The following is a 461,373-nucleotide window of genomic DNA, read 5'->3' as shown; positions in this document are numbered from 1 at the left end:
TGCGTCCAAGTCGACCGAGCTAGATTGGGAACATTTGGATTGTGGTGCGGATGATCCGGTTTTAGAAATTGAGCAGGTAGGTTATCTGGATACGGGTATACCGTTTGAATACTCATTCTCACGGCATCGGTATGATAAATTTGTGTTTACCACAGTAAATCGGATACGTTGAGCGAATGAGTACGAAACAGGTGGTAAAGCAAACATGGCAGAAGAAGCCTATCTAATATAGGATTCTCCTGCCTGTTCTTTTTTAATGAAGCAAGTTAATGACCAAGCAACCTGACTTCATGCACCGTTGGGGTGTACCAGTTGTTTGGATTATTAAATAACACTGCATTTACAAGATTAATGCGCACGTAACGGGCTTGGAAATTAACTTTGTCACTGGTAAAGCCATATGCGGTATTGCTCGTGCGGTCAATGGTGGAATAATGAACACCATCCGTACTATATTCGATTTTATACTTGTAATATGCCTCAGATCCTTTGTACATAAACCATGAAATATTCACTTCGCTAATCGTCTTGGTACTGCCCAAATCGACCTGCCACCATGCAGGCCAGGATGCAGATGTAGCCTTCCATGAAGTTTGAGGGTTGCCATCGTTCGCCAGTGAAGCCGGAGAAGCGGAGGCGACTGAGCTGGCAGTTGCTGTTTTGCCTTGCGCGTGATTCACAAGAGAAGGCAGGATGACTGTGCCTGTGGCAGCATCCAAATCCCAACTACTGTACCAGTTCAGAGTAGCCGTTTTATTGGAGTCATTCAAGGTCAGTGGCAACCAGATGAATTTGTGATCGCTCAGATTGAGCGGGTTCCAGCGGTCGCCCATATAGATGTAGCTGGTTCCAGCGCTGCCTGTAATTGTGGCGATGGAGTGGATTTGTGAGCCATAAGCCGCCGGATCTCCGAAAGGCGACAAAGCAGACCAGCTTCCAGTCATGGAGCTGGCGGTTGCATAAGCACCCTGATTCGGATACCAGCCGGATGCCTGTGAGGTAAACAGGTAGTAGGTGTTATTCTTTTTCACAACAGCGGGGGCTTCACGATAGCCATTCTCAAAAATCCAGCCAACGAACGACTGCACGCCTGTATAATCGGCCGTCAGCTTGAAGATTGCCATCGTGTCGTTGGCGCCGCCATTTTTACGGGAAGCTGTAATGAGGTAGCCGCTACCGTCAGTATCCGTAAATACCGTCATATCACGAGACTCATAATTCAGCGGGCGGAAGCTGCCTTGGTAGGTGAAATTCCCGTCGGGTGTATCGCTGGTGGCAACAGCTACGCGACCGAGTGAGTAGTCTGTGCCATTTTCATAATGTGCCCATAGTACATATTTTCCGGTGGATTTGTTGTAAATGACTTTGGGACGCTCAATTTTGCTCGAATTCAACTCAGGGGCGGAATCTTTGGTGAGAATACTACTGCGGAAGGACCAATTTTTTAAATCGGTTGAGGTGTACACGTTCACTTTTTCAAATTTCCAGTTCTCAGCATGCTCGCCGTACCAATAATAAGTGGACCCTACTTTTAGGATATTACCGCTGTTTGCCTGAATCGGGTTACCTGCGGTGTCTTTCCAATCTGTTCCGTTCGTAATGGCTGTGCTTGCAGTTGCACTTAAGGACAGTCCTGCATTAGCGGCGTCTATACCATTCAGCGATGGGTTTATCTCGCTCCCATAGGTTGCTTGCGTAACGCCTGCTGTATTGGCATGTACCGCATCAGGTTGAAGACCTGCACTGACCACTGCGAGTATAATACAAATCCATGCGGCTAACGATTTGCTGTTGTTGATCCACTTCACGATATCATCTGCCTCCTTTAACACGGATAGGATGGGCCAGAAGGGCTTGTCCGGCACCTCATCTTTGATTTTATCTTAACTGGAAGCGTTTACAAGTGGAATAAATTGAAGTCTTTAGAATGGTAAACTGCTGTTAGAAGAAAGAACAAATTTGATCATTACATACGAAATAGGTGTATAGGGAAGCTCGTCAGTTAAATCAGAATTGTTTGTGATTGTGCGCTTTGTCATTGACACATTCATGAATTATTTCAAATTTAAAGTGACTGGAATCACATAAACGATTGCTTTATGTGGGTATACTTGCTTTAAATTAGGATTAACAAAAGGAAAGTATGTTAATAACAACTATTGTTCATCTTATTTTGGAGAGAAGAGGGATACTACGATGTTAAGTGAGCAAACCATTGCAACGATCAAATCGACTGTACCTGTTTTGGAGGTACACGGAACTACAATCACCAAGCGTTTTTATCAGATGATGTTCGAGGCCCATCCCGAGCTTCTCAATATATTTAATCACGCGAATCAAAAGCAAGGACGGCAACAAGGTGCGCTGGCCAATGCTGTATATGCGGCCGCACAGCACATTGACCGTCTGGAGGAAATTCTTCCGGTGGTACGTCAGATTGCACATAAGCATCGTAGTTTGGGGATTAAGCCAGAGCATTATCCTATCGTCGGGAAATATCTGCTCGCTGCGATCAAGGACGTGCTAGGGGATGCAGCAACAGATGAGATCATCAACGCATGGGCCGAAGCCTATGGTGTGATTGCGAATGTATTTATAGATGTGGAAGCTGAAATGTACAAGAACGCTGAACAGCAGCAGGGAGGCTGGTCAGACTTTAAGAACTTTGTTGTGCAGAAAAAGGTTAAGGAAAGCGACCAGATTACGTCCTTTTATCTGGTGCCGCAGGATGGACAGGTGCTGCCTGCATTCGAGCCTGGGCAATATATCAGTCTGCAGATGCAGATCCCGGGTGAACATAACACCCACATCCGTCAGTATAGCCTTTCCGATGCACCGGGGCAACCTTACTACCGGATATCCGTAAAACGCGAGGACGCCGTCGGGTCTCGCCCAGCGGGTAAAGTATCTGTGTATCTGCATGAGCAGGTGCAGGAGGGCGATGTGCTGCGGGTGTCTGCACCTGCGGGTGATTTTACGCTGGATCAGACAGATCGCAGACCTGTTGTATTGATTAGCGGTGGAGTCGGGCTAACCCCGATGGTCAGTATGTTGGCTTCCTTGGTGAAGTCTACTCCAGGTCGGCCCGTCACCTTTGTCCACGCAGCGGTCAACGGAGATAACCATGCTCTGCGTAATGAGGTGGAAAAGTTGGTCGCCACACATGCACAGGCGGACGTTCGGTGGTGCTACAGCAGACCAACCGAGCAGGATCGTCTAGCCCAGGCTTTTCACAAGGAAGGACGTTTGGATCTGGCTTGGCTGCAATCCGTAATACCGGAACGTAATGCCCAATATTACTTTTGCGGCCCTGTGGGATTCATGCAATCGGTATACGGCCTGTTGAAGGAGTGGAATATCCCTGCATCGGATATCCACTATGAATTTTTTGGTCCTGCCAGTGCATGGGAAGCAGAAGCGCAGTGAGACATTAAAAAAGACGAAGGATCGTTGTCCTTCGTCTTTTTTGTGTTTATTACTGTGAGGAAATCCTACTCATTTGTCTCTACGCTTCTTCAGAGTGTGCCCATATTTTCATGACGTGGGCACACGCAAAAAATCCATATGCTGCGGCATATACTGGCGTAAAGCTTCTGGAATGCGGATCGAACCGTCCTCTTGTTGGTGATGCTCTAGCAGCGGGATCAAGATCCGAGGCGAAGCGACCGCTGTATTGTTGAGTGTGTAACAATATTGAAGCTTGCCGTCCGCGTTACGGTACCGGATGTTGGAACGACGCGCCTGAAAATCAAGCAGCTGGGACGACGAGTGTGTTTCGCCGTAAGCCTGTCGACTAGGCATCCATGTCTCAATGTCCACCTGCTTGTAGGTTTTTTGCGACATATCGCCTGTACAGACAGCCATCTTGCGGTAAGGCAGCTCCAACAGTTGAAGCAGATCTTCCGCATTACGCGTAATTTCCTGAAACATCTGCTCTGAAGCGTCCAAGCTCGCCTCACAGATGATGACCTGCTCCACCTTGGCAAACTGGTGCACACGATACAGTCCCTGAACGTCCCTTCCGGCCGAGCCGACCTCGTTGCGGAAGCATACGGATACCGCCGCCAGCCGAATCGGGTCTGTAACGTCCACAATTTCTCCGCTGTAATACGAGACCAGCGGAACTTCCGAGGTGCCTACAAGCCATTGATCCTCCCCTGCGATACGGTACGTCTGATCCAATCCAAGCGGGAAAAAGCCAGTGCTGCGCATTGCCTCGGAGCGTACCATTAATGGAACGTCCAGCAGCTGAAATCCTCGTTCGCTTAGCAGATCAACAGCAAGCTGCTGCACAGCCCGGTGCAACGCCACCCCAGCCCCCGTCAGATAGTAGTTACGGGTACCGGCTGTTTTGACACCGCGAGGCACGTCGATCAGGTTGTGAAGCTGGCCGAGCGTCATGTGATCCTTGGGTTCAAATCCAAAGTCAGGTATCGTCCCGACCCGCTCCAATTCTACATTATCTTCATCCGTTCTTCCCCATGGCGTATTTGGCGATACGATATTAGGCATCAGAAGCAAAAGCTGTTGAAACTGTTCCTCTACTTCCTGTTGCGGAACTTCCAGAAGATCTAGTCGTCCGTTAATTTCTTTAACCTGCCGCTTAGCCCGTTCCGCCTGTTCATTCTTTCCGGCATGAATCAGTGCCCCAATATCCTGACTGCACTGATTGCGTGTCTGACGAAGCTGTTCTACTTCCTGAAGCAACTGCTTTCTCCGATCATCCAGGGTTAACAGCTCTGTGACCGATACCTGTATTCCTTTGTCGTCCGCTGCTCTCTGAACTTGCTCTTGATGCTCTCTGATCCATTTGATATCCAACATGACACCGCACTCCTTCTTCGGATAAAAATACAAAAAGCGCCCTCATCCACATGGGACGAGGAGCGCTTTGATCTCGCGGTGCCACCCAAATTGACCGGACAGCATGACTGATGTCATGACTCTCCAATCCACTTTGCTCCGCTTTAACGGGCGGGTCCGGTTTACTTAGGAACATATCGCCATATCGTACACTAACGTATAATCCTTGGCGTAAACGCCTCCGAGTTGGATGCTCTTCATAGGCATAATGTCGTTTGCTTTTTTGTTAGTATACGGATTTTTGGCAAGTTAATCAAGGGCGTGAGTCTGTACATTGGATTACTTCCCTTTTTCAACATGATCTTTCCAAAAAAAATACATACACAGTGTAAATAATTCGGATTTCATGTTTGCGAAGAGGAAAGGTAGGCTTTATTTCTTATGTATATCCATTCTACTTCATCTGCGATGATGAAACTGGAAGAATATTTAAGTAATAGCCTCGATTCAGCGTCCAAAATGGGCTATAGTCTCTATAATGCTATTTTAATTTCATGTAAAATGTATTGATTACCAAAACGAACAGCGATGGAGGAGAACATGGAGGATTTTAAAGATCGTTTACATACGATCCGCCAAGAACAGAATAAGCTGCTCAAGGAGTATCAAACATTAATTGCAGATTACGAAGCTTCAGATATCATTCTGGAGAATGGGGTGCTGCGAAAAAAGTTCGAGGATTATCAGGCTCGCTGCATTCATTTGGAAGAGCGGGTACGACATATTGAGCAGGAAAATGGTAAGCTGCGTACTGCGCTGACAGAGCAAATGCTGAGCGAAAAGGCGAATATGATTCGCATTTCGCGGGAAAAGCTGGAGACCTATTTTGCTTCCAGAAACGCAGAAGGGGAAAATCGGCTGACATCCATTGAGTATGGGGCTAAAAACCGGGTGGACCAGCTTATTCAGCAAACCACTCATGAGCTTAAAGAGGATCAGGATGAGATCGTCGCTAGACTGAGACTATTCTCAGAGGAGATTCGTGACCGGATCATGGAGCAACGCAGGCGGTTTCAGGAGGCAGAGCGCAAATTGCTTCATCAGACGGCACACGAGCTCCATCAACTCGGGGAAGAAGAGATCAGCGAAGAAACGATGCAGAAGCGTATGAAGCAGAATCAGTTTGAAATGATGCTGGGATTGAACTGGATTAACAAGCTAGGAATTTTGCTTATTATCTTGGGTGTGGGAGCCGCTTTTAAATACTCATACTCAAACTGGTTTACAGGAAATATGAAGGGCGTTGCCTTCTTTTTGCTAGGAGCGCTAATGCTGGGCGGCGGCGAGTGGTTGTATCGCAAGCAGAAGCAGACCTTTGCGCTCGGTATTTTGGGCGGCGGTATTTCTGTACTGTACGGGTCCATATTTTATAGCTACTTTTTGCTAGAAATCATAGGAATGTATACAGGCATAGGCTTGTCCGTTCTAGTTACAGTGACCGCTGTGCTGTTGTCATTAAGATATGAGTCTCGAACGATATGTTCCTTCGGTTTAGTAGGAGGATATCTCCCGTTGTTTTCCTATATGGCTGCAAACGGGTTGGAAGGAAACGCCGTGTATATTGCGATGGGTTATCTATTCCTGCTGAACCTGTTGATCCTGCTCGTATCCTTCCGCAAACGGTGGGTCATCGTGCAATATATCAGCTTTCTACTCAATACCCCATTAATGGTTGTACTCACGTGGTTATCAGACAGCACCATAGCCAGCATGCTGTATGCAATCATTACATTTGCAATGTATCTCGGGATGACACTGTGGGTGCCGTTCCGATTCAAAACAAAACTATCATGGCTGGATTTCTCCCTGTTGGCTCTGAATACAGTCGTGAGCTGTTCCGTTCTGTATTCTCTGTTCGGTGATGCAGGCCTGGATGATTACAAAGGATTGCTGGCACTCGTCTTTTGCTTGGTGTATGGGGGCTTGGGCCAATGGGTTCGTCGATATATTCCAGAGGAGAAACAAACCAAAATACTATTTTATGCGACATCATTGACCTTTGCCATTCTCATGATTCCGTTCCAGTTTGGAGTCAGATGGTTGTCCATGGGCTGGTTAATCGAGGCAGTGCTCCTCACATTATATGGACATCGCTATCGCTTGAAGGAATTAGAGCGTGCAGGTTGGGGCATTCTAGGACTGTGTCTGGGCGCATTCTTTTTCATCGATTTCCCTATATATCTGTTATCAGGCTTTGAGACGGATTATTTTGGGCTCAAATATACGCTCATTACATTGGGAATGTTGATCGTTACTGTCTTCTATGCGATTGAATTTAGCCGTCCGAATGCTTTCAAAAACAATCGTTTGTACGAAATGCATATCATGCAAGGATTTAAATATGTAGCTTTGGTGAACGTGTACCTCTATCTTTTGTATGAAGCTGGTCATTGGTATAACATCGTCGTATCCGATGAGTTTGCACATTACACCTTGTACAAGGTATTGTTGTTCACCTGCGTATCCCTGGTGTTAGCTTATTTCCTGCCTAAAGTGAGGCTGTTGTACGATCGGGTGATTAAATACTATAGCTTGACATTGTACGTCATAGGCTACGCTCTGGCATTGGTGGTTACCGTAGCGATTCCAACCTTGCATGAGGATTACGCGCAGAATACGGCTGCTGATTACGTGGCGTTAATTGTACTGGCAGCCTTTAATGTACTGGTATTCTTCAGCAGCAGGGACTTCCTAAACGCGCTGATGACTCGACAGTATAGAAGTAATGAGCTGTATCCGGTCATTATGGGAGTATATTTGTTGGGTATCATTACCGCCTTTCTCGGAGTTCAGTTCCGTCTGGGAGACGCAGGTCTTGTGTTCAGTCTGGTGTATCTGCTGCTGGCTATTTTGTATATTGTATACGGCTTCCTCAAACGAGTGGTCTACATCCGCCGATTTGGATTGGGTTTGACCCTGCTATCGACAGGTAAGCTGCTTTTGTACGATCTACATCTGTTAACGTCAGGAAGCACTATTGTAGCCTATTTCTCTTTTGGAGTTGTATTACTGGCCATTTCGTATATTTACCAAAAAGTATCCAATCGTATGGGAGAGACCATTATTAAGAAGGATACTGAAGAAAAAATGTAGTTTTTTGTTGTATTGTGTAGATACTGAACATTATGAAAATAAATCCGGTAATAGTGAAAAATTATGCATGACCTTACATCCTACTTACGCTATAATGAGAAAAAATTATTTATGTACGCATGCTCAAGTTTATGCGTAAGTAGAGAGAATGAGGGGGATACCATGAATTTGGGCAAGGGGCAGAATAACCTGTCTGATAAGAATGAACGCTTCTCGTCGGCTGGATTCATTTTGGCAGCGATCGGGAGTGCGGCAGGACTAGGTAACATCTGGAAATTTCCGTATATTACCGGACAATATGGCGGAGCTGCATTTTTCTTGTTGTTTATTGTCTGCTTGTTGCTTGTTGGTTTGCCTGTGCTTTTAGCAGAGCTTGCGCTTGGCCGTGCAGGTCGAGGAAGTGCTGCTTCTGCAATGGTGAAAGTAGGCGGACATCCAATTTGGGGCAAGATGAGCATTATGTTTGTTATCGTGCCGTTTGTTATTTTGTCGTTCTATGCCATTGTAGGAGGATGGACACTGCATTATGCTGTAGAGGCATTTAGCGGAAGTCTGTTTTCGAATAATGATTTTGCGGGTCAGTTTGCTTCATTTTCCTCCGGTTATGCACCGTTGGTGTGGTTGTTAATTGTTTTTGCATTTACAGCAGTTGTGGTTACCCTTGGGGTATCGAACGGAATTGAAAAGTTTAATAAAATTTTGATTCCTGCTAAGGTCATCCTGTTGCTCGTGCTGATGATTAACGCTCTCATGTTGCCAGGTTCTGGTGCGGGTGTATCCTTCTTTTTGAATCCTGATTTTTCTAAGTTAAGTATAGAGTCTGCATTGGTTGCTTTGGGACATGCCTTCTTCTCCCTCTCACTGGGGATGGGGATCATGGTCACTTATGGTGCTTATGTGGATCGTCGACAATCGCTGGGTGGAGCCATGCTGGCAGTTGGTGGTGGGGATTTAATTTATGCGTTTATCGCAGGTATGATCATTTTCCCTACAACCTTTTCCTTTGGCATTAACCCTGCCCAAGGACCTTCTTTGGTCTTTATTGCTTTACCGGCTGCATTCTCCGCCATGCCTTTCGGAGCTTTCTTCGGCGGTTTGTTCTTCGTATTGCTGGCGGTTGCAGCATTAGGCTCTATGGTATCCCTGCTGGAGGTACCCGTAGCTTATGTTATGGAGCGGTTCCGTTGGGGCCGGGTTCGCTCGGTTGTCATCGTATCGATCCTGTGTCTGTTGCTGGGTGTCCCTTCTGCATTGTCTATGGGGTTGGTTCCAGAGTTAAAGGTGGGCGACAAATCCTTCTTTGACTTTGTTGACTTCACAGCGTCCAACATCTTCTTGCCACTTGGTGGCTTACTGATTGTTATATTCACAGGGTACTACTGGAAAACTGCTGGCGAGCATGCCAATCTCAAGCCTATCTGGTTCCGTGTATGGTTGTTCGGCCTTCGCTATGTTGCACCGATCCTGATGTTGTTGGTATTCCTTCATACTTCAGGGATCATCAAATTTTAATAGATACGAATTTAAAAAAAGGTATTTTCTTCCTAAGGGAAGAGATGCCTTTTTTTGTATATCTATCAGCAGTTACCTAACTGTGGAAAGGAATGATATAATAAAAACATTGTCATTAATTTTAACTTCAATGAAATCATTACGATTATGAAGTTTTATATAATGAATGAAAAGGCTACAGGGCACCGCACAGACGATGTGCAGGAGAGGGAAAGGGCAGAAGAGCATTGAAACAGACAGAGAGTTCGAATTTGCAAGAAGGACGGCGGCTGAAATGAAGTCTAATCGGTTGTCGTCACAACGTCGTTATATGCCAGGTTTGGATGGATTAAGAGCACTGGCGGTCATCGCAGTCATTGTGTATCATCTGAATCCGGATTGGTTGCCGGGTGGTTTGTTGGGTGTAGGCGTCTTTTTTACTTTGTCGGGGTATCTGATTACAGATATTCTAGTCAGTCAGTGGGATACATATCATAGTTTTAAAATGAAAGATTTCTGGGTGCGTCGTGCCAGAAGGTTGCTGCCTGCCATGCTGACGGTTGTGGCTGCCATTGTCCTGTGCTCGTTGCTTTTCGATCCGTCACGGCTTACGGCCTTGCGCGGAGATGTACCTGCCGCATTGGTGTATATGAGCAATTGGTGGTTTATTTTTCATCAGGTTTCGTATTTTGAAAGTTTCGGCCCTCCTTCTCCGCTTGGGCATCTGTGGTCGCTTGCGGTGGAGGAGCAGTTTTATATCCTGTGGCCTTTACTGCTGGCGCTTGGACTAAAGTACATGCCCAAGCGTATTGTACTGGCCGGATGGGTGATTTGTCTGGCGTTAATATCCGCGCTCCTCATGGCCGTGATTTACGTACCGGGAAGCGATCCGAGCCGGGTATATTATGGCACGGATACACGCGGCTTCGCTCTACTGATTGGTGCGGCGCTGGCCTTGGTATGGCCAAGCGGCAAGCTGAAAGAGCATGCTTCTGCGAAGGCGCGCTTGCTTCTCGATGGCGTCGGTGCAATCAGCTTGCTGTTGCTATGCCACTGGGCGTGGGCCTCGAATGAATATGATCCATCTCTGTACCGCGGCGGCTTGCTGGGGATTGCTGTGGTCACTGCTATTGTGGTCGCAGCGTTGGCACACCCAGTGAGCCATCTCGGTCGCCTGCTTGGACGCAAGCCGCTACGCTGGATAGGCGCCCGTTCCTACGGACTGTATCTATGGCATTTTCCAGTTATCACGCTAACTACACCTCAGGTGGACACCGATGGTGTGCATGTGATGCGTATCGTTATACAATTGCTAGCTACCATACTGCTGGCGTCTCTCTCGTTTAAATATGTCGAGGAACCGATTCGGCACGATGGATTCCGGCACTGGATTGCAGGAATTCGTTCAACGGTTCGCCGACAGGTACGGTGGAGATGGGTCTCTACAACCGCAACAGCAATGCTTTGTATAGGTATTGGTGTGGGTACAGTTCACCTGTACGTGGTATCTCCTGACGCAACGTTGCAGGCAGCATCTAGTGATGAGAAGCCAATTGCAAAGGCAAAGGCGATGCCGCCGCTTCACGGAACGGTGTCCGTAGCTTCCAAGGAGCCTACAGCCATCAAGTCACAAGGAGTCCAGGACAGTAAAGCTCCGTCCCAAGCCCAGACGCCTAAAAACACGACAGTCAAGGCTGGTACTGCGGATGGCGTTACGACGACGGAACCTTCGACTACATCCAAACAGGCTAAGTCTATGACAGGCGATGGTTCGAGCGTGACCGCCATTGGAGACTCTGTCATGCTCGATGTACAGTCGTACATTCAGGAATACTTCCCGGGGGCCGTTGTGGATGGACGGATCGGCCGTCAAATGACGGAAGCCCCTGCTGTACTGGAGCAACTGAGACAGAACGGACAGCTGGGTAAGACGGTGATTATTGAACTGGGTACGAACGGCGCTTTTACCAAGGACCAGTTATCTGATCTGCTCGCCAGCCTGAAGGATACGAAGCGTATTATACTTGTGAATACCCGTGTACCACGGCCCTGGGAGAGCATTGTGAACAAGCATCTTGCCGAAGCTGCATCCCAAGATCCGCGAATTACAATGATTGACTGGTATGCAGCAAGTTCTGGTAAAGACTCATATTTTGAGCATGATGGAGTACATTTAAAACCTAAAGGCGCTAAAGCCTATGCATCTTTGCTGGCTGAGGCCCTAACGAAGCAATCTTAATGAGCAGAACCGCAATGATATTCATAAATTATGCAAATGCAAGATAAGAAACCACCGGGAAGTAGGTTGTCCGTCCCCTGGTTGAAGTGCACCCTTAAACTTTCATTGGCTAAACCTCAGAGTTTTGCAATGTTCGTTGTAAGGTGCCCTTTCACCCTGCTCCGGTGGTTTTTCTTATTTTAGTGTGGAGGTACATAATCTAATGGAAAAGGGTTATTCACATAGTAGAACAAGTGAGCACCGCTTGAAGAGGAACAGAAGAAGGCTGATACTGATTGCTATTATATTATTTGTGGCAGGCTGTATTACTTTTATTGCGATAAAGGTTTCGGATAGCAAGCCACACGCGCCGACCCAGGAGCTTGCTAAAAAAACGGATTCCGGCTCATCAAATGTTAAAGCCAGCGCAGGGGCAAAGGGTAAAGCGGCCTCTCCAAAAAATGATCCCGATGTAGAAGACGGTGCCTTTGTCGAAAAATATTTAAATCAGCAAATGCTAGGGCAAATGCCCGATGGAGCTGATGGTAAAAAAGTGGCCTACTTATCCTTTGATGATGGTCCGTCCGTGACGGTCACACCTCAGATATTAGATATTCTGAAAAAGCAGAAGGTCAAGGCAACCTTTTTTATTGTAGGTAAAGAAGCCAATGAAAATGAGCATACCAGGAACCTTATCAAAAGAATTGTCAAAGAGGGTCACGCGATAGGAAACCATACGTACTCACATAATTATAAATATTTATATCCGAACAGACGAGTAAATACGGATCATGTTATGCAGGAGATCGAGAAGAACAATCAGGTTCTAAAAAGTATTCTGGGGCCAGAATTCTCCACCAGAATGATCCGCTTCCCTGGGGGCCACATGACATGGAACAGAAGAAATCCACAGGGAATGGCTGCTCTGGATAAGGTTTTGCGTCAAAAGGATTACCATCAGGTGGACTGGAATGTATTAACGAAGGATGCAGAGGGAAGATCCAAGAAAGCACCGGCACTAATCAACCAGTTTATAAGGTCAGTCAAAGGTCGAGAAAAAGCAATCATACTCATGCATGACACCTATGGTAAAGAAGAAACGGCCAAAGCATTGCCGCAAATTATAGAATATCTGAAGAAACAGGGATATGAATTTAAGGTTATGAAGTAAGATATATATGAGAAAAGGACGGGGCTGATCGCCACCGTCCTTTGTGCTATCTAAGAGTATATAGTCCGCATCGTTTAGATGCGCTCCGCTTCTCCCATCGCCTGAATGAAAGCGCCAATACCTTTGGGATCGTTAGTTATAATCGGCTCACTGATATAGTAAGCGAAGGTACCATCCCGGCGATCTTTACCACCCAGACCGCTTACTTGTACTGTTTTGTTCAGATTCACAAGTCCTTCTTCAGTAATCGTGATAAACTCATCAATAATACCTTTACGGATGATTTCCGCCTCTTGACGATAATGCTCTGGCAGATAGCCTTTGCGAACACCTTTGGCAATAGCATATAGAATCATGCAGGAAGCAGATGCTTCCAGATAGTTGCCTTTCACATGGCCCAGGTTGAGCACCTGATAAAAGACGCCGCTTTCCTTATCACGCACTTTCAGCAAGGCCTCCAGTGTTTCGTTCAGCATATCGATCAAGACGGGACGATCTGCATGATCTTCTGGGATGTAGTCCAGCACGTCGACGAGTGCCATGACAAACCAGCCCATTGAGCGGCCCCAGAAATTTTTGGAACAGCCTGTTTCCGGGTTGCACCAAGGCTGCTCCAGCTTCTCATCCCAAGCGTGATAGAGCAGACCTGTTTCAGGATCACGCGTATGCTTGTAGCATAGCTTGAATTGCAGGGTCACATCATCAAACTCTGATGGATCTCCGAATTCGCGAATAAACTCAGCATAGAACGGGGCACCCATGTACAAGCCGTCAAGCCAAATTTGATACGGATAAATTTGTTTATGCCAGAATGCGCCTTCGCTTGTGCGTGGATGTTTTTCCAACTGACTGCGTAATTGGAAGGCTGCCTTTTTATAGCGTTCATCTCCTGTGGCACGATACAGAGTGAAGAGCAGCTTACCGTTATTTACGTGGTCAATATTGTATTCATCTACTTTATAGCGCTGAATCACGCCATTTTCGTCAACAAAGTGATCCATATGTTTTTTTATATATTCCATATACTTGGGATCACCTGTCAGTTCGCCAACCCATTCCAGACCTCTGTAAATCACGCCATGGTCATATTCCCATTTCTCATAACGTTCTGGACTCCGTTTAAGCACGGATTCGCTCATACGTACAGCCCAGGATTCTGTTTTTGTAGGATTGGTTGTTGGTTGCGAAGTTGAATTTGCCATGATACAGTCACCTCTTCAGTAAAGTTTAATCTGTAATTGTTATTGCTGATTACATAGACGGAGTGTGTGTCTTAGGGTCAACGGGTCTGCTCTTGAAGCCCACATTGTTGTTGCCCCAGCACCGCTCGTAGCTGAAGCCTGTCAGCTGTTCGAACACTTTGCGAGCCTCTGGCTTGGCTGATTTCATCGAGCCGCCGTTTTTGAGGCGGTCAATCTCGGCGATTAGCTTCTTGTGGCTGTCAATATCCAGCTTCATTACAACAGAAGCAATCATCCCGATGATCGCGAGAACAATCGTACCCACCACGAGTACATAAAAGATAGCGTGCTGAGCAGAGACTGGCTGACTTTCAGCTCCGGATACAAAGCCAAAGTGCTGTAACACCCAGCCGAGAATGAAAACGACAACGGCCCGCACCATTTTTCCGGCAAAAGTCATCATACCCGCATAAATACCTTCCCGGCGACGACCAGTCAACGCTTCATCCACATCGGCAAGGAATGTGTATTGATTCCAAGGAATGTAGTAGACGCCACCCGTACCAAGTCCCATGAACAGTGTGATGACATATAGCCACATCATTGTATTAGAGGCTCCCGTCATATAGAGCAGGCCATAACCTGCTACGCTAAAGCAAACGACGACGAGTGCGGCGATGAAAGGCATACGGAACCCTTTACGCACACAGAATTGGATGAAGAAATAGGTAGAAATTAATTGAATGACAGAGTTAAAGCTGTTCAGATTGGATACCATCTCCGAGCTTTGGAACAAGGAGAAGACAATAAAGTACGTAAAAGCTGAAGTAAACAGCCACTCGGCTGAAAATCCGCCCAGGTACATGCCGAGATGATGACGGAACGTCTTGACCCGAAAAGTGGAGGAAATGTCGATAAACAACTTTTTCATGGAATCTATAAAGGAAAGCGGAGCTTCACCTTCCAGTTCCTTTTGCAGTTCTTCACTTGGACGTTCCCAGGAGTTTTTGTACAAGAAAGCCATGGCAATCAGCAGAATTGCTGCAAAAACGAGACCGGTATACAAGAAAGGTAATGGAGAGTCTTTGCCGTAAGCAGCAATAAAGCGACCAGGGATAAAAGCGGCAGCAAAATTGGCGATTTTACCAAACATGGCCTTCCATCCAGTCAATCTGGAGCGTGCGCCGAAGTCTCGGGTCATCTCAGACGCTAGTGCTTCATACGGCACCATGACAGAGGTGTACACCAGTTCAAACAGCACGTACGTACTCAGGTAATACCAGAAGCCCAGCCCATCTATCCAAAGCATCGGATACACGAGCATCAGCGGGATACCCATCATGATGAAAAAACGGCGTCTGCCGAATTTACGGCCTAAGCGGGTTCGGTGAAAGTTATCGCTGATAAAGCCCATGATCGGATTGCTGACCGCATCTATGATGCTGGCAACAGAGAAAATGGCTGCGGCCTGAACAGGAGACAGTCCGCAAAAGGTTGTATAAAAGTACATTAACCATGCACCGCTAATAGCAAGTGCGCCACTTCCCAGCATGTTACCGCTTCCATAGGCAAGTGTATGTTTCAGTGTGATTTTTCGTTCCATGATCTGTTCACCTCATATTTTGTCTGGTTATGAGGACAATCACCGGTCGCTATATTATGCAGAATTGTCTAGGTTGGTAGATGGGCCAGGCGTCCTGATTAGGTAGGGCTTTTACCGTGCTCCTATATTTCCGCTCGGAGTACCCGAGCCAATCAGATCGCTTCCTTTGGCCAGCTTAAGGAAATCACCCAGCTGGATGGAACCGTCTGCGCCTCGAGTGATGGAAGGCACGAGACTGACAAAGTCGTCTGCACTAGCTGCGAGACCTTTGGCATTCGTCGTTTTTTTGTTTTTCCACCAAACGTTTGAGTTATCTTGATCTGTGCCACTTGTTTTATCACTTGCTTTCCCTTCAAAAGAAAGATTGTTAATGAAAGCGTGTTCACCCTTGTCAAAGGCGAAATTGCTTTGTCCATTGTCCCATGAAGTATTGTTGGTCAAAGTAATGGTGCCAGGGTTGCTATTGTAGGTGAAACCATGTTTTTTGTTTTGGAAAGCAATACTGTTTTTTACAATATGGTTGACTTTGATTTTGTCTCCACCCAGCTTAAAGCCGTTGCCGTCACTGTTCGCAGTAGACGTTCCATCAGAGGTTTGCCCGTTGTGATGGGCCACACTGTTCAAAATGGTTACGGCACCGATAGGGCCTGTTTCCGTTTTGCTGTATAGATCCCAGCCATCGTCTACGTTGTATGCTGCCAAGCAGTTATCGAACACGTTGCCTGATCCTACAGTCAGTTTGGCTGCGAAGCCATCGGCATCCTCGCCATTATCGGGATCGGCATTATCGTGAGAGTAGGAATTCAAAATCAAATTGTTCGCAGGCCACTCACTGGTGGAAGCGTTAGGGGAATAACGCCCGAGCTGGAGTCCGGTGTCCCGATTGTGGTGGGTTTCCACATTTTCAATTCGGTTATTACTGCCGCCGATATAGATACCGTTATCTCCGGCACCTTTGACTTCAAGACCTTTGACCAGCCAGAAGTCTCCGTTAAGCTGAAGTCCCCGATTGGCTGAACCAAAGGCCTGAGCAGAAAAATCAAGTACAGGCTTTTCGCTACCGTAAGCGACTAACCCCTTGAGTGAGCCGTTACTGCCGTTATTTCCACGCTGAATTGTAATCGTTGAAGAGTAGGCGTAGTTACCACCGCGCAGGTAGATGGTTTTACCAGGAGCAATTTGTGTCAGTGCTGCTTCGAGGGTGGTAGGACTAGATATCGTGCCTGGATTGGACACGTTACCATTAGGAGCTACATACAAATCACCTGCCGCTAACGTGGTGGAAACAGCTGCTGAATCGGTTGCGCTGACGGCCTCCTCTGTGAGTGTGGTAGAGGGGAGGTTGTTGGATGGAACATCTGCGTAAGCGGTTCCAATAAGGCAAGAAGAAGCAAAAACAAAAGAAACACCGAGTCTTAGAGCGTTAAAGCCGTTTTTTGAACGATCATTCCGTTTAAACATGTAAATTCCTCCTTATCTGAGCTCATATTTTAAAAGAAGATAGCACATATAAAAGCGACTCATGCTGTCTTTCCATTAAAAAACAGGACACCTCCTGGGGGACAGATTGATCCATCATAAGTCCAAAACGCTCTAAGAAGTATATGCACAGTGTAATATATGTTAACGTTTGCATCAACAGTTTTTTATTGTTTTTTTGATATTGTGAAAAAAAGTTCACACTTTTGTTTCAACTAAAAATATGGTTTTGCCAGGCTGGGAAAATTTGATTATACTTAAACATTATACATATAATAGAAATGAAAACTGTGAGAAAAGGTGGGTTTAGCATATGGAGAGCGGGAAGCATTTGACGAGTTCAACTTCCGAACCATTGCAGGAGAAGCGACCGCGAATGAACAAGGAGATGATTGATTGGCTTAAGGCAATTATTGTTGCCATTGTGCTCGTGTTCATTATACGTTGGCTGTTATTTGCGCCATTTATTGTTGAGGGAGCATCCATGGAACCGAATTTCAAAACAGATGAACGAGTGGTCGTGAATAAGGTAATTTACGATTTTCGTGACCCCAAGGCAAGCGAGGTTGTTGTATTCCATGTAAAAAAGGAACAAAAGGACTTTATTAAGCGTGTTATTGGAGTGGCTGGAGATACAATCCAGTATCAAGGTGATCATCTTTATGTGAACGGTAAGAAAGTAGAGGAGCCTTACATTCAAGGAGCTATCCAAGATGCTCACGCTAAGGGAGAATTATATAATAATGTGGACTTTCCAAACGGAACCATAACCGATTCCAAGGTTCCTGAGGGGTATATTTTTGTGATGGGTGACCACCGCAATAATAGTAGAGATAGCCGTGCTATTGGTTTTGTTTCCATCAAGGACATTGTTGGACGTGCGGATGTGATCTTTTGGCCGATGGATAGCGCGCAATGGGTTAAGCATAAATAATGCCAAAGCGCCTAAGGGTGGTTGCTCACTTTAGGCGCTTTTTCAAACTCATTATATGTTTTTCGTAAACGGGTCAGGCAGTCTGCGCCAGTCCTGTTCCATCTCTTCAGGAGTTAGCAGTGTCTCATCCAAGCTTCGTTCGACTTCTTCCCGGTTCATATCGATACCAATAAATACGAGTTTGGTAACTCGGTCCCCGTATTTTTCATCCCAATCGGGTGTTTTTTCAAAATCATCCCCGAGATAGTATTGTCGTTCTTCTTCAGTCAAAGCAGACACCCATAGTCCTGCGCGTGCGAATTGTTTGGAGCTCCCCGCCTGACTGAATGTAAAAGCAGTGCGGTTTTGCGTGGCGAGCCACACCAATCCCTTGGACCGTACAACCTCAGTAGGCCATCGAGCCAGCCATTTTAATAAACGTCCGGGATGAAACGGGATTTTACGCTTGTACACGAACGAAGCAATGCCATATTCCTCTGTCTCCGGTATGTGCTCTTCCTTGTTCATTTCCTGTATCCAACCCGCTGCCTGACTAGCTGTTTCAAAATCAAAGCGATGCGTGTTTAAAATCTCTTTTGGGTCCACTCTACCGTATTCGGAACGGATGATTTTGGCGTGCGGTTGAATGCCGCGCAGCGCCTTTTCCAATCGTTCGAGTTCCTCTGGGGATACCAGATCGCATTTATTAATGATTAGCACGTCACAAAATTCCACCTGCTCTATGAGCAGATCAACAATACCGCGTGCATCCTCTGCCGCCATTTCCTGTCCGCGATCCTTAAGGGAGTCTCTAGAGTAGAAGTCTTTCCAAAATTCAGGTGCGTTCACGACGGTGACCATTGTGTCCAATCGGGTCAGCTTGGTCAAATCAATTCCATTTTGCTCATCTACATAACTGAAGGTTTGGGCCACCGGAATGGGTTCACCTATACCTGTAGACTCAATAAGGATATAGTCGAATTTTCCTTCGAGCGCCAGTCGCTCTACCTCTTTTAATAAATCTTCGCGCAAGGTGCAGCAGATGCAGCCGTTAGACATTTCTACCAGCTTCTCATCCACACGAGATAATCCTCCACCGTCGCGAACGAGATCGGCATCCACATTAACCTCACTCATATCATTAACGATGACAGCTACCCGTAAGCCTTCCCGGTTGTTCAGTACGTAGTTCAGCAGTGTGGTTTTGCCGGAACCGAGGTACCCACTTAGCACCGTGACCGGTATTTTCTCTTCTCTTTCCATAGCGTTTGCCAACGTAATCACTCATCCCTTCGAAAGTTTTATAAAATGTCGAATGTACAGTCGTGGCTGTAATGCATGATAGGAAAGCAGTAGCTCTTTTCGTTTTGTTTTTAAATAGTAATGATTACGAATAATAAAATTAGTAAATCATTTAAGTGAGTAAATGTCAAGGAAGGTGGCGCCTACCTATAAGGATAGTAGTATTAAGAATGGAAGAGATACTGAAAGCGCTAGGCAAGTTTAAGGCTTAATATCCTACTGTACATAAGTACGGGCATGGACATCACGAAGACAAGAGGACTTGCGTAAACTTTACGCAAGTCCTCTTTGGGCCATCTGTAAGGGTGTAGTTGTCTCAGCCTTTGACGGCCCCGGCCACTACGCCCTTAACAATGTATTTTTGCAGAAAGATAAATACGATAATGGAGGGCAGCACAGCCATTACCATTGCGGTCATGGCATATTGCCAGTCTGATGTATATTGCCCAACGAAAGTATAGGCAGCCAGCGTAAGTGTTTTGGTGCTGGGTGAGCCGTTAACCATGAGAAGTGGAAGCAGAAAATCGTTCCATATCCACATCACGTCGATAATAACAATAGTGGCGGTGACCGATTTCAGCAACGGGAAGATGACGGAAAAGAAAAGTCGAAAGCCTGAGGCTCCATCGATCTTGGCGCTTTCGTCAATTTCGACCGGAATGCCTTTCACAAAGCCGTGATAGATAAACACTGCCAGCGGGGCTCCGAAACCCCAGTACAGCAGGCCAAGTCCCCAAGTGCTGTCTGCCAAATTCAAGTCTTTCGCCAGTCGCAAGACAGTGAGCATGATGGACTGAAATGGAATCAACATCGGCATAATGCACAGCATGTAAATGGCGGAGCTCCACTTGCTTTTCGTCCGTGCCAGCTTATAAGCAGCGATGGAGGATATCAGCACAATGCCTGCCAGCCCGAGCACAGTGATAATCGTGTTATTCAGAAATAAACGAGGATAGTCAATGAACTTCCATACGTATACGTAGTTATCCAGCGAAAGCTGCTTGGGCAGCGCAATGACGTCGGTCATGACCTCGGCGAAGCTTTTGAACGAATTATTAATGGCGAGAAACAGCGGGTACAAAAATAACAGCGATAATACAATCATGCCCGCTTCCAGCAAAATACGTCCTGTACGGCTGCGTTGCATCAGGCTTCAACCTCCCTGCGTTTGAAAATAGACAATTGAATAATCGTAATGACCAGCACTGCAACGAATAAAATCAAGGCTTTGGCTGTTCCGTAGCCATACAGATTGTTCTGGAACGTATCTCGGTAAATATCATACGCAATGCTGTATGTCGTACCTCCTGGCCCACCGCCAGTCAGAGATAAAATGACGTCAAACACCTTGATCGAGTTGGTCAGTGCCATGAAGACCGAGATCGTAATCGAGGGTGCGAGCATCGGCAAAATAATACTGAAAAATCTCCGGATCGGCCCTGCTCCGTCCACGATGGCAGCCTCTTTTAGATCCTCAGGTACAGATTGCAAACCTGCAATATAAATGACCATGTAAAAGCCAATGGATTGCCAGATGGATACCGCCAAAATGGAAATAAACGCGAGCCCTTCCTCGCCTAGCCAACTGAACTGGAAGATGCCCCAGCCTGTACTGTGGCCCAGAGACTCAAAGCCTTGCATAAAGATGAATTTCCATATAAAGCCGACAATAACGAGGCTGAGGATATAAGGAATAAAGAAAGCCGCGCGCAGCCAGGCCGAGCTTTTGAGCTTCATGTCGAGGACGAGCGCCAGCAAAATAGCCAGCACGTTTACCAGCACAATGTACAAAATGGCGTATTTGATTGTAAACCAGGCTGCATGTGCAAAGTTAGCGTCTCCGAGCAGGATTTGCTTGAAGTTATCTAGACCCACGAATTTCGGATGTTTGGATATGCCGTTCCACTTGGTCAGGGAATAGCGTATCGTCATCAAAAACGGAATATAAAATGCAATTGTAATGCACAAGATTACGGGCAGTGTGAATAAACCAAATTCCAGCTTGCTGCCCTTGTCGCCCCATGTTCCCCTTTTTTTCAGCATAACGCACCTCTTTTTCTCAGCATTTTCCGGTCTTTCGCTCCAAGCTGTTTAAGATATAATGAAAGTATAGGATAGCCCCTAGGGCCGGACCAATGGATTTAAGAAAACAGTTGAGGGTAAAAATGTGTACGCTTTCAAAAGGAGCGGTTATCATGATGTCAGGGCGTGTAGGAACAATTCTTCGATCCATGTGGAAGCGGATTACGCAAAAATTAGTGAACAAGCTCATTCTGCTTTTTACCTCGGTGATTATTCTGGTGGTGGGCTCACTCACGATTATTTCCTATCAGATGATTGAAAAGGAGTCGGTCAACCATAGCATCGCCAGCACGACGAATAATCTGCTGCTGGTCAATCAGAATTTGGAGGATTACTTGGAGGGGATGCAGCAGCTGGCTCTGCCACAGCTTCGCTATAACGATATCATGAACGCGATTGCTAATGAGAATCGGGACTATGCTGCACGAATGGTCATTGAAAATTACTTGCGCAACATGTTTTATTCCCGCAATGATCTGGAAGCGATCTATCTATATGTGGCGGACCGCCATCAATACTACGTAGTGACTAGGGAGACATATAACATAACGGTACGCAAAGGAATAAACACGGATCTTCCCAAGCTTCCCTGGTATAAAGAGGCGATGGCCAGCACTGCAAACGAATCTTTTCAATCCTTTGTGGAATCCCGCTCTGATATGGGCTATGTGGCGCCGCAAGCCAGCTTTATGGCTTACCATCGAGTGCTGAGATCGATTGCATCCCGTCACCCGCAGGCAGTGTTGTCCTTTTATTACAACACGAGCGCTGTAGATGAAATCATGCGGAATATTCCACTGGCTAAAGGGGACCAACTGATGCTGATCAGCCCCGAACGGGTTCCCTTTTATGTGAACAGTCTTCCGCTGTATGAACGAATGCGTGATTCTGGAGTATTGGCTCAGATTGGAGAGGGAGGAAGCGGACAAGTAACGTGGCCAGACAGCAACAGCAACCAGGAGTATTTGGTCGTTTATGATGCAGGCGAAAAGGACGGGTGGCAGCTCATCAAGCCGATTCCATACCGCCAAATTTATGAGGCAGCTACGACCACACGGAATTGGAGTTATGTCATCGGGGCTTTATTTTTAGGTGTGTCTATTATTTTGGTGACATTGACCTCGAACGCGATTACCCGACCTTTACATAAGCTATCTACCCAGATGAAACGGTTCAGCACCGGAGATTTTGAGGCAAGGGCTCCTGTGAAGGGGCACGACGAGATTGCCTATTTGTCGCTGCATTTTAACGAAATGGTCCAAAGAACCGAAGAACTTATTAATGAGCGCTATCGTATGAAGTTGGTCGAAAAGAATGCCATACTCAAGGCGCTGGAGGCTGAGATTAATCCCCATTTTCTGTACAATGCCTTACAAGCCATATCCACACAGGCATTAAAGCGGGAGATGTTCGACATGGCGGATATGGTCGATGCATTGGCCCAAACTCTGCGCTATTCCATCAACGGCAAGGATATTGTAGCTGCCCGCGAGGAGCTCAGGCATATTGAACGGTATATAGGTCTGCAAAAGGCAAGATTCGGGGCGAGGCTTCGAGTCGAAGTGGTATGGGAGGACACGCTGATGGAGCTGCCGATTCCGAGATTATCCGTGCAGACGTTGGTAGAAAACTCTATCAAGCATGCGCTGGAAAAAGTATCAAGCGACATTCTGATCGTCATTTCGGCCGAATCAGGTGCTACAGACGCTACAATTGCAGTCAGGGACAACGGACCTGGAATTTCAGAGGACAAGCTGAAAGTAGTGCTGGATTCGTTCGATGAAAAATGGGAAGACCGGGAGAGCGAGCATATTGGCCTGAAAAATCTGAACACACGGTTGAAACTTTTGTATGGAGATCAGGCAGGGTTATTCATACTTACGGATGAAACAGGAACAGAAATGAGAATGCAAATTCCCCGGGGAGGAGTCAGCCATGTATAACGTATTGATTATTGACGATGAAGAACCGTTACGCGAAGCCATTCGTATTGTTGGAGACTGGGATCGTCTGGGTATCGAACATATTTATGAGGCGACGAATGGAAAGTTGGGAATGGAGCTGCTGGGTCAGCATCCTATCGATGTGGTGATGGTCGATATGAAAATGCCGGAGATGAATGGCATCGAATTTCTTCGTGTTATCGAGAAGGCATATCCCCATCTGCTGACGATTGTCATTAGTGGCTACAACGACTTTGAATTTACACGACAAGCGATTCAATCGCGGGTGGTAGATTATCTGCTCAAACCTATCAACCGCCAGGATCTGAATCAGGCACTGCGCAAGGCGGTGGACATTCTGGAAAGCCGTAAGCAAAGCCAAGACGAGTTCATTAATCAGAGCATTACGCTAAATATGTCACTACCGAAGCTGAAAGAAAAGCTCTATATGTCCATTTTGGACGGTAGCTTTAAAAAGCAGGCCAATACCGCGTTGCTGCCATTGATTGGAGCAGATCAGCAGGGGAACCGCTTTGGCGTGATCGTGCTGCGGCTGCTGAACAGGGATGAGATTCGCAGGACACGTTTTCATGGCGATGCCGATCTGATGGATTTTGCTGTAACGAATGTATTAGCGCAGACATCAGATGAACGGTTGCGTTGTTTTAGCTTCTCCCATCCGCGAAGAGAGCGTGAGGTCGTTTCTATCTGTACCCTGGCCTCAGGACAACAAGAACATATGTCCCTCCTACTGGCACAGGTGGCACAGAAGGCGGTTGCGAACCTGCATGGGCTGTTCAATATGGTGGTAGCAGCCGGCGTGGGCAAGCTCTGTACAGACGTAGTGGAGCTGGCTTCTGCTTATAGGGATGCCAAGACGCTCATTCATAGCACGGATGTGTTGAAGTTGGAAGGAGAATCTATTCTCCATACGGTGCCCCGGCAAGTGGGTGCGTCAGAGGAAGTGCCATGGACGGATCGACTGTTGTCGATCCAAAAGGATGCTCAGACCGGTCAAGCAAACCGGGCAAAGGTACTACTGAGCGATCTGTTGAAACAATTGGCAGCAGGTTCTGTTTTCCGTTTGCAGGATGCGGATCGATTGCTGCGGGAGTTCCATTTTTTACTGAGAGAAGCAGCGATTGAGCTGGGTACGCCTATGTCTACGCCTAATCAGGAGGAAACCTTAGGAGAACTGGGGCGCGTGGTTGAAGGCAATCTGTCTGCTGATTTTACGAGCTTTGCCGACTACAGTCAGAGATTACACCGCATGCTGGAGCTTTACATTGCCGGGGTCCAACATGCACAAGCGGGAAACCAGCCCTTTGATATTACAGAGATCAAAAGGTATATCGACCGTTACTATTTTGAAAATATCAAAATCTCGTTTTTTGCCGAAACCTATTTTTTGAGCCGGGAATATCTGATGAAATTGTTCAAACAGCAGTTTGGTTACGGCATTCACGAATATGTACAGAAGGTCAGAATGGACAAGGCAAAGGAACTGCTGGGTGATTCCAGTCTGAAAATTCAGGAAATTTCCGATATGCTCGGTTACAAGGATAAAAACTATTTTAGTAAGGCTTTTCGCAATTATTATCAGGTGTCACCGTCGGAGTATCGCGTGAGCCTGCAATAAACCACTTTTTTACCCTTAACGCTTCACTAATCTGCCTTTTTAAATTGGACTATATTTTTTAGAATGAGCGCATGGACGTTGATCACAAACAAATGGGGGAGTATCCATGTTAAAGAAGATGATGGCGTTATCCGGCAGTTTGCTTTTGACGGTCGGTTTGTTGAGCGGATGTGGAGGCAGCGGCGGCACAGATGCGGCTAAAGAAGGTGCTGGCGGCAAAGAAGATTTGAAAACGGTTACAATAAATATGTTTACAGCCTCACCGGAGTATACCGATGCTTTTAACGCGTATATCGAGGAGTATAAGAAGGTCAAACCTAACGTGAAGATCAATCTGGAGATCATGCAGGCAGACTACAACACAATTCTCAAGTCAAAAATAGCTTCAGGTAGTACACCGGATGTGTTCCAGACCACAGCCGGAGGCGACATCGACACCTATGCTGATTATAGTGCCGATCTGACCAATGAACCGCTGGCAGCAGCCATGACGGATGCTGTCCGGGCGAATATGAGTTCCAGTGACGGCAAAGTGTTGGGATTCCCAGTCAAGGGTAACCTGTTTGCGTTGATTTACAACAAAGATTTGCTTACCAAGGCTGGTATAACCTCCCCACCGAAGACAATTGCGGAGATGCAGGATGCTGTTACTAAGCTAGAGGCGAAAGGTATTACTCCATTTGCTAATGCGTATAAAGAGTGGTGGGTATGGAAGCATATCTTCCAACATTATGTAGATGCTGCCGCGCAGGATGCTGGCGTAGAGCCGAAGCAACTTGTTAATGATTTTATTGCAGGTAAAGCGAAAATCAAGGACTACCCCGTGCTGTACAACAACTTCTTTAGCTTCATCGATCTGACGGTGAAGCATGGTACAGATAAGCCGCTGGAACGGGACAGCAATGCAGAAGTGAGCGATTTTGCCTCTGGTAAAGCTGCGTTTATGACGGGCAAAGGTGCATGGGACGAGGAAGCAATCAAGAAAATTAATCCTGATCTAAAGATTGGCATCATGGGATATCCGGTGAGTGACAAAGCGGATCAATCAGTCATCATTACTGGTGCGGATCAGGCGCTGCGTATCAATAAGGATTCCGAAGTATCCAAGGAAACGATTGAATTCTTCAACTGGCTGTACACTTCGGAATACGGTAAGAACTGGTTCTCCCAAGTAGCGAAGGTAATCCCTCCAATCAAGGATGCGCCGCTTCCTGATCTGGAAATGCCTAAGGAAATGGAGAGCATTTTGAAAACATCCAAGTCCGGTGATCTGTCTGTCAACTACTCGCTGGATACATTCCACCAAAAGTTTGGCGAGCTGATGCAAGCTTATATTAGCGGCAACATGAACAAGGATCAGGCGGTTGCAGAGATTGAGAAGGCATGGGTTCAATTAGGCTCAGCGCAATAAGACTAGTTTTCGCAGAGGTGCCCGTAAGGGCGCCTTTTTGTGTTATGGCTAAGAGTCGGGAAAAAGGCAGACAAAAAAATATTTAATAATATTTAAATATTTACTTGCAAAAAGTTATTAAGTTGTGGATAATAGATTGTGTGCAATATATCTACAACATACGATATACATAATGACTGCACGGTGCAAATATGAGGGATACTCCAGTTGGGGAATCTCTTTGTTTCGTTTGGACTGTGCCGATTATGCTTATAATAGACCGTGTAATTTGGAACGTATTTTCGTTTATGTGGCAGAGATAAAAAGGAGATGAACGCTTTGACGAATTCGTTGTTTACACCGTACACCCTGAAGGATTTGGAATTGAAAAACCGGGTGGTTATGGCGCCGATGTGTCAATACTCGGTGACAGACAAGGACGGAATTCCAAATGATTGGCATCATGTCCACTACCTGAGCCGGGCTATTGGAGGCACGGGCCTGATTATTATAGAAATGACGGACGTGGAACCGGATGGACGGATTACGGATTACGATCTGGGGCTTTGGTCAGATGAACATATTCCGGCGTATAAAAAGCTGGTTGACGGTATTCATGCGCACGGGGCCAAGGTTGGCATACAGCTTGCTCATGCAGGCCGTAAAGCTGAGGATGCAGCAGAGCCGGTGGCTCCTTCGGCCATTGCATATCCGGATGTGAATTATAAACAACCGCGCGCATTGACCACGGAGGAAGTGCGTGGCATGGTGCAAAAATTCGCAGACGCCGCCCGTCGGGCAGTTCAAGCAGGCGTGGATACGATTGAGCTTCACGGTGCACACGGTTACCTGATTCACCAATTCCATTCGCCAGTTACGAACAAGCGAGATGACGAGTATGGAAAGGATCTATCCCGTTTCGGCGTAGAAGTCATTCAGGCTGTGCGCAAGGAAATGCCTGCGGGTATGCCGTTAATCTTACGCATCAGTGCGGTGGAATACGTAGATGGTGGATACGATGTGGATCATGCCATTGAGCTGAGCCGCGCATATCAGGCAGCGGGCGTGGACGTGATCCATGTCAGCTCGGGTGGAGAAGGCCCGGCTGGAGCCAGAAAGCCAGGCAACTATCCGGGCTATCAAGTGCCGTTTGCTCGCCAAATCCGCGAGGCGCTGAACATCCCAGTAATCGCCGTTGGCGTACTGGATGACCCAGCCTTGGCGCAGTCTGTAATCGGCAATGAGGATGCCGATCTGGTCGCTGTAGGACGCGGATTGCTGCGCGATCCATATTGGGCGATTCATGCAGCGGTGGCGCTGCGTGGCGAAAAGCCTTCCGTACCTGTACAATATCAACGTGGCTACTGAGGCCTAAGTAATCCCACGTTGTTTATATATAAACAGGCACCTGCAACGAAGTGTACGCTTCGTCGGGTGCCTGTTTTGTTTTTATCGGGATAATGATTGGTAAATGAATAATTGTGATGTTTTTTACATTTTGTGGATGATTCAATCTGTATAATAATTATATTTGGTGTGTATAGGAGGATGAAAGAAATGCAGTATGTTATTGAAACGAAAGGCCTCCGCAAACAGTTCGGGATGTCGGTAGCTGTAGACGACATATCCTTACACGTGGAGCGTGGCAGTATCTATGGTTTCCTCGGTGAGAATGGAGCTGGCAAAACTACTACCATCCGCATGCTGATGAGGCTGATTGAGCCTACAAGTGGGGAGGTTTTTTTGTTTGGTGAGCGTTTGGAGAAAAACTACCCTTCTATTTTCTCGAAAATAGGTACGATTATTGAAACACCAGGTTTATACGAAAATCTGAGTGCGCGAGATAATCTTAGAATCTGCTGTATGTACATGGGGGTGCAGGATGATGGGAGAATTGAACGGACCCTAGCTACGGTGGGATTAGAGCATACCGGCAAAAAAAAGTTCAAGAATTTTTCACTAGGAATGAAGCAAAGATTAGGGATTGCAAGGGCGCTTGTTCATGACCCTGAGTTGCTTATATTAGATGAGCCGACGAACGGACTGGACCCATCTGGAATTAAGGAAATTCGTCAGCTATTGAAGCGGTTGTGCGAGGAAGAAGGAAAAACGATTCTTATTTCCAGTCATATCTTGAGCGAAATTCAGCAGTTAGCTACACACATCGGGATTATACATAATGGAAAGCTGTTAGCGGAAGATCGTTTGAGTCGGTTGGAAGAAGGTTTTGAGCAATACACAGATGTAAAGGTAGACGATGCAGAAGCAGTACAAACATTTCTGCAAGAGCACATGAAGCAGCTTCAATCTGATGTGATATCCCCACAACAACTAAGAATTCATAGTCCGATTGAAAATACAGCCACCTTAAATAGACAGTTAATAGATCATCAGTTCTCAGTCTATGAGATACACACCTCAAAACAGACGCTAGAGGAGTACTTTCTGACTCTCATTTCAGAAGAGGGTGGGCGGCATGATTAGAGCAGAACTCATTAAGCTTAAAGGCTCTAAGGCCTTCTTGTTGAGCTATATTATATTGCTGGCTGTTGTGCTGTTGGAATTTGCGACGAGCGCTATTTTTTACAGATATTCAATTGATAAACGGGGTTGGACCTACTATTTCGAGGGCATAGTTCTCTTCGTCAATGTTGCAGCCGGATTTATCAGTTACTACATATTAACCGGTCATATTTTTGCAAGAGAGTATCAGGAAAACACGCATCTGTTTATGTTTACCACGCCTGTCACCAGGGTTAAATTTTATTTTAGTAAATTAATCATTATTTATGGATTTATTATTGTGTCCTTATTTTTCGTTCTGTTTTTGTCTGCCTTATTAGGCATGTCCATTACAGATCGACCTTTAACGCTAGCTATCTGGGTATATCAGATCCAAGTATTTGCCAAAATGTGTGTGATGCATGCGATGTTGATCCCGATTGCCTCTTTTTTTGCTATACGCTGGAAGAGCATCATGGTAGTTGTGCTCGTAGTTTGTACTGCAATATTTTTGAATTTTATATACAAAAGTGAATGGTACCCTTGGATTGTGCCCTATCTCTTGTCTCCTAATGAAAGGAATGCGACTATACCTACCAATGTTCCAATAGCATGGTTCAGCTTATCCGTGACCTTTCTTCTTGGATTGTTTTTATCCCTATGGACATATCAAAGAAAAGACTAAATGGAGAGTTTTTGAGAGGAGGGTTACTATGCTTGACCTGTTTAAAGCAGAGTGCTTGAAGCTGAAAGGAACTAAAATTCTTTTTCTAAGTGTGTTTATTTTAATAGCAACCGTATTTTTGACTTTTAGTACTTACGCCATAAATCCTAAACTTTCCTTGGATCGTGATGGATGGAATGAATACTTTATGGATTTGGTATCCTCCATTAATTTAATAACTGGATATATGAGCTATTACATTTTGACCTGCTATATCTATGCGAGAGAATACCAGGAGAACACTCATATTGCACTGTTTACAAACCCAGTTCGCCGAACTCGGATTTACTTCAGCAAGCTGCTCGTTATTTATATGTACATCGCTGTTAGCCTGCTGTTAGCATTTGTGCTATCTGCGATATTGGGTATGTTTATTACGGCCAGACCGCTAACCTTTGAAATCGTTATGTATCAGCTTGGGGTATTTGCTAAAATGATTCTTATGCACGCTATGCTCATCCCGATCATTACGTTCTTCGCTATTCGTTGGAAGAAATTTGTGCCTGCTATTATGGGAATGTGTACGGTCATGTGTTTAAATTTTGTTTTAATTAATATACCGGGGAATACCTTTTATCCATGGACAGTGCCGTTATTGTTTTCTCCCCATGGCGACATGGGCAGAACATTTACGTATGTTCCTGGTGGGGTCATCAGTATATGCTTCATTTTTGCGCTTGGGCTTTTTTTAGCGTTGAGAAGCTATACCCGTATAGAAAAATAAGTAGAGTATAACAAAAAGAAATAGACCGCCCTGCTCAAGGGGAAAACGGTCTATTTCTTAGATCGCCTTTGAACAGCCGACCGCTCTTCAAAGCGGCTGTTGCCAAGAGTAGGGATGTTACAGCATCCTTACTCTTTTTAGTATATCCTTCTATCATTTATTTTAGCACATCTGAATAACCAATGTAACTGAATAACGCTGTTTACTTAGTGAAGATTTTAACTTCCTTCGGAGCAAGAGTCACAGTGATCGAACCGTTGTTAATCTGAACGGAGTCGTTGCTCAGCTGGTTAGTCAGGCGGGTTCCGTTGGACAGATTATCGAAGTTGCCAATCGTGCGGGTTTGACTATTCCAGGAGTTGTTGATAAATACGATGGCCTCGTCGCCATTTTTAGAGCGCTGAAAACTGTAAAAGGAGTCGTCCACCCATTTTTCCTTTTGGCTGCCGTTTTGCAGAGCAGGGTGGTTATTGCGCACATTGTTTAGCTTAGCGATGTACTGATACAGGTCATGGTTGGCGTTGAAATTCATATTTTCCCGATTGGCGGGATCATCTCCACCACTATAGCCTTGCTCTGTGCCTTGATAGATAATTGGAATCCCACGCGACGTCAGAGTAAAGCCCAATGCAGCTTTGAGCTGTGGCCATTTGTCATAGTTAGCACCCGGCTTGCCAGAGGCGTCATTCAGGAAACGTTTTACATCATGATTGTCGATAAATACACCGTTAGTCTGAGCATCACGATAGTAACGATCATCGGAGTAGCGGTCCTTGATTTTTCTCATGGATTGATCGTGTCCGAACACGTCCTTGATTGTATAATACATCGGAAAATCTAGTGCTGCATCGAGATATCGGGTGTAATCCCCCACATAAGCAGGGTCGCCATGGAAAATTTCACCCATGGTGAAGGTATTGGCGGCTTGGTCAAAATCCTTTAGAAAACCCTTCGGTACATGCTTGGCGGTATCCAACCGCAGTCCGTCAATGCCTGTCTCATTAAGCAGCCATTTGATCCAGTTTTTAAGCTCATTTGCGGTAGCGGGGTTTTCATGATTTAGGTCATCCAGTCCAGCCACATCACCGTTTTCAATTTTCCATTGGTTGTTGGAGTTGTAGTCCCCCCCTGTAATGTCACCATTGTGATGGTACCAATCTGCTTTGTCAAAAGGAGCCTTGGCGAACCCGTTCCCCGGCTGAAAATCACCTGTGTGATTCACTACTACGTCTAGCATCACAGCAATATTTTTGTCATGTGCCTTGTGAACCAGCTCTTGGAACTTGTCCATTGTTCCGAGATGCCCGTCAACCGCATAAAAATCATACGTATGATAGCCGTGGTAAGCGTATTCACTCTTTTGCATCGTTACCGGGGTAATCCAGATTGCGGTAAACCCCATATTTTTAATGTAATCGAGTTTATCAATAATACCTTGAAAATCGCCACCGTGCCACTTGCGTTGATCGCTGTTGTTGGAATTGAAGCCACCGTAGTTATCGTTGGATGTATCTCCGTTGCTGAAACGGTCTGTCATGATAAAATAAATGCTCTGTTTGCTCCAGTCTGTGCCAAGGGGAGTGGGCTTGGAGAGGGTACCCGGATCTATAGAGGTGAAGGCGCTCGAAAGCGCCTCCGTTTGAGCAGTTACTTCAACTCCGTTAACATTGGGTGTGTAGGTAGAAGTGCTTACGTTTAAGGATACACCCGAAAGTTTTTCGGTTTGGATAGGTCCTGCCACTTCGTTGAGGTCGGTTGCGTAGGTGGAAGTCACTACGCTGACGGCACTTCCTGAAGGTGCCCCCGTTCGAATAGATCCTGCAGCTCCGTTCAAGCCGGGTGTGTAGGTAGAAGTTCCAGTGCTGAAAAGGTAGTTTTTAGTATTGTTGCTGTCCCAGTTGTTATTGCCGTCATTAAAAGCAGCTTCCAATTGGGAGGCAGAACCGATATCGACGGTAATTTTAGCATAGCCGCTAATTTCGGCATCCTGCATTTTCACACCAGGTGCAGCAGTCCAGCTACCACCAGCCGGACGGTAGTGAATGTAAGGTGAGTTGAAGCCTTTTTTGTAGTATACCGTTACTTTGTTAGTTGTACCGCCGCCATCCCCGGGATTCGCACCCGATGGAGCGCCTGAAGTGATCGTTCCTGCATTGCCACTATTACCGGGCGTGTACGTAGAAGTGCCCGTGCTGAAGGAGTAGTTTTTGGTGTTGTTGCTGTCCCAGTTGTTATTGCCGTCGTTAAAAGCGGCTTCCAATTGGGAGGCAGAACCGATATCGACGGTAATTTTAGCATAGCCGCTAATTTCGGCATCCTGCATTTTCACACCAGGTGCAGCAGTCCAGCTACCACCAGCCGGACGGTAGTGAATGTAAGGCGAGTTGAAGCCTTTTTTATAGTATATCGTTACTTTGTTGCCTGTACCGCCATTATTGTCAGGCTTGGCTTTGCTGATGATATATTGTTTGAATCCGCTCAACTCACCGGTTGGTGAGCCATCATTGTTGACGAGATTGTTGATGCGCAATAACGTAAACCCGTGATAACCGAACTTCGTGATTTTCTCCTCGATTTTTTGGAAGCCGCTGCCGCCTGTTGGGAGTGCATTTTCACCATTCAGGCGAACACCCTTGGCATTCGCGATGGAGGAGACGGTATCCACCAGGGTGGACGGCAGCGAATAATTCGGTGCTGTGCCACTGTCACTCATCTCCAGGCAAGTAAATGTCAAGTCTAGATCGGCATCCTTGAATTTCTGAATGAGACGGTTGTAATCATAATATCCACCCGCTTGTTCTGTGCTGTGCGGCATGGCAGGATTGTTCATTTGCCAGTGCAGACCGGAAATTTTGGCCCCGATCCGGACACCGAACACAGAATCGAAGTTTTTGTGGGCAGCTGCTCCGATGACACCTAGATGCTTCTCAAGCACACTTTGGTACCACGAAAGAAAATCCTTTCCATACACGGAGTTATACCCGCCGTTCGTGTAAAATCCATCCCCATCAGTCGGTGGATTGATTTGGCTAAGGCTGGTAAGCTTGGTGCCCCAAGCAGCATTAATCTTGTCCAATGATCCGTACTTGTCATTCATAGCTGTGCGGAATGCATTTTTGGCTGTTTCAGTATAAGCTTGGAACTTACCTCGTCCCGGGTAGCTCCATCCTGCTGCTGGATAGTAGGACGGATAGCGCAATTCCCCGGAAGGACCGCCGCTTAAATAAATTTTGGGAATGATACTTTTATACCCGGCAAAGTTTTCAGCGAATGAGGCATACAGCTCATCATATTGTTTACCGGTTCCGCTCCACAATGGGGAAAGGGCTTCACTATTGGCATAGCCGCTTTCGTCCTTGAACTGCATCTCATCTGCACTGCCCTTGCTCGACAGCCAGCTTGGTAGTGGGATGTTGCAGTCATCTCCTACATTTCCTCCACACTTATGCGTTGAGATGATAGGAACCCACTTCAGTCCCGCTTCTTTCACGGCATTTGCATAGGTTTTGTAGTAACTCCAATCGAACTGGTTATCTCCTGCGCTCTCCACATAGCCCCACCAGACGTCGGTAGTGATGGCATATACGCCATTGTTTTTCAACGTTTGTAGCTGCTTTTTAAAGGAACCCCAGTCATTGATTTTCGCCAGCGGTCCCATAACGGAAGCTTGAAAATCATCTGCAACCGCAGCGCTCGCCGTATTAGAGGGTGAGCCAATGAAGGCGGTCAGAGACAGCACAAGGCTTAATAGAAGCATACACCCTTTTTTCCATAGACTCCGATACAAGGTCAAACCGATCATCCTCCCCAAAGCATAGTCTAATTCGACAACATTTTGTAAACGTCTACAAAAATAGTATAAAGCAAGCGGTTGCATAAAAAGAAGAATTTATTGCACACTCAGGGTGGACAAATATGACATTTTGCGTTAGCAACCGTATGCATAAATTAGACCATGCAAAAAAAGACACAGGTCTGAGTAAGACATGTGTCTTTTATCGCTATTCCCGTGAAAGGGGAGGCAAAACCCAGTGTGTATGCAAGCAACGCATGAGGCTATCTGCTTAATAGATAGGGCGATTTTTTTCGTCGGGAATACCACTTTTGCGATAAAAATACGTATTGATCCGATCCCGCCATTCCTTGGCGTGCTCTGTCTGATGCTCCAGCCGCGTCAGCACCTGTTCATAGATCAATTCATTTAGATGCTCCCGCAGACTAATCCATGTTGCTTGGAGATGGGCCGCACGTTCGGCACCTTCAAAATGAGTATCATAAATATGCTGTATGACCGTTTGGCCGGAGTGGAGCACGTGCGTATAAGGAACATGGTGAAAGAATAAGAGCAGCTCATCCGGACAGGTGTCTGTAGATTCGTAGATTTCGGCAACAGGAGGAAAATATTGTCCTGCATAGCCCGTTCCAGTTGCAGTCGTCCGATCTACCCCGATCCCCCAGCAATCGGCAAAATGGTAGGTGCCCCACATCGAATATTCATATCCATCAACATCCGGCCCATAGTGGTGATTGGGACTGACCATCCAGCCGACCCCCAGAGGGGCGGTGTAGGACTCATAGATATTCCATGAATCGAGCAGCATCTGTTTAATGGTAGGAATCAACTCAGGATCACCGTCATCTTTGCCTTGATTGCTAAATGTCAGCCGAACCCATTCATCTGCGATTTCATCTGCGGATAGATCCGGGTTCCATGCCAACCGGCCGTAGCCGTAAAGATTGGACTGGGCGAGCAAATGTCCGGTCCAATTGGTGTCTGCACCAATATTGGAAACAGCGGCTATTCCAAAGTTGGTGGGCTTGGGAACATGATTCGTTGGCTCCTCCTGGAAACTGCCGCTGCCTGCATGGACAGTAGCCTTCCTGCGACGAGAATCAGATTCGCTGTTGCTATGCATAGCGCCACTCACGATGCGCTTGATGGTGGAGCCTTTTCCCTGTGCGTAGGTGTCAAAATCAAGCACTTCCTTCCATTGCGGGACCAGGTAACATAGATGCTTTTGTTGTCCGGTATACTCCTGTGCAATTTGGAACTCCAGCAGTACCTGAGTGGCTTCCAGCGCGCCGAACAGAGGGGAGACAGGCTCTCGCACCTGAAAATCCATAGGGCCATTTTTAATCTGTAAAATGACATTATCCCGGAACAGTCCATCCAGCGGTTTAAAATGGTCAAAGGCCGCGCGAGCCCGATCCGTCTTGCGGTCACGCCAGTCCTGTTTGCAGTCGTAGACAAAGCAACGCCAAATCACACGCCCGCCATAGGGCCGTAAAGCATCCGCCAGCATATTGGCTCCATCGGCGTGGTGGCGTCCATAGCTGAAGGGTCCGGGCCGATTCTCAGAATCAGCCTTGACCACAAAACCACCCAGATCGGGAACGGCTGCGTAAATCTCCTGGGCTTTGGTCTTCCACCATTCAGCTACACCAGGGTCTAGAGGATCGGCTGTAGTTAATCCACCGAGCTGAATCGGGCTGGCATAGTTAATGCTCAAGTAGATTTGGATACCATAGGCGCGAAAGATGGCAGCTACTTTGGCTACATCCGGGAAAAATTGATCTGTTATCAGCTCGGTTTCTACCTGATGGACATTCACATTGTTAATGGATAACGCCTGAATGCCTACAGAAGCAAGTAGACGGGCATAGTCTCGAAGGCGCTCCATATTTGTAGTTAAGGCATTGTTGTTGTAGAAAATAGATGCGCCGGCATATCCACGTTCAACACTACCATCCATGTTATCCCAGTGATTGATCATGCGTATCGGATTAGCTGGATTGGACAATAGGTCTAAACTGGGAGCATGCAATGATTCTTTGGCAGTGGGTTTCAGCTTGCCGTCTAGTCCTCCTTGCAGGTAGCGCAGCAAATGAAAGACTCCATACAATACCCCTTTGGAGGTCTGACCCGCGACTGTAACGCACTGTCCTTTGATATCATCGTGATCTTGACCAGTTGAATCAGCCAGTTGCTTAGCCTCTACCCCGCGGATTCGATAGCCTTCTGCGCTCACTTCTGCCTGTTCCTCTGCACTAAACCGTTCTGCGATACATGGATGGTCTTGGAACGTACCCAGCGCAACGAATGGTACATGGACAGGAATGGTACTCATCTTTGGCTGCTGTCCAAACATAGAGGCCAATCCTTGCTGAAGCTCACTCGCAGCTGTCTGAAGCACTTCATCATCTGTGTCATGAACCACGATGACCCTGCACCAAGCAGGCATTTTTTCTATAAGACGAGCGCGGTGGTAGTGTAGCCAAGCGTCATAGCCGCTCCCTTTGGGCATATCCATACGCTTGCTCATATTATTTGAACCTCCTTTGGGCGAGTGAGGGTTCGTTCGTCTTAGACATGCTGCTTCTCATCTTGACTCATATGCTGAGGGAGGGGAAGCCGATTCCCTTTGCCTTCATACAGCCACAAAATAGCGGTAACCCCACGTGGGTAATATTTGCTGCCGTGGGCAATGCCGGAGAGCATTTGGTCGCTCCAGCACCAATAGGATTCTTCAGGATGGAGGAGCCATGAAACATGGGCTGCGTCAGCCGCCTGCCCAGTTTCCTGCCAAGGCAGTTCCAGCAGCTCACGGGCAATAAACTGAGACAGATAGATTTTGCTCAACCAGGAGTTGTTACTGGTCGAGGATAGCTTCCAGCCTCCGTCTTCAAATAGACAAACTCCTGGTACCAGTACGGTTTGCAAATGGTGTCGAAGTGCCTGGATATATCCACCGAACCGCCCATCAGGCTCAAGTGCATCCTCGCATCCTGTAAAATAGGGGAAGATCAGCCCTTCAATGGCAGGAATAATCTGTGAGTCGTTGCCTTCCTTAATGACTGCAGGGATATAGCCCTTGTCTGTCATGTGAGCGGTGATCGATGCTGCGCATTTGTCTGCCTGTGAGCCAGCTTCCTGTGAAAGGGAGTTAAGCCCCTTTGAGGCAAATATCTTTTCCAGCGCAACATATACCGCCCAGCATTTGCTGCCTAAATAAATGTTATTGCGGGACTGACCCAAGGATACATCTAGACTATCGTAAGTCGTAATTTCGGCGCCTCCTTGGGTTCTTGAGCTATCCAGGCCCATTAAGCCGTTTCGCTGTGCCGGATCTGGATGATCCCGCCGCAGCATGCTTTCGAAGCAGTCGCACAAGACAGGCAGCATACGTGTCGTAAATGACTGATCCTGTGTCTGCTCGATATATACCGTGGCGCAGCAAAGCCAGTTCACCAGTTCCTCGTGGCTCATGTAAGAGAAGCAGTCGTCAATCCCTGCCAGTTCATAACAGGAGTACCCCTGCCGGGAGAACACATTGGCCACGCCCATATCATGCGTAAACGTGATCCCCCCCGGATAGGATTGTTCCTCTCCCGGGAAGCGCACCTCATCCCGATAGCTGTACCTTTGGACAAACCATTCTAGTTCGTTGCGTACCGTCCATGGATTCAAAATCAATTCATAATAAAGCTGATCTGCCGTCAGATCGAGTGTATTCATCATCCGGTACTCGCCTTCGTTCACAATCCAGATCGGTTCGCCATCCTCTTGCTGACTGAGCAATTGGGTGCTGCCATAATAGCTGTGAATTGCCTGAGCGAGCATAAATTCCTGATCCGGACTCAAGTTCGCCGATTCGATCCAGTCATTCCCCTGAATACAAGCTGCAGTCAGGTCGGTAAAATGCTTCAACGCATAGCTTCCCACGTCTTCAATATCCTTGAACAGCCGGGTATAGTAATACGATGCTTCGATGCCTGTTGTCACAATGCCGCCGCGATAAAAGCATATGGCGAAGGAATACGTGCGCTTCTCTCCTGCGGGAACGTCCATCAGGAGCGCACCCGTTGTGCCCAGGCCAAAGGATAAGTTATCGGCCATGGTCTCCCCGAGCAGCTTCTCCATTGCAAATCCGCTGGCAGGTATGGCTTCACTGCTGTTGGTCACAATAGCTGTGCTTCGTCCTTGACCGATGCCTGTGAGTCTTCCCTCCAATTGAGGAGAATCCATAATGTCCCTGCGTGGATCTTCCCCTATAATACGTATGCCGCTATACGGATCACTGCCCTGATAGCCGAAAAAGGCTCTCCGTGCAGCAGCACCCTCTGTATTATCGATCGTCAGCTCGGCAAATACAGCCGGAACTAACGCTGCCCGCAGCTCATCTATGCCGGCAATTCCCGGCTCGGGCACCGGGCGAACGGGAGAGTACAGCCGGAACGTCAAATCGCCTGCCTGCCATGTATCTGTTCCTGCTTTTAACTCACGGGTGATGTCCTGATCGGCAAAGGCAACGAGCAGAGGCTCCGTTTTTTTATCCTTTTTCTCCACATCGTAGCGGGTACTTTCGTCCTGTGTGGATGCGAAAAAGGGAAGCGCCTCATAGGATCCGCCATCCCTGGATTGCAGTCCGATGTATACATTTTCATCGGCAGGCTTGCCCAGCTCCAGGCCGAGTCCGCCGCGGTTACCCTTAAACCCAAGTGTAAAGCTGGAAAATGAACCGATAGGTGCATGCTGCGTGTTATAAAATATATTTTTCGACATATATTGAAACCCCTTTCATGATAAAATGTAACGTTGACTAACTTCAATTAGAGCCTAGCATGACATGTGCCGAGGAACCATTGTCAAATCGCTCCACTATTTATCCAAATCGCGCTGAAAACGATATACTGGAGGATATCGATGTAAATGAGCCAGGAGGGAGAATATGTCGTCACCACGTTTACCGAAGAGTCCCCATGATCCAGACCTTACGGTCGCCGGAGAGGAATTCTTTTTTCCCGATGTGCGAACTACGGTCAATCTATTTGCCATTCATACACGAAGTGTCGGAAGAGACTGGAGTTATCCACCACATGAACATCCGCAATATGAAATTAACATCGTGCTTGCGGGAGAGCAGATCATGGTTGTGGATGGTCGCAGCTATATTCAGCGACAGGGTGATCTGATGCTTTTGCGCCCGGGAATTGTGCACTCCAGCTGTAGTAACGGGGAGGGATTTACGTATTTTTGCATGCATTTCGACATTGATGATAAATTGTTTCTTTCGCTACTGAGCCGTTTGGAGCAAGTGCTTTTTCCTGCTGATGGTACGGTGGCAAGGCAGATGGAGCCAGCGCTGGGCAAGCTGCTTGATCTTTCTGCGCTGGATGACATGGGGATAAATGGTGACTCGGTGGCAAAACGTATGCGGATTCAATCTGCTGTATTTGAACTGTTTGCAACGTTGTGGGAGGCTGTATCCAGTGAAGCTGCTCATCTGCCGGGACGTGGATATGTGCAGGCAGAGCTTGCTCATCAGATTGCTAGTCGTCTTCAGGGCAGAGTCAATCTGTCTTATAGACAGGCCGGCTCGTTGGAAAAACAGGATGGGATCGAGGGGATTTCATCCGAGCTGGGTATTAGCGTGTCCCATTGTAATCGCGTATTCCGTAGTGTTTTTGGCGTATCTCCGCGTGTGTATCTATCCGAGCTTGTCTTGCATGAGGCCAAGCTGCTGCTGGCTGATCCGCAATGGTCGGTGCAGCAAATAGCCGATCTGCTAGGCTATGGGGATATTGCACATTTTAGTAGGCAATTCAAACGCTGGTCTGGCCAGTCGCCGACATCCTACCGTAAGAGCGTAGCCCCTGAAAGCTCATCCGAATAAAAATATATATGATTATAAAATAGTTGTGATATGGCGAGTGGGGTATAATGAGGAAATCGCAATACTGTGTTGTACCTGATGACTAACAAGTTCACCACCGGAAGCGTGCTGTTCCCAGATGGCGGTTATACGCTGATCTAATTGCTGGAAGCTGACGTGTGCATATCCACCAGTCCAATACACACTTACAATGTGTTGGACTGGTTTTCTTTTTACAGGAGATGTAGCGGGATGCAAAAAAATCATCGTATTTATCGGAATAATACTCCAGCAAAGTGTCGCATTTCGTTTTACAATTTGTGTTGAAAAAACTTTAGGAGGAAACAGCATGTTGGGAATCGATATAAAAAAGGAGAGTAATAATTTAGTTATTACTTGGCAGTTATCTAGGATAGAAGTATCTCTTGAGGATATTGAAGATGTTTCGTTCGATAATACTTATGCTGGACAAGAGAAAGATGCAATAAGAATAGGTACTCCTTATGCAACAACGGACAGAATTGTAATTAAAACCAATTCAAAGACATATATTTTGTTTACTACAAATGGTCAAAATATTCTTAAAAAAATACAGTCCTATCTTTAATTAGATCCATAAAGATACAGCATGATGTACACGGAGAATGATATTGCATTACTTCATGGACATATATGATCTGTATTGTACCCCATTGCTCAAAATAAGGAATGAGGTATGTACCGTGTTTGTACAGCTTATTTATTTTTAGCGAGTTTCAATTTTCTAATCAAACGATCGATAACATACCCTATGAGATACCAGAAACCTATTGTAGTGAAGTAAACAAGGGATATGGGGATATGTGCTTTGCGCACAAATTGAAAAGATTCATACATCCAAACCAACGGGCTAATAATAGCCAAAAGTATATTATAGTCGTCATACCCCGTAATATTTACAGCAATAACTATACATGAGACTAGGACCAACCAAAAGCGAAAGGACTTCATTGCCTATACCTCCATTCCATTTTCAAAAGAGAAGCCGCGAGACGATTAATAGCATTCTGATCGCAGCGGCTTCTTGGGATTCTTCTGCTCTACACTTTTCTCACAGGGCGCAACACCGCGTAGCCGTATCCCTCAGGGAAATGCCGTTGATAATCCTGCTTCGTTTCCTCATCCCATTCATACCCCAGGCTGCTAGGATCAAAGTTCCAAGCTTTCTCCTCCACCGTTCTCATAACGTCTCCGTTGTTTTTTAAATAATTGAAGGGTGGGTGGAAAAAAACCAGGTAATCTGATTCGGGGATGTCCCGGCACTTCATTCCTGCGGGAATCTCTCCGGCGTAGTCAGCGGCAACCGGTATTCCATAGAGATAGCCCTTCTGACCATTCTGATAGAACCAGCCTGCCGTTTGGCCCAATTGTCCGGGAAGCTTGAGGTGAGACATGCTTTCCAGGGTTCCGCAAATTTCATCACAATTATGACCATTTCTCCAGAAATCTCCGTAATTTCGAGAAGAAATATCCCAGAGACCAATAAATTTGTGTGCTGGTATACGCTCAATTTTGATTTCGACTTCTTGCAATTGATCATCAATCATCCTGTCCCGCTCCTTCAAATGGTAATGATAAGGAGAGAACACCTCAACGCGAATGGCTAATGGAATAGGTCTCGGCTCCTTCTGGTATACAGCTGGAGTTACCTCAAATGCTTTTACAAATGCTCGTGTAAAAGCTTCCTGTGAAGAAAACCCATACTTTATGGCAACATCGAGGATGCGGACATTGCTATCCCGGAGTTCAAGAGCTGCCCGGCTAATCCTGCGCATCCACACATAATCCCTTAATGTCATTCCTGTCAGAGAATGAAATTGCTTTGTACAGTAATAAGGGGAATAGCCTAACTGGTCGGACATTCTCAACAACGATGGCGCTGAGGTCAGATTATTATCAATCCAATCAATCATAAGCTGGACCATTTCGTTCCATTCGTACACGAGGGTTCCCTCCTTTCGACTCCATCTTAACAGCCGGAATGCAGGAATATTTGACTTGAGTTGCATCCTATTAGTCTGTTACATGGTGCTCAATTCAAGGGCTGCGTTATTTGTTTTGTTCGCAATAAGTAAGATGACATGAGAAAAGAATCTGACTATTCCATTCTTTCATTTGTAATAAAATATGTATGATGGTTATTCACCCTGTATATGTATATTGTATGATGTATGTTCGGATGATGAAAGTAGCCTTTTGATGAAATTAACTTTCACACAAAAAGCCTACCTACCGGAACACCGGCAGATAGGCTTTTATAACATAAACATTCACTTACTTCGTATTCTATGCAGTCGGTGCCTTTACATTGCAAATGCATCGACAATGCATCCTGATCTATCGTTAGTTATTTTTACGCTGACGGGCGCGGGCCTCGCCGCCTTTGCGGCCTGCTTCTTCTCTGCTCATTTTCCCGTCGCTATCACTTTGGTCTGAATTGCCACGGGCTTCACCGCCCTTGCGACCGATTTCCTGATAGAACTCCTTGCCATGGTTTTTGGAAGTGGCTTCGCCGCCTTTTTCACCAATCTCCTGATAGAAGTCCTTGCCATGACTTTTGGAAGTGGCCTCGCCACCTTTTTCGCCGATCTCTTGGTAAAATTCTTTGTCGTGATTTTTAGCAGTAGCTTCTCCACCTAAACGTCCTGCCTCTTCGCGACTCATTTTGCCATTTTGGTTGTTGTTAGCCATGTTCAATCACTCCTCATCGAATTTTAGTAAAGCGTCTACGTGTATCTATTAACCCTCGTGTCAGGAATTAAACATGTCTATTTAATTTTGATAAATGGAAAATGGTTGGTAAATAACTGGGTATACCCGTCTCTATCAGACTTCCCAGGACTCTGTACGCAGTTGTTGCTGGGGGGTAAATAATGTCGGGTAAATGAACAGGCTGAGCAGCACGCTGGTCAAAATGGCAGAAGTCATGGTAGTGAATACGATGAGCAATTGCAAACGCACGGCGACAATTGGATTGGCGCCTGCAATGATTTGTCCGGTCATCATGCCGGGAAGCTGGACAAGCCCAAGTGTTTTCTGCCCCTCAATGGTTGGAATCATACTGGAACGTATACAATTCTTCAGTATAGGGAAGATGGCTTGTCTCGGTGTTCCTCCCAACGCGAGAATAAGCATGATTTCAGGCTTGCGCAGCAGGACTTCCGACTTGAGCCGCGATACCAGCAGACTGGACAAAATCATGGAGCTGCCAATGATCATGCCGCTAATCGGAATCATGTACCGGGCTGTCGCCGGAATGATATGCAGGCCAATTAGAAATGCCTGTGTAACGATTTCCACACACAGCAACGTCAGGAATGACTTCCACATAAGCTGGGGAATAAAACGTCCTTTGCGCGCAACATTTTGAGAAGCTACAGTGATCATGAGCAGAATGAATAACACAATAAATCCGTAGCTTTGCATCCCAAAAATCAAATGCAGTACATATCCAATCACCAGTAGCTGAACGGATGCTCTGATCGTGGCAATAATAATATCTCGGTCCAGACCGAGTTTGAAGGACTTGGACATGACGATGGCGATAAATACAAAACCAAGAGAGAGAATCAAGGCAACAATCGTCATACCCATTCTCCTGCTACAAACCTGCGAGTTTCACTATGTTGTGGAGTATTAAAAAATGTCTCCGTATCCGCTTGTTCTACCAGTCTTCCGTCGATCATCAGCCATGTTTCGTGGCCTACCCTGCGGGCTTGTTCCATATGATGCGTAATCCAGATCATTGTTGTTCCCTCTTCTTTGTTCATTTGAAGCAGCAGTTCCTCGACCTCTTTGACTGAGGCGGGGTCCAGTGCAGAAGTAATCTCATCCAGTAGTAAAATATCCGGACGGTTCGCGAGCGTCCGCGCCAGGGCCAAGCGCTGTCTTTGTCCGCCGGACAGCTCCTGCGCCTTTTGCCCCAGCAGGTCACGGGTAAGTCCTACGCGCTCTAACAGGCCAACCGGATCTTCCAGTACCGTGCCATGCAGCCGCTCTACAGTCTGGAGATTGTAGAGGACCGTTCCCTGAAGCATGGGGGCATCTTGAAAAACCAATGCTACTTTCCGTCTCAGTTCAGGGATTTCCCACTCGGTTATAGGCTTGCCGAGAACGTTGATTTCTCCTTCATCCGATGCTAGCAAAAGATTGCATAGTGAAAGCAGTGTGCTTTTGCCAGACCCTGACGGACCGACCAGTGTCGTGATTTTTCCGCGCGGGACCTTTGCCGTAACTCCGTTCAGGACAGCACGTTGTTGTCCCGACCCGGTGAAATATTTAGTGACACGATTAAACTCAATAGCTGGAAGTGGCTTGGGCTCCATAGATATAGCTAGCTCCTTTGCAGGGAATCGGAAAAGATATCAAATCTGCTCTATAATCTCTTTGTATTATAGCAGTAATATCCTACCGGCTCTTCTTCTAAAAAAGAGTTAGTGTATGGAGTTGTTGCAAACGGTACTTTCTTTGTATAAACTAACAGGATTAGTTAAGATGAAATAAGAATTTAGTCTGTATATGTATATGAAATTAACCTTACATAGGAATTTAACGAAAGGGGACCGGATGATGTCACCTAGAAATGGAGTAAAGCTACAAGATATCCTGGAGGCTGCCGAGGATGTTGCCAATGAACGAGGGATGGGAGAGGTCACGCTCACTACATTGGCGCAAAAGCTGCATATTCGTCCTCCATCTTTGTACAACCATGTGGACGGATTGAACGGATTGCGTCAAGCGCTGGCATTACATAGCCTCGAAAAGCTAGAGGAAGCATTGATGAGCGCAGCCGTAGGCAGAGCAGGCGAAGAGGCGCTGATTGCTATGGGGAGAGCGTATATGCAGTATGCGCGCGAGCGGCCTGGTTTGTATGAAGCGATGCTGTATGCAACCGACCGAAATGATACCGAGCTGAGACACGCAGCGGATCGAGTAGCGGAACTTATCCTTACCGTGCTATCCAGTGGCTACGGCTTCAACGAAGCAGATTGCATTCATGCAGCGAGGGGATTCCGCAGTCTTCTTCATGGTTTTGCCTCACTTGAACAAAAGGGTGGCTTTGGTTTACCTGTGGATGTGGATCAGAGTATTGAAGTGATGATGGACACCTTTTGCGCAGGTCTTCGCGTGTTACAGCAAAAGCGAGAGGGAGAGCATTCAGATAAAAACTGAGTTCAATCTGATATAGCCCATATGATTGCGTCCTGGACTCAAAGGGTAAAATATATTCAGTATACTGTAAGCGAGAGACCGTGAATACAGGAGGGGATATGAGTGAACGTACTGGTGATTGGTGCCAATGGAAAAGTAGGCAGACATCTCGTTCGCCTACTAGGGCAACATGAGTCGCATCGCGTAAAGGCACTGATCCGCAAACCGGATCAGGCCGAAGCGCTTGAACGTTTGGGAGCAGAAACGGTAGTAGCTGACCTTGAAGGGACGGTAGGTGAAATTGCCGCAGCTATACAAGGCAGCGATGCTGTCGTGTTCACGGCAGGCTCCGGTAGCAACACAGGAGCGGATAAAACGCTGCTCATCGACCTTGATGGAGCAGTCAAGGCGATGGAAGCCGCTGAACAAGCGGGTATCCGGCGCTTCATTATGGTCAGCGCTCTATATGCGGAGAACCGGGAGCAATGGCCTGAATCGATTAAGCCATATTACGTGGCAAAGCATTATGCAGATCGCTTGCTGGAAGCGAGCAATCTGGATTACACGATTCTTCGTCCGGGCGGGTTGACAGATGATGCGGGTACTGGCAAGGTTGCTACCGGTGAAGATCTCACCAGCCATACTATCTCACGTGAAGATGTAGCGGCAACGGTGGTAGCAGCACTAGAGGAAAAGCAGACGTATCATCGAGCGATTGATTTGGTGTCCGGCAGTACGCCTATTGCTGAGGCCATCCGGTAGAGCTGAATGAATTGAAAGACATGTGCATAATATGGATAAAAGCAGACCCAAAGATAGGATTCCGGGTCTGCTTTTTGCTTTTTGTATAACGTTCCGACAGGTATTTACGAAAAAATTTGCCTAAAACTAATTACATTATTTATAATACTAACATAATTAGTTTATGATCAAGACAAGGAGATGAGATAAAATGCGTATCGTTCAGGTGCAGCATGTGTATCAATTAACGTTTATGCCCCGGCTGTTCCCAGTGAACTGTTATTTGGTGGAGGAGAAAGAGGGGCTTACCCTGATCGATGCCGGATTGCCATACAGTGCTCAGCGTATTGAACAGGCTGCGGCGCGGATTGGGCAGCCGATTATACGAATTGTACTTACCCATGCGCATGGAGATCATGTGGGTGCGTTGGATAAGCTGAAGGCAAAGTATCCTGAGGCGCAAGTATTCATTTCAAGGCGGGATGCTCGGCTACTGAAGGGTGATGTATCGTTGGAGGCAGGCGAACCAGACACTCCTATTCGGGGCAGCGTGCCGAAGAATATCCTTACCCAGCCTGACGTTTTACTGGAGGATGGGGATAACGTGGGTTCGCTGCTGGCGATCAGCGCACCGGGACATACGCCGGGCTCGATGGGATTTTTGGATACCCGTGCCCGTGCATTGATTGCAGGCGATGCCTTCCAGACTCGTGGTGGTGTTGCGGTGGCGGGAAGGCTCAAGCCACTGTTTCCTTTTCCAGCACTAGCTACCTGGAACAAGGAAATTTCGCTGCAAAGCGCCAAAAAACTGGCATCTTACAATCCGTCTCTATTAGCAGCCGGTCATGGAAACATGCTGAAGCATCCACAATTTCAGCTGGAAAGAGCGATTATGGAGTTGGAACAACAATGTTCAGTGTGATGATTACGTATTCAGCCAACATTCAGCCAGAACTCACAAAGTCCTAAGCTAAGGCAGATACAATATGAGGAAAATAGAAACAGAGAGAGGTGCATCGGACTTGAACGTTTGGAAAGCGAACGGTCTGAAATATATACTTCTATTTAGTCTCATATTGTGTGTTGCCGTTAGTATCGTTTCGTTATGGAGTTATTCAGGTAGTTCCGCGTCTCATTCTGCGGCTATTAGGCAGGGGCCATCCGGCGGGTTCGGAGGGGGAGCAGGCGGAGGCATGGGAGGGCCGGGGCAACGTCCCTCTGACGGTCAGACCGCAGGGAACCTGGGAACAGGAAGTGTAGGACAAGATCAGCAGAATTCTCCCCCAACATCTACGGATGCGGCGAGCAGCTCTGACAGCAAGAATCAGGGGACGACGGGCCAGACGACCAACTCCTCTAGTGAGAATTCGTCGACATCGGGTGACAAAGGTACAACGGCCGGGAATGATACGTCTGCCTCGGACGGCAGTGGTGTTGCTAGAGACGGACAGCACAGAGGCCCCGGTGGCATGTCTGGTAACGGATCTGGAATGGGCATGGGCGGTCCTGGCGGTGGTATGGGTGGGGGGAGAAATGGAAATTCTTCATCTGCTTATGCTACTCCGATGGCGATTTTCGCTGCTTTGTTCTTCGGTGTGTTCGTGTTTATTGCGTATCGTTTTCGGGCTCAAGAATGGAAGCTCGGGGAACGTAACCGGGGACTGATGCTGTGGACTGTGCTGGGTGTGGGATTCTTTTTAAGAATGGCGATCGCCCCATGGATCTCGGGCCACATGGATTTAATGCTATTTCGAAACTGGGCTACGACAGCAGCGGATAGCTTGTCAGGCTTTTACACGAATGGTTCCAGTGATTATCCACCGTTCTATATTTATATTTTATATGTAATCGGTAAAATCGGCTCTACGGATGCTTTCAGTCCTTATATGTCCGTATTGCTGCGGCTTCCGAATATTTTAGCTGATATCGTGACAGCGTACATGCTGTACCGGTTGGCAAGCAAACGGGTCGGCTATGGAGTGAGCCTCGGATTGGCTATATTCTATGTGTTTAACCCAGCTGTATTTATCAATTCGACCTTCTGGGGGCAGGTAGATTCATTTTTTACCATGCTGATTGTGGGCATGATTGTGCTGCTGGTGGAAAACCGGATCGGCTGGTCCGCTGTACTGTTTACGATAGCGGTATTGATGAAGCCACAGGGGATTATTTATGCGCCGGTTCTGTTCTTCGAGCTGCTGAGACAGCGCAAAATACAGCCTTGGCTGTTGTCCATTGGTGGTGCCGTTGTGACAACCATTCTGGTCATATTGCCATTTTCATGGGGGCAGGAGCCATTATGGCTGCTTGATTTATACAAGGGGACAGTTGGCGAATATCCATATGCTTCGGTGAACGCGTATAACTTCTTCGCACTAATTGGTGGCAATTATACGCAGGATACTACAACGCTGTTCCTGTTCAGTTACCATACATGGGGGATGATCTGCATTGTGCTGGTGACTCTGTTTACATGGTGGATGTATATCCGTAGTCGGAAACCACAATTTGCAGCAGCAGCTGCACTGGTACTCATTGCAGGTGTATTTACCTTCGCTTCCAGCATGCATGAACGGTACCTATTCCCTGCGGCGGCGTTAGCTGTACTGGCGTACCTGTATTTGAAAGATCGCAGATTTTTGTGGCTTGCGGGTGGATTCAGTCTTACGATTTTCCTGAACACCTTTGATATTTTCTATAGCTCCAATTCTCAGGATCATTACGGTATTATTTTGTGTGTGACATCATTGCTAAATGTGTTGTTGTTTGGGTATTTGGTCAAAGTAGTGTGGGATTGCTCCAGGTCGGCTACAATTCAGGCTGCGCTTCCCAAGGCCACCAATATAGCTCCTTTATCCGCAGAATGAGTGATGGACGGTCACCACACAGGTGATCGCCCATCTTCCAGCGATGAAGGCACGTTCTCAATACGGCGTGCCAATATCTTTTCATTTCACTGCGGCAAGAAAATGTTTCTCTCCACCATAAGAGGGATCAATTTGCGGAATGCTATCGTGCTTGCAGCCTGTTCATCTCTTTGATAGACTTCATATTCTTTCCTGAAGGTGTCCTGCATTTCCTCTGGTAAATGGCGGATGTATCGGTGCGCACATTCGGTTACCTGTGCCGGCGATCCGAAATCAACCACCAGATCCAGAACGTCCAGCACATAGAATTCCATGGGAGTCGACTGTGGCAAAAACCATCCGGTCAAGATGGCTTGTTCAAGCACCTCGTCGAGATTAGCACCATACTTGTCCATCAAAGGAACGACCTTGTCTAGAATCAATGTGATAATCTCTGCCAATCCCTTCTCCCGAGAAGTTTCCTTGGCCAGATTCCATACCTTGCCCTTGTTCCGGAAGCTGCTCAAGCTGATATCCCAATATATCTTTCCGCTTTGCGTATTCATGATTTGGCAACTAGCATTAAACTCCAAATAGCTGCCGGCCACATTGGAAGCATTGCTCGAAAAATGCGCCTCGGCCGTAAAGGGGTCCATGTGCTTGACCATGCTTTTCCTGGATTTATAGTATTTGAATCCGCAAGGCTCACAGGCCGCAGCAATCCTAGAGCAACATTCTCGGAAAATATCCTTGCCGGTTTGGTGATCCGCCATATCTATTCCTCTCCATTTTGCTTATTTTATAAAGAGTATGAAGACACAGAAATCTTGGCTTGATTTCAGGCTTATAAACTTTGTATTACTACGCAAAAACAGGCCTACGGTTTCTATTGTTATTTTACAGAATAGCTAATAGCCAAATGCACAGAATAAAAGAAACCGCCCTTTAACAACATGGAAGTGGTTGATAAATCAACTACAATCCATAAGTTAAAGAAGCGGTTTTCTTGTCCTCATGCCAGAGCAACCTGGTATCCATGTGTCTCAATCCATATATTCGTTCAGTTTCTGTACATCGCGGATGGTAATCTCACGTGTACCCTTGATATGAATAATCCCCAGCTGTTCAAACTTTCCAAATTTTCGGCTGATCGTTTCACGTGTGACACCCACATAATTAGCCATTTCTTCGCGTGAAAGGGGGAGATTTATTTTAATATAGGAGCCGTCCGGCTTGCCGTATTTGTGTCCGAGTTCGAGAATCATGTAGGCGATACGAATTTCCGGGTCTTTGGTAGCCAGGCTTTGAGCCAGGTTTTCGGTATGTGCCAAGCGTTTGGTAATCGTTTTGAGCAGCCTCAAAGAGATATCGGGATTGTTGCGGATCAACTCCTCCATATCATCTTTGGTGAGCATACAAATATCAGTATCCTTTAAGGCGTACGCACTAAAATTGCTCAACTCGTCGTTATTAAATATATTCAACTCACCAAAAAAATCGCCAGTTGTCAGAATGTGCAGAATTTGTTCTTTGCCCTGAGGTGTCATCTTCAGCAGCTTAACATGCCCGCTTTTAATAATGTACAGCGTATCGGAAGCCTGTTCCTCGACAATCAAGGCCTCGCCTTTCTGATATTTTCGGTGCCGGATCATAGAGCTAACCTTACACAAATCTTCGCAGGACAAAGAGGAAAAGATAGGCACTTTGCGGGCACAGGGCTCCTGTTCACACTGGCAGGGGCAGGACATCTCATTCACATTCATTCACTCCATTCATCAACCGGAAACTAGAAAGTATAGCGTGTTCTTGTTATTCTGTATCATCTATAGGGGCAAAATGGCTTTGATCCTCACCGCAGACTGGACAAACCCAGTCTTCCGGAAGGTCTTCGAACGCTGTACCTGGCATAACGTCTTCATCAGGGTCACCCATAGCAGGATCATAAACGTATCCACAGGGCTGACATACATATTTTTTCATCTTTAGTTCTCCTTGTCATCCAAAATTTTTGTAAGCTCTGGTGCATCCGGACTGAGTCCTTGGATAATGGCTGCTTTATATGGAAGTGAAGCGAGAGCATCTCCAAAGCCGATCACACCGCAGATAGAGCCGTTTTGTATGAACATACGTGTATAAGAAACTTGATTTTCACGGGTCAGGCTGGTGTCACAGACTTGTTCGTCTACCAGACCGATGGAAAACAAGGGGCTTTCATAGCTGTTGGACAGGGTGACAGGAAGAGGACGCTGGTAAGCTGTGGAGGTACCCGCCATATTAGTGCCTGCTATTTTCCCTTGCTCCATAGCACTTTCCCATAATCCATCTACTCTATTGTGGAACTCGGCTACATCACCTGCCGCATATATATTGGCGGAGCTGGTCTCCATCTGCGCATTTACCAGAATGCCTTGTCCAATATCAAGGCCGATTTGGCGAGCAAGCTCCGTATTAGGTACAATTCCGATAGAGTACACGACATGTTCGCAGGGAATAACAGTGCCGTCCTGCAGTTCTACGCCCTCTACATGATCTGTGCCTGTAATACGCTTTACGCCTTGTCCAAGGCATACCTGGGTACCCTGTTCGATAACTCGGCGGGTCAAAATAGCGGATGCCTTTTCATCTAGCTGGCGGGGCATGAGCCGTTGCGAAGCTTCCAGAATGGTAACGGCATATCCGGCTTGCTGAAAGGACCAGGCGGTTTCTACACCCTGAATACCACCGCCGATGATACATATCCGGTCTCCTTGTCGCAATTCCGTTTTAAGTCTGTCTGCATCTTGTCGAAAACGAATATTGTGAACGTTCCTTAGTGAAGCCCCGTCCAGCACAAGCTTACGGTTGTGGGCTCCTGTACACAGCAGCAGCTTGTCGTAAACAACGGTTTGCCCCTTGGCTGTTTCGATGGTGCAGTCCTCTGCGTGTATTGCCGTGATCTTTACGCCGGAATACACATGAATTCGTTGACTAGCAAACCACTTTTCCTTTTTGATCAGGATTTTGTCGCTGTGCAAGTCAGTGAATAGTGCCTTCGAAAGCTTGACTCTGTTATATGGAAGGGAGGACTCTTCCCCGTAAATAGAAATTTCAGCTAGCTCATCATGATCTCTAATCGCTTTTGCCGCGTTGACAGCGGCCACGCCCCCTCCGATGATAACGTAATGTTGGTTATCCATTCGGCATCTCTCCTATTCCCTCTAAGCTTCCTGTGCTCAAATAACACTAAGCAGCAGATCTGAGACGAATTCAGCGGCATTTTTAATTTTTTTCACTTTTTCATCTTCTGTAGGAGAGAAGCGAATGCGTACCGGGAATTCCACATGCGTCATACCTGTTGACTTGATTACATCTGAAGTGCTCTGGACTTTCATATTAGTACCGTTCAAGTAATCCTGTACGACTTCAATGGCTTCACCGCTCCAGCCGTAGGAACCAAAGGCGGCAGCAAGCTTACCTTCCAAATTCATCTTTTGCATTTTTTGCAGCAGATCTTCCAATTTGCCTGTCATGTCGGCATATTTGGTAGAGCTGCCGACGAAAACAGCATCAGCTGAGGTAATACTATTTAATATCTCGGTTTCATCCGCTTTATCTACATCCCATAGCTCCACCTTGATTTGGTTCTCCAAAAAGCAATCTCTCAGGATGTTTGCCATTTTTTTAGTATTATTTTTTAAGGTGGCATAAACAATCGCTACTTTTTTATCATCCTTGGTTTCGGTACTCATCGATGCGTACAAATCAATAAATTTGGCAATATCATGTCGGATCGCGAAGCCGTGGGAAGGAGCAATCATCTCAATATCCAAGTCAGATACAGCTTCGATTAATGTACGCACATATCTGCGATGAGGATGAATAATAGCCTGATAATATCCGATAAAATCCTCGGTGATATCAAAGCCGGCCTCATCGGCAAATAGACGCTCTACAGCCACGTGTGTGCTGAAAATATCGCAAGGGAACAAGACTTTGTCTTCGATGCAATACGTAATCATAGTTTCTTCTGTATGGAGATAAGGTGTTTCCTTGAACAGCAGTGTCTTGCCTCCAATATCCAGTTGATCCCCGTCCTTGATGACGAGGAAATTCCGATGCTGGAGCTTGTACATCTGCTGAATTTCCGGAACGGCAATCTCCGTGCAGACAATTGTGGCGTTTGCTGCCTTGGAAGCAAGTGCCGCTAACCCGCCGGAGTGATCCGGTTCCGTGTGATTGACGATTATATATTGAATATCCAACGGGTCAATTAATTCCGCTACAGCTTCTGCAAATTCTCTGCCGAACGCCATATCTACGGTATCTACAATGGTTGGTTTTCCTGTTTTCAGCAGATATGCATTATATGTTGTACCCTTTGATAGTAGAAGACGATGAAAGGGGACCTCACGATTATCAATTTTTCCTACCCAATAAATATCCTTTGCCAGCTTAAATCCTGGTTTCATAGGAATAACCTCCTGCTTTTTTGGTTTGTCTGACACAATTCGATTTTAGTTGGATGTGATGATGAAAAAGATGATTGAAATCAAATTTTTGAATATTTCAAAGTATTTATGACTTAAATTTATGTTTGTGATCGCAATCACAAGACGAGCGTAATAATCAAATACAATAAGACTATATAGGCCCAATCCAATTACAAACAGGAGAGTGAATCTACATGAAAAAATCAAACCTCATTCAATTTCAGGAATATAAAGAAGCTGCATTTACAAAACGAATTGTGCATAAGGAAGCCGACAATGTCATTTTTATTCTCAACTTCACCCCTAATGCTGAGCTACCAACACATAATCATCCAGGAGCGAATGTATATTTGCTTGTTCTGGAAGGAAGCGGTACTGTAACTGTAAATGGTGAAGAAACGGAAGTTGTCCAAGGGGATATGATCCATATTACCGGAGATGAGCACTTTTCCTATCGCGGTAGTGCGGAAGCGAATTCCAGCCTGCATGTGGTGTTGACCAAAACGCCAAGTGAAAGCTATGCACAAAATATATAAAGTATAGAAATTGCAAGAAGAGGAACTGCAGTCCAAACATACAAAAGCCGCTTGGTCATTTAGACCAGGCGGCTTTTGTATTGGAGAGTCACACCCCGGAATACGCTATAAACCGGCTGTCTAGCGGGATTACTGTACCTGTGACAGCGCTGAATGTCTAAGCCACAGTAGGTCACGGTTGTGTTCAGTGAGGAAGAAGCTGGGGGCAATAGTTTTCACGCTTTGGAGCGACCTTATGATGAAATCCCGTCTGTACAAATGGCTTCCGAAGTGCCACAATACGTTTTAAAGGCCATTTTTCTCCAGCTGGAATATCGTGCAAGGCTCGTGAAGTAGTTAACCCCAATAAAATGACGTTTCATCGAAAGGAGGAAGCAGGTTATGAAGCTGCATCGAGCCATTGTAGTGGATGATGAAATATTCACCCGCAAAGGGCTGATTCAACTTGTCGATTGGGAAATCTGTGGCTTTGAAATCGTGGGTGAAGCTGATAACGGTGAGGATGCGCTGGAGCTAATCAGTCGTCTTCACCCAGACCTGATCATTACCGATATTCGTATGCCTGTGCTGGATGGATTAGAGCTGATTCGATCCGTACTCGAACGGAGTACCCAACATCCTGCTTTTATTATCATGAGCGGCTACAGTGATTTTGCTTATGCGCAGCAGGCACTCCGCTATGGAGTTCATGATTTTATACTTAAGCCGGTTGATGATGAGGACTTTTCGGCTACACTGCGCAAGCTGAGTGAAAGATTTCACCGTGAACAACAGAACGCGCAGCGATATCAGAACCACCTTACAGGCGGGCTGCTAGAGACGATGATGATGAACCCAGTGGATGATGCAGTGGTGACACATTGGGAGCAACAGTTGCGGCTTGGAGAAGCCACGTATATGTACTATGTACTCGTCGAGCTGAACGATCAGCATCCTTGGCACTCCGGTGACGATGGCGTCATGCTATCACTTTTCCAGTTCAGGGAACTTATAGAGCAAGCGCTTCATCGTTTAATGGGCAGCAAGTACCCTCTCTATGTCCATGAGCATCGTAACCGGATTGGTCTTATCGTACCGGACTTCTTTTTAGAGTGTTTTGAAGCTAAGGTGGAAGTTTTTATGAAAGCGCTACAACAGGAGATAGAGGGGATGGAGTCACTAAAAGACCGGTTGGGAAGTCGGGTGTTCGTTTATGCGGGAAGTCCTGTGAATCAGTTGCGGGATATCCAGCAGTCCTATGCCAGTGCAAAGGAGGCAGTTCTCCATAAATACATTCATGACCATAGTGGTATTGTTGTCTATCTGCAGGGAGAAATGCCACCCCTCCACTATAGGACCATTCGTCAGGACGTACTCGATAGCTTGACAGAGCAGATCGAGGAACTCCAATTGGAAGAGCTGCGTGCGACCGTAGATTATTTATTTAGCAGCTTTCGGGAAGAGCATTATGCCCCTGAGGCTATGAAAATGAGTCTGCATCAATGCGTTCTTAGTATCGTGCGGGTCATTCAAAACATGCAGGGAAATGAGCGCTCAATTCAGTCGCTGGAACCGATGATCAACTGGCAGGATATGAATCTGTCGCTGGGTGAACTCCAGCGATTGTTTACAGCCTTTGCCGAGGAAAGTGGAAAATATATTGGGACGCTGCGCAAGGAATGTCAGCAGGGAGGAATCCAGCATATCCGTGCTTACATTGAGCAGCATGCTGACGAGAATATAAGTCTGAAAAGTATTGCGGCCCGCTTTTACATGAATCCGGTATACCTCGGTCAATTGTTCAGAAAAACATACGGGGTGTACTTTAACGAATTCCTGCTGAAATTACGCATTCAGGAGGCGAAACGCCTGCTACGGCAGACGGATCTGCGTATATATGAAATTGCGGAGCGCGTGGGCTTCGGCAGTTCAGACTATTTTGTGACTCAGTTTGAAAAGCTGGCGCACGTCACGCCAAGTGAATACCGCAATAGCCTGAGTGTTGGGTACGAGCCAGAGAGGTCCGGCGAATGAAGAGGCTGAGAACTACCCTGGATCATATACGGCTGCGAGATAAAATGCTGCTGCTTTATTTCCTCTGTGTTTTTACACCTATAGTGCTGACCAATCTGATCTTTTACCATGTTACCTCGCAAAATGTGAAGGAACAGCGTATTCAGGATATTACGCGCGCACTGGAACAAATTAAAATTGAATTTCACCGGGAATTTGAAGATGCGATGGAAATCTCGTCTATCTTTTATACCGATTATCGACTCAATGAGGTGTTGGAAGAAACATATCCCCACCCTGCTGACTATATTGCTGTTTATGACTCTTATTTACGTCGTATCTTAAACAATACGTACAGCCCTGTGTACCAATCCGTAGGTGGAATTACGATCTACACTGATAATTCAACGCTGCTGAATTCCGGGGGAATCAGCTTTATAGATGAGAGGGTCAAAAGCTTCCCCTGGTATACCCAAATCCCGCCTGGACGCCAGTCCAAGCCTATATTTGTCCGTACCGACGACAGTACCGACGAGCAGACACACCCCTTCAGCCTGATTCGACGGATGAACTACTTTTATTCCCCAAGTGGTCGTGAAAAAATACTAAAAATAGAGCTGCGAATGTCGTCCATTCGGGAGATTTTCAATAACCTGAATTTACAGGGGAGTCTCTTCCTGCTTAACGAACGGGGAGAAATTGAATACACAAATGATCCCAAGGTGGATATAAACCATAAAAGCGTTGCCTATAGTACCCTCAAGCTGCCCGAGAACACCATGGAGTTCAAGACCAGTTATGTGCTTACGAATAATCTGAACGGCTGGAGCATTGTGGCCGCAGTATCAAGGGATGAAGTGCTGTATGAAATGCAGGAACCTCGCAATTTTGCGCTCTTGTTAACCTGTGTGAATATGCTGCTGCCCACCTTGATCATTATTTGGATTACACGTTCGCTGAACGTGCGGCTTCATCGCATTTTGAAACATGTGAAAAAGGTGAAAAATCAGCATTTTGAACTCATTCCAGGTATGGAGTCGAGTGATGAAATCGGACAGCTAACAGGTGAATTTAATCGGATGACGCTGAGAATCAAACGACTGATTAACGATGTTTATATGGCCGATATTCAGCGAAAAAATCTGGAGATTCAGCGTAGACATGCCCAGCTGAATGCACTTCACAGCCAGATCAACCCCCATTTTCTGTTCAATGCGCTGGAGACGATTCGCATGCGAAGCCTGATGAAGCATGAGGATGAGACAGCCCGCATTATTCATAACATGGCACGGATTTTCCGCAATTCGCTGGTGTGGAACAAGGATCGAGTTACTTTGCGGGACGAGTTGGAGTTGATCCGTTGTTTTCTGGAAATCCAACAATATCGCTTTGGTGAGCGAATACAGTACGATGTACAGGCGCGCTCTGAAGACTTGGATAATCTGATTCCCAAAATGGTCGTACTGACGCTGGTTGAAAATGCAAGTATCCACGGCATTGAGCCGCTAAAGCATGGGGGACGAATTGAGATTCTTTTTGAGCATGAGGAAGGACGACTGATTCTAACGGTTCGGGATGATGGGGTTGGCATGTCTGCGGAACAGGTGCAGCGCTTATATGGTTACATGCAAAGGCAGGAAGAAATGGGTGAGCGTATAGGTCTGCAAAATGTCATCTATCGTCTAAAACTTTACTACGGGAAATGCTTTGAGCTCGCCATTCGCAGTGCACCCGGCGAAGGTACGGAGATTCGTATAATGATTCCTGCGGATCGGGACCTATAGTTTCCTAAGTAACACCTTTAGATTGACAGGTGAACAAACTGAACGGCATTTTATAAAATGAAAGTGCTTACAATTTAGGGTGCGCGGGATTCTCGTTGTTCAAGGGGCGTGCGCATGATATTCACACATAATTGACAAAAGAGGCCGAAAGGGGAAGGTCTGGCATGACAAGCAAAAGGTTCGGAATCATCAGTCTGGTAATGGTTATGATGGCATCTATGATCGCTGCTTGCTCAGGGAGCTCGGATAAGGAGCCTGCGTCGGGAGATAGCAAGGAGAAGGTCACATTCACGTATTTTAATGCCACGGCGGGAAGAGACATTAATACCAATGAAACGCGGATCGGAAAAGTTTTGGAAGATCAGACCGGCGTGAACTGGAAGCTGGAGCATTTGGTAGGGGATTCGAATACGAAGATTGGCACGTTTATTGCAAGCAACGATTACCCGGACGTAATTGTACCGGATGGGACGATTGATAAACTGCTGGATGCCGGGGCTTTTATTCCCCTGAATGATTTGATCGACAAATATGGGCCAAATATCAAGCGTGTATACGGACCCTACTACAACCTGATGAAAGCGGAGGATGGGAATATCTATTTCCTGCCGTTTAGCGCGGTGGTCGGCGATTATTTGTCTGCTCCTAACATAGAGCAGGGAGCTTTTTGGATACAGCGCAGAGTGTTGAAGGAGGCGGGATATCCAAAAATAAAAACGTTAGATGAGTACTTGGCTCTGATTCGGAATTATACGAAAAAGCATGCAGACGAGGGATTAACCGGGTACTTGGCGCTAACCACGCAGGATAGGTTTTATGCGCTTACGAATGCGCCGATGCATCTGGCAGGCTATCCCAACGATGGCGGCACAATTATTGATATGAAAACACACCAGGCGACGGATTATGGAGATAAGGACATCACTAAACGGTACCTGAAAGAGCTAAATCAGCTTAACGCAGAGGGCCTGTTCGATAAATCGTCCTTTGTGGACAATTACGATCAATATTTGGCGAAGCTGACCTCGGGCAAGGTGCTGGGCTTTTTCGATTACCGCTGGCAGGCAGGGCAGGCTCTAAATAACCTGCAGGAGGCTTCCAAGCGATCGGGTAATGATGATCTGGAATATGTAGGGCTGCCTGTTGTATACGACCGGAATATAAAGGATCAGTATCTTGATCCGTCGTCATTTGTTAATAACCGAGGCATTGGAATTACGGTCAGTGCCAAGGACCCGGTACGTATCATCAAATTTTTCAACAATCTGCTGACCGACGAAAACCAAGTGTTATCCAACTGGGGGATCAAAGGTGAAACCTATGATGTAGATAAAAATGGGCGCTTTTATCGGACCAAGGAGCAAATTAAAAAGACGGGTGAGGATGCGTTCCGTGACTCATTTGGGTTCAAATATTTTGAATACAGCTGGCCGCGATACGGTAACGGTTCTTCCTTGCCTGACGGCAACTCGGCTAGCCCCGGACGGCAGCCTGAGGTTGCACGTATGTCGTATACCGAAGGTGATAAAAAGCTGCTAAAAGCAAACGGTGTAGAGTCCTTCTCGCAGATGTTTTCCGCACCTGACGAACGTCCATGGTTCCCAGCCTGGAGCATTCAGGTTGCCCAAGGCTCACCAGCGCAGATCTTTCAGCAAAAGAAAGGTGACCTGCAGCGCAAATATTTCCCGCGCTTGGTGCTGTCTGCACCGGCACAGTTTGATGCCATTTGGAATGAATACACCACCGAGTTTAACAAGCTGGATGTGAAGGCTTTTGAGGAACTGATCACGAAGGAGGTTGCCAAAAAAGTCAAGACGGTCGGGAAAAAATAAAGGAGGAAGCAGCTATGAGCTACACGTCACCGCCACCTGTTACGACCTCCTCGGGTCGTTTGCCGTCCTCACGGCGAACCGGCTTTAGGGGATTTATACACAAGCTGAACCAGCAGCGTGCACTCGTATGGATGTCCGTCCCTTTTTTAATCTGGCTGTTTATTTTTAAATATTTACCTCTGTGGGGCTGGACGATTGCTTTCCAGGATTTTAAGCCTGCCCGCAAGCTGCTTGACCAGCATTGGGTCGGGTTGAAGCATTTCCGTTTTCTGTTTCAGGATGAACACTTTCTGCGGGTGATGCGCAATACGCTGGCGATGAGCTTTATTAACCTGGTGCTGGGCTTTGTCACCGCTATAGCATTGGCGATTTTGCTGAATGAGCTTCGCCAGCTCGTATTTAAACGGGTGGTTCAGACGATCAGCTATTTGCCACACTTTATTTCTTGGGTGGTCGCGGCCAGCATCATTAGTACTGCACTGTCTGCGGACGGCGGTATCATCAATGAGGTGCTGATGTGGCTTGGGCTGATTAAGGAACCTATTCTGTGGTTAGGTGAGGGAAGCTACTTTTGGGGTATTCTCGGTGCGTCGGAGGTATGGAAAAATGTCGGCTGGAATACCATTATTTATTTGGCCGCGATGACCATGATTGATCCCTCGCAGTATGAAGCGGCCGAGATAGACGGAGCAGGACGGTTTCAGCGGATTTGGCATGTGACATTACCAGGATTAAAGCCTGTATTTATCATCCTGCTCATTATGAACATTGGCAACCTGCTCGAATCAGGCTTTGAACCTCAATATTTACTGGGCAACGGCATGAACGTGGATTACTCGGAAAATTTGGATATTTTCGTACTGAAATATGGTATCCAGATGGGGAACTTTTCGCTTTCCATTGCTGCCGGAATGTTCAAAACGGTGGTTAGCTTCATTCTGTTGTTTAGCGCCAATTATATTGCGAAGCGGTTAGGGGAGGAGAGGTTGTTCTAAAAAAAAGAGTGAGTTTCTGGGGAGGGCTCGTTGTCGCTTCGCGTGCGGATTGTTCTTCCGATCGCTGTTATCCCCGGATTCCTTTTTTGGTAAAGATTAGAGGTTGGAATCCGGGGATAAAGGCGAACGCTCCGCTTCTTCAGAACAATTCCACCCGCTCCGCTACTACCCGCCGTAAAGTCACTTTTTTTAAAAACTGAGGGTAGTGGCAGGGAAGAGCTTAAGAAAGGCGCGTGACTCGCGCCTCCTTGTAATAACTGCGTCATGATGGTTGGCTCAGCTTCGCTATCGCCATTAGAGGATGTCTTTGGGAATGGGCTATTCGAGGCGATAGCAGGAGTGCGTGCTCATGCATTCTACAGGGAAGGTCGGTGGATTTTTAACAGGCCGCTTCGCGGACCTCATCAAGACCTTAAGTGCTGGGCTAGGCGATGTTTTAGAAAGGAGAGGAAGTCATGGGCAAAGGGAAGGCCGTACATGGGCGATTTCGGGCGCCCTCGGATCGGATTTTTGATGCGTGCAATGTTGTGTTTATGCTGTGCCTAATGGTGTTCACGCTGTATCCATTTTTAAATACGTTGGCGGTTTCATTAAATGAAGCGAATGACTCCATTCGGGGTGGAATTTATTTGTGGCCGCGTGAATTCACGTGGAGTAATTATGAATTTGTATTCAAGGAAGCGACGATTTTCCATGCTACGTTGATTTCTGTATTACGTACGGTCGCGGGTACAGTGACCTCGGTGTTTTGCTGCGCGATGGTGGCGTATACGATCAGCCGGCCGGAATATGTGCTGCGCAAATTTGTTTCGATTACCTTTATTTTGACGATGTATTTTAGCGGTGGCTTGATCCCTAATTTTCTCTTAATTCGTGAGCTTGGGATGCTGGGAACCTTTTGGGTGTACATCGTACCGGGGTTAATCGGGGTGTTTAATGTCATAGTCATTCGCTCCTTTATTGAGGGCTTGCCAGAGGGGATTCTGGAGTCGGCGCGTATTGACGGTGCTGGGGAGTTTGCTACTTTTATGCGTATCGTTTTGCCACTGTGTGTGCCGGTGCTGGCAACGGTGTCGTTGTTCACGGCGGTCTCGCAATGGAATTCATGGTTCGATGTATTTTTGTACAATTCGTCGTATGAGCAGTGGAGCACACTCCAATATGAGCTGATGAAAATTTTGCAAAATTCCAATACGTCCGTTAACGCTCAGGATTATGCCAGCCAGTTTTCAGGGTCAGAAAATCTGGCGAAGGCGGTTACGCCTACCTCTATTCGTGCCACGATGACGATTGTCGCCTCAGTCCCTATTATTTTAGTCTATCCGTTTTTACAAAAATACTTTGTGAAGGGTATGACCTTGGGAGGCGTGAAAGGATAGTAGATATTTTACATTCATTCTAGGAGCCACTTTTAATCCGCAAGTAACTGAAATCCAAGGGTGCCAAATACGAATTCAAAAATTTGAGTGCAGGAGGGATTGCTTTGCGGTCAGGTTGGTATACGCCTTTTTGTCTGGTGCTGGCTGGAGTGCTGTTGTTATCGCCTATCGGATGGTGGGGAATATCTGTAGCGAAAGCAGCTCCATCTGTGGAACATTCTCCGTCGGTTTCGAACACGGTGCTATCGGCAGGGAAGATCATTGGAGCGTATGGATTTGAGCAAGGAAACAGTGACGGCTGGAAGCCACGGGGAGCTTATACCCAAATTGCATCCGTCACGGAAGCGGCATATGGCGGCACGCACAGTCTGAAGGCAACCGCTCGTACGGCGGCTTGGAATGGAGCAGAGTTAGATGTGAAGCCACTGTTGCTGCCGGATGTGGAGTATGAAATTAGCGGATATGTGAAACTGGACGGCAATGCTGCAATTCCAAGCGTGCTTAAGTTTACGATGGAGCAGCAGCCGACAGGCGGGACTACAGCATGGAAGACCCTAGCTCAGACGGAGACAACAGATACATCGTGGATCAAACTCCAGGGGAGATATACTTTTACCGGGGAGATGAATGCATTGAAGCTGTATGTGGAGAACTCGAATTCTGCTCAGGCTTACTACGTGGATGAGGTGGAAATCAGGCAGGTTTCAGTAACACCAACAAATCCTACAAGTGGGATCGTATCCGGATTCGAAGACGGTACAGCCCAAGGATGGGTATCCCGCTTGGGAGACGAGACCGTGCAGGTCTCGAATGCCGATGCACGGACCGGCTCATACAGTCTGCTGACAACGGGCAGACAAAAGGCATATGCCGGACCCAAGCTGGACGTGACTGCCACAATGCAAAAAGGCAACCGATATACGGTCAGTGCCTGGGTGAAGCTGGCTCCGGGTGAGCAGCCCGCTAAGGTGAGGCTCAGTGCACAGCGTGATTACCAAGGCCAAAGTGCATATGAAACGGTTGTAGGCGATACGGCTGTCACGACAGGGGGATGGGTGCATTTGTCTGGTACGTATACGCTTGCACATGATGCAGATACCGTTTCTATGTACCTGGAATCGCCAGAAGGGACGTCTTCCTTTTATATGGATGATTTCGAATTGTCGCTGGTGCCGCCGCTGGCGATTGAAAAGGACATACCTGCTTTGCATGGATTATATCAGGGACAGTTCAGCATCGGCACAGCGATTGAGGCTTTCCAGACCGAAGGGGCTTACGGAGAACTGGTACAAAAGCATTTTAACAGCGTCGTTGCAGGGAATGCGATGAAGCCTGTCTCCTTGCAACCATCTGAGGGGCAGTTTCATTGGGAGGAAGCAGATCAAATTGTGCAATTTGCCAGACAGCACGGATTGGAAATTCGTTTCCATACCTTAGTGTGGCATAACCAGACCGGAGATTGGATGTTTAAGGACAAAAATGGACAGCCGATGACGCCGACTGCTGAGAATAAAAAGCTTTTGCTGGACCGCCTGGAGACGCATATTCGCGCCGTTGCGGCCCGGTATAAAAATGTCATTACCGATTGGGATGTGGTAAATGAGGTCATTGATCCTGATCAGCCGGACGGCATGCGCCGCAGCAAGTGGTATCAGATTACAGGAACCGATTATATTGAAAAAGCGTTCCGTGTCACGAGGGAAGTGGCAGGGCCGAACGCGCGATTGTTCATTAACGATTACAATACCCATGAACCGAAGAAACGCGATTTTCTGTACAATCTGGTGCGTGATTTGCTTGCCAAAGGCGTACCTATTGACGGCGTAGGTCACCAATCGCATATCCGCTTGGAGTTTCCTACCATAGCCGAAATTAAGCAATCCATCGAAAAGTTTGCTTCACTTGGGCTGGATAATCAGATCACGGAGCTGGATATGGGCCTTTACTCTAATGATACGGATCGCTACGAAACGATCCCTGAAGCCATGTTGATTCGGCAGGCTCATCGTTATCAGGCGCTGTTCGATATGTTTACACGACAGCAGGACCATATCAGCAATGTGACCATTTGGGGGACAGATGATGGCAATACGTGGCTCAGTACGTTCCCGATTGCCCGGTTGGATAAGCCGCTGCTGTTCGATGAACGGTTAAAGGCCAAATATGCATATTGGGCGCTGGTGGATCCATCCAAAGTGCCGCCGCTACCAGCAGGGAGTAACGAATAAATGATTTGAGACAGAGGAGTAGAGCTGTTCAAAAGGAGAGCTGAAGCTATGGCTACCTTGCGCTATACGAATCCGGTTGTCCCCGGATTTTATCCTGATCCGAGCGTGATACGTGTCGGAGAGGATTATTACATGGCGACAAGCTCATTTGAATACATGCCGGGGTTGCCGATTTTTCATAGCCGAAACCTGACCGATTGGCGGCAGATCGGGCATGCATTAAATCGGCGCAGTCAGATTGATTTGTCCACACGGAAGAGCTCAGAAGGTATATATGCGCCCACATTGCGCTATCATCAGGGTATTCTACCTGATTACGACAGATGTGATGGGGATAGGAAATTTTTATATTACGTCTGTGAACCCTGTGGGACCTTGGTCTGATCCGGTCCGTATTCCTTACGGAAATATAGATCCGTCCCTGCTATTTGATGACGACGGGAAAGTGTATGTTACCGTACAATCCGGGGCAGATGCCGAGTCGCATATTATTCAGTACGAACTGGATATTGCTACAGGCCAGGCATTGACCGAGCCTGTGGCTATTGCTCATGGAGATGGCGGTGTATGGACCGAAGGGCCGCATCTGTATCACATCGGCAGTCGTTATTACCTGCTGTGCGCCTGTGGCGGCACGGGGCGTGATCATCGTACGCTCGTGTATCGGGCCAATAGCCCGTATGCTCCGTTTGAACGGATGAAAGAGCCCATGCTCACGCATAACGCTCTCCCTGCGCATCCGATTCAGAACACAGGCCATGCCGAACTGGTTGAGGACACTCGGGGGGACTGGTGGGCTTTTTTCCTGGGCGTCCGTCCGGTGGTGGATGCCCGGCCTGTGGATGATCGCATAAAGGTCATGCTTCAGAATGAATATCCAAACTTGTGCAGACAAGAGAATCACCTCATTTAATACAAAAAAAAGCAGGCTGCTTACATGCTCGACATGTAAGCAGCCTGCCTTGTTATCGCAAAGGAAAAAGCAGTTTTTATTCCAAGTTGGCGTGTTGACCATACATGGATTCGGAGGTCAGCTTGCGCAGCTTCATCGTTCTGAGCACCAACGCATCGCCATACAGCAGCAGAGTTTGCTCAAACAGTGAGCCCATGGGCTGAATGGTCTGGTAATCCTTGTTGGACGGGTCCTTGGGTGCGCCGGGCAGCTTGACGATGATATCGGCCAGTTTGCCGATGGTGGACTCGGGGGCAGTGGTAAGCAGCGCCAGTGAGGCCCCGAGTTTCTTCGCTTTGTCTGCCATGGAGACTAAGCTTTTGGTTTCACCAGAGCCTGAACCGATAATCAGCAGATCTCCCTCGCTCAAGCCAGGGGTTACGGTTTCCCCAACTACGTAAGCTTGAACCCCCATATGCATCAACCGCATGGCCAGCGAGCGAATCATGAACCCTGAGCGCCCCGCTCCTGCTACGAATACCTTATTCGCAGCAGCGATGGAGTGGATCAACTGTTCTGATTCGGTATCGCTGATTAGCTGTGGAACGAATTGCAGCTCCTTGATGACCTCAGATAAATATTGAGAGGTTTCCATTGGATTAACCTTGTTTGATGAGCTGCTGCATTTGCGAAGCTACAGCCTTTTTGTCGTCTTCGCCAGTGATACCGCCGCCTACGATAACCAGATCCGGTTGAGCTTTTACCACTTCAGCCAATGTACTCAGCTTGATGCCGCCAGCTACGGCTGTTTTGGAGTTTTTTACGACTTTTTTGACGGTTTGCAGTGCTTCGAACGGACTTTGACCTTCCGCTTGCAGATCGTAGCCTGTATGCACACAGATGTAGTCAACGCCTAAAGCGTCGATTTCTTTTGCACGTTGCTCCAGGTTTTTAACACCGATCATGTCCACCAGGATTTTTTTGCCGCCTTGTTTCTTAGCTTCTTCTACAGCACCTTTGATCGTTGCATCTTCAGCTACAGCCAAAATCGTCACGATATCTGCACCAGCCTCGGAAGCTTTTAGCACTTCATAGCCCCCTGCGTCCATAACTTTCAGGTCAGCCAGTACTTTTAGATTGGGAAATGCTTCTTTCATTGCTTTTACAGCATGAAGTCCTTCATTGATGACAATCGGCGTACCGATTTCTACGATATCAATATACGATTCTACTTCTTTTACCAATGCGATACCTTGCGGGATATCTACCAAGTCTAAAGCCAATTGAAGTTCCATGTTATTAACTTCACTCCTTAAGTGAATTTGTATTTTAGTGAACAGGTACATGCTTTGTTGAGTCGTACTTATACTTTGTTTTCATGCACAGGTTTGATTGTAAGGCCCCGGTATTCGGTTGAAAAGTACGCACTAATTCGTAACGTAGTTACCCTGACGATACTATAGACCATGAAAACCACCCATATGAGAGCCAATATTTTGTCTTCTTTAGCATTATTTCGATAATGAAAATCATCTATTCATAACCAGTAAAATATACACATCCATGTCAGGTTGCAAAAGTATGAATGTACCGATGATTGAATTGACTTCAAGTTAGGTTTTGACTATATTTGTAATATACTGGTATGCAAAAAAAGGGAGTCTAACAGCATAACTACCCTGAAGAATAGCCACTAGGCTAGGGGTGACTTTAATTTTCAGGATAGGGAGGCGGGGTTTAGTGGAAGAGGTCCTGAACCAAAGGGAAGCTATTTATTTGTTGTCGGACAGCCACGCGCTCGATAAAGCTTGCGAGTTGTTTAGAATCAGCTATACGTGTAATGATTGGGATGAAGCGAACAAGGTTGCGGATTATCTGCATTCGTTGGCTGAAAGCCTGTATCACACCCAACTAAGAAATGCTGCGGACGGCAAGTACGAGACATTGAACACCAAACACCCGCTGGTGTTTTATTATGCTTACAGCTATCTGGCAAAATCAATTTATTATCAGAATATGGGCCAGTATGAGGAAGCCAGAGATTATATTATGAAGTATAGCGAAATGGGTTGGTTTATGGGGCTGGATCAAAGCGGTCACGAAGAAGTAGAGAGATTCCGTTTTCTCGCCAAGGCCAATTTATATACGATTGATTTACTTTCGGGGAAGAAGGAACTTTTACCAGAATATGTTCAGTTTCTTCACGACAATGACGAGGAGCTACTCCCGGGATTGGTTGGTATTGCCGAAGCAGCTAACTTGAACAATTGGGACATTGACGACCTGCTGAACGAGTTTGCCGATGATATTGAGATATTTGAAGGTTATGAAGATAGAGCCAACCGCGTATATTATTTAAAACTGGTCAACCAATTAGCTATTTACCAGTTGAAAAAGAAACAGTACATCGTTGCCTTGAATTATATCCTTGTTTCCCTGCAATTCTCTATTGGTGTAGAAGCCAATACTGATTTTAGGACACTGGTTGCACTGTTCGAGACTTATCGAGATTTGGCAACACTGTCACAGCAAGAGCAATACCAAACCATTTTATTAAGGGGGCTTCATAATGAAAAAGGCATTAATCTCGATAACTATGGTCTTAGCGTTTCTTAGTGTTGCTCTTCCGGTAGGAAATACATTGGGGAAGTTAGACCCCGTGTATCCTTCGAATCATGGTGTTTTTTCTTATACTGCTTGAGTTTAGATTTGGATTGTTAGACCCAGTAGGGATTTTGTAAATAAGGGGAACGCACTTTTTACGCCATTTGCGGATCAGTGCGCTCCCCTTTCTCATGCCAATAAACAATATTAGTTATTTTACAATATAGGAAGTCAGGTTCTCGGCCAGATGTTGCATCGTTTCGCTCGCCTTTTGCATACGCTCCATGACTTCGGTGAAAGAGCCTACCAGAGTCGCCTGCTCTTGAGAAGAGGCAACAATTTGCTCTATTTCCTGCTCCATCTGACGAATGGAGTTCTGTACATCCTTAAGGGCTCCCTCAATATCGACTGTCGCTTTTTTGGACTCTACAGATAGCTTGCGTACTTCTTGAGCAACGACACCAAAGCCTGCCCCTGCTTCTCCGACACGTGCGGCTTCAATCGCGGCATTTAATCCAAGCAGGTTGGTTTGATCGGAAATTTCCTTGATGAATACAGCGACCTGATTAATTTTACCTGAGTTTTGTACGGCAATTTGGGTGTTCTTCAAAATATGTTCACTGGTAGCTTGTAGCTCCTCCGAATGCGCTGTTACATGTTGCACCATCTCAATGAGCTGCTCTGTAATGGAGCGGTTTTCAGATACGATTTGATCCAGTTGATTTCTGTTGGTCAAATTATAGGAGGCGGCAAACGCTGCAATGACGTTCCCGTTATCGTCAAACACAGGAATGCTGATCATATCGAGAGGATATCCCAGCACTTCAGCCGGAATGTGGGTCAAGCTGGCCTCATGTCCATTTTTAAGCATGGCGAAATTTTTGTAGTCCTCAAGCAGCTCCGAGCCGGTTTCAAAGCCGAGATTCATGCCCTCTGATTGGGTATAAGCCAGAACGTGAGTACGGTCGAAGAGAGCGAGGGTTACTTTCTCACGCATAATCTGTTGTATGTAGGGAATGGCTGCAATTAATGCATCTATTGTATTCAAGTGGAGTGCCTACCTTTCTTTACTAAATATATTTTTTATAGTCCTATATAATTGTCGGTCTAAAGACGGATAAAAGTTATAAAAGTATTGAGAATTTAAAGAAAATTCAGAAAAAAAGGCATATCGTTTCGTAATAGAAACGATATGCCTTCAGATTTAATTTGAACGTGTCAGTGCTGTGTATAAGCGGCTTACTTGCCACGCTGCTCGAACAATTGTGCAATCCCCACAATAACCTTGGTTGCAAGCACCATGTTATCCACCGATACATACTCGTACTTACCGTGGTAGTTCTCCCCGCCTGTGAAAATATTCGGTGTAGGCAGTCCCATGTAAGACAGCTGTGAACCGTCTGTGCCTCCACGAATCGGCTTGATAATGGGTTCAATATTCAGCTTCGTCATTGCTTCATGAGCGATATCGACGATATGCTTGACAGGCTCAATTTTCTCTTTCATGTTGTAATACTGATCTCTCATCTCCAACGTGATACGGTTGTCTCCATAGGCAGCCTGGAGCTCTTTTACGATATTTGTCAAATAAGCTTTCCGGTTCTCAAAGCTCTCACGATCAAAATCGCGGATAATATAGTACAGTTTGGCTTGTTCTGCTGTGCCAGTAGACTCCAATAGATGATAGAAGCCATCGTACCCGTCTGTATATTCCGGGGCTTCATTCGCAGGTAGTCTACTGTGCAGCTCCATAGCGATTTTGGCAGCGTGGATCATTTTGTTTTTAGCCGTACCAGGATGTACATTTACACCATGAATGGTAATATGAGCAGCCGCGGCGTTGAAGCTCTCATACTCCAGCTCTCCGAGCGGTCCGCCGTCTACCGTATAAGCATATTCAGCGCCAAAGGCGGCTACATCAAAGCGCTCAGGTCCTCTTCCAATCTCTTCATCCGGTGTAAAAGCAACACGAATTTTGCCATGTTGAATTTCGGGATGATCCATCAGATAGTGGATTGCTGTCATGATTTCTGCGATGCCAGCTTTATTGTCTGCACCAAGTAGGGTGGTACCATCTGTTGTGATCAGGGTGTGGCCTTTATATTGAGTCAATTCGGGAAACTCACGTGGAGAAAGGACTACACCAAGTGAGGCATTCAGCGTGATATCGCCCCCATCATAGTTCTCCGTCAACTGTGGCTTTACTCCTGCCCCAGTTAGCTCAGTAGCCGTATCGAGGTGTGCCAGAAAACCAATGACGGGCACTTCTTTATCCGTATTGGAGGGGAGGGTTGCCATCACATAACCATGATCATCAATGGTTACGTCTGTCATACCGATGGCTTTCAGTTCGTCTACCAGGAGGTTGCCCAATGTGAGCTGTCCGGGTGTGGTGGGGCATGTGTGGCTGCTTTCGTCGGATTGGGTATCTACCTGAACATATGTAGTCAGGCGGTCAATCAGTTCCTGTTTCATGTGGTTATCCTCCTTGGGTCTTTTTCATTATGGTACGTATTTTATCATGATTAGGCTTACGATATGAAAAAAATGGTTTAACCTTTCAGAATGACAGGTTGTTTTTAGCACATATAGAGAAATGTTAATCTATGAGTCTTTTAAATTGTGTCTTATTACTGAGTCACTTAACGTTACGTTCATAGATTGGAAGCATAGAATACACTATCAAATGCAAGGGAGGTGAGTTCTATGGCGATCCTTTTACCTTCGCAAATTTACAATCTTGCTGCTGGTGTAGGTAAGTCCTTTTTTGAAAACCTGAGAGGCGGTAGTGATGCTACAATTACCGTTAATAATTTCGGTGCCAATCCGGTGAATCTTGTGGTTACCCGTGTCAATGCTCCTGTGATCACTTATGTAATTCCGGCGGCTAACAGTCTGACGCTAGAAGTTGCTTTGTTGCTGGTAGCTGCTCTTCAAGCTACTCCAGCTGGAGCAGTAACAGGTAGCATCCAAATTGCTACTGCTGATTTTTAATCTGTAACGACTTGACCCTCTAACTCTAGCTTTGCCGAAAGGCAAGGTTAGAGTTTTTTTATTGTTTGAAATTTTCTGAAACTTTTCTCAGGTTGTACCGATATATACATATGGCATCGTAAATAACACATCGAAAAGGAGTACCCTGTATGAGCTTTAGCAACCCGGTTTTACGTGATGACATCTTTTTGCGTGAAGATGAAAGAGAAGCTAGCGAACAACGTATGACTATCGGAGGAACGGTGAACAAAACGTTGCTTCTGCTAGTCCTGCTCATCGTCTCTGCCAGTATTACCTGGTATATGACCTATCAAGGAACCATAGAGGTGCTATCGTTGATGACGGCAGGCTTTATTGGGATGGCAGGCATAGCACTTTCGATATCCTTTTTTCCCAAAACGGCTCCATTGCTCTCTCCTGTATATGCGATTCTGAGTGGCTTTGCTTTGGGTGGCGTTTCCGCTTTTATGGAATATGAGTACCCTGGAATTGTAGTTAATGCCATTTTGCTGACAGTGGGTATCTTGTTCTTGATGCTCTTTATGTATACACAACGAATCATCAAGGTGACACGTGGCTTTATCTCATTTGTTGTCCTATGTACGATGGCGATTTTTCTAGTGACGCTGGTTGATTTTATTTTGAATTTTTTCGGTATGAATGTTCCGTACATCCATGAAACGGGCTGGGTGGGTATTGGTATTAGTTTATTTATCGTCATCATTGCCGCTTTGAATCTGCTTGTAGATTTTAATTTCGTTGAGGAACAAGCTGATCAAGGTGCACCCAAATATATGGAATGGTATGGCGCTTTTGCATTGCTGGTAACTTTAGTGTGGCTATATGTACGAATATTGGATTTGTTAGCCAAGTTGAGCAATAGGGACTAAGGTCTGCAATTACTTCATATGGTTAAGTAGAACGAGAAGAGAAGGACGGCTGAATGTCGTCCTTTTTGTATGCAAGAAGCGGTTTAAAAAATGCATTTTACGTTAAATACATAGAAGTTGGGTAAAACATAGAGGATAGACAGGGGAGGAGTGAAATATATGTATCAAGTGGTGTTGGTGAGGCATGGAGAAAGCGTGTATAACCGACAAAACTTGTTCACAGGCTGGACGGATGTCGATCTGACTGAACAGGGAACTCGTGAGGCTATTGAGGCAGGACGTATCCTCAAGGAGGCTGGGTATACGTTTGATTTAGCATTTGCTTCTGTGTTAAAACGTTCTATCCGCACGTTGTATCATATCTTGGATGAGCTGGATCATCTGTGGATACCCGTGCAGAAGTCATGGAAGCTGAATGAACGCCACTACGGTGCGCTTCAGGGGCTTAGCAAACTGGATTCCGCCGTGCAATACGGTGAGGAACAGGTTCATATTTGGCGGCGTAGCTTGACGGTGCGACCTCCTATGTTGGATGCGCAGGATGAACGGAGTCCACATCGGGAAGAGCGTTATCGCCATATTAAGCCGGAGGAGCTACCGCTCGGGGAGAGTCTGGAAGACACGGTGCATCGGGTTGGTGGGTTTTGGAAGCAACGGATCGTACCGTTGATTCTTAAAAAGGACCGGGTTATTATTTCCGCACACGGTAATACCTTAAGGGCCCTGATCAAGTATATGGAAAATTTGGATGAAGCTACTCTGCTGGATTTAAACATTCCGACAGGCATTCCACTGGTGTATGAGCTGGATGAGCATATCGATCCTATTCGGCGCTTCTATCTTGGTGATCCGAGTCATGTAGAGGCAAAGAAACAGGCTGTGGCCAACCAAAGCAAGGTGACGGAATGACTTTCCATACAACAAAGAGGACAGGGCGCCTTCTTGCATCCTGTCCTCTTTGTGTTGATATACATTAAGCGTTCGCAGTATCCTCTGCATCCAGGCTGTCTTCCTCAGTAGGAAGTGCCCATACCGATACACTGCCAGCACGAACGGGAAATATGCCATAGCCATCCTGTTCGATCTTTACGGTATGATCGTGATGCCCGGTCAAATCGGTCCATTTTTCTCCTGCACGTTGTTTACCCACGAACATGCGCTTTTCCCCGTCATTTGCGTTAGTGATCACCACAGCACATCCAGAGCCGTGTAGCTCAGGAATGCCCTGACGAACCCATCCAATCGTATGGGGATCATCAAAATAATCTTTTTGCTCACCATAAGCTTTGTGATACCGGGCATATAGGAGCGGGTCTAGCTCAGCCTGCTTGCCTTTCACGGGCGTTTGTCCCTGGATACCGTAGTAATCACCGTAGAATACGCAGGGATAACCATCTTTGCGCAGTAGGATGAGTGCATAGGCACTGGGCTTAAACCAGTCCTCTACCCAAGATTCGAGCGCTTCGTGCGGCTGGGAATCATGATTATCGACAAAAGTAACCGAGTTCAGGGGATGGGTATGAACCAGCGTATCCTCGAAAATGGTGCTTAAATCGAAATCCTTACCACCCAAGGAAGCGCTATGTAGTTTGTAGTGGAGGGATACGTCAAACAGGTCGATTTTATAATCGATGGTATCCAGAAACTTTTGGCAAGATTCTAGATCCGGTTTCCAAAATTCGCCTACCATATAAAAATCCTGCCCACGCTTTTTAATCATTTCTGTAGCAAACTCTCGTACAAATTCATGATTAATATGCTTGATCGCATCCAGACGGAATCCGTTGCATTGTAGAGTATCCACCAGCCATTTGCCCCAGCGGATCATTTCCTTGCGCACATCCTGATGATTATAGTCAATATTGGCGAACATTAAATAATCATAATTGCCGAATTCATCATCTACATTATCGCTCCAGTTTTTGTTTTTACCTAAAATACGATAGATTCCTGTCCGGTCCTGACTTGCATCGTAATCCGTTCCATTAAAATGTTCGAAGTTCCATTGAAATGTGGAATACTTACCTTGTCGGCCGGGGAATGTAAATTTAGTCCAGCCTTCGATATCAAAGGGCTCGGAAATGACCTCATTACGATTATCCGGGTTGACCTCGACGACTTTGAATACTTCGGTTTCATCCGCACCAGCCTTATGGTTCATGACCAGATCGACATAGACGGCTACGCCGTGGCGAACGCAGGATGCGACAGCTTCCAGCAGGTCTTCCCTGGTTCCGTATTTGGTGCGCACTGCACCTTTTTGGTCAAATTCGCCCAGATCGTAAAGGTCATAGACGCCGTAACCCGTATCCTCAGGAGATTGACCTTTGGTGACAGGTGGAATCCATATCGCGTCAATTCCTTTGGCCTTCAGTTCCGGTGCCAGGCGGGCAAGCTTTTTCCAGTGAGAACCGTCAGCTTTGACATTCCACTCGAAAAATTGCATCATCGTATGGTTCCTTTTCATGTGCGTCCCTCCTTCATATATAACAAGTTACCCACCAAGTGAGGGGGGCTAAACGTCTGATGGCCAATATGATGTTGATGAAGAACATGGATCGCTGTATAACGTATGCTAAATCATTAAAATTTGTTATACATTGAGTGATCACAACGACTCGATGGCTAGAAAAGGAAACGTGAAAACGGTAAAATGAATCTAACTTAGCAATAGTTCGGATTTCGGGCAAACCATAAGCTCGACCAAGAGAGGGGAGGAGGGATGAACGTGACAGACCCGCAGCAGGATAAGGATGAAGCGAGAGAACCGCTGATGAAAAAATGTACGTATTGTCAGGAGACAAAACCATTAACGGACTTTCAGCGCAGAACTGGTCGCCGGGCTGGGCCTTATTCCCGGCGTGGTCCTTGCCGTTCCTGCCGGGGGTTAGCCCCGCAAGAACGGGTGGTTACGTCCGCTCCTTCCCATGAGGAAACGAAGCCCTTGGCTGCTCCTGTAGAGCGGCATGGCTCCGAAGCAGATACGGCTGCGTATCGTCTGGAAGCGTCCGCGCAGCCTTCTAATGATTCTCAACGCCCCCGTAGGAAGCCCGTCACGGACAAAGCGCGTGAGCGCCATCGGCAACGGGTTCGCCATTTGCTTAGCAGGCTGAAGCCTGCGGATACCCGTGCGTTGCGGCTTAATCGCAATGGCATGATTCGGCTAAGAGGCAAAACTGACCAAGGGAGACGCTGGCATCAGGAGATTGAGCTTGATTTGGCGATGACTCTGGTCAGAGAACGCATGGCAGTGATTGTAAATCCGTACACGGTCCGCAGACTTTATAGCAACAAGGAATTCCGCCAATATGTGCTTAAACGTGACCGCTATACCTGCTTTTTTTGCGGTGGCTATGGTGACACGATTGATCATTTACTTCCTCGGGCTAAAGGTGGACACACCACGCCAGTAAATTGTGTATGCGCCTGCAACGAGTGCAATCAAGTTAAAGCTGCCCGTGATGTAGAGGAATTCATCGAGTCTGGTGTGCCATTGCCGATTCCGAATGATTTTAAACCTCCCGATACTTCTGAGGACACCTTACGTACCTAGGACGATCTGGGGAATCGGCAACATTCCCTTAGTACAGTTCTACTTCAAAGCCGGATTCCTTCCAGGCTGTTGTACCGCCTTCGATAAAGGCTACATTGGTAAAGCCCATCTGTTGGAGTATATAAGCTGCCAGTGCGGCTTGTCCGCCTGCCCCGCAGGTGGTGATAATCGGGCGGTTGCGGTCACGTAAGCGTTCATCACGCAAATCTTGTGGCACGTCCAGGTCAGCGCGGATGGGCAGCATGCCTAGTGAAATATTGGCACTTCCGCGAATTAGGCCGCAAGCACCTGCATCATGAGAATCCTGTACGTCGATAACGAATGTATCTGGATTTGATTCAATTCGCTGACGTGCCTCCTGTGAAGTAATGCCCTGAACGTGCTGCCTCGCTTCTTGAACCATATCTGCAAATGTTTTAGCCATCGTTCAACCCTCCGTAGGAATATGTTTTGTATTGGTTTTCATATTAATGAACAGAAACTCACTCTCTGTATTACCCATCTCTAGTATAAAATGCCCCTCTTTTAAGGTAAAATTAGACAAAAATCGTGCTTATTCTAATTTTTATCTAAAATAACAATAAAAAATTTGCAGAAATTTGTGCAAATTTAAAATTTCTTCGACGATTGGGTTGTGAAAGGTGTAATATAGAGGTATAGGGTTCCGTTTCGTCCTGTTGTAGTCACGAGGGAGCGCTTCGTGAGATATTCCGCAGCAGTAACAACAACAGAATAACGTCCAAGCAATATACAATTGGCATCTGCGATCATCAGTCTTGCCCTTTAGGGTATAGGCCGGTTTAAGCTGTGCTTCTTGCATGTTTAAGGGCGAATTCATTGAACGTTTTATTGCTAGAGTTTATGATACAGGTTACGAGAAAGGAATGGACTTCTATTTTCACAGTAAAGGAGGACGTTCACGCATGTCTGAAAACCAACAAGAGGTGGCCGTAACACAAGAAGCTACCAAAGAGTCTCGGGATGTATTGGACCAATTGATGAAACCGGAGGTTCAGCAATCGCTGACCGTACTGGTAGAGAATCTGCCAAAGTTGACTGAGATGGTTACTTTTATGACCGATGCTTATGATGTAGCACGCAGTCTGGCAACTGACCCTGTCTTTATCGGAGATATGAAAAACTCCATGGGAGAGTTTGTGAAGCCTGTTACAGATTCGGCTAAAGGATTGGCTTCTGCTGCAATTGAAGCAAATGACCGTGTACAAACTACGGACGGCAGTGTAGGTCTGTTTGGCCTGCTCAAAATGCTTAAAGATCCTAATGTACAAAAAACGCTGCGTTTCAGCCAGGCTTTCCTGGATATTCTGAATGAGCGCCAACGCGAAAGCAAATAATTACCTGATCGAGAACGGAGGATGGACATGTCGAAGCAAATTTTGATCTTGGGCGGCGGATACGGCGGATTGCTGGCCGCTCTCACAGCACGCCAGCATATGGACGCTAGCCAAGCAACCATTACAGTGGTAAACCGCTTTGCGTCGCACCAAATTATTACGGAACTGCACCGTTTGGCGGCAGGTACTATTGCCGAAAAAGCTGTGGCGCTTCCTTTGGAAAAACTGCTGCGCAACAAAGATATTATCCTGAAAGTGGATACAGTTTCCGAAATCAAGCCGGACGATAAGAAAGTAACCTTGGCCAGTGGTGCTACGTTGAGCTATGACGCTCTCGTTATTTCCCTGGGCAGTGAAACGGCATACTTCGGTATTCCAGGGCTGCAAGAACATAGCTTCACGCTGAAATCAGTAGCAGAAGCTAATCGCATCCGCGCACATGTGGAAGCTCGTCTGGATGCTTACAAGCAATCCGGTAACAAAGCGGACGCTACAATCGTTATCGGTGGTGGCGGTCTGACTGGTGTTGAGCTGGTGGGCGAATATGCTGACAAACTGCCTGCAGTTTGCCGTGAAAAAGGCATCAACTACGAAGATATCAACTTGTATTGCGTAGAAGCTGGACCATCTATTTTGGCAGGCTTCCCTCAACCATTGGTTGATCGTGCAGTAACAAGCCTTGAAAAACGTGGCGTTCAAATCGTAGCGGGTGTTCCGATTACAGAAATGAAAGCTGACGAAGTTCTCCTGAAAGACGGACGTTCGATCAAAACGAACACACTGATCTGGACAGGCGGCGTACAAGGTAATGCACTGGTTGGCGCATCCGGTATCGAAGTAAACCGTGGTCGCGCAACTGTGAATGGTGCATTGCAATCGACTTCCCACGAAGACATCTTCCTCGCTGGCGACAGCGCAGTAGTGTTCCCAAGTGAAGGCGAGCGTCCATACCCTCCAACTGCACAGTTGGCTTGGCAAATGGGTGAATTAGTTGGTTACAACATCTTCGCTTACTTTAACGGAGCGAAAATGGAACGCTTTACGCCAGTGTTCTCCGGTACACTGGGCAGCTTGGGAAGAACAGACGCAATCGGTACTGTAGGCGCGAATGGCACCCAACTGAAAGGCGCTGTAGCTACTTTGATGAAAGAAGGCAGTAACATCCGTTACTTGTCCCATATCAAAGGACTTTTTGCATTGGCCTACTAATATTTATATGGCTTATTAAAAGAGAGCGCTGTTCAGCGCTCTCTTTTTTCATTCTTTGACACTAGTGATGCTCACCATTCACAGATAGTTTTAATTCACTTCATCTGGGCTAACTCTTCCACCTGTGCAGGAGGGAGCGCGCCTTCAAAAATACTCAGCTCATCCATAGAACCTTTGAATGCAGGGTCCCACCAGTTGACCCCTAAGCTGAATGTTCCAGATTTAGAGGTAAAGACATCCGGAAACCCTGACCCGGTAAACTGAATTTTCCCATTCACATACACCTCTAGCACTCCATGATCTACAGTAAAGGCAAGGTGTGTCCATTCATTGGCTTTGATCTTCAGGCCAGTACTGCCGGTATACCAAGTTGAGCTGCCGGACCAGACCATGGTGTTATCCTTCTCAGGTCCTCTGGGCAGAAGGCTAACCCAGTGGTTACTATCCATAGCTCCAAAAAAAGTTGGTGTATGCACAGTCAATTCGCTAGGTTTCACCCACAGTGACACAGAATAGGCTGAACTGGATATGAGTCCTTCAGGCAGAGCAATACCTGACTTACCATCAAGGACTACAGCTTGTCCTCTTACGCCTTCAGCGTAGGATACATTTCCTCCCTGACGATCGATTCGGTCACCAATAACCTTACCATTGGCAAAAGCATCATTCTGATCCTTTAGATTATTTTCAAATGGGTATGAAGCAGTCAATGTTGCCTTCTCATAAGGAGCTACCGTAATGTTAAAGGCTTTGTCCCGACTGCTGTTCCCTTTGGTAATGGTAGCTGTCAAAGTGGCGGATACAGCCTTTTCTCCGATCCCGGGGCGCTTGATTTCACCTGTATCGGAAATGACGCCTGGGTGTGAAGTTTTCCAGGTAATGGATGATTGCCGACTGCCTTCCTTTGGAAGCGTCAGATATGCCGTCACCCGGCTCGTATCGCCAAGATCTAATTCACGATACACGCTGTCAACGACTGTCGTATCCGTCATATCAGGGAGCTTACTGCCCCAGGCCATTTCACCTTTATTCGATAGAACTGTAAACGCAAGGATGTATTGATTTGTAACCTGATCCCATTGTCTTAAGAACACTCCATCATATACAGCACCATCCAGTGTTAGTTGGACATTCGCATCCCCCGACTTGCGCCATGTTCCTTGCACATCGCCTTTAATCGTATGATCTGCTCTCAGCTGAATGAACTGTGTATTTTTGATCGTCGCCGAAGAATCACTGCCATGGTTAATATATTGATAATCACCAATGAATTGTTTCTCATCCAGCTTTGTAAGCGTCTCGCCGCCGTAACGGTAAGGAGCTACAACAGGCCAGTCATCCTGATTCATGAACATTTGATGTACACGCAGCTCGTGAGTCTCCCCCTGCTGAGGGAATCGGGTATGAAAGACAACAAACATTTGTCCGGTAGCAGGATCGGTGTACACCGAGTTATGCCCAGGAGATACATAGCCGTAGCCCACACCTGTACCTGGATCGCCTATTTGGCTATCGAACAAGAAGTTACCCATTAATTTGTTGCCATAGGCTACATTTTTGGTGTTTGCTGGCAGCACAGCATTCTGCCCTTTGGCATCCTTATAAGGTCCTGTCGGACTCTTGGAACGGAATAATCTCATGTTATATCCACCGTCAGCTGCAAGTCCGCCATAGGTTACATACAGATAGTAGTAACCTGTCTTTGAGTTGTATTCAATATATGGACCTTCCCCGGACTCACCGTATCCACCTGCGATCTTGGTGCCAAAGTAACGATCAATCAGACGGCCATCCTCTGTAGTTCCATCTTGGCCTGGATAGATCGGTTTGCCAGTTGCTTTATCCAGCTCCAGTAGAAATATTCCTCCGGACCATGACCCGTACGTCATCCATAAGCGCCCGTCTGTATCATAAAAGACTGCTGCATCGATTGCATTCGGGAACACCCGATTCGCATAAGAACCATCGGCGTTAAACCATCCTGCTCTAGGCCCCTTCAGTTTGCCTTCATTAATGAGTTGAGAAATCGGCGTATTTGTCCACTTTTTATCCACTTTGCTATCTTTGTCGAATGCAGTCTCCTTTGTAAAACCAGTGTTCACAATAGTATCCACATATTGATAGGGGCCTTCAATGTTGGGTGCAACGGCAATACCGATCGCGGAACGTATATAGGTGGAGGAGGCACTATAATAAATCATATAGGCCCCTTTTGTGCCATCCTTATTGACATAATGCTCATTCCAAAATACATCGGGTGCCCATACCGAGAATCCTCCTTTGCTATCCGCATCATTCTCGCCCGCCCAAGCGAAAGATCCGGCCAGATTCTTCGATAAATCCCCGTAAAGGGCATTCCCAGGCGTAGTGTAACCGTTTGCAAAAGAAGTCCAGTTTGTGAGATCTTTTGACTTTGCTGCGGCGATATGCGACCCAAACACATAATAAGTGTCACCGTCTTTGACAATCGAAGGATCGTGAACCGATACATTAGAGAAGGTTGGCACATCCTGCTTCTTGTTCTGGTTCGTCTCCGCTGCTGCGGCGTCCAGTGTACCTAATGGTACAGCTACAATTGCCAATAATAAAGTCATTGTTAATGCAATGCTCGACCTGGCTCTACGTTTAACAAAACTTCTCATCGTATACATTTACCCCTTTCTAAATTGGAATACAGTGATACATTCTGCTTTCATCGCTAAAATACCTTTATATTTATAAATATAATTAATGTATTTATGAATTACATAGCTGTAGAGGAGGTTTCGACATCCAAGAACCGTTGTATACCTGTAAGATGATAATAGAAAAAAACTTAAAGGCTTTGAAACTTCTATGACCGTGCTATTCCACACTCTCTTTTTTTATATGTAGTGGCCCCTTTTATACACTATGATATGTAAAACACCTTGCTCTCTTTTTAGGTAAAAATTATAAATTATGGTTGACGTTATATATTTGTGGGAGTATGCTAGTTTCGAAAAATAACTAGGAGGTTTGTGTATGTTTAGGAAAAATAAGTTTTTTGGCATGGGGTTAGCAACTATCCTCATGTGTTCCGCCTTCTCGGGAAGCCTCGCCTCTGCGGATCCTAAGGCAACTGAGTACGATGCTTCATTTTTTGAAAATCTCAAACAGCGGGCCATTGTCCATGAACTTCAAGAACACCAGATTGCCGTTAATCCAAAAGCATCTATTGCTGAACTACTGAATACAGCGGATAGTACATCACTAAAGAGTAAAAGTAATAGTGATCTACAACAAAATCTGGAGAAGCTTAACAAATCGGAATACATATATCTTACGCTCGATGGAAAAGTATACAGCTCAGAAAAAGGTTATGTAGGCATGGCGGATAAAGTTGAATCAAAAGAAGATAGTGTAACGGATGCTACTTATATGAAAACAAACTCTTTGAGTGAACCAAGCAACAATCATGATGTTTCCATATCAAGTAAAAATAATCCCACTCCATCGCAAGTGAGTGGAGGAACAACAGGAGCTTTTTCAAGGGTTCAATTGAAATTTGACGGATTCGATGGTGTGACTGGGAATTTTTGGCTTCCCTATGTTCATAGATTGGGAGATGGAGAGCAGCCGTGGTTCTACTTCGGCTTTGATTCAGCAAAAGGACGGGGAGTTGAAGGAGGATTTTCTTACCAGACTGGTCGGAAAGTTTGGCAGGGATATGTTAGAAACAGTAATCGGTTTGAATATTCTTACGGAACATGGTCAGAGGGAGCAGAAATCAAACCTATGAAATTCTACATTGACTCTAATTCTGGCGATTCTTATCTAATAGTTGGCTCCGAGAAAATTGTCGTTATGATGACTTTTTTTGATGAATCTGATTTTCCTTCGTTGTCTCTTAAAAGAGTTTTTTCAATAGCGAAAAATAACTTTGATGGGAACAATATTTATGGGGCGATAAGTGGGGATTTTTATAATTTACTAGTTTCCAAGGTTAACTCAGATTACTACTATTCTTGGGGGGATTACCCTGAATATTCATTGTGGGACGGGGAAAAATGGCATGGAACTATTGCTTGGCCTACTTATTATATTAAGTACTATGATCCCGACACTAGGATGGCTAGTTGGATTCAAAACCAAAATAGATGATTATCACATTTTTATGAATGGTAACTACGTTATAAGTTTATAGGAGAACGGTATGAAAACTAATTTTTTAATATGTTTTCTAATTACTTTATTGTGTTTAAATCCAATAGTAGGGGACGCAACTGCTAAATCTCAAGAAATCCCTATTCATTTTAAAGTAAACGATTTCTATATTTTATATACTCAACCTGAACCACCATTTGTTGATCCTAAAGGAAGGTTGTTAATTCCCCTCAAAGCGGTAAAAGATTTACTGGGAGGTAAGGTGGCGTACAATGCTATGAATAAAACGGCAACGGTAAATTTATTGGAGCGTAGCGTAGTAGTCACCATTGGATCAAGAGATATTTCTATTAATGGTGAGCCTGTAACAATGGATACCGTACCTGTTATAAAAGAGAATGCTATGTTTCTCCCTATTTCGGTGTTGGTCAAGGATACGGATGCCAAGATGCAATGGGACTCAGAACGGGGCTTACTGAAGTTGGAACATGATAGTTTTAATAAAAGTCAGGTGCTTCTTAGCTTTTTGGGGCAAGATCTTGCGGAGGTAACGAATAAGGAAGCCTTTGACCTACACAGTTATGAATGGAATGGTGTAGGAAAGCTAATAATTCACGCAAACTATGATGAAAGCTTGAAATTTTCCAAGAAACAAGTGGACATCCGCCCTTTAATAATGTATGGGAAAACATTTACTATGGATCCTTACTCTAAATCTATACCAGGAAGCAAAATTCAATGTACAGGAAAAGGGAAGCTGACGTTAAAACGCGATTTCGGGAATATGGGTGAAAAGGTGCAATATATTATTGCAGCGGGACGACTTGTTGATTAGAGCGAAGAGTAAATTATACTGTATAACTTAACCTCACGGTATATAATAAAGAGAGACCGGATCCATAATGATCCGGTCTCTCTTTATATGAATATTTTGATTAGTATAATATAAACAAGTCATAATCTTAGAAGGTAATGATTTGACTGCTGTTCCCTTTATTGCGTACAGTTCCATCGACTCTATCAATGGACTCTTCGTCTTTAAGAAAATTAATTATGCCATCTGTCAGGTTGCTTCTTTGTAAATTTGACATCTTGTTCCAATCATCCGGATTTACATACACATCCACGTTAGCTTTATTGCTGTCGCCTCTTACGCTGAAATCAAACCCGTATCCGGCGTAGCTGCTGTATCTGTTGAATAAATCACGTTGGATACTGCTTGCGTCGAAAGATGTACCTACTTTTTTAATCGTAACATCGCCTCTGCTATTGGTTGTAAAGGTTGCTAATTTATCTCTATTACTAGAGTTCTTAACCGTACCCTCTACCTCGGCATCTTTGTACTCTTTCAAAATATCTTCAACGATATCTTCCAGATAGGTCCTTTGTTTGCTGCTAGATAAACCTTCCCATCTGGATTTCGTCATTTCGATGGTCACTGTAATATCCTTTTTGTTGCCACTGAGCTCAATATCCGAATTAGTATCGTATTTATCGCTGTGATCATCGTTCAGCTCCTTTTGAAGATCCTTCAAGGTGCTAGAACTATTTTTACTCGCTTCATCTTTCAGCGTCTGATTGTCTTTTTGCAACTGAGCAATGGTAGCATCTTTCGTTGTGTTCGCTGCTTTTGCTGTGTTCAGTTCTTGAGTCAGCGTTGTAATCTGATTGTTCAGTGCTGTAACTGTAGATTGATCAATAGGAACGCCGTTGTCAGCAATGACTACGCGTTTGTTTGTGCCATCCCATGTTACTTTTTTATCCAAAGCGGTACCTGCCAACTTCAGCGGGATATAGGTCACGCCATCCAGCAGAAATGGTTCTGTTTTAGCATCCGAGGCAACCTCGGTTCCGTTATAGATAATTTTAATATTGTTATATACTGCTTGGATCGGCTTAGTTACTTGTGCAGCATATGTAGATTGGCTGAACAGAGCCCCGGAGATGGCCAAGGCCGACACGGCAGTGATGATGACTGGTTTCTTCATGGACTTCAATGATTTCATTCGTTGGTCTACCCCTTTATTTAAGAATTATAGCTTGATACATAGACTAGAGTAACATTAATACATACAAAATCCAACAGGTTGGAAGGGTTGTTATTGGTTGTGCTTATATTAGTTAGACGCAAAAGCGACTGTAAAAGTTGCCCTGTTTGCGTAAATATTTTTCCAAAAGTAACTGAACAAAATAAAACAAGCCCACTGTACAAGACAGCGGACTTGTTTGGAGTACAGTGCGTTAGGGTATCAAAAGTTGGATTATTTGTGGTCCTTCAGTTTGCCTGCTGTTTCCTGAAGATGGCCTTTGGCTTTATCCAATTTACCTTCGGCTTGAAGTGACTTATTATCTGTAGCGTTCCCGATTTGATCCTTGATTTCGCCTTTAGCTTTATTTACATTACCTTTGATTTTATCGCTAATTCCGTTATCCTTCATGGTATAGAGCCCTCCTCATATAATCAAACTTTCTTTCAGCATGCTGTAGTTACTCATTACCCGAGCGAGGGTAATACGAAACGTAAGGCTGTAGATCACAGACAGGGGCATAATGTTGGAGACGGGGTTAACTAGATCGTGAAATAAGGAGTGAGCGTATGCTCAAAATTTTATTGTTTATTCTCGTTATTCAACTTATTTATGTATCGGCGTATACACTACGTATGATTTTGACGCTGAAAGGACAGAAGTACATTGCTGCACTCATTAGCACCGTGGAAGTTACGGTCTATGTGTTGGGCTTGAATGTCGTGCTTAGATATCTGGATCAAGTGGCAAGTCTTGCGGTATACGCCATCGGCTACGCAGTAGGTATTCTTATTGGGGCATGGATTGAGGAAAAAATAGCGCTCGGTTATGTCACCGTGAAGGTGATCAGTAATGAAATCAATGGAGGGATTGCCAATGCGCTGCGAGACAAAGGCTACGGCGTTACAGCCTGGCTGGGCAGTGGACGTGATGGAGAACGTTTGGTGATGGAGATATTGGCCAAGCGAAAAAACCAGAATAAGCTGTATCAATCCATTCTGGAGCTGGACCCCAAGGCTTTTGTCATTACAGTGGAGCCAAAGCAATTTCACGGCGGTTTCTGGACCAAGGCTATCCGCAAATAAGGATTTTGGTAAAATACGCATATTTTCCGTAGGTTGGAGTATATTAATACCCGCACAGGAGGGAATTAACAGTATGCCGACAGGGGATGTTCCCCTATAACAACCAAGGGGGGATATAGATGTACAGACGCCAGGCCCCGGAAATCATTCCAGAGGAAAATACGGCTATTTGGTCGTGTACCAACGAGGGTTGCAACGGATGGATGAGAACGGATTTTACCTTTTTGAGCGAGCCAGCTTGTCCACTTTGCCAGGCCACGATGGGACAGGAAATGCGGATGCTGCCGATTCTCAATCGGACGGGCAATTCCTTTGTCGCCCAGCGCTCTTAATTGAAGGTAAGCCTATGATTACGCTGCAAAGATTCTAAACGTCAAAAGCCGCTCCAGCGACATGCTGAGCGGCTTTTGGTTGTGGAATATTCACTGATCATGATCACTCAAGGGGCTGCACGGAATCACGATATACAATATGACCCTGTACAAGGACTCGACCAAAACGACTGCCGGGATGGCTTATTTTTTTCATCATTGAATCCACCGCGGTACGTGCCATTTGCTCAATGTCTACTCCGACCGTGGTCAGTTGCGGAACAATAAGCGTGGCGTATACATCGTTATCAAAGCCGACTACAGAGCAATCCTCGGGTACGCGGTATCCCAGACCAACCAGCTGGTGCACCAGATTGTGAGCAACCTGATCGCAGTTGCATACAAAGGCGGTCGGTAGTGGCTGAGGCAGCTCCATTTCAACATAGGACCCTTCGTCGTCCCGGTCACTGAGTACCCACTCGTTACGGAGGGGCAACCTGTGCTCCAGCAAGGATTTATAGTAGCCGAGGAAACGATCTTGAATACTACTGGTGGAATAGATATTTCCCACATAAGCAATATCTCGGTGCCCCTGGGCGATCAAGTAGTTGGTCAGCTCATAGGCTCCGTAAAAATTATCCGTCACCACAGAGTCGATATCGGCATGCTCATCATAAAAGTCGAGAAACATTTTAGGTTGGTCCATGGTTTGTACCAGCTCAATATATGGCTTGCTCACCTGGCCCAGAAGAATGAAGCCGTCCACCTTACGGTCGTAATAGATACGTGGCAGATTAAGCTGTTCTTCGTCCTCGCGATGGAGGATGTGAAGGATCCCGTAGTAGCCGTATGGCTCCAGTGCTCGTGAAATTTGCTGGTAAATATGCAGATAAAACGATTGGCCAGGACCGGTAAAACGTTCAGGGATGACAACACCAATGTTATAGGTGAGCCCTTCCTTCATGGACTTGGCAACGGTATTGAAACGATAACCCATTTCGCCCGCGAGCGTTTTAATACGTTCTTTTAGCTCCTCGCTAACCCCATCCTTGTCATTGAGCGCCTTCGACACGGTCACGCTGCTTATTCCCAGCTTATCTGCAATATCCCGCATCGTTACGTTGCTCTTCATTCCTGTTCCGCCTTCCAATTTTAAAAAGATAAGCATTTTGCCTACATCCAGATAAGAGTTGCAAAATGCTGGGGTGAATATGGATAGCTTATCCGCTTGTAGAAATTCAATTAGCTTAGCGGTGCAGCTGCTCTATAAAGATACAAGGACTGGCAGCCATAGCTGCCCATAGAACAACAATTAGCCTGCGGGTAACAGTTGTTCTATGGATAGTATACATGGTTCCACAAGCAGGATAAAGCTTACGGCTTAGATCTGCTGGGAAGGACGGTTGCTTGCTTGCAATAGCGCTTCATTGCGATGGATCAGCTCACGGCGGATAGCGGCGCTGCCGAGAGAACGCAATGGGTCGGACGGTGTATTGAAGGTGTAGTCTTCTAGACGGGCAATGGTGGTCGTCGCTACGTGGATACGTGTATCACTGGACGCGTAGTATATGAAGACTTCATCTCGTTCATTAACGACTGCCCCATTGCAGAAAATAACATTCGAAACATCACCCACGCGTTCCTCATCATAAGGAGCCAGAAAATGCCCGCCAGGCTTGGCAATGACGCGCGTAGGGTCTTCCAGACTGGTGGCAAAGGTATACAGCACATATCGCAGCCCGGCGGCTGTATTGCGTACCCCGTGAGCGATATGAATCCAGCCACGACTCGTTTTGATCGGAGCAGGACCTTGCCCGTTCTTGACTTCGTATACCGTATGATAGTAGCGCTCGTCAATGACAGTCTCGTGTTCAATCACGGGCTGTGTAATATCTTTGCAGAGACCGAACGCGATGCCTCCGCCTGAACCGGTGGAAATAAACCCATCTTGGGGACGAGTATAGAAGGCATATTGACCGTCCACAAATTCGGGGTGCAGGACAACGTTGCGTTGCTGCGGAGACTGGGTAGTGATGTTGGGAAGCCGGGTCCATGTGCGAAGATCACGAGTGCGGACCAGTCCAGCCTGAGCGACAGCGCTGGAGGTATCGTGGGCTGGCGCGTCAGGGTCCTTTTTCTCCGAGCAATAAATACCGTAAATCCAGCCGTCCTCATGCTTCACCAGCCGCATATCGTACATATTGGTTTCATCCGGGTCGATATCATCCCATACTAAGGGAGCGTCAATGAACCGAAACTGATCAATACCGTTATCGCTCTCTGCCAAGGCAAAAAAAGACTTTCGATCCAGTCCCTCGGTGCGTGAAACAAGAATGTATTTTCCTTCATGATAGATCGCTCCAGGATTCAATGCCGCATTCACACCCAGTCGTTCCATGAAAAAGGGGTTGGTTTGTGCATCCAGGTCAAACCGCCAGTGAATGGGAACATGATGGCGTGTGAGCACCGGATAGAGGTAGCGTTCATAGATACCATTGTAAAAGGAGGTTTTAACCTCATTGGGGCGCGTAATCAGTTCTTCTTGCTGCAACAGCAGCTCATTGTATTTGCTATGAATCATTGTTTATCCATCCTTTCCAGCATTTCAATGCAAAATCGGCTGTTATGATATGGGCACTTCCAAGGGCCTGCAATCTCTCTCGCGTCAGGCTTACCGTCGGCTTGAACCGACCAAAACCATTCGCCTCCGGCGCGCGGGTCGATGATATATTGGCGGGTATAAGTCCATAGATTTCTTACGATTTGCAAAAATCGTTCATCCTGTGTCCGCTGAAACGCATTGTAAAAACCAACCATTGCCTCGGCCTGTACCCACCAGATACGTGAAGTGTCTACCCGCTCTCCCTCCCGCTCGTTGATGAGCGATCCGTCTGGCTGAATAGCCCGCTCAGCTACCGCGCCGGCAATATCCACCACCATATTCACATACTCGGATGGATGATAACCCAGTACATTCATTGCGTCCTCCATCAACCAGCTGGCTTCGATGTCGTGACCATATGAGGTCAGATCGAGCAGTGAGCGCCATTCGCGGTCGAAGAAGACTCCCAAGCGCCGGGCGGAAGCATCGTAAACACGATGGTATAAAATGTCCAGCACGTTCTTCAGTGCGTCCCGAATCTCTTCGTTTGGGTAGGCACGCAGCAATTGGGTATACGCTTCCAAAACATGAATATGCGTATTCATGGTAATATGCGCGGTAACTCCATTTTCGCTGAGTAGCTCATTAGGCTGCGCGTTCCACGAACGATCATATTGTTCACCGTATGCCTGTAGAGCAGGATCATATCCTTTCTGCTCCACAAGGTGAAACAGTTCCATTGCCAGTGGCAATGCATTCGGGTCATCCGTAGCTCGTGCATATTCTGCCAGCGCATAGATGGCAAATGCCTGCGCGTAGATATGCTTACACGTATCCACAGGTTGCCCGGTGTAGTCCACCATCCAGTACATTCCTCCATGTAACGGGTCAAGCAGGTGATCTTGCAGAAATGTAAAGGCATGTCGTGCCGCGTCTGCATAGGCGCGTTCCCCAGTTACACGGGCTGCTGCTGAGAAAGACCAAAGTAGTCGCGCAGTGGCGATGCCACCTTTGTCCGCTTGTTTATGGATGTGCAGATCCACGTCTACCTCTCCATAAAATCCGCCATGCGTTTCATCTTTCAAGCCTAACCAGAATGGGAGTATGTGTTCCTTCCATTCCTGTCTAATTTCGTGTACTAGTGTTTCCAAGAGACAAAGCCTCCTTCGGAAAATTATTTATTAGTTTATCGTTAACCTTACAGAAGTATCATATCTAGGTGTTTATAAACTGTCAACCATGCTAGATTCGTGTTTTTTACAAGAAGAGGACCACGATATTTTACAAAAAAATATTGTAATTGACACAGTAAGCGCTAACATAATAAAATGATTTTGTTAGTTTAACGATAACCTTATTAAAAACAACAGGAGGGGTCGTCTCATGAAGTTGTCCAAGGTTTTGATGTCATTACTATCCGTGCTTTTGATAGCGGGGCTGTTTACTGGCTGTAGCTCAAAGAAAGATGCGCCAGCTGCCGGTTCTGATCCGAAGGGTCCGGAAGGGGAAATTACGGTGATCACACAGCGGACAGATATTGTGGATACCGTATTTCAGGATTACGCCAAGGAATTTAACAAACTTTATCCGAACGTGAAGGTCAATTTTCAGGCATTGGCCGATTATGATGGTCAAATTAAAATTCGGATGGGAACCCGGGATTACGGAGATGTGTTGCTGATTCCTGGCAGCATTCCGATTGAGGAGCTTCCTAATTTTTTTGAGCCACTAGGTACTTATGACGAGATGAAAAACAAGTATACCGGCATTGAAGAACGTACAGTGGATGGTAACAGCTACGGTATTCCGATTGCGATGGTTTACTCTGGCGTGATTTATAACAAAAAAGTGTTCAAGGAAGCAGGAATCACACAAATTCCTAAAACACCGGATCAATTCCTGAAAGCGTTACAGCAAATTAAGAACAAAACCAAGGCAGTACCGCTGTTTACGAACTATGCCTCTGGTTGGGCACTGACCCAGTGGGAGTCTAGCCTGGCGACAGTAGCGGGTACGAAGGAATACGTGAATGTGACACAACCGAATTCGGATGATAATTTCACGAAGGGTCAGCCCCACTATGAGCTGTACAAGGTCCTGTACGATGCGGCTAAAAATGGTCTGATTGAAAAAGATCCAACGACTACGGATTGGGAGACCTCCAAGGCGGATCTTGCACAAGGCAAAATCGGTACGATGGTGCTTGGCTCTTGGGCGATTGATCAGATCAAAAGCGTAGCTTCTAACAAGGATGATATCGGTTTTATGCCTTTCCCGACGAATGCTTCCAAGGTACTTGTACCGCTGGCAGGTGACTTTAACCTCGCTATTAACGTAAACAGTGAAAATAAAGAGGCGGCCCGTGCCTGGGTGGATTGGTTTACCGAAAAATCCAACTATGCCGTAGAGCAGGCAGGCAGCATTAGTCCGCTGAAAGGTGCCGAAATGCCTGCCATTTTAAAGCAGTATGAGAAAGAGGGAGTTGTTTTTGAGCCTCTCACTCCGTCTCCGAAGGGGCAGGAGGGAATTGTCGATAAAATCGATAAAACGGGAGAAATCGGCTTGTGGCAGCCTGATTTCAAGAAACGCATTATTGAGGCAGCGGTGGGTAACCGCCCGGAATCGTACGACACCATTATGAAGGATCTGAACGATGCATGGGTGAAGGCGCGTGCTGAAGTGGCAGCCAAGGAAGCAAAATAGCCATCTGAACTGACCATAAGAAGAGATTGAAGTGGCAGTTGATGGACGGATAGCCAGGAGGTGCAGCATGTTTAAATTTTCGAATCTCAGCTACTCCAAACAAAGATTAGCGATTATTGTTGCCTTTTCATTTATTCCGTTGGCGCTGCTGGTCACTTTTGCGTACTTGCCGGTGATCAATATGTTTAAATACAGCTTTTCGGACTGGAACGGCTATAGTAAGCGTCTGGAATATGTGGGCTTTGAAAACTATATCAAAATCTTTACCGACCCCGAGTATTTCTCGGTGTTTAAGGTCAGTCTGTATTACTTTGTAGCCACGTTTGTACAGATGGGTTTGGCCCTTTATTTTGCAACCATTCTCAGCTTTCAAACCTGGTTTAAAAATTTCTTTAAAGGCATTTTGTTCTTTCCTTCCCTGATGAACGGGGTGGCGATTGGTTTTATTTTTCTATTCTTTTTTAAACCGGACGGTACCCTCGATACTCTGCTTCAGGCAGTGGGGCTGGGTTCGTATGTCAAGCTGTGGCTGGGCAACCCGGAGATTATTAATATTTCGCTGGCTGGTACGTCGATCTGGAGATACATGGGCTTTAACTTTATTGTGTTTCTAGGTGCGATTTCTTCTATATCCAGTGATCTGTATGAAGCAGCCGATATCGACGGAGCCAACCGCTGGCATCAGTTCCGCTCTATAATTTTGCCGACTATCAAGCGAATTTTGCAGCTGAACCTGATCCTGGCAATTAGCGGTGCGATCAGTGCATTCGATATTCCTTACATTATGACCGGTGGCTCCAACGGTAGTAAAACGTTCGTCATTCAGACGATTGATGTGGCATTCAAATACAGCAAGGTTGGTTTGGCCTCAGCGATGGCGGTTGTTCTGCTGTTGATCGTAATTGCTGTTACGTTGCTTCAGCGGTTGCTGATTCGGGGGGAGGAGGACTAATCATGTATAAGCTAAAAAGATTGCTGGCAAACAGCATCAAGTATGCCGCGCTATTGCTAGGTGCGTTCATTGCTCTACTGCCGATTGTTGTGATTTTGTTTGCATCTTTGAAGACGAAGGCTGAATATGCGGCAAGCAGTCCTCTGACTCCCCCGGTGAACTGGCTGAACTGGGCGAACTACGCCAAAGCCTTTGTGGATGGAAATATGCTAACCGGATTTTTGAACACAGCCTTTATTTTGCTGATCTCCATCATCGGGGCTACGTTGACCGGTTCCATGATCGCGTATATTTTGAATCGTTTTAAATTTAAAGGTAAAAGTCTCATGCTGGGTGCATTCTTGCTCGCCACGCTCATTCCGGGGGTGACGACACAGGTATCGACATTCCAGATCATTAACAAACTGGAGCTGTTTAACACACCTTGGGCAGCCATCTTACTGTATTTGGGGACCGATATTATTGCGGTGTATATTTTCCTTCAGTTTCTGGATTCCATCGCAGTGGCGCTGGATGAGTCGGCCATGTTGGATGGGGCTTCCTATCTGACCATCTACTGGCGCATTATTTTGCCGCTGCTGAAGCCTGCCATTGTGACGGTAATCATCATCAAGGGTGTTAATATTTACAATGATTTTTACACCCCGTTCCTGTATATGCCCAAAACAAGTCTTCAGGTTATATCGACGGCACTGTTTAAGTTTAAAGGGCCATACGGATCGCAATGGGAGGTCATTAGTGCAGGCATCATCATTGCGATTATTCCGACGCTGGTTGCATTTTTATCATTACAAAAGTATATCTATAACGGATTTGCACAGGGTTCAGTCAAATAGAAAGATCAAAAAAATAAAGTGTTTAGGTGAGAGGAGAGTCAAGTATGAGTAAATTGAATGTGGATTTGGATGTAGGTAACGTACGAATTGTAGGAGATAGCCTGTCGAAAATGCCGTGGCAGGATAAGCCCGAAGGTAGCGAGGCTCCGGTGTGGAGGCATACTGAAAACCCGGTCATTGGACGGAATCCGGTACCCGGCATTGCCCGTATTTTCAACAGTGCAGTAGCTCCGTATGAAGGACGGTTTGTAGGAATATTTCGTGCTGAAACGATTAATGGACGTCCGCATTTGCATCTCGGCTGGAGTGACGACGGGTTGGCTTGGGACATTGAGACAGAGCGTCTGCATTTGGTCGATGAGGAAGGGAATGAGTATCAGCCTAATTATGCTTACGATCCGCGTTTGGTTCGAGTGGAAGACACGTATTATATCATCTGGTGCACAGATTTCTATGGAGCAGCACTGGGGATCGCACAAACAAAGGATTTCAAAAGCTTTGTGCGATTGGAAAATCCGTTCTTGCCGTTCAATCGCAACGGAGTGCTGTTACCTCGTAAGCTAAATGGAAACTTTATGTTGCTATCCCGTCCGAGTGACAGCGGTCATACGCCGTTTGGGGATATTTTCCTAAGTGAAAGTCCTGACTTGGTCTATTGGGGCAAGCACCGTCATGTAATGAGCAAGGGCGGTCAGGGCTGGTGGCAATCGGTGAAGATTGGCGGCGGACCAGCACCAATTGAGACGACCGAAGGCTGGCTGATGTTTTATCACGGGGTGACAGGGACATGCAATGGTTTGGTATACAGCATGGGCGTAGCAGTTCTTGATCTGGATGATCCGTCCAAAGTTAAATATCGTTCCTCCAACTTCGTGTTAACTCCAGAGGAATGGTACGAAGAGCGTGGCTTTGTTCCAAATGTGGTGTTCCCGTGTGCTACACTGCATGATGCAGACACCGGAAGAATTGCAATTTATTATGGAGCCGCTGATACGTATGTAGGTATCGCATACACGACAGTATCTGACATTATGAAATATGTCGTCGCAACGGATGAAGTAGTTGCAGATGACCGTGAGTCAGGCCGGATGTAGGAGGAAATTTACATGCCGGAGGATATGTCTTTACAGCAGCTACAGTCCTATATGGGAAGTAATCCAAAACCGCAGGATTTTGATATGTACTGGGAACGGGCGCTACAGGAGCTGGAACGACAGCCACTGGAATATACACTGGAGCCTGCCGATTTTGTCTCTCCGCTGGTGGAGTGTTACCATCTGTATTTTACTGGAGTGGGCGGGGCAAGGGTACATGGGAAGCTGGCTCGTCCCAAGCATCTTACGGAACAAGGTCCAGCCTTGGCGATGTTCCATGGGTATTCCTGCGATAGTGGCGACTGGTTCGACAAGGTGAGCTATGCGGCACACGGATTCACTGTGCTGGCTATGGATTGCCGAGGACAAGGTGGACTGTCCGAGGACAATTTGCAGGTTCAGGGAACGACGGTTCGCGGCCATATTATCCGCGGGATTGACGACCCGGACCCGGATCGGTTGTATTACCGCAACGTATTTTTGGATACGGTACAGACGGTGCGCATTCTAATGTCTATGGAGCAGGTTGACCCTGAACGGATCGGTGCATTTGGCTGCTCCCAAGGCGGGGCACTAACGGTTGCCTGCGCTGCATTGGAGCCGCGTGTCCGTGTGGCGGTACCGGTATATCCGTTCCTGTCGGATTATAAAAGAGCTTGGGCGCTGGATGCAACGACATCGGCCTATGAGGAACTGGTTTATTATTTTCGCTGGTTTGATCCCAATCATGTACGTGAGAGCGAAGTGTTTCACCGCTTAGGCTACATCGACATTCAACATTTAGCAGACCGTATTCGAGGACGGGTGCTATTCGTGACAGGGCTATCCGATGTGATTTGCCCACCTTCCACACAGTTCGCAGTGTACAATAAAATCGTATCGGACAAGGAATTGCTTGTGTATCACGAATATGGTCATGAGTATTTACCCTATCTGTCGGATCGTGCCATGAGCGAATTTTTGCGGCTGTAGGGGTTGAACTTAACCAGAGGCTCCTTTATAGTAATAGCTATAACCTTCGTGAAGCGTAATAAATGAATGCCCCATTTGTATAACCTCAATAATATGGTTTGAGGGTCTCTACCAGGAACCGATAAATCCTGATTACAAAAAGTGTACGTCTTGTACATTTCTTGTGGTCAGGATTTTTTGCGTGTTACGAGGGATTTACATGACAGCAAAGGAGCTAATGTAATGAACTTCAAAGTAGTTATTTTAACCATTGCGACCTTTACGGTAGGTCTGGTGGAGTTGATTATCGGTGGCGTGCTGCCCCAGATTGCACAGGATTTGAATGTCTCTGTAAGCACGGCAGGACAGCTTATCATGATCTATGCGCTTGTGTACGCTATTGCCGGGCCGACTTTGTTGGCGTTGACCGCCAAAATTGAACGAAAACGACTGTATTTGTGGTCGATGTTTATCTTTATCCTGGGAAGTCTGCTGGCTTTCTGGAGTCCGAACTATGCTGTGTTGTTTATATCTCGTATCGTTACTGCTGCAAGTGGGTCGTTGATCGTGACATTGTCACTAACCATTGCGGTTAAAGTGGTGTCCAAAGCTTATCAGGCCCGCGTTCTCGGTGTGATCTCCATGGGGGTCAGCTCCTCTATCGTGCTAGGCATCCCAGCCGGGGTGCTGATTGGAAATGCGTTTGGCTGGCGGGTGCTATTTCTGATTATTGCCTTGTTGACCGTAGTTTCTATGATCATCATGAACTTGTTTATGGAACGGATTCCGACAGAGCATGTTGTGCCTATGCGTGAGCAATTGAAGTCCTTGAAAAATGTTAAAGTGATCAGTGCCCATCTGGTCACTACGCTGACACTGGCGGGGCACTACACGTTGTATGCGTACTTCACTCCGTTTTTGGAAAACCTGATGGGCTTGAACGCTTCATGGGTGAGTGTCGCCTATTTTGTCTTTGGATTGGCGGCAGTGAGCGGCGGCTTTATTGGCGGCTCTTTGGCCGACCGATTCGGCACAGCGAAAAGTATTCTCATTGTCGTAGGTGTGTTTATCGCTGTGATGTTCCTGCTGCCGTTCTCGATTCACTCGATGTATGTGTTTGTGCCGCTTCTGATCATCTGGGGAATCCTGAGCTGGGCCTTGTCGCCCCCAATGCAAAGTTATCTTATTGAAAATGCACCCGAATCAGGCAGTATTCAGCAAAGCTTTAATTTCTCTGCACTCCAGGTCGGGATCGCCCTCGGTTCTGCCTTGGGAGGGGCAGTGATTGATAATAGTACTTCTGTTGCCACGAACGCCTGGGTGGGCGGGGCATTTGTGATTGTTGCTTTTGTCTGCGGCGTATTTTCGATTACGAGAGCGGGGACATCGCAGACAGTCAGAGGACACCACTCCGTCTCATAGCCCAGTAGGATATTTCTCCCTTTTATTATTCGAAAAAACATGTTATACTACTTCCAATTATGAAGAAGGGGGTGAGGTAGGTGAATCACGAGATGCTGAACAACCGTATTAGCCAGCTGCCGATTGCTATGGCTGGCATTGTTCATGCTTTTCCATACAACGGGAGAAGTCTGTCCAATTTTAATCATACGGTTGTAAACATCGCGAGAAGACGCCTACCTTAACTCGAACGGATTGCTGTATTTTCCGAAGAGTCGCGGGGTTGCTCCTGCGGCTCTTTTTGTGTTACCTGGGTAAGGGTCTTCCTAAATAAAGGAGAGCCTGAACATGTACATTGTAAACGGTCAACAATTGAAAAAATACCACGCTGCCAATCTGATTTTAGATGGTGCAACGTTTGATATCCATAAGGGAGAAAAGGTGGGGCTTATCGGTCGCAACGGAAGCGGCAAAACCACCCTATTACGCCTAATTGCACGTTTGTCCCGCCCGGATGAAGGGCAACTCGTCATCGCCAAGGATACGAAAATCGGCTATTTGCCGCAAATCCCGGCAGAGTTTGAAAGCTTCACCGTATACGAAACGCTGGCTTACGCCTATCGTGAGCTGAAGGATTGCCGCAATCAGATGAGCACGCTGGAACGGGAAATGTCAGATCCGGTTGTGGCAGCGAATCCGGAGCTGTTGGAGAAGTTGCTGCAAACGTATGCTTCCCTACAGGAGCAGTTTGAGCGTAACGGCGGCTATGAAATGGATGCAAATATGGATCAGGTAGCGGATGGGCTAGGTATTCCTAAAGCTATGTATACGCGCAACTTCGGATCACTGTCAGGCGGAGAAAAAACCAAAATAGCACTGGCATCACAGCTCATTGGACGGCCGGATTTGCTGCTGCTGGATGAGCCAACCAACCATCTGGATTTGAAAGGGCTGGAATGGCTGGAGCAATTTTTGCAGAGCTACACAGGGGCGTGTGTGGTTGTATCCCATGATCGCTATTTTCTGGATCGAGTTGCTGGCAAGATGATCGAACTGGAGGATGGCGAGGCCTTTACGTACTATACGAATTACAGTGACTACGTTAAGGAAAAGGAAGAACGTCTGCTGCTGCAATTTGAGGATTATAAGGAACAGCAAAAGCGGATCAAAAAGATGAAGGAGGCCATTCGGCGTTTGGAAGAGTGGGGGCGCAATGGCGACAACGAAAAGTTCTTCAAAAAGGCAGCCTCAATCCGTAAGGCGCTGGAGCGCATGGAACTGGTGAAGCGGCCTGTACTGGACCCGCAGGGAGCGGAGTTTAACTTAAAACTGGAGGATCGTTCCGGTCGCCGGGTGCTTCAGTTTGAAGAAATCGCCAAAGCCTATGGAGAACGTCAGATATTAAACGGGGCTACGGGTAGCCTAGAATTCGGTGAAAAGGTAGCTTTGTTAGGAGATAACGGCGCGGGCAAAACGACGCTGCTCAAGCTGTTGCTTGGTCAGGAAAGCGTAGATGCAGGCACGGTCCAATGGGGCGCGCGCGTCGAGTACGGATATTTGGCGCAGCAAGAGAGAGAACGGGATAGCCGGGCGACGGTGCTTGCTTACTTCAAGGAGGAAGCAGGGCTGGAAGAAGGCGAGGCGCGCGGACAGCTGGCGAAGTATTTATTTTACGGCGCGGATGTGTTTAAGCCTGTGAGCATGCTGTCCGGTGGAGAGTGGTCCCGCTTAAGGCTGGCGCTGCTGGTTATGAAAAAGCCGAATTTGTTGGTGCTGGATGAGCCGACGAACCATCTGGACATCGATTCCCGTGAGGCCTTGGAGGAAGCGCTGGGCACCTACACGGGAACGGTGCTGGCGATTTCACATGACCGCTACTTTGTGAATAAGCTTGCTGGGCGCGTGTGGGAGCTGGAGAACGGGAAGCTGTTCTTTTATCTGGGCGGCTTCGATGAATACCGCGCGAAGAAGCGGGAGCTGGAAAACGCTCGCTTGCAACGTGGGGCGGATGCAGGGGGACGATCGGCATCTGCAAGTAGAGCCGCATCTGGTGGCGGCTCAGGCTCGGGCCTAGCTACGCCTGCTGGCGCAGCAAGCAATGATGCGGGAACGGCTTTGCGGACAGGAGCGACCACCGGAGCCGATGCGAGCCGTGCTCGCTCCGGGTCGGCAGGTCGCTTGGGGGCGCCCGATGCCCGGGGTGGGGCACGCGGAGCGAAGGCGGCGAAGCCATCCCGCTCGCCCGCTGCGTCCCGCGAGCGCTTGGAGCGGGCGATTGCCGCCAAGGAAGCAGAATTGGCGGCGACAGATGCCGAGCTGGAGCTGCTCGGTACTGGTAGTGACACGGCGCGCATGGCGGAGCTGTGGGACGTGCGTGAGCAGCTGCAAGCGGAGCTGGACACGTTGCTCGGCGAGTGGATTGAACTGGAGTAAGTGATAGGCTGGTTACTGGATCGGCAACGTATATTTATATAAAGGGTAGCCCTGAGGTAGCACGCCTACTGAAGGGCTATTTTTGTATGGTAAAGAGAATGAGAGATTGGAAAAAGAATAACCATATATTAAAATAAATTGGTATTAATGATTTTTTATTATGTATGTTTACATATAAAGTAATAGATTTACATTTTGCAACATGTGATATTGTTTTATTTGTAAGGGCGAGGCTAATCGCTGTTAAATGAATTTTATATTGTCATCTAGAATTATACATAGGGTTTTCCACATGTTCATATATGACAATATTTCGTATGGATGACGATCTGGGCGGGATGTTGTTCATATAAATCCTTCTTTTCTACTAAAGAGGGGAGACATTTCGGCGGGATAGATATGAGTCTCGTTGAAAGCTGAGGGTATATCTAAATGAAAGGGGGGGAATGCAATGGCTGAAAACTTATTTGATCTGGACGTTCAAGTAAACAAATCTCAAGGTTCTGTAGAGCCTCAGGTTCTGAGCATTGTGGCATGTTCTAGCGGATGTGGTAGCGGTAAAACAGCTGCCAGTTGTGTTGAAACTTGTGGCAACCGATGCTTTACTAACGTTGGTTCACTCTGTTAATCTCGATTGTTGCTTTTTTTAGATAATGGATTTTATTGTACTCCATAAAAGAAAAACAAGAAGGAGGGACCTTAAAGTCCCTTCTTCTTGTTTGATAAATATTTATTTTTTTAACTATATAATATTTAGAGATATTTTTGATATCGTGTTTGGTGATGGAGGGAAAAGGTATGACCGATTTCTTATTGGAAGTAAAGCAGGTAAGCAAAACTGTAGGTAAACGAAGTTTGCTAAATAACATTTCATTTGAGCTCGAAAAAGGGAAAATATATGGATTCATTGGCCCGAACGGAGCCGGAAAAACGACGATGATGCGAATCATGACGGGACTGATGCAGCCTACTAGTGGTTCTGTAAAGATAGCTTCATATGATGTACAGACAGATCGGGAAAAAGCGTTGTCCAAAGTAGGCGCTATCATTGAGTCTCCGGTTTTTTTTGATTATATGACAGGCAGACAGGTGCTGCGTAATTTGTCCCGATTGCACTTAGGTGTTGCATCTTCGGATCGAGAAAAACATATTAAAGAATTATTGGAACGGGTTGGTCTGGAGAATCGCGGGGATGATAAGGTCAAAACCTACTCGCTAGGGATGAAGCAACGGCTTGGTATTGCCCAATCTATGTTGGGTAACCCCGAGCTATTGTTGCTTGATGAGCCTTCCAATGGTCTCGATCCCATGGGGATGCGTGAGTTGAGGGATATAATTCTTCGTTTGCGTGATTCAGATAATTATGCTTTTTTTGTCTCCAGCCATCTGTTGGATGAATTACAGCAAATGTGTGATGAGTTGATTGTCATTAAGGAAGGAACGCTTATTTGGAAGGGGGCCGCTGATCAACTTATCAAAGATGGCCAACGGTTAGAGGATGCCTTTATGGGGCTGATGGGACTATGAAAACACTTGTTTATAGTGAATTTGAGAGATTATGGAGAAGGAAATGGTTTTGGTTATTGGTTTTATGCACCCCTGTACTTGTATATTCGACAGGGATATACATACAGCATACGTTAAGGATTCCTATGAAGGACTTATCCAAAATTTTTATTGTTGCAGGTTTGCGTGAAAATTTATATTTAATATGTAATTTTGCTGTGGCTACCCTGGTGGCTGCTGTATTTACAGAGGAGTTTAGGAGCGGGCAGCTGAGATTGTTATTTGTGCGTCGTTTTACCCGTGGTCAGATCTTCTGGAGTAAGTTATTGGTAGTTAATACTTCTATTTTACTTCTTCTGATTGTATACGCCGTATCCTCGCAAGTAATTGTTGTTTTTTGGAAGTTCTCGCACAATATAAACGGTACAGATATTTTCGGGCAAATATGGTCCCAAGTGTTTGAATATTATGGGTGGGCATTTGCTTCTTTATTAGCTATCAGTTCACTCTATTCTTTTATTGCTATGTGCAGTAAAAGTGTAACATATGCAATTGGTATTTGTATGACCTATAATCTGGGTGTTTTGTTATTTGATCCGTTGTACATGAAATTGGCTACTTTGTTCTCTTCTATTCCACTCTTAAAGAATCTGATTCCATTTTTATTAATTCCATATTTACAATACAAGGGACTGGATCAATCACTGATATGGAATTGGTCCGTCAATGGGGCAATTGTGATTGCCGTCTTGTTCCATCTGATTCTTTTTACAGGGTGGGCTTACCGCCGCTTTACAACGGATGATTATTTGTATTAGGAGGATCTATTTATGTCTGGAATTTGGTTGAGCGAATTAGAGAGAATTTGGAATCGGAAATCTACTTTTTTATTATATATAGCAATGCTCCTTATCATTTTTGTGAATATATGGAGTCTTAAAACAAATGGTACAATGCGATTTCGATTTGGTGAGGGAACTGTAGTTGTTAATAATTTAAATCTGCCATGGCTTATGATGAGCGAAATTTCTCTTTTTTTAATCTTAGCCATGTTGCCTATTCTGTATGTCGATCAATTAGGCGGCGATCTTCATAGCGGAGCATATCGGCTATATGTATTGCGACCATATCGTCGTTTTCAATTCTGGCTTGGCAAGCTGCTCGCTTTATCGGTTACAACCGTCATATTTACAGGTACGGCTTTGATGATAGGCATAGTGGCTGGATGGTTACTGTTTCCCCATACCTCTACCTTTTTTAAATATGGTTCAGGAGCAGTATCTCCCTCATCGGATGCAATCCCATATACGCTTGCATTCTATTTGATTTTAACACTGGTCTGCGTGGCAAAGTTGCTGTTAGTTAGTGCTGTCTGCTTGTTTATTTCAAGACCTTTGTTTGCTTTTATCGCAATTTTTGTTTTATCTGTCGCTCTATATCAGGTGGTTAGACCGCTTGTCTTACTCATGGATCCCTTTCAACAAATTATGCTTGCTTTAAGGGTGGAAGGTTCCTTTAAGTTTTGGATGTGCTTAATCGCAATTATTTTGGTCGGCTCAGTTATCAGCTTTGTGCGTTGGCAAAAGAAAATAATTTAAAAGTTTGTTTTAGAACGGAGGTTCCTTATGAAGACAACAGGAAATCTGTACAAAACGTTAGATTTTTTCATGCTTCGTACTCCTGTATTACCCATTCAAGAGTTTTCTAAATGCTTTCCGAGCAGTGTTAAAGAGGGGGGGGGCGCTAGAGAGATTGCATTAGAGCGTTTATTGGAATTGTCCCGTGATCCGTTCATTCGTGAAGCTCTAGCCGCTTCCAGTCCCACTTTGCTTGAATCTTTGGTACATATCAGTAATCATGAGAATCCGCGCAAACAAGGACAAGTAATCAAAGCTTTTATGCGTTATATCATTAGAATGATTACACGGCCAACGCCGTTTGGCTTACTATCTGGTATCACATATGGGCGATTTGGGGAACGATCGCAGCTATTTTTGCAAGGAACGGACACGTTTAAAAAGCGTGCGAGACCTGATATGGAATGGCTAATGAAAGCGGTTGAGCTGGTTGAAAGTCGAAAGGAGATTGTGCGCCAACTGCGGGTTCGGAGTAATAAATTAATTTATCGCCAGGGTAACCGTGCCAAAATTCCTTATACGACAAGACATGGCAGTATGAACGATGGCGAAGATCAGAGTGTGTCTGTTCGTATAACTCAAGTATTTGACTGTGTAATGGCTGCGAGTTCAGCCTTCATACCATTTTTGGATTTGGTCAATCATCTTAATAAAACTTTTGAGAGTGCTAATATTGAGGTAATTGAACGTTACGTGTGGCAACTTTTCGAACAAGAGTTTCTGATTTCTGAACTTATCCCACCTACGACGACTACTGAACCGTTAAGTCATATACGGTCTGTTCTGAAACCAGTAACAGGTATCGAAGAGTTAAAAGAAGATCTTGATACAATCGCAGATACTTCTGCTAAATATAATCTTCTTCCTATAGGTCAAGGAGAACAATTGTTAGAGAGCTTAAGACAAAAAATGAACAAAATGTTTAGTGCAAAATCAAGTTTGCAAATCGATCTCTCCCTGGAAGATAGAGGTATCATCCTTCCACAATCCATTCGTAAGGATATTGAGTGTGTTGCCGAATTATTGACCAAACTTTCAACGCGTGAAAACAGACCTTTGAATGAGTTTTGTGTGGAATTTTTGGAGAAATACGGACCATATCGGGAGGTACCTTTGCTGGATCTGCTTGATGAGGACACAGGGCTAGGGGCCCCGGCAGGCTATAAACACCCTATGAGTCGTCGAGTACGGTTACAGGACATGTCTCCATCCAAGTCGAGGTCACATCAAGAAAAGCTTTTGTTTCAATGGTTTGTATCTGCTATTCATGAAGGAAAGCATGAAATTGTATTGACAGATAACATGATCGATGAATTGATAAAGGGTCACGATACGGAGAAATGGCTAGCTGCACCTTCCATGGAATTATTTTTTCAGCTAATTACTTCTGATCAGGAGGCTTTGGATCAAGGTGAATATACGTTGCTCTTAGCACCTAATCAGGGGTCTGATGCAGCAGGAAAGACATTCGGTAGGTTTATGGACCTGTTCGGGGAGCCTTTTAACGATATATTTTCTAGTATCCAGTCGGAAGAGCAGCGTTTGCAACCCGGAAAGCTGCTTGCTGGGATATCTTACTTGCCTAGCTCGGGAAGATCAGCTAATGTCGTGTTGACGAAACAAACTCGACCTTATGAGATCGCAATAGGGGCTAATCATACAATGCCGGAAGATCGACAAATTCATATTTCCGATCTAGTCGTTGGTGTGCGGAACGATCACTTTTATTTGAAATCAAAAAGCCGCAATCGAGAGGTTATTGCTAGTTCGGGACACATGCTTAATGCAGAGTTGACGCCTAATATATACCGTTTTCTCGTGGAGGTTAGCGATAATAGTTACCGCCATTGGTCGCCTATGGAGTGGGGATTTGTGGCTCACGCCCCTTTTACCCCACGTCTCAGGTACAAGCATATCATTCTCTACCCGGGAACATGGAGAATTGCAAGTAGCTCATCGAAGAAGATGGCAGACTTCGCCGAAGAGATACGTTTATTTCAAGAGAAGTGGAACATACCACGTTATGTTTATATGATTGAATCGGATAATCGTATTTTACTAGATATGGATCATCCGTTGCATATCGAACAAATATGCAGGGACCTTCAGTCTAAAGGTAAGGTTACCTTGATAGAGCACATTGGCGGCCTTGACAATTCACCAGTCTCCTGTGGAAAAGGACATTTAACTGCTGAGTTTGTATGTCCTCTCGTTCGAAATCAAGCTGAAGATACGCAACATTTTGTGGAAGAGACTGCAGCTTCTCTTGAATTGGTTGCAAAAGAAAATGAGCAACAACCAACAAAGGCAGACTATACTTACCTGCCGGGAGAATCTTGGTTCTACGCGAAGCTTTACGGTATAAATAGCCGACAAAATGAGTTTATAGGTGGATATTGGGAAGAATTTGTGCGGAAGCATCAAGACAACGGTACTATACTTCAGGCATATTTTATCCGATATGCCGATCCGGACAAGCATCTACGTGTCCGATTTGAGCTTTCAAAGAATAGGACAGCAGATGGATTTCTCTCTACGTTTCATAAATGGACAGAAATGCTGCTGCATGAAGGGATGATAGCCAGGGTGGTCATCGATACATATGAGCCTGAGATAGAGCGATATGGTGGAAGTAAACCCATGGCCTGGGCGGAGAGAATGTTTTCGTGCGATAGTGAGGTAACAGCTAAGCTTGTACACCTCATCCGGTTTAACCAAGTTTCCTTAGAAGAAGATATTATAGCCACCTTAAGTGTTATCAATCTTCTCTATCAATTTGGTTACCATGAGAAAGATGCGTTCAACTTACTGAATCGATATTTTGATGTTAAGGAATATCTGGAGAATTTTAGAAAAGAACGGAAGTTTTTTTTACAATGGTTTGAATCCGATCAGGAAATTTCACAATCCATTCAATCCAATCTCCAAGCTATAGAGAGTATTTTCAAAATAAGAAGAGAAGCCGTAAAGCAGTATAGCCATGTACTCTATGAGCATGAAACGGGGGGATTATCCACTAACACAAGAGAAGATATTGTATTTAGTGTAATTCATATGCATCTGAATCGACTGCTAGGGATAGACAGGGATCGAGAACGGAAGATCATGATTATGGCCAGACATGCTCTGAACAGTTTAGTTCAATATCGGGGGAATCGACAATGACCGATATTGAAGCGAAAATGAATCTAGAGTCTTCCACTATCTGGAGGTCGGTGCGACAGGGGTTAAAGTTGTTTTCGTTGGTATTTGGTATGAATAAGACGTACATGGTATCAAGCATTTTCCTGCATATTCTTCAGGGCTTAATGCCAGTCCTGACACTAATAATTATGCAAAACCTTTTAAACAGCATTGTTTCCTTCGGCACTCAAGGCATCTCCTTGATTATGTTACAGTTTGGTATATTTATAGTGATTCACGTACTGAAAAGTGTAGTTACAATGAGCCAAACATTTGTTGAAGGTACGCTGGAATCAGTGCTGTCTAAGTCTCTGAACTTAATGATCGGGAAAAAATCAAGCTCTTTGGGATTAGCTGATTATGAGAATTCGGAAATAAATGACCAATTAAAGCGGGCCTCTCAGGAGGCCTCTTATCGACCGTATCAACTGTATACACAAATGGCAGGGATTTTATCCAGTATGGTTACCATGGTCTCTTCCGCAACCTTGATTCTTCTGTGGAAATGGTGGGTAGTTATCATTCTGTTTGGGATCTCTCTGGTATCTGTATACTCTATTTTTAAGCTAAACAAAGAACAATTTGAAATCTATATGAATCGAACTCCATTATATCGAGAGTCTTGGTATATGACCTACTTGTTGACCAATGATCGTGCAGTCAAGGAGGTCAAAATTTTTAATATGAGTTCTTATTTGCTTAAGAGATACGAGGATTTGCTACAAAGATTTTTTGTAGAGGACCGACGAATTCTGGGGAAACGGGTCACAATCACTTTTATGTACAGTCTGCTGGAGCTTGCTGTGTTGTTAGGAGTAGTATGGGTGGCTATTAGGGAGACCTTTGAGAAAAAAATATTAGTAGGTAGCTTATATGGCTATATTCAAGCAATTATGCTGACGCAAAGCCAGATGCAGGCATTGATTCAGGGAATTGTTCAATTCTCGCAAAATAATTTGTATATGGAACAGTTGTTTTTATTTTTACAGCTTCCCACATCAGATCCGGTCCGTCAGCAAAAGGAACAAGCGCTACCGATTAACCGAAAAAAAAATGAAGATTTTTGTATTGAGCAAATATGTATAGAAGGTGTTTCTTTTACTTACTCGGGTAAAACAGTCCCCTCTATACGTGATATTCACTTAACCGTGAATAGAGGCCAAACTATAGCTATTGTAGGAAAGAACGGTTCAGGTAAATCAACGCTAATGAAAGTACTGATGCAGCTTTACTCCAATTATGAAGGTGTGTTTAAGATTAACGGTCTTTCGGTTCAGGATTATGATCTGCATCAAGTTCAGGACAAAATCGGAGTTGTGTTCCAGGACTTTATGCATTATGAAATGTCAGCACGTCATAATATCGGCTTTGGGTCGCTAGAACGTTTGGAAAAGGATGAAGAGCTCATCCAAGCGGCTCGATATGCAGCTATAGATCAGATTATAACCGAGCTTCCGCAAGGATTAGACACACAACTCGGAAAATGGTTCGAGGATGGCTTCCAGCTCTCGGGAGGACAATGGCAGAGAATCGCAATTGCTCGGGCTTTTTTGCGCCAGGCAGATATATATATTTTAGATGAGCCGAGTTCCTTCTTGGATCCAGTAGCAGAAAGGGATTTGCTGAAGTTATTTCTAGAGTTAATGAAGGATAGCATCGGAATCTTTATAACACATCGAATTTCTTCGGCACGCCTGGCGGATAAAATTGTGGTCATGGATAATGGGGGAATTGTCGAGCAGGGAACCCATCGGGAACTGATGCTACTGGATGGATTATATGCAGAGATGTACAACATTCAAGCTAGTTCATTCAATGACGAGGAAGCTTTGGCCGAAACCGGAGGGAGAGTATAGGATGACGACGATTTCATATACATGCGATAACTGGATACCCGTCAAGGGGGAAATGAAGGACAAGATATCTACATTATTGCGGGAGATTACCGAACGTTATAGAAACCCGGATCAGGTGCGTTTATGGATGAAAAAGATACCTCCAATAGAAGCCGACGGGGTGATAATGGAACGTTGGGCAGATGAAAGCTTGGGTAGTGGGTTTACGGGAATATGTTTGCTCATGGGTCAGCTGGATTATCTTTATCCCAAAAATGGTTGGGATATTGTAGGACATCAATATTTAGAGCGAATCCGTATGGTGGTAGAGCAAAAAGGTGTTCACGATTTATCCTTGTATAGTGGATTGGCAGGTATTATGCTAGCCATTTACTCTTTATCTAGGAAGGGTACACGTTATCAAGGTATGCTGGATGCACTTGCTTCATGGTTTGAAGAAGCTGCTTTACAAAGTCTGGCTCTACATCGGATTGAATGGGAAAAGGGAGAGCTACGGATGAGTCAATATGACACCATCTCTGGCTTTGCGGGAGTTGGGCGTATAGCTATGCTGTTCCTGAACCGCCCGGGCATGCAGATGGTATGGGAACAGACAATGGATTTGTTCCACGTCATGTGCGGTGAGAAAAATCTAAATGGTCACACTGTACCTGCTTGGCACATTTCCTCGGAACATCAGTTTCAGGAGGATGAAAAGCTACAGTATCCTCAGGGGAATTTTAATTTAGGTATTTCGCATGGTATTGCAGGTCCCTTATGTTTTCTGAGCTTGTCTGCCCTTCATGGAGTGGACGCCTCCCCTTTAATGAACGATATACATAGACTGGGAAAGTTTATACATCATTGGCGTGTTCAGGACGTAGAGGGCATAATTTGGCCTGGTCGGATTTCCTTTGGGGAGTGGCTGGATGGCCAGCTTTTATCAGGAAGCACTCGAAACTATCGTGATTCTTGGTGCTATGGTGTACCAGGTATCGCACGTTCTATCTGGCTAGCAGGACAAGCTGTTCACAATGAAGAATGGCTCGAAACGGGGCTTTCCGCCTATTTAGATATAGAGAAACGCCTCCATCGAAAAGGAGGATTATCTTCTGCTACATTATGTCATGGGATTGGGGGATTGTTGCATCTAGTCCAACGTATGTACTCAGATACTTCCCATGAGCAGTTAGGGAGGATGCGGGACAGACTACTTGAAGATGTATTAGATATGTTCGATGCTAATTCGTTGTTTGGCTTCTATGATCATAGCTTACTGGATGGAAGGTTAGCGGAAGTTGATGAGGCTGGTTTTTTGAATGGAAGTGCTGGAGTTGCTTTGGTGTTAGCCTCCTTAATTGGAGATCAGAATCCGGACTGGGATGCTGCTTTTCTAATTCGCTAAGATATAGAATTTTTTTTTGCCTAACCTGACACTATACAAATAGAAAAGATCCAAGCGACCGTTTGAAGGTTAGCTGGATCTTTTTTTATACGAACGATGTTGGACTTCGTGGCGGTAATTGCTTCCACTGTATCGTTTCTTTTCTGCAAGGGACGGGTATTAATTGTCTAGTCCCGCATAGATTGACATAGGGGAAAAGGAGGTATGAGGATGTGGAATGGAGTCAAAAGACTGTCTACACTAGCGGCGATTCTGCTGCTAGCGATCATTGTAAGCGCATGCAATAGGAGTGACGATTCAGGCAAGGTGCAAATTGAGTTTTTCCAAAACAAGCCGGAGGCCAAGGGTTCGTTCGATAAGCTGATCGCTCAATTCAATCAGGAACATCCCGGTATTGAAGTGACACAGGTCAATCCGCCAGAGGCAGAAACGGTGTTATTGACCCGGGTTGTCAAAAACGATGTACCTGACATTGTGGGGCTTGGGGCCACAGATACCTACTCCATTTTGGCGCAAAGCGGTATTTTTACGGATCTCGCGAATACAGAATTACCACGTACGTTGGACCCGATTTACCTCAAAATGCTTAAGGATGTGACTGGGGTCGATCCCGTGTATGGAATTCCTTATGCTGCGAATGCGAATGGTGTGATGTATAACAAGACACTTTTTAAAGAAATGGGATTACAGGTGCCCAAAACGTGGGATGAACTGATTGCAACGGCGCAAAAGATCAAGGCTGCTGGTAAAATCCCATTTTATTTTACATATAAAGATGATTGGCAAACGAACCTTCCTTTTAATGCACTGGGTCCGAATTTGGTGGGCATTGATTTTTTCCTGCAACGGCGTGAGAATCAGGTCACCTTTCAGGACAAGTACCGCGAGGTTGCGGAAAAGCAGCTGGAGCTGCTGAAATACGGACATAGTGATAATTTTGGCAAAAACTATGCTGACGGTAATCGTGCTTTCGCTAACGGGCAGGGACTGATGTACATTCAGGGCTCGTGGGCTATATCTGAAATTCGCAAAGCTAACCCGAAAGTGGAACTCGGATTTTTCCCGTTACCCACAGGGAATGACGCAAAGGCGGTCAAGCTGGTGTCTGGTATAGATACGCTTTTAGCTGTTTCGGAAAGCACGCCGCATAAAAAGGAGGCGGAGGAGTTCATTGCCTTCTTATTAAAACCGGAGAACAGCAAGCAATACATTACGGAACAAACGTTGTTTTCAGCGGTGAAGGGAGTCACGCAGGATGACCCGAGTGTGGCAGAGCTGCTGCCGTATTTTAAATCAGGCCGTGTCATTGATTTTGCCGATCATTATATTCCCAAAGCGGTCCAATTGAATTCAATTGTACAGGCGTTCCTGCAAAACGGAGACATCGATGCCTATCTAGCCAAGCTCGACCGGGAGTGGAATAAGGTAGCTAACCGCCGATAGGGGAGGAGGACGAGACATGAATAAGCGACTAACGACTTTTTACTGGATGACGGTGCCGGCGGTGCTATTATTTTTTATATTTTTGACCTTACCTGCCTTGCAGGGATTTTATTACTCGCTTACCAATTGGAACGGATTTGGCCATCAGTATCACTTTGTCGGGTTTAAGAACTATATTAATTTGTTTCAGGACGACAATGTGGGCAATGCTTACTGGTTTACTTTCAAATTTGCGATTGTGGTTACCATTGCGATTAATATTCTCAGCTTGCTGATTGCCATGGGGCTGAACGCTAAAATACGTTTTCGTAATTTCTTTCGCGGGATTTATTTCTTACCTAATATTTTGAGCGTGTTGATCGTAGGTTACATATTCAATTACCTGTTCTCGAACGTGTTTACGATCTGGGGACAGAACTTAGGTATTGGCTCACTATCGACGAACATCTTAGGCAGTGAGCAGTTGGCTTGGGTAGGAGTGGTCATTGTAGCTGTATGGCAGGGCATCGCCTTTAATACGATTCTCTATCTGGCAGGGCTACAAACGATTCCGACCAGTCTGTATGAGGCATCCAATCTGGATGGTGCAGGTAAATGGCGTGAATTCTGGAGCATTACCTTTCCGTTGATTGCTCCGTTTTTTACGATCAATATGGTATTGGCGATGAAAAATTCCCTGATGGTATTTGATCAGATCGTGGCCTTGACGAACGGCGGACCGGGACGGGCCACGCAATCGATTTCCCATCTGATATACACCGGGGGCTTTAGAGGTGGGGAATTTGCATATCAGTCAGCTAACTCTGTGATTTACTTTATTGTGATTGCGATCATTTCCATCTTACAGCTGCGATTCCTCCAGAGAAGGGAGATGGACAACTGATGAAAACAAGCAGACGTACCAACTGGCCTGTGCTGATTCTGGTAGCGTTGGGGACAATATTTATCCTGTTTCCCCTCTATATGACGGTGACGATTGCACTTAAAAATCCCGAGCAGATGGCGCATTCCGCCTTTGCCTTTCCGACGGAGCTGCATTGGGAAAATTTTAGTCGTGCAGTGGAAATGACCAACTTTTTCAGTGCTTTTCAGAACAGTGTGATGGTCACGACATCGACGGTCATACTCACTTTGCTAACCAATTCGATGGTCGCTTATGCGATTGCTCGTAATATGCAGCGGCGTTTCTTCAAGGGGTTATATTTTTATTTTGTGAGCGCCATGTTTATTCCGTTCCCGATCATCATGCTGCCGATTGTGAAGCTGGCCTCGGGCCTCCATATGACCAATCTGTTGGGTCTTATCGTGCTGCATACGGTATATGGCTTGGCGTTTAATGTCTTCGTGTATGTCGGTTATATTCGCTCCATACCGGTGGCGTTGGAAGAGGCAGCTACGGTAGATGGCGCGACGACATGGGGGACATTTTGGCGTATTATATTTCCGCTGATGGCGCCGATTAGTGCTACGGTAGGGATCCTCACTTGTCTGTCCACATATAATGACTTTTTGCTGCCGCTCATTATTATTAGCGATGCGGAGCAATATACACTGCCGCTCGTTCAGTATGTATTTCAGGGGCAGTTCAATACCGACTTTAATCTGGCCTTTGCCTCGTACCTGATGGCCTTACTGCCGATGATTATCGTCTACCTGATTGCACAAAAATGGATTATCAATGGTGTTACGCAAGGTTCTGTGAAGTAAAGCGGAGTTACAACAGCTTCACGCAGACTATGCCTTGTTAGACAAATAAAAAAGGGGGTTCCTATACTGTGAATCACACAGGTATAGAGAACCCTCTTTTTATAGCATTGTTATTTAGATACTTTGCTGTTGCTTGTCAGTGGCTGCAAGGGTACGGTCGTCTCTGCTTCCGGGTCGTCTGTTGTATAGTAGAACATATAAATAGAAGCTTCCTTTCCCTTGAAGTTCTTGTAGACATCCACTGCCTTATTATTGCCATCTCCGGCGAAGTTGGCCGTGATCGGCTTGCCAATAATCCTTTCTTTCCCCAGGCCAATATGCGTCTGGTTAATCCCCCCAAAGTGAGTGTCCTCACTTTCGGTTTCTACGAACAAGTCCGATCCCTGTTTGTAGTAGGTCCACTTCACAGGATAGCCACCGATTTGCGTCGTTAGCGTCTGTTTTTGCTCAGAAATATCAGCTAAACGCTGTGGCGTTTTGTCATCCGAATGGGTCGTAACCTTGTATTTGCCTGTAAAAGTAATGGGAGTGTCCTTGGTAATCACAAGATTGGCCGGCCTTTCAAAACGGATCGTGTACAGATCGTGTTCCTGATCAGGTGAAGACCAACGGTTACCCTCTAACGTTGTGCCGTTCACAGAAAGAAAGTACTTTTGATAAGGTATCATGGCGAATTTCTCCTTGCTTCTGATCGTGACACGGATTTGTGTAGGTGTGACAATCATTTGTTTTAGCCAAACATTCCGATTGTCTTTTTCCAATGGGGTATTCAGCGCACTTTTAATCGTCCCGTTTTCCATCTTCTTCTTGCTTAGCTGCAGGTCGAATTTTATGGGTTCATTTATACTTTTCTCGGTTTGTGCATATTGCAGTTTAAAAGTAGTTTGCCCTTCTGGTATATCCTCTTTAGTAAAATACTGCTGGGCTGTGTATTCTCCGTTCTCACCGGGTTTACCAAAAGCCCCTCCAGGCTGAGACCTCACAGGCTCTCCACCTTTGTAGGCAACGATTTGTGGATTGTCCCATCTCTTTGGTATGGAGGAATCGAAGGTAATCGCTGAGGACAGCATTAGTTTATCCTTCCCTTGTTCGAATACCTGTACCTCCATATCTTGTAAGCCGCTACGATCCAGCTTGAACGTCTGTATTTGAGGCGACCGAATATCGAGCGGCAAATCCAGTTCCTGAACGCTGGTGAGCTCTATATGATCTACGGTCAGCCGCACGTTCTCTGTTTCTTGCTGCGGTGTCCAATCACTTTCAAAGTAACCGTTATAGCGTTGATTTTTCTCGTCCCATTGCTGGAAGCTATACTCCCCTTCGCTGCTTTTCCCCGCAGCATTTTTAAGTGATACGCCTTTGACATTCCAAAACTCGTTGTCTGTACGTTTTCCGACTTCCAGGCTGTACAGAATCACAGTCCGATTCTCATCGACAATAGCGGTATGCAACGTCAGCTTTATCCCGTCTCTGGTGACAGACTGTTCTAAAGGCTGTCCAAGGTTTTGAGCTAAAGCCGTCTCAATTCCACTTCTTCCGTGCAGCAGATTGTCCCAGTTATAATGGATGGCGGCATAGACGGGAACGGCAACGAGAAGTGCACTCAGAGAGGCGGCGATAGCTATTTTGCGCCAATTTCTATGCCGGTGCGGAGTGAATGAATCGAAAGTGTCGGTTAGCGTAGGGGCAGTATGCCCTGTCTGTTCCATCCGGTTCCACATCTCATCGAAGTCAGGATAGGCCATTTTCGAATCATCATTTAACTTGCGCTTCAATGCCTTTTCTACGTTGTTCATAGTTCTCTCCTTCCAGCTCGGGAATCTGTGCGCCAGCCTCCCGCAGTATTTGTTCCATTAACTTTAGCCCTTTGTGTGTCCTGGATTTGACGGTTCCCAGCGGAATTTCCAGCAGTTTGGATATTTCTGCCAGTGTGAAATCATGCATATAGCGAAGTGTCAGCACAGCGCGGATTTTGGCCGGTAAGCGATTCATATAAACAGCCCATTCCTCAGCCGACTCGCGTTCCTCCACCTGCCTGTCCACAGGCTTGTTTTCTGTTCCAGTAAAAAGATGGGGATTGGCCGATACTTTCAAATGTAGGCCTTTTCGGCGTTTAAGATGGTTCAGACAATGATTGACCGTAACTTTCATAATCCAGGCTTTTAGTTGCTCGATGTGCTCACGATTGCTGCGAAACAAGGTTATAAACACTTCCTGCGTTAAATCCTCAGCATCTGAGGCGTTATGGACCATGTAGTAGCAGGTTCGGTACACATCTCGTTGATACAGATCAAACAACTCTCGATTACTTTGCAATGATGGCTCTCCTTTCTCGTGCAGTTTATCTATACAACAACTGGAGTCCCCAAAAGGTTCATTTGGTTGTGAAAAATAGATCGTACGCTCTGAATGTGTCCACTTTTTCTCCAATGTAACACACAAAAATAGAAGCCTGTAAATCTCATAACTGCAGATTTACAGGCTTCTTATATGTTTCATTGCTAGCCCCTACGGGATAAACACACCTTCGCGCGAAAACCCGTCAACGGATAGCTTGTGGACAACCTTCCGCTTAATCAGCCAGCCGTACAATCGTTCTACCCTGTGAGCGGGCTGCTAGGATGTCTTCGAGCGCGCTTGGCAGGTCAGCCAAGCCAATTTCGCGCTCAACGAGCTGTTCTAGCTGTTCCGGCTTCCAATCACTGCCTAGGTGCTTCCAGATCGCTACGCGGGTGTCATAGGGGCAGAAGACAGAGTCTATGCCCAGCAGATTTACGCCGCGCAAAATAAATGGGAGCACCGTTGTAGGCAGCTTGGTACCTGCCGTCAGGCCGCTCACGGCAACAGAGCCGTTGTAGGCGATCTGGCTGAGCAGCGAAGCGAGCGGCTTTCCGCCTACAGGGTCTACAGCCGCTTGCCAAAGCTGCTTGGCTAGCGGTCGGATGCTCTCGGCACCGTCGTAAACCTCCTCACGCGAAATAACATCGGCTGCTCCGAGCGCCTTGAGGTAATCATGGGATTCGACTTTGCCACTGCTGGCTACGACATGGTAGCCCCTCTTGTGCAGCAAGGCAATGGCTGCACCGCCTACGCCACCCGTCGCACCGGTGACGAGCACCTTACCCTTCTCCGGCGCAACGTCGTTTTGCTCCAGCCGATATAACGACAGGGCTGCGGTGAATCCGGCTGTCCCAAAAATCATCGCCTCTCTCAGCGTGAGTCCGTCGGGAAGCGGAACCACCCAGTCCGCAGGCACGCGCGCATATTGGCTGAATCCTCCGAATTGAGATACACCCAGCCCGTACCCGGTAACGAGTACCGCTTGTCCTTCGCTAAAACGGCTATCCTCGGAAGAAACTACGGTTCCCGAGCAATCTATGCCGGGTACGAACGGATAGGATTTGACAATATTGCCATCCTTGCGGGCGGCAAGCCCGTCTTTATAATTGATGCTGGAATAAGCGACACGAATTAATACTTCTCCAGCAGGTAAACTGTCAGTTTTCAAAGAACGTACTTCTGCTTGAACCTCTCCGTCCTGCGTCTGATCGACGACAAGGGCTTGAAATGATTGAGTCATCTGTAAAAGCCTCCTTTATTACCGTTTAAGTCTATGAATGACCTATATAATCCATTTCTAACTTACAAATTATGCTTAGGAAGCATACAACAATCTGCACATTCTGTCAGCGGCAATGCTCACAAGCTCTTAATCTATTATACCCTTTAGCTCATAACGACGTCGAAAAGTCCAGATTATGGATGTATCCTTGCAACATCCTGTTTCAATAAAGTTCGATAATCAATTATAAGAAGGTGATAAATGAATTCTTACGTATTTTTCAAATCATTTTACGTAAACGGGATGTATTTTCAGAATGACTGTGCTAACATACCCTTTGATCATTAAATATTCTATGAAGAAAGGTGAATGAATGACAACCAGAGCACTAAAAAATGGTTCGGTATTGTCCGAAGCCAAGGAACTGAATTTGTTCCGTTTGACATGGCCTATTTTCCTTGAATTGTTCCTGTTTATGCTAATGGGAAGCGTCGATACATTCATGCTCAGTTCTGTATCTGATAATGCAGTGTCGGGTGTGGGCGCGTCCAATCAAATTATTTCAATCGCTATCCTTGTACTGGAGGTTATCGGCAACGGCGCTGCTATCGTCGTAGCTCAATATATCGGTTCTAAGAAACTTGTCGAAGCGGCCCAGGTGACGGGTACGGCCATTACTCTGAATTTAATGGTAGGTCTTTTGCTAAGCGTGATTTTTCTTGTGTTTGGTACTCATATGTTGCAATGGCTGAATGTCCAGGGGGATATTCTGACTTACGCAGAATCCTATATGAGTATTGTCGGGGGGGCCATTTTCCTTCAGGCATTGATTAACTCGCTGGCGGCGACCATTCGTACGCACGGTTTTACCAAAGAAACGATGTATGTATCGGTTTTTATGAACGTGATCCACGTGGTCGGCAACTATGTTTTGATTTTGGGGCATTGGGGAATGCCTGCACTCGGTGTAGAAGGTGCTGCTATTTCTACAGTAGGTAGCCGCTTTATTTGTCTCTTGATCTTCTTCTGGCTGATGTACCGGGTAACTGAGGTCCGTGTCGAGTGGAAATATTACGTCCATTTATCCAAAAAATTTATCTCAAAAATATTGCGTATTGGTGTACCATCCGCGCTGGAGTCCATCATGTATCAGTCGTGTCAGCTCATATTTACACTGTATGTGACTTATCTGGGCGCTGAAGCGATGGCGACACGTCAATATGCCAATAATATTTCGAGCTATATTTATTTGTTCAGTATGGCAGTTGGTATGGGAACGGCTATTGTAGTGGGAAGGCTCGTGGGAGCCAGGGAGAAGGATACGGCTTACAAACGTGTATTGAGCAGTGTGAAATGGGCGCTGCTCGTGACCGTGATCATTGATGCAGTGGTTATCTTTTTCCGTGTACCCTTACTCGGTTTGTTTACGGAAAACCCTGAAATTATTCGTTTGGGTGCGCAGGTTATTTTACTTAGCATTCTGCTGGAAACTGGCCGGACGACAAATATCGTCATTATTAACTCGTTGCGTGCTGCTGGAGATGCCAAGTTCCCAGTCTTTATGGGCCTGATCTCCATGGTCTGCATGAGCTTGCCGCTGGGTTATCTGCTGGTATTCAAGCTGGATATGGGACTGGCTGGTGTGTGGCTGGCGATTGCTGCTGATGAATGGACTCGTGCTGTCATCATGTATGCCCGCTGGAGAAGCCGGTTATGGGAAAGGCATTCGCTGGTCGAGCACGATACACCGGATCAACCTGCTACGCCTGTTCCGGCACACTAATCCAAGTAGTCATTCGGGTTAACTGGAACCTAGCGATAGAGTTGTATACGTGGAGGTAGTTCAAGAGAACATCTTGAACTACCTCTTTTTACTGCATAGAGAGGAAATAGAAGAGGACCAAAAACTGTATATGTAAAACGGAGTAGGCGGAGTGGCAGCACAGGTAAGTTTTAAGCCCAGAATATATCATAATGGTATTCATAAATAGAAGTATGGTAAATTTACTAAAAGAAAGATATACTTTTATTGCACTAACGCAGTACATGAAAGACAAGGAGTGTACCGATGAAGAAGCCGACGATTGAAGATGTTGCCCAGAAGGCGGGAGTGTCTAAAAGCACAGTCTCGCAATTTCTGAACAAACGATATAAATATATGAGCGACCAAACCAAGGACCGGATCGCCGAGGTTATTCAGGAGCTGAACTATCAGCCTAACGGGCTGGCCCGCAGCTTCAAGCAAAACCGGACGTTTATGGTGGGAGTCATTGTGGCCAACGTTGATTATACGCTGTCGATTCAGTCTATCCGTGCGATTGAGGAGGAATTGCAGCGCTTTGGCATTCAGGTGATCATTTGCAACGCCGATGAAAACCCTGACAAGGAAAGTCAGTATATTGAGATGCTCAAGGCCCGCCAAGTGGACGGCTTAATCATCTTCCCGACAGGAAAGCATGCGGACATTTACAACCAGCTCATTCGGGAAAAATATCCATTGGTGTTTTTGGACCGCCTGGTGGACGGTGTCAATACACGCAGCCTGCTGCTGGATAACGAAATGGCGATTAAGCTGGCGATTCAGGAACTTGTGGCCCACAAGCATGAACGAATTGCGTTGATTACCTTGCCCCTTGGCTTGAATCGGATTACTCCACGAGTGGAGCGGCTCAGCGGATATAAGAAGGCGCTGGAGGAGCATGGCTTGCCATTTCGTGAAGAGTATATGCACAGTGTGCCGAGAGAAGAAATCCAGCAGACACTGAAGGAACTGTTCCAACTGCCGGAGCCGCCGACTGCACTGTTGGCCGGGAATGATATCGTGTTGGCTGAGGTGTTGAAGTATGTGAATGCCCGCCGTATACGTATTCCGGCAGAATTGTCCATTATCGGGATTGACGATGCGGAGTTTGCCCATATTTACAATCCGCCCATTACGACCATTACACAACCGATTGCGGATATGGGGAAGCAGGCGGCAAAAACGCTGCTGTCCAGCATTGAGGAAGGCGGCGAGTCGGTTCCGATTATTTACCGATTTGTGCCGGATATCAATCGAGGAGAATCCGTCAAAACGCTGTAAACGAGTATATGTCATATATATAAAAATAGCCCGTATTCCTTTGTACGACCTAAGTATGCGTATGCTGCTCAGGTCGTACAAATGCGAATACGGGCTATTGGAAGTTAAGGCTGACTTAGGATTCGGCCTTGTTGAGCTTGCGCTCATAGCGGTGAAGGTTATGCGGGGAATGAACCCAAACTAATTGGTGCTGGCGCTGAGCAAAAAAGATTCCAATTCGGCTCGCGTCGGATAGCCGTCCATGTCTCCGGCTGACATGACAGCCAGCGCACCAAGTGCATTACCGCGCTTGACTGCTTCAGCCAGGGGTAATCCTTCCAGTAGTGCGCTGATAACACCTGCGGCAAAGCCGTCACCTGCGCCGACGGTATCCACGACATGATCTACGCGGAAACGCTTGACATATCCCTCTGCATCTGCGGATTTGTAATAGGCGCCTTCGGTTCCCAGCTTGATGATCACCAGCGAGGTGCCGCGATCGAGGTAGAACGAAGCGATATCTTCAGGCGAAGTATAGCCTGTTAGTATTTTACCTTCATGAATGCCTGGCAGCAGCCAGTCGCAACCCTCGGATGCTTCGTTAATCGCCTCCACCATGGTTTGTGTGTCAGGCCATAACTTGGGTCTGAGGTTGGGATCGAAGGATACTGTTTTGCCTGCCTTTTTCATAAACTGCTTTGCATGTCGGGCGAAGTCGCGGCATTCAGGGGAAAGTGCGACAGAAATACCTGTAAAGTGCAGGTGGCGAGCCCCGGCAAAGTAAGCTTCGTTAAAATCAGCAATGCTCAGTGTGGAAGCGGCGGAATGCCTGCGGAAATATTCGACCTCAGGGTCGCCGCTGGTAACTTTGGATTTAATCAGCATCCCGGTAGAGTGGTCTTTGGTAAACATGACATTTTGGGTGTCAATCTTCTCTTGACGCAGTGCATCGGCAATGAACTTGCCGAACGTATCCTCGCCAAGTTTGGTCACGAGTCCGGCTCGTAGTCCCAAACGCGACAAACCGGCCGAAACATTCGTCTCCGCTCCGGCCAGCGCTTTGGTGAATGAACGCACCTCATCCAGAGAGCCTGCTTCATTGGCGTAAAACATGGCCATGGGTTCTCCGAAGGTAACAGCATCCAATGTTGCGGTCATTTGAATTCCTCCTTATGTTTAGTAAACTAAATCTGTAAGCGTATGCACCACTTGAATAAAATGAAATTATCACATAAATCGGTTTTTCACAATGAGTAAGTTGATATATTTGCTAAAAACTTTTTGGTTAAAATAGATAAAAAAATATGTTCTTGTTTATCAAAAGGTAAAAAGTATGTAAAAATTCGCGAATATTAAGGATTTTTCTAGGAATGATGAAGTTTTGGGTTGACACCCTCTTAGATAATTATTACAATTCTAGCTAAGAAGTAGAGTTAGAAACCGCTTTTATAACAATTCCGTTGATAAAAAAGTTTATCTAAACAGGAGGAATGTTTTTATGGAAATGCGTTATTCAACTCATCCCGAACATGCCAAGCATTTTACAACTGAAGAGTTGCGTCAGCACTATCTGATTCAGGAGCTTTTTGTACCTGAGGAAGTAAAGCTGGTCTATACGCATGAAGATCGTGTCATTATCGGGGGCATTCACCCCGTGAATAAATCTGTTGCACTGGAAGGTAACGATCAAATCAAAGCGGAAACTTTCTTGGAGCGCCGTGAACTGGGTGTTTTTAATGTCGGCGGCAGTGGTACGGTCAAGGTGGATGGTGAAACTTACGAGCTGGCCACAAAAGACTGTCTTTACGTAGGTAAAGGTGCCAAGGAGTTGATCTTTGAAAGCGATTCCAGCGAAAAACCTGCGAAGTTTTATATCGTTTCAGCCTTGGCTCATACCACGTATCCGACGACGAAGCAGTCTTTTGCCGATGTTCCGTCTGAAAGTTTGGGTTCGCAGGAAACCGCCAATAACCGCACGTTACGTCGCTTTATCCATGATGAAGGCATTCAAAGCTGCCAGCTGGTTATGGGTATGACCACATTAGAGAACGGCAGTGTGTGGAACTCTATGCCAACACATGTTCATGACCGTCGCATGGAAGTGTATTTCTACTTTGAGCTGGATGAGAACGCCAGAATGTTCCACCTGATGGGTGAGCCGAACGAAACGCGCCATCTGGTCATGAAAAATGATGAAGCCGTTATTTCTCCACCTTGGTCTATCCACTGCGGTGCGGCTACGGGTAGCTATACCTTCATTTGGGGCATGGCCGGTGAAAATAAAACATACAAGGACATGGATCAGGTAGCCATGAGCGAGCTGCGTTAATCCGGTCATTGCATTGGAACGTAGACCTGCAAGCGGCTGAGGAACCATGGTCATCCCATTCGTGGAAAGGATCAGGAAAATGACGAAAAAGAAAGTTTTGGAACATATCACTTCGGTTGGGGTTGTTGCAGTCATTCGGGGAAACACAGCGGAGGAAGCGTATCAAATGTCCAAAGCCTGTATTGAAGGCGGCTTGGATAATATTGAGCTTACGTTTACCACGCCGGATGCGGATCAGGTCATTCGAAGATTGAGAGACGAATTTAAGGATCGGGCCGTTATTGGTGCAGGAACTGTACTGGAGTCACTGACGGCGAGAATTGCTATTCTGGCCGGAGCAGAATTTGTTGTGAGTCCTTCTTTTGAAGAAGAAACAGCGAAGCTATGCAATTTGTACGCGATTCCTTATATGCCTGGCTGTATGACGCTGAATGAGATCAAGGAAGCCATGAAATTGGGCAGTGATGTCGTGAAGTTGTTCCCGGGCAATACGATGGGGGCGGACTTTGTTAAGGCCGTCAGAGGGCCAATGCCTCACGTACAGATTATGCCAACGGGTGGCGTTGATCTGGATAATATGGAAACCTGGCTGCGTAACGGATGTGTGGCTGTGGGAATTGGAGGAAATTTGACGGCTCCAGCCAAGGAAGGTCGCTACGACTTGATCACAGAAAATGCAGCGCGTTATGTAGCTAAATATAAAGAAGTACGTGCAGCGTTGTAGGCTTCAGGAAATATAGGTTTTTATACTAATTTGTGATGGAGGCGTAGGCATGGGTCTGGACAATTTTTCATTGGATTTTTTCAGTCTTAAAGGTAAAACGGCGATTGTAACAGGAGGCAACAGTGGATTAGGTCAAGGATATTCCGTAGCTTTGGCCAAAGCAGGCGCAAACCTGTTCATTGTAGCTAACAATGATGATTATGAAGAAACAAGACTTCTGCTGGAGCCAACGGGTGTAAAGTTTGCCTTTTACCAGGCTGACCTGACTGAAAAAGCATCCCTTAAAAAACTTGTAGAAGAGTGCGTCAAGGAATTTGGCAAAATTGATATCCTTGTTAATAATGCGGGTACGATCCGCCGCGCTCCTTTGCTGGAGTATAAAGATGAAGATTGGGACGCTGTTATGGAAATCAATCTGAATGCTGTATACCATTTGAGCCAGGAAGTGGCGAAGATAATGGTAGAGCAAAAAAGCGGAAAGATTATCAATGTCGCTTCTATGCTTGCTTTCCAAGGCGGCAAGTTCGTTCCGCCGTATACAGCAAGTAAGCACGCAGTGGCTGGCTTGACCAAGGCATTTGCAAACGAGCTGGCGGTTCATAACGTTCAGATTAATGCGATTGCCCCTGGTTATATTGCTACGGCGAACACAGCTCCAATTCGTGCGGATGAAAGTCGCAATCAAGAAATCTTGTCGCGTATTCCTGCTGGTCGTTGGGGTGATCCGTCTGATCTGATGGGGGTTGTTGTTTTCCTTGCCAGTCAGGGTTCGGACTACATGAACGGTCATATCTTGGCGGTGGATGGCGGCTGGCTGGTACGTTAAGCAGCGCTACTCACATCGAAGTGATGAACTGAAAGCTGCCTCAAAAGGAAATCATCCTTTCAGGCAGCTTTTATTTGTTTAATGAAGCGATAAGCTGAACTTGAGATTGAGGACGCTGTGTCGATCCGTCCTATGCATATGACACGAATGCCTTTATAATTTAATGAGATAAAAATTGCCTAGGCTCCAGCCGTTACACTTGGTTGGAGCCTTTGAGCATAATACAGAATGGATTGGAGAATGGAGAGATGAGTTCACAGCAACACCAACGAGCTTTGGTATACAAATCTTTGTGGCATGCAGGTCCTTGGGTGCTTGCCGCAGGGATCATCCTGGTGGGTGCCAATCTGCGCGCCTCGATTACTTCGGTAGGACCTCTTATCGGTTTGATTAAGGATTCTTTGCATATTTCGAATACACTAAGTGGTCTGTTAACGACATTACCGCTGCTTGCTTTTGCACTGTTGTCGCCTTTTGTAGCCAAACTGTCGCGCCGCTTCGGGTCTTCCCTTATTATTTTTGCAGCCTTGCTGCTGTTGACCACAGGTATTGTGGTGCGCTCGACGCTGGGAGTGACCTCATTATTTGTCGGGACTGCGATGCTGGGACTGGCTATTGCTGTATGTAATGTTTTGCTGCCCAGTTTGATCAAAGAGGAATTTCCCCGCAACAGTGGACTAATGACCGGCGTATATTCCGTATCCATGAATGTGGTCGCTGCAACAGCATCCGGTCTGAGTATACCACTGGCACTGAACGGAGGAATGGGCTGGCGCGGTGCTTTGGGAATTTGGGCGATTGTCGGTGTCGTAGGTATTTTACTCTGGGTGCCCCAGCTTCTTAAGGCGCGCCGAACGGCTAATCAAGCGGCAGTGTCTGCCCGAACAGTGAATGTGTATAAATCGTCTTTGGCTTGGAAGGTGACGCTGTTCATGGGGCTGCAATCTGCCCTCTTCTATGTTCCTGCTGCCTGGTTTCCCGAAATGATGAGCGGACAGGGAATGGATTCAGAGACTGCGGGATGGATGCTGTCTGTGCTGCAATTTTCACAAATGCCATTTACTTTTATTGTGCCTATTTGGGCGGCGCGAGTGAAGGATCAGCGGCTATTGGTTCTGATTATGGCAGTGCTCTATTTTATCGGTCTGGGTGGATTTCTGCTCGGGGCTACACAGTGGAGTGTGGTTTGGGTCATTTGTATTGGTATAGCGGGTGGTTTTGCTTTTCCGCTAGTCATGATGTTCTTTAATTTGCGGACGCGAACACCGCAGCAGGCGGCAGAGCTGTCAGGTATGGCGCAATCCTTTGGTTATTTGCTGGCAGCGACAGGACCGACACTATTCGGTTATTTGCATGATGCGACACAAGGCTGGACAATTCCGCTACTTTTACTTTTGTGCCTGAGTGTGCTGCTTATGTTTATAGGCCTGGGTGCAGCCAAGAAACGATATGTCGGAGGCGAGGTGGATGATCAGGCTGCAATTTGATGCAGATGGCTACAGTGTGGTCTATAATGCAGATCGTGTTATGTTGTTGGCTAAAGAGTTTGCGTTGTTGCGCTTTCTATATGATAACCGGAATCAGGTGTTCACCCGGGAACAACTGCTGGATCGTGTGTGGCCGTTGGAATATCCAGTGGAGCGTACCGTGGATGATCATATCTACAGATTGCGCAAAAAACTTAAGGCATGGACTGGGCTTCGTATTCATACGGTCAGAGGGTATGGCTACAGCTTGACCTTGACTGACGTGCAGCAACAGAACCATCCGTCCTTGCACGATCAGGAGGTGCAAGACGCCGTACATGGACTATTCCGCAAATACCAGCTGTTGGGACAGGGAAATTCCATCGTAGCACTGGCTGCCCAGCAGGAGCAGATGGGTTTTCAAATGTCCTCCTTTTATCAAATGTATACCCGTTTTGTACAGGCAGATGTGGCTTGGTTCTTGAAGCAGGAGGATTTTGTACCCGCGGACCGTTTGTATTGGATGTTGCTGCTATATACGGGCACAGCAGGGGTAACGGATGAGGGGCTTGCTCTATGTGAGCGTGCGCTTGTCAGTGGATTGCTGTCCAGTGACCAAGAGCGCGAATTACGCATCCTCAATATCCTGGAGGCTTATGTGGAAAATGGACAACCTGAACGCGCACAGGAAGGTCTACCACTGACCTTAATGGTCATGGAGCGGGATGATCTCGATAAATTTGTGATGCCGGTTGCGCTCATGGAGATGTACATGCATCTGGTTGCCAATCATATGGGAAAGGCTGCTGAACTTTCTGATCGTCTGGAAGCCATGCTGTCGAAAGCTCCGTATTTACGTGAACTGGGTCGTTATCGCATGATGCGCGGACTTATGCTGCTGCGTACTGGAGATGTGGACAACGCCGAGCGGCTCATGGATGAGGGGCTAGTTACCCTTGATATGGCGAAACAGGAACTGCTAAAAATCAAGGCGATTTGCCAAATTCGCGGTTTTTTGAAGCTCTGCGGCTCTTATCCCATGTTGGAAGAGAAATACGCGGCTCAATATAATCGGCTTGATCGGGACAATAATTTAACATTGCATCGTCCGGCGCTAAGACGCTGGCTGGAGCAGATCCTTTCTGGGGCCTGACTTTTTTTAGCTGTCTGATTTTCCTCTGATATAGGCCCGCTAGAATGTTCTTATTGCTAAAGAAGCAGAAAATGAGAGCAGGGTGAGTAGAAATGAAGGAAAATAAAGAATTGCAGTCCACGCCTAGCATTTGGCGTAACGGCCATTTTCGGCGGATGTTTGCGGCACATACGGCTGCTTCCTTTGGTGATTGGTTTGATGCTATCGCCATTCAGGTGCTTGTTGCTTACCGCTGGGAAGCCGACCCCATGCTGATTGCGCTGATTCCGGTAGTCATGGCACTGCCGGGTCTGCTGCTCGGTTCCATTGCAGGCACGTTAGCCGATCGGGTGCATAAGGCCCGACTGATGATCATCTGCGATGCAGCTATCGCCTTATTGACGCTGGCGATTCTCGCCGTCCCAGGTCCGGCGTGGCTGTTGCCTTTGCTTGGTTTGCGCGCGGCGGCTGGCGTATTCCAAATGCCTTCACAGCAAGGCTTGACCCGTACAGTAGTCGCCAGTGGCGACCTGTTCCGTGCAACCTCACTGAATGGGCTGGTCAATCAGGCCTCCAAAGTCGCGGGGCCCTTGCTGGGCGCCATGACCTTGGCTGTGCTGTCCCCGCAAGCATGCATTATCCTGAATGCACTGCTGCGTCTCTGCTCCGGCCTGCTGCTCTGGCCGCTGCGTGGCATCGGTCCGGCGCTGGCCAGCACAGACCAGCAAGCGGTTGGTGGTGCTGACGCGCAGCCAGGAAAGTCAGCATCGTTTACAGCGCATGAGGCTGATGATGCCAAGATGCAGGGAGGGCCTGCTCACGCATCCCGTTTTTTCAGCCAGTGGCGGGAGGGCTGGGCGTTCCTCTGGCGCAGTCGAATGCTTTTGCATACGCTCATATTCGGCCTGTTCGGTTTGATCGCCATTCTTATGATCGACTACCAGTTCCCTACATTGCTGCGAGTGCTCGCTCCGGGCAACGAATCGCTGCTCGGTTGGCTGGTTTCAGCTATAGGTGCTGGCGCCGTCGGCTGCATGCTTGTGCTTAATCGCTTGAATCGTATAAGCGCAGGCTGGGGGCTCGGTGGAGGGTATGTGCTGGTTGGCGGAGCTATTGCCGCTTTGGGTTGGGCGCAACCCGGGACAGGACTCCCTGTTCTGCTTACGATCGGGGCCATGTTAGGTGTGGGGAACGGCCTGTACATTATCACCCAGAATTACATATTACAAGCCAAAACCCCTGCTGATATGGTGGGGCGCGTCTTTGGTATCCAAAGTACCGTGATTGGAGCGATCATGGTCATTTCGCCGCTTGCTGGGGGAGTATTGATCCGAATAGCAGGGGCGGGGACGGCTTTTGTCTGGATCGGGATGACTGTAGGAATCCTAGGTTTGGCAGGACTACTGCTTCAATCCGTAATTTGGCGCGAGTCTCTCGCTAATCCTACCCCTTCTACTGAACAAAATGTTGATCTAGCGTAATCGTTTGCTTCCATTCTAGCAATTTATATTTTTAGCATAGGAGAGATCATGTTGACTCATAATTATTCGCCAGTAACGCCAGTGGCACGACTACTTGAAGGCTCGCGGGTGTACTTGCGCCCCATTAACGTGGAGGACACCGAGCTATACTATAATACATTGTTCCATCAGGAAGTGCGGAGACTGACGGGCACACAGCGAAGCTTTACCAAAGAGCAAATTGCCCGTTACATTGAAGGTAAAGGGCAGGATTCCTCAAGCTTGCTGCTTCTCATTGCACTTCAGGAGGATGATCGTGTCATCGGCGATATTGCATTACAGGATATGGATAGCCTGAATCGCAGCGCCAACATCCGTATTGCGATCAATGAGCAGGGGGATCAAGGCAAAGGCTACGGCACCGAAGCGCTTACGTTAATGCTGGGCTATGGGTTCGGCATTTGTAACCTGCATCGGATTGAGCTGAATGTATTTGATTTTAATGAAAAGGCCATCCGCTGCTATGAAAAAGTAGGCTTTAAGCGTGAAGGTGTGCAGCGGGATGCTTTATTTTACAATCACCAATACCACGATTCGATTTTGATGAGTATGCTGCAGCATGAATATCGCGACAGATATGTGAAACAAGCACAAAGTTGAATCAATACGTTTACACGGGTTTGCAGAAGAGATATAACTAAAAGATAAAGTTACTTGTTTGCGCAAGGATGACCGCCAACATCAAATGAATATATGAATTACCGGAGGAGCCTGTCACCAAGGCTCCTTTATGTCTTTTTAGGGGAACCTGTGCTGTATGTCGGGTTTCCTTTTTTATTTTGTGAGTTGTTGGTCTGTTTAAGGTCAGACACATATTTTGGACGATTGTTCTGCATTTTATAATTATCCGTTTTCTTCAATAAGAGTTATGCACAAACAAGTTCGAGGATAGACAAAAGGATGCAATTTATATTGTATCTTCTGTAGATTCTGTTGTTTAAAAAAAGCCGGTCATCTATCGGTTAAGCTCGGTAAATCTGCAGTATTAGGAAAGCTGATCGCTGGTATTGTGCTGGGGTGGGTAAACCTCGCTGGGACTTATTGTTGGCAAGAAGTTGATTTTCTTCGTGGGGGCTATTCTGGGTGGCTGGTTCGTTGTTCCATGGATTATGAAAATACTTGCCCCCCTCAAAGTGACAGAACCCTTCGGGATCATTTTCCAAGCAGGGTGGAAAGTGACCGAAGGGTCTTTTTATGTTGGAATGTTCGATTCAGCTGCAGAATTAGGACTCGGATACGACAGTGAAGCGTTGATTCAGATGTTGTGGTTTTTCAATTTCGTCTACTACGGCAACAGCATAATCTTCATAGCTGACATAGCTTGCACCTTTGGAATTAACCAGCAGGGTGTCTTTGCCCACTTGGTAAGAGCCTGTACGTTTGCCGAGAGCAAATTCTGCAGAAGGACTAATGAAAGTCCAGTTTAGGTCACTGGTACCGCGTAGAATTTCCAGGTTTTTTCCTTGGTTATGAGCTGTTGGATATACAAAATCAGGGAAGTCAGGAGTATCCTTTACCAAGAGTGTCTCGGATTCATCCGTAAACAAGCTGCCTGCACCACCTACGACAATCAGGCGAGTACCGGATACATGGCGGAGAGCCTCAATCAGTACATTACCTGCATCTACATGCAGATGCTCTTGTCCAAACGGAGCGGCAAAAGCATTAACAACGACGTCAAAACCTTTCAGATCATCTGTTTTCAGATCAAAAACGTCTTTTAGTACTACAGCAGCACGATTGTCCGTTACTTTAGCCGGGTCACGCACGATGGCGGTTACTTCATGCCCTCTGTCTAATGCTTCTTTTACGATATTACTTCCTGCTTTACCGCCTGCACCAATAACTGCAATTTTCATAATAGAATAGCCTCCTAAAAAATGATTTGGATGATTTATTTGCTTGATTCATGCGTTGCATGATGTTCATACTTGAACTTTAATATGTAACTATTATAGTTACAATACAAATTAAAAGTCAAGCTCTTCTGTTGGGCAAGATAGAGTCCTCCGATTGGAAAGAGAGGAACTCGTTTAAATATAAGATGATACTGAATAAGTAAATGTAAACCATATTGAATACATGTAGACCGCAGATCAGAAAGGAAGAGTGAAACGATATGAGTAAAAAAGTACAGCTGGAGCCCGCAGCGCAAAAATTTGCAGACGATAATGCCAAGCCTCCGTTTCTGTATGATTTGGGTCCTGAAAAAGGACGTGAAACGGTCAATGAAGTTCAATCCGCTCCAGCAGATAAACCTGCCGCAGACCTGGAGGACCTGTCGATTCCAGGTGGCCCTGGCGGTGAGGTGAAGGTCAAAATTGTTCGTCCACAACAGGTGACAGGCGATCTCCCGGTCATTGTATATATCCACGGAGCAGGCTGGGTATTCGGTAATGCTCATACGCATGACCGTCTGATTCGTGAACTGGCGGTAGGCTCACAGGCAGCCGTTGTATTCCCGGAATACAGCTTGTCGCCTGAAGCCAAATATCCGACGGCGATTGAGGAAATTTACGCGGTCGTTCAATGGGTGGCACAGCATGGGCGCGAGCATGGGCTGAAGCCCGATACGCTGACGATCGCCGGAGATAGTGTCGGTGGTAACATGACTGCAGCTGTAACTCTGCTGGCCAAAGAACGCAGTGGTCCTACCATTCGGCAGCAGTTGCTGTTCTATCCAGTGACGGACGCTTCTTTTGATACGGAGTCGTACCATGAGTTCGCCACAGGATATTTCCTGAGCCGCGAAGGGATGCAATGGTTCTGGGATCAATATACGACAGATCCTAACGAGCGAGCGCAGATCACGGCGTCTCCGTTACGTGCTACCACTGACCAGCTCAAAGGGCTACCGCGTGCGCTGGTTATTACAGGCGAGGCCGATGTGTTGCGTGATGAAGGGGAGGCCTATGCGAACAAGTTGCGTGAAGCTGGGGTAGATGTAACCGCTGCGCGCTTTCAGGGCATCATACACGACTTCGTGATGCTGAACCCATTGTCGGAAACCGCGGCCAAGCGCGGTGCGATCACGCTTGCTACCTCGTGGCTGCGCCAAGGGTTTGAGGGCTAGTACACTATAAAGCAATGCAAGGTCCCCATTTTGTGGTCTGATCGAGTCCTGTAAAGGATGAGGCTGTCTTCTCCTGCAGAATCTGAAGCAGGGAGGACAGCCTTTATACATATCTCCATTGAAACCGCTTCACGTTCGTCGAACAGAGTGATAATATAAAATTTGAACGAGTTTGACCGACTTCGGCCTAAGGGGGATATCTATGCCACTTCAGGGACAACGCATTTTACCTGCAGCTAAGCACATGAAGCAGTTGGAGGATATTTTGAACAGCTCTTATGAGTATGCTGTTTTTCTGGATACGCATGTAGCGCAGTTGCGCAACCTGTATCAGATGGCAAGGAGCCGCAATAAGCAGATGCTTCTGCATGCCGACCTGGTGCAAGGTTTGAAGAATGACGAGTATGCCGCTGAGTATTTGTGTCAGGAAATTAAGCCATTTGGTATTATCTCGACCCGTTCCGGGGTGATTGCAACTGCTAAAAAAAAGGGGATTCTTGCTGTACAGCGAGTGTTCCTGCTGGATACGATTGCGCTGGAAAAAAGCTACGCACTGGTGGAAAAAACGCGCCCTGATTATATTGAGGTGCTGCCCGGTGTTGTGCCGCCGATGATTGCGGAGGTCAGTGAACGCACGGGTATTCCTATTTTGGCTGGCGGACTTATTCGTACCCCTGAGGATGTGGAAGCGGCGTTGGCAGCGGGAGCTGCAGCAGTTACGACCTCCAATAAACAACTGTTTGAGCACTATAAGCGATAGCTTTTTTTGAATCCAGTGGGCTACCTACATAATAGCAAGGAGCGCGACCTTTGGCTTGGCGCGGGGAACGACCTGCTGTAAATGCAGGCAGATTCCCCTTTTCATCGTGTACTGTGTGTGCTACGATATAGATAAGTTAATACTCGTCAGGAGACTTGGAGAGACCATGAACCGCTCGGCATCCGCCGCAGCGATGTTCGTGGTCTTTTTTTGTACCTTTGATGATTCGGTGTCAGATTGATAGCAGACATGTACAAAGTTGGAGGGATAGATGATGGGAGAACAGGGATTTGCTGCACAGGAGAGAACGACCGTTTTGGAGCGTATGGGGCGTGAGCATTTTGATATTTTAATTATTGGCGGCGGCATTACAGGGGCGGGAATTGCGCTAGACGCAGCGGATCGTGGTTTGAAAACGGCTCTGGTGGAAATGCAGGATTTTGCAGCAGGTACATCCAGTCGTTCTACCAAGCTAGTGCATGGTGGTCTTCGTTATTTGAAGCAATTTGAGGTAAAGATGGTGGCCGAGGTCGGGAAGGAACGAGCCATCGTATTCGAAAATGGTCCTCATGTGACCATTCCGGAGCGTATGCTGCTTCCTTTTCACCAGGGTGGCACATTTAATGCTTTCACCACTTCTATCGGGCTGCTGGTGTATGATTTCCTCGCTGGCGTGAAGCGTAATGAGCGCCGCCGGATGCTGGACATCCAGGCTACGCTGGAGCGCGAGCCTTTGCTGAAGAGGGAAGGGCTAAAGGGAAGCGGTAGTTATGTGGAGTACCGCACAGACGATGCTCGCCTAACGATTGAGGTGATGAAGGAAGCCGTTACACGAGGGGCGCTGGCCGTGAACTATGCCAAGGCTGACAAGCTGCTGTATGACAGCGGACGAATAAGCGGCGCTAGTGTAACCGATCGGGTAACGGGAAAGCCATACGAAATCAGGGCTTCGCTGGTCATTAACGCTGCCGGACCATGGGTAGATACGTTGCGGGAAATGGATCGCTCCAAAGAGGGTAAGGTGCTTCGCCTGACGAAGGGTATCCACCTGGTATTCGATGCTGGGCGCTTCCCGCTTCAACAGGCAGTGTACTTCGATACACCGGATGGACGCATGGTATTCGCGATCCCGCGTGACGGCAAAACCTATGCAGGTACAACCGATACGGTGTATGAGGGGGATACGGCGCATCCCCGGATGACCGCCGAAGACCGGGCGTATGTGCTTCAAGCGATCAACGGGATGTTCCCGGATGTGAAGCTGACGGTTACAGACGTGGAATCCAGTTGGGCAGGGGTACGGCCGCTCATTTATGAAGACGGTAAAAGCCCTTCAGAAATCTCACGTAAGGACGAAATTTGGGAATCCCGTTCAGGTCTGATCACGATTGCAGGCGGCAAGCTGACAGGTTACCGGAAAATGTCCGAACTCGTCGTGGATCGTGCGGTACGGGAATTAGGCCGCTTGCATGGGCAGAGCTTTCGGGCATGCCGCACAAGGCATATCCCAATTTCGGGTGGCAGTGTAGGCGGCTCGGCGGGCTGGGACGCTTTCGTGAGCAAGCAAGCCATAGCGGGCGCTGCGCTCGGTCTGCCGCCGGAGACCGCCAGAGCATGGGCTGTTCGCTATGGTTCAAATGTGGAGCGACTGTTTGCTATAGCGACACAGAGCATGAAGAACGCCACCGAGACGGAAGCGACGCTACCTGTGGAAGTGCGTGTTCCGCTTCTGTACGCGATGGAACAGGAAATGGCCGTGACACCGTCTGATTTTTTCATACGTCGCACTGGAGCATTGTTCTTCAAAATTGACGAGGTGAAGCGCTGGAAACAGGCTGTCATTGCATGGATGTCCGAGCATGCAGGCTGGAGCGCCGAGCAAGAACGCCAATATACGACTGAGCTGAATGCTTACCTGTATGAAGCTGTGACACCTGTAGAGATAGAAGCCGAACCCGGCGCCATTAAAGTCATCTGATACAGTGTGAGGGATGTGTATCCTTGACCGCTCCGCTTCTCTACAATTGTTTCGTTCGCATCACTGCTTTCAGCGAAAAAGGGGCCTACAAAACAAAAGCAGCGATTCTCTATTCATAAGAGAATCGCTGCTTCTTTGTATACAGATGGCTTACAGCATCAAGTGGAACAGGAAGGGCGCAGCCGCCAAGGTAAAGAGAGCGGCGAGCACCATCGAGATGCTGGAAATCGTGCCTGTCAGCGAACTGAATTCGAATGCTTTGGAAGTACCCGTACCATGAGCACCGGTACCGAGCAATACCCCGCGTGAAACTTCATTTTCGATACGGAACAGTTTGACGATCATCGGGCCGATAATAAGACCGCTCAATCCGGTCAGAATAACGAATACCGCCGTGACTGTCGGGTTACCGCCAATCGTTTGCGATACATTCATCGCAATAGGTGTCGTAATCGAGCGAGGAATCAGGCTGCTCAGCAGCGAGGAGTCCAGGTGCATCCACTTGGCGAGCGCCATGGAGGACAGCACGGCTACGACAGATCCAGATAACACGCTAAGCACGATTTGGGCCGCGTGTTTTTTTAACACAGGGAAATATCGGTACAAAGGGACAGCAAATGCAATCGTAGCTGGCTGTAGCAGCATGGATAGAAAATGAGCGCCTGAATTATAAGAACGGTAGTTCACACCCGTCAGCGTCAAAATCAAAATGATAACCACAGGTGTAATGAGCAATGGGGACAAATACACCTTGGGCAATGTGCGGTACATGCGTTTGGCCATCCAGTAAATAGCAAGTGTTAATACAATACATAGAAGACCGGTCATGATGATTTATGCTCCTTTCGTTTACCAAGCAGACTGGCGATCATACCTGTGCAGGCCATCACCAGAAAGGTGCCGAGCAGCACGACCAGCATAATGCTCATGCCATCGTGTTCCAGCATCGGCCAATAATTCATAACGCCAACAGCGGAGGGAATAAAGAATAATAGCAACTCGGCCAGCAACCAGTTTGCGCCAACCTCGATCCAGCTTAGTCGGACCACACGGGTTTGCAGCAGAATAAAGAGAATTAGCATACCGACGATACTACCGGGTATAGGCAGGTGGAGCCAGGAGACCACCGCGTTCAGGATGAGCGAAAAGGCCATCAGGACGGCGATCTGAAGGACACCGCGTATGAAGCTTTTCATATATAAAGTCTCCTATCTTTGAGATCCGTTATTTTCAAACTGTAATGAAATTTTACATCACAAGCTTTCATGAGTAAAATGCATATAAAGAATGAAGTCTATTCCGTTTGTCTATGGAAGAAGGTGTAGCTTTGGATATCCGACATTTGCAATATTTTCTGGAAGTCGCGCGGTTACGCAGCTTTACGAAGGCAGCACAGAGCATGTTTATTACTCAGCCGACGATTAGTAAGACGATTAAAAGCCTGGAAGAAGAACTGGGAGTTACTTTGTTCGATCGTATTGGCAAAAGAATCGAACTGACGGATGCGGGCAAGATCATTGAGCTTCAAGCACAAGCGATTGTGAAGTCCTTTCAGAGCCTGTCCTCGGAGCTGAGTGATTTGATGAACCTGAAAAAAGGACATATCCGCATTGGTCTGCCTCCTATGGTCGGATCGAGCTTTTTTCCGCGTGTCATTGGAGAGTTCCACAAGGCCTTTCCCGATGTGACCATTCAATTGTTCGAGGATGGAGCGAAGAAAGTGGAGCAGGACGTAGAAGCTGGGGCACTGGATATCGGGGTGATTGTGCTGCCTCCGGTTGGAGATATGTTTGAGACATTTCTATTTGTGGAGGAAAAGCTGAATTTGCTCGTTCATCCCACGCATGCATTGGCCGACTGCAAGGAGGTGCCGCTATCTGCGTTAGCAGAGGAGGCGTTTGTGCTGTTCCGTGAGGATTTTACGCTACACGACCGTATCATTGCCGAATGTGTTCGTGCTGGCTTTCAGCCGCGTGTAGTCTATGAAAGCTCTCAATGGGATTTGATCAGCGAAATGGTTGCTGCCAACCTAGGAGTAGCGTTATTGCCGGAGGCGATATGCCGGGATTTGGATTCCGAACGCTTGCGTGTTCTTCCATTGGTAGACCCTGTCATTCCTTGGCATTTGGGGATGATCTGGCGGAACGATCGGTATCTGTCCTTTGCTGCTAGAGAGTGGATATCTTTCACACAGCGATTGTTGCGGACAGAATATGGCGGAAGTCGTCGGTGAGAAGGACGGATATGGCTTACTTCATAAAAAAGCTGCCCTGAGGGGCAGCGAAGTAGCTTGCTTCTATGAGTGTGTTTGGTTTATTGCGCGCTTGGTGTGAAGGTACTTGTCCATAATACGGTCAAGCCTGGAGGATTTGTCCAATACACGTTCATCTCTTAATCCGTGTAAGTCAGCCATGCGATTCAGTTCACGGCGTTCTTTTTCCATGAGTTTTTCCAATTGTTCGAGGTTCACAAAGCCCACCCCCCATGTCGATTGTAAGGCATGTCTCCACTAGCGGCAGCAGTTTTTTTGATAATGATGTTATTTCCATTTTACCACTTTTTATTAACATTAATCCAGCTTTCCTGACATTTAGCGACTAATAATTATGGTTTTGCCAACTCTACCCGATTGCGTCCTGATCGTTTAGCTTCATATAACGCTTCGTCTGCCTTTTCCAATAAACGTCTCGATACAATAGCAGGAGAGCTGCCTGCTCCGATGGATACGGTTAAGGAGATTATGGTTCCGTCATTCAAGAGAAAACATTCATTTTCCACAGCTTTTCGAATCTTCTCGGCAAAGTTTGCCGCCTTTTCGGTATCACAATCTCCGAGTAGAATTGCGAATTCCTCTCCGCCTTTACGGGAGGGGTATGCTCTCGTTGTAGATTCCCGATTTAACAAAATTCCCAGTTGGCTTAAGACGGCGTCTCCGTTCAAATGGCCATACGTATCATTAATTTTTTTAAAGTGGTCAATATCTAGCATCACAAGTCCAAAGGGTTTTTTTGTAGTCTTGGAAGCATGAAGTACCTCTTCGAACAGCGCATCAAAAGCACGCGGACTGTATAGCCCGGTTAAATGATCGCGGTTCGCAGCCTCTTCCAGCAGGTGAATAGCCCGTTCTGTTTTTTTGATATGGGACATCATAAAATAAGTGAACAAGCCGCCAAGAATCTTCACGGTTGTGATCATTATTATAAATTCTAAGTTGGGTGAATTAGCTACAAAGAAAGTAGATAACAGCGACACAATAACAGCCCCAAGCACGGCTGACATCCATTTGCTGAGTGTTAGCTTTTTTTCTCGAATAAAGATAAGTGAAACGACTAATGTCACGAAGCAATTGACCGTAGCAGTCAGAGAAATGTCCGTCCACCCCCCTGTGATGTAAATACGATACAAGATGACGATCAGGGTGGTCAGCAAACCGGATATCGTTCCTCCTATATAAACAGATATGATAATCGCCAATTGGCGCAGATCAACCACAAAGTGCCCATGGATCCATAAACCGGTCATCATTAACAGAATGCCAAACAGACCCAGCATTAAACCGTTCATTACCTGATGAATGAGAGCGTGGTTTGTCAGGTAACGTTCATATTTCCGGGATAATAAATTTCCAAAGAATAAGAAGCTTGTTAATAACGCAAAATTGTTAATTAATTCTTTTAACATGTCCCCGTCCTTTTTGCTGTAATGTGAGTTGTAGTATGTTGGGAATAAAGTAAAAGGCCTCGTTTCTATATTTCGGTAAAAAGTAGATATGAATGAATACCAATCGACCACAAACGATTCTTATGTCCCTTACGTTTCGTTGATCTACGTGGTACAGTGTAAGGACTATGACCGGAACGGGTGATCGTATGAAGGAACCAATTCACATTTCGGTGCGTCCACTTGTGGAGTATGTGCATCGAAGTGGCAGCATTCAGAGCGGCTTTCGTTCGAATAGCAGTATGCAGGAAGGAACTCGCGTGCATCAGGTTATCCAGAAAGGTTACAAGGAGCATGACCGCAAAGAGGTACATTTACGTACAGAAATTTCGTATGAGGGCGAATTGTTTATCATCGAAGGCCGCTGTGACGGACTGATTGAGCTGGATGGCAAATGGACGGTTGATGAAATTAAATCGATCTCTCAGCCCCTCGAAGATATTCAGGGGGACGGCCACCCCGTGCACTGGGCACAAGCATTTCTGTATGCCTATATGATTGCTCGTGAGGAGCAGCATCATTCCATGCAGGTTCAACTTACTTATGTACAAGCACACAGTGAAGACATTCGCCGCTTCAGACGGATGCTATCTTTTGCAGAACTGGAAGCTTTCGCTCAGGAGATGATTGCTGGTTATGCACCGTATGCATTCCTGCTGAGAGCACATGCGGAGAAGAGGGATGCCAGTATTGCTATGTTGGACTTTCCTTTTGACACATATCGTTCAGGTCAGCGAACTCTAGCGGGTTCGGTGTACAAGACGATTGCCGAAGGGGTTAACCTGTTTGCCAAAGCACCCACAGGTATCGGTAAAACGGTATCCACCTTGTATCCTGCGATTAAGGCGATCGGCGAAGGACTGGCTAGGCGAGTATATTATGTAACGGCTCGTACCACCACTCGGGCAGCAGCTGAAGAAGCTTATGCCCGAATGCAGGCTCAAGGGCTGCACATGCATGTGGTAACGTTGACGGCGAAGGATAAAATTTGCTTTAAGGATGAACATGATTGTGATGCTGGATCATGCAGCATGTGTGAGGGCTATTACGACCGGATCAACGGTGCAGTATCCGATATTTTGGCGAATGAGACGTTAATGACGCGGGCGGTGATTGAGCATTATGCGCGCAAGCATAAGGTATGTCCCTTTGAATTTTCGCTAGATGTGGCGTATGCCTCGGATGGTATAATCAGTGATTATAATTATGTTTTTGATCCACGGATTTCTTTGAAGAGATTGCTGGAAGAGCACAAGCGAAAAGGTGTTGTGCTGGTGGATGAGGCGCATAATCTGGTGGAACGCGGTCGGGACATGTTTTCGGCGGAAATCCTGAAATCTTCTTTTTTGGAACTGAAAAGAGAATTTAAGTTGCTAAGCCCGGAGGTTACTACGACTGCGAGTGCAGTGAACGCACATATGATTACGCTGCGCAAGCTGCATGCAGATACAGGAAAAGCAGTGGAAACAGCAGCACCGCAAGAGGTGCTGGAGTTATTGGTGCCCTTTGTGGAGGCCGCTGAACGTGAACTGGTGACGGGGAACAGTACAAGTCGCTCAAGTAGTGAAAGTACGGCCTACGCATTGCTTTTGGATACGTATTTTACCGCCCAAAATATGCTGCGAATCGCTGCTTTATACGATGAACGTTACGTTACTTATATTGAAGCAGGGCGCAGTGAGGTGAGGATCAAACTGTTCTGCCTCGATCCTTCGCACTTGCTGGGACAGGCTGTAAAGAACTACCGCTCGACTATTTATTTTTCGGCGACGTTGACACCGCTTGCTTATTACCGGGACATGCTTGGAGCAAGCGAGGAAGACTATACGTTACAGGTCCCTTCCCCTTTCCATCAGGAGCAATGGGATGTACGTCTGCTGCCGCTCTCCATCCGTTATCGGGATCGTGAGCGTTCTAAAGGGGCGATTGCGGATATGCTGGCTGGATTGGTTGCGGAGCGGAAAGGGAACATCCTCGTGTTTTTCCCGTCTTATCCGTATCTGCGAGAGGTATACGAGGAGTTCATGCTTCAGGACGTGTCTGCAGATACATTGGTACAAAGTCCGGGTATGACCGAACCGGAGCGTGATCGGTTCCTAGAGGCCTTCCAACCTGGGCAAGAGCGCACCCTGCTCGGCTTTGCCGTACTAGGTGGTGTCTTTGCTGAAGGTGTCGATTTACCTGGGGATCGCTTGAACGGGGTAGTGGTCGTCGGCGTCGGCTTGCCGCAAATTGGAGCGGAGCGGGATGTGCTGCGGGATTATTTTTCGGAACAGGGACGAAATGGTTTCAACTATGCGTATGTATATCCGGGGATGAACAAGGTTCTTCAGGCAGGTGGCAGACTTATTCGCACAGAGCATGACGAGGGGCTGCTGGTCCTGGTAGATGATCGTTTTGCCAAGGAGCCATATGCCTCTTTGCTGCCAGATGAGTGGAAAAGCTACCGTTTGACGGAACAAGCGGGATTAAGGAAGGAATGGATGGACTATGAATTTTAATTTTCATAATGATTCCATACGCGGGGTGCTGCGTAGCTTTGGACATGAGGATGCCGAAGTAGATAATATAGAGACATTTGTGACATTTGCGCGCTTGGCTAACGGTATTTTCAGAGAAATGGATACAGATTTGACCAAACTGGGGGCTTCTCAGGGCCGGATTATCGTTCTTAGCTTGTTGCATTGCCATGCGCCGCATCGCATGACACCATCGGAGTTAGCGGAAAAAGCGGATGTCACGCGTGGGACCATGACGGGACTGATCGACGGTTTGGAGCGAGATGGAATGATAGAACGTGTGGCTCACGAGAGTGACGGACGGATGGTGACTGTCGGATTAAAAGAGGCAGGACGAGAACTGTTAAGCAAGATAGTCCCTTATTATACGAAGCTGATTCGGTCATGCATGTCTGAGTTTACGCCGCAGGATCATAAGATGATGAAGGGTTTACTGGGGAAAATGAAAGGCGGTTTTGAGCGGTCGTTGCCAAAAAGCTGAATCCCTGATGTCGGGAATAAGGAATAGGAGAGGGAAATATGTTCTTTTATACAGATGAGGTCTATGAAGGCCGTGATTTTGGCTCAATGGATGCCAGAGAAGGCGAGTGGAGAAATTGCGAGTTTACCCGATGTCGCTTTCGGGGTGTGGAGATGAATGAGTCCCTTGTGGAAGACTGTACTTTTGTGGATTGTGATTTTACCGGAGCCATTCTGAATGCATCTCACTACAAGGAGTCCGCTTTTACCAATTGTCTATTCACCAGCGCGAATCTGTTTGTAGTCCGGTTTGATAACTGTAAGCTGGTAGGTTCAGACTTTGCGGGGGCGAATATGGATGGTATCACGATTACGGGCGGAGACTGGTCTTATACGAATTTGCGTCATGCAGATTTAAGAAAACAGGATTTGCGAAAAATACGATTCAAGGAAGCTGATTTATCCGAATGCCATCTGGAAAAGGCAGATTTGCGCGAGGCGGATCTTACCCGGGTAAGGCTGCACAAAGCCCACCTTCAAGGAACCGACCTGCGCGGTGCGAAGATGGATGGCGTGAATTTTAAAGATCTGGACATCACCGGAGCCAAGTTGGATATCGAACTGGCAGTAGCAGTGGCCCGCTCTTATGGTGCCAAGATAGATGGTTAAAAGCACGGAGATACAGGAGCTGTCTCGACCTGTGTTACCCCGTGCTGGAGAATTGGAGGAATACTAAATCTCTGATAGATTAATCTTTATGGGATGCCGGCAGTAGCGGAATCGCTGCTTCTGGATTCTGATTTGGTAACTTATCGACACCCACGGGGTCTAGAGGTTGCTGTGGTACCGTCCAGTTGCGTGCCGTATCTGCGGCAGTTTGCTGATCCAGAAGGCGTTTAGCTACTTCGTAGCACTCATCGATATGCCGATTGCCAATGGTCCGCATCGCAGTAAAGCCAATCGCTGCGGCTAGTCCTTGCCCCAGTAGAGGGACAAACTTGCTAACCTGCTTGGTGGCGATGCGAATGCCCATTTTCTGCAAAATCTTCACGATGGCTTCTCGGGTGATGAGTCGCCCGATCAGCTTGCTGCCAATTGAAGTGATAAAGCCATACACCATCGACTTGGTTTCTGCATCCAGACCATCCAGCTGCTGCTCAGATAATCCGAATTTTTCATTAATGGCAGGCAGCAGCTGCATCAAAATGCCGACATCAGCAAGAACGTCAGCCCCCGGAATCGGGACCAATACAGCTCCTCCCGAAGCTGTAGCCCTTCTCGTTACCATGGATTTGCACTCTTTGCGGATCTGCTCCAACTCTTCTATTGTTCGGGCTGTCATATGCATCTCTCCTTCCTACGCTTCCGATTAGGACCCATGATTCTACCCTGTTATTACACACATTTCTACCTTGATTAAGCACGGAGCAAACAAAAAAATCCCTCATTCAGGCGCTATCGCACATTTACTCCTGTGAAGCGATCAGGCATAATGAAGGATGGTTGCTGATAAGAACAAGCCTGTTTTACGGGGATAAAGGAAGGAAGAGACAGATGAGTCAGACAAACGTTTATTTTAATCATGATGGTGGCGTGGATGATTTAGTATCCCTGTTTATGCTGCTTCAGATGGAGCAAGTTCATTTGACCGGAGTATCGGTTATTCCAGCAGATGGTTACCTGGAGCCGGCGACGGATGCCAGCCGAAAAATTATTGATCGTTTTGGACAAAATAAAGGGCCTGTTGAAGTCGCCAAGTCTAATTCACGCGGTAAAAATCCGTTCCCTGCCGCTTGGCGTTTACATTCATTCTATGTAGATGCATTACCTGTGCTGAATGAATCGGGACGAATGGAAGCGCCGCTTTCATCTCTGCCAGCTCATCAGCATCTGATCGAAAAGGTACGCGGAGCTGAAGGTAAAACGCTGTTGCTATTCACTGGACCGCTAACCGATCTGGCACGGGCGCTGGATGAAGCACCGGATATTGAAGCCAAGATTGAAAAGCTGGTATGGATGGGCGGCACCTTTGAAAAAGGGAATGTGGAGGAGCCGGAGCATGACGGTACCGCAGAGTGGAATGTGTTCTGGGACCCGGAAGCGGCCTATCGGGTGTGGCAAAGCGGCATCACGATTGATCTGGTGGCGCTGGAAAGCACAAGCAAAGTGCCGTTAACTCCAGACGTACGCAATCGTTGGGCTGCCGAGCGCCGTTATGAAGGCGTTGATTTCCTGGGCAATTGCTACGCTGGATGTCCTCCGCTCGTGTACAGCGAGACGAACTCTACCTACTACCTGTGGGATGTACTGACCACTGCATCCGTAGGACGCCCGGACATTGTCAAGAAAAAGACGGTGCATTGCAGCGTTATTGCAGAAGGCCCAAGTCAGGGCAGAACGGTGGAACAGGCGGATGGACGCCCTGTGAATCTGGTATATGATACAGACCCGGAAGCTTTCTTTACGTATATGGCGGATTTGGCCAAGCAGGCTGCTCCCAAACGTTACTAAACCCAACTGTGTACAAATGTGTGGCATAAAGTGATCACACTGCCTAGTGCGTATTCATAGCAAAACCCGTGACGTTATCCGTCACGGGTTTTATTACTGTAATTGGCCCCACATGATTGCAAGCCTACCGTTTATTCAGGCTGACTCCTGATATGTTTTTAGGGTAAATTGGAGCGTTATCTCCGTCCCGTTACCAGGTTCGCTAACCCCTGTCATTGTACCATTCATTCGTTTCAACAGCTGTTTGGTAATCTGCCAACCCAAGCCGGGATTGCCATAGGAGGGAGAGGGCCCGAAGTCATGCTCCAGCCACATTTTTAGTTTATTTGGAGATATACCAATCCCCGTATCCTTTACCCTTACTTCCAATTCAGCCTCAGGCGCATTGGTCACGAACTGGGTATTTGCAGATAAGGTGACTGATCCTGTGCTTGTAAATTTCACTGCATTATCTACCAAATTGATCAGCATACGGCGAATTTTAGCCTCATCCCCGATAAAAATAGGCGAGCTTGCAAGATTCCAATCCAACCTCAATTCCAAATTCCGTTGCGCAGCTACCTCTGTGTACAAGCTCAACACATTTTCCATCATCGTTCTCAGATCAAATGGATCTTCAATGTCATCGATTTGCCCGGATTCAATTTTGCTGTAATCCAGAATATTATTCAACAGCATCATAAGCGAGCGACTGCTAGCTTCCATAATACTCATATATTGCTGTTGTTCCTCTGTTAACTCCGTGGTCATCATTAGATCCGTAGCTCCCCATATTTCAGTGAGCGAAAAACGAATTTTGTTACTCAGGGAAGAAATCAAATCCAGCTTGCTCATGGAAGAAGCTTCTGCATCGATCTTGTCTTTTTCCAGTTCAACCACATAACCCAGAAATACAGCCATAGCCTTGAGAGCCTTCATTTCTGTTTCAGTCAATTGTGCAGATGGCGCATCCAAAATACAAATGGTTCCATACCCCTGGCCATTTTTCATACGTATGGGTATTCCCGTAAATGAGTGATTTCCAATGGTTTTAGTCACATCTAAATCACGTGTTTGCGGATGAGTAGACGTTTCCGAAATGGTGAGGTGATCCGCGGAATGGTTCAGCACCAGACTGCAATAGCTAAGCTCAAAAGGAAGCTCCTCTCCATTACGAACCAGCACTTCTTCCCGGTTAAATGAATCTACAATTACATTGGTAACCCCGTCATTAGCGGCAATAAAAATGGTATTAACATGTAGAATATCACTCAACACATCAATGACATGTGCGGTAGCCTCTTGAATACTATTATAAAAACCTGTAGGTGAAGTAGTCATATGTCTCCAATCTTGATGCAAAGTGGTGGTGATCAAAACTCTAATAGTTTGTGTACCCCATTCCTGTTCCTCTGAATGTATTGTTGGAGCGTATCCTTAATTATACATCATTATTTCGTTATAAACCTGAGTCTAACTACTTCCAATTACCTATTCGTTTGCACAAAACTTCATGTCGTAGGCCGAATGCTAGCCTTTCTGGGGAGATTTTTGTTTGTAATATTACACATTCACGAAAAAATATGATTATTTTCATTCTGTTTTCATAAATTCATATGTAATCTCATGATATGAAAATTGTGTAATAAAATAGGAGAATGGAACCAGTAATATCATGTAAATATTCTATATAATAGGTTCAGAGGTGGGATTATGAATAGACATGAAGCCCTAGATCACTTCCATACGACCTATGCAGAAGATATGTTGAATGAGAAATTACATCAGGTAGCGGTTTTATATGAGCTTAGAAAAGAGGAGCTCATCTTTTCTTTTATCCAATCTTTTCAATCGATTGAAGCGTAAGTCTAATGAAGCGCAATACGCAAGGCTCCTTACTGTATGAATATTAAAATCACAGGATGAGGAAAGATCTAAACAACCTTCTACACATATTAACTGCTCTAATTTTAGTTGCTCGGTGTACTTGGCCTTATTTAATGTGCATAAAAGTTATGGCCTTATGTTTTCAAACGTTATCGTAGTTAATAGTTCTGCCCCCGCTTAATGGAGAGGCCTTATTGAGAATGGATGAGGAAGTGGTAAGAAGATGGATTTTATAAGAATCATACTGGTTGTTTCTTTTGTAGCTATTATGTCGGCATGTAGTGGGATTAAAGCAGAGAAAATTGCGTCTCCTCACCCTCAAGAAACAGCACCGAAGGGGACAACACAAGAAAGTAGAAATGCTACCGAAGAAAAAACGAGTTGGCTTTTGAATGGTCAGGAAGGCGTAGAAGATCGAGTTCAGTTCTTAACCAATTTAGATGATCCTACTGGAAAAGCTAATATCCGTATTGACGACCTGATTGACACCATGCAAACTCGGGAGGAACGTCTAAAATATCGTGGCTCGCAGGTGTATGTTGGGGAAATAACAAGTGACGGCAGTCGTATGTCGATTATAAGAGATATTTATGGGGAGCAACCAGAAGAGTCACTCATTATTGAAGTGTACAACCTGGATGCGGAAGAAAAAGAGAGAGAGTTTAAATTGCCACCAGCTGCTCAATATCCTGTGATCTCTTCTGATTTAAGTAAATATATATATGTAATGAACGGGAATTTGTATTTATATGATGCAGTAAGTAACCAAACTACAGAAGTGAAGAATGAAAAGGGCGAAGCAGACGTGAGCAATATTTCTCATGGGCAAGGAATGTTTTCACCAGATAACACCAAGTTTTATTTTGTGGATGATCAGTCAGGGATCGTAATGCTTGATCTGTCTGGAAATAGTGGTGCAAAGCGCCTGCTTGTAGGAACTGATGTCTCGAGTATTATGCAATGGGGTCAGGGGAACCAACTTATTTATACCACTTATAAAAAAGATGATACTTTCATAAACGATATTTACTCACTTGATGTACCCACTGGAAAAGTACAGTTTATAACTAAAAATGAGGGCGAATTCATTCTATCCCCTGATCACAAAAAACTAGTACTAGCCGATGATGAGGTTGTAAAAATGTTCATGATTGATGTAGCTAGTGGAAAAAAAGAAGATATTTCGTCTATTGTAAGTGGTGAAGGTACTTGGGTAGTACCAATACAGTGGATAAATACAAAAATTAATTATATGAAGTATAGCAACAAGGTCGAAGTGAACAAAATAACCGCCTCTTCCACATTGTCTAATCAGGGAAATCGTTCTTTTCGTGTGAACAATTTAACGGATGATAATAATTTAACCCCTTGGTGTGAAGGATCTATGACAGGTGGAGTAGGGGAAACGGTAACTATAGATTTGGGTTCAGCTCAAGAGGTCAGAGGTATAGAGATGATTGATGGAATTATGTGGGTTAACAATAAGTATATAGACATGAATACCATCCAGAGGATGAAACTTGATTTCTCGGATGGGCAATCGACAGTGCTTGAGAACAATGACACACGTTTTAAGTTCAATGAACCTATACGAACTTCTTTCGTTAAGATTACTATCCTGGAAGTGAAAAAAGGCGCAGACCTCCCCAATAGTTGCATAGGTGAGCTGAAGTTATTGTGATGAATTGTAGAAAATGAGGAAAATTTATGATGCAGATAAATAAAATTGCGTTGCTCGTCTTGATCTTTTCTATACTAGGCGGGTGTATACAATCGAATGAGGACCAAAAAGCGCAGGAGCAGAATGAAAATCATGCTGCTGTCTCTCAGCCCAAGAAACTTCCTCCGGCAAAAAGGCCCATAAATTGGTTGTTGTTTGAAGCGGAAAATGGAAACATGCCTATGGATTTCTTAGCTGACATGGATGATCCTACAGGCAATACCTATATTGATCTAGACGACATTATAGGTAAATTACATGCAAGTGAAGGTGAAATGTATCCTGAAAATGAGTTGTATCTGGCTGGGTTCTCGGATGATGGCAAACATATCGCTTTATGTAGAGAATCGCAGGATTTGGATTATTTAATCATTAAAATCTTTGATCTGTCTACCACAAAGAAAATAACTGAATTTAAGGTGCCGAATAGGGACTACGCTGTTATGTCTCCTGACTTACGCAAATGTGTTTACACAGATGATGCTGCCTTTTTTTATTATATAAATCAGGTGCAGAAAACGAAAGCATTAGGGCATTTAAACGATGGTCACTATCTCGTTCTTCCCGTGTTCTCACCTGACAGTAACCGATTTGCCCTTGTAGATAGTAACCATAATATATTGATCTATGACTTGTCCAAGAATAAGCTAATCCAACAAATCAAGCTAGGGATAGAGGGAATACAGATCGAACAGTGGCTTTATAACGATCAATTGTTGCTCTCTTCTTACGTTAATGATAAGGCGTATTTGCTCAATATCAGAACAGAGGAGAAGAGGTTACTAATGAAAGCCACAGCCTCTCCTGTTATAACCTCGGATAACCATAGGGTCGCTTATTTGAATTCGAAGGGTGAAATGCAACAACGAGACATCCAAACAGGTCTGCCTATAAAATACTCCAGTGTATTCCACAGGATAGGCTATAACGTGTCCCCTACACAATGGATACAAACTACAACGGATTTGATGAAATATCGGAAAAGTATTCCGGCACAGAGAATTGTTGCTTCATCTACACTTCCAGATCAGGCGGGGAACTCCTATGCTGCCCGTAACATCATGGATGGAAATGCGAGCACAGCCTGGTGTGAAGGAGTTAAAGGAGACGGGATCGGGGAGTGGATCAAAATTGACTTTGGTTCTGTGCAAGAATTGAAGGGTTTTGAACTTATTAATGGCTTAGCTAAGTCATCTAATGCTTTCCAAGTAAATAATAGAGTTAACCGAATGAAACTGGAGTTTTCGAATGGACAGACTTTGATGATAGATAATGATTTTATAAGCAACCAATTTCTTGATAAGTCTATTCATACTTCATTCGTGAAAATAACAATTGAGGCCGTAGAGCGAGGAACCAAATATCACGATACCTGTATGTCGGAGATACGATTCTTCTAATATTGCCCAAAAAACGGGAACCCACATCGCAAATGTAAAGGCTGAATGGGAAGCAACAAGCAAATAAGGCTCCTAAGGAGCCTTATTTGAGTCTGATGGTTTATACTCTTTTAGCACTATTATGTAGCCGTAAAGGTGAATTTTATTAGTTACATCTGTCATGCATTCTCTTTAGCATCACAATTAAAGAAGATGTTCATCTATGCAATTTTCTCCTAACATACAGTTACAAAGACCTATTCCGCCTAAGCTATGTACTATGACCAGAAATACTGAATCCAATGACTTTATACTTATTTTTCCTCCCGGCTATATCGCTCGTAAATAGGATGCACTATAATTATACTACTTCTTAATTTGGGAAAAATTAGACGTTGAAATTTATAATAGCCCTTCTCAGGAAGAAGGGGTCTTGTATTTGGGAACTTCGCTGTCGATAAACCAATCTGGTCCAGAGACGTCGATTACTTCTTTGGTTTTATAACTGTAATAAATAGTAATCTTGCTGTCTTCGTGACCTTTAATGTACCCATACAGATATATTCTTGAGTGGACAGCAGGATCATCCACAGTATAATCCTTTAGTATAAAATCGGCATTATAGTGTTCTTTAATAAACTCCACGCCGATGGGAGTAGCGACGTCTACTAATTCTTTCTTCTCTTTGTCGGACAAGCTGGAACAACCTCCTAAATACATAACAATTAAAATAAGTGCCAGAATCAGTGGGATTTTTCTGTTCAAGTTACAATTCTCCTTTTCTGGTAATCACCTTTTTCATAACTCTATAATATATTTACACAATAGACAAGGTGGGAATAACTTGACCTACATAAACGACAAAACATATTGGACCATTGCAGATAGAGTTTATGACCGGGAGTTGACTGCTAAAGATTCTAAAAGCAGAATCCTTCCTGATTGGAAGATTGTTGAACCCGAAGGAGCTATGTTGCATGACACGAACGGTTCGGGATTCGATGCGACCGTATTCCATAACGAAAAAACCAATCAGGTGATCATCGGTTATAGAGGTACAGAACCTCCGGATCGGCCCAAGTGGAGCGTGGCGATGGACTGGGGAACGGATTTTAGCGATGTCGTCGGAGGACGCGCGAAAACGTTGGAAGAAGTCCATCAATATTATGAAAATAATAAGGAAGAGGTGGCCAAACTCCCACCACAAGTGCAAACTGCATTTCTTCAATATGAGGAAAAATATCAGAATAATCAATTTACACAAGCTCAAAATCTATATGATGTTGTAAGAAAAGAGTATCCCTCTGCTGAAATAACGACCACAGGCCATTCTCTGGGAGGAGCGGAGGCAGAATATGTGGCGGTGCGGAACGGACTGTCATCCGTCAGTTATAATCCACCAAGCATTGTACATCTATTGCCGGATGATCTTCAAAGGAAGGTGGAAAATGGCGATTTTCGAAAGACGAATGTCGCTTATGTCAATCCGAAAGATACCATTGGTTCGGGAGTTAAAGATGCACAGCCACATGTGGGTGCAACCTACTTTATGGACAATGATTATAAGACAGCTAATGAAGCCAAAATCACTGTTCCTGTTTCATTACCAGTCAAAAGGGAAAATAAGTGGGCTGACTTTTTTTTGGGACCCAAATGGTCTCCCATTGTCTATGTTCCGATTACGCTGCCTATGATGCAGCAAGATCCGATTACGAAGTTCTATAATTCAGTATTTGGAGAAGCAACACATAGCATGGAGCATTTCACATTTGATGAGAACGGCAATATCAGCAATCCGCTGTACACTATGGACGGACAATTGGTAGAAGGTAATCCGCGGGTGCAGGCGTACGAGCAAATGCTGGCCGCACAGGCAGAGCTTAAGCAAGTCATGGGCAATTTGGTCGAACGCTACGGGGGACAATTAGGTGCCTTCGGGCAGTTTGCTGCTAATGCACTCGGTGTGAATTTGATGGGAGCAGGCCAAAATGACCGCGCTAATGGTGGAGCTTATTTTGTAGGCAACAAAAATGGGGGCACAATTCAATTAACACCCGAAGAGCTAAAGCATGCGGCAAATCAGATGCGTTCTAGTTTACATGGATTTTCCAGTGATACCCGTGCGTCCATTCAGTTATTTCAGGCTCATATCGGGACAAGTGAAAGTCAGTCTTTGACCCCGCTTGCGCATAGTGCTACGGCGACACTGGATCGAATTAATCGCTGGTATCAGGAGTCGATCACAGAGATAGCAGAGTATATCGATCGTAAGGGCCAGGAATTTACGATGGTGGATCAATAAGAAAGAGCAGCTGGAAGAACACAACAGGAGGCGAAAGAGATGAGCAGAATATCTTTGAGCCTGGGGGATCTGCGGAGAGCTGTACAGCAGTGCGAGCAGCTAAGGCAAAGACTTCAGCATCAGGAGCAGCAGATGAAAAATATATATAGTCGTCTGCAAGACTGGCGAGGCGAATCGGCTGCTGAATTAACACGCAAAATGGAGGCGTTTCTCCAAGGAACCACATTACGGATTCACGAGTTGGATGAGCATAAAGAGCAGTTGAAACGTTATATTCGCAAAATGGAAGAAGCTGATCGACGGGAAGAAAAGCGTAAACGAGCAGCACAATGGTGACAGGCGTATATCATAGCTAACTTTATGCTGTTGTGGCCAGCTACATAACTTACAAGAACCGTACTATCGCTAGGAGACTTCTGCGGGGTACGGTTTAATTGTGTGTACATATATACTACATATATAGTAGAAGGAAAAAAATATCTCACGGAATGCGGCGATAGTAATCTTGAAGTCTGCATCTTAAGGTTGCTGTTATTTTGGAGCATTGTTGTACGAGCTACAGTTAATGTAAGTTTCATCTGATCGATTGAAATAGTAAATTGTTTCCTTTCGTTGTTATCGTCCCTTTGGTAGGATGGATCTAAACCGAGATTTTTGAGATCAGTAAGTATAAAAATGTCGCAAAGCTACAAACTTCGACATATTGTTCGCTTTTTCGCGATATACGTTATTGAATCAGGGATTTTTGTTTGCTATTTAGCGTATATTTATGTATAATCTATCGTGTTGAAAGATTGATTGTACGTAATATGCTGATGAGGGTGGGTTCATGACGCTGCTCGACAGTAACGAAAGCAAAAAGCGGATGTGCCAGATTTACAATGAAGTTTCAAAGGAACTGTTCGGCTTCGGGACCACGCTGTTGCGGGCCACCGTTGAGAACAACATTGTTACCTTTGTAGCGAAGCACCGGCGTTCTCCACGCTCGGCGGCATTGGAAGTGGAAGCCCCTGGCTTGAAGCTGGAAGTGGATTTCCGAATGTCCATGCTGTATAAGAAGAGACTTCGCGAGAAGCTGATTGAGGATATGGAGCTCGATATAGAAGCTTTACTGCGCGATTATGATTCAGCAACGCAGTGGGCTATTACGAACATCATACTGAAAGAGTCCTAATAAAATTGGATATTCGGCTTTTCGCTTCGGATCTATCTGAGGGGAGAACCTGTTATAACGCGCAGCGGGATCAACTTATTCTTTGTTTACGAAGAAAAGTATTCTTGTTTTACAAGAGTACTTTTCTTTTTTGTGTCATAAGGTGTGCAGAATAAAAAAACAGGGGGAGTTTCATATGAAAAAGTGGTTTAAAGGATTTATGGCTGTGACCTTGGCATCTGTGGTACTGGCAGGTTGCGGCAGCAATGCTACTAGTGGTCAGACAGATGGAAAAGATGGCTCAGCTGATGGGAAAAAGAAACTAGTTATTTCCACATGGGGCTTCTCCGAGGACTTTTTTAATAAAGAAGTGTACGAGCCTTTTGAAAAGGAACATAACGTTGATATTGTTGTAGAAATCGGAAATAATGCGGAACGATTGAACAAAATCAGTCAAGGCAGCACTGATGTCGATCTGATTTATCTGTCTGATTATTATGCCCAACAGGGAATTCAACAGGGGCTATTCGAGAAGTTGGATCGCAGTAAAGTGCCAAACTTGAACCAAATTTATGATATTGCCAAAGCACCACTGGGTGAGGAATATGGTCCTGCTTATACAGTTGGACGTCTTGGTATTGCCTATAATCCAGAGCTGGTGAAAAAAGATGTGACCTCCTGGGCCGATCTGTGGGACACGGAATTCAAAGGAAACGTGACTCTGCCGAATATTACGGCAACGGCTGGCCCGATGATGGTAGACGCGGCTTCCAAGGTAGCGGGTAGCAAGGAATTTAATGAAGACCAAGCCTTTGGGAAGCTGAAGGAGCTGAGTCCGAATATTGTTAAGTTTTATAGTAAAACGTCCGAGTTCGTAAACATGTTTAGCCAGCAGGAAATTGCAGGCGGTCCGATTATGGAAATGTATTTCAAAGATTTGCAGGCTGCCGTGCCAGGTGCGAAATTTGTAGCTCCTAGTGAGGGTGCTTATGCAGTCATGAACACGATTAATGTAGTGAAAGGCTCCGACCAGAAGGAGCTGGCTGAGGAATTTATCAACTGGCAGCTGAGCAAGGAAGTTCAAGAAAAATCCGCCAAGGCAAAGGTTGATTCTCCGGTGAACACACAGGTAGTACTATCCGGTGCAGATACTCAAGGGATTACGTATGGTGCAGATGTAGTGAATAAGCTAACCAAGCTGGATATGAAATTCGTTAACGACCATATCAAGGCATGGACAGATCGCTGGAACCGGGAAGTTACACAATAATGAAAAAGATCATATTAGATGTAGATACAGGCATTGATGATGCGTTGGGTATTTTACTTGCGGCCAAAAGTGGTCAGCTGGATATCCAAGCGATTACTACGGTATGCGGGAATGTTTCACTTAAACAAGCAACACTGAATACATGCAAAATCCTCAACCTGCTGGAAAGACCGGATATTCCGGTCTTTCGGGGGGCAGAGGCTCCATTAATACGAAAAGGCCTGCACGAGCACCGTGTTCATGGAGAAGACGGCATCGGAGGTGCATTGAGTGGAATAGTCCCAGCCATCTCTGCATCCGAAGGTTTTGCACCGGATATCATCATTGAGACCGTGATGGCTCACTCGGGGGAAGTAACGCTGGTTTGCACCGGACCGCTCACCAATCTGGCGTTGGCGTTGCTGAAGTGTCCCGATCTGACGGATCACGTCCATGAGGTTATTTTTATGGGCGGTGTTATTCACGGGTGCGGCAATATTACACCTGTAGCGGAGTATAACATGTATGCTGATCCTGAAGCCGCACGGATCGTATTTCACGCTGGATTTAGTCGATTGATACAGGTTGGTCTGGATGTAACACGCAAGGCACTGCTGACTGCGGATCATGTTGCTCGTCTGACCCGTCCAGAGATTCGTAATTATGTAGCTGAAAGCACGGCCGTGTATACCAAGCGTTATGAAGAACGCAACGGCGTAAAAGCGTGTGCGCTTCATGACCCGCTTGCCGTAGGTGTGGCATTGAATTCGAGGTTAGTAGATACCTCGCTGTTATATGTGGACGTGGAAACCTCCAGTCGCATATGTGACGGACAAACGGTAGGAGATGTACAGAACCGTCTCAATCATAGTTCCAATATGAACGTGTGCGAGCAGGTGGACAGCGAAGCTTTTCTGGAGCTGTTTATCCAGGTGCTGAACAAGGAATAACATTTTGATAACCGCAAGGAGCTACCCATGAAGAAAACATACTTGTATTGGCTGCTGCTGCCAGGTTTGCTCTTTCTGGCGGTGTTCATGGTCATTCCGATTGTGTTGACGATCGGTTCGACCTTCGTACAGAACAGCTCATTCACCTTAGAAGGCTATCTCCATTTCTTCAAGGACCCTTATTTTCTGAAAATATTACTGACTACGCTGGAGGTCAGTGTCGTAACGACCCTCGTATGCGTATTGCTCGGTTTTCCGACGGCTTATTATATTTCACAAAAGGCCCCGCGTCGTAAAGGGATTTTGCTGGCGCTGGCTATCTTCCCCTTGTTGACGAGTCCGGTGGTGCGGTCATTCAGCTGGATGGTCATTTTGGGTCGCAAGGGGTTATTAAACAACGTGCTAATGAGTTTAGGACTCGTGGATGAGCCGCTAAATATTTTGTACACTCCGGCAGCGATGATTATTGGTCTGGTCCATTTGTTTTTACCGCTGATGATTATTTCACTGATTGGTGTGCTTGAAAATATCGATGGTGATCTTGTCCATGCCGCTCAGAGTCTTGGAGCCTCCAGATTCAGCGCATTCCGTAAAATTGTATTCCCGCTGTCTGTTCCAGGTCTGATCATAGGAAGCATTCTTGTTTTCGTGGGCAGCCTGACAGCATATACGACCCCAGCACTGCTGGGAGGGAAACAGCGGGTTATCGCTACATTTTTGTACCAAAATGCGATGACGCTTAACGACTGGTTTTTAGCCTCTGTTATCGCAACAATTATGATTGCTATTACATTTATCGTGGTCGGTCTCTTAAATAAGGCGGCCCATAAACTCAATCCGAAGGGGTAGGTGGATATGCGGGAGAAACATTACGGACTAGGCTTCTTTAGCCTGCTGGTCTTCATCTTTCTGCTCGGTCCGCTGTTGATCATATCGGTCACTTCTTTCGAGCCGGGCACGGTATTAAAATTTCCTCCGCAGGGCTTTTCCTTGCGCTGGTATGAAAATATTTTTGAAGTGGATTTGTTTATGTCCACGTTCAAAACGTCGATTGTCGTCTCTCTGCTGGGCAATATCCTGGCGTTGTTAATCGGTATGCCAGCCGCTTATGCGCTTAGTCGGTTTTCGTTTCGCGGGAAGGATGCACTGAATGCCTTGTTCCTTTCCCCGTTGCTTATACCGGGTATTGTGCTTGGATTTACACTGCTGCGTTATCTGATCATTGTGTACCATTTACCGGTATACGCTGGACTTTTGATCGGACATACGGTGATTATGCTGCCGTTCATTATTAGAGTCATTGCATCCAGCTTGTCTAACTTTGATTTTGCGATTGAGGAAGCAGCGCTTAGTTTGGGAGCTGGACGGCTGGAAACCTTTTTCAAGGTGGTTCTACCCAACATCCGCTCAGGCATTATTGCGGCTATCCTGATTGCCTTTCTGGAATCATTCAACAATGTCGACATTTCCGTCTTCATGACAGGACCGGGCTTCAGCACCCTGCCTATTCAAATGCTGACTTACGTCGAAAATTATTTTGATCCGACGATTGCAGCGATTTCGGTTATGCTGATGATTTTAACGGGTATCCTGATGTTCTTGATTGAACGACTGATGGGATTGTCTTACTTCACTAAAAGGTAATGGAGGCTTCAACTTTATGGCACTGCTTACTCTGGATCGCGTTTCGGTCGCTTATGACAACCAACTGATCTTGCAGGATTTCGATTTGCAGCTCGAACGAGGGCAATTGCTCTCGTTGCTCGGACCGAGTGGTTGTGGCAAAACGACTACACTTCGTCTTATTGCAGGATTTCTCGAAGCTAAACAAGGAACATTTTTGTTTGGTGATAAGGATTATACCCGGGTTCCAGTGAATAAACGGAACTTCGGTTTTGTATTCCAAAGTTATGCGCTTTTCCCGCACTTGTCGGTTTTTGATAATGTTGCCTTTGGTTTGCGGTTACGTAAAGTAAAAGAAGATGATGTGAAACGACGCGTTATGACTATGCTGGATACGGTTAGCTTGGGGGGATTCGAAAAACGTTTCCCTGGCGAATTATCAGGCGGGCAGCGTCAACGTGTCGCGATTGCGCGAGCGCTTGTAATTGAACCTGATCTGCTGCTGTTTGATGAACCTCTGAGTAACCTGGATGCTAACCTGCGTGTAAATATGCGCGTAGAAATCCGCCGTATTCAACAGGAGCTAGGCATCACCACCATGTATGTATCGCACGATCAGGAGGAATGTTTTTCGATTTCTGACCAGGTTGCGATTATGAATAAGGGGAACATCGAGCAATTAGACGCTCCATCGACCATTTTTAAATATCCGACGACCGAATTTGTTGCCCGCTTTATTGGGTTTAATAATTTTCTAAGCTTTGACGAGCGCACTGAAGAAGGAGAACGTATTCGACTGAATACAGGCGACCTTTCGTTTAGCGTAGTGCGTAATCAGGGCACAGTCCAGCCAGGGGCTCGCCAAGGCGCTATTCGCCCGGATGATTTGGTCATTCGAACAGAAGGCAACGAGACAGGAGAAAATGAGCTTTCTGGTGTCATTAAGGTAAGTACTTACCTAGGGCGCAGCTATCAGTATGTGGTAGAGACAGCGAAGGGAAACTTTACGGCTAATCAGGAAATGGATACGCCTTACTTGAGTGGTCAACGGGTTACCCTGCATTTTCCGGCAGACAAAATGGTGCTGGTCCAATAATCAGCGGGTTCGATGAAGGAGATACATCATGCGTGCAGACAAAATGATTTTACAAGTTAAGGTGTATAACAGTTACTACAAGACGTTCGAGGTAGGCAATGTTGCTATACTTGACGGCAAGTTTATGTATATCGGTCAGCGTGGTCTGGAATCTTTCGAGGCTGCTGAAATTGTGGAGGGGCACGGGAAATATATGATTCCCGGCCTGATCGATATCCATTTGCATATCGAAAGTACAATGGTGACCCCAGCAACCTTTTCCTATGGACTCATTCGCAATGGGGTCACGACGATTGTACCGGAACCGCACGAAATGGCGAATGTTTTCGGATTGGAAGGTATTCAGGAAATGATGGAGGCCAGCAAAGATTGCGTGGCTGATATGTTTTACGGGATTCCTAGCTCTGTCCCAGCGACACCATTGGAAACCTCAGGGGGCGAGATTGACATCCCCGAGATTGATACTTTGTTGCAAACGGGTGAGATGATCTGCCTGGGTGAAATTATGAATTATGTAGATGTCATTCGTGATCCGGAGAGCAAGACGAACCGCATCTTACGCCATGTTCGTGAGCACTACCCAGAGCTGATCATTGAAGGCCATACGCCGCAGTTGCTTGATCTGGATTTGCATCAGTTGATCTATGCAGGAATAGGCTCAGACCATACCCACCAAAGCATTGAAGGTATGAAGGCAAGAATGGCCGCCGGGATGTTTATTGAGATCCAGGAAAAATCCATGACCCCTGAGGTGATGGACTATCTCATTCAGGAGGACGTGGCACAACATTTTTGCTTCGTAACGGATGATGTAATGCCGGATTCTTTCGTAGAGCGGGGACATCTGAACCATATTGTAAGTAAAGCGATCGGAATGGGCATGAAGCCTGAGGATGCGATTTATGCAGCTACGTTTACTCCTGCTGCCCGGATGCGCATGCATGATCGCGGGACAATTGCGCCAGGGAAAATAGCTGACTTTGTGCTACTATCGGATCTGGAGCATTTTGATGTGGAGCAAGTCTATAAGGACGGTCATAAGGTATTTGATAAATTTGAGGAATATCATCAGGCACAGGTAAAGTGCCAGTTCCCTGCCCACTTTTATCAAAGTGTAAAGCTCAATCCACTCACAGAGCAGGATTTCACTGTGAAGTTGGATGTAGCTGATGGCACACATCAATGCCGTATTATGATGGTCAAGGATGGATCAACTTTTACAAGCGAACGAATTGCACCTGCCCAAGTAGAGCAGGGTGAACTGGTATGGGAACATGGTGAACATGGACTCATTGCTACGTTTGAGCGGTATGGCAAGAACGGCAACCGTGCTTACGGTTTGATCGGGGGAGATACGATTAAACGTGGAGCCGTGGCAACCACCTATTCGCACGATAACCATAACTTGCTGGTCGTGGGGCATAACAAGCAAGATATGATTTTGGCTGCGAATACGGTTTTATCCAGCCAAGGGGGCTTTTGCGTAGTTGAAAATGGCAAGGTGCTGTCCCATTTACCGTTAACAGTGGGCGGAATTTTAACAGAAGGACCGCTAGAAATGGTTGCTGCCCACGTAAAGGAACTGCGTTCAGCCTTACTGTCGCTGGGCTATCGCCATTACAATCCAATCATGTCGCTGAGTACTCATTCTTTGCCAGTCAGCCCGGCTTTGAAAATTACCGATCACGGCTTGATTGATGTAAACGCAGGCAAAGTTGTACCCTTGATTGTAAACCCTTCGGAAATGCAAGAATAAAAAAAGAGTCGACCCTTTTACGGGGCGACTCTTTTTTGCTGTGTTTAGATTATTGAGGTGGGTTGCGAATTTGTATGAAGCGTTTGCCTGTCGATCAATTCACGTAATCTTCATGATTTAACCATAATAAGGCCTTGCAAAACACATAGATAGTGTTATAATTAAAACAGGATTTAGATTAAGTCTAAATTAACTGCTGAATATTTTTTGGTTTCACGCATGGGATTTAGAAGAAAATCAGACACTACTGCTAGCGAGTATCACTCCAACTATATTAATGATAATAACGAGAGGGGATTTTACACATGAGTACATTAAATCATACGAACGCACCTACACAAGAGGCTATTCAAGAACTGCACAAGGCTTTAAACCGTCACGTGGCTACCTGGTCTGTACTGTACACAAAGCTGCATTATTTTCACTGGTATGTAAAAGGACCTAAATTCTTCACACTGCATGCTAAATTCGAGGAGCTTTATAATGAAGCAACAGCTAATCTGGATACGATTGCTGAACGTTTGTTGGCTATTGGCGGTCGTCCTGCTGCGACCTTGAAGGAGCATTTGCAACTGTCAGCTATTCAGGAGTCCGCAGGCGAGCAGACAGCCGAAGATATGGTGAAGGCCGTTGTAGCTGATTTTAAAACGATTACTGTTGAATTGGCTAATGGTATGGAAGCAGCAGAAGCGGCACAGGACAAAGCAACAGAGGATCTTCTGAATGGCTTGAGAGAAGAAATGGATAAACATATCTGGATGCTTACCGCATATTTGGGATGAGTTTCTGGGAGTGATTTCCACGGATATGGAGATCAGGTGAACAAGTACACATCTCGTTGGTTCCGGCCTGCTACAGGAGTATAATGACGAAGAAGCATGATAGACCACAGGCTCATGAGCAAGCGAGCTACCGGGATGGGGTGTAAGTTGTGGAAGTGAAACAACAGCTTTTGCATGAAGCGGAGCAGTTTATATATACATGTTATGAGGAGCTGGGCCGAAGCCGCGCTGATGCGGAAGCCCGGCTTCTTCATATTCGTCACGACATAGAGACTATTGGAACGTACGATCATACTTACGAAGAGCTGGAACACGGGGCACTTATGGCTTGGCGGAATAGCAATCGTTGTATCGGTCGCTTGTTTTGGGACAAGCTTTTGGTTAGAGATGCACGGGGAGCGTCAGATGCGACGCAAGTAGTTCACGAGCTATTGGAGCATATCCGCATAGGGACGAATGGCGGTAAAATTAAGCCTACGCTTACTGTATTCCGCGCCTCCCAGCCGGGCCAGCCGGATATTCGTATCTGGAACCATCAACTCATTCGTTACGCTGGATATGAAACGGATCAAGGGGTCATCGGGGACCCGATCTCGGTGGATTTTACGAATGCTTGTAGGGATTTGGGGTGGCAAGGAGCAATGACTGCTTTTGATATATTGCCGCTAGTTGTGGAAGCGGGAGGCCAGCCTCCCAAGCTCTTTGATATTCCTGAACATTTGGTAATGGAGGTGCCCATTGAGCATCCGGAACTCTCGTATATAGCCTCTCTGGGATTGCGCTGGTATGCTGTGCCTATGATTTCAGATATGACGCTGGAGATTGGCGGTATCATCTATACAGCAGCTCCATTTAACGGCTGGTATATGGGGACAGAAATCGGTGCCCGTAATTTTGCGGATACCTTCCGCTATAATATGTTGCCACAGGTGGCAAAGCTGATGGGGCTGAATACGACGAGTGAAACAACGCTATGGCGTGATCGCGCGCTGGTAGAGTTGAACATTGCTGTGCTGCATTCTTTTAAAAAAGCGGGGGTCAGCATTGTCGATCATCATACCGCAGCAGCACAATTCAAGTTGTTTGAGGAACGGGAAGCCAAGGCTGGTCGCGCGCTGACAGGTAATTGGACGTGGCTGATCCCACCGTTGTCACCAGCAACCACGCATATTTTTCATAGTTCTTACGATAATCGGCTTGTGAAGCCGAATTTCGGAGTTCAGGAAAAGCCATATATGACGAGACAGGCTAAGCCAACAACAGATGCAGTGCTGCCGCAGAAGCCGCAAGGCTGTCCTTTTCATTCTGGATAACCTAACGGGAGACTAATTGTTGGATCTGGACTCCGGTTTATCCCATACAACGATCAATAGGGTCGCGATCGGCCCTATGAGTAGTGAGAGCACAAACCAGCTAAGCCTGCTCCGATTTTTGGACTGTGCCAAGCCGGCATTAATAAGGGCAAGCGTTCCCCAGCCGATATAATAATCTTCTGGCATGGTATTCTCCTTTGTAAAAAGGTATAATATCGTACTGTGTATTGTATGAGTACATTCATAATTTCATAAGTTATATCGTAAATATAACTTTATATATCTTGGTTTGAGGAGCGAAGCTAAGTTGGAGAGAAATCAGGCAGAGCGCATTGTCGCTGAGCTTTTGGAACGAGCTGCTATAGGCGTAACAGTTAAGCTGGAGAAACGTTTTCCTGGTGGACGGCTGATTGGGGGCAAATATGCCATGCATGCTCACGCCATTACCATGTATACGGATGTTATCGAAACACAATGTTTACAGATGTTCGGCAGCGCAGATCGGGTTGAGGAATATTTTACGGTTGTGCTTGCGCATGAGATCGGGCACGCCGCCGATACTGAATTAGAGGGCCTCTCCGATGCGATGGAGCAAGAGAACAGGATCGGGACCCGGCAACGGCTTGCGCTGCAAATTGAGGAAAACGCATGGAACTATGCGCTTAGACTGGTGCCTGAAATAGAAGCAACGTTTATTTCTGCCGTAATAGACGAGTCCCTGCTTGCCTATCGAGTCCCGATTATGGAGCAGTCTGACATTGCGTAATGATGAATGATCCAAGAGCCGTTAGGCTCTTTTTTTATTTGTTTTTAACAAACGAGGTGGACAGACAGATTCAAAGGAGCAGCTTTTTAAGCTGTGACACGCGACCTTGAGACAATTCCAGCATTTCGGCTAATTCTTTTTGAGAGACATTAGGGTATTCCTCCATGAGCTGCTTTAGTTTATTCAGGAGCTCATTCTGATTTCTGTAGCTTCTTCTTTTCTTCGGCTGGACAGGACGTGCTTCACTCAAATGACTGGAGGGATTATCGCTCTTCAGGTTTTCAATACAACTCTTGCAGATCAGATGATCTCTGAAATAGCTTAAATGATCAACGGCGCCACAAAAATAACAAGAAACCCCCGTATATTTGCGAATCATCAGTCCCTCTGGTGTAATAAAAAAATCGAGGGCATCTCCAATATTAATATTCATAGAAGTGCGCAGTTCTTTGGGTAACACAATGCGTCCCAAATGGTCTAGTGGTCGTGTCATTCCTGTGTTCTTCATTATTTTTCCCCTTTCTTGGAATGCGCTTATGGTTGCAGGAATTGTATGTTATGTATGCTGGAAGTACAAAGCGCTTATATTAAAGTTTGTTCTGGTATAGCTATCCTAAAAAAAGCTCCGGCATGACGAACAATTACGTCTGCCGGAGCTTGGTGCAGCCAATGAATCTAAGATGTCATGTCGAATTACTGTGGGTTGGTTGTCCAAATGCCGGCTACTTTTAATTGAACCCGTGGCGGCAGCTTCAATGCAGCTAACGTCAGATCGGCCAAATCTTGCGGCTGAAGCATGCGGTCCTCGTCACCAATAGGCAATCCCGCATTTACAGCCAATTCTGTATTGACCGTGCTTGGTGTCAGCGCGGTAACCCGAATGTTGGATTTGCGAACTTCCTGCATCAGTGCTTCTGTGAAGCCCATCAAAGCAAATTTGGATGCGCAATATGCAGAGCCTGTTGCAAAACCTCGTTCTCCTGCTGTGGAGGAAATGTTAATAATATTTCCGCTCTGTTGCGCCAGCATGCTTGGAAGAGCGGCGTGTGTCACATAATAGGTTCCCATCAGGTTTACGCGAATAATACGTTCCCACTCTTCGGGGTCCATATCTGCGACTGTGCCGAAGGTGGCGATGCCTGCATTGTTGATCAAAATATCGACGGCACCCAGTTCATGCTCCAGTGAAGCTACAGCGGCAGCGGCCTGTGTGCGATCGGATATATCCGCAACAGCACTCACCACTTTCACACCGTATGTACTCCCCAGTGAATCCTGCAACTTTTGTAGGTCGTTCAATGTGCGTGAGATTAACCCCAGATTAACGCCTTCCTTGGCCAAGGTTTCAGCAATTGCCTTACCGATTCCTTTGCTGGCTCCTGTAATAATGGCTGTTTTGTTCTTAAGTTCCATCCAGTCTCCTCCTTATTAATCTATAATGTGGTTGTGCATCTGGGCACATGGTTACATTATACAAGGTTAAACTCATTGAACCAAACTTCGCCTTTGATGAGGCATTCATTTAGAGGTCTCTATTTGGAAATATAAATATCCCCTGAAGTGGTTTCGACCTTAATCACGTTCACACTACCGGGAACAGATTCGGGAGTATTGATACTCCCAGAGTCAGAGTGGACATTATAGACACCTTTAAAATCGGGAGCTTGCTTAATCTTCACGTCACCAGAATCAGCATTCACTTCCAAGTTGGCTACGGCCCGTTGTGTAATATTTGTCTCCCCTGAGGTTAGGGAGAGAAGACCATTACCGCTATAATCGCGAATGGTAACATCACCTGAAGTAAGCTTTAACTCCATATCTGCTGCAAGCTGACTGGCTGTAAAATTGCCGGATGTTAAATTTGCGATCAGGTGGGTACTTTGGAGGTTTGTAATCTCGGCAGTGCCTGAAGTAGCGGTGATAGAAGTATTCTTCACAGAGGCATCTTGAAGTTTTACATTCCCTGAATGTGCATCTACCTGCAGATCAGTTAGTGTTTCGCCAGAGGGCATCTCTACGGTAATCGTTTGATCCAAATCAGGAGTGATCGAAAAGAATGACAAGGAAGGGTCCGGCTCCGATTGAATGGTAAGCTTACCGTTCTCAATTCGGGCATTATGAATTTGGTCGGCTACTTTTGTTTGAACTTCTCCGCTGATGCGTATCGTACCTTGGTCGCCAGAGCCAGGAGTGAACAAAATAGAAACATCATCAGAACTGTCCACTTTCAGGTTTTGTAGCTGACCACGTGTGAATGTCCACTTTTTATTTATAGCTGTTGTTTCTTTCATTACTTGTTGATTCCATGGGGCACCGTAGGCCACCATTCCGGCTGCACCGATGACAATGCACAGACCTGCTGCAATAAACCACTTTTTATTCATGTTTTTAGTAAGCTCCCCTCAGGGTAGTCTGATTCCATTTCCAGTATCGTACTGTGCTCTTGACCATAAGGAGTAAGAGATAACGTACTCCAGGCAGCAGCAATAGACCTATACCCGTCAACGTGATAGAGAAAAAGAATTTGGCCGGGTAAAAGGTGCTGTTTAGCGCATAATCAGTAACAGCGAGAAGGGGGGCTGCAATGAAGCTGATCGATACCACAGCCAATGAAGCCCATACTGCCCATAGGGTAGCCATAATCGGGATGGAGATTAGCAAATTGAGAAACAACAGCCCTAGGAAAATAAAAATATTGCGAGCAAAGCTGCCCTGGCGAAGCGGAGGAGAAGCGTTCCAGGCTGCATTGGGAACATCCAACGCTTCTCGAGCAATATCTTCTGGGTTACCCAGCTCATGGGCAATCTCACTTTCGCTTTTGCCATTAACCAACCCGTAGTCAAAATGCTGGCTCAAATCACTAAGTAGCTCATGGCGTACCTCTGCAGGGAGAGGAGAAAGACGCTGCTCCACCTCTGTAAGAAACTGTTTTCTATTCATCGGAATTTCCTTCCTCCAGTAGGCTTGCGACATGATGGACAAAATCATTCCATTCCCGTGTAAGTAGTCTTGTATAATGGCTACCGGTATCGGTTAGCCGATAATATTTACGGGGCGGACCCTCGGTCGATTCCTGTAAATACGTCGTGCAGTATCCCTCTGATACCAGACGGCGAAGCAGTGGATATAGGGCTCCCTCTGCTACTTCGATATGACGGGAGACGGCTTGAGCCAATTCGTAGCCATAGCGGTCTCTACGTCCAATTAGAACTAGAACGCATAGTTCCAGTACCCCTTTTTTGAATTGGATGTTCACATTCACGAGCGATGCTCCCTTCCTGATGTAATCATAATTCATAGGTGTCGTTCGGAATAAGGGGAAGAAACGTGTGTTTGTGCATAATTTGTCACGGGTACTGATTATAAATCAGTAGTCAGGTATAATTTAACATCATGTACTGATTAATGCAAGGTACTAAATTTTTAATAATAAAATCTTCGGGTCAAAATGGGCTGGTTTTCTTTCTTGAAGGCTTACATGAATAGCGAATCTTGTAGAATAAAGTAGTTTCATTTGGAAAATTCTCGATTTCTGGCTGGGTGCACCCATAGGATGTTACTTTAATTTCATTCATTAAAATGATAGATTGTAAAGTGTTCAATAGAGTTAAAGATTACCTATGATGAAGAGGTGGATAAAGGATGGACTGGAAACACTGGTATAGGGAATTGGAACAGGATGATGAGACTTGGGATGTGTCGGAGGAGGTTGTACTACGTGGTGTGGTACATCTTGATTTTTGCGGGCAGCCATCGGAGGTAGAAGCTGAATTTATCGTGGGAGCCGACTCTGAAGAACAGGCACAGACTATAGAAGAACCTACAGAGCTGCAAAAAAAGACATGGGAGACGTATATGGCATGTTCGTCAGAGATCCATCCTCAAGTGTTGGAGTCCATACACCATTATTATGTAGACATAGTGGAAAAGTATCGGAAGGCATACAGCTCATGGGGAGAGGACCCTAATGAATATGCGCCTTATGTGGAGCGACCAGAGCAATTGCTGGATCGAATGCAGCTTATATCTATACTGATTTCCGACTCATCGGAAAAGGATGAACTATATTTGAATTTTAGTTGTTCCTGGGATCGAGAGCATGGCTTAGGTGTACATCTGAAGCAGATAAAAATCGAGCATATTCAAGGTGCATATACATTATATGACTTGGAATAAATAAAACCCCCTTCCGGTCTCTAATAGAAAGACCGAAAGGGAATAGGATATGGTGGACATGATGACGCGATTGGATACGGTAAAAATATTAGTTGGATACAGACAGCATGGCACGGGCTGCTTGAGCCGCCTGTACCATTTGCCGCAATGCGGCAACAGATTCTTCCTTGGTACGGGTTTTCAGCCCACAGTCTGGATTAACCCAGAACAAATCTGATGGCAGTACACGCAAGGTACGCTGAATCATGCTTAGCATTTCTGATACATCAGGAATGCGCGGACTGTGGATATCGTATACACCCAGACCGATGCCTTTGTCGTAAACCTGATCCTCAAAGCTAACAATCAGTTCTCCGTGGCTACGAGAGGTTTCAATAGAAATCACGTCGGCATCCATGTCTGAAATGGATTGGATCATATCCTGGAATTCGGAATAGCACATGTGTGTATGGATTTGGGTCGCAGGCTGAGCGGTGGCCGTGGTCACAAGGAAGGCTTGAACAGCCCAATCCAGATAGGCCTGCTGTTGTTCTTTTTTCAACGGAAGCCCTTCACGAATTGCGGGTTCATCCACCTGAATCATGCTAATACCCGCTTGTTCGAGTGCCTCTACCTCTGCCCGTAATGCCAGAGCTAACTGCAAAGCTACTTGCCTGCGTGGAATATCATTACGTTCAAAGGACCAGTTCAAAATGGTCACAGGGCCTGTAAGCATCCCTTTAACTGGCTTGGAGGTTAACGACTGAGCAAATGCCGTCTCTTCCACGGTCATAGGTTGATCGAACGACACATCTCCGTAAATGATCGGCGGTTTAACACAGCGGGAGCCGTAGGACTGCACCCACCCGTTTTGTGTAAAAGCAAAGCCTTTCAGCTTTTCGCCAAAAAATTCAACCATGTCGGTCCGTTCAAATTCCCCATGTACAAGCACATCTATGCCAATGTCCTCTTGGATATCAATCCATTCCTTGATCTGCTGTTGGATGAATGTCCGATATTGCTCGGCAGACCATTCTCCTTTGCGATAGTGCAGACGGGCCTTGCGGACCTCAGCAGTTTGCGGGAAACTGCCGATGGTCGTCGTAGGCAGTGGGGGCAACTTCAGCCTATTTTGCTGAATCACCCGGCGCTCGGCGAAAGGAACGCTGCGTGATAGTGGCTCTTTTGTTAGCAGGTCGGCCAAATCGGCAGCTGTCTGTACCCTTGCCGCGGAGCGGTTGAAGCGGGCTACCGCATCCGAACTTTGCTCAAGCTTGGCAAGTGCGGATGGATCGTGCTTACCAAGTGCAGCCGTCAAGACTGCGACTTCATCCAGCTTTTCATCGGCAAAGGCTAGTGCATGCACCAGTTCTCGGTCCAGCTTGTGCTCTGCTTCCAGACTGACCGGCACATGTAGCAGACTGCACGATGGCTGTACGATAAGCTGTGCGGCAGTGGTCTGTTCTGCTAACTGGTCCAACAGCGCAGCCACGGCATTCAGGTCGCTGCGCCAGATATTGCGTCCGTCAATGACACCAGCACCCAGCGTTTTTCCTTTAGGGAAGCCATGCTGGCATATATGCTGAAGATTTTCGCCATCATCGTATACAAAATCAAGACCCAGTCCCTGTACCGGAAGTTCAGTCAGACGCTCATAATGATCCAGGCTGCCAAAGTAGGTTTGCAGCATGATGTTCAACGAGGGTGCAGCTTGGGTCAAAGCTTCATAGACCTCCTGAATAATATCTAGATCCTCTGCCGGGAATGAGGTGGTCAGGACAGGTTCATCGATTTGGACCCATTGAACGCCTTCTGCTGCTAGCTCTGACAAGACTCGAGCGTATAAAGGCAGGAAGGTTCGTATAATAGAAGCCAGATCCTTACGATCATAGCCTTTGGATAAAACAACAAATGAATAGGGACCGATGAGAACCGGTTTACCGTCAATGCCTAGCTCCTGTTTTGCTTCACGATAAGCCAGTAAGGGTTTATTTTCAGTGAGCACCGGAGCCGCATTTGCCAATTCGGGAACGATGTAGTGGTAATTGGTATTCATCCATTTGGTCATTTCACTGGCAGTAGCTCCCTTCTGCCCACGTGCGATCCCGAAATACACAGACAGAGGAACCGGACCTGTAGAACGATAGTTGAAGCGTTCGGGTACGAGACCGAACATCACGGATGTGTCCAGCACGTGATCGTAATAGGAGAAGTCTCCGACAGGAATGCGATCAATCCCTTTGTCACGTTGCTTGCTCAGATGCTCCAGACGCAATCTTTTCATCTCACTATGCAGTTCGCTTTCGTCAACACTACCCTGCCAGAAGCGCTCCAGTGCTTTCTTCCATTCCCGGTTCCCACCGATACGCGGATAACCCAGATTACTGCTAATCAAACCCGACAATGCAGATCGTTCGTTAATGGACATGTAGGTTTCCTCCTAACTGGTAGCCAGTTTATTTTTACGTACCAAAAAAGGCATTCTGTCCCCAAGGCTAAAAATAAGTAGGGGAAAGAATGCCTTCGCGATTAAAATTCAAAAATACGGCGACTGCTCTTAACACCTCCCTATCTTCCGTAGGTACTGCGATGTTGTTAAAATAGGCAGGTCTCCTGACTTACGGATCATGACGTTCAGCATCCCTTCCCGGTCTGTGGACCAGTGGGTGTATGAGTAGCTGAACATTCCCCGTTTACAGTGGCGGGACCGTCCCGGATTTGCACCGGCTTCCCTTTTAAGTCTGATCTGAATAGAACAGACACCTATTTCCAAGCTATGCGATTAAGGTATGACGAATAATTATGCACTCGTATACTTGTTCACCATCATAAGTGAAACTCACAGGATGTGCAATAGAAACAGTAATAGAAACTGGAGTGGAATCTGTTAGTTATATGCAAAAAAGACAAGCCCACCCCATCGTGGGGACTTGTCTTTGATATATCATCTTGCTAAGTAGAACATCGCCTTTAAGCCAATGAAACGGTGTAACCTGCCTGAATACTGGCTCTCACATCTACCAGACGTTGATTACGACTACCTCGAAAGGGGAGGGTCAGATCCTTTTGCTGTTCAACAAAACGGCCATCTACAATCACGTCACACAAAAACGCTAGCTCCTGTCGTTCCTGATCCATGAGCAGATCTTCGTAAACAAAGCCCGTGTAGGCCCATACGGTTCGGTCGGGACAAGCCGCGCGGAAGTTACGTACAAATTGCGAGCATTCTGCTGCTGAGAAAAAAGGGTCTCCCCCGCAGAGAGTCAGTCCGTCCAACAGCGGGTTATCCATGATATCACGGATAACCTCCTGTTGACGCTCAGGCGTGAATGGCTCCCCTGCGCGGAAGTTCCACGAAGCTGGATTAAAACAGCCGGGACAGGCATGGCGGCAACCGCTAATGAATACAACGGTGCGCAGGCCGTATCCTTCATTCAGAGATTCTGGAATATAGCCGCACAAATTCACTTATGCTTCACCCGGTCGCGAACTTCGGCTTGCTTGGCAGCATTAAAACGAACGGTATAATCTCCTGTCAGATATCCGGTTACCCGACGTAAACGCTGAAAATGCGTGTGTTCCTCATCTGTGCCGCATTGAGGACAGCTTGTCCCGATAATCCCTTCATAGCCGCATTCCGTACAACGATCCACCGGATGGTTGATGGAGAAGTAGCCAATGTTCTGCTGCAGCGCGTACTGAACAATTTTAAGAAACGCATCCGGGTTATTTCGCGCATTACCGTCCAGCTCAATGTATGAAATTGCACCCGCATTACATAGATTATGGAACGGAGCCTCCAAGCTGATTTTACGAGCAGCGGGGAGCTTGTAATACACCGGAATGTGGAAGGAATTCGTGTAATATTCCCGGTCATTGACCTCAGGGATAATTCCGAAGTCACGTTGATCCAGCAATGTAAACTTGCCTGACAGACCTTCGGCAGGCGTCGCGAACAGTGTAATATTAAGATTGTAGTGCTCACTCATTCGATCACAATACATGCGCATGGAAGTGATGATTCGCTGTGCTTCACGGTATACAGCATCATCTTCCCCGTGGTGTTTTCCATATAATGCTTTCATGCACTCAGCCAGCCCGATAAAACCAATCGAAAGTGTACCGTGCTTTAGGAGACTTCCTACCTTCTCATCAGGTTCCAGTTTTTCTCCGCCTTCCCATACCCCTTCGCGCATCATAAAGTCCGAAGCTTTGGCTGGCTGGCTGGTCTGGATATGATAGCGATGGATTAGACCGTCTACTGCAATTCGCATAACCTCTTCTAATTTCGCATCAAAGCGATCACGGTCAGGTGTCAGACGCTTGCCTTTGCAAATGCCATATTCAATCCCGAGCCGCACCAGATTAATGGTATTAAATGAGAGATTACCCTTGCCGCTCTGACGATTTCTGCCGAAACGGTCAGAAATGGTGCGGGTACGGCAGCCCATCGTCGCAATGATGGTATCCGGGTCATCTGCGCGGTAATAGGGCAGATTGAAGGTAGCATCCACATTCACAAAATTGGGATACATCCGCTTGCTGGAGCACTCTACCGCCTTTAAGAACAAGTCATAGTTGATATCGCCCTCTGCCTGGTTGACTCCTTTTTTACATTGGAAAATATGTTGTGGAAAAATAGGAGTTTCCCCGCTGCCGAGTCCGCGAATTGTGGCTTCCAGCAGCGATTGCGAAACAAGCCGACCTTCAGCAGACGTACACATTCCGTAATTCAGTGAAGTGAACGGAATTTGCCCCCCTGCCCGGCTGCTCATCGTGTTCAGGTTATGAATGAGCGATTCAGCGGCCTGCCGGGTTTCTGTCTCCGTCTCTTCGCGTGCGAATGAGTATGAACGAGGACAGATTTCTTGCAAATGGGTGTTGGCTAGATGCAGTTCTTCGTCAGACCAACGGGAGTCCAGCTCTTCCTCGAACAGCCGGAGTCCTTTGCGCAGATGCTTGCGGAAGGAACGAGCAACGTATGGAGCAAGATCCCAATCTATTTTATTGGCAGAGACACCACCAAATTGGCTATTTTGTTGAGACTGGAATATGATGGCGACCAGTGCCATCGCAGACATAATTGTTTGCGGTGTACGTACAGAGCCATTGCCTGTATTGAAACCGTCTTGTAGCAAACGACCAAATGGGATAAAGATACAATTTGTAGTTCCGAGTGCATATTGGTCCAAATCGTGAACATATACATACCCGTGGTCAATGGCGTCTGTCAATTCAGGCGGAAGTACACGCAGGCGCGCATACCATTTGGCATATTCCGAGCCAAGCTTGCTCATTTTGCCACTGAACGATTCTCCATTTAAATTTGCATTCTCCCGCAGCATGTCCAGATCTTGTGCCCCAATGACCCGCTCGCCGATGTCGTATAATTGATGTTCCTCCAGCACCTTCATCGTAAAACCCTCCATATAGTAAAAAATATATATTTTTTACAAAAACAACATATTGATGATATCTAGTGATAACCAATTGTTTCGATCTATATATTGTATATACGTAGACATGGAGAGTATGTGACTATTGTCACATTGATGGGAGCAGGAAGCACAAAAAGGCCAGGTATAGAATAAGAGACACATCCACAGATATGCGCCTTACTCTATACCTGGCCACCGCAGTTGCAACGAAATAAGTAGGTTTGCAAGTACATCGTATATGATATTGGGAAATAAACTTTTAGAAGGTTTAGAGCAGCTTTTTCAGTTGGGACACACGGCCTTGGGAAATATCGAGCATTTCTGCATACACTTTTTGTGGCAGGTTCGGATGTTCCTGAATCAGCTTGCGGAGCTTTTTTACCATTTCACCTTGCTGTACTCTGGATTGCTTGGGCTGCCAGGTTGTGTTGGCTTGGATCGGTTTGGTGCGTTCTTGAGCCTGGATGGCATCATTGCTTGTGGCATGTACATGTTCATCGTTCTTTAATAACTGAATGCAATCAGCGCAAATAAAGCTGTCCCGAAAATAAGTTAAATGATCCACTGCGCCGCAAAATTTGCAGGAGACACCCGTGTATTTCCTTAATACAAATCCTTCTTCATCTACGAAGAATTCAAGCGAATCACCGATATTGATATCCATTGTGGTGCGCATTTCCTTTGGGAGTACGATTCGCCCCAACTGGTCCAGAGGCCGTGTCATTCCGGTATTTTTCATCAGCGCTTCCTCCTTCAATGATATATCCTGATTATACCAAAAAATATCATTTTTAGCTTTATATATGAAAGGGAAAATGTAACTTTTTTTCTCGTATGCCGCAGTCTGACTTTCATCCAATTTAGGATGATTTCGGTATTGTTGCCGGTGTACTCCTTTTCCGCTATGATATATTAAAGCGCTTTCGTGAAAGGACTTTTTATCATCTTAATGAAGCTAAGGAGATGACGGATTTGAGTCATGAAACAACGGGTATCGAATATTTATTTCAAGATCCGAAGATTCACCTGGACGAGCGTGTACGGGATCTCGTGTCGCGACTAACCTTAGAGGAAAAGATCGAATCTATGCTGCAATACCAGCCGGCCATTGACCGTTTGGGAGTTGCAGCTTACAAGCACGGTACGGAAGCGGCACACGGGATCGCTTGGTTGGGGGAGGCAACTTCATTTCCTCAGCCTGTGGGATTGGCCTGTACTTGGGATATGGAGTTAATGCGGCAGATCGGCTCTGTTATTGCAGATGAGGCGCGTGTCTACTATCGTCGTGACCCAAAATTGAACGGTCTGACCCTGTGGGCACCTACAGTAGATATGGAGCGTGACCCAAGATGGGGACGTAACGAGGAAGCCTACGGCGAAGACCCGTATTTGACGGGAGAATTGTCGAAGGAGTTAGTCAAGGGGATACAAGGTGATCATCCGGTATATTTGAAAGCGGTTGCGACACTGAAACATTTTCTCGGTAACAATAATGAAGTGGACCGGGGAGTCGGCTCCTCCAGCATAGATCCCCGAAACCTGCGGGAATATTATCTAAGAGCTTTCGAGAAGCCTTTTACGGAAGGCGGAGCCCAGTCGATGATGACTTCCTACAACTTGATTAACGGAACGCCTGCTACGTTGTACTATGGTGTTAACGATATTGTCAGAGGCGAATGGGGAATGGACGGCTTTGTCGTAAGTGATGCGGGTGATGTTATGGGGATTGTAAACGACCATCAATATTACGATTCCCATACGCCGGGCGTGGCTGAATCTATTCGCGCAGGAATTGACAGCATTACGGATGATGCGGAGCTCTCCAAGCAGGCAATTCGAGAAGCTTTGGAGCAAGGATTGCTACGAGAAGAAGACTTGGATCGGGCATTGTTCCATACGTTCCGTGTTCGTTTTCGTTTGGGGGAATTTGATCCGGCGGCAGACAATCCCTATGCCTCCATCGGTGAGGAGGCTTTAATGACAGAGCAAGCCCGTGAATTGTCGTTGCGTGCGGCGAGGGAGCAGATCGTACTGCTCAAAAATGAGCAAGAACTTCTGCCATTAAACCCTGACCAGTGCGGCAAAGTAGCGGTCATTGGTTCGCATGGCAATGAGGTGTTCCGCGATTGGTATTCCGGTACGCTGCCTTACCGGGTTACACCGCTGGAGGCGATTCGTGCCAAGCTGGAAAGCGGGGGCGCGGAGGAACGTGTCGTGTACTCCGATGCCAAAGATCGTGTGACCTTGACGGCGGCGACTGATGGCGCGAAGCTCACAGTTAATTCTTCAGGCGATATGCGCCTGTCCCAGAATGGAGAGCCAACGGTATTGACCATAACAGATTGGGGCTATGGTAGCGTGACGCTGCATGATGAATATCTGGGTACCTATGTGACGAGCGATGAGGAGACGCTTCGCGTGACAGCTGATGAAGCGTATGGCTGGTATGTTAAAGAGGTCTTTGGACTGACTCCTGTGGAACAAGGAGAGCATCTGTGGACCACATGGAACGGTAAGCCAGTGATCGCAGGAACGGAGGGCTTATTAAAGGTGATGGAATCCGCAAGTCCTGCACCTAACGCCTCAGACTTCAACCATACGACTTTCCGTATAGAGACGGTATCGGATGGCTTAGCGGAAGCGATAGCCGCTGCGCAAGCGGCAGATACAGCGATTGTATTCGTTGGAAATCACCCGCTTATTAACGGAAAGGAAGAGAATGATCGCCCAGGCTTGGAACTGGCTGCTTCCCAGCAACGACTTATCGAGGAAGTATATTGTGTCAATCCGAATACGATTGTGGTTCTGACGGGCAGTTATCCATTTGTGATTCCTTGGCTTCAAGAGCATATTCCAGCGATCGTATACACGTCTCATGCGGGACAAGAGCATGGTACAGCCATAGCGGATGTATTGTTTGGAGATTACGCACCGGCAGGGCGTCTCAATATGACCTGGGTTCAGAGCGAGGATCAATTGGGTGATATCAAGGATTATGATATCATTCGCAGCGGCCGTACCTATCAATATTTTGAAGGTGAACCGTTATATCCATTTGGACACGGGCTAACGTATTCGCCATTTGAGTATAGTGATCTGCATACAGACGCCCATAAGGATAATGTTAAATCTATGGCTACACTTGACGCCGCGGATACTCTCCAGGTGTGGGTAGATGTGACGAACCGGGGCGAATCTGCTGGCGAAGAGGTTGTACAGCTATATGTACGCTCTGGAGCCTCGCGTGTAAAGCGACCATTGAAGACATTGTGCGGATTTCAACGCATTCGCTTGGAGCCAGGTGAGACGCGAACAATTACTTTTACGGTTCGAGTGAAAGATTGGGCGATTTGGGATGTCACGCGGGATGGCTATTGCGTGGAATCAGGTGAATATACCCTGCTGGCAGGCGCCTCCTCAGCAGATATTCGATTGGAGCATCCTGTGTACGTTCGGGGTGAAGTTATTCCACCACGACAAGCTGGACCAAGGATTCGAGCTGAAAACTTTGATGATTGCTTCGACATCCTGCTGGATGAAAGCAAGGAGCAAAAGGAGGCCTGTGTACGTCCCCGTTCACCGCAACGTTCCGGTTGGATCGCCTTTCATGGCGTAGACATGAATACGGTGAGTGTGGCAGAGCTCCAGTGCCGCGTGTCAGGCAACAGCAGTGATGCAGCAATTGAGCTGCATTTGGATGCGCCAGATAGCCAAGCTGTGGCACGCATCAACGTGGGCAATACAGGAGGGGCACAAGCATGGGTGACACTCTCGGAAAAGGTACAATCAGCCTCCGGCATCCGTGATGTATATCTGTCGCTCAGTGGGGAAGTGCGACTGGGTCATTTTACTTTGGGAGCTAGGGATCCAGAGGGTTCCGGCTTTCAGGCTTGAACTTACATCTGACATCACGTACAATGCATTCATCGAAGTTTCTACAGCTTAGGGGTGTCATCTCATTTGAATAGTGAAAAAAGACTACGCACCGCAACGCCCAAATGGCTTGGAATTGCGTTAAAGGCGCTTGTCTATTTGGAAAAACACGGGGAGCTTTGTGCCAGCGGTTCTATTGCCCGCTCCATTGATTGCGAAGTTACTTTGGTGCGCAGAGTGCTGACGCGGCTTGTGCAGGCAGATTTGATTGCAGCACGTGAAGGGCGCGAGGGAGGCTATGTGCTTACCCGTTCGGCGGATCATATTACACTTGCTGATATATACCACGCCATTGAAATATGTGATCCCATATTCCCGGGTATGATGCATGAACCAGAGACGAACCCTTTTTGCGGGGAGTTGGCGATAGCCGTATCTGAGATTTTAGCTGAGAGTGAACGTCGTATGCTGGAGGTATGGGAATCTCATACGCTTGCTTCGCTCGCCAAGCGTACATCGCTTGTGGTAGGGAATTGCAATCATACTGAAGATAAGGATGCCAAGTCATCTTTCCAAAGGGAGTAACATCTTTTCATTTAAAAGGATAATAGCCGATACGATCCTCAAGAGAGGGTTGTATCGGCTATTTCTGTGTAAGGGTCATGCCTCAAATTATATTTCATATGAGCAAACCCGGTTACGTCCTGCTTTTTTAGCTTCGTATAGTGCTTTGTCTGCCTGTTCCAGCAGGGCTGCTCCGGATATATCTTCTCCTGTACCAGGGAAGGTGGTCACGCCGATGGACACGGTGACTTTAAGAACAAGCCCGTCCGCTAAAATAAACTCGTGCTGATTTACTCCACTAAGAATCTGATTAGCTATGCGTAGTGCTTGCCGAAAAGCACAATTCGGCAAAAGTACGGTGAATTCTTCTCCCCCGCTGCGGGTGACTACATCATTAGTACGGCACTTTTCCATTAAAATCTGCCCAAGCTGGCGCAGCACTGCATCTCCTGCCGCATGCCCATAGGTGTCATTGACTTCCTTGAAGTGATCAATATCCAACACCAGTACAGATAAGTGCTCATGACGTTGACGAGCTTGAGGGAGCTGCTCTTCCAATGAGAACTCAAGCTGTCTTCTATTGCTTAAATTAGTGAGATGGTCTGTGTAGGAGGTATGCTCCAGTCGAAGTAACAGCTCATTGGATGTGTTGATAGATTCAGCAATGAGGTACAGAAGACATCCGCCGACCATCGAAATGAAGAATTGGAGCGGATACACGTGCAGAACATCATCGAGATTTTTCAAATTAATCATAAGGGGACAGAATATAATGCCCAAAGCAAAAACATTCATAATCATCAGCTTGGGTAAACGTGACCAGGACAAATGTGACAGTACAGTACACCCCAGACCGGCAAGCAGCATAAAAACGGCGCCTACGATAGCTTGATTGTTGATACCAAACAGCAAAAGTCTGCCTAGACATATAAAAAGCGTTGCCATGAGCGCAGCCGGGCCACCGATATAAGTTGCGGTAGCTACGATAGCCAGATGACGAAGATCAGCAATGGTATTAAATCCTACTGGAATAGAGTAGTACATGATAACAATGCCATAGCAACCGAAAAGAGCGCCTCCGATCCAATGCACCTTATGCGTTAAGGTGTGTAGACGGATTTTATACCTTTGTGAAATAAGGCCGGTTATGTACAAAAAGGTGACAAGGATACAGGTATTTACAAAAAACGTACTGAACAAGATGATAACCCTCCCGAGAGGCATATTCCTTCATTTTATCAAAAAGAACTGACATTAGGCTTAAAAAAGAAAAATTTATTAAAATTTATTACGTTAGGTTGACTTATAATGTTTCGATCATGTGCTTGGTGCATAACTGGGAATAGATTGAGCATACTCCAAAGATACATTAATTAGGAAATAGGTAGTGTTTACTGCTGCCATTTTGGAGATGAGGTTTGCTCATGATTCGCTATCCCTATCGCAAACATAATAGAAAATCGGGTGTGGATAAGAATAATGGAAATTCTCCGCGCTATTTAAAAATCGAGAATTGCTTGGAAACCAACCTGCAGCAAATTAAGAAATTGACATCAGATAGTCCGGATTTTCTGATTCGCCGCTTTAAAGTGGGGATTAGAGAGGATGTTCCCGCCGCTATTGTATTTCTGGATAGTATGGCCAAAACGGATACGGTGAATGAACTCATTATGAGATCCATGCTTAGCCGTCCATCTGCTGAAGTGGCTGTTGAGGCGGAGAGTCCAGAAGCGTTATACGCAAGAATACAGAGTCACGCGCTCGCACTGGGAGAAGTGAAGGACTGCGATGATTGGAGTTCCATGATGGAACAATTACTAATGGGGGACACGATCATCCTATTGGAAGGCTGCGAAAAAGCCATCGCGTGCGGCACACGTGGGGGAGAGACACGCGCAGTCAGCGAGCCAACAACACAGACAGTCGTCAGAGGACCGAAAGAGGGATTTGTAGAATCCCTGTTCACGAATATTTCTCTGGTCCGGCGACGGATTAAAAGCTCCGATCTTACACTGGAGATGTTCCAAGTGGGAAGCACGTCCCTCACAAATGTGGCCATGCTGTACATGAAGAATATTGCAAATCCACGCATCGTAGATGAGGTTCGTAAACGGGTAGAAAGCATTAATATTGACGCTGTATTTGAGTCCGGCATGGTTGAGGAGATGATACAAGAAAATCATTTCACACCCTTCCCAACGATCTTTAACACGGAAAGACCCGACACCATCAGCAGCAATATTATGGAAGGCCGAGTAGCGCTCATTGTAGACGGGACACCATTTGTACTGGTGATGCCTACAGTATTTGCCCAATTTTTTCAGAATTCTTCGGATTATGAAGAACGTTACGACATGGCGACTGTTGTTCGGCTCATTAGATATATCAGCTTCATTATTCTTATTCTGGGGCCTTCTCTCTACATTGCCTTAACAACATATCATTATGAAATGATACCGACTCCACTGCTGATCAGCATATTGGCTCAGCGGGAGTCTGTTCCTTTTCCTGCATTTCTAGAGGCGTTTATTTTGGAGATTACCTTTGAAATTTTGCGTGAGGCAGGTATTCGAATGCCGCGTGCAGGTGGTCAAACGGTATCCGTTATAGGTGCGCTTGTATTGGGTCAAGCGGCCGTGGAAGCCGGGATTGTCACCCCGCTACTCACAATTGTAGTAGCCCTTACGGGAATAGCCAGCTTCGCAATCCCAGCCTATAACATGGCAGTGGCCGGGAGATTGTGCCGGTTTATTTTCATGATACTGTCTGCGTTTATGGGGCTATACGGTATTACATTGGGGTTGATTGCGTTGATCGCTCATATGAACAGCCTGAGTTCCTTCGGGGTGCCCTACATGGCGCCTTTCAGTCCTTTTGTGCTAGAGAGCCAAAAGGATGCCGTATTGCGACTTCCATTTTGGATGATGAAGAAACGTCCTAAAAGCATTACGTCTAAGAATCAGAAACGAATGAAGGATGGAAGCGGGACTTCCTCTTCTGATAAAACCACGCCGATGCAGGAGGGGGGCAATCAGGGTGTATCAGGGGAAGAGGAATGAACAAAGTGCAGTAACTTTTAAGGGAAGAATAGGGAGACTGTGTTTAGTCCTGTTACTGTTCGCTCCATTGTTATCCGGTTGCTGGGATTCTGTGGAGTTAAACCAGAGAGCAGTAGTAGCGGGGATAGGAATTGATATGGTGGGGGAGTCAGAATATGAGGTCTCCCTGCAAGTGATCGTGGCAGATGAAATCGCTGGAGCCAAAGCGAGAGGAGATACCCCTGTCGTTTTGTATCGGGAAAAGGGCAGAAGTCTGTTTCAAGCGATCCGCAAGGCTTCGCAAAGGGTTCCGCGGGTCATTTCTATGGCGCATATCAAACTGGTCGTTATTGGTGAAAAGCTGGCACGGGCTGGAATCGGCGATACGATGGATTTTTTGGAAAGGTCTACAGAAATCCGACTGCCGGTGAAAATGCTGGTGGTACGTGGTAATACTGGGAAGGATGTACTGGCAATCATGACCGCGATCGGCCGTATTCCCGCGAATGATATTTCAGGAAAGCTGGAAACATCGGAGCGTTTGTATGCCGGGAATTACGCGGTGACTATCGACGATGTCATTCGCAGCCTGTCTCATAAGGGTGGCGGGCCTGTGCTGACGGGCATAGGGATCAATGGGAATTTGGAGCAGGCCCCAAGCAAGAGCAATGTGGACAATATTTTACCGAAAGCTATTGTTCACATTAACGGAATGGGGGTGTTCAAAAAGGATCGGCTTGTCCGCTGGTTGGACGATGACCGGGCCATTGGACTGTCTATGATCAACAACAAGGTGAAAAGTGCCCAAACAACACTGAGCTGCGGGAAGAATAGGGAAACCATTGGCATCGAAACCTTGTTTTCTGCAACCAATATACACACTCGGATGGAGCAAGGAGAGCCTATTTTTGTGATTAACTTAAAACAGACCGGGGCGATACAGGAGGCCGAGTGCTCGATTAACTTACAAAGTCCGGAGGCGATGAAAAGACTGCAGGAGCAATGGTCAGAGGAGACGAAAAAAGTGATCGCTTCAACAGTCAGGGAGGTTCAGCGTACCCGTAGCGATGTAATAGGCTTTGGCCTTGCGCTGGAGAGGAGCTATCCCAAACAATGGAAAAGACTCTCTTCTGATTGGAGCCATTATTTTGCCGAAAGCACCGTTCGTGTTCAAGTGACTTCTGTACTGAAACACACTCAGTCGCGGACTAACCCATATTCCAAGGGAGAATCAGACTAGTGAAAATAGAACAAGGAGGGAAGGCCATGAAAAAAAAGGTACAGATAGGTGCAAAAGAGATGATCTCTCTTATGGTGTTGTTTGAGATGGGCACATCCATGATGTCTATTCCCGGAAGGAATGCGGGCAAGGATGCATGGATCGCCATCCTCATTTCCACGGTTTTGGGGGCAATGCTTTTTGTATGCTATGGCAGCCTTCACCGACGCTTTCCCAACTTGCTCATGACACAGTACTGCAGAACCCTTTTGGGGAAGAAAGCAGGGAGTACGCTTGCTTTTTTATATATCGTGTTTTTTCTTTACGGCGGAGCACGGGATCTTCGGGACACGGGGATCCTGATTGCCGACCGGACACTTCAGCATACGCCGTTGACAGTCATCTGTGGTTTAATGGTTGTACTTGTCATGTATGTGGTGTATTTGGGAATCGAGGTTGCAGGCCGGACGGCCATCATCATGTTGATTTTGCTACTGCTGCTGGGCCTTGCTACGAATATATTAATTTTGTTGGCAGGCATCGTAGATATGGGCAATATATTGCCCATAGCCGAGCATGGCTGGCAGCCGATATGGCAAGTTGTTTATTCGCAAGCCGTGATGCTACCGTACGGCGAGATGGTTACGTTTGCGATGATTCTCCCTACATTAAAAAAGGAATACCGTGCCAATGGGATAGGGATTTCCGCTATATTGCTGGGAGGGCTACTCCTGTCTATTATTACACTGTCCAATGTGCTTGCACTGGGAGAGGATGTATTCAAACGGGCGACTTACCCCCTACTCACGATGATCAGTAAGGTCGAAATATCTGATTTTATCGACAGAGTCGATGTCATCGGCGTGATGAGCGTTATTATTTTTGATTTTTTTAAAATTTTGATTTTCTATTATGCCGCGGTTAAAGCCGCAGAGGATGTATTGAGAATACCTTACCATAAACTGATCCTGCCATTTGGTCTGATCATGTTAGTCACTTGTGTATTGATGGCAATAAACTATCAAGATCACCTTCAAACAGGCGAGTTAGTGCTGAAATGGCTGTTTCCGATATTTGCCGTGTTTTTTCCTATCTTGCTGCTAATCGTGTCGTGGCTGAGAAAGACCTGGAATAAAAAAAGAGGGTAAAATATCTCAAGAGTCATCATCTTGCCGACAGCCAAATGTTGACTGCCTATGCTCGTCAATTGGTGGGGAATAAGGACGGAACAGCAATAGGGATACTGTACATATTGTTTTTTTATATTTGACCAGTAGAAATTTACGTGATGAGATTGAATTGATTCGTGTGTCTGTACTGAAAAAAACACCTAGTCTAGTCGTGGCTTTTCTAATGGTTCTCTACGTAATCTAATGTCACCGTGCTGGGGACCGATATAACAGAGCGTTCTATTTTTCCATTATTAAGCACATTTGCAAATGTGCAGCTTTCGGAATATGTGCAGCGTCCAGATGTTATTGTACTGATGTCCATTATCATCGGAGACTTTTTTAAAGTGGCTTTGTTTTTTTATGCCGCAGTGGTAGGGATATCGGATGTATTTGGTTTACCGTACCGAAAAGCGCTGATACCTTGCGGTATTCTTGTTTTACTATGGTCACAGATAGGAGCAACAAACCTGAGCGAGCACTTTGAATTTGGACGACTGTCCCTCATTTATATCCACCCATTATTTGTTTACGTTTTCCCTTGTTTGTTCTTTCTGATGGCTCTCTTGCGGAGGAGAAGAGGAAGTAGAAACTTTAAGGAAACGTGACCATTGCGAGAAAAGGAAGCGAAATGCGTTTCCTATTGGCTTTTTGCCCACATTTATAAGAAGCACCATGAGCATTCCTACCAGAACAATGTATTCTGATGGTCGCATTGTGAGAAAAGCCAATGTAATAGGTTCCCAAGGATGATGAACACCAAAAATCCATTTTATAGATATACTTGTTCCGAGCATGAGTAGCATGAAAAGCGTGAATATCCACAGTATCTTCATAAACTATCCCTCCGATTGTAAATAGGCTAAGCATGTACTCCATGTATACATTGTGTTGCAAAGCGGCACAATTTATCCGATCTCATTGACTTGAAATAAATTAAGATTTATACTTATTCTAAATTAATTTTTATTGTGATTATAAGTTTATAATAAATATAATCTGCGTTGATTAAGGGAGATGCGGTATGAGAACTCTAAATTTAACTTCGCAGCGCCAAGCGGTATATGATGTGGTTCGTGAGGCCCACGATCATCCTACTGCTGCCGATGTTATGAATCGGTTGATGGAGCGCGGATATAATCTGGCCTATGGAACGGTCTATAATTCATTACGTTATTTAACGGATAAGGAATTAATCCGTGAGCTGAAACTAGGAGAAGCTGCTAGTCGTTATGACGGTCGAATGGACGATCATCAGCATATTATTTGTCAGGTATGCGGTCGAGTAGATGAAGTGATGAGTGAAGTCCCACACGATTGGATTGATACGGTTGCGCATGAAACGGGATATACCATTGCCCATGCCCATGTCGTATTCGGAGGAGTGTGTAAGGAATGTCAAAGCAAGCGAATCAAGTAACGAATCGTATTAAAGTGGCTGACATGCCTAGACGTGTGAAGGGCAGTTGGACATCGATGTTGTCTGCCCCGTCTACACCTGCGGTGCAGACCGCTCCTTCTAATGAACCTTTGTATTGTCCGACCACACGTCGCATCATTCTGATCAGTTCCGTACCGGGTGTAGTCCACGGTGTGGTGCGTACGTTGTCAGATGCTTGTTTTGACGTGATGGTCTTCCATCGCTGGGAGCCTGAAGTACAGCGTCATTTGGGGAGCGACCTCTTGATTTACGATTTGACCGCCACCGATCCACGGCGTGAATTGCTGAATATCCGCAATGACCTTGACCATGAATACATGAAAGATACACCAGTCATGTATGTAGTTCAGGATCGGATGTCTGTACGTGCGCATGAGCTGCTTCCTTCGGAAGAGGTGCTGGTATGGCCACTGGCATCCAACCAAATGGTGCATGACATCGAGCGGATGATTGTGCGTCATCCGGTGATTTCCCGCCAGGCAGCGCAGACCAGCCGTCGTACGGTGTTCAAGGACATCTGGATTGATCGTGATAAAATGTTGGTATATAAGGAAGAGAATCCATTGAATCTGACCAAAACGGAATACGATTTGCTGCTGAAGCTGATAGATTCTCAAGGAAAAGTGATCTCGCGCGAGCAAATGATGCATGATATCTGGGAAACTGATTTTGTTGGCGGCAGCAATGTTGTGGATGTGCATGTCAAAAGTTTGCGTAAGAAGCTGGACGATCGACCTGCGGAGCCTGAATATATCGCTACCGTAAGAGGTGTAGGATACAGATTGGCAGACTAAACGGAAGGTTATGAATATCGATGAATTTCCGCCGGATGAAGACCATTCGGCGGTTTGTATATACGAACCCTAAAGTTGACACTAGGTGTGACAGTTGACTTTATCAGGATAAATACACTACAATCGGTAGTGTGAGGTGCTTCTTATGAAACGACTGAATTTTAAAGCTGGCGAAACCGGACTTAACCGATTTTTTGGGCCTCTGGAAGCCAAAATCATGGATATTTTATGGTCCACTTCGGATCGGAGTATCAAAGAAGTGCAGACCGCATTGGAGGGGGATCGGGACTTTAACTTCAATACGGTAATGACCGTGATGAACCGTTTAGTGGAAAAGGGGATTTTGAGCAAAAGTATACGCGGGAGAACGTCCTTATACCGTCCTGTCTTAAGCAGAGAAGAGTTTATGGATGAGCAATCCAAAGAGCTGAGTCACGAACTGGTGGATGAATTTGGTCCGCTTGCTGTCAATCATATGATTGATGCTCTGGAAGTAGCTGATCCGATTTTGATCGAACGTTTGGAACAAAAAATTAAACAATGGAAAAAGGATATGTAGACGATGTGGAAAACACGTTCTAAATTACTGTTTACAGCAGGCGCCTTGATTTCGGGTTTTGCCCTTATGCAGATGGGGATGTACGCCGGGCAGCATGTTTTCGGCTGGAAATTGAATTTTAACGTGTTTCAAATTTGCAGAAGTTTGTTGCAGCACTACGGAATCGGCTACATGGTGGATGCGCTCAGCGGACTGGTTTTTGTAACTTTCGGTATCGCCGGAGGAGAAGCAGTCAGACAGTGCATGGCTACCAGGGCGGCTTTCCGCAGACTGCACCGAATGCGCGACCTGCCGTTGACCGAAGCACTGGGTGAGCGATATCGTGAACTCGGGACCGATCGGATTTGGGTCATTGATTATGCCAAGCCTGCTGCCTTCACCATGGGGTTATGGAAGCCGCGTATTGTATTGTCCTCTGCACTATTGTCCTTACTGGACAAGCATGAGGAAGAAGCGGTTATATATCATGAAGCGTATCATATGAAACATTATGATCCATTGAAGACCTGGTTCCTGCAAATGTGCGCTACACAGCTGTTTTACTTGCCGGTGCTACGTCATATTACCAACCATTACAAGACGGCCCGTGAAATCTTGGCGGACAACGAGGCGATTCATCGAGCCGGTTCACCGGTTGGGATTGGGAGCGCATTGCTCAAGCTTCTGAGTATGACACCTGCTAATGCCCGTCTGGTAAACTCCGCCGCTTGTTCCTCTTTTGCAGAAACGTCCATTAATTATCGTATCTCACGCATTCTAGACCCTCAACAAAAGCCAATCATTCAGATGCCTTGGCGTTCGATTATGTTTTCAGGCTATGTACTCGTCATGCTCACGCTTATGTTTGCCTTGGCGTTAATCTAGTTTGGCAAGATGTATCATAAAAGGTGGCGCCTTGTGCGCTACCGATTCTTGATACGCACAACACTACATTTTGTAGTGTTAATTATCTAATCCGTATACAACCTAAAAGGAGATGAGCTTATGAATCAAACGCTTGCGAATATTGGATTGTTATTGGTACGAATTTTTACAGGAGTTATTTTTATCGTTCACGGTGCACAGAAGTTTCAGGGACTAGACGGAACCTCCGGCTTCTTCCAGAGCATCGGACTTCCTGGCTGGATGGCCCCTGTGGTCGCTACGGTTGAGCTGGTTGGAGGCATTGCACTGGTTCTGGGTATTGGAACACGACTGGCTGGAGCAGCATTGACCATCGTAATGATCGGTGTATTGCTCACTGCTAAAAAAGGACAGCCTTTTGGCTCGATTGAATTTGATCTCCTGATTTTGTTTACCAGTCTTCAGCAGGCCCTTGTCGGTGGACGCTTTCTGGCGATTGATCAGTTGTTTGGCCGTAAAAAGGCTGAAAATAGTAACGTACAGGTCTAAATGTTCATATAACCGCGTCCTTAGTCTCATAGGGTGCGGTTTTTGTTTTGCTCCTTTGTGAAATTTTCTTGTAAATCATTTGCTGCTTTCAACCGATATAACTAACATTGAATGTAATACAAATATATCGCTTTTTAAGCAAAGGGGAAGAAAAATACATGGGAACAAGGCGAAAGAGAAAGACAATTTGGACACTCAGGAACAAGTTGATTTTAGGTTTTTTGCTTGTTTTGCTGATTCCGAGCTTAAGTATTTCCAGTGCGACCTATAAATCATCATATAATGCTATGGAAAAACAGCTCCACAGCAGTGCGAATCAGGGGGTAGCGACGGCTAACTCAATTATTGAATATGCAATCGCTAGTAAAATCGAAGATGTGAGATATTTGGCGGAACGCCTCGACGGTTCGATGATTGATGGGCCAAACAGCCCCTTGATTGAGCCCAAGCTGATCCAATACAAGGGCTTGCACGAAGATGCTACGGATATTTTTGTCGGTACACCAGAAGGCTTGATGATCCGGGGGGTGCCCAAAGAGGATGAAGGGACATTTGACCCTCGCACACGACCATGGTACATCGAAGCGATGAAGCAGCCCGGTAAGGTTGCAATTACGCCTGTTATCATCAATTCATCGGGTATTCCTGTTGTCGTAGTATCTCAGACGCTTTCCGACAAGTCCGGGGTTATCGGAATTTCTTTAAATCTGGAAAGTGTACGTAAATTGGCCTCTATTAAAGTGGGCCAAGAGGGGTATATCATCATTTTGGATCATGCGAAGAAATTTGTAGTCCACCCTACGGCTAAACCGGGCTCATCTCCTCAGGAGAATGTGCTTGATACAATGTATACTGCGCCGAGTGGGAACTTTAAATATATGCATGAAGGTCAGGAGAAATATTTGACCTATGTAACGAATGAGGATACAGGCTGGAAAATTGCAGGTACCTTCTATCAATCCGAGATTAGCGATGCCACTGCCGCCATGCGTTATGTAACCATTTTTGTGCTGGCTGCCTCGTTGGTGATTGCGCTTATCGCGATTTTCCTGATTACCCGTTCTGTTCTGGTTCCGATTCGTAAGTTGCAAAAATCAGCAGAACGAATCAGTGAAGGAGATTTGACGGGCGATTTGGAAACGGGAAAAACAGATGAGGTAGGCGAACTGTCTGCTCACTTTCAAACCATGGTGGATAGTTTGCGCACGATGATTCGAAGCGTACGTGAAACGACAGACCGGGTAAGCTCTTCAGCGGAGGAGCTGGCTGCGGGTGCAGATCAGACGACCCAAGCCATTGAGCATGTTACTATTGCTATTCAAGAAGTAGCTGTAGGCAGCGAACGTCAGCTGCAAAGCGTCAAGCATGGCTCTGTGAGTATGGAGGGACTGGCTCAGCAAGCAGCGGACGTATCTGAACGCATGGTGGGTGTATCTGAACATGTGAAGATGAATGCCGAGTCGGCACAGGAAGGCAGCAAGGCGGCTACGCAGGCTGTACAGAAAATGCATGATATCGACGAGACTGTTCATGATCTTGGACACGCTATGGACTCCCTGAGTGAGCGCTCCGGTGAAATCGTGAATATTATCAGTGTTATATCTGGTATCGCCAAACAGACCAATCTGTTGGCACTGAATGCATCCATTGAGGCGGCACGGGCTGGGGACCATGGCAAAGGATTTGCCGTGGTTGCTACAGAGGTACGCAAGCTGGCTGAAGAATCCGCCCAATCGGCTACCTTGATCTCGGAGCGCATTGAAGCGATGCAGGTGGATATGAACCATGCTTTAGGCGCGATGCAACAAGCACGGGTACGGGTGACGGAAGGTATTGATTCGGTAACCACATCGGAGCATTCCTTTGCGGAAATCAGTCAGGCTGTTGAACGCGCGATGGGGCATATCCATGAAATTACCGGAGTGACTCAGGAAATGGCACGGGGGACTGTAGGTGTCGTCGATATTATGAGCGATATTTCCCATATTTCGGACGAGGCAGCGAGCAACACCGAGTCGATCTCAGCAGCGGCTGAGCAACAGCTTGCTTCCATCGAGGAAATTGCTTCATCCACAGCAGACCTCAGTCAAATGGCAGAGGAACTGCGCGAACTGGTTGGACGTTTCCAGATTGAAGAGAAATCATAAATGGTAAAAAGCGCCCGGATACCGGAGGTTATATTCCGTATCCAGGCGCTTTTTGATGTTTTATTAAAACTTTTGGTTCGCAGGGTTAGAAGTCACCGTTGAACGACTTGCGGCGATTCAGACGGAAACGGGCACCCCGTGAGCTGTTGGACGGACGCAGAGAACTTCTCTGAAACATATTGTTCAGAATCAGTGCGAAAATGACCAGTACAGTCCCATACAGTTCATAACGGCTAATGGTATAGCCTTGGAAATACATAAGTACCAGCGTGGTAATCGGTACAAAATTAATAAATAGAATTCCGTTCAGTGGAGACAGCTTGCGGATTCCGGCATTCCAGCTCAGCAAGGCCGCTAGCCCTGGAAGCAGGATCATAAAGCTCATTTCATATTTGACTGACCATACGTGTTGCCAATCCGGCACCGTAATCCAGTTGAAAGCAGAGGCAAAGGTCACGACTACAAAAGAGACCAGAGTTCCAAGCAGGCAGGTCAAGGTTGAATATCGAAGAGTAGACCATCCTGCAAAATGACTGCCTCCCATGGAATATACGACCCATCCGACGACACCTACGAAAATAAGCAGCAGCGCCAATAGATGTTGTCCGGCAAGCATGAAAAAGGTCCATTTGCCGTTCGTGATAACCAGTAATGCTCCAGCCAGCGCAATCAACATGCTGATTAATGTATATTTTGGAGGCATTTTACGGGTCATGACCCATACCATCGCAATGGAGATCATCGGCATTAGCACTTCCATAATGGCAGCAACAAGGGTACCTGCTGCCCCCATCGCGTGCTGTCCCTGGAAAACGGCCATATTATAAATGGTAAATCCCATAGTTCCGAAGAACAATAACACCTTGCCCTTGCCCTCAAAGCGAAATGCAGTCCGTCCCTCTTTGAGCCACAATAGCACAATTAATATGAGTGTAACCGATAAATAGCGCAAAAATGAAAAGTACAGTGGATTAATATGCTGTAATGCAATGTGCGAAACTGGAAACATCGCCCCCCAGGACATACTGGCGATCAGGCATAATAAAGATCCGGTCATGATCTGTTTGTTCATGGTGTACAAAAGCTCCTCCTTGCCGGTCTCAGCGGACATATCTTATGGACACATCATAAAGGATAGGAAGCTGTTGGTAAAATGATTGAAAATAAACATTATGATCATTTAAAATGATGATAAGTGACAAGGCGCGTCAATTTTGGTGGCCCTTGCCCTTCACAATAAGGGGGAACAGTAGTGGATCTGAACGATTTAAACATTTTCCAGACGGTGGCTGCACATGGCAGTGTCAGCAAGGCTGCAGCCGAGCTTAGCTACGTCCAGTCCAATGTAACGGCCAGAATCAAGCTACTGGAAAAGGAACTGCAGACACCTTTATTTTATAGACATAAGCGGGGGATGATCCTCAATGCTGAGGGTAAGCGTCTGTTGCAATATACGAAAAGCATTTTATCGCAATTTGAGGAAATGAAGCATGCGTTTCAGAACACCTCCGCACCTTCAGGGGTACTGGAGATTGGTATCGTGGAGACTGTCATTGCCCTTCCGGCCATTTTACATGCTTACTACAGTAAGTACCCGGATGTCGAATTGTCCCTTAAGGCAGGGGTTACGGAATCACTGGTGCAGGAGGTTGCAGAAATGCGACTGGATGGAGCCTTTGTAACCGGACCGGTCAAGCATCCGCTCATTGAACAGTTTGATGTATTTCAGGAAAAGCTGGTCCTCGTATCTCAAGGAAGTGACTTTTCGGTTGACGATTTTGCAACTCGTCCGCTCCTGGTATATAAAAAAGGCTGCGGATATCGGGGAAGACTGGAAACCTGGCTCAAAATGGAGGGGATTATCCCCAAGCGGATCATGGAGTTTGGGACATTTGAGACGATTATCGGCAGTGTAGCAGCAGGCATTGGAATGACCGTTTTTCCCGAATCCTCGATCAGCGGGCTGGTGGCTCAAGGTCTTGTGTGCGGTCATGCCATCCCAGAGCCTTACAATGAAGTGACAACGGTGTTTATCCGCCGTAAGGAGGCCTTCGTTACCAGTACCTTGCAGTCTTTTATAGATGAAATTACTACTCAGGCAGAAGCGTAGCTTTATCGCTTGGGCTCGGGTACAATGAGAGGGATTGGATCTCATTGTTCATCCTGAAGGAGGGCTATTATGTTTACAATATATCCGGCTGCTTCCCGATTCAGCTTCGATAAGGGATGGCTGCGGGGGAGCCACAGCTTCTCATTCGCGGAGTATCAGGATGAGAACAATACAGCGTTTGGTCCTATGCGTGTCTGTAATGACGATGTCATCACACCGGGCCGGGGCTTTGGAGCGCATCCGCACAGCGATATGGAGATTGTCTCCATTGTGCTGTATGGGGAGCTGCGCCATGAAGACAACCGTGGACATGTGGCGGTGACCCGTTTTGGAGGCATTCAGCGAATGTCAGCGGGCCACGGCATCATTCATACGGAGCACAACGCTTCGCAAACCGAGGATGTCAGTCTGCTGCAATTGTGGTTTAGTCCGCACACGAGAGGACTGCAACCTTCCTATGAGACTACAGCGTTCAATCCTGAACGTCTGCACGGTCAGCTTCTGCCTGTCGTTGCTGGAAAGCGTGTACCCGGCACGGAGGGTGAAATAGCTTCAATCAATCAGGATTTAACGATTTATTTAAGCAAGCTTCTGCCCGGGGAACAAGTCGAATTCACACAGGCCGAGGGTCGGCGCGTGTTCTTGTTCGTCATCGAGGGCTCACTGCGTGTGAACGGTGAACATCTTCTGCAAGGGCGTGATTCTGCTCGTATAGAGGAGGAGCCGAAGCTGTTACTGAAGGCAGAAGATTCTGTTTTTTATATGCTGATTGATTTGCCCTAAAAGGAGGTGCGCACAATGGCGCAGCAGGAAACATGGCTGATCAAGCATGCTGTCACGGGGCGAAGCTTTGCTGACAGCCGCAAGCAGCGTTTTGATTGTCGTTTGGAATTGGCGGACGGCGTGTTTCGCTTCACACTTCAAGAGTTGCCGCGTGAGGCAGCGGAGGCGATTGTGCGTTTCAGCGAGGAGCTGAACGTATTTCGCTTTGTAACGCCCGCAGACGGTGGACCCGTGGTAAAGCATTGGTATTACGTCACCCCGGAAAGTGTGCAATATCATGCTCAGACCGGTGAGCTTACGTTTGAAGCTGGTTCTGAGATTGAATACCATCCCGAGGAGTATTGGGGAGACTAAATCTTCTTAATCATAGATGTTCGAATGTATAATCGATTTTCGAAGGCTCTGCATCATTGCAGGGTCTTTTTGCTATGTGTTCAAGATGGTGAGTTCATTGGATACATAATCCTTTGCAGGCTGGTACATCCTATATCTTATATTACCTGATCGGCTTATTCGTAAAGGGGGGACTAACGATGAAGAAAGGGCGCTTTCCCAAGTTGCCAAAGCTACCGTGGAGCCGGAGAGCGATTCCAGCCGGTGAGCGCAAAACACGAAATTCTTCTCGTATGCCTAAAGGGCTGCCGGAGTCTTCATGGCTAGAAGAGCCACTGCGCAGCAGTCTGGAAGACAATAGGGTCGCATTGCGTGATATTTTCAAGGAATGCTCTGATATCGTCTACCGAGAGCTCATGATTTCCCCTGAACGAAAAGGGTTGCTGGCATATTTCGAAGGCACGGTAAAATCAGAAGATTTGCAGGATCATATCCTGCGGCCTGTCATCTTGGGCATGATGCTCAAGGACCCTGAAGTGAACGGCAAATTGGAGCCGTTGGATGAGACTCGTATCTCCATGTCCCAGACCAAAACGATGGACGAGTGGAAGCAGGTATCGGCAGCGATACTGGACGGCAATGCCGCTCTGTTCGTAGATGGAACGGCTCGTGCTTATATTTTCAGCGCCAAGGGAGGCGTCCGCCGTGGCGTGGAGGAGCCGCAGACCGAAGCAGTTATTCGCGGGCCGCGTGAGGGCTTCACTGAGACGCTTCGCGTGAATACGGCACTGCTACGATTCAAGCTGAAGACCTCCAAGCTCAAGATGCACAGCATGACCCTCGGAACAGAAACTCAAACGAGCGTCGTACTTACCTATGTTGAAGGGATCATAGATCCGAAGCTGGTGGAGGATGTTAAAAAGCGCCTCAGCGATATTAAAATTGATGGTGTTCTGGAGACTGGATATATTGAGGAACTGATTGAGGATCACCCATATTCGCCGTTTCCACAAATGGAATACACCGAACGTCCCGATACCGTCACCGCGCAATTACTAGAAGGACGGTTTGCCATTTTTGTGGACGGCACACCTTTTGCCCTGATTGGACCAGTCACGATGTGGCAAATGATGCAAGCGAGCGAGGATTATTACGAGCGCTTCTTCATCAGTAATATGGTGCGCTGGATTCGTTTTCTTTTTCTCATCATGGCTCTCTTTCTGCCAGCATTATATGTAGCGGTGACAACCTATCATCATGACATGCTGCCGACGACGCTCATCTTGAGTATTGCGGCGGCTCGGGAATCCATCCCTTTTCCGGCACTGGTGGAAGCGTTGATGATGGAGATTTCCTTTGAGGCGCTGCGAGAAGCTGGGATTCGTCTCCCCAAAACGGTCGGTCAGGCCGTCAGTATCCTGGGTGCGCTCGTTATTGGGCAGGCCGCAGTACAGGCAGGGATCGTATCGGCGCCAATAGTCATTGTTGTGTCGCTCACAGGTATTGCCTCGTTTACCATACCGCGTTTTAATTTTGCCATTACGGTTCGTCTGCTGCGATTTCCGATCATGCTGATGGCGGGTTTATTTGGATTGTTTGGCATCATAATTGCGACAACGCTGATTGCTACGCACCTAACCAAGCTAACATCGTTTGGTGTCCCTTATATGAGTGGATATAGCCCGTACAACCACATGGACCAAAAGGATATTATCGTCCGTGCACCTTGGTGGAAAATGACCAAACGTCCTTCATGGATTGGTAAAGACAACAACAAACGAGCGAAGAAAGAGATGAATGGATCACCTAAAACCGAGGAGGGATGGTGATGAAGCCCACATCGAATACACAACAAAAGCGTAAAGTGGCTGTGCTCTGTTGCCTGCTGCTTTGTTCTGTCCTTTTGGGAGGATGTTGGGATCGCCGTGAAGTGAATGATGTGGCCTTTGTGATGGGGACCGGGCTGGATAAGGAAGGTGATCAATACCGGGTAACGATGCAAATTGCTCTGCCCGGACAGCTCGGATCTACGGGCAGTACAGGAGGGGGGGGAGGTACAAGTGGTACGAAGTCCTACTACTTGGAGTCCAAAACAGGTCCAAGCTTTCGGGGAGCAAGCACCGAGGAACAGCGCGGAGTTTCGCGAACGCTGAATTATTCTCATCGACGGGTGCTGCTGTTCGGCGAGGCGCTGGCACGAGAAGGGATTAGCAAAATGATGGATGTCATTGCACGTATTCCGCAGAACCGTCTGTCTTCCCTAGTTGTTATCACAAAGGGATCAGCGATGGAAGTGCTTCAGGCAGATGCTCCGATTGAGCAATATCCAGCGGAAATGGTGCGTGAGCTCAACTTTTCCTATATGAAAAAACCTCGTTCCGTTAAGCTGCTAATGAATTCCGTGCTGCTGGAAGGCATTGACCCGGTGGTGCCGGTAATGTCTTTGGTGAAGAATGGGCCCGCTAATATTAAAGACAAGAAGACAAACATTCAGATCGATGGACTGGCTGTTTTTCGCCAAGACAGGTTAACAGGGATTATTGATAACCACCTTAGTCGGTTTCTGCTTTTGGGGATGGAGCAAGCGAAGGAGACAGAGATATTTATCCCACCTCCCAAGGGTACTGGTTATTTATCTGTACATCTCATCGAGAATAAAGTCCATATTAAGCCCCATATTCAGGGGGATGAGATTCGAATGACTGTTCATTTGAACTGCAATGGGAATGTGAAGGAAAATGAGACGAATTTCGATATTTCCAACGAGGAAAATTTGAAGTGGCTGGAGCAGCAGACAGCCGAGGAGATCAAGAGGGAGCTGGGAGAGGCTGTCAAGGAGATCCAGCAAAAGTATCACTCAGACGTACTTGGCTTGGGCCGGGCTATTATTATGAGTCACCCGGATGAATGGAAACGGATTAAACCTCAATGGGATCAACTATATCCCAAAGTGGAAATCACTATCGATCCGGTCGTGCATATTGAGAATATCGGTGCGGTCACCAAACCATTCGGGGTCAAAAAGGAGCAAATCCAGAATGAATAAAGTATTTCTATTACCTTTATTGCTGGCTATGCTCTTCATGTATCTGGTTGACCGTAAAAGTATTAACAATGCACCCGCCGTCAATCGCTGGGTCTCCCGCGTATTGTATGTCATTAGCATTGGCATCTGGATTTACGGTACATCGACGAAGAGCACCGTTTATGTGGCTACATGGGTGGCCCGTTTCATTGACATATGGCTCCCCCCTAGATTGTAAACGTGTAATGGATGCCTGCGGGCAAAAGGAGGATGTACCTGCATGAAACAGTTCACAACCAGACAAATTGTGCTGCTTGGTGTATTGATGGAGGTCGGTATTACCCTTATACATGCTCCGGCGCAGGCAGCAGATCACGCGAATCAGCATGCCTACTGGACCTGTGCAATTGCGGCCATCGTACTATGCTTGCCGATCTGGGCGATGCTGAAACTCAAGCGGCGTTTCCCAGATCAGGATCTGATGCAGGCGATGGTGAGCTCTCACCCTGTGCTGGGACGTATGCTGCTTGCAGTCTATCTCATTTTATTCCTGATCATTTTTGCTCGGGATTTGAGGATTATTACCGATTTGGTGGAGGTGGTGCTTTTGCCACTAACTCCGATTGTTATGGTATCTCTGATTATGCTATTGACTCTGACATTTATGGCGAAAGGCGGAATAAGCACCATCGTCAATATGGCGGAGATTTTTGTACCACTGTTGATTGTGACGTTATTGACCATGCCGCTTTTTTTTGGGCGTAATATGGATTTTTCGGTGTTGAGGCCCTATTTACATCCAGAGGTAGAGGGAGTGATCAAGGGTAGCTGGCGCATGCTGGGATATATGGCCGATATCATGATGGTTCCCTTTGTGATTTCTGGGAAAAGCTATAATGGGCGTAGTGCGTGGTTTGGGCATTTGATCGGAACCGTCTTTTTGATCTTGCTGGTGTTGTTGTCGGAGTTAGTGATTGGTGTTCCTATCTTGTCACGATTGTTTTATCCATCGTATGAACTGGTACGTCAGTTGCAGCTAACGGACTTTCTGGATCGGTTCGACTTGTTCGTGGCAGCATTGACCGTACCCACCTTTCTTACGAAGATTGGAGTTGATCTGTACGTTACCAGTTTGGCGGTAAAGCGTATGTTTGCCCATGTCTGGGGGAGTCTGATGGTTTGGCCCGTAGGTTTGTTAGGTTATGTCTGTTCGTTTATGCTGTTCTCCAATATCGTACAAATTTATGATTTTAGCCGGGAATGGACTGCGGTGATGGTCATTTTTTTTGTATTCATGCCCTTCTTGCTGTGGATGATGCTACGGCCCAAATTTAAAGGGAGTGGCAACAATGATAAGTCCTCATCTGGCAGGGAGAGGGATAGAAGTGATCAGAAAGAAGGCCAGCAGGAAAGCGAAACAGGTCACACCCACTTATAAGATTACTGTATTTATCGAAAAAGTAATTCTTATTTGTCTTTTGCCTCTCTGATTGTATACTTGGTAGAAAGAAATACGACTTCTACAAGGGAGGCAACAGCATGGCACAACGCATGGCAGGTAAGAGAGTCGCTCTTGCCGGTCCCCGTAAAGCAGAAGAAATGGCGCTGCTAGTTATGAAGATGGGGGGCGAGCCAGTAGAGCGTCCGGCCCAGGGGACTGTTTTTCTAGATGATATCGAGCTGCGCAACGCTGTTGTATCGTGGGTGAAGAACCCTCCGGACTGGTACATCTTCACGACCGGTATGGGACTGGATGCTCTGTTCGATATGGCGGAGGATATGGGCGTGGCCGAGCAGATTATAGAGCTGCTGCAATCCTCCAACATTGCAGCACGGGGCTACAAGACGGTCAATGGACTCAAAAAGCGTGGCTTTACGCCAGCAGTACGGGACGAGGACGGAAGTTTGATCGGATTGACACGAGCCTTTGCCCCATATGATCTGAAGGGGAAGGAAGTGCTGTTGCAACTGCATGGAGACCCGGCACCCCGGTTAGTAGAGTGGCTGGATGAGCAGGGCGCAGTGACCCGCCAAGTACTTCCTTATAAGCATATCCCACCTGAAGAAGCAAAATTGCAAGCGTTACTAGATGATGTTATAAACCGTACGATTGATGCCGTTACGTTCACGAGTGGCCCGCAAATCCGATTTTTGGCCCAATATGCCAGAGAGCAAAATCGATTTGAGGATTTACTGGAAGCTTTTCGTGAAGATGTAATTGCTGTATCGGTGGGCAAGGTGACCGCACAATCCATTTTGGAAGAAGGGATTGAACGAATCGTGTTTCCAACTGAAGAGCGCATGGGTGCGATGATGGTGGAGCTGGGCAAATATTTTGAACATAGTGATTCGGTGCATGGCTGTGGTCTGAAGAGCGTGAACGGTCATTTGAAATGAGCTAGAAATGATAATGCAGTAAGCTAAAATGAACTTATATTTACTAATACAGCGTAAAATAGAGATAAGGGCCTACGAGGTCTTTATCTTTTTTTGTTGGACATGCATCGACAAAGTTTTTTGTTATAGCGAAAATATTTATCTAATATAATGAATAAGTTTCGATGCATGATATTGAGGACAGGAGCTGAGACGTTTATGAATTCTATTTGTGTATTTGCAGGGTCCAGACCTGGACATTCATCGGTATATGTTGAGGCCGCAGGCAAGCTGGGTGAAGCTATGGCTCGCCAGCATATCCGTCTAATTTATGGTGGCTCCAGCAGGGGGCTGATGGGTAAGGTGGCGGATGAACTACTGGCGGGTGACGGTCAGGTCACCGGCATTATGCCCACCCTATTATTCGATGCAGAAATTATTCATCGGGGAGTTACCGAGTTTATTGAGGTAGCAAGCATGCATGAACGTAAAGCGGCGATGAGTGAGATGGCCGATGCGTTTATAGCCCTTCCGGGTGGGTTGGGAACCTTTGAGGAGCTGTTCGAGGTATTGTGCTGGGCGCAAATTGGCATACATCGCAAGCCCATTGGGCTGCTGAATGTGAATGGATATTTTGACCCGTTGATAGAAATGGTACGTCATAGCGTGCAGGAAGGGTTTACCGGAGCTGATCATCCAGCACTACTGAGTATCTCTGCGGACCCGGATGAATTGCTGCATATGCTGAAAAATAAGGCAGAGAACTTGAAATAAAGCTTTTTTCGTGCTTGCACAACTGATTGAGGCAAGGTTATGATAAGACCCATAATCAAATAGCGGACAGACAAGGTGCCTTTGCGGTTGAGCAAAGGGTAACAGGGAATCGGGTGCAAGTCCCGAGCGGTCCCGCCACTGTAAGGAAGAGGATTCTTTTAAATGGTCACTCGTACAAAACGGGGAAGACGAAAGAATCCGTTGATGCCAAGCCAGGAGACCTACCTTGATCTGTATGCACCGTTAACCTTCGCGGAGAGGATGGGTGTACGAAATCAGGAAATCAGGCACACGTTGCTTTTTCCATGTTGGTTACAGGTTTGCGTGGATATGAACGTGCAGCAGCGTTTGAAGCGCAAACAAAACAGATGGAAAACAACGGCAGACTGGAGGAAGACAAGACTGTCCTCTTACGCTGTTTCGTCTGATGAGAGAGATACGTACATAGGAACCCCATCCGGGCAGGATGGGGTTTTTTTGAGTTACAGGATGCCACAAATTATTGAAATAGATAGTATAGCTGCCCTGAAAAGGATGATAGGAGGAGCACGATGAGCCCATTAGGAAAATTGCTGGTGATTGGATTTGGACCAGGAGATATGGAACATATCACAAAACGTGCGTTGGATGCGCTGGCCGAAAGTGAGGTCATTATCGGCTACAATACCTACGTTGATTTGATCCGTCCGTTGTTGAACGGACAGGAGATTGTACGCACAGGGATGACAGAGGAAGTGAGCCGTGCGCAGGAGGCGGTTCGCCAAGCAGAGATGGGCAAGAAGGTAGCCGTCATTTCCAGTGGAGATGCTGGGGTCTATGGCATGGCAGGGCTAGTGTACGAAGTGCTGATGCAAAAAGGCTGGCGTCGCGAGGACGGAGTTGAGGTGGAGGTTGTGCCGGGGATCTCGGCTATTCAATCCTGTGCTTCGTTGTTGGGAGCGCCAGTTATGCATGATGCTTGCACGATCAGTCTGAGTGATCATCTGACCCCGTGGGAAACAATCGTGAAGCGTGTAGAAGCTGCGGCTTCGGCTGATTTTGTGATTGCATTATACAACCCGCGTAGTGGTCGGCGTACCCGCCAGATTGTGGAGACGCAGTCCATTTTGCTTCGTTACCGTGATCCGCAGACTCCGGTTGGGCTGGTGAAGAGTGCTTATCGTGAACGTCAGCAGGTTATTGTGACGACGCTGGAAGATATGCTGAACCATGATATCGGGATGCTGACGACCGTAATCATCGGCAATTCCTCGACGACAGTGTATGACGGCTTAATCGTGACTCCGCGCGGCTATCAGCGTAAATACACGCTGGACGCGACCGAGCAGGTGCTCAAACCGCATCAGCGGCTTCGCACGGAAGCGGAGCCGTGGTCGCTGGGCGCGCAAGAGGATCGCGCACTGGATACACCGCAGGGAGGCGGAGCTCTGACTGCGCCTACCGAGCCTTCCGCGAGCGGTGCGGCGGTTGCGACGCAAGCACGTCCGCAAGCGATGGCTGCTGTACAGGTGACGCCTGCGAAGCAAACCGGGGCGGCGGCCCCAGCATCGCTGGCAGCAGAGGCGCTCGGTCGCCTTGCTGTTGGCGGCAAGCTGCCAGGCGAAGCCAACGCTCGCTGGAGCGGGCAAGCGCCTACCATCCAGAGCGCCGTTGGTACGGCAACGGCGGCTGCGTCTGGGAAGGCACCAGGCGGCTTTGGCAAGCCTGCGCTGTTTGAGGTGGGTGTTTCCCCTGGCGTGGGAAACAAGAAGTTCACTGCTCGGCAGATGGCACTGCTCGCCGAGGTAGCGGGTGATGACGGCGAGCTGGAATACACGCCAGATCATCAGATCGTGCTGCGCGTGCCATGCCTAGACCCTGAGGAACTGGTCGGTCGGCTGCGGGATGAACGATTCATTGTCATGCCGATCGGCGATGTGTTTAAGGTCAAGGCGTGCGACTTCTGCAATATGGAGAAAGATGACGCAGTGCCTGTGGCTGAGCACCTACAGGTTGTACTTGGCGGATTACAGGCACCCAAGGAAACGAGCATTGCTTTGAACGGATGCGGCATGGCCTGCTATGGAGCGGTGCTGGAGGATATCGGAATTGTCTACCGCAAGGGAGGATATGATCTTTTCCTCGGCGGCAAAAAATTTGGCCGTAATGCTCATGCCGCTCAGCCCGTAGCGGAAGGAATTCCGGGTGATCAGATTACGGACATCGTGGAGAATGTTATCGCTGAATACAAGGAGAAAGGGCATCCGAACGAGCGTTTTCATAAGTTTTTCAAACGTGTAGGCATCGTTGCGGGTTTCCGGCATGAAGATGCACCGGTAACAGTAGAAGTGAACGCGGTTTGTGGTGATTAGTCGGTTGGTAGGCTTGATGAACCGGATACAAGCATATATATAAAATAGGGCGTATTAGACTATCCCTATAAATGAGGAGGAACAAACAGCAGTGGATGCAATATTGTTGGTTGGACATGGAAGTCGGGACCCAGAGGGTAATCAGGAACTACTGGAATTTGCACAGGCGGTGGCAGATCGGGCGCCAGGTACGTGTGTAGAGACCTGTTTCCTAGAGTTGGCACGCCCTAGTATTGCCGAAGGAGTACAGGCGTGTGTGGAGAAAGGGGCGACACGTGTCGTTCTTATTCCGATTATTTTGTTCGCAGCAGTGCACGCCAAAATTGATATCCCGATGGCTATTGATCGGGCAAAGGCAAAATATCCGCAGGTGGAATTTGTATACGGACGCCCGATTGGCGTTCACGAAAAAATCGTTAGCATACTGCTGGACCGCTTGAAAGAGACACGTCCAGTTGCAGTACCGGCGGGAATGCATAGCGCGGTCGAGGCGTCTGCCGATGCATCTGACGAAGAAACAGCTGTACTTGTATTAGGTCGCGGAAGTAGTGATCCGGATGCGAACAGTGACTTTTTCAAAATCACCCGTATGCTGTGGGAGAAGCTTTCTTATACATGGGTAGAAAGCAGTTTTATCGGTGTGACGCAGCCTTCCTTTCCCGATGGTCTGGAGCGTTGCGTACGACTGGGTGCCAAAAAGATTATCGTGCTTCCGTATTTTCTGTTCACTGGGGTGCTGATTAAGCGCATCGAAGAAATGACCCAGGAATTTGCTGAGGCTCACCCTGCATTACAAGTGGAAATGGGCGGATATTTTGGCTTCCATCCTCAATTGGTTGAGCTGGTGCTGGAGCGAGCTAATGAAGGCTTGTTCGGTAAGGTTACGGCTAATTGTGATAACTGCCAGTTCCGTCTGGAAGCGCAGGAGCATCACCATCATCACCACGACCATGACCACGACCACCATCACCACCATGATCACGACCACGACCATCATCACGATCATGATCACCATGCACATGAGCATGATCATCATCACGAGCACCATACACATCACCACGCTCACGATCATGTCCATGCTCACAGCCATAATGACCATGATCACGATCATTCACATACGCCGTCTGTAGTGAACGTAACCGGGCAGGTGAATGGCTCATGATTTTCATGCTGTGTGGAACGAGCGATGCACGGGAATTGGCGCTGCAAATTCGTGGCATTGGCTTTAATGTATTGACTTCGGTCGTAACCGAAAGCGCGGCGGCCAGCTTGTCCGAAGCAGGACTGGATGTGCGTACAGGCCGAATGACAGCCGATGAAATGGAGGCAATGATTCAGGAGAAGGGGATACAGGCTGTTGTTGATGCCAGTCATCCTTTTGCAGAAGAAGCACATGCGAATGCGATGGCAGCCGCTCGCGAGTCTGGAGTTCCTTATATCCGCTACGAGCGGACGGGACTAGTGTATGACAATCATCCGTTGCTCCATATCGTTCCTTCCTATGAAGAAGCGGCATTAGAAGCGAAGCAACTCAAAGGCTCTGTCATGCTTACGACGGGCAGTAAGACGCTTGGCACGTTCACCAAGCATTTACTCGGAGATCCGGAGATTCGTCTGGTTGCACGTATGCTGCCGCGTCTGGACAATATGGAGAAATGTGGCGAACTGGGGATGGAGCAAAAAAATATTATTGCTATGCAGGGACCCTTTTCCCGTGAGCTGAACGAAGCATTGTACAAGCACTTTGGTACGACCGTGATGGTCACCAAGGAAAGCGGACGCACAGGAGCAGTGGATGAGAAGGTTCAATCTGCTCTGGACCTGGGTATCCACGTAATTTTAATTTCCAGACCGGAAGTGGAATTTGGAACGGTATTTGATCATTTCGACGGAGTAATTGATGCACTGCGCACAGCAACTGGGGAGATTTCAATTTGAGTTGAGTCAAGTTTCTACAGGTTCAGTTAATCCAGAACGACTGCTGGCATGTATCTAAAATATAGTCATCTTAAAATACGTGTTTTAATAGAAATATCTGTATTTCAATACACGAGCAGTTATTTTTCCTAAACTAATTTTCCATAAGGGAGTGGTCGATACCATGGACTTTAAAACAGATTTTAAACCGCTAACGGTACAGCCGCAGGAGATTGAGGGTAAAAGCTTCGCGATGATCACAGAAGAATTGGGAGAGCATCCATTTACAGCAGAGCAATATCCCGTTGTACAGCGTGTCATTCATGCATCTGCTGATTTTGAGTTGGGGCGCAGCATGGTATTTCATCCGAAAGCAATTGAAGCCGGAATTGCAGCTATTCGCGCAGGACAGCCGGTGGTCGCAGATGTGCAGATGATTCAGGCGGGGCTGAGCAAGGATCGGATCCGTCAATTTGGCGGGGATGTTCATGTGTACATATCTGACCCGGACGTGATGGAAGAAGCCAAAAGGCTGAACACGACACGCGCCATTATTTCCATGCGCAAAGCGATTCAGGCGGGCGATGGTGGAATCTATGCGATTGGCAATGCGCCTACAGCGTTGCTGGAGCTGATTCGTTTGGTGAAAGAAGGAGCGGCTAAGCCCGGACTGGTGATTGGTATGCCCGTAGGTTTTGTATCGGCGGCAGAATCCAAGGACGAGCTGCGCAAGCTGGATATTCCGTTCATTACGAATATTGGACGCAAGGGCGGAAGTACGATTGTCGTAGCGGCATTGAATGCGATCTCCTTAATGGCTGTCCGCTAGATGCGGTTGTCCGTTTGCTGTATCATGAAATGAATTAGAGCATGATCAGCAGAAGAGGTTAAGGAGGAATTGGCATGGAAAAGGAAGCGGCGTCCGCCGACAGGCCCAAACGGATGAAAAGTGGTGAAGCTCCCGCGCCGGACAAGCCGATGCGATCAGGCTTTACGACGGGGGCTTGTGCGGCTGCAGTAGCCAAAGGAGCGGTGCAACTGCTCATTACGGGCATACCGCCGAAGGAAGCGGTGATATCGCTGCCCGCGGGCTTCGATCATGCGTTTGAGCTGATCGAGCCTGTGTTGGACGCGGACGAAGCTTCCTGCACGACGATCAAGGATGGTGGCGACGACCCGGATGCCACGCATCAGGCGAGAATTAGCGCCTCTGTTAGCTGGCGCGAGGAGCCGGGCATTGAGCTGGACGGCGGCGTTGGCGTCGGACGGGTAACGAAGCCTGGCCTGCCTGTGCCCGTCGGGGAAGCAGCGATCAATCCAGTGCCGCGCCGGATGATTACGGAAGCCGTATCTGGCGTGCTGGAGGAGCACGGATCGGCCAAAGGTGTCCGTGTCGTTATCAGTGTGCCGGACGGTGAAGAAATCGCCAAGAAGACGCTGAACGGACGGCTTGGCATTCTTGGTGGTATTTCCATACTAGGTACACGCGGTGTGGTTGTTCCGTTTTCCACGTCTGCTTATAAAGCCAGCGTGGTGCAGGCTATATCGGTTGCACAAGCGATGAACTGCGAGGAAATTGTCCTAACCACAGGCGGCAGCAGTGAAAAATATGCAATGAAAATGTATGATCAGCTGACGGAAGAAGCCTTTATTCAAATGGGAGACTTCGTCGGCTTTGCAGTCAAGCACGGCAAACGATTGGGGATGAAAAAAATTGTTCTCGTCGGTATGCCTGGCAAGCTGTCGAAGATTGCTCAGGGCGTCATGATGGTTCACTCCAAGAGCGCTCCGGTGGATTTTGGATTTTTAGCCGAGGTTGCGCGTGAGACAGGTGTGGACGAGTCGCTTGCAACGGCAGTAGCTGAGGCGAATACAGCTACGCAGGTAGCGGATATGATGACCGAAGCGAATGCGCTGAGCTTTTTTGAAAAGTTATGTACCTATGGGTGTCAGCATTGCCTGGAGCATGCAGGTGGTGGAATCACCGTAGAAATGGTACTGGTAACGATGAAAGGGAACGTGCTGGGGAGGGCGAGAGTCGGTGAGTAGAGTGATTCGTGTCATTGGTATCGGTGAAAATGGAACGGCAGGTCTGTCGCAGGAGACGCTGGAACAAATTGAGCGTGCCGACCTGCTGGTTGGTGGTGAGCGCCAGCTAGCCTTTTTTGAGGCAGCCGCAGGAGAAAAACGAACATTAAAGGGCGGCTTATCCACCGTGGTGGAAGAATTGGGACGGTTGCGTGAGCACAAGGATATTGTCGTGCTTGCGTCAGGAGATCCGCTTTTTTTTGGCATTGCAGGCTATTTGTCTGCCAAGCTGGGGGCTGAGCACCTGGATATTTTACCTCATCTCAGCTCGGTTCAACTGGCGTTTGCGCGTCTTGGTGAAAGCTGGCAGGATGCGGTGTTGGAAAGTGTACACGGCCGTCCGATGACCGGACTAGCGCAGCGGATCGACGGACAGAACAAGATCGCGCTGCTGACGGACGACCGCAATCATCCCGCCGCGGTTGCCGCTTATCTGCTGCATTTTGGCATGACGGAATATGATGCCTTTGTCGGCGAGCATTTGGGAGGACCAGATGAGACGTATCGGCATTATACGCTGGAGGAGATGTCGCAGGGAACCTTCCAACCCCTGAACGTGGTTGTTTTACGCCGCCGTAAGGGGGAAGACGTGCCAGCAATTCGCCGGGGATTTGGCTTCGAGGATGCGGAATTTTACCAGCGCAAGCCGGAAAAAGGACTGATCACGAAGCGTGAAGTGCGCGTATTCAGCTTGTCTGAGCTGCGACTGACCGAGCGAAGTATCGTATGGGACATCGGCGCAGGCTCAGGTTCTGTAGCTGTGGAATGTGCCCGGCTGGCCAAGTACGGGCAGGTATTCGCCATTGAAAAGAACGAAGGCGATTTGGCTAATGTGGAAGCGAACAAGATCAAGTTCCGTACTGATTTTCCAGTGATCCATGCCAAAGCACCAGCCGGGTTGGACGAGCTGCCAGACCCGGATGCCGTGTTTATTGGCGGGAGCGGAGGAGAACTGGCAGAACTGATTCGTCTGTGTGCTTCGCGTCTGCGTAAGGATGGACGAATTGTAGTGAATGCTGCAACCATTGAGACGCTGCATGACGGTATGAAGGCGATGCAAGCAGCAGGACTCGAAACCTCGGTGACGTTACTGCAAACAGCACGTAGCAAGCCGATTTTGAATATGACTCGTTTTGACGGACTCAATCCGATATATGTCATTACAGGGCAGCCGTCGGTGGACGTGGCTGACGGAGCAACAGGGGAGTAAGCTGGTAAATCAAGAGGGGGAGAGACAGCATGAATACGGCGGCAACAGGAACACTTTACGGCGTAGGTGTGGGGCCGGGTGATCCCGAGCTGATTACGGTCAAGGCTTACCGCATGATTCAGGAATGTGCAGTTGTGGCTTATCCGAAGAAACGCCGGGGAGGCAAATCGTATGCTCACGAGATTGTGGAATTATACGTTAACCCGGAGGAAAAGGAGATGTTGGGACTCATTTTTCCAATGACCAAGGACCCGGTTGTACTGGAGCGGGAGTGGAACAAAACGGTGGTTGCTTGTTGGGAGGCTCTGAGTCAAGGAAAGGATGTAGCCTTTGTCACAGAGGGAGACCCTAATCTGTACAGTACCTTTATTCACTTGGCGCGTCTTATGAAGGATCTTCATCCTGAGGTGCCGATTGTATCTATTCCGGGCATCTCTTCTGTATTGGGAGCAGCGGCAGCCCTGGAATTGCCTTTGGCAGACGGAGATCAGCAGGTCGGTATTATTCCGGCTACGGATGATCGGGAAGCGATGAAGCGGGCCATTGAGAATCACGATACGGTTGTATTTATCAAGGTTGCCAAGGTACTGGATTTGATTTTGGATGTACTGGACGAGCTCAACCTCGGGGATCGTGCATCTGTCATTACCAAAGTCACTTCACCTTATGAAATGGTATGGCGTAACGCCCGTGAGCTGCGCGGACAGGAACTTGAATATTTGAGTTTAATGGTGGTGAGCAAATGACGTTGGAGCCAAAAGTATATATCGTAGGAGCAGGTCCTGGCGACCCGGAGTTGATTACGGTCAAAGGCTCACGGATTCTGCGCACGGCAGATGTGGTGTTATACACGGATTCACTTGTGAACGATGAGCTGATTGCTACGGCCAAGCCGGAGGCGCAGGTACTGCAGAGTTCAGGCATGGATCTGGAACGGCAGGTTGAGATTATGAGCGAGGCTGTGCAGGCGGGGCGCAGTGTAGCCCGCGTGCATACAGGTGATCCAGCAGTATACGGTGCGATTTTGGAGCAAATGGTGCTGCTGAAGCAGCGCGGAGTAGCCTACGAAATCGTACCGGGCGTCAGCTCGGTCTTTGCTTCTGCGGCCGTGCTGGGTGCAGAGCTAACCGTGCCTGACTTGACGCAGACGGTCATTCTGACGCGTGCCGAAGGCCGTACACCTGTACCGGATCGTGAAAAGCTGCGTGATCTGGCATCCCATCACTGTACAGTGGCGCTGTTCCTGAGTGCAACGCTGGCGAAGAAGGTAGTCGTTGAATTTTTGGCGGCTGGCTGGAGCGAAGACACGCCTGTAGCCGTTGTGCAGCGCGCAACTTGGCCGGATCAAAAGATTGTCCGCACGACACTTGCCCAATTGCCAGCCGATCTGCGTGCAGCAGGCATTACGATGCATGCCATGATTTTGGCAGGGTGGGCGCTCGACCCGGGGTTAGTGGACAAGGACGCACATCGTTCCAAGCTGTATGACAAGTCGTTCACCCACGGCTACCGAAAGGGAGTGAAGCCTGGTGAGTAATCCATTTGCCGCTGTGGCGATCACGAAGCATGGAGTCGAGATGGTCCGCAATTTGGGAGCCAGCTTTCCGGGTACGGATGTGTATTACATGTCCAAGTTTGAGCGTGGAGACGAGCAGGAGCGTGGCATTCAATTGTTCGAAGGTTCGGTCAAACTGATTTTGCCGGATTTATTCAAACAATATAACGGTATTATTTTATTTATTTCCCTCGGTGCGGTGGTTCGTATGATTGCACCGATTTTGGTGGATAAAAAGGTAGACCCAGCCGTGGTCGTCATTGATGATCGCGGAGAACATGTCATTAGCGTACTGTCTGGGCATTTGGGCGGCGCAAATGAATTGACCCGTCATGTAGCCGCTGTACTGGGGGCACGTGCGGTAATCACGACTGCATCGGACGTGCAGGGCACGATTCCAGTGGATATGTTGGGGCGGGAATTGGGTTGGGTGGTCGATAGCTTCGATAAGGCCACGCCTGTGAGCGCCGCTGTTGTGAACGAGGAGCCCGTTGTACTCATACAAGAGACAGGCGAACGGAACTGGTGGCGCTATGACAAGCCAGTACCTGCACATATCAAGGTATATGCCTCAATGGCGGAAGCGGCACAAGAACCGTTCAACGCCGCGTTGGTCGTAAGTGACCGTTTGTTGGAGCCTGAGGAAGAGGAGAGGTTTCTTTTTAATGGCGTGCTGTATCGTCCTAAAAGCTTGGTGCTTGGCATTGGCTGCAATCGGGGAACTGCATTGGAGGAGCTGGAGGCTGGGGTGCTGAACACCTTTCAAGAGCTGCGTTTGTCTGTAAAAAGCGTACGGAATATTGCTACGATTGACCTGAAAAAGGATGAAGAGGGCTTGCTCGCCCTCTGCGCCAAATACGGCTGGGAGCTGGTGACGTACACTCCGTCAGAGCTGAACACGGTGCAGCTTCCCAATCCATCGGAAACTGTCTTCAAATACACTGGCGCCTATGGGGTCAGCGAACCATCAGCCCTGTTGTCCTCCGGTGCAGACCATTGGCTGCTGGAGAAGAAAAAAAGCGGCAATATGACGTTGTCTGTGGCGCGGGTGCCTTATGAATGACGATATGAAGCAGACTGTACAGCAGCCTGATCTGTCTACTCCCGTGCGCAGAAGTCGTATCGTTGTTGCCGGTACGGGCAGTGGTGCGGGCAAAACCACGGTGACGCTCGGGCTGATGAAGGCGTTCGCCGACAGCGGCCTGCGAGTGCAGGGGTTTAAGTGCGGTCCGGATTATATTGATCCGACCTATCATACAGCCGCGACCGGAACGCCTTCCCGTAATCTCGATTCCTGGATGACCTCACCGGATACGGTGCGTGAAACCTTTATCCGCGCATCCGAAGGCGCAGATATCTCCGTGATTGAAGGCGTCATGGGGCTATATGACGGCAAGGACCCGCTCAGCAATATTGGCTCGACCGCCGAAATCGCCATGCTGACGGATAGCCCGGTATTGCTGGTCGTCGATGTACGCAGCATGGCACGCAGTGCGGCCGCTATTGTGCTCGGCTTTCAGCGCTTGGAGCCCAAGCTGCGCATTGCGGGCGTAATCGTAAATCGCTGCGGTAGCCAAGGGCATTACGGCATTGTCAAAAAGGCGATAGAGCAGGAGTGCGACATTCCTGTGCTCGGCTGGTTAAAGCGCGATGACGGGCTGGATATTCCTGAGCGTCATCTGGGCCTGGTGCCTGCTGTAGAACGCGGCGAGCTGGAGCCGCTTTTCCAACGGGCGGCAGAGCTGATTCGCGCGGGTACGGATCTGGATGCACTGCGGACATTGGCGGATTCGGCTCCGCCGCTCAGTCTGCCCGAGCACCCATTATTTCCTCCAGATCAGCCTCCCACAGCAGGACATGAAGTCGAGACTGGGGAACGTCCCATCATTGCTGTCGCCAGAGATGCGGCGTTCAATTTCTACTACCCCGAGAATATGGATTTGCTGCGCCAAGCGGGAGCAGAGATTGTCTATTTTAGTCCGCTGGCGGGAGAACGCGTCCCTGAGCACGCCAACGGCCTATATCTGGGCGGCGGCTTTCCCGAGGAGTTTGCGGCAGATATCGCTGCCAATACGGGCTTTCTGCAAGATATCCGCAACGCAGTGAGCCGGGATATGCCTGTATTCGCCGAGTGCGGTGGTTATATGATACTGGCCCGGACACTTACGGATCGGGCGGGTCACGCCCACCACATGGCTGGGGTGATCCCTTCGGACGTTCGTATGCAGGAGAAGCGGGCTGCATTGGGATACCGGGAAGCAACCGCATTGCAAGATTGCTTGCTGCTGGAGGCTGGAGAGACGATTCGTGGACATGAATTTCATTATTCGGTCATGAGCTATGATGAATCTGCCACCCCCTATCCCTTCGCCTATCAAACCAAGGGGATGCGCGGGCTTCAGAGTGAAGGTTATGCCAAAGGGAACCTTTTGGCAGCCTACACACACATTCATCTCGCTTCTCTACCCAAGGCAGCATCACGCTGGGTTGAAAAATGTCGGGCTTACCACTAAAACACAAAAAAGCCGGGTCCCTATAAGGGTCCGGCTGTTCTAAATAAAGTAAATTAAATCTTACATAACATGGAAGCGTATACATTGTTTTTTGGACGATTCGCCTACATAAGCTTTTTCAGTTGGGAAATCCTTCCCTGACTCACGCCAAGCATGGAAGCGAGTTGTTTCTGTGAAGATGCCGGATGTTCTTCCATAAGCTCTCTCATTTTCTCCAAAATAACATCCGTGCGCTGATAAACCTTTTTCATATGCATGTTTTGCTTCAGTGGAGGTGACTGGGTTTCAGTCGCTGTGACTGGAAGTAAATCTTCCGTTTTCATCGAGGTGGCACATGCATCGCAGATAAACTGATCTTTAAAATAGGTGTTGGTATCAACCGAACCGCAAAATATACAATTGGTTGATTTGTACTTACGGAGCATGAGTGTTTGGCCTTCAATAAAAAACTCTAATGGATCGCCGATGTCAATCTCCATCGTCATGCGCAACTCTTTAGGAAGCACAATTCGTCCCAAGCTGTCCAAGGGCCGGGTCATTCCAGTCCTTTTCATTCATGCAACCTCCCCAGTGTTTTAAGATTTATAGAATGTATAAGCTTTGAGGTAATTCTTATCAATTCTATAACCGCAAGCATAGATTTCTTACGAAAAGCGGCCCCTCATTGCTAATAAAGCATGGACGCACTTTTTTTCTTACGAGTATACCATAAACGGGCGGAATCGCCAGCGTTCATGTTTATAAATTTATAATTAGTTTATTCCGAGCGAACATATATGCTATAATCTTCTGCTAAAGGATTTAATAGGCCGTCTGTAGAATTATTTATATATGCCGTAGCTTGGACAACGATGGCGGTGTTATGGGAAAAAGATGAGGGCCAAAGGGATTCTTTAGAGCTTTTTGACCCCACAAACAAGAGACCGTTGGCACGGGACCCGCCTTTAAAGTCCTTATATACAAGTCAGGCAAGGAGGATTTATGATGGAAAAAAGAAAAGCATTGCTGCTAGGAGATTATTCATATCCAGAGTTTCACCCGCTACAAGGGGTGGACGAAGAGATTAGCCATATTTTACAAGATTGGATGACGGTACAATGCAGTGAAAATCGTAAAATGCTGCTCAAGGAAAATCTAGCCTCATTCGATCTATGCATCTCGTATTGTGATAGCCGTAAGGAGGTTCTGTCTCCTCAACAAACAGCAGGACTGCTGTCCTACGTCAGCGGCGGAGGTGGACTGCTTGTGCTGCATAACGGGATTACATTGCAAGGACGGTATGAAATTGCACAGCTCATGGGAGCACGTTTCCTGCGACATCCGGCAGCGGAGCAGCTTTCCTTCAAGGTAACAGAGCCGGATCATCCGATTATGGAAGGGATCGAGCCGTTCGAGATTCAGGAGGAGCCGTATCGTTTTGATTTTGACCCGTTCACCGAAAAAACACTGTTGATGGAATACGAGTATGAAGGTCAGTGGTGGCCGGCTGCATGGTCATTGTCCTATGGCTTGGGCCGGGTTGTCTACCTGATGCCTGGACATAATCAGCCAAGTTTCCAGCACGAGGGATACCGTAAGCTGCTGCTTCAGGCTGCTAAGTGGGCCGGACGCTTTCCGGGTTAAGTATAATCATTCATTCCAACCATTATGGGAGGGGAGCTGCGAGCTTTATGCGGCTCCCCTTTTCAGGTTATACTATAGGTAATCACAGGTAGGGGAGGATATATTATGAGCGATTTGTTCAAAAAAGCCATCTCATTGGGGTGGGGCCTCACCGTTGTCAGCAAAGAAAAGGTGGAGAAAGCCGTCGAGGATCTTGTAAATCGGGGAGAACTTGCGCCCTCGGAATCCAAAGCGCTGGTCGATCGTCTGATCGAACGAGGAGCAGAGGAGCAGGGACAATTCAAAACCATGATCCGCGAGCAGGTTAGCCGCATTTTGCAGGAACTGGAAGTACCTACCGAAAATGATGTCACAAGTTTGGAGCAGCGTGTGGCATTGTTGGAAAAACAGGTAGCGGAGCTGGAAAAAGAAAAGGCGGCGCTTACGGGTTCGAGTGACGCTGAAGAAGCGAACCGGTTGGATTAAAATGGCCGTTCGCATGAAGCACGCCGGTCGTTACCGGGAAATTGCCATGGCGCTGGCGCGTCATGGCTTTGGTTATATGGTGGAAGAAATGGGACTGTTCCAGCTGCTATCCCTGCCCCGCAAGTGGCTGACGAGAGAAACCCCCGAGTCCAAAACGCTAGGTGAACGGATTCGGCTTGTGCTGGAGGACCTGGGGCCTGCATTCATCAAGCTTGGACAGTTGGCAAGTACACGTGCTGACCTGCTGCCAGAGCCTATTATTCGCGAACTGGTTAAGCTCCAGGATCAGGTACCGCCTTTTTCGCCTGAAACAGCGCGTGGCATTCTGGAACAGGAGCTGGATACGTCATTAGAGAACATACTGGTTCGTTTTGACGATGATCCGCTGGCGGCTGCTTCGATCGGGCAAGTGCACCTGGGCAAGCTGCACAGCGGTGAAATGGTTGCTATTAAAATCCAGCGCCCAGGCGTTAATCGCATCATCCGGCGGGATTTGGACATTTTACGGGAACTGACCGCAATGGCAGCCAAGCGCTGGGAATGGGTGGAGCGTTATCAGCTTCGCCAGATGGTGGAAGAGCTGGGGAGATCGCTCATTCAGGAGCTGGATTACAACCATGAAGCCCGTAACACAGAGAAGATTGCGCTCCAATTTGAGCAGGACCCACATATCTATATTCCGAAAATATACTGGGATCATACCTCCTCACGTATACTGACCATGGAGTTTCTGGACGGGACTCACTTGGGGAGTCGTGAAGAGTTATTACACCGTGGCTACAACTTGAAAGAACTGGCGCAGCGGCTGGTCAACAGCATGCTGCATCAAATTTTTATAGAGGGCTTTTTTCATGCCGATCCCCATCCAGGCAATTTGCTCGTCCTGAGAAATGGAAGTCTCGCCTACTTGGATTTTGGCATGGCGGGTAGGCTGAGCGAAGAGATGAAGAATCATCTCGCTTCCCTCATGATCGCCCTGATGCGCAAAAATACCGATGCTATGGTTCGGGCCATCGAGCGACTGGGGCTGGTCGACCCGGATGCTGACCTGAATGCGCTGCGAGCTGATCTGGACAAAATACGTGAAGATTACTCGGACGTTCCTTTCTCACAGGTCAGTATTGGCGATGCCTTGAACGACCTGTTTGGCGCGGCACAGCGCCATCGGATTGGGTTGCCATCGGATGTCCTGCTGCTTGGCAAGGCGCTGCTGACACTGGAAGGGGTCGTAGAGCATTTGGACCCCGATCTCAGTATTATTGCTTTGGCCGAGCCTTTTGGCAACAAGCTGCTGAAGGAACGCTTCAGCGGTCGTCGGATTCGGGGCAAGCTGTTGGGTGGTGCGACCGAGCTGGTGGAGACGCTGATGGAACTGCCGAGACAGACGAGGCATCTGACCTCAATTATCAGCAAGGGTAAGCTTAAACTGGAAGTTACCGTACCAGAGCTGGAACAGCTTTTGCGCAAGCTGGATCAGATCAGTAATCGCTTGTCATTCAGTATTGTGCTGTTAGCGTTCAGCATCATTATGGTCGGACTGATTATCGGTTCATCACTAAATCATCAGGCGACCATGCTGTGGAACGTACCTGCGATTGAAATTGGTTTTGTCGTAGCGCTCTTAATGGTTGCCTTTTTACTATATTCTATTTTTAAATCAGGAAGATTCTAGATACCGACTACAAAGGAGGCGTCATGGATACTCATAAGATGAACACAGCCAGAATGAATACTCTTGAAATTACAGATGTACCGTGGCACCGCTTGACTACTCCTTATGGTAGGGGGACGGACTTGCCGCATTTAATATCCAATGGGGAGTATGCAGCCATCGCTGATCTGATAGAACATCAAGGTACACTGTGGCAGGTTACCCCATGGGCGCTACTATTCTTATTGCGGAATATGCATGCGAGAAGACCGGAGGATATCACGCTGAGTGAGTTGGAGTTGTACCATACGGTTGTTCAAGCATTGGACATAGAAAATCTACAAGCGGACTCACAGGAGTCTGTGGAATGCTGCTAGATGAGAAGTATTTATGGCCGGCAGACAGCAATCCAGAAGAAGATGAACTGGAGTGGGAAGAGGAAGAAGCACGTGGCTATGATCCGATAGCTTTTTGGAGCTATTATGACTATAGCTGTCGGTTACTAAAGCAAGCGCTCCCTGATTTTGAGAGCTTGCTCCAGCGCTATGCAGACTCTAAGATTGCTGAATCCCTATCAGAGCTTGTGCAGCAATTGCGAAAATTTTAAATATAAGAAAACGAACCAGATAAAGAAAACGGGCGATATTTCAAGTAAAGAGATGTTTTCTTTCTGTAAACAGCCTTTTAACTCATTCGTCTCTACGATTCCCTTGCGTTATAATGATGGACTGGATGTAACGGAACGGGTTCGTTTGAGAGAGACGAGCTGAATGATAGGAGAGCCTTGGCGATTGACCGCTGGACGGATGCCCAAAGCAATATCGGGTTGCAGGTCAAGATGCTGTTCTCTGTGAATATAGGAGGCTGGAACGAAACAGTATGAATCTTAAACAACAATGGTTCGGTAATATCCGGGCTGATATACTTGCGGGCATGACTGTGGCGCTGGCATTGATTCCGGAGGCGATTGCCTTCTCAATCATTGCAGGTGTCAACCCCATGGTCGGACTGTATGCCTCCATCTCGATGGCCATTGTCATTTCTTTTGCAGGCGGACGTCCGGCGATGATCTCGGCAGCAACCGGGGCTGTAGCTGTACTGGTTGTGGGCCTGGTCAAGGATTATGGCGTGGAATATTTATTTGCAGCTACTATTTTGGCTGGGATCATTCAGGTGCTGCTGGGTGTTTTGAAAATAGGTCGCTTTATAAGCTTTATTTCGCAGCCGGTCATGACCGGGTTTGTGAATGCGCTGGCGATCCTCGTCTTTATGGCGCAGCTCACCCACTTTCATGGAGCGAATTGGATCATGTACGCGATGGTAGCGGGAACATTGCTCATTGTGTATATTTTACCGAGGTTTGTGAAAAGCGTTCCCGCTCCATTGACAGCAATTATTATCATGACGATCATTACGTATGTATTTGGATTGAATGTCAAAACGGTAGGAGATATCGGTACGCTAACCAGCTCGCTGCCTTCATTCCATCTGCCGCAAATTGAGTGGTCGTGGCACACGTTGCGGATTTTGCTGCCGTATTCCTTTACGATGGCGCTAGTTGGACTGCTGGAATCACTGCTGACAGCCAGTATTTTGGATGAAATGACCGAAACGAAAAGCAATAAAAACCGGGAAGCCCGTGGGCAAGGGATTGCCAACTTTGTAAATGGCTTTTTTGGGGGCATGGGTGGCTGTGCTATGATTGGACAATCCGTCATTAATGTCAGCTCAGGCGGAAGAGGACGTCTATCCACTTTCACGGCTGGGGTGTTCTTGGCCTTTCTGCTGCTCGTGCTTGGTGGTGTTGTAAAGGAAGTGCCTATGGGCGCATTGGTGGGAGTCATGTTCATGGTGTGTATCGGAACCGTAGATTGGAAGTCACTTCGAAACATCGCCAAGGTACCCAAAGCAGATACGTTTATTATGGTAATCACGGTCATTATCGTGGTGGCTACGCATGATTTGTCCAAGGGTGTGATCGTAGGTGTACTGTTGAGTGCCCTGCATTTTGGCTGGAAAATGGCTAAAATCCGTATCAGTACGACTGAGGATCATGAAGCAAAGGTGTACCATGTCAGGGGGCCGATGTTTTTCGCCTCAACGACTCATTTTGTCGACCATTTTGAGCCTTCACATGATCCGGAGCGAGTTGTAGTCGACTTTAGCCATTCACATGTGTGGGATCACTCGGCGGTTACTGCCATTGGCAAGGTGCTGCAAAAATACAGAAACTCAGGTAAATCCATTATCCTGCAAGGGCTAAATGAGGAAAGCCGTTTAATTGTGGAGAAGCTCGGTGGTCCTGTCGTTACAGAGCCGATCATGTGATGAATCATATAGCATAAAGCAAAGTCTGAAATGGAACTTATCCATTTTGGGCTTTTTTTATTTATTTCTGAAATGAAATAACGGTTTTCTTTTTAAATCATAGATAATTATGACAAATTTTCATCAAAGTATTGACGTGGCAAATGGGCAGGAATACAATCATTGTTATTAAGCATAGCAAGTACATAGGAATAATTGAAAATTGAAAGGTATGTACATATGAACTTAGACTGGGAGTTTATTGTAGAAAGCTTGCCGCTGTATGGAGAAGCCATGTGGCTGACGTTGAAGATTGCCTTTTTTGCTATTCTGTTTTCACTAGTCGTTGGTTTGCTGTGCAGCATCGTGCTGTATTACAGGGTGAAAGGAATTAGCGGAATCATTGTAGCTTATATCGAGCTTTCCCGGAATACGCCGCTGCTTGTACAGTTATATTTTCTGTATTACGGGTTTACGAAAATTGGTCTGCACATGAGCGAAATGACGTGTGCCATTGTGGGGATGACCTTTTTGGGCGGGGGCTATATGGCTGAGGCGTTCCGCGGTGGAATTGAAGCCGTGAGTAAAACCCAAACGGAATCCGGGTTGAGCCTCGGACTGTCCAAAATACAACTGGCGAGATATGTTATTTTGCCGCAAGCATTTAGCATTAGTATTCCGTCCTTGGGAGCGAACGCGATCTTTCTACTCAAGGAGACCTCCATTGTGGGTGCCATTGCTTTATTGGATCTGATGAATGTGGCCAAAGACCTGATCGGCATGTACTACAAAACGACAGAATCGTTGATTTTGCTGGTATTGGCATATCTCGTGCTGCTTTTACCTTTGTCGATGCTGCTGACGTGGGTGGAAAGGAAGGTGCGATATGCTGAGTTCGGGGATTAATGTGCTGTTTGAGGGATCGAATTTCGAGCGTCTGTTAGGGGGATTGCTCGTTACACTGGAGATTGCATTAATTTCCATTATTATTGGTACGCTGCTAGGCATTCTGATGGGTCTGCTGCGCACCTTAAAATCAAGACCGATTCGATTTGTGCTGAGATTCTATTTGGAGACATTCCGCATTATTCCGATTTTGGTATGGTTGTATGTCGTGTATTTTGGATTTACTCCTTTACTGAATGTGGATATCAGCGGAGAGTTGACGGCAGTAATCGTATTCAGTCTGTGGGGAGCGGCGGAAATTGGCGACATCGTACGAGGTGCATTGGAATCACTGCCCAAGCATCAGGTGGAATCCGGGCAGGCATTGGGGCTGACCTATTGGCAATTATACCGTCATGTGCTTATTCCCCAGGCGGTGCGCCGCATGCTCCCGGGTTCTATTAATCTAGCGACACGGATGATCAAAACCACGTCACTTGTGGTGCTGATCGGTGTTGTGGAAGTGGTCAAGGTCGGGCAGCAGATTATTGAACTTGGTGTAATCAAGGCGCCTTCGGCATCCTTTTGGGTGTATGGTTTTATCTTTATATTGTATTTTCTTGTATGTTATCCGTTATCCAGACTTTCCAAAAGATTTGAACGCAGATGGCAAAATTAGCAGGATGGGGTGGTGTCATGGGAGAGGCTGTGGAGGTTTTATTGGAAATTCGAGGACTGGAAAAAAGCTTTGGCGACCGAAAAGTACTGCAGCAGATTAGTCTGGACGTAAGGAAAGGGGAAGTTGTGGTTATTCTCGGCCCTTCAGGATGTGGTAAAAGTACGCTCCTCCGATGTCTTAATGGTCTAGAGCCAGTCCAGGGGGGGGATATCCGTTACAGAGGACAGGATCTGACGGATACAAAAGTGAATTGGCGTGAGGTGCGGCAGCATATCGGAATGGTGTTCCAAAACTATGAGTTGTTTCCACATATGACCGTCTTGGAAAATATATTGCTTGGTCCGCTTAAAGTTCAGCGGAGAAACAAGCAGGAGGCACTTGCGCAAGCGGAGCAGCTATTGGAACGAGTCGGTTTGCTGGATCGCAAGGATGCGTATCCGAGACAATTATCAGGCGGGCAAAAGCAACGGATTGCGATTGTGCGCGCCCTGTGTATGAACCCTGAAATTATGCTTTTTGATGAAGTCACCGCATCCTTGGACCCGGAAATGGTCCGAGAGGTGCTGGATGTCATGCGAGAGCTGGCCCAACAGGGGATGACGATGATTATCGTGACGCATGAAATGGGATTTGCCAAGTCGGTAGGAGATCGTATCGTTTTTATGGATCAAGGACAGATATGTGAAATGACTACACCACAGCAATTTTTTACCCAACCGGAAACAGAGCGTGCCCAGCACTTTCTGGATATATTTCAGTACGAAACGATATAAACAGGGGGATGAATACAGATGAGAAAAGGAATGAAGTTCACAACGTTATTACTGGCTTTGAGCTTGCTGCTCATCGGCTTGGCAGGATGTGCAGGGGCTGGTAATACCAACGGTAGTAGTTCGGGTTCGGCTAAATTTGCTTCAATTGAGGACATTAAAAAGAATGGCAAGATTCGAATTGGTGTTTTCGCGGATAAGCCGCCTTTTGGCTACGTAGATTCAGAAGGTAAAAATCAGGGCTTTGATGTGTATATTGCGAAACGTTTTGCCAAAGATCTCTTGGGCGACGAGTCCAAGGTGGAATTCGTCCTGGTGGATGCTGCCAGCCGGGTTGCCTATTTGGAATCCAACAAGGTAGATATCATCATGGCTAACTTTACTGTGACCGATGAGCGTAAAGAAAAAGTCGATTTTGCTAACCCGTACATGAAATTATCCTTTGGTATTGTGTCACCCGACAGCGCTCCAATCACCACGATTGACCAATTGAAGGGTTCGGATCAAAAGCTGATTGTTGCCAAGGGAACGACAGCAGAGACCTATTTCACGAAAAATTATCCTGACATCAAGCTACTCAAATTCGATCAATACACCGAAATTTTTTCGGCTCTCAAAGACAAACGCGGTGCCGCCATTGCCAACGATAATACAGAGCTGATCGCTTGGGCCAAGGCCAATCCCGGCTTCACCGTAAGCATTCCAGCCTTCGGTGGTCAAGATACGATTGCTCCCGCAGTAGCGAAGGGAAATAAGGAACTGTTGGACTGGATTAACAACGAGCTGGCTACGTTGGGCAAGGAAAATTTTGTCCATCAAGCTTATAAGGAGACACTGACCTCCGTTTACGGAGAAGGATTTACGGATCAATTGGTTGTAGAGGGCGGAAAGGTTAATTAATCATCGTATAAGTTACTTATTAAGCATAAAGAAGCGTTGGGCTTGCTGTCCCAACGCTTCTTTAATTTGGGGCAAGGGAGCACTGGCAACTTCTTATCGAGATAATACTTCCCCAAAATCTCTTGCATGCTCATAGATTTCATTATATAATTTTAAATGATTATGATTCTCATTATCATTTGAGTCTTTAGGCGCAGACTCCCAATATGAGCCTAAGTGAATAGGATGGTGCTTTACACATGGCTAAAACGGATGTGGCTACTGCCAGAAGACAGCTCAGCAGTCCGAACAAGGTAACGCGCAGACGGGCTTTGAGAACGATCAAAGCTGCGAAGCGCGCGAAGTAACAAGATTCAAGTTAACTGCAAATGCAATACCAGTGTCAAAATTTTTAGTCTCCTCGTTTTGATATTGCACCTGCTTTCCTGATGGTGGTACACAGGAAAGCAGGTGCCCTTTTTTATTTCTTTTGTGCAAACAGCCATTCAATCATGTCCTGATTTTGTAGAGCCGGAACCCAGGAGAAGTGTCCTGTAGGTTTGATAATCCCTGCTTCGTATTCAGTGAAATGAATGAGGTTTCCGTTCTGTGCTTTAATGGCAGCGACCATTTCTTGCGAGTTCTTAGGACTTACTGTCGTATCGTCTGCAGCATGGAAGGCCCAAATCGGAACATTTTTCAACACTTCAACGTGTGCAGGGTCAACAGGAGCATACATGTTCACAGCTTTTTCATAGTTGGTCAGACCGGCAATCGGCACGCCCGCAGCGAACAGATCAAGATTTTTTTCTAACAATCTCCATGTCCCCATGGCACCTTGAGAAATACCTACGATATAGATGCGGTTGGTGTCGATCGGATATTTCAAGGCCGTTTCACGTACCAAATCGGCAACAGCGCTGTTGCGTGGTTCATCTGCCCAAATAAATTTATGATCCAAGTCAATTGGGCTTTGAGGAGCGATGACGAAGGATGGGTGTGTGGCTTGCTGCTCAGGGGAAGCCCAAGTGACAGCACCAGCATTTGCTAACAGGTTGACTCCATTTCCATCACCACGTTCGCCGTTTCCGTGTAGGAATACAACCAATGGGTAGGTTTTGCCAGGCTCTACTTTAGGTTCAAATGTAAAGTAGTTCAGTTTGAAGCCATCTTTATTTTCAAAGGTGTTTTTTTGGAAATCGTCTACAATGGGTGTCACTTTATCGGTTGCTTTTACAGTCTGTGTAGAAGCTGGAATGACTGTTTTCTTTGAAGTTGCAATATCTTTCTTTTGACTAATGTAATAGTTCAATGGATTGATGCGGTTGACTGCACTTGTGGAATCGTAAGTGAGAGTGCTTGCATTTTTGCCCTGCGTATCCAGCTCGATCACGACATATTTGCCATGAGTACTGCGGTTGGTGATGGCGCCGGTATCGTTGGTATATACGCCGGTCACGGTTCTGTCCGTGTATACATCATTGAGTACAGATTGAACCTGAAAGCTGGCTGTGGACAGGGATGCTCCGTCAATATTGGTGCTGTATTTCAGTACAACGGCAGAAACAACCTCACCCAGAGGCTGTACCTGGGTAAACAGGGTAGCTTGAGGTGCTGGAACATCGGCTGCTGCCGCGGCAGAACTGGAGGATGGATAAAAGATCGTAAGCAGGAGCACGAAAGATAGTAGAACAAGGGCGAAACGTCTTTTTTGCATAAGATAATCTCCTTTGGTGTTTATTTTTAAAGCGCTTACTATATGATCGGGATGCTTGACTGTATGCTATGGAACTCATACAAATCAAAAAAAGGCAAACTCCGGGTACACAAGTGTACTCGGGTTTTGCCTTTTCAGTAACAATCCCACTTGAAGAATAGCATCCTCCTTGGAATCTGACAAGTGAAAGCGCTACAATTTTGGATGTTTTTATAATATATATTTACCTTCGCAACGGGAGACTACTAAAATCTCTTGAGTGACTTGTGCTGAGCAATATGAAGATTGTGCTCATTGTTCTATAGCAGGAAACAAGAAAATAGAGCTTTTCAACGGGGATACGGTAGTATATAATCTCCTTAACTTAACACTGTTAACTTATATAACGACGTTAACAAGGGAGATGAAATCATGAACCAATATGATGTTATTGTCATTGGTGCCGGGCTGGGTGGTTTGTCTTGTGCAGCCAGACTTTCTGCGTTGGGTTACCGGACAGCTGTGTTTGAAAGTCATACTTTGGCTGGCGGCTTTGCTACTGAATTCACAAGAAAGGGATATACCTTTGATGTCTCCTTGCACGGCGTCGGCGGACTCGAAGAAGGCAGCTTCGGCCGGATGTTAAAGGACTGCCATGTGGACCAGCAAATCGTTCCTCTACGCAAAAAGCATCCTTACTCCATTCGCTGGGAAGGACAGACCATTGATATCCCATCTGATGTGCAGGAGTATACGCAGCTCCTCAAAGGCATGTTTCCTGCTGAGACAGCAGCCATTGACAAGCTTTTCGCAGGTATTCGCCGTTTTGAGGCAGGCTTTTCTGCTTTTTCTTCCCGTACTTCCTGGCGTAAGATGGCGGGCCTGCTCAAAGCAGGCACCTTCTTCCGCTGGACGCAAATGACTACCTGGGGGGCTGTAAGCCAGTTTGGCTTGTCTGACCGATTCACGGAATTTTTCACCGCCCTATGGGCTTATTATGGTTTGCCCCCGAAGCGGCTGGCGGCCTTGTATTTTTTCATTCCTTGGATGGGCTATCATCTGGAGGGGACGTATTACATTCAGGGAGGTGCACAGGCCTTGTCCAATGCGCTGGTCGAAGCTATTCAATCAGCTGGAGGAGAAGTTCACCTACGCAGTCAGGTGTCTGAAATCATACTTGAACGTGGTAAAGCAGCTGGTGTACGTCTGAAAAAAGGGGATGTATATAAAGCCAACTGGGTTGTGTCTGGTATCAGTCCTCATCATACCTATGGTCGTCTGCTGGAAAATCATAATGCCGCCCGTCGTGAGCTGGAGGCTGTCACCAAAATGGAGACTGGCACATCTCTTACTCAGCTATACCTAGGGCTATCATGCGAGCCTCGCGAGCTTGGGATCACCGAAGAAGACTTAATCCTATGTAACGAGCCGGATTCGGAGACGGATTATGAAGTCATGATGAGCGGCCAGTATACGAAAGGCAACTGGATGCTCACAAATTATAACGCCATGGACCCTACACTCAATGAAGCGGGAAAGGGTGTCATCACCGTTACATTTTTGGACAGATTGGAGAACTGGCCTAGCGCACGTCCCGAATATAAAGCCAAAAAAGAAGCAGTAAAACAGCAGATACTGGAACGCCTTGAACAGCTATACCCTGGTTTTAGCAGTAAAGTGGTAGTGGCAGAGTTGGGCACACCACGCACAATGCAGCGGTATACCGCTAATCCCGGCGGGGCTGTTTACGGCTTTGCACAAACGGTGCGGCAGTCCGGTATACACAGACTGAAGCACAAATCAGCAGTGGACCGTCTGTCATTGGTAGGGGCCTGGACACAGCCTGGGGGCGGGTTTCAAGGAGCTATGAACTCGGGTATAATGGAAGCTGATCGTATCGCCGCCAAATTGAGATAGGCAGAAAGGGCACGTATATCTATTCATGAAACATATCAAACGCCGAGAACGTGAAAGCAGTGAGATTCGCCGCAAAATCATTGAGGCCGCCCGATCGCTCTTCTTGAACCAAGGGTATGCCGAGGTCTCTATGCGTAAAATTGCGGATCAGATCGAATATTCACCAACGACTATTTATCATTATTTCTCCAATAAGGAAGCGGTTGTTCGTGAACTGCTGTTAGAAGGGAATGCTTTGTTCCTGAAGGCTCTTCAGCAGCGCGTGGATGAAGCACAGGCAGCCGGACTGAACGCTCTGGACACACTGAAAACAGTGTCCGATGCTTATGTCCGTTTTGGCATGGCTAATCCCGAATACTACAACATCCTGTTTATCAGCAACCTTGAATCTGTAAGCTCGGTTAGCCTTATAGACAGTGGGAGTTTTAAAGGGTTTGAGTTGCTTGAGGGCGGACTCAAAGTCGCTATGGAGGAAGGGGGCATCACTCAAGGGGATGAGCACCTGATGGCTAGATCCGTATGGAGTATGTTACACGGACTAACTTCTCTTCTCCTGAATTTTGAGCTTCCTATGGCCAAAGCAAATAATGAATTGATTTCATTTACTATAGATACTTTTTTTCGAGGATTAAGCCGCTGATGCAGCGGCTCATTTTTTTGTGCTCCCACCCCGTACAGGCAAGTCTGCATACGCCGGCTCCTGTGTTAACGAAGTTTCAAATCTGAAAGCTGCTCCAGCACGGCTTCAATGCGACGTTTATCTTTTTTGAGCATCACGAGTTGTAAAGAAGCATGAAGCAGGTTTGAGATGCTAGCCCAAACGTCTGCTTCTAGACCGGGCAGAAGATCGCGCTGAATCATGATATCCAGCGCCTCGGTTGCAATTTTCTGATGAAGCTCGCTACTGGATAGCCATTCAATCACCTGCTCAGCTGTAGGACGAGAGTAGGCGAAAAGTACTGCCCAGCCATCGACCGGATGATTGACCTTATCCCGCATCCAGTCAATGACCTGCGGTGAATGAAAATGCTGTAACTGCCCGCTAACGGTGTATCCTTCTAATTTGCCATCCTTTGCCGTATGCTGCATCAGATCATTATAAACATTTTCTAATCCTTCCTGTTCGGGCAGACAGCGGGCGGATAGATAGGCACGTGTCGAGACAAATGCTCTCTCAGCATGTATGTTATTTGAAGCGGATGAATTCCATGCTTGCGTGATATCCGTGTCCGGCTCCCATAAGGAGCGAACCCAGTCAGCAGCCCCAATACCTGCGGTCTCCCCAATAAAAAATGCCCATGTAGCGAATTGGGCCGGGTTACGCTGAATGTGCTGCTCCCAGGCAAGAAAAATATCTTTTGGATCATAGGCCTGAAAAGCCTGCAGTACAGCAGGATGATCTACGCCATGCATGGTGGTGTAATAGATCAGTGTTTCCAGCGACCGGGCGGCATCCTCCAGCTTCATCGTACAGAACGTGTTCAACCAGCGCTGCCACAACTGCAGCGGTGGGCTGTCTAGTTGAATACCATGCTCGTCTAACACGTTAGACCAATCCCACAGCCATAACCCGTGTAAGGCAAGCATGGTTTCTATATAGGTAGGTAGACTTTCTGCGAGCAGCGTGAACCGGTCCAACTCATGCTCATAACAGAACACTGCTGGCTCTGTTGCGGATGTCGCTCTATCAAGCAGGATCGGATCACCGGCACCGTTATAGTTTAAAATTAGATATCGTTGTTCGTCCGCTGCTGAATCGGTGTTTTCTCCATAGGATGTAAAATAGCTTATATACTCATGATTCCAGCCAAATTCGCCTGTAATATCGTCAAGGATATTCGGTTTTTGTTTAAGGCCATTACTGCTTTCATATGAACAAGCCGGTTCATCGGCTACAATACAGTGTTGAGGGAGGCACCATAGCAAATGTAAGCTGCCACACCGCTTTATCAATTCAGACAGGGAGGCAGGCAAAGGGACCTGCAGCCGTTCCTCCAACTCAGTCAGTTCCTCTTCGGAAATCCCCTTCGTCCATTGGTATACCACGTCAGGCATCCCACCTTGTCTCAGGCGCTCAGCGATCCCTCCGAGCTTTTCTAAGATGTGTGCAAAATGTACTGTCATTTGTATTCGTCCTCCTCTTACTCTACAACTTGGCAATGTTCTTTTTGCAGGAATGATAGAACTTCATCATGAAGTGCTATCGCTTTAGGTTCATAAATGATCGCCACTTCGCGTCCATATGCATAATTGAAACGTACGTATCCGCCAAGAGACTGAAGAAAAGCCAAGCAGATATGCTCGTTTTCAATCCATAGATTTGAGTCAAAATGCTGTTTAAAACGCTGAGCCAATACCTGTATAGATGCTGGAGCTACTTGCAAGGCTTGATCGTTCGGATTGGCTGAACCGTAAGCTTCCGCCGTCTCTGGTGGATTAAATAGTAGAAATGTTGCAACTCTATCCAGACTGACAGGCTCGAAATAACGGGGGAATGGCTCTATTCTTCCGAATTCATCCCGTAGTATATACTCCAGCGTATCTATAAATGGTGCCTGAACATCTAATGGCTTCATAGTAATGACCTCCGAATGTCGCGGTAGCCAAAGCAAGCCTTCGACCTGAGGATGCACCGCTAGGAAATCACCATCTATGGAGCTGCCGATGACCACGCACTCGCTCAGCTGTTGCGCGGTGATCGGACAGTTATCATCATGCGTCCACAGTTCGTAATCCGCATAGGATTGCAAAAGTTGAGGATCAGGTCGTTCAATCACCAGCAGGCCGCAATAGGTACCTGGCCCGTATTGGGTGAGAAATGAAGCGTAGGGAATTGGTAAAGTTATGCCATAGGTATGTTCGAAATTTGTCAGTTCATCGGCAGCTACTGGCGTGTGTTGTGTGGAAACCCAATACATGTAGAATACACCTGCTTTCTGGCACTCTATCTATAGGGATGGAGTCCAAATGTAAATGAGAGATATGCTATAATCAGGAAATAAAATAGTTAAATATTAGTCTATCTCAATTATGTAAGAACTACAATTTGTGAGGGTATGAGAGGGGAGCACATCGTATGACATCGGGGGTACAGGCCTACATAGATCCAATTTTTGAGGAGATTGACCAGAGATACGCTTCTGAGCAAAAACGCATCGCGGAATTCAAGACCAAAAGCGTCCTTCACGAAGGGATTCATGAATACTTAAAAGTTACCTGTAAGAGAGACGGGTTATGGGTGGATACCTACGAACCGTTTGATTGGGATCATCGTAGACCAGATATGGATATTTCCGGTTTTATGGAAGGGGTGACGCTCCAGCAGGTGCAGGATGAATGGATGCCTGTGTTCAAAGAACGGATAGCGGCCCTGTATAATTCAGAAGAATTTAGTCCTATGTTTTTTCGTTATCGGCTGGAATTTCATCTAGAGGTGGTCTTGGAGAATAAGGCCAGTCATTTTACATTCTCGCTGTTGAACGAAGATAAGCGGCAGCATCTGTTAGCCACTATCGAACAGTTTGTGGAGCAAAAGCTTGACCCTGCCAGTAAAGCTATCCCGAAGGAAGAGGACGATTTTTTCTTAGTAAGGCACTTGCTTGATCCTCATTTGTACCCTATAGACGCCCAGCGGGTGAATGAGCTGTTGAATCGAATGGATGCAAAAGTGCAGGTTAGCCGTAAGCGAGAAGAAGCATGGAGGCATCAGCTGAGCAGAGGCTTAATGCATTGGGCTGAAGATGAATTTTTGGCCAAATACGCAGATCGGGAAAAAAACTACGGGCTGGAGTATACGGTGAGGCCTGATATTCTTCCTTCAGATATTCCTGCCCCCGCCATGGAGATGTTCCTGCTCACCGCGATGCGTGTGGGTTCGACCGATGCCGATGCACGGCAGAGTTATTTGGAGATTGCTGCACAACTGGGTTCAAATCAGGCAGCCGAGTGGCTTAAGAGTGGATCAGGCAGCATTCCAGCGTCATATACAAGTGAGCGAGTCACCTGCCAAGCGAATGATATTTTGCAAACACTGGAGGTTCAGATTCGTTCTGAGGAAGAAGAGAGCTATAGAGAAGCACTCGTATATCTATGTGATATATTACGAAAAGGCTTTACTAAGGAATATGGGATGAAGTTCAAAAGCAAAGTGAAAAACTATCTACCCATACCCAAGTTAGCCAAATCTGCATTACATCGTTTCTTTGCCAATGCACTTGAATACCCTTCGCTGCACCCGTTGCTGGCGGAATATGCCGAGACTGTGATGGAAGAATTCAAGTGGTACAACGATGTAGAGCCGGGGGAGAAGTCAGCAATGCCGGGAACCTATGCGGTGATGGGATTAGGACTTAAAGGAACGGAATATTTTCCGTTAGTGAGTCGTTATATGAAGCTAGTGGATAGTGAGCACCAGTCGGTGCAGGACGGTTACGCCGCTGTGTTTGCTGAGGCACATGGACTGACACCGGATACGATTCCCGTATGGGCGAGGATTCTTTTGGCAGGTAATGATTCTGCCAAACCTCTGAAATCGGCTGGCATTGAAAGTGCAGAACAGGCGAAGGCGCTAGTAGATGTACTTGAGAAGTTGGAAGACTACGAACAAGAGATGATCGTTTATCGTATATGGGGTAGTGCAAAGAAACTAAAAAACAGCCTGAAGCAGGCTGTCCCTGAGGTAAAAGAGATACTGGAGACGCTTATTCCATAAAAGCATCGTATTCATGATCATATCGCAGTCCCTGCGCAATGCGTTGAACATCCGGCTCGCTTCCACTGCGGCGCAGTACTTCAATAACATCTGTACAGTCGCTATCTCCAGCCGAGATTGCACGTGGTGGTCTGACAGACGGCCTGGACCAGTGCTTCTAGGCTGTCAAAAGTTTGTATACTCATGTTTGGAATGCTCACCCTTAGACGCTTGTTTATGCTGTAGTTTTTTTAATATTTTTAAGATGGCCTGGCGATTTTTCGCATCCTTAATGTACTTTGGAATGGAATGGGAAGCCGTGCGCATCATACCGGATGTGGGTTTTTCCCGCAACTCGGCAGAGATATAGGAGAGCAAATAATTCAGGTGTATCCGGTTAAGAGCCCACACCGGTTTCCCACGATAGTAATCAAGGAAATACAGCTGGAGCTGGAAAATAGGATCTTTTCCATTTTGGATCACGTCTGTATGCCATTCACGTGACTGCATACGATGCACCGGAACTTGATTACGTGTCTCACAGTGCGGACAGTGTATATTCGTATTTTTATGAGTAACCGTTCGGTCATCATGGATTTCAATATTAAAATATCGCTCGCAATGGCTGCATACACCGCGTGCATAGAATTTATACGATTCTGGCTGCTGAAATGTGTAGTAACAATGAGAGCAGCGAACAACGTAATAACAGTCTTCTTTTGATTTGGAAATAAAAGCTTGGCCCTGACAGCGAGGACAGTGAACAGCTACCTGTTCTCCTCTCCGGATCACGGCGGCAAAGTCATATTTATATCTATATTCATCTTTGAAGCGTTTTTGCTCCATGTGCGTTCCTCCTTTTCGGAAAGAGCGTAAAAACGTACTTTTTATATATCGTATGTTATAATATTCCTTAACAACAGAATGGCTTAGATGGGCGGTCGGCTAGTCTCCTGTAAAGGAGGTGAGGCCTGTGGAGGTTAAAGACACCTTAATGTTGATGATTCAATTTGCAACGTTGGTGATTCTGATTCTTTCCTTCCATAAAAAGAAATAGACCGCCCTCGACAAAGGCAAACGGTCTATTTCAATGATCATCCTTTGACACGGCTACCGCCCTTAAAAGCGGCTGTTGCCAAAGAGTGAGGATGTTGACGCATCTTCACTCTTTTTTAGAATATACATCTTATTCCCATTTTAACACTTGAAAAAGGCCTTTTCAATGTGTCTAAGAGTGAAAAGGCGAATAGGATGTGCAAAAGGAGAGGGCGAGCATGAGCATTTTTACAGGGCTGCAACGTTCGCAGTTTCAGGCTTATTATGATGAAGAATTTCTTATAGAGCATCGTTTTGAAAATGGTAGGGGCTTTCCGCCTTCCTATATAGATTACGTCAAGACTCTTGGCTACGGGCGGTTATGCGGCGTATGGAACATCCATATTCCTCTCGGGGATCATCCGGATTCATGGCTTCATCGTTACCGTGACTGGCGGACCTGGTTTGATGATGTACTGGAATCGGAGGAGGTCTTACAAGAAGCGGCGTTGGAGCCAGATGGTTTCCCGGAATTATTGGAGCATGCCGTTCCCTTCGCTTCCAGTGAAGAGGATGACCTGCTGGTCTGGGATATTCAATCGCCTGATAAACGGGGGGAATTCCCGATTTATGCTTTAAATCTGCGCACATGGGGTAACTTTTGGTATGCAGCCCCGGATTTGTATTGCTTCGTCGAAGCGCTGCTGGATGGAGAACGCGTAAAGTCGATTTTGGGAACACATCGTACACCATTCCCTTATACATTTGAACCCTTTTAAATCGTTAAAGAGCCACCCTGGTTTTCGAACTCTAAGGTGGCTCTTTGCGTTGCTATTCTTCTAGTTTTTATGCCTGGGCTAAATATTGCTGTACCAGCTCATATCCAGCCACGCCCATTACAGCATATTGATTATATTCTTCCAGTTCCAGATTGCGTATATATTCATCCCCGCAATACAGATGGCCCGCACAATTAAAGTATTTTAGCTGCTGTTGCTCCTCGGATAGAGGGCGATGATCGATAATAGGCCATACTCCCTTCGTCAGATTTTGGGTGGCGGTGAATATAACCTCAAATTGCCCCCGATAATCTATGAAGGAGAGATATGTAGTTTCACCCTCGTATGCTTGATTCTGACCTATGGATAGAACACCAAAGGAGAACGCTTTTTTGAATCGACCATACAATGCGCAGATCACTTGACATACCGCAAATCGGCCGTCATGTAGAGGGATAACAAAAATATCGCCTTCCTGATGTTTGATTCTTTTGAATACCATCGTCAGGCCAGCTCTTCCTGAAGAATCTCAGTTTTTAGACCTTTAGCGCTGGTAATCGTAATGCTAATCGCATCAAAACCGTTTCGCTTGGCCTTTTCAAAATCACAACGTTCGCCGCTGATCAGCTCCAGCTGCCCGTTCTCATCCACATCATTTGCAAATTCGTCATCCCAATCAACATTATAAAAAGCAGTCACGGTCACCTCAAAGGTATCTTCACCATCATCGTCCAGATAAGGCAGCAGGGGGGTGCGATTGTTCTGCTGTTCCTCCGTATACGCTTCACACAGCAGTGCATCGTAGCCATGGCGGGTTCCATCAAAAATGACGATCTGCTCACCTGTGACCGCATCTTCTGCAATAATGAGCTGGGGTGCAAACTCCGTTACAGCAATCAGCTCATCCATGAATTCTCCATAGTAAAAAATGTGGAATTTCGTATTTCCGGTCTGTGAACGGAGCTTACCTGTCCATTCTTGTTCAACCCATGCCTCTGGGTTTTCGGGTACAACCCAATCCTCCAAATAAGCAGGGCCTAATTTAGCATGATGTGTTTCTGTCATTTATAGCGTCTTCCTTTCTTTTTCGTTTTATTATGACATGGACAGGGTAACGATTTTGTTGTCCTCATCCACATCTACCTTCACATTTACTCCGAGCTTGTCCTTAAACAGCTTGCTGATATTAATATAATCATCCTTCACCGGCCTACTTGAATTACCAGTGGTGCGAGTCATTCCAGCGGTGATGATAGAGCGCACGTAGGTTTTGTCGAGGCTGGCTTCAGGATTGTAAGTATAAATAACCTGTTCCTGTTGGTTGTAATAATGGGTTAACTCCGTATAGTCGTTGGCGTTCTCATACTGTTTTTCCTCACGTACATACTCAGGATGGTCCATGGTATAGTGGATTCCCCCATCCAAAAAAGGATTTTCTTTGGAGGGCTTGAGTTCATACTGTCCATAGGCTAGTTGAAACAGATACTCCATGCCTGAGCCCTTTGCCTGATAGTAGAGCTGACGATGGTCCCCTTTTTTATCTATTGCGGTATAGCTGCTGATTAAAGGCCAGGCATCATATTTTTTACCCTTTACCTCAAGGGCAAGCTTGTAATGTACAAGCACCTTCTCGTTTTGGAATAATCCAAAGCTGCTCATAATAAAATAGGCAGGCACACAAATAATTCCGATAATTAATATGAATATAAATATTCTTACACGCATAAGTAGAGTGATTCTCCTTTGGTTGTCGATTATGTGGACAGCTCACGCTGGGCAGATGCACCGAATTCCTCATGTTGCAATAATTGCTTCAGCGCTTGTTGCGCAAAAGGGTGGGCTTTATGTGCGCGGAGCAGTGCAAAAGCGGCCCCCTTGACTAAGATATATGTATCACTGCGGATTAAGTCCAAAGCTATACGTAGGTCTGCTTCTGAACAAGGCATCCATACCAAAGTTTGTAAAGCTGCGTTTCGTACATCATCATCTTCATCAGGCTTGGACAGCAGCTCGCGAATTCCTCGCATGATCATCGGCTGCTGGCTTTGATCTGCATATAGTCCGATGACCTTCAGCGCTTCTATACGAAGCAGATCATCCGCGGATGATTGCTGCACAAGCTGTAAAAGTAATGCGATGGTGTCCTCCACAGGCTGGGGGATTGCTGTTAATTCGCGTAATGAGACTAATCGATCTTCATACGATAGTGTAGGGAAAATAGATAAGAACGTCTTTCCGTCATCATCAGTTTGTATGGACATATACCCCCCTCATTTCTTAGCCAGATTACTTTTTGACATTGTGTATTACCTACTCTCGTTGTCTGTAGTTCGATAAAGCTTCTTCCGTTCCGCCACCCTCTAGCAGCACCATAACCGCATAGGAAATTGTATCAATCCAATCGTCAAGCGTACTAATCTGCTCTACGGTCAGCAGGTGATTTCGCTGCAGCATACCATCAGGATGCAACGCCCATGCCCGTGTATATTGGCAAATCCCCCACAGAGCGGATATAAGCTCCCGTTCTACGGACGGTTTCTCCAACTCATCTGCCAGAACTTCAATGATAGTCATGAGCTCATGAAAATTATCCTCGATCAGTTCTCCCTGGAAGGGACGAAGCATCCCTAGAAATCCGCTTCGCATTTTGGGATGCTCCAGATCATCATGAATAAAAGAATGACAGTGCAACAGCTCACGGGCTTCTTGTTTATTCATGAAGTTCCGTAATCTCTGCACGGATACCTCTGCACAGAAAGCTGCCTGACAGCCCTGACAAGGCATCGATGTCAACGACCATGTCTGCTTCTTCATAGCGGAAATCGAGCTGCAAGATGATATTTTCTGTTTCTACAGGGGTTAATACATGCTCTTTGGTTTCCAGAAATGTAAAAGTCACTGCATAGCGTGGAATATCTTTGGCTGGAGCCTCAGGGATCACTGGTGCCTCAGCCGAAGGTTCCAGATCCGGTGATTTAGGAACCAGCACGCTAGCGGGGGATAGCTCAATTGTCAGTGTAATCTGGTCTTTCGTCATATTGGCAGCCGTGATTCGGTCATAGTGAAAAGGTGGAAAATAGCCGAGCTTTTCTACAATGCTGTCTGCACCTTGAATAGAAACGGTTGGAGAGAAAGCCAGTTCCAGTCCGATGGACCCTGTCAGTTGGTCTTCATATTCTGAATTGATACGGATATGGACCTTTTCCGGCTCTACCTTCAAAATCGTACCTATAAAATACTGTTTGCCATGGATCAGAACAACATCATGCGGAACGAACGGCAGAGCTCCTCCCGCTTGATAATGAATGAGATATTCGTTTTCTTTTTTTTCAGCCTTTTGAACTTGAATTTGCATAAATTGCAGCCTCCTAGGGTTAATGGGATGACGGATTGTTTAAGTGTGTGGTAAAGGATACGGAGTCCACGATTGAAAAACATACTTCATATCCGGAGTATCCTTTTCGAGCATAAATGGAAGAATATCCATAATGGCACGTGCTTTACTACCAGCATAAAAGTTGCGCGAGCTGTGTAACAGTTTGGTTGCCTTTATCCACTGGCTCAGCTGTATCATAACGTCTTCGACGATTGTTTGGTCGATACGTTCATAAATGTCCTGACGGATCGAAACAAGCATCCCGCAATTGTTGGGGGATTGACCCATAGGGTCATTGGACAAAAGAATGTAGACTTCCGGCGTTGTCCCTTTGTTATAGGACGATTTGATACTGGGAGCCTCGATAACCAGCATCAATGGAGTCAATTCATTATCGGTTACAATGCGGAGCAACTCCTGCTTGTCCCAGCGGATCTTACCGTGTTTGGCTTTCTTGGATTGATAGACAGACACACGGGTATTGCGGATTCCTGATATGTTCAGGAGCGTTTCAAAACAATCGAACAGGTTAGTAAAGCACTCTTCGGCAAACAAAGTGTGCTTCTCCGATAAGGAACCTATCATTATGAAATTATAATGTAGATTGTTAACCACAAGCATCCATCCTTTATTCATGAATTACCAATTCTCCTACCATAATATATGACATGGTGATTGAATTCACCTTTTGCGTTATTCGTTAAAATCGTTTGGAAACCAGTTCAACTTCGCGTATACTAGGAAAGTCATATATGGAACGGCCTGAGCCGCCTTGCGGCCGTATGTTGAGTTACATGAACAGATTCAACGATAACGGATATGCTCCCTTCCTGAAAAGGGGAGAATGAGAACCGATACAAAAATGGGAATTCTGAACTATGGAACGATAGATGTCATATGGCACATGAACCTATTTTACGTGACACATATTGAATACAGATAAGGGAAGTGAATACAACTTGAAGAATTTTACAGCATTAGGCGTGGAGCAACATTGGGTAGAAGCCTTGAAAGAGCAGGGCATCTCAGCGCCAACACCTGTACAGCAGGAGTCCATTCCACTGTTGATGGAAGGTCAGGATGTGATTGCCGAGGCACATACGGGGACAGGGAAGACGCTTGCGTTTTTACTGCCGATTTTACAAAAGCTAAATTTGGACAAGCGGCACCCGCAGGCGCTTGTGATTGCACCTACGCGTGAATTGGCACTCCAGATTACAGAGGAAGCTAAATGCTTGGCTGCTGCGGAGCCGAGTTTATCTCTACTAGCTGTTTACGGAGGACAGGACGTGGAGCGTCAGCTTCGTAAACTAAAAGGGGGCGCACAACTGATTATTGGTACACCTGGGCGACTGCTGGATCACCTGAGACGTGGCACGCTCGATCTAGGCGGCATTAAAATGCTGGTCCTGGATGAGGCTGACCAAATGCTGCACATGGGCTTCTTGAACGACGTGGAGACGATTCTACAGGAGGTTCCTTACCGGAGACAAACAATGCTGTTTTCCGCTACGATGCCAGCTGGTATTCGTAAGCTGGCTCGTGTCTATATGAACGAACCCGTTGATGTCAAAGTGAAATCGGCTTCTTCCGTTCCAGTGAGCCAAATCCGTCAGGTCGTTGTACAAACAACAGACCGTGGTAAGCAACAGGCATTGGTAGATATGCTGAATACGGATCGTCCGTATTTGGCTGTTATTTTCTGCCGTACTAAGCGTCGGGCTTCTAAACTGAATGAGGAGCTCCAGGAGATGGGGTTCGAGAGCGGTGAGCTGCACGGGGACTTGTCCCAGAACAAGCGGGAGCAAGTGATGAAGGCGTTCCGTGAAGCGAAACTTCAATTACTCGTAGCGACAGATGTAGCTGCACGCGGCTTGGATGTAGAAGGCGTCACGCATGTCTTCAACTATGACATGCCGCAGGATGCCGAAAGCTACATCCATCGCATCGGGCGTACCGGCCGTGCCGGAGGCAAAGGCGTTGCGGTGACGCTCGCCACGCCGAGGGATGTTCCGGAGCTTCGGAACATCCAAAGAGTTGCTGGTGTCACATTCACCAGCAGTGAGGGCGGCGGGCAGCGTAGACCTGCTCCCGATACGGCTGAGCGGCAGGGTAGAAACGACCGCTCAGGCAGAAACGACCGCCGTTCCTTTGGCGGCAACGATGCTGGCGGTGGACGCCGCAGCGGCCGCGAACAGTCCGGTCGTCGTGACGGCGCAAGCGGCGAGCGTCGCTCCAACCGCAGTAGCAGTGAACGTGGCGGATATGACCGCAGTAGCGGCCGTTCTGTACGCGAAGGTCAAGGCCGCTCGGCAGGCCAAAGCAGCGGACGTGGCGGATATGACCGCAGCAGCGGCGGATCTGCACGCGGAGGTCAAGGCCGCTCCGCAGAGCAAAGCAGCGGACGTGGCGGATATGACCGTAGCAGCGGCGGTTCCGCACGCGGAGGCCAAGGTCGTTCGGCAGGCCAAAGCAGCGGACGTAGCGGATATGACCGTAGCAGCGGCGGTTCCGCACGCGGAGGCCAAGGTGGACGCGGTGGACAAGCCAAAGGCGGTCCGCGTGGTGGTCAAGGTCAAGGAGGCCGACGCGGTCGGTCCAGGTAGATAAAATGGGGGTATTCTCATAGAATGCTCCACTATGGTTATCATAATAGCCCCGGGGAGGCTCATCTTCCGGGGCTATTGTAATCTTCAACTATGCCGCTGTAAGAACAGCATCATAAGATAAAGAGCAACGAAAGATCCCTTGAGATAACCGAATAGCGGGCAGGACATTTTTTAAAAGATAATTTGGAGGGGTTATACATCATGCAGGAACAGGATATGGGCAAGCGTGCCATGGTCTCAGCATGGATCAGCCTGATCAGCAACATCCTCTTAACCGGCATCAAAATAATCGCAGGACTCATGTTCAACAGTAAGGTACTGGTGGCCGATGGTGTGCATAACGCCGGGGACGTCATTGCTTCTGCAACGGCACTGGGAGCGATGAGAATATCCAGCCAGCCGCCGGATGAGGATCATCCTTATGGTCATGGCAAGGCAGAAGTAATTGGTGCTAGTGTAGTGGCGGTCATACTGTTCGGGGCAGGCATATTTATCGGCTATCATTCCATTGCCGCACTGTTCGAACCGATGCCACAGGAGCATATACTAGCCTTAGTGGCAGCCATTATTTCCCTGCTCTGGAAACAGTGGCTGTATATCTACACGATTCGTATTGGCAGAGCGGCCAATAGTCAGGGTCTCATTGCGACGGCAAAAGATCACCTGGCTGATGTGTATGCCTCGGGAGCGGCTGTCTTGGGGATCGGATTAGGACTGATCGGGGAACATTGGGATATTCCGATTTTATCTTACGGCGACCCCATTGCGGGGTTCGTAGTGGCGTTGCTGGTTCTGAAATTGGCGTGGGAAATGGGTCGCGAATCCATAGATGTGCTCATGGAGAAGGCCATTGCAACCGAGGAAATCGAAAGCTACGCAGCAGCGGCACTGAGTGTAGTCGAGGTTCAGCGTATTGATCGTATCCGTGCCCGTGAGCATGGTCATTATATTATCGTTGATATCCGAGCTTCAGTGGATGCCTCTTTGACGATTCAACAGGGACACGATATTATCCGGCTGATCAAGAGGGCCGTCATGAAGCAGGAGCCGCGGGTTTATGAGGTGCTTGTCCATTTGAATCCGTGGTATGCAGACGACCTCCATGCTGTAAAATCAACAGAAAAAGAGCCTGAAGATAAGGTGTAACCGATACGAATAACGCCCCTAGAACAAACGCCTCGAATTGACAGATAACTTGCCGGAAGGGTATGCTTTTAAAAGCCGAACGATGATGAATAAAAGCGAGGTTACCCGAAAATATGCGAAAATTTTTAAAATGGCTAGGTATTTCTGTGACTGCTGCAGTCCTTTTAGTGGGCGGATATTATGCTTATTCTATATATCATTTTACGAATCAAATTTCGGTTGCTTCCGGCCAGGACTCGAAATTTAAACCGCAAACCCAAACATCAACCAATGTACAACCTGTAGAGGTATCACTCCCACCGGAATGGGATGGAACAGAGAGAGTGAATATTCTGCTGCTTGGCGGCGATTCTCGTGGAGAAGATTCAGGGCGCTCTGACTCGGTTATGGTTGCTTCTGTTGATCCGGTTACGAAAAAGGCCACACTTATGTCGATTCTTCGTGATACGTACGTCAAGATCCCGGGTCATGGGCAAAGTCGATTGAATGCAGCCTTTTCCTACGGTGGGCCTGATTTGACCAGACAGACTGTGAGTGACCTCCTGGGCATACCAATTCAATATTATGTATATACTGATTTTAATGGTTTCATTGCGTTGGTTGATTCTGTAGGTGGTATTGACCTGGATGTCGAAAAAGATATGCATTATACGTCCAAGGCAGACAAACACCAGTTTGATATTGACTTGAAAAAGGGAATGCAGCACATGGACGGCAAAACAGCCTTGCAATATGTACGTTTCCGTCATGATGCGACTTCCGATTTTACACGTACGGAGCGACAGCGCAAATTCATTACCGAACTGGGCAGTAAAATACAATCGACCTCGTCGCTCATTAAACTGCCAAGTATTTTAAATAGCATATCTCCTTATATTGAAACGAATCTGAGTACAACGGAAATGCTGCAGTTGGCTTCATTGGGTTTTAATATCGATGCTAAAACGGTAGCGAAGCAGCAAATCCCGCCAAACGAACTGGTGCGCGGGGAAACCATCAAGGGTGCGCAGGTGTTGGGTGTAGACGAGCGGAAGCTCAAGCGATTCATACAGAATCTTTTTGAACAAGAAAACAAACCGGTGACTACGACGGTGGAGGCTGCCACCACGACAAATGATACTCCATAACCCTTCAAAGCAAGCGAAGTTCGTACAATAACGTACAACTTTGTTTGCTTTTGTGTTTATTTGGGTATAACCTTGTATATTTTGTTGCAAAAATATATCGTAATTATGAAGAACGTATACTCATCTGTCTAAAGAGAAGGGGAATGTCATGTGGAAATAACTCCGGCATGGAAAGACCGGTTTAAGAAGTTTTTCCTGAACAACAAGTTTGTGTTATTCCTGTTGGTATTGCTGCTGATCGGTTTGAATATCTTAGTGCTTACCAAAATTTCATACATATTTACGCCTGTCATCGTGTTGCTGAAAACGATCATTCTCCCGGTCATTTTGTCCGGTGTATTGTACTATCTGCTCAATCCGTTGGTAGATGTACTGGAGCGAAATAAGGTAAAGCGGGTATACTCCATTGTTGTCCTGTTTTTGCTCATTATAGGGATTATCGCTATTGTGATTACATCGGTGGTACCTGTGATCCGTGATCAGATACAGGGCCTTATCCAAAATGTCCCTGCCTATACCGAGCAAGTCAAACAACAGTTTGAGCGACTGATTGGCAGTAACTTTGTCAACCAGTTCCAGAACACCATTCAAATAGATCCATCTGAACTGGCCTCCAAAGCTTCTGAAAAGTTATCTGGCTTTATCAATAATGCATGGACGGGTGTGGGAAGCTTTTTGGGTGTGATTACGGAAACTGTGCTTGCGATCGCTACGGTTCCGTTCATTTTGTTCTATTTGCTGAAAGATGGACACAAGCTGCCGCAGTGGATTCTAAAAATGCTTCCACCTATGTTTCGTAAAGAGACAGATCGTATCATGACCGAAATGAATCATCAGGTCAGCTCGTATATTCGTGGACAGATTATTGTCAGCTTCTGTATTGGAGTGCTGCTGTATATTGGTTATCTGATTATTGGATTAGACTACTCTTTGACACTTGCGGTCATTGCGTCCTTTACGAGCGTGGTTCCCTACTTAGGTCCTGTAATTGCCATTACACCCGCGTTAATCGTAGCTATAGTTACCTCACCGATCATGCTGCTCAAAATGGTTATCGTATGGACAGTCGTACAGCTTATTGAGGGTAAATTTATTTCACCACAAATTATGGGTAAATCTCTTCGAGTACATCCGATCACGATCATCTTTGTTATTTTGACAGCTGGCAATTTGTTTGGTGTGGTAGGAATTGTACTAGCGGTTCCAGGTTATGCCGTCTTGAAAGTAATCGTGACCCATCTGTTTAGTTTTTTTCAAAAGCGTTCACATCTTTATGAAGCAGATAAAGTAAAGTAAAAAGCAAGTCTCTATAAAAAGTAAACATGGCTAAATATGTGCGGTAAATCTGCTATTTTGCCCCTCTTGGTTAACTGTGGCTTTACGTGCTATAATTAATGCCTATTCGTATTCCAAAATAGAAAGGTCAGACTTTTTATGATAAAACTCAGCATTCTTGACCAATCTCCGGTATCGGAAGGCATGACGCATGCACAGGCATTACAAAAGACTGCTGAGCTTGCTATAGAGGCGGAACGCCTGGGCTATCATCGTTTCTGGGTATCCGAGCATCATGCAGCCTCTAACCTTGCAGGCTCCAGCCCGGAGGTATTGATTTCACACCTGGCTGCCCGTACCTCTACCATTCGAGTGGGGTCGGGTGGTGTGATGCTGCCTCATTACAGCGCTTATAAAGTAGCGGAAAACTTCCGGGTATTGGAGGGATTGTATCCGGGACGCATTGATCTGGGTCTGGGGCGAGCGCCTGGAGGAATGCCGATTGCTACCAGAGCTTTGCAGGAGGGGAAAATGCGGGGCGGCGTTGATCTGTACCCCGAGCAGCTGGATGATCTGCTAGCCTATTTGCACGATAGCACAGGCAACCAGCATCGCTTCGGTTCGCTACAGGCGATGCCGCTCGTAGAGACCGTGCCGGAAATGTGGCTGCTTGGCTCCAGCGGCGATAGCGCAGGTCTGGCCGCCGAGCGTGGCGTAGGCTTTGCGTTCGCGCAGTTTATTAATGGTGAAGGCGGCACAGGTGCTATGAAGGGATATCAGGAAAGCTTCCAGCCTTCCCAGCATAGTGAGCAACCGCGTTCGCTTGTTGCCGTATTTGCGATCTGCGCGGATACCGAGGAGGAGGCCAATCGTTTGGCTTCCAGCATGGACTTGTCCCTGGTGCTTTTAGAGCAGGGCACGCGTTCCGCAGGGACACCTTCTGTCGAAAAGGCGCTTGCGTATCCGTATACGCCATATGATCGGATGCGCATTCGTGAGAATCGCAAGCGTATGGTGGTCGGTTCACCCGAACAGGTCAAGCGTCAGCTTGAGCAATTATGCAAGGACTATAATGCACAGGAGATCATGGTTGCGAGCATCATTCACGACTTTGATGCCAAAATGAAATCAATACGCCTCATGGCTGAAGCATTTGGACTGTCCTCTGTACAGGCTTAATGCGAATGGCCAGAATTAAAAGATCACAGCTTTAGGGCTGTGATCTTTTTTTGATTTTTTGAGGAAATATTGAACGTTACGCATTGTAAATTAGAAGGAATATGCCAGTTAACACTTGATAATGATTATCAATATCTTTATTATATAAAGATAGAATGAAGTTTTGATGAATGTCGTGCGTTAAGCCCGTGACTATATATATTGGATTAGGGAAAGGGATGATTCCAAATGTTTCGTCTGAAAACGGCAAATCTGGATATTGCTTATGAAGATCGATTGATAGTAGAAGATCTGAACGTAGAAATACCGCAAGGGAAAATCACAGCATTGGTAGGTGCAAATGGCTCCGGTAAGTCGACCATTCTGAAAACGATGGCTCGCATCATGAATCCTAAAGGCGGTAGCGTTCTGTTGGATGGTAAATCCATTCATAAGCAATCCACCCGGGAGGTAGCCAAGCAGTTGGCTATTTTGCCGCAGAATCCGACTGCGCCGGAAGGGTTGACCGTGACGGAACTGGTATCTTACGGACGTTTCCCCTATCAAAAAGGTTTTGGTTCCATGAAAGCGGAAGATCGCAAAATGGTAGAGTGGGCCATCCAAGTAACGGGAATGAGCGAATTTCACGATCGTCCGATTGATCAGCTTTCTGGTGGTCAGCGTCAGCGTGCCTGGATTGCTATGGCGCTTGCGCAAGATACGGATATATTGTTTTTGGATGAGCCGACTACATTTTTAGATATGGCGCATCAACTGGAAGTGCTGCATCTGTTAGAGTATCTGAATACTTCGGCAGAACGCACCATTGTTATGGTCGTGCATGACTTGAACCATGCAGCCCGGTATGCTCAGCATATGATTGCGATCAAAAAAGGGAAAGCGAAGGCGGTAGGAGCCCCGACTGAGGTTATGACCCCCGATGTGCTGCGTGAGGTGTTCGGGATCGAGGCGGATATTGTTACTGATCCTCGTACAGGGGTACCACTCTGTCTTCCGTATGCTTTGGCTGGTCAGCCTGCGGTAAGCCAAGCAGTAAAGGGAATGAATGTAGAAGAGAAGCAAACGGTGGGTTCTGTTGCCGAGCGGCGTGATGCTAGACCACAAGTAGCAGCAAGAGGTTAGAGCGTCATCAAGTGGCAGCATCAGCGGTAAAGGGTCTGTGGATATTGGCATGTCCGTCACGTTTTGGGTAAAATAGGTTAAGAACCTAAACCAAGCGACATGAAGGAGGATGCTGTATGTCTGTCTATTCATATAATGCCGTAACACCAGCCAATCAGGAGGTTTCTCTGGAAACTTACACAGGTAAAGTGCTGGTTATTGCGAATACCGCCAGTAAGTGCGGACTTACCCCGCAATATGGGGATTTGCAGAAGCTTTATGACGAATATAAGGATCGAGGACTCGTTGTTTTAGGCTTCCCTTGCAACCAATTTGGCGGTCAGGAGCCGGGCAGCAGCGAGGAAGCGGCTGAATTTTGCCAATTGAATTACGGGGTTAATTTCCCGGTATTCGCCAAAGTGGATGTGAACGGACCGGATACAGCAGCTCTGTTTGAATATTTGAAGAAGCAGCAGCCTGGAGAACAGGAAGATGGTACAATTCAGTGGAATTTTACGAAATTCATTGTAAATCGTGAAGGTGTGCCTGTGGGGCGTTTTGAGCCTAAGGAGTCACCGGAAGCGATGAAAGCTGCCATTGAGCAGTTGTTATAATAGCTTCGTGTAATTCCAAAGTATATGTATAAACAAGGTCTGATTTCTGCCTGTCTCAGGGGAAACAGACCTTTTTTTATTCTCTAAATGAGCATTTACCTAAGAATTGACGCATCGTGTGGAAAGTCTGTTCCAAGGGCATAATCAGGGTGCAGACAGGGAAAACTGTATGGAGCAAAAAAAGATTTCAGCAAACGGCTGATCTAAGACATCCTTACCTTTTTAAATGTGGACAAACTGTGAATATCATAAAAAGCTATTGTAATGTGAAAAATATCACATTATAATAAGCGCATGAAGTGAAATAAATCACAAGAAGTAACGAGTTACCTAAGTGAAAGTATTCACAATTATTATACATTTTATGCCCACACTCCAAGGAGGAATTCAACATGAAAGTAGCAGTTATCGGATGTACACACGCAGGTACAGCAGCCATAGTCAACACAGCTAAATGTTATCCAGATGCCGAAATTACGGTTTATGAGCGTAATGACAATATTTCATTTTTATCTTGTGGTATTGCACTGTACGTAGGTGGTGTCGTCAAAGATCCACACGGATTGTTTTATTCGTCCCCAGATCAACTGGCTGATATGGGTGTAGTGACCAAGATGCTTCATGAGGTAACGAGTGTGGATACAGCCGGCAAAACGCTGCATGCACGTAATCTCCAAACAGGTGAGGAATTTACGGACACATTTGATAAATTGATTGTGACTACTGGATCGTGGCCAATTATTCCGAAGCTGGAAGGCATTGAACTTGATCATATTTTGCTCTGCAAGAACTATAATCATTCGAATGAAATCATTGAGAAAGCCCAGCACGTTCAGAACATTACAGTCGTCGGAGCTGGATACATTGGTGTTGAACTGGTAGAAGCTTTTCAAATGAACGGTAAGAACGTAACGCTGATCGACAGTGCTGATCGTATATTGAATAAGTATTTAGACCATGAGTATACAGACCGGATTGAGAATTCCCTGAGAGAACATGGCATTAAGCTGGTACTTGGCGAGACAGTAAGTCGTTTTGAAGGGACTAACGGTAAAGTAAGTAAGGTCGTGACCTCCAAAGGAGAGTATGAAACAGAGCTTGTTATACTCTGTATCGGTTTCCGACCTCAAACGGATCTGCTCAAAGGTCAGGTAGATATGTTGCCTAACGGTGCGATCATTGTGGACAATTATATGCAAAGTAGCTGCCCGGATGTGTTTGCAGCAGGCGACAGTTGTGCAATTCGTTATAATCCGACTGGCAAAACAGCTTATATCCCATTGGCGACGAATGCGGTTCGAATGGGGACGCTGGTGGCACGCAATCTGGTACAGCCGACCATTGCCTACATGGGAACACAAGGAACCTCGGGTATCAAAATTTACGAAGATAATATTGCGGGAACAGGAATGACAGAAGCCGCAGCAACCGACGAGGGGATGACTGTAGAAGCTGTAACCATTGAGGACAGCTATCGTCCTGAGTTTATGCCAACCTCTGAAAAGGTGTTGCTGAAGGTTGTATATGAGCAGGAGACACGGAGAATTGTTGGGGCGCAAATTATGTCGAAGGTCGATTTGACGCAATCCATTAACACGCTGTCTGTAGCCATTCAAAATCATATGACCATTGACCAGTTGGCTTTTGTCGATTTCTTCTTCCAGCCGCACTATAACAAGCCTTGGAATTTCCTGAACGCGGCAGGTTTGCAAGCATTGCCTACAATATCCGAACGGAACCCAGTTACTGTATAATTCAATTTGTCTGTGACATTGTTCATAAGTTTGTCAACAATCTGAAGCGTACGGATGAATCCTTATAGTACAATATAGAGAGCATAAGGATTAGGGGGAGACTTTATAATGGATTTGTTTTATATCCTTTTTCTTGTAGTTGTTGCAGCCGTCGGTCTGGGCGGAGTTCTTTGGTTCTTGAGAGCTGTTGAAAAGGAAGAATACAATTAAATGTAAAGCGCGTAGTAGCGCAGTAGATGTAATAAAATAGAAAAACAGTCCTTTATCCAAGGGCTGTTTTTTTATACTTTAGAAAGTGATTTTTTTCACAAACAAAATCACTGATTTTAAATAAAATATAAAAGAAGAATATTTTGTTTAAAAGATATTAAAGGAGCGGGGGCAGATGGCAAGCTATAAACCGGGGCAAATTGCCGAAAAGACGGTGGAAACAGGAGTGGCCAAAGCGAACAACCCGTGGACTGTGGCGGTGGTATTGGGATTTTTGGCAGGTGCATTTATTGCACTCGGGTTTTTGCTGGATATACGCGTTATTGCAAGTGCACCTAAAGAATGGGGGAGTATTGCTACCTTTATTGGAGCGGCAGTGTTCCCTGTAGGTCTGGTGTTAGTTTTGATCGCTGGTGGGGAATTGCTGACCGGCAATATGATGGCAGTGCCTTTGGCGAGATGGGCAGGACGAATTAAGACAGGAGCTATGCTTCGTAATTTGGCGATTATTACGCTCAGTAATTTTGCAGGTGCATTATTTGTTGCATTTTTCTTCGGGCATGTTCTGGGCTTGACCGAAACGGGTCCTTACCTGGATAAAGTGGTGGATATGGCAGGACATAAGCTGGATGAAAGCTTTTTGCAGTCTTTTATATCAGGTATAGGATGTAACTGGCTTGTAGCACTGGCTGTATGGATGGCGTATAGCACAGACTCTATCGGCGGCAAAATTATGGGAATTTGGTTCCCGACCATGGCCTTTGTTGCTATTGGGTTTCAGCACGTTGTTGCCAATATGTTTCTCATTCCGGCGGCTATATTTGCAGGTCATTTTTCATGGGCAGAGTATGTTATGAATTTCATTCCGGTCTGGTTGGGGAATTTAGTAGGAGGCAGTCTGTTTGTGGCTGGAGCCTACTGGCTGGCCTATCTGAAAAAAACTCAAACCAACACACATTCCGTGAATGAATCTCAAATTACTTCTTCCGTTGCATCCAATCCGTTGAGTGATCATGCATAATCACGTTACTTTATGAAGCAATGAACAAAGCAAATCCGCCATGACAGGCCCGGGGGAACGAAACCTGTCATGGCGGATTTTTTGGGAGTGGTCCATGATTTGGCATGGAGGATGAGTGTGCTCTCGTCCATAATGCCTTGATCTCTTTTACCCTGGGTATGTAATGATGAAACAGCATGATAAAAAAATAATTATGATTTTTAAAATCCGTTTTGCTCTATACAGCAGGCGGATTTTTATATATTTTGGAGAGATGCTGTGTGGTAAAATCCTTCTCTTGCCATAGGCCAAAGCTGTAGATATGATAAGAACAGTGTAATTTTTGGAAACGGTAACGGAAAGGAGCATTAACACCATGGATCACCGCAATAGCGCGCCTCTTGAGGCCACACTTCAACACAACTTACACAGAGGACAGCGGATGACGGAGCAGCAGGACGGTATTTTTCCGGCCGTATGCCCGTTGGATTGCCCGGATACGTGTGGGCTCCTGCTTCACAAGGAAAATGGAAAGATAGTCAAGGTGACTGGTAATCCGGATCATCCCATTACCAAAGGGGCTATATGCAACAAAGTCCGGAATATGACCGAGCGAGTATATGATCCGGATCGGGTGCTTTATCCGTTGAAGCGTGTAGGCGCCAAAGGGGAAGGGAAGTTTGAACGAATTAGCTGGGAGGAGGCGGTCGATACCATCACAGGTCGGTTCAAGGAGCTGATACGTACGGATGGACCGGAATCCATTCTCCCCTACAGCTTCTATGGAAATATGGGTGTATTGAGTGTGGATGGAATGGATCGCCGCTTTTTCAACGCGCTGGGTTCAAGCCAACTGGATCAGACGATTTGCAGCGTGGCTGGGAATGAAGGTTGGGCATCCGTTATGGGGTTTAAGGGCGGTACGAGCCCGGAGGATACAGAGGATGCAGACCTCATTATTGTGTGGGGCGGAAATGTCATCAGCACCAACATGCATCAGGTGGTATTGGCTGAGAAAGCACGTAAAAAAGGTGCTAAGGTGGTCGTTATTGATGTTCATCGCAACCGGACGGCGCAATGGGCAGATTGGTTCATTCCATTATATCCGGGCACGGATACGGCGCTTGCGCTGGGGGTTATGCATGTACTGTTTGATCAGGGACTGACAGACGACGAATTTTTACGTCGCTATACCGTAGGTCACGAGGAACTGCGCGAGCATGTTAAGACCTATACACCAGAGCGGGTTTCGCAGATTACCGGCGTGCCGAAAGAGGATATTATCCGTTTGGCGGAAATGTACGGGAAGGCGCGAGCGGCCTATATCAATATCGGAAATGGGCTTCAGCATCATGATAATGGCGGTATGAACGTACGTGCAGTTACATGCTTGCCTGCACTCACTGGACAATGGTTGAAACACGGCGGGGGAGCGTCGCGCTCCAATGGTGCTTATGCCAAGATTAACAGCGCCCATCTGGAGCGTCCTGATCTGCGACAGAACCCGGATGCCCGGGTGATCAACATGAACCGGATTGGAGAGGCGCTGCTACAGAAGGAACAACCGATTAAGGCGTTATTTGTATATTGTAGTAACCCGGTAGTTGTAGCACCCGATTCGGAACGGGTGACGGAGGGATTTGAACGAGAGGATCTGTTTACGGTTGTTCATGACCTGTTCCTTACCGATACGGCCTGCTATGCAGATATTGTGCTGCCTGCTGCGTCTTCTTTTGAAGGAACAGACTTATACAAATCGTACTGGCACCACTATATCCAGATGCAGAAGCCTGTCATTGATCCGCTTGGGGAAAGCAAAAGCAATTATGAGTTATTTAGCCTGCTCGGACAGGCAATGGGCTTTGATGAAGCTGCCTTTACAGAAAGTGAAGAAGATATGATCGCAGGCGCGCTTGATAATCCAACGAACCCTTATCTCAAGGGTGTAACCTTGGATGCCTTAAAAAAGTCGCCTTTTGTAAAGCTTGATATGACGCCAAAGGCTACTTATTTGGAGCGTCTAACTACGCCTTCAGGCAAGATTGAGTTGTATTCGGAAAAAATGAAACAAGCAGGTCTGCCCGCATTGCCCTCCTATGTACCACTGATCGAAGGGTATGACGGAGAGCATCGGCCGCAAGCGGATGACCGTTTTCCATTAATGTTTGTTTCACCGCCAAACCATAATTTTTTGAATTCTACATTTGCTAATTTGCCCAAGCATCAGCGATTGGAGCGGGAGCCTTTGCTGCAAATCCACCCGGAGGATGCTCAGGCAAGAGACATCGCAGATGGTGATCCGGTTACCGTCTGGAATGACAGGGGAATGTATGAATTGAAAGCCAAGGTCACCGATCTGATGCTGCCCGGCACGGTGATTAGCCAAGGATTATGGTGGAAAGGCAAAGGACGCAGACAGCGTGCCAATGCGTTAACCTCTGACCGGCTGTCGGATATGGGGCAGGGGGCTACTTTTTTCTCAACGGTGGTGAATGTGAAGCGCCAATGAGAAACTGCCTTTAATGGCGTCAGGTGCAAAAGGAGAAGCAAAATATATGAAATGGTTGGAGTCTTATCCGAAAGAAGTAAAAGTATTTCTCATTGCCAGCCTGATTAATTCCGCTGGAAGTTCCCTCATGTGGCCGCTCGTTAGCATGTATGTATTCGACGAACTAAACCGTAGTATGGGAGATGCGGGGATTGCGATTTTAGTGCAGTCTTTAGGCGGGATTTTTGGTCAAGTGCTGGGCGGAGCCCTTTATCATCGTATTGGAGCCAAGAAACTGATTGTCGGCTCACTGGCCATGAATGCGTTGGGACTTCTCTCGCTTCCATTTACCAGTGGTCATTGGGTAGCTTTTGTCATCATGATGGGCTTTATCGGCTTTTTTAATGTGGTATCTGTGCCTGCGATTCAGGCCTTTGTAGGTTTTCGTTTTGCTGACCGACGTGGAGAGCTGTTTAATATCATTTATGTCGCGAACAATATTGGGGTGGCACTCGGAACGGGACTGAGCGGCGTTCTGGCCGACCTTTCCTATCAGCTCAGCTTTGTCATGAACGGGGTAACTTCTGCGGTATTTGCGGGATTCTTCTGGTCGTATCTAAGCAGGGTAGATCGGGAAGAGGGGGAAGTTCAGCTCAGCAAGTCTGTGATGAAAAGAGAAGAAATACCAGCTCGATTGCTGTTTCGTGATACCAGGTTGTATCTCTTTGTGGGGTTAGGTTCACTTTTTTTGTGGTTCGGTAATTCGATCTGGAATACGGGAGTCTCTCCCTATATTATTGAGCAGGGCTTGCCTAAAACGATGTATGGGCTACTATGGACGTTGAATGGTATTCTTATTTTTGCCGCACAACCTATTATTTTCTGGATCAAACGGCTGTACGCTCATCACGCTTCGGCGCAAATGACATGGGCTGGAGGATTTTATTTGGCAGCTTATATTGTCATACTGGGCACACAGAACTATACTGGGATGATATTCGCTATGGTACTGGCGACTCTAGGAGAAATGCTGATCGCACCTGCGGTTCCAGCATTCCTGTCTGATCATGGAGGTCGGGGTGCACCTTTTTACATTGGACTTGTAGGGGGCATTGGCGCAGCCGGACGGGTGATGGGACCTTATATTATGGGGAAGTTATATGATGGCGGTGGGTTACCGCCCACACTTTGGCTGGCATTAGGCGTAGCCGTATTATCCATTCTGTTTTTCATTCTGCATAGCTGGTTGAACCGTTTTCGGCATGATTTGGATAGTTTGGATACCACTCCTTCTTAGGTGGATGTTCCCAGTCCTTAAGTCCCGATAAAAGTTCAGTAATGAGCTTTTATTATGGTACAATAGGTGACAGCTGGTTGCAGTTATTGCTTCAGGAAAGCCTTCACAGGAAGGATTGAAAGGAATTGTTTACAAGTCAACCCTTGACGATACGTCATTCGGAGATGAAGGATGCTCCTGATCTGATTGCGCTGGATGAACTGGTATGGAATGAACGCACGGCTCCTGCTTCGCTGTCATGGAAGTCGCGCGGAGAGTTTCTGCGCAACACGCCTCCAGGCTCTCAACTGGTCGCCATCGAACAGGAAGTGCTCTGCGGGTATATTGGATTTCGTCCTCCAACACTGTTGGCTAGTAATTGTCATGTACTCGAAATAAATATAGCTGTACGTCCAGACTATCATCGCAAAGGTATTGGGACGGCGCTCATGAACGCCATGAAGGAGATTGCAGCTGCGGAGGGCATACGCAAGTTAAGTTTGCGTGTACTCTCCTGTAACACGGAAGCCCTTATGTTTTATGAAAAGTGCGGTTTTGCAATTGAAGGGCGTCTGCATGACGAGTTTTATATAGCAGGCCAATTCGTGGATGATGTTCTAATGGCCTATTTCTTAAAATAGACCGGAGGCTACAGACAGGCAGCAACATTCGGTTGTGATGTCCAGCTCATAACCAACAACGCCGCAGACCTGATCAGGCCTGCGGCGTTGTTGTGCAGTACTATGTTATCGAAGTTGCTTCCATTCATTCTGGAGCATACCATACACTGCGTGGTTCATATAGCCATCTGGCAGCAACTCTGCTTCGCGTACAATGCCTTCGAGCACAAAGCCCAGGCGTTCTGGAATACCGCGGCTGCGGCGGTTCGTCGTTGCACAACGGATTTCGACCCGATGCAAGTCCAACTCCATCAACGCATATTCGACGAATACGCGGCAAGCACTAGTCATGAGACCCTGTCCTTCGTAACCGTGCCCAAGCCAGTATCCGATGCTAACCGACCGGTGGGCCCAATTGATCTCATGGTAGCTGATGATGCCAGCGAGCTCGTTGTCTATCCAAATTCCAGCGGTCAGGCTACCGTTCTCTGCGGCTTGTTTCAAGGCGCCTTGCACGAACTGCTCTGTATGGCTGATTTCCGTGGTGGAGTCTACCCATGGAAGCCATTGACGCAGGCGGTCACGGGACATTTCGATCAGCTCAAACAGAGGCTGCACATGCTCCTTGGTGAGCGGCCGAAGGACTGTGCGTTCGTCCAACGCATATGTAAACATGATTAATCCCCTCTTTCACTCGGAAAATCGCTAAACCAGCCAGTCTAGCATTTAATCCCATGCTACCTTATTCTGCGAGAGTCGTCAAAAGGGAGAGGAAGCTTCAAATTTTATAGGTCCCACCCGGAACCGCCCCTGCTCATATACATATTTCAGATCCAAATCCCCTACAAATTCGCTTGGCGATACGCTACCAGATACAGTGGCATGCAGTGGGAACTGTTCGGCGTCATACATTACAACAGAGCTAAAATCGAGATGCTTTGTAAATTGGGCTGGATCATCATAAAATACGGACGCTTTGGGGTCCATCGTGTGTGTAGTACCGTCAATCATAACAGCGATATGCACCTGGCGGTTGTGGTCACGTAGCTCCACGGAGCTATGTACTCGCTGGGATACAGCATTTGCTGCTGATTCAACTGCATATTCCTCCATTGTTTGTACGTTAACAATATGCAACTCCTGCAATTCCACACCCGTTCCCGAGGCACGTGTGAGAATTACAACGGCTTCACGGATCCCATCTTCGTTTACATCTCTGTAAAATAACTGTGGTGCGGTGGAAATATCCGCCGAGCCCGACCACTGGAATGTGCGGCGCTGCTGGCCGATTTCCAGTACGGCTGAATGAAAGAGTCCCTGGGAAGGGCTCACGGCGTATAGGCGGACAGTTGAGTCTTCTGGTGCGCTAGCCAGCGCATGAGATAATGCAGTTTCGGTCACCATGCTTGAAGAAGGATGATCGGAAGTCATAACGGAAGAGGACAGCAGCATAGACAGCAGGATGACGATCAACAGCTTAAACACGGGTGGGTCTCCTTTTCCGGTAAAATAAAAGATATATACACTATAACGAATTTATTTGCCGAAAATGTTAACTCTTTTTCATAACTTGCATCTTTTTTTGCTGAAGAGAGCATCCCGATTTTCATTTTATTGAGTTATGCGGTGTGAAAGGGTATATTTAAGGGAACAGGTTATACACAGATTATACGGAAGAAAGGTTGATTAGCGTGGAGAAGCCGATTACTCCCCCCAATTTTATTAAAAATGTTATTGAAGAGGATTTACGTACGGGTAAGGTAAAGGAAGTTGTTACACGCTTTCCACCTGAACCAAACGGATATTTGCATATTGGACATGCTAAAGCCATCTGGATCAATTTCTCGTTGGGAGATGAATTCGGAGGACGCACGAACCTGCGTTTTGATGACACCAATCCGGCGAAGGAAGACACGGAATATGTGAACTCCATTCAGGAGGACGTGAAGTGGCTTGGTTATGAATGGGAGGAAAAACATTTTGCCTCCAATTACTTTGAAGAGATGTACAAGCGTGCTATCCTGCTGATTCAAAAGGGGAAAGCCTACGTAGATGACCAAAGCGCGGACCAAATTCGTGAAACACGCGGAACACTGACAGAACCGGGACAAAACAGCCCCTATCGGGATCGCAGCGTGGAAGACAATTTGAAGCTGTTTGAAGAGATGCGTGCAGGCAAATACCAGAATGGTGAAAAGGTGCTGCGTGCCAAGATTGATATGGCTTCGCCAAACATCAATTTGCGTGACCCGGTTATTTACCGCATTTCACACACGGCCCATCACAATACAGGCGATACCTGGTGCATCTATCCGATGTATTCCTATGCGCATCCGCTGGAAGATGCGATTGAGGGCGTAACGCATTCGCTTTGTTCGCTAGAGTTCGAAGATCAACGCCCACTGTACGATTGGGTTGTAGCTGAATGCGAGATGGAAAACGTACCTCATCAATATGAATTTGGACGGCTAAATCTAGCTCAAACGGTAACCAGCAAACGTAAGCTCAAGCTTCTGGTTGATGAAAAGCACGTAGACGGCTGGGACGATCCGCGGATGCCGACCATTTCTGGTTTGCGTCGTCGCGGCTATACGCCAGAGGCCATTCGCAGTTTTGTATATGAAACAGGCATTTCCAAAGCCTACGGAGTCATTGATTTGCAGGTGCTGGAGCATTTTGCACGTGAGGATTTGAAACTTAAGGCTCCTCGTACGATGGCAGTTATAGATCCGTTGAAGGTGGTCATTACGAACTATCCTGAAGGACAAGTGGAAATGCTGGAGGCGGAGAACAATACAGAAAATCCGGAGCTTGGAACACGCCAAATTCCGTTTTCTCGTGAGATTTATATTGAGCGTGAGGATTTCATGGAGAATCCGCCGAGCAAATACTTCCGTTTGTTCCCTGGTAATGAAGTGCGTCTCAAGCATGCTTACTTCATTAAATGCAACGATGTCATTAAGGATGCGGAAGGTAATGTAACGGAGATTCACTGTACCTATGATATAGAAACCAAGAGCGGATCAGGCTTTACGGGACGTAAAGTGAAAGGGACAATCCATTGGGTAGAGGCTACTCAGGCTGTTCCGGCTGAATTCCGTTTGTATGAGCCATTGATTAACGCAGAGGAACCAGAGGTGCTGGAAGAGGATGGATCGGAAAAAACATTCCTTGATCAATTAAATCCGAACTCTTTGGAAATTGCTCATGGCTATGTGGAGCGGAATATGAAAGAAGCACAATCTCAGGACAAGTTCCAATTTTTCCGTCATGGTTATTTCAGTGTAGACCCGAAGCTTTCCAAACCGGGTGAGCCTGTATTTAACCGTGTGGTATCATTGAAAAGCTCTTTCCAATTGCCTAAGCAATAAGATGTTGGAAAAGTGGGACGGATGGTTGCTTCGTGCGGCCAAGTGAAAAAGGAGTCTGCCAACGGCAGACTCCTTTATTTTACGCATACCCGTTCTTCAGAACATGACCGTTGACGTGAAGACACTCTATTGTCGTTGTGGTGCTTCATCTAATGGTTTATGCTCGCCTGGTTTGTGCTCACCGCCATGTCCTGGCTGGTAGCCGTTCTTGTACAGCATATACCACATGATAGCAAATCCCGCAGAGCCAAGCAGGGCGAAGAAGACACCTGCATGGTACATCATTTCACCACCGAAGTTCTGGAATAGCCAACCTCCCGCAAAACCTGCTACGATACCGGATATACCACTCCAGGTCAAGGTATATACGGCCTGTCCGGATGATCGGTATGCTGTAGGAGTGAACAGGACAGTCAACTGGGTGCCTACATAGAAATATCCACCGAAGGTGACGCAATGAAGTGCTTGAATGAACACGATCTGAATCGGGTCTGTAGCCAGCGCCATGAGTTCCCAACGTAAGGCAAACAGCAAACTGACGAGTGCCAAACAGCCGACCATCACGGTCATTTTTTTCTTCAAGAAGCGATCAAACATTAAAAAGACAATAATTTCAAATACCGATGACATAAAAACGGCAAAACCAAGCATCAGCTTGGACCCGCCCAGTTCGGTGATGTACAAGGACATAAAGGCGCCGTTGATTGAATTAGGAATCGATACAAGGATGCCTAACAAAATGAAGGATATAAAGTATCCGTTTAATAAAATACTGCCAAAGCCACGTAAATGAATGGTTGCCGTCTCCACAGTGCTTTTCAGTGGTGGAATTGCCAAGGTGCAGATCAATGCAGCCAGAAGAAGTATCGTAAAGATGGTGGATATACTGGATACTCCTGTGTGGTCAACAACGATGCCGGCAACTGCCGCAGTCACAGCCCAACCGAAGGAACCCCATATGCGAAATGAACCAAATTTCCGGTCTGTGCCCTCAATATAACTGAGAATCAGGGTGTTGCTTTGGGCAAATAACGGGCTTTGGAAAAAGTAAAAGCCAATCATCGACACATAAATCATGACATACGTGTGAACATGAAATAAAGCTTGTAGCAGTAACAGTGTACCTATAATCATAAATAGTAGAATACGTCGGAGATTTCGACTCCGGTCGCTTGTATATCCCCAAAAAGGGTTCGCGAATACAGATACAAAAGGTCCGATGGCCATCAGACTCCCGATTTCCAGCTTGTCCATACCGATATCTTGCAAATACAACGGGAAGAAGCTGGAAAAAATGACCATAGCTCCATATAGAAAAAAGTTATATAGCTTTAGGGAATATAGGGGAGTCTCTTGAATTTCTCTCTTTTGCAAGACAAGCCATTCCTTTCTTAGCCCGATAGAGAACTACGCACCGATGTCGATCTGTGGGAATGTTCTTTATTCCAATGTATCATGTGTTGAAAGGGTTAACAAACCAATAAAATTACAATTATGTAAATTTCAATTTTGTCCAAAATTCCATATGCATATTTGTGATTGTTTTTTGAAAAAAGGAGGAGTTTTTAATGGAAGTGACTGGTATTATCATCGCAGGAGGTCGTTCCAGCCGAATGGGACAGGATAAGGCTCTGCTAGAGATTGAAGGAGCTACTATGCTTGAACGGACATATATTACATTGCAGCAGGCGACCCAACGGGTGATAGTAGTCACCCGTGACGATCAAGGATATGGACTGAGCGGTATTGAAACTATACCTGATATCTATCCAGGCATGGGACCTCTGAGTGGTATTCATGCAGGATTATCTGCATCTACTACGGAATGGGGAATAGTCGTGGCCTGTGATATGCCTTTTGTACAGCTGGAAGTGCTGCAAGCCTTGCTTGTTTTAACTGAGAAGTGGGCGGCATCCAAAGGAGCAGCGGAATCACCACTGCAAGCGGTAATTGCTTCTGTGGCCGGACGTATGCATCCTTTGCTGGGAGTGTATCATCGGAGCGTATTGCCATCTGCTGAGGAACGTTTGCGGAATAAACGGCTTCGTCTCACCGAATGGTTGGAAACGTTGAATGTTCGGTATGCAACCATAGCGGATATGCCGGGAGTGACTGAGAATATATGGCACAATGCCGTGTTCAACATGAATAATCCTCAGGATTACAAGCTTGTGTTAGAGCAGTTCCGGAAGGATTAGAAGCATTTAGAGAATATTAAGCAATGAATTTGGGGGAGTACATAACATGCTGGAAGCTACTATACATGCCGTTTTATTGGCATTGGGATTGATTTTGCCTTTAGGGGTACAAAATGTATTTGTGTTTAATCAGGGGGCGTCTCAGTCGCGGTTTCGCAATGCACTGCCTGCTGTCATTACAGCGGGTGTCTGTGACACCATTCTGATCACACTTGCTGTTGGGGGTGTATCCCTTGTTTTGCAGCAATTTCTATGGCTCACGAATGTGCTTTATGCGGCGGGCTGTTTGTTCTTGCTGTATATGGCTTGGACTCTTTGGAGATCGAAGGCTGCTTCCTCGGGAGAAAGTCAGCCGATGCTGCCGAAACGCCAGATGATTTTTGCCGCCTCGGTATCACTACTGAATCCACATGCCATACTCGACACGGTTGGTGTAATTGGAACCAGCTCCCTGCAATATAACGGCGTGGAACGTTGGGCCTTCGGTCTGGCCGCTGTGTCAGTATCGTGGATATGGTTTGTGGGTCTGGCAACGGCGGGACGGCTTGTAGGACGTATGGATTCAGAAGGAAAGTTTGGTACTGTGCTCAACAAAATATCGGCACTGATTATTTTGGGTCTGGCCTTTTATATGGCGATAAATTTTATGACCAGTATGTGACCCGATCCTTGTTAGAAGAAAAACTTCAATAAAGCGAATACCCCACTCAAAGCAAAGGGGACACCAATCAAAAACAATATAAAGGCCAGGCAGCCTGCACCATTTACGCCGCCAGCAATTCGGGCGTCCCGAGGGTTAGCCGGATTGTATAATACCTTAATCTTACTGCCAACCCGGTTAAGGCTGAGATTGGTACTATAAGGATTCCAGAATTCCACGACTTCACCTGAAGCTGTATAGAAGCGTACCTTTAATCGGCGGGTGTAGCTGGTATCTACCGAATCATCACGGTCAAAGGGAACGACATCGATATCTACTTCGATATGCGCGTCAACGATTTGCCCTTTGGTACGGACCCAGTGGCGTTTACGATAACGATGGCGACGGATCGTTTTGAATCCAAAATAGATGAACAACAGACCGATCAAGCTAAACAACGGCATGAGCAGATCGGAGCTAAAATGAAACCAGTACACATTGAAATCAATTGAAATGATAATCTACTCCTTTAACCAAGCAATAAACAATATATCGGATATACTTACGAATAGTTTAATTTTTCCATAGGGAATAAGGCGCAGAGGAATGGAATACAAAAAAGATCCACTTTCCCTGGGAAGTGGATCTTTTCAATAGCTCTTGGACAACTTTTTGCTCGATAGAGACATATCAAAATCAATATCCTCGATAACCTTATTATATGAATTATTATGTGCTACATATATATTTAAAATAAGATTTTTATACGATATTAGTTATTAAATAAAAGCTAATTTGGATGAAAAACATTGCTTTTTAAATTTGATCAGGAGGTGCTTGATATGCAGCATCAGATGGACGATATAGACCACAAAATCATGAAATTGCTACAGCATGATGCCCGAATAACGATTTCCCAAATCAGTAAAGAAATTTCGATGTCACAGCCGTACGTTAAAGAAAGAATGACCAAGCTTGAAGAACGAGGGATTATTTCTGGATATAATGCTGTATTTAATTTACGGGAACTGAATCGGGGGACAACAACGTTTATTCTGGTAAAGACGGAACATTGCCAAGAGCTGATTGATTTTTGTAAGGCGGCAAAGGAAGTTACCGATTTATTCCGCATCAGTGGGGAATTTAATTATCTCATTAAGGTACGAAGTTCGTCTGTAGAGGAAATTGCAGAGTTTCAGGATTCTTTAGTCAAGCTGGGGCCTTCAAAATCGCATATTTGTATGAAAAATATACTGGAAAACAGGGTTTTATTGTAGGTCAGCAGAGAAACGCATATTTGGAACAAAACATTCAGTAAAGCTGTTATTCGTGACATTAAATTAGGTGAATGGTTGGATGAAAAAGGTGACGCTGAATTACACCAGCGTCACCGTAATTCCCTGCTTCAGACGCTCCACGTCCTGGAGCTCGATCTTGCCGGCCATGGCGTGCAGAGCCGCCGCTGTGCCGCAGGCCGCTCCCTGCCGCAGCATGGCAGGGAGATCCAGCCCCGCCGCCGCGCCGGTAACCATTCCGGCGACCATGGCGTCACCGCTGCCGAGCGCGCTGACAATGTCCGCGTCCGGCAGGCTCACACGGTAGCGCGCATCGCGTGTTACCGCCAGCGCCCCGCGCGCGCCGAGCGAGATGACGGCCAGCTGCGCTCCTGCTTCCAGCAGCTGCGATGCTGCCGCTTCAGCGGCATCTGGGCGCGCTGCGTCGATTCCCGCGAAGCGGGCGGCCTCGTCCTCGTTAGGCTTCACGAGGTCGGGCTTTCCGCGCAGCCCCAAGCGCAGCGCCTCGCCGCTCGCGTCCAGCGCCACCCGCGCACCGCGCGACTTCGCCAGCGTGCACAGCTCGGCATATAGATCGGGCGGGCAGCCGGGTGGCAGGCTGCCGGAGAGAACGACCCAAGCCGAATCCTCGGCAAGGGTCGCGATTTTGCGCCGCAGCGCGGCTAGTTCAAGCGGCCCCACGGTCGGGCCGCTCTCAATCAGCTCGGTCTGCGTGCGGGCAGCCGGGTCGAGCACGGTTATGGCGAGACGGGTTTCCCCGTGTGCCGTTTCGATGAAATCGGCGTTTACGCCTTCCGCGCTCAAGGCGTCGATGAGCAGCCGTCCGGTGTGTCCGGCCACAAACCCGGTCGCTCGTACAGGCTGACCTAGTGTGCGAATGACACGAGCGGCATTCACGCCCTTGCCGCCTGGTACTGTCAGACCGTTTTCTATGCGGTGGACGGCATTCAATCCAAAGCCTGCAACCGTGTAGATTTTATCTACTGCCGCGTTAAGTGTTACAGTGGTAATCACAAGGCATCACTCCTTAAGAAATCAGCTTTAAGCCCAATGCTGCGGCAAGAATCATGGCGATGAACAAAACACGCAGTACGCTTTTTTGCTCGCCATACAAGAACATGCCTGTAATTGTACTGCCGACGGTCCCAATGCCTGTCCATACGGCATAGGAAGTTCCCATAGGCAAACTATTCATGGCGTAGCTGAGCAGAGAGAAGCTAAGAATAAAGGATAAGATCATAAGTGCTAAAGCCTTCCACCCTTTGCCGACCGTAACTCCCTTCATGCCGATGACTCCAAGCACTTCCGAGCATCCCGCGATAACCAATGCAATCCAAGCCATTATGCACCACTCCCTTCCTGAGCATCACGATCGGTAACTAACTTCAAGCCGATCACACCCGCTAGCAAAAGGGCGATTAACAGTGTTTTGGACCATTGAAACGGCTCCCCGAATAGCAGCATTTCACCTACGACGGTTCCCCCTGTCCCCAGTCCGGTAAATACAGCATACACCGTGCCTACAGGCAGACGCTTTGCAGCCTTCATGATTAAATAAAAGCTGGCCACCACAGCCAGCACAGTTACAGCCCAGGTGAGTACAGAATCTGCATGCTTCAAACCTGATACCCATACGACCTCAATCAGGCCTCCAACAAAAACGTAAATCCAACTGCGGTTCATGATGAATTTCTCCTCAATTCAGTATAATTTTATAATTACATTAACTTCACCTTTCACGAGGTGAAGTTAATGTAATTCCACGCCAAAAAATAGGCCATGCAGCGTTTAGCCTTCGGTGGTAGTTGGTGCTTCCGCTGTACAGCAGCTCTACTATAATTCCATCCACCAGTGTCATGTAGCCTAAAGCCACATCCGCTGGCTCCATATGCCCAAAGGGTTCCCGATCCCGTACATTTCGGAGGCGACGAGTTAATTTTCGCTCCATTTGTTCCAGAAAAGGATTCACAATATTCAGTACCTCGTTATATAAAGATACAGGTGGAAAAAAGGAAAAACGAAGCATAAACTTGGCTGAGTTGTTGCCCTCATATTCCTGTTCCATCCAGAACAAGAAATTATGCAGTGTATGCTCCAGCGACTGTTCTTTGCGTTCCGTAAAGTATTCAAAAATACGTAAATTCTGCTCTTGAAACGCGTAACTTGCCACCTGCAAAAACAAATCCTCCTTACCCTGAAAATGCGCATATATAGACGGTTTTCGGATTCCAACCTCGGCGGCAATACTGCTCAAGGATGCTCCCTCATACCCATTGGCGGCAAATTGGAAAAGAGCGGCCTTTCGAATCTCTTCCATTCCCATTATTATCACCTACCTAACGTTCGTTAGTTTATTTTCACATGAAAAAAAGTAAGTGTCAACCCATCGACATTTCATTATGTACTCTGGATTTTTTTATTCAACATTAAATAAAAAAGTGGGAAGAAATAAGGGGCTCATGTACAATATAATGAGGAATACCTGTTCAAATGCAGTCCATTGGAAGTGAGGTTAGTTATGAGGCGAAGCTTACTGGCCGTATTGATCGCGGCTATGGTGTTTATTATTTATTATTTTGGCTTGTTTAATTACATCGGTAAAAATGAAGGAACTGTCATCAGTATTTTCTCTACCTTGACGGTTATTTCCATAAGTCTGATTATTTTCACGGAGAATCGTAATCCTTCCACCACCATGTCATGGATTTTGCTGCTGGCGTTGTTGCCAGTCGTTGGACTTCCTCTTTATTTTTTATTTGGGCAAAATGTATTCAAGCGCCGTAAGTATGACAAAAAGGCATTGCGTGACCAACAGGCGTATGAGCGTATCGAAAAGGATGCTTTGCGGGTCAAACGAGATCTGACCTGCTTTACAGATGAGCAGCAGCAGTTAATGCGCCTGGCCCGGAGATTGGCCCGCTCCCCGATTTATTTTGCGACAGAAACCCAGATTCTGAATAATGGAGATGAAACCTTCTCCACGCTGCTCGAAGAACTGCGCAAGGCGCAGCATCATATCCATATGGAATATTACATTTTCCGCTCGGATGATATCGGTACCAGCATTCAGAAAATTTTGATTGAAAAGGCTAAAGCGGGTGTTAAGGTTCGGTTTATGTACGATGCAGTCGGTAGTATTCAGTTATCGAAGGCATTTTTGAAGGAAATGAAAGATGCAGGAGTAGAGGTTGTTGCATACGGAGGCGCTCGGATTTTGTTCTTCTCCAGTCGGGTAAACTACCGTAATCACCGTAAAATTGTAGTTATCGACGGTAATATTGGATTAATCGGTGGCCTAAATGTGGGAGATGAGTATCTCAGCCGCAACAAAGCTTACGGCTTTTGGCGTGATACGCATATGATTGTGAAGGGCGAAGCTGTGCGGACGTTGCAACTTATATTTTTACAGGATTGGCTTCATATGACGGGTGAATCAGTATTGGATAGCGAATATCTGTCTCCCGATATTGAACCGATCACGGATGGCGGCGTACAGATTATTGCCAGCGGACCAGACAATGAGCGGAGAGTGCTTAAAAATCTATTCTTCTCCATGATCACCTCCGCTCGAAAATCCGTCTGGATTGCCACTCCTTATTTTATCCCGGATGAAGATATCCTGACTGCTTTGCGGATGGCTGCTCTATCCGGGTTGGATGTGCGTATTCTATTTCCCGCGAAACCGGATAAATGGCTGCCTTTTCTCGCATCCCACTCGTATTTCCAATCGTTGCTGGAGGTGGGAGTCAAGGTATATGAATATGAAAAAGGATTTCTTCACTCCAAGCTTCTCATTATTGACGGGGAAGTTGCGACTATTGGGACAGCCAATATGGATATGCGTAGCTTCCATCTGAATTTTGAAGTGAACGCTCTGTTGATTCAAACACACAGTGTGCAGCAGATGGTGACCGACTATGAGCGAGATTTGCAGAATGCCAGTTTGATCGTACGCGAGGAATTCATGAAAAAACGTCTGTTCAAACGTTTGATGGAATCGCTGGCTCGGCTGCTTTCACCGCTGCTGTAATGCACAAATGAAGAGCTGTGGATAAGGTAGCAGATCCTATAGTCAAAATGTAGTAAAGCCCAAAATATCCTGGAGACGGTATACAATATCTTTCCAAAATGTTGAATGATCCTCGTAAGCCGCCAGATCCAGACTGTATTCAGCTCCCCGGTTATTCCACAGCTTATCAAAATAGGCCGCCACCTGTCGGGTCAGCTTGCTGTCCGCCGGAGCGGCCACCCACAGTTCATTCTCCAGATTTAAATCATCCAAATTACGGGGAGTCAAATTGGTAGAGCCACCCCAAATCAAATGCTCTCCTTGTACCTTGGCAATATAAATCAGCTTCGTATGGAATTGCTCATGGGTAGTATGATACCAACGAATTTGAATGTTTCCATCTGATTTATCGGACAACTCTTGGGCAACCGGACGATTAGGGATACCTATTTTTTCCTGCCCGAACGCGTTTTCATTGGGGTCCAGCAGCAATTGGATGTTTACGCCGCGTGCCGAGGCATCCAGCAGACTATTCAATATTTTGCGATCAGCCAAATAAAACATGCCCATATGAATGCTGTCACCTTGCTTCGTCTGCTTAATGCCATTCAGAACGGAGGCATACACTTTGCCTTCCGTGAGATATTTGATCCGGTAGCTGTCCTTACCTGATGGGACTAGGGGCTCTGCTTGAGGTGTGTAGACAGGAAGTTGCCCTCCGCCCGAGAAGTCCAATACCGCCTGCTCTGTTTGTAAAATATCTCCGATGATCGGTCCCTTCACTTCTAGGGCAACATTGGAATGATAGGCACTTGCATCGTGAACATTACCTGTAGAAATGAGAGCAGTTTGCTCGTTGGCAACCAATTTTCGGTGATTGGCCTTGACGTTTAACAGCTTTAAATAAGAGCGAGCCGTAACGTCAGGTCCGTCACTGGCCATCAGATTGGGAATCCAGCCTGTGCCCTGCTGCCCGAACCACTGGAAAAAGGTACGCCACACCGCTGAATAGATGGGCGTGGAGTCCCGCAACGGGTCGACATCGGTCTGCACGACCTGAATTCCTACTTGCTTCATATTCTCCAACAAAGGATTGGGAGCAGAATTATAGTTGATATTGACTTCATCTGTAATGAAAAAGATAGGCATCTCAGGATAAGCTTTCTTTTTGGCGATAAGATGATTAGTCATTTGTGCGCTAACTTCGGGGAAGTGCTGGCCTTTATGCTTATAATCGTTGAACAGAAACAGGTCAATGACGATAAATTGCTGGGCTTCATCAATGATGCCGAGCATACGATTCAAAATTTGCCCTTCATGTTGTACAGTGCTTCCATCCCCAGTAGGGTAGGTCAAATCCGTCCAAAAGTTTACCTCGTTTGTTGAATACTCCTGACTTTCATAAGAGACGAACGGAGGTAAGGGTTTATGGGTCTGATACAGCATGACGGCAATCAGCCAGAGGATAAGCAGTAGAATAGCGATTTTAAGAGCACGGCCCTTGTGCACGGTTTTTCTTTGATATTCCGGCACAGAATGCAGCGGATTTTGTTTAATCATGCGACGATCAGCTCCTTAATTAAATGCTGCATTCCATCTTATCGTGTCCGAGCATGCAGATTATGAAATAGATACTGTCTAATTATTACCGCAAGTCCACAGGATTGAAGCGGAATGCTGAACAGAATGAAATGGAAAACGTTTTATTAATTAATTGAGGACATATGTCCTTTATAGGCAGGCTGACCTATACTTAAATAGATACAAAAGTCATTTACATGGGGAGAATAACGATTTATGAGAGGAATCTTGTTTGCTTTTCTGGGAGGCGCGTGTATTACGCTACAGGGGGTAGCGAATACACGGATTAGTCAGGATATCGGGACATGGCAGGCGGCTGCCGTTACTCAGCTAATAGGTTTTATTTTGGCAGCATTAGTTTGGATGTTTACAAAGGATGGCCGTGTGTCTGAAATGAAACAGGTAAAGCCGATGTATCTTTGGGGTGGTGCTTTTGCGGCTATCATTATATTTAGTGAAGTCACCGCCATTCAACATATTGGGGTTACGTTCACGATCTCGGCGCTGTTGATTGCTCAGTTATGCTTAACATTTCTGGTAGACATCAAGGGATGGTTTGGCATTGTGAAGCAAAAGATGAAGCTGCCACAATTTATAGGTATTGGTATGATGATCGCGGGTGTCATTATTCTAAAGCTCTAAAATAAAACATTATTATAGAAAAAGCTTAGAACGTAGAATTGAAGGTGAGCTGAGGAATGAGGGAAATACAGGATCAAGAGCAGCTAAAGTATTTTTTGCATCTGCATCAGTTGGAATCCATACTCTACGAGCCACTACATCCCTATTTGTCGCTGTATCGTTTGGAGCAAGGGGAGAAACTCTGTTTGCAGGGAGACGCTATTGAACATCTGTATATTCTGGTGCAGGGCAAGGTCAAAATTTTTACCAGCTCTACAGAAGGGAAGACTCTGATCCTTTGCTTCAAAACCCCGATCGAGGTCATAGGAGATGTTGAATATATTCGTAATAGTCACGTCATCAATACAGTAGAGGCAGTGTCGCCGATCTATGTGATTGGTGTCCATCACCAATGGATGAATAAGTACGGCAGAGATTATGCTCCTTTGCTGCAATTTCTATTGGATATTGTCACGCGAAAGTTTTGTCTGGACTCTGATTTCTCCAGTTTCAACCTTATGTATCCGGTTGAAGTCAGGCTGGCGAGCTACCTGCTATCGGTTTCTTTTGACGAATCCAATTCTGCCTTTCATGAGGAACTACGGGCATCCAGTCTGGTGGATGTGGCGAATTTGATCGGAACCAGTTACAGACACCTTAACCGTGTCATTCGCAAAATGATTGAAGAGGGATTGGTTGAACGGGCAAAAGGCTATATTGTCATTAAGGACAGAAAAGGTTTGAGTGAACTGGCAGGCCATAATATTTATGAATCGTTGTAATCATAGTGCTTTGCAGTAGAGCAGCACAATAAAGGGACTATCAAGGGAGAGGTAAACATGTTATTAGGGCTCATATTGGCAGTTATCGCAGGTGCTTTGGTCAGTCTGCAAACGATATTCAACAATAAGGTGAATGAGCGGACAGGTTCATGGGCCACAACGACATTGGTACTGGGAACGGGCTTCTTGGCTTCCTTGCTCGGGAGTCTTATTTTTGAAGGGAAAGATACATTTGCTTTACATCATATGCAGCTATGGTATTGGTTCAGTGGCATGATTGGTGTTGGCGTTGTGTTCTGTCTGGTGCAAGGAATGAAGCGACTGGGCCCAACCTATGCGATTTCCATCGTATTGACGGCACAATTAGGTACCGCTCTGTTGTGGGATTCGTTAGGATGGCTGGGATTAGAAAAGATTCCGTTTACCTTCAATAAGTTGATCGGTGTAATCGTCATTATTGGCGGTATTCTCGTTTTCAAATTTGGACATGGGCGGACGAAGGAGCCACAAGAAAATATTACACCTATACCTGATTCGATGAAGAGCTAAAGGAGGTTGTGATGACCTTTATCCTGCTGTGATTGGGGTCCCGCTTTCGCAGGGGCATTTTGTAGAAAAGCTGCATCTTAAGCAGGTGCTGCTTTTCATCCCATAGGCAAGAAAAAATGTTCACAGTCATGTATATATTTTTCCATCCATGATACAATGAAAATATCTTAAAATAGTGCTTTAAGGGCTTAGATATTTGATATATGAGACGATAAATAGATCGGTTACCGTGTTCGGGAACGGTCTTATTTGTGCTTCACGAACCTGATGGAGTAAACAGAGTGACTTTGGATGAGGTGGAACATAGATGAGTAATACAGAAAATAAAAAAGGATCACCTGACGGCTCGAACAGATCCGGCTCTTTGTTACCTGCCGCCCAGACAGGTGAACGGAAGATTGAGCATGTCCGCCTTTGTCTGCAAGAAGATGTGGCCGGACATGGTATCACCAGTGGGCTGGAGCGGTATAGCTTTAAGCATTGCGCTTTGCCGGAGCTACACTTTGACGAGGTGCGTCTGGATACCACTTTTATGGGACGTACTGTACGGACACCGCTGCTCATCAGTTCGATGACAGGCGGCAGTGCCGAGACAGGAGCGATTAATGAGCGATTGGCAGAGACAGCAGAGAGACGTGGCTGGGCGCTAGGTGTCGGCTCCGTACGAGCTGCGGTGGAAAAAGAAGAGTTGGCTTCAACCTTTGCGGTTCGCCGTCTGGCACCCAGCATCCCGATTCTTGCCAATCTGGGAGCAGTGCAGCTGAACTACGGATTTGGCGTGGATGATTGCCAACGTGCAGTGGAAATTGCCGGAGCGGATATGTTGGTGCTGCATTTGAACGGATTGCAGGAGATATTCCAACCTGAAGGGAATTTGGATTTCAGCGGGCTGCTTGAGCGCATCGAAGAGTTGTGTCATCGTCTTTCGGTGCCAGTAGGCGTGAAGGAAGTAGGCTGGGGCATAGATGGTGAGACGGCATCAAGTTTATATGATGCAGGCGCCGCTTTTATTGATGTTGCTGGTGCAGGCGGGACAAGCTGGAGCCAGGTGGAGAAATTTCGTAATCCTGATCCTGTGCGCCGTGCAGCGGCGGAGGCGTTTGCGGATTGGGGCAATTCGACCGCTGATTGTATCGTGGAGGTTAGAGCAGCCCAGCCTAATGGCACTCTGATCGGTAGCGGTGGACTGAAAAACGGTGTCGATGCTGCGAAGGCACTTGCTTTGGGCGCCGACATGGCAGGCTTCGGTCGCTCTTTGCTTGGCTCGGCGGTCACCTCCAGCGAGGCGTTGGAAGAGCGATTGGAGCAAGTAGAGCTGGAATTGCGCACAGTCATGTTTGGCATCGGAGTTGCTGGGATCGAAGGTCTTAAAGACACGACCAGACTAAGAAAGAAGGCGAACGGATGAGTGGATTCATTAAGTTGGTTCCGATGAACGCAGAGCAGTATGAACGCTTTGAGCAACGCTCACTCGCGGATTATGCGGAGGAGAAAATCCAGGCAGGCGCGTGGACGGTGGAAGAGGCACCAGAACGGGCAAAGGAAAGCTTTGCAACATTTTTGCCGCAAAGACTGGATACACCCCATGCTCACCTGTACATGCTTGAGTATTCGGGTAGTGGGGATCAAGGCCCCGAGGAAGCGGGATATATATGGTTCAACATTACAGAAGGTGCGCAAGGCAAAGAAGCTTTTTTGCTGGATATTCTCGTTTACGATTCATATCAGGGGCAAGGCCTGGGTACGTTGACGATGCAGGCGTTGGAACAAGAAGCTCGGAAGCTGGGTGTGGTTCGCATCGGTCTGCATGTATTTGGGCATAATGAGCGGGCTTTACATGTATATCGCAAGTCTGGTTATCGGGTTACGGATATCCAGATGAGCAAGGAAATCTAAATAAAGAAATCTAAAATAGGGATGCAGCAAAACCCTAAATTCACAGTCATATGCTTGCCGCATGTATAGGTTCTCCTATATAATGTGGGTTGGTAAACTAACAGATGGTATAACGCATATTTTATATAAACGGGAGTTGTTCTGATTATGGCTTTAAAAGCGGGGATCGTGGGTCTGCCGAACGTGGGCAAATCAACACTGTTTAACGCAATAACGCAGGCGGGGGCGGAATCCGCAAACTATCCATTTTGTACAATTGACCCTAATGTAGGGGTCGTTGAAGTACCAGACGAGCGGCTGGATAAGCTGACTGAACTAGTAGTACCGAACAAAACGGTACCAACGGCTTTTGAATTTGTTGATATTGCAGGACTTGTACGAGGTGCCAGCAAAGGCGAGGGTTTGGGCAACAAGTTTTTGGCTCATATTCGGGAAGTAGATGCCATTGTTCATGTGGTACGCTGCTTTGAAGATGAGAATATTACCCATGTGGACGGCAAAATTGATCCGATCAGCGATATTCAGACGATTAATCTGGAATTGATTCTGGCGGATATCGAAAGTGTAGACAAGCGCATTGAACGTTCCCGCAAAAACATGAAGGGCGGCAACAAGCAGTATGCCCAAGAGGTTGAAGTACTGGAACGGATCAAGGAATCGCTGTATGCTGACAAACCTGCACGTAGCGTAGAATTGTCAGAAGACGAAAAGTTGATTATACGCGACCTTCATTTGCTTACAATGAAGCCTGTATTGTACGCGGCTAATGTCAGCGAAGATGGTGTAACGGAAGCTGATAGCAATCCATATGTGCAAAAGGTACGTGAATTTGCAGTGGCGGAAAATGCTGAAGTGGTACCGATCAGCGCCAAAGTAGAGGCTGAAATTGCTGAGCTGGAAGGTGAAGACAAGGCAATGTTCCTCGAGGAGCTGGGGCTGGCTGAATCCGGTCTGAACCGTCTGATCAAAGCAGCTTACCGCCTGTTGGGACTGTATACGTATTTCACAGCAGGTGTGCAGGAAGTACGCGCATGGACTATTCACAAAGGAACAAAAGCACCTGGCGCTGCGGGCGTAATCCACTCGGATTTTGAACGCGGATTTATTCGCGCTGAGGTTGTATCCTATGATGATTTGGTCGCTGCTGGATCTATGAACGGGGCCAAGGAACGTGGTCAGCTTCGTTTGGAAGGCAAGGAATATGTGGTGCAGGACGGAGACGTAATGCATTTCCGTTTTAATGTTTAGTATGCATCTCGGCGTATAACAAACAGAGTTTATATACAAACATATTAAGTAATGATATATGTGTTGCCTGCATGTACCAATTACGTAGTCGCTGCCTGTCCCGGGCGGCGGCTTTTTATATTTGATTCGCATTTCTTTTATTAGTTGAGAGTTTGTTATTCAACTCTTTAGCGAGATTTTGTTTATTCGACTTCAATCGATTTGCGGAATTTTGCAAAATCCTAAATTAGCAAGTATTTTATGTAGCTAATTAATCGAATAGTTGTTATAATAAAGAGCTGTAGCCAGTGAATTTAAAGCTGGTTTCATATTAATTTAACTGAAGAGGTGAATCGCTTGTTGGACCGATTGCAATCATTGGCGGACCGCTACGATAAACTGAGCGAACTGCTCTGCGATCCGGATGTGGCGAACGATAGCAAAAAACTTAGAGATTATTCCAAAGAACAGTCTGATTTACAGCCTGCTTATGAAGCATATACCGAATATAAAACTGTCGTTGAGGAGCTGGACGCTGCTAAAGCTATGCAGGCAGAAAAGCTGGACGACGAGATGCGTGAAATGGTCAAAATGGAGATTGAAGAGCTGAGTGCCCGTAAGCGGGAGCTGGACGAGAAAATTCGTATTTTGCTGCTGCCGAAGGACCCGAACGATGATAAGAACGTTATTATCGAAATTCGTGGTGCTGCGGGTGGGGACGAGGCCGCGCTGTTTGCAGCGGACTTGTACCGGATGTACACGCGTTATGCAGATACCCAAGGCTGGCGTGTAGAGCTGATGGATGCAAACATGAATGACCTTGGAGGCTTTAAAGAGGTTATTTTCATGATTAACGGACGCGGTGCATACAGCAAAATGAAATTCGAAAGTGGCGCGCACCGTGTACAGCGGATTCCGACAACTGAATCTGGCGGACGTATTCATACGTCTACCTCCACGGTGTCCGTGATGCCTGAGGCAGAGGAAGTGGATATCGAAATTTTAGACAAGGATATCCGCGTGGATACTTTCTGCTCCAGCGGTGCGGGCGGACAGTCCGTTAATACAACCAAGTCGGCGGTGCGTGTAACGCATATGCCAACAGGTATTGTGGCAACCTGCCAGGACGGCAAATCCCAGAACTCCAACAAGGAGAAGGCGTTGCAAGTTTTGCGTGCCCGTATTTCGGATATGATGCGTCAGGAAGAGGAAGCCAAATATGCAGGCGAGCGTAAAAGCAAAGTAGGTACCGGGGATCGCAGTGAGCGTATACGTACTTACAACTTCCCGCAAAGCCGTGTAACGGATCATCGCATTGGTTTGACCATGCACAAGCTGGACCAGGTGATGAACGGAGAGATCGAAGAAATCGTATCAGCGCTCACGATTGCAGAGCAGGCTGATTTGATGGAACAAGAGGTTTAAGTTTTGGGGAACGAACGCGATTGTGTGTATCGGATGCCGCCGGAACGGAACATGAGTGTCAGAGAAGCCTTAGTTGAGGCTTCTTCTTTTTTAGGAAGTTGCGGCGTGTTGGAGCCGCAGCATAATGCCCGCTTGCTGCTGGAACATGTGCTTGGGCTGGAAGGTACGAGGTTTTACGCCGCTCTGGGCGATCCGTTCCCTTGCTCCGTCAAGGAGACATGGGAACGGATCATCGCCCGCAAAGCTGCGGGTGAACCGGCGCAGTATATTATCGGACGGCAGGAATTTTATGGCCGCCCGTTCGCGGTTTCACCGTCGGTGCTGATTCCGCGCCCCGAGACAGAGCTGCTCGTCGAGGCGATACTCCAGCACGGTGACCGGCTGTGGCCGAGCAGTGCTCCGCACGCGCTCGACATTGGCACGGGTAGCGGCGCGATTGCCGTGACGCTGGCGGCTGAGCGGCCGCGCTGGCACGTAGCAGCGGGTGATATTTCTGCTGCTGCGCTTGAAATGGCGTCCCAGAACGCCGCCGCAAACGGCGCAGCCGTAGAATTCCGCGAGGGCGATCTACTGGTGCCGTTTGCGGGAACAGCGGTGGACATCCTCGTGTCCAACCCGCCATATATCCCGGCTGCTGACATCGCTGGCTTGCAGCCAGAGGTGCGCGACCATGAGCCGCGAATGGCGCTGGATGGGGGTCCTGACGGGCTTGGCCCGTATCGGGCAATGCTGGAGCAGCTTGGGCTACTTCAGGCCCCACCCCGGCTAATCGGGTTTGAGCTGGGGATGGGACAGGCCAGAGACGTGGCTGACCTGCTGGAACAGGCAGGTCATTGGAAGAACATTCTAATCATTCCTGACCTTGCGGGGATCGAGCGACATGTCCTAGGCGTCTCGGAGTAATGCTGCATTTTCTTTTTGCGAGTCTTTCCTTTAGAATAAGAGGAGTATGACCGAGAAACGGCTCAGGGGGAAATCATGCTTCAGAAATTGAAAAAAATTGATGGTCCGGTTATTTTTATTCTGGTTTTGCTCATGGCGATTAGTATCATAACGGTATACAGTGCTGGTAGGGGTCCTACGAACTTGGCAGAGCACGGCAACGATTACCAGAAGATGATCGGGTATTATATATTGGGCTTTGTAGCGATCTTGGGTTTAGCGATAGTTGATTTTCGGATATTCATTAAAAAAGCCTTGTATGTATATGGAGGCGGGATATTTCTGCTGATTCTCGGCTTTTTTGGCGGGACAGTTAATAACTCTCAAGGCTTTTTGAAAATTGGTGGCTTAAATCTCCAGCCTGCTGAGGTATTCAAGCTGGTTCTTATCATTTTTTTGGCGTATATGCTGATTAAAAAGCGCAAGAGCAAGCTGTATTTTATTCAGGATGTCCTTCCAGTTGCTCTAGTGAGCTTTGTCCCATTTGCCATGGTCATGGCACAAAATGACTTGGGTAATGCGCTCGGTTACATTGTCATCGTCATTGGTATGCTATGGATTGGTAATGTGAAGGCATCCCATGCGCTAATCGGATTTATCGTATTTGCAGTCGCCGTTGGTGGCGGGATCAAAGCGTATATTTCGTTTCATGATGAGATTGATTCCTTTATGAAAGGCATTGGACGTAGTCACTGGGTAGAGCGTTTAGACCCTTGGCTGGTACCGGAAGAAGCGACTGCGAAGGCATCTTATCATACGAAAAATGCCAAACTGGCCATAGCTTCTGGCGGGATGATGGGCAAGGGCTTTTTGCAAGGAACCTCGGTACAGTCCGGACGTGTTCCCTATACGTATGCTGATTCTATTTTTGTAGTTGTAGCAGAGGAGTTTGGGTTTGTGGGCTCATCCATTCTGCTATTGCTTTATTTTATTTTGATTCACCGAATGATCCTGATTTCACTGGAATGTCGGGATCGGGCTGGCCCGTATATAATTGTCGGGATTGTGTCCATGCTGCTGTATCAGATTTTTGAGAACATTGGTGCGTTTCTGGGCATTATGCCACTTACGGGGATTACGCTCCCGTTCATAAGCTATGGCGGTACCTCGTTGCTTATTAACATGGCTAGTATTGGCTTAGTTATGAGCATTAAGGTGCATGGTCAGGAGCTAGAAGATGACCTGCCGCAGCCTTCCAGAGTAAGCTTGACGAAGGCGAAAAAAGCCTAGTACAGGTGGGTTGTGGCTAAATATTGATAGTTATTTGTACGAGTTGAATCGGTGCAACAAAAGAGTCCAGATTGTGAAATCTGGGCTTTTTTATATTCCTAGGTGACGATCTAGCTTGCAATAGCCTGAATTATTTTACGAGATTCATAGGTTTAGACTCTCCCAAACCGGACAGACTGATAGACATGATAGAGTTTGGGTTTGGGGGGACGAAGATGAGAAGTTGGATAAAGCAAGCTGCAATGATACTCTTTTGTATTTCAATATTAATGATGTCTTGGGAAGGTCAAAAAACAGATGCTGCGATGACCACGGGGGCAAGAGGAACTTTAGCGTCTGGAGTGGCCACCACAGGGTTGAAGGTAATTCCGCACGATTCCATTCGACTGCGCATTTTGGCTAATTCAGATCGTCCGGAGGATCAGTTGGTTAAGCGCGAAATACGGGATGCCATCGTGCAGCAGATGAATGCGTGGGTAGGTGAACTGGACAATCCACAAAGCCTAAGCCAAGCCAGAGTGTTGATTGATGCACATTTACCTGAAATTGATCGCTTGGTAGGTGAAGAACTGGCTCTTCGCGGTATAGCGTATGATCATCAGGTGGAGCTGGCAAGTGTACCTTTTCCGACGAAAATGTACGGTGGTCTTGTCTACCCGGCAGGGAATTATGAGGCGCTTCGGGTTACACTGGGGCAAGGGAAAGGACAAAATTGGTGGTGTGTGCTGTTCCCGCCGTTGTGCTTTATTGATGCAGGCAGTGGTGAAGCAACAGCACAAACTGTATCGGCAAAAACGAGTCAAGAAGACAATCGAACGAATGCTGCTGACAAAGAGCCGGAAGTACATTTTTTCCTGTGGGATGCCCTTACGGGTCTGTGGAGCTGGGTGAGTGGTTTGTTTGCCTAAACGTCTCGTCAGCGCTATGGAAAAGAGAACAACGAGTGTAAGTTTCCCCATATGTTATAATGGAACTTACGATAGATATACAGATAGCAGAGCCAAATTGATCTGATTTGTTAAAGTGGGTTTTTGGGGATCAGGGCAATGAAATGGCCTGTATGACAATAAGATATGGGATGATCTGATATGAGCGATAAGGTGAATCAAATGCATGACTTGCACGCAGGTTTTGTGAAAAAAGAGATAGCAGAGCAGGAGCAGGCATTACAGCCTTCGCATACACACTGGTGGGATGTAAGATGTCTGGTTTCTGATGAGGACACGACTATACCTGCTACCTTGTCTTTTGAGGTGGAAAAAGCGGCTTCCGTTGGTTCTGTGAACAACACAGACGGGGATGATCCTGACGAGCTTTCAGCTGGACAGGCTCTAATCACTGCGGAAAAGGGCATACGGGAGGCCGCCGTACTTCTCCAGGCTGGAGAGACGGTAGCCTTTCCTACGGAAACCGTGTACGGACTGGGGGCTGATGCGCGCAGCACTAAAGCGGTGGAGGCGGTATTTGCTGCTAAAGGTCGTCCTTCCGATAACCCGCTCATTGTACATATTTCCGATACTGCTCAATTAAAAGGCATGGTAGCGGAAATTAACGATACAGCCCGAGCGCTGATGAATGCATTTTGGCCAGGACCGCTGACCATCGTATTGCCGGTAGTGCCGCAGGCACTGTCATCGCGCGTGACCGCAGGCTTGGACACGGTCGGTGTGCGCATGCCGGATCATCCGATCGCGCTGCGCTTGATCACGGAAGCTGGTTGGCCGCTGGCTGCACCAAGCGCCAACCGCTCGGGAAGACCCAGCCCGACTCTAGCACAGCATGTGCTGGAGGACCTGGAGGGCCGCATCGGCGGCATTTTGGACGGAGGTCCCACGGGTGTGGGGCTGGAGTCCACGGTAGTACAAGTCGGTGACGACGGAACCGTCACCATTTTGCGCCCAGGCGGTGTGACTGCTGAACAGCTCGCTACGGTTGCTCGCTCTGTCGTACTGGACCCGGCGCTGGCTGACACACCCGGGCAGGACGCCGATAGCCTGGCGCCACGCTCGCCGGGCATGAAGTATACGCACTATGCGCCACGAGGGCGCTTGAGTGTGGTACAAGGCCCGTCGTCTGTTGAAGTGACGGGCTGGATTCGCACCGCGTTGGCGGAGGCTACCGCGCGCGGGGAGCGCACGGCGGTGCTCGCGTTCGACGACCATGCCGCCAGCTACGCCGGAGAACGAGTCTACACGCTGGGCAAGCTGGACGCGCTTCATGAGGCGGCGCAGCGCCTATACAGCGTACTGCGTCGCTGCGATGAGGACGGCGTCACCTACATTTTGGCGGAAGCCTGTCCGCCGAAAGGATTGGGAGACGCCGTCATGAATCGACTGCTTAAAGCGGCAGGTCATCGAATCATCCGTCTGTAGCTTCTGTGAACAATTGAGTCTCTTATTTTAATTTCTCCTCTCTCCTTATCTCTGTTTTGGGTGTTTTCAGTGCCTGCTTGTACTGATTTGCCCCTTGTCCGCATAACGTGTACAAGAACAGACGGATAATGGAGGGATGGAGTATGCTGGCAGCCTCTGCCGATGCTGGGCAGGTTGTAACGATTCTGATCATGGCGGTAGCGCTAGGGATGGATGCGCTATCGCTGGGCGTAGGGGTCGGTATGAAGGGGATACGCCTGCGAGACGTGCTGCGCATCAGCACTGTGATTGGTTTTTTTCACATCCTGATGCCATTGCTGGGAATGTTCACAGGCCATTATATGAGTTCTTTATTAGGCCATGTGACGACCTACTTCGCAGGGGGATTACTCATCCTTTTGGGCGGGCATATGGTATATAATTCCTTCAAGGGGGACGGCGTACACGTATTGGATCATCGGTCGCCTTTGGGTCTTTTACTGTTTGCGCTTGGGGTGAGCATTGACTCATTTTCTGTGGGAGTGTCACTGGGAATGTTCCAGAGTGACCTGGTGCTGACTGTTCTGGCCTTTGGTTTTTGCGGGGGAGCGATGGCGATGCTGGGGCTGTTACTGGGGCGCAAGGTCAGCCGTAATCTTGGGGATTATGGAGAAGCGGTGGGCGGTGCTATTTTGCTGGCATTCGGCTTTATGTTTATGTTTTGATTTTAACGTAGACAGTGTAAAATAAATACAGGATTTGAGTAATCCTCTGTTTATATATTTTTTCAACATACGGGGGGTGAAGACGTTGAAGAATATTTTATTTGTATGCACAGGGAACACCTGTCGCAGTCCAATGGCGGAGGGAATGCTGCGTAAGCTGGCTGCTGAGCATGGTCTGGAACTGGACGTGCGTTCCGCTGGAGTAGCTGCGATGGACGGCACGCCGATATCCCGACATGCAGAGGCGGTTCTGCGTGATCACGATATATCCGATCAGATCACTTCAACTCCTTTAAGCGACGGGCTTGCCGAGTGGGCACATCTGATCTTAACCTTGACACAAGGACATAAACAGCATGTCGTACAGCGGTTCCCCCAAACGGCAGGCAAAGTATTTACGCTGAAGGAATATGTGGAGGACCGGGACGCAGTGCTGAATGACGTACAGGAGTTAGATGGCTTGTATGCTTCACAGCAGTTGATGGCTTCACTCGGACAAGAGCTATCGACGCAGGAGCGTGAACGAATGATTGAATTACACCAACGGATTCCGGGCTTCGATATCTCAGATCCATTTGGTGGTTCGCGTGAGGACTACGATGTCACAGCGGCAGAAATCCGTACGGCTTTGCATAAGTTGTTGGACAAGCTAAAAGGTTCTTCCGAATAAAATCGGTACCGTTCCTCTATTTTGTACGGAATCTGTTGATTTTCGACGGTTAATCCGTTAAGATAAGGTGGAAAAATGAGAATCCGGTGTAACTGGCGACAAAAGTGGGATCAACCACGATGGAGCATCGGATATACGGCCGGTCGCCTGGGCAAAAGAGCAATTCCACATAGGTGTGGACTGCTCTTTTTTCGTATACAAGCTACAGCAGATCTTCTGCTGCCTTCTTGTTCTTCCATTTTTTCTGCTCGAAATCTGAAACATCGGCTATAATATAGTCAGATTGTGATCAGGAGAGAGTGTGTTGAACTTGGGGCATGAAACCGCGCCTAGTCTCTGAGAGGCTGTTCAACCAAAGGAGGTACCAATGGTAGAACAATTGGATCATGAGATTTCACTCGAAGCACAGACCGCTTCTGTCGTGCGGGAAATTGCAGAAGCGGCCAGTCTCAAAGCTGGTCGCCTGCTGGTTATTGGCGCAAGCACGAGTGAAGTGGCTGGAAGTCGGATCGGCACAGCAGGAGCGCTCGATGTGGCTCAGCAAGTGCTGTCTGGAGTAGAATCCGTTCGCAGAGAGTATGGCTTTGATGTGGCGTTTCAATGCTGTGAGCACTTGAACCGAGCACTGGTCGTTGAGCGTGCTCTACTGGAGCGATTAGGACTGATGGAGGTTGCGGCTGTTCCTGTTCGTACAGCAGGGGGCTCTATGGCTACCGTTGCCTATCGCTCTATGGATGATGCATGTCTGGCGGCGAACGTGCAGGCTCATGCCGGGATAGACATCGGCGAAACGCTGATTGGCATGCATCTACGCCCAATTGCCGTTCCGTTTCGCCCAAGCCTTCGCTGGATTGGTGAAGCACGTGTGACAGCTGCGTTCACTCGTCCTCCACTTATTGGCGGACAACGGGCAGTGTACAGTCTGGAACAAGAAGCCGGCGGAAACTGCGATTAGCATTTGTCATGTCGGCATGTTAGTACTGATCTTTTTTGCATTAATGATGAGGTACCCAACAGAGGAACAGGCATTTGCTTGTATACCCAAAATTTGACCATGGAGAGGGAGTAATCAATCATGATGGAACATCTGCGTAAAAGTGACCCGGCAGTGATGGAAGCAATGGGGCTTGAACTGAAACGGCAACGCCACAATATCGAGCTGATCGCATCCGAGAATATCGTCAGTGAAGCAGTAATGGAAGCCATGGGCTCCGTGCTTACCAATAAATATGCTGAAGGTTATCCGAACAAACGCTACTATGGTGGCTGTGAGCATGTAGATATCGTCGAAGATATTGCACGTGACCGCGCGAAAGAATTATTCGGCGCCGAGCATGCGAACGTGCAGCCTCACTCTGGAGCACAAGCTAACATGGCGGTATATCTGGCAGCTCTTCAACCTGGAGATACTGTGCTGGGTATGAATCTGGCGCATGGCGGCCATTTAACACACGGAAGCCCGGTTAATGCCTCCGGTTTGTTGTATAACTTTGCTGCTTATGGTGTACGTGAAGACAACTTCCGTATCGACTACGATGAAGTGCGCAAAGCAGCCTTCAAGCACCGCCCTCGTCTGATCGTAGCTGGTGCAAGTGCATATCCGCGTACTATTGATTTTGAAGCTTTTGCTTCCATTGCTAATGATGTAGGTGCTTTGTTCATGGTGGATATGGCACATATCGCAGGTCTCGTGGCAGCAGGGATTCACCCTAGTCCAGTTCCTCATGCCCAATTTGTGACAACAACGACACACAAAACGCTACGTGGTCCGCGTGGGGGTCTAATTCTGACTCGCAAAGCGTGGGCGCAAGCGATTGATAAAGCTATCTTCCCTGGTACTCAAGGAGGACCACTGATGCACGTGATCGCATCCAAAGCAGTTGCTTTGGGTGAAGCGCTCCAGCCATCATTCAAAACCTATGCGCAAAACGTAGTTCGCAACGCACAGGTGCTGGCTGAAACACTGCTGGCAGAGGGGATTAATATTGTATCTGGTGGTACGGATAATCACCTGATGCTGTTGGACACACGCAATTTGAATATCACAGGTAAAGAAGCGGAGCATGTATTGGATTCCGTGGGTATCACGGTCAACAAAAACGCCATTCCTTTTGACCCAACGAGTCCGTTTGTTACTAGCGGGATCCGTATTGGTACACCTGCTGCAACTTCTCGTGGTATGGATGAAGAGGCTATGGTTAAAATCGGTAAAATCATTGCTGATACTCTTAAAAATCCAAAAGATGATACTGTATTGTCCAAAGCAAGCCAAGCAGTTGGCGAGTTAACAGACAAGTTCCCAATCTATCCAGGAACCCAATACTAATTCATCGTCATTCTTTTAATCTTATATGATAAGGCTGTTTTCCTTTCGTTAGCGGAGGGGGAACAGCCTTTTTTGTTCCAGACGACTCGAAACTTACATTTTTGGGTAATAAGCGATTACAGTGAGGATTATGCGCGTTTTCCTTCATGATCTACGACAAAGGAGTGATTGCATTGAGCCAAAGAAAATCCGCGCAATTATTGCAGCAGCTCGTATTTGTGGGACCGATGGCGTTGTTTTTCGTCTTAATTATGGTCATTCCGTTCCTGCTGGGGCTGTATTATTCCATGACGAACTGGGATGGCGTATCTGAACATGTCCGATGGCTCGGGCTAGGGAATTACATTCATATTTTTAGAGATGATCCAGATTTCCGTAATGCTTTTTGGTTTACGGTCCGTTTTACCGTATGTGGTGTCATTTTAACTAACCTGGTGGGCTTTTTCCTGGCCTATGTGCTTACAAAGCCATTGCGTACCCGCAATGCACTGCGAACTGTATTTTTTATGCCTAATATGATCGGTGGCTTGCTGCTCGGCTTCATCTGGCAATTTATATTTGTACGCGGTTTTTCGGCGGTGGGAGAGGCGACAGGGCTATCCTTTTTCAAACTACCGTGGTTGGGTGATGGGCCTACTGCTTTTTGGGGAACTGTCATTGTGTTTGTTTGGCAATACGCAGGTTATCTCATGGTTATTTACATATCCTCTCTAAATAATGTCCCGCACGCCCTTATTGAATCGGCCCAAATTGACGGTGCGAGCCGAAGACAGATTTTGCGTCATATCGTGGTGCCGCTTATTATGCCAGCAGTGACCGTCTGCTTGTTCCTAGCGATATCCTGGTCCTTTAAAGTATTTGAGTTGAATTTGGCTTTAACAAAGGGTGGGCCATTCAAGGCGACAGAGTCTGTAGCGTTGGACATATATAATGAAGCGTTTACAAATAATCGGCTTGGATTGGGAACTGCCAAGGCTATGATTTTCTTCGTGGTCGTTGCGATCATTACCAGCATTCAGGTGCGTCTCACGAAGAAAAAGGAGGTCGAAATGTAATGGAAAAAACATCGAACTATCGTTTAAGCACATGGGTAGCTGAAATATTGCTTATTGTGGTTGGGTTGATCTTTCTAGTTCCGTTCTATTTTTTGCTCGTGAACTCCGTTAAATCTTTTGGAGACATTTTGGCCCATTCCGCTTCGTGGCCGACAACCTTCCGTTTTGAAAACTATGCTAATGCCTGGAATAAAATAAACTTTCCCACAGCACTGGGGAATTCACTGATCGTCACCATCGTCAGCAATGCGTTTTTGCTGCTGATCAGCTCGATGGCCGCTTACCAAATGGTTCGGCATGACACTCTTTTTAATCGGTTCCTGTTCGGGCTGCTTGTGGCTGCGATGGTCGTGCCTTTTCAATCGATTATGTTGCCGCTTATGGAAGTGTCCAACGTATTGAGTCTGAACAACAGCATACCAGGACTAATTTTGTGCTATCTGGGTTTTGGAGCGCCTTTATCAGTTTTTCTGTTTCATGGCTTTATTAAAACGGTACCTATTGAGGTTGAGCAGGCGGCGAGAGTGGACGGTTCTTCTCGTTACGGGGTGTTCTTTCGCATCGTTTGTCCACTGTTGCTCCCTATGTTCGTGACCGTACTTATTTTGAATACGTTATGGATCTGGAATGATTATTTGCTGCCTTCGCTCATTTTGAATGATCCTGAGCTGCGTACGATTCCGATTGCGACCTATATGCTGTTTGGTCAATATACCAAGCAATGGGACTTGGCGTTGCCCGCACTGGTACTTGGAATCACGCCAATCGTTGTGTTTTTTCTGGTGATGCAAAAATACATCGTTTCCGGCATTGCGGCCGGAGCGGTTAAAGGCTGATGGGAGGGATATCGGATGAAAAAGACAGTGCTGCTTGTCATCTCCCTGATGTTGCTGCTTACATGTATGCTTGCAGGTTGTGGTAATACGAAGGCTCAACAGAGTGGGACCAAAACGATACACATTTATCAATTCAAAGTGGAGATTTCGGAACCGTTGAACAAGCTGAAGGCTGAATATGAAAAAACGCACCCTGGCATCAAGCTGGATATCCAATCTGTCGGTGGGGGTACAGATTACGGTGCTTCGTTGAAGGCTAAGTTCGCATCAGGCGATCAGCCGGACATTTTCACGAATGAGGGTTATCAAGATCGCGATACGTGGTTTGAGTACCTGGAGGATTTGTCGGATCAGCCATGGGTGAAGGACTTGGACGATTTCGCCCGTAAGCCGATGACGGTTAACGGTAAGATTTATGGACAGCCTATGAACCTGGAGGGATTCGGTTTTGTCTACAACAAGGATTTGTTCAAAAAAGCGGGTATAACCAAACTGCCTCAGACGTTAGATGAATTGGAGGAAGCAGCCAAGCGACTGAAAGCAGCAGGGATTATCCCTTTTGCTAACGGCTATGCAGAGTGGTGGGTTCTGGGAAATCACTTTATCAATATCCCCTTTGCCAGACAGTCGAACCCGGAGAATTACGTTGCGGATTTAAACAAAGGAACTGCTCGCATCCCTGGTAATCCCGTGTTCGATCAGTGGGTGAAGTTGCTTGACCTGACTTTAAAATATGGAAACCCCAATCCGCTCACAACGGACTACAACACACAAGTGACACTGTTTTCGACAGGCAAGGCCGCTATGATGCACCAGGGGAACTGGACGCAGCCGCAAATAGATGGAATTAATCCTAACTTGAATTTGGGTATTCTTCCAAGCCCCATAGACAATGATTCCTCTACTGGAGATAAACTGGCTGTGGGAGTGGCCTCAAACTGGGTGGTCAATAAAAATTCTCCTGTGAAGCAGGAGGCAAAGGAATTTCTCAATTGGCTGGTTACATCAGAAACAGGCAAACATTATATCACCAAGGAGTTTAAGTTCGTTCCTGCCTTCAAAAGTATCACGTCCAGTGACGAGACCACAGGTGATTTGGGTGCGGAAATATCTCGGCACGTGAAGGAAGGCAAGATATGGAGCTGGAACTTCCAGCGCTTCCCGAAGGGACTGAATCAGGATTTAAGCAGTAGTATACAAGCCTATATTGCAGGGGTTATTACGAAGGACGAAATGCTTCAGCAATTTCAGGGAGCGTGGGACAATCTGAAGTATAGATAAAGAAATTGCATGGGGTGGCAGAGGCTATATCTCAGGCAGGAAGTTTAGAGCTGGTAGGCTTTGACGGTCAAGGGCCGTCAAAGCCTTTTTGATATGATTTTATATGACAAAAGTCACACGTAAATGGGCCTTGCCAAGCATTTTACTTGTCATATCTTTCCCTTGACAAAAGGTTGCGGTGGCAGGTGTTAAATCAACCAAGGGAATGTTATAATAAACAGGATTTACAGGCACGCATTGCATCTGTGCTTATTTGGTTTGTACAAATAGGTTACATAGATCCTTTCGAATCAGGATGTTCGATATGCTGGTGCGGAAGAACGTGACGATAATACCGGAGGGAATATATTATGGCAAAACTGGTGGTTTGCGATCACCCTTTGATCCAACACAAACTTACATTTATTCGCGATGTGCGGACCAACACGAAAGATTTCCGCGAATTGGTTGATGAAGTAGCAACATTGATGGCTTATGAAATTACAAGGGATATCCCACTGGAGAGCATTACGGTGCAGACACCAGTTGCAGAAACCGAAGGTAAAGTGATTTCTGGTCGTATGCTGGGGCTTATTCCGATTCTACGTGCAGGCTTGGGAATGCTGGATGGTGTCGTAAAGCTTTTGCCGGCAGCAAAGGTAGGACATGTGGGGTTGTTCCGTGATCCTGAGACATTGCAACCCGTAGAATATTATACGAAGCTGCCTACGGATGTAACTGAACGTGAATTGATTGTAATTGATCCGATGCTTGCAACAGGCGGGTCGGCGATCGCAGCGATTGATGTGTTGAAAAAAAGAGGCTGTACTCAAATTAAAATGATGAATCTGATTGCCGCTCCTGAAGGAGTGAAAGCTGTGCAGGATGCGCATCCTGATGTAGACATTTATGTCGCTGCACTGGACGAGCGTTTGGATGATCATGGTTACATCATTCCGGGTCTTGGAGATGCAGGAGACCGCTTGTACGGAACCAAGTAGACTGCTTTTAGCGGTTTGGCACAATCTATGGACGCTAAGACAGATCATCTATCTGAAGAACGGAATGATCTGGGAAGCAGATGTTTATTATGAAAAGGGGTTCAACAGAAAATGTCTAAAATCAAAGTGATGACAATTTTCGGTGTGCGTCCGGAAGCGATTAAGATGGCTCCTCTCATTTTGGAGCTTCAGCGCCATCCGGAGCATATCGAGTCCGTGGTATGCGTTACAGCTCAACATCGCCAGATGCTTGATCAGGTTCTGGAAGTTTTTAATATCCACCCTGACTATGATCTGGATGTAATGAAGGATCGCCAGACACTCAATGAAATCTCCATACGTGTACTTCAAGGCCTGGAGCCCGTATTGCGTGAGGCGAAGCCTGATATTGTGTTGGTTCACGGCGATACGCTGACGACATTCCTGGCTAGCTATGCAGCCTTTATGCAGCAAATTGAAGTAGGGCATGTGGAAGCAGGTTTGCGGACATGGAACAAGCTTTCTCCATATCCTGAGGAAATGAATCGTCAGCTCACAGGTGTGCTGTCAGATCTGCATTTCTCGCCTACTTCTTTGTCAGCTGGAAATTTGCGGAAGGAAAATAAGCCTGAATCGCGAATATATGTAACAGGTAATACAGTTACGGATGTGTTTCAGTATACAGTTCGCCAGGACTACGAGCACCCTGTACTGGACTGGGCTCAGGGCAAACGCCTAATTCTCATGACAGCACATCGTCGGGAGTCCCAAGGGGAACCGCACCGTCAGATTTTTAACGCGGTTAAGCGGATCGCAGACGAGTTTGAGGATATTGCTATTGTTTACCCGGTTCATCCGAGCCCGGCCGTGAAGGAACCTGCATTTGAAATTTTGGGCAACCATCCGCGTATTAAGCTGATTGATCCGCTGGATGTAGTGGATCTGCACAATTTTTATCCGCACACGCATCTGATTCTTACAGATTCCGGTGGTCTTCAGGAAGAAGCGCCTTCGTTCGGAGTACCTGTGCTGGTGCTGCGTGATACGACCGAAAGACCGGAAGGGATTGAAGCGGGTACCTTGGAACTGGTGGGTACAAGTGAAGAGAACGTATACAGTCGGACCAAGGCTCTTTTGACAGATTCCACGTTGTATGAGTCTATGAGTCAGGCAGCGAATCCTTACGGTGATGGACAGGCATCTGTAAGAATTGTCAATGCGATTTTGCACCATTATGGTGTTCAAACAGAACGTCCTGAAGAATTTCACACAATGTTCACAAAAGGCGTTCGTTCGTAATCATTAATCTTTACAAGGTAAGCATACAGTTAAACTGTACGGTTACCAAGGGATACAGCATTTTTAGATGCTTTGTCGACTGATTTTTATACTTTAGGGCGCTAAAATGTCTCAATTGACAAAGCATCTTATATTTAAGTAAAATGGACTGGAATTGCAGGGGTGACATGAGAAAAGTGGTCAAACCTTCCAAGCAAAACAACAACCGAAACAACACCGGAAATGCCTTCAAGGCTATAGGACTGGTGAGCGCGATCGGCATTGATTTGACGATATGCACACTGGGTGGTTTCTATGCCGGGAAATGGCTTGATGCCAAACTTGGTGGATCTGGAATCTGGACTGGCGTAAGCGTTCTCGCAGGCTTGGTTGTAGGCGCATTGAGTATTGCCCTTGTGATCGGAAAGGTACTGAGGGATAAATGAATGAGATGACCCGAATGCAAAAGATGTTATGGATCGTAGCGCTTATGATTATGGCTCTGTGTTTCCTGGTCTCCGCCTTCATGCCCCAACATCGTGACATTGCTCACGGAATCATTCTGGGAACGGGAGTAAGCTGTCTAAATGTGCTATATATGGCCTACAAGATTCGACAGGTTGCGAGTGCGGCTGCCGGTGAAGGAAAGAAGAAAAAGGTGGGGATTGGCTTTGGCGTTCGATTGGCGACCTCTATTTTGGCAGTGGTGCTGGCTATGGAGTTCCCAGCCTATTTCCATGAGATCGCTGTAATGGCAAGCCTGGTAACTGGACAATTTCTTCTTTTAATTATAGGCATCATATTCACGCTACAGGAAAAATAATGGCTCAACTGAGAAAGGGGTGAGAAAACATGTTGCATGAATCACCGATTATCGAATTGGGCGGGTTTAACATTGACTTGTCCGTCATTATTATGCTTTTTGTGACTTGCGCGATTGTATTTGGATTGGCATTTGCTGCAACACGCAATTTGTCTGTGGACAATCCGAGCAAGCTGCAAAATTTTATGGAATGGGTTGTAGAATTCGTTCAAGGACTGATTTCCAGCACAATGGATTTGAAAAAAGGGAAGCCATTCCTCTCCTTGGGGATGACGCTGATCATGTTCATTTTCGTGGGCAATATGCTGGGTTTACCGTTCGGGATTGTGACTGAATTCGATAATGTGCAAAGTGCCCAAGTATTTGGACATGAAATCATTCCAGTCAAAGAAGCACTAGAACAAGCACAGGCGTCTCACCCAGGCGAAGCTGCCCATGTAGGTATCAGCTGGTGGAAATCACCTACCGCAGATGCAGGGGTGTCCATTGGACTTGCATTGATGATCTTTGTCCTGGTTCATTTCCTGGGGATCTTCCGTAATACCAAAGCTTACTTCAAGCATTATGTTCAGCCATTTCCGTTCTTTTTGCCAATTAACTTGATTGAGCAGTTCTCAAAACTATTGACACACGGTATGCGTCTATTCGGTAATATTTTTGCCGGCGAAGTTTTGATTAGTGTTCTGCTGAAAATGACAGCACTTGGTGTGGGAGGTATGGTTGCTTCCGTATTGGGACTCGTAGTCTGGCAGGGATTCAGTATTTTTGTCGGTAGCATTCAGGCGTTCGTCTTCACCATTTTGACGTTCGTATATATATCACAGGCAATTGACACACATGAAGAAGAACATTAGGTGAATTATGTTTCAGGTTTTTAGTTAAGTTCAGGAGTACGCTTCGCGCTTAACTGCAAATACATGTACAATACAAATACACATCTCTAAGGAGGATTTTTAAAATGGGAGCTTGGGCATTAATAGCAGCAGCTATCGCAGTAGGTTTGGGTGCGCTTGGCGCAGGTATTGGTAACGGTCTGATCGTAAGTAAAACAGTTGAAGGTATCGCTCGTCAGCCAGAGGCGAAGTCCACCTTACAAACTATTATGTTTATCGGTGTAGGTCTGGTCGAAGCCCTACCTATTATCGGTGTCGTTCTGGCATTTATTTTTTACGCTAAGGCTTAATGAATTGAACTATGCAAGGTTTGGCGGGGAAGGCACAGCCATCCGCGCCTTCTTTGTTCGTTGGAACATGAAAGATCCAGAACCGACGTTCACCGGAAAGGAGTGACTTCAATTGAGTTTAAATTGGACAAGTATCGTTTTCACTATCATTGCATTTTTGATCTTGTACTGGTTACTGACGCGCTATGCATTTGGCCCTCTCTTTTCCGTTATGGAAAAGCGGCGTCAACTCGTGTTACAGCAAATGAATGAGGCGGCACAAACGCGTGAACAGGCTGTTGCTTATGTTGAGGAGCAAAAGCAGGCTCTCCAACAGGCGCGTAAGGAAGCCTACGATATTATAGAGCAGTCAAAACAAACAGGTAACAAGCAAGCGGAACAAATTATTATTCAGGCTAAAGACGAAGCTGTCCGCCTGAAAGACGAAGCTGTTCGTGAAATCACAAGCGAGCGTAATAAGGCAGTTGCCGAACTGCGCAGCGAAGTGGGTAAAGCTTCGGTACAAATTGCTTCCAAACTGATTCAAAAGGAAATCAAGGAAGACCAAGTCCAGGGAGAGCTTGTCGACCAATACCTTAAAGAGGTAGGAGGCAAAGCATGAGCCGAGATACGGTAGTTGCCAAACGGTATGCGAAAGCTTTGTATGAAGTAGCAGAGCAGGAGCAAACCATTATGGAAACCGAACAGGAGCTACGTGCTTTTGTAGAAGCTGTATCGGGGGATGCTGAAATCCGTAAATTCATTAATTCTCCTAACATTACGGAAGCAGTCAAGCTTCAGGTTCTGGCTAGCGATTTTGAAGGCAAGTTGTCTGCATCGCTGATTAACACGATTAAGCTGCTGATTCAGCGCAGTAGAGCAGATTTGTTCGAATCTCTCTTGGCCGGATATCTCGATATTCAGGAATACAAGTTGGGAATTGCCCATGCTAAGGTGTATTCGACTTATGCTTTAAGTGAGCAGGAAAAAACAGCGGTAGCCGAGGAATTCGGAACCCGTGAACATAAAACAATCCGTGTGGAAAATATAGTGGACCCGAGTCTGCTGGGCGGATTGAAAGTGGTTATCGGCGATACACTGTACGACGGCAGTCTGGCCGGCAAGCTGGATCGTCTCGAGAAATCCTTTAACAGACGAGTATAGAAGATAGGGGTGAACACACTTGAGTATCAAACCTGAGGAAATCAGTTCATTGATTAAAAGTCAGATTGAACAATATAAAAATGATATCGAGGTCGTTGAAGTCGGCACTGTTGTTGAAGTCGGCGACGGTATTGCCCGCGTTTACGGACTGGAAAAAGTTATGGCCGGTGAATTGGTCGAATTCGACACTGGCGTATTGGGCTTGGCGCTCAACGTGGAAGAAAGCAATGTCGGTGTTGTTATTTTGGGTCAATTCTCCGACATTCGTGAAGGTGGTCAAGTAAAACGTACAGGCCAGATCATGCAAGTCCCTGTAGGCGAAGCAATGATCGGGCGTGTAGTTAACCCGCTGGGGCAACCAGTAGACGGTAAAGGACCGATTGCTACAACAGAATTCCGTCCGGTTGAAAGTCAGGCTCCAGGCGTTATGGCCCGTAAATCGGTACATGAACCTATGCAGACAGGAATTAAAGCTATTGATGCGATGGTACCGATTGGTCGTGGTCAACGTGAGTTGATTATCGGTGACCGTCAAACGGGTAAAACTTCTATCGCAATCGATGCTATTTTGAACCAAAAAGGCAACGGCATGAAATGTATTTATGTTGCTATTGGTCAAAAACAATCCACGGTTGCTCAAGTTGTTGAAACATTGCGTCGTCATGGTGCGCTGGAATACACGATTGTCGTTACGGCATCTGCTTCCGAACCATCACCATTGCTGTACATTGCTCCTTACTCTGGCTGTGCCATGGGTGAGTACTTTATGTACAAAGGCGAGCACGTCCTCGTTGTTTATGATGACTTGACTAAACAAGCGTCTGCTTACCGGGAACTTTCCCTGTTGCTGCGCCGTCCACCGGGTCGTGAAGCATATCCGGGTGACGTTTTCTACCTGCACTCTCGCTTGCTGGAACGTGCAGCGAAGCTGAATGATGAGTTGGGTGGCGGATCACTTACCGCATTGCCATTCATCGAGACACAGGCTTCCGACGTTTCTGCATATATTCCAACTAACGTTATCTCCATCACGGATGGACAAATCTTCCTGGAAGCTGACTTGTTCTATGCAGGGCAACGTCCGGCGATCAACGTAGGTATTTCCGTATCTCGTGTAGGTGGCTCCGCTCAGATTAAAGCGATGAAAAAGGTTGCAGGTTCCCTGCGTCTGGATCTTGCTCAATATCGCGAGCTTCAAGCGTTCTCCCAATTCGGGTCCGATTTGGATAAATCCACTAAGGCCCGTCTCGATCGCGGTGCACGTATGATGGAAATTTTGAAACAAGGTGTTAACCAACCGCTTGCTGTAGAGCAACAAGTAGTGAGCTTGTATACTGCTGTAAAAGGCTTCCTCGATGATATCCCTGTATCGGATGTAAAACGTTTTGAAAAAGACTTCCTGTCTTTCATGGAGTCCGATCATCAGGATGTGCTTCAATCTATCCGCGACACGAAAGACTTGGTTGCTGATAATGAAGCAGCTTTGAAGGCAGCTATCGAGAAATTCAAAAAATCATTCGCCACGTCGGTTTAATTATATTGGAATTTGCCTGTTTATGATGAAAGATGTCCTAAGGAAGCGTACCCTCTGGGTTGTGGCTTCCTTGGCATGTTTTACTCTCAATAACAGGCCCTTTAACATATGTGCGGCTGGATTTTAATCTTATGAAGTTAGCTTTGGTTTGGCCAAAGCTTGAAGGTGGTGAAATCATGGCAAAAGGTATGCGCGACATTAAACGTCAGATTAAAAGTGTGCAGAGTTCGAAGCAGATTACGAAAGCGATGGAAATGGTCGCTGCCTCCAAACTGAGAAGAGCTCAAGAGAAAGCAGAGTCGGCTCGACCTTACTCGGAAAAGCTCAAAGAAGTTGTGAGTAGTATTGCCTCTGGAGCGAATAACATCAAGCATCCAATGCTGGAGAGTCGTCCGGTTAAAAAGACGGCTTATCTCATCATTACATCTGATCGTGGTCTGGCTGGTGGTTATAACGCTAATATTCTGCGACAGGTTACGCAGACGATTGCTGAACGTCACCGTTCACAGGATGAATTCGTGATTTTCATCATTGGGCGAAAAGGACGGGATTATTTCAGACGTCGTGAATTCCCTATTGCAGAATCGGTAACAGATCTATCAGATACACCTGCATTTTCAGATATCAAAACGATTGCTAGCAAAGCCGTACAAGGCTTTGAACTTAAAGAATTTGATGAGCTTTATCTATGCTATAACCGCTTTGTTAACGCATTGACTCAAATTCCAACAGTTGATCGGTTGTTGCCGATGGCAACACCGGATTCAGCTACAGCTTCATCCTCAATTAATTATGAGTATGAACCTTCACCAGAGGGAGTGCTGGAAGTATTGCTGCCCCGTTATGCGGAAACGCTCATTTACGGCGCTTTACTGGATGGTAAAGCAAGTGAACTGGGAGCGAAAATGACGGCGATGGGAGCTGCTACGAAGAATGCTACCAAGTTGATTGGAGAGCTTTCCTTGACCTATAACCGTGCTCGTCAAGCGGCTATTACCCAGGAAATTACGGAAATTGTCGCAGGGGCTAACGCTCAGTCTTAATACGACTGGCTTGCGACTATTTGATAACAGGGTCTACACTATTATGATAAACTGCGGGCGCAAAACAAATCAGAATGGTTCAGATTTGCGGCTGTGCAAGCTTGTAGGAGGGAAACCAAAAGATGAACAAAGGACGCGTAGTGAGCATCATGGGTCCGGTTGTCGACGTTGAGTTTGAACGTGGACAGCTCCCGGAAATTCTGAATGCTATTCATATTGGGACTGTGCTGGAGAGCGGAGTCAAAATTGATCTGACGCTCGAAGCTTCAAAACATCTAGGTGATAACCGTGTGCGTTGTATTGCCATGTCTTCCACAGATGGTTTGGTTCGTGGAGCTGAAGCAATAGATCTGGGAGCGCCTATCTCTGTACCTGTCGGCGAAGCTACTCTTGGACGTGTATTTAACGTGCTTGGAACGCCAATTGACAATGGTGCTGATATGAGTGAAGCGGCAAGAAATCCGATTCACCGTCAAGCGCCTTCTTTCGAAGAACTGACAACTCAAGCAGAGATGCTCGAAACTGGTATTAAAGTTATCGACTTGCTGGCTCCTTATGCCAAGGGCGGTAAAGTCGGATTGTTTGGTGGTGCTGGTGTAGGTAAAACCGTAACCATTCAAGAACTGATTAACAATATCGCTCAGGAGCATGGTGGTATTTCTGTATTTGCGGGTGTTGGTGAACGCACACGTGAAGGAAATGACTTGTACCATGAAATGAGAGATTCCGGCGTTATCAACAAAACAGCGATGGTGTTCGGACAAATGAACGAGCCCCCAGGTGCACGTTTGCGTGTTGCCCTCACAGGTCTAACGATGGCGGAATATTTCCGTGACCAAGAAGGCCGTGATGTGTTGCTCTTTATTGATAACATTTTCCGCTTTACCCAAGCAGGGTCTGAGGTTTCTGCCCTGTTGGGACGTATGCCTTCTGCAGTAGGTTACCAGCCTACGCTGGCAACTGAGATGGGTCAATTGCAAGAACGGATCACTTCTACTAAAAAAGGTTCCGTTACTTCCATTCAGGCGATCTACGTGCCTGCGGATGACTATACTGACCCGGCTCCTGCTACAACGTTCGCTCACTTGGATGCTACAACGAATCTGGAACGTAAAATTTCCGAAATGGGTATTTACCCGGCGGTTGATCCACTCGCATCGAGCTCCCGTATTTTGTCTCCAGACGTTGTGGGTGAAGAGCATTACAATGTAGCGCAAGGGGTAAAACAAATTTTGGCCCGCTACAATGAGCTTCAGGATATTATTGCGATCCTAGGTATGGACGAGTTGAGTGAAGAAGATAAAATGCTGGTAGCACGTGCCCGTAAAATCCAGCGTTTCCTTTCACAACCTTTCCACGTTGCTGAGGCATTTAACGGCTTCCCGGGTAAATATGTACCGGTTAAAGAAACGGTGCGTAGCTTCAAAGAAATTTTGGAAGGCAAGCATGACAACCTTCCAGAAGCGGCCTTCCTTTTTGTAGGAGCCATTGAAGAAGCAGTTGAAAAAGCTAAAACGTTGTAAACATACAGGCAGAGAATAGCCGAGCCTTACGAAGTGAGCTGTCTGTGGACAGCTTCCAGGAGGGATTCAAGTGAGCACCTATTTACTAGAGATTGTGACGCCGGAGCGCCTGGTCTATGCAGAACAGGTAAACAGCATCAGTGTTCGCGGCTCGGAAGGCGATCTTGGGATTTTACCAGGACACCTTCCCTTGGTCACTCCCTTGAAGATTGCACCGGTTCGCATTAAAATCGGTGGTCAAACCGAAGTGATTGCGGTCAATGGGGGCTTTATTGAGGTCCGCAAAGACAAAGTGGTCATTTTGGCTGAGAGTGCGGAACGTTCCGAAGATATTGATGTGGAACGTGCCCGTGCGGCAAGGGAGCGGGCAGAACTGCGGCTCCAGAGCAAGCAGGAACAGATAGACCATCATCGGGCAGAAGTCGCTCTGCAACGGGCGCTTAACCGATTGAATGCCACAAGTATCAGAACCAATAAGAATTAATATTGGATTTTGAGTGGAATTTAAAAAGGGTTCGGCATAGTATACGGATGGAATGACAAAGAGACCACTTCATAACTTCTGCCCAAGAATGCCTGCAGAAGGTAAAGTGACGCCTTTGCTTCCTTCGATCACTGTGATCGAGCCCTTTTTTAGCTGTCTTTTCCAAAAGTATAGTCCTATTTCTAGGTTGATAGCTAGGTATTTAGTACCTTTTAAATTCGCGAAACAGAAGTGATTATTCACATTTTGTCGAAATAAATGTACTGGAAACAGAAATAGCACTAGCATATTAGGCGCTTGCCGAGTATTATAAAGAAGTCTGTGACGCAGATGGGAGGAATTACGAATGAACGGGAAGCAGCAGTTGGCTGAACAGTTAAGTCAATCGGCGAGTATGACCGCGCTGATCTCTATGATCGTATCGCTCATCTGTATAGCGTTAGCTTGGTGGGCTTTGCAAAGCTTAAAGCTGGATTTACTAATCCGGCAACCCAAAGGACCGCAGGGCAGATTGCTGCACTTGTTTCTTGCTATTATTTTGGGACAGTTGGTTTCTGGTTTCTTATTGAGCTACATCTCTTGGAGCCAGATGCTGTAGAATTTGTTTTAACATGAAGTAAGCGGGTTATATGACTTTATGACTCTGTATGTGCAGGAATTGTCGAATAACATCATGCCATATTGTTAACAATGGTAAACAAAAGCACCGTACATGTATAACAGCCTGAATCCGTTAGAACGCAGGTGGTCGTCAAGTGTAAAAAACGCTTGTATACTTGTTTTAATCAGTGGTATGATGGCAGTTAGGGTATTAATAAAATCTTGTTTTTTTATGTAATGAAAAAGCAAGGCATGAAAATAGCGGAATATGTTCTTTTTTCCAGAATGGAAAAGGGAAATGACGCGCGGAGGGAACCATAGATGAGCAAATTTATCGTCCGCGGTGGCAACAGATTGACCGGGAGTGTCAAAGTCAGCGGAGCCAAAAACTCAGTTCTGCCGATCATCGCCGCTTCTCTGTTAGGAGAAGAAGGAGAAAGTGTTATTATGGATGCACCTCCTCTAGACGATGTGATGACCATTAACAAAGTGCTGGAGTCCTTAGGAGCAGGCGTTACATACCAAGACGAGGTCATTCGTGTTGACGCGCGGAAGATAATTTCCTGTGAAGCCCCTTACGAGTGGGTTAGGAAAATGCGCGCATCATTTTTGGTTATGGGGCCATTGCTTACACGTTTGGGACGTACAAGAATCTCGCTTCCAGGCGGATGCGCAATTGGAACAAGACCTATTGATCAGCATTTGAAGGGGTTCGAAGCGTTGGGCGCCGAGATAAGCTTGGGCCAGGGCTTTATTGAAGCTAAAAGTAACGGTCGTCTGCGCGGAGCTAAAGTTTATTTGGATGTAGCCAGCGTAGGAGCAACCGAGAATATTATGATGGCCGCTACTCTTGCCGAGGGCGTAACTACCATTGAGAATGCTGCTAAGGAACCTGAGATCGTTGATCTCGCCAACTTCCTGAATGGCATGGGAGCCAAAGTACGCGGTGCAGGCACAGGCGTAATTCGTATAGAAGGCGTCGAGAAGCTACATGGTGTAAAACATACGGTTATTCCCGACCGGGTAGAAGCAGGTACTTATATGGTTGCTGCTGCGATCACAGGCGGGAACGTATATGTAGAAGGCGCAATATCCGATCATTTGGGACCGGTTATATCCAAGATGGAAGAAATGGGTGTAACGATTCAACCCGATGAAAATGGTATTCGTGTCATTGCGGATAAGCCGCTAAAGGCCGTTGATGTTAAAACGCTGCCTTATCCTGGGTTTCCAACCGATATGCAGTCTCAGATGATGGCACTTCAACTTGCTGCTGAAGGAACGAGCATCATTACGGAAACTGTGTTTGAAAATCGTTTCATGCATGTGGATGAATTTCATCTCATGAATGCAGAAATTAAGGTCGAAGGTCGTTCAGCGATTGTAACTGGCAATGCTAAGCTGACGGGTGCGAAAGTAACCTCGACAGATTTGCGTGCAGGTGCTGCGTTAATTCTGACTGGACTTATTGCAGAAGGTACAACGGAGGTATCTGGCGTTCATCACATCGATCGTGGTTACGTTCATTTGGCGGAGAAACTGACTGGATTGGGAGCGGATATTTACAGAGTGACTGTAGATGAATCCAAACTGGATCATTCGGCTAGCACAGAGCGTGTTGTGGCAGAAGAAACGCCGGGGAATCTGTTCAAGAAGATTCAGCCTTCCCTCGCCTAACCTTTAACTTATTGGCATAGGTATAAACTTGAACAATTAGAACCAAGTCCGAAAGGGCTTGGTTTTTTTTGTGTTTTTGCTGCTTGTCTTTTTCATTCTTTCAGTTCTCTTAAAACGGTTCTATCAAAGTGGACGACCTCATATGATTGAAAATATCTGCTGGAGAATATCTGTACTTTCAGCCGGACACTTAGCCCTTTGATGGAGGTTTCAGCCTATGAAAGATTCACAGGTTCGCATCCGTATACCAATTCATCATCCTCAGGAACATCGCCAGGCCTCACTTGCGGAGGAAAGCTCTGGCTCTATAGCAACTTTGTTGCAGAAAAATAAACATATGCAGCAGCATGCAGAATCAACAGGTGGATTGCCGACTATCGCCAAGACCAATCGGCGTACCACAGCGTTGACTTCCACACACACTGTCGGTACGATGCTTCCTGGCGCTGGAACATCGCCCGGTAACACATACGACGCAAGCAGGCGGCGGGGACCGCAGCCGCATCTGCGACCTGCAGCCGGGCGAGCCCCACGTTGGGGCAGCCGCCGCCCATGGCTGCCATTTGCAGCCATGGCAGGGGTGCTGGTGCTTGCCGTGGCTGTGCCCGCACTCATGGCATGGCCTCGGCAGGCGGCGCAGCCTTTGCCGACTGGGAGCCGCACAGCCGCACCCGCGCAGTCTAATACGACGGCAAAGAGCGAGGCACCCGTCACGCGCCTGCCGGGTGTTCCGCCGATACCGGCCGTACCCGCTGCTCCAGCGCGTAGCGTTCCGGTCGTGGCAGAGCCGGACGTGCGGGTGTACGTTACGTCTACTGGCCGGACGGAGACATTACCTTTGGAGCAATACATTGTCGGCGTAGTAGCAGCTGAAATGCCGCCCAGCTTTGAGGAAGAGGCATTGAAAGCACAGGCTATCGCCGCGCGTACATTCATTACCCGGCGTTTGTTGGCTGATGACACCAGCGGCGCCCCGGCAGGCGCAGATGTGACAGATACCGTTAAACACCAGGCTTACATCTCCAAAGCTAAACTTACTAGAGAATGGGAGCGTTCTGGTAAATCCGCAGATCTGGCAAAAATTCGCCAGGCTGTGCGCGAGACCAAGGATACAATCATGGTATATGAGGGTAAACCCATTACAGCTTCTTTTTTTTCTACCAGCAACGGCTATACCGAAAATTCAGAGGATGTATGGGCGAAGGCCGTGCCCTATTTACGAAGTGTGTCTAGTCCATGGGACAAGCAGCTGGCCCCCCGTTTTACAGAAACCGTCACACTGAGCCGTCAAAGCGTGTTCGATAGATTGGGATTGAGTCGTGCTGCGGTCACTGCTTCTACTGGAGGTGGGAGTATGCCAGAGATTCGTATACTCTCCAAGACAGAAGGGCATCGCATCAAGAAGATTGAGGTGGGAGGCTTGGTCTTTACGGGGCCGGAGATTCGTAACAAACTAGGGCTGCGATCGGCTGAATTTACGTGGAAGACCGAAGGGGACCGGATTGCAATAACAACCTATGGGTATGGCCATGGCGTCGGTATGAGCCAGTGGGGAGCCAATGGAATGGCCAAGGAAGGTCATACCGCCACTCAGATTCTTCTTCACTATTATACTGGCATTTCTTTTGCGAATGCCTCTCGTATTCTAAGTTAGTAAATTTTTCGTAACTTTGAAGTATAAAAGAGTTGCGCCCGGTAACACTGGTTACTGAGGTGATGAGCAAATGAGTGAACAAAATAAAAACCAGAACCAAAATCATGAAGATACACCCAAAACCTTTCAGGGTGGAAGAGCTTCACGGCCGTCTTCGTGGAAAAAGCTGTTGTCCAAAAGGTGGGCATACCCGGCAGCCTACATTGCCGCAGCAGCCATTATACTAACCTTAGTGTGGGTCTATCAGGATGCTAGCCAGAAGTCTTTCAAACCTGACCCAGCTAGTCCATCGGTACAAAGCACAAGCGCAGTGAGTACCGATGTTAACGAACAACAACCAGAAAGTGTGGAGGTTGTTGCTCAGTCAGAAAATATCTCGTGGCCAGTGGCAGATGCTAGCGCAGTGAAGGTCGTAAAGCCTTTCTTTGACGAAAACGCGACAGCTGATGAGCAAGCGGCAGCTATGGTAGAGTACGATAAAACATTTACCGCTAACACGGGGATTGACCTTTCTCGGTCCGACGATCAGGCGTTTGAAGTGAGAGCCGCTCTGAGTGGAAAAGTATCTCGTGTGGAACAACATCCGCTGGTAGGTAACGTCGTAGAAATCACGCATGATAATAATCTCAAAACAGTGTACCAAAGCTTGAGCGATCTGAAAGTAAAAGAAGGCGATCAAGTAAAACAAAATGATGTGATTGCTTCAGCAGGGCGCAACGAGCTTGAAAAGGATTTGAAAACACATCTGCATTTTGAAGTGTACCAGGATGACAAGCCGGTGAATCCAGCAGGTCTGCTTCCTAAAAAATAAATGGATCATAGCTTTGCATGCAAAGCGGGGAATTCAAATTCCCTGCTTTTTTCTTGTGTAGTTTTAGCGCATGAGGTAAATATAAGCTGCTTTTGCCAAATAAATAGGCCTTCCGAAGCATGTCTTCCCACCAAACCGCGAATATATAGGCACGCTCCTCATATAATGTACCAAACTATCCACAGTAGGGAGGCGGGAGCGTGCACGATTACATCAAGGAACGGACCATCAAAATCGGTCGCTGTATCGTGGAAACAAGGAATACGGTCCGTACGATTGCCAAGGAATTTGGTGTCTCCAAGAGCACGGTGCATAAAGATCTGACCGAACGGCTGCCTGAAATTAACCCGGATCTTGCCGATCAGGTGAAGCACATTCTCGAATACCATAAATCCATCCGCCATCTGCGGGGGGGTGAAGCGACGAAAATTAAGTACAAAAAAACGAGTGGGAAAAGAAGGGGAATTCTTGTTTCCGGAAAGTCCTAAAAATATATAGTGAATTGGCTGGCAAAGCCATTGAATCAACCCCCTGAAGTATGATATGTTAAAAGATGGTACAAGACGAAAAATGACATGTAACCGTAGGTTTATACATATATTTGCCGCTTCTTGTCGAATCTTAGCTTTTTAAAATATCACTTTGGGGGCCTTTTTAATATGTTCAGTAATGATATCGGTATCGACCTCGGTACGGCCAACGTGCTTATCCACGTCAAAGGTAAGGGGGTTGTTCTTGACGAACCTTCCGTTGTTGCGATAGAAAGCGATACAAAAAGAGTTCTGGCTGTCGGAGAAGAAGCGCGCCGTATGGTAGGACGTACTCCTGGTAATATCATAGCCATCCGTCCATTGCGTGATGGTGTCATCGCCGATTTTGAAGTAACAGAAGCGATGTTGAAATATTTTATTAATCGGGTAGGGGGAAAAAGCTGGTACAGCCACCCTCGTATTTTGATTTGTGCGCCGACGAACATTACCTCAGTGGAGCAAAAAGCGATTCGTGAAGCGGCAGAGCGTAGCGGGGCGAAAGAAGTATTTTTGGAGGAAGAGCCAAAAGCGGCTGCCATCGGGGCAGGAATGGATATCTTTGAGCCTAGCGGCAACATGGTCGTAGATATCGGTGGCGGAACAACAGACGTTGCAGTTCTCTCTATGGGAGATGTTGTAACAGCTTCTTCTATTAAAATGGCAGGGGACAAATTTGATACAGCCATCATGAAATATGTAAAAACGAAGTACAAGCTTCTCATCGGGGAACGTACGGCTGAGGATATCAAGATTGCTATCGGAACCGTGCATCCGAGCGGACGACGTGCTGAGATGGACATCCGTGGACGGGATATGGTATCCGGATTGCCCAAGACGTTAAGTATTTCCGCGGAAGAAGTGCAGGATGCGCTGAGAGATCCCGTGTCAGCGATTGTAGCTGCAGCTAAGTTTGTACTGGAGCAGACCCCACCGGAGCTATCAGCCGATATTATTGACCGTGGTGTCATTTTGACTGGCGGTGGTGCGTTGCTTAGCGGTTTGGACGAGCTGCTTGCTGAAGAATTGCGTGTTCCAGTGCTGGTTGCTGAAGATCCGATGCATTGTGTCGTTAAAGGTACAGGAATTATGCTGGATAATTTGGATCATGTGGTTAAGAAAAAGTTCTAATCTGCCGATAGTGACTATAAGAGACTCGTGTGCGGTCAGGCAGGTTGCCTAGCATTTTGGCTTTAGTGCCTCCATGCGGGCATATAATTGATGAGCAGAGTATAGGATTGGGGTGCACGATACATGTTGAGAGGTTTATATACTGCGGCCGCCGGAATGATGACACAACAACGACGTCATGACACTGTGACGCAAAATATTGCTAATATGAATACCACGGGATATAAACAGGAGAATAGCGTTCAACGCTCATTCCCCGAAATGCTTATTTCCATGACGGGGGGAAACCCTGATAACCCGGACCGTACGGTCGGCAAGCTCAATACTGGCGTTTTTGCTGAGGAAAGCCTCTCTCCTTACATTCAGGGAGCGTTGAAGGATAGTGGACAAACTACGGATTTTGCGTTACAGTCCAATATTAATGTGAACGACCCGGCTACTGGTCGACCTATGGCTTTTGATCAGGCTGGAAAATTCATCAATGCTAACGGTGAAGTCACCTATCGTCCAGAAGCGTTTTTTACGGTACGGGACAATAATGGTAATGTCCGCTATACACGTGATGGGCATTTCCAAGTAAATGGAACGGGAGCATTGCTTTCGTCGACTGGTTCAGCAGTGTTGGATACGAATGGAAACCCAATTCAATTGACGGGGTCTGTCTCAGCGCTTAAAGTAAATGAACGGGGTCAATTGGTGGACAGCCAATCCAACCAGTTGCTCGGAACGACGCTTGGAATTAGTGTGATTGATCGGCCGTACCAGCTCGTTCGTGAGGGCAACGGTAATTTCCGCCTGAATGATACGGATGGTGCTACGGCTAGAATGATGACCGCTAATGATACTGTATCTGTTCGCCAGGGCTATCTGGAAGTATCTAATGTAGATGCTGCTCAGTCGATGGTGGACATGATGGCTGCGTTAAGAGCGTATGAAGCGAATCAGAAGGTTATTCAATTTTATGATAAAAGCTTGGACAAGGCCGTTAACGAAGTAGGCCGTGTATAACAGGGGGTAAGTGATGAACAACTCCATGATTGGCGCAATGGTGTCTATGGCCAGTGTGCAGCAGCGTTTGGATTTAATTGCCGATAATATCGCCAATGTCAATACGGTTGGTTATAAGAGTAAACAAGGTTCCTTTGAAGATGTATTGGCTAATGTGCAGCAACAGCCTTCAACGTATCTCCAAAATGGACGGGCGATGCCGCTCGGCTATAATTTGGGCTATGGAGTCAAAACGACCTCAATTATGAAAAATATGGAACAAGGTCCGCTCAAGGAGACGGGACTTCCTACGGATCTGGCGATCCAGGGGAATGCCTTGTTTGAAATCCAGGGAAATGGGCAAAAAGCTTGGACGCGTGACGGCAGCTTTCATTTTATTCCTGATCCGAATGATAATGAGACGATGATGTTGACCACTGCCGAAGGTTATTCTGTGCTGGATAATAACGATATTCCTGTGACTGCGCCAGCGGGTTCCAAAGTAGCTATTAACTCCGATGGCGAATTGCTAATTCGTGCTAATGGAACTGGCGCTCCGACAGTTGGTCAGCGAATTAAGCTAATGGATGTACAGCGTCCAGAAGGATTGCAACAGCGGGATGATAACCTGTTTGTGTTAGCAAATGGTGTGACAGAAGCCGATGTATTCGGGGCAGCTGGGGTGGCAGGTGCTGTTCCAACGGACGTATCTGTGCGTTCCGGTTATCTTGAGGAGTCTAATGTGGATTTAGCGGGCGAAATGACAGATATGATGCAAGTCCAGCGGATGTATCAAATGGCGGCACGGGCATTAACCTCTAGCGATACGATGATGAACCTGGCCAATAATTTGAGGGCTTAAGGATTTGGTGATGAAGGAAGAACAATCTGATTCCCGTCCGGTGCCTGAAAAGACTAAATCCCGCTGGCGTACTGCTCGTTATTTCGTAGTTCCGTTGCTGCTCCTGTTCTCGCTGTTAGGCGGCTTAATTGCAGGATATGTAATTGTAGGTAAGCAAGGGCTGGCAGGCGTATTTGAATGGAAAACCTGGCAGCATGTCATTGATCTTATATTTGCGCCTTAGTTTACTTTAAAAGAGTGGTTGTGGCGAGAAATGGACGCTCCGCGTGCAGATTGTTCTTCCGATTGCTGTTATCCCCAGATTTATTTTGATTTTAACATTTGAGGTTTGAATCCGGGGATAAAGGCAAACGCTGCGCTTCTCCAGAACAATTCTGCCCGCTCCGCTGCTACTCGCCATCAGAGCTACTCTTGTTAAGGTAAATAGACCCGCAATTTGTGTGGGGCGTATAGGAAACAAAACCCTGTGCCAGGTGGCGCAGGGTTTTGTTATGTTTTCAATGGAGAATCCTTCAAACGTAGTGATGGACATCTTACGTCCTTGGAGACAATTGCAGAAGCCTTTGGTTCCTTCTCTGCTCTTCGCGACAAGCGAGTATTATTGAGGCGAGCTTTCTTTTTGAGCAAAAGTAACTAGGCGGAGAGGTTTATTTGAATCTGGAGAAGCGGTAGCGTTCGCCTTTGCCCCTAAATTTTAACCTTACAGGCTTTTGTAGAATGAGAAAATTAAGGGGCAACAGCGATCGGAAGATCAAATAAATCGCGCAGCCTGTCCCCCTTGATTCAAAATGAAACTTCGCTTCACTCCATAATAGGAGCAACAAATATGGTACTTCCGCATAATTTTCTTTTTGCATCTGATGAATGTATAATGATGGGGAGTTTATAACACTACGGGGTAAAACCAAGCACGAGCAAAAGGGCTTCTTCTCGCCTCTGGTTGCGTAACCGGCGGAAAAAGCCCCTTATCTCAACCTTCACTTCTGCAGTAGGTGAAGGATATCTAACATTGTTGCCGTGATGAGCTGTTTTTATACAGCGTTAGCGGGGTAATATTATGCTTGCAGTAACTCTGGCTGAACAGAGTCAAATCTGCAAGCGAGAGGAGTTATTAAGGTAAATGGACAAATTGCAATTGGATGTTAATCAAATTCAGGAGATTATTCCGCATCGACCGCCATTTTTGTTGGTGGACCGTATTATTGAACTGGAGGAAGGTAAAAGAGCAGTAGGCATTAAAAATGTAACGATGACTGAGCCTCATTTCATTGGACATTTTCCGGGTTATCCCGTTATGCCTGGTGTGTTGATCACTGAAGCGTTGGCTCAAGTCGGAGCAGTCGCATTACTGCACCTAGAGAGCAATCGCGGCAAAATCGGCTTTTTGGCAGGGTTGGACGGTTTCCGTTTCCGTGGACAGGTAGTCCCTGGGGATACGCTGACACTTGAAGTGGAAATCACTCGTTCCAAAGGTGCTTTTGGTAAAGGGAAAGCTACGGCGAAAGTGGGCGACACAGTAGTAGCTGAGGGCGAGATTATGTTTGCTTTATCAGACCCACCCCAATAGACAAGCCCTGCCGACATAAGCACGACGTCTGAACCGAGTGCATGTGTACATAGAGATCCTGTTTTGACAACCCAAAAATGGAGAGGGGAAATTCCGTATGACGCAGTTGAGTAAAAAAGCATTAGAAGGCATTGAGAGCTGGCTGCAAGACCCTTATATTGATGAAGAAACCAAACAGGAGTTGCGCGCATTGCAAGGCAACGACCAGGAACTAGAGGATCGCTTTTACAAAGAACTGGAATTCGGTACAGGCGGTCTACGTGGAGTGATTGGGGCAGGCAGTAACCGGATGAATCGTTATGTGATCGGACGTGCGACTCAAGGGCTCGCTCGCTATATTTTAGAGCAGCATGCTGGCAAAGAAGGCAAACCTTCGGTTGTCATTGCACATGATTCGCGTCATTTTTCGCCAGAGTTTGCTTTGGATGCAGCTTTGGTGCTGGCGGGCAATGGTATCGTAGCTAAGTTGTTCCCTTCCTTGCGTCCAACGCCACAGCTTTCGTTTAGTGTACGTCATTTGGGAGCCAGTGGAGGAATTGTTGTCACGGCGAGTCACAATCCTCCCGAGTATAATGGTTACAAGGTATACAATAATGAAGGTGGTCAGCTTGTTCCAGATCAGGCTGAAAAGGTGATTGGCTACATTCGTGAGGTTCCTTCTTTTGCTGACATCAAAAGTCTGACACGTGAAGAAGCAGAGGCACAGGGATTGTTGATTTGGCTTGGAGAAGAGGAAGATGAAGCGTTTGTGGATACGGTAGCCGCTGTGAGTGTGAACCGAGAACTGATTGCAGCTGGACCGGGCAAGAACTTTAAAGTTGTGTTTACACCTCTTCATGGCACTGGAAATATACCTGTTCGTCGTGTACTGGAAAAAATAGGTTTTGAACAGGTGCATATTGTGCCTGAGCAAGAGCAGCCAGATGCAGAATTTTCGACCGTTAAGTCGCCTAATCCGGAAGAACGTGATGCGTTCAAGCTGGCCATTGCGCTGGGTGAGAAAATTGGTGCAGATCTGTTGATCGGAACAGACCCTGATGCTGACCGTATGGGGGCAGTTGTGAAAAACCGTGATGGCGAATATGTGGTATTGTCCGGTAATCAGTCCGGCGCAATTATGGTTTACTACTTGCTGAATCAACTGAAAGAAACTGGCAAGCTTCCGAATAATGGTGCAGTTATCAAAACTATCGTAACTAGCGAGATGGGTGCAGTCATTGCCGAACATTTTGGAGCAACAGTGTTTAACACGCTAACCGGCTTCAAGTATATTGGCGAGAAAATGAACCAGTTTGACCAAACTGGCGAGTATACCTACCTGTTTGGCTATGAAGAGAGCTACGGCTATCTGGCAGGAAATTACGCACGTGACAAGGATGCTGTCTTGGCGGCCATGCTGATCGCCGAAGCTGCTGCTTATTACAGCACGCAAGGCAAGACGCTCTATGATGTTTTACAAGAGCTATACGAGCAGTTTGGCTACTTCCTTGAAAAGCTGGAGTCTCGTACACTCAAGGGTAAGGATGGAGTGGAGCAAATCCAGAGCAAAATGGCGGATTGGCGCAGCAACGCACCTCAAGAGATTGCAGGTGTGAAGGTAGACAAAGTACTGGACTACTCGCAAGGCTTGGACGGACTTCCGCAGGAAAACGTACTCAAGTTTTTATTGGAGGACGGTTCTTGGTTCTGCCTGCGTCCTTCGGGCACAGAGCCTAAAATCAAAGTATACTTTGCAGTACGTGGTTCCTCGCTGTCAGACGCGGAGCAAAGAATCGGTCAGCTGGTCGATGCTGTTATGGCCCGCGTAGACGCTTGAGAAAATTCCCTTTATAATAGAATAGGTTAAGGTAATTAGATATGGAATAAGTAATCGGTGACCTCTCACGGCAAAGGGCAGTACGCCGTGGAGGTCATTTCTCTGTATTGCAGAATAACCTGGAAGAGGCTTTTGAAAAATAGGCTTATTCCGGCAACGGAGGATTTTGCAAAATTCAATGAGTGGCCTACTCAAGAGTAGAATGGCAAGGTGGGCAGCATTGAATTTTGCAAAATCCCGAATATTAAGGAGGTTCTTTGGTGTATCAGAAATGGCAGTATTGGAATACAGCTTCTCGAAAATGGTTGTGGATTCTGGTTGCGGTTGGCTTGCTGGCTTCCATTCCAGTTATCGCCGATCGTGTAAAGACAGAATCCTCGAGTAAAAAAGTAGAGATTGTATTCGATTATCGGGATTTGACGGAGGCGGCTTCGTATCAGGCTCATCCGCAGGACTATCTGAATGAGCAGCTTGACCGCTTACAACAGGCTGGTGTGAACAGCATGGCGATGTATGAAAGTACGTTGGATGACTTCCGTAAAGCGGGCCGCATTGTAACTTATACGACTCAGAATGTTGCGGATCTGGAAAAACGTATTTCACCTGCAAATGAGAATTATACGTACGTTGTTTTCGCTGACAAAGAAAATGCTGAAGCACTAAAGCCGTTAATTTTACGTACGTTTACAAGTCTGGGCATCAACGTAAAGCCGTGGAGTTATCAGGGACAGGAAGGGCTTGTTGTGGAAACATCCCCAGAGGATGCGTATCTCAAGCCTATGCAGCCTGACCCGATTGCTATGAAGCAGCTCCGGAGTAAAGGATTTTTTATTGTTCCACGCATGAGTGACAGCCTTCCCTATAACCAGGAGTTGACGGAAGAGATGCTGGCTTCCTTTCAGCAAAATGGTGTAAAGCGCATTTTGTTTGAAGGGGATTCAGTCAAAGGCTTTACTGATAACGAGAAAGAGCATAGCTTAGCGGCATTTGCTAAATTGCTGAACAAATACGATATCGGCCTAGCTGCTATCGAAAACTTAAAGAAACCGCAGGCAGGCTTCAATAAGCTCGCTTACGATATCCACTATAATGTTGTGCGTCTATACTCACTAAGTGATAAAGATTCAACACTCGATGTGGAAACGTTGGCCGATCGTTTTGCACTCGCCACCAAGGATCGGAATATTCGCATGTTGTATCTGAATACCGCGCCTAGCCGCAGTGTTGCTGAGGCCAAGGTGAAAGACTCGGTTGATAACCTGATCCACAGCTTAGACAAACCGGGCAACGCTGTACAACGAATGGAGAAAAAAGGGTTTGAACTTGGACAAGCTGAACCGTTCCAAGTGGTTGATTCCTCCATTCAGCGCTATCTCAAAATGATCGTCGTACTGGGTGCGCTAGCTTTCTTCTCCATTATGGTGTCCTATTTCGTTCCGGCATTGACTTTGCTGGCATTTGCACTCGGTTTGGTTGGTTCTGCTGGGCTTTATGTTTTGAACTCCAGCTTGATGGAACAAGGTTTGGCGCTGCTTGCAGCGATTAGCGGACCTACGGTTGCAATGATCATTGCAGTGCGTACGATCAGAATTAAACGTGAACAGGGGCCTGAACTTTCTGTAGGTCAACGATTGACTCGCACGCTTATACTGTACGTACAGACAGCGATCTTGTCGCTGGCTGCAGTGCCTTTTGTTATTGCGCTGTTGAACAGCATTGCCTACAGCCTGGTGTTAAACCAATTTAGAGGTGTAAGCTTGCTTCACATTCTGCCGATCTTCTTGGCGGCGATTTATATTTTCTTTTATCGTGGCGTTTCTATACGGGAGGAAATCACCAAACTGCTACGTACGCCGATTACTGTATTGTGGGTTATCGCACTGGCTGTTATCGCAGCGGCAGGCTACTACTATTTGACTCGTACTGGAAACGCAGGTACAGTGTCGAACACCGAGCTGGTTTTCCGTAACTTCCTGGAGAATGCGTTTGGTGTACGTCCGCGCAATAAGGAATTCTTAATGGCTCACCCACTGTTTATTGTAGGGGCATTCCTGGCTTTGAAATATCGCAAAGCAATCTATTTGCTGATCATAGCTGCTATTGGTCAAGCCTCGATGGTCGATACCTTTGCTCACATTCACTCTCCAGCAGCACTCTCGTTTAGTCGTGGGCTGTTGGGATTGGGATTTGGATTGGTGCTGGGAATCATCGCAATTGTCGTGTGGCAAGTGCTGGAAGGATGTTGGAAGAAATGGTCACCACAGCTAAAACGATAATAATCTCGGGTTATTACGGGTTTCACAATAGTGGGGATGAAGCGGTGCTCAAGTCGATATTGACTGCTTTAGAAGAGGAAAGCCGTCAGGCGGGGATTACGATCAAGCCTGTTGTTCTATCTTCTGACCCTGCTTGGACACAGAAAATGTACGGAGTAGAAGCTGTTCCGCGTATGAGCCTGGGAGAAGTGCGGAGAGCGATTAAAAACAGTGACGGGCTCATTAGTGGCGGCGGGAGTCTGCTCCAGGATGCTACAAGCCCTAAAAGCATTCCGTATTATCTGGCGATTCTGAAACTGGCTCAATGGGCTGGAAAGCCAACGTTTGTATACGCTCAGGGCATGGGCCCAGTACAACGGAAGATATTTTATCCTATGATCCGATCTGTATTTCAACGCTGTGAATATGTTTCCGTCAGAGATGAGCAATCTGCTGCTTTGCTGAGTACCATGAAACTGAAACGTCCGGTTGTTGAGGTTGTTCCTGATCCTGTAATGGGGCTTCCTTTGCCCTCCGGTTCCCAGCTGCATGATGCTGCAACTGAGACTGATGAGAATGAACTCCCAGTCGTCGGCATTTCTATACGCTACTGGGATAAGGAACAACGCGATTTAACGGCTATTGCAGACGGCTTAAAAAGATTAGCTGCGGAACGCCGTGTTCACTTGCGTTTCTTACCATTCCATTTACCTGACGATGAACAGGCTTCAAGGATGGTAATGGATTTGTTGGGGGATATTAGTGGGACGGGAAGCCTTGTCAGTATGTGTGACCAAGTTACCGATCCTCAACAGATGCTTTTGGAGGTCAGCAGATGCAGTTTGATGATCGGGATGAGGCTGCACAGCTTAATCTATGCAGCGTCCCATCAAGTGCCCCCGTTGGGTATATCCTACGATCCCAAAATTGATCATTTCCTCAGCCGTGTTGGTAGCCAGCCTGTTGGTACTACAGATGCACTGGATGCGCAAAAGCTGGCTAACGAGTCTATGCGGCTGCTGGATCAGCGTAGTCAATGGATCGAGAGCCAAGGGGCAGCAATTGCATTGTTAAAAAGTGAGGCTCGCTTACCAGCACAGCATATCGTTAATTACTTGTGTCGCAAAGGATGATGGATACAGTGACAGTTGATAAGGTTACGAGTGTGCCTACCGTCCCGATTTTCGGTGTTCAGGTATCAAGGCTTAATATGAAAGATACATTAAATGTATTAATTCAGGCGGTGAAGTCTCGCCGCCCCCATCAAGTGATCACTGCCAATCCGATTATGGTCATGGCTGCATTGGAAGATCCAGTGTATATGAATGTGATGAAGCAGGCAGAGTTGATTGTTCCAGATGGAACTGGTGTGGTCTGGGCTGCAAACTATGTTGGACATCCTGTACCCGAGAGGGTGGCAGGTTTTGACTTGTTACATGAATTGCTCGCAGCTGGAGAAAACTATCATTGGAAAGTTTATTTACTTGGATCAACGCCTGAAGTGATTCAAGCGACCGCTCAGCGGGTACATGAGCTTTATCCTAGAATTACGGTTTGTGGCAAGCGCGATGGTTTTTTTGGTCCTAACGAGGATGAAGCGGTGATTAGGGCTATTCGTGAAGCGAACCCTGATTTGTTGTTTGTAGCGCGTGGAGCGGATACGCAGGAACCTTGGATTGGTAAATATAAGGAACAACTGGGTGTACCGGTGATGATGGGGGTCGGCGGTAGTTTCGATGTTATATCAGGAAAAACAAAACGCGCACCTAAACTGTTTCAAAAGCTACGAGCTGAGTGGTTATATAGACTCCTAAAAGAGCCTAGTCGTTACAAAAGAATGCTTGCGTTGCCGAAATTCGCAGTGAAAGTGATGCGTGAAAAAGAAAACGTCACAAAAGTGTGATAAATAGCTTGAATCTGCCTTTAAAACCCGCTAATTTGCCAGAATATGAGGCTTGGTATTTATTTTTGATCAGAGTATAATTCAATGCGGTTACATCTGAAAAGGCATTGCTTTAAAATTGGGGGTCGAATGATCAAATGTTATTGATCTATATTATTGGTTTCATCATGGCACTGGGACTTGCGCTGTTACTTACGCCGCTTGTCAAGAAATTCGCTGTGAAGGTTGGAGCCGTCGATGTGCCGAATGCCCGAAAAGTACATACCCGAATTATGCCGCGTCTTGGCGGTCTGGGGATTTTCTTGGCATTTCTGTTGTCCTTATTGGCGATGTTACCTTTTGTGCCTGACGGAATGCTGTCCTCGCGGGATATTAACTTTATTGCAGCCTTTCTGATTGGCGGTACGCTGATTACATTGATTGGTGCTCTCGATGATCGTTTTGATCTTAATGCAAAATTGAAATTTTTGGCTCAAATTGCCGTGGCATGTATGGTCGTGTTTGCTTTTGATATTCGTGTGGATTTTGTAAATGTACCTTTTCAGGATGCATACTCTTCTTTAGAAAGCTGGATTTCCATTCCGCTTACGATATTTTGGATCGTAGGTGTGACCAATGCTATCAATTTGATTGACGGTTTGGATGGACTAGCTGCAGGTGTCTCAGGAATTGCGATTGGAACGATCGCTGTGATGTCACTACTAATGGGCAATTACATGGTGGCGATGCTTTGCCTTGTGCTGTTAGGTAGTATTATCGGATTTTTATTTTTTAACTTTCATCCTGCAAAAATATTTATGGGTGATACAGGGTCCTTATTTTTAGGTTTCTCTCTAGCTATGCTTTCAATGCTTGGTTTCAAGCAAATTGCTATCGTATCATTTATTACCCCATTGATTATTATCGGTGTGCCTTTGTCAGATACATTCTTTGCTATTATTCGTCGCAAGTTGCAGAAAAAACCGATATTCTCACCGGATAAAGGCCATTTGCATCACTGCTTGCGCGAACTAGGCTTCAGTCACAGACAGACGGTGTTGATTATCTACGGTATTGCTGTATTTTTCGGTATATTAGCCGTTATCCAATCGTCGGCTGCGCTTAATGAAGCAAACTGGGTCACCTTTGTCGTGATATGTATCATGATGTTCTTCCTACAGATCGGAGCAGAAGTTATTGGTCTCGTTGGCAAAACCAAACGTCCTGTTCTTAACACACTAATTCGGTTGTTGGCTAAACCAGATTCCCAGACGCGATCGAAATTATAATTTTAATTTAAATGTAAGCCTTCAAGCTTAGCGGTATACCGCAGGTTTGAAGGCTTTTTTGATGTTTGCTGTAAAAAAACTCCCTCCTTTTTTGAGAATTTACTAATTTTTTGTATGTTTGCTACCGATAAAAAAAGTAATGAATGATTACGTACCCCAAGGTGCGACAGAATCAAAGGAGGACAATGATTTGAAACGATTGCTATCCATGTTGCTGACGGTTGGTCTCATCATTGGCTTGGTGCCGGCGGCCCTGGTAGGTACGGCTCATGCTGCGACAGGAACTTATTTCATTTTTCCAAATGAAAAATATGATGCGGATTCGGCCAGAATGGTAAATACCGACCGTGTTACAGTTAACGGTACGATTAACGGAGTGAATGGAAGTACTATATCGTATAGTGTATTCCAACTCTCTAAAAATGGAACAAACCTTAACGTAGTTAATAAAAATGAGAGTCAAAAGGGCGGAATTACGGTCAATGGCTCTACGATTCAAATTTCAGACATTAAACTGTTTCCTGGTTTGAACCGAATTACATTCCAAAGTAGTCAAAATTCGGCTGAAATGAAGGACTCCATTTACATTGAGTATCAGGATGGACCCAAGCTGTATGATCTGTCTGCCACACTGAATGGTGAAACCCAGCAGTTAGTTGAGAATCAAACGGCGGTACTGACAGACGCACGAAATAGCGGTACGGATGATGTGAAAGTAGTCATTCAAGGTACGGCGCCTAATGCTGACAGTGTAACGCTTACTTCTACAAAAAGTAGCAATACGTATACTGTTAACTCCTATACCAGCTATAAGCTAACAGGAAGTGTTGTACTCAGCCCGGGTAAAAATATAGTGACGATTAAAGTGGGTAACGGAACTCAAGCTCTTACGGTTACGCGTGAAATCACGATTTATACGGGTAAACCTGAATTTTCTGATCTGACATTGAACAAGGACGGAAATGTGTCTGCTGATCTGACGACTTCGCCTGACTTTACTGTATCGTCTACGAGCGGTGTGGTTTTGAAAGGTAATGTTCTGGTTCCTTCCGGAGCAACTGATCCAGTAGTGAGCAAAATTAATGCTAGATTTACGGACGTAAGCAATAACGGTAGCGCAATTGGTGATACCAATGGAATTGATGCTACGATTGATACAGCAAATGTTGTTACATCTACTGGTTACAAATTATATCCGTTCCAGGTAACATTGCCTGATGGCATCGTAACCGACCACTTGATTCGTGCATCTCTGAGTGTAGGTTTTGCAAATGGAACGAGTTCCAATGCATCTGCGGTTCAATTTACATTGCGCAGCAGCACACAGCCTTATATTGATGACGTGAACTTTCTCCCGGATCTTAATAATCAGCTGTTGAATAGAATCAAGGGTAGCGGGTCTGATCAAGCAGCTGCCATAGATGAAGCCATGAAATTAACAGGAAGTTCTATGAAGAACAAGACTACTGATGCTCCATCAGTGCCTGTAGGTATGGAGTTTATCATTGTTAATGGTACGCCTAGCTCAATTAACGAGCTTTCTGGTGTATCGGTTCATACCGTGGGTTCACCCCAAGATGTGATTCGGACAATTAATGGTAAGTCAACACAAGTGAAAAAAATTGTTGCTTACGTAGATACTTTGCCTAAAGAAGGACAAAACGTACTGAATTTTTACCTGAATGGTGACTCAAGTAAATTGATCAAGGCAACTGTTAATTTATTGCAGGGTCCATTCATGAAATACGATACCATTTATGATGGTCAACAAATTCCGTTGAATACATCGAGTGCAAACTTAAATACGTACAAACTGAATCAATTAGGTTATTTTAAAGGTAAATTGCTGGACGTGAGTAATGCTGCGGATATTCACTACACTGGCAGTAACCGAAATGTATTCTTGTATGTGAACAACGTATTAGTTGATCTTGATGGCTCAGGAGCGAACTTTAAGTTGGCTGCTTCCTCGGAAACAGCGGCTGCCAACGCACTGGCAAACGGAAATAATGAAATCAAATTTGTGTTCAAGCCAGGCATCGAGTATAGCAATACGGTAAAAGTAAACTTTACACAAACGAATATTCCAGTAATTCCTGTTCCAAACACACAAGGAATTATTCCTTTTACACCCGTTAGCGGTCTGAGCAATACGCCGAAATATAGCGAAATTGCACCGAAATCAAAAGATGCAAACTTCACTAAAGTAGATGACACTAACTACAATACATCGCTGAAAAATATCAATATCTTTGGTACTTTCAGTCTTGCTGATTTGGGTAAAGCGGATCAGGTGAGTGGTTCGTTAAGTGATATTGCCAATAAAGATCAATACATTTTAGAAATTAAAGGTTCGGACGACAGTGAGGTAAACTGGACGCTGAATAACGAGTTCTTCTCAGCGGAAGATGCCAAAACTGCATACAACTCTGGTGCTACTACGGATAAGTTTACAAGCAAAGATTTGAAAGACCTGCTCGTATACTACCATCCGGACAAAAAGTATTTCAGTTTTGTATTGAAAAACCAAACTATTTCGCAAGATGGAACGCCAGTAGCTTATAATATTACCTTGTACAACAGCGGCAAGAGCGGACCGTTTGCTACTTTCCGACTGCAAGTATCCGGTCAATCCACATCTTTTGATATCTTGCGTCCGCTTCCTGAAAAAAGAATCGTGAATCAAAACTTTGTGCAAGTTGTTGTGAACGCAGGTAATGCAGATAGTGTTATGGTAGGTAAGGAAAAAGCAGTTCAAGAAGGCTTTGATTCTGATTACGATGGTACTGTTGATTACCCATCAACCTACAAAGCCATCGTTACAGGTCTAAAAGCCAACAAAGATAATAAAATTGATGTAGTGGTTACAGTAGGCAAGGAAAAATTAAAACAGACCATTACTGTTAAATATGTGCCTACTAATATTCCTGGCGAGCAGTACATGGAAGCGATGAAAACATCGCACAAAGTGTTCGATGGTAATCTTACACTTGCTTTCGCGAAAGGAACGAGCCTGATCCGTCGGGATTACGATCAACCACAGCAATTCAAAAATCAGGTTTTCTCTGGCCATACTTTGTACTTTGCGATCGCGAATAGCGAAGATGGTGTGGTAGACCGTCATGAATTTGAAACTGAAAAAGCATTGTCCGACATGCGGAGCTTGATTGCAGATGGAAGTAAATACTTCAACAGAGATTTCCCAAGTCGTTTTACCAAGTCCAGTCCAGTATTCTGGATTGACCCAGGTACAGCAGATGATATCAAAACAGATGCTTACGATCCGGTAACGTATGGTGCCGATCCTTATCAATTGGCTAACAAATCACAAAATGATAGCAGCAAGATCAAAAACTTTTACTGGCGTGACCCGTCTAACGAGCTAGTACCTTCCAAACGTGCTACATTGACGCTGACGTATGATAGCAGTATTGCTCAGGATGCAGGGAAACAAATGACAGTGTTCTATTTTGATTCTGATTTGAAGGATTGGCAGAACATTGGTGGTGTGGTGGATCCGAAGAAACATACCATTAAAGTACCGTTTGACCGCTTCGGCTACTATGTAGTCGCTAAGGTTGGGGAAACGTATAGTGATGTCATTAAGCACAAATACGCTAGAGATTATATCGAAGCTATCTTGGCTAAGGGTGTTATGAACCCGATGGATCCAATTAATAGCTTTGGACCTGACAGCTACATTAAAAGAGGCGAATTCACGTCGATGATTGTCAAAGGGCTGCAAATTCCGCTTAATTTCAGCGGAGCGAAGCATTTTGACGACGTGTCTATTCCAAATACGATATCAGCAGATGCGCTCTATGATTATCGTTATATTGAAACAGCTGCACGCGCTGGTATTGTCAAAGGTTCGCAACCAAGAATCTTTATGCCGGAAGATGTAATCACACGCCAAGATGCAGCAGTCATTATCGCTAAGGCATTGAATTTGAAGCTTGAAACAGATCATGACAAGATCATGAAGAATCTGTCTAAGACCTTTAAAGATGCGGACAAAATTGATTACTATGCACAGGCATCTGTGTTGGCTATTGCCAAGAAAGGCTTTATTACGGGTTCACCTGTTGATGCAAGCGATCTGAAAAAAGGATATATGTTTAATCCTACTTCCCTGACCTTGCGTGGAGATGCAGCCATTATTGTAGCTAAAGTTATGGCTGATAAAAAACTGCTTCCTAAAATTTAATCCTTCAACAACCTGAAATTATTAAACATCCCTCCATGAGAAAAGGAAATTCCCTTTCATATACATGAGAGGGATGTTTTTTATAAATCAGCTATTTGACTGGAATTAAGGGCCTATGCCATAATATCAAAGAGATGAAAACTTTGGATAAGCACTATGGCTTTTTCGTTTTAGATTTGCCTTTAATGACTGTTATTAATTGCTTTTTTTTAAGATTTTATCTCAAAATGTGTTTATTATTTTTCTATATGTTTTTTTTGCGCATTTATCTGAAACTTTACGCCTATTTCATCGTAGTAGAGGATGTGTGTGCTTAAATATTACATAGAGAAGTGAGTGGGGAGTGATGAGATGTCTCAGTTTTCAATACGCCGTCCTGTAACAGTATTTATGTTAATTGTTGCTTTGTTAATCGGGGGCGGTATTTTTGCGTTAAGGCTTCCTGTCGAGTATATGCCAGATATGAAGCTGCCTTACGCTGCAGTGGTGACCAGTATTCCAAATGCAACGCCTACTGAGGTTGAGGAATTGGTTACTAAACCTATTGAAAAGAGTTTGGCTTCTATTGAGAACGTGGATACAATCACGTCCGAGTCTTCAGAAGGATCATCTATGGTCATGATTCAATTTAACTGGGGAGTAGATATGAACCAAGCAACCCTCGACATGAGGGATAAAGTTGATACCGTTAGAGGATCTCTTCCAGACACGGCAAATTCGCCGCGTGTTCTAAAAGTGGACCTCAATGCAACGCCAGTTATTACCCTCGCTTTTACAGGAGACCAGGATATTAACAAGCTGAAGCCTATTGCTGAAGATATTATCGAGCCGCGGCTTGAAAGAATTGCGGGAGTAGCTGCAGCCAACATGTCAGGTGGTCAAGAACGACTCGTAAAGATCACTGTAGATCAGGCCAAGCTTCAAAGCTATGGCATTACGTTGGATCAAATTCGCCAAGCCCTATCGGCTAATAATGTTGCTGGCTCTGCGGGTTCTGTATATCGTGGTAATACACAAATTCAACTTCGAGTTCAAGGTGAATATAAAGCTGTTTCGGAAATGGGCGAAACGCCAATCCCTGTAGGTAAGGGAAGCGTGAAATTGAAGGATATCGCGACAGTTGAAGACTCCGTAGAAGAAGTCACCACTATTTCTACCTATAATGGGAAGCCAAGTATTAATATTTCTGTTACTAAGGCTACTGGTGGAAATACTCTTTCAATCGCTAATTCTGTGAAGGAAAGTTTGGAGTCAATACGGAAGGACCTGCCTCCGGGAACTCAACTGGAGATGGTAACGGATGCTTCCAAACCCATTAGCGATTCCGTACACTCACTAATAGAGCATGCTATATTAGGGCTTATTATCGCAGCCATTGTGTTGCTGTTATTTTTGAATAGTATACGTTCTACTATTATCGCTGCGATCGTTATCCCAATTTCCTTCGTAGCAACGTTTATGATGATGTATTTCACCGGACAAACCATTAATATTATTTCACTGAGCGGTTTGCTTCTGGGGCTAGGATCCTTTGTCGACTTTGCCGTTGTTATTATTGAAAATATCTTTAGGCAACGACATGAAGGGAAAAGTATGCTACAAGGAGCTATTGACGGCTCCAAGCAAGTAGGCAATGCGGTTATGGCATCTGCACTAGCACAGATTGTAGTATTTTTACCTGTTGTCTTTGTTGATGGTATTGCTGGAGTTATGTTTAAACCGTTGGCACTAACTGTTATCTTTTCTCATATAGCAGCCTTGCTCGTATCCCTTATGATTGTGCCGATGCTGGGGTCACGTTGGTTGCCTACCGTACCGGATGAATCTATATATTCTTCAGGTACTTATAAAGGTATTAACCCTATTGTGTGGTTTAATATCGGATTTGAGAAATTTAAGGGTGGCTATCGACGTGTACTGAAGTGGGGCATTAATCATAGAAAATCTGTTTTAATTATTACTGTATTGATGTTTGTGGCAGCTGGGGCTCTGATTTCTATGGTTAAGGCTGAATTTATTCCTGAATCCGACACTGGGGAATTCTCAGTTACAGTGAAACTTCCTAATGGAACAGTTCTAGAGGAAACTGAAAGAGTTGTTCAAGGTATAGAAAAAGAAATTTTGAAAGTTCCTGATCTGGACAAAATGACGGTGACTGTTGGTTCTGGTGGTCTTTCTGGTTATTCAGGGGCGGCTCCATCCAATTCGGCACAACTAAGTGTAACGCTGAAGGATGGCCATCAGGCAACAGATGTTATAGTTGAAGGCCTTCGTAAGAAATTTGATAGTATTCCGGATGCAGAGATTACACTGGCGTCCGCAACAGGTCTTTCGACTGGAGCAGCTGTTAACATTAATCTGAAAGGCGACGATATGGATGTCTTGAGGGAACTCTCCGACAATCTCGTTGCTGGCGTAAAGAACATACCGGGAACGGTCAATGTAAAAAGTTCTTTGAATGCGGTTCGCGAAGAATATGAGATTACTGTTAACCGAGAACTTGCTAGTCAATATGGCTTATCAGCAACCCAAATTTTATCCGCTGTGAACACTTCCTTTAATGGATCTGTTGCAACAAGCTATCGCACAGGTGATGATCAAATCGATGTGAAAATATCTCTGCCTGAGCAGGATCGACATGACTGGTCCTATTTGAAAGCATTACGTATTACCACTTCACAAGGGATTGATGTGCCTTTATCTTCGGTAGCAAGTATTGATAAACGCGCTGTACCGGATAGTGTCACCCGTGAAGATCAGACACGTCAAGTACAGATTTCTGCTGACATTGATGGATCAGGGGACATTCTAACCGTCAAACAGAAAATAGATGCTCTTTTGAAGAGTACTCACTTCCCAGAAGGCTATAGTGCAGATACGGGTGGCGGGCAATCTGAACAAATGATGGAGTCTTTTATAAACTTAGGGATAGCTATTCTGCTATCTGTAGTTCTGATTTATATGGTTATGGCAGGACAGTTTGAATCTCTGCTCACACCGTTTGTTATTATGTTTTCGATTCCGCCTACGTTAATCGGTGTACTTATCGGTCTAGTGGTAACGGGAGCGAGTCTCAGTGTTTCGGCTTTTACCGGTTACATTATGCTCGTCGGTTTGGTCGTAAATAATGCAATTGTCATGATTGATTTCATTATTCAGCTTCGAAAAGAAGGCGAAGATCGAGATGAAGCTATTATTCATGGCGCATCTGAACGGTTGCGTCCGATTTTGATGACAACGTTGGCTACCGTGCTTGCTTTGATCCCTATGGCATTTGCTAAAGGTGACGGTAATGAGACGCAAGCTCCTATGGCGGTTGTTGTTGTATTCGGGTTATCCTTCGCAGCTTTGGTCACGCTGATTCTTATTCCGGTTGTTTATGTTATTTTGGACAATATCATTCAAAAACGTAAAAATCGCAAACTAAAAAGACAAGAAAAGAGACAACTGAAAAAAGAAGCGAAACTGCAAAAAAGTGTTCATATATAAGGTGAGGTGGAGAAACATAATGAATAAAAAAAGTGCTCTGATTGCCACAACTTTGCTTTTATCAGTTGCATTAGCCGGCTGTGGTGGGGGGGAGGCCCCCACCACACCAGCTTCAGTGCAGAAGGCGATCCCAGTCCAAGTGGCAAAAGCGGCTAAAGGCAGTATTAACGACTCAACAGGGATTATTGGAAGCTTTGCTCCGAAAGAGACGGCTCAAGTATCTCCGAAAATTAGCGGAAAAATTCAAAGTATCAATCTTACAGTGGGGCAAAAAGTAAACAAAGGCGACACATTGTTTACTATAGACCAAAAGGATATTCAGGACTCGATTAAGCAATCTCAGGAATCGTACCAGGTTGCCTTGGCCAACTTAAAACAGGCTGAGTCAGGCGCAGCACAATCTGTGCAACAGGCGGAGTCCAGTGTGGATCAAGCCAAAAGTGCGCTTGTACAGCAAGATAACTCCATTACACAAGCTCAGACCAGTCTGATCGATGCTCAGAATTCCGTGCGTGATGCACAAAATACGCTTAATCGCAACCAACAGTTGTTTAGTGCGGGCGCTCTATCTCAATCCGAGTTAGAGCAGTCCCAAATAGCGTATAGAAAGGCTCAAACTGCTGTGGAGAATGCACAGATTGCACTGCACAATGCACAAACATCTAAGGAAAGTGCGCAAACCACATATAATAATGCCCAGAAATCATTGCGTCTTGCACAACAAAAAACGGGCATAGACGTAGCACGTGCTTCTGTAAATCAAGCTAAAGCCAGTTTAGACACAGCACGTAGCCAACTGGTGGATGCTGTAGTCAAAGCTCCGATTTCCGGCACGATATCGGTAGTAACAGGAGTCCAAGGACAAATGGTTAGTGCGCAATCTGCAGTTGTTACAATTGCAAATACCAATCCTATCATTGCTAAAGTCAACGTTTCTGAATCAGAGCTTCTGAAGATGCAGGTGGGTTCATCTGTAACTGTAGGTGTGGACTCATTAGACAAGCGCATTGAAGCCAGAGTGTCGGCCGTCAATCCGGTAATGGATAATGACCTCAAGGCATATCCTGTCGAGATTTCGGTTCCTAATGGTTCTGGCGAATTAAAATCAGGGATGGTTGTAACTGTATATATGAAGACAGAGGCTCCTAAAAACATTTTAGTATCGCAGGATGCCGTTACAGAGCAGGCAGGGAAGAAGTATGCATATGTAGTGGAAGGTACTGTTGCTAAGAGGGTAGAAGTGCAGACAGGCCAGGAAAGTGCCAAACAGGTTGAGGTCACCAAGGGGCTCGCTGAGGGACAAAATGTCGTCGTTAAGGGCGTAAGTTTGCTTTCAGATGGCGCGAAGATTAATGTAGTAAAATAATTTGTTTCGTTATATTTACATTATATTGCTGTTCTCCGTCATTTCTACTATTTAAAGTGTATTAGAGTATTAGATTTCTAAGGAATCTATAGTCTTTATGTACTTTATGTATTCTATGGATTATTCGTTACGAATATACTCCATTAAAGACCTAATTAATGTACAGAAAATACCCTTGTACATTTAAGGTTGAGAAGGTAAAAGTTGTAGGATGACGGAGGAACAGGTTCAATAGTATAATTATGACTGTGGAAAGCGGAATACATAATCAAAAAAAATAAAATTTTTTTTGAAACAGACGCAACTTTTTGGACCCATGCTACGTCTAATTGGGTGAGTATGAAACAAAGGGGTACAAAAGCGTAAAGACAAAATTCGCTAAAAAAAATCTTTACTGCATTGTTATCACATTGTATAATACTGGAGTACGTCATAAATGGACGCTTTCTTTCAACTAGATTCCAAGCTTCTGTGATATTGTCACAGATATCATTTTATAAGGGTTCTCATAAAGCTCGGAAAGGAGGTGTAACGACTGATGAGTGACAAGATCCGACAAAAAGACAAAAATAATATTTCTGTTTATATTCAAGGAGGAGAAAAAAAGGTTATGACAAAGTTTAACAAAAAAATGATCAACGTGCTGGCAACAGCAACATTGGTTGCTGGTGTAGCAGCTCCAATCGCAGCATTGACTGCACCAACTGCTATCCATGCATCTTCTAGTTTCACAGCTGTGAATACTCCTACTATTAGTGGAAACGCTGAAAACTTCACTAATCTTGATAGCAGAGTGAAAATTACAGTGAGCAAAGCTTCTGTAAGAGAAGGTTCTTCTTTTACTGTTACTTTGCCTAAAGGTTTTTATTTTAACAGCAGTGATGTTGCGAAAATTGCTGGTGTAACTGGTACAAGTAATGGCCCAGGTAGTGTAAGTGATGCTACTTATGGCTTGGGTGTATACGCTGATTTTGATGATAATAAAGATACTGGTATTACAGTTGCTCCAATCATCAACAATTATGACACTGATGGTAAACCAGTTAACGTAAACTCCGCAAAAATCACTTTTACGGGTCAAGATAACATTAAAGATGATGTTACTTTGTTCTTGAACTTCAGTAGAATTAATGTAGCTGGTCCAAGTAACGGTCCAGTTAAAGCAGCTATTGATGCAGCTTCCAATAGCGGTTTGACTAGCGGTGAAATTGCAATCGCAAACGTTGTTTCTTCTGGTCAAGTTTCTCTGGCAGCAAACGATACAGTTTCCAGTGAAGATAACTTCACAGCAACGCTGAAAGTTAAAGAGGAAACTGCAGGTTCTTTGACAGGTAGTAACTATATCAAGTTGAAATTGCCAAGTGGTTTTAAATGGGATGCTTCTGGTACAGCAGCAATTCTTTTTGGTGATATAAAAGCTGCTGACATTGACGCTAAATCCGATGGTGATACTCTTACTGTAAGATTGAAAGATACTGTGAAAAGCTCCAAACAAAATTCTTTCCAATTGCCAGTTAAATTCCATGTAGATGATGAAACAAATGCTAAACAAGGCGATGTTACTGTTAGCGTTTCTGGTAATGCAACAACTGATGTTAGCTCTCTTGTTGTTGGTAACTATGGCGAAATCGGTGGTGGTGTTACTGTAGCTACTCCAACAACTATCCTTGCTGGACATGACGAACAAAAAATTGGCGACATCGTAATTAAAGAAACTGTTGCTAAATCCTTTGTAAAAGGACGTACTGTAACTTTGCGTCTGCCTGAAGGTGCTCGTTGGCAAGAAACTTTCAAGAGTAACAACCCAGGAAACAGCTTCGCTGGTTCTATGGAGAATACTAACGGATTGGGTGGAGCAGAGGTATCTTACACTGACTCTGACAAACGTACTTTGAAACTGACTTTCAACAACCCTAACAGCACAACTGATGCTGGTACCTTGAAACTGAGAAACGTTGAAGTTGCTACGCAACCAGGTTTCTCCGGTGATCTGAACGTTGAAGTTGCTGGTAGCCAAGGTCTGAGCGGTAATGTTAAGGTTGCAACTGTGAAACAAGCAGTTACTCTGGCTGCTGCTTCCAAACCAACCCTGACAATCGGACTGGGTGACCAACAAGTTGGCGATATCACAATCACTGAAGCTGCTAAAGAAGCTTTCGTTAAGAAAGATGGTAGCCGTGAAGTAATCTTGGAATTGCCAACAGGCGTACGTTTTGCTTCTACTCCAGAAGTAAAAGTTACAGCTGGTGACGTTAAAGTGAAGAGCGTATCTACTGATACTTACGGCGAAAGCAACAAAGGCCGTCTGAGCTTCTACATCGACAGCGAATCTGCTACTCCAAGTACAATCACAATCTCCGCTCCTAAGCTGACTGTTGACCGTACTGTAGCACAAGGCGACATCGTTGCTAAGCTGAAAGGTAGCGCAGTTTCTTACACTGCATACAAAGGCGCAACTGACAACACTCAAAACTGGAAAGACAACAACACTGCAGCTGCTGAAGTAGCAATCGCAACTGTTGGAACTCCAGCTCCAGGTGCTACTAAAACTAAAGCTGTCTTCACACTGGGAAGCACTTCCTACACTGTGAACGGCGAATCTAAAACAGCTGATGTAGCTGCTTATGCTGAAAACGGACGCACTTACTTGCCAGTACGTTATGCAGCTGAAGCTTTGGGTGTATCCCCACAAAACATCCTGTTTGACAAAGCAACTTCCACAGTTACCCTGATTAAAGGTGACCGCGTTGCTCAAATCAAACTGAACACTAACCTGTTGACTGTTAACGGTTCTGTGATTCGTATGGACGTTAAAGCTGTAACTAACAAAAACCGTACTGTACTGCCTATCTTCTGGGTGAGCAGAGCGCTGGATGCATCCATCAACTATGATGCAACTGCTAAAACAGTAACTGTTGAAAACAACAACTAATTTAAGAGCAACTCTTTTGAGTTAACTGAATTAGATGAGAAGAGGGTTCCTTTTGGAGCCCTTTTCTTTTATTAGTCTTATTGACAAAGGAGAGAAATTATGAAACGTTTTGGAGTGGCATTACTATCCACATTGGTTCTTAGTTCTGCGTTTGCTAATCTTGCAGGAGCTCAGTCAGGTGATATAAAGGTTATTATTAACGGTGTGACTCAGCAATATACACAGTCTCCGATAGTCAGTCAAAATACAACCTTGGTGCCTCTTCGTGGTGTTTTTGAAAGCTTGGGAGCGCAAGTGGAGTGGGACAGCAAGGCTAAAAAAGTAACAGCATCTAAAAATGACGATACATTAACTTTAAATATTGGCTCCAAACTTGCTTATAAAAACAGTAAGCCGGTACAGCTCGATGCAGCAACTCAAATTCAAAAGGGTCAAGTGCTCGTTCCTTTACGTTTTGTGAGCCAATCATTAGGCGCCAAAGTAAATTGGGATCAGACTACACGAACAGTGACAATTTCGAATCAAGGTAGTGGTAGTGCTACTGACACCAATAGCTTGTCTAGTAAGCCACTTGCAGCTCCTGTGACCAAAGTTACTTATGATACTTACTATAATGACTCCTTGACCTATGACGATGCAGTCAAACTGGCTATTGCTGATAGTACTTCAGTGAAAACAGGAGAAGTGAGTATTGATCAGGCAGGAAAAATTTTAAAAGAGACAGGCAAAAATATTGACTTTGTTCCAGCAGAAGCAGGTAATGAGGGTCAAGATAAAGCTTACAAAGGTTATGCCCAAACGAACCTTAATTATGAGGCTACCAAAAAGAATCTGGAAATGACCAAAGAAAGTATTGAATATAATGTAAAAGATCTTTACAATAAGCTCCTTCAAAAACAAAATGCGGTTAAACTGGCAGCATTGAATATTGAAGATGCAGAGCGAAAACTTAAAGTTGCGCAAATCAAGAGAGATAATCAAATGTCGAGTGATTATGAAGTTACCCAAGCGACCAATCAGTTGACTCAAAATCAAGCAGCTTTGGATAAAGCTAAAAAAGATTTAGATAGTGCATATGTATCTTTAAATCAATTGATTGGCTACAAACCAGAGCAACGTTATGAATTGAAGGATAAGCCTGTATATTCTGAATTTAAAGATAATGTAGAGACAAAAGTAAGCCAAGTACTCACTAGCAGCACTGCCATTTGGTTGAGTGAGCAAAAAGTGGATTTGGCTGAACTGAGTTTGAAGCTTTATAACTTTAGCACTCCAGGAAATACCCCTTATGAAGCTGAACAACTTAATGTTGAAAAGGCTCAGTATGCTACAGAAGGCACAAAGAGACAATTGGAAGAAGCTGTGAGAACAATTTATAACAACATCAAAGCATTGGAAAGTCAGTACTCACAGATTCAAGCCGGTTTGGTGAGTGCAAGAAGTGCGGCTGATATGGCTAAGAAGCAATTTGATGTTGGATTGGCTACAGAGCTTCAGGTTTACGAGGCTAATTTGAAAGTGACTACCGCTGAACAACAAGCGGAAGATATTGTTTCAAGTATTGATACTTTGAAGCTGGCTTTCAATAAGCCATGGGCTATGCAAGGTTCCGCTGGAGCAAGTGCGCAATAATTTAAGCTTACCTATACTTGTTATAACCTGCAGTAGGAGGTCTTCATGAAATCACGCTATAAAGTATCGTTGGCTGCTGTTTTACTTGGAGGAGGAATTGTGGCTGGCTCTTTGATGAACAATTCAGTCAATGGAGCCTCCAGTTCTGGACAACCTGGAACAGCTGATGACCCAGTCGTAACCAAAAGCTATGTCGATCAAAAAATTGCTCAAGCCATCAAAGGTGGGGGAAGTGCAAGCAGTACTAGTAGTAAAACAACTAGCTCAACTGCTCCTGCAACAAACACCACTACTTCTAATACAACCACGTCTTCAGGAACCTCTAATGCAACTAAAAGTTCAACGGTGGAGCAGACAGAGGCTTTGAAGGTTGTTGATGTAAAGCCTGGTCAGAAATTGATTGCCAAAGCTGGAGCAGAATTTATTTTACGTAATGGAAATGCTGTTGTGTATAGCATGGATGCCAGTGGTGCTATTGATATTACTTCTGGAACTGAAATTGTTCATAACCAGGCTGTCGAAAAAAATCATTTATTATCGTTTCCTAGAGAAGGAAGAGGTATTCAAGTAAAAGAAGGCCAAAAGTATGGCTTAGTCGTTATGGTACGTGGCGGCTATACTGTTCAATAACTGGGGTCTATCTCTTTTTAAGGTACTCTTTTTCTTAAATCCTGCTTGGGATAGCAAATTGTTCTTGGCTAAGTTGACTTTAAACACTGCACACTAACTTCATGAAAAATAATTCATTGAGTGGAGGGTGCATACAATGGCGTCGAGAGGTCAAAGACGATTAATTCCTGAAAGCCGTGCCAGGTTAGATGATTTGAAGTATGAAATTGCTGCCGAGTTTGGGTTGCCTGTTTATAATCCTCAATATGCACATATACATCCGAATGCTGACAGTGAATTTGCTGCAGAATTGGGAGAGTTTACGAGGAGTCAAAATGTAGCGTGGCGCGATTTAACTTCAAGACAAAATGGCTCCGTTGGTGGAGAGATTACTAAAAGATTGATACAATCCGCTGAACGTAGCTTATCTGAATTTGGTACATTATAAATTGTAATTATTGATACAGATTTTAAACAAATAGTAGGTATACAACTGGAGCTATTTACATGTGGATCAAAATGGTTCGCATGTAAACTCACTTCATTTTCGAATTTTGTTATTTGGATGACATGAATTGACACCTTGTTTTAAATAGGATATCATGGCATTTGAGGCTTGTACGCAACCTTTTCCTACCGGAAAAGGTTCATTTTTTGTTAATCAGGTGTAAAAGATATCTTCCGTCATTTGTTGGATTGGAGGTAACTGAATAATGCCATGCCATGTTAGGATTTATTAAAATCCTCATGTATTTTAATTGTGGGAGGTTGAAATTCATGTCTGTAAAAGGTCGTCATTTGTTCACGTCCGAGTCTGTAACAGAAGGCCATCCGGATAAAATTTGTGATCAGATATCCGATGCTGTATTGGACGCCTTTTTGGCTAATGACCCTAATGCACGGGTAGCATGTGAAGTATCGGTAGCTACCGGTCTCGTTCTCGTCATTGGTGAAATCAGCTCCAAATCGGAATACGTGGATATTCCATCCATTGTTCGTAATACGATTAAGGAAATTGGTTATACACGTGCAAAATACGGTTTTGACTATAATACTTGCGCTGTATTGACTTCTTTGAATGAACAGTCGCCAGACATTGCTCAAGGGGTTAACGCTGCCCTGGAAAGCCGTGATCCTGCTGAAGTAGATAAGGAAACAGAAAACATTGGGGCTGGGGACCAAGGATTAATGTTCGGTTTTGCTACGAACGAAACACCTGAGCTAATGCCTCTTCCTATCGCTATGTCTCACCGTATTGCACGACGCTTGTCTGAAGTGCGTAAGGATGGAACACTGAATTACCTTCGTCCAGATGGTAAAACTCAAGTAACGGTAGAATATGAAAATGGCAAACCTGTCCGTATTGATGCCATTGTGGTTTCTACGCAGCATGCAGAAGATACTACTTTGGAGCAAATTCAAGCAGATATCAAAGAAAAGGTTATTTTGCCAGTGGTTCCTGCTGAATTGCTGGACGAGCAAACCAAGTACTACATTAATCCGACAGGACGCTTTGTAATCGGTGGTCCTCAAGGGGATGCAGGTCTGACAGGCCGTAAAATTATTGTGGATACGTACGGTGGTTATGCACGTCATGGCGGGGGAGCATTTTCGGGTAAAGATCCGACCAAAGTGGACCGTTCTGCTGCTTATGCTGCTCGTTATGTGGCGAAAAACCTCGTGGCAGCTGGATTGGCAGACAAGGTGGAAATTCAGCTTGCTTATGCCATCGGTGTAGCTACGCCTGTTTCGATTAACGTCGATACATACGGCACAGGGAAAGTCAGTGATGAAAAACTCGTTGAATTGATCCGAAATAACTTCGATCTTCGCCCAGCAGGCATCATTCGCATGTTGGATCTGCGTCGTCCAATCTACAAGCAAACAGCTGCCTACGGCCACTTTGGACGCACAGATCTGGATGTACCGTGGGAGAGTGTAGATAAAGCGGAAATTCTGAGAGAGCAAGCGGGGTTATAATCCTCGTAGGTCATCAGAATAACGCATTAACCTAAAAAGACTGTTCATGCTATGCATGAGACAGTCTTTTTTTGATATGCTTTGCTATTAACTATGAACTTGCCACGGTGTACTTAATTTCGCTCCACTATTCGGATATCGGTGCGAGACCCAATAAATTTCTGAGTAAATGACATACCTTCTGTACTTCCTTATATTGCTCCAAATACGCAAAAAGAGCTTTTAAGAGACCTTTCTGAGGGTTCGATTTCAGAGCCTCTTCCTTTAATTGAGCGTAAATTTGCTGACATTCCTGTTTCTCCTCTGAGCTCCACGAAGACAGCAGTATACTGTCTTCCAGGGAATGGAGAAGGCCGTTGATTTGACGACCTTGGTCAAAGGGATTACTTAAAGCGCTCTCGGGTAACCAGCCTTTCTTGCTCCAAAACAAATGGGGAGCGGGATCAGCACTGCTCAGGCTGGTTGCCAAGGAACTGGATAAGAAGATGATAAACTGTGTTAGATGCTCAATCGTTTCATCATTCATCCGGTCGGCAAAGAAGCGAATATATTCAAACACAATGCTTTTCAGCACAAAGGTTATATCCCATGCATGATCTTCAATGCCTGGTCCAAAAATATCAATCAGACAGTCGCGAACCCATTTGTATAATTTGTATTCATGCTGTTCAAACGCACCATTGAGTTGTTCATTTTGAAAAATAAGCATGGAAGGCTCAGGAAGATCCATCATGAGATACACTTTGTTTTCAACAAGATTTTTCAAGTAGAGTACAATAAAACCGTGCAGCTTATCGTGTTTAGATAGGTCAGGTTTACTGTAGAGAGCTCGGATGTCTTGTTCAATATTGTTTTCCAGAATGATACACATTTCCAAAGGCAATTCTTCTTTCCCTTGAAAATATTTATAGAAGGATGCTTTTGCCATCCCACTTTCTTTGGCGATTTCTTCAACAGATGTTGAATAATAGCCTTTTCTGGAGAACAGCCGAATGGCCGCCTGTAAAATATCATTTTTTTTACTTTCCATACATACTTCCCTCCAGGAACCAACTCGACAGCATGCAAATTTACCACTTCATACATTACAAAGATTGGTCACGTGTAATAACTGTGTGCTGCTGTTTTTTGAGTTGTCGGTGTATCTTGTACTTGGCCATAATCATATACAAGGACGGCACCACAAACAAAGTTAACAAGGCCGAAAATAACAAACCGAATATGACGGTGAATGCCAGTGGCTTAAAGAGCAGGCTCCCTAATAGTGCTAATGGAATCATACCTACAATGGCAGCCAGGGAAGTCAACAAAATCGGTCTGAAGCGAGCAGCGGCGGCTTGTAGTACGGCTTCCCTTAACTCCACTCCTTCATATCTTGCATCCTCGATAAATTCAATTAAGACAATCCCGTTCCGTACCACAATACCCGCAAGTGCAATAATTCCCATGATGCTCATAAAACCGATGGGCATACCAGTCAGAAAAATACCAATAATCCCGCCGGCGGCTGCTAGGTACACGGTCGTCATAATAATAATAGGAATGGAGAGTGAATAAAACTGCATCGTGATCAAGAGTAAAATGAGTAAGACTACAACCATCGCCAGCTTCCCTAAATCTCCGAATATGGTGGACTGATCGGATGTTTCACCGCCTACCTCCCATTTATAGCCTTCAGGAAACTTCATTTGTGCCAGTTTGCCTTCCACATCTACCATGGCTTCACTTGCAGTTCTTCCATTCAAGTCAGCTTCGACCGTAATCGTCCGCTCCATATTGTAATGCTTGATTTGCTGAATAGCAAATGACGGTTTAATCTGTACAAGCTGGTTTAATGGAATTTGCTTGCCAGCTGCATTCACTACACTTAATTGTTGGAAAAGCTTACTTGGCTCCTCGTTACTGTGATTCAAATACATTTTGATATCTACCAGACTACTTCCCGTATCGAATTGACTGACTTGAGCTCCTTCTTTTAACAGAAGAAGGGTACGAGTCAAATCTGTGTAGCTTACTAGATACTGATCCATGGCTTGTTTGTTGACCTCAAGCTCGAGGGCATATCGTTCAATTCCTATGTCATCTACGATGCCCGTTGTGCCCTCAACTGTCGCGATCTGCTCCTTTGCTTTTTGGGCAAGGGTTTGCAGTTCATTCAGATCCTGACCTGAGATACGAATAGAAACGGGTTTACCTACTGGAATCCCAAGACGGGGAACATACATGGTAACCGTAACGCCAGGGTAGGATTTCTTAACATGTTGTTCCCAAGCATCAACTGTCGAATTGAGATCGAATACGTTCTCTTTTCCGACAACAGCAATCTGACCTACGGTTTCGTTATAACTGATAGTTCCACCCGCACTATTAATGTCACTAAACAGTTGGGGGGCAGTCCCACCTGCACTGTAAACGACCTTGGAAGTTTCGGGTTGCTTCTTAATCCAGCCTGCAAGATCTTTAACGACCTGGTCGGTTTCCGCAATGGAAGTGCCTACAGGCATTTTTACATTTAATGCAACATGAGGATCTTCAGATTCAGGGAAAAGCTCAACCGATGTAAAGGGAACTAATCCATAAGCGGCTGTTCCAAGCATGAGTCCAACCATAGCCGTCAGCAAGGGACGCTGAATGACTTTAGGCATCAGCTTTTGTGAATAAAGCTTGTTTAAAGAGTGAATCTGCTGACCGAGCAAGCCTACTGGTTTAGATTTCCTCTGAGGATGACGAGTCTGTCTGCGTTTCTCATACCACTCTCGAAAAATAGGGATGATCGTGAGAGACATGATCATAGAAGCTAACATGGCCAGAGAAACAATGGTGGGAATGGGTCTAATAAAGGCACCTACATTTCCGGGCAGAAACAACAATGGAGCAAAGGCAGAGATCGTGGCCAATGTTGCAATCAAAATAGATAGCATGACCTCTTTGGTACCTTTTATAGCTGCAACGGAGGGTGGCTCTCCTAATTCCGTAAGTCTGCGCTCAATATTATCGTTTACCACTACAGCGTCATCCACGAGTATGCCGAGTACAATGATCAGACCGACAACGGAAATCTGATTTAGAGTAATGCCGAACATAGGTAGAAAGATAATGGCAATCGAAACCGAAATAGGGATTGCCAGCGCGACAAAAGCTGAGGTGAGTAAATTCAAGCCCAACATACAAACAAGAATAACCGCTGCAATGGCCAGAATCGTTTCACGCTTTAAGTCGTCAAAGATATGGCTTACCTGATCCTTTTGTGCAAAAAGAGTCTGTAAGTGAACACCCGCAGGGAGTGTTTTCTCCAGCTCTTTGAGCTTGCTATTGACCTTTGCGCTCATAGAAGGGATGTCTGTGCCTGTTTCCGCCCCAATACTTAGTGTAATGGCCGGTTTACCCTCTACGTAAGCGAAATATTCTGCCTCAGGATGTGCCAGCTCAGTTGTGCCGATATCTCTTAAATAAACAGGGTTACCTTCTTTTGTACGTGTCAAGATGACCTGATTTAATTCGTCAGCTTTTTCGGTCTCACGAACAACGAGTTGATAGGTTCGTCCGTTGTATTCAATATTACCAGTAGGAACCCGATCAATCTGAGACTGGATCGCTTGTGCCACTTGTCCCCACGACAATTGATATTGCTGAAGCTTTTGGTTGTCGATATGGATACGTACTTCCTGATCGGGAAGACCATTGAATTTGACACTGGATACGCCGGAAATTGTATTAAGTTGATCTTTCCAGGTGGTGGTCAAATCATTTAGTTTATACAGTGGGGCTGATGAGTCGGCGGTCAGGGCATAAGAGCCGATAAACGAGCTGGTTAGCTTGTCATTTATAACAGGCACTTCAGCGCCTTGAGGAAGATCAGCTTGTGCATCCTGCACTTTTTTACGCATATTATCCCAAACCGTTTGAGGATCGACTCCATTTTTGGATTCGATTAAAATAGAGGAGAATCCGTTCCCAGAAGTCGAATTAATCGTTTTAACACCTTCAACCTCCTTGATGCGTTTCTCCAGCTCTTTAGTTACGGTTTGTTCTACTTTTTGTGGTGAAGCACCGGGATAGACGGTTGTGACCGTAGCGTTCTGTATGGTCACATCTGGCATTTCCTGCTGTGGTAACTGGAAAAACCCAAAAGTTCCAACTACAATCAGCATGACAAAAAACAGCAATGTTATTTTTCGTTTTTTTACGATGTACTCAATCATGGACGTCCGCCTTCCTCCGACTGAATCGCATTTCCATCAAACAGGGATTCTGCCCCTTTAATGACAATACGTTCTCCTTCACGAAGCCCGGATACAATTTGCAATTGATTATCTACAACATGATTGCCAAGCTCCACAGGGGTTCTAACCGCTTTTCCTTGAACATCTTTGAAAATAAAAGGCTTGCTTCCCGTATTGATGACTGCTTCAGCAGGCACAAGAATACCGTTCTTGTCTGTCACCTGATGCGCAGCTTTGATGACCTGGCCGGGTAACCAGTCTCGCTGTGGATTGGCAATGACAATCTCTACGTTAACCCTCCCTGTATCGGTGCTGGTTGATGGATAGACGTTGGACACCGTACCCTGACGAGTTTCTTCATAGAGCGCCACCTTTACCTGTTGTCCCTTTTTCCAATCCTTAATTTCACTGTCTGGTACGGGAAGGAGTACTTTAAGACGGTCGATGGAGCCTATGCGATAGACGGCTTGGCCCGACGCGACCAAATCACCTGTATTCACGATTTTGTCTAGGATTACGCCGTTCACAGGAGAAGTTAAACGGGTGCGTGACAGTGCCAGCTCTGCCTGGCCCTTGGCAACAAGGGCTTTTTCGTAGTTGGCACGCGCTTGTTTTTGGGAAGCCTCAGCCTGTTCGCTGGCTGCAAGAGCTTTAGTTTTACCTGCAATCGCATCCTGAAAGGAAGCTTGGACAGATTGATGCTCTTCGACTGTGGCTCCTTCCAGCAAAAGAGATAAGGAAGCTTTTGCTTGCTCCAGATTTTGAAGAGCAGTGGTAGCGTTCAGGCGGGCGTTCTCGTTATCCGACGCGGTAGCTGCACCCGCCTCGAACAGCTTTTGTGTCCGCTCGCTATCCGTCTTGGCCTTGTTATAGGCGCTTTGTGCCTTATCGACAGTGGTTTGAGCTTGCTGTTTTTCCTGAGCGCGCGCACCCTTGTTGACCTTGCTAACATTTGCACGAGCATTCGCAATACCAGCATCGGCAGATTGAATCGCAGAGTTAGCTGCCTGTAGGTTAGCCTGTGCGTTATCTATACCGGCTAGAGCTTCTTGGATCGAGGCCGTTGCCTGTGCAACCTGCAGCCTATAGTCAGCGTCATCTAGACGGGCAATGATTGCCCCTTTTTGGACTAGAGTGCCAGTAGTGACCTCTGCGCCGGCGACGATACCTCCATTTTGAAAGGCCAGTGTACGTTCCTCATAAGCCTGAAGGGTGCCTGACAAGTCATAGGCGGTATGGAGTGGTGTATTTTTGACGATTGTAGTGCGCACAACGGTCGGCTGTGCGGATGAACCTGAAGCAGCATCTTTTTTTCCGGTAGAGCATCCGGCAATTGCGAGGCTCATTGATAAGGTGAGCATGATGATGGCCCGTTGTTTATTCATGATTATCCTTCCTTCCGATAGGGTCATAAAATCGAGTTTAAACTAATTGGTTTAAAATGAACTCATTAGTTCATGTGTATTATAGTGCGCCTATATTGCATTCGTCAATTCACTGTTTTGGATTTTATGAATTAGTTGGCGGAATTTCGGAACTTTTGCCTTTATAATAAGTCTATTAACATAAGAGGATTTTTTTGTTTATTGGTAGAGTACATGTGCGGATTAATCCGTTTGAATACAAAGAAGATGGGAGCTATTATCCAAATGTTTTTAAGTAATAGAAAACAGAGCAAAGTGAAGGTAGATGGCAAAGGAATCGCTAAAAGATGGGCTGTTTTAACGCTGGCAGGAGTATTATGGGTCGGTCCGGTTGCTGGAACTGGGGTTCTAATCCCGTTAAACAATTGGATATCTGCTCCAATCGCGAGTGCTGCCTCCGGTTCAACGGTAAAATTGGGTGAAGAGATTATTACTTCGGGCGCAACATTATTGAAATATCGCTTTAAAGGGTCTAAAGGAACAGCGCTGGCTGATATCATTCGAGTAGATTTGCAAAATCCGTACGTAAAGCTTGATGTCATGACTGGGAAGAACGGACAGTTTACAACCCGTCAGAGTACAGGCGGTATGGCAAAAGAGACTGGTGCGGTTGCTGGTGTGAACGGGGATTATTTTAATACCTCTAGTGAGGGAGCGCCGATTGGTGGACAGGTATCCAAGGGCGTGCTGATGTCTACTCCCTCTGATTTAACGGGGATGTATGCCTTTGCTGTAACGAAGGATGGCTCGCCGATGGTTGAGCAATTTACTTTCGAAGGTACAGTAAAAGCTGGGGATGGGTCTTCCTTCTCTTTGGCGGGGATGAACAAGGCCTCGTACTCGCCTGAGACGAGTGGGAGCAGCTATAGTCACTCCAATGCTATGTATATTTATACATCTGCCTGGAAAGCAATTGAGCGACCTAAAAACAGTTCGACCACGCCTACAGAAATATTGGTACAAAATGGCGTGGTTACGCAAGTCTCCGAAAATGCTACATTGAATATGACTGTTCCGCAGGATGGCTATATTTTACGTACACACGGTAAAGCAGCTGAATATGCCAAAGCGCATCTGACTGTGGGACAGACCGTAGAAACGAACTATCACCTTCGTGTCAAATCGACAGGGAGTGAAGTGGATCCTTCCAACCTTCAAATGATGATCGGTGGACATACCATATTAGTAAATGACGGACAGAAGACTTCGTTCTCCCGAAGTACAACAAGTATAGGCGGGACACGTGCACGTACGGCTTTAGGATATTCCCGTGACAAACGATACGCATATGTCATTGCCGTTGAGAAGAATGGGAACAGCGTTGGTGTATCCCTGAGCGAGCTGCAAACACTGATGAAAGATATCGGTGTCTGGAAGGGGATGAACCTCGATGGTGGCGGCTCTACCACTATGGTAACTCGTGATTTGGGAGATACGACAGCGGGGCTTACATTCAATACAGAATATGGTACAGAGCAACGTAGCATCGTAAATGGAGTGGGAGTATATACCACTGCTCCTAAAGGGACGCTCAAAGGCTTTACCATCAAGGGCAATAAAACGCTGCTGATTGGTCAGACCGGAAGCTACTCCTTCAAAGGCTACGACAACTACTACAATCCGTTTGATACATCGAAAGTGCAAGTGACGTGGAAGTCCAGCAACCCGGCTGTTGTGTCCGTGAGCGGCGGTGTTGTGAAGGGGGCCCAGCCGGGAACTGTTACCTTAACAGCATCCAGTGGCTCAGCCAGTGCGACAACCAAGGTCACCGTGCTTGGAGCAGATGAAATTTCATCACTTACTGCAGGAAGTGGGACAGGCTCGCTTACTGCAGGAGCTAAAATCGCAGTACCGATAACGGCCAAGACGAAAGATGGACAGAGTGTCAGCATTACATCAGATGCGCTCAAATGGGAGTTCATCGGCTTTAAGGGAAGCGTTAAGGACAATCAGCTTACGGTAAATACAGTGGATGCTGGCGTGAAAACAGGCTACGCCATTGGTCGCTACAATGGTTTCAGTGCAGTTGTCTTCCTGTCTGCTGGCGGGGCAAGTACAAATAACTGGGAAAACTTCGAAAATGTTTCGTATCCGGTTGATTTTACTTCAAATGCGGAAGGTGTTACCGGTACAGCGGCTGTTGTACAAGGGGATGGAGACCATGCCAATTCCAAAGTGCTGGAGCTAAGCTACGACATGACGAACGGCAGTGGTAAAATGTATGCTTACGCTCAATTAAACGGCACATCCGGCAAGACGCTGGAGCAGGCAGCTACATCCATCTCGATTGATGTCAAAGGAGATAAGAGTCTGAACTGGCTGCGTGCAGAGCTGGAAGATGCCCAAGGCAAAACTGCATATATTGATCTTGCCAAAGTGATCGACTGGAACGGCTGGAAAACGATTAACGCAGATATAAGCGGTTTGAATATTTCGTATCCGGCGAAGCTGAAACGTCTCTATGTGGTCAATGTAGCCGAAGGTCAGGATGAGCGTGCTAAGACAGGTAAGGTCGCTTTTGATAATATCTCTTTTAATACACCAGGAACAGTCGGCACAGAAGGACTTAAAAAGGGAACAGCTCAGATGACGATCGGTCAAAAATCGATGACGGTAAATGGAACGCCAACAACGATTGATGCAGCTCCGATGACTCGCAATGGGTCGACGTATGTTCCAATCAAGTATGTGCTGGACGCATTTGGCGGGCAAGCCAAATGGAATGCGGGCGATCAACGGATCACCATTATGCGCGGTGGTGTGCTGATGGATTTGACTGTAGGAAAAAAAGAACTGATTCTAAACGGAAAGCGTAAGAGCTCTGAAGTTGCACCTATTGTACTAGGAGGAAGGACTTTAGTCCCGTTAAGACTTGTGTCTGAACAGTTAGGAATGACTGTAAAATGGGAACAAGAAACGAAGACCATCACCCTCCAGTCATGATATGGTATGATATATACTTGAAATGCTAGGATTGGAGTAGAACATTTGTGGACTTTCAAGCCGATATCATAGACCGAGTCATTAAAAATGCCATCCAGGTGATGGAGAACAGCAAATATCAGATGTTCGAAATATTGGACACGGCCCGGACCGAGCTGGTCACGTTAAATCAAGAGCTCCAGAGCGTATTGAAGGAAACGGCAGAAACGATCGAAAAAGTGGACCAGCTGGAAATGAACTATCGGCGGTCCCGAATTCGGTTGACTGAGGTCAGTCGTGATTTCGTCCGCTACTCGGAAGAGGATATCAAGCAGGCTTATGAGAAGGCAACACAGCTTCAACTCGATGTGATGATTTTTCGCGAGAAGGAAATGTATCTCAAAGCCAGAAGAGATGATCTTCAAAAGCGGGCCAAAAGTGTCGAGGCTTCTGTCGAGCGGGCCGAAACTATTGGTTCGCAGATGGGGGTCGTGCTGGAATATTTATCGGGTGAATTGGGACAAGTGACGCGGATCATTGAATCGGCCAAAAATCGGCAGTTTATTGGTCTGAAAATTATTTTGGCTCAGGAAGAGGAGCGTAAGCGCATATCCCGTGAAATTCACGATGGACCTGCGCAACTCCTTGCGCATCTAGTGCTTAGGACGGAAATTGTGGAAAGAATGATCGCCAAGCAGGAATTTAAGATGGTTCAGGACGAAATAGTAGACTTGAAGAAACAAGTTCGCTCCAGTCTTGAGGAAATGCGAAAGGTCATTTTCAACTTGCGTCCCATGGCTCTGGATGACTTGGGGCTTATTCCGACGCTCCGGAAATATGTGCAGGATTTTGAAGAAAAAACAAAGATTAGAGCGCTTTTTGAAACAAGGGGCAAGGAACACCGTCTCTCTTCCGCGATGGAAGCAGCCATTTACCGTCTGATCCAGGAAGCTTTGACTAACGCTGCCAAGCATGCTTACCCTACCTATGTGCTTGTTGAGATTACCTACCAGGCACAGCTTGTAAAAATTGTTGTGCAGGATAATGGTCTGGGCTTTAAGCCAGAGCTTTTTCAGCAAAAAAGCAAAGACCATGGGCATTTTGGTCTGATTGGTATGCGGGAAAGGGTTGAACTGCTCGAGGGGAGAATGGAGATCGAATCAGCTGAGAATCAAGGCACCAAGATAGTGATTCATATCCCAACCAACGTGGAAAAGGGAAAGGAGTAACAACATGGAAAATCAGGAAATGAGTAATGCACCCATTAAAGTTCTCTTAGCGGACGACCATCAGTTGTTCCGTGAAGGACTTAAACGTATTTTGAATATGGAGGACGACATTGAGGTCATCGGAGAATGTGGCGATGGCATTCAAGTGTTGGAATTCTGCAACGTAGAGAAACCGGATATTGTTCTGATGGACATTAATATGCCAATTGAAAATGGTGTAGAGGCAACTGAAAAACTACGTGAGATGTTTCCGGACGTCAAAGTGATCATTTTATCCATTCATGATGATGAAAGCTATGTATTCGAGACGTTGCGCAAGGGGGCCAATGGCTATCTGTTAAAAGATATGGAGGCCGAATCCCTCATTAATGCTATTCGTTCAGTACATGAAGGATATGCATTTATTCATCCGAAGGTAACGGGTAAGCTTATTCAGCAGCTCCGTCGGATGACTTACCTGAATGAAACAGGGGCTATGGCGGAAGGTCATACTAAGGAAGCAGGCGTGAAATTTGTCGCAGGTGAAAATAATCCGCTGACCCGCCGTGAAGCAGAAGTGTTGCGTCTGATGGCTGAAGGCAAGAGCAATAAGATGATTGGTGAATATTTATTCATTAGTGAGAAAACGGTCAAAAACCATGTTAGTAGCATTTTGCAAAAAATGGAAGTTGATGACCGTACACAAGCAGTTATTAACTCCATCAAATATGGATGGGTTACGCTGTAAAGTGTAGTCTTTTCATACATTAGACGATGCAGCTGCCTAGATATGAATGCTGTACCGCCTTTCTTTTAGAGCGAGATATCCGCTCGTATGGAAGTCCAGTACATAACCGTGACACCTCTTCCTGTTATACGGCATATATTGTCGCTATAGGAGGAGGTGGAACCCTCGTGACGGCTCACTTGGTTTGGATATTGCTTATATACGGTGTGGGAGCTGCAGTCGTGCATCTCATGTATATACGACAGGCGGTTCAGGCTTATCACAATGGCGAAGATGCACACACAACATCGCTGGATCATCGTGCGACTCGCTACATTGTGATTACATCCAATGATGGAGATCGTGTGGAATGGGTGATGCGTTCATTGAGTATCCTTGCCTGGCTACACCGGAGGCCGCTACATGTAACGGTACTGGATGATGAATCTATAGACGATACGCTACCGATTCTGACCCGGCTGGTGCGCTATAGTCATATGGATGTTTCAGTCATCTCATGTCGTTTTTCACCGGGGAACCCGGTTTTGCCGAAGTCAGGCGGTGAAAAACAGGTTGTTATTGATCTTAGAACAGCAAACCCGTTGGCGGGCGCCCCACTTGTTCCTTAGTGACAAGGATCTGTGGACATCGTGGTTAAAATCAGATATAAATATTTATAGACAGTTGCATATGCAAGAGAATAGGGATTTCGTTGAAATCTGTTTGATGTGAAGCACACTTCAGGCTAATAGCCATGGAAGTGTGCTTTTTTGCTGTTCTCTGGGGTGATAAGCAATAGGAAAAATGAATGAATGAAAGGAGAGATCGAACATGAAAATTGCAGTATATGCAGTCAGGTATAAAGGGAAATGGAATCTCCGATTATCTGTGGATATTCGAGTAGATATGACATGGTGGTTGCGCCAAGTTAAGGAACAGGAGAATGCTGTCGAAAGATGGGTGTTATTAGGAGAAGAGCTCCCCTTGTCTTGGGGAGTGAGCTTGTGTGGAAAATTTAGGGAATTATCAGATATGGAGCAGTGGGGGGATCGGCAATGGTGGGCTTATACTCTTGCACAGCTAAAGAATGAACTGGTTCTTGAGTCTTCTAATGGAGAACGAATCTTATCTGGAGGAGTAGAAAATATATGCATTTGGGACCGTCAACAAGGGTGGGTTTCTCGCACTAAACATGGGAATGAGGGACGGGAAACAATAGGAACTGTACGTTCTATTCAAAACAGGAAGCTCGCTACGGGAGTAGATGGATTGGATATGGAAGGTTTAACAGGACAAGCGAACGAGCTGACTCATTTGTTGGCAGGACGCCAGTTGCTCGTACCTGAAGCTGAAGCACTGCTAGCAGAGGCAGCCCCGGATTTGGAGCCTACTTGGCGTTCAGCTGCGCAACTTGCATATCTGCAAGGCCGACTCAGCTTTGCTGCTGGTCTCGCTCCAGCACCACGCGTGCGCTGGTCTGCCGCGCGTAGACATGAACTCCGCTGCAACCGTTGTGGCAGTGGAAAGGTGCACCGCACAAGCTGCGCGTCGTGCGGCTGTAAAGCGTGCGCCTACTGCGAGACATGTCTCACGCTTGGGCGCAGCCGTGAGTGCTCGTTACTGCTGCGCGGTACAGCGAAACCTGCCATGCCGCGCACGGCAGAGGTAGCGCCGGAGGCGAATCTCGACCGCTGGGGGCTGAGTCCTGCACAACGTGCTGCCGCCGAAGTAGCGCTGCGCTTTTTGGCTGCACCACCCCGCAGGGTGCGAAAATGCTCCCGCTCGGAAGGCCAATGGCAACGAGCACGCGAATTATTCCGGCGCAGCATGCGTGTGCGCCAGGAATTAGGTGCTGCCGCTGCGCATGGCAGCACTCTTGCCGGCTACAAGCAGTCCTCGCCCAAATCTGGCGAGTGTGCTTGGGGGATTGCTGGCCGGCAATTACCTGATTCTGCGGCCGAACGTTTTCTGCTCTGGGCCGTGACTGGCGCAGGCAAGACGGAAATGATGTTTCCGCTTTTACAGCATGTGTTGGAGCGCGGAGGGACAGCGCTTGTAGCAACACCACGCCGAGATGTGGTATTGGAGTTGGCACCTCGATTGGCAGTTGCCTTTCCTCATGTTAGTATGGTGACACTTTATGGAGGGAGTGCAGAACGGTGGCAAAGGGGACAACTGACACTAGCAACAACACATCAGCTGTTGCGTTATCGCCAGGCCTTTGATTTGGTTGTAATCGACGAGATTGATGCATTTCCTTATCACAATGATCCAATGCTTGCCTTTGCTGCCCAAGCAGTATGCAAGCAGGAAGGGAAATTTATTTTTTTGTCTGCGACGCCGCCGCGTCCTTTGCAGAAAGAGGCTGCACGTGGTCAACTGCCACATGCCAAGGTTCCCGTTCGTTTTCATCGTCATCCCCTACCTGTCCCCATTCGTTTGGGGACTGCTCCAGTGCATCATTGGCTGCAAAAAGACCAGCTTCCTGCTTCATTTATTCAGCACCTATACATATCCATTCAACGAGAGGCGCAGGTCTTTCTATTTGTGACACGAATCTCACATATTCAAGGTCTTGTGGAACTACTGATTAGACAATTGCCTGATATACCTATTGCCGGCACTTCATCGCAGGATGAAGAACGAACCGCTAAGGTGCGTTTGTTTCGAGCTACTGAAATACGTGTGCTGGTCACAACCACTATTTTGGAGCGGGGTGTGACTGTTCCACGAAGTGATGTGTATATACTAGACGCGGACAGCAGTCTTTTTGATGAAGCATCCCTTGTACAAATGGCTGGTCGCGCGGGAAGATCTAAGGATGATCCATCTGGTAGTGTTATTTTTATATCCCCTCAATGGACTAGCGCTCAAAAGAGAGCGATTAAGCAGATTAAACGCATGAATGCACTGGCTCGGAAAAAAGGATATCTGAAAGTGATGAAGCACTAAATGCATTAAATAAAAAAAGTTTTTTTGGAAATGTGAAACCTGAAACAATGTTGGTACGTAAACTACCAGGAAAGGTGCATTTTGGTATGGGGATGATTTCAAGAACCCGTCTGTTTTTGAATTGGTTATTCCATCGTCAGTCGCAAACATGTGTTGCTTGTGGCAAGCTCGCAGGTCATTTTTCCGAATTTACTGGGCTTTGTACTCATTGTTCGATTCAAATTCCTTGGATTTACAACATTCGTTGTGTACATTGTGGACGTCCGACGTTTTGTCCTGATTGCGTCAGGCCTGACCGATTAGCGCGTTACTATATATGCAATCGGAGTGCGATCAGCTATACGCCGATGGTGAGAGAATGGATTGGGCAGTTCAAATATCGTGGCAATGAAAAGTTTGGTCCCCTGCTGGGCGAGATCTTGAACCGAGCCTATCAGGCGATGAGACATGAGTTTGCGGGTCATAATTGTACTCGTTTCAAGCGATCTTTGTGGGATGTAGATATAGTGACCTGTGTCCCGGTAAGTGAAAAGAGGCTGACGGAGCGAGGCTTTAATCAGGCTGAAATTTTGGCAGAAGAGATTGCAAAGCGAAATAAGCTCCCCTTTCTACCATTGCTTGTTCGCCCGCAAGATACAGGCAAACAAAGCTTTAAATCAAAAAATGAACGCATGAATACAATGTATAATGCATTTTCCGTTATCCCCAATATGGTGAGTTTGATGGATTCTTTTATTTTAAAAGCTGGATCTCAACGTGCTATGGAGCATATGCATTCCGTTACAATTTTGCTTGTAGATGATATTTATACAACGGGGAGTACATTGCAGGCGTGTGCACGTGTTTTGAGAGAAAAGGCATTAGAACAAGGAGTACATTTGGCTATCTTTTGCCTGACCTTAGCGAGATCATGAGTCTGAATTCCTATTATATTCCATAACTTTGTGCTTGAAACTATGAAAAAAAGGTTATAATTCTTTTGAAAGAAGGATTAAATGATAGAGCATAAGCCTTTTAATCCGTACAATCAGCAGAATTTGACAACAAGCTAGAGAGAGGTATATAATAAAAATATAGAGACGAACAAAAAGTTAGGAAGTGAGGGATGAAATCAGAATATTTCAATTTAGAGGTTGATTTTTTTGGGAAAGAGGAGTACAATTTCTATCTGTTGATAGCTAACATGATTGGTAATAAGTGATCAGCTAACGACAAAAGAGCGGACATTGGGAGTGTCTCGCTCAGTAGTAAAGCAGTTAATTAAAATTTAAAGTTAAAAAGAGGAGAGAACAAAATCATGAAAAACGTAATGAAAAAAGTAGCAGTTTCTGGTATGTTGGCAGTTAGTTTAGGTGCAGTATCTTTGATGAGTCCACTTGCTACAGGTCAAGTATTGGCAAAATCCGGTTCAGATTACGAAAAACAACAATTGGAAGACCAAATCATGAGAGAACAACAAGAAGCGGCACAAAAAGCATTTGAAGCTAAGTTCTTTAAAACTGAAACTACTGAGAACAAAGCAAATACAACACCTGCTCAATCGACAACAGAGAACAACAACCAAACAACAACTACAAAACCAGCAACAACTACAACTGAAACACCAGCAACAACTGTAAAAACAATCACTGTTAATGTTCAAGAAGGCGACACACTGGCCTCTATTGCTGAAAAATACGGTGTAACTGTTGAAGAACTGGTTAAAATCAACAAATTGGTAAAAGTTGGTCAAGAACTGCAGGTACCACAAACAAATACAAATAAATAATTAACATTATAAACTGTTTTATAAAATGTATTTATTAAACCAAGCGTTTGACTATAGTATACGGGAAGGCCTCTATTAAAACAATGCTTTTTTGAATAATTATTTGTAAAGTCGCTTGTTTTTTTGGGTTGCAAATTTCCAATGGTACATCTTGCTTAATTTCAGATAGGTTATAAGTTGAAATGATGTTAGGTGTATGAGATTTATGAATACCCACACTCCATGTGCGGAGCATTCGTATGGACGCCGATCCCCCGGATTTATAGCATTTTCTTGATGCATCGGGGCACAGGTGAACATGAATTCTTCTGAGGATTGTTTCGCCCGGTTTTTCCCTCATTTTATTTCTACATTTTAACCATATTCATATATAGCTATTTAATGATAATGAAGCGCTATTCCCGAGAATAACAGGAATGGCGCTTATTTTACTTTTTATCTAAAGTACGGAGTGATGTTTGACGATAAATACTCACATGTAATAGGCTGGATTAGAAGGACTTATTTGCCTCTACACTTTATGTTGTTGCATATTAATGTGCATAGAGATGGGAAAGATTTTACCCGTTTAATCTTCCTCTCTTATAACTTTTACTATGATAACGAACGAAATGTAGAATTGTGTTAAAACTAAAAAAAAATTTGGAATATTTGCTAGACGAGGCTCTTCACTATAAGTTAATGTAAGGATAATAGTAATTAAAGACCGGAACTTGGAAAGGGGCGCTACAGAGGATGAATTTGGATAACTGTCCTCGCTGTGGAAAGTTGTTTGTTAAGAATGTCAGAGGGATTTGCCAGAACTGTATTAAAGAAATTGAGGTTGAATACGAGCACTGTGTCAAACATATACGTGAAAATAAAGGTATTCATATGCATGAGCTTTCGGAAGCTACAGGTGTCTCTGTTAAACAAATCACGACATTTATACGTGAGGGACGTATTTCCATTGCTAATGCGCCCAATATGACGTATCCTTGCGAGGTATGCGGGATACCGATTCGTGATGGGCATATGTGCGATTCTTGTCGAACACGTCTGACTAAAGACCTGAATCAGGCCATACGCGAAAGTAGTAATCAGGATCAAAGTAATAATATGGGCTCAGGTACCTACAGCGCGATGGATAAACTTCGCGGAAACTAGTACAGGGGAATTAAATACGCATTCAGCTATTCAAAAAGTTTCAAATACCGCCGATAATCTTTATAGAGCTTATCGGTTTTTTTATTTTAGCAACCATGCACAAAATAAAGAAGTAAGGCATAATACGAACCATGTTCGACGCTATGTCGTCTGATACATTCTGACCATATCAAATAACTAAGGAAGGTGGAAGTTATGAAAATTAACGAGACCAACCGCATCGGAGCTATTAATCCATATCAGCGAAATATTGAAACAGGACGCCAGGAGGAGCAAAAGAAATCCCGCCGCAAGGACGAGGTTTCCATTTCCCCAGAAGCAATGGAAATGCTGAACCGCAGCAGTGATGCAGACCGCGTAAAGAAAATTCAGGAGCTTAAGCAGCAAGTAGCTTCTGGAACCTATCGTGTGGATGCTGATAAAATTGCAGAGAAGCTGTTACCTTTCTTTAAGCAGTCTTCCGAAAGCTAGGTGAAGGATATGCCTTTAGAGCGTTTGATTGGTGTGCTGGAACAGCTAGATCAAAAGCATCTTATTTTATTAGAACTGGCGAAAAGTAAAAAAAAGATTGTCATGGAAAATGATATGGATAGTCTGGTACAGCATTTGAACCAGGAATCCAGACTCCTTAAACAAGTAGAACAGTTGGAAGAAGCTCGTATGGAGGTTTCGTATGAGCTTCTTCGTGAACGTGGTATTAAGTCTCAGCTTAATTTGACTATAACCGAGCTGGCGCGCCTTGTTTTTGATCCAGAAGATAAGAACAAACTCCTCAGTGTCCAGAGCCGCTTATCCCACACTCTTTCAGAATTAAAGGAAATTAATGAAATCAATCAAAAACTCATCGAGCAATCGTTGGTGTTTATTGATTACTCTTTGGATCTACTTGTAGGACGTCCTAATCAGGAAATGACTTATATGCATCCTGATCAGAAGAGTAATCAACACGCACGACCTGGATTGTTCGACACTAAGGCTTGAGCCGAGGAGGAAAATAGAGTGCCATCCACATTTCATTCCATAGAAACAGCTAAAAGAAGTCTTTTTACACAAACAGCAGCTTTAAATACAACAGGACACAACATAGCTAACGCTAACACGGAAGGCTACACACGGCAGACGGTCAAAATGAAGGCTTCCATCCCCATGGAGGCTTACGGTATTAACCGTTCTAATGTACCTGGCCAATTGGGAACAGGAGTTGAATTTGACGCTATTGAACGTATTCGTGAAAAGTTCTTGGATAGCCAGTATCGCGGAGAAAATACTGAACTGGGTAGTTGGACAATCCGTAGTAATACGCTTGATAAGCTACAACAGATTATGAATGAGCCGTCTGATACAGGGATTCGGAAGGTTCTAGATAACTTTTATAAATCTTGGTCTGACTTAAGTAAAGACCCAGAAAGTGTGACTGCACGAACTATTGTTAAAGAAAATGCACTTGCCTTGACTGATGCAATGAATCATATGAGTAAACAGTTGAGTAATTTATCTGCGGATTTAACCTCTAATGTGGAGGCTAAGTCTAGTGAGCTACAAAGTTATGTAAACTCCATAGCTGATTTGAACCAATCGATTACTAAAATTGAAGGTTTGGGCGATAATGCTAACGATCTACGTGACCAACGTGATTTGATTGTCGATAAAATCTCAAAAATCGTTAATGTAACGGTGACTGATACCGATCAAGGCTACAATGTTAATATGGGTGGTCAAGCATTAGTAACTGGATTTGAACCGACTACTGGAATTAACGGCGCTTTTTTACAAGCAGCTTTTGCCTCTAATGATTTACAAGGTGGCGAAGTGCATGGAATGATTTTCTCAAGGGATCGATTTGTAGCTGATTACACAGCCCAAATGGATAACCTCGCCAACACATTGGCGACAGGTAATATTACTGTAACGCTACCTAAAGGCTCAGTTTTGCCAGAAGGTACTGTACTGAATGGAGTGACTTACACAGGGACCAGCCGAACACTTCAATCGGATTTAACAGTTACAGTTAAAGGTCTTAATGGTTTGCATCAACTGGGTTATACCCAAGAAGATAAAGATGCTAACGGTAATATGGTTGCAGGTAAACCTTTTTTTGTAACTTCAAATAATGGTGGGACAATAACAGCAGGCAATATCACGTTAAACACTGCTATAGTAGATAATCCTAACGCTATTGCAGCATCCCTTCGGGTAACAGGCACTGCTCCTACTGAGGAATTGGTTAAGGGTAATAATACATTGGCATCCTTGATGTCCAATTTGAAATTAAGCAATTTCACTTCAGTTTCTACGGGGAATACAGCTACTATTGATAGCTTCTTCAGTTCTATGGTTGGTCAGTTGGGGATAGAGGCTCAAGAGGCTACGAGACAGACACAAAACTCGACAGCTCTCGTATCTCAAGTAGAAACTATGCGCCAATCTGTGAGCGGTGTTTCACTGGATGAAGAAATGTCCAATATGATTAAGTTTCAGCATGCCTACAGTGCCGCTGCTCGGTTTATGACCACATTCGATCAATTATTAGATAAATTAATTAACTCCACAGGTGTAGTGGGAAGATAAGAAGGGGGATTAAATATCTGATGTTTATATACATAGGATATTTAATTACGGAGGGATATAACGATGCGAGTTACTAACAATATGCTAAGCTCACAGCTTTTGCTTAATTTAAATCGAAACTCTGAACGTATGAATAATACGCAGAACCAGATGTCGACTGGACGTAAGTTGAACAAACCCTCTGATGATCCTGTGGGCATTACGTATTCCTTAAGGTACCGATCTGAACTGTCTTCAAATGAACAATACCAACGGAATGTGGATAGTGCAGTGTCTTGGCTTGACTTTAATGATACGGTCATGGATCAGGCTGGCCAAATTATGCAAAGAGTACGTGAACTTACAGTACAGGCCTCTACGGGGACTAATCCACAATCTGCGTTGGACAGCATTAATAAAGAAGTTGGTCAGCTTAAGGAACAAATGATTGATGTTCTGAACAGTCAATTAAACGGAAAATATATATTCAATGGTCAGACTTATGACAAGAAGCCTTATGACCTCCCTTTGAACGCTGATAATACGCATGATACGTCTGGAGCAGCATCAATAGTTACGGATACTGGGAATGTTAACTTTATAGTGGGCGAGAATGTAGCATTGCCAATTAATGTTACTGGTAACGAAGTCGTAGGGACAAGCGCGGATGCCGATAATTTATTTACTATTTTTAATCAGCTATCTTCAGCTTTGGCAAGTGGTGATATTAAAACAAGCGGGGCTCAACTAGCTAATATTGATTCGCGTGTGGATAAAATGCTGAAAGTACGGTCGGAAATGGGGGCTAAATCCAACCGTGTGGAGTTAATGCAGAACCGCTTGAGTGATTTGGAAGTAAACTTAACGGACTTGCAATCTAAAACGGAAGATGCGGATTACGCTGAGCTTTTAATGAATTCTAAGATCCAAGAGAATATTTACAATGCTTCTTTGTCAGCGGGAGCGAAAATAATATCTGCATCATTAGTTGATTTCTTAAGATAGTCTAAGGAGGGGGAGAGATGGCCATCATTCCTACACTTCAGATCCGGCAAACTCCGGCTATCCTGCATATTGACGCAGACCCAGGGCAGTATTCGATTCGACAGCCTTCGGCTGATATGGAATTAAAGACACGACGAGCTCAACTGGAAATTCACCAGTACCAGCCACAGCTGACCATAGATCAAAGTGCGGCCTTCTCTGCCTATAATGGTGGCAATTACCTTGAGATGAATAATCGAATTTATTCAGGGTTGCCGCAGATTTTTTTACAAGCTCTTGCGCATAAAGTGGAGCAAGGCAACCAAATGGCGGCGATTCACATTCCGGGTAATACTGTAGCCAATGTTTATGGAGAGGATACAGAAACACATGTGCTTCCTGAATTTAGGGGTCCGGCATCTATGGATAATGTCGATATTCATGTTGAAACGCATGCACCTGATATTACATATACACCTGCTGTATCGGAAATGCATGTGACCGTTAATCGTCCAGAGATTGAGTATACTCGGGGGAAACTGGAGATTTATATGCAGCAGTATCCATCTGTGGCCTATATTCCGCCTGAAATTGATGTCATGATGTAAAATAAGTTAAGGTTATAGAGGTTATTCAAGCCGTCTATAGCCTTTTTTTAATAAAACGTATAGATCTGATTAAATATTGGAGGAATATTAGTGATTATATCCACATCTATTTGGGGTGACATTGAAGTTAATGACAAAGAAATATATCGTTTTGAAAAAGGAATTCCGGGATTTGAGGAGACGACTGAATTTGTGTTGCTCGATCAAGATGAGGCACCCTTTTACTATCTCCAGTCCCTTCAGCAGAAAGAACTCTCTTTTGTTGTAGTGGATCCTTTTATTTTTTATCCTGAATATGAGTTTGAGCTCCCTGATAGCGAAGCAGAAGAACTGAAGATCGAATCTAATTTAGTCGTTCGCAGCATATTAACATTACAGGAGCAGGTGGAAAACTCAACGATTAATTTGTTGGCACCTCTAGTGTTCAATCCCGATAATAGGCAAGCCAAGCAGGTTGTTTTGCACCAGTCTCCGTATCAGACCAAGCATTCACTGCAACCCGTTAAGGAAGACAAAACCGTCCGTTCAAAGGAAGGTGAATAAGTATGCTGGTACTTTCGCGTAAGAAAGGCGAATCTATTATTATTCAGGATCATATTGAGGTCACGGTGCTCGGAGTAGAGGGAGAGACTGTCCGTATAGGAATTTCAGCACCCAAACAGATGGACATCTTTCGCAAAGAAATCTATTTATCCATTCAGGAGTCTAATCGTGAATCTGCTGCCCATACGCAGTCAAATTTAGATGCTTTACGCAAGATGATAAATAAAAATAACGAAAAATAAAAAAAATCCTAAAATGCTATTAAAAGTTCGACGAGAATGTCGATATATATAGTACAAGCTATTGCGGAGGGGCGGCCGACTTCAACGGATAGCTGTAACAACAATAAACCACATGGATGTGGGACATTTACCTTCAGGGAGGAAATTTAAAATGATTATCAACCACAATATTGCTGCAATGAACACGCACCGTCAGTTGAATGCAAACACTACTAACACAAACAAAGCGATCGAAAAGCTGTCTTCTGGTCTTCGTATCAACCGTGCTGGTGACGACGCTGCTGGTTTGGCAATTTCCGAAAAAATGCGTGGTCAAATCCGTGGTTTGGATATGGCTTCCAAAAATGCTCAAGATGGTATTTCTTTGATCCAAACAGCTGAAGGCGCACTGAACGAAACACACAGCATCCTGCAACGTGTTCGTGAATTGGCTGTACAGTCTGCGAATGATACAAATACTGATGCTGACCGTCAAGAGCTTCAAAAAGAAGTTGCAGAATTGACGACAGAAGTAACACGTATCTCCACAGATACTGAGTTCAATACTAAAAAACTGCTGGACGGCGCTGGTGTCAGCGGTGCAGTTTTCCACATTGGTGCTAACATTGACCAAAATATTAAATTGTCTATTGGAAATATGAGTGCTGCATCATTGGGTATTTCGGCTGTTTCCATCTCTACTCAAACAGGTGCTAACGCAGCTATTTCAACTCTGGATGCTGCTATTAAAACAGTATCTTCTGAGCGTGCTAAATTAGGTGCGAACCAAAACCGTTTGGAGCACACAATCAACAACTTGGGAACTACTTCCGAGAACTTGTCTGCTGCTGAATCCCGTGTTCGTGACGTAGACATGGCTAAAGAAATGATGAACCAAACGAAAAACAACATTCTTGCTCAAGCTTCCCAAGCTATGTTGGCGCAAGCAAATCAACAACCGCAAGCCGTTCTTCAATTGCTTCGTTAATCGTTTTCTTAATGGAACTGCTGAGATTATTCTCAGCAGTTTTTTTTATGCTTTAATGCAAATCGTCTAAAAATTTAAGTTTCAAATGACAAGGGTAGTATCATTCGATTAGCAAATAAAGCGGGTATACCCACAGCGAGGTAGAATCAGAGGAATTCAGGAAGATCTTTACCTTGAAGAATTTGAACTTCATGAAACTAGTGTATGCTAGGATCAGTCTGAGGATTAACCCGAAACTTTTACTGCAAAAGGTGGTGTAGGTAAAATAAACAGAGTACGTTAAACAAGATTTTGAGCAAGGGTGCTCCTTTTAGAAAGAGTGGACTGGGAGAATTATGGAAGTAGGAGCACATGAGATAGTAGTTGCGAATTTGAGCTTGATCCGGTACGATGTTGGAATAAAATATATCTATTCTTTCTAAGGCTTTTTTGTAAAAAAGAATCTGCTTAATGTTTAAAAAAAGTCGAGTGAATAATAAGGAGTGTAAAATTTTGAATATCGGAAGCATAATTGAGAGTAAGTGTACCGGTCTGAAGGCGTTAATATATGAGGTTAAAGATACTGAGGTTGGCGTGTATACCCTCTCAAACGTTTTTCCAGAAAATCATTCGGATAAATACCATCTTGAAATCCCAATCGAAGCTGAGTTCTATTATCTTGATATACGTTTGAGAAGTACTATTGAGATGGATAAGGTACAGTTTGTAACTACTATATCACCTGTTTTGCTTGAGAAGGTTTTACGCTTGGATATTCTTTTTAAGGTAGAAGGGTATTACGAATTATTCCATCATGATAAAAATAAAGAATTTAATTCAAAATCTTCTATGGTATCATATGGTGGGCGTGTGTATGACGAAAAAGAAATGCGAAGTTTGGTGGATTCTTCTTTGGACTTTTGGCTTACCGCCGGTCGTTATAACAAACAATTCGAAAAAGAATATGCAGAGTTTCTAGGTGTAAGATACGCGCTCCTTACTAACTCAGGATCTTCAGCTAACCTCTTAGCGTTTTCTACATTAACGTCTCCAAAACTGAAAGATCGTCAGATTAAACCGGGGGATGAAGTAATCACGGTAGCTGCAGGGTTCCCGACGACAGTTACTCCAATCGTTCAGAACGGTGCAGTCCCTGTTTTTATTGATGTTGAATTAGGTACATATAACATCATTGTTGATCGAATTGAAGAAGCTATCACATCGAAAACAAAAGCCATTATGATTGCACACACAATGGGAAATCCCTTTAATTTAGAAAGAGTTATGGAAATCGCTATGAAATATAATTTGTGGGTGATTGAAGATAACTGTGACGCTCTTGGTTCTACATTTAATGACAAACTCACAGGTACGCATGGAGATATCGGTACATCAAGCTTTTACCCTCCCCATCACATGACTATGGGTGAAGGTGGCGCAGTCTATACTAATAATGCTCTGCTAAAGTCAATTATCGAATCATTTAGAGACTGGGGGAGAGATTGTTGGTGTCCGTCAGGTTGCGATAATACTTGTAATAAGCGTTTTGGTTGGGAATTAGGTTCGTTACCATATGGGTATGATCATAAATACACTTACTCTCATATTGGTTATAATCTACGTGTTACTGAGATGCAAGCGGCTATTGGAGTGGAACAACTTAAGAAAGTTCCTACTTTCACACAAGCACGTAAAGATAACTTTAAGAGGCTATATGATGGTTTGAAAGATTTGGAAGAATATTTTATTCTTCCAAGAGCAACTGAAAAATCTGATCCTAGCTGGTTCGGTTTTATTCTGACTGTACAGGACGGCGTAAAATTTACGAAAAATGAGATTATTACTTATTTGGAAGAAAGTCGCATTCAAACGCGGATGCTATTTGCTGGGAATCTAACTCGCCAACCTGCATTTAGCAATGTTAATTATCGAATTAGCGGCGACCTTAAAAATACCGATAAAATTATGCGTGATACTTTTTTGGTTGGCGTATATCCGGGATTAACCGAGGAGAAAATTGAGTATGTAGTGAGTAAAATCAGATCCTTTGTATTAGAAAGAAAATAAAATTAATCCGTATAAGAATGTAACAATTGAAATGAAATCGAATGTTGGATAAGGGGAGACTCTAGCAAGCAAATCGTTCTTGGCATTGTCCCCATAGTTTTTTAGATTAGAATGATAGTATTTATGCGAAACTTAACGAATTGATTCCAAAGTTATCTAAGAACCATATAAGGTTGGGGATTTTTTGGGTTAATAAGTTTATATATAGAGCATGTACCAGGTATTTGTCCTCCAATAGACTTATTTGCATGGTATTGCAATAAAATCAAAGCAAAGCAAGCGGCCATCGACTAAGGCGTGAAAAGATATGACTTCATTTTACCACAATAGAGTTGGATAATTACTCCTGTGTTGGGGAATAGTGCTCTCAAATTATGAATAATAAAATCATGCTCTTTTAGCTTCCTTTCCACATATTCAAAGGTTTAGGTGGTGACTAATATACTATACGAGAATTTTCGATGAACATAAAACTGCTCAATTAAGCGATGTTACGCTTTAACAAAAATAAACCTGTGCCTACTTCAAGATCAAGTACCCGACCTAGTTATAACTGGTCGGGTACTTAAGTTGTTACTCAGGTAGTTCAATTTTATTGAGCATGTTTCCACTTCAAACTTGAATTTATACTTTTATTATTTTCTTCTCCCCTTTAGTATCTACACCACCACTGCTTCAAGCTTCCTTTCTAAAATCCTTCATTTATATACGATCCTTCTATCACAACACTGTCTCTATTAGTAGACAGTTCGATGGCATCATACGTATTATCATGATTGAGTTCAATGCTAATCGGCTTTTTCTACTCCTTCTTATTCTATTTACTGATCTATCGTAAGGCGCGATAGCAGAATAAGGCGGAAGGAATCAATTACCTAAGCTTAGATATATTTGCCTCGTCACTACAAATAAGAATACTATATTAATCCGTATGCCAAGATTAATATAGTGCCAAAAGAAATTATTGGTGACTTAATATTTATAAGTCGAATCTAACTTATAATTATCAATTAACCGATATATATACTAATTGATTCGTAAATGCGAAATGAGAGGAATACATGATGAAAACAATTGCGTTATGTATGATTGTAAAAAATGAAAAAGAACATCTTAGAAGATGTCTTGATAGCGTAAAGAATAAAGTAGACCAGATTGTAATTGTAGATACAGGTTCAACAGATGAAACTGTTAATATTGCTAAGGAATATACTAATGATGTATATCATATGGAATGGATCAATGATTTTGCAGCTGCCAGAAATGAATCCATTAAATATGCCACTACCGACTATATTTTAGTGCTAGACGCAGATGAATACCTAGAAGAATCTGCTGATCTACAAAAAGAGATCGCATCAGGTGCAGACTATTATTTTACAAAAATACACAACATTATGTCTTTTGATCGCGCTTTAAATCACTTGGCTATCCGAATTTTTTTAAATAATGATGATTTGTATTATCAGAACCGTCTTCACGAACATTTGAATATTATGGACGAAGGACTTAATTTTAAAAGCGGACAAGCTGGACTTGTTATTATGCACACTGGCTATACGGATGAAATGATGGAGGGAAGGGAAAAAGCCAAAAGAAATCTCCCTCTTATGTTGAAAGAAGTTGAAGAAAATCCGACGGTGTATAACCTATTTAATATGGGAAGAACCTACATGTGGGTTGGAAAATATGAAAAAGCAATAACCTTTCTGAAGAGAGCTTACCCAATGAGTAAAAACTTAACGATCGCTTCAGATCTGATTATAACTTTATGTCGAAGCTTAGGGGAAATGAAAAGGTACAATGAGGCTCTACAAATTTTGCAAGAAGCTGTAGTAGTTCATCCTAAAGAGGTAGACTTGCTTCATCTACAAGCACTTTACTATATGGAAATAGAATACTATAGAGATGCTATAGCTACGATGACAAAGTGCCTTGATATCGGTGATCAAGGCATTACCGTTACGGAAGGTCACGGAAGTTATATAGCACACTTTAGATTAGCAGAATGGTATGAACTGCGAAATGATTTGGTGAAGGGGTATGAACATATTTTAGAAGCTTTTAAGCTGAAAAATGATTTTGCGCCGATTATGGGGAAATATTTTAAAATTTTAGAGAAAGCAAATGTTCCATTAGAAGAAGTATTCGTAAGTACAAACCAGTTGTATCCGATATCAAATAGTGGACAGTTGGAAAAAATGTTAGAAGTGATGTATCAGTTGAGACATCCTCTATTGCAAAGGTATCTGACAGAGTATAACGTGACTGTCCAAGATAATGTAATGGCTGTTGCACGGCAATATGCTAGGGATTATGATGGAGCACAAGCTCTGTGGTTGGAGATGGAAGATATTGAAGAGCAAAACAGAGAGGATCTTTTAGTGTTATCCATGATTCTCAAAGATGAAACTCTATTTGGAAGGACCAAAAACCTCCTTAATCTAAGTCTCAAGGACCAAAAAAATCTATATAAAATCATTATGGGTGATTCTTCTGGAGATGTTAAGTTAACACAACATTTAGAGAATATATTAGAAAAAGCACTGTTGCATTTAATTCGATTACAAGAATTCGAGACATTTGAAAAAGTTTTGAATTATTTGTGGCAAGGTAGTGTTAGTGTGAAGATTAAAGTCTGTGGGTACCTTGTGAGCTATGGTTTTAACGAGATAGCCATCGATCTATTAGTTAAACTGTTTGAACAATATCCAAAAGATGTAAGTGTTATTAGGATGTTAGGTGAAGTTTGTCTTGATCTTAATTATTTACAAGATGCACAGCTTTTTTATACTAAATTACTTGAAGTTAGTGGAGATTATGTGGCGTATGAGAAAAGTTATGAGTTATATGAAAAAGTAGATGATGAGGTTGCGATGAATTCTGTTCTAAGTCAAATAAATCGTAAATTCCCATTATGTGCATGGTCAAAACAGAATTTTAATAGATAATATAATGCTCAAAATAAGGAGTAATTATGGAAAATTTCACATTAGAAAATAAACCTCGTTTGGTTGCCCTGTGGCCAGAATGCTTAAATGTCCATCTAACTAAAGATCTTGGAATGATACCGTTTATTCTTCATAAATATCATAATTATGATTCTGTAATAGCGTGTTACGGCATTGAAGATTTTCCTTATATTGATACGGAAGTGAAGGGTCTAAAAATTGATTCTGTTGAAAATAACGGAGACATCTTAACGGATGGTAATAATTATCTCACAAAAAAGGCGAAAGAGATTGATATATTATTCTTAATGGGGATTTACCCGTTTACATTGAGTTGGATGGAGAAATATAAAAGTGTAAATCCAAAGGGGAAAATTTATTTAAAGCTGGACGCAAATATATATTGGATGAATAGTATTGATTTAACAGAAAATCTGTTTGAGACGCTTAAAAAGTGTGATGTAATTAGTGTTGAAAGCAGAAGACTTTACCATTACCTAAATAAGAAATGGCCTTTGAAAATTGAGTATATACCAAATGGGTTTTACAATTTTCACTCAAGTCCAAGCGTGGATTTTAGTGAAAAGGAGAATGTTATTTTAACGGTTGGAAGAATTGGAACTCACCAAAAAGCCAATGAAGCTATGTTAGAGGCATTTAAATTAGCAGCTTCAGAAATTCCTGACTGGAAGCTTAAACTTGTAGGGAATGTCGAGGAACAATTTATCGAATATGTACATGAGTTTTTCACTGAAAATCCTGAGCTGAGAGACAGGGTTGAATTAGTCGGCTCTATAGAAAATAGAAAGGTTATTGAAAATGAATATAGACAAGCTAAAATTTTTTGTTTGACTTCGAGATACGAAGGATTTCCCTTAGTTTTCACGGAAGCTGCTAAAAACGGGTGCTTTATCGTCTCAACCGAACTTGACCCGGCTTTTGATATCACTAATGAAAGCGCATTTGGAACTCTTTTTCCCATAGATGATTATTACAGATTGTCTGAATTACTAATTGAGGTTTGTAATGACAGTATAAGATTGGAGCAGACGTGTTGTGAAATTCAAAATTTCGCAGAAACTAATTTTAACTGGACTAATATATGCGATAAGCTTGACCTTTTATTACATTTAAATTAATGGGGGAACTCTCGTGATCGAAATTACATTCCAAAATGATGAAGTTAAGTTGGTAAATACACAAAATAATACTTCGGAAACTGTTCTGCATTTCGGGGGGATTCATAATAACCTTACAACGATAAGTTCGTCAAAGCTGCTACAGGAATACATTCATATGCTGGAAAACTACTCAACTATACAAAAGTACACTTACGGCGAAACTACCATGATTGATATCGTGGCACTTACAAGCCTTGTATACAACGAATTAATGGCTGGAAAGCATTCGGGGATCAGGGCTTTAGAGGTGGGAAGCTGGTTCGGGTGTTCAAGTTATTTCTTTGCCAATAGTCTCAAAACGTTCTCAGATAGTAATTTCCTATTTTGTATGGATACATGGCAAGGTAGTCCGGATACAGCAAGCCATAATATTGCAAATTATGAGAATGCATTCGAACATTTTAAAAGTGTAATGAGATATGCTGGTGTTTATGACAATATAAAACCTATTGTGTGTGATTCAACGGTGGGTATGGACATTCTGCAGGATGATTATTTTGATATTATTTTTGTCGACGCTAACCATACGTATGACTATGTTTATCAGGATATAATCAAAGGAATAAGGAAAATTAAAGTAGGCGGACTATTAATGGGGCATGATTGTGAGTGTTATGCAGATGAACTTCCTCCTCATCTTTTGCATGGTAACAATAAACATTTAGACGGTATAGAGGGTTATCATACAGGAGTAATTAAAGCCTTGGATGATATTTTTGGAAGATCTTATAATCGGTTCAATCAAAGTCTTGTCTGGTATAAGAGAATTACTCAAGAAGACAAAGATATGTTATTAAAAATGGAATCGGTGTATCGAGAGGATACTTTAGAATTGGTTGATACTATGAAGGAAGCAATTCAATTTATTTACAAAAACATCACTGAGGGAAAATCAGAGATGCTTCAAATTCTTACTGCAGATACGGTACAGGCAGCAAGTCAGCTGGAGAAAGAAATGATTCCGCTTTGTGAGAAACTTTATAATAAAGACTTAAAAATTAAAACGAATGAGCTAAAGAGTGCTTTATTAGATTTTCAAATTACGTATAATAATGATTTTCCGCGAGCTCTTTTTGTGCTGGAATCGGGAGTTATAGAGAGTTTCAATATATGGTTGGAATGTTTCCTTGAAAGTGAAAAAAAGTAATTTGCTGTACCTAGTTGGTGAGATTGCACAGGGTGAAATCTAAGTAAGGATGTGAGTGGTGATGAAAGTTGTTATTTTAGCAGGGGGCAGGGGAACGCGAATTAGCGAAGAATCCCATTTAAGACCTAAACCCATGATTGAAATAGGGGACGCCCCAATACTTTGGCATATCATGAAGACTTATTCTTATTATGGCTATAATGAGTTCATTATCTGTTTGGGTTACAAAGGTTATATTATTAAAGAGTATTTTGCAAATTATTATCGTCATATGTCAGAAGCAATTACCTACGACTTCACCTCTGGTAACGCTGTCGAAGTTCACCAAAATTCAGTTGAGCCATGGAAAGTCACTTTGGTCGAGACGGGCTTAAATACAATGACTGGTAGCCGTATAAAGCGTATTGAACCTTATATAGGGAATAACCCATTTATGCTTACATATGGCGATGGCTTGGCAGACATTAATATTGAAGAACTGGTGAATTGCCATAGGGAAGGTGGGAAATTGGCTACCATTACCGGAGTGCAACCAGATGGAAGATTTGGTCGACTTGAATTGGAAGGTGAGTCTGTTAGAGGATTTACTGAAAAAGTAAAAGGAGATGGAGGCTGGATTAATGGTGGGTACATGGTTTGCCAGCCTCAAGTTTTCAATTATATTCAAGACACGGAAAAAACAATTTTAGAGCAGGAGCCTTTGCAAAACTTAGCGCGAGATGGGGAATTGAACGTTTTTAGACACCATAGCTTCTGGCAGCCTATGGACACTATACGTGAAAAGATTATCCTTGATGAGCTTTGGGAGAAGCAGAAGGCTCCTTGGAAGGTATGGTCAGATTCATAAAACAAATTCTATGGAGTGGAGTAGCATGTTTAAACTAACTTTAACGACGGATGATCTGCAAAATTATGTTCTTCATCAGTTAAATAATTTTTATCCTGATAATGATTTATTAGGTAAAGATATATTATTTAAAAATTCGTTTGATCATGCACTTGAACGTACTGAGTATTGTTTTCAGCATATTTCATTACAAGCTTACCATCATCAAGGTAATACATTTTTCTCACATCTGCACTCAGATCAATACACGCTATTTTTATGGTTTTTGTCTAATTCAGTATGGAAAAGATTTGAGGATTCTGAGTTGGCGTCCAAGCTATTTTGTTTAAATAAGGCTTTAAATGGGGTAGTATGCATGTATGATGCAAATATGCCCAACATTTTCCTTATTGTACATGGTGGTGTTGTATTAGGTAAAGCATCCTACAGTGATTTTTTTGTGTGTTATCAAGGGTGTACTGTAGGTGCTATTAATGGAATCTATCCTAAGCTGGGGAAAGGAGTTATTTTGGCTCCTCAGTCATCGATTATCGGAGATTGTACTGTGGGCGATCTAGTTACAATTGGAAACCAAGCCTTGCTTAGAAATAGGAATCTGGATAGCAGATCCCTCTATTATCGCCATATTGATACAGGACAGCATGCTATTAAAAGGGCTAAAACACCATGGGTCCAGTCATTTTTCAATGTTCCAATCATACCAGATGGAGATGATCTTTGAGAGTGAAGACAGTCTTAATCAGCGGTGCAAATGGTTATATAGGGCTTCATATAGCACAGTTGCTGAAAAATAATAATTATAAAGTTATCACGGCTACACGAGACTCAGACGGGGACATTATGATGGATTTTTCGGTTCCATCGAAGGTATCACTCTTAAAATACTCAGGTATTGATGCGATGATACACACTGTTTCTCCAAATGAAGACCTTTACAGACATGAACCTTATCGTGCCTTATCAGAAAGTGCAGCTGGAATACATGCAGCAATTGATTTTTGTAAGAATAATAACATTCGTGATTTTATATATCTCTCGAGTTTTCATGTTTTCGGAAAACAAAGTGGACTATTAAGAGAGGATTCCTGCGTCACGCCAAGTAGTGACTATGGACTTGCACATGTTACAGCTGAACAAACTGCTGGAATGTTTGATCGTAACAAACAAATCAATGCATGGATAATCCGTCCGTCTAATCTTTTTGGAGTCCCAGTAAATCTAGAACGGTTCAAGAGGTGGAATTTAGTACCTTTTCTATTTTGTAAGGAAGCAGTAGAGCAGCAACGAATAACGCTTTTAACTTCAGGTAATCAGCTTCGTAATTTTGTAGGGGTTTCTGATGTGTTAAAAAGAGTATTATGGACGCTAGAAAAAAAACCGATTAATCGTGTTATACATGCTTATGGTAAGGAAACTATGAGCATCTTGCATTATGCATATTTGGTTCAAAAGGTTGCATTAGAAAACTTCAATCTTCCAGTGCAGATTATTCGACCAGAAGGAGAAGATCAGGCCATTCAATTTCAATTTACAAGTCTATATAAAGATCTTGAAATTTTACCAACAGATAACATGGAGAAGTTTGTTAATGAAATGCTGGAAGCCCTTCTTACGCGTTGACAGAAGGAATTAGTCAATTATGATGTACTAATATTAAGTTTGTGTTAATTGAATAATATAAACAATTTTTTGAAAATCCATTATAATTTTAAACTTTCAAAAAATAAGCGGAATAATTTCTTCAAATAAAAGAGAAAAACTTATCCGTTTAACTTCTCTGGAAGAGATCGTAGCGTTGAACAAATCCTTGTTAAATAGATTATTGAGGATTATAGGGGGATATAGATGTTAATTCATTCTACACCTTTGAACCAAGCAATGGTAATTGAATTAGAACCTATTAAAGACGAACGAGGTTACTTTGCTAGGAGTTTTTGCAAAAAAACAATGATGAAGTATGGAATTTCCTTCGAAATGACTCAATCTAACGTGACATTTAACCAGAAAGCAGGGACTCTGAGAGGTATGCATTTTCAATTGCCTCCTTATTGTGAAGATAAAATTGTTACTTGCTTTAGTGGCACAATATATGATGTCATTATTGATCTCAATCGTGAAAGCTCTACGTTTGGAAAGTGGTACGGGTTAACACTATCTGATAAGAATTGCTTATCTTTATATATACCAAAAGGTTTTGCACATGGTTATCAAACAATGACTGATAATACAATAATTCACTATTTAATGAGTGAAAATCATACTCCCTCCCACGAATCGGGAGTTCGTTGGAATGATCAAGCATTTGGAATAAAGTGGCCTAAGATAGATCATTTAACTATTTCAAAGAAGGATGAAAATTGGAAAGACTTCAATATGAATACTGATGGAGTTTCGTTACAAAAGGGAGAGTAAGATGGATAATTATACAGCTACGCAACTCCTTCAGTCTTTGCAAGTTGGACATGAAGGAATCAGGTATTTAGAAAATTGTATTCAAAGTGGGGAATTAAATACCTCGGATCTTGCGATTTTAAATGATCTGTCAGATCTACTGAGTGTGGTGGAAAGTTCTACTGCTACAGTAGCTACTCCTAACCGAGTGAAGGAAATTAACGCTAACATTATGTTTTATATCAATGAGCTTAAAGAGAATGCAATCCGTGGTAATGTGGAACTATTTTTATATGATTTTCGCTTCCATTTTAGTTCATTGTATAGAATATTAGAGTTTGAGGTTGCCTATATTGTAGAAAATTTGGTTACCAAACAAGATTATCCACGGTTCTATCCGGAACTAGGAGTCGTGGATCATAATGATATTTCTACAAAAGGTGTGAATTCACTCTGTAAAGTCAGTGTCGTTTTATTATCATACAATAATCTCAGCTATACGCGAGATTGTGTGGAGAGTATTCTAATGAATACTGATAATGTAGATTATGAATTAATTCTAGTAAATAATGGATCTACAGATGGGACTAAAGAGTATTTTGATTCTATTCCAGGTGCAAAAGTTATCCATTTAAAATATAATATACATCTTGTTAAAGGGTTCAACATGGGCCTGATGGCAGCAGAAGGGAAATATTCTGCTGCTGTATGTAACGACTTTATTTTTACTCCAAATTGGTTGAAAAACTTAATGATTTGCATTGAATCAGACAATCAAATCGGCTTTGTCTCCCCAGGGGCGACTTCTATTTCTAATTTACAACAGATTTCCATTCCATTTATATCTAAAGAAGACTTCCAAAAAAGGGCTAAAGAATATAATGTAAGCGATCCTTCTAAATGGGAAGAACGCGTGGTATTACTACCTAACGTTTTGTGTTGTCCAACAGCACTTCTAAGTAGAATCGGATATTATGATACTCGCTTTTTCCGTGGTGAGTTTTTGGATGATGATATCAGTTTTAGAATTAGACGTGCTGGTTATAAACTCATATATTGTGGAGATACAGTAACGCATCATTATGGTAGTCTGACTACGGTAACTGACCATCAGACCAATTCTCTCGAAGAAGGCCGGGAAACTTTTATAGAAAAATACGGACTTGACGCTTGGATGGACGCGCGCATGAGTTCGACATACCTGGATATAGAAACAGGTCTTCTTTCCAACGTAAATTCAATTCTTGGGATTGACGTAAAATGCGGAGCTACTTTATTGCAAATAAAAAATCGTATTTGGTCATTACATGGAAAAAAACCAAAGTTATCTGTTTGTACAACAGAACGAAGATATGATGTAGATGTCAGTAGTATTGCGGAACAGGTGTTTCCGCTGAATAGTTTAAATCAACTGCCAGAAATTCCGCAAAAAAATATTGACTTAGTATACATTGAAAAACCACTGGATTGTTATTCAGATAGTCTGGAAACTATCTTTTCTAGCCTTGCTAACACAATGGCTGCTAATGGTAAATTGGTTTTTACGGTTAACAATACTATTAGTATAGAGACATTGTATGCAATGTTGAATTCATCAAATTCAATTCATAATCGTAAGATCTACATTCGTGACATGGTTTGTGCCCAAGCAAGAACCTATGGTTTTGAGCTTTTTTCAATTGTGAATTATACTCCACAACGTAATCCTGAGAGTGAACAGATGGTTGAGAACATAGCTCAGTTTTTAGGTGATGGAAAGGAAAATGAAGTGAATTACTTGAAGTCCCTATTAAAGAGTACGTACGAAATATATCAAATGAGCTATACTGGAAATAATCTATATGAAAGTTGAGAAGCTTGTATGGGGAAATCAGGCATTGTAAGTCGTAACTTTTGGTTGGGAAAACGTATATTTCTTACTGGACATACTGGATTCAAAGGAAGTTGGCTTAGCCTGTGGCTTCATAGTATGGGGGCCCATATTACGGGTTATTCCGTAGATATTCCCTCAACTCCATCCTTGTTTGATTTGGGAAATATAGGGGAGGTTTTGGTTGAGTCTGTTATAGATGGTGATGTGACAGACTTTGAAAAGCTAAAACAATCTATGCAGAAGGCGAATCCGGAAGTCATTATTCATATGGCAGCACAACCACTGGTTAGAAAATCATATGAGAGTCCAGTCGAAACATACGCTACAAACGTAATGGGGACTGTTAATATAATGGAGGCTGCGCGTAGTTGTCCTTCGGTACGGGTAATTTTAAATGTAACAACAGATAAATGCTATGAAAACCAAGAGTGGCATTGGGGATACCGTGAGAATGAACCTTTAGGTGGATATGATCCTTATTCGAGCAGTAAAGCGTGCTCAGAACTGATTACGTCAGCATTTCGGCGATCCTTTTTTCAATCATCCGATATCAGAGTAGCTACAGCACGAGCAGGAAATGTGATCGGAGGAGGCGATTGGGCTGAAGATCGTTTGATTCCTGACTTAATCAGAGCGTTGACGAATGGAGAACAAATTTCAATCCGAAATCCCGAAGCTGTTCGTCCTTGGCAGCATGTACTGGAGCCGTTATCTGGGTATCTAATGCTTTGTCAACGTCTATATCTGGAAGGCGAGGAATATGCGCAAGCTTGGAATTTTGGACCGCGAGACTGGGATGCTAGGTCAGTCGAATGGATAGTCGAACAGATGCTTAGCAGATGGCCTTATGTACACCCTGGGTATCAGGTAATAAGACAGGATCATATGCATGAAGCGAATATGCTCAAGCTGGACTGCTCCAAGGCGTTGAAAGAGCTTAACTGGGCTCCAAGGTGGCAATTGGATAGAGCATTGGATGCTACTATTCAATGGGTTGTTGGTTATTTGCAAGGCAGAGATATAAAGGAACTGTGTGAGCAGCAGATTGCTGATTATGAAGCAGATTGTTTGGATGGATAACAGAAAGTTATATCGCACAGTATGAAACTAATCTTTACAGAAGGGCGTTATTCCTTTAGTTATCATATGAATAAGGTAGGGCTTTCAAGCGGAAAGTTTTGAAGGTTCTACCTTTTTTTATATATATTAAAAATGAAAGCTTGTAATTTTAATGACCCTAATATATAGAGGTCATCAATTTTAAACATTCTATTCAAACTCGTACATTGCGAACCGATAAATATAATAAATAATCCCATCGGAGGTTGTAAGATGAATCTGCAATTCTCTCTTTCGACAAATGTGGTGAGTGGTAATACAAGCGGGATAAGTCAACATAGCGAGGCTGTAGCTCATCAGGATAACCAACTAATACAAGCCGTAAGAAGTGGTTCAGAATTAAGCAAACTTGAAAGGCAGGGAGTTTCATTCTCCATGGGGGATGAGCAACTTATTAAGGCAATAGATAAAGCTGTTAAGGCTCTTCAGGGACCTACAACTACGTTGGAAATGAGTGTGCATGAAAAAACACATCAGATCTTGGTCAAAGTTCTCAATAAAGACACAGGAGAATTGATTCGGGAGATTCCTCCTGAAAAGACGCTTGATTTAGTAGCAAAGATGATGGAGATTGCAGGAATTCTCATAGATGAAAAAGTATAAGGAGGCAATTAGATGCGTATAAATGGTTTTTCAGGAATGGATATAGATAGCATGGTTACATCTTTAATGACTGCCAAGAAAACCCCGTTAAACAAGCTAAATCAGCAGAAGCAGACATTAGAGTGGACGCGTGATAGTTACCGTGAATTAAATACTAAGATCGTTCAGTTTAGCGATAAGTTGCGCGATTTAATGACTAAGTCTGACAAAATGAACACTCAGAAGGCTACGTTAACTGGTAATACAACGGCTATTAAAGCGGAGGCTAATGCTGATGCTAGCTCTACACCTATGTCTGTAGTCGTTAACAAGTTAGCAACAAAGTCCAATATGCAGACCTCTACAGGTCTACGTACAGCGGGCAGCAGTACAGCAGATGCTACTAAAAATACAACATTGGAGCAAATTGCAGGTGGCAGCGCGTCTGATACTTATGAGTTAAATATCAATGACAAAACAATCACGTTTCTGAAAACTGATACAATATCTACAGTGATGGCCCGTATCAATTCAGAAGGGGCGAACGTAACAGCAAACTTTGATGAAATCAGCGGCAAGTTCTCTATTACAGCTAAAGATTATGGGGATAAAAATAATATTAAATTAACTGGTGCTGATAAGCAGGCTAAAAGCAGTACGCTCATGGATTTATTCCAAATTAGTTCTACAGATGTAAAGGCGGCTGAAAAAGGGGAAGTTATAGTAACGAATACTGCAGATTCGAGTTCCAAAACTTATAATCCTGATAACAACTCCCTTGTCGTTAATGGAGTGTCGCTGACTCTATTAGAGACTACTGGAACTACTGGACCAGCTAAAATCACAACCCAGTCAGATCCCACAAAAGCTATGGAGACCATTAAATCTTTTGTGGATACTTATAATGACCTATTAAGTACATTTAATACGAAACTAAGTGAACAAAAGTATCGCGATTTCCCTCCACTGACAGCCGATCAAAGGAAAGACATGAAGGAAGATGAAATTAAGCAGTGGGAAGAAAAGGCGAAAAGTGGTCTCCTCAAAAATGATACGATTTTAAGTTCTGCTGTCTCTTCTATGCGAATGATTATTTCTAGTAAATTAGGTGGTTTAAGTTCAGTTGGTATTACAACAGGTCAATACTACGAGAATGGGAAATTACAAATTAATGAAGAGAAGCTGAAGGCAGCTTTGACAACAGATCCTGATAAGGTTCTGAATATATTCAAAGGGTCGTCTGCTGATATAAACAGCAAGCCCATCTTTAGCGAGTTGAGAAGTAAGCTTGATACTACGTTAGATATGTTTGTAAAAAAAGCAGGTACATCAAAATTCGATACAAATGCTAGTATGACCTTAAAGGCTGACAGTATAATGGGAAAGCAGCTTAAAAACTATAACAGCGATATTAAAGAGATGACCAAAAAACTTGCTGATGCAGAAACACGCTATTATAAGCAGTTTTCGGCTATGGAAAAGGCTATGAGCAAGTACCAGTCGCAGTCGTCCAGTTTGACAAGCTTTTTACAATAGTCTAGAAAAGGGTGGTTGGTTTGATCTCATCTCCTTATGAAAAATATAAACAGTCTTCAGTGCAGACATCTACTCCAGGTCAGCTCATTATTATGCTATATGATGGTGCTATTCGCTTTGTAAGGGCCGGTCTTGATGGGATATCATCCAATGACATTGCTAAAGCCAACATAAACTTGGTCAAAGCCCAAAGTATTATTAGTGAGTTAATGTCTACTTTAAACTACTCGTATGATATTTCCAAAAATTTATATGCTTTATATGAGTATATGAACTATTTATTGATTCAAACGAATATCAAGAAAAAGATTGAGTCAGGTGAAGAGGTGCTGGGTTATCTGCAAGAATTGCGTGAAACTTGGGTTACAGTGAACAAGCTGACGGTAGGTATGTCATTGTCAACGGAACAGTAAGCTATGATAAATGAAGCTTTATCCCAATTGGAGCAACTAACCCAACAATTCATACTTCGACTGAATGAGACAAATTACGAGGAAGTTGAAATTTTTGTCGAAGTTCGTCAAATGAAGGTAGATCAACTGGTAAATGCCTTGGGGAATTCATCAATGACAGAAGAGCAAAAAATGAAGTTAGAGTCTATTCTAGGCTATGATGCGTTAATTGATCAGCGTATGCAATCGCTAAAACAGGAAGCCCAAAATTGGCTTGTCCAAAGAAATATAGCCAAATCTCAACGCAATGCTTATGAATCTAACTATACGCCTGATAGCTTTCTGATGGATCGTAGAAAATAAATTCAAGAAGCTCTCGTCTAACACGCTTTATTGTGTGAACGAGAGCTTTTTTAACAATTAAATAGTTTCTAAATAAAGAAAAGCACCTTCAAAGGCAAAAAAATCTATCAATTTATCGTTTCAGACTCTAAAATATAGTTTAAACATGTTTTGTAAGTCTGCTCTAGCTCAAGTTCTAAAGATCAAGGAACAAAGTTGTTGACTATTTACCCATTGTATTATATATGGAATAACTATACATGAAAACATTATCAATTCCAATTGACAATGGATAACTTTGGGTGGTATAGTCAAAAATGTGGGCGAGAGCTTCACTTCATTTGATGACGAAGGGAATGTTAGTGCATGCAAGGTAAAGTAAAATGGTTTAACGCAGAAAAAGGTTATGGTTTCATCGAAACGGCTGACGGCGGCGACGTATTTGTACATTTTTCCGCAATTCAAACAGAAGGCTTCAAAACACTTGAAGAAGGACAAGACGTGGAGTTCGACATCGTCGAAGGCGCACGTGGACCACAAGCCGCTAACGTAACCAAATTATAATCATCCCCGGCATAGCCGACCTACATAATTGGTAAGATGGTTAGCAATGGATAACGCGCTAGCAACTGCCCTGGAATATATTCCAGGGCTTTTTTATGTTTTCTACATACATAAAAAAGCCCCTTACCACTGGGGAAGGGGCTCAGTATAACAAAACGCTTTACTCTAGAGAACTGTCAAAGTCAGCCATCTCCACAAAAATGGTATTGGAGGAGGCAGATTGTTTCTCTACGCGTCCGTCTGGATAACGGAACTGATAGCGCAGGATGGCCTGGGCGATCAGATACGCACGGAGTGCAGATTCGATATCGAAGGAGAAGACGATGACGGCTTTGTGGTTAGGGTCAAGCTGGCCTAATGGGATACCTTGGAGCAAATTAGGATGCGGAAGCGGCACTGAGTTCACGGTGACGGTTCTCAGTACAAGGAAATCTTCGGCTGAGAATGGTGCTGTGAGCAATAGTTCTTCCAATGGAGTATTTCCGATGTTTTGCACCTGGAGTGTAAAGGACAGGGTATCTTCTTGCGCGACACGCAAAGCGCTGGAGCTAAGTGTAAGTTTAGGAATAGCTGCAATGACGGCCACGTCTACAGTGTTGGTTTGGGTGGTTTCCTGCAGGGTCTTTTTACTACTACGACGTGAGGTATATTCGATGGTGGCCTGGTTGCTGAATGTTCCATCTGCAGGTGCTTCACGAATTTGTGCCTGGAGCGTGAGGGTGAGCGTCTCCCCTGGTGCAATATCTGGGAGCGTAATACCAGTGCCGGGATTTGCGCCTGGCTGTGCTTTCTCTTGGATAGTCAGGCTGTTGGGTACATAAACAAGTCCATGCGGCAACAGGTCCGTAAACAACGGAAACTACGCCGAGACTCCTCCTTTATTTGTAATCTGAAGGGTGAAGGTAAGAGTGTCTCCTACAGAGGCGTCATAGGTGTTTACCTGTTTCACCAATTCGAGCAGTGGGAATACCACTGGGATCGTCACGGTATTTGTAGTCAATGTGCCCGGTACGATTCTTCCTCTAGGCAATGTAAATGAGTAGGTAAAGGCAGCTTGATTTACGATGTAGCTAGATGGAGGTGTCTCGGATACAGTTACCTGATAAGCCAGGGTCAATGACTGACCAGGTTCCACAGATCCAAGACTAACTCCGACAGCAGGGTTGGCTTCTGCAAACGTTTGAGTGTTCAACTGGAGGCTGTCAGGAATGTACAGGGTTCCGGCAGGGACAAAATTTTGAAAAATAACTTCTGAAGCAATGTTGCCAAAGTTATTATGGAATACCGTGTAGGTCAGGTTTTCCCCTGCTTGGGCCTCCTTATGGTCTGTGGAGATGTTTGCGGCAAGCTTTGGACAGAAGTTTGGAAACTCACGATAAATGTATTTCCAGGTGCGACATTTCCAATGGCAATTCCAGCAGTTGGCGAGGCGTTAGGGAAAGGTACACCGTCGATAAGGACACTACCCGGAACGAAGGAAGTACCTGCTGGGATTGTATCGGTCACAACGGTATCTGTGACGGAATCCACACCGTTATTCGTAATGCTTAGTGTATATCTGATCGTATCTCCAACTACAGCAGCTGCCAGACTGGATGTTTTAGTCACCTGAATATTAGGTGCAGACACAGCGACATTAACTGTATTAGTGGTACCGAAGGTCCCCGTCGTGACCAATGTGCCGTCATCCCCGTTAATTTGGGACGCAAAAAAATTAGTCGAAAAATTGTTGGGCCCAGACAGCGCAGTTAAGTTGGATGTGGTAGGTCCAAACAACGCACGATCCCCGGTGATATCCACGTCACCCTCATGGGCGCTAATTAACGCCCTGCCGCGCAAAGTCCCCTGTACAGGCGTGGCAAACCCGCTTATTACCACGTTGACCGAGCCAGTAGCGCTGCTGATCCCTGCGCCGCCTTGAATGACCAAATTTGTTACATTTGCGGTTCTCACATAGGTACTGAGACTGGTGACGTTGATGATGTTGCAGATTCGGGACTGACTGTAGTAGATAAAGCAGGCGTCTGAAATGTGATCGGATTGCTGGCGCTGGACAATACATTGGTATTGCCGTTGGCATAGCTTCCTCCCCAAATAAGTTCAGCATATAGCACGGTACTGCCCGCAGGGAGCACAAGGAATGCCGTCGATGAGTTACTGGCAAAAGCAGAAGTCGTGCCGAATGGATATGTGCCGAAGCGAGAGGCTGTATTGGTCGTGATGAAAGCACCAATGCTGGTCGCTGTACCCGGCACCCCCACCGAAGCAGAACGTGCCAGCCCGAGTGTATTTCCTATAAAGGTAATAGCCCCGGTCTGGTTCGTTGCATAACGCTGAATAAAAGCCATGGATTAGCTTCCTACTTTCCATCTCTCCCCAATTAGCTGTCTTAGGATTTTTGCAGGGGAAGAGCCAGCTGGGCTGGGTGTAATGATCCTTTCGTATAAATTGCCTGCATGATAGTCAGGTCTTGCTTTTAGCATAGGTTCTATACCGGATTCAGTCTGACAAATAACCCCCTCCCCAGTCGATAAAATACATAGCATGAACTCGAAATAGTGGATTTGTCATGACACCAGCAGAGTAACTTTTTAAATATCTCTTCATTATTCACATATGTATGCGAGCTGAATTTAAACATGACCCTTTTCATAGAATGGCGTTATGAGAAGTGTTTTGTCGAATCATGAGGAAAATTGTAAAAAATCTTCGAAATGTTGATCTCCTTTTTTACTTGGCGTTAACATATGTGTTATACTGAAGAGGCAAAGGAGGCGTGCCCTATGAACTTAACAGTACGAGGTCAACAGATCGAGGTTACCGACGCTTTGAAGGACTACGTTGAAAAGAAATTCAGCAGACTTGAAAAGTATTTCGATGCACCCCCGACGTCTGATGGAAGTGTAACGTTAAGCACAACCAGAGATTTGCACACTGTAGAAGTAACCATTCCTTTGCCGGGGCTTGTACTCCGTGCCGAAGACGAAAGCGATGACATGTATGCATCCATTGATGCCGTGGTAGACAAGCTAGAACGGCAAATTCGCAAGCACAAGACCAAATTAAACCGAAAATTCCGGCAGGAAGGCAGTTTAAAAACCCTTTTTGTGGAAGATCCGGCTGGTGGTGTGGCTGTTGCTGAAGATGAGGATGCAGAATTGGATGAGCTGGAAGTCGTCCGCACCAAGCGTTTCTTATTGAAACCTATGGATGTGGAAGAAGCTATTCTGCAAATGAACATGATTGGACATAATTTCTTCGTATTTGCTAACATTGATAACGAAGAAGTTAACGTAGTTTACAAACGCAATGATGGTAAATACGGTCTGATCGAACGAGAATAGCCTGTAAAGCAAGAACTTATTGCATTTTAAAATGAATAGAACTTTTTGATTGAAGCATGCTTCATGGATATCAGGAAAATGATAATAACACGAGCCTTATCCTTGCGAACCTGGCGGGATAGGGCTCTTTTATATGTTTATTGTAAACATGAATGGAAATTTAAACTTAGATCGATGTAACCAATTGTGTATTTCGTGCGTCAATTGTTTTGGTATCTTTAACCGGATGCAAATCTGCAGGCTGCTTGTGTTGCGGCATGTCCTACAAACTGTTACAATTTATGCAAAGGACATCGCACGATGGGCTGGTATAGCCGGGCCTGTCAAACATATCGGGAATCAATTTCATCATGGACCCTTTCTTATTGTGAAATTGATTCTATTAATTGTTTTGCGCGAAAGGGGTAAACCATGCTAGGAATTGTCAAAAAAATTTTTGGGGATACAAATGAACGTGACGTCAAACGTTTAATGAAGACGGTTGAACTGATCAATAAAATAGAGCCTGATTTTGAGAAGCTCTCGGATGAGGAACTGAAAGCCAAGACGGCGGAGTTTAGAGAGCGGATTGAACAAGGTGCTACGGCTGAAGAAGTGCTGCCGGAAGCTTTTGCAACGGTTCGTGAAGCGTCCAAGCGGGTGCTGGGCAAACGTCACTATGACGTACAGATGCTCGGCGGTATTGCGTTGCACGAAGGAAAAATCGCCGAAATGAAAACCGGTGAAGGTAAAACACTGGTGGGAACACTGCCGGTTTATTTGAACGCTCTGTTGGGCAAAGGTGTGCACGTGGTTACAGTCAATGACTATTTGGCACAACGTGACAGCGGAGAAATGGGACAAATCTACAATTTCTTGGGAATGACTGTAGGTCTGAACCTGGCGAATATGGATCATGCTGCCAAACAGGAAGCTTATGCATGTGATATTACGTATGGTACAAACAATGAGTTCGGCTTTGATTATCTGCGCGATAATATGGTGCTTTACAAAGAACAGATGGTACAGCGTCCGTTGTACTTCTGTATCATTGATGAAGTGGATTCCATTCTCGTCGATGAAGCTCGTACACCATTGATCATTTCAGGACAAGCTCAAAAATCGACCGAGCTGTATTTTGCGGCTGATCGTTTTGTAAAGAGTCTGAATGTTGAAGAAGATTACACGCTGGATATTAAGGTGAAGTCAGTTGCTTTGACCGAAAACGGCGTATCCAAGGCTGAAAATTTCTTTGGTCTTGAAAACCTGTACGATCAGGAAAGTGTTACAATCAATCACCACATCGTACAAGCCTTGAAAGCTAACGCTATTATGCGTTTGGATGTGGACTATGTCGTGGCTGATGGTGAGGTCCTGATTGTCGATGAGTTTACAGGTCGTCTGATGGCTGGACGTCGTTACAGTGATGGTTTGCACCAAGCTATTGAAGCGAAGGAAAACATCATTGTCCAAAATGAAAGCATGACACTGGCGACAATTACATTCCAAAACTATTTCCGTATGTACCGCAAATTGGCGGGGATGACGGGTACAGCTAAAACAGAAGAAGAAGAATTCAAAAAAATCTACGGTCTGGAAGTGCTCCAAATTCCGACGAATAAGCCTAACCAGCGCGTAGATATGCCTGACGTAGTGTACAAGAGCGTGAAAGGTAAATTCCATGCTGTGGTAGACGAAATCCTGGAGCGTAACAAAAAGAACCAACCGATATTGGTAGGTACGGTTTCTATTGAAAACTCCGAGTTTCTTTCTGAAATGTTGAAACGCAAAGGCGTTCGTCATAAAGTGCTTAACGCCAAGTATCATGCCGAAGAAGCTGAGATTATTTCTCGTGCAGGTGAAGCTGGCGCGGTTACCATCGCTACTAACATGGCTGGACGTGGTACTGACATCGTACTGGGCGAAGGCGTTGCAGAACTCGGTGGTTTGCACATCATCGGTACAGAACGTCATGAATCCCGTCGTATTGATAATCAGCTTCGCGGACGTGCAGGACGTCAGGGCGATCCAGGCTCCACGCAATTTTACTTATCGCTGGGCGATGAGTTAATGAAGCGTTTTGGTGCAGACAACGTACTGAATATGATGGAGCGCTTGGGCTTTGAGGAAGATCAACCTATCGAGAGCCGTATGATTTCACGTGCTATCGAATCAGCCCAAAAACGTGTCGAAGGGAATAACTTTGATCAGCGTAAAGTCGTTCTCCAATATGATGACGTGATGAATCAGCAACGTGCTATTATTTACAAACAACGCCGTGAGGTGCTGGAATCAGAGAACATCAAGGAAATTGTGTTCGACATGATCAAGCCTGTCATTGAGCGTGTAGTGGAAGCTCACTGTGGTGATGATATCCCTGAAAACTGGGAACTGGATGAAGTAGCAGAGTATGTGAACAACAATCTGCTTGAGGAAAACACACTTTCGCGCGACGATCTGTGGGGTAAGGAAAAAGAAGAGATGGTCGATATGATCTTCGAGAAGGTTACCAACAGATACCACAGCCGTGAAGAGATGATCGGCGAAGAAATGGTACGTGAGTTCGAGAAGGTTATCGTACTGCGTGCAGTTGACAGCAAATGGATGGATCATATTGATGCTATGGATCAATTGCGTCAAGGTATTCACTTGCGTGCTTATGGTGGTACTGATCCATTGCGTGAATACCAATTTGAAGGTTTCGAAATGTTCCATGCTATGATCGCCAGCATCCAAGAGGAAGTTGCGACATACATCATGAAAGCACAAATCGAATCCAACCAAGAGCGTCAGGCTGTCGTTGATGAAGATAAAATCTCTACGAGTGGCGAACCTGCGGCTCCTAAAAAGAAATCCGCTCCTTCGCGTCCGCGTAGAAAATAAGGATTGAAATTAAGGGATAGATCTTGATATACACTATCCCCTGCAATGCATATAATGGCAGGCGGCAGTTCAACCACTGACCGTCGGCCATTTTGTGCCATCAGGGGACGACGCTGATGTCTTCAACTTATAGCTTTTCTGTGAGATGGCAGGTTATGGTCAGGTTGAATATGGCGATGACTGTGCTCTCCTAGTACTTTTAAAACAATTCTGACAAGCAAGCAGGTCCCTGCTTGCTTGTCAGTCAATTCCGCAGTTGATCTGGCTCACATACCAGAGCCTGTTATTTAAAAGCAGTTTGACTTTACGGCGGTTGGGAGCGAAGCGAAGGATTTGAATCTGGAGAAGCGCCAGCGTTCGCCTTTGCAGTGAGATGCCAACCTTTGAATGTGTTGTTTTAATCAGGGCATCTCGCTGCAACAGCGATCGTAAGATCAAATCATTCGTGCAGCGCCTACCCACCAGCCGTAACTCACAACGCTTTTACTTCCCCTAACCCTATATTAAAAGGAGAATGACATCATGATTGATCCAAGTGTAAAGCATGATTTACGAGAAATAGGCAAGAAACTAACAAACCTTAGGGGGTCTCTTTGACTTAGATCTCAAACAGGAAATGATCGCGAACTTTGAGGAAAAGATGGCAGCGCCTGATTTTTGGGATGATAACGAAAAGGCTCAAGGCGTAATTGCTGAAATGAATGCTGTGAAGTCTTCTGTGGACAGCTATGAACAGTTGCGTCAGGAATATGAAGATGCAGGTATGATGGTTGAGCTGGCTGAAGAGGAAGGCGATGAAGCGCTGGCTGGAGAAGTTGAAAACAGTATCAAATCCCTGCTGGGCAAGCTGGAGGAATTTGAGCTGCAATTGCTTTTAAATCAGCCCTATGACAAGCTTAATGCTATTCTGGAGCTGCACCCGGGGGCAGGTGGTACCGAGTCTCAGGACTGGGGACAAATGCTGCTGCGTATGTATACACGCTGGGGAGAAAAACGAGGTTTCAAGGTGGAGACCCTGGATTATCTGGCAGGGGATGAAGCGGGAATTAAGAGCGTAACCCTGTTGATCAAAGGCTACAATGCCTACGGTTATCTCAAGGCGGAGAAAGGCGTACATCGGCTTGTTCGCATTTCTCCATTTGATTCCTCTGGTCGTCGACATACATCGTTCGTGTCTTGTGATGTGGTACCGGAAATTGCGGATGATGTGGATATTGAAATCCGCACGGAAGATCTTAAAATTGATACGTACCGGGCCAGCGGTGCAGGTGGTCAGCATATTAATACGACTGACTCAGCTGTTCGGATTACGCATTTGCCTACTGGTATTGTCGTGACTTGTCAAAATGAACGTTCCCAGATCAAAAACCGTGAACGTGCGATGACTATGCTTCGTTCCAAGCTCTACGAGCGCAAGATTGAAGAACAACAGCAGCAATTGGACGAAATCCGTGGTGAACAGTCCGACATTGCATGGGGCAGCCAAATTCGCTCCTACGTGTTCCATCCATACAGCATGGTTAAGGATCATCGTACCAGTGTGGAAACTGGCAATGTAGGGGCTGTTATGGATGGCGATCTCGATCCGTTCATCGATGGTTACCTGCGCAGCCAAATTAAGCTGGACGCAGAATAATTGCCTGTACGTTTTCCTACAGAACCGCAGTCCATGTGCCTGCGGCCTGTAGGAATTTTTGTGTGACGGTATTTTTTATTAAAGGAGAACATGAATGATGTCTCAATTGAATCCCCCCGCTGCCCGCCGAAGAAGGCGTAAGCCTCTGATTGCCGCCAGTGGACCAGCACGTAACGTGACCGATGTCCTGCTGATTATACTCGGCTCCTTTATTACAGCGCTGACCTTTAACATGTTCTTGCTGCCCAACCGGATTGCATCCGGGGGTGTATCTGGCTTGTCTATCTTGGGCGAGGACCTGTTTGGCCTGGAACCGGCCTATACGCAGTGGGGAATGAATATTCCGTTATTTATAGCAGGAGTACTGCTGTTAGGAAAAAAGTATGGCTTGCGTTCCCTGCTGGGAAGCATCATGCTGCCACTATTCGTTTATGTGACGAAGGATTGGGCAGTACCGACAACAAATCCGTTGCTGGCTTCGCTGTATGGTGGAATCGGAGTAGGATTGGGTTTGGGCACTGTGTTTCGGGGCAGAGGCTCGACGGGTGGACTGGCTATTTTGGCGCAGATTATTCAAAAGTATACCGGTTTTAGCCTTTCTCTTTGTGTCATGCTCATGGATGGCACGGTAATCACGCTAGCTGGTTTCGCCCTATCGCCGGAGCGGGCCCTGTATGCATTGATTGGCTTGTTTGTAACCGGCAAAGTCATTGATGCTGTAGAAATGGGGCTGGGCTACTCCAAAGTAGCTTATATCATATCCAATCAAAAAGAAAAAATTACGCAAACGATTTTACAGGATTTGGATCGGGGTTTGACAGAGCTTGCAGGACGGGGGGGTTACACGAACGAAGAACGTCCTGTACTTATGGTTGTAGTCGGGCAAAACGAGGTAACCCGCCTCAAAACGCTCGTCCGCTTGGTAGACCCGGAAGCTTTTGTGATTATTAGTAATACACGTGAGGTACTGGGTGAAGGGTTCAAAAGGGAAGGCTAGCATAATGTGGTCTTTTGGACGCTGCTCTTAACTGAATCAATGTAGGAAAGCCCACTGATGTAGTGGGCTTTTCGCTTTTTCAGAACAGCTTTATCAAGTCCTTTTTGATAATAGATCAAGCCAATGTGCCGGTTGTCCTTGATTAAAGTATGAGGTCGGCACTCCTTTTACCCCAGTTTTAACCATAAATAAACCGCCTGCTAGTGGTTGATCGGTATTATCGCCATCTTGAGCAGTTGTGATATACAACTCATCCAGATGTTCACCGCCAAAAGCACACGAAGTCACACAATTGACTGGAAGTGAAACCTCAGCAATTACTTCTCCCTGAGCAGGATGGATACGAGAAACACGTTTACCGCCCCAACGCGCGATCCACAACATGCCCTCTGCATCGATGGTCATGCCATCGGGATATCCTTCACTTTCATCCAATCTAGCTACCAATTGCTTATTCCTAATAGTACCTTGTGTCACATCGTAATCGAAGGAGACCACTTCTAAGGTCGGAGTATCAATATAATACATGGTACGGTAATCTGAGCTCCAGGCTAAGCCATTAGATGTGGAAGCATTATCAATCAGTAAGGAGACATTTCCTTTTGTGCTCAGACTATACAATGCTCCTTGCGCGCGTTCGCCATTTAAACTCATTGTTCCAGCCAAAAAACGTCCTGCAGGATCGCATTTACCATCATTAAATCGATTTCCTGGCCGACCTTCCTCAGGATCGTGGATCAATACTTTGGTCCCTGTCTCTATATCCAAACAGTATAGACCGCTGATCATGGCTACGATTACTTTATTTTTAAGATAAGGTACAACTGCACTAATATGTTCGCCCACATCTATGGTACGATCTGTGCCTGTAGATGGATCGTAAATGTGTAATTGAAAACCCTCAATATCGACCCAAAATAAACGTTGCGACTGATGATCCCAACTGGGACCCTCGCCTAACTTGGCTTTAGCATCTATCACTAAATTCGCTGTATATGTTTTGATGTGTAGCACCCCTAACGTATAGGTTTATTTTCGTACATACTCACTCTTTATACCCTATTCAATGTCCAACGAATACATAAGTGCAGCAAATGTATAAACCGGATGAATACCAATATACAAGATAATATATAAAGGGAACGCTCCTTTTCTTATGCAAAATAGAAGACTAGGTTCGCAAGGGGGTCTGTCTTTTTTGTTTTCCTTAATTGTAGCCTGTACAGCTTGGCGGCCAAAAGAATGGGCAAGAGTGCATATTTTAAATTTGGAGGAATAACATGACATGAGGTGTTGTATTTATATGAATAGAGTCGTATAATAATACATATTTCATAGGGACGGAATGGAGGAAGGTCTGTGAGCAGCAAGCTAAAGGTAGCAATTGTCGGTTCCACTGGATATGGCGGAGTGGAGCTGATTCGATTTTTGGTTCATCATCCGCAGGTGGAGATTGTATCTGTTATTTCTTCATCCAGCGCGGGTGTCCCGATTAGTGATGGGTTTCCTCATCTGACGGATATTGTGGTACAGGATTTGGACGGTGTCGATATCCATGAAATTGCTGCCAAGGCTGATCTGGTTTTCACAGCTACGCCATCAGGCGTTAGCACCAAATTAGTCCCACAGCTTCTGGATGCCGGACTGAAGGTGATTGACCTTTCCGGGGACTTTAGGCTCCGAAGCGGGGAAGTGTATGAAGCATGGTACAAAAAGCCTGCGGCTTCACCTGAGTATCTCAAGCAAGCGGTATACGGACTCAGCGAGGTGTATGCAGAAAGGCTTGCTGGTGTTTCTTTCATTTCGAATCCAGGCTGCTATCCAACAGCAACACTATTAGGAATTATTCCTGCCTTGAAGGCGGATTGGATTGACCATCGGTCACTGATTGTGGATGCCAAATCCGGGGTATCTGGCTCCGGTCGGGGAACAAGTCTTGTTTCACATTATGCGGAGATGAATGAGAATTTTAAGGCTTATAAGGTGAATAAGCACCAACATATCCCTGAGATCGAACAGGTATTGGGTGATGTTGCGGGCGAGGACGTTACAATTACGTTTACGACACAGTTGGTGCCTATGACGCGAGGAATCATGAGTACAATTTATGTCACGTTGAAAGGTGATCATACGGATCAGGATCTTATCGGGTTATACCGGGATTATTATAAAGGCCATCCTTTTGTCCGTGTACGTGGCGAAGGTATATGGCCGGCAACAAAAGAAGTATTTGGTTCGAACTACTGCGACATCGGTTTTGCAGCAGATGCCCGTACTGGGCGTCTTACGATTATTTCTGTCATTGATAATGTTGTGAAGGGTGCCGCTGGGCAGGCGATTCAGAATTTAAATTTGATGATGGGATGGGAGGAGAACCTCGGACTGGGCTTCATACCGGTATATCCGTAAGTAGCACGTAAACGCAACAGGTACAGGAGAACGACAGCGGGCAGGTTTGAGAACGCAAGCGTCCGGCTGCCATTCATTCCTTATAATGCGGGCGAGGGCACATAATTATGGGCAAATTAGGATTTACAGTCGTACATGGGGGCAACATCGTAACTCCGCGTGGCTTTACAGCCGGGGGATTGCACTGTGGATTGAAAAATACGAACCGCAACGATATCGGCGCGATTCGCTGTGAGGTAGAGGCGACAGCTGCTGCGGTGTATACCACTAATGTGTTTCAGGCTGCACCGCTGAAGGTGACTCGCGAGAGCCTGACAAACGGTCGATTGCAGGCGATAGTAGTGAACAGCGGGAACGCCAATGCCTGTACAGGACAGCAAGGGGAGCAGGACGCTTACGCTATGCGTTCGGCCGCTGCTCGTGAACTGGGTGTGGCAGAGAGCGATGTAGCCGTTGCATCGACGGGTGTAATTGGCGAGCATCTGAAAATGGATCGTGTGCTTGGCGGTATATCGTCATTACCTGAGCGGATGAGCGAGGCAAACGATGGAGCGGAGCAATTTAGTCAAGCCATTCTGACAACGGATTTAGTTAAAAAGGAAGCATGCGTGTCAGTTGAAGTGGACGGTGTGACCGTGAACATCGCCGGGGCGGCAAAAGGATCGGGTATGATTCATCCGAATATGGCAACCATGCTCGCTTTTATAACTTGTGATGCAGTGATCGGACAGACGGCGTTTCATCAACTATTAAAGCAATCCACGGATACCAGCTTTAATATGATCACGGTCGATGGAGATACCAGCACGAACGATATGCTGATTGCTATGGCGAGTGGGCTGGCAGGCAACAGCGAGTTGCACACAGACCATCCCGATTGGGAAGCATTTGCCGAGGCATTCAGCTATATTTGCCGGGAGCTGGCGAAGGCGATTGCCCGTGACGGGGAAGGTGCTACGAAGCTGGTAGAGGTGTCCGTAAGCGGGGCGGTAAGCGATGCCTCTGCCCAGGTGATAGCCAAGACCGTAATTGGGTCCAGCCTGGTGAAGTCAGCCGTTTTTGGCGCAGACGCCAACTGGGGACGGATTATTGCAGCCGTCGGACGTGCTGGAGAGCCGGTGAATCCCGATACCGTAGACATCCGTTTGGGTGACATTATCGTGCTGAACCAATCAAGTCCAGTTGCTTTTGATGAAGCCGAGGCCCTTTCCTATTTACGTGGAGATATGGTGCAAATTATCGTTGACTTGCATCACGGGAACGGGGCGGCTACAGCATGGGGCTGTGACCTAACCTATGATTATGTGCGGATTAATGCGGCTTATCGGACATAGATACCCGATTTAATTACGGATAAATATTTAATAGTTAATAGAAGAAGCGAGTGGAAATAGTTTTGGCATCATTTGGAAATCGCGCAAAATTGTGCAGTGGAGAAAAGGAGAGATGATATGCAATCGGCAGTGGGACACGCGGATCAAGCGAAACATGCGGGAGTGGCACGTCGTAATTTTGTGATGAAATGCGGAGGAAGCACGCTGGCTGCGTTGCCTGATTCCTTTTTTGACGACCTGGCCCGTCTGCAGTCGGAAGGGCTTCAACCAGTCATTGTACATGGCGGCGGGCCTGCGATCTCTGACAATTTGGCGAAGCTGGGAATCGAAACGGAGTTCATTCATGGATTGCGTAAAACGACTGAACCCGTGCTGGATGTCGTGGAAATGGTGCTGGCAGGCAGCATTAACAAGCAGATTGTTCGTAGAATAGGGATGCACGGAGGGCGAGCGCTGGGCTTGTCGGGCAGTGATGGCTATTTAATTGAAGCAAAGCCTGTGCCGAATGCTGCCGAGGTCGGCTGGGTCGGAGAGGTAACATCTGTTCAAGCTACGATTATTACCGGTGTGCTGGATATGGGCTATATGCCAGTTATTGCGCCTATTGGCATTGATCGATCAGGTCAGCGTTATAACATTAATGCCGATACAGCGGCGGGCGCGGTGGCTTCTCATCTCGGCGTCAGTCGAATGATTGTTGTGACAGATGTACCCGGTATTTTGAAAAAGAATGGTGTAGAGAAGAAGGTGCTGGAATCGATCACCATACAGGAAATTGAAGATATGATCAGCACGGGTGAAATCTATGGTGGTATGATCCCGAAAGTAAGAGCGGCTATTGCCTGCATTCACGGAAAAGTGAAGGAAGTCGTCATCGTTGACGGCAGCGAACCGCAGGTACTCAGCCGTGTGCTGAGCGGAGAGTCAATTGGAACACGCATTGTGCGCATGCAGTAATTGCAATATATGCTCAACCTATATAACCAAACGATAAAGGGGCGTGAACGACATGAGTAAGGAACCGAATACGCTGGTGAGCGAGGAAATGCCAAGTACGAATGGAAGCGGAGCGCAAGCGCAAAAGGGGACGGCAAAAGCGCAGGCAGATAGCTCTCTTTTTCCAAACTACGCAAGATACCCGCTTACACTGGTGAAAGGACAAGGAAGCTGGCTGTGGGATGATCAGGGCAAACGTTATCTGGATTTCATGTCAGGTATTGCTGTTACCAATCTAGGCCATGCGCCTCAAGCTGTAGCGGAGCGGTTGAAAAAGCAGATCGATGAACTGTGGCATGTATCCAATCTGTTTCATATTCCTGGGCAGGAACGGGCTGCGGCCTTGCTGACAGCTAATAGTAGCGCAGATGCCGTGTTCTTCTGCAACAGCGGAGCTGAAGCGAACGAAGCTGCCATTAAGCTGGCGCGTCGTTACCACCAGAAGGTGAAGCAGACCGGTCGCTATGAAATCATTACGTTCACGCAATCCTTCCACGGACGGACGCTGGCAACCTTGACTGCTACGGGTCAGGACAAAGTAAAAGAAGGCTTTTTACCGCTTCCCACCGGGTTCAAAAGCGTTCCGCTTCATGATCAGGCTGCGCTCGAAGCAGCGATCAATGAGAATACAGCGGCAATTATGCTGGAAATGGTGCAGGCCGAAGGTGGCATGTATCCGGTAGACCCTGCTTTCGTAGACGTGATTACCCAGCTGTGCCAGGAGCATGGATTGCTGCTGATCATTGACGAGGTACAAACAGGTATGGGACGGACAGGTAAGCTGTTTGCCTTTGAGCATTATGGGATTGAGCCGGATATTTTTACATTGGCGAAAGGACTGGGCAGTGGCTTTTCGGTCGGTGCAATGCTAGGCAAAGAATATTTGCGTGAAGCGTTCACAGCGGGCAGTCATGGTTCTACGTTCGGGGGTACACCGCTTGCTATGGCAGCAGTTCAAGCGACCGTTGAAACGATTATTGATGACAAGCTGCCAGAACGCGCTGCCGAAATGGGAGATTATCTCTTCCAGAGTCTGCAAAAGCAGCTTGGAGATATTCCTTTTGTCCAGGATATCCGCGGAAAAGGTCTGATGGTCGGAATTGAGTGTGCGGAGCCGGTAGCAGAGCTTGTTTTGGCAGGACAGAAGAAGGGCATTCTGTTCATTACAGCAGGACCGAACGTGATTCGCCTGTTGCCTAACCTGTATGTAACGAAAGACGAAATAGATCAGGCTGTAACATGGATTGCTGAATTGATTCGGGAGCACGTATCTTAGTTTAGAGCCAGAAGCATCCGAGATTAGAGTGTAAAAGGAGAGGATCGCATGAGCCAGGGCGGCGCATTGCAACAGGTGAATTTGAAAGGACGGGACTTTCTAGAATTGGACGACTACTCGCCAGAGGAAATCCAGTATTTAATTGATCTCGCCATTGAAATTAAGCGTAAACACAAAAACGGAGAAGCTTATCAGCCGCTGAAGGGGAAAACACTTGGACTGATTTTCGAAAAGTCTTCCACACGCACACGGGTATCCTTTGAAGTCGGTATGTATCAATTGGGTGGGCATGCCCTTTTCCTCAGCAAAAATGATATTCAACTGGGACGCGGTGAACCGATTAGCGACATGGCCCAAGTCATGTCACGTTATCTGGATGGCATTATGATTCGTACCTTTGGGCACGATAATGTCGTAGAGTTGGCCCGTTATGCATCCGTTCCGGTAATCAATGGCTTGAGCGATTTGGCGCATCCGTGTCAGGTGCTGGCTGATTATCAAACCTTGTATGAGCAAAAGGGTAAGCTAAAAGGGCTCAAACTGGCTTATATCGGAGACGGCAACAATATGGCGCATTCCCTCTTGATTGGTGGAGCCAAGCTCGGAGTGCATGTCTCCATTGCAAGTCCAGCTGGATACGAGCCTGACCCGAGTGTGGTCGCAGTTTCCCGGGAGATTGCCAAGCAGACAGGTAGTGAAATTGTGATCACTCAAAGTCCGCAGGAAGCAGTAAAAGATGCTGATGCGATCTACACAGATGTGTGGGCAAGCATGGGTTTTGAGGAAGAGCAAAGGGAGCGTGAGCTTGCTTTTGCCGACTTCCAGGTGAATGAGGAGCTGGTTAAGCTTGCTAAGCCAGATTATTTATTCTTGCACTGTCTACCTGCACATCGTGGGGAAGAAGTGAGTGCTGGAGTAATCGATGGTCCCAATTCGGTCATTTTTGATGAAGCGGAAAATCGCCTGCATGCACAAAAAGCGTTGCTAGTTGCTTTAATGGGATAAGGTTGATCGTAAAGAAGATAGAGGTATAAGCATTCGGGGAGGACTTCAATAATGGCAAAAGAAAAAATCGTACTCGCATATTCCGGCGGTCTGGATACGTCGGTCATTCTGAAATGGCTCAAGGAAACATATGATGCTGAAATTATCGCATTCACTGCAGATATCGGACAAAAGGAAGAACTGGACGGTTTGGAGGAAAAGGCACTCGCTACGGGAGCTTCCAAAGTGTACATCGATGATCTGCGTGATGAATTCGCCAAGGATTTTATTTATCCGATGTTTCAGGCAGGTGCTTTATATGAAGGGCAATATTTGCTCGGTACGAGTATTGCACGTCCATTGATCGCGAAGCGGATGGTCGATATTGCGATTGCCGAGGGAGCAACAGCCATTGCTCACGGGGCAACAGGCAAAGGTAACGATCAGGTGCGCTTCGAGCTGAACGCGGCGGCGCTAACGCCGGACATCCAAGTCATTGCACCTTGGCGGCTGGAAGAGTTCCGCAATCAGTTCCCGGGCCGGGCAGAAATGATTGCCTATGCGGAAAAACACGGTATTCCGGTAACGGCTTCTGCAGCCAAGCCGTACTCCATGGACCGCAACCTGCTGCATATCAGCTATGAAAGCGGCGTGCTGGAGGACCCTTGGTTTGATCCGAGCGCTCCTGAAAATAAAGAAATGTTCTTGCTCAGCAACGCGCCTGAGGACGCGCCTGATGAAGCAGAATATTTGGAGCTGGAATTTAAAGCAGGCAACTGCGTCGCTTTGAACGGTGAACAGCTAACTCCGCTGCAAGTGATGGAAAAACTGAATGAACTGGGCGGCAAGCACGGGATCGGACGTGTAGATATGGTGGAGAACCGTTTTGTTGGTATGAAAAGCCGCGGAGTCTATGAGACGCCAGGCGGTACAATCCTGTTCACAGCTCATCGCAAAATGGAATCGATCACAATGGATCGCGAGGTTATGAATCTGCGTGATAGCCTGATTACCCGTTATGCTACCTTGGTGTACAATGGATTCTGGTTCGCGCCGGAACGTGTCGCTTTACAGGCTCTGGTTCATGAGAGCCAGAAAAATGTCAGTGGTACGGTGCGCGTGAAGCTGTATAAGGGCAACATTATTGGTGCAGGCGTTAAAAGTCCGGTTAGCTTGTACAACCCAGACATTGCAACCATGGAAGCTGATCCGACACAAGCCTACGATCAAGGCGATGCTACAGGCTTTATCCGCTTGAATGCTTTGCGTTTGAAGGTCAACGCGGGCGTAACACAAAATCATAAATAAGATGTAATCTAAAAAAATGTACGGAATGCGGGCCGTTCTTGTCCAAACGACGAGGACGGCTTGTTATTGCAGAGAGGGGATCATGCAATGAGTAAGCTATGGGGCGGACGGTTTACAAAGCAAACGAACAAGCTGGTAGAGGAGTATACGGCTTCTATTGGGTTTGATCAGGCGTTGGCGGAAGAAGATATTCAAGGCAGTTTGGCTCATGTGGCCATGCTGGGCAAATGCGGTATTATTCCGCAGGAGGATGCGGACACGATCAAGGGAGGACTGCACACCGTTCTGGAGCGTATCCGCCGTGGGGAAATTGAATTTTCCGTTTCGGATGAGGATATTCACATGAATATCGAAAAAAACCTGATCGAAGTCATTGGTCCGGTCGGCGGTAAGCTGCACACTGGACGCAGTCGTAACGATCAGGTAGCAACGGATATGCACTTGTATTTGCGCGGACGTGTCGTATCACTGGTGGGTATGCTGCATGATGTACAAGTTGCATTAATTGGGCAGGCCAAGGACAATCTGGACACAATTGTACCTGGATACACACACTTGCAGCGTGCGCAGCCTATTTTGTTCGCGCATCATTTGCTGGCGTATGTGTCTATGCTGGAGCGTGATATTGACCGACTCAAGGACAGCTACAAACGCATCAATGTGTTGCCGCTGGGCGCTGGCGCTCTAGCTGGAACCACTTTCCCGATCGATCGTCATTTTGTAGCTGAGCAGCTCGGGTTTGATGGCGTCTATGAAAATAGCCTGGACGCTGTTAGTGATCGGGACTTTATCGTAGAGTTTTTGGCCGGGGCCTCGCTGATTATGACGCATTTGTCCCGTCTGAGCGAAGAACTGGTGCTATGGAGCAGCACAGAATTTGGTTTTGTCGAACTGGATGATGCTTTCTGTACAGGCAGCAGCATTATGCCACAGAAGAAAAATCCGGATGTACCGGAGCTAGTACGTGGCAAAACCGGGCGTGTCTATGGAAACCTCGTCGGTCTGCTGACCGTACTGAAGTCCTTGCCGCTGGCATACAACAAGGACATGCAGGAGGACAAGGAAGGGATGTTCGATACGGTTGCTACGCTGGAGGGAGCCTTGCAATTGTTCGCTCCAATGATCGCCACGATGAAGGTGAACAAAGACCGGATGCGTCAAGCGGTCAACCAGGATTTCTCCAACGCAACGGATATTGCGGACTTCCTGGTCGGCAAGGGACTTCCGTTCCGTCAGGCCCATGAGGTTATCGGCAAAACGGTGCTGTATTGCATCCAGCAGGGCAAATATCTGCTTGATTTGAAACTGGATGAATTCCAGCAGTTTTCGGATCTGTTCGACGAGCGCATTTATGAGGTGCTTCAACCAGAAGCGGTAGTCAATGCTCGGAATGTGTATGGCGGAACCGCCACCGGTCAGGTGCAGGCAGCCATTGGACGCAGTGAACAGCTTCTAGTGAACACGTCAACATGGTATGAAAATCATAAGCCAAAAAAATAATCCATACAGAAAGAATTATTCTCTTGCACAGCAACGGGATGCTGTGTAAAATCAGATTTTAAGAATATTTGCCATCTATGTTTTCAAAGGCACCGTTCGCGGTGTCTTTTGTGTTTTCTGAGGTATTTGAATGATTTATGATCAGAATAATCATGAACTACATAGATGTATTGGAAGAATATCGCCCAAGATGTTTAATGTCTAGTTCTATATACCTATCTATACATTAGTGTGAAAGTTTCTAGAATTTACATTTTTGTATACTACACCTACTAGGATTATGGTAGAATAGCACTAAGTTTTTCATTGAATTACCAATTTGATAGAACAAGAAGCATATGCGATAAATCATTTTCAAGTTTTTATTGGTTTTTTTGACCAGGGAAATTACATAAATGTGTAAATGAAGGGCTTGAATGAGAAAGCAGGTGTGTCCTGGTTTTGGAAGAAAGCCAGTAAAAATATTGAAGTAGCGACATAGCAAAAGGCAGAGTCGGGACGATCCAGGGAGGTATTATGAGAACTAAACGAACGACGCGTCAGCTAAAGAGCGCTTGGATCGGTTATCGCGCTTCTGACGCCGATGGATTGGTATCCTCATTGCATGAGGAGCGAATCCAGGCAGAGAAGTTGCTACGTGAGGAGCGAGAGCTTTTCCATGCGGCGCTGGAGCGGAAAAAGCAGCGGGATACCGAGTTAAAGCAGCTGCTTGCAGATGCGCTTGCGGAAGAGCGGCGCTGGATTGAAAGGGCGGGAATTCATGGGTGACAAGCTTAGGTGGCAGGTTGGAGGAGTTTCAATTCGCCAAACCAAGAGAAGAATAAAAGAAGAACGTCAGCGAATCGAACAACTGCAACAACAGCTAGAGGCTCAGCGTGCAGAGCAGGCCCCGATACTGTACAAGCTTGATTTTCACATCGAAGAGTTGGAACGAAGACTTCGGGATACAGAACTTCGTATTCAGGCTATACAGAATGCCAATGATACAGCAGCAGCTGTGGAACAATTGCTGGATGAAGGAATACAGGATGGACAGGTGCAGGAGGCGCAAGTCCAGTATGCATCTGGGCAGGAACAGGCAGCGGCAGGAGCAGCTATGGGCCTTGCTTCCAGTATCCCTAGTGCAGAAGGCGGAGAGACGGCAGCAGGAACGCCGACCGGACGAAACGGCAAGGCCCGCCTGGGAGATCAGCTAGTGGAGAATGGGATGATTACCCGGGATCAGCTGACAGATGCCATCCGCAACCAGAAGCGTTACGGTGGCAGACTGGGCGATATTCTTGTAGAGATGGGTTTCATTACAGCTGAGCAGCTACAGGAGCAGATTGACGGTGATGAGTCCAAGGAAAGACTGGGCGACATGCTGGTTCGTTCCGGCTATATCTCACCAGAGCAGTTAGAGCGCGCGCTCGAGTTCCAGGCGAAGAGCGGCGGACTGCTCGGCGACATCTTGCTGTCATTACAAATGCTGGAGCCTGCGGATTTATACCGCGCGATTGCAACCCAGAACCGAATCGGGCGTATTGGTGAGGAGCTGGCGCTGGATGCGGCGTACAAACTACCCGAACAAGTGGCAATGGCTTATGGCGTGGTCGTCATCCATCAATATATGAACCGCTATATTGTAGCGGTCAGTGATCCATTACCAGAAGAGCGACGCTTGAAGCTGGAGAAAATTCTGGGTATGCCGGTAGAGCAAGTGCTTGCAACAAAGGAAGAGATGGAGCAGCTCTGGGGCAAAATCTACGGTGAGGAAATGATGCAGGAGAGCACAACCGGGCTGTTGGAAAAGGAACCGCACAATTCGGCGCGGATCACCTTTACCAAGGGCCAGCTCTGGGTGTTTGCAGCTATGGGAATGATTACGCTGCTCGGCCTCCTCTGGAACAGCTGGAAGACAGTGCTGATCATTAATATGATGATCCAGCTGTTTTATTTTGCTATGACGCTATTCAAATTTGGAATTATCTATCTCGGTTCCCGGCGTGGGGCGCAGCTTCGCTTCACGAAGGAAGAGGTAGACGCCATGGATGAAAAAAGACTGCCGATCTATACGATTCTTGTACCGATGTATAAGGAAGCGGGCGTGCTTCCGATGTTGTTGCGGAATTTGGAGCAGCTGGATTATCCAAAGTCCAAGCTGGATGTACGGCTGCTGATTGAAGAGGACGACATTGAGACGATTGAGCTGCTGCGTGAAATGAAGCTGCCTGCCTATTACACGACACTGGTCGTGCCTGATGGCTTGCCGAAAACCAAGCCGAAGGCATGTAATTATGGACTTATTCGCGCCCGCGGCGAGTTTGTCGTCATTTACGATGCTGAGGATCGTCCCGATGCTGACCAACTTAAAAAAGTCATTGCAGCGTTTGATTCACTCCCTGAGAATTATGCGTGTATTCAAGCGAAGCTCAATTATTTTAACAGTACACAAAATTTGTTGACCCGCTGGTTCACACAAGAATACAGTATGTGGTTCGAATTGCTGCTGCCAGGAATTATGCAGTTAGATACCCCTATTCCGTTGGGCGGTACGTCCAATCATTTTCGGGTATCTGTATTGAAAGATATTAATGCGTGGGACCCCTATAATGTAACCGAGGATGCCGATCTGGGCATTCGTCTGTATAAAGGTGGTTACAAAACGGCCATTGTTGATTCCCGCACATGGGAGGAAGCGAACAGCCGCGTGGGCAACTGGATTCGTCAGCGTTCACGTTGGATCAAGGGATATATGCAGACATGGCTGGTTCATATGCGCAATCCGGTTAAGCTAGTGCGCGAAGTGGGCTGGAAGGGCTTTTTCGGTTTTCAGGTAATGATTCTGGCGACTCCGATGTTGCCGTTGCTGAACCCGATTTTTTGGGGCTTGCTTATTTTATGGTTTGGCTGGGAGTTGTCCTTTATTCCCAAGCTGTTCCCGGGTTATGTGTACTACCTAGCCAGCGCGGAATTTTATATCGGTAACTTTCTGTTCGTATTCAGTAATGTGGCTGGCATGTATTGGGTCATCGGTGAGCTGGAAGAGCGCGGTGAACGAACATTTTCATACGCGATGGTCAAATATGGGCTACTCTCACCGTTATATTGGGTACTTATGAGTATAGCTGCGATAAAAGCAGCTTGGCAGCTTATAACCAAGCCGTTCTATTGGGAGAAAACGACGCATGGTCTGACCGATATGCATGACTTGGATGATGCCCCGGCACAGTCCTCCTGAATATGAAGAAAGAAGGAGCAAGAATGGAGACAAAAAACCCTTTTTTATCCGTCGTCATTCCTATGTACAATGAAGGCTCACACCTCGAACGTTCTCTTAAGGTGATTGATGGGGTGCTGTCTGTTGTCACCTCACGTTATGAGCTCATTATTGTAGATGATGGTTCCAAAGACGATACATGGCTCAAACTGTCCGAATTGTCCCGTCGTATGCCCTCTTTGCTCGCACTCCGGCTGAGTCGAAATTTTGGTAAGGAGCTGGCATTGTGCGCAGGTTTGGAAAATGCTTCTGGCGATGCGATCATTGTCATGGACGGTGATTTGCAGCATCCTCCTGAAATGATCGGGGAAATGGTGCGTTTATGGCAGAACGAAGGTTATGATTTAGTTGAATGTGTGAAAGAATTTCGGGGAGAAGAGTCTGTAGGCAAAAAGCTCGGAGCTTCTTTGTTCTACGCGACTTTGAATCGTTTGACGGGCTTTAATCTCAAGGATGCCTCCGATTATAAGCTGCTGGATCGACGAGTGGTGGATGCCTGGATGGCGATGCCAGAGCGTATGCCGTTTTTTCGCGGGATGACCGCCTGGCTCGGTTTTCGTAAAACCCAGATTACATTCCGGGTGGCTCCACGAGAAGAGGGTCCAAGCCGCTGGAGTCCGTTAGGGCTGTTTCGATTGGCCGCGGAAGCGATCGTTTCGTTCTCGACGGTACCTTTGCGGGTAGTGAGTTTAATGGGTCTCATTTTCATGCTGATTTCGGTCGTGTTGGGGATTCAAACCTTAATGCACAAAATAACGGGTGACGCTGTGACCGGGTTTACCACTGTCATTTTACTGCTTTTGATTATCGGTAGTGTACTCATGCTGTCGATTGGAGTGGTAGGAGAATATATTGCCGCCATATATCACGAAGTCAAAGCCAGACCCCGTTATCTAATTGCAGACAAACGGGCGAATGCTGACCGATTGTGGGTGGATAGGGAGTTTAATCAACATGATCAGACGTTCGTATCTAAAGTATCCAATCATTAAATATGGTATTGTCGGACTGCTGGGTACAGGCATTCACGTCGGTGTGCTTGTGCTGCTAGTGGAGCTGTTTGCAATACCTGCAGTAACGGCTACTACCATAGGTTTTATCGTTACGCTGCTCGTTTCGTATGTGCTGAATCGTAACTGGACGTTCGAGCCTACCGGCGAAGGGAGCCGCACTCAGTTTCTTAAATATTTATTGGTCTGTACCTGCGGCTTGCTCCTGAATGCCGCTCTGATGTACGTAACCATTCACTGGATTGGTTGGTCATATCTGATCGGTGAAGTCTTAACTACCATCATCGTGCCAGTTCATAATTATATCTGGAACCGCTATTGGATCTTCTCCGTTCCGCAACAGCGTCAGAAAGAGGTTTCATGATCGTAAGGAAACATGGAAAGTTGTTGTCATTGTTTGCTTGTATTGCTGCTCTAGAATTAGCAGTGGGTGCTTATTTTGCATGGCATCTTGGCTATATGCATACCGATGCGCTCAGTCGAGTAGCTAATGCATTTTATGTACTCTATAGTCGTGACCCGCATTTGGGTGCTATTGGGTTTGTGTGGAATCCGCTACCGAGTTTGATGGAACTCATTGTGCTGTTGTTCTATCCTTTATTTCCCGTACTCGCTTCCCATGGGCTGGCAGCAGTGATTGTGAGCAGCCTGTTTGCTGGGGCGAGTGCAGCATTATTGTACGGGACGGGAAAAGAACTAGGGCTTCACGGTGCAACCAGTTTGCTGATTGCGCTGTTATTTTCACTGAATCCGTTTATGTTTCTGTTTGGCTTCAACGGCTTAAGTGACTCGCCATATATCTTTTTTATACTGCTGACAGTGAGTCGATTCTGTATGTGGCTTAAGGATCGCAAGGCGGCGAATTTGATCGTATCCGGTTTTGCGCTTGCATTGGCATTTTGGGTTCGCTACGAAGCAGTTCCCCTGGGGGTTGCGCTGGCTTTGGGCGTATTACTGACGATTTTTTCTCTGCATCGGTGGCGTACAAACAGAGAGAGCGTTAGAACGCAATTGTCTTTAAAAGAGCGTCTGTACAAGGTAGAAGCGACATGGCTTCTATTGTTGCTGCCGCTTGTCTTTTCCGGTTTGCTGTGGCTCTTTTTTAACTGGATTATCATGGGCGACCCGCTTTACTTTTTACGTTCGCAGTATTCCAATTCCACACAATCAGCGGCTTTGCTGGAGGATCAGCGCTTTGTGGAAATGTTTGCTCATCCTGTGCTGATGCTAAAGTTTGTCGGGCAACGAACCTTATGGTATGCGGCTCCGTTAATTGCCATTTTGCTTATACGCCTATTGGACAAACGTCTGTGGAGTTGGAGCACGTTAACGCTGCTGGCTATCTTTTTATCGGTACCCGGGCTTCAGCTTTTACTGATGCTTAAGCATTCTTCGTTTGGCTGGTTCCGATATTTTATGTATGTATTCCCAATTACGGTTGCTTGGCTGCCGTATGAGCTTAGTCTGTTGAGAGGGAAAATGCGGGGGATCGGAATCTCACTGGTAACGGCAGGAATGTTGGTAACAGCAGGCTTGTTATCCTACGCACTGACGAACCCCGCGATTGCGGCGGATGAGCATAGCTATCTGACGCATAGTGGCAATGAAAGCTATACTCGGCAAATTGTTGAACGGAAAATAGGGTCATGGCTGGATGAACATTATGGCTCATCTCTCATTTTGACTGATTCTTATACGGCCTATCCGATCATTTTGAGCAGTAAAATTCCGAAGAAGTTTATGATAACGAGTGATTATGATTTTGGAAAATCTTTAACGGATCTGCCCGCCTCCAAGGTGGATTATGTTTTGGTTACGCGCTTGGTAGAAGGGGTACCGCTGGATCAGGTGAACCGGAACTATCCTGATTTGTTTGAAAAGGGGGCGCCATGGGCCTCGTTGGTGCATGACTTTGACGGGGAGTGGCGATTGTACAAGATAAAGCATGAAGAACTGCAATAATTTTATTGTATGTTAGTGCATCGTAGCGGAGGAAAGGATACAGCTGTCGGGCGTAATTTCCCTACAGCTGCACCGCCGCAAGAAGTTTGAGGGGGAACGAGAGGAATGTCCTTTCGCAAATGGTCTGCAAGCAGATGGATGGCTATAGGTCTGTTTGTGTTTATACTTGCATTGGAGCTGTCTGCTGGCATCTATTTTAGCTATGTTCTGGGATATATGCACACAGATGCGCTCAGTCGCGTAGCTAACGCATTTTATGTGCTGTACAGCCGCGACCCGCATTTGGGCGCCATCGGATTTATCTGGAATCCACTACCCAGTCTTCTGGAAATGGTAATTCTATTGCTGTATCCAATCTTTCCGGCATTAGCCTCCTATGGATTGGCTGCTGTTATTCTGAGTGCTACCTTTTCTGCTTTGACCGCAATGCTGCTATATCGGGCAGGTGCCAGAACAGGGCTTAGCTCTAGGATGAGCTTGCTGCTGGCTTTGTTGTATGCACTGAATCCGTTTATTTTACTGTTTGGTGTCAACGGTCTGAGCGATTCGTTATACATATATTTTATTATGATGACAGTGATTGAATTTGCGCTGTGGCTCAAGGACCGCATGACGGCAAGTCTGATTGTTTCTGGATTAGCGCTTGCCATGGCGTTCTGGACTCGTTATGAAGCGGTGCCTCTAGGCGTGGCAATGGCTGTTGGCGTAGTCTTGGCGATCTTATTTCTTCATCGCAACTTGGGTAGACGCGAGCTGGCCCTGCGGGAAAAGCTGCATAAAGTCGAGGCAACCTGGTTACTTCTTCTGCTGCCTGTGGTCTTTTCCGGGCTGTTGTGGATTTTCTTTAACTATCTCATTATGGGGAATGCCTTTTATTTCCTGAATTCAGAGTATTCGAACACGGCCCAATCGGCAGAGTTGCTGAATGATGATAAATTTGTAGAGATTTTCTCCAATCCACTGGTAGCCTTGAAGTTTATTGCTTCCAAAACCATCTGGTACTCTGTACCATTGTTTGCTATTCTGTTTATCCGTCTGTTGAGTGGACGCTTATTCCGGTGGGGAACCCTGATTATTTTGTTATTGTTCCTGTCTGTGCCGGGCTTGCAATTTTTACTTATGATGAGACAATCCTCGTACGGGTGGTTTCGTTACTTTATGTATGTATTCCCAATTACCGTAGCCTGGTTGCCTTATGAGTTGAGTCAGCTTCAGGGACGATGGCGGAGGGCGGCCTTTGGTCTAGTGTCCGTCAGTCTGCTACTTACCGCTGGATTACTCTCCTATGCGTTGACTCGCCCGGATATTGCACCGGATGAGAATAGCTTTCTCACACGCACAGGGAATGTGAACTATGTGAGACAGGAATCAGATCGCAAGATTGCCGTTTGGCTGGATGAGCATCTGCCGAAGTCTACCATTATGACTGATTCAGCTTCAGCCTACACAATGATCGTCTACAGCCAATATCCCAAACGCTTTCTGATCACCAGTGATTATTCGTTCAATAAAGCATTAAGTTATCCGCAGGAGAATCATGTGGACTATATCCTTGTACCTAAGATTATGTCAGGCATGCCGCTGAGTAAGATTAATATGGTATATCCGAATTTATATGAGCATGGTGCCCCATGGATTCAGCTTGAACGTGAGTTTAACGGCGAGTGGCGCCTGTATAAAGTACTCCCTAAGTCACTAACTAAAGAATCTCCAACGACGGAGACAACGACAAATCCCTGATGGGTATAACAACAATCCCCGGAGCTTAATTCCTTCGCATGGTGCGATGAGAAAGGCTCCGGGAATTTTTTTGCCTGTTTTAGTGTCCTTTAAGCGGTAGCCACGCCAGTACGTCCTGGATTTTAGCGTCCCAATATCCCCATTCATGAGCTCCAGGACCTTCTTCGTAGGTCAGCGGAACTCCAAGAGAGGTGCATGTTTCACGAAAAGTCTGATTCCCCCTATATAAGAAATCCTCTGTACCGCAGCATTGATAGAGTTGGGGGAGTGAGGTCCCCGCGGTGGTATGACGTTGTAGCAGCTCCAGCAAGTCGTGATCTGTTCCGCGTATTTCATCTGGTCCAAAAATGTTAAGCCATTCCGCTGGACTCATAGCATTTTGCTTAGGATCGGTACGGGATGCGTGTAAATCCATCACCCCCGAAAGACTGGCAGCGGCTGCAAAGCGCTCTGGATGCTGAAGTGCCAGTTTGAAGGCGCCGTAACCACCCATAGAAAGCCCGGCTACAAAATTATCTTCACGCTTGTCGGACAGAGGAAAAAATGAACGTGCCAAAGCTGGCAATTCTTCACTGATAAAAGTCCAATAAGCTGCTCCTTGCTCCATATTCGTATAGAAACTCCGATGTACCTGAGGCATGACGACCGCTAGGCCCATGGAGGCGACGTAGCGTTCAATGGAGGTTCGACGCAGCCAGGTTGAATCATCGTCTGACAGGCCATGCAGTAAATACAGTGTCGGATGTGGCCCTGTTCCTTGCTTGCCCTCCATTCCAATCTGTGAGCGGGTTGCCTGCGGAAGAATAACATTCATGGATGTGCTTAGACCAAGAACTTCCGAGTAAAACTGACATTGAATAAGTGCCATAAGAAAACCTCTTTTCCTTGGGGATATGACCTCATTGACCTGTTCCAGCGTACAACCGAATTATATTTTCAGTATATCGTACCCTGTCCAAATATACATATCCAAGTGAATGACTAGGCATTAAGTCCTGTTTCTTATTTATCCTACATTAGGAGGGGGTATGGTTATATGGGACGATTTTTTTAATTTAGGGGCTATTTGGGTTTGATTTCTGGTAAAGTGTTTAAAAAAGATTGATGAATCCAATCTGAGGGAGGAATTTATAGCATGGGGAAAAAGTTAAGGAACACAATTACAGGTGTACTGAGCACAGGTCTTATTCTTAGCGCATTCAGCGCAGCGGCAGCTGCTCCTCAAACTACAAGCGGCCATTGGGCAGGAGATCAGGTGCAACGCTGGTCAGCTACAGGGCAATTGAATGGAGCGGTAAAACCGGATGCGGCGATCACACGCGCAGAATTTATCGTTCTTCTCAACCGCAGCTTGGGAACGTTCACGCAGGAACTTCCAGCAGTGACAGACGTAACGTATGCAGGCGGTGTGAAGGTAAACGGTAATGGAAGCAGAACGTTCACAGATGTTCCGGCATCCCACTGGGCATACAACGAACTGACAAGTGCCGTGAATGCAGGCTACATAAGCGGCTATGCAGATAACAAGCTCAAACCAAATGGTAAGGTAACTCGTCAGGAAGCAGCTGCGATCATTGGCAAAGCTATTGGACTGACTGCGGGTAACGCAGCAGATGTTACTAAATTCATTGACTCCGACAAAATCGGATCTTGGGCGAAGAAAAGTGTAGCGGCAGCTGCGGAACAAAAAATCATCAACGGATATCCGGATGGTAAATTCCAGCCACTGAAGCCGTTGACTCGTGCAGAGGCGGTTGCTATTTTGGATGCTGCATCCGGTTACAACCTGAGCTCTGTCGATAATCTGACGACGACTCCTGGTGGAACGGTAACGAATTCCACGTACGGTAACGTGACAGATTCCACTTACGGTAATACGTCGACTACTTCTGGAACTGAAACAGAAGATAGCAGCACAAGTACTAGCACAGATAGCACGTCTGCGACTACTACAGACAACTCTACAACAACAGAGACAACTACAAATACCGATACGACTACAGACAACACTACAGACACAGCTACTGACGCGGATGCTACTTCGAATGCACTGAAAGTCAACGATGTGTACGATGGTGAAGGTACAATTACAGGAACAGCTAAAGCTGGTTCCACAGTAACTGCCTATTCCAACGATCTGCCTATCGGCAGTGCAGTAGCCAAAGATGACGGCACATTTAGCATCAGTGTGCTTACTCAAAAAGCGACAGTTAGACTGGTGATCAAAGCTAAAGATACAGACGGCCATGAAAGTGAGCCTGTAGAAATCTCGGTTTTAAGTAAACGCAGCGAGTAATTTAGAAACAAAAAAAAACCCTTTCACTCTGTCTGGAACCAATCCAGCCAGTAGTGAAGGGGGATTTTTTCGTTTATTCGCTTATGCCATCTTCCACAATAGGTTTCTCCAGTTCGCGTGTTTGTGGCTCAGACGATGTGCTACCGCCATAACTAGCTATAATGCGCTGCTGCGCTCGGTACGTATCGCGGCTGATTCGGGTGCGCTCGACGGGTTTTCCATCTACCTTTTTTATTCGAAATGTTTCTACCACATACCCTTCTTTGCCCTGTCGAATGACTTGATAGAAGCCGGGAGATAGGGAGTCATTACGTATTCTTTTTACCGGTATAGGGAGTACGCGAACGGTGTGAGATTCAAGTTCATACGAAATATTGGATGGGAATGTACCAAAAATTTTAACAGTAAGCGTTCGATTTTGGATCACAGCGCGAAGGAGTAAATGTTTGCCGGTATTATTTCTAAAACGAAAATTAATGGACCCTGTAGCAAAAGTCGCATCCTGACCTTTGGGCAAGTAGCTGACTGGCAAGGAATGGTTGCGGCGTTCGACAATGTCCAAGCCGACTCGCAGCGCTGCATTATACACCGTGCTGGATACCTGACAAATCCCACCGCCAATGCCGGACTCCAGCCGTCCGTTCACGATCACTGGAGCCTCACGAAAGCCATGGGTGCGTTCAGCCTTGGCAATCACCTGGCCGTAGTCGAATATGTCACCCGGTTTGAGAATTAAACCATCGACGGTGCTTGCCGCTGAATTAACGTTATACACACGTCCTTCCGAACTGCTGCCGAGACTGGTGGAAAACTGGGTGATTTTTCGTTCTATACCTTCGCTGCGCAGACTGTCGACTGTAATTTTCGGCTCCAGCTGGTAGAACGGTAATTCCACCCGGATCGGCTCCTCAGAAGCCGTAAAATCCTTGGGGAGTGCCTGGTTCATTACGACGTCCAGTTTGGGCCAATCCAGGCGCCGGGCAGAGCGCTCCGGAATATAACGAACCTGATCGTTTGCATCAATCTGACGCACCGCATTGATAGGCATGCCGTACCGTTGCTCCTCCCAATCAGCTCCAAATTTGGATTTCAAGATCTTCTCTTGCTGGAAAGGTGTGATAGACCACTCCTTCTCAAAGCTAAAACGTGTCTGTACGCGAGTCCATAGATGCTTCGCGCTTAGTGCCTTCACCGCATTTCGGAATGCGTCCGCTTTATAACTAATCCCTGCTTCCGCGAGTGTTAGCTTTATATCCTGTGCACTGCTGTCACTGTCCGTGAGGAGCAGAGGACGCTGCTTCAATGCATCCAGTTTTTTCTCCACCAGCCGAAGAGCGTCCGTTTTATACATACCGCCTACGTTGACTCCTCCGACTCGCACTCCCTCTGGTAGCGTTTGTCTGTCGGCGTACAGATGAAGTCCTCCCCACAGCACGGCCAGCGCCAGAACACCAGACCATATCCAAATGACAGATAAATGAATTTTTTTCATAATGCAGATGTCTCCTGTCTGATAAGCTTGATAGCGTTTCGTGTGCCACAATATTCATATATATGTGCCAAAAGCAGAAAACTTTCGGTACTATTTAGGTAACAAATTTGTTACAATGATAAACGGTATGATGAAATACAGAAGTTTTTAAAGGAAATGCATGGAATATGTCGAATGGATACTAGGTTATACGTAATATGATTAAGCAGCGGGAAGTGATCGAGTGATTGAAATGCAGGATGTGTGGAAGACCTATACGAACGGGACCCACGCACTTCAAGGAGTATCGGTCAGAATTGACCGTAATGAATTCGTATACGTAGTCGGCCCGTCTGGAGCGGGTAAATCGACTTTTATGAAGCTTATTTATAGAGAAGAAGTACCGACCAAGGGACAAATTTCAGTCAATGGTTTTAATATCGGGAAGCTCAAGCAGCGCAAAATTCCCTACGTTCGTCGTAACATCGGAGTCATTTTTCAGGATTTCCGGCTTTTGCCGCGTTTGACAGCCTATGAGAATGTGGCATTTGCTATGGAAGTTATAGAGGCTCCCAAGAAGCTGATCCGCAAGCGGGTTCCAGAAGTGCTCGAATTGGTTGGCTTGAAAGAAAAAATGAATCGTGAGCCTGCCCAGCTTTCTGGTGGGGAGCAACAGCGTGTAGCGATTGCACGGGCCATCGTGAACAATCCCTCGGTCATCATTGCTGATGAACCGACGGGGAATCTGGACCCCGAAACATCGTGGGAGATCATGCAACTGCTGGATGAAATTAATTTTCGGGGCACGACCATTGTGATGGCGACACACAATAAGGACATCGTGAACTCCATGCGTAAACGCGTCATTGCGATCGAAAATGGCAATATCGTAAGAGACCAGGTAAGAGGGGAGTACGGATATGACTTTTAATACCTTCTTGCGTCATATGCGGGAAGGTTTCAAAAACATATTCCGCAATGGCTGGATGTCCGTAGCATCCGTCACCTCAATTATTGTGTCACTGCTCATATTGGGCGTTTTTATCATGCTGGTGCTTAACGTCAACTCCTTGGCTGATCAAGCAGATAGTCAGGTGGAAGTTAACGTGTTTCTGGAGCTCAATGTCGATCAGAGCATGCGTGAAACGCTGCAAAAAGAAATCGCGGCAATGCCGGAAATCAGCAAAACTACCTTTGTGACTAAAGCTCAAGGTTTGGAGGAACTGCGCAAAGATTTGGGAGACAGTGGAAAGGATCTGCTAGAGGGCTTTGACAAGGACAGCAATCCACTGCCGGACAAAATCGTGGTAGAGGTTATTGAACCAACGACGGTTCCATTTGTGGCTGAGAAAATTGAGAAGCTGAATACATTGCATCCCGAAAAACCAATCTTAAAGGTTCGTTACGGAAAAGGCACTGTAGAGACGCTCTTTACCATTACCAAGCTGATCCGCAATGTTGGTTTTATATTTGTCGCCGGACTGGCGATCATGTCTATGTTCTTAATCTCGAATACCATTCGAGTAACGATATTGGCACGACGCAGAGAAATCAGCATTATGAAGCTGGTCGGTGCGACCAACTTTTTCATACGATGGCCGTTTTTTATCGAAGGCGCGCTTATTGGTCTTATTGGGTCTCTTATTACTGTAGGAATTTTATTTACAGGCTATCAGCGTTTGCTGACAGCCGTTCAAGGAGATATCGCTCTCAATATGTTGAAGCTTATGCCGCTTGAAGGTATTTGGATTCAGCTGAGTGCATTACTGGTTATTTTGGGGATGCTGGTTGGAATTATTGGCAGTACCCTGTCCATGCGCAAGTTCTTGAAAGTCTAAGAAGCATTTGGTAGAACGTCGTGGTTGATTTAATAGAACGGGGAAGCCCGGTGTTATTTTGCGATAAAGGATGGGGAGTGCAAGTTGAAAAAAATAGGATCTGTGTTGGCTGCTACGTTGGTAGCTGCATTGCTAATCCAGCCTTCTGACGGATATGCCAAAAGCGTAAGTGAAATCAATTCGCAACTGAACCAATTAGAAAAGCAAGCCAAATCTGCGAAGCAACAGCAGCAAAAGGCTGCTCAAGATAAACAGTATGCTCAGCATTATAAAAATAAAACCGTGCAAAACCTGAAAACGGTACTTGCTCAAATTAACAGCGTTAGTGATCAACTGACTCGTGTAGCGGTTCAGATCGATCAAACGGAAGATAATCTGCGTGCGACTAAAAAAGATTTAGCCGAAGCGATTGATCGCATCAATTCGCGGGAAAAAATGCTGGAAACTCGTGTGCGTCTCATGTATACGGATGGAACGGTATCCTATATGGACGTGCTTATGTCCTCAACCAGCTTTAGTGATTTTCTCAGCCGGGTGGATTCTCTGAAAACGATCGTAGAGCAGGACCAAATTCTGTTGGACGAGCATAAAAAGGACAAGGCTCTGGTCGTTAGCAAGAAAAAGCAGCTTGATACGGAATATAAAAATGCCAAGAAGCTGTATGCACTCAAGCAGGACGCCAAGGCTCAATTGAATTCGAAGGAAAAAGAGAAGCAAAGACTGATTGCCAACTACGATCATGATATTGCTGAATCCGATGAAATCAGTGAAGAGCAAAACGATATGCTGGTAGCCCTCGCGAACAAACGTGTGGCTCTTGTGCAGGAGAAGAACAAGCTCAGAGCGGAGCAGGCTGCCAAAGCAGCACGCGCTAGAGCGGCTGCACGTGCAGCTGCAGCTAAGCGATATGCATCTTCATCCTCAGGCGCCGCCTCGAATTCCAGTCATACGGCAGCCAGTACGTATACAGGCGGATCAGGTACTTTGGCTACGCCTGTAGCCCATTACCGACTCTCATCTACTTTTGGCATGCGGGTACATCCGATAACCGGCAAGCTTAAAGGCCATACAGGTATTGATCTGGCGGCTCCGCAGGGAACCGATATTCATGCAGCTGAAGATGGTGTTGTTATTGTTGCTGAATGGTGGAGCGGGTATGGGAACACGGTTGTCATTGATCACGGAGACGGACTATGGACTTTATACGGACATATTCGCAACGGTGGTACGGTAGTTCATACGGGGCAAACGGTGAAACGCGGTCAAAAAATTGCGGAAGTGGGTTCGACGGGGAATTCCACAGGACCTCACTGTCATTTTGAAGTGCGCGAGAATAACAAACCTGTAAATCCGATGAACTATTTATAATAGATAAGGTAAGCCCTATTTGTAACCAATCCGGTTGTAGATAGGGTTTTGCTTTAATGGTTCATATCCAATGAAGAACATGTGCATTGAAACACGGAGTAGGATACAATTAACATATTCCGTACAAGCTAGACGTATACTTCGTGAATGGATGCGTTGTGAGGAAATAGGATACAAGATAAAGAGAAGGCGGTGGACGATTAGATGTTGAAAAAAAGTACAGCGGTACTCTTGATGGTGATCGGGCTGCTTGGCGGCAGTCTGCTCACTTTTGCTTATACTGGAACAACCACAGTTGGGAACAGCGCTCTGGGCGAAGGACTGCTGGCGAGTGTAACAGGGAGTAGTTCCTCCTCCAGAAGTGATATTCGCAAAATTGAGACAGCGATGGACTTAATTCAGGGACAATACTATCAGGATGTGGACCGCACCAAGCTGGTGGATGGCGCCATCAATGGGATGATGGAGTCGCTTGGCGACCCGTATTCCTCTTATATGGGTAAAGAAACTGCACAGCAGTTCGAGCAATCCATAGAAGGTTCTTTTACTGGGATTGGAGCCGAAGTAGCGGCTGAAAACGGGAAAGTAGTCGTAGTCACACCAATTAAAGGCTCTCCGGCTGAAAAGGCGGGTCTACGCGCTAAGGATATTATATTGTCTGTTAACGGTGAAACACTGGACGGATTGGATCTGAACAAGGCCGTTTCCAAAATTCGTGGACCAAAGGGCAGTCAGGCAAAAGTCAAAATTCAGCGTAACGGTTCTCCGGATCCACTTGAATACACGATTACCCGTGACAACATTGATATGGAAACTGTAACGGCTCATATGGAAGGCGACGGTGTAGGTGTCATTACGATCACCCAGTTCTCCTTAAATACGGCAGAACGCTTCAAGGAAGAGTTAGCCAAGCTGGAAAAACAAGGGCTTAAAGGACTCGTCATTGACGTGCGTAATAACCCGGGTGGAGTGCTTTCTGTCGTTATTAATATTGCAGAGCAATTTGTACCTTCCGGCAAAACGATTGTACAAGTTGAAGATAAAAATCAGAAACGTGAGGAAGAAAAATCCAAAGGTTCGCGCAAAAATTATCCGGTGACTTTGCTCATGAACAAAGGTAGCGCAAGTGCGTCCGAAATTCTGGCAGGTGCTCTCCAGCAATCCGCTGGCGCAGTGTTGATCGGGGAAAACTCCTTTGGTAAAGGTACTGTACAAACCAGCTATGACAAGCAAATGGGTGACGGTAGCCTGCTCAAAATCACGATTGCCAAGTGGCTAACGCCAAACGGAACATGGATTCATAAAAAAGGGATTAAGCCGGATATCGCGGTGGATCAGCCTGAATACTTCACGGCCGCACCGCTGAACAAGGAAAAATCCTTGAAATACAATATGAATAGCAGTGATGTAAAAAATGCACAAATCATTCTGCAAGGCTTGGGCTACAGACCAGGTCGCGAGGACGGATATTTTGACAAAGTGACTGAAAGTTCTGTTATGGCTTTCCAAAAAGAGGCGAAGCTGACGGCTAACGGCATCATTGATGCCAAGACAGCAGCAGCAATGGAAGCCAAGCTGATTGAAAAAATTCGCGATCCGAAAAATGATAATCAACTCAAGCAGGGGATTGAAGAGATTCGGAAGGAAATGAAGACAAGCGCAGCGAAATAATAGTGAGGCTACAACAAGGGGGCTGGAAACAGCCTCCTTTGTTATTGGGATTTATTTGCAGTCTGTCGGTTTGTCTTCCCTACGTTGGCAATTTCATATAGAATAAATGGATATGAAATGTACGTGATCCGCTATATAGCGGGCCAGGGGCATAAGGAGTGTGAATGGACTTGGAATGGGCATTACAATGGGGATGGAGCGTCTTGAATGCTTGCTTGTATCTGCTTTTGCAGCCGTTTTATTATATCTCGATACTCATTGTCGCGCTTGGCTATCGTCGGCAAATGCTACTAGAGCGCAAGCTATTTCATACTAGAATTCATAGCTGGGCTGCAGAGACCTGGCGTGTCGTATGGAGCGGCTTGCTTGCCGGGATGGCACTATCCGCTCTAGGAATGTTCGTCAGCGTGCATCTGAACCCGACTTCCATCGTGTGCCTGTGGATAGCCACATTATTGCTCATGCTGGTACGCGTCCGTTACCTGTGTCTTGCTTATTCGGTAGGTCTGCTAGGTGTAGTTCAATTTTTTCTAAACGTAGCCAGTGGCTGGCAGCCTGGGGGAGCGCTCGTGACGTCGGTAGCAGCCATCCGTGGATTGGATATTCCAGCACTCTTAGTGCTCGTTGCTGTGCTGCATGTGGCTGAAGCGCTGTTGGTTCGCTGGCAAGGAGGAAAGGCAGCTATGCCACTGTTTGTTGAGGGCAAACGGGGGAGATTGGTCGGTGGCTATCGTATGGAAGATCTCTGGCCCATTCCGTTGCTGTTGCTGGTACCCGCTCAGGGAGGATTCATGCTTCCCTGGACACCTTTGTTCGGCGGCGATGCCGGAACGGGGTATATGCTAGCAGCTCTGCCAGTCCTGATGGGCTTTAGCAGTGTGACGCTCGGCCAGCTACCACGACAGAAGGCAGTACTCACTTCGAACCGATTGCTCCTGTACAGTGTGGCTTTGCTTCTGCTAAGCCTGTTAGCGGCCTGGTGGAGTCCGCTAATCTTGCTGGCAGCGTTATTTTCCTTCCTAGCCCATGAGGCGCTGATTTGGTACGGAAATATAGAGGAAAGCCGTCTTAGCCCGATGTTTGTACATCCAGAGCAAGGGATGCGTGTTCTCGCTGTGCTGCCAGATAGCCCGGCGACAGCCATGGGCATACTACCAGGCGAGGCCATTTATCGTGTGAATGGCATGGTTGTGAACAGCCGTGCCGAGCTGCACCAGGCCTTGCGGATCAACTCTGCTTTTTGTAAGCTGGAGGTACGCAATCTGCAAGGTGAGAGCAAGTTTGTACAGCGAGGCATGTACGATGGCGATCATCACCAGCTAGGGGTCGTGCTTGCACCGGATGAACACGCAGGCTGGGCCGTATCCATACAACCGGCCTCCATCTACCGAATTGTGGCCATGCACATAGGCGCACGACGACGTAAAGCGGGACAAGCATCCAAGGCAGAGAGTACGCATTTGGACACCATGGATCAATAGATATTACAACAAGAGGGTAGTCGTTATTTGATTAGAATCGAATAAGGCTATCCTCTTTTGTATATGGCGACAGCAGCCAGCTTGAAATCAATATTCTCATCGGTATACAATGGATATGTAATGGAAACCTTTGATGAACCGAATGCCTATCATGTGTGTCAAGCAGGGAGAGGAAAAGATGAACGCGATTCACTTTATTCGAGAGTACATCAGGCACCCACGCAGCGTAGGCGCTGTTATACCCAGTTCAAGACAGCTGGCCAAGCAAATTGCCACACCGATTTACTTTGACAAAGCCTCATGCATTATTGAATATGGGGCAGGGACCGGTGTGTTTACGCAGGAGTTGATTTTGAACAAGCGTCCAGAAACGTTACTGTTAGTGATTGAAGCTAATGAATCGTTTTATAAAACATTACAAAGCAAATACGGACACTTGGAGAGGGTACACATTATTCATGGATCGGCCGAGCATGTAGCGCGGTATATGAAACAGTATCATGTCTCGAAAGTGGATTATGTTGTATCGGGGCTCCCTTTCACCAGCTTACCCGCTGCGTTATCCAGCCTCATTTTGGGACAAACGGCTGAGGTGTTAGGCCAGGAGGGCAAGTTTATTACGTTCCAGTACAGCAAGGTTAAGCACAATTTCTTCCGTACTTTTTTTGCAGATATCCAGATTAAAAAGGTGAACTATAATGTTCCGCCAGCCTATGTGTTCACTTGCAGCCTGTGACCCTTCAGCTATGTAGGAGATTAGAATAAATACGAATATCCATATGCGGATGATTATGAGAAGACTAGGTCAGCATCATTAAGATGTTGAAACGGTCTTTTTTGTTGCCTACTTTTATGGAAATATAAGAGAATGGATATGTTAAATAACAAAATTGTTTTAAGGAATCATATTTTAAAATGGGGCTTAACCTATATATTACATAAGTTGGAACCTGTTAGATTTTTGTAGGATTCATAATAAATCTGAACTTTTGTTAAAGGAGATTTATATATGGTAAAACCGCTGATGTTCATGCGCTGGTGTGAGTATTATGGGTTAAGCGACCGTGAGACAGATTTTGTATCTTTTTTTATGATGAATTTTTCAGCTGCACGATCAGGCAATCAACCGAAACTTAAGGAACAATTTGTTGAAATTCAGAAAAAAGCTTTTCCAGAATACCCGTTTGATATTAGCCCGGAAGAACTGGATTATAACAAATTTGAAGAACTGATGAAACGAGTGTTGAACATTCATTTTGACACGGCTGAACTGCTGTACTCCTTCTATCTCCAAAAGCTGTGTGCACCTTTAGCAGAATACATTTTATCTACTGGAGATGCCGAGCCTGCACGAATTTACTATGAGCTTATTCAAAAGGATAAAGTACGGTAGAGATAAAAAAGCCCCTTGGCTAAGGGGCTTTTTTCTATACTCAGGCTATAAAGTTATTTAATAAGTTAACTCTAGTCAATGTTCTGCTATATGGATATATGGAATAATCTATGTATATGGACATTACGTCCCATAAATGGTTCGATATGAAGATTTGGTCGGTAGAACGTATAGCAAAGCTGTATTACAACATTTGAAGATCCGAGCAATTCTGAATTTCGGACGGAGAGGAGAGTGTAATCAACCGAATACCTGGAGCTTCGAGACGCTGTACCGGAACGATTAACTCGTTAGGAATCAGGAGCCTTAAAGCCTGATGGAGCGGCACTCGTATGGGGTGCTGCTCTTTTCAAATGTAAAGGAGGAAAGCGGTATGAGGGCGAAAAATAGTAGTAATCTTTTGTTCAAACGTTCCAAATGGCTGCCTGTCGTCATGGCATGCACAATGATAGTAGGAGGGGCTCTACCAGCTCCAACTGTAGTTCACGGTCAAACGGCAAAAACTATTACCATTAAAGTAGATACATCCAAGGATCGTAAGCCTATTAGTCCTTATATATACGGTACGAATCAGGATTTGGCAGGCGATGAAAATATGGCCGCCAGACGACTTGGTGGCAATCGAATGACCGGATACAACTGGGAAAACAATATGTCCAATGCAGGAAGTGACTGGCAGCAATCCAGCGATAACTTTTTATGTAATAACGGTGGCCTGACAGGATCAGAATGCGAAAAACCGGGAGCGGTGACGACTTCGTTTCATGATCACTCGCTGAAGCTTGGCGCTTATTCTTTAGTTACATTGCCAATGGCCGGTTATGTGGCCAAGGATGGAAACGGCAGTGTGCAGGAAAGCGAAAAGGCTCCGTCCGCTCGTTGGAATCAGGTCGTAAACGCTAAAAATGCACCGTTCCAGCTACAGCCTGATCTGAATGACAATCGGGTGTATGTAGATGAGTTCGTTAATTTTTTAGTGAAAAAGTACGGAGCTGCTTCAACAAAGACAGGTGTGAAAGGATATGCGCTCGACAATGAACCCGCTCTCTGGTCGCATACACATCCACGCATTCATGGTGAAAAGGTCGGGGCGAAAGAGCTGGTAGACCGGTCCGTAAGCTTATCCAAAGCTGTGAAAGCAGTTGATGCGGGAGCGGAGATTTTTGGGCCAGTTCTTTACGGTTTTGGCGCCTATAAAGATCTGCAAACTGCACCTGATTGGGACTCTGTAAAAGGCAACTATAGCTGGTTTGTGGACTATTATCTGGATCAAATGCGCCTCAGTTCAAAAGCCGAAGGCAAGAGATTGCTGGATGTCTTTGATGTACACTGGTATCCCGAGGCGATGGGCGGAGGCATACGAATTACGAATGAGGTAGGCAATGATGAAACGAAGCAAGCCAGAATGCAGGCACCTCGTACTTTGTGGGACCCGACTTATAAGGAAGATAGCTGGATCGCCCAGTGGAACAGCGAGTTTTTGCCTATACTGCCTCGGTTGAAGCAGTCGGTGGATAAGTATTATCCAGGAACCAAGCTGGCAATGACCGAGTATAGCTATGGCGGTGAAAATGATATTTCCGGCGGGATTGCGATGGCCGATGTGCTGGGCATCTTCGGAAAAAACGATGTTTATATGGCAAACTACTGGAAGTTAAAAGATGGTGCGAACAACTACGTTAGTGCTGCTTACAAGCTTTATCGCAATTATGACGGAAAAAACGCTACTTTCGGTGATACGAGTGTTAGTGCGCAAACGTCGGATATTGTTAACAGCTCCGTGCATGCTTCCATAGCGAATGCATCCGACAAGGAACTGCACCTCGTGGTCATGAACAAAAGCATGGACAGCGCATTCGACGCCCAATTTGATCTTTCTGGCGAGACGACTTACGGCTCCGGTAAAGTATGGGGCTTCGATAAAAATAGCCCACAAATTAAAGAAGCAGAACCGATTACACAAATTTCAGGCAACCGTTTTACTTATACCGTACCGCCTTTGACGGCTTATCATATCGTGCTGACTGCTGGCAAAGATACGTCTGTGCCACCAGTGGAAAATCCTGATAGCTTTAAGCTGAAAGCAGAGGCTGGCGATGGGAAAGTCCATTTGTCTTGGGACGCTTCCAGCGAAGTTGTGGGCTACAGTGTACAGCGAGCAGCGGATGAAAACGGTCCTTTTACTGCTGTAGCATCCAATTTGAATGAAACGTCTTATACGGATACTAACCTAACGAACGGCACTCCATACTATTACAAAGTAACTGCCAAAACAAATAAGGGAACGAGCGAATCCCATGTTTTGAAAGCGGTTCCGGAGACGCCTGTAAACGGTCCAGCTCGCTATGAAGCCGAAGACGGCACACTGAAGGGAACCATTGTGGAATCCAGCGGAACCGGCTACTCTGGCACTGGTTATGTAACGAATTTCCACAATGCAGGAGATTCTCTGACGATGACGATTCAGGCTCCAACGGCAGGTTTGTACATTCTTACAATCGGCTATCGTTCTCCTCATGATGACAAACGTACGAATTTCTCCTTAAACGGCAAAGCGTTTGGCGAACTGTTTCTGGAGAAAACAGCAGATTTCAAAGAAACTTCCGGAGGCAAGGTTCTATTAAATGCAGGCGCGAATACAATCGGTTTTGAAACAGGCTGGGGCTGGTACGATATCGACTACGTCAGGCTGGAGCCTGCTGCTGACCGCCCACCCCATGCGGTAACCAAAAAACTCACCAACCCGAATGCGACCGTAGAAGCCAAAGCATTGATGAACTATCTGGTTGATCAATACGGGAAGAATATGCTCTCTGGACAAGAGGAAATGAACGAGATTGACTGGCTTCAAGACAATGTAGGTAAAAAGCCGGCGATTGCAGCGCTTGACCTGATCGACTATTCGCCAAGCAGAGCGGAACACGGTCTTAGTTCCACTGAGGCGGAAAAGGCGATTGCATGGGATAAGCAAGGAGGCATCGTTACCTTTGCATGGCACTGGAACGCGCCGAAAGGCCTGATCGATACGCAGGGAAAAGAATGGTGGAGAGGCTTCTATGCCGATTCGACCACATTCGATGTAGAATATGCGATGAATCATCCAGAGTCCGAGGATTATAAATTGCTTATTCGCGACATCGATGTGATTGCAGCGCAATTAAAGAAGCTCCAGGATGCGAAGGTTCCTGTCCTGTTTCGTCCTTTGCATGAAGCGGAAGGCAAATGGTTTTGGTGGGGCGCCAAAGGTCCTGAGCCTGTTAAAAAATTGTATATTTTGATGCATGATCGTTTGACGAATGTGCACAAATTGAACAATCTGATATGGGTATGGAATTCTGTTGCTCTGGACTGGTATCCGGGAGATGAGGTTGTGGATATTTTGAGCTTTGACTCTTATCCGCAAGCAGGGGATTACAGCCCGCAAATTGCAAAATACGAAGACCTTGTTGCACTGGGCAAGGACAAAAAGCTAGTTGCCATGAGCGAAAATGGACCGATTCCGGACCCTGATCTGATGAAGGCGTATCAAGCCCATTGGAGCTGGTTTGCTACATGGTATGGGGATTTTCTGAGAGACGGCAAACAAAACAGTCTTGAGCATCTGAAAAAAGTGTATAATCATCCGAACGTCATTACGCTGGATGAGCTTCCAACGAACTTAAAAACGTATGGCATCACCGAGCAGCCGTCCGTACCAGGCAGCTTCACGCTAAACGCCGCGGGCGAAAAGGCAAAAGTATCGCTAAGCTGGACAGCATCTGCGAATGCAAAAAGCTATGAAGTGAAGCGTTCGACGGCTGAAAACGGCGCGTTCGCCACTGTGGCGAGCGATGTATACGGCAGCAGCTACACCGACACAGCCGTAACGGCGGACACGACGTACTACTACCAAGTCGTAGCGAAGAACGATGCGGGCCAGACGCTGTCTAATACCGCTAGCGCAGCGCCAAAAGCGGATACACAGCAGCCGACAACGGGACTGCTGCTCCAGTATCGCACAGCGGATACCAAGGTGAACGACAATCATCTGAATCCGCACTTCCAAATTGTAAACCAAGGCACAACCTCCATACCGCTCAACGAGTTGAAAATTCGCTACTACTACACGGTTGACGGTGACCGTGAGCAGACATTCAACTGCGACTATGCGATGCTGGGCTGCTCGAAGTTGAATGGTAAGCTGGTTAAAATGGAGAAAGCTGCAACTGGTGCCGATTATTATTTGGAAGTCAGCTTTAACTCGGATGCAGGCGTGTTAGCTCCTGGAGGAAGCACGGGCGAAATTCAAACCCGTATTCATAAAACAGACTGGTCAAACTACAACGAAAGTGATGATTATTCGTATAAAGGCACACAAACCTCATATGCCGATCATATGAAAGCTACCTTGTATCATAACGGCGTGCTTGTGTGGGGAACCGAACCGACAGCTAATTAAATGATATAAATACAATCACTGAAATGAGCAGGGGGATTTAGTATCCTACCTGCTCATTTTTTATACGAGAAAACTCATATATGATTATTTTGTAAAAAATGAAATGATATGTTTATTTCTATTCTTTTTGTAACACATCAAGAATTAGAATGGAATTAATTAGAAGGAAGGAGATGAAAGAAATGAAATAACTAATATTTTGGTGATGTCTACTGTCTACAATTGCTTGGAAGTCTAATGTTTAATCAGTACAAATACTTAAAGAGGAGAAATGACAAATGAAAAGAGCGATCTTAGCACTATCAATTTCCGCGTTAGCTTTATCTTTAGGGGGAGTAGCTTCGGCTTCACCAGTAAGTTCAACAATATCTGTTGGAGCTCCAGCAAAAGTAACCGTAACCTTTAGTCCTGCCAATGGAGAAAAGCCACCTATTACAAAGCAAGATACTCCCGTACTTAAATTAGGCATAGGTAGCACGTATAAAATGGATGGTTCTAACTGGATGATTTTGTATGGAAGTGATGTTGTCGAACTTCATGGAAATAAAGCTAAGATGATTGGCTATGGTTCAGCTCAGGTTGAAGCCTTTAAATCTAATGGAGACAAACTTGGAGTTTATACTTTTAAGGTTGAAAGATAGTATTTATATGCAGTGAAGGAGGTGAAGTACGCTTCACTTCCTTCACTTACTTATTTTTATGGATTAATTGGGTAAGTAATCTCCAGATCAGGGTAATACTCAATTTTCGGATTTCCATCTTTGTCTAGTTCAAATTTACTCTTATCATCCTTGTTAAAGATATTTTTGTAGACCTTTATAGTAATTGCTTTGGGGGGAGAGGTGAAAGGTTCAAAACGTGAATCATTTATCAGAACGTTTCCATCCGTAGCACTCCAACCGTTGTTGCTTATAAAATTTAGTTTCTTTCCTTTGTCATCGTAAATTTCATAACTCAAAAAAGGAAGTGACGAAGAAATTTTTAAATTGTCAGGTAGCTTTATGCGAGTTGTGATGCTGGTTGTAATCGGCGTGAGCTCAATCTTTTCCAGAGTATAGTCGATGTTTTGGTACTTTCGTTTAAGAGATGGCGTAAAAGTCAGGTTATTTTTTGTGTTTTTTTTCACTGGAATTTCTATTTTGAAGGGCTGCTTGATACCAGAGACAGGCATGGAAATTGTTAAATCAAACTTATCCGGGAAAGATTTACCCCCTTGGTTGCGTAAATCTGAAAACTGTATAATTGTTGAGTTTTTATTTTTTCCAGGTATCATATATGGGTCAATAGAGTTAGTAGTGTTTGCAGGCGCATAAGAAGAGTTGATTTCTTTTCCATTAATAAAAAATATTAAGTCATCAAGTAATAAGGGTAATTCAGTGTTTAAAAATCTTTTGTCAGTGGTTTGTCGTTCTAAGGCAATGGATACACGTGTTCCATCAAACATGACCTCTGGTACGCTGAGAGTCAGGCCATCGTGAGTATCACTAAGATTTGGCTTTGATACTAGCCCTTTTTCGTCTGCTGTTTGTAAACCAAGATCACCAGCAAGCTGGAATATAGAATCTATACCTGGAATTTGTTTCAAGGATGCAGCCATTGTTGGTGAAATAAATCCAGTACTAACGACAAGTGCAAACGCTACTACAAGTGCAGCGGAGGTTCCGAGAAAGGTATTGCGAACCCTTTTCGAACGGGAGTTAGAGCGTTTATAGTGTCTTGTTTTCATTGTACTATAGCGTTCCATGGTTCTATCAATTAAATCCACTTGGAAAGGGGTATTTCGAATAAGCTTTTGTAAGTGCTCAATTTCTTTATCTTCCGGGTTTAAATGAGTGCTCAATTTGTTTTCCTCCCTTTTCATTGTAGTTGATTAGCTTTTTACGGAGTCGCTCATATCTTTTTCGGATCGTGGACGATTTTAGCCCCATAATTGTAGCAATCTCTTCGTAGTTGTAATCCTCAAGTGAACGTAATAATAAAATCTGACGATCTTTTAATGTTAGCTGATCCAGTAACTCGTGGATTAAATTTGTATATTCGTATATTGGCTGTTGCTTTAGGTTCAGTTTGTACTGAATGAAGGATTTGAATGTTCTAGCCTTTCTTTTTAATAAGTCAGTACAGTGGTTTTGAGCGATTTTATAAAGCCAAGCTGAAAAAGATACGGTAGGTACAAAATGATGTATATGTTCTAGCCCTCTAATGAATATTTCTTGAGCAGCATCTTCCGCTTCTTCCCGATTTTTAAGTAAATAGTAGCAGTATAAAAAGATCTGTTGTTGATAGCGCCGTATGATATGTGTGTATGCTTGCTTGTCGCCTGCTTGGACCTGCTCTATGACAAGATTGATATCTGCGTTTTGAGTATCTGTATTTAGTTTTTCCATTAACGTCCCTCCCTTCTGCCTATATAACTGAAAAAGATATGCATTTGTGACATTCAAATAAAAAAACTTGAAGTTTGCTTTTAATCGTTCTCCAGATGTATCTCATTCAGCTTTCAATTATCACGGAATTCGTAAAAAAAAGGCTTCCTTCTAAGGCATCATAAAATAAAATGACTTTATAGACCATATATTTCACTATTTTAATTATTTTGTAATGAAATGAAGTTCTTACGACCGAAAACACATGTTAAGTATGACTTACGATACATCTGCAACTATATTGAGGGGGATTGAAATGGAACATACACCTACGATCCGCTCGACGATAGAGACCGAACTAAAGCAAAGAGGATATACATTTAGCAGTTTTAGTAAAATATCTGGTATTAACCGTGGTACATTCAGTACCATGCTGAACAGTAACCCACCCAAGCCCATCTCCGTTCGGCAGATGGACTTGATTACTAAGGCACTGGGATATCCAGAAGGCTGGCTGTATGAGCTGTACATAGATGAGTGCTTTCACGAGGGGAAAGGGCACTGGAAACGGATTAAACCTTTTTTATTGCGTTGTGTGGAGTTGGGGAGGAAGGAGTGTATTCAAAGGGTATTGTCGAGACTAACGGAGGATTTGTCCTATGTGTCGACGGTATTTGAGTTTGCTGAAGAACTGCATGAAGGTGGGAAGGAAAACGAAGCTGTCCCTTTTTACGAGTGTGTGATAGAAAATGAAAGATATTACCACGCCGAGCGGCTGGCTATTAGTCAATACAGATTGTTTTGTAACTCTCTGAATACTGACTTGGATAATAATCGTCAAGCAGCTATAAAGTTTGCTCCGTTTCGAAGAAACCTTCCCGATAATTACCAATTAGATGCATTATTAAAATTGGCTAATGCCTATTTTCAACTTGATGATTGTGAGACGGTTATACAGTATGCTGAAGAACTAAGAGTACTAGCTACGAATATCTATCAACAGCAGGTCAGAGAAAAATTGAAGAGTCGTGAAGTTAAGCCACTAAACACAGAAAGGCGTCTAATCGTGTATTATGGTCAATCCTTTTTATTGAAAGGAAATGCCTACGAGAAACAAGGGTTATATCAAAAGGCCCTGGGTTTTATTCCTTATTACGCAGAGTTAACTGGTTTTGAAGGGCTTGACGATATAGGGAGGATAGAGGCAGAAAAATTTAAAATGTGGGCGAAAGCAAACAAGTTAAGTCTCGAAATTCTAATGGGGAAAATGGATAGTTTACCAGCCTATGTTGAGCTTCTTAGAAATAACCCGCAAGAGATATTACACGGGCTATTGACTATTGTTGAGTCAGCTAATGCCTACAATTATCCAATAGATGAAATCCTAATTCTCTTTGCCGAAAAAATTGATAAATTCAGAGAATTAAATACCAATATTTCTTACTATCATACGAATTATAATCTGATCACTTATTCTCGTTTTTTTTTTGAGCTTAGTCGTTATTATTTCAATACAGGAGCTTATTTGAAAGCCATGGATGCTATGTTGAAAAGCTTCAAAGCATCTTCTCAATTGAATGATAAAGCCTACTATATAAAGTCTATAACACTATTATTTGAGAAGTATAAAGATCATTCCACGAACGGACAACGGGAGGAATATGAAAAATTGCTTGAAGAAGTACAGCATAATGTAAACCAGATGATTCCTTAAATCACAAAAAGGCTAGGTACTTTCTTACTTTTTAAGTAGAAAAGTACCTAGCCTTTTTATTCTTCGTAGAATATATAACAAATAATAAAAATATTAAACTCACTCTCTTGCCTTTGGAATCATCAGAGTTATCTTTAAGAAGCTCACTCTCTGTAAACAGTTCCTTTAAAATGCGATAAGCTTTATTTTGCTCCGTTTCACTCTGCTGTGAAAGAATATGAATGCATTCCCATATCCAAGGCTGACTTTTGAGTTCTTCATAGGGATTGAAGTCAAAAAATGCAAAAACGTTTGTGTTGAGTGCTTCGGCTATTTTCTCCAAAGTTTTAATTTGTACATTGATCTCGCCACGCTCCAATTTGCCGATATAGGAATCTGTTGAATCAGATGCTTCTGCTAACAACACATGATTTTTTAGAATTGGTGGATTATTATACACATTAAATTCCATAATATATTGAAATGGTGTAGAATAAAGGATTGACCTCCATCCAATTTATTCATATAATTTCTAGTATATTGTAATTGATTGTCGAGGAGGGTGATTTTTTAAAATCATCTGAATACGCCGGGGGTGTTTTTATTGGAAAATACAACCACGATTCGTTCGGAAATTGAGAAAGAATTAAAACTTGGTGGCTACACTTTTAATAGTTTTGGACAAGCTACGGGACTTAACCGGGGCATTTTTAGTGCTATGCTTAACGGAAATCCACCTAAACCTATCTCCGTACGACAAATGGACTTGATTACTAAAGCGCTTAATTATCCAGAGGGCTGGCTATATGACCTATATGTTGATGAATGTTTTTATGATGGAAGACCACATTGGAAAAGAGTTAAGCCATTCCTTATACGCTGTGTAGAAATAGGAAATCTGAGGTGTGTAGAGAAAGTACTATCCCGATTAATGGAGGATCTTAACCATATTCCAACAATCTTTGCTTTGGCAGAGGAGCTTTATGAGGAAGGGAAACTACAAGAGGCAATTCCCTTTTATGAATGTGTAGTTGAAAATGAAAAGTACCAACACTCTGAGAGATTGGCAATCAGTCATTATAAACTGTTTGTTGCTTCTATAGGTCAAGATTTAGAAAGGAACTTAGAAGCGGTTTTAAGATTCATCCCCTATCGTAACAGACTCCCTGAAAATTATCATTTGGATGCTTTGTTGAAATTGGCTAATATCTACTTTAGTCTTCATCAATGGAAAGAGGTAGAGAGGTATGCTGACGAGCTACGTAACTTAGCAACAACTGTGTATAAAAATGAGATTCAAAAACGAAAAAATATAAATAAGTATAGACAATTAGAGACTGAAAGGCCACTTGTAGTTTACTATGGGCAAGGTTATTTACTTAAAGGCAATGCTTTGGAACTACAAGGAATGTATGAAAAGGCAATGGAATATATTGATGGCTATGCTGATTTAGGCTGGTTTGAAGGACTGGACGAATTAGGTTTAGAAGAAGTTGAACTACTTAAATTATGGGCAGAAGCAAATAAACTTAACTTAAAGGTTTTAATGGGTGAAAAGGGAAGTTTACTTTCGTATGTTAATTTCCTTAAAAAAAATCCCCTTGAAGTATTGCCTGGCTTGCTTACTATTGTTGAGTCTGCTATTAAACATAAATTTAGCATTGATGCCGTACTTTCAGAATTTTCAGAGGATATTAGAGTTTTTAATGATAGTTTCTCTTTGGATAGTGGTTATTATCAGCTAGCACCGACTGTAGATAGATATGCTGATTTACATTATAAACTAGCAATTTACTATTTAGGCAATGAAAAAATCGATCAAGGTCTTGATTCTATTTTAGAAAGCCTAAAGTTTTATAAAAATATTAATAATAAAACAAAATTTGTGGAATGTGTTGCTTTGTTCGAAAAGTTCAGAAAAGACTCCACATCTCAGCATAGAAAGAATTATGAATTTATAATGGAGGAGATATTAGATGATGAAAAAATTAACGATGTTCTCCTTGTTGGCACTAAGTCTAATTAGCTTTGTTAGTTTTGAAGAATCGATTAATGCTAATGCGGATCTATTCGGACATGGTAACGGGAACTATAGCACTTATGGGCATGGAAATGGACATTAAAGAAATAGAGATTGTATTTCTAAAGCCAATTCATTTGGATTGGCTTTTTTGATGCATCCTGTTAAAGGGATGAAATGGGTTTTATTATATTTTTAACCTGTAGGGAAGGTATCAGCTTGTAAACTAATGTAAATACCACACCGAACAGGAGGTTTATTGATGTGAAATGGCAACAATTGGAGGAGTGCATCGAAGAAAAGCGAAAAGAATTAAATGATTTGGCGAAAGAGGTGGGATTGAAGGATCGACGGGTGTTGACCAAGTCTATGGAGTTGGATCGGCTCCTTAATAAGTACAGTGATTGGAAATATAGCTATCGTAGACAACAGAGCGTACCCCAAAGTTCTCAGATCCAAGAGAACCAACACGAGCTTGTCCTATCTTATTAACATCAAGCATTATGACAAGATAAAACCTAACTTCACCTTGGCTTCTATACATAGTGAGATATAGCATAAACAAAATAATCTCTATTACATCTCGTACGCCGCCCTTATCCACGTTGTTCGTACAGTTTATTGTTCTGCGTCTACATCAGAGCGGAAGCCATGTAACATGAGGATACATCTCAAAAAAAACCTCCCGATTCACGTTATGGCGTGAATCGGGAGGTTTTTGGGTTTTACTGCTGGAGCTGACGCAGCACAGTGATTTCGACACGGCGGTTTTTTTGTCGCCCTGCTTCGGTGCTATTGTCACCAACCGGACGGGTATCTGCATAACCCGCATACTGGAAGCCTGATGGGGATAACTGCTCTCGGTCGATAAAGAACCGGAGTACAGACAGTGCCCGAGCGCCGGAAAGCTCCCAGTTGTCCTTGTAGGTCGATGAGTTAGAGGAACGCGTGAATGGAATGTTGTCCGTATGCCCCTCAATGCTAATCGGTGTTTTCAAATCTCGAAATAGACTGGCTAATTTGGATAACGTGTTTGCAGAACCCTGCTTGAGTGCCGCTCTGCCTTGGTCGAATAGAAAGCGGTCATTCAGCGTAATGACAATGCCACGTGGTTGATCGGATACGAAAATCTGGTTTTGTAGCTTGTTGTCCGTAATATATTCCTGGATGACACCCATTAGGTTTTGCAGCTCTTTTTCCTGCTTGCGAAAAGCTTGTTCACGCTCGGTGAGCTTGGTCGATCCCGCTTCTTTTTTATTAGAGGCCGGTTGCTTGGTCGCGGGTGGATTCTTGCTGGTGTAACGATCGGCAGTCCCCGTAATGCCCGAGCCTTGCTCCAAAATAGAATCTCCCTTGTGGAACGTATCCTGAAGGGATTGAACAACGACGTCGTATTTCTTAGCATCCAGACTGCTCATGGCATACATCACGACGAAGAAAATGAGCAGCAGGGTGATCAGATCGGCATAGGTAATCATCCAACGATCTCGTTGGTCTCCGCCGCCACCTTGACGCCCACGGCGCTTAGCGCGCGCTCTCATGGAAGTCCTCCTTTGGAGTAGCGCTCTCTGTACGTGAGCGACGAGGTGGTTTGCGATCTATATTTTGCTCTGAGCGGATAAAGAACTCCAACTTCTTGCGTACAAGCTTAGGGTTCTCTCCGTTTTGGATAGCCAGGATACCTTGCAGCAGCAAATCCATCGTAATAATTTCACTTTCACTGGCTGCTCTTATTTTGGACGCGATGGGCAGAAAGATCAGATTGGCGCTAGCAACGCCGTATAATGTTGCGATAAAAGCTACAGCAATCGACGGTCCGAGCGCAGTAGGCTCGGTTAGGCTGCCAAGTACATGGATCAGACCCATGACTGTACCGATAATCCCCATCGTAGGGGCATAGCCGCCTGCCGATTCAAATATTTTGGCGTACCCCTCATGTTTGTGCCCAATAGCATCTAACTCTAGTTCTAAAATTTGCTTGATCTGTTCCTGTTCAGTGCCGTCAATGACTAGTTGAAGACCTTCGCGCAAAAATGCATTCGGATGCTCCGATGATATGCGTTCTAGCGCAAGCACACCGGATCGGCGGGAGGTGGCGGCCATGGAAACCAAATCCTCTATATATTGCTCCGTAGGATTATCCTCACGACTAAAAGCCATCCGCAGAGCGGTGGGTATAGTCTTCAGCTTGGAGGCAGGGTAGCTGATCACAACGGCGGCGAAAGTTCCGCCGAATACGATCAGAGCTGATGTACCTTGAAGCAGCCCTGTGAATTCTCCGCCTTCCCACAAGAAGCCACCGATTAATGCTATGATTCCGGCGATGATGCCCAATACGATGGTGATATCCAAAATTCAATTCACTCCTATTCAAGACTTATCGTTTGCATCCGCGGTAAGAAAGAGGTATAATACGGGAACAAACATTCTTATTCAACCATATTTCCCAAGTATCATTGCTCGGGAAATATCGACATAGAATTACAGGCAAAGACGTTAAAGCTCGATTGGTGTAAAAACATGATGTTTCCATTTTAGACGATAAGGGTGATGCAGGGCAATGAGTGATATCGTTGTTAGCGATAAGACTTTTGAAATTCAGTCGGAATTCCAACCTCAAGGCGATCAACCCCAGGCCATTTTTGAATTGGTAGAGGGAATTGCAGAAGGAAAGAAGCATCAAACTCTATTGGGTGCTACGGGAACAGGTAAGACGTATACCATCGCTCAGACCATTGCCAAGCTGAATCGGCCTACACTGGTTATTGCGCATAACAAGACCTTGGCTGCTCAACTGGCAAGTGAGTTTAAAGAATTTTTTCCAAACAACTCAGTTGATTATTTTGTCAGCTACTATGATTACTACCAACCGGAAGCGTACATCCCTTCTTCCGATACGTATATTGAGAAGGATTCCAGCATCAATGAGGAGATTGATAAACTTCGCCACTCAGCCACAAGCTCTCTGTTTGAGCGCCGTGACGTTATTATTGTAGCGAGTGTCTCTTGCATTTATGGTTTGGGTTCCCCGAAAGAATATTCAAGCTTGCTGCTCTCGCTTAGAGTCGGCATGGAGAAACCCCGCAATCAGATTTTGTCCCGCCTGGTCGATATTCAATATCAGCGGAACGATATCAACTTCGTGCGGGGTACTTTCCGTGTACGGGGGGATGTTGTTGAGATATTCCCGGCTTCCCATGGAGAAAATGCAATACGGGTAGAATTGTTCGGAGATGAAATTGAACGAATTACTGAGATTAATGTGCTTACAGGTGAATTGATCGGTGAACGTGAACATATCGCTATTTTCCCGGCATCTCACTTTGTTACTCATGAGGATACGATGAGGGTAGCATTGGTTAACATTGAACGTGAGCTAGAAGAGCGGTTAGCAGAGCTGAAGGAACAAGGGAAGCTGTTAGAGGCGCAACGTTTGGAGCAACGTACCCGCTATGATATCGAGATGATGAGAGAGGTTGGCTTTTGTTCCGGTGTCGAAAACTACTCGGGTCCACTGACATTCCGCGAGCGCGGAGCGACACCATATACTCTTTTGGATTACTTTCCAGATGATATGCTGATCGTCATCGACGAATCTCATGTTACATTGCCGCAGATTCGTGCGATGTATAACGGGGACCAAGCGCGTAAAAATGTGCTGGTTGAACATGGTTTCCGTTTGCCATCTGCCTTGGATAACCGTCCGCTGAAGTTCGAAGAGTTCGAGGACAAAGTGAATCAGATTATCTATGTATCGGCTACTCCAGGCCCGTATGAGATGGAAAAATGCGATACGATGGTGCAGCAGATTATCCGCCCTACCGGTCTCCTTGATCCTATTATTGAGGTGCGTCCGAGCAAAGGGCAGATTGACGATCTCATTAATGAGATACGGCAGCGCATAGAGCGTGAAGAACGGGTACTGGTCACCACACTCACGAAGAAAATGGCTGAAGATTTGACTGACTACTTAAAAGAAGTGGGCATCAAGGTTCGATATATGCACTCCGAGATTAAGACTTTGGAGCGGATGGCCATTTTGCGGGATCTTCGTCTGGGAACCTTCGATGTGCTGATCGGGATCAACCTGTTGCGGGAAGGTCTCGATTTGCCGGAAGTATCGCTGGTTGCGATTTTGGATGCGGACAAAGAAGGCTTCCTGCGTTCTGAGCGCTCTCTGATTCAGACGATCGGGCGGGCAGCACGGAATAGTGACGGACGTGTTATTATGTATGGCGATAAGATTACCGATTCTATGGATAAAGCGATCAAGGAGACGGAACGTCGCCGTGCGATTCAAATTCAATACAATGAAGAACATGGGATTACCCCGCAAACCATCCGTAAAAAGATTCGTGATGTCATTGAAGCAACCAAGACGGCAGAGTCCAAGAATGATTACCTTCCTAATGAGACGGGTAAACTTTCCAAGAAGGAGCGTCAATCCCTCATTCAGCGCCTAGAAGCAGAAATGAAGGACGCGGCCAAGAATCTACAATTCGAACGGGCCGCCGAGTTGCGTGATGCTTTGCTGGAGTTGCGGGTTGATTAAACATTGGGAATAAGCTATAAGCAAAACATATTGATAATAAAATGTTTGATTGCTTTTAAGAAATAGTGAGGACGGCCGATGTGGTCGTTCTCTTTGCGATATATCACTTCCATCGGATAATCTAATGCGATATAGGATGACGTGAATTACGGCTAAGGAGATGAAACATTTGGCGAATGAAAGCATCATCATCAAAGGCGCACGCGCGCATAATCTCAAAAATATTGACGTGACGATTCCACGGGACAAGTTCGTCGTCCTGACGGGGCTTAGCGGCTCAGGTAAATCATCACTGGCTTTCGATACGATCTATGCAGAAGGACAGCGGCGGTATGTGGAATCATTATCTGCGTATGCCCGTCAATTCCTCGGGCAAATGGAGAAACCGGACGTCGATTCGATTGATGGCCTGTCTCCTGCCATTTCCATTGACCAAAAAACGACAAGTCGGAATCCTCGTTCTACGGTCGGAACAGTTACAGAAATCTATGATTACTTGCGGTTGTTATTTGCCCGAGTAGGTCATCCTCATTGTCCTGAACATGGCATTGAAATCACTTCACAGACCGTCGAACAGATGGTAGACCGCATTTTGCAGTATCCTGAAAAGACGCGGCTGCAAATCCTGGCTCCATTGGTCTCCGGCCGCAAAGGTGAGCATAAAACACTGTTCACTGATATAGCCAAGCAGGGCTTTGTACGGGTACGTGTGAATGGCGAACTGCGTGAATTGTCCGAGAAGATTGAACTGGAGAAGAACAAGAAGCACTCGATTGAAGTGGTCGTAGACCGGATCGTAGTCAAGGAAGATGTACGTGCGCGTCTGTCCGACTCTATTGAGACGGCACTGAATCTTTCAGGCGGACAGTTGCTTGTAGATATTATAGGGCAAGAGGAGTTGCGATTTAGCTCCAACTTTGCGTGCCCGATTTGCGGTTTTAGCATAGATGAGCTATCTCCACGGATGTTTTCTTTTAATAGTCCGTTCGGCGCTTGTCCAGATTGTGATGGGTTAGGCGTTAAAATGGTCGTTGACCCTGATCTGCTCATACCTGATCCAGAAAAAAGTGTAGAAGATGGGGCGTTCCAGGCATGGAGTGGAGGAACTTCCACTTATTATCCTCAATTTTTACAGTCCGTATGCGAACACTACGGTATTCCGCAGGACATTCCTGTAAGCCAATTGACGTCAGAACAAATGAATCTTATTTTGCACGGAACAGGTGACCAGAAGATCCGTTTCCGCTATGAAAATGATTTTGGTCAACGTAAGGAAGCCTATGTGACCTTTGAAGGCATTATCCCGAATTTGGAGCGTCGTTACCGTGATACCGCTTCTGAGGGAATACGTGAATTTATTGAAGGCTTTATGAGTGCAAAGCCATGTAACACCTGTAAGGGGCACCGACTGAAAAAAGAAAGCCTGTCGGTAACCATTCAAGAGCGCAATATCGCTTATGTGACAGCTTTGTCTGTCGGGGAGGCTTCTCACTTTTTCCATACACTGGAGCTGAGTGAGAAAGAGCAGTCGATCGCCAACCTCATTTTAAAGGAAATTAATAGCCGACTGGGATTCCTTGTGAACGTTGGTCTGGAATACCTGACTTTAAGCCGTGCAGCAGGTACATTGTCCGGCGGGGAGGCACAACGTATCCGATTGGCGACACAGATCGGGTCCAGTCTGATGGGCGTGCTTTATATTTTGGACGAGCCAAGTATTGGGCTGCATCAGCGAGATAATGATCGTCTGATTAGTGCTTTGGAACATATGCGGAATCTGGGCAATACGCTGATCGTGGTGGAGCATGACGAAGATACGATGATGGCGGCGGACTATATCATTGACATTGGGCCAGGAGCCGGAATCCATGGCGGGATGATCATGTCGCAGGGGACTCCACAGGAAGTTATGGAAGATCCGAATTCCCTGACCGGGCAATATTTGAGCGGTCGGAAGTTTATTCCGGTCAATACCGAGCGGCGCAAGCCTGCGGATAAGTGGCTGGAGATTCGCGGAGCCAAGGAGAACAATCTCAAAAATGTGAATGTCAAAATTCCATTGGGTGTTTTCACGGCTGTTACTGGCGTATCCGGGTCTGGAAAATCGACGCTGGTCAACGAAATTTTGTACAAAACGTTGGCGCGTGATCTGAACCGTGCGAGAGTACGCCCAGGTCAACATAAAGAAATTCGAGGGCTAGAGCATATCGAAAAGGTTGTTGAGATCGATCAATCGCCAATCGGCCGTACCCCGCGTTCCAATCCTGCAACTTATACAGGTGTGTTCGATGATATTCGTGACTTATTCTCGCAGACGAACGAGGCTAAGGTTCGAGGCTACAAGAAAGGCCGGTTTAGTTTTAACGTTAAGGGAGGCCGATGTGAATCTTGCAGAGGCGACGGGATCATCAAGATTGAGATGCACTTTTTGCCTGATGTGTACGTACCATGCGAAGTGTGCAAAGGCAAACGCTATAATCGGGAGACCCTTGAGGTTAAGTATAAAGGGAAGAGTATTGCTGATGTGCTGGAGATGACGGTAGAGGATGCGACAGCATTTTTTGAAAATATCCCGAAGATTCATCGCAAGATTCAGACGCTGATGGATGTAGGTTTGGGGTATATCAAGCTGGGTCAACCAGCGACTACCTTGTCTGGTGGTGAAGCACAGCGTGTGAAGCTGGCTTCCGAATTGTATCGTCGCAGCACAGGCAAAACCATTTATATTTTGGATGAGCCGACAACCGGTTTGCATGTTCATGATATTGACCGATTATTGACTGTGTTGCATCGTTTGGTCGATTCAGGCGAAACCGTACTGGTTATTGAGCATAATCTAGATGTAATTAAAACAGCCGATTTCCTGATTGATCTGGGGCCCGAAGGCGGAAGCGGCGGTGGAACGATCTTGGCTACCGGGACACCAGAACAACTTGTAAAAGTAGAGGAATCCTATACAGGCCGATACTTAAAGCCGATCCTTGAACGCGATACACAGCGCAGTCAAGCGCTTCAGACCGTCGATCTATAGACACAGTTTTAACGTACGTTGTGAAAGCCCTGCACAGACAGGAAGGCAGAATACAAATTAGCGTATTTGTGCCTTCCCGTTGGCAGGGTTTATTTTTTTTGTAAAAAAAGAAAACTTTTATTAAATTCCTGCGTTAAAGCATGTGACACATAGTTTACCAAGCGCTGGAATAATAAATCTATAGGTATATTCTTCGATAGAAAGTCTCTGAGTAATCTCTACATTTTAGAGTTTTGGATGTTTAGGCTCGGGCTTGAAGAGGTTAATATATAACTTATGATTATCTAGCATCATACGAAGTTCCGTGCCCACGTGACAACCATTACTAGTTGAAGCGACCGTTTATAGTTAAATTGCATCTAAGGTTTATATCACATCTCTGAGGAAGTCATGAAGGGAGCTGGAACGTTTGAAGATTAAGCAAAGTAGAGTTCTACGTACACGTGTATACTCATGGGCAGCAGGAGTCGCTTTAACGGCATGGTTGTTGGGTTATGGTGCTGTACCGGCCTATGCATCCGAGGTGTCCGAGGCGTATGCGCCCAAACAAGCCGAGATCGAAACTAGTGCAGCGATTGGCAGTATTAAGGATTCCGAGAGCGCTCACAATTACATTCAGCCCGCAGCAAAGGGCGGGTTCTTAATGCTGAACGTCGAAGACGATACAGAAGCAAGTGTAGTACACGTCACGTATGGCAAGCTGGATAGTTCTCTGGAGACAGTATGGAAACACCAGCAAGACCTGAGCGTACAGCCGGGAACAAGCAGCAAGGGAGTCCAGCGGGAGACGTCGGATGGTGGCTTGCTGTTTCTGCTTGATTATACCCAACCGAACGGAATGCGAGATGTGCAGGCTTCACGATTGGATGCGGATGGAAACCCCCTGTGGTCCAAAACGTTATCCACTGACGGTTTGATATCCTATGGGCAGAATTCTCAGGTAGGATTGGAGCCACTAGAGGATGGCAGTTTTCTGGTGTCCTCGCTGAACCCTGCGGAGCAGTCCTTCACTGTACTCAAATACACTGAAACTGGCGATATACAATGGAATCGAACGACAAACGGAGTGACCTCGGGTTGGCTGGTCGGCAATCACAATGGATATTATGCGCTATTGAACAGCTCAGATGGTCCCGTGGGGGTACAAGCCGATGTGTATGGTCGCAATATCCGTGATGTCCATCTGGACTTAGGATCAGGTAAAGAAATTGCCGCGGTACATGAGTTGTCTAGCGGTCATATTGCTGTAACAGGGCTTAAAGGAAACAGCAAACGCACCCAGGTGTTAAGTAATGGTCTGCAATTGTTTAGTAACACAGAGGACTACGCGGCTGACCGGGTATATCTGCCCGAGGAGCAGTTGTACGTCCAGTTCAGTGATCAATATGACCCACTGGGTAAAACCACGAAGATGCATGGCATCACTATCACAGGCTTAAAAGGAAACGGTACGAAGGTATGGGAAACGAAGACTCATTATAAGGAAGATAACTCCTTCGGCATCCGATATGATACGGGATTGATATATAAGATACCTTCAGGCTACGCGGTGGTGACATCTACAACAGGCGCTCATAAGCCAATAGTACTCGATTTTGCGAAAATATTGATACCGGAGTAATCCGGTGTCTTTTTTTATTCAATCGAAGAAGTAGGAAGTAGGTATGGCGCTGGTTTATGGCATAAGAAACAGCCTGCTTGTATATAAAATACAAGCAGGCTGTTAATGGACTTAATGTCTAGGATGCAACGTGGCTGGACTGTAAAATGGCGGACAGCTTTTCCTGGAAAGACGGAATGCCTACACGCTGTACATACGCATAAAAGCTTTCGCCAGCAATCCTATTTTCTTTGTAGAACAGAATAAGCTCTGCCAATACAGGACCAACCTGGTCCCCACGTACGCGGCCTTTGAGTGTCTTGTTGAACTGGGCACCAGCTCCAAGCGCCCCGCCAACAGCGATGTCGAACGCGTCAACCATGCCTTCAGGTGTCTTAAGGAGCGAGCCTTGCAGTCCAATATCCGCAATATGCTTTTGACCGCAGGAATTCGGGCAACCAATAAAATGGATGCGCACCTTTTCATCCAATTGTACGTGCTGATCCAAATACTCGGCAACGTCAACCGCTCGCTTTTTCGTTTCCACAATCGCCAGATTGCAAAATTCATTTCCTGTGCACGATACCGTACGGCTCATAAAATGCTTGGGCTGTGGTGTCAGGCGTTGCAGCACAGGAGCTTTCAGTAGCTCATCTACTTGGTCATCCGGCACACCGCTCAGCAAAATATTTTGCGACATCGTGGTACGAATCTGTCCATCGCCGTAGCGATCAGCCAGGTCGGCCAGTTCGTGCAACTCGTCAGCACTGAGGCGACCGACAGGTACGTTCAGACCGACATAGTTCAGACCTTCTTGGGCTTGGGGATGTATACCGTCAAAATAGGCGGCTTGCCACCCAATGGTTTTATCTTCACCTCGTCCTGGCATTTCGCCAGTGTACTCGGTAAGCTTGGCTAGAAATTTGTCCGGGCCCCAATCGGCAATGAGGAATTTCAGACGGGCATGGTGCCGTTTTTCCCGATAGCCGTAATCACGGAAGATGGTTGTGACAGCAATAGCAACCTTCAGCACTTCCTCAGGACGGACAAACAAGTCCAGCGGATGTGCCAAATGCGGCTTGGCAGATAATCCACCGCCAACCATCACATGGAAACCAACCACTTCTTTTCCGTCAAGGATCTTGGTTGCCGGTGTGAAGGACAGGTCGTTAATTTCAGCCTGTGCATTGTTGTAGGTATTACTGGAGATGGACATTTTGTATTTGCGCGGAAGATTGGAAAAGTCACGATTTAATAAGAAAAAGCGGTTTACTTCATCTACAATCTCCTGAGTATCCACCAGTTCATTAGGATCAATGCCAGCCAGCGGATTGCCGACAATGGTACGCGGGCAGTCCCCACAGGCTTCAAAGGAATACAAACCGACTTTTTCCAGTCGTTCGAAAATATCTGGCAAGCTTTCAACGGTCAGCCAGTGAAATTGAATCGCCTGACGGGTGGTGACATCCACCAGGCCGCGCCCGTACAGCGCGGAGATGTCCGCTAAGGCACGTGCCTGGGCTGAAGTCATAATCCCTGTATTGATGCGGACACGCATCATGAAATGGCCATCCTTAGGCTTTTGCTGGTAAACCCCGGCCCATTTGAATCGGTCCATATCGTCCGCAGTGATCGAGTCATAGCCTTTGTGCGCATAGCTTTCAATGATGGTGCGTATAACGTCGAGACCGTCCTTTTCCAGCTTGACTAGCTCAAACTTGTTAAGCTTATCGGGATGAGCATTCCAGATTGGTTCATAGGCCATCCTTTTTTAACCTCCTTCAGCTGCTTATTTATACTTGAGATTTGGATGTAGGACTCGCGATTTTATTTCCGACAATATAACTAAGATATAATGTGATGGTATCATAGTTGGTTACGCCCGTAAACGAAGGAATGACCCAAAAGGTATAACGATTTTTTATTGTTTTTGCTTATTTTTTTGATATAAGGATTTGGAAAATTTATAATATAAATAGTATGAGGGGATAGGGATGCAGCAAACGGCGCTTTTTTAAAAAAAGATAGGGCTTAAAGCGATTGTATGCGTGTCCCCTCTATGGTAGATTTGGACTAACTGATAGAACAGGGTCATGTTAGAGAGGAAATGGTGAGTATATGCGTAAGATGGGGAAAAGGGTGGCTGTGTTGGCTTTGGGTAGCGCTCTATGTGTTTCTGGAACGGCAGGTGCAGCCAGCAGTGGAGCTGCGTTAAAGGCCAAGGTCATTAATGGTGGGGTCTATGTTAACGTAAGTGATATGAATAAAGCATTAGGAACCAACGGCGCGTATAACAGCGCAAATGGTACATATACGTTATCGGCCGATCGTGTGCCACAGGTCGTTAAAAATGTTTCTCCTTCTGTAGTCGGCATCATTGGTCGTTCAGCGACAGGAGAGACCGTAGCAGGGGGAGACCGATACAACCTGGCTCACGGCACGGGTGTCATCATTCGGGCAGATGGATGGATTGTTACGAATGCGCATGTTATCGAAGGATTAGGTGATGCCGTAGTTGTAACCTCGGACGGAAAATCTTACGGAATCATCGACAGCTACAGCGATCCGATCAGTGATTTGGCGTTGATTAAAATTAAGGCAAGCGGCCTTAAGCCTGCTACCTTTGCAGCTTCTACGAACAGTTTACAGGTAGGCGAGCAGGTAGTGGCTATCGGTACGCCGATCTCTTTCTCACTTCGTAACTCGGCAACCTCAGGTGTTGTTAGCGGGCTGAACCGTGGTGTCAACGCTGCTTATCGTCTGATCCAAAGTGATACCGCGATCAACCCTGGTAACAGCGGTGGTCCGCTGGTCAACCTCAAGGGCGAGGTCATCGGGATTAATACAATGAAATTCTCAGCGGTCGGAATTGAAAATATGGGTTTTTCGATTCCGGCAGATACAGTGAAATATGTCATCAATCAATTTTTCAAATATGGCGAGGTTCGGCGTGCTAGTCTTGGCTTAGGGCTCGAAGAGAGCTGGTCAGCTATCGTCGGATTGCCTACCGAGGATCCTTTGAAAGTCACGAAAATCACTTCAGCCAATGCCGTACAGGCCAAAATCAAGGAAGGCGATGAGCTGTATAGTATTAACGGCAAGCGTGTAGCCTCTGCCATTGATGTCAATGAGCTGCTTAAAAACTATCAACCAGGGCAAACGATAAGTGTACTTATGCAATCGGACGGTGATATTGTAAAGCGCAAGCTGGTACTGACACAGGATAATGGTGAAATTTATGATTCCATTCAGTCTGGAGAAGATCTTGAGGATTCGAATGAATCAGGAGCTACTGTAGATGACGGCATAGCGCCTTCGAAAGAAGCATCAGATTCAGCTACGGGAAAATGAACGATAATGGCTCATGAATCTATAAAATAAAGCTAAAGGGAGATTTACTGTGAAGCATATGCAAAGAAAAATGATGCGTAAGCTGGGGGTCGGCGCTGTCGCATTGTCCCTTCTGCTTACCGCTTTACCAGCAGTTGCAGCAGATCAAGATAAAAACATATTGGAATTGCGGCTGCAAAGTGGCAGCAATACAGCCATCGTGAACGGTCAAAATGCGAATATCACGAAGCCCTATTCCAAAAGTGGTGCACTGATGGTTCCGGCTGGTGTGTTTAAAAAGGCATTTAACAGCAAAATTCGCCTAGCTGAAGATAATGTGGTCAAGATCACCAGCGGCACTCACGTCGTATCGCTGACAATTGGTAGTCGTACAGCCTGGGTGAGGGGCCACAAGGTAACACTTCCGGCTCCGCCAGAAATGTCATCAGGGATCCTCATGGTGCCTTTGCGTCAAGTAGCAGAAGGGCTTGGCGGTAAGATGGAGAAGAATGGCGCAGGAATCATCATTCGGATGCAAGCCCAAGAAGAGGCGGGTACGGTAGCTGAAGAAACACCGAACATTGATAATGATGAGGGCAAGACGCAGATCGGGAACAGTTACTACGATTGGTCCATGAACTATCCAACAGGACTCGTCATCGGTCAGGGAGGTGGAGATGAGAGCATTTCCACATTTATGGACGAGAACAGTGCATACTATATGGAAGTACACACAGCAATACAGCCGGTTCCCTTGAATGCAGACGATCTGCTGCAACAATTGGTGCAGGCAGCCAAGGAAACGGGAGAAACTGTGGTGGACCGAAAATCCTTCCCGAAAGCGAAAGTGCCTTATGCGCGTGTTATTACGAAGGATGGGGACGGCGTACTATGGGAAAATCGTCAGTACTATGACAATGGACGACTGTATGTAATATATTTTTCCGATGCTAAAGCAACGAACTATAAAGATCTGGCCCAGTATGCCGGACTGCTGAACTCCTTTAAAACCTCTTTTAACGCACAGGATAAGAGTATTAAAGACTTGTCCACTGTTGTCGGAGGCACACGCGAGGCCGGGAACCCAGACTATGGTGTGTCACTCAAAATACCCGCAGGCTGGAAAATGGACGACCAGCGAATGCAATATGAAAGCAATGACGGATCAAGCTTCAACATGAAAGTCACCTCAGCTCCTGCGGATGGAAAATTGGAGAACTGGGGTCAGCAGCTGCAAAAATGGCTGAGCGATTCATTTGTGTCCACTGCTTATGAGGCACAGAAGACATATCCGCTGGAAGTTGCAGGCGTTCAGGGATTAGTGCAGGAGTACCGCTATAATTTTGGAGATGAATGGGTCAAAGAGTACAATGTGCTGATTCAGCAAAATGGATACCGCTACCTGGCTGAATATGCAGTGCCTGAAAAAGTAAGCAAGGGAAATGACCAGTTCAACGCGATCATCTCCTCGCTTAAAATTGATTTTCAAACGGTAGCAAATAACTTTGGACAATTGGAAGAGGATGACTACCTGGCGGACAAAACGAAAACGATCAAAAAGACGTCTAAAGCATATGAATATACAGTGAATATCCCACGCTATTGGACCGCGGTTAGCGATCAATTTGAATTGGGAGATATAGAGTATCAATTTACCGGAGGACGTTTTTCCATCAAAATCGACAACGACCAATCCTTTGAATTAACGGTGTCTCAGCTTAAGGACTTCTATGATAAGCAAGCCAAGAACTATAAAAACCTCAAAGTAGAGGAAGTGAAGGACGTAACGTTTGCTGGAGTTCCAGCAGTGTCCTTTACATTCCACCGTGTAGAGGAAGGTATCGGTTATACAGGTCGCCAAATCGTTTTGGAGCATAACGGCAAAACCTACACCGTGACAACAACATTAAACGATGCGAACAACACAGCGGCACAGTCTAATGCACTAGATTCGACGCTGAATTCGTTTCATTTTGTGAAGTAGAGGGTGTAGGTAAAAGATTTGCGAGTTGTAATCGGTAAAGGCTACGCGTGCCATTTGATCCTACGATCGCTGTTGACCCGGGATTCTTGGATTGTATAAGGATTGAATAGTAAGCTTTTAAAGAGTGAAGTAAGCAGGGAAGATCGAAGATGTCGGACTAAATGTATAGGAGGAAACCGAACATAATTACGCTAAAGGCAGTCGACAAAAGGAATTGGGAAGAATGTGCTGAACTTGAACCGAGTCCTGAACAACAAAGATTTATGGTATCTAACCTTTACTCAATTGCCGAATGTCAGTTTTTAGATGGATTTGTATCTAAAGCAATTTATAATGATGACGTATTGATTGGCTTTACGATGTTTGGTTTAGACCCAGATGACGGAAACTACTGGGTTTACCGATTTATGATTGACGAAAGATTTCAAGGTCGAGGTCATGGTTACCATGCAATGTTGCTGGTGATCGACGAAATCAGGAAAGCCAGTGATAGGACTGATGTTATCATGATTGGATATAAACCAGACAATGAACTAGCTAGAAAGCTATACAGAAAATCTGGTTTCAGGGAGGAAGGAATATCACCCTGGGGAGAAATGCTTGCGAAGTATAGGTTTGCTTAGTTAATGATATGATGACGCACCTCCAAAGCACCGCTGACCGGGATTGGAGGTGTTTTTGTGCTTTTAGTATTATATTTTTAAAGGAATCGCTTGGAAAGTGTAGAAGCTTGGGTCGCAGTCTGGTACACTAGATTAGTTACAAGATAAGAATAATTTCTGCCGCAGATGTTTGTGATGCGGATTTTTTGAGTTGGATGCGATTCATGCGGGGGACCGATGGTTCAGCGTGTGAATGATCGGACAAGATGATAGAGACAGATAGGACTTAATAATATGATTCTTAGTAAGTTTCCATTCCCCTGACTGAACATAACCAGCTTTGGGATAAGTGGATGGAACGTTCTTGAGATTACCAAGTAAGCAGCATAGCTGCCCTGAAAACAACGAGATTCAATGAGGGATCATTCGTTTTCAGCATATAGGGAGGGCAATAATGAAATCAGCAGTACGAAGAGAAGATGTCGAGCTTCTGGCACCAGCAGGTGACTGGGATTGTATGCGTGCGGCGGTAGCGAACGGAGCCGATGCGATCTTTTTTGGGGTGGAAAAATTCAACGCACGAGCACGGGCGAATAATTTTCGCATGGATGAACTACCCGAGATTATGGCTTTTTTGCATAGCTACGGGGTTAAGGGCTTTTTGACATTCAATATACTGGTATTTGAAAACGAGCTGGAGGACGCTAAAGAGCTGGTTGATGCCTGTATTGATGCCGGAGTCGATGCCCTAATTGTTCAGGATATGGGTTTGGTGAAAATGATCCGCGACATTTCACCGGATTTCCCGATCCATGGTTCTACCCAAATGACGATCACCTCGCCGGAGGCTGTAGAATTCACAAAGCCGTACAACATGGAACGGGTTGTGCTGGGTCGTGAAAATAATCTAAAACAGATTCAAAAAATTGGCGATCAAGCGAGACTTCCGATGGAAGTATTCGTGCATGGAGCGTTATGCGTATCTTATTCAGGCCAATGCCTGACTTCAGAAATGTGGGGCGGACGCTCTGCAAACCGTGGTGAGTGTGCACAGGCATGCCGTTTGCCTTACGATTTGATGGTGGATGGAGAGCAAAAGCCGATGGCCGATGTGACATACCTACTATCCCCCAAGGATTTGGCGGCCATTGATTTGATGCCAGAACTGATTGATGCCGGGGTGGTTTCCTTTAAAATTGAAGGGCGACTGAAAACGCCTGAGTATGTAGCGAATGTGGTTAGCAAATATCGCAAGGCCATTGACAAGTATTTTGATGGCGATACGTCCAAGACGAGCAAAGAAGATATCCGCGAGCTGCAGCAGAGCTTTTCACGCGGCTTTACGCACGGTTTTCTGGAAGGAACGAATAACAAAAAGCTGGTGGACGGTACGTTCCCGAAAAGCCGGGGCGTGTACCTGGGCCGAGTGGAACAAATCCTTCGTGATGGGGTAGTATGCCGCATCGATGCCCCGCTCAAGCGTGGCGATGGTATTGTATTTGATGCAGGAGATCCTACGCAAAAAGAAGAAGGCGGACGTGTATACGATATCCGCCGCAAGGGTGTGAAGATTGAAGGCGAAGCCGGAGAAGGCTGGATCGTTGACATCGTAGCAGGACGCAATGATGTGGATCTGCGCCGTGTGCACGTAGGCGACCGTATTTGGAAGACCAACGACCCGGCGCTGGACAAGCGTCTGCGCCAGTCGTACGAAACCGAAAAGCCGTACCGAGTTTTCCCGGTACATGTGCGGGTCAGCGGCTCCCCAGGACAGCCGCTGTCGACATGGTGGACCGACGTGCAGAAGGGCACAACGGTTCGCGTGGACTCCGAGCTGGAGCTTGAAATTGCCCAGAAGCGTCCGATGACGCACGAACTGCTCGAAGAGCAATTCGGCCGACTGGGCGGAACAGTGTTCCAGCTGGAAGAGCTGGACGTCCATCTGCATGGAGACGTCATCGTGCCCATGCGCGAGCTGAACAGCATCCGCCGTCAGGCGGTGGAACTGCTCGCAGGTGAGCGCCCCAAACCACCCGTATACACGAAACGGGCGGTAGAGGTGTATGGCGATGCCTCGGCTCCGGCATCGTCTGTGGCACGCGGTCAGGCAGAGCTGACCGCGCTGTGCCGCAGCCTCCCTCAGGTGGAGGCTGCGCTTGAGGCCGGCGTGGATTTCATCTACGCCGACTTCGAGTTCATCAAGCAATTCCCGGCAGCTGTAGAGGCTGTGCACGGCGCTGGGCGCCGAATTGCGTTGGTGACTCCGCGTATTCACATGCCGGGCGAAAATGGATATCACAACAATATCCTGCGCCTGAAACCGGATGCTGTGCTGGTACGCAATCCGGGAGCCTTGTATTTTTACATGCGTCATCGCTTGGAGAACCCGGATGCACATCATCCGCAATTGATTGGCGACTTCTCGCTAAATATCGCCAACCATAAAGCGGCTGATCTATTCCTGGATTCCGGCTGTGACCTGGTAACACCGTCGTATGACCTGAACATCCAACAGATGGTCGATATGCTGGGACGTACACGTACCGACAAGCTGGAGATCGTCATCCAGCAGCATTTGCCGATGTTCCATACCGAACACTGCGTATATTGTACCTTTATGAGTGAAGGCACAGACTACACTAACTGTGGTCGTCCGTGTGAGGATCATCGCGCATCCCTACGTGATCGTATTGGGATGTCTCACCCGGTTCGCGTGGACGAAGGATGCCGTAATACAGTGTATAACGCGATTGAGCAATCAGGCGCGGAATACCTGTCTAACTTCCTAGAATTAGGCGTATCCCGTTACCGCGTGGAATTTTTGGAGGAGACACCAGAGCAAGTTCATGAGGTTATTGATCTCTATAACCGTGCCTTGCGCGGTGAAATCAGCGGAACACAAGTATGGAAGACGCTGAAAGCGACGAATCAGCTAGGGGTTACACGTGGGCAACTGGTGAAGTAAAAAGTGCTATAGAAAAACAAAAAAAAGGGGATGTGCTTTGACAGCACATCCCCTTTTTTTATCTGTTAGTTTATTTAAACTATGAATGAAACCTCAGATTGTTATACTTTTTGGGCTCTTGTTTTTTTGGAAAAAACAATGAACTTTTGTCCAACATAATTAATTAAAGTATAGAAGACATTCCCGATTAGAATGGATACATTGCCTAGAATTTCATTGTTTTTAATACTCAAACTTGAGATCAGGAAGTGACTGAGTAGATAGCTGAGACAATACGACAGTATATAGCATATCAATATAATAGAGATGAACTTCCAAATGGTCTGTCCATGGCTCGCATTATTTTTGAAAGTAAATCTTTTATTTAAGAAATAGCTTACAGTGGCGCCTACAGAATTACCAATAAAGGTCGATAACCAGTAGTTAGTCTCTAAAATATTAAAGAGCAAGAACATGACGGACATGCCGCATATTGTATTTAGAACACCTACAACAAGAAAACGGAAAAAACTATTCTGAAATAAAGTCAAATTAGTCACCTGTTCGCATCTGTTATTGGACCGCCACAGCTTCCCTTTCCCTATTATTCACTTTCTTTGTGTTTTCAGTATTTAAGGTGCTCTGGGAATCTAAAATAGTCTCAATAATATATTTAGGTCTTTGTTTTACTTCTTTATATATTTTACCGATATACTCGCCAATGAGTCCGAGTGCGACGAGTTGTAGACCGCCTATGAACCAGATGGATAACATTAAAGAAGACCAGCCCCAAACGGTGGTGCCAAGGAACTTGCTAATAAGGGTATAGGCAGCTATTAATAAGCTTATGCCAAACATTCCAAAACCCACGGCCGAAATAAGCCTTATCGGGGTTACGCTAAACGAGGTGATTCCATCGAAAGCAAAAGCGAGCATTTTCTTTAAAGGATATTTGGATTCACCTGCAAAACGTTCGTGTCGATCGTAATACACTTCAGTAGACTTATAACCTATTAACGGAACTAGACCACGTAAAAAGAGATTTACCTCTTTAAAGTTGCTTAATTCCTGGAGAACTCTTTTGCTCATTAAACGGTAATCCGCATGATTGTATACGATATTGACGCCCATTTTACTCATCACACGATAGAAGCCTTGGGCTGTTGAACGCTTGAAAAATGTATCGGTAGTTCTACTTTTTCGCACCCCATACACGATGTCATAACCTTCTTTGAATTTTATTATGAATTCTCGGATGGCATTGAGATCATCCTGAAGGTCAGCGTCAACGGATATTACACAATCTGAGGTTTCTTTAGCTTCCATTAACCCAGATAATAGAGCGTTTTGATGGCCCGCATTTTTCGCCAATTTGAGACCACTGACAAAAGGATTTTTTAGATTATATGATGCTATGATGTCCCATGTTTGATCACGGCTACCATCATCAACAAACAACATTTTACTATGTTTAGAAATGAGCTCGCTTTCGGCCAACTCTTCCAGAATGACCGTAAGTCTGCTTATGGTTTCAGGTAGTACTTCTTCTTCGTTATAGCAGGGAATAACTAATGTTAAAACAGGGTTACTGATTATTGAATCCAAAGAACTCTCTCCTCAAATTTTGGCTTATCTGGTACTCAAATTTCTATCTTTTTTAGTCTATAATATGGTTTACTTAAATTATATAACAATGCGATGACTAAGTGCTATAATAAACTATTAGCAATTTCCAAACGTTACTCAAACTATTGAATAATTTAGTAAGATTTGTCGAAAAGGAGTTTTACCTATGAAAATCCGTAAAGCAATTATTCCTGCTGCGGGATTAGGAACCCGGTTCCTTCCTGCGACGAAAGCGATGCCTAAAGAGATGCTTCCCATTGTAGACAAACCAACAATTCAATATATCATTGAAGAAGCTGTTGCATCTGGTATTGAAGATATTATTATCGTTACTGGTAAAGGCAAAAGAGCGATAGAGGATCATTTTGACTACTCCTTCGAGCTGGAGCATAATTTGACCTCAAAGGAAAAATGGAACCTGCTCAATGAAGTGCGCAAACCATCAGAGATGGCAGATATCCACTATATCCGTCAAAAGGAGCCTAAAGGGTTGGGACATGCCATCTGGTGTGCACGTAAGTTTATTGGTGATGAACCTTTTGCTGTCCTTTTGGGTGATGACATCGTTGAGTCTGAGAATCCATGTCTTAAACAGATGATTGACGTGTTTGATGAGTATCAGCGTTCTATTGTAGGTGTAAAACAAGTCGATTGGAACGAGGTACATCGTTACGGGATTGTTGAAGGCCACGCACTTACCTCCAAAATCTCTGAGGCGGAACGATTGGTAGAAAAGCCAAAGAAGGAAGAAGCTAAATCCAATTTGGCGATCATGGGACGTTATATCTTGACACCTGATATTTTCGATATCCTGGGTCAGCAATCCGCAGGAGTAGGCGGGGAGATTCAGTTAACGGATGCATTGTCCAAACTGGGAGAAAAGAACCCTATTCTGGCTTACGAATTTGATGGCAATCGCCATGACGTTGGCGAGAAGCTGGGATTCATTGAAACGACCATTCATTATGCTCTACAGCATAACGAAATCAAGGATGAAGTACTGGCTTATATGAGACAGGTTATTGAAGATATTGATAAAATGTAACAAAATTGTAATTGTATGCGATAAAAAGAAGTTTTGGATTTTTTAGTTCTTCTTTTAAAATGAGAGAGTAATATTCCAAATAATCTCTTATTCTATCGAAGGAGGAACAAAGATGAACTCTTTAGAACTATTCGTTTTGGAACAAGAAGACACTCTTGATTTGGACTTACAGGTTAATGCTTTCTCATCTGAACCGGTTACTATGGCATGTACTGGTACTGTTACTTGTGCTGTCTCTGCTTGCTACGATACTTATGTAACTTGTAACTGCTGTTAATTGTGTTAAAACTAACCCCAGATATGCTTTGTATATCTGGGGTTTTCTTATGTAAAGAAGGAGGGCTACTAGCTATGAAGGGTATAAGACACAGGAATGAAAATAGGAATTTGTTTAGAACGTTAGATTTTTTTTTGGTTAGAATTCCGTTGTTGCCTGTAGAGGTGTACAATGAACTATTTTATCAGCCTTCATATGAAAATTTACGTAACAAGTTGCTTCATATGGTAAAAGAGCCAATTGTCTGCGAAGCGCTTTTAATTGCCAGCCCCTCATTAATGCACTCTGTTAATCAAATACTGGACAATTCAAATTCAAAGAAAGCAGATAAAATTATCAAAGCAATAGCTCATTATATGATTAGGCTTTCAACACGCGCTACCCCTTACGGTGTTTTTGCTGGAGTTGCCATGGGTTCTTTTGAAAGTGAAAGCAGGCTGGTAATAGGAGACTTGAGCTTTCATCGAAAAATAGCACGCCCAGATATGCAATGGTTAATGGATCTTGTAAAGGGTTTGGAACGTATAAGGCACGTCGTTGAACAAGTCGAAGTTCGTACGAACTCGATCCTCTATACTTCCGGCTCACGTGTGAAGTTACCTTATCTCAATTATATAGATCAGTTTGATTCCTCTGATGAAATGAAAAGTAGCTCAATCCGAACTTCTAAATTTGTAGACTATGTTATTCACTGCGCGAAACAGCCCGTTCCTATCTTAAAGCTAATGGACAAGATGAAAGAAGAGTTCCCGACTATAAATCAAGAGCAACTATTTGGTTTGTTATTGAAGTTAGTAGAGCAAGAGTTTTTAATAAGTAATTTAAGACCCCCCTTATCCATACGTAATTCTGAATTGCCATTTGAATATATAAAAGGGCAACTCGCATCCATGACAGGCATAGACGATCTCAAAGCCTCAATTCAGAACATTTATAACTACATTCAGCAATATAATCAAACCTCTGTAGGTGAGGGGGAAGAGCTATATACGAACATATGCAGCAGCATCAATGAAATGTTCCCCAGCAAAGATCCGCTCCAAATTGACATGGAAACAGCTATAACAAACGCGACTTTAAGTCACGAAATAGCGGAAGAGGTCGCTGTAGCGGCCGAAGTCTTATGGAGACTATCGAATAATGTATGCAATCCGCATCTTGCGACCTATCGAGGCGCCTTTATTGAGAAGTACGGAGTACATCGTCAGATTCCCTTGTTAGAACTGTTGGATGAAGATATGGGATTAGGAGCCCCTCCTGATTATAAATATCCTATGAGCAAACGTAGCTGGGAAAAGTCTGCTGCGAATGCAGACAGAGATAAACATTTAGCACGCTGGGTTGCAGAAGCGATCAAACAAGGTAGTATCGAAATTGAGCTTACAGATGAAAAAATCAGAAAAATAGAATGTGTCCCTTCGGAGCTTTCTCCTCCACCATCACTGGAGATGTACGTTACCGTCGCCACTTCGGATGCCACCGCTCTCGAAGGTGGGGACTATAAATTGATTGTTAACCCCAATTCAGGCGGCACAGGTGCAGGTAAAACATTTGGGAGATTCGGTCCGATTCTAGATGGTTCTGCACAAAAACAAATCTCCAGTATTTATAAAATACAGTCAGATCAAAATCCAAATGTGATTTTTGCGGAGCTTATCTATCTTACGATTAATAGTAGACATTCCAACGTTGTGATAACGAATCGTTCCTGTTCTCATCAGATTATCCTTGGGACCAATGATTATACAGATGACCGTGCGTCTACTATTTCTTTAGCCGATTTATATGTAGGTTGTACCCACGACTCTTTTTATCTAATGTCACGCTCTTTGAATAAAAGGGTAATCCCGGTAGCCACAAATATGTTGAATTACTACAAAGCGCCGAATGTTTATCGATTTTTGCGTGAAATGGAGCAGGAAGGACAGAGGAATGTTTCAATGTTTCAGTGGGGGAATCACTTATCAGAGTTGCCTTTTCTTCCCCGCATAAGATACGGCAATACCATTCTGTCATTAGCGTCGTGGTCTTTAAATGCAGATATGAAGGCTTTCCAGAATTGTCATACCAAGAGTGATTGGCGCAATGCATTTGAAAGGCTGAAAAAAGAATGGAGTATTCCGAGATACGTGTATATAACTATTGCAGATAACAGATTGTTAATTGACACTACACATGATTTTTGCATATCCGAACTATATGATAAATATCAAAAGCTTACAGATTCAGCCTCCATATGGTTGACTGAATGCGGTTTTGAGTGGAGTGAAGTATGGGGAGAGTCCACGAAAGGACACCACATTGCAGAGTATGTCATTCCTTTGGTGAAAACGAATAAAGTAGGCCAATCGAGATCAAAGGACCTTATTCAACCAGATATGATGCAAAACCCTATCAGTACCCGTTCGATGGATGTTTATTTTCCAGGCAGTGAATGGCTGTACGTTAAATTATATGGTATGTCTGAACGGGAGGAGGAGTTTATTGGAAATTACCTCAGACCTTTTTGTGAACTGGCAGAAAAACAAAAAATAGTCGATCAACATTTTATTATTCGATATAAAGATCCTGATGATCATGTACGAGTGAGATTTCATGGGGATGCAGCGATGTTATGTGCACAACTGATTCCTGCTATTCAGACGTGGGCGAACAAGCTTAAGAAGGAAGGACTGCTAAACCAACTTGTGTATGATACATACGAGCAAGAGGTGGAAAGATATGGAGGGGGAAGCTTCATTCAAATGGCTGAGGAAGTTTTTGCTGCAGATTCCAAGCTCGCTTCTGAATTCATTTATTTGCACTACAACAAAAAATGGAATATGCCATTAGAAGACATTGCATTGATTAGTGTGATTGATATGTTAAATCAGTGGATGCCTTCACTAGCTAAGCAGGTTGAATGGTCCCAACAGAAAGAGTGGCATAACCATCATATCAAAGAGTTCCAAAAGAATCGTACATGGTATATGTCGATATGCGATGTTTCCGATCGATGGAGTTCATTGAGAGCTTGTAATTATGGTGAGTTTATGATAGAACGCTTTCAACCTCGAAGGGAAAAACTGAAACAATATAAGGAGAGGTTCTTTCAGAAAAAAAAGGAAACATGCTGGGACGGACCTTTATTGGATATTATGGAAAGTTTTATTCACATGCATCTGAACAGATTACTAGGCACGGATCGAATGAAGGAGGCGAAAATAATGTCACTATTAAGCCACGCTCTTTATCATCTAAACCATGCTCAGAAGTATACAAAGCGAATGAATTATAAGGAGTGCTGAGGCATGATTATAACGGGAATATCAGAAGATTTGCGTCAGACTATTTTGGAGATTGTACATGAGGTTGGAAGAAGATTGGCAGATTCGGATTACGTAACGGCAATGTGCTCATCGGATTCGAATCGAACAGATTTACAATTGGATTACAAATGGGATGAGATTAGTCTTGCGAGTGGCTATCCAGCGGTGAGTCTACTATACGGAAGGCTGGGTACTGTATTCCGCGAGGAGACGTTTACCCGATACGCACATCAGTATCTTGTGAATACAAGAGAAGCACTCAAGCTGAAGGAAAACATATCTTTATCGCTGTGGAGCGGGCTATCGGGTATTGGATTTACGGCCTACGCACTGTCTGACAATCTGCGCAAATACCGAAGTTTTATTGAACAGATCAATCATTTAATCCTTCGTTATGGTGCTGCTCTGTTGGAAAGTTCAAGAAATAATCTAAAAACGGGAGTCATTTTTCATGACTATGATGTTATTTCGGGATGGAGTGGGATAGGTAGATACCTGTTATTGTTCAAAGATGTGCCTGAGATGAGAGATCTCCTTAAAGATGTTCTTGAATATCTTGTCATGTTAAGTGAAGAGAGGGCTTGGAATGGTGAAGTTCTACCAGGCTGGTATATCCCCGTTCACAATCTGCCCCCACATGAGCAGCAGAGGTATCCTGAAGGATACTTTAACATGGGGTTGGCTCATGGAATTCCTGGACCGTTGGCATTACTATCAATAGCTTGGCATCACGATGTGAGAGTGTCAGGACATAAAGAGGCAATAGAACGCTTCGGTTCATGGTTGAGTCATTGGAAGCAACAGAATGATTTTGGGTGGTATTGGCCCAATAATATAAGCTATAGAGAATATATGAATGGAATTATTTCCGATGAAACAGAACGTGAAGCCTGGTGTTATGGAACTCCAGGGGTTGCCAGGAGCTTATGGCTAGCAGGGAGGGCTCTGGAGAACGAAAAATTAGAGGCGCTCGCTGTGGATGCTTTCAAATCCATATACGCACGTCCCCGTGAACGTTGGAGCATATATTCTCCATCGGTATGTCATGGATATTCTGGATTAATAAAGCTCACGCATCAGATGTATCTGGATACGGGAGATGCCGAGTTGCGTGATTATGCTCAGGGCTTGCTTTTAGAAGTCGTTAACATGTTCGATAGAGGGGCAGCATTCGGTTTTTGGGATATCGTAAAGGATACTCAATCGGTCAAACATTTGGATTTCGTGGGCGTATTGGATGGGGTTGCAGGCATTGTTATGACTTTACTAGATACTCTAGAGTCCGAGGAAAGTATTTGGGGAAGAAGCTTATTAATCACATAGCGGAAGGAAGTAAAACTTAGGATATAGAAGAAGGAACGCCAGAAGTGAAAAACTTCTGCGTTCCTTTTTTGGTGGGTGCATTTTTGTATTTTATACCTAGAGCTTTAAGGCTTTCAACTGAGCAATTTGCTCTTTTTCCTTCGGATCAGCCTTAATCAGCTTATCGTACAAAGCTTTGTCATCTTGTCCCTGCTGTTGCAGAGCGACGATATAATAGCGAGCGACCTCACGATTTGTAGCATCACTCAGGTCGTCTTTCAAGCCGCTTATGAGGATGCTTGCAGCCTCAGCAGGCTTACCTGACATGAACTCTATTTTACCAGTACTGAGCGCAATACCTGGAGTTACTTCAAAAGTACGTGTCAACTCAATTTCAGGTGGAACCGTCTTAATATGAGCTACCCCATCCAGAACCTTCTGATAAGCAGCAAGACCTGCATGGAAATACTTCTGTTCTTTGGCGGTGTCTTTTTGCTCACGTGCCTTATTACCAATGGTGTAAGCTTGGGTAATCAACATATTGTACCAGTCATTGTCCCAATTAAAGTTGGAAATGTTATTTTCCAAAATACTGAAAGCTTGCTCATTCTCACCTTTTGCTTTTAAAAGGTTAACTTTGGAGTTATACATGATTTTATTATACGGTTCTGCCTTCAGGCCCGTATTAAGTACCTCTATTGCAGCGTTATAAAATTCCTCTTTTTTCGTTTGATCATACACACTCTTGTACAGTGCAGCTAATCTTATAACAGAATCCGGATGTGTAGGGCGAAGCTCCAGATCTTTATTAATAGCACTTTGAATTTCTTCAAATGATGTACTTACCGTCATAACCTGTTTGGCATATGTGGCAGCATTGGCCGATTGCACGAAGCGAAGGCCTGAAAAAAGCACCACGATGCTTAGAACGCCAATGATGGTACTATACATGATTCGGAATCCGGAAGCATTCATAGACAGGCGTTTAAGTGGCTTGCTGTCCATAGCAGCGGCCATACCACCGAGACTCACAAATACCAGTATGCCCATGAACACGTAACTCAGATTAAAATCTAGCAAGCTATGAAGCAAGATCGAGAGTGCTAAAATGAGATATAGGAAGTGAGAATCCCGTTCTTCATCATTTTGTCTAATATAGTTGCGGATATATTTATAGAAAATATATAAGATAAATGACATGAAAATTACGAAACCGAGAATGCCTACTTCAACTAAATACTGCATGAAAAAGTTATGGGCCTGACGGCTTGTATAAGGATAATCTTGATATTTCTCGTATAAAGTTGCCCAACCACCACCGCCGCTTCCGATAATAGGGTGATCTTTAATCGATTTGGCAGCATCCTGATAGAATACAAGCCGCTCCAGCACACTATGCTGTCGGAAATTGATATTTTCAAACCGGACCTGGACGTTTTCTGGCAGTACGCTGCGCAGGCCAGTTCCAATAAACAGAAAAGCCAGCAAGCCAATCACCACAACTGATCCGACAGGTAGCCACAGGTTGGATAACTTGCGGGAAGTCCACCCTTTGAGTGCATTCTCCAGCTTTGGTGCCAGATACCGTTCAACAAGCCACAGTACAACAGCGACAGCAAGGGAGATTCCAATAAGTATGCCCCAAGCCTTGGCAGCCTCTCCGCCGTTGTAGGTCTTATTGAGTTGTAATCCCATATTTGTAATCGGCGCCAAGATAGATATTGACGCTATACCAGCAATGGCGCAATGCAAAATCCATATAATTTGGCGTGCAGGTTTAAGGAAAAGCAAGAGCAGCACGAAAACGACTGGCAACATAACCAGACCGCCCCGTGACAAGGTCAGAAACAGCGAGACCAAAATGGGCACCAACATGAAACCATGAGTAGCCTTGCCATACCATGATTTTGATTTCATTAAACAAAATACGGCAGCGAATAGGAAAGCCATTAGAAAGGCGGCATATGTATTCGCATATTGAAACACTGATGTCAACCGGAGCCCATTCGTATCTGTCATGACTGCATTGGTATAACGGTCATGATACACATATTGGCTAAGCCAGCCTACCAGCTTGCCGGCTAGTACCCACTGTCCGAACCAGTTAATAAAGCCAAAGCCTACAATGACATAAGCAACAGTCATAATCAGATTGTGCATAATCTTATTACCTAAGCGATCCTGGAGTAGATAAATTGAGATGATAAACAGGGCTGCATATATGCACTGTACCACCACCATATTCATGGCCAGGTAATGTGAAGCTGCTGATGCCAGTGAAAGCACATAAGTCAGGGGAAGCAGTAGTACTAATACAGCGAGCCAATCCCTTTGCTCTTCCAGCTTGAATTTTTTATAATAGGTTACGATTCCTAAAATCAATAGAATCGTGCTGATGATCAAAGCCCAATACAGAGGCTTCTCAAAGTCGAGCATTTGACCATTAAAAAGCGCCGCCTGGAAGGGGGCCCAAGCTAAAAACAAAATCATGCCAACAATTAACACCCAAAACATAGCCGGCCTTTTATCGTCACGGGTCGACGTTTTGGCCTGTTTCCCGTATACTGGATTCGACAAGGTTTACAATCTCCTTTTCTTGTAGATACGTCAACATTTTAGCATATCGTAGCTGTTAGAGCCATATCACAACAAAGAATATACCAATTTTTTACACTGTTGTATTGTAAGAGACTTACCAAACCATGTTTAAGGTCGTGACATACTCGTATGAATTCAACTCAAAACTTTTCGAAAAATCTAAAGTTACTCTGGGAATTGTCTAAAAAAGATATTAAATCTAGATACCTTGGTTCGTTTATGGGGGTACTCTGGGCTTTTATACATCCTATGGTATCTATACTTGTTTATTGGGTCGTATTTCAGGTTGGTTTTAAAAATGTACCTATTGGAGATACTCCTTTCATACTTTGGTTATTAACAGGAATGGTGCCATGGTTATTCTTTTCTGAGAGCTTAGCAACTGCAACCAATAGTATTATTGAAAACAATTATTTGGTAAAGAAGATTGTTTTCCGAGTAGGTTTGCTGCCGATGGTGAAAATTTTGTCTGCTCTATTTGTACATGTGTTTTTTATCATTGTTCTTTTCATTATGTTTAAAATATACAATGTTGAATTTACGCTTTATAACATTCAAATACTTTATTATTTATTAGCCACGATTTTTCTTTCCTTGTCCATTTCTTACATAACAGCGACATTAGTTGTTTTTGTAAAGGATGTTGGTCAAGTTGTTGCGGTATTTATTCAGCTATTCTTTTGGCTTACGCCGATCTTTTGGAATTTAAATATTGTTGAGGATAAGTATCAATTTTTCTTTAAACTAAATCCTGTTTTTTATATCGTTGAAGGATATCGTGATACTTTTATTGATCACAAATGGTTCTGGGAGCATCCATCCATGACGATCTACTTTTGGGCTATTGTGATCATCGCAGGTACGATAGGAATCAAAATTTTCAAAAAAATGAAATCTCATTTTGCTGATGTATTGTGAGGAGAAGAGTATGACTCAAACAGAATCAGTTGCTGTAGAAGTTAATAATGTCACTAAAATATATAAAATATATGATAATCCCAATGAACGTTTAAAAGAGGCTATTCATCCTTTTAAAAAGAAATATCATTCTGATTTCAAAGCCATAAGTGACCTTTCTTTTTCTATTAAAAAAGGACAAGCGATTGGTATTATCGGTAAAAATGGTTCGGGCAAATCTACTCTTTTAAAAATGATTACAGGCGTAATTACGCCTACCAGTGGAAGCATTAAGGTGAATGGCAAAGTTGCGGCTCTGTTGGAACTCGGTGCTGGGTTTAATCCAGACTTAACCGGAATGGAAAATATTTATTTAAATGGAACGCTTATGGGCTATAGCAAAACAGAAATGGATGAGAAGGTAGAAGATATTACATCCTTTGCGGATATTGGGGACTTCATTAATCAACCCGTCAAAATGTACTCCAGCGGTATGTTTGCCCGATTAGCTTTTGCAGTAGCCATCAATGTTGATCCAGACATTTTGATTGTGGATGAGGCCTTATCTGTTGGAGATATTTATTTTCAGGCTAAGTGTATCACCAAAATGAAGGAGCTCTCCAAAAAGAGCACAGTTTTATTTGTCTCTCATTCCATGGATACCATTAAGAGTTTTTGTGATACAGCACTGCTTATTGATAAGGGACACATGGTCGAGATTGGTCCAGTGAAGCGCGTAGCACAAATTTATGAAAATATTATTAACCAGGAAATTGCAGATATGAAGCGTGTCCAATCTTTGGATACATTTGTGAATTCCGAAACGGATAAAAAGAGTACGCTGTTGTTGTTAGAAGAGGACCCTGCTTTTGCAAAACGTGCCAATGAGTTTCGCTCTGGAACGGGAGATGCCCGTTTTATAAGAGCAGATTTGTTAGTCAATGGAGAAGTTGTAAACCAAGTCCCTTTTGGCGAAATGGTTACTTTGCGTCTGCTTGCACAATATTATAAAGATATTGATTCCGAGGGAACCATTGGCTACATGGTTAGAAACCACACAGGTGTAGATGTGTTTGGTATGAATATTTATAACAAGGCAAAATTAGTCCCGAAAATGCAAGCAGGAGGCATTCTTGAGGTTAACTTTAATTTCCGTAATTTATTGTCTGAAAGTGGTAAATACACCATTTCTATTGGTTTGAAGCCTAAGCCGTTTGAGCCTCTTTATTTGGATAGCGTAAGTATAGCAGCTGTTTTTGAGGTTCCTAAGCCAGAGAATAATTACGTACCAGGTTTAATATTTGTAGATAATACAATAGATTTGCAAGTCATTAATTAAGGCTGGTGATAAAATGTGTGGGATTTTGTTTTCTAATGTAGCTATTAATAAAGAAGCATTTCTTAATTCATTAAATATAATGAAACATCGGGGGCCTACGGCCCCACTTTGTGTATACCAGCATGAAAATTTTATGCTTGGTCACAACAGGTTAAGTATTTTAGATCTGGATCAGAGAAGTGATCAGCCTTTTTTTTCTGATGATGGAAGATATGCGATTATATTTAATGGAGAAATCTATAATTATAAAGAATTAGCTTCTGCATATTCAATTCAAATGAGAACAAACTCAGATACTGAACTTTTATTGAAGCTTTACATTCAATATGGTCCCCGAATGTTGAATTGGCTTAATGGAATGTTCAGTTTTATTGTTTTAGACGTCCAGCAAAAATCATTTTTTGTAGCAAGAGATCGTATGGGAGTAAAACCGCTTTACTACAACAGGAACGGTGAAGATTACATTTTTAGTTCTGAAATTGCTCCATTGCTCCCATTAGTTCACAATGTTTCTTTAGATCAAGCAGCTGTAAGGCAATATAAAAAAATGAGATGTTTCTTTAATAATCGGACTGTCTATAATGAAATACAAGAATTCCCCCCAGGATATTACTATGAGAATGGCGAATTTATTAAATATTGGGAACTTGATTATTCAGAGAAAGAGCCGCCTTCTGATGAGGAACTTGAGTTTTTAATTCGTTCTGCAGTTGAGTATCGCAAGATCGCAGATGTTGAAATTGGGAGTTACCTAAGTGGAGGCTTGGATAGCACGATTATTACTGCACTTGCTGGAGTAGAGCATACTTGGACTGTTGGCTTTGAAGATTATAATGAGTTCGAGTGGTCTGAAATCGCAGCAACTAGATACAACACTATTCATCACCCGATATTGTTTGATCCTGATCGATTTTTAGCATTAGCTCGTGAGCTGGTGGTTGTAAAAAAAGAGCCACTGTCTGTGCCCAACGAAGTGTTACTGTATCATATGACACAACAAGCATCTGCTAAAAATACAGTCATATTAAGTGGAGAAGGCGCTGATGAGCTTTTCTTCGGGTATGATCGTATTTTCAGATGGGCTAGTAGTACCACAGACTTTGATATCCGTGCCTTTAGTGATCTCTATACCTATGGCTCGGAAGATGATTTAGAGATTGTAGAAGATGCATTGGCACCTTTTATGAAGTTAAAGTCCCCTCAAAAAATCGTAGCTGCATTTTTTCAACAAGCCCATTTGCGAGGGTTACTTAAAAGGCTGGATAGTGCCTCGATGTTAAATTCGGTAGAAGCAAGATCTCCTTTCTTGGACTACAGATTAATTGAAAGGCTTGCAGGTGTGGACGCTCAGTATAAGATGAAGGATGGGGTTGTTAAGGCTCCGCTCAAGAGAATTTTTAAAGATATCGTCCCAGCAGAGATTGTAAACAGAAAAAAGGTGGGTTTTCCTGTTCAACTTGAAAGAGTCCTATCTTCTGAAAAAATTGAAGGGAAGACGACATTCGACAAATGGTTTAACTTCAATTTAAATACGTTAGGAGAAATCTTATGATTATCGGCTATACTTCCGGAGTCTTCGATTTATTTCATATTGGACATTTGAATTTGTTGAGAAATGCTAAGTCACTCTGTGACAAGCTCATTGTGGGTGTGACCACAGATGAGTTGGTTTCATATAAGTACAAAAAAGCGGTCATTCCTTTTGAGGAACGAATTGAGATTGTTAGAAATATCAAATTTGTTGATACTGTAATTCCTCAGGACTCAATGGATAAATTTGAGGTTTGGCAAAAATTAAAGTATGACGTAATGTTCGTTGGTGATGATTGGTTTCAAAATGAACGTTGGGACCAGTATGAGTTGCAGTTTGAGGAAGTTGGAGTGAAAATTATATATTTTCCCTATACGAAGAGTACATCATCAACTTTACTGAATGAGACATTACTGAAATTAAGAAAATAAGTGGATTTTTGCCTGAAAGGAAGAGGTTTTACAGTGAATATGAACAGATCTATAGCTTTTGTCATTCACAATCTTGTTTTATATGAAACGATTAAGCCTTTAATTGAGGAATGTGAAAAAAAGCAGATCGTTTGTGATATTTATGTCCCTCACATTGAAGAAGATGATTGGGGAGACATGTCCTTAGATACCTATCATTACTTGAAGAACAACGGTATAAACGTGACTCTAACAAGCGCTGTACCTGACAAAACATATAAAATAGCCTTCTATCCTTACCTCCCCTATTATTTGGAAGTTAAGTCCGATTATAAGTTCAGATATCAGTATGGAATGGCTAAACCAAACTGGAATTTAGATACATGGAGTCGGAATTTCGATTTCATTTTTTGTAATGGGCTATATGATTCCTCGGTTCTGGCAGCCTACACTCAGACTGAAATCGTAGGAATGATCAAATACGCTAAATTTCAACGGATGAAGCGTGAAACAGACAAATATAATTTGCTTTATTTGCCTACGTATGGGAATGAGTCGTCTATTGAGCTTGTGATGAACCATATTGAAGAGATTTCAGATACCTTTAATGTGAAGGTGAAATTGCATCATGGCACTTCTTTTTTGGAGCATGATCGGGTTAGTCTAGTTAAGTCTCATGTTCCTGATGTGCTTGATCACAAGGCTTCTCTTGTTAATTTAATAGAGGAAGCGGATGTAATATTGTCTGATGGCTCTGGGGCTATATTTGACGCACTGTTTACGGACACTCCAATTGTAATATTTCAACATCCTCAAACAGAATCGTTTGAGGGGATTTTACCTTTGGAAGAACAAATAGTTCAGCAAAACATTGTTCCTTTTGTGAGTGATAACGGCAATATTAAGCAAACTTTACTTAATGCAATCTTAGATGAACAACTAATACAACAAAGAAGGAAATTTACTTTAGAGATGTTTCCGGTTAAAGGAAGAGAGACGATAGATAAGTGTATGGATGTAATTAATAGATTTTTAAAAGATGACGTAGATCATGCTTATAGAGCAGGGCATACACGCCTGAAAAATGAATTTAATGAATTACAAACTCATAATCAAAATCAAAGCCAAGAAATAGAACAACAAAAACAACGCATAGCTGAGCATACGGATCAGATTAACACATTGATTCAAACACGTGACCATCAGGAAAATGTAATAAGCAGCATGTCAGCAGATTTTAAATCTCTGTCTGAAAAGAAAGATGAATTAGAACAAAAATATCTTCAACTCACACAGGATTACAATGATGAAAAAAACAACTTGGATATTTTAAATCATCAATATAGACAATTATTTGGTCAATATAATGAACTGAACACCCAGTTCAGTGAGTTGCAAGAATATAATGGAAGACTGTCCACAGAGCTTCATAATATTTATAACTCTAAAAGGTGGAAAATGGCGAATAAACTTAAACATATTTTACACAAATCCAAAATGATATATGTTCTTAAGGGATATAGAGTATGGAAAAACTATGGCACTACGATCTTGCTGAAAAAGATTAAATCTAAAGTGTCGCATAAGCTTAAACGGGCTAACGCAGGAGATCAGCCTGTTGATCTGCGCAAAGATGAAGGGAATTACAATCAGTTATTAACTTGGTATGAGTATAAATTTTATAATTATAAAGTAGCTAAAGACAATTCATTTTCTCTGGCACTGGATAAGTTTGAGACTGCATTTGAGAAAGATCTTATATCGATTGTCCTTCCTGTATATAACGGTGAGGATTATGTATCAAAAGCTATTGATAGTATTCTGCAGCAATCTTATAAGTATTTTGAACTCATTATTATTAACGATGGTTCAAAAGATAAAACGGCAGAAATTATTGATGCGTATGCGAAAGCAGATCATCGTATTAGGGTAGTCCATCAGGAAAATCGTAAAATACCAAGAACATTATCGAGAGGTTTTAAACTTGCTAAGGGTGAGTATCATACGTGGACCAGTGCAGATAATATTCTCCCTGAACATTTCTTGGAGAAGATGGTCGCTGATCTTAAACGTGATGAAAATATTGGTATGGTATATGCGAACATGAGGTTAATTGACTCGGACGGCGAAGTAATTTCCAACCATGGCTGGTATGAAGAACCACAGTTCAGTGGCAATGTTATGCTACCTAAGTCCGCATTGGAGCTAAATGTATATCCTAACAATACGATTGGTGCGGCCTTTATGTATAGGGCTAAGGTAACTCACTTATTAGGCGACTATTCTAGCTATAAGCATACCCTTGAAGATTATGATTACTGGATGAGAGTGAACTCCTTATTTGAGCTCAAACATGTGACGTTCGATGAGCCTATATATGATTATCGCTGGCATGATAAATCATTAACCGCTTCAGATCAAGAACTTGGCATCACATCTAACAGATATAAACTCATGGTACTTGATGATTTTAGAAGAGATTTTTATCTGACCCCATTAGTTTGGATTATTGAGGGAGATGCTCCTGAAGTTAGTGAGTTTAAGAAATACATTCTGGCTAAAGGTCATACCGTGGTTGGAAGAGATGAACTGAATACAATTATTGGTCTTAACTTGGCAACGCCTATTTGCTATTTATATATTAAAACAGGCGAAGTCCATAATTTTGAATTTATAGATTCTAATGCCTCATCATCTATGTATGCACTGCTTATAGATAAATCAGAGCATACCGCAGATACATTCGTAGCTGACTATCCTTGGGATCTAAAAATAAAGGATAAAATGAATGGTGAGACGGATAGCAACTATGACTTTTTTGCACAGGAGACGGAAGTTCTGTTCTCTCTTATAAATACCAAGGTTAAAAACGATCACTTATATCGCATTGAGGCGGTAATTGAAAGTGAACCCGTCTATAAAAAGGGATTATCCGTTATTATTTGCACATACCAGCGGAGTGAGAAACTATCAAATGCGATTAAATCTGTGATAGAACAGTCGTTGGATAAAGCAAGCTATGAAATTATTGTTGTAAATAATGATTATCAGAATGAAGAGATTCATCATCTGGTTCGTGAGTTCAGAACAACCTATAATATTGACGAGTCCTTCCTACGGTATATGGAGGCTCCATTAAAAGGTCTTTCCTTTGCGCGTAATGTTGGTTTGTTTGGAGCAGAGGGTGAAGTCATACTCTATATTGATGATGATGCTATCGCAAACTCCGACTTGCTTGAAGAGACCGTCAGAGGCTTCTCAGATCGTCCCGATATCGGAGTTATGGGTGGGAATATTATACTCAATTTACATGAGGAACGGCCCGAAGTGGTTAAACCAGGTACTGAAGCATACTGGAGTCAGCTTATTGTGGAAGGCGAAGAAATTATCGATTCTAATTTTCAATGGGAGTTTCCTTATGGAGCCAACTTTGCGGTTAGACATGCTGCGCTAATGCGAATTGGTGGCTTTAGAAGCGCTTATGGGCGTAAAGGAAACAATTACGCTGGAGGAGAAGAAATTGTCGTATCTTTTGCTATGAAAGAAATCGGTTATAAGGTTGGTCTTAATCCGAAGATGAAAGTCATTCATGATGTGGACACCTCCCGATATACGGTTGAGCATGTTAGAAAGACAATGCGAAATAGTATTTTAACCAATTACCAATTGCAAAAGGATCTGTATGCGCCAATGGAATCGGATATTGAGGCAGATAAGAATCACCTTGAAATTGTTAAAGCTGAATTAGATCATTTGCAGAAGACTCCGGCTAAAAATCGAGATGTGGAGATTGATATCTTGTATAAACAGTACACAATCGAAGCATATGAAGAGCTAATACAAATGAAGGAAAATGATATGAATACGCGAAGACAGTTGGCAGGAGCGTATAGATAATTAATAAAACTTTAAAGGCGCCTCTTTTATAAAATAAGGGGCGCCTTTATTAGTATGGAGCGGTTAAATTGAAAATTTTATATTTCTCTCCAATCTATTGGGATGATTTAAAACAGCGTCCGCAACATTTGGCTGAAGAGCTTGCTATGATACCAGGGGTTCACATCACCTTTGTAGAACCATCCATTAGCATACTTAATAGTATTGCAAGGCAGAACTCAGATTATAAACAAAGAGAACAAGCCATTAATGATAGTCTTCAAATATTCAGGCCTTCAGGCAGTCTGAGATTGCCTAGAAGCTTTGAAAGCATAGACATATTCCATATGAATCAATGGTTTGAAAAGAGACAATTAAAAGACTTAGTTTCCAATGCAGATATCATTTGGTTGGGGAGTCCTGTTTTTTATCCTCTTATTAAACAAAATAAGAAGAAGATTGTATTTGATCGCATGGACGACTACGTATTTCTAACTAACAATGTATTGATGAAGAAGTTACTCAAAAAGTGGGAACTTGAATTACTTGCCAAGGCGGATCTTGTTATTTCTACGAGCAATGATTTGCATAAGCATTCCCTATCATTGAATAAACAATCTTATTTAGTGAAAAATGCTGTGGATACAGCTATACTAAACATAAATGTAAATAGCTTAGTTGCTAGTGACTTGAGACGATTAAAGCATGAGGGCTACCATATTTTTGGCTATGTAGGAGCGATTGACCACTGGTTTGATGTAGAAGCGGTTAAGGCTATTACAGAATTTGATGAAAAGTTTGTTGTATGTTTGGTTGGAAGAAATAATCTGGACTATAATTTTGAGCAGCATAGTGGGATCAAGTACTATAGCCCTGTTCCAAAATCAGAAATTGGTGCGATTATTGATGTTTTTGATGTTTGTTTATACCCCTTTTTGAGGAATTCGGATAGAATCGATACGATTAATCCAGTAAAAGTTTATGAGTATCTTAGCCTGAATAAAGTGACTTTAGCTGTGCAGAGTGAAGAAACTAAACTATTAGATCAGAAAGGGGTCTATCTATATCGTAGTTTAGAAGAGATGAGGGAATATTTAGCAGATATAGATACCCTGCAACAGCCTTTTTATGATCAGGAGCAACTAGAAAACTTCATAGTCCACAACAATTGGGAAGCTCGTGCAAAAACCATTATGGAGCTGCTATAAAAGAGCTTCAATAGGAGGAAGTTAGATATGAAAGGGATTATATTAGCTGGAGGAACTGGCTCTAGATTGTACCCGCTTACTAAAGTTACAAACAAACATTTGCTGCCAATTGGTAAATATCCGATGATTTATTACTCTATTGACAAGCTCAAAAAGGCGAACATAAACGATATTTTGATCGTTACCGGAAAGGAACATATGGGAGATGTAGTTAATCTCTTAGGAAGCGGGGTCGACCTTGGAGTTACGCTGACTTATAAAGTACAAGATGAGGCTGGGGGAATTGCGCAGGCTTTGCTTTTAGCTGAGCACTTTGTTGGCAATGACAAGATGGTTGTGATTTTGGGGGACAATGTTTTTAAAGATGATATAACCTCGTTCGTTGAAAAATTCAAGCTTCAAGAATCAGGAGCGAAATTGCTACTTCATAAAGTGCCTGATGCTAATCGCTATGGAGTACCAGAATTACAAGGAAATAACATTATCAATATTGAGGAGAAGCCGAAGATCCCTAAAAGTGATTATGCAGTTACGGGCATTTATATGTTTAACCACTCAGTGTTCGATATTATCAAGACCTTAACCCCTTCAGCAAGAGGAGAATATGAAATCACAGATGTTAATAACGCTTATATCCAACGAAACCAACTTACATTTGATATTTTAGAAAATTGGTGGACTGATGCGGGAACACATACTTCATTGATGCTTGCTAACAAATTAGTAAGTGAAATGGATTATGACTTTTTTTCTTAGGATGATCGCAGTACTAAAGAATCCATTGAGATAATAATGACATAAAGAAGGTGAGACTTTATAAATGCAAATTGTGCATTCTCCAACTAGAATAAAGTGGGTAGATGTATTAAAGGGACTGGCAATTATTTTTTTAGTCTTCTCCCATTTGGTACCTCATGGTTTTAAAGGGAATGAGTCGATGGATAAAAGCTTTATTATAGGTTATTTTTATTCCTTCCATATGCCTCTTTTCTTTTTTGCTTCTGGGTTTACCTCTAATTTTCAGAAGTATAAGTTTAGTAGTTTTTTGTGGTCTAAAATCAAAACAATCCTTTTACCATATACGACTCTTTATATATGTTCCTTATTGTATTTTGGTTGGATGCATTGGATGGGGATTGTCGGAACACTTGATCCAATGGTTGTTATTGAAACTTTTTTATATGCTGATGGGAATCACCTGGGTATTCTTAATATGTCTCTATGGTTCCTACCTTGTCTCTTCTTGGCCCAAATCATTTCGTACTTAGTTTTGAAAATTTCCTCAAAGAGAAGTTATATGTATGTATTTTGGATATTGCTCACCATTCTAGGGGCATTTTTAAGTAAGCTTGACACACATGCACTTCCCTGGTCATTTGGCACGTCCATTAATGCAGCTTCTTTAATTATTTGTGGTTATTTATTTAAATTAAACGAACAATTTTTTATCGAAAAAATTAAAATTAATAAACCATACATTGCTTATGCTGGTGGCTTTCTGGGTCTTTTATTATTTTTAATAAATGATAAACCAGGCATGTCAGGAAATTACTATGGACATAATTATGTGTTATTTTATCTATCGGTACTGGGCAGTCTAGTGTTCTATATTTACTTATCCAAAAAAATTGAGTCATCTAGCTTGTTGTCCTACTTTGGTAAAAATTCTCTAGTTATATTTGGTCTGCATGGGCTAATACTTAGCTTCTGGGAGAATGTGAATTTTTACGAGATGTTTTCTGTTAAAACAAATATGTATTTAGATGGAATTTCATTTGTTGTTATTTCTACCTTGCTTGTCTTTTTAAGTTGTGTCCTTTTCATTGAAATATTTAATAGATTCTTACCATTCCTGATTGGCAAAAAGTTTAGTTTTGGCAATTCTAAAATAACTACAATTCCTAATAAGAATGTTTAACTGTTAACTAAAAAAAAGCCCCCGATTTTTATTCGAGGGCTTTTTTTTATGCGTCGGACATCTGGATTGAATTAGAAAAGATCAGGATTATCAGGGTATATTTTTCTGAATTGTGAACGTATAAGCTCAACTTTTTCTTTTGTAATGGATGATGTCTTTTTCAATACGATGGCTTCTACGTTATTATCAAGAGTATAGCTTTTTAAAGGTTTAAAATTATTTTTAAGAGATCCGTTCATAACCTCTTCTGCGAGTATACCTACAACTTTTTGACCACTTTCACCTAAATGGTATTGTGTAGGTAATGCGATCACAACATAATCGGACTCAAAAAACGACACTGGAAAGCCATCTCTTAAATCCACATGATGAGTCAGATTCATAAACGGAAGAGCATTGCTATTGTCAGGCATTTCGATCTGTCTGAGTATGTCATCATTAAGGATTCCAGAGCTCGATAGGACATATACTTTATGCTGTTCTGATGAAAGTTCCTTAAGATCAGCCGTCAATTGCTTCAAAACAGGTATATCTGTTCTTACTCTAGGTGTTTGTTTAAAGTCACTGAATAAAGAAGAGAAGTAGGTAACAGGCCGTGCATTTGCATTCGTAAAGGTTACTAAGAAATTACAAAGCACTAAATAAGCCAGAATAACTAAGCCAACATTTTTTGCATATTTTATCTTGGATAAATAGTTTAGAATGAGAATAACGCCACTAATAAATAGAATTAACACATTCACTGTAAGCAGATAATAATGCTGAGAAGCTAAGCTTTGGATTCTTGTAAAAAGAAAGTACGTAATGAATAAGTTCGTAACTAAAAAGATTGATATATACCTTGTTTTACTAATGAATAACAAGCCTATGCAACCAATAAGAGCTATGATAAAAATGAAGGCTCCGTAATGATAAAATAAATTCTGCAAGTTACTTAAGACGTCACCAAAATAATAAGCTGAGTAGGCGTTCTTAAAGTTATTGGTCAGAGCTCTTTGAATAAATTCATTGAAGAATATGACAAGAAATAATGCGCTTGAAGCTCCTATAATGAAAAAATTTAAAATAACCTGTAAAAGCTGCTTAAAGCGAAACTCTTTTTCTAGAATCCATTTGAATATAAAGGCGATACCGATCGACCCAAAAAAAGATACGATCCAGAATCCATACCATCTTCTTGTGAATGTTAGTAATACCAGACAAGCGGCTAAAAGTAAAATCGCTTTTAAATTTAAACGTTCAAAATCATTATTAAATAAGATAACTAAGGACAAGCCGATAAAAATAAGTCCTATAGAATCCAGATATCCACCTAACATAGGAGCTATCATAATTGGAAAAGTAAATGTAAGTACAAAGATGATAAGAACGTTCACTTTTGTGTTGAGCTGGATTTGATCAGCAATCTTGATACATAATAAGAACAGGATCAAACAAGATGGATACAAGAAGCAGGTATAGATAGCTAACACATAGCTCATGTAGCTTGTACCTAAGAACTTTAAGGGTAGAGCGAGAAAGACTGTTGGGAACACGGAATAATCGTCTCTTAAAATACTTGCATAGATTTGTTTAGATGCTGCTATAAAATCTGTACTTAAAAGGTTGTTAAATTGTATGGAAGTATTCCAATAGGCCGAAAAGTCCCAATAATAAATGAAATGTTCCCTTTGGAGAAAAGCGTAAATGAATATAATCCCAACGAGATAGCCGCCAAAAGCTAGGTATTGCACCATTATTTCTTTCTTTGCATATGTTAAGATACCACTGATGTGTAAAATGTATGTAGCACCTATGACAAACGACTGAGCAATATTTAGACTGAATAATATGGAAATACAGTAAGAATCAATTTTAAACAATATGAGAATCGGGATAAGTAGCCACATCAAAATCAAATAGGACCAAACAAAATTTTTATTAACTCTCGATAAATTCAAAAGCATATTCCCTCCCAAAATAGTGTGCTTATTAATTTTATAGTAATCATAAATGAAAGTATATACAGAAGATGTTGGAGGTTTCGTGAATGATAATAAAGGAAGTACTTGCAGGCGCAAAAATCATTGAACCCGTGGTCCATGGTGATCACCGTGGTTTTTTTATGGAAAGCTACAATGATCAAATTATGAAGCAACATGGAATCAACTATGCGTTTATTCAGGATAATCAGTCCTTATCTGCAGAAGCTGGCGTAATCCGAGGGTTGCATTACCAGCTTAATCCCAAAGCCCAGACCAAACTCATCCGAGTGCTGTCTGGAGCCATCTATGATGTTATTGTGGATATCCGTAAAAGTTCTCCAACATTCGGTCAATGGGTCGGAGTAATCTTAAGCGAGCATAATAGACGTCAGTTGCTGGTGCCTAAAGGATTTGCTCATGGGTTCTGTACGCTTGTTCCAAATACTCAAGTGTTGTATAAGGTAGACGAGTATTATTCACCCGAAAATGATCGGGGAATTCTGTGGAATGACCCTGCGCTGGGGATTGATTGGCCAACTTCTCAGGCTATTCTTTCAGAGAAGGATCAGAAGCATCCAGCACTGGCCGACGCAGACATTAATTTTGATTAGGGTGATATAAGCTACCTTTTTCGTTCTGCTCCAAAAGCACATATTATATGTATTAATAAAGCACGTTTTAGGAGGTATTTATGAAACTTCTCGTCACCGGCGGTGCCGGATTTATTGGCAGTAACTTTGTATTGTATATGTTAAAGCAGCATCCAGATTATGAAATCGTGAATGTGGATGCCCTCACCTATGCAGGTAACTTGGAAAATTTGAAATCCATCGAAGATCATCCCAAACATACCTTTGTGAAAGCAGATATTACTGATGCACAAGTAATGGATCAACTGATGCAGCAGGGAATTGATGTGGTGGTGAATTTTGCGGCAGAGTCGCATGTGGATAGGAGTATTTTGGAGCCGGAAGTGTTTGTGAAAACAAACGTATTAGGGACACAGGTGTTACTGGATGCCGCCAAAAAATATAATGTGACCAAATTTGTACAGATATCGACAGATGAAGTATACGGTTCACTGGGTGAAACCGGATTGTTCACAGAGGAAACTCCATTGCAGCCTAATAGTCCCTATTCTGCTTCCAAGGCAGGCGGTGATCTGTTAGTTCGTGCATATCATGAAACCTTCGGTTTGCCAGTGAATATCACACGTTGTTCTAATAACTACGGCCCATACCAATTCCCAGAAAAACTGATTCCGCTAATGATCTCACGTGCGTTGAGCGATCAACAGCTACCTGTGTATGGGGATGGCTTGAACATTCGCGACTGGCTGTATGTAGAGGACCACTGCAGCGCAATTGATCTGGTCATTCATCAGGGCAAGCTGGGTGAAGTGTACAATATCGGGGGAAATAACGAGCGAACGAATGTGCATATCGTTAAAACGGTATTGGAGGAGCTGGGCAAGCCAGAATCTCTAATTTCGTATGTGCAGGATCGTCCGGGTCACGACCGCCGTTACGGTATTGACCCGAGCAAAACCATGAACGAGCTGGGTTGGAAGCCCAAGCACTCTTTTGAGACCGGCATTAAAGAAACGATTCGCTGGTACTTGGACAATGAGGAATGGTGGACTCGCATTCAATCTGGTGAATATCAGCAATATTATGCTAAGCAGTATGGTTCACGCTTAGGTGACGTGTAAAATGAGAATATTGGTTACTGGAGCATCCGGCCAGCTCGGCAAGGATGTGGTAAAGGTCTTCCAAGAGCAAGGGCATGATATTCTTGGATATGATCGGGAACAGCTGGATATTACGGATTTGGACCAAGCGATGAAAATAGTAGGACAATATCAGCCTGAAGCTGTAATCCACTGTGCAGCGTATACAGCGGTGGATGCGGCGGAGACTGATATGGATAGAGCTTATCAAGTAAATGCGGCAGGGACACGTAATATGGTACTGGCTGCAGAAGAAGTAGGAGCTAAACTGGTTTATATCAGTACAGATTATGTATTTGATGGTACCACCGAGCAGCCTTATCACGAATATGATAATACGAATCCACAGAGTGTCTATGGGAAGTCCAAACGGGCGGGAGAGGTGTTAACCGAGACGCTTTCCTCTAGGTACTTTATTGTTCGGACGTCATGGGTCTATGGGTTGTACGGGAACAATTTCGTTAAAACCATGTTGAAGCTTGGACAAGAGAAGTCGCAACTTCAGGTGGTAAATGATCAGAAGGGTTCACCTACCTATACGGTGGATTTGGCACGTTTTTTGGCGGAATTGATTCAAACGGAGAAGTATGGCGTATATCATGCATCCAATAGCGGTTCTTGCACCTGGTACGAGTTCACACAAGCTATTTTTCAGGATGCCGCAGAGCTATATGCTGTAAAGGTCACTGCAAATTTAGAACCGTGCAGCACCGAGCAGTTTCCCAGACCCGCAGCGCGGCCACGTAATTCCGTGATGGAGCATATTGCGATCCGGACCAACGGATTCCACGATTTACAGGATTGGCGCAAAGGATTGCGTGACTTTTTGCAGGAGTATTTTGATGAATCTGAATAATTAAAACTTTATTATAGCTATCGAAAATCTCCCATCATTTCAGGATTGGGAGATTTTATTATATTAAAGACTATGTTGATTAAGGACGATGAGCATTATAATGTATAGGCAGGTGGGACATACATGTCCCCGTAGCCCATATTTTCAAAGAAGGAGGGCATTACTCTGAACAAACCTAACGTACAAGTTTTATTGTCTACATATAATGGAGCAGCTTACTTAGATGAGCAGGTAGAAAGTCTCATCAATCAAAAAGACGTAGAAGTGCAGATTCTAATCCGTGATGATGGCTCGACAGATGATTCGGTAGCCAAGTTGATTACACTGGAGCAACGCTATCCTCAACAGATTAGGTTATGCCTCAAGAGCAATGTAGGTGTTATTACGAGCTTTTTTGATCTGATTCAAAGATCTTCCGAGACATTCGACTATTATGCTTTTTGTGATCAGGATGATGTGTGGATGCCGAACAAGCTTGCTCGGGCTGTAGCTCAGCTCAGGGAAAAGGATGAGAGCCGCCCGCTGATGTACTGTTCTGCTACCCAAATGGTCTCTCAAAACTTGGAACCCCTCAAGGTATGGCCAGCCGATATTCCCAGACCTTTATCCTTATATAATGCTCTCATCGAGAATGTATGTGTAGGTTGTACCATGGTAATCAATAAACAAACACTTCAGTTCGTGAAAACGAGAATGCCAGATACTTTGGATAACATTATCATGCATGACTGGTGGATTTACTTATGTACCGCCGCTTTTGGTGAGGTCGTTTTTGATCCTGAGCCGTCCATTTGGTATCGGCAGCATCAAAACAATGTGCTCGGAGGGTCAACGGATGGCTGGATCGGCAAGTGGAGGAAGAGACTAAGTAGATTTGTGAAAGGAAAAAACCGCTATATTTTAAGTAAGCAAGCCCGGCAATTTGTTCAACTATATGGACAAGACATGCCTTCTCAATTGTACAGAGATGTGGATCAATTCCTGGATAGCTACCAAAAGGGTGTGCTTTCTCGTATGAGATATATTGGGCAGTCTCCATTCTATAGGCAGTCACGGTTGGACACCTGGATTTATAAGTTAGTTTTTATACTGGGGAAATTATAGAAGATGGAAAGAAAAATATTGAAACTTTTTTCCATATAGGAGCGTCAAATAATCAAAGGTGCAAATGAATGCTAGATAAAATACCATCGAATGCGTGTTCCTTTTTGGAAATATATAGTATAATTGAAACGTGCAACCGATAGAGCTGGCAAGGGCGGTCGGCTAACTCTCCCGAGAAGGGGGGTGAAGCCTGTGACAGTGTTTGAGGCGCTCAGTTTAATGCTGACGTTCGGGGCGTTAATCGTCACACTGTTAGAGTTTAACAAACGAAAATAGACCGCCCCCGCAAGGAAGGGTCTATTTTCGGCCTGATTGTTCTAAAACCGTCCGCTCTTGGAGCGTTGGTTGCGCGGGGCTGGCTGGCACCAGCCCTTTTTCCATGTATATCTTACCACGATGAAATTTAGACCTCAACCGAGGATTTTACAAAAATCTAATAAACGACTTCCAATGAACAATATATAGATCGAAATGGTTTCGTTTGTCTATATTTGCACTTTGGAGCGACTGGAATCGAATTTTGTGAAATTCTACTAACTATGCAAGGTTACAAGTTATGTGCTTTTTTGCGCCCCGTGGCCTGCACGGTATGCTATAATAGGCGATAGTAGAATAGATTACTGAATTTGTCAGGAGCGTTTTAAATATGGATGTAAGCATACTGGTCGTCAACTATAATACGTGTCGATTGACGCTGGATTGTTTGCAGTCAGTGTATGCGTCAAAGACGCAGTATCGATATGAAGTGATTGTTATCGATAATCACTCCAGTGACGGGTCTGTTGAGGCTATTCGTGCTGCGTACCCGGATATTACATTGATAGCTAATAAGGATAATACAGGGTTTGCCAAGGCGAACAATCAGGGGATGGAAGTAGCTAGCGGGCGTTATGTATTGCTATTGAACTCCGATACGTTGGTGCAGCCGGATACGCTGGATACAATGATTCAGTTTATGGATACACACCCGGAGATGGGGGCATCGGGCTGTAAGGTCATTCTGCCGGATGGCTCGCTAGACAAGGCTTGTAAGCGAGGGTTTCCAACGCCGTCGGCGTCTTTTTACTATGCTTTCGGCTGGTCGAAGCGTTACCCGGATAACCCGAAGTACAACCAATATCAGCTTGGGCATCTAAGCCCCGATGATGAGTATCCTGTAGATGTACTGGTTGGTGCTTTTATGCTGGTGCGTAAGGAGACGATTGACCAGGTCGGCGGATTGGACGAAACCTTTTTTATGTATGGTGAGGATATAGACTGGTGTTATCGGATTAAACAAGCCGGTTGGGGCATTTACTACTACCCACGCACATATATTATTCATATCAAAGGAGGCAGTGCTCGCCGTCGTCCTTTGAAAATTATTTATGAGTTTCATAGAGCGATGTGGGTATTTCATCGTAAGCATTATAAACAGCAATACAGCTGGATCACCAACATGGCTGTATATACGGGAATTACGGTGAAGTTTGGAATGGCTTTTCTTAAAAATAAGTTGTCTGCACCGGTTAAGCCGGACGGCGGGGAACAATCTCGTACTGAGGTGAAAGCATGATACGCAGAAATCAGCGTTTTTTAACCCAATTATATATTGTGGCGGATTTCGCGGTCATTCAGTTATCTTTTCTGATCGCTTGGTTTTTCAAATTTGAAAGTGAATGGATCACTTATAAAGAGCCACTTCCTATTCAAGTATATGGAGGTTGGAGCTTAATATACGGTCTGATTGCTGTAGTTCTGGGGATGTTATTCTCACTCTATTCGCCAAAGCGCAAAAAGAGGTTTGCAGATGATGTATTTCGTGTTACCCAGATTCACATTGTTGGCCTATTTGTGCTGTTGAGTGTAATGTTTTTCGTAAAGCAAATCGACATCTCGCGGTCCTACCTGGCGATCTATATGGTTGGTAATGTGCTGATTATTTTGTTTTATCGTTATTTTTTGAAGCAAATTCTTAAAATTCTCCGTCAAAAAGGATACAATAAGCAATTCATGCTCATTCTTGGAGCAGGTTCTTTAGGCCAACGATTTTATCATAATCTTGGACAGTATCCTGATTTAGGTTATGAAGTAGTGGGATTTCTGGATGATAAACGGCATTGGAACGAAGAGGAAGAAGCTCATTTTCGTCCGATTCTTGGAGGATTAGATCAATTGGAGGCAACGCTGTCACGCCTGATGATTGATGAGGTCATTCTGGCGCTGCCGCTGGATGCTCATGATAAGTATCCCAAGATTATCAACATGTGTGAAAAGGCTGGAGTACGCACGCTTATTATTCCCGATTTCTTTGATTATTTGCCGGCACGACCTTACTTTGACAACTTTGCAGGTATGCCGATGATCAATGTACGAGATATTCCACTGGATGTAGCAGGGAATCGATTGTTTAAGCGTCTGTTTGATATTTTATTTTCTTTATTCGCCATTATTCTGACCTCTCCCATTATGCTGGCCGTGGCGATTGGTGTGAAGGTCACATCGAGAGGCCCCATTATTTTTAAGCAGGAGCGGGTAGGCTTGAATCGTCGCACCTTCCGGATGTACAAATTTCGTTCGATGAGGGTACTGCCACCTGGAACTGAAGATACAGGCTGGACGACTGCTAATGACCCAAGACGCACACGTTTTGGTACGTTTATTCGTAAAACAAGCCTCGACGAGCTGCCACAGTTTTTCAACGTACTGTTGGGTGATATGAGCGTCGTTGGCCCACGTCCGGAACGGCCCTATTATGTGGATCAGTTCCGTGAGGAAATCCCAAAATACATGGTGAAGCATCATGTTCGTCCTGGAATTACAGGCTGGGCACAGAGTAACGGTTTGCGCGGAGATACATCTATTGAGGAACGGATTAAGCATGACATCTTCTATATTGAGAACTGGTCGCTCTTATTCGATATTAAAATTATTTTTCGTACAATCCGTAACGGCTTCAAAAACGCTTATTAATTCAGAGCACCCTTCGGCTTAGCCGGAGGGTATTTTTGTGTCTATTACACTTCCATAGCCAACGTCCCGAGATTTCAATAATAAGGCCAATGAATACGCGCTTCACCAGTTCAGCACTATTTTGCCTACTTATATGTACATTTTTTAGTTCAGCTGATATAGAGCTGTTTTGAGTAGGTGTATGTAGGGTATTGACCTGTACGAAAAGGATGTGACACCCTATGAAACGAGTGATTGCTGCGGTTATTCTTTTAATGTTAATCGGTACATTTTTACTAGCTTATAAAGGACAATCTACAGAAGAACATACTGGCTTTACCACACACCGTGTGATTTCGCATGCCATGGGAGCCGTTGATGGTTTGGCTTATACCAATGCGCGTGAAGCGTTTGTAGAAAATTATAAAAAAGGCAGCCGTGTATTCGAGGTCGACCTGATGTTTACTTCGGATGGACATTTGGTGGCACGCCATGAATGGACAGAATCCTTTACAAAACAAATGCAACAGGAACACGCAGTTGCTACAGAGCAGGGCGGAAAGCCCTGGAGCTATCATCAATTTAAAAACACCCCTATACACGGTTCCTATACTCCACTAGATTGGAAGGATGTATTGGATTTATTGGAAAACTACCCGGATGCCTATATTGTGACCGATACGAAAGAGCAGAACCCTGCCCAAATCAAACAGTTGTTTGCGCAACTGACCCGTCAGGTTCAGGAGAAAAATCCCGAACTTTTGTCTCGTATTGTCCCTCAAATTTATAATGAAGAAATGCTGCAAACGTTGCGGAGTATCTATCCTTATACATCCATTATTTATACGCTCTATGCTACAGAAGATACGGATGACCAGATCATTCAATTTGTCCAACAACATGATATAACGGCAGTAACTTTACCAGAAAATCGCGTGAGTGGTGCCTTAGTGGAAAGTTTGCGTCAGGCAGGGGCAGTGTGCTACGTAAATACGATTAATGAGTTGAAGGATGCTACTGACTACGAAAAGATGGGTGTAAGAGGTTTTTATACAGACGTTTTAACGGAAAAAGAACTTGGTAGACGCAGTTGGTTGTATGCGCTGAGACCATGAGCTGTCTGAACTCGGTGTTCCCATTTGATACGAACATTGACACCTTTTAAGCACTGTCATAGACTTAGCATAGAACGCTTTTGGATATTGGATTTCGGCTCGTCTGGATGATGACAAAAGCAATGGATGCTGGAGGAATGTGTGTTGGCAGATTCAATTCAATCATGGAGGCATGTATTTAAGCTTGATCCTGACAAGGAACTGAATGATGAGGCGCTTGATGCCGTGTGTATGTCTGGTACAGACGCCATTATGGTGGGAGGTTCATCAGGTGTAACGTATGAAAATACGGTGGATTTGCTGTCACGGGTTCGGCGTTATGAGGTGCCGTGTGTGCTTGAGGTATCCGATCTGGAAGCTGTGGTGCCGGGGTTTGATCTATATATGATTCCCATGGTGCTGAATACCAGTGACAGTAATTGGATTATGGGGCAGCACCAACGTGCGATTGAGCAATTTGGTTATATGATCCCTTGGGATTTGCTTGTGACGGAAGGATATATTGTTTTGAACGGTGATTCCACCGTCGCCAAGCTTACCAGTGCGGAAACTTCGCTGAGTGCTTCTGCTGCCGCTTCATATGCACAGATTGCTGACAAGCTTATGCATCTACCGATTGTATATGTGGAATATAGCGGTGTCTTTGGAGATATGGAACTGGTACAACAAATACATCGCGGTACGGAGCGATCCCGTGTTTTATACGGAGGAGGGATCGTGGATAAATCTACCGCGTTACAAGCAGCAGCTGTTTGTGACACCATTGTAGTAGGAAACATTATTTATCGTGATTTGGCGAAAGCGTTGGAGACGGTAGCTGTGAAATTGGAAGTATAGAGCGTGAATATATGAAAGCTTAGGGAAAGGAGCATGCACGCATGCAATCAATAGATATACACGAGGCGGTAGCTCGCCTTAATCAGCCTCAGCGTCAGGCCGTGGAGGCGGTAGATGGTCCTCTGCTAATTATGGCTGGCGCAGGCAGTGGTAAGACACGGGTGCTCACGCACCGAATAGCTTACCTCATTGCGACCCGCAAGACGGCTCCATGGGGGATTTTGGCGATTACCTTTACGAACAAGGCCGCGCGTGAAATGCAGGAGCGCGTATCCAAGCTGATTGGTCCGCAGGGGAAAGATGTGTGGGTATCCACCTTTCACTCCATGTGTGTGCGTATTTTACGCCGGGATATCGAGCGGATCGGATTTACCTCCAATTTCAGCATCTTGGATTCTACGGATCAATTGTCTGTCATCCGAAGCTGTATGAAGGATCTGAATATAGATACCAAAAAGTTTGAACCCAAAGCGGTTCAGTCTATGATGAGCACGGCTAAAAATGAACTGGTCACTCCCGAAATGTATGAGCGCAAGATTGGCGATTATTTTGAAGGAATTGTGGCGAAGGTATATACCAAGTACCAACAACGGCTCAGAAACAACAACTCTCTTGATTTTGATGATTTGATTATGGCAACGATTCAGCTCTTTAAAGAAGTGCCCGAGGTACTTGATTTCTACCAGAAGAAATTTCAATACATTCATGTTGATGAATATCAGGATACGAACCGTGCGCAGTATATGCTGTGCAAAATGCTGGCTGACAAGCATCATCGGCTATGTGTTGTAGGTGACAGCGACCAATCCATCTATCGGTGGCGGGGTGCGGATATTAGCAACATTTTGAACTTTGAAGAGGATTACCCGGAAGCACGCACGATTTTGCTGGAGCAGAATTATCGCTCAACTTCAAATATTCTTAATGCAGCTAACGAAGTCATTGGCCAAAACACAGGCCGCAAGCCAAAAAAACTATGGACCGACAAAGAAGGCGGCGCCAAGATTAAGGTTTATCGTGCTGACTCCGAGCATGACGAAGGCTATTTTATCGCCTCAGAAATTCATAAGAATATTAAGGCGGGCAAAACCTATAGCCATCATGCCATTTTGTACCGTACGAATGCCCAGTCTCGGGTGGTCGAGGAAATTTTGATCAAATCGGATATCCCTTACCAAATCGTGGGCGGAATCAAGTTCTATGATCGTAAAGAGATTAAGGATTTGCTGGCGTATCTTCGCCTACTGTCCAATCCTGACGACGATATCAGCCTGATCCGAATCATTAATGTACCCAAACGAAGCATCGGCGACACAACGGTTGGCAAATTACAGGCAGCCGCGGTGGAACGTGGGGTTTCGATTTTCCGTGTGCTTCAAGTGGTTGATGATTTGGGCTTTGCTGGACGCACGCGCAATGCGCTTGTAGAGTTTTACGATATGATTGAAGGTTTAAGTCGGATGGTGGATTACCTGTCAGTTACTGAGTTGACCGAAAAAATGCTGGAAACCACCCAATATCGATTGGAACTACAAAACGAGAATACACTCGAGTCACGCTCGCGTTTGGAGAATATTGATGAGTTTCTGTCGGTAACTATGGAATTTGAAAAAGGGACGGAAGACAAGTCGCTTGTCTCCTTCCTGACCGATCTTGCTCTCATTGCCGATATTGATTCCATGAATGACGATGAAGAGGAGCAGAGTGATGCGGTTGTATTAATGACCATGCATAGCGCCAAAGGACTGGAGTTTCCTATCGTATTTATCGTTGGTATGGAGGAAGGGGTATTCCCTCACAGCAGGGCCTTTTTGGATAATGAAGAGCTGGAGGAAGAGCGTAGATTGGCGTATGTCGGGATTACCCGTGCTGAGGAGCAGTTGTTCCTCACATGCGCTCAGATGCGCACTCTGTTTGGACGTACCACAGCTAACCCGCCTTCCCGCTTTCTCGAAGAGATTCCGGATGAGTTAAAAGAGGATACGGTCATCAAGCGTGATCGTTACCGTCGTTCAGGCAATGTAGGCGGATCTTATGGTGGTCGCGGACTAGGCAAAAGCAGTGGCAGCAACTTTGGTGGAGAGCGCTCGTTTGATACGATGAGCCGTAGTGGCTCGTCTGCTTCCGCGTCGCCCCGCGTAACAGTGACCACTTCCTCACCTGCAAAACCAACTCCGTCTGTTGCGACAGGGGGGGCATCCATTTTTGCTGCCGGAGACAAGGTACAGCATGGCAAGTGGGGAATTGGAACCATTGTAGCTGTAAAAGGAACGGGCAATGATATGGAGCTTCAGATTGCTTTCCCGGCTCCAGTAGGGGTTAAACGACTGTTAGCTGGCTTTGCACCGATTACAAAAGTAGAATAATCTTAAATATTATTAAATCTCGAACCTCATAGGGCAGCTTGGCTAAGGCCTCTGCCCTAATGAAGTTCCCGGAGGGATACGCCTGCATGAACCCAATGCACAGGATGGAGCAGCTTGTTGCTGAACTGAACACATATAACTATCACTACTATACATTGGATGATCCCCAGATCAGCGACAAAGAATATGATGTGCTTTATGACGAACTGGTAGCGCTTGAACAGACAAGCGGTCTTGTACTGCCGGATTCGCCAACACAGCGTGTGGGCGGGGAGATCCTCAAGGGCTTCACACCGCATCGCCATCTCGCTCCATTATGGAGCCTTGATAAAGCTCAGAATATGGAGCAGCTGCGTGCATGGAATGTGCGTGTCGTGAAGCTAGTCAATGATTACAATACCAAGAACCCAGAGCAACCTTTGCCATCCCCCGGCTATGCGATAGAACTAAAATTTGATGGACTGACGCTGAACCTGACATACACGGATGGACAACTGGTGCAGGCTTCCACACGTGGTAATGGTGTGGTAGGTGAGGGGATACTGGCACAGGTCAAGACGATTAAATCCGTGCCACTTACAATTCCTTTTCGAAATGGAACAATTGAAGTGCAGGGAGAAGGAATCATGAATCTTTCTGTACTGTCCAAATATAATGAGACTGCCGCGGACCCTCTTAAAAATGCACGCAACGCCGCAGCTGGTGCTTTGCGCAACTTGAATCCCAAAGTGACAGCAGAACGCCGACTGAATGCATTTTTCTACAACGTGGGATATGCAGACGGTATCCAGTTTAACAGCCACCAGGAGATGATGACCTTCCTGCGTGGAAATCATTTCAAGGTAAACCCATACCTGACTTACTTTGATAATTTTGATGATGTAATGGAGCAACTGATTGAGATTGAGGAATCCCGTGCAGGATTGGACTTTCTTATTGATGGGGCAGTATTGAAAATTACAGATATGCGTACACGTGAAGTTCTCGGATATACTGATAAATTCCCACGCTGGGCGGTGGCCTATAAGTTCGAAGCAGAGGAAACGACTACGGTGCTTAACTCGGTCGAGTGGAATGTAGGAAGAACCGGGAAGATCACTCCACTGGCTAGGGTAGAACCGGTAGAGCTGGCGGGAGTCACTGTACAAAATTGTACGCTGAACAATGCTGGTGATATCGAGCGTAAGAACCTGAAGTTTGCCTTGGGGGCGCGTGTGTTTATTCGTCGCTCAAACGATGTTATTCCTGAGATTTTGGGAAAAGTAACATCTGAGAACGATGGGGAGGAAATTGTTGTTCCAGAGCATTGTCCAGCTTGTGGATTTCCGTTGCAGCAGCGAGGCGCCCATTTATTTTGTGACAATAAGCTAGGTTGTAAACCACAAATTGTGGCCCGCATTTCCCATTTTGCATCACGTGATGCCATGGACATTGAGACGTTCAGTGACAAAACAGCTATCCAACTGCATGATGAACTGGGAGTTCGTGAACCTGCGGATCTGTATACACTGCAATATGATGATCTTGTGAAGCTGGAGCGGTTTGGTGAGAAAAAGGCCAATAACCTCTTGGCGGCACTTGAAAAGAGTAAGGAGAGAGATTTGGCCTCTTTCCTTTATGCTCTGGGCATACCGAATACCGGTAAAGCGACGACACGCATGCTGGCTGAACACTATCGTGATTTGCACAAGACGATGTCCGCTACGGTGGATGAACTGATAGAACTGCCGGATGTAGGTGGGATTGTAGCTGAAAGCATTGTTGCATTCTTTGCCGATCCATTTACTCAAGCAGGGATTGAAAAGATGCTGTCTCTAGGAGTAAAAGCTCAGGCCCCCGAAGCTCCACAGGTGAAAAAGACAGACAGCTTTTTCAGTGGGAAAACGGTTGTGCTTACAGGTACCTTGCATCAGCTTACGCGTGATGAAGCTGCATCAAGGCTGGAGGCGCTGGGAGCCAAAGTTGCCGGATCTGTATCGAAAAAGACGGATCTAGTCATAGCTGGTGAAAAGGCTGGGAGCAAGCTGGCTAAGGCACAACAGCTCGGAATCGACACCATAGAAGATGAGGATGAATTCATCAGACTGTTAGAACAAGAATAATAGTTTTTGCAATGAGGGCAGTCATTCCGTTCCAAAGCGGAGTGGCTGCCTTATTATCTGTTATATAGTAAAGAACAAGAGTATAAAAAGGTGCTTGCTAAATAACTTCAGGCATGATATATTATTAGACGTTGCTTTGAGAATAATATTTCTTGAAGCAAAGTTGCTGAAAAGAAAATCGAAAAAAGATTTGACAAGAAAGCAACTAACATGGTATGATATAATTCCTGACTTGTTAAACAAACGAGGTCAGACAAGTTCTTTGAAAACTGAACAAATGGATGATGAAATAAAGATTACTTCTTTTATAAAGAAGAATCGCTAGCATTAAAAATGAGCTAATCGCTCTTTCTATAAACCAACTTCGGTTGGTCTTTAATGGAGAGTTTGATCCTGGCTCAGGACGAACGCTGGCGGCGTGCCTAATACATGCAAGTCGAGCGGGGTTAGTTTGAAGCTTGCTTCTAACTAACCTAGCGGCGGACGGGTGAGTAACACGTAGGCAACCTGCCCACAAGACAGGGATAACTACCGGAAACGGTAGCTAATACCCGATACATCCTTTTCCTGCATGGGAGAAGGAGGAAA

General features: G+C 45.5%; 394 protein-coding genes, 1 rRNA gene, 4 pseudogenes and 4 riboswitches (1 of these 403 only partly in view). Of the genes and pseudogenes, 304 read left to right on the top strand and 95 right to left on the bottom strand.

Annotated elements, in window-relative coordinates:
* Positions 1 to 172: the final stretch of a GntR family transcriptional regulator gene (locus tag OIU26_RS12495; protein WP_013373714.1), read on the top strand. Its footprint begins 539 nt before the window's first position; the window shows 172 of its 711 coding nt (coding positions 540-711); its start codon lies off the left edge, out of view; it ends in the stop codon at positions 170 to 172.
* Between the two features lie 94 nt (positions 173 to 266).
* Here OIU26_RS12495 and OIU26_RS12490 read toward each other — a convergent pair whose 3' ends face one another.
* Positions 267 to 1,808, bottom strand: coding sequence for a family 43 glycosylhydrolase (locus OIU26_RS12490; protein ID WP_264217008.1), 1,542 nt, complete (start codon positions 1,806 to 1,808; stop codon positions 267 to 269).
* Between the two features lie 388 nt (positions 1,809 to 2,196).
* On the opposite strand from OIU26_RS12490, the gene hmpA reads away from it, so the two are divergent.
* A complete protein-coding gene (gene hmpA, locus OIU26_RS12485; protein WP_165079894.1) occupies positions 2,197 to 3,426 on the top strand; it encodes an NO-inducible flavohemoprotein in 1,230 nt (409 codons plus the stop codon).
* A 108-nt stretch (positions 3,427 to 3,534) separates the two neighbouring features.
* Here the strand turns inward: hmpA and serS are convergent, their stop codons facing one another.
* Positions 3,535 to 4,824 carry a serine--tRNA ligase gene (gene serS, locus OIU26_RS12480; RefSeq protein WP_264217007.1) on the bottom strand — a complete coding sequence of 430 codons (1,290 nt, stop codon included), beginning with the start codon at positions 4,822 to 4,824 and terminating at the stop codon, positions 3,535 to 3,537.
* A 579-nt stretch (positions 4,825 to 5,403) separates the two neighbouring features.
* Between serS and OIU26_RS12475 the strand changes: the two genes are divergently transcribed.
* The 4 genes from OIU26_RS12475 (at position 5,404) to OIU26_RS12460 (ending at position 12,836) form a co-directional block, all read left to right on the top strand.
* Positions 5,404 to 7,956, top strand: a complete 2,553-nt coding sequence (locus OIU26_RS12475) for a DUF2339 domain-containing protein (protein ID WP_264217006.1) — start codon at positions 5,404 to 5,406, stop codon at positions 7,954 to 7,956.
* A 162-nt stretch (positions 7,957 to 8,118) separates the two neighbouring features.
* Entirely contained in the window at positions 8,119 to 9,468 is a 1,350-nt protein-coding gene (locus OIU26_RS12470) for a sodium-dependent transporter (protein ID WP_058831001.1), read from the top strand.
* 166 nt (positions 9,469 to 9,634) lie between these two features.
* Entirely contained in the window at positions 9,635 to 11,686 is a 2,052-nt protein-coding gene (locus OIU26_RS12465) for an acyltransferase family protein (protein WP_264217005.1), read from the top strand.
* Between the two features lie 202 nt (positions 11,687 to 11,888).
* Positions 11,889 to 12,836, top strand: coding sequence for a polysaccharide deacetylase family protein (locus OIU26_RS12460; protein ID WP_264217004.1), 948 nt, complete (start codon positions 11,889 to 11,891; stop codon positions 12,834 to 12,836).
* Between the two features lie 74 nt (positions 12,837 to 12,910).
* On the opposite strand, the gene OIU26_RS12455 is transcribed toward OIU26_RS12460, so the two are convergent.
* From OIU26_RS12455 to OIU26_RS12445, 3 genes are all read right to left on the bottom strand, one after another.
* Entirely contained in the window at positions 12,911 to 14,038 is a 1,128-nt protein-coding gene (locus OIU26_RS12455) for a glycoside hydrolase family 88/105 protein (protein WP_013373705.1), read from the bottom strand.
* 49 nt (positions 14,039 to 14,087) lie between these two features.
* A complete protein-coding gene (locus OIU26_RS12450) occupies positions 14,088 to 15,620 on the bottom strand; it encodes an MFS transporter (protein ID WP_064962769.1) in 1,533 nt (510 codons plus the stop codon).
* A gap of 111 nt (positions 15,621 to 15,731) precedes the next feature.
* Positions 15,732 to 17,081, bottom strand: coding sequence for a right-handed parallel beta-helix repeat-containing protein (locus OIU26_RS12445; RefSeq protein WP_264217003.1), 1,350 nt, complete (start codon positions 17,079 to 17,081; stop codon positions 15,732 to 15,734).
* A gap of 331 nt (positions 17,082 to 17,412) precedes the next feature.
* Between OIU26_RS12445 and lepB the strand changes: the two genes are divergently transcribed.
* A complete protein-coding gene (gene lepB, locus OIU26_RS12440) occupies positions 17,413 to 18,033 on the top strand; it encodes a signal peptidase I (RefSeq protein ID WP_264217002.1) in 621 nt (206 codons plus the stop codon).
* 51 nt (positions 18,034 to 18,084) lie between these two features.
* On the opposite strand, the gene OIU26_RS12435 is transcribed toward lepB, so the two are convergent.
* The 3 genes from OIU26_RS12435 to OIU26_RS12425 form a co-directional block, all read right to left on the bottom strand.
* Positions 18,085 to 19,287: a GTP-binding protein gene (locus tag OIU26_RS12435; RefSeq protein WP_436449141.1), complete on the bottom strand. Its 1,203-nt coding sequence runs from the start codon at positions 19,285 to 19,287 to the stop codon at positions 18,085 to 18,087.
* Between the two features lie 343 nt (positions 19,288 to 19,630).
* A complete protein-coding gene (locus tag OIU26_RS12430) occupies positions 19,631 to 20,461 on the bottom strand; it encodes a carbohydrate ABC transporter permease (RefSeq protein WP_013373701.1) in 831 nt (276 codons plus the stop codon).
* Positions 20,461 to 21,357, bottom strand: a complete 897-nt coding sequence (locus tag OIU26_RS12425; RefSeq protein ID WP_264217001.1) for a carbohydrate ABC transporter permease — start codon at positions 21,355 to 21,357, stop codon at positions 20,461 to 20,463. The genes OIU26_RS12430 and OIU26_RS12425 overlap by 1 nt, the downstream gene beginning before the upstream one ends.
* A 122-nt stretch (positions 21,358 to 21,479) precedes the next feature.
* On the opposite strand from OIU26_RS12425, the gene OIU26_RS12420 reads away from it, so the two are divergent.
* The 7 genes from OIU26_RS12420 (at position 21,480) to OIU26_RS12390 (ending at position 30,318) form a co-directional block, all read left to right on the top strand.
* Positions 21,480 to 23,339, top strand: coding sequence for a sensor histidine kinase (locus OIU26_RS12420; RefSeq protein WP_264217121.1), 1,860 nt, complete (start codon positions 21,480 to 21,482; stop codon positions 23,337 to 23,339).
* A complete protein-coding gene (locus OIU26_RS12415) occupies positions 23,332 to 24,978 on the top strand; it encodes a response regulator (protein ID WP_264217000.1) in 1,647 nt (548 codons plus the stop codon). The genes OIU26_RS12420 and OIU26_RS12415 overlap by 8 nt, the downstream gene beginning before the upstream one ends.
* 106 nt (positions 24,979 to 25,084) lie before the next feature.
* Entirely contained in the window at positions 25,085 to 26,389 is a 1,305-nt protein-coding gene (locus OIU26_RS12410; RefSeq protein ID WP_264216999.1) for an extracellular solute-binding protein, read from the top strand.
* A gap of 318 nt (positions 26,390 to 26,707) precedes the next feature.
* Positions 26,708 to 27,736, top strand: a complete 1,029-nt coding sequence (locus OIU26_RS12405; RefSeq protein WP_264216998.1) for an NADH:flavin oxidoreductase/NADH oxidase — start codon at positions 26,708 to 26,710, stop codon at positions 27,734 to 27,736.
* A 189-nt stretch (positions 27,737 to 27,925) separates the two neighbouring features.
* On the top strand, positions 27,926 to 28,852 hold the full coding sequence (locus OIU26_RS12400; protein ID WP_264216997.1) for an ABC transporter ATP-binding protein: 927 nt from the start codon (positions 27,926 to 27,928) through the stop codon (positions 28,850 to 28,852).
* A complete protein-coding gene (locus OIU26_RS12395; protein WP_264217120.1) occupies positions 28,845 to 29,555 on the top strand; it encodes an ABC transporter permease in 711 nt (236 codons plus the stop codon). The genes OIU26_RS12400 and OIU26_RS12395 overlap by 8 nt, the downstream gene beginning before the upstream one ends.
* A 28-nt stretch (positions 29,556 to 29,583) precedes the next feature.
* Positions 29,584 to 30,318, top strand: a complete 735-nt coding sequence (locus OIU26_RS12390) for an ABC transporter permease (RefSeq protein WP_264216996.1) — start codon at positions 29,584 to 29,586, stop codon at positions 30,316 to 30,318.
* Between the two features lie 202 nt (positions 30,319 to 30,520).
* On the opposite strand, the gene OIU26_RS12385 is transcribed toward OIU26_RS12390, so the two are convergent.
* The 3 genes from OIU26_RS12385 to OIU26_RS12375 all read right to left on the bottom strand — a co-directional run bounded on the left by OIU26_RS12385 (position 30,521) and on the right by OIU26_RS12375 (position 38,881).
* Entirely contained in the window at positions 30,521 to 34,111 is a 3,591-nt protein-coding gene (locus OIU26_RS12385; RefSeq protein ID WP_264216995.1) for a family 14 glycosylhydrolase, read from the bottom strand.
* Positions 34,112 to 34,382: 271 nt separating this feature from the next.
* Complete coding sequence (locus OIU26_RS12380) at positions 34,383 to 36,641, bottom strand: alpha-glucuronidase family glycosyl hydrolase (protein WP_264216994.1); 2,259 nt, start codon at positions 36,639 to 36,641, stop codon at positions 34,383 to 34,385.
* 41 nt (positions 36,642 to 36,682) lie between these two features.
* Entirely contained in the window at positions 36,683 to 38,881 is a 2,199-nt protein-coding gene (locus OIU26_RS12375) for a glycoside hydrolase family 52 protein (RefSeq protein ID WP_264216993.1), read from the bottom strand.
* Positions 38,882 to 39,047: 166 nt separating this feature from the next.
* On the opposite strand from OIU26_RS12375, the gene OIU26_RS12370 reads away from it, so the two are divergent.
* From OIU26_RS12370 to OIU26_RS12360, 3 genes and pseudogenes are all read left to right on the top strand, one after another.
* Positions 39,048 to 39,992, top strand: coding sequence for a helix-turn-helix domain-containing protein (locus OIU26_RS12370; protein WP_013373689.1), 945 nt, complete (start codon positions 39,048 to 39,050; stop codon positions 39,990 to 39,992).
* Between the two features lie 34 nt (positions 39,993 to 40,026).
* A pseudogene (locus tag OIU26_RS12365) lies at positions 40,027 to 40,133 on the top strand (SDR family oxidoreductase); the annotation flags it as partial.
* A gap of 187 nt (positions 40,134 to 40,320) precedes the next feature.
* A complete protein-coding gene (locus OIU26_RS12360; protein WP_025676639.1) occupies positions 40,321 to 40,578 on the top strand; it encodes a SunI/YnzG family protein in 258 nt (85 codons plus the stop codon).
* A gap of 472 nt (positions 40,579 to 41,050) precedes the next feature.
* Here OIU26_RS12360 and OIU26_RS12355 read toward each other — a convergent pair whose 3' ends face one another.
* The 4 genes from OIU26_RS12355 to OIU26_RS12340 form a co-directional block, all read right to left on the bottom strand.
* Positions 41,051 to 41,953, bottom strand: coding sequence for an AraC family transcriptional regulator (locus tag OIU26_RS12355; protein WP_264216992.1), 903 nt, complete (start codon positions 41,951 to 41,953; stop codon positions 41,051 to 41,053).
* 400 nt (positions 41,954 to 42,353) lie between these two features.
* Positions 42,354 to 42,701, bottom strand: a complete 348-nt coding sequence (locus OIU26_RS12350; protein ID WP_013373683.1) for a KGG domain-containing protein — start codon at positions 42,699 to 42,701, stop codon at positions 42,354 to 42,356.
* Positions 42,702 to 42,836: 135 nt separating this feature from the next.
* Complete coding sequence (locus tag OIU26_RS12345) at positions 42,837 to 43,598, bottom strand: ABC transporter permease (RefSeq protein WP_264216991.1); 762 nt, start codon at positions 43,596 to 43,598, stop codon at positions 42,837 to 42,839.
* On the bottom strand, positions 43,595 to 44,335 hold the full coding sequence (locus OIU26_RS12340) for an ABC transporter ATP-binding protein (RefSeq protein ID WP_264216990.1): 741 nt from the start codon (positions 44,333 to 44,335) through the stop codon (positions 43,595 to 43,597). The genes OIU26_RS12345 and OIU26_RS12340 overlap by 4 nt, the downstream gene beginning before the upstream one ends.
* A 244-nt stretch (positions 44,336 to 44,579) precedes the next feature.
* Here OIU26_RS12340 and OIU26_RS12335 point away from each other — a divergent pair, with 244 nt between their 5' ends.
* The 4 genes from OIU26_RS12335 to OIU26_RS12320 all read left to right on the top strand — a co-directional run bounded on the left by OIU26_RS12335 (position 44,580) and on the right by OIU26_RS12320 (position 48,769).
* Positions 44,580 to 45,182, top strand: coding sequence for a TetR/AcrR family transcriptional regulator (locus tag OIU26_RS12335; protein ID WP_264217119.1), 603 nt, complete (start codon positions 44,580 to 44,582; stop codon positions 45,180 to 45,182).
* Positions 45,183 to 45,284: 102 nt separating this feature from the next.
* Positions 45,285 to 45,923 carry an SDR family oxidoreductase gene (locus tag OIU26_RS12330; RefSeq protein ID WP_264216989.1) on the top strand — a complete coding sequence of 213 codons (639 nt, stop codon included), beginning with the start codon at positions 45,285 to 45,287 and terminating at the stop codon, positions 45,921 to 45,923.
* A 190-nt stretch (positions 45,924 to 46,113) separates the two neighbouring features.
* Complete coding sequence (locus tag OIU26_RS12325) at positions 46,114 to 46,824, top strand: MBL fold metallo-hydrolase (protein WP_264216988.1); 711 nt, start codon at positions 46,114 to 46,116, stop codon at positions 46,822 to 46,824.
* A gap of 271 nt (positions 46,825 to 47,095) precedes the next feature.
* On the top strand, positions 47,096 to 48,769 hold the full coding sequence (locus OIU26_RS12320) for a glycosyltransferase 87 family protein (RefSeq protein ID WP_264217118.1): 1,674 nt from the start codon (positions 47,096 to 47,098) through the stop codon (positions 48,767 to 48,769).
* A gap of 86 nt (positions 48,770 to 48,855) precedes the next feature.
* Here OIU26_RS12320 and OIU26_RS12315 read toward each other — a convergent pair whose 3' ends face one another.
* From OIU26_RS12315 to OIU26_RS12295, 5 genes are all read right to left on the bottom strand, one after another.
* A complete protein-coding gene (locus OIU26_RS12315) occupies positions 48,856 to 49,521 on the bottom strand; it encodes a hypothetical protein (protein ID WP_264216987.1) in 666 nt (221 codons plus the stop codon).
* Positions 49,522 to 49,791: 270 nt separating this feature from the next.
* A complete protein-coding gene (locus OIU26_RS12310; RefSeq protein WP_058711071.1) occupies positions 49,792 to 50,496 on the bottom strand; it encodes a Crp/Fnr family transcriptional regulator in 705 nt (234 codons plus the stop codon).
* Positions 50,497 to 50,557: 61 nt separating this feature from the next.
* A complete protein-coding gene (rd, locus tag OIU26_RS12305) occupies positions 50,558 to 50,728 on the bottom strand; it encodes a rubredoxin (protein WP_064797632.1) in 171 nt (56 codons plus the stop codon).
* A 2-nt stretch (positions 50,729 to 50,730) separates the two neighbouring features.
* Complete coding sequence (locus OIU26_RS12300; protein WP_165079873.1) at positions 50,731 to 51,924, bottom strand: NAD(P)/FAD-dependent oxidoreductase; 1,194 nt, start codon at positions 51,922 to 51,924, stop codon at positions 50,731 to 50,733.
* A gap of 36 nt (positions 51,925 to 51,960) precedes the next feature.
* The gene (locus tag OIU26_RS12295) at positions 51,961 to 53,196 is read right to left on the bottom strand and encodes an FprA family A-type flavoprotein (RefSeq protein WP_264216986.1); all 1,236 of its coding nucleotides are present in this window, start codon (positions 53,194 to 53,196) and stop codon (positions 51,961 to 51,963) included.
* Between the two features lie 215 nt (positions 53,197 to 53,411).
* Here OIU26_RS12295 and OIU26_RS12290 point away from each other — a divergent pair, with 215 nt between their 5' ends.
* The 10 genes from OIU26_RS12290 (at position 53,412) to OIU26_RS12245 (ending at position 64,876) form a co-directional block, all read left to right on the top strand.
* The gene (locus OIU26_RS12290) at positions 53,412 to 53,753 is read left to right on the top strand and encodes a cupin domain-containing protein (RefSeq protein ID WP_013373671.1); all 342 of its coding nucleotides are present in this window, start codon (positions 53,412 to 53,414) and stop codon (positions 53,751 to 53,753) included.
* A gap of 180 nt (positions 53,754 to 53,933) precedes the next feature.
* A complete protein-coding gene (locus tag OIU26_RS12285) occupies positions 53,934 to 54,089 on the top strand; it encodes a hypothetical protein (RefSeq protein ID WP_013373670.1) in 156 nt (51 codons plus the stop codon).
* A gap of 45 nt (positions 54,090 to 54,134) precedes the next feature.
* Complete coding sequence (locus tag OIU26_RS12280; RefSeq protein ID WP_264216985.1) at positions 54,135 to 55,766, top strand: response regulator; 1,632 nt, start codon at positions 54,135 to 54,137, stop codon at positions 55,764 to 55,766.
* Entirely contained in the window at positions 55,763 to 57,529 is a 1,767-nt protein-coding gene (locus tag OIU26_RS12275) for a sensor histidine kinase (RefSeq protein ID WP_264216984.1), read from the top strand. Before OIU26_RS12280 ends, OIU26_RS12275 begins: the two co-directional genes overlap by 4 nt.
* 164 nt (positions 57,530 to 57,693) lie before the next feature.
* Positions 57,694 to 59,361, top strand: a complete 1,668-nt coding sequence (locus OIU26_RS12270; protein WP_025676669.1) for an ABC transporter substrate-binding protein — start codon at positions 57,694 to 57,696, stop codon at positions 59,359 to 59,361.
* Positions 59,362 to 59,375: 14 nt separating this feature from the next.
* A complete protein-coding gene (locus OIU26_RS12265) occupies positions 59,376 to 60,356 on the top strand; it encodes an ABC transporter permease (RefSeq protein WP_090737753.1) in 981 nt (326 codons plus the stop codon).
* 455 nt (positions 60,357 to 60,811) lie between these two features.
* Positions 60,812 to 61,735: a carbohydrate ABC transporter permease gene (locus tag OIU26_RS12260; protein WP_264216983.1), complete on the top strand. Its 924-nt coding sequence runs from the start codon at positions 60,812 to 60,814 to the stop codon at positions 61,733 to 61,735.
* 104 nt (positions 61,736 to 61,839) lie between these two features.
* Positions 61,840 to 63,963 (top strand): endo-1,4-beta-xylanase, encoded by a 2,124-nt coding sequence (locus OIU26_RS12255; protein ID WP_264216982.1) that lies wholly within the window; start codon positions 61,840 to 61,842, stop codon positions 63,961 to 63,963.
* 48 nt (positions 63,964 to 64,011) lie between these two features.
* Positions 64,012 to 64,347: a family 43 glycosylhydrolase gene (locus OIU26_RS12250; RefSeq protein WP_436449140.1), complete on the top strand. Its 336-nt coding sequence runs from the start codon at positions 64,012 to 64,014 to the stop codon at positions 64,345 to 64,347.
* Positions 64,322 to 64,876 carry a family 43 glycosylhydrolase gene (locus OIU26_RS12245; protein WP_436449139.1) on the top strand — a complete coding sequence of 185 codons (555 nt, stop codon included), beginning with the start codon at positions 64,322 to 64,324 and terminating at the stop codon, positions 64,874 to 64,876. The genes OIU26_RS12250 and OIU26_RS12245 overlap by 26 nt, the downstream gene beginning before the upstream one ends.
* A gap of 76 nt (positions 64,877 to 64,952) precedes the next feature.
* Here the strand turns inward: OIU26_RS12245 and hxlB are convergent, their stop codons facing one another.
* Positions 64,953 to 65,510: a 6-phospho-3-hexuloisomerase gene (gene hxlB, locus OIU26_RS12240; protein ID WP_040102597.1), complete on the bottom strand. Its 558-nt coding sequence runs from the start codon at positions 65,508 to 65,510 to the stop codon at positions 64,953 to 64,955.
* 4 nt (positions 65,511 to 65,514) lie between these two features.
* On the bottom strand, positions 65,515 to 66,150 hold the full coding sequence (hxlA, locus tag OIU26_RS12235) for a 3-hexulose-6-phosphate synthase (RefSeq protein ID WP_013312540.1): 636 nt from the start codon (positions 66,148 to 66,150) through the stop codon (positions 65,515 to 65,517).
* Positions 66,151 to 66,595: 445 nt separating this feature from the next.
* On the opposite strand from hxlA, the gene OIU26_RS12230 reads away from it, so the two are divergent.
* Positions 66,596 to 67,471, top strand: a complete 876-nt coding sequence (locus OIU26_RS12230) for a DNA-binding protein (RefSeq protein WP_165079864.1) — start codon at positions 66,596 to 66,598, stop codon at positions 67,469 to 67,471.
* A gap of 199 nt (positions 67,472 to 67,670) precedes the next feature.
* Here the strand turns inward: OIU26_RS12230 and OIU26_RS12225 are convergent, their stop codons facing one another.
* Both OIU26_RS12225 and pepT read right to left on the bottom strand, forming a co-directional pair.
* On the bottom strand, positions 67,671 to 68,507 hold the full coding sequence (locus OIU26_RS12225; RefSeq protein ID WP_264216981.1) for a methyl-accepting chemotaxis protein: 837 nt from the start codon (positions 68,505 to 68,507) through the stop codon (positions 67,671 to 67,673).
* 191 nt (positions 68,508 to 68,698) lie between these two features.
* On the bottom strand, positions 68,699 to 69,934 hold the full coding sequence (gene pepT, locus OIU26_RS12220) for a peptidase T (RefSeq protein ID WP_264216980.1): 1,236 nt from the start codon (positions 69,932 to 69,934) through the stop codon (positions 68,699 to 68,701).
* A 231-nt stretch (positions 69,935 to 70,165) separates the two neighbouring features.
* Between pepT and OIU26_RS12215 the strand changes: the two genes are divergently transcribed.
* The 3 genes from OIU26_RS12215 (at position 70,166) to gpmA (ending at position 72,252) form a co-directional block, all read left to right on the top strand.
* Positions 70,166 to 70,453: a hypothetical protein gene (locus OIU26_RS12215; protein ID WP_025676686.1), complete on the top strand. Its 288-nt coding sequence runs from the start codon at positions 70,166 to 70,168 to the stop codon at positions 70,451 to 70,453.
* Positions 70,454 to 70,602: 149 nt separating this feature from the next.
* Positions 70,603 to 71,343 carry a Bax inhibitor-1/YccA family protein gene (locus OIU26_RS12210; RefSeq protein ID WP_013373654.1) on the top strand — a complete coding sequence of 247 codons (741 nt, stop codon included), beginning with the start codon at positions 70,603 to 70,605 and terminating at the stop codon, positions 71,341 to 71,343.
* A 159-nt stretch (positions 71,344 to 71,502) separates the two neighbouring features.
* Positions 71,503 to 72,252 (top strand): 2,3-diphosphoglycerate-dependent phosphoglycerate mutase, encoded by a 750-nt coding sequence (gene gpmA / locus OIU26_RS12205; protein ID WP_216974576.1) that lies wholly within the window; start codon positions 71,503 to 71,505, stop codon positions 72,250 to 72,252.
* Positions 72,253 to 72,316: 64 nt separating this feature from the next.
* On the opposite strand, the gene OIU26_RS12200 is transcribed toward gpmA, so the two are convergent.
* Positions 72,317 to 73,810, bottom strand: coding sequence for an alpha-amylase (locus OIU26_RS12200; RefSeq protein ID WP_040102601.1), 1,494 nt, complete (start codon positions 73,808 to 73,810; stop codon positions 72,317 to 72,319).
* Between the two features lie 261 nt (positions 73,811 to 74,071).
* On the opposite strand from OIU26_RS12200, the gene OIU26_RS12195 reads away from it, so the two are divergent.
* Positions 74,072 to 74,896, top strand: a complete 825-nt coding sequence (locus OIU26_RS12195) for an HNH endonuclease signature motif containing protein (RefSeq protein WP_264216979.1) — start codon at positions 74,072 to 74,074, stop codon at positions 74,894 to 74,896.
* 28 nt (positions 74,897 to 74,924) lie between these two features.
* On the opposite strand, the gene OIU26_RS12190 is transcribed toward OIU26_RS12195, so the two are convergent.
* Positions 74,925 to 75,320 carry a rhodanese-like domain-containing protein gene (locus tag OIU26_RS12190; RefSeq protein ID WP_017426145.1) on the bottom strand — a complete coding sequence of 132 codons (396 nt, stop codon included), beginning with the start codon at positions 75,318 to 75,320 and terminating at the stop codon, positions 74,925 to 74,927.
* A 499-nt stretch (positions 75,321 to 75,819) separates the two neighbouring features.
* On the opposite strand from OIU26_RS12190, the gene OIU26_RS12185 reads away from it, so the two are divergent.
* The gene (locus OIU26_RS12185; protein WP_013373648.1) at positions 75,820 to 76,251 is read left to right on the top strand and encodes a DUF1641 domain-containing protein; all 432 of its coding nucleotides are present in this window, start codon (positions 75,820 to 75,822) and stop codon (positions 76,249 to 76,251) included.
* 27 nt (positions 76,252 to 76,278) lie between these two features.
* A complete protein-coding gene (locus OIU26_RS12180; RefSeq protein ID WP_264216978.1) occupies positions 76,279 to 77,460 on the top strand; it encodes an NAD(P)/FAD-dependent oxidoreductase in 1,182 nt (393 codons plus the stop codon).
* Between the two features lie 95 nt (positions 77,461 to 77,555).
* On the opposite strand, the gene OIU26_RS12175 is transcribed toward OIU26_RS12180, so the two are convergent.
* Positions 77,556 to 80,102 carry a LamG-like jellyroll fold domain-containing protein gene (locus OIU26_RS12175; protein WP_264216977.1) on the bottom strand — a complete coding sequence of 849 codons (2,547 nt, stop codon included), beginning with the start codon at positions 80,100 to 80,102 and terminating at the stop codon, positions 77,556 to 77,558.
* Between the two features lie 361 nt (positions 80,103 to 80,463).
* Between OIU26_RS12175 and OIU26_RS12170 the strand changes: the two genes are divergently transcribed.
* Together OIU26_RS12170 and OIU26_RS12165 are read left to right on the top strand one after the other, a co-directional pair.
* The gene (locus tag OIU26_RS12170) at positions 80,464 to 81,582 is read left to right on the top strand and encodes a hypothetical protein (protein WP_264216976.1); all 1,119 of its coding nucleotides are present in this window, start codon (positions 80,464 to 80,466) and stop codon (positions 81,580 to 81,582) included.
* 52 nt (positions 81,583 to 81,634) lie between these two features.
* Positions 81,635 to 82,420 carry a copper amine oxidase N-terminal domain-containing protein gene (locus OIU26_RS12165; RefSeq protein ID WP_264216975.1) on the top strand — a complete coding sequence of 262 codons (786 nt, stop codon included), beginning with the start codon at positions 81,635 to 81,637 and terminating at the stop codon, positions 82,418 to 82,420.
* A gap of 127 nt (positions 82,421 to 82,547) precedes the next feature.
* Here OIU26_RS12165 and OIU26_RS12160 read toward each other — a convergent pair whose 3' ends face one another.
* Together OIU26_RS12160 and OIU26_RS12155 are read right to left on the bottom strand one after the other, a co-directional pair.
* Entirely contained in the window at positions 82,548 to 83,591 is a 1,044-nt protein-coding gene (locus OIU26_RS12160) for a stalk domain-containing protein (protein ID WP_264216974.1), read from the bottom strand.
* A 255-nt stretch (positions 83,592 to 83,846) separates the two neighbouring features.
* The gene (locus OIU26_RS12155) at positions 83,847 to 84,023 is read right to left on the bottom strand and encodes a CsbD family protein (protein ID WP_013373642.1); all 177 of its coding nucleotides are present in this window, start codon (positions 84,021 to 84,023) and stop codon (positions 83,847 to 83,849) included.
* A gap of 158 nt (positions 84,024 to 84,181) precedes the next feature.
* Between OIU26_RS12155 and OIU26_RS12150 the strand changes: the two genes are divergently transcribed.
* Together OIU26_RS12150 and OIU26_RS12145 are read left to right on the top strand one after the other, a co-directional pair.
* Positions 84,182 to 84,697, top strand: coding sequence for a DUF2179 domain-containing protein (locus tag OIU26_RS12150; protein WP_025676707.1), 516 nt, complete (start codon positions 84,182 to 84,184; stop codon positions 84,695 to 84,697).
* Between the two features lie 119 nt (positions 84,698 to 84,816).
* Complete coding sequence (locus OIU26_RS12145) at positions 84,817 to 85,029, top strand: cold-shock protein (protein ID WP_016822696.1); 213 nt, start codon at positions 84,817 to 84,819, stop codon at positions 85,027 to 85,029.
* Between the two features lie 103 nt (positions 85,030 to 85,132).
* Here OIU26_RS12145 and OIU26_RS12140 read toward each other — a convergent pair whose 3' ends face one another.
* The 3 genes from OIU26_RS12140 to OIU26_RS12130 all read right to left on the bottom strand — a co-directional run bounded on the left by OIU26_RS12140 (position 85,133) and on the right by OIU26_RS12130 (position 88,761).
* Entirely contained in the window at positions 85,133 to 86,140 is a 1,008-nt protein-coding gene (locus OIU26_RS12140) for a substrate-binding domain-containing protein (RefSeq protein ID WP_264216973.1), read from the bottom strand.
* A 249-nt stretch (positions 86,141 to 86,389) separates the two neighbouring features.
* A complete protein-coding gene (locus tag OIU26_RS12135; protein WP_013373638.1) occupies positions 86,390 to 87,589 on the bottom strand; it encodes a glycoside hydrolase family 130 protein in 1,200 nt (399 codons plus the stop codon).
* Positions 87,586 to 88,761, bottom strand: coding sequence for an AGE family epimerase/isomerase (locus OIU26_RS12130; protein WP_264216972.1), 1,176 nt, complete (start codon positions 88,759 to 88,761; stop codon positions 87,586 to 87,588). Before OIU26_RS12130 ends, OIU26_RS12135 begins: the two co-directional genes overlap by 4 nt.
* Before the next feature lie 232 nt (positions 88,762 to 88,993).
* On the opposite strand from OIU26_RS12130, the gene OIU26_RS12125 reads away from it, so the two are divergent.
* From OIU26_RS12125 to OIU26_RS12040, 18 genes are all read left to right on the top strand, one after another.
* The gene (locus OIU26_RS12125) at positions 88,994 to 90,313 is read left to right on the top strand and encodes an ABC transporter substrate-binding protein (protein WP_165079851.1); all 1,320 of its coding nucleotides are present in this window, start codon (positions 88,994 to 88,996) and stop codon (positions 90,311 to 90,313) included.
* Positions 90,314 to 90,380: 67 nt separating this feature from the next.
* Positions 90,381 to 91,265, top strand: coding sequence for a carbohydrate ABC transporter permease (locus OIU26_RS12120; protein WP_013373635.1), 885 nt, complete (start codon positions 90,381 to 90,383; stop codon positions 91,263 to 91,265).
* Positions 91,266 to 91,267: 2 nt separating this feature from the next.
* On the top strand, positions 91,268 to 92,101 hold the full coding sequence (locus OIU26_RS12115; protein WP_025676717.1) for a carbohydrate ABC transporter permease: 834 nt from the start codon (positions 91,268 to 91,270) through the stop codon (positions 92,099 to 92,101).
* A gap of 44 nt (positions 92,102 to 92,145) precedes the next feature.
* On the top strand, positions 92,146 to 93,195 hold the full coding sequence (locus OIU26_RS12110) for a glycoside hydrolase family 130 protein (RefSeq protein ID WP_264216971.1): 1,050 nt from the start codon (positions 92,146 to 92,148) through the stop codon (positions 93,193 to 93,195).
* A gap of 12 nt (positions 93,196 to 93,207) precedes the next feature.
* On the top strand, positions 93,208 to 94,167 hold the full coding sequence (locus OIU26_RS12105) for an acetylxylan esterase (RefSeq protein WP_063207181.1): 960 nt from the start codon (positions 93,208 to 93,210) through the stop codon (positions 94,165 to 94,167).
* A gap of 55 nt (positions 94,168 to 94,222) precedes the next feature.
* A riboswitch (purine riboswitch) is annotated at positions 94,223 to 94,322 on the top strand.
* 67 nt (positions 94,323 to 94,389) lie between these two features.
* Positions 94,390 to 95,568, top strand: a complete 1,179-nt coding sequence (locus tag OIU26_RS12100) for an MFS transporter (protein WP_264216970.1) — start codon at positions 94,390 to 94,392, stop codon at positions 95,566 to 95,568.
* Between the two features lie 80 nt (positions 95,569 to 95,648).
* The gene (locus tag OIU26_RS12095) at positions 95,649 to 95,792 is read left to right on the top strand and encodes an RAxF-45 family protein (RefSeq protein ID WP_016822706.1); all 144 of its coding nucleotides are present in this window, start codon (positions 95,649 to 95,651) and stop codon (positions 95,790 to 95,792) included.
* A gap of 103 nt (positions 95,793 to 95,895) precedes the next feature.
* Positions 95,896 to 97,980 (top strand): ribosomal protection-like ABC-F family protein, encoded by a 2,085-nt coding sequence (gene abc-f / locus OIU26_RS12090; RefSeq protein ID WP_264216969.1) that lies wholly within the window; start codon positions 95,896 to 95,898, stop codon positions 97,978 to 97,980.
* Positions 97,981 to 98,431: 451 nt separating this feature from the next.
* Positions 98,432 to 98,608 carry a gallidermin/nisin family lantibiotic gene (locus OIU26_RS12085; RefSeq protein ID WP_155729784.1) on the top strand — a complete coding sequence of 59 codons (177 nt, stop codon included), beginning with the start codon at positions 98,432 to 98,434 and terminating at the stop codon, positions 98,606 to 98,608.
* 170 nt (positions 98,609 to 98,778) lie between these two features.
* Positions 98,779 to 99,507, top strand: coding sequence for an ATP-binding cassette domain-containing protein (locus OIU26_RS12080; RefSeq protein WP_264216968.1), 729 nt, complete (start codon positions 98,779 to 98,781; stop codon positions 99,505 to 99,507).
* Positions 99,504 to 100,304, top strand: coding sequence for an ABC transporter permease (locus tag OIU26_RS12075; RefSeq protein ID WP_264216967.1), 801 nt, complete (start codon positions 99,504 to 99,506; stop codon positions 100,302 to 100,304). Before OIU26_RS12080 ends, OIU26_RS12075 begins: the two co-directional genes overlap by 4 nt.
* A 12-nt stretch (positions 100,305 to 100,316) precedes the next feature.
* Complete coding sequence (locus tag OIU26_RS12070) at positions 100,317 to 101,084, top strand: ABC transporter permease (protein WP_264216966.1); 768 nt, start codon at positions 100,317 to 100,319, stop codon at positions 101,082 to 101,084.
* A 27-nt stretch (positions 101,085 to 101,111) separates the two neighbouring features.
* Positions 101,112 to 104,288 (top strand): lantibiotic dehydratase, encoded by a 3,177-nt coding sequence (locus OIU26_RS12065; protein ID WP_264216965.1) that lies wholly within the window; start codon positions 101,112 to 101,114, stop codon positions 104,286 to 104,288.
* Between the two features lie 278 nt (positions 104,289 to 104,566).
* On the top strand, positions 104,567 to 106,162 hold the full coding sequence (locus OIU26_RS12060; RefSeq protein ID WP_264216964.1) for an ABC transporter ATP-binding protein: 1,596 nt from the start codon (positions 104,567 to 104,569) through the stop codon (positions 106,160 to 106,162).
* A 1-nt stretch (position 106,163) separates the two neighbouring features.
* The gene (locus tag OIU26_RS12055) at positions 106,164 to 107,546 is read left to right on the top strand and encodes a lanthionine synthetase C family protein (protein ID WP_264216963.1); all 1,383 of its coding nucleotides are present in this window, start codon (positions 106,164 to 106,166) and stop codon (positions 107,544 to 107,546) included.
* A 210-nt stretch (positions 107,547 to 107,756) separates the two neighbouring features.
* The gene (locus tag OIU26_RS12050; RefSeq protein WP_264216962.1) at positions 107,757 to 108,989 is read left to right on the top strand and encodes an extracellular solute-binding protein; all 1,233 of its coding nucleotides are present in this window, start codon (positions 107,757 to 107,759) and stop codon (positions 108,987 to 108,989) included.
* Between the two features lie 16 nt (positions 108,990 to 109,005).
* The gene (locus tag OIU26_RS12045) at positions 109,006 to 109,872 is read left to right on the top strand and encodes a carbohydrate ABC transporter permease (protein ID WP_025676733.1); all 867 of its coding nucleotides are present in this window, start codon (positions 109,006 to 109,008) and stop codon (positions 109,870 to 109,872) included.
* Positions 109,872 to 110,696, top strand: a complete 825-nt coding sequence (locus tag OIU26_RS12040; RefSeq protein ID WP_058711061.1) for a carbohydrate ABC transporter permease — start codon at positions 109,872 to 109,874, stop codon at positions 110,694 to 110,696. The genes OIU26_RS12045 and OIU26_RS12040 overlap by 1 nt, the downstream gene beginning before the upstream one ends.
* 110 nt (positions 110,697 to 110,806) lie before the next feature.
* Here OIU26_RS12040 and OIU26_RS12035 read toward each other — a convergent pair whose 3' ends face one another.
* From OIU26_RS12035 to OIU26_RS12025, 3 genes are all read right to left on the bottom strand, one after another.
* On the bottom strand, positions 110,807 to 112,492 hold the full coding sequence (locus tag OIU26_RS12035) for a DUF4179 domain-containing protein (protein WP_264216961.1): 1,686 nt from the start codon (positions 112,490 to 112,492) through the stop codon (positions 110,807 to 110,809).
* A complete protein-coding gene (locus OIU26_RS12030; RefSeq protein ID WP_264216960.1) occupies positions 112,452 to 113,012 on the bottom strand; it encodes an RNA polymerase sigma factor in 561 nt (186 codons plus the stop codon). The genes OIU26_RS12035 and OIU26_RS12030 overlap by 41 nt, the downstream gene beginning before the upstream one ends.
* 256 nt (positions 113,013 to 113,268) lie before the next feature.
* A complete protein-coding gene (locus OIU26_RS12025) occupies positions 113,269 to 114,276 on the bottom strand; it encodes an acrylyl-CoA reductase family protein (protein WP_264216959.1) in 1,008 nt (335 codons plus the stop codon).
* Positions 114,277 to 114,631: 355 nt separating this feature from the next.
* On the opposite strand from OIU26_RS12025, the gene OIU26_RS12020 reads away from it, so the two are divergent.
* Together OIU26_RS12020 and OIU26_RS12015 are read left to right on the top strand one after the other, a co-directional pair.
* Positions 114,632 to 116,041 carry an MATE family efflux transporter gene (locus OIU26_RS12020; protein WP_264216958.1) on the top strand — a complete coding sequence of 470 codons (1,410 nt, stop codon included), beginning with the start codon at positions 114,632 to 114,634 and terminating at the stop codon, positions 116,039 to 116,041.
* Positions 116,042 to 116,326: 285 nt separating this feature from the next.
* Positions 116,327 to 117,340 (top strand): LacI family DNA-binding transcriptional regulator, encoded by a 1,014-nt coding sequence (locus tag OIU26_RS12015; protein ID WP_264216957.1) that lies wholly within the window; start codon positions 116,327 to 116,329, stop codon positions 117,338 to 117,340.
* 180 nt (positions 117,341 to 117,520) lie between these two features.
* Here the strand turns inward: OIU26_RS12015 and OIU26_RS12010 are convergent, their stop codons facing one another.
* A complete protein-coding gene (locus tag OIU26_RS12010) occupies positions 117,521 to 118,477 on the bottom strand; it encodes a sugar kinase (protein ID WP_013373616.1) in 957 nt (318 codons plus the stop codon).
* 340 nt (positions 118,478 to 118,817) lie between these two features.
* On the opposite strand from OIU26_RS12010, the gene kduI reads away from it, so the two are divergent.
* The 8 genes and pseudogenes from kduI to OIU26_RS11970 form a co-directional block, all read left to right on the top strand.
* Positions 118,818 to 119,648, top strand: coding sequence for a 5-dehydro-4-deoxy-D-glucuronate isomerase (gene kduI / locus OIU26_RS12005; protein ID WP_013373615.1), 831 nt, complete (start codon positions 118,818 to 118,820; stop codon positions 119,646 to 119,648).
* Between the two features lie 79 nt (positions 119,649 to 119,727).
* Positions 119,728 to 120,372 (top strand): bifunctional 2-keto-4-hydroxyglutarate aldolase/2-keto-3-deoxy-6-phosphogluconate aldolase, encoded by a 645-nt coding sequence (locus OIU26_RS12000; RefSeq protein ID WP_013373614.1) that lies wholly within the window; start codon positions 119,728 to 119,730, stop codon positions 120,370 to 120,372.
* A gap of 49 nt (positions 120,373 to 120,421) precedes the next feature.
* The gene (gene kduD, locus OIU26_RS11995; RefSeq protein ID WP_264216956.1) at positions 120,422 to 121,198 is read left to right on the top strand and encodes a 2-dehydro-3-deoxy-D-gluconate 5-dehydrogenase KduD; all 777 of its coding nucleotides are present in this window, start codon (positions 120,422 to 120,424) and stop codon (positions 121,196 to 121,198) included.
* Positions 121,199 to 121,446: 248 nt separating this feature from the next.
* On the top strand, positions 121,447 to 122,685 hold the full coding sequence (locus OIU26_RS11990; protein ID WP_264216955.1) for a CynX/NimT family MFS transporter: 1,239 nt from the start codon (positions 121,447 to 121,449) through the stop codon (positions 122,683 to 122,685).
* Positions 122,666 to 123,817, top strand: coding sequence for a winged helix-turn-helix domain-containing protein (locus OIU26_RS11985; RefSeq protein WP_264216954.1), 1,152 nt, complete (start codon positions 122,666 to 122,668; stop codon positions 123,815 to 123,817). The genes OIU26_RS11990 and OIU26_RS11985 overlap by 20 nt, the downstream gene beginning before the upstream one ends.
* A gap of 92 nt (positions 123,818 to 123,909) precedes the next feature.
* Positions 123,910 to 125,277, top strand: a complete 1,368-nt coding sequence (locus tag OIU26_RS11980; RefSeq protein WP_264216953.1) for an MFS transporter — start codon at positions 123,910 to 123,912, stop codon at positions 125,275 to 125,277.
* Between the two features lie 48 nt (positions 125,278 to 125,325).
* On the top strand, positions 125,326 to 125,916 hold the full coding sequence (locus OIU26_RS11975; RefSeq protein ID WP_264216952.1) for a GNAT family N-acetyltransferase: 591 nt from the start codon (positions 125,326 to 125,328) through the stop codon (positions 125,914 to 125,916).
* Positions 125,917 to 126,341: 425 nt separating this feature from the next.
* Positions 126,342 to 126,458 (top strand): annotated as a pseudogene (locus tag OIU26_RS11970) (sodium:proton antiporter); the annotation flags it as partial.
* 81 nt (positions 126,459 to 126,539) lie between these two features.
* Here OIU26_RS11970 and OIU26_RS11965 read toward each other — a convergent pair.
* On the bottom strand, positions 126,540 to 127,175 hold the full coding sequence (locus OIU26_RS11965) for an NAD(P)-dependent oxidoreductase (protein WP_264216951.1): 636 nt from the start codon (positions 127,173 to 127,175) through the stop codon (positions 126,540 to 126,542).
* Between the two features lie 260 nt (positions 127,176 to 127,435).
* On the opposite strand from OIU26_RS11965, the gene OIU26_RS11960 reads away from it, so the two are divergent.
* The 3 genes from OIU26_RS11960 (at position 127,436) to OIU26_RS11950 (ending at position 131,127) form a co-directional block, all read left to right on the top strand.
* On the top strand, positions 127,436 to 128,389 hold the full coding sequence (locus tag OIU26_RS11960; RefSeq protein ID WP_264216950.1) for an alpha/beta hydrolase: 954 nt from the start codon (positions 127,436 to 127,438) through the stop codon (positions 128,387 to 128,389).
* Positions 128,390 to 128,591: 202 nt separating this feature from the next.
* Complete coding sequence (locus OIU26_RS11955) at positions 128,592 to 129,149, top strand: glycerol-3-phosphate responsive antiterminator (RefSeq protein ID WP_264216949.1); 558 nt, start codon at positions 128,592 to 128,594, stop codon at positions 129,147 to 129,149.
* Between the two features lie 274 nt (positions 129,150 to 129,423).
* Positions 129,424 to 131,127, top strand: a complete 1,704-nt coding sequence (locus tag OIU26_RS11950) for a glycerol-3-phosphate dehydrogenase/oxidase (RefSeq protein WP_436449147.1) — start codon at positions 129,424 to 129,426, stop codon at positions 131,125 to 131,127.
* A 150-nt stretch (positions 131,128 to 131,277) separates the two neighbouring features.
* On the opposite strand, the gene OIU26_RS11945 is transcribed toward OIU26_RS11950, so the two are convergent.
* Together OIU26_RS11945 and OIU26_RS11940 are read right to left on the bottom strand one after the other, a co-directional pair.
* Positions 131,278 to 131,955 (bottom strand): CidB/LrgB family autolysis modulator, encoded by a 678-nt coding sequence (locus OIU26_RS11945; protein WP_013373600.1) that lies wholly within the window; start codon positions 131,953 to 131,955, stop codon positions 131,278 to 131,280.
* Complete coding sequence (locus tag OIU26_RS11940) at positions 131,952 to 132,323, bottom strand: CidA/LrgA family protein (RefSeq protein WP_013373599.1); 372 nt, start codon at positions 132,321 to 132,323, stop codon at positions 131,952 to 131,954. Before OIU26_RS11940 ends, OIU26_RS11945 begins: the two co-directional genes overlap by 4 nt.
* Positions 132,324 to 132,454: 131 nt before the next feature.
* Between OIU26_RS11940 and cidR the strand changes: the two genes are divergently transcribed.
* On the top strand, positions 132,455 to 133,360 hold the full coding sequence (gene cidR / locus OIU26_RS11935; RefSeq protein ID WP_436449146.1) for a cidABC operon transcriptional activator CidR: 906 nt from the start codon (positions 132,455 to 132,457) through the stop codon (positions 133,358 to 133,360).
* 63 nt (positions 133,361 to 133,423) lie between these two features.
* Here cidR and OIU26_RS11930 read toward each other — a convergent pair whose 3' ends face one another.
* Positions 133,424 to 133,597 carry an aspartyl-phosphate phosphatase Spo0E family protein gene (locus OIU26_RS11930; RefSeq protein WP_013373596.1) on the bottom strand — a complete coding sequence of 58 codons (174 nt, stop codon included), beginning with the start codon at positions 133,595 to 133,597 and terminating at the stop codon, positions 133,424 to 133,426.
* Positions 133,598 to 133,731: 134 nt separating this feature from the next.
* Positions 133,732 to 134,808 carry a diguanylate cyclase gene (locus tag OIU26_RS11925; RefSeq protein ID WP_264216946.1) on the bottom strand — a complete coding sequence of 359 codons (1,077 nt, stop codon included), beginning with the start codon at positions 134,806 to 134,808 and terminating at the stop codon, positions 133,732 to 133,734.
* A gap of 167 nt (positions 134,809 to 134,975) precedes the next feature.
* Between OIU26_RS11925 and OIU26_RS11920 the strand changes: the two genes are divergently transcribed.
* Genes OIU26_RS11920 through OIU26_RS11910 form a run of 3 tightly spaced genes read left to right on the top strand, consistent with a single transcriptional unit; the run spans position 134,976 to position 138,494 of the window.
* Entirely contained in the window at positions 134,976 to 137,348 is a 2,373-nt protein-coding gene (locus tag OIU26_RS11920; protein ID WP_264216945.1) for an ATP-dependent DNA helicase, read from the top strand.
* The gene (locus OIU26_RS11915; protein WP_040102632.1) at positions 137,338 to 137,847 is read left to right on the top strand and encodes a MarR family winged helix-turn-helix transcriptional regulator; all 510 of its coding nucleotides are present in this window, start codon (positions 137,338 to 137,340) and stop codon (positions 137,845 to 137,847) included. The genes OIU26_RS11920 and OIU26_RS11915 overlap by 11 nt, the downstream gene beginning before the upstream one ends.
* A gap of 38 nt (positions 137,848 to 137,885) precedes the next feature.
* Positions 137,886 to 138,494 carry a pentapeptide repeat-containing protein gene (locus OIU26_RS11910; RefSeq protein WP_025676762.1) on the top strand — a complete coding sequence of 203 codons (609 nt, stop codon included), beginning with the start codon at positions 137,886 to 137,888 and terminating at the stop codon, positions 138,492 to 138,494.
* 79 nt (positions 138,495 to 138,573) lie between these two features.
* Here the strand turns inward: OIU26_RS11910 and OIU26_RS11905 are convergent, their stop codons facing one another.
* Complete coding sequence (locus OIU26_RS11905; protein ID WP_264216944.1) at positions 138,574 to 139,167, bottom strand: hypothetical protein; 594 nt, start codon at positions 139,165 to 139,167, stop codon at positions 138,574 to 138,576.
* A 212-nt stretch (positions 139,168 to 139,379) separates the two neighbouring features.
* Between OIU26_RS11905 and OIU26_RS11900 the strand changes: the two genes are divergently transcribed.
* Positions 139,380 to 140,336, top strand: coding sequence for a nucleoside hydrolase (locus OIU26_RS11900; protein ID WP_264216943.1), 957 nt, complete (start codon positions 139,380 to 139,382; stop codon positions 140,334 to 140,336).
* 135 nt (positions 140,337 to 140,471) lie between these two features.
* On the opposite strand, the gene OIU26_RS11895 is transcribed toward OIU26_RS11900, so the two are convergent.
* On the bottom strand, positions 140,472 to 141,656 hold the full coding sequence (locus OIU26_RS11895) for a sensor histidine kinase (protein WP_025676766.1): 1,185 nt from the start codon (positions 141,654 to 141,656) through the stop codon (positions 140,472 to 140,474).
* Positions 141,657 to 142,028: 372 nt separating this feature from the next.
* Between OIU26_RS11895 and OIU26_RS11890 the strand changes: the two genes are divergently transcribed.
* The 3 genes from OIU26_RS11890 to OIU26_RS11880 all read left to right on the top strand — a co-directional run bounded on the left by OIU26_RS11890 (position 142,029) and on the right by OIU26_RS11880 (position 145,322).
* Positions 142,029 to 142,181: a hypothetical protein gene (locus OIU26_RS11890; RefSeq protein WP_264216942.1), complete on the top strand. Its 153-nt coding sequence runs from the start codon at positions 142,029 to 142,031 to the stop codon at positions 142,179 to 142,181.
* A gap of 244 nt (positions 142,182 to 142,425) precedes the next feature.
* Complete coding sequence (locus OIU26_RS11885; RefSeq protein ID WP_264216941.1) at positions 142,426 to 143,883, top strand: NADase-type glycan-binding domain-containing protein; 1,458 nt, start codon at positions 142,426 to 142,428, stop codon at positions 143,881 to 143,883.
* 26 nt (positions 143,884 to 143,909) lie between these two features.
* On the top strand, positions 143,910 to 145,322 hold the full coding sequence (locus tag OIU26_RS11880; protein WP_264216940.1) for an NADase-type glycan-binding domain-containing protein: 1,413 nt from the start codon (positions 143,910 to 143,912) through the stop codon (positions 145,320 to 145,322).
* A 396-nt stretch (positions 145,323 to 145,718) separates the two neighbouring features.
* On the opposite strand, the gene OIU26_RS11875 is transcribed toward OIU26_RS11880, so the two are convergent.
* Positions 145,719 to 146,066 (bottom strand): hypothetical protein, encoded by a 348-nt coding sequence (locus OIU26_RS11875; RefSeq protein ID WP_040102645.1) that lies wholly within the window; start codon positions 146,064 to 146,066, stop codon positions 145,719 to 145,721.
* A gap of 79 nt (positions 146,067 to 146,145) precedes the next feature.
* Here OIU26_RS11875 and OIU26_RS11870 point away from each other — a divergent pair, with 79 nt between their 5' ends.
* The 11 genes from OIU26_RS11870 to OIU26_RS11820 all read left to right on the top strand — a co-directional run bounded on the left by OIU26_RS11870 (position 146,146) and on the right by OIU26_RS11820 (position 157,525).
* The gene (locus tag OIU26_RS11870) at positions 146,146 to 147,603 is read left to right on the top strand and encodes a lipase family protein (RefSeq protein ID WP_264216939.1); all 1,458 of its coding nucleotides are present in this window, start codon (positions 146,146 to 146,148) and stop codon (positions 147,601 to 147,603) included.
* Between the two features lie 39 nt (positions 147,604 to 147,642).
* Entirely contained in the window at positions 147,643 to 147,939 is a 297-nt protein-coding gene (locus OIU26_RS11865; protein ID WP_013373572.1) for a WXG100 family type VII secretion target, read from the top strand.
* Between the two features lie 493 nt (positions 147,940 to 148,432).
* Positions 148,433 to 148,777 carry a hypothetical protein gene (locus tag OIU26_RS11860; RefSeq protein ID WP_013373571.1) on the top strand — a complete coding sequence of 115 codons (345 nt, stop codon included), beginning with the start codon at positions 148,433 to 148,435 and terminating at the stop codon, positions 148,775 to 148,777.
* A 175-nt stretch (positions 148,778 to 148,952) separates the two neighbouring features.
* A complete protein-coding gene (locus OIU26_RS11855; protein ID WP_264216938.1) occupies positions 148,953 to 150,026 on the top strand; it encodes an extracellular solute-binding protein in 1,074 nt (357 codons plus the stop codon).
* Positions 150,026 to 150,955, top strand: a complete 930-nt coding sequence (locus OIU26_RS11850) for a nucleoside hydrolase (RefSeq protein ID WP_264216937.1) — start codon at positions 150,026 to 150,028, stop codon at positions 150,953 to 150,955. The genes OIU26_RS11855 and OIU26_RS11850 overlap by 1 nt, the downstream gene beginning before the upstream one ends.
* A 27-nt stretch (positions 150,956 to 150,982) precedes the next feature.
* Positions 150,983 to 151,804 (top strand): ABC transporter permease, encoded by an 822-nt coding sequence (locus OIU26_RS11845; protein WP_013373568.1) that lies wholly within the window; start codon positions 150,983 to 150,985, stop codon positions 151,802 to 151,804.
* 6 nt (positions 151,805 to 151,810) lie between these two features.
* Complete coding sequence (locus OIU26_RS11840; RefSeq protein WP_013312456.1) at positions 151,811 to 152,599, top strand: ABC transporter permease; 789 nt, start codon at positions 151,811 to 151,813, stop codon at positions 152,597 to 152,599.
* Between the two features lie 16 nt (positions 152,600 to 152,615).
* Positions 152,616 to 153,674, top strand: a complete 1,059-nt coding sequence (locus OIU26_RS11835) for an ABC transporter ATP-binding protein (RefSeq protein WP_264216936.1) — start codon at positions 152,616 to 152,618, stop codon at positions 153,672 to 153,674.
* A 28-nt stretch (positions 153,675 to 153,702) separates the two neighbouring features.
* Complete coding sequence (locus tag OIU26_RS11830; protein WP_264216935.1) at positions 153,703 to 155,430, top strand: adenine deaminase C-terminal domain-containing protein; 1,728 nt, start codon at positions 153,703 to 153,705, stop codon at positions 155,428 to 155,430.
* Between the two features lie 305 nt (positions 155,431 to 155,735).
* Positions 155,736 to 156,212, top strand: a complete 477-nt coding sequence (locus OIU26_RS11825) for a Dps family protein (protein ID WP_040102650.1) — start codon at positions 155,736 to 155,738, stop codon at positions 156,210 to 156,212.
* Positions 156,213 to 156,361: 149 nt separating this feature from the next.
* Positions 156,362 to 157,525 carry a nitric oxide synthase oxygenase gene (locus OIU26_RS11820; protein WP_264216934.1) on the top strand — a complete coding sequence of 388 codons (1,164 nt, stop codon included), beginning with the start codon at positions 156,362 to 156,364 and terminating at the stop codon, positions 157,523 to 157,525.
* Positions 157,526 to 157,537: 12 nt separating this feature from the next.
* On the opposite strand, the gene OIU26_RS11815 is transcribed toward OIU26_RS11820, so the two are convergent.
* Positions 157,538 to 157,711, bottom strand: coding sequence for a hypothetical protein (locus OIU26_RS11815; RefSeq protein WP_167346971.1), 174 nt, complete (start codon positions 157,709 to 157,711; stop codon positions 157,538 to 157,540).
* Positions 157,712 to 157,832: 121 nt separating this feature from the next.
* On the opposite strand from OIU26_RS11815, the gene OIU26_RS11810 reads away from it, so the two are divergent.
* Positions 157,833 to 158,291 carry a hypothetical protein gene (locus OIU26_RS11810; protein ID WP_058711234.1) on the top strand — a complete coding sequence of 153 codons (459 nt, stop codon included), beginning with the start codon at positions 157,833 to 157,835 and terminating at the stop codon, positions 158,289 to 158,291.
* 70 nt (positions 158,292 to 158,361) lie between these two features.
* Here OIU26_RS11810 and OIU26_RS11805 read toward each other — a convergent pair whose 3' ends face one another.
* The 5 genes from OIU26_RS11805 to OIU26_RS11785 all read right to left on the bottom strand — a co-directional run bounded on the left by OIU26_RS11805 (position 158,362) and on the right by OIU26_RS11785 (position 161,553).
* On the bottom strand, positions 158,362 to 158,799 hold the full coding sequence (locus OIU26_RS11805) for an AbrB/MazE/SpoVT family DNA-binding domain-containing protein (protein ID WP_013373561.1): 438 nt from the start codon (positions 158,797 to 158,799) through the stop codon (positions 158,362 to 158,364).
* A gap of 185 nt (positions 158,800 to 158,984) precedes the next feature.
* The gene (locus tag OIU26_RS11800; RefSeq protein ID WP_064961605.1) at positions 158,985 to 159,704 is read right to left on the bottom strand and encodes a 3-ketoacyl-ACP reductase; all 720 of its coding nucleotides are present in this window, start codon (positions 159,702 to 159,704) and stop codon (positions 158,985 to 158,987) included.
* A 119-nt stretch (positions 159,705 to 159,823) separates the two neighbouring features.
* Complete coding sequence (locus OIU26_RS11795; protein WP_264216933.1) at positions 159,824 to 160,675, bottom strand: DUF4097 domain-containing protein; 852 nt, start codon at positions 160,673 to 160,675, stop codon at positions 159,824 to 159,826.
* 4 nt (positions 160,676 to 160,679) lie between these two features.
* A complete protein-coding gene (locus tag OIU26_RS11790; protein ID WP_264216932.1) occupies positions 160,680 to 161,231 on the bottom strand; it encodes a DUF1700 domain-containing protein in 552 nt (183 codons plus the stop codon).
* Positions 161,224 to 161,553 carry a PadR family transcriptional regulator gene (locus tag OIU26_RS11785; RefSeq protein ID WP_013373556.1) on the bottom strand — a complete coding sequence of 110 codons (330 nt, stop codon included), beginning with the start codon at positions 161,551 to 161,553 and terminating at the stop codon, positions 161,224 to 161,226. The genes OIU26_RS11790 and OIU26_RS11785 overlap by 8 nt, the downstream gene beginning before the upstream one ends.
* Positions 161,554 to 161,933: 380 nt before the next feature.
* On the opposite strand from OIU26_RS11785, the gene OIU26_RS11780 reads away from it, so the two are divergent.
* The gene (locus OIU26_RS11780) at positions 161,934 to 162,467 is read left to right on the top strand and encodes a DUF6985 domain-containing protein (RefSeq protein WP_165079809.1); all 534 of its coding nucleotides are present in this window, start codon (positions 161,934 to 161,936) and stop codon (positions 162,465 to 162,467) included.
* A gap of 88 nt (positions 162,468 to 162,555) precedes the next feature.
* Here the strand turns inward: OIU26_RS11780 and metE are convergent, their stop codons facing one another.
* From metE to OIU26_RS11760, 4 genes are all read right to left on the bottom strand, one after another.
* The gene (gene metE / locus OIU26_RS11775; RefSeq protein ID WP_264216931.1) at positions 162,556 to 164,874 is read right to left on the bottom strand and encodes a 5-methyltetrahydropteroyltriglutamate--homocysteine S-methyltransferase; all 2,319 of its coding nucleotides are present in this window, start codon (positions 164,872 to 164,874) and stop codon (positions 162,556 to 162,558) included.
* Between the two features lie 158 nt (positions 164,875 to 165,032).
* Positions 165,033 to 165,228, bottom strand: a riboswitch (cobalamin riboswitch).
* 188 nt (positions 165,229 to 165,416) lie between these two features.
* Positions 165,417 to 165,914 carry an anaerobic ribonucleoside-triphosphate reductase activating protein gene (nrdG, locus tag OIU26_RS11770; protein ID WP_264216930.1) on the bottom strand — a complete coding sequence of 166 codons (498 nt, stop codon included), beginning with the start codon at positions 165,912 to 165,914 and terminating at the stop codon, positions 165,417 to 165,419.
* Complete coding sequence (locus OIU26_RS11765; RefSeq protein WP_264216929.1) at positions 165,911 to 167,860, bottom strand: anaerobic ribonucleoside triphosphate reductase; 1,950 nt, start codon at positions 167,858 to 167,860, stop codon at positions 165,911 to 165,913. The genes nrdG and OIU26_RS11765 overlap by 4 nt, the downstream gene beginning before the upstream one ends.
* Positions 167,861 to 168,152: 292 nt before the next feature.
* Positions 168,153 to 168,623, bottom strand: coding sequence for an AbrB/MazE/SpoVT family DNA-binding domain-containing protein (locus OIU26_RS11760; RefSeq protein WP_013373551.1), 471 nt, complete (start codon positions 168,621 to 168,623; stop codon positions 168,153 to 168,155).
* Between the two features lie 233 nt (positions 168,624 to 168,856).
* Here OIU26_RS11760 and OIU26_RS11755 point away from each other — a divergent pair, with 233 nt between their 5' ends.
* On the top strand, positions 168,857 to 171,778 hold the full coding sequence (locus OIU26_RS11755) for a glycoside hydrolase family 3 protein (protein ID WP_264216928.1): 2,922 nt from the start codon (positions 168,857 to 168,859) through the stop codon (positions 171,776 to 171,778).
* A gap of 66 nt (positions 171,779 to 171,844) precedes the next feature.
* Positions 171,845 to 172,342 carry an Rrf2 family transcriptional regulator gene (locus OIU26_RS11750; RefSeq protein WP_264216927.1) on the top strand — a complete coding sequence of 166 codons (498 nt, stop codon included), beginning with the start codon at positions 171,845 to 171,847 and terminating at the stop codon, positions 172,340 to 172,342.
* A gap of 87 nt (positions 172,343 to 172,429) precedes the next feature.
* On the opposite strand, the gene OIU26_RS11745 is transcribed toward OIU26_RS11750, so the two are convergent.
* Positions 172,430 to 173,521: a diguanylate cyclase gene (locus tag OIU26_RS11745; protein ID WP_264216926.1), complete on the bottom strand. Its 1,092-nt coding sequence runs from the start codon at positions 173,519 to 173,521 to the stop codon at positions 172,430 to 172,432.
* A gap of 224 nt (positions 173,522 to 173,745) precedes the next feature.
* On the opposite strand from OIU26_RS11745, the gene OIU26_RS11740 reads away from it, so the two are divergent.
* The 5 genes from OIU26_RS11740 to OIU26_RS11720 all read left to right on the top strand — a co-directional run bounded on the left by OIU26_RS11740 (position 173,746) and on the right by OIU26_RS11720 (position 178,355).
* Complete coding sequence (locus tag OIU26_RS11740) at positions 173,746 to 175,380, top strand: spore germination protein (protein ID WP_090737856.1); 1,635 nt, start codon at positions 173,746 to 173,748, stop codon at positions 175,378 to 175,380.
* The gene (locus tag OIU26_RS11735; protein WP_264216925.1) at positions 175,358 to 176,599 is read left to right on the top strand and encodes a Ger(x)C family spore germination protein; all 1,242 of its coding nucleotides are present in this window, start codon (positions 175,358 to 175,360) and stop codon (positions 176,597 to 176,599) included. The genes OIU26_RS11740 and OIU26_RS11735 overlap by 23 nt, the downstream gene beginning before the upstream one ends.
* Positions 176,600 to 176,625: 26 nt before the next feature.
* On the top strand, positions 176,626 to 177,726 hold the full coding sequence (locus OIU26_RS11730) for a spore germination protein (protein ID WP_264216924.1): 1,101 nt from the start codon (positions 176,626 to 176,628) through the stop codon (positions 177,724 to 177,726).
* Positions 177,727 to 177,844: 118 nt separating this feature from the next.
* A complete protein-coding gene (locus OIU26_RS11725; protein ID WP_264216923.1) occupies positions 177,845 to 177,952 on the top strand; it encodes a hypothetical protein in 108 nt (35 codons plus the stop codon).
* A gap of 7 nt (positions 177,953 to 177,959) precedes the next feature.
* A complete protein-coding gene (locus OIU26_RS11720; RefSeq protein WP_264216922.1) occupies positions 177,960 to 178,355 on the top strand; it encodes a spore germination protein in 396 nt (131 codons plus the stop codon).
* On the opposite strand, the gene OIU26_RS11715 is transcribed toward OIU26_RS11720, so the two are convergent.
* Complete coding sequence (locus tag OIU26_RS11715; RefSeq protein WP_264216921.1) at positions 178,269 to 178,583, bottom strand: hypothetical protein; 315 nt, start codon at positions 178,581 to 178,583, stop codon at positions 178,269 to 178,271. The genes OIU26_RS11720 and OIU26_RS11715 overlap by 87 nt on opposite strands.
* Before the next feature lie 188 nt (positions 178,584 to 178,771).
* Between OIU26_RS11715 and OIU26_RS11710 the strand changes: the two genes are divergently transcribed.
* From OIU26_RS11710 to OIU26_RS11685, 6 genes are all read left to right on the top strand, one after another.
* Complete coding sequence (locus OIU26_RS11710; protein WP_013373543.1) at positions 178,772 to 179,167, top strand: Fur family transcriptional regulator; 396 nt, start codon at positions 178,772 to 178,774, stop codon at positions 179,165 to 179,167.
* Positions 179,143 to 179,982 (top strand): response regulator transcription factor, encoded by an 840-nt coding sequence (locus tag OIU26_RS11705; RefSeq protein ID WP_264216920.1) that lies wholly within the window; start codon positions 179,143 to 179,145, stop codon positions 179,980 to 179,982. Before OIU26_RS11710 ends, OIU26_RS11705 begins: the two co-directional genes overlap by 25 nt.
* A 145-nt stretch (positions 179,983 to 180,127) precedes the next feature.
* On the top strand, positions 180,128 to 180,541 hold the full coding sequence (locus tag OIU26_RS11700) for a BlaI/MecI/CopY family transcriptional regulator (protein WP_016324858.1): 414 nt from the start codon (positions 180,128 to 180,130) through the stop codon (positions 180,539 to 180,541).
* 3 nt (positions 180,542 to 180,544) lie between these two features.
* Positions 180,545 to 181,405, top strand: a complete 861-nt coding sequence (locus OIU26_RS11695) for a M56 family metallopeptidase (protein WP_025675824.1) — start codon at positions 180,545 to 180,547, stop codon at positions 181,403 to 181,405.
* Positions 181,406 to 181,525: 120 nt separating this feature from the next.
* Positions 181,526 to 181,933 (top strand): DoxX family protein, encoded by a 408-nt coding sequence (locus OIU26_RS11690; RefSeq protein WP_264216919.1) that lies wholly within the window; start codon positions 181,526 to 181,528, stop codon positions 181,931 to 181,933.
* 158 nt (positions 181,934 to 182,091) lie between these two features.
* Positions 182,092 to 184,080 carry a methyl-accepting chemotaxis protein gene (locus tag OIU26_RS11685; protein WP_264216918.1) on the top strand — a complete coding sequence of 663 codons (1,989 nt, stop codon included), beginning with the start codon at positions 182,092 to 182,094 and terminating at the stop codon, positions 184,078 to 184,080.
* A gap of 85 nt (positions 184,081 to 184,165) precedes the next feature.
* Here the strand turns inward: OIU26_RS11685 and OIU26_RS11680 are convergent, their stop codons facing one another.
* A complete protein-coding gene (locus tag OIU26_RS11680) occupies positions 184,166 to 185,152 on the bottom strand; it encodes a DMT family transporter (protein ID WP_264216917.1) in 987 nt (328 codons plus the stop codon).
* A 180-nt stretch (positions 185,153 to 185,332) separates the two neighbouring features.
* Between OIU26_RS11680 and OIU26_RS11675 the strand changes: the two genes are divergently transcribed.
* The 20 genes from OIU26_RS11675 to OIU26_RS11580 all read left to right on the top strand — a co-directional run bounded on the left by OIU26_RS11675 (position 185,333) and on the right by OIU26_RS11580 (position 205,115).
* Positions 185,333 to 186,190, top strand: coding sequence for a LysR family transcriptional regulator (locus OIU26_RS11675; protein WP_264216916.1), 858 nt, complete (start codon positions 185,333 to 185,335; stop codon positions 186,188 to 186,190).
* Between the two features lie 69 nt (positions 186,191 to 186,259).
* Positions 186,260 to 186,973, top strand: coding sequence for a pirin family protein (locus OIU26_RS11670; protein ID WP_165079796.1), 714 nt, complete (start codon positions 186,260 to 186,262; stop codon positions 186,971 to 186,973).
* A 15-nt stretch (positions 186,974 to 186,988) separates the two neighbouring features.
* Positions 186,989 to 187,327 carry a hypothetical protein gene (locus tag OIU26_RS11665; protein WP_165079795.1) on the top strand — a complete coding sequence of 113 codons (339 nt, stop codon included), beginning with the start codon at positions 186,989 to 186,991 and terminating at the stop codon, positions 187,325 to 187,327.
* A gap of 179 nt (positions 187,328 to 187,506) precedes the next feature.
* Positions 187,507 to 189,135 (top strand): spore germination protein, encoded by a 1,629-nt coding sequence (locus OIU26_RS11660; RefSeq protein ID WP_151255184.1) that lies wholly within the window; start codon positions 187,507 to 187,509, stop codon positions 189,133 to 189,135.
* Positions 189,135 to 190,352, top strand: a complete 1,218-nt coding sequence (locus OIU26_RS11655; RefSeq protein ID WP_264216915.1) for a Ger(x)C family spore germination protein — start codon at positions 189,135 to 189,137, stop codon at positions 190,350 to 190,352. Before OIU26_RS11660 ends, OIU26_RS11655 begins: the two co-directional genes overlap by 1 nt.
* On the top strand, positions 190,345 to 190,569 hold the full coding sequence (locus OIU26_RS11650) for a hypothetical protein (protein WP_165079793.1): 225 nt from the start codon (positions 190,345 to 190,347) through the stop codon (positions 190,567 to 190,569). Before OIU26_RS11655 ends, OIU26_RS11650 begins: the two co-directional genes overlap by 8 nt.
* Positions 190,570 to 190,611: 42 nt before the next feature.
* The gene (locus tag OIU26_RS11645) at positions 190,612 to 191,769 is read left to right on the top strand and encodes an endospore germination permease (protein ID WP_264216914.1); all 1,158 of its coding nucleotides are present in this window, start codon (positions 190,612 to 190,614) and stop codon (positions 191,767 to 191,769) included.
* Between the two features lie 101 nt (positions 191,770 to 191,870).
* Positions 191,871 to 192,728 carry a uroporphyrinogen-III synthase gene (locus OIU26_RS11640; protein WP_013373528.1) on the top strand — a complete coding sequence of 286 codons (858 nt, stop codon included), beginning with the start codon at positions 191,871 to 191,873 and terminating at the stop codon, positions 192,726 to 192,728.
* A gap of 198 nt (positions 192,729 to 192,926) precedes the next feature.
* Positions 192,927 to 193,481 carry a TIGR00730 family Rossman fold protein gene (locus tag OIU26_RS11635; protein WP_013373527.1) on the top strand — a complete coding sequence of 185 codons (555 nt, stop codon included), beginning with the start codon at positions 192,927 to 192,929 and terminating at the stop codon, positions 193,479 to 193,481.
* 57 nt (positions 193,482 to 193,538) lie between these two features.
* A riboswitch (cobalamin riboswitch) is annotated at positions 193,539 to 193,724 on the top strand.
* 62 nt (positions 193,725 to 193,786) lie between these two features.
* Positions 193,787 to 193,909, top strand: coding sequence for a hypothetical protein (locus tag OIU26_RS11630; protein WP_264216913.1), 123 nt, complete (start codon positions 193,787 to 193,789; stop codon positions 193,907 to 193,909).
* Positions 193,910 to 194,032: 123 nt separating this feature from the next.
* Positions 194,033 to 195,832 (top strand): precorrin-3B C(17)-methyltransferase, encoded by a 1,800-nt coding sequence (gene cobJ / locus OIU26_RS11625; protein ID WP_264216912.1) that lies wholly within the window; start codon positions 194,033 to 194,035, stop codon positions 195,830 to 195,832.
* Positions 195,833 to 195,923: 91 nt separating this feature from the next.
* Positions 195,924 to 196,994 carry a sirohydrochlorin chelatase gene (locus OIU26_RS11620; RefSeq protein WP_264216911.1) on the top strand — a complete coding sequence of 357 codons (1,071 nt, stop codon included), beginning with the start codon at positions 195,924 to 195,926 and terminating at the stop codon, positions 196,992 to 196,994.
* On the top strand, positions 196,991 to 197,770 hold the full coding sequence (cobK, locus tag OIU26_RS11615; protein ID WP_264216910.1) for a precorrin-6A reductase: 780 nt from the start codon (positions 196,991 to 196,993) through the stop codon (positions 197,768 to 197,770). The genes OIU26_RS11620 and cobK overlap by 4 nt, the downstream gene beginning before the upstream one ends.
* A gap of 163 nt (positions 197,771 to 197,933) precedes the next feature.
* Positions 197,934 to 198,578, top strand: a complete 645-nt coding sequence (locus OIU26_RS11610) for a precorrin-8X methylmutase (protein ID WP_165079788.1) — start codon at positions 197,934 to 197,936, stop codon at positions 198,576 to 198,578.
* Between the two features lie 74 nt (positions 198,579 to 198,652).
* Positions 198,653 to 199,798: a cobalt-precorrin-5B (C(1))-methyltransferase gene (locus tag OIU26_RS11605; RefSeq protein WP_264216909.1), complete on the top strand. Its 1,146-nt coding sequence runs from the start codon at positions 198,653 to 198,655 to the stop codon at positions 199,796 to 199,798.
* Positions 199,791 to 201,047 (top strand): precorrin-6y C5,15-methyltransferase (decarboxylating) subunit CbiE, encoded by a 1,257-nt coding sequence (cbiE, locus tag OIU26_RS11600; RefSeq protein WP_165079786.1) that lies wholly within the window; start codon positions 199,791 to 199,793, stop codon positions 201,045 to 201,047. The genes OIU26_RS11605 and cbiE overlap by 8 nt, the downstream gene beginning before the upstream one ends.
* Positions 201,048 to 201,076: 29 nt before the next feature.
* Entirely contained in the window at positions 201,077 to 201,793 is a 717-nt protein-coding gene (cobI, locus tag OIU26_RS11595; RefSeq protein ID WP_025719607.1) for a precorrin-2 C(20)-methyltransferase, read from the top strand.
* The gene (gene cobM / locus OIU26_RS11590) at positions 201,790 to 202,584 is read left to right on the top strand and encodes a precorrin-4 C(11)-methyltransferase (RefSeq protein WP_013373518.1); all 795 of its coding nucleotides are present in this window, start codon (positions 201,790 to 201,792) and stop codon (positions 202,582 to 202,584) included. The genes cobI and cobM overlap by 4 nt, the downstream gene beginning before the upstream one ends.
* A complete protein-coding gene (locus OIU26_RS11585) occupies positions 202,577 to 203,665 on the top strand; it encodes a cobalamin biosynthesis protein (protein WP_264216908.1) in 1,089 nt (362 codons plus the stop codon). The genes cobM and OIU26_RS11585 overlap by 8 nt, the downstream gene beginning before the upstream one ends.
* Complete coding sequence (locus tag OIU26_RS11580; RefSeq protein WP_264216907.1) at positions 203,658 to 205,115, top strand: cobyrinate a,c-diamide synthase; 1,458 nt, start codon at positions 203,658 to 203,660, stop codon at positions 205,113 to 205,115. The genes OIU26_RS11585 and OIU26_RS11580 overlap by 8 nt, the downstream gene beginning before the upstream one ends.
* Positions 205,116 to 205,219: 104 nt before the next feature.
* On the opposite strand, the gene OIU26_RS11575 is transcribed toward OIU26_RS11580, so the two are convergent.
* Positions 205,220 to 205,669, bottom strand: coding sequence for an AbrB/MazE/SpoVT family DNA-binding domain-containing protein (locus tag OIU26_RS11575; protein WP_264216906.1), 450 nt, complete (start codon positions 205,667 to 205,669; stop codon positions 205,220 to 205,222).
* A 430-nt stretch (positions 205,670 to 206,099) separates the two neighbouring features.
* On the opposite strand from OIU26_RS11575, the gene OIU26_RS11570 reads away from it, so the two are divergent.
* The 10 genes and pseudogenes from OIU26_RS11570 (at position 206,100) to OIU26_RS11525 (ending at position 214,742) form a co-directional block, all read left to right on the top strand.
* Positions 206,100 to 206,738, top strand: coding sequence for a ThuA domain-containing protein (locus tag OIU26_RS11570; protein WP_017428602.1), 639 nt, complete (start codon positions 206,100 to 206,102; stop codon positions 206,736 to 206,738).
* A 105-nt stretch (positions 206,739 to 206,843) separates the two neighbouring features.
* Positions 206,844 to 207,203, top strand: coding sequence for a phasin family protein (locus tag OIU26_RS11565; RefSeq protein ID WP_013373513.1), 360 nt, complete (start codon positions 206,844 to 206,846; stop codon positions 207,201 to 207,203).
* Between the two features lies 1 nt (position 207,204).
* Complete coding sequence (locus OIU26_RS11560) at positions 207,205 to 208,875, top strand: ABC1 kinase family protein (RefSeq protein ID WP_040102671.1); 1,671 nt, start codon at positions 207,205 to 207,207, stop codon at positions 208,873 to 208,875.
* A gap of 23 nt (positions 208,876 to 208,898) precedes the next feature.
* Positions 208,899 to 209,461, top strand: a pseudogene (locus OIU26_RS11555) (hypothetical protein).
* A gap of 272 nt (positions 209,462 to 209,733) precedes the next feature.
* A complete protein-coding gene (locus OIU26_RS11550; RefSeq protein ID WP_117288755.1) occupies positions 209,734 to 211,182 on the top strand; it encodes a SulP family inorganic anion transporter in 1,449 nt (482 codons plus the stop codon).
* Between the two features lie 219 nt (positions 211,183 to 211,401).
* On the top strand, positions 211,402 to 212,067 hold the full coding sequence (locus tag OIU26_RS11545; RefSeq protein WP_013373509.1) for an amino acid ABC transporter permease: 666 nt from the start codon (positions 211,402 to 211,404) through the stop codon (positions 212,065 to 212,067).
* Positions 212,048 to 212,725, top strand: coding sequence for an amino acid ABC transporter permease (locus OIU26_RS11540; RefSeq protein WP_117288753.1), 678 nt, complete (start codon positions 212,048 to 212,050; stop codon positions 212,723 to 212,725). Before OIU26_RS11545 ends, OIU26_RS11540 begins: the two co-directional genes overlap by 20 nt.
* Before the next feature lie 17 nt (positions 212,726 to 212,742).
* Entirely contained in the window at positions 212,743 to 213,498 is a 756-nt protein-coding gene (locus tag OIU26_RS11535) for an amino acid ABC transporter ATP-binding protein (RefSeq protein WP_117288751.1), read from the top strand.
* A gap of 18 nt (positions 213,499 to 213,516) precedes the next feature.
* Positions 213,517 to 214,395, top strand: a complete 879-nt coding sequence (locus OIU26_RS11530; RefSeq protein WP_058830249.1) for a cysteine ABC transporter substrate-binding protein — start codon at positions 213,517 to 213,519, stop codon at positions 214,393 to 214,395.
* A 239-nt stretch (positions 214,396 to 214,634) separates the two neighbouring features.
* The gene (locus OIU26_RS11525) at positions 214,635 to 214,742 is read left to right on the top strand and encodes a putative metal homeostasis protein (RefSeq protein ID WP_016822819.1); all 108 of its coding nucleotides are present in this window, start codon (positions 214,635 to 214,637) and stop codon (positions 214,740 to 214,742) included.
* Positions 214,743 to 214,855: 113 nt separating this feature from the next.
* On the opposite strand, the gene OIU26_RS11520 is transcribed toward OIU26_RS11525, so the two are convergent.
* Positions 214,856 to 216,091 (bottom strand): PHB depolymerase family esterase, encoded by a 1,236-nt coding sequence (locus tag OIU26_RS11520; protein WP_264216905.1) that lies wholly within the window; start codon positions 216,089 to 216,091, stop codon positions 214,856 to 214,858.
* A 411-nt stretch (positions 216,092 to 216,502) separates the two neighbouring features.
* Between OIU26_RS11520 and OIU26_RS11515 the strand changes: the two genes are divergently transcribed.
* Positions 216,503 to 217,987: a phytoene desaturase family protein gene (locus OIU26_RS11515; RefSeq protein WP_264216904.1), complete on the top strand. Its 1,485-nt coding sequence runs from the start codon at positions 216,503 to 216,505 to the stop codon at positions 217,985 to 217,987.
* A gap of 25 nt (positions 217,988 to 218,012) precedes the next feature.
* Positions 218,013 to 218,627 (top strand): TetR/AcrR family transcriptional regulator, encoded by a 615-nt coding sequence (locus OIU26_RS11510; RefSeq protein WP_264216903.1) that lies wholly within the window; start codon positions 218,013 to 218,015, stop codon positions 218,625 to 218,627.
* A gap of 65 nt (positions 218,628 to 218,692) precedes the next feature.
* Here OIU26_RS11510 and OIU26_RS11505 read toward each other — a convergent pair whose 3' ends face one another.
* Together OIU26_RS11505 and OIU26_RS11500 are read right to left on the bottom strand one after the other, a co-directional pair.
* The gene (locus tag OIU26_RS11505; RefSeq protein ID WP_264216902.1) at positions 218,693 to 220,111 is read right to left on the bottom strand and encodes an SMI1/KNR4 family protein; all 1,419 of its coding nucleotides are present in this window, start codon (positions 220,109 to 220,111) and stop codon (positions 218,693 to 218,695) included.
* Between the two features lie 17 nt (positions 220,112 to 220,128).
* Positions 220,129 to 220,905 carry an SMI1/KNR4 family protein gene (locus OIU26_RS11500; RefSeq protein WP_165079779.1) on the bottom strand — a complete coding sequence of 259 codons (777 nt, stop codon included), beginning with the start codon at positions 220,903 to 220,905 and terminating at the stop codon, positions 220,129 to 220,131.
* Between the two features lie 158 nt (positions 220,906 to 221,063).
* Between OIU26_RS11500 and OIU26_RS11495 the strand changes: the two genes are divergently transcribed.
* Complete coding sequence (locus OIU26_RS11495; RefSeq protein WP_264216901.1) at positions 221,064 to 222,698, top strand: DUF6138 family protein; 1,635 nt, start codon at positions 221,064 to 221,066, stop codon at positions 222,696 to 222,698.
* A 165-nt stretch (positions 222,699 to 222,863) separates the two neighbouring features.
* Here the strand turns inward: OIU26_RS11495 and OIU26_RS11490 are convergent, their stop codons facing one another.
* On the bottom strand, positions 222,864 to 223,523 hold the full coding sequence (locus tag OIU26_RS11490; protein ID WP_264216900.1) for a hypothetical protein: 660 nt from the start codon (positions 223,521 to 223,523) through the stop codon (positions 222,864 to 222,866).
* Positions 223,524 to 223,641: 118 nt separating this feature from the next.
* Between OIU26_RS11490 and OIU26_RS11485 the strand changes: the two genes are divergently transcribed.
* Both OIU26_RS11485 and OIU26_RS11480 read left to right on the top strand, forming a co-directional pair.
* Positions 223,642 to 223,734: a putative holin-like toxin gene (locus OIU26_RS11485; RefSeq protein ID WP_219727865.1), complete on the top strand. Its 93-nt coding sequence runs from the start codon at positions 223,642 to 223,644 to the stop codon at positions 223,732 to 223,734.
* Positions 223,735 to 223,951: 217 nt separating this feature from the next.
* Positions 223,952 to 224,491, top strand: a complete 540-nt coding sequence (locus tag OIU26_RS11480) for an SMI1/KNR4 family protein (RefSeq protein ID WP_264216899.1) — start codon at positions 223,952 to 223,954, stop codon at positions 224,489 to 224,491.
* 67 nt (positions 224,492 to 224,558) lie between these two features.
* Here the strand turns inward: OIU26_RS11480 and OIU26_RS11475 are convergent, their stop codons facing one another.
* Genes OIU26_RS11475 through OIU26_RS11445 form a run of 7 tightly spaced genes read right to left on the bottom strand, consistent with a single transcriptional unit; the run spans position 224,559 to position 228,503 of the window.
* On the bottom strand, positions 224,559 to 224,993 hold the full coding sequence (locus OIU26_RS11475) for an immunity 26/phosphotriesterase HocA family protein (RefSeq protein ID WP_264216898.1): 435 nt from the start codon (positions 224,991 to 224,993) through the stop codon (positions 224,559 to 224,561).
* Positions 224,994 to 224,995: 2 nt separating this feature from the next.
* On the bottom strand, positions 224,996 to 225,556 hold the full coding sequence (locus OIU26_RS11470) for a hypothetical protein (protein ID WP_264216897.1): 561 nt from the start codon (positions 225,554 to 225,556) through the stop codon (positions 224,996 to 224,998).
* A 30-nt stretch (positions 225,557 to 225,586) separates the two neighbouring features.
* Entirely contained in the window at positions 225,587 to 226,216 is a 630-nt protein-coding gene (locus OIU26_RS11465) for a hypothetical protein (protein WP_264216896.1), read from the bottom strand.
* 29 nt (positions 226,217 to 226,245) lie between these two features.
* Positions 226,246 to 226,752 carry a HEAT repeat domain-containing protein gene (locus tag OIU26_RS11460; protein WP_264216895.1) on the bottom strand — a complete coding sequence of 169 codons (507 nt, stop codon included), beginning with the start codon at positions 226,750 to 226,752 and terminating at the stop codon, positions 226,246 to 226,248.
* Positions 226,753 to 226,801: 49 nt separating this feature from the next.
* Complete coding sequence (locus tag OIU26_RS11455; RefSeq protein ID WP_025677547.1) at positions 226,802 to 227,209, bottom strand: hypothetical protein; 408 nt, start codon at positions 227,207 to 227,209, stop codon at positions 226,802 to 226,804.
* Complete coding sequence (locus OIU26_RS11450; protein WP_264216894.1) at positions 227,202 to 227,846, bottom strand: immunity 50 family protein; 645 nt, start codon at positions 227,844 to 227,846, stop codon at positions 227,202 to 227,204. Before OIU26_RS11450 ends, OIU26_RS11455 begins: the two co-directional genes overlap by 8 nt.
* A 39-nt stretch (positions 227,847 to 227,885) precedes the next feature.
* A complete protein-coding gene (locus OIU26_RS11445; RefSeq protein ID WP_264216893.1) occupies positions 227,886 to 228,503 on the bottom strand; it encodes a hypothetical protein in 618 nt (205 codons plus the stop codon).
* 323 nt (positions 228,504 to 228,826) lie between these two features.
* On the opposite strand from OIU26_RS11445, the gene OIU26_RS11440 reads away from it, so the two are divergent.
* The 12 genes from OIU26_RS11440 (at position 228,827) to OIU26_RS11385 (ending at position 244,287) form a co-directional block, all read left to right on the top strand.
* On the top strand, positions 228,827 to 230,473 hold the full coding sequence (locus tag OIU26_RS11440; RefSeq protein WP_264216892.1) for a DEAD/DEAH box helicase: 1,647 nt from the start codon (positions 228,827 to 228,829) through the stop codon (positions 230,471 to 230,473).
* A gap of 204 nt (positions 230,474 to 230,677) precedes the next feature.
* The gene (locus OIU26_RS11435) at positions 230,678 to 231,622 is read left to right on the top strand and encodes a cation diffusion facilitator family transporter (RefSeq protein ID WP_264216891.1); all 945 of its coding nucleotides are present in this window, start codon (positions 230,678 to 230,680) and stop codon (positions 231,620 to 231,622) included.
* Between the two features lie 113 nt (positions 231,623 to 231,735).
* On the top strand, positions 231,736 to 232,749 hold the full coding sequence (locus tag OIU26_RS11430; RefSeq protein ID WP_025677555.1) for an LCP family protein: 1,014 nt from the start codon (positions 231,736 to 231,738) through the stop codon (positions 232,747 to 232,749).
* Between the two features lie 150 nt (positions 232,750 to 232,899).
* On the top strand, positions 232,900 to 234,045 hold the full coding sequence (locus OIU26_RS11425; RefSeq protein WP_013373486.1) for an AI-2E family transporter: 1,146 nt from the start codon (positions 232,900 to 232,902) through the stop codon (positions 234,043 to 234,045).
* Between the two features lie 138 nt (positions 234,046 to 234,183).
* Positions 234,184 to 235,203 (top strand): LLM class flavin-dependent oxidoreductase, encoded by a 1,020-nt coding sequence (locus OIU26_RS11420; protein ID WP_058830239.1) that lies wholly within the window; start codon positions 234,184 to 234,186, stop codon positions 235,201 to 235,203.
* 228 nt (positions 235,204 to 235,431) lie between these two features.
* Positions 235,432 to 236,325, top strand: a complete 894-nt coding sequence (locus OIU26_RS11415) for an ABC transporter ATP-binding protein (RefSeq protein ID WP_013373484.1) — start codon at positions 235,432 to 235,434, stop codon at positions 236,323 to 236,325.
* A 116-nt stretch (positions 236,326 to 236,441) separates the two neighbouring features.
* Positions 236,442 to 236,918 (top strand): glutathione peroxidase, encoded by a 477-nt coding sequence (locus OIU26_RS11410; RefSeq protein ID WP_129550131.1) that lies wholly within the window; start codon positions 236,442 to 236,444, stop codon positions 236,916 to 236,918.
* A gap of 392 nt (positions 236,919 to 237,310) precedes the next feature.
* Complete coding sequence (locus OIU26_RS11405) at positions 237,311 to 238,672, top strand: FAD-dependent oxidoreductase (RefSeq protein WP_016822845.1); 1,362 nt, start codon at positions 237,311 to 237,313, stop codon at positions 238,670 to 238,672.
* A 385-nt stretch (positions 238,673 to 239,057) separates the two neighbouring features.
* On the top strand, positions 239,058 to 239,903 hold the full coding sequence (locus tag OIU26_RS11400; protein ID WP_264216890.1) for a formate/nitrite transporter family protein: 846 nt from the start codon (positions 239,058 to 239,060) through the stop codon (positions 239,901 to 239,903).
* Positions 239,904 to 240,258: 355 nt separating this feature from the next.
* The gene (locus OIU26_RS11395) at positions 240,259 to 242,391 is read left to right on the top strand and encodes a molybdopterin oxidoreductase family protein (protein ID WP_264216889.1); all 2,133 of its coding nucleotides are present in this window, start codon (positions 240,259 to 240,261) and stop codon (positions 242,389 to 242,391) included.
* A gap of 46 nt (positions 242,392 to 242,437) precedes the next feature.
* Positions 242,438 to 243,667: an MFS transporter gene (locus tag OIU26_RS11390; RefSeq protein WP_264216888.1), complete on the top strand. Its 1,230-nt coding sequence runs from the start codon at positions 242,438 to 242,440 to the stop codon at positions 243,665 to 243,667.
* 125 nt (positions 243,668 to 243,792) lie between these two features.
* Positions 243,793 to 244,287, top strand: coding sequence for a GNAT family N-acetyltransferase (locus OIU26_RS11385; protein ID WP_264216887.1), 495 nt, complete (start codon positions 243,793 to 243,795; stop codon positions 244,285 to 244,287).
* Between the two features lie 105 nt (positions 244,288 to 244,392).
* Here the strand turns inward: OIU26_RS11385 and OIU26_RS11380 are convergent, their stop codons facing one another.
* Positions 244,393 to 244,941 (bottom strand): GNAT family N-acetyltransferase, encoded by a 549-nt coding sequence (locus tag OIU26_RS11380; protein ID WP_013373475.1) that lies wholly within the window; start codon positions 244,939 to 244,941, stop codon positions 244,393 to 244,395.
* A gap of 84 nt (positions 244,942 to 245,025) precedes the next feature.
* A complete protein-coding gene (locus OIU26_RS11375) occupies positions 245,026 to 245,751 on the bottom strand; it encodes a hypothetical protein (protein ID WP_064961654.1) in 726 nt (241 codons plus the stop codon).
* Positions 245,752 to 245,957: 206 nt separating this feature from the next.
* Between OIU26_RS11375 and OIU26_RS11370 the strand changes: the two genes are divergently transcribed.
* On the top strand, positions 245,958 to 247,637 hold the full coding sequence (locus tag OIU26_RS11370; protein ID WP_013373473.1) for a glutamine--tRNA ligase/YqeY domain fusion protein: 1,680 nt from the start codon (positions 245,958 to 245,960) through the stop codon (positions 247,635 to 247,637).
* 126 nt (positions 247,638 to 247,763) lie between these two features.
* On the opposite strand, the gene OIU26_RS11365 is transcribed toward OIU26_RS11370, so the two are convergent.
* The gene (locus OIU26_RS11365; protein WP_264216886.1) at positions 247,764 to 249,011 is read right to left on the bottom strand and encodes an MFS transporter; all 1,248 of its coding nucleotides are present in this window, start codon (positions 249,009 to 249,011) and stop codon (positions 247,764 to 247,766) included.
* 194 nt (positions 249,012 to 249,205) lie between these two features.
* On the opposite strand from OIU26_RS11365, the gene mobA reads away from it, so the two are divergent.
* Positions 249,206 to 249,835, top strand: a complete 630-nt coding sequence (gene mobA, locus OIU26_RS11360) for a molybdenum cofactor guanylyltransferase (protein ID WP_264216885.1) — start codon at positions 249,206 to 249,208, stop codon at positions 249,833 to 249,835.
* A 46-nt stretch (positions 249,836 to 249,881) separates the two neighbouring features.
* The gene (locus OIU26_RS11355; RefSeq protein WP_025677564.1) at positions 249,882 to 250,496 is read left to right on the top strand and encodes a LysE/ArgO family amino acid transporter; all 615 of its coding nucleotides are present in this window, start codon (positions 249,882 to 249,884) and stop codon (positions 250,494 to 250,496) included.
* Positions 250,497 to 250,507: 11 nt separating this feature from the next.
* Here the strand turns inward: OIU26_RS11355 and OIU26_RS11350 are convergent, their stop codons facing one another.
* Positions 250,508 to 250,972, bottom strand: coding sequence for a DUF3592 domain-containing protein (locus OIU26_RS11350; protein ID WP_264216884.1), 465 nt, complete (start codon positions 250,970 to 250,972; stop codon positions 250,508 to 250,510).
* Positions 250,973 to 251,317: 345 nt separating this feature from the next.
* Between OIU26_RS11350 and OIU26_RS11345 the strand changes: the two genes are divergently transcribed.
* Positions 251,318 to 251,752: an Lrp/AsnC family transcriptional regulator gene (locus tag OIU26_RS11345; protein ID WP_264216883.1), complete on the top strand. Its 435-nt coding sequence runs from the start codon at positions 251,318 to 251,320 to the stop codon at positions 251,750 to 251,752.
* 99 nt (positions 251,753 to 251,851) lie between these two features.
* Here the strand turns inward: OIU26_RS11345 and OIU26_RS11340 are convergent, their stop codons facing one another.
* From OIU26_RS11340 to OIU26_RS11325, 4 genes are read right to left on the bottom strand one after another with little or no spacing between them, the layout of a single operon-like run.
* On the bottom strand, positions 251,852 to 252,784 hold the full coding sequence (locus OIU26_RS11340) for a 1-phosphofructokinase (protein ID WP_264216882.1): 933 nt from the start codon (positions 252,782 to 252,784) through the stop codon (positions 251,852 to 251,854).
* A 13-nt stretch (positions 252,785 to 252,797) separates the two neighbouring features.
* Entirely contained in the window at positions 252,798 to 253,112 is a 315-nt protein-coding gene (locus OIU26_RS11335; RefSeq protein ID WP_013373465.1) for a DMT family transporter, read from the bottom strand.
* Positions 253,112 to 253,453 (bottom strand): DMT family transporter, encoded by a 342-nt coding sequence (locus tag OIU26_RS11330; RefSeq protein WP_016822861.1) that lies wholly within the window; start codon positions 253,451 to 253,453, stop codon positions 253,112 to 253,114. The genes OIU26_RS11335 and OIU26_RS11330 overlap by 1 nt, the downstream gene beginning before the upstream one ends.
* Before the next feature lie 46 nt (positions 253,454 to 253,499).
* Positions 253,500 to 254,093 (bottom strand): TetR/AcrR family transcriptional regulator, encoded by a 594-nt coding sequence (locus OIU26_RS11325; protein WP_090737936.1) that lies wholly within the window; start codon positions 254,091 to 254,093, stop codon positions 253,500 to 253,502.
* 195 nt (positions 254,094 to 254,288) lie between these two features.
* On the opposite strand from OIU26_RS11325, the gene cls reads away from it, so the two are divergent.
* Entirely contained in the window at positions 254,289 to 255,800 is a 1,512-nt protein-coding gene (gene cls / locus OIU26_RS11320; protein WP_013373462.1) for a cardiolipin synthase, read from the top strand.
* Positions 255,801 to 255,842: 42 nt separating this feature from the next.
* Here the strand turns inward: cls and OIU26_RS11315 are convergent, their stop codons facing one another.
* The gene (locus OIU26_RS11315) at positions 255,843 to 257,339 is read right to left on the bottom strand and encodes a phospholipase D family protein (RefSeq protein ID WP_264216881.1); all 1,497 of its coding nucleotides are present in this window, start codon (positions 257,337 to 257,339) and stop codon (positions 255,843 to 255,845) included.
* A 237-nt stretch (positions 257,340 to 257,576) separates the two neighbouring features.
* On the opposite strand from OIU26_RS11315, the gene OIU26_RS11310 reads away from it, so the two are divergent.
* The 53 genes from OIU26_RS11310 (at position 257,577) to metK (ending at position 318,519) form a co-directional block, all read left to right on the top strand.
* Positions 257,577 to 258,002, top strand: coding sequence for a DMT family transporter (locus OIU26_RS11310; RefSeq protein WP_013373460.1), 426 nt, complete (start codon positions 257,577 to 257,579; stop codon positions 258,000 to 258,002).
* Positions 258,003 to 258,058: 56 nt separating this feature from the next.
* Positions 258,059 to 258,763 (top strand): Crp/Fnr family transcriptional regulator, encoded by a 705-nt coding sequence (locus tag OIU26_RS11305; protein WP_013373459.1) that lies wholly within the window; start codon positions 258,059 to 258,061, stop codon positions 258,761 to 258,763.
* Between the two features lie 57 nt (positions 258,764 to 258,820).
* A complete protein-coding gene (locus OIU26_RS11300; RefSeq protein WP_264216880.1) occupies positions 258,821 to 259,312 on the top strand; it encodes a DMT family transporter in 492 nt (163 codons plus the stop codon).
* Between the two features lie 307 nt (positions 259,313 to 259,619).
* Positions 259,620 to 260,720 carry a type 2 isopentenyl-diphosphate Delta-isomerase gene (gene fni, locus OIU26_RS11295; protein WP_264216879.1) on the top strand — a complete coding sequence of 367 codons (1,101 nt, stop codon included), beginning with the start codon at positions 259,620 to 259,622 and terminating at the stop codon, positions 260,718 to 260,720.
* A complete protein-coding gene (locus OIU26_RS11290) occupies positions 260,717 to 261,208 on the top strand; it encodes a GNAT family N-acetyltransferase (protein WP_264216878.1) in 492 nt (163 codons plus the stop codon). The genes fni and OIU26_RS11290 overlap by 4 nt, the downstream gene beginning before the upstream one ends.
* Before the next feature lie 147 nt (positions 261,209 to 261,355).
* Positions 261,356 to 262,456: a redox-regulated ATPase YchF gene (ychF, locus tag OIU26_RS11285; RefSeq protein ID WP_013373455.1), complete on the top strand. Its 1,101-nt coding sequence runs from the start codon at positions 261,356 to 261,358 to the stop codon at positions 262,454 to 262,456.
* 336 nt (positions 262,457 to 262,792) lie between these two features.
* Positions 262,793 to 263,860, top strand: coding sequence for a peptide chain release factor 1 (gene prfA, locus OIU26_RS11280; protein WP_013373454.1), 1,068 nt, complete (start codon positions 262,793 to 262,795; stop codon positions 263,858 to 263,860).
* A 3-nt stretch (positions 263,861 to 263,863) separates the two neighbouring features.
* A complete protein-coding gene (gene prmC, locus OIU26_RS11275) occupies positions 263,864 to 264,763 on the top strand; it encodes a peptide chain release factor N(5)-glutamine methyltransferase (RefSeq protein WP_264216877.1) in 900 nt (299 codons plus the stop codon).
* A 75-nt stretch (positions 264,764 to 264,838) separates the two neighbouring features.
* Complete coding sequence (locus OIU26_RS11270; RefSeq protein WP_013373452.1) at positions 264,839 to 266,032, top strand: FtsW/RodA/SpoVE family cell cycle protein; 1,194 nt, start codon at positions 264,839 to 264,841, stop codon at positions 266,030 to 266,032.
* A gap of 215 nt (positions 266,033 to 266,247) precedes the next feature.
* Positions 266,248 to 266,940 carry a stage II sporulation protein R gene (spoIIR, locus tag OIU26_RS11265; protein ID WP_264216876.1) on the top strand — a complete coding sequence of 231 codons (693 nt, stop codon included), beginning with the start codon at positions 266,248 to 266,250 and terminating at the stop codon, positions 266,938 to 266,940.
* Between the two features lie 180 nt (positions 266,941 to 267,120).
* Positions 267,121 to 268,404: an L-threonylcarbamoyladenylate synthase gene (locus OIU26_RS11260; RefSeq protein ID WP_264216875.1), complete on the top strand. Its 1,284-nt coding sequence runs from the start codon at positions 267,121 to 267,123 to the stop codon at positions 268,402 to 268,404.
* A 143-nt stretch (positions 268,405 to 268,547) separates the two neighbouring features.
* Positions 268,548 to 269,108 carry a manganese efflux pump MntP gene (locus OIU26_RS11255; RefSeq protein ID WP_264216874.1) on the top strand — a complete coding sequence of 187 codons (561 nt, stop codon included), beginning with the start codon at positions 268,548 to 268,550 and terminating at the stop codon, positions 269,106 to 269,108.
* An 85-nt stretch (positions 269,109 to 269,193) separates the two neighbouring features.
* On the top strand, positions 269,194 to 269,778 hold the full coding sequence (locus OIU26_RS11250) for a low molecular weight protein arginine phosphatase (RefSeq protein ID WP_013373448.1): 585 nt from the start codon (positions 269,194 to 269,196) through the stop codon (positions 269,776 to 269,778).
* 78 nt (positions 269,779 to 269,856) lie between these two features.
* Positions 269,857 to 269,938: riboswitch (ZMP/ZTP riboswitch) on the top strand.
* 207 nt (positions 269,939 to 270,145) lie between these two features.
* Positions 270,146 to 270,733: a TIGR01440 family protein gene (locus tag OIU26_RS11245; RefSeq protein ID WP_025678226.1), complete on the top strand. Its 588-nt coding sequence runs from the start codon at positions 270,146 to 270,148 to the stop codon at positions 270,731 to 270,733.
* 120 nt (positions 270,734 to 270,853) lie between these two features.
* Positions 270,854 to 272,104: a serine hydroxymethyltransferase gene (glyA, locus tag OIU26_RS11240; RefSeq protein ID WP_016324828.1), complete on the top strand. Its 1,251-nt coding sequence runs from the start codon at positions 270,854 to 270,856 to the stop codon at positions 272,102 to 272,104.
* 146 nt (positions 272,105 to 272,250) lie between these two features.
* Positions 272,251 to 273,159 (top strand): carbohydrate ABC transporter permease, encoded by a 909-nt coding sequence (locus tag OIU26_RS11235; protein WP_436449138.1) that lies wholly within the window; start codon positions 272,251 to 272,253, stop codon positions 273,157 to 273,159.
* On the top strand, positions 273,159 to 273,995 hold the full coding sequence (locus OIU26_RS11230; RefSeq protein ID WP_264216873.1) for a carbohydrate ABC transporter permease: 837 nt from the start codon (positions 273,159 to 273,161) through the stop codon (positions 273,993 to 273,995). The genes OIU26_RS11235 and OIU26_RS11230 overlap by 1 nt, the downstream gene beginning before the upstream one ends.
* 15 nt (positions 273,996 to 274,010) lie before the next feature.
* Positions 274,011 to 275,276 (top strand): ABC transporter substrate-binding protein, encoded by a 1,266-nt coding sequence (locus OIU26_RS11225; RefSeq protein ID WP_264216872.1) that lies wholly within the window; start codon positions 274,011 to 274,013, stop codon positions 275,274 to 275,276.
* 350 nt (positions 275,277 to 275,626) lie between these two features.
* Positions 275,627 to 276,256, top strand: a complete 630-nt coding sequence (gene upp, locus OIU26_RS11220) for a uracil phosphoribosyltransferase (protein WP_013312332.1) — start codon at positions 275,627 to 275,629, stop codon at positions 276,254 to 276,256.
* 111 nt (positions 276,257 to 276,367) lie between these two features.
* Entirely contained in the window at positions 276,368 to 277,534 is a 1,167-nt protein-coding gene (gene wecB / locus OIU26_RS11215; RefSeq protein WP_264216871.1) for a non-hydrolyzing UDP-N-acetylglucosamine 2-epimerase, read from the top strand.
* Between the two features lie 167 nt (positions 277,535 to 277,701).
* Complete coding sequence (locus OIU26_RS11210; protein ID WP_013373440.1) at positions 277,702 to 277,959, top strand: AtpZ/AtpI family protein; 258 nt, start codon at positions 277,702 to 277,704, stop codon at positions 277,957 to 277,959.
* Positions 277,956 to 278,336 (top strand): ATP synthase subunit I, encoded by a 381-nt coding sequence (locus tag OIU26_RS11205; protein WP_013373439.1) that lies wholly within the window; start codon positions 277,956 to 277,958, stop codon positions 278,334 to 278,336. Before OIU26_RS11210 ends, OIU26_RS11205 begins: the two co-directional genes overlap by 4 nt.
* 29 nt (positions 278,337 to 278,365) lie before the next feature.
* Positions 278,366 to 279,190, top strand: a complete 825-nt coding sequence (atpB, locus tag OIU26_RS11200; RefSeq protein WP_013373438.1) for a F0F1 ATP synthase subunit A — start codon at positions 278,366 to 278,368, stop codon at positions 279,188 to 279,190.
* 104 nt (positions 279,191 to 279,294) lie between these two features.
* On the top strand, positions 279,295 to 279,519 hold the full coding sequence (atpE, locus tag OIU26_RS11195; RefSeq protein WP_013373437.1) for a F0F1 ATP synthase subunit C: 225 nt from the start codon (positions 279,295 to 279,297) through the stop codon (positions 279,517 to 279,519).
* A 112-nt stretch (positions 279,520 to 279,631) separates the two neighbouring features.
* The gene (atpF, locus tag OIU26_RS11190; RefSeq protein WP_013373436.1) at positions 279,632 to 280,120 is read left to right on the top strand and encodes a F0F1 ATP synthase subunit B; all 489 of its coding nucleotides are present in this window, start codon (positions 279,632 to 279,634) and stop codon (positions 280,118 to 280,120) included.
* Entirely contained in the window at positions 280,117 to 280,662 is a 546-nt protein-coding gene (locus OIU26_RS11185; protein ID WP_264216870.1) for a F0F1 ATP synthase subunit delta, read from the top strand. Before atpF ends, OIU26_RS11185 begins: the two co-directional genes overlap by 4 nt.
* A 19-nt stretch (positions 280,663 to 280,681) precedes the next feature.
* A complete protein-coding gene (atpA, locus tag OIU26_RS11180) occupies positions 280,682 to 282,196 on the top strand; it encodes a F0F1 ATP synthase subunit alpha (protein ID WP_013373434.1) in 1,515 nt (504 codons plus the stop codon).
* A 176-nt stretch (positions 282,197 to 282,372) separates the two neighbouring features.
* Entirely contained in the window at positions 282,373 to 283,239 is an 867-nt protein-coding gene (gene atpG, locus OIU26_RS11175; RefSeq protein WP_013373433.1) for an ATP synthase F1 subunit gamma, read from the top strand.
* Between the two features lie 122 nt (positions 283,240 to 283,361).
* On the top strand, positions 283,362 to 284,762 hold the full coding sequence (gene atpD / locus OIU26_RS11170) for a F0F1 ATP synthase subunit beta (protein WP_013373432.1): 1,401 nt from the start codon (positions 283,362 to 283,364) through the stop codon (positions 284,760 to 284,762).
* 70 nt (positions 284,763 to 284,832) lie between these two features.
* Positions 284,833 to 285,246 carry a F0F1 ATP synthase subunit epsilon gene (locus OIU26_RS11165; protein ID WP_013373431.1) on the top strand — a complete coding sequence of 138 codons (414 nt, stop codon included), beginning with the start codon at positions 284,833 to 284,835 and terminating at the stop codon, positions 285,244 to 285,246.
* 346 nt (positions 285,247 to 285,592) lie between these two features.
* A complete protein-coding gene (locus OIU26_RS11160; RefSeq protein ID WP_013373430.1) occupies positions 285,593 to 285,844 on the top strand; it encodes a DUF1146 family protein in 252 nt (83 codons plus the stop codon).
* A gap of 323 nt (positions 285,845 to 286,167) precedes the next feature.
* Positions 286,168 to 287,523: a UDP-N-acetylglucosamine 1-carboxyvinyltransferase gene (gene murA, locus OIU26_RS11155; RefSeq protein ID WP_016324823.1), complete on the top strand. Its 1,356-nt coding sequence runs from the start codon at positions 286,168 to 286,170 to the stop codon at positions 287,521 to 287,523.
* 217 nt (positions 287,524 to 287,740) lie between these two features.
* On the top strand, positions 287,741 to 289,177 hold the full coding sequence (gene spoIID, locus OIU26_RS11150) for a stage II sporulation protein D (protein ID WP_264216869.1): 1,437 nt from the start codon (positions 287,741 to 287,743) through the stop codon (positions 289,175 to 289,177).
* A gap of 70 nt (positions 289,178 to 289,247) precedes the next feature.
* A complete protein-coding gene (locus OIU26_RS11145) occupies positions 289,248 to 289,988 on the top strand; it encodes a peptidoglycan DD-metalloendopeptidase family protein (RefSeq protein WP_264216868.1) in 741 nt (246 codons plus the stop codon).
* Positions 289,989 to 290,188: 200 nt separating this feature from the next.
* Positions 290,189 to 290,476: a sporulation transcriptional regulator SpoIIID gene (spoIIID, locus tag OIU26_RS11140; protein ID WP_013373425.1), complete on the top strand. Its 288-nt coding sequence runs from the start codon at positions 290,189 to 290,191 to the stop codon at positions 290,474 to 290,476.
* Positions 290,477 to 290,647: 171 nt separating this feature from the next.
* Positions 290,648 to 291,646, top strand: coding sequence for a rod shape-determining protein (locus OIU26_RS11135; RefSeq protein ID WP_016324820.1), 999 nt, complete (start codon positions 290,648 to 290,650; stop codon positions 291,644 to 291,646).
* Positions 291,647 to 291,769: 123 nt separating this feature from the next.
* The gene (locus OIU26_RS11130) at positions 291,770 to 292,654 is read left to right on the top strand and encodes a flagellar hook-basal body protein (RefSeq protein ID WP_013373422.1); all 885 of its coding nucleotides are present in this window, start codon (positions 291,770 to 291,772) and stop codon (positions 292,652 to 292,654) included.
* Positions 292,655 to 292,667: 13 nt separating this feature from the next.
* Positions 292,668 to 293,495: a flagellar hook-basal body protein gene (locus tag OIU26_RS11125; protein WP_264216867.1), complete on the top strand. Its 828-nt coding sequence runs from the start codon at positions 292,668 to 292,670 to the stop codon at positions 293,493 to 293,495.
* A 10-nt stretch (positions 293,496 to 293,505) separates the two neighbouring features.
* Positions 293,506 to 293,718 carry a DNA-directed RNA polymerase subunit beta gene (locus tag OIU26_RS11120; RefSeq protein WP_007432733.1) on the top strand — a complete coding sequence of 71 codons (213 nt, stop codon included), beginning with the start codon at positions 293,506 to 293,508 and terminating at the stop codon, positions 293,716 to 293,718.
* Between the two features lie 897 nt (positions 293,719 to 294,615).
* Positions 294,616 to 295,062 (top strand): 3-hydroxyacyl-ACP dehydratase FabZ, encoded by a 447-nt coding sequence (gene fabZ / locus OIU26_RS11115; protein ID WP_013373420.1) that lies wholly within the window; start codon positions 294,616 to 294,618, stop codon positions 295,060 to 295,062.
* A 97-nt stretch (positions 295,063 to 295,159) separates the two neighbouring features.
* Positions 295,160 to 296,878, top strand: coding sequence for a phospho-sugar mutase (locus OIU26_RS11110; RefSeq protein ID WP_264216866.1), 1,719 nt, complete (start codon positions 295,160 to 295,162; stop codon positions 296,876 to 296,878).
* Between the two features lie 260 nt (positions 296,879 to 297,138).
* On the top strand, positions 297,139 to 299,154 hold the full coding sequence (locus tag OIU26_RS11105; RefSeq protein ID WP_264216865.1) for a DUF5693 family protein: 2,016 nt from the start codon (positions 297,139 to 297,141) through the stop codon (positions 299,152 to 299,154).
* On the top strand, positions 299,130 to 300,266 hold the full coding sequence (gene csaB, locus OIU26_RS11100) for a polysaccharide pyruvyl transferase CsaB (protein WP_264216864.1): 1,137 nt from the start codon (positions 299,130 to 299,132) through the stop codon (positions 300,264 to 300,266). Before OIU26_RS11105 ends, csaB begins: the two co-directional genes overlap by 25 nt.
* A gap of 8 nt (positions 300,267 to 300,274) precedes the next feature.
* On the top strand, positions 300,275 to 301,036 hold the full coding sequence (locus OIU26_RS11095) for a WecB/TagA/CpsF family glycosyltransferase (protein ID WP_264216863.1): 762 nt from the start codon (positions 300,275 to 300,277) through the stop codon (positions 301,034 to 301,036).
* A 137-nt stretch (positions 301,037 to 301,173) separates the two neighbouring features.
* Positions 301,174 to 302,304, top strand: coding sequence for a glycosyltransferase family 4 protein (locus tag OIU26_RS11090; RefSeq protein ID WP_013373415.1), 1,131 nt, complete (start codon positions 301,174 to 301,176; stop codon positions 302,302 to 302,304).
* Positions 302,305 to 302,494: 190 nt separating this feature from the next.
* Positions 302,495 to 306,511 carry an S-layer homology domain-containing protein gene (locus tag OIU26_RS11085; protein ID WP_264216862.1) on the top strand — a complete coding sequence of 1,339 codons (4,017 nt, stop codon included), beginning with the start codon at positions 302,495 to 302,497 and terminating at the stop codon, positions 306,509 to 306,511.
* A 351-nt stretch (positions 306,512 to 306,862) separates the two neighbouring features.
* The gene (locus tag OIU26_RS11080; RefSeq protein WP_264216861.1) at positions 306,863 to 310,000 is read left to right on the top strand and encodes an efflux RND transporter permease subunit; all 3,138 of its coding nucleotides are present in this window, start codon (positions 306,863 to 306,865) and stop codon (positions 309,998 to 310,000) included.
* Between the two features lie 19 nt (positions 310,001 to 310,019).
* Positions 310,020 to 311,366: an efflux RND transporter periplasmic adaptor subunit gene (locus OIU26_RS11075; protein WP_264216860.1), complete on the top strand. Its 1,347-nt coding sequence runs from the start codon at positions 310,020 to 310,022 to the stop codon at positions 311,364 to 311,366.
* A gap of 538 nt (positions 311,367 to 311,904) precedes the next feature.
* Complete coding sequence (locus OIU26_RS11070) at positions 311,905 to 314,298, top strand: copper amine oxidase N-terminal domain-containing protein (protein WP_264216859.1); 2,394 nt, start codon at positions 311,905 to 311,907, stop codon at positions 314,296 to 314,298.
* 99 nt (positions 314,299 to 314,397) lie between these two features.
* The gene (locus OIU26_RS11065; protein WP_129550102.1) at positions 314,398 to 315,930 is read left to right on the top strand and encodes a stalk domain-containing protein; all 1,533 of its coding nucleotides are present in this window, start codon (positions 314,398 to 314,400) and stop codon (positions 315,928 to 315,930) included.
* A 45-nt stretch (positions 315,931 to 315,975) separates the two neighbouring features.
* Positions 315,976 to 316,560, top strand: coding sequence for a hypothetical protein (locus OIU26_RS11060; protein ID WP_040102717.1), 585 nt, complete (start codon positions 315,976 to 315,978; stop codon positions 316,558 to 316,560).
* 136 nt (positions 316,561 to 316,696) lie between these two features.
* Positions 316,697 to 316,987, top strand: coding sequence for an alpha/beta-type small acid-soluble spore protein (locus tag OIU26_RS11055; protein ID WP_013373408.1), 291 nt, complete (start codon positions 316,697 to 316,699; stop codon positions 316,985 to 316,987).
* A gap of 329 nt (positions 316,988 to 317,316) precedes the next feature.
* Positions 317,317 to 318,519, top strand: coding sequence for a methionine adenosyltransferase (gene metK, locus OIU26_RS11050; RefSeq protein ID WP_013373407.1), 1,203 nt, complete (start codon positions 317,317 to 317,319; stop codon positions 318,517 to 318,519).
* A gap of 127 nt (positions 318,520 to 318,646) precedes the next feature.
* On the opposite strand, the gene OIU26_RS11045 is transcribed toward metK, so the two are convergent.
* From OIU26_RS11045 to OIU26_RS11035, 3 genes are read right to left on the bottom strand one after another with little or no spacing between them, the layout of a single operon-like run.
* The gene (locus tag OIU26_RS11045; RefSeq protein ID WP_264216858.1) at positions 318,647 to 319,549 is read right to left on the bottom strand and encodes a TetR/AcrR family transcriptional regulator; all 903 of its coding nucleotides are present in this window, start codon (positions 319,547 to 319,549) and stop codon (positions 318,647 to 318,649) included.
* 55 nt (positions 319,550 to 319,604) lie between these two features.
* On the bottom strand, positions 319,605 to 322,721 hold the full coding sequence (locus OIU26_RS11040; protein WP_264216857.1) for an efflux RND transporter permease subunit: 3,117 nt from the start codon (positions 322,719 to 322,721) through the stop codon (positions 319,605 to 319,607).
* Positions 322,718 to 324,127: an efflux RND transporter periplasmic adaptor subunit gene (locus OIU26_RS11035; RefSeq protein ID WP_264216856.1), complete on the bottom strand. Its 1,410-nt coding sequence runs from the start codon at positions 324,125 to 324,127 to the stop codon at positions 322,718 to 322,720. Before OIU26_RS11035 ends, OIU26_RS11040 begins: the two co-directional genes overlap by 4 nt.
* Positions 324,128 to 324,391: 264 nt before the next feature.
* Here OIU26_RS11035 and OIU26_RS11030 point away from each other — a divergent pair, with 264 nt between their 5' ends.
* From OIU26_RS11030 to OIU26_RS10880, 31 genes are all read left to right on the top strand, one after another.
* Positions 324,392 to 327,109 (top strand): stalk domain-containing protein, encoded by a 2,718-nt coding sequence (locus tag OIU26_RS11030; RefSeq protein WP_264216855.1) that lies wholly within the window; start codon positions 324,392 to 324,394, stop codon positions 327,107 to 327,109.
* Between the two features lie 47 nt (positions 327,110 to 327,156).
* Complete coding sequence (locus tag OIU26_RS11025) at positions 327,157 to 328,317, top strand: sensor histidine kinase (RefSeq protein WP_013373402.1); 1,161 nt, start codon at positions 327,157 to 327,159, stop codon at positions 328,315 to 328,317.
* Between the two features lie 4 nt (positions 328,318 to 328,321).
* On the top strand, positions 328,322 to 329,044 hold the full coding sequence (locus OIU26_RS11020; protein ID WP_013373401.1) for a response regulator: 723 nt from the start codon (positions 328,322 to 328,324) through the stop codon (positions 329,042 to 329,044).
* Positions 329,045 to 329,211: 167 nt separating this feature from the next.
* Entirely contained in the window at positions 329,212 to 329,652 is a 441-nt protein-coding gene (locus OIU26_RS11015) for a hypothetical protein (RefSeq protein WP_013373400.1), read from the top strand.
* 202 nt (positions 329,653 to 329,854) lie between these two features.
* Positions 329,855 to 331,975, top strand: coding sequence for a helicase-related protein (locus OIU26_RS11010; protein ID WP_264216854.1), 2,121 nt, complete (start codon positions 329,855 to 329,857; stop codon positions 331,973 to 331,975).
* A 32-nt stretch (positions 331,976 to 332,007) separates the two neighbouring features.
* Positions 332,008 to 332,889 (top strand): ComF family protein, encoded by an 882-nt coding sequence (locus OIU26_RS11005; protein ID WP_264216853.1) that lies wholly within the window; start codon positions 332,008 to 332,010, stop codon positions 332,887 to 332,889.
* Between the two features lie 383 nt (positions 332,890 to 333,272).
* Positions 333,273 to 333,743: a LysM peptidoglycan-binding domain-containing protein gene (locus OIU26_RS11000; protein WP_264216852.1), complete on the top strand. Its 471-nt coding sequence runs from the start codon at positions 333,273 to 333,275 to the stop codon at positions 333,741 to 333,743.
* 735 nt (positions 333,744 to 334,478) lie between these two features.
* Complete coding sequence (locus OIU26_RS10995) at positions 334,479 to 334,889, top strand: TIGR03826 family flagellar region protein (protein ID WP_040102724.1); 411 nt, start codon at positions 334,479 to 334,481, stop codon at positions 334,887 to 334,889.
* A 195-nt stretch (positions 334,890 to 335,084) separates the two neighbouring features.
* Positions 335,085 to 335,360 (top strand): flagellar biosynthesis anti-sigma factor FlgM, encoded by a 276-nt coding sequence (gene flgM / locus OIU26_RS10990; protein WP_013373392.1) that lies wholly within the window; start codon positions 335,085 to 335,087, stop codon positions 335,358 to 335,360.
* Between the two features lie 9 nt (positions 335,361 to 335,369).
* Positions 335,370 to 335,870, top strand: a complete 501-nt coding sequence (locus OIU26_RS10985) for a flagellar protein FlgN (protein ID WP_013373391.1) — start codon at positions 335,370 to 335,372, stop codon at positions 335,868 to 335,870.
* Positions 335,871 to 335,888: 18 nt separating this feature from the next.
* Positions 335,889 to 337,457 (top strand): flagellar hook-associated protein FlgK, encoded by a 1,569-nt coding sequence (gene flgK / locus OIU26_RS10980; RefSeq protein ID WP_064961689.1) that lies wholly within the window; start codon positions 335,889 to 335,891, stop codon positions 337,455 to 337,457.
* Positions 337,458 to 337,520: 63 nt separating this feature from the next.
* Positions 337,521 to 338,441, top strand: a complete 921-nt coding sequence (gene flgL / locus OIU26_RS10975; RefSeq protein WP_264216851.1) for a flagellar hook-associated protein FlgL — start codon at positions 337,521 to 337,523, stop codon at positions 338,439 to 338,441.
* Between the two features lie 17 nt (positions 338,442 to 338,458).
* Positions 338,459 to 339,028, top strand: coding sequence for a DUF6470 family protein (locus OIU26_RS10970; protein WP_264216850.1), 570 nt, complete (start codon positions 338,459 to 338,461; stop codon positions 339,026 to 339,028).
* A gap of 90 nt (positions 339,029 to 339,118) precedes the next feature.
* Positions 339,119 to 339,571, top strand: coding sequence for a flagellar assembly protein FliW (gene fliW, locus OIU26_RS10965; protein ID WP_264216849.1), 453 nt, complete (start codon positions 339,119 to 339,121; stop codon positions 339,569 to 339,571).
* A 2-nt stretch (positions 339,572 to 339,573) separates the two neighbouring features.
* Positions 339,574 to 339,813 carry a carbon storage regulator CsrA gene (csrA, locus tag OIU26_RS10960; RefSeq protein WP_044786130.1) on the top strand — a complete coding sequence of 80 codons (240 nt, stop codon included), beginning with the start codon at positions 339,574 to 339,576 and terminating at the stop codon, positions 339,811 to 339,813.
* Between the two features lie 151 nt (positions 339,814 to 339,964).
* Complete coding sequence (locus OIU26_RS10955; protein WP_025365990.1) at positions 339,965 to 340,780, top strand: flagellin; 816 nt, start codon at positions 339,965 to 339,967, stop codon at positions 340,778 to 340,780.
* 492 nt (positions 340,781 to 341,272) lie between these two features.
* Entirely contained in the window at positions 341,273 to 342,826 is a 1,554-nt protein-coding gene (gene rfbH, locus OIU26_RS10950) for a lipopolysaccharide biosynthesis protein RfbH (RefSeq protein ID WP_264216848.1), read from the top strand.
* A gap of 1,061 nt (positions 342,827 to 343,887) precedes the next feature.
* The gene (locus OIU26_RS10945; protein WP_264216847.1) at positions 343,888 to 345,777 is read left to right on the top strand and encodes a TPR domain-containing glycosyltransferase; all 1,890 of its coding nucleotides are present in this window, start codon (positions 343,888 to 343,890) and stop codon (positions 345,775 to 345,777) included.
* Between the two features lie 26 nt (positions 345,778 to 345,803).
* Positions 345,804 to 346,916 carry a glycosyltransferase gene (locus OIU26_RS10940; RefSeq protein ID WP_264216846.1) on the top strand — a complete coding sequence of 371 codons (1,113 nt, stop codon included), beginning with the start codon at positions 345,804 to 345,806 and terminating at the stop codon, positions 346,914 to 346,916.
* A gap of 13 nt (positions 346,917 to 346,929) precedes the next feature.
* The gene (locus tag OIU26_RS10935; RefSeq protein WP_264216845.1) at positions 346,930 to 348,105 is read left to right on the top strand and encodes a class I SAM-dependent methyltransferase; all 1,176 of its coding nucleotides are present in this window, start codon (positions 346,930 to 346,932) and stop codon (positions 348,103 to 348,105) included.
* Positions 348,106 to 348,166: 61 nt separating this feature from the next.
* Positions 348,167 to 348,952, top strand: coding sequence for a glucose-1-phosphate cytidylyltransferase (rfbF, locus tag OIU26_RS10930; RefSeq protein ID WP_264216844.1), 786 nt, complete (start codon positions 348,167 to 348,169; stop codon positions 348,950 to 348,952).
* 25 nt (positions 348,953 to 348,977) lie between these two features.
* Positions 348,978 to 349,673: a hypothetical protein gene (locus tag OIU26_RS10925; protein ID WP_264216843.1), complete on the top strand. Its 696-nt coding sequence runs from the start codon at positions 348,978 to 348,980 to the stop codon at positions 349,671 to 349,673.
* A 2-nt stretch (positions 349,674 to 349,675) separates the two neighbouring features.
* Positions 349,676 to 350,572 (top strand): NAD-dependent epimerase/dehydratase family protein, encoded by an 897-nt coding sequence (locus OIU26_RS10920; protein ID WP_264217116.1) that lies wholly within the window; start codon positions 349,676 to 349,678, stop codon positions 350,570 to 350,572.
* Positions 350,573 to 350,797: 225 nt separating this feature from the next.
* Positions 350,798 to 351,364 carry a dTDP-4-dehydrorhamnose 3,5-epimerase gene (rfbC, locus tag OIU26_RS10915; RefSeq protein ID WP_264216842.1) on the top strand — a complete coding sequence of 189 codons (567 nt, stop codon included), beginning with the start codon at positions 350,798 to 350,800 and terminating at the stop codon, positions 351,362 to 351,364.
* Position 351,365: 1 nt separating this feature from the next.
* Positions 351,366 to 353,195 carry a glycosyltransferase gene (locus OIU26_RS10910; RefSeq protein ID WP_264216841.1) on the top strand — a complete coding sequence of 610 codons (1,830 nt, stop codon included), beginning with the start codon at positions 351,366 to 351,368 and terminating at the stop codon, positions 353,193 to 353,195.
* 9 nt (positions 353,196 to 353,204) lie between these two features.
* Positions 353,205 to 354,296, top strand: a complete 1,092-nt coding sequence (rfbG, locus tag OIU26_RS10905; protein ID WP_264216840.1) for a CDP-glucose 4,6-dehydratase — start codon at positions 353,205 to 353,207, stop codon at positions 354,294 to 354,296.
* Positions 354,297 to 354,548: 252 nt separating this feature from the next.
* Complete coding sequence (locus tag OIU26_RS10900) at positions 354,549 to 354,938, top strand: flagellar protein FlaG (RefSeq protein WP_025365979.1); 390 nt, start codon at positions 354,549 to 354,551, stop codon at positions 354,936 to 354,938.
* 12 nt (positions 354,939 to 354,950) lie between these two features.
* On the top strand, positions 354,951 to 356,453 hold the full coding sequence (gene fliD / locus OIU26_RS10895) for a flagellar filament capping protein FliD (RefSeq protein WP_264216839.1): 1,503 nt from the start codon (positions 354,951 to 354,953) through the stop codon (positions 356,451 to 356,453).
* A gap of 20 nt (positions 356,454 to 356,473) precedes the next feature.
* On the top strand, positions 356,474 to 356,866 hold the full coding sequence (gene fliS / locus OIU26_RS10890; protein WP_264216838.1) for a flagellar export chaperone FliS: 393 nt from the start codon (positions 356,474 to 356,476) through the stop codon (positions 356,864 to 356,866).
* Positions 356,867 to 356,869: 3 nt separating this feature from the next.
* Entirely contained in the window at positions 356,870 to 357,208 is a 339-nt protein-coding gene (locus OIU26_RS10885) for a hypothetical protein (protein WP_049825482.1), read from the top strand.
* A 345-nt stretch (positions 357,209 to 357,553) separates the two neighbouring features.
* Positions 357,554 to 357,751: a cold shock domain-containing protein gene (locus OIU26_RS10880; RefSeq protein WP_013373372.1), complete on the top strand. Its 198-nt coding sequence runs from the start codon at positions 357,554 to 357,556 to the stop codon at positions 357,749 to 357,751.
* Positions 357,752 to 357,911: 160 nt separating this feature from the next.
* Here the strand turns inward: OIU26_RS10880 and OIU26_RS10875 are convergent.
* Positions 357,912 to 360,099: pseudogene (locus OIU26_RS10875) on the bottom strand (hypothetical protein).
* A 435-nt stretch (positions 360,100 to 360,534) separates the two neighbouring features.
* Here OIU26_RS10875 and hpf point away from each other — a divergent pair.
* From hpf to OIU26_RS10855, 4 genes are all read left to right on the top strand, one after another.
* The gene (hpf, locus tag OIU26_RS10870; protein WP_016324800.1) at positions 360,535 to 361,095 is read left to right on the top strand and encodes a ribosome hibernation-promoting factor, HPF/YfiA family; all 561 of its coding nucleotides are present in this window, start codon (positions 360,535 to 360,537) and stop codon (positions 361,093 to 361,095) included.
* Between the two features lie 411 nt (positions 361,096 to 361,506).
* Positions 361,507 to 363,957, top strand: coding sequence for a preprotein translocase subunit SecA (gene secA, locus OIU26_RS10865; protein WP_264216834.1), 2,451 nt, complete (start codon positions 361,507 to 361,509; stop codon positions 363,955 to 363,957).
* A gap of 522 nt (positions 363,958 to 364,479) precedes the next feature.
* A protein-coding gene (prfB, locus tag OIU26_RS10860) for a peptide chain release factor 2 (protein WP_264216833.1) occupies positions 364,480 to 365,593 on the top strand; the annotation gives its coding sequence in 2 pieces (ribosomal slippage) (positions 364,480 to 364,551 and positions 364,553 to 365,593; 1,113 coding nt in all).
* A 97-nt stretch (positions 365,594 to 365,690) separates the two neighbouring features.
* A complete protein-coding gene (locus OIU26_RS10855; protein WP_040102741.1) occupies positions 365,691 to 366,590 on the top strand; it encodes a YitT family protein in 900 nt (299 codons plus the stop codon).
* Between the two features lie 93 nt (positions 366,591 to 366,683).
* On the opposite strand, the gene OIU26_RS10850 is transcribed toward OIU26_RS10855, so the two are convergent.
* On the bottom strand, positions 366,684 to 367,571 hold the full coding sequence (locus OIU26_RS10850; protein WP_165079731.1) for an SMP-30/gluconolactonase/LRE family protein: 888 nt from the start codon (positions 367,569 to 367,571) through the stop codon (positions 366,684 to 366,686).
* A gap of 378 nt (positions 367,572 to 367,949) precedes the next feature.
* Here OIU26_RS10850 and argC point away from each other — a divergent pair, with 378 nt between their 5' ends.
* The 13 genes from argC (at position 367,950) to OIU26_RS10785 (ending at position 384,368) form a co-directional block, all read left to right on the top strand.
* The gene (gene argC, locus OIU26_RS10845; RefSeq protein ID WP_165079730.1) at positions 367,950 to 368,999 is read left to right on the top strand and encodes an N-acetyl-gamma-glutamyl-phosphate reductase; all 1,050 of its coding nucleotides are present in this window, start codon (positions 367,950 to 367,952) and stop codon (positions 368,997 to 368,999) included.
* 107 nt (positions 369,000 to 369,106) lie between these two features.
* The gene (gene argJ, locus OIU26_RS10840) at positions 369,107 to 370,333 is read left to right on the top strand and encodes a bifunctional glutamate N-acetyltransferase/amino-acid acetyltransferase ArgJ (protein WP_264216832.1); all 1,227 of its coding nucleotides are present in this window, start codon (positions 369,107 to 369,109) and stop codon (positions 370,331 to 370,333) included.
* 117 nt (positions 370,334 to 370,450) lie between these two features.
* Positions 370,451 to 371,290 (top strand): acetylglutamate kinase, encoded by an 840-nt coding sequence (gene argB, locus OIU26_RS10835; RefSeq protein ID WP_165079728.1) that lies wholly within the window; start codon positions 370,451 to 370,453, stop codon positions 371,288 to 371,290.
* 52 nt (positions 371,291 to 371,342) lie between these two features.
* Positions 371,343 to 372,605, top strand: a complete 1,263-nt coding sequence (locus OIU26_RS10830; RefSeq protein ID WP_264216831.1) for an acetylornithine transaminase — start codon at positions 371,343 to 371,345, stop codon at positions 372,603 to 372,605.
* A gap of 48 nt (positions 372,606 to 372,653) precedes the next feature.
* Entirely contained in the window at positions 372,654 to 373,610 is a 957-nt protein-coding gene (gene argF, locus OIU26_RS10825) for an ornithine carbamoyltransferase (RefSeq protein ID WP_264216830.1), read from the top strand.
* 51 nt (positions 373,611 to 373,661) lie between these two features.
* Positions 373,662 to 374,897, top strand: coding sequence for an argininosuccinate synthase (locus tag OIU26_RS10820; protein WP_013373358.1), 1,236 nt, complete (start codon positions 373,662 to 373,664; stop codon positions 374,895 to 374,897).
* 87 nt (positions 374,898 to 374,984) lie between these two features.
* Positions 374,985 to 376,397, top strand: coding sequence for an argininosuccinate lyase (gene argH, locus OIU26_RS10815; protein WP_058710910.1), 1,413 nt, complete (start codon positions 374,985 to 374,987; stop codon positions 376,395 to 376,397).
* A gap of 516 nt (positions 376,398 to 376,913) precedes the next feature.
* Positions 376,914 to 377,165 (top strand): hypothetical protein, encoded by a 252-nt coding sequence (locus tag OIU26_RS10810; protein WP_016822944.1) that lies wholly within the window; start codon positions 376,914 to 376,916, stop codon positions 377,163 to 377,165.
* The gene (locus tag OIU26_RS10805) at positions 377,158 to 379,617 is read left to right on the top strand and encodes a glycosyltransferase family 2 protein (protein WP_264217114.1); all 2,460 of its coding nucleotides are present in this window, start codon (positions 377,158 to 377,160) and stop codon (positions 379,615 to 379,617) included. The genes OIU26_RS10810 and OIU26_RS10805 overlap by 8 nt, the downstream gene beginning before the upstream one ends.
* A 23-nt stretch (positions 379,618 to 379,640) precedes the next feature.
* Positions 379,641 to 380,648, top strand: coding sequence for a glycosyltransferase family 2 protein (locus OIU26_RS10800; RefSeq protein WP_017427078.1), 1,008 nt, complete (start codon positions 379,641 to 379,643; stop codon positions 380,646 to 380,648).
* Positions 380,611 to 381,030 (top strand): GtrA family protein, encoded by a 420-nt coding sequence (locus tag OIU26_RS10795; protein ID WP_013373353.1) that lies wholly within the window; start codon positions 380,611 to 380,613, stop codon positions 381,028 to 381,030. Before OIU26_RS10800 ends, OIU26_RS10795 begins: the two co-directional genes overlap by 38 nt.
* Positions 381,027 to 382,628, top strand: coding sequence for a glycosyltransferase family 39 protein (locus tag OIU26_RS10790; RefSeq protein WP_264216829.1), 1,602 nt, complete (start codon positions 381,027 to 381,029; stop codon positions 382,626 to 382,628). Before OIU26_RS10795 ends, OIU26_RS10790 begins: the two co-directional genes overlap by 4 nt.
* Positions 382,629 to 382,733: 105 nt before the next feature.
* Positions 382,734 to 384,368 (top strand): glycosyltransferase family 39 protein, encoded by a 1,635-nt coding sequence (locus OIU26_RS10785; protein WP_264216828.1) that lies wholly within the window; start codon positions 382,734 to 382,736, stop codon positions 384,366 to 384,368.
* Between the two features lie 79 nt (positions 384,369 to 384,447).
* On the opposite strand, the gene OIU26_RS10780 is transcribed toward OIU26_RS10785, so the two are convergent.
* On the bottom strand, positions 384,448 to 385,236 hold the full coding sequence (locus OIU26_RS10780; protein WP_264216827.1) for an alpha/beta hydrolase: 789 nt from the start codon (positions 385,234 to 385,236) through the stop codon (positions 384,448 to 384,450).
* A gap of 267 nt (positions 385,237 to 385,503) precedes the next feature.
* Between OIU26_RS10780 and OIU26_RS10775 the strand changes: the two genes are divergently transcribed.
* Positions 385,504 to 386,664 (top strand): S-layer homology domain-containing protein, encoded by a 1,161-nt coding sequence (locus OIU26_RS10775; protein WP_016324788.1) that lies wholly within the window; start codon positions 385,504 to 385,506, stop codon positions 386,662 to 386,664.
* Positions 386,665 to 386,737: 73 nt separating this feature from the next.
* Here OIU26_RS10775 and OIU26_RS10770 read toward each other — a convergent pair whose 3' ends face one another.
* Complete coding sequence (locus OIU26_RS10770) at positions 386,738 to 388,156, bottom strand: VanW family protein (RefSeq protein WP_264216826.1); 1,419 nt, start codon at positions 388,154 to 388,156, stop codon at positions 386,738 to 386,740.
* A 223-nt stretch (positions 388,157 to 388,379) separates the two neighbouring features.
* Here OIU26_RS10770 and ftsE point away from each other — a divergent pair, with 223 nt between their 5' ends.
* From ftsE to OIU26_RS10725, 9 genes are all read left to right on the top strand, one after another.
* Complete coding sequence (gene ftsE, locus OIU26_RS10765; protein ID WP_007432660.1) at positions 388,380 to 389,066, top strand: cell division ATP-binding protein FtsE; 687 nt, start codon at positions 388,380 to 388,382, stop codon at positions 389,064 to 389,066.
* Positions 389,056 to 389,973: a permease-like cell division protein FtsX gene (gene ftsX, locus OIU26_RS10760; protein ID WP_016822951.1), complete on the top strand. Its 918-nt coding sequence runs from the start codon at positions 389,056 to 389,058 to the stop codon at positions 389,971 to 389,973. The genes ftsE and ftsX overlap by 11 nt, the downstream gene beginning before the upstream one ends.
* Positions 389,974 to 390,057: 84 nt before the next feature.
* Positions 390,058 to 391,341, top strand: a complete 1,284-nt coding sequence (locus tag OIU26_RS10755; RefSeq protein ID WP_013373345.1) for a murein hydrolase activator EnvC family protein — start codon at positions 390,058 to 390,060, stop codon at positions 391,339 to 391,341.
* A gap of 204 nt (positions 391,342 to 391,545) precedes the next feature.
* Positions 391,546 to 393,012, top strand: coding sequence for a S41 family peptidase (locus OIU26_RS10750; RefSeq protein WP_165079718.1), 1,467 nt, complete (start codon positions 391,546 to 391,548; stop codon positions 393,010 to 393,012).
* Between the two features lie 164 nt (positions 393,013 to 393,176).
* Positions 393,177 to 394,493: a PDZ domain-containing protein gene (locus tag OIU26_RS10745; protein ID WP_264216825.1), complete on the top strand. Its 1,317-nt coding sequence runs from the start codon at positions 393,177 to 393,179 to the stop codon at positions 394,491 to 394,493.
* Positions 394,494 to 394,671: 178 nt separating this feature from the next.
* Entirely contained in the window at positions 394,672 to 395,229 is a 558-nt protein-coding gene (locus tag OIU26_RS10740; protein ID WP_165079716.1) for a class I SAM-dependent methyltransferase, read from the top strand.
* A 273-nt stretch (positions 395,230 to 395,502) separates the two neighbouring features.
* Entirely contained in the window at positions 395,503 to 395,886 is a 384-nt protein-coding gene (locus OIU26_RS10735; RefSeq protein WP_165079715.1) for a hypothetical protein, read from the top strand.
* A gap of 373 nt (positions 395,887 to 396,259) precedes the next feature.
* A complete protein-coding gene (locus OIU26_RS10730; protein ID WP_264216824.1) occupies positions 396,260 to 400,324 on the top strand; it encodes a glycosyl hydrolase in 4,065 nt (1,354 codons plus the stop codon).
* Positions 400,325 to 400,602: 278 nt separating this feature from the next.
* Positions 400,603 to 400,965 (top strand): hypothetical protein, encoded by a 363-nt coding sequence (locus tag OIU26_RS10725; protein ID WP_264216823.1) that lies wholly within the window; start codon positions 400,603 to 400,605, stop codon positions 400,963 to 400,965.
* A gap of 56 nt (positions 400,966 to 401,021) precedes the next feature.
* Here OIU26_RS10725 and OIU26_RS10720 read toward each other — a convergent pair whose 3' ends face one another.
* Positions 401,022 to 402,164 (bottom strand): DUF4179 domain-containing protein, encoded by a 1,143-nt coding sequence (locus OIU26_RS10720; RefSeq protein ID WP_264216822.1) that lies wholly within the window; start codon positions 402,162 to 402,164, stop codon positions 401,022 to 401,024.
* Positions 402,136 to 402,711, bottom strand: a complete 576-nt coding sequence (locus OIU26_RS10715) for an RNA polymerase sigma factor (RefSeq protein WP_142612338.1) — start codon at positions 402,709 to 402,711, stop codon at positions 402,136 to 402,138. Before OIU26_RS10715 ends, OIU26_RS10720 begins: the two co-directional genes overlap by 29 nt.
* Positions 402,712 to 403,006: 295 nt before the next feature.
* Between OIU26_RS10715 and OIU26_RS10710 the strand changes: the two genes are divergently transcribed.
* Positions 403,007 to 404,404, top strand: a complete 1,398-nt coding sequence (locus OIU26_RS10710; protein WP_264216821.1) for a helix-turn-helix domain-containing protein — start codon at positions 403,007 to 403,009, stop codon at positions 404,402 to 404,404.
* Between the two features lie 31 nt (positions 404,405 to 404,435).
* Here the strand turns inward: OIU26_RS10710 and OIU26_RS10705 are convergent, their stop codons facing one another.
* Positions 404,436 to 404,855, bottom strand: coding sequence for a helix-turn-helix domain-containing protein (locus OIU26_RS10705; protein WP_264216820.1), 420 nt, complete (start codon positions 404,853 to 404,855; stop codon positions 404,436 to 404,438).
* A gap of 132 nt (positions 404,856 to 404,987) precedes the next feature.
* On the opposite strand from OIU26_RS10705, the gene OIU26_RS10700 reads away from it, so the two are divergent.
* Positions 404,988 to 406,409: a tetratricopeptide repeat protein gene (locus OIU26_RS10700; protein WP_137079355.1), complete on the top strand. Its 1,422-nt coding sequence runs from the start codon at positions 404,988 to 404,990 to the stop codon at positions 406,407 to 406,409.
* Between the two features lie 258 nt (positions 406,410 to 406,667).
* Entirely contained in the window at positions 406,668 to 406,895 is a 228-nt protein-coding gene (locus OIU26_RS10695; protein ID WP_264216819.1) for an aspartyl-phosphate phosphatase Spo0E family protein, read from the top strand.
* A gap of 233 nt (positions 406,896 to 407,128) precedes the next feature.
* On the opposite strand, the gene OIU26_RS10690 is transcribed toward OIU26_RS10695, so the two are convergent.
* A complete protein-coding gene (locus tag OIU26_RS10690; protein WP_013373324.1) occupies positions 407,129 to 407,944 on the bottom strand; it encodes a flagellar motor protein MotB in 816 nt (271 codons plus the stop codon).
* Positions 407,928 to 408,755 (bottom strand): flagellar motor protein, encoded by an 828-nt coding sequence (locus tag OIU26_RS10685; RefSeq protein ID WP_016324776.1) that lies wholly within the window; start codon positions 408,753 to 408,755, stop codon positions 407,928 to 407,930. The genes OIU26_RS10690 and OIU26_RS10685 overlap by 17 nt, the downstream gene beginning before the upstream one ends.
* A 208-nt stretch (positions 408,756 to 408,963) precedes the next feature.
* Between OIU26_RS10685 and uvrB the strand changes: the two genes are divergently transcribed.
* The 3 genes from uvrB to OIU26_RS10670 all read left to right on the top strand — a co-directional run bounded on the left by uvrB (position 408,964) and on the right by OIU26_RS10670 (position 415,607).
* Complete coding sequence (gene uvrB, locus OIU26_RS10680) at positions 408,964 to 410,955, top strand: excinuclease ABC subunit UvrB (protein ID WP_264216818.1); 1,992 nt, start codon at positions 408,964 to 408,966, stop codon at positions 410,953 to 410,955.
* Positions 410,956 to 411,124: 169 nt separating this feature from the next.
* On the top strand, positions 411,125 to 413,986 hold the full coding sequence (gene uvrA, locus OIU26_RS10675) for an excinuclease ABC subunit UvrA (RefSeq protein WP_040102757.1): 2,862 nt from the start codon (positions 411,125 to 411,127) through the stop codon (positions 413,984 to 413,986).
* A gap of 409 nt (positions 413,987 to 414,395) precedes the next feature.
* Entirely contained in the window at positions 414,396 to 415,607 is a 1,212-nt protein-coding gene (locus OIU26_RS10670; RefSeq protein WP_264216817.1) for a hypothetical protein, read from the top strand.
* Positions 415,608 to 415,725: 118 nt separating this feature from the next.
* On the opposite strand, the gene OIU26_RS10665 is transcribed toward OIU26_RS10670, so the two are convergent.
* Positions 415,726 to 417,351 carry a nitrite/sulfite reductase gene (locus tag OIU26_RS10665; RefSeq protein WP_264216816.1) on the bottom strand — a complete coding sequence of 542 codons (1,626 nt, stop codon included), beginning with the start codon at positions 417,349 to 417,351 and terminating at the stop codon, positions 415,726 to 415,728.
* A gap of 353 nt (positions 417,352 to 417,704) precedes the next feature.
* On the opposite strand from OIU26_RS10665, the gene OIU26_RS10660 reads away from it, so the two are divergent.
* The 4 genes from OIU26_RS10660 (at position 417,705) to OIU26_RS10645 (ending at position 424,467) form a co-directional block, all read left to right on the top strand.
* On the top strand, positions 417,705 to 418,937 hold the full coding sequence (locus OIU26_RS10660) for a S1C family serine protease (protein WP_064961721.1): 1,233 nt from the start codon (positions 417,705 to 417,707) through the stop codon (positions 418,935 to 418,937).
* Between the two features lie 49 nt (positions 418,938 to 418,986).
* Entirely contained in the window at positions 418,987 to 420,900 is a 1,914-nt protein-coding gene (locus tag OIU26_RS10655) for a copper amine oxidase N-terminal domain-containing protein (RefSeq protein WP_264216815.1), read from the top strand.
* 161 nt (positions 420,901 to 421,061) lie between these two features.
* Entirely contained in the window at positions 421,062 to 421,523 is a 462-nt protein-coding gene (locus OIU26_RS10650; RefSeq protein WP_264216814.1) for a GNAT family N-acetyltransferase, read from the top strand.
* A gap of 433 nt (positions 421,524 to 421,956) precedes the next feature.
* Positions 421,957 to 424,467: a U32 family peptidase gene (locus OIU26_RS10645; RefSeq protein ID WP_264216813.1), complete on the top strand. Its 2,511-nt coding sequence runs from the start codon at positions 421,957 to 421,959 to the stop codon at positions 424,465 to 424,467.
* Between the two features lie 101 nt (positions 424,468 to 424,568).
* Here OIU26_RS10645 and OIU26_RS10640 read toward each other — a convergent pair whose 3' ends face one another.
* Together OIU26_RS10640 and OIU26_RS10635 are read right to left on the bottom strand one after the other, a co-directional pair.
* Complete coding sequence (locus OIU26_RS10640; RefSeq protein ID WP_225683697.1) at positions 424,569 to 425,006, bottom strand: GtrA family protein; 438 nt, start codon at positions 425,004 to 425,006, stop codon at positions 424,569 to 424,571.
* A 13-nt stretch (positions 425,007 to 425,019) separates the two neighbouring features.
* Positions 425,020 to 426,051: a glycosyltransferase family 2 protein gene (locus OIU26_RS10635; protein ID WP_264216812.1), complete on the bottom strand. Its 1,032-nt coding sequence runs from the start codon at positions 426,049 to 426,051 to the stop codon at positions 425,020 to 425,022.
* 187 nt (positions 426,052 to 426,238) lie between these two features.
* On the opposite strand from OIU26_RS10635, the gene galU reads away from it, so the two are divergent.
* The 4 genes from galU to OIU26_RS10615 all read left to right on the top strand — a co-directional run bounded on the left by galU (position 426,239) and on the right by OIU26_RS10615 (position 432,025).
* Positions 426,239 to 427,117 (top strand): UTP--glucose-1-phosphate uridylyltransferase GalU, encoded by an 879-nt coding sequence (gene galU / locus OIU26_RS10630; RefSeq protein ID WP_264216811.1) that lies wholly within the window; start codon positions 426,239 to 426,241, stop codon positions 427,115 to 427,117.
* A gap of 112 nt (positions 427,118 to 427,229) precedes the next feature.
* Positions 427,230 to 427,394 carry an FDLD family class I lanthipeptide gene (locus OIU26_RS10625; protein ID WP_176715693.1) on the top strand — a complete coding sequence of 55 codons (165 nt, stop codon included), beginning with the start codon at positions 427,230 to 427,232 and terminating at the stop codon, positions 427,392 to 427,394.
* Positions 427,395 to 427,468: 74 nt separating this feature from the next.
* A complete protein-coding gene (locus OIU26_RS10620; RefSeq protein ID WP_264216810.1) occupies positions 427,469 to 430,681 on the top strand; it encodes a lantibiotic dehydratase in 3,213 nt (1,070 codons plus the stop codon).
* Positions 430,682 to 430,684: 3 nt separating this feature from the next.
* Positions 430,685 to 432,025, top strand: a complete 1,341-nt coding sequence (locus tag OIU26_RS10615; protein ID WP_264216809.1) for a lanthionine synthetase C family protein — start codon at positions 430,685 to 430,687, stop codon at positions 432,023 to 432,025.
* Positions 432,026 to 432,121: 96 nt separating this feature from the next.
* On the opposite strand, the gene OIU26_RS10610 is transcribed toward OIU26_RS10615, so the two are convergent.
* Positions 432,122 to 434,581 (bottom strand): O-antigen ligase family protein, encoded by a 2,460-nt coding sequence (locus OIU26_RS10610; RefSeq protein ID WP_264216808.1) that lies wholly within the window; start codon positions 434,579 to 434,581, stop codon positions 432,122 to 432,124.
* Between the two features lie 150 nt (positions 434,582 to 434,731).
* Here OIU26_RS10610 and OIU26_RS10605 point away from each other — a divergent pair, with 150 nt between their 5' ends.
* The 8 genes from OIU26_RS10605 (at position 434,732) to OIU26_RS10570 (ending at position 445,781) form a co-directional block, all read left to right on the top strand.
* A complete protein-coding gene (locus OIU26_RS10605) occupies positions 434,732 to 435,520 on the top strand; it encodes an ABC transporter permease (RefSeq protein WP_264216807.1) in 789 nt (262 codons plus the stop codon).
* A gap of 10 nt (positions 435,521 to 435,530) precedes the next feature.
* The gene (locus OIU26_RS10600; protein WP_264216806.1) at positions 435,531 to 436,838 is read left to right on the top strand and encodes an ABC transporter ATP-binding protein; all 1,308 of its coding nucleotides are present in this window, start codon (positions 435,531 to 435,533) and stop codon (positions 436,836 to 436,838) included.
* Positions 436,839 to 436,851: 13 nt separating this feature from the next.
* Positions 436,852 to 438,390, top strand: coding sequence for an asparagine synthase (glutamine-hydrolyzing) (gene asnB / locus OIU26_RS10595; protein WP_436449124.1), 1,539 nt, complete (start codon positions 436,852 to 436,854; stop codon positions 438,388 to 438,390).
* On the top strand, positions 438,387 to 438,800 hold the full coding sequence (locus OIU26_RS10590; protein WP_264216804.1) for an adenylyltransferase/cytidyltransferase family protein: 414 nt from the start codon (positions 438,387 to 438,389) through the stop codon (positions 438,798 to 438,800). The genes asnB and OIU26_RS10590 overlap by 4 nt, the downstream gene beginning before the upstream one ends.
* Positions 438,801 to 438,839: 39 nt before the next feature.
* A complete protein-coding gene (locus OIU26_RS10585) occupies positions 438,840 to 442,676 on the top strand; it encodes a glycosyltransferase (RefSeq protein ID WP_264217113.1) in 3,837 nt (1,278 codons plus the stop codon).
* A gap of 68 nt (positions 442,677 to 442,744) precedes the next feature.
* Complete coding sequence (locus tag OIU26_RS10580; RefSeq protein WP_264216803.1) at positions 442,745 to 443,863, top strand: hypothetical protein; 1,119 nt, start codon at positions 442,745 to 442,747, stop codon at positions 443,861 to 443,863.
* Positions 443,864 to 443,890: 27 nt separating this feature from the next.
* The gene (locus OIU26_RS10575) at positions 443,891 to 444,619 is read left to right on the top strand and encodes a sugar phosphate nucleotidyltransferase (protein WP_264216802.1); all 729 of its coding nucleotides are present in this window, start codon (positions 443,891 to 443,893) and stop codon (positions 444,617 to 444,619) included.
* Positions 444,620 to 444,683: 64 nt separating this feature from the next.
* Entirely contained in the window at positions 444,684 to 445,781 is a 1,098-nt protein-coding gene (locus tag OIU26_RS10570) for an acyltransferase family protein (protein WP_264216801.1), read from the top strand.
* Positions 445,782 to 445,852: 71 nt separating this feature from the next.
* Here the strand turns inward: OIU26_RS10570 and OIU26_RS10565 are convergent, their stop codons facing one another.
* The gene (locus OIU26_RS10565) at positions 445,853 to 447,727 is read right to left on the bottom strand and encodes a hypothetical protein (protein WP_264216800.1); all 1,875 of its coding nucleotides are present in this window, start codon (positions 447,725 to 447,727) and stop codon (positions 445,853 to 445,855) included.
* Positions 447,728 to 447,810: 83 nt separating this feature from the next.
* Here OIU26_RS10565 and rfbC (OIU26_RS10560) point away from each other — a divergent pair, with 83 nt between their 5' ends.
* The 12 genes from rfbC (OIU26_RS10560) to OIU26_RS10505 form a co-directional block, all read left to right on the top strand.
* Positions 447,811 to 448,356, top strand: coding sequence for a dTDP-4-dehydrorhamnose 3,5-epimerase (gene rfbC / locus OIU26_RS10560; protein WP_040102776.1), 546 nt, complete (start codon positions 447,811 to 447,813; stop codon positions 448,354 to 448,356).
* Positions 448,357 to 448,436: 80 nt separating this feature from the next.
* On the top strand, positions 448,437 to 449,456 hold the full coding sequence (rfbB, locus tag OIU26_RS10555) for a dTDP-glucose 4,6-dehydratase (protein ID WP_264216798.1): 1,020 nt from the start codon (positions 448,437 to 448,439) through the stop codon (positions 449,454 to 449,456).
* Between the two features lies 1 nt (position 449,457).
* Positions 449,458 to 450,330 carry a dTDP-4-dehydrorhamnose reductase gene (gene rfbD / locus OIU26_RS10550; protein WP_264216797.1) on the top strand — a complete coding sequence of 291 codons (873 nt, stop codon included), beginning with the start codon at positions 449,458 to 449,460 and terminating at the stop codon, positions 450,328 to 450,330.
* A 192-nt stretch (positions 450,331 to 450,522) separates the two neighbouring features.
* The gene (locus tag OIU26_RS10545) at positions 450,523 to 451,434 is read left to right on the top strand and encodes a glycosyltransferase family 2 protein (protein WP_264216796.1); all 912 of its coding nucleotides are present in this window, start codon (positions 450,523 to 450,525) and stop codon (positions 451,432 to 451,434) included.
* Positions 451,435 to 451,617: 183 nt separating this feature from the next.
* Positions 451,618 to 451,710: a putative holin-like toxin gene (locus OIU26_RS10540; protein WP_219727884.1), complete on the top strand. Its 93-nt coding sequence runs from the start codon at positions 451,618 to 451,620 to the stop codon at positions 451,708 to 451,710.
* A gap of 370 nt (positions 451,711 to 452,080) precedes the next feature.
* Positions 452,081 to 452,989, top strand: coding sequence for a glycosyltransferase family 2 protein (locus OIU26_RS10535; RefSeq protein WP_016324754.1), 909 nt, complete (start codon positions 452,081 to 452,083; stop codon positions 452,987 to 452,989).
* A complete protein-coding gene (locus OIU26_RS10530) occupies positions 452,986 to 454,386 on the top strand; it encodes an undecaprenyl-phosphate glucose phosphotransferase (RefSeq protein ID WP_013373301.1) in 1,401 nt (466 codons plus the stop codon). The genes OIU26_RS10535 and OIU26_RS10530 overlap by 4 nt, the downstream gene beginning before the upstream one ends.
* Before the next feature lie 221 nt (positions 454,387 to 454,607).
* Positions 454,608 to 455,480 (top strand): phosphatidylinositol-specific phospholipase C/glycerophosphodiester phosphodiesterase family protein, encoded by an 873-nt coding sequence (locus tag OIU26_RS10525; RefSeq protein ID WP_264216795.1) that lies wholly within the window; start codon positions 454,608 to 454,610, stop codon positions 455,478 to 455,480.
* A 126-nt stretch (positions 455,481 to 455,606) separates the two neighbouring features.
* Positions 455,607 to 456,317, top strand: a complete 711-nt coding sequence (locus OIU26_RS10520; RefSeq protein WP_264216794.1) for a heptaprenylglyceryl phosphate synthase — start codon at positions 455,607 to 455,609, stop codon at positions 456,315 to 456,317.
* 41 nt (positions 456,318 to 456,358) lie between these two features.
* Positions 456,359 to 458,683 carry a DNA helicase PcrA gene (gene pcrA, locus OIU26_RS10515; protein WP_264216793.1) on the top strand — a complete coding sequence of 775 codons (2,325 nt, stop codon included), beginning with the start codon at positions 456,359 to 456,361 and terminating at the stop codon, positions 458,681 to 458,683.
* Positions 458,684 to 458,769: 86 nt separating this feature from the next.
* The gene (ligA, locus tag OIU26_RS10510; RefSeq protein ID WP_264216792.1) at positions 458,770 to 460,785 is read left to right on the top strand and encodes an NAD-dependent DNA ligase LigA; all 2,016 of its coding nucleotides are present in this window, start codon (positions 458,770 to 458,772) and stop codon (positions 460,783 to 460,785) included.
* Positions 460,786 to 461,160: 375 nt separating this feature from the next.
* Positions 461,161 to 461,373, top strand: a 16S ribosomal RNA gene (locus tag OIU26_RS10505); the annotation flags it as partial.

This window comes from Paenibacillus sp. BT-177, assembly GCF_025846815.2.
Lineage (GTDB): Bacteria > Bacillota > Bacilli > Paenibacillales > Paenibacillaceae > Paenibacillus > Paenibacillus polymyxa_C.
Note: the sequence above shows the minus strand (reverse complement) of the source record. Positions and strands in the feature narration are given on the sequence as shown.

Excerpts from the sequence above, each read along its gene's own strand:
- OIU26_RS10745 (WP_264216825.1), top strand. The coding sequence starts at position 393,177 with ATGGACTTGGAATGGGCATTACAATGGGGATGGAGCGTCTTGAATGCT.
- OIU26_RS11230 (WP_264216873.1), top strand. The coding sequence starts at position 273,159 with ATGGAAAAAACATCGAACTATCGTTTAAGCACATGGGTAGCTGAAATA.
- OIU26_RS10885 (WP_049825482.1), top strand. The coding sequence starts at position 356,870 with ATGATAAATGAAGCTTTATCCCAATTGGAGCAACTAACCCAACAATTC.
- OIU26_RS11990 (WP_264216955.1), top strand. The coding sequence starts at position 121,447 with ATGAGTTCACAGCAACACCAACGAGCTTTGGTATACAAATCTTTGTGG.
- OIU26_RS12150 (WP_025676707.1), top strand. The coding sequence starts at position 84,182 with ATGCTCAAAATTTTATTGTTTATTCTCGTTATTCAACTTATTTATGTA.
- OIU26_RS10880 (WP_013373372.1), top strand. The coding sequence starts at position 357,554 with ATGCAAGGTAAAGTAAAATGGTTTAACGCAGAAAAAGGTTATGGTTTC.
- OIU26_RS12320 (WP_264217118.1), top strand. The coding sequence starts at position 47,096 with ATGGGAGGGCCGGGGCAACGTCCCTCTGACGGTCAGACCGCAGGGAAC.
- OIU26_RS12370 (WP_013373689.1), top strand. The coding sequence starts at position 39,048 with ATGTCGTCACCACGTTTACCGAAGAGTCCCCATGATCCAGACCTTACG.
- OIU26_RS11650 (WP_165079793.1), top strand. The coding sequence starts at position 190,345 with ATGAATAAAGTATTTCTATTACCTTTATTGCTGGCTATGCTCTTCATG.
- OIU26_RS12145 (WP_016822696.1), top strand. The coding sequence starts at position 84,817 with ATGTACAGACGCCAGGCCCCGGAAATCATTCCAGAGGAAAATACGGCT.
- OIU26_RS10525 (WP_264216795.1), top strand. The coding sequence starts at position 454,608 with ATGAAACGAGTGATTGCTGCGGTTATTCTTTTAATGTTAATCGGTACA.
- OIU26_RS10785 (WP_264216828.1), top strand. The coding sequence starts at position 382,734 with ATGTCCTTTCGCAAATGGTCTGCAAGCAGATGGATGGCTATAGGTCTG.
- OIU26_RS11235 (WP_436449138.1), top strand. The coding sequence starts at position 272,251 with ATGATCTACGACAAAGGAGTGATTGCATTGAGCCAAAGAAAATCCGCG.
- OIU26_RS11975 (WP_264216952.1), top strand. The coding sequence starts at position 125,326 with ATGTTGACTCATAATTATTCGCCAGTAACGCCAGTGGCACGACTACTT.
- cobJ (WP_264216912.1), top strand. The coding sequence starts at position 194,033 with ATGAGCCCATTAGGAAAATTGCTGGTGATTGGATTTGGACCAGGAGAT.
- OIU26_RS12185 (WP_013373648.1), top strand. The coding sequence starts at position 75,820 with ATGTCTGAAAACCAACAAGAGGTGGCCGTAACACAAGAAGCTACCAAA.
- OIU26_RS10590 (WP_264216804.1), top strand. The coding sequence starts at position 438,387 with ATGATTATCGGCTATACTTCCGGAGTCTTCGATTTATTTCATATTGGA.
- OIU26_RS11890 (WP_264216942.1), top strand. The coding sequence starts at position 142,029 with ATGAATAGACATGAAGCCCTAGATCACTTCCATACGACCTATGCAGAA.
- cobI (WP_025719607.1), top strand. The coding sequence starts at position 201,077 with ATGAATACGGCGGCAACAGGAACACTTTACGGCGTAGGTGTGGGGCCG.
- OIU26_RS12420 (WP_264217121.1), top strand. The coding sequence starts at position 21,480 with ATGTGTACGCTTTCAAAAGGAGCGGTTATCATGATGTCAGGGCGTGTA.
- OIU26_RS10535 (WP_016324754.1), top strand. The coding sequence starts at position 452,081 with ATGGATGTAAGCATACTGGTCGTCAACTATAATACGTGTCGATTGACG.
- metK (WP_013373407.1), top strand. The coding sequence starts at position 317,317 with ATGTCTGTAAAAGGTCGTCATTTGTTCACGTCCGAGTCTGTAACAGAA.
- OIU26_RS12180 (WP_264216978.1), top strand. The coding sequence starts at position 76,279 with ATGTCGAAGCAAATTTTGATCTTGGGCGGCGGATACGGCGGATTGCTG.
- flgM (WP_013373392.1), top strand. The coding sequence starts at position 335,085 with ATGAAAATTAACGAGACCAACCGCATCGGAGCTATTAATCCATATCAG.
- OIU26_RS11465 (WP_264216896.1), bottom strand. The coding sequence starts at position 226,216 with ATGCGTGTAAGAATATTTATATTCATATTAATTATCGGAATTATTTGT.
- OIU26_RS12215 (WP_025676686.1), top strand. The coding sequence starts at position 70,166 with ATGGCGATCCTTTTACCTTCGCAAATTTACAATCTTGCTGCTGGTGTA.
- OIU26_RS11880 (WP_264216940.1), top strand. The coding sequence starts at position 143,910 with ATGATGCAGATAAATAAAATTGCGTTGCTCGTCTTGATCTTTTCTATA.
- rfbB (WP_264216798.1), top strand. The coding sequence starts at position 448,437 with ATGAAACTTCTCGTCACCGGCGGTGCCGGATTTATTGGCAGTAACTTT.
- hpf (WP_016324800.1), top strand. The coding sequence starts at position 360,535 with ATGAACTTAACAGTACGAGGTCAACAGATCGAGGTTACCGACGCTTTG.
- OIU26_RS11525 (WP_016822819.1), top strand. The coding sequence starts at position 214,635 with ATGGCTAAAACGGATGTGGCTACTGCCAGAAGACAGCTCAGCAGTCCG.
- OIU26_RS12350 (WP_013373683.1), bottom strand. The coding sequence starts at position 42,701 with ATGGCTAACAACAACCAAAATGGCAAAATGAGTCGCGAAGAGGCAGGA.
- OIU26_RS12300 (WP_165079873.1), bottom strand. The coding sequence starts at position 51,924 with ATGGATAACCAACATTACGTTATCATCGGAGGGGGCGTGGCCGCTGTC.
- OIU26_RS12105 (WP_063207181.1), top strand. The coding sequence starts at position 93,208 with ATGCCGGAGGATATGTCTTTACAGCAGCTACAGTCCTATATGGGAAGT.
- OIU26_RS11495 (WP_264216901.1), top strand. The coding sequence starts at position 221,064 with ATGACATCGGGGGTACAGGCCTACATAGATCCAATTTTTGAGGAGATT.
- OIU26_RS10910 (WP_264216841.1), top strand. The coding sequence starts at position 351,366 with ATGGATAATTATACAGCTACGCAACTCCTTCAGTCTTTGCAAGTTGGA.
- OIU26_RS11790 (WP_264216932.1), bottom strand. The coding sequence starts at position 161,231 with ATGAATAGAAAACAGTTTCTTACAGAGGTGGAGCAGCGTCTTTCTCCT.
- OIU26_RS11610 (WP_165079788.1), top strand. The coding sequence starts at position 197,934 with ATGGACTTTAAAACAGATTTTAAACCGCTAACGGTACAGCCGCAGGAG.
- OIU26_RS11030 (WP_264216855.1), top strand. The coding sequence starts at position 324,392 with ATGTTTTTAAGTAATAGAAAACAGAGCAAAGTGAAGGTAGATGGCAAA.
- OIU26_RS11915 (WP_040102632.1), top strand. The coding sequence starts at position 137,338 with ATGAATTTTAATTTTCATAATGATTCCATACGCGGGGTGCTGCGTAGC.
- metE (WP_264216931.1), bottom strand. The coding sequence starts at position 164,874 with ATGTCCATTAACGAACGATCTGCATTGTCGGGTTTGATTAGCAGTAAT.
- OIU26_RS11000 (WP_264216852.1), top strand. The coding sequence starts at position 333,273 with ATGAAAAACGTAATGAAAAAAGTAGCAGTTTCTGGTATGTTGGCAGTT.
- OIU26_RS11715 (WP_264216921.1), bottom strand. The coding sequence starts at position 178,583 with ATGAAGATACTGTGGATATTCACGCTTTTCATGCTACTCATGCTCGGA.
- OIU26_RS11645 (WP_264216914.1), top strand. The coding sequence starts at position 190,612 with ATGAAACAGTTCACAACCAGACAAATTGTGCTGCTTGGTGTATTGATG.
- secA (WP_264216834.1), top strand. The coding sequence starts at position 361,507 with ATGCTAGGAATTGTCAAAAAAATTTTTGGGGATACAAATGAACGTGAC.
- OIU26_RS11545 (WP_013373509.1), top strand. The coding sequence starts at position 211,402 with ATGAACTTAGACTGGGAGTTTATTGTAGAAAGCTTGCCGCTGTATGGA.
- rfbD (WP_264216797.1), top strand. The coding sequence starts at position 449,458 with ATGAGAATATTGGTTACTGGAGCATCCGGCCAGCTCGGCAAGGATGTG.
- OIU26_RS12290 (WP_013373671.1), top strand. The coding sequence starts at position 53,412 with ATGAAAAAATCAAACCTCATTCAATTTCAGGAATATAAAGAAGCTGCA.
- OIU26_RS11830 (WP_264216935.1), top strand. The coding sequence starts at position 153,703 with ATGCGTGCAGACAAAATGATTTTACAAGTTAAGGTGTATAACAGTTAC.
- OIU26_RS10620 (WP_264216810.1), top strand. The coding sequence starts at position 427,469 with ATGAAGGGTATAAGACACAGGAATGAAAATAGGAATTTGTTTAGAACG.
- OIU26_RS12410 (WP_264216999.1), top strand. The coding sequence starts at position 25,085 with ATGTTAAAGAAGATGATGGCGTTATCCGGCAGTTTGCTTTTGACGGTC.
- OIU26_RS12470 (WP_058831001.1), top strand. The coding sequence starts at position 8,119 with ATGAATTTGGGCAAGGGGCAGAATAACCTGTCTGATAAGAATGAACGC.
- OIU26_RS12045 (WP_025676733.1), top strand. The coding sequence starts at position 109,006 with ATGAATAAGCGACTAACGACTTTTTACTGGATGACGGTGCCGGCGGTG.
- OIU26_RS12450 (WP_064962769.1), bottom strand. The coding sequence starts at position 15,620 with ATGGAACGAAAAATCACACTGAAACATACACTTGCCTATGGAAGCGGT.
- OIU26_RS12375 (WP_264216993.1), bottom strand. The coding sequence starts at position 38,881 with ATGTCGAAAAATATATTTTATAACACGCAGCATGCACCTATCGGTTCA.
- OIU26_RS10605 (WP_264216807.1), top strand. The coding sequence starts at position 434,732 with ATGAATTCAACTCAAAACTTTTCGAAAAATCTAAAGTTACTCTGGGAA.
- murA (WP_016324823.1), top strand. The coding sequence starts at position 286,168 with ATGAGCAAATTTATCGTCCGCGGTGGCAACAGATTGACCGGGAGTGTC.
- OIU26_RS11010 (WP_264216854.1), top strand. The coding sequence starts at position 329,855 with ATGAAAATTGCAGTATATGCAGTCAGGTATAAAGGGAAATGGAATCTC.
- OIU26_RS12120 (WP_013373635.1), top strand. The coding sequence starts at position 90,381 with ATGTTTAAATTTTCGAATCTCAGCTACTCCAAACAAAGATTAGCGATT.
- fni (WP_264216879.1), top strand. The coding sequence starts at position 259,620 with ATGAGTAATACAGAAAATAAAAAAGGATCACCTGACGGCTCGAACAGA.
- OIU26_RS11530 (WP_058830249.1), top strand. The coding sequence starts at position 213,517 with ATGAGAAAAGGAATGAAGTTCACAACGTTATTACTGGCTTTGAGCTTG.
- OIU26_RS11225 (WP_264216872.1), top strand. The coding sequence starts at position 274,011 with ATGAAAAAGACAGTGCTGCTTGTCATCTCCCTGATGTTGCTGCTTACA.
- OIU26_RS11925 (WP_264216946.1), bottom strand. The coding sequence starts at position 134,808 with ATGTTAAAAGAATTAATTAACAATTTTGCGTTATTAACAAGCTTCTTA.
- OIU26_RS11060 (WP_040102717.1), top strand. The coding sequence starts at position 315,976 with ATGAAATCACGCTATAAAGTATCGTTGGCTGCTGTTTTACTTGGAGGA.
- lepB (WP_264217002.1), top strand. The coding sequence starts at position 17,413 with ATGGAGAGCGGGAAGCATTTGACGAGTTCAACTTCCGAACCATTGCAG.
- OIU26_RS11080 (WP_264216861.1), top strand. The coding sequence starts at position 306,863 with ATGTCTCAGTTTTCAATACGCCGTCCTGTAACAGTATTTATGTTAATT.
- OIU26_RS11330 (WP_016822861.1), bottom strand. The coding sequence starts at position 253,453 with ATGAACCGCAGTTGGATTTACGTTTTTGTTGGAGGCCTGATTGAGGTC.
- wecB (WP_264216871.1), top strand. The coding sequence starts at position 276,368 with ATGTCTAAAATCAAAGTGATGACAATTTTCGGTGTGCGTCCGGAAGCG.
- OIU26_RS11670 (WP_165079796.1), top strand. The coding sequence starts at position 186,260 with ATGTTTACAATATATCCGGCTGCTTCCCGATTCAGCTTCGATAAGGGA.
- OIU26_RS11695 (WP_025675824.1), top strand. The coding sequence starts at position 180,545 with ATGTGGAAAACACGTTCTAAATTACTGTTTACAGCAGGCGCCTTGATT.
- atpB (WP_013373438.1), top strand. The coding sequence starts at position 278,366 with ATGTTGCATGAATCACCGATTATCGAATTGGGCGGGTTTAACATTGAC.
- OIU26_RS11980 (WP_264216953.1), top strand. The coding sequence starts at position 123,910 with ATGAAGGAAAATAAAGAATTGCAGTCCACGCCTAGCATTTGGCGTAAC.
- OIU26_RS12075 (WP_264216967.1), top strand. The coding sequence starts at position 99,504 with ATGAAAACACTTGTTTATAGTGAATTTGAGAGATTATGGAGAAGGAAA.
- OIU26_RS11455 (WP_025677547.1), bottom strand. The coding sequence starts at position 227,209 with ATGAATAAACAAGAAGCCCGTGAGCTGTTGCACTGTCATTCTTTTATT.
- OIU26_RS10625 (WP_176715693.1), top strand. The coding sequence starts at position 427,230 with ATGAACTCTTTAGAACTATTCGTTTTGGAACAAGAAGACACTCTTGAT.
- OIU26_RS12155 (WP_013373642.1), bottom strand. The coding sequence starts at position 84,023 with ATGAAGGATAACGGAATTAGCGATAAAATCAAAGGTAATGTAAATAAA.
- pepT (WP_264216980.1), bottom strand. The coding sequence starts at position 69,934 with ATGAAACAGGAACTGATTGACCGCCTGACTACATATGTTCAGGTAGAT.
- OIU26_RS11420 (WP_058830239.1), top strand. The coding sequence starts at position 234,184 with ATGATAAAACTCAGCATTCTTGACCAATCTCCGGTATCGGAAGGCATG.
- OIU26_RS12260 (WP_264216983.1), top strand. The coding sequence starts at position 60,812 with ATGGGCAAAGGGAAGGCCGTACATGGGCGATTTCGGGCGCCCTCGGAT.
- OIU26_RS11345 (WP_264216883.1), top strand. The coding sequence starts at position 251,318 with ATGCAGCATCAGATGGACGATATAGACCACAAAATCATGAAATTGCTA.
- argF (WP_264216830.1), top strand. The coding sequence starts at position 372,654 with ATGAGCCAGGGCGGCGCATTGCAACAGGTGAATTTGAAAGGACGGGAC.
- uvrB (WP_264216818.1), top strand. The coding sequence starts at position 408,964 with ATGAGTGATATCGTTGTTAGCGATAAGACTTTTGAAATTCAGTCGGAA.
- OIU26_RS10795 (WP_013373353.1), top strand. The coding sequence starts at position 380,611 with ATGATCAGACGTTCGTATCTAAAGTATCCAATCATTAAATATGGTATT.
- OIU26_RS12100 (WP_264216970.1), top strand. The coding sequence starts at position 94,390 with ATGAACTTCAAAGTAGTTATTTTAACCATTGCGACCTTTACGGTAGGT.
- OIU26_RS12430 (WP_013373701.1), bottom strand. The coding sequence starts at position 20,461 with ATGCAACGCAGCCGTACAGGACGTATTTTGCTGGAAGCGGGCATGATT.
- OIU26_RS10955 (WP_025365990.1), top strand. The coding sequence starts at position 339,965 with ATGATTATCAACCACAATATTGCTGCAATGAACACGCACCGTCAGTTG.
- OIU26_RS11660 (WP_151255184.1), top strand. The coding sequence starts at position 187,507 with ATGAAGAAAGGGCGCTTTCCCAAGTTGCCAAAGCTACCGTGGAGCCGG.
- OIU26_RS11470 (WP_264216897.1), bottom strand. The coding sequence starts at position 225,556 with ATGACAGAAACACATCATGCTAAATTAGGCCCTGCTTATTTGGAGGAT.
- OIU26_RS11655 (WP_264216915.1), top strand. The coding sequence starts at position 189,135 with ATGAAGCCCACATCGAATACACAACAAAAGCGTAAAGTGGCTGTGCTC.
- rfbC (WP_264216842.1), top strand. The coding sequence starts at position 350,798 with ATGTTAATTCATTCTACACCTTTGAACCAAGCAATGGTAATTGAATTA.
- OIU26_RS11900 (WP_264216943.1), top strand. The coding sequence starts at position 139,380 with ATGAGTCAGACAAACGTTTATTTTAATCATGATGGTGGCGTGGATGAT.
- OIU26_RS11130 (WP_013373422.1), top strand. The coding sequence starts at position 291,770 with ATGTTGAGAGGTTTATATACTGCGGCCGCCGGAATGATGACACAACAA.
- OIU26_RS12265 (WP_090737753.1), top strand. The coding sequence starts at position 59,376 with ATGAGCTACACGTCACCGCCACCTGTTACGACCTCCTCGGGTCGTTTG.
- ftsX (WP_016822951.1), top strand. The coding sequence starts at position 389,056 with ATGACTTTTAATACCTTCTTGCGTCATATGCGGGAAGGTTTCAAAAAC.
- OIU26_RS11580 (WP_264216907.1), top strand. The coding sequence starts at position 203,658 with ATGAATGACGATATGAAGCAGACTGTACAGCAGCCTGATCTGTCTACT.
- spoIIR (WP_264216876.1), top strand. The coding sequence starts at position 266,248 with ATGAGAAGTTGGATAAAGCAAGCTGCAATGATACTCTTTTGTATTTCA.
- OIU26_RS11605 (WP_264216909.1), top strand. The coding sequence starts at position 198,653 with ATGGAAAAGGAAGCGGCGTCCGCCGACAGGCCCAAACGGATGAAAAGT.
- OIU26_RS11090 (WP_013373415.1), top strand. The coding sequence starts at position 301,174 with ATGTTATTGATCTATATTATTGGTTTCATCATGGCACTGGGACTTGCG.
- OIU26_RS12310 (WP_058711071.1), bottom strand. The coding sequence starts at position 50,496 with ATGTCCTGCCCCTGCCAGTGTGAACAGGAGCCCTGTGCCCGCAAAGTG.
- OIU26_RS10750 (WP_165079718.1), top strand. The coding sequence starts at position 391,546 with ATGTTGAAAAAAAGTACAGCGGTACTCTTGATGGTGATCGGGCTGCTT.
- OIU26_RS12055 (WP_264216963.1), top strand. The coding sequence starts at position 106,164 with ATGACGACGATTTCATATACATGCGATAACTGGATACCCGTCAAGGGG.
- OIU26_RS11505 (WP_264216902.1), bottom strand. The coding sequence starts at position 220,111 with ATGACAGTACATTTTGCACACATCTTAGAAAAGCTCGGAGGGATCGCT.
- OIU26_RS10585 (WP_264217113.1), top strand. The coding sequence starts at position 438,840 with ATGAACAGATCTATAGCTTTTGTCATTCACAATCTTGTTTTATATGAA.
- upp (WP_013312332.1), top strand. The coding sequence starts at position 275,627 with ATGGCAAAACTGGTGGTTTGCGATCACCCTTTGATCCAACACAAACTT.
- OIU26_RS10650 (WP_264216814.1), top strand. The coding sequence starts at position 421,062 with ATGTATAGGAGGAAACCGAACATAATTACGCTAAAGGCAGTCGACAAA.
- OIU26_RS11700 (WP_016324858.1), top strand. The coding sequence starts at position 180,128 with ATGAAACGACTGAATTTTAAAGCTGGCGAAACCGGACTTAACCGATTT.
- OIU26_RS12135 (WP_013373638.1), bottom strand. The coding sequence starts at position 87,589 with ATGATTCATAGCAAATACAATGAGCTGCTGTTGCAGCAAGAAGAACTG.
- argJ (WP_264216832.1), top strand. The coding sequence starts at position 369,107 with ATGGGCAAATTAGGATTTACAGTCGTACATGGGGGCAACATCGTAACT.
- rfbC (WP_040102776.1), top strand. The coding sequence starts at position 447,811 with ATGATAATAAAGGAAGTACTTGCAGGCGCAAAAATCATTGAACCCGTG.
- OIU26_RS10520 (WP_264216794.1), top strand. The coding sequence starts at position 455,607 with ATGCTGGAGGAATGTGTGTTGGCAGATTCAATTCAATCATGGAGGCAT.
- OIU26_RS12325 (WP_264216988.1), top strand. The coding sequence starts at position 46,114 with ATGCGTATCGTTCAGGTGCAGCATGTGTATCAATTAACGTTTATGCCC.
- OIU26_RS12040 (WP_058711061.1), top strand. The coding sequence starts at position 109,872 with ATGAAAACAAGCAGACGTACCAACTGGCCTGTGCTGATTCTGGTAGCG.
- spoIID (WP_264216869.1), top strand. The coding sequence starts at position 287,741 with ATGAAAGATTCACAGGTTCGCATCCGTATACCAATTCATCATCCTCAG.
- OIU26_RS10740 (WP_165079716.1), top strand. The coding sequence starts at position 394,672 with ATGAACGCGATTCACTTTATTCGAGAGTACATCAGGCACCCACGCAGC.
- OIU26_RS10830 (WP_264216831.1), top strand. The coding sequence starts at position 371,343 with ATGAGTAAGGAACCGAATACGCTGGTGAGCGAGGAAATGCCAAGTACG.
- OIU26_RS11480 (WP_264216899.1), top strand. The coding sequence starts at position 223,952 with ATGAGCATTTTTACAGGGCTGCAACGTTCGCAGTTTCAGGCTTATTAT.
- OIU26_RS11125 (WP_264216867.1), top strand. The coding sequence starts at position 292,668 with ATGAACAACTCCATGATTGGCGCAATGGTGTCTATGGCCAGTGTGCAG.
- hxlA (WP_013312540.1), bottom strand. The coding sequence starts at position 66,150 with ATGGAACTTCAATTGGCTTTAGACTTGGTAGATATCCCGCAAGGTATC.
- OIU26_RS11410 (WP_129550131.1), top strand. The coding sequence starts at position 236,442 with ATGTCTGTCTATTCATATAATGCCGTAACACCAGCCAATCAGGAGGTT.
- OIU26_RS11860 (WP_013373571.1), top strand. The coding sequence starts at position 148,433 with ATGACGCTGCTCGACAGTAACGAAAGCAAAAAGCGGATGTGCCAGATT.
- OIU26_RS11490 (WP_264216900.1), bottom strand. The coding sequence starts at position 223,523 with ATGGAGCAAAAACGCTTCAAAGATGAATATAGATATAAATATGACTTT.
- OIU26_RS11065 (WP_129550102.1), top strand. The coding sequence starts at position 314,398 with ATGAAACGTTTTGGAGTGGCATTACTATCCACATTGGTTCTTAGTTCT.
- OIU26_RS12165 (WP_264216975.1), top strand. The coding sequence starts at position 81,635 with ATGAAAACTAATTTTTTAATATGTTTTCTAATTACTTTATTGTGTTTA.
- OIU26_RS11510 (WP_264216903.1), top strand. The coding sequence starts at position 218,013 with ATGAAACATATCAAACGCCGAGAACGTGAAAGCAGTGAGATTCGCCGC.
- OIU26_RS10790 (WP_264216829.1), top strand. The coding sequence starts at position 381,027 with ATGATCGTAAGGAAACATGGAAAGTTGTTGTCATTGTTTGCTTGTATT.
- OIU26_RS10945 (WP_264216847.1), top strand. The coding sequence starts at position 343,888 with ATGATGAAAACAATTGCGTTATGTATGATTGTAAAAAATGAAAAAGAA.
- csaB (WP_264216864.1), top strand. The coding sequence starts at position 299,130 with ATGGTCACCACAGCTAAAACGATAATAATCTCGGGTTATTACGGGTTT.
- kduI (WP_013373615.1), top strand. The coding sequence starts at position 118,818 with ATGGAAATGCGTTATTCAACTCATCCCGAACATGCCAAGCATTTTACA.
- OIU26_RS11260 (WP_264216875.1), top strand. The coding sequence starts at position 267,121 with ATGAGCGATAAGGTGAATCAAATGCATGACTTGCACGCAGGTTTTGTG.
- cobK (WP_264216910.1), top strand. The coding sequence starts at position 196,991 with ATGATTTTCATGCTGTGTGGAACGAGCGATGCACGGGAATTGGCGCTG.
- OIU26_RS10600 (WP_264216806.1), top strand. The coding sequence starts at position 435,531 with ATGACTCAAACAGAATCAGTTGCTGTAGAAGTTAATAATGTCACTAAA.
- OIU26_RS12060 (WP_264216964.1), top strand. The coding sequence starts at position 104,567 with ATGAGCCAAACATTTGTTGAAGGTACGCTGGAATCAGTGCTGTCTAAG.
- OIU26_RS12475 (WP_264217006.1), top strand. The coding sequence starts at position 5,404 with ATGGAGGATTTTAAAGATCGTTTACATACGATCCGCCAAGAACAGAAT.
- OIU26_RS11740 (WP_090737856.1), top strand. The coding sequence starts at position 173,746 with ATGATTCGCTATCCCTATCGCAAACATAATAGAAAATCGGGTGTGGAT.
- OIU26_RS11075 (WP_264216860.1), top strand. The coding sequence starts at position 310,020 with ATGAATAAAAAAAGTGCTCTGATTGCCACAACTTTGCTTTTATCAGTT.
- OIU26_RS11895 (WP_025676766.1), bottom strand. The coding sequence starts at position 141,656 with ATGACTACTTCACCTACAGGTTTTTATAATAGTATTCAAGAGGCTACC.
- OIU26_RS11835 (WP_264216936.1), top strand. The coding sequence starts at position 152,616 with ATGGCACTGCTTACTCTGGATCGCGTTTCGGTCGCTTATGACAACCAA.
- OIU26_RS11405 (WP_016822845.1), top strand. The coding sequence starts at position 237,311 with ATGAAAGTAGCAGTTATCGGATGTACACACGCAGGTACAGCAGCCATA.
- OIU26_RS10565 (WP_264216800.1), bottom strand. The coding sequence starts at position 447,727 with ATGCTTTTGAATTTATCGAGAGTTAATAAAAATTTTGTTTGGTCCTAT.
- OIU26_RS10705 (WP_264216820.1), bottom strand. The coding sequence starts at position 404,855 with ATGGAATTTAATGTGTATAATAATCCACCAATTCTAAAAAATCATGTG.
- OIU26_RS12015 (WP_264216957.1), top strand. The coding sequence starts at position 116,327 with ATGAAGAAGCCGACGATTGAAGATGTTGCCCAGAAGGCGGGAGTGTCT.
- OIU26_RS10800 (WP_017427078.1), top strand. The coding sequence starts at position 379,641 with ATGGAGACAAAAAACCCTTTTTTATCCGTCGTCATTCCTATGTACAAT.
- OIU26_RS11685 (WP_264216918.1), top strand. The coding sequence starts at position 182,092 with ATGGGAACAAGGCGAAAGAGAAAGACAATTTGGACACTCAGGAACAAG.
- OIU26_RS10805 (WP_264217114.1), top strand. The coding sequence starts at position 377,158 with ATGGGTGACAAGCTTAGGTGGCAGGTTGGAGGAGTTTCAATTCGCCAA.
- OIU26_RS11640 (WP_013373528.1), top strand. The coding sequence starts at position 191,871 with ATGGCACAACGCATGGCAGGTAAGAGAGTCGCTCTTGCCGGTCCCCGT.
- OIU26_RS11400 (WP_264216890.1), top strand. The coding sequence starts at position 239,058 with ATGGCAAGCTATAAACCGGGGCAAATTGCCGAAAAGACGGTGGAAACA.
- OIU26_RS12125 (WP_165079851.1), top strand. The coding sequence starts at position 88,994 with ATGAAGTTGTCCAAGGTTTTGATGTCATTACTATCCGTGCTTTTGATA.
- OIU26_RS12295 (WP_264216986.1), bottom strand. The coding sequence starts at position 53,196 with ATGAAACCAGGATTTAAGCTGGCAAAGGATATTTATTGGGTAGGAAAA.
- OIU26_RS10660 (WP_064961721.1), top strand. The coding sequence starts at position 417,705 with ATGCGTAAGATGGGGAAAAGGGTGGCTGTGTTGGCTTTGGGTAGCGCT.
- OIU26_RS11035 (WP_264216856.1), bottom strand. The coding sequence starts at position 324,127 with ATGAATAAACAACGGGCCATCATCATGCTCACCTTATCAATGAGCCTC.
- OIU26_RS12200 (WP_040102601.1), bottom strand. The coding sequence starts at position 73,810 with ATGAAAAGGAACCATACGATGATGCAATTTTTCGAGTGGAATGTCAAA.
- OIU26_RS12445 (WP_264217003.1), bottom strand. The coding sequence starts at position 17,081 with ATGTTTAAACGGAATGATCGTTCAAAAAACGGCTTTAACGCTCTAAGA.
- OIU26_RS11940 (WP_013373599.1), bottom strand. The coding sequence starts at position 132,323 with ATGAAAAGCTTCATACGCGGTGTCCTTCAGATCGCCGTCCTGATGGCC.
- OIU26_RS11910 (WP_025676762.1), top strand. The coding sequence starts at position 137,886 with ATGTTCTTTTATACAGATGAGGTCTATGAAGGCCGTGATTTTGGCTCA.
- OIU26_RS11985 (WP_264216954.1), top strand. The coding sequence starts at position 122,666 with ATGATCAGGCTGCAATTTGATGCAGATGGCTACAGTGTGGTCTATAAT.
- OIU26_RS11415 (WP_013373484.1), top strand. The coding sequence starts at position 235,432 with ATGTTTCGTCTGAAAACGGCAAATCTGGATATTGCTTATGAAGATCGA.
- OIU26_RS12465 (WP_264217005.1), top strand. The coding sequence starts at position 9,635 with ATGAAAAGGCTACAGGGCACCGCACAGACGATGTGCAGGAGAGGGAAA.
- atpE (WP_013373437.1), top strand. The coding sequence starts at position 279,295 with ATGGGAGCTTGGGCATTAATAGCAGCAGCTATCGCAGTAGGTTTGGGT.
- OIU26_RS12160 (WP_264216974.1), bottom strand. The coding sequence starts at position 83,591 with ATGAAATCATTGAAGTCCATGAAGAAACCAGTCATCATCACTGCCGTG.
- OIU26_RS12335 (WP_264217119.1), top strand. The coding sequence starts at position 44,580 with ATGTCACCTAGAAATGGAGTAAAGCTACAAGATATCCTGGAGGCTGCC.
- rd (WP_064797632.1), bottom strand. The coding sequence starts at position 50,728 with ATGAAAAAATATGTATGTCAGCCCTGTGGATACGTTTATGATCCTGCT.
- OIU26_RS10735 (WP_165079715.1), top strand. The coding sequence starts at position 395,503 with ATGGTAAAACCGCTGATGTTCATGCGCTGGTGTGAGTATTATGGGTTA.
- OIU26_RS11960 (WP_264216950.1), top strand. The coding sequence starts at position 127,436 with ATGAGTAAAAAAGTACAGCTGGAGCCCGCAGCGCAAAAATTTGCAGAC.
- gpmA (WP_216974576.1), top strand. The coding sequence starts at position 71,503 with ATGTATCAAGTGGTGTTGGTGAGGCATGGAGAAAGCGTGTATAACCGA.
- OIU26_RS12065 (WP_264216965.1), top strand. The coding sequence starts at position 101,112 with ATGAAGACAACAGGAAATCTGTACAAAACGTTAGATTTTTTCATGCTT.
- OIU26_RS12395 (WP_264217120.1), top strand. The coding sequence starts at position 28,845 with ATGATTAGAGCAGAACTCATTAAGCTTAAAGGCTCTAAGGCCTTCTTG.
- OIU26_RS11855 (WP_264216938.1), top strand. The coding sequence starts at position 148,953 with ATGAAAAAGTGGTTTAAAGGATTTATGGCTGTGACCTTGGCATCTGTG.
- OIU26_RS11535 (WP_117288751.1), top strand. The coding sequence starts at position 212,743 with ATGGGAGAGGCTGTGGAGGTTTTATTGGAAATTCGAGGACTGGAAAAA.
- OIU26_RS10925 (WP_264216843.1), top strand. The coding sequence starts at position 348,978 with ATGTTTAAACTAACTTTAACGACGGATGATCTGCAAAATTATGTTCTT.
- OIU26_RS11825 (WP_040102650.1), top strand. The coding sequence starts at position 155,736 with ATGAGTACATTAAATCATACGAACGCACCTACACAAGAGGCTATTCAA.
- OIU26_RS11390 (WP_264216888.1), top strand. The coding sequence starts at position 242,438 with ATGAAATGGTTGGAGTCTTATCCGAAAGAAGTAAAAGTATTTCTCATT.
- OIU26_RS10575 (WP_264216802.1), top strand. The coding sequence starts at position 443,891 with ATGAAAGGGATTATATTAGCTGGAGGAACTGGCTCTAGATTGTACCCG.
- OIU26_RS12280 (WP_264216985.1), top strand. The coding sequence starts at position 54,135 with ATGAAGCTGCATCGAGCCATTGTAGTGGATGATGAAATATTCACCCGC.
- OIU26_RS11310 (WP_013373460.1), top strand. The coding sequence starts at position 257,577 with ATGAGAGGAATCTTGTTTGCTTTTCTGGGAGGCGCGTGTATTACGCTA.
- OIU26_RS12190 (WP_017426145.1), bottom strand. The coding sequence starts at position 75,320 with ATGGCTAAAACATTTGCAGATATGGTTCAAGAAGCGAGGCAGCACGTT.
- OIU26_RS11185 (WP_264216870.1), top strand. The coding sequence starts at position 280,117 with ATGAGCCGAGATACGGTAGTTGCCAAACGGTATGCGAAAGCTTTGTAT.
- OIU26_RS10810 (WP_016822944.1), top strand. The coding sequence starts at position 376,914 with ATGAGAACTAAACGAACGACGCGTCAGCTAAAGAGCGCTTGGATCGGT.
- OIU26_RS11955 (WP_264216949.1), top strand. The coding sequence starts at position 128,592 with ATGCCACTTCAGGGACAACGCATTTTACCTGCAGCTAAGCACATGAAG.
- argH (WP_058710910.1), top strand. The coding sequence starts at position 374,985 with ATGAGTAAGCTATGGGGCGGACGGTTTACAAAGCAAACGAACAAGCTG.
- OIU26_RS11565 (WP_013373513.1), top strand. The coding sequence starts at position 206,844 with ATGAGCGATTTGTTCAAAAAAGCCATCTCATTGGGGTGGGGCCTCACC.
- OIU26_RS12345 (WP_264216991.1), bottom strand. The coding sequence starts at position 43,598 with ATGACGATTGTTGCCTTGATTCTCTCTCTTGGTTTTGTATTTATCGCC.
- OIU26_RS11120 (WP_007432733.1), top strand. The coding sequence starts at position 293,506 with ATGAAGGAAGAACAATCTGATTCCCGTCCGGTGCCTGAAAAGACTAAA.
- OIU26_RS11040 (WP_264216857.1), bottom strand. The coding sequence starts at position 322,721 with ATGATTGAGTACATCGTAAAAAAACGAAAAATAACATTGCTGTTTTTT.
- hxlB (WP_040102597.1), bottom strand. The coding sequence starts at position 65,510 with ATGGAAACCTCTCAATATTTATCTGAGGTCATCAAGGAGCTGCAATTC.
- OIU26_RS12250 (WP_436449140.1), top strand. The coding sequence starts at position 64,012 with ATGGCTACCTTGCGCTATACGAATCCGGTTGTCCCCGGATTTTATCCT.
- OIU26_RS10530 (WP_013373301.1), top strand. The coding sequence starts at position 452,986 with ATGATACGCAGAAATCAGCGTTTTTTAACCCAATTATATATTGTGGCG.
- OIU26_RS10645 (WP_264216813.1), top strand. The coding sequence starts at position 421,957 with ATGAAATCAGCAGTACGAAGAGAAGATGTCGAGCTTCTGGCACCAGCA.
- OIU26_RS10855 (WP_040102741.1), top strand. The coding sequence starts at position 365,691 with ATGTCTCAATTGAATCCCCCCGCTGCCCGCCGAAGAAGGCGTAAGCCT.
- OIU26_RS11815 (WP_167346971.1), bottom strand. The coding sequence starts at position 157,711 with ATGCCAGAAGATTATTATATCGGCTGGGGAACGCTTGCCCTTATTAAT.
- OIU26_RS10715 (WP_142612338.1), bottom strand. The coding sequence starts at position 402,711 with ATGGAAAAACTAAATACAGATACTCAAAACGCAGATATCAATCTTGTC.
- OIU26_RS11245 (WP_025678226.1), top strand. The coding sequence starts at position 270,146 with ATGGTAGAACAATTGGATCATGAGATTTCACTCGAAGCACAGACCGCT.
- OIU26_RS11550 (WP_117288755.1), top strand. The coding sequence starts at position 209,734 with ATGAATCTTAAACAACAATGGTTCGGTAATATCCGGGCTGATATACTT.
- OIU26_RS10615 (WP_264216809.1), top strand. The coding sequence starts at position 430,685 with ATGATTATAACGGGAATATCAGAAGATTTGCGTCAGACTATTTTGGAG.
- OIU26_RS11635 (WP_013373527.1), top strand. The coding sequence starts at position 192,927 with ATGAATTCTATTTGTGTATTTGCAGGGTCCAGACCTGGACATTCATCG.
- OIU26_RS11800 (WP_064961605.1), bottom strand. The coding sequence starts at position 159,704 with ATGGAACTTAAGAACAAAACAGCCATTATTACAGGAGCCAGCAAAGGA.
- OIU26_RS11705 (WP_264216920.1), top strand. The coding sequence starts at position 179,143 with ATGTCAAAGCAAGCGAATCAAGTAACGAATCGTATTAAAGTGGCTGAC.
- OIU26_RS10570 (WP_264216801.1), top strand. The coding sequence starts at position 444,684 with ATGCAAATTGTGCATTCTCCAACTAGAATAAAGTGGGTAGATGTATTA.
- OIU26_RS11135 (WP_016324820.1), top strand. The coding sequence starts at position 290,648 with ATGTTCAGTAATGATATCGGTATCGACCTCGGTACGGCCAACGTGCTT.
- pcrA (WP_264216793.1), top strand. The coding sequence starts at position 456,359 with ATGCAATCAATAGATATACACGAGGCGGTAGCTCGCCTTAATCAGCCT.
- OIU26_RS11110 (WP_264216866.1), top strand. The coding sequence starts at position 295,160 with ATGACGCAGTTGAGTAAAAAAGCATTAGAAGGCATTGAGAGCTGGCTG.
- cobM (WP_013373518.1), top strand. The coding sequence starts at position 201,790 with ATGACGTTGGAGCCAAAAGTATATATCGTAGGAGCAGGTCCTGGCGAC.
- OIU26_RS11765 (WP_264216929.1), bottom strand. The coding sequence starts at position 167,860 with ATGAAGGTGCTGGAGGAACATCAATTATACGACATCGGCGAGCGGGTC.
- fliD (WP_264216839.1), top strand. The coding sequence starts at position 354,951 with ATGCGTATAAATGGTTTTTCAGGAATGGATATAGATAGCATGGTTACA.
- atpD (WP_013373432.1), top strand. The coding sequence starts at position 283,362 with ATGAACAAAGGACGCGTAGTGAGCATCATGGGTCCGGTTGTCGACGTT.
- OIU26_RS11355 (WP_025677564.1), top strand. The coding sequence starts at position 249,882 with ATGCTGGAAGCTACTATACATGCCGTTTTATTGGCATTGGGATTGATT.
- OIU26_RS10770 (WP_264216826.1), bottom strand. The coding sequence starts at position 388,156 with ATGAAAAAAATTCATTTATCTGTCATTTGGATATGGTCTGGTGTTCTG.
- OIU26_RS10820 (WP_013373358.1), top strand. The coding sequence starts at position 373,662 with ATGGCAAAAGAAAAAATCGTACTCGCATATTCCGGCGGTCTGGATACG.
- abc-f (WP_264216969.1), top strand. The coding sequence starts at position 95,896 with ATGTACATTGTAAACGGTCAACAATTGAAAAAATACCACGCTGCCAAT.
- OIU26_RS11795 (WP_264216933.1), bottom strand. The coding sequence starts at position 160,675 with ATGAATAAAAAGTGGTTTATTGCAGCAGGTCTGTGCATTGTCATCGGT.
- OIU26_RS12210 (WP_013373654.1), top strand. The coding sequence starts at position 70,603 with ATGAGCTTTAGCAACCCGGTTTTACGTGATGACATCTTTTTGCGTGAA.
- OIU26_RS12315 (WP_264216987.1), bottom strand. The coding sequence starts at position 49,521 with ATGGCGGATCACCAAACCGGCAAGGATATTTTCCGAGAATGTTGCTCT.
- OIU26_RS11710 (WP_013373543.1), top strand. The coding sequence starts at position 178,772 with ATGAGAACTCTAAATTTAACTTCGCAGCGCCAAGCGGTATATGATGTG.
- OIU26_RS12050 (WP_264216962.1), top strand. The coding sequence starts at position 107,757 with ATGTGGAATGGAGTCAAAAGACTGTCTACACTAGCGGCGATTCTGCTG.
- OIU26_RS11205 (WP_013373439.1), top strand. The coding sequence starts at position 277,956 with ATGAATGAGATGACCCGAATGCAAAAGATGTTATGGATCGTAGCGCTT.
- OIU26_RS10690 (WP_013373324.1), bottom strand. The coding sequence starts at position 407,944 with ATGAGAGCGCGCGCTAAGCGCCGTGGGCGTCAAGGTGGCGGCGGAGAC.
- OIU26_RS11460 (WP_264216895.1), bottom strand. The coding sequence starts at position 226,752 with ATGTCCATACAAACTGATGATGACGGAAAGACGTTCTTATCTATTTTC.
- OIU26_RS12025 (WP_264216959.1), bottom strand. The coding sequence starts at position 114,276 with ATGACTCAATCATTTCAAGCCCTTGTCGTCGATCAGACGCAGGACGGA.
- galU (WP_264216811.1), top strand. The coding sequence starts at position 426,239 with ATGAAAATCCGTAAAGCAATTATTCCTGCTGCGGGATTAGGAACCCGG.
- OIU26_RS11325 (WP_090737936.1), bottom strand. The coding sequence starts at position 254,093 with ATGGGAATGGAAGAGATTCGAAAGGCCGCTCTTTTCCAATTTGCCGCC.
- OIU26_RS12340 (WP_264216990.1), bottom strand. The coding sequence starts at position 44,335 with ATGGAGCCCAAGCCACTTCCAGCTATTGAGTTTAATCGTGTCACTAAA.
- OIU26_RS11315 (WP_264216881.1), bottom strand. The coding sequence starts at position 257,339 with ATGATTAAACAAAATCCGCTGCATTCTGTGCCGGAATATCAAAGAAAA.
- OIU26_RS10725 (WP_264216823.1), top strand. The coding sequence starts at position 400,603 with ATGAAAAGAGCGATCTTAGCACTATCAATTTCCGCGTTAGCTTTATCT.
- OIU26_RS11780 (WP_165079809.1), top strand. The coding sequence starts at position 161,934 with ATGGACTGGAAACACTGGTATAGGGAATTGGAACAGGATGATGAGACT.
- OIU26_RS11630 (WP_264216913.1), top strand. The coding sequence starts at position 193,787 with ATGTTGGTTACAGGTTTGCGTGGATATGAACGTGCAGCAGCGTTTGAA.
- OIU26_RS12170 (WP_264216976.1), top strand. The coding sequence starts at position 80,464 with ATGTTTAGGAAAAATAAGTTTTTTGGCATGGGGTTAGCAACTATCCTC.
- glyA (WP_016324828.1), top strand. The coding sequence starts at position 270,854 with ATGATGGAACATCTGCGTAAAAGTGACCCGGCAGTGATGGAAGCAATG.
- OIU26_RS12425 (WP_264217001.1), bottom strand. The coding sequence starts at position 21,357 with ATGCTGAAAAAAAGGGGAACATGGGGCGACAAGGGCAGCAAGCTGGAA.
- OIU26_RS10775 (WP_016324788.1), top strand. The coding sequence starts at position 385,504 with ATGGGGAAAAAGTTAAGGAACACAATTACAGGTGTACTGAGCACAGGT.
- OIU26_RS11070 (WP_264216859.1), top strand. The coding sequence starts at position 311,905 with ATGAGTGACAAGATCCGACAAAAAGACAAAAATAATATTTCTGTTTAT.
- OIU26_RS11905 (WP_264216944.1), bottom strand. The coding sequence starts at position 139,167 with ATGACAGCCCGAACAATAGAAGAGTTGGAGCAGATCCGCAAAGAGTGC.
- OIU26_RS12380 (WP_264216994.1), bottom strand. The coding sequence starts at position 36,641 with ATGAGCAAGCGTATGGATATGCCCAAAGGGAGCGGCTATGACGCTTGG.
- OIU26_RS11210 (WP_013373440.1), top strand. The coding sequence starts at position 277,702 with ATGAGAAAAGTGGTCAAACCTTCCAAGCAAAACAACAACCGAAACAAC.
- OIU26_RS12115 (WP_025676717.1), top strand. The coding sequence starts at position 91,268 with ATGTATAAGCTAAAAAGATTGCTGGCAAACAGCATCAAGTATGCCGCG.
- OIU26_RS12010 (WP_013373616.1), bottom strand. The coding sequence starts at position 118,477 with ATGACCGCAACATTGGATGCTGTTACCTTCGGAGAACCCATGGCCATG.
- OIU26_RS11445 (WP_264216893.1), bottom strand. The coding sequence starts at position 228,503 with ATGAATAAAGGATGGATGCTTGTGGTTAACAATCTACATTATAATTTC.
- OIU26_RS11965 (WP_264216951.1), bottom strand. The coding sequence starts at position 127,175 with ATGAAAATTGCAGTTATTGGTGCAGGCGGTAAAGCAGGAAGTAATATC.
- OIU26_RS12085 (WP_155729784.1), top strand. The coding sequence starts at position 98,432 with ATGGCTGAAAACTTATTTGATCTGGACGTTCAAGTAAACAAATCTCAA.
- OIU26_RS12020 (WP_264216958.1), top strand. The coding sequence starts at position 114,632 with ATGACAACCAGAGCACTAAAAAATGGTTCGGTATTGTCCGAAGCCAAG.
- OIU26_RS12390 (WP_264216996.1), top strand. The coding sequence starts at position 29,584 with ATGCTTGACCTGTTTAAAGCAGAGTGCTTGAAGCTGAAAGGAACTAAA.
- OIU26_RS11515 (WP_264216904.1), top strand. The coding sequence starts at position 216,503 with ATGAACCAATATGATGTTATTGTCATTGGTGCCGGGCTGGGTGGTTTG.
- OIU26_RS10985 (WP_013373391.1), top strand. The coding sequence starts at position 335,370 with ATGCCTTTAGAGCGTTTGATTGGTGTGCTGGAACAGCTAGATCAAAAG.
- OIU26_RS11885 (WP_264216941.1), top strand. The coding sequence starts at position 142,426 with ATGGATTTTATAAGAATCATACTGGTTGTTTCTTTTGTAGCTATTATG.
- OIU26_RS10730 (WP_264216824.1), top strand. The coding sequence starts at position 396,260 with ATGAGGGCGAAAAATAGTAGTAATCTTTTGTTCAAACGTTCCAAATGG.
- OIU26_RS11450 (WP_264216894.1), bottom strand. The coding sequence starts at position 227,846 with ATGCAAATTCAAGTTCAAAAGGCTGAAAAAAAAGAAAACGAATATCTC.
- OIU26_RS11840 (WP_013312456.1), top strand. The coding sequence starts at position 151,811 with ATGCGGGAGAAACATTACGGACTAGGCTTCTTTAGCCTGCTGGTCTTC.
- OIU26_RS10665 (WP_264216816.1), bottom strand. The coding sequence starts at position 417,351 with ATGGCCTATGAACCAATCTGGAATGCTCATCCCGATAAGCTTAACAAG.
- OIU26_RS10970 (WP_264216850.1), top strand. The coding sequence starts at position 338,459 with ATGGCCATCATTCCTACACTTCAGATCCGGCAAACTCCGGCTATCCTG.
- cls (WP_013373462.1), top strand. The coding sequence starts at position 254,289 with ATGAGGCGAAGCTTACTGGCCGTATTGATCGCGGCTATGGTGTTTATT.
- OIU26_RS11845 (WP_013373568.1), top strand. The coding sequence starts at position 150,983 with ATGAAGAAAACATACTTGTATTGGCTGCTGCTGCCAGGTTTGCTCTTT.
- flgL (WP_264216851.1), top strand. The coding sequence starts at position 337,521 with ATGCGAGTTACTAACAATATGCTAAGCTCACAGCTTTTGCTTAATTTA.
- OIU26_RS11335 (WP_013373465.1), bottom strand. The coding sequence starts at position 253,112 with ATGGCTTGGATTGCATTGGTTATCGCGGGATGCTCGGAAGTGCTTGGA.
- rfbF (WP_264216844.1), top strand. The coding sequence starts at position 348,167 with ATGAAAGTTGTTATTTTAGCAGGGGGCAGGGGAACGCGAATTAGCGAA.
- OIU26_RS12110 (WP_264216971.1), top strand. The coding sequence starts at position 92,146 with ATGAGTAAATTGAATGTGGATTTGGATGTAGGTAACGTACGAATTGTA.
- OIU26_RS11950 (WP_436449147.1), top strand. The coding sequence starts at position 129,424 with ATGGGAGAACAGGGATTTGCTGCACAGGAGAGAACGACCGTTTTGGAG.
- OIU26_RS11570 (WP_017428602.1), top strand. The coding sequence starts at position 206,100 with ATGGAAAAAAGAAAAGCATTGCTGCTAGGAGATTATTCATATCCAGAG.
- OIU26_RS11865 (WP_013373572.1), top strand. The coding sequence starts at position 147,643 with ATGAGCAGAATATCTTTGAGCCTGGGGGATCTGCGGAGAGCTGTACAG.
- OIU26_RS11730 (WP_264216924.1), top strand. The coding sequence starts at position 176,626 with ATGAAAAAAAAGGTACAGATAGGTGCAAAAGAGATGATCTCTCTTATG.
- OIU26_RS12460 (WP_264217004.1), top strand. The coding sequence starts at position 11,889 with ATGGAAAAGGGTTATTCACATAGTAGAACAAGTGAGCACCGCTTGAAG.
- argB (WP_165079728.1), top strand. The coding sequence starts at position 370,451 with ATGCAATCGGCAGTGGGACACGCGGATCAAGCGAAACATGCGGGAGTG.
- OIU26_RS10900 (WP_025365979.1), top strand. The coding sequence starts at position 354,549 with ATGAATCTGCAATTCTCTCTTTCGACAAATGTGGTGAGTGGTAATACA.
- ligA (WP_264216792.1), top strand. The coding sequence starts at position 458,770 with ATGAACCCAATGCACAGGATGGAGCAGCTTGTTGCTGAACTGAACACA.
- OIU26_RS10780 (WP_264216827.1), bottom strand. The coding sequence starts at position 385,236 with ATGGCACTTATTCAATGTCAGTTTTACTCGGAAGTTCTTGGTCTAAGC.
- kduD (WP_264216956.1), top strand. The coding sequence starts at position 120,422 with ATGGGTCTGGACAATTTTTCATTGGATTTTTTCAGTCTTAAAGGTAAA.
- OIU26_RS12275 (WP_264216984.1), top strand. The coding sequence starts at position 55,763 with ATGAAGAGGCTGAGAACTACCCTGGATCATATACGGCTGCGAGATAAA.
- hmpA (WP_165079894.1), top strand. The coding sequence starts at position 2,197 with ATGTTAAGTGAGCAAACCATTGCAACGATCAAATCGACTGTACCTGTT.
- OIU26_RS10710 (WP_264216821.1), top strand. The coding sequence starts at position 403,007 with ATGGAACATACACCTACGATCCGCTCGACGATAGAGACCGAACTAAAG.
- fabZ (WP_013373420.1), top strand. The coding sequence starts at position 294,616 with ATGGACAAATTGCAATTGGATGTTAATCAAATTCAGGAGATTATTCCG.
- OIU26_RS11435 (WP_264216891.1), top strand. The coding sequence starts at position 230,678 with ATGCAGGAACAGGATATGGGCAAGCGTGCCATGGTCTCAGCATGGATC.
- OIU26_RS11430 (WP_025677555.1), top strand. The coding sequence starts at position 231,736 with ATGCGAAAATTTTTAAAATGGCTAGGTATTTCTGTGACTGCTGCAGTC.
- OIU26_RS11500 (WP_165079779.1), bottom strand. The coding sequence starts at position 220,905 with ATGTATTGGGTTTCCACACAACACACGCCAGTAGCTGCCGATGAACTG.
- OIU26_RS12070 (WP_264216966.1), top strand. The coding sequence starts at position 100,317 with ATGTCTGGAATTTGGTTGAGCGAATTAGAGAGAATTTGGAATCGGAAA.
- OIU26_RS10995 (WP_040102724.1), top strand. The coding sequence starts at position 334,479 with ATGAATTTGGATAACTGTCCTCGCTGTGGAAAGTTGTTTGTTAAGAAT.
- OIU26_RS12360 (WP_025676639.1), top strand. The coding sequence starts at position 40,321 with ATGTTGGGAATCGATATAAAAAAGGAGAGTAATAATTTAGTTATTACT.
- OIU26_RS11540 (WP_117288753.1), top strand. The coding sequence starts at position 212,048 with ATGCTGAGTTCGGGGATTAATGTGCTGTTTGAGGGATCGAATTTCGAG.
- OIU26_RS11850 (WP_264216937.1), top strand. The coding sequence starts at position 150,026 with ATGAAAAAGATCATATTAGATGTAGATACAGGCATTGATGATGCGTTG.
- OIU26_RS12455 (WP_013373705.1), bottom strand. The coding sequence starts at position 14,038 with ATGGCAAATTCAACTTCGCAACCAACAACCAATCCTACAAAAACAGAA.
- OIU26_RS11055 (WP_013373408.1), top strand. The coding sequence starts at position 316,697 with ATGGCGTCGAGAGGTCAAAGACGATTAATTCCTGAAAGCCGTGCCAGG.
- OIU26_RS12415 (WP_264217000.1), top strand. The coding sequence starts at position 23,332 with ATGTATAACGTATTGATTATTGACGATGAAGAACCGTTACGCGAAGCC.
- OIU26_RS11945 (WP_013373600.1), bottom strand. The coding sequence starts at position 131,955 with ATGACCGGTCTTCTATGTATTGTATTAACACTTGCTATTTACTGGATG.
- OIU26_RS11305 (WP_013373459.1), top strand. The coding sequence starts at position 258,059 with ATGAGGGAAATACAGGATCAAGAGCAGCTAAAGTATTTTTTGCATCTG.
- OIU26_RS11395 (WP_264216889.1), top strand. The coding sequence starts at position 240,259 with ATGGATCACCGCAATAGCGCGCCTCTTGAGGCCACACTTCAACACAAC.
- mobA (WP_264216885.1), top strand. The coding sequence starts at position 249,206 with ATGGAAGTGACTGGTATTATCATCGCAGGAGGTCGTTCCAGCCGAATG.
- OIU26_RS11045 (WP_264216858.1), bottom strand. The coding sequence starts at position 319,549 with ATGGAAAGTAAAAAAAATGATATTTTACAGGCGGCCATTCGGCTGTTC.
- OIU26_RS11690 (WP_264216919.1), top strand. The coding sequence starts at position 181,526 with ATGAATCAAACGCTTGCGAATATTGGATTGTTATTGGTACGAATTTTT.
- OIU26_RS12270 (WP_025676669.1), top strand. The coding sequence starts at position 57,694 with ATGACAAGCAAAAGGTTCGGAATCATCAGTCTGGTAATGGTTATGATG.
- OIU26_RS11290 (WP_264216878.1), top strand. The coding sequence starts at position 260,717 with ATGAGTGGATTCATTAAGTTGGTTCCGATGAACGCAGAGCAGTATGAA.
- OIU26_RS11145 (WP_264216868.1), top strand. The coding sequence starts at position 289,248 with ATGAGTGAACAAAATAAAAACCAGAACCAAAATCATGAAGATACACCC.
- OIU26_RS11300 (WP_264216880.1), top strand. The coding sequence starts at position 258,821 with ATGTTATTAGGGCTCATATTGGCAGTTATCGCAGGTGCTTTGGTCAGT.
- OIU26_RS12400 (WP_264216997.1), top strand. The coding sequence starts at position 27,926 with ATGCAGTATGTTATTGAAACGAAAGGCCTCCGCAAACAGTTCGGGATG.
- OIU26_RS12000 (WP_013373614.1), top strand. The coding sequence starts at position 119,728 with ATGACGAAAAAGAAAGTTTTGGAACATATCACTTCGGTTGGGGTTGTT.
- asnB (WP_436449124.1), top strand. The coding sequence starts at position 436,852 with ATGTGTGGGATTTTGTTTTCTAATGTAGCTATTAATAAAGAAGCATTT.
- OIU26_RS11760 (WP_013373551.1), bottom strand. The coding sequence starts at position 168,623 with ATGAAAAATACCGGAATGACACGGCCTCTGGACCAGTTGGGGCGAATC.
- OIU26_RS12080 (WP_264216968.1), top strand. The coding sequence starts at position 98,779 with ATGACCGATTTCTTATTGGAAGTAAAGCAGGTAAGCAAAACTGTAGGT.
- csrA (WP_044786130.1), top strand. The coding sequence starts at position 339,574 with ATGCTGGTACTTTCGCGTAAGAAAGGCGAATCTATTATTATTCAGGAT.
- OIU26_RS11270 (WP_013373452.1), top strand. The coding sequence starts at position 264,839 with ATGCTTCAGAAATTGAAAAAAATTGATGGTCCGGTTATTTTTATTCTG.
- OIU26_RS11920 (WP_264216945.1), top strand. The coding sequence starts at position 134,976 with ATGACCGGAACGGGTGATCGTATGAAGGAACCAATTCACATTTCGGTG.
- OIU26_RS11160 (WP_013373430.1), top strand. The coding sequence starts at position 285,593 with ATGAACGGGAAGCAGCAGTTGGCTGAACAGTTAAGTCAATCGGCGAGT.
- rfbG (WP_264216840.1), top strand. The coding sequence starts at position 353,205 with ATGGGGAAATCAGGCATTGTAAGTCGTAACTTTTGGTTGGGAAAACGT.
- OIU26_RS11520 (WP_264216905.1), bottom strand. The coding sequence starts at position 216,091 with ATGCAAAAAAGACGTTTCGCCCTTGTTCTACTATCTTTCGTGCTCCTG.
- OIU26_RS11475 (WP_264216898.1), bottom strand. The coding sequence starts at position 224,993 with ATGGTATTCAAAAGAATCAAACATCAGGAAGGCGATATTTTTGTTATC.
- OIU26_RS11380 (WP_013373475.1), bottom strand. The coding sequence starts at position 244,941 with ATGTTTACATATGCGTTGGACGAACGCACAGTCCTTCGGCCGCTCACC.
- OIU26_RS11805 (WP_013373561.1), bottom strand. The coding sequence starts at position 158,799 with ATGAAGAACACAGGAATGACACGACCACTAGACCATTTGGGACGCATT.
- OIU26_RS11560 (WP_040102671.1), top strand. The coding sequence starts at position 207,205 with ATGGCCGTTCGCATGAAGCACGCCGGTCGTTACCGGGAAATTGCCATG.
- OIU26_RS11680 (WP_264216917.1), bottom strand. The coding sequence starts at position 185,152 with ATGAACAAACAGATCATGACCGGATCTTTATTATGCCTGATCGCCAGT.
- OIU26_RS12140 (WP_264216973.1), bottom strand. The coding sequence starts at position 86,140 with ATGAAGAGCAACGTAACGATGCGGGATATTGCAGATAAGCTGGGAATA.
- OIU26_RS11255 (WP_264216874.1), top strand. The coding sequence starts at position 268,548 with ATGCTGGCAGCCTCTGCCGATGCTGGGCAGGTTGTAACGATTCTGATC.
- OIU26_RS11575 (WP_264216906.1), bottom strand. The coding sequence starts at position 205,669 with ATGAAAAGGACTGGAATGACCCGGCCCTTGGACAGCTTGGGACGAATT.
- OIU26_RS11665 (WP_165079795.1), top strand. The coding sequence starts at position 186,989 with ATGGCGCAGCAGGAAACATGGCTGATCAAGCATGCTGTCACGGGGCGA.
- atpG (WP_013373433.1), top strand. The coding sequence starts at position 282,373 with ATGGCAAAAGGTATGCGCGACATTAAACGTCAGATTAAAAGTGTGCAG.
- OIU26_RS12175 (WP_264216977.1), bottom strand. The coding sequence starts at position 80,102 with ATGAGAAGTTTTGTTAAACGTAGAGCCAGGTCGAGCATTGCATTAACA.
- OIU26_RS11020 (WP_013373401.1), top strand. The coding sequence starts at position 328,322 with ATGGAAAATCAGGAAATGAGTAATGCACCCATTAAAGTTCTCTTAGCG.
- OIU26_RS10940 (WP_264216846.1), top strand. The coding sequence starts at position 345,804 with ATGGAAAATTTCACATTAGAAAATAAACCTCGTTTGGTTGCCCTGTGG.
- OIU26_RS12035 (WP_264216961.1), bottom strand. The coding sequence starts at position 112,492 with ATGAACAACGTAGAAAAGGCATTGAAGCGCAAGTTAAATGATGATTCG.
- ychF (WP_013373455.1), top strand. The coding sequence starts at position 261,356 with ATGGCTTTAAAAGCGGGGATCGTGGGTCTGCCGAACGTGGGCAAATCA.
- serS (WP_264217007.1), bottom strand. The coding sequence starts at position 4,824 with ATGTTGGATATCAAATGGATCAGAGAGCATCAAGAGCAAGTTCAGAGA.